Here is a 380781-nt window from a genome sequence, read left to right on the forward strand (position 1 = left end):
CACCTGATTTTTGCTCTTCAAGTGACGTGCCTGTCCACTCATAACCAACGCCTTCCGGCAGATTGGTTATCATCGTCTCTACCGCAGCCATTGCTTCACCCGTACTGAGTCCAGCAGCAGCAGCACCCTGAATGTTCATAGAAGGGAAACTGTTGTAACGGGTCAGACGCGGAGAGCCTGACTGCCATTCACTGCTAGAGAACGCATCGAATGAAATCATATCGTTATTGTCATTACGTACGTACCACTTACCAAGATCGTCAGGGTTGGTACGACTACTCGGCTCGCCTTGTACATAAACGCTCTTAATACGACCACGGTCAACGAAGTCATTGATATAACTTGAGCCCCATGCAGTCGAGATAACGCTATTGATACTGGACATCGACAAGCCATAAGCAGCGGCCTGTTCTTGATTGACATTGACCTTGAGCTGCTGTGCATCTTCTTGACCGTTAGGACGTACACCAGAGACTTGGTCGTTTTGAGCGGCCATGCCCAACAACATATTGCGAGCTTCGAGCAGCCCTTCATGACCGACGTTTCCGGTATCCTGTAGCATCAAGTCAAAACCACTGGCATTACCAAGTTCAGTAATAGCAGGCGGTACAATCGGGAATACTTGTGCCTCATTAATCTGAGTAAAGAAATAACCCATTGCCCGGCCAGCCACAGCTTGCGCGGTATTTTCATCACCTGGGCGGTCATCCCAATCTGACAAGCGTACAAACGCCAGACCCATGTTTTGGCCTGATCCGGCAAAACTAAAGCCTGCAACGGTAAAGACAGAGGCAATATTATCGGTTTCTTGAGTATCGTAATAGTTTCTAACTTTATCTAGTACGTCTTGTGTTTGATCGAGTGTAGAGCCAGATGGGAGCTGAACTAAGGTAAACATAATACCTTGATCTTCTTCTGGCAAAAACGAGCTAGGGATGCGTAAAAAGACCACCGTCATAATACCAATAATGGCAGCATAGCCAATTAAATATAACCATTTACGACCGAAGCTTTTACCCACGAAGCGCTCATAAGAGATGCTTGCTTTAGAGAAGCTACGGTTAAACCAACCGAAGAAACCTTTTTGAGTGGCCATATTACTCTTGTCATGGCTCTTGCTACGTTTAAGCAAGGTCACACACAGGGCAGGGGTAAAGATAAGGGCAACTAAAGCCGATAGTACCATGCTGGTAATCAAGGTAATGGAGAACTGACGATAGATAGCACCAGTTGAACCGCTAAAGAACGCCATAGGTACAAATACTGCTGATAGAATCAGAGCAATACCGACAACAATCTTACTAATTTCACCCATCGATTGAATGGTAGCATCTTTGACTGAAATATGGGGGTCTTCTTCCATTATCCGCTCGACGTTCTCTACGACTACGATCGCATCATCGACCAGTAGTCCGATAGACAGTACCATCGCAAACATGGTCAGAACGTTAATACTAAAACCTGCGATATACAGCACACACAAGGTACCGAGAAGTACCACAGGTACAGCCAGTGTCGGGATAATCGTTGCACGCCAGTTCTGTAAGAAAATGAACATGACGATAAATACAAGCACAATAGCTTCGATGAGCGTATGTACTACTTGTTCAATAGACAACCGAACGAATGGTGTCGTGTCATAAGGAGTAACCGTGGTTAGGCCAGCAGGAAAGCTTTGTTCCAACTCAGCCATACGAGCACCAAGTGCTTCGCGCGTATCAAGTGCGTTAGCGCCACCTGCCAAGGATATACCCATACCAGCGGCTTCTTGACCGTTAAATAGTGAGTCAACACTGTAGTCTTGACTTCCAATCTCAACATCTGCCACATCGCTTAAGCGTACTTGCGCGCCTGAGGCATCCGTTTTCAATAGTATGTCTCTAAATTCATCAGGTGTCTGTAGGTAGCTTTGTACTGTTACAGTGGCGTTGATAACCTGTTGCTCAGTGTCGGCGGGCGCTTGACCTAACTGGCCTGCAGAGACTTGCGCGTTTTGCGCATTGACGGCAGTAATGACATCAGAAGGCATCAAGTTATAGCTACGCAAGCGTGCAGGGTCTAGCCAGATACGCATCGCGTAGGTAGAACCAAATACACGAACTTCACCAACACCTTCGACACGGCTGATCTGATCAACGATGTTTGAGTTAATGTAATCGGCGATATCACGGCGATCCATACTGCCATCTTCAGAGATGAATGCTTGCACCATCAAAAAACTGCTAGAGGATTTGTTGACCGTGACACCTTGACGCTGAACGGATTCAGGTAGTGAGCTTGTTGCCGCTTGAAGCTTGTTCTGTACCTGTACCTGAGCGGTATCAGAGTCAGTACCAGTCTCAAAGGTGAGCGTCACTGATGCGCTACCGTTTGACGAGCTGGTTGATGACATATACATCAAACCATCAAGACCTTTCATTTTTTGTTCAATGATCTGAACCACTGAGTCTTCGACGGTTTGCGCACTGGCACCAGGGTAATTTGTGCTAACTGTAACAGTTGGCGGTGCAATACGTGGGTACTGTTCGATCGGTAGATTAATGACCGATATCACCCCGATGAGCATGACTAAGATAGCCAATACCCATGCAAAAATAGGGCGATTAATAAAAAAACGTGACATAGTATATCCCTAAGTCTTCCTATCTTTGAATGGAATTAGTTAGCTGCATCTTCTGCAGGTTTCTTGGCCGTGTTGCTCTCAGCAGGTTTCTTAGTTTCTGCTGCTTGCTGCGGTGTTTTGGCCGAAGTACTAGCAGGCGCACTATTTCCAGTTGATGCTGGTGTAGCGTTTTCTACAGGCTTAGCAACGACTTCTTGGTCAGGTTTAACTTTTGAGCCACCTATGACGACTAGTTTTTCACCTTCTTTGAGACCGTCAGTTACTACCCAATTACCATTGTAAGTACCATTCACTGTGACAGGGCGCACTTTGATTTTATTGTTTTCATCAACGATATAAACCTGAGTCTCACCTTTGACAGAGCGTGTGACAGCACTTTGTGGTACCAGTACCGCATTGTTGATCACACTTTGGGTCAAGCGCGCACTGACATACATGCCTGGTAGCAGAATACTGTTACTATTCGGGAATATTGCACGTAGGGTGACAGCACCTGTCGATTCATCAACTTGTGCTTCTGATAATGCAAGCTCACCACGTACTGGATAAACCGTACCATCTTCTAATACCAACTCAACGGTATTCAATCCCGCTTGAGCCTTGCCAGCAGAAATCTGTTGACGCAGTTTAAGTAGCTCGGATGAAGACTGGCTGATATCGACATAGATAGGATCTAGGCGTGAGACAGTCACCAGTGGATCAGCTTGACTTGCGCTAACCAATGCACCAGCAGTAAAGCTCGAACGATCGCTACGACCTGATATTGGGGCACGTACTATAGTGCGGTCAAGATCTAATGAGCTTGATTGCAAACCCGCTTTGGCGCTTTCAATACCTGCTCTTGCGCTTTCGATACCTGCTTGTGCTTGACCAATAGAAGCATTGGCACTTTGTACAGCAGCTTGAGCCGTGCGAACAGTGGTTACCGCTTGTTCATACTGTTGTTTAGAGATGGCATTGATTTCGACCAATCCACTCAAGCGCTGCAAGTCGTTTTGAGCTTGAGACAGTGTGGCTTGTTGACTAACCAAATCAGCTTTTGCATTGACGCTATTGGCCACTGCTGTCTGATAGTTGGCCTGTGCCTGTTGTACGGCTGCTCGACCACTCGTCACAGAAGACGCATAGTTGTCCGTATTAATACGATAAAGTGGTTGACCTTTTTTGACTGTACTTCCTTCACGGAACAGTATTTCGTCAATGACCCCATTAACCTGTGGGCGGACATCTGCAGTCTGATAGGCTGAGGTGCGACCAGAAAAGGTTTGTACTTGTGGTACGGTTTCGAAAGTTACGGTCTGTACGTTGACGACGGAGGGTGGCATTTGCTGCTGTGCGGCATCCCCAGCGGCATCCTCGTTACTGTCACAGCCCACCAGTACAGCTCCAGATAGTACAGCTGCTATTACAAGCGCAAGATAAGAGTGCTTCATCAATGTCCTCGTCAATAATATAATTGCGGTATAAATAAAAGAGTAATAATCAATAGTAGTGTTCGAGATATTGTTATTTGTTCTATGACAACCAATGCTAAGCGTTATGAATAATATACATAGGCGTTATAATATTGATTGTTTAATAAATATAAAGATGGCTACTGGTACTAAATATATAATTAAATAGTTAGATTTAGCCAATAAACATAGCCCGCTATTATAAACTAAAGGGTTAACCCCACAGTCAAGCTAATAAAAACAGTTATTATGAAAAAGAAAGCCACATTTGTTCTCATGAACTGTACAAACATTGAAGGGGTAAGCATCACAAGAGATAACGTTTACCAAAGCGTAACGTTGTGACAGCGCAATATAGTGTTGTTTTTTTGTTATATAGTCTATTTTTATATACATATCTGAGATTGTGCTTAAGAAATGTTGCGCAGACAGCAAAAATATGATTTTAGCAATACCTAAAAAAATCTTTAACCTGAGCGAAGGTGCATGGCGTATCAATCAAAGCCTCTTGATCAAACATTATCCGACCGTCAAAACAATTCTTACACGATTATAGTACTGCGAGGATTTATAAAACTTAAAGAAAGGTAACGATTCAGCTAACATACCGGTTCTTAAAAGTATGAATTGTTAGCTTTCCATGCATTAGTCACTAAAAATGCTACTCAAAAAGGAGCCGTCTTAATCCCTTGATAGTACAGAGTGCAGACGACTCACATTTAATTATACTAATCGTGCGCTAGCAAGTTCAGTCAATTGATATAAGCCTGTGCGATAGCGGTTGTCAGGCAAAGTGCTTAGGGCGTCTTGAGCCAGTTTGGTTTCTTCCAACGCGCGCTGTTTGCAATAGTCTAGAGCGCCTGAACGACGTACCAAGTCAATAAGTTGTTCAGCGTTTGGTGTCTTGCCTGTCTGCACAGCAATACGTAGCTGCTCATAGCCTTCAGTGTCGCTGTGTTTTAGCAGCTCAAGCGCTTTAATGGTTGGTAGCGTAGGTTTGCCTTCAGCAAGATCATCGCCTAGGTTTTTGCCCATCACTTCACTATCGCCACTATAGTCGAGCACATCATCGATAATCTGAAAGGCGTTGCCAAAGTGCTGACCAAAATCACCCAATGCCTGCATATGTTCTGTCTTGTCTTGCAAGATAGCCGCCCCTTGAGTGGCCATCATAAACAGACGCGAGGTTTTGCCATCGATAATGCGCAAATAGTCTTCTTCTGTGGCGGCAGGGTTATGCTGATGCTGTAACTGCAAGACTTCACCTTCAGCAATATCACAAGTCCCATCTGAGAACACTTGCAACAATGGTAAGCTTTGAAAGCCGACCAACAGATTGAAGGCACGGGCAATCAGATAGTCACCGACCAGTACGGCTGTGGCGTTATCCCATGTAGCATTGGCGGTTGGCTTGCCGCGACGCTGACCTGACTCATCAATGACATCATCATGAACGAGCGTAGCGGTGTGCAGCATCTCGGTGATTGCTGCTAAATGCATGGCTTTTTCTGATGGATTGTCATTGAACATGCGTGCACACAACAACGTAATCAGCGGGCGCATACGTTTACCGCCAGCATTAATCACATGTTGCGAGACGCTCATTACCAATTGAACTTTGGAATTAAGACTACCGAATACTTGCTTGTCCATGATTTCAAAATCATCAGCCACGATACTTTGGATATCAGCATAGTTAGGTGTTGATTGAGTCATTGAATCTGTATTATTTGAAGGGGTATTGGTCATAATAAATAGTCATATTAATAAGAGTAGAAAGAGTTTTTAACCTTGAGGCTATAGCAAATAAGGTGTTTTTCTATAATAGCATAGCTCTGTCTCTAAATTGTTGGTTAAAGTATTTAGAGAGCAGCGCGATTATCTTGTATACCACACCTATTGTAGGTAGTTATTGGCATACAACATTCAAATCAATTTAAATGATAACTATGTAAATCTAGCTATCTCTGTTGTGTTTTTATAGGCAGGCATGAGTGATAAAGGGCTATAAGTAACTGATTATATAAGTTATAATGACGGCTGTTAGGCATAAACTGTTATTCATTATTTTTATGCGGGCTGTTTTCTATTGAGTAGTATCTTAGATACTTTCACAATCAACAGCTTATATAGTAATAACGGATACGGTTATTAGTGTAACCACCTTACAAAAACAAGAGGCGCGGCTTGCTTTTATGAGCAAAAAGCCGTAAAATCTTGCCTTTAATTTTTCCCTGTCGTGTTCGTCGTAAAAGCGTTGGTATAACATCAGCCACGGCACACGGGTTAAACGGAGTCATACAATGTACGCAGTAATCAAAACTGGTGGTAAACAGCACCGTGTAGTCGTCGATGAATTGCTTAAAGTTGAATTGCTAAAAGCAGAAAAAGGCGAAACAATCAAATTTGAAGACGTATTGATGGTTGTTGACGGCGATAACGTCAAAATCGGTCAACCTGTCGTTGAAGGCGCTAGCGTAGAAGTGGAAGTTGTTGAGCATGGTCGCGGCGAAAAAATCCGTATCATCAAGCACAACCGTCGTAAGCATTATCACAAAGAACAAGGTCACCGCCAATGGTACACCTTGTTAAAAATCAAAGCCATTAATGCCTAATTACCCATTTAGCAATTATTGCTAAACAGTGCACTAAATGCTTAAGAGTTATCGCATCAGCGGTAAGTCAAATTAACAAGGAGATTTTCTCATGGCACATAAAAAAGCTGCCGGTTCGAGCCGTAACGGTCGTGATTCAAACCCAAAAATGCTAGGCGTAAAAATCTTTGGTGGCCAAGCTATCACAGCTGGTAACATCATCGTTCGTCAACGTGGTACAGAATTCCACGCAGGCGAAGGCGTTGGCATGGGTCGTGACCATACTTTATTTGCACTGAATGACGGTGTTGTAAAGTTTGCGACCAAAGGCAAATTTAACCGTCGTTATGTGACGGTTGAAAACGCATAATTATCTATTTAAGTCATTTTATTCTTTGAGTAAAATGATCGGATAATTAAAAAAGCTCCTATTGCCTTATGGTAGTAGGGGCTTTTTTTACGTGTATTCATTCTTATTGAAGCTTGCCAGAAGTAGTGAAAAATAATAAGAAAAACGGCTCATACCACTTAATAGCGTATAACCAATGCGTTTACAAGCGTGTATGGCAGGCGTAGTAATGATTGCAAATCATGACTAGGCGCGCAATAAAAAAACTGGCACACTGTTGTCATTGTTTATGGGCACCAGTTTTATATTGGTCAGATAAGCACTTATAGAAAACAAAAAATTTAATGAGATGTTTTACTTTTAAGCGACTATTTTTTAAAAGCTACTATGCTTTTTTAGAGAGGATTTATAATGACTTTATCAATGAACAAATCAATCAAACAAAAAATGATGAATGGTGCTCTAGCGGGTGTATTAATGACATCACTTGGCGTAGCAGCTCCTATGATTGCGATGACGCAATCGGCAACGGCAGCCCCTGCAGATAACTTGACCGCTGCTAAGCGTTTGAACACACTTTTGACCAATACTAAGAGTATGACGGCTAACTTCACTCAAACGACTAAAGGGGCAAACAGTGGTACGTTCAGTGGCTCTATGAGCGTTCAACGTCCAAACAATTTCCGTTGGGAAACGAAATCGCCATCACAGCAGATAATTGTTGCCAATGGTAGCTCAATGTGGGTTTATGACAAAGATTTGGAACAAGCGACCAAGCAAAATGTCGATAGCCAAGTAGGTAACACCCCAGCACTATTGCTATCAGGTGATCCGAGCAAAATTGATCAGAACTTCAAAATCACTCAGCCATACTCTAATAAAAACTACTATGTGCTCTATCCAAAATCAGACAGTGCAAGCTTTAAGAGCTTATCAATGAGCTTTAGCGGTGGTAAGCCTGTGATGATGGTATTGAATGATAGCCTTGGTCAGACCACATCGATTAAGTTCAGCAATATTAAACTGAATCCAAGCATCAGCAGCAGTCAGTTTAAATTTACACCACCAGCAGGTGTTGATGTTATCAATCAATAACAATCAATCACGACGCTGTAGATAGTGATTCCATAAAAAAGGACAAATCTTAAATGATTTGTCCTTTTTTTTGGCAGTGAGTAAGGTTGTATTGTTGCAACGATATTGTGCGTTGAGTATATTCAAAGATTTAAGACATCGCTTTGATAGCATTCATATCTGGCATCGGTGGTAGTGCATTTAAATCATTCAATCCAAAGGCATCCAAAAATTGCGGTGTGGTGTGTAGCAATGCAGGACGACCTAAAGTATCTTTATAACCGTCTTCTTTGACCCAACCTTTATCAAAGAGCTGCCTAAGTATGTTGCTCGATAGCGTCACACCGCGTACATACTCAATGTCACTACGAGTGACAGGTTGTTTGTAAGCAATGACACTTAATGTCTCTAGTAACGCTTGGCTGAGGCGCTCCTGACGTTGTGGAAAGACGGTCTGAATGAGGGCACTGTAGTTATCTGCTATTTGTAATCGATAGCCACTAGCGGTCTCGTGTAAGCTGAGTACACCCGTGTCCAATCGTTTTTGTAACAATGCGAGCGCTTGTTTGAGCTCTTTGGTAGATAAGGTCAGATGTTTCTTCAATACATTGGCAGTCAGTGGCGTTTCTGAGGCATGTAATAGTACTTCGATATCTTTGCTGATACTTTCAAGTCTTTGCAGCTGATCATCAGGTAGTGATGAGCGTTCGGCTGCTGATATCGATATGTGTGTCTGATCATTTAGTGTTATGTCGTTTGGTGTTATGTAATTTGGTACTGTGTCATTTAGTGTTATGTCGTCAATATCTACCATCGAAAGTACGCTCTTTTATAAATATTATATTTTTAATATAGGGCAGGTTAAATATAGCTGGTTCAATAGCATCTAGATACAAGGAAAGCGAGTGAAAGTACGACAAGTAGCAGACTAAGCGAGACTAACCCCGTATACAGTTTACAGAGAACTGATTATATTGTTAAGCCAACCACTGCAAGGTCAATGGCCCAATGTACGAGTCGTTTTCAGAACCACTATCAGCAGTGGGATTGCTTGCTCGATCAGCACTCACCACACCGACCAACTGCCGTTTTATTAGCTCTAATACCGCGACGAAACTGACCACCACACCTATCTTGCCTTGTGCTTTGTCCAATAACTCATAAAAAGAGCGTGCACCATCGGTACTGAGCTGCCGACTGATACTTGCAATACGATCAGCAAGCGGTACAGCATCGACCTTAATATTATGCATTTGATAGTCTGGCTGTAGCTGCATTTTAAACAAACTATCAATTAACAAATTTGGTGAGTAGTTTGGCAGTTCGGTATTCATGATTTCTTGACTGGGCATACTCACCATGGCCAAAAATACATCGCGCTCAAGACGAACCAAATTGTCTAGGCGTTGACTGGCTACCTTAATCTGAGCGTAGGCTTCAAGACGTTCAATCAACTCTGCCTTTGGGTCGCGCTCATCGGTAGGTGCTTCTGGTTTAGGCAGTAATAGCTCTGTTTTGATGGCGATTAACGTCGATGCCATCAATAGGTAGTCACCTGCCAATTCAAAATGCTCAGTATCTAACTCACCAATGTATGCCAAATACTGCTCAGTGATGGGCAATATTGGCATTTGGGTCAGGTCAACATTGTTCTTTTTGACCAAATACAACAGAAAATCCAATGGACCCGCAAACTGTTCTAACCAAATCGCAAAGGCTTGCGGGGGCACATATAAATCTTCTGGCAAATGTTGTACTGGCGTCTGATAAATACGCAACGACATATCATGAGCGTTGGTAGCAGGTGCTGGCATCATTTCTGGTACATGGTCTGTCTTCAATGGATTACTTAAGCTTGGCAAGTGGACGAATACCAATGGCGCGACGAGTTTTGTCTAGTTGCTTGCGGCTATGACGACGTGCTTTTTCTGCACCCATTTGTAAGATTTCCTCAAGCTCTTTCGGATTGGCCATCAGTTCTTGATAACGCTCGCGGAATGGGGCGATTTCGTCATTTATTTTTTCAAACAAGGCTTTTTTTGCATCTCCCCAACCAATACCAGCTGCAAACTTCTCACGCATGTCAGCAATTTCTTCAGGCGTCGCAAAGGCTTTATAAATCTCAAAAATAGCAGAGTCGTCAGGATCTTTTGGCTCTTCAGGCAGTTGCGAGTTGGTGACGATTTTCATGATGGCTTTGTGCATCTGTTTTTCGGCGCTGACTTGCGGATTAGCATCACCGAACAGAGGAATGGTGTTGCCATAGCTCTTACTCATTTTACGGCCATCAAGACCCGTCAATAACGGGATATTGTCATCGACGACCGCTGATGGTAGCGTAAAGAGGGTTTTGTAACGATGATTGAATGTACCAGCAATATCACGTGCCATTTCAATATGCTGAATTTGATCACGGCCAACAGGCACATGAGTGGCATTAAACATCAATATATCAGCTGCCATGAGCACAGGATAGCCGAACAGCCCCATATTGATACCTTGATCAGGATCGACGTCTTCTTTATCCATATTGATATCGACAGCTGCTTTATAAGCGTGAGCACGGTTCATCAAACCTTTGGCACATGAGCAGTTCAATACCCAAGCCAGCTCTGGAATTTCAGGCACGTCTGACTGACGATAGAAGGTCACACGCTCTGGGTCTAGACCACAGGCAATCCAAGTCGCGGCAATCGCTTTGGTTGACTCGTGAATGATAGCGGGATCGTAACAGCCAATAATGCCGTGGTAATCTGCCAAAAAGAAAAATGCTTCATCGTCACTGTTTTGAATAGCTTGGATGGCTGGACGAATCGCACCAACGTAGTTACCCAAATGTAGAGTGCCAGTCGGTTTGATGCCAGTCAATACGCGCTTTACAGCTGGTGCTTCGGTAGGGGTTTGGTTGTTAGATGTACCATTACTAGTCATAGGAAATCCGTTATTTCGTTTATCAAATTATTATAAATGCGTTATTATTTATGAGTCGATCATAGTGAAAGTATTGACCACAAAGTATAACAAATTTTTCGACCATTTTTCTTTGGAATAACGGCTACTTGTAGATATCTGTGCGACCTGTCGGGCCGTGTTTAAAGCGCCGATGAAACCACATCCATTGGGTAGGATCGATACGAATGAGTCCTTCTAAGACTTCATTAACCTGAGTGGCGTCAGCGATCTCATCATTACTCGGATAGTTACTTAACTCAGGCGTAATCGTCAGGTGATAATGCGGACGTTTGCCCTTTGGTAAATTGTCCGGTGTTTGACGATAAGTATGTAGCGCCATTAGTGCGGGTGGATGTGTCTTGTCGCCCAATTTAGCCATGCGTCTTGAGGCAGTAATAGTGGCCGCTGGTACACCGAAAAATGGTGCCATCACGCCTTGTTTAAGACCATAGTCTTGATCAGGCGAGTACCAAATAACATGTTTTTCCTTGATAGAGCTGACAAAACTACGCATGTCTCTACTCGCTATTTGCTTACCAAGAATGGTACTGCGCCCATTATAAACAAACCAATCTAACAGGGCATTGTTCTGAGGTCGATACATACCATCCATTGGAAAAAACTGCGTACATAACATACCACCTAGATCAAGCATCGTGTAGTGGGCGCCGAGTAAAATAACAGGGCGTCCTTCTTTTTGTGCGTTAACTAAATGCTGTAAGCCTGAGATAGAAACCGTGCGAGTAAAGACATTGGGGCGAAACCAAGCGCATAGGGTTTCAAATACCCCAATACCCTGATTGACGAAGACTTGCTTGGCCATCAGTTCACGTTCAACTTCTGGCTTTTCTGGAAAGGCCAGCTTGAGGTTAATCAGGGTATCCCGCCTGCGTGAGCCTGCTATTTTATAAAGCAAAACACCCAGTTTACGACCTAGCCAAAACTGATAGCGCAATGGTAAGTAAATCAGTGGCAACACCAAAGCGAGCAATAACCAGATACCCCAGTATTTAGGCGATAAAAACTGCCATTGAAAGGGTTTCTTATCGGCTTGCGCTGTACGCTTATGGGTCTGCGTAATCGTCGGCGTACCAGCAGGGAGTGCTGGTGACTTAGCCGACGGCTGTATGCTCGGTGAGGGCATGCTGTCTTTGGAAGATTGTTTACTGGGATCGTATTGTTCGGGCGCTTTCATAATATCCTTTTGCAGCACTTGTATGGCATCGGGTTATAGCATCTTATAGCATTGTCGCTATTGATGAAAAGTTATTATGATAATGGGGTAGTGACAACGGGTTTACAAGTTGGTTTTTGGGCAAAGTAACTCTATAAAGATGCTATGAATTAGCATATCTATAAAATATATAAGATAAAGATTCTATCTAATCAATAGCCATAAAAAAACCTTACAAGCTGCGAACAGCTTGTAAGGTTTTGCAAATCTACTCTTTCATTTAATGCGAATACTGCTGCTCTGAGATAAAGACAACAGTCGCAAAAAAATAAGAAATAGCTTTGATTAACGTTTTGAGAATTGTGGACGTTTACGTGCTTTACGTAGACCCAATTTCTTACGTTCAACTTGACGTGAGTCACGAGTAACAAAGCCAGCTGCTTTTAGAGCAGGTTTCAAAGCTTCGTCAGCTTCGATTAGTGCACGAGTGATGCCGTGGCGGATTGCGCCAGCTTGACCACTAATACCACCGCCTGCAACAGTTACATATAAGTCATATGCGTTAGCAGAGTCTAGTAGTTCTAATGGTTGACGTACTACCATGCGTGAAGTTTCACGGCTGAAGTATTCGTCAAGTGGCTTGCCGTTAACGACAATGCTACCAGTACCTTTTGATAAAAAGACACGAGCAGTAGAAGTCTTACGACGACCAGTTCCGTAATTGCGTTCCATAAGTGTATCCTTAGATGTCTAGTGCTTTAGGTTGCTGTGCTTCATGTGGATGTTCAGTACCCGCATATAGTTTCAGCTTCTTGATCATCGCATAGCCAAGAGGGCCTTTTGGAAGCATACCCTTAACTGCTTTGTGTAGAACATCTTCAGGCTTATGTGCAAGCAATTTACTGAAGTTAGTTTCTTTGATACCACCTGGGTAGCCACTGTGACGATAGTATTTTTTATCTTGCGCTTTTTTACCCGTTACCGTGATTTTGTCAGCATTGATGACAACAATAAAGTCACCAGTATCAACGTGCGGCGTAAAAGAAGGCTTATGCTTGCCACGTAAGCGAGTAGCAATTTGAGTGGCTAAGCGACCAAGGGTTTTGCCGTCAGCATCTACGACATACCAGTCATGGGTCACTTCAGCTGGTTTTGCACTAAGTGTTTTCATGATAAAACCTTAAAATTAGAATTCGTTGAGAGTTTAGCTGGGAACGGGGCTCTCAAAAAACAGACTGCACATTATAAGCAGTAGAGCCTACGCTTGCAAGCTGCATTAGGGTTTATTTTTGCCTTATATACATTTAACTGCAGCGTTTGGCCAGTTTTAAGCGGTTTTAGACATTTTTAGTGGGTATTAAGTGATTTATCAAACATGACAAATGACATAACCGTCAATGTTACGTTTGGTAATCACCGTGCAATTATGACGATGATAGCCGATAAAGTCCAGCGACAACTTGTCCAACTTTGGTTTGTTTCAAACATTCAAACGCCACAACCTTTAGGGTTGTCTGCTCTTGAGCAGTTAAATTATTATTTAAAGTATTTGCCAATTGCTGCAGTTGACTCTCTAAATCTTTGTCAGCTTCCAAATAAATGAGCGTGTCAGTATCAATTAATGATTGAGTAATTAGGGCTGTCAAAATTGGTTGCCACAGATCCTGAGCATAAGGCGGGTCAATGAACACGATATCAAAAGTTTGTGGGACGACTTGCTGTTGTATTAAGACTTTTTCTGCTGTACCAGTGATGATTTTGTGGCTATCAGAATCAATACGTAGCTGTAAAGCGCTTTGGCGTAGCATATCGCTTTGTGCTGCATTGATTTCGATAAAAGTGGTGTGAGCTGCACCGCGAGACAGCGCTTCAAAGCCTAATACGCCACTCCCTGCGCAGCTATCCAGTACATAAGCCCCATGAATATCAGCCAGTAGCCAATTAAACAATGTCTCGCGCAGGCGGTCGGGCGTTGGTCGTAAACCCTCTGCGTCGATAAAGCCCACAGTGCGGCGTTTAAATTGGCCACCAATGATACGCACATCGCCACCAATAGCGGCCTTTTTTGTCTTGTGGTTTTTCTTAGTATCTCGGCTGCTTATAGACTTTTTCATGATATTTTCTCGCTGACCGTTTTTTTATTCAGGCGTTGCTGCTTCTGCTTCAGTTTCAGTTTGCTCTTTTAGAGCCTGCTCTTCTTTATCACGCAGCGCATCACGTAGTGCTTTATCAAATGCCTTTTGACGTTTGATGGCTTTCAACTCATCAGCTGTTGGCGGCAGTATAGGATTGGTTTTGCGTTGTAATACCCAGTAATCGAATAAGGCGCGACCGATAGGCGCAGCGACTTTACTACCACCACCACCATTTTCGACCAATACGGCAAGGGCAATCTGAGGATCTTCTACTGGCGCAAAGCCATTGAACCAAGCATGATCCCAATAGCGTTTGTCTATAGCAGACTTGTCATAACGTTTACCTTGCGCAATCGATTTCACCTGCGCCGTACCAGTTTTACCTGCAATGCGATAGCGCGGTGTGTAGATACCTCGCCCAGTACCGCTTTTGATCGTGGCTTCCATCGCGTCATGCATGCGTAACCAGTCGGAGGGCTTGCCATTGTAGTCAATCTTACCATCAGGTTTGGTGATAACTTTGACCTCTGCTGCACCATCGCTATTTTTTAATAAGTGCGGCGTAATATGATAGCCCTTATTCGCCGTCATGGCTGTGGCGTTGGCAACTTGTAGAGGGGTGGCTAGAAAATACCCTTGACCGATACTGACTGAAATGGTTTCACCTGGTAACCAGCGTCTATCATAAGTGTCTTTTTTCCATTTTGGCGATGGCATGATGCCTGCTCTTTCATTAGGCAAGTCAATGCCTGTTTGCTGACCAAACCCAAAGCGTGTCATCCAATCGTGTAGGCGCTGAATACCCATTTCATAGGCCAGTTTGTAGTAATACGTATCCACCGACATCATGATTGATTTTTTGAGATCTACTGACCCGTGGCCACCGCGCTTCCAGTCGCGGAATCGATGTGAGTCTCCCGGTAGGCTAAAATAACCGGGGTCATAAATAGTGGTTTCCCAATTACGCAAGCCATAATGGATACCGCCCAGCCCTTCAAAGGGCTTAATAGTCGAAGCAGGCGGGTACATACCTTGTAACGCACGATTGTACAATGGCTGATCAAGGTCATCGCGCAAATCACCATAGTCTCTAAAGGAGATACCCGAGATAAAAGGGTTGGGGTCATAGCTTGGGTTACTGACAAAAGCCAATACGTCACCGTTTTTTGGATCGATTGCGACAATGGCACCGCGACGACCATCCAGCTGCTGTTGGGCGATCGTTTGTAAGCCATAGTCCAAGCTCAACGTAATGTCGTTACCCGCTATAGGTGGCTTGGTATCTAGCTGACGGACAATATTGCCAAGGGCATCCGTTTCGACCGATTGATAGCCCGGCTGCCCAAGCAAGATGTCTTCATAGTAATCTTCGATGCCAATCTTACCGATGAGGTCAGTACCAGCATAGCGTTCTTTATCAATACGTTTGCTTTCTTTGTCATTGATACGACCGACATAGCCAATGACGTGTGCAAATAGTTTGTCATAAGGATAAGAGCGCGTTAGCTTACTCTGAATGCTGACACCACGAAAAAAGGGCTTACGTTCACTAAACTGTGCCAGTTGTGCATCAGTCACGTCGATTTTGATCGTGACAGGGTCATTTTTGCTTTTGCTCAGGCGCGCCAAAATATCAGTAATGTCTTTTTCTGTCAGATCAAAAATAGGTGCGAGTAGCTGTAATGTACGCTCTGGATTTTCAACTTCGTTGGGGCTTAACATCGCCGTAAATACGGGTTGATTGTCCGCGAGTATGACCCCGTTACGATCATAAATGTAGCCACGGCTAGGCGGTGCAGATATCAGCTTGATTCGATTGTTATCAGCTTGTGTGGTGTACTTGTCATGGGCGTAGACTTGTAGGTAGCCATAACGCGTTATCAGGCCGCCTAAGCCAATGAATATTAAAAACCCAAAGACAATGATACGGTTGGTAAAAATTCGATTGACCTGATCGGTGTTGGGAGTTATCGGTTTATTCATATAAAGTCAGAGCCCAAACGGTCAGTAAGTCAATTAAAGAGAAATAAGATAGGCGGGGTCGTTAACCAAAGTGCGGTGAGCAAAAAGGATAATACAAAGGATTTCAAACACATAAGCGATATGGTTGGAAATGATGACATATACAATCTGTCTATAGATATTCGTTGTCACTTAATCACAAATTATAACAGAACAAACGCGAGGACGCAGTACTTCACTGTCTGTTTTGTCTTTATTATTGGCACATCAATGATAGCTTATATTTCTGCGTTTGCCGTCTGAGGTGAACGATAAAACGTGTCATGTCTGGTCACAACTTGGCTAGGGTCTACGTGTGCTAATGGATAGCAAGTATGCTAAAATCAGGCGGTTTATTTTATAGTCATTATTATGGGTAGAGCGTGTGTTTGTGCAGCGTTCTAATGTGCTAACGGTATGTTATTAGCAACGACAATCAACCTGTCAGGGACAAGATAAGTCATGGACACAACTTCATTGTGGCAGGCGATAGCTGAGCACCCAGAGTTCTTTGCCATGCTAACCATTCCGCCGGTAACGGCATTCGTTACTTGGATACATGTGTGGATGGCGCTCAAAATGCTGTTTTATCCGGTTAAGTTTTGGGGTATTCGTATTCCTAACTTTCCGTTTTTTGGGTTGCCGGGTATTGGCTGGCAAGGTATCGTACCGCGAAAAGCTGGCAAGATATCAGGTGTCATCGTTGATCAGACGCTGTCAAAACTGGGCTCGCTTGATGAGTTCTTTCAGGCGATGGAACCTGAGCAGATGGCCGTCTTTATCACTGATACAGTCGATAAAAACCTTGAGGCACTGATTGATGAAATTATGCTGGATCATTCGCCTGCGCTGTGGGGCAATCTGCCTTATGCGTTAAAGCGTCGTGTCTATGCCCAAGCACACCAAGAGCTGCCCAATATTATGCAGTCGTTGGTGACAGACTTGACCCATAATGTCGAAGACTTGGTTGATATGCGTAAGATGATCGTCAACACGATGGAGGGTGATCGTCGGTTGATGGTTAATATGTTTTTAAAGGTAGGCCAAAAAGAGATCGATTTTATTTGGCATATCAGTGCCTTGATTGGTTTGATTTTCGGTCTTATCCAAATGTTCATATTTTTGGTAGTACCGCAGCATTGGACAGTGCCGTTTTTTGCAGCAATTTGGGGCTTTCTCACCAATTGGATCGCTATTTGGATGGTTTTCAATCCGGTCGAGCCACACTTTATCCCCTATGTTAAGTTTTTTACTGTACAGAGCCATTTCCCATTTATAAAACCACAGATACCGCGTATTGATCGATACCGTCTACAAGGTGGCTTTATGAAACGTCAGGAGGAAGTCTCTGAAGTTTTTGCTGAGATTGTGGTAAAGGATTTGGTCACGCTTGAAAACATCATGAATGAGATGATGTATGGTGACCGTGCTGTGCAAACACGTGAGCTGATGAAGTCACATTTATATAAAGTATTAGAGTCGCCGGTGATTAGTACGACGTTGCGCGTGGGATTGGGTCGCCGTGAGTATGGTCAATTAAAAAACACGATTATAGATAAATCCATTGTCGCAACGATGGTGCCACTGCGTGATCCTGAGCTGAATGAGAGCCGAGCGAGTAAGATATTTGGGCTATTTCGTGATCGTATCCGTGCATTGACGCCAAATGAGTTTCAAAATTTATTGCGTCCCGCTTTTCGTGAAGACGAGATGACGCTGATTGTATTGGGTGGTCTGACAGGGTTTTTGGCTGGTTGGCTGCACCTTATTTTGGTCTTTTTTCCATCGACTTAACCAGATATTAAATTTTATGCGCTTTATACACATCGCATACAGAGTGGATACAAAAACGTGACAAGTTGGCGCTAATGTACCATGCTGTAAGCGTCTCAAGCTGCAAGGGCTAGTGACGCTCATCATCGCACTCATAAATATAGCAGTCACAAATACTGGATGCTTATAACGTCTTAACATTCTAATCCATCAAATAAACTATGACCGTATCAAGGTAAACAAGGTTAGACCGTATGTTAATCACAGAATTGGGTTATTTTGCCTTGCTCGCCGCCTTTATGTTGGCGATTTTGCAGGTAGTATTACCGACCATCGGTATTATGCGCGACCACGTTGCATGGCAACGTCTAGCGCCAAGTTTGGCATGGGCACAGTTTGCCGCAATGATTACCTCATTTGCCGCGCTGATGGCAGGCTTTTATTACAATGACTTTAGCCTCGTCTATGTCACTCAGCATTCTAATACTCTGTTGCCTTGGTACTATAAGTTATCAGCAACGTGGGGCGGACACGAGGGTTCATTGCTGCTTTGGATGACCATTATGGCCACTTGGTGTGCGCTGGTCTCTTATTTCAGCCGTGGTCTACCATTGTCTATGCGTGCGCGAGTATTGGTGATATTAGCTGGCGTGCAGATGATGATGCTAGCGATGCTTATCTTTACCTCATCGCCATTTGACCGTACATTGCCTAATTTACCTGTTGATGGTGCGGATCTAAATCCTGTGCTACAAGATTTTGGCTTGATTATTCATCCACCGATGCTTTATATGGGCTATGTGGGTTTAGTCGTGCCATTTGCTTTTTGTATGGCAGCACTGTGGGAAGGTCGTTTAGATGCGGTATGGACACGCTGGTCGCGTCCATGGGCGCTAGCTGCTTGGGGCTTTTTGACCGTTGGTATCGCACTAGGCTCATGGTGGGCTTATTATGAGCTTGGCTGGGGTGGTTGGTGGTTCTGGGATCCAGTAGAGAATGCTTCACTGATGCCATGGCTGGCAGGTACGGCATTGCTACATTCGCTTGCGGTTACCGAAAAGCGCGGTGTATTTAAAGCATGGACCATCATGCTGGCGATTTTTGCCTTTGCACTTAGTTTACTGGGTACATTCCTTGTGCGCTCAGGCGTGATTACCTCTGTGCATTCGTTTGCCGCTGATCCAACTCGTGGTCTTGTCATCTTGGTGATTCTTGGTGTGATTATCGGTGGTGGCCTGTTGATGTTTGCTGTACGCGGCTGGCGCTTGACGGTCGAAAGTCAGTATCAGTTAATTTCACGTGAGTCGTTCTTAGTTATTAATAACGTCATCCTTTTGATTTCGACTTTGGTCGTATTGCTCGGTACGCTATATCCTATTATTGCTGATTCCTTCAATTTAGGACAAGTCTCTGTCGGCCCTCCATATTTTAATGCGCTATTTGTCCCATTGACTTGGTTGATATTAGTCGCGATGGGTATGGGCTCCAATATTCGCTGGAAGAAAGACAGCCGTCCGCTATTGGGCGCCGGCATGGTAATTGCGGCAAGTAGTGTCGTATTGGCAGCAGTTATCACGTATTTCACTAGCCCGTCTGCGATGCTCAATATTGGTGTTACGTTGGCAGTCAGTTTTTGGGTGCTGTTCTGGATGGTGGTGGATTTCAAAGACAAAACCAAAAATGCTCCAAGTTTCTTTAAAGGCTTACGTCAATTACGTCTGAGCTATTGGGGTCAACAGACCGCTCACGTTGGTGTGATTGTGGCGGTTATTGGTATTGCATTTACTAGCACGTTGAGTATTGAGCGGGATGTCGCGCTTGGACCAAATGACAGCGTTCATGTCCAAGGTTATGACTTTACTGTCAAAGGCTTTAGTGAAGTAAAAGGCAGTAACTTTGATGCCACACAAGCTGAAGTTGAGATAACTAAAGACGGTCAGGCTGTGACCACACTATATCCTGACAAACGTAACTACATAATCAGCATGATGCCAATGACAGAGGCGGCTATTGATGCGAGCCTAATGCGTGATGTCTACGTAGCACTTGGTGAACCTATCGCAGAAGATAGTAATGAATGGGCCTTCCGTATCTACGTTAAACCGCTTATCCGTTGGATATGGCTGGGTGCTTTGATCATGGCATTTGGTGCGCTGCTCAGCATGCTAGATCACCGTTATCGTATTAAAAAAGCCAAGACGCCTGCGCAAATTGCGGCAAGCAAATCAGGCTTTACGACAGTGGCCGATTTGGATTCACCAGCAATAAAGATGGGGGATAAGTAATGAGCACATCAAACCATTCCTCTGACCCAAGTCCGAAAAAAGACAAGGCAAGCAGCACAAAAACCATGAATAAAAAACAGCTTAAGTTATGGTTTGTTATTCCGTTAATTGTATTCCTTGGTTTTGTCGTCATGTTATATATGCGTTTGGGTAAACCAACGGATATCGTTACCAATACGGCACTTGAGCGCCCAGTACCAACGTTTGAGTTACCGTTGCTATCAGACACTAGCCGCATCATGACCAATGAGAATTTGCCTGACAAGCCCTTTCTAATGAATATTTGGGGCTCTTGGTGTCCAACTTGTATCATTGAACACCCGTTTTTAATGCAATTAGAAGAGCGCGGTGTCAATCTGGTCGGTGTCAATTATAAAGACGATATTGGCGATGCGTTAGGGTACTTAAACCGAGGTGGTGATCCGTTCTCGATGTCCATTCAGGATTTGTCTGGTCAGTTTGCATTAGACTTGGGTTTGACGGGTGCGCCTGAGACTTTTATCGTCGATGGTGAGGGTATTATTCGTCAGCATATTATCGGTGAGATCAATGAAAGCAATTGGCAAAGTCGTATCACGCCTTGTTTGATGGTACTTAATGAAGCCAATGATAAAAACGTCAGTCCAGAGCTGAGTCAGGTTCAGGAGGCGTGTCAATGATCGCTTATCAAGTAAAGAAGGTGACGCTACAGTTAGCAGGCTTTATCATTGCTTGTCTCTTAAGTATGAGCAGTTATGCGGCAATTGAGGTCTATGACTTTGATTCTCCGCAGCAAGAAGCTCAGTATCGTGGTCTCATTGAAGAGTTTCGTTGCCCCAAATGTCAAAACCAAAATTTAGCAGGTTCTGATGCACCAATCGCTCAAGACTTAAAGCAAAAAACGTATGACCTGATAAAAGACGGTCGTAGTGATGGTGAGATTCGCGCTTATATGCAGGAACGTTATGGCGATTTTATTAGTTATAAGCCGCCTGTACGTCCATCAACGTGGATTTTATGGTTTTTTCCGCCATTATTGCTCATCATTTTAGTTGCAGGTTGGTTCTGGCAAAGCAAACGGCGTCAGCTTGTGGCTAGCGGAGAGAGTGGGGTGACAGTAAATAATACTGCTACGGCGCTATCTGCTGCCGAAAAAGCTGAACTTGATCGCTTGTTATCACGTGCTGAGAGCGATGATAAGAAGGATCATGACATCACAAGTCTCGAGGACAAAAAATGACCATATTCTCTACTGTGGGCTTATTTATTGCTCTAAGCTTACTTACAGCCTTAATACTTGCTGTGATTACTATCATACCGTGGTTAAGATCGCCTCGTTCACAAGAAAAACAAGTAGACAATCAGCTATTAGATATCAACGTTGCGGTGTTCCGCGAGCGTTTGGCAGAATTAAAAACCGATAAAGATAGTGGCACTATTGACGACAGTCACTATGAGAATCAAAAGCTTGAGCTTGAACGTCAGCTGTTAGATGCTCAGCGTGAAGTCACACCGATGGTCAGACCTGGCGTTAAGAGTCGCCTGATTATTGTCGTTTGGGTTCCTGTATTGTCGGCCCTGGCGTATGTTATGGTCGGTGACCGTACCCCTGTGTTTGAGCTGTGGGCAGCCGAAGACAAAGTCAGCCAAGTTGCTGATGATTTATTGACTGGTAAGATTGATCAGCCACCAGCTTGGGCTATCGAAGATGGTCAGCAGCTCATTAGTGCTATGCAGACCAATGTCTATCGCCATGCCGATGACCCGAATCGCTGGATGCGCCTATCGGAGCTTTTCTTATCATTAGAAGCGACCGATTCGGCACTAGAGGCTTTGTCACGTGCTTATCGTTTAACACCAGACAATGAAGAAATCGCGACTACCTACGCACAGATTAGCTTTTTTGCTAATAAAGGCCAGTTAGATTCTAATACTCGTCGAGTGTTAGAGGGCGTATTGGCTAAAAACCCTGCGCATGAAGGCGCGCAAATGCTCATGGCAATGGGTGAGGCACGCAGTAGTAATTTTGACCAAGCACAAGGCTGGATTAGACGTCTACGCGAGAGTATTTCAGCCAAGCCTGGCGACCATACCCAAGCGCTATCAAGTCTGGATGAGTTAAGTGCCAGTGTGAGTTCTCAGAAGCAGCAAGCGTCTGAAGGGGTTGAAGTCACTGTGAAGATCAATGCAAGTCTGTTGCCATTGGTTAAGGCTGACGACGTGCTATTTGTGGCAATACGTGACGTGAATGGTGGTCCACCATTTGCAGCTAAGCGTTTACCGATTAGTGTCATTAAGCAAGGTGAAGCCAATATTAGCCTAAGTGATTTAGATGCTATGATGCCTGAACGTACTTTGAAGTCTGCTCGAGACGAGAAGGTGCAATTAGCAGTTATCGCACGCATCAGTCATAGTGGTACCGCTAGTGCTGAGTCAGGTGACTTGTCAGGCAATCCAGTCGTGATTGGCGCTGAACAAACTGAGGTCAATGTAGACATTAATCAGCAAATCCCTTAGTCTGTTTATCTGTTGCTAGCACCTATGATATAAGCACTGTTGTCCAATACAGCAGTGCGCAATAGCATTATATGAACAGGTAAGTCATCGCAACTTATCACCCCAAATAATTAAAATACTTGAGCTTTGCAGGGCCACAAGGTAAGGTAGCCTTGCAAACAACCAATCCCAACGTTGTATTAGTCCCAAAATCCTATTTATTAAGGAGAAACGTGTAATGATGCGTATTATTTTGCTAGGTCCACCAGGCGCCGGTAAAGGTACCCAAGCCCAGTTCATTTCTAAAGAATATGATATCCCGCAAATCTCAACTGGCGATATGCTGCGTGCAGCAATCAAAGAGGGTAGCGAACTTGGCAAAAAAGCCAAAGACATCATGAATGCGGGTGGCTTGGTTTCTGATGACCTTATCATTAACCTAGTGAAAGAACGTATCGCTAAGCCTGATTGTGTCAACGGTTGTATCTTTGATGGTTTCCCACGTACGATTCCACAAGCTCAAGCGCTTGCAGATGCTGACGTTGCGATCAACCATGTGGTTGAAATCAGCGTTCCTGATGATGAAATCGTCAACCGTCTGTCTGGTCGCCGCCAGCATCCAGGCTCAGGTCGCGTTTATCACGTCCATCACAATCCACCTAAGCAAGACGGTCTTGATGATGTGACTGGCGAAGCGTTAATCCAGCGTGAAGATGATAAAGAATCTACGATTCGCGATCGCCTAGCGACTTATCATGAGCAGACATCTGCACTTGTTGGTTTTTATCAAGACAAAGCCAGCAAAGGTGCTGATGCGCCTAAATATGATAAGTTCGATGGTACTCAAGGTATCGATGACGTTAAGCAACAAATTTTGTCTGCACTAAAAGGCTAATTATCAATTTTAGCTAATTGATATAGTCATTAAAGACCCTGTTTAATAGCAGGGTTTTTTTATGGCTAATGATCTTGTATCTGATGGTTTTATATCTCACGAATCTATTTTTCGTAATGGCCTGTTCATTTAGAATTAAAAAGCACCCACAAAAAAACCGCTCACTTATCATAAGCAAACGGCCTTTTTATCAAAATATGTGACTGATAAAGCTCGCATATTTCTGATTAAAGCTTAGGCATTACCTTCAGCACCAACTTGTGCTTGCTGCTGGCTTTGCGCGTAAGCTTGATCAAAGTTGACTGGTGCTAGCAATAACTGCGGGAAACTACCACGTGTCACAATGTCACTGATGACTTCACGAGCGTATGGGAATAGCACGTTAGGGCAGTATGCACCCAAGATTTGACCGATTTGGTCTTCTGGAATGTCTTTTAATAAGAAAATACCCGCTTGATGAACTTCAGCGATAAAGGCTGCTTCATCGGCGTTTTTAGCCGTAACACTCACGGTCAAAATGATTTGATAATGATCATCATCAAGCTTTTCAGCATTGCTAGATAGGTTGATATCAAGCTCTGGGTTCCACTCTTTGGTGAATACACCAGCGCCTGGCACTTCAAGTGACATGTCTTTTACGTAGATGCGCTCTAGTGCCAATTGTGGTTGTGCTTGTTCGTCAGCCATGGTAATTCCTCTAAAATTGAATCAAATAATTGGGAAAATGGTCATTTTAATCAAAGTTCATTGTAATATAAATCGAGACTGAATCTCGACATTTTTATCAATACTTTTTATTGCTAGTCTTGAACCTACCTCTTTCTCTCTATCTTTGTATAAGCAGAGGTGGGTTCAAAAACAGACAGCAGATTAACCCGCTAATAGCTCGTCAAGTTTGCCTTGTTGGTTCATCTGATTGAGCTCATCGAAGCCACCGACAAAGGTATCACCAACGAAGATTTGTGGCACCGTGCGATAGTTATTGGTTTTTTTCATCAATGCTTGGCGCTCTTCGCTACTGATGTCGTGCATGCCAATCTCTTCATAAGCAACGCCTTTAGTTTTTAGCAATTGTTTGGCGTTTGAGCAGTATGGGCAGATAGGGGTCGTGTAGACTTTAACAGATACGGTCATGATGAATCCTTATTTATTGGTTTAGAAGGTAAACGTTTTATTGTAATCCGATACCAGTGCATAAATTGATATATAAAAATATATTTGGTGATGCTCATTATTAAAGTGGGGATGAGCATATCAAATTCAAGATGCTGGAGCATAAAAGCGCTGAGGGTAGCATAAATGCCACAAACAAAAAAACACCTATCGATAAGGTGTCTTTTTTTGAGCGTATCAATCAGATATTAATTGATGCCCACTGAGCATTTTTCTAAATAGTCATAAGATTTGCTATTTATGCAAACTCGGCTTGGCTTTGCCTTTGTTCTTTGGCTTGACATCTTTTACACCAACCAACGGCATGCCAGCACCTTGCCAACCACCAACACCACCTTCTAAGCGGTAGACGTCATCTTTACCGATCATCTGAATCGCAGCGCCTGCTTGCACACCCATATCACAGATAATAATGACTGGCTGCTCAATGGCACGAATCTCTTCTATGCGGTCTTTGAGATCAGTGAAAGGTATGTTGCGGCTGCCTTGGATATAACCTGACTCAAACTTCTTTTTGGCACGAATATCGATCAGCTGCGCATTTTGCGAGTTAACCATCATACCAAGGGTATTAGGCGATATTTTTCTGCCGCTACGTTTGTTTTCAATAGCAAAAAATAGCACGGCAAGTACGGCCAATATACCAAATAAAAACGGGTGGTTGCCCACAAAATCCAGCGCACGATCCAAACCATACCTCCAAAAAATAAGTGTTCTGTTAAGCCGAGAAGCCAGCCCAACGATATTGAACAAGGCGCTATTATACCGATTAGACCATCCATAGTAAACGTGCGATGGTCAACCTAGTAATGAACGATTAATAAGGCAGCGATTAATAAGGTTTAGTATCAGCCTCTTCTCTAAGGGTCACGAGGTTTTCGACGCGGCGCTGCAATACCTCACCATCAGCCACGGCTTGCCATAATGCGCAACCTTTGCTGTTGTGAGTATGACGACAGTCACGGAACTGACAGTAGCCTGCTAGTGGTGCAAGCTCAACGAAGCCCGAGATAATATCATCTGGACTCAAATGCCAAATACCGTATTCACGGATACCGGGTGTGTCAACGATGCCACCTTGGGTCAAGTCATCTGGGTTAAACGGTAACAAGCGGCTGGTGGTGGTGGTATGCTGACCGAGCTTCGAGTTCTCAGAGATGATGTTTACCACTTGACCAGATTCTGGCAGTAGCGCATTGATTAAACTGCTTTTACCAACACCAGACTGTCCCGCAAAGATAACCAACTTTTTGTCTATGTAGCGTTTTAGCTCATCCAGTCCTTCTTGCTCATCACTATCAGCGACGTTTTCAGGGCAGTCAACTGAGGTTAAGACGCTCTCATAACCAAGTGCTGCATATTGTGCCAATAGCTCATTGGTATCGACGCCGTTTTCTTGCGCCAGTAAATCGGCTTTGTTAAGCACTAATAATGGCTTCACATCAGCAAGATAACAAACCACTAGGTAGCGATCAATCAGTGTGGGTGCAGCAGCAGGCAGTGGTGCAAAGACAATGGCCAAAATATCGACGTTGGCAGCGACAGGTTTGAGCTTATGATAGCGGTCAGGTCGAGAGACCAGCGAGGTGCGTGGTTTGACGGACTCAATACGGCCAAATCCAGTATTTGAGTCGGCGTTCCAGCGTACTTGATCACCAGCGGCTAGCATCGGCAGGTTGGTACGCACATGGCAGCGCCAGATATCACCTAGCTCAAGCGTTTGCCAAAACGGCTCAGGATCATCAGGCCCAATCTCTGGCTGCTCAGGTATCACAGCAGGCAAGCTGGTGACTTGTACTTCTAGCTGCTTACCGTAATGCGCCATGACCACGCCATCCATCAAACTGTCATCGATGCTGTCTTGACTTAACAATTGCTGCTTGTCGATGCGACGAATCTGCTGTTTGGTCAGTTTGCGTTGCCGGATTAATGCCATGGGTTTGAACCTATTAAAAAAATATTGCTAAGTGTAGCGTGAAAATTTGCTAACATACAGCCTAAAGCGCCTATACCAGACGGTGGTTTTGTAATGTTTTAAGTTTTTGAGACGTTATGCATCCGTCAGCGCAACATAATATCATTTGAGCATGACCATTTATATGTGGTTTATTTAGTTCACATTGCCCCAAAGTTGTTCCAAGCTTTATTGACCATAGGACAAAATATGAGTACCGATGACCATCCCAATAAAATCAAAATCAGAAACCAAGGCAAAAAAGGGCTGGTATGGATTGACCTAGAAATGACAGGTCTTGATACCGTCAATGACGAGATTATCGAGATTGCCACTGTCGTCACTGACGAAGATTTGAATGTATTGGCAGAAGGCCCTGTGTTTGCCATTAAGGTATCAGACCAAGTCTTAAATAAGATGGATGATTGGAATACCAAGCAGCATGGCCAGTCAGGATTGGTCGACCGTGTGCGTCGTAGTACCGTGACATTGGCAGAAGCTGAAGCTGAGACCATTAAGTTTTTAAACAAATGGGTCGATAGCGGCAAGTCGCCAATGTGCGGTAACTCAATCTGTCAAGACCGTCGCTTTATGGCACGCCAAATGCCAGAGCTTGAGCGCTTCTTTCATTATCGCAACCTCGATGTGTCCTCTATTAAAGAGCTTTGCTTCCGCTGGCGCCCTGACATCTTAAGAAACTTTGAAAAAGGCGGCAGTCATTTAGCCTTAGACGATATTCGTGATTCTATCCGTGAGCTAAAGCACTATCGTCAGCATTTCTTTAAGTTAATTCCTTAAAACGAAAAATGCTCTAGATACAAGCGAGCAATTGCGAGATAGTAAAAAGGGTCTGTTGTATTATCAACAGACCCTTTTTGTTTTCAAAATATATTCAAAAACCACATCAAACGAGTACTTTAAATTCAAACAATCCAAACTCAGTATCATTATTACTAAAACTGTCACTTGATTGTTCGTTGCCTATCACTGCACTAATAACGGCACTGACTTTCGGCTGGCGTGTTTCTTTATCTAGTAGTCGCCAATCACCTAAGACATAACGCATTTTATCATTGGCAGTTTGATGAGTATCTGGACGATGAGTGTGCCCGTGTAATAAGGCATCACTATCAGCCATCACTGTACTGACTGCGTCTGCATTGACATCCATGATATGGGTGGCTTTATTAGCGTTATTTCTTTGACTCTTCTGTCGCATTTTATCAGCAATCGCCAAGCGCTTTTCTAATGATTTATTTAGCAAATACCATTGAGTCAATCGGTTGCGCATTATCTTGCGAAAGAACTGATACTTTTTATCATCGGTACAGAGCGCATCGCCATGCTCTAATCGGTAGTTTTTCTGCCCAACGTTTAGGGTGTATGGCTCATAAATAAGCTCACCACCGAATAAATTACAGAATGGTTGATCTAATAGAAAATCGCGATTGCCATGCATCACCAAAATCTCACAGCTAGCTACTCGCAGTGCTTTTAACTTCACGATAAGCGGGGTGAGCCAATGGGTTTGGCGTTCATCCTCTGACAACGATAGATAAACATCATCACCTAGCCATACTTCAAACCAATCACCCAAGATGAATAGGCGCTTGAGAGCGGGCAGGGCAAGGCAATCGTCAAGCAGCGCCAAAAAAGCCTGCACTAAGGCAGGCTCTTCAGGCGATAAATGCAAATCGCTAATCAAAACTTGCCGCACCTCATGAGGGCGGGTCGTGATTAAATGATTAAAAGTTTGCATTTATCTTTATCCTCGTGACTTATTAGAATGCTTTCTTAAAAAGTTATTCTAATAAGTGCTTATTGAGTAAATATAACTACTTAGACTGCTAATGAGAAACAATTACTGAGTAATGATGGTCGCTGAGTTGATAACGACTGGTTCTTTTGGTACATCAGCATGCATGCCGAAACGACCTGTTGGTACGCCGCGCATTTTTTCGATGACATCCATACCGCTTGTTACTTTACCAAATACCGTATAGCCCCAACCTTGCATGTTTTTGCCAGTGTGGTTTAGGAAATCGTTGTCTTTTACGTTTACGAAGAACTGGCTGGTTGCTGAATGCGGATCTTGCGTACGCGCCATCGCAATCGTACCTTTGTCATTCTTTAGACTGTTGTCTGCTTCGTTTTCAACTGGAGCATTGGTTGGCTTTTCGTTCATTTCAGCGTCCATTCCGCCGCCTTGAATCATGAAACCATCAATGATGCGATGAAAAATCGTACCGTCATATTGACCCGATTTTACATAGTTCAAAAAGTTTTCTACGGTTTTTGGCGCTTTTTCTTCATTGAGTTCGATAACGATCGCACCCATACTGGTGTCTAGTTCTACTACTGGTGGCATGTCTACCATGGGGTATTCCTTTTTGATTACGGCGCCTTAAATGACGCTGTCAAGTGGTGGGTAAAAAGTTGGTTAATAAAAAGTCATGGGTAGTCTAACGGCTTTTTTAGTCTGTGTCATGTATCAGGCTGTTAATGCGTTCGCAAAAGCTGATAGAATAACGCAACTTTAACTTTTTATTATCATTTTTGATAACCTGTTTTTAATAGTTTGGTTTGAATTTTCCATGATGTGTGATGGCATGCATCATGAACTGACAATTTGCGTTAGGAGCAATACCCGATGAGTGAGAACTCAAGCAATAATGCACAAAAAGACGAACACAAAAACGACTTTATTCGTAATATTATTCGTGACGATATCAAAGCGCAAAAACAGCAACAGATTGTGACGCGTTTTCCGCCTGAGCCAAACGGCTACCTACATTTAGGTCATGTAAAATCTATCTGTTTAAACTTTGGTGTGGCCAAAGAGTTCGACGGTGTGTGTAATCTGCGTTTTGATGACACCAACCCAACGGCAGAAAAGCAAGACTTCATCGACAACATCGAAAACGATGTGAAATGGCTAGGGTTTGAGTGGTCAGGTGAAGCGCACCATGCGTCAGGCTACTTTGGCCAGTTGCATGCATGGGCCGTACAGTTGATTGAACAAGGTGATGCGTATGTTGACTTGCAATCGCCTGAACAGATGAAAGAGAACCGTGGCTCATTCAATGAGGCAGGCACGCCGTCTCCGCAGCGTGATGCCAGTGTTGAAGAAAACCTAGCGCTCTTTAATGATATGAAAGACGGCAAGTATACTGAAGGCAAAGCCGTGTTGCGCGCCAAGATTGACATGGCAAGCCCAAACATGAACATGCGTGACCCTGTCATCTACCGTGTCATGCATCAATCGCATCATCAAACAGGGGATAAATGGTGCATCTATCCGATGTATGATTTTGCCCATCCGCTCTCTGATGCGCTCGAAGGGATTACTCACTCGCTATGTACGCTAGAGTTTGAAGACCATCGCCCGTTCTATGATTGGGTCATCGAAAAAGTTGGCTTTGTCACGCCGCCGCGCCAGTACGAGTTTAGCCGCTTAAATGTGGACCATACGTTGACCAGTAAACGCAAACTTAAGCAATTGGTTGATGAAAACATCGTTAGTGGTTGGGATGATCCACGTATGCCAACCGTCGCTGGTATGCGTCGCCGTGGTTATACGCCAGAGGGTTTACGTGACTTCTGTGAACGTGTGGGCGTGACGAAAGTAGATAGCGTGGTTGATTTTCGCTTATTAGAGTTTAGTATTCGTCAATCGTTAGAGACGACGACTGCCCGTGGTATGGCAGTGCTCAAGCCATTAAAAGTGACCATCACTAACTTTGCAGAAGCGGTTAGCAGATGGGACTCTCTAAAAGCCGATAGCGTCAACGCGCGTTTTGATGATGCCGCACAAACCTTATGGTTGACTCAGCCAAATCATCCTAATGTCGATATGGGTGAGCGTGAAATCCCATTCACTGAGACGATATATATCGATCAAGGCGATTATGAGATTGAACCGCCAGCAGGCTATAAGCGTTTGTCACCAGAAAAGCCAGAAATTCGTCTGCGTAATACCTATGTTTTGGCAGTAACTGAGCATATTACGGATGAAGCGGGCAATGTGGTTGAGCTAAAAGCCACCATTGATCCGACTACGTTGGGTCAAAATCCCGAAGGCCGTAAGGTCAAGGGTGTTATTCACTGGGTATCGGCCAGTCAAGGCGTTCCAGCAACAGTACGCATGTATGAGCAGTTATTTAGTGTTGAAGACCCAAGCAGCGTTGCTGACGTCCATCAAGCATTGAATCCTAACTCGTTGACTGAACTCAATGCTGTGGTTGAGCCATCACTTGCCAATGCTGACGCTGGCACGCGTTTTCAGTTTGAGCGTGAAGGTTACTTTATCTCTGAGAGCGAAGACCACAGCACGGATAAACCAGTCTTTAACCAAATCGTTAGCTTGCGTGATAGCTATAAGCCTGCTTAATGCATAACGAGCAATGCAAAATGCGTTCGTTTTGAGACAATACTGAACAATAGTAGTTTGCAAGCCTGCCCATTTCTAGTACGCTAGGGATGGGCTTTTTTGTGCATCTGTAAAGTTGAGTATCGTAATATTTAAGGAAATGAGAATGGCAAAGTTTTTGAACAGTAGTGGTACGACTTATCATTTAGAAGAGTTGATTAAAAATGCCTCTGATAGGCTGATTATTATCAGTCCGTATCTAAAGCTTAATGAGCGTATTAAAGAATTATTAGAAGACCGTAATCGTCTCAAAATTGATATTAGAATCGTTTATGGTAAAAATGACCTACACCCTGAAGAAATAAATTGGCTCAAAAACTTAACCTTTATTCGTACCAGTTTTTGCAAAAATCTGCATGCGAAATGCTATCTGAATGAAAATGAGTGCATCATTACCAGTCTGAACCTGTATGAGTTTAGCCAAGTCAATAATAATGAAATGGGCGTGCTGATTTATCGTAATGAAGACAGTAAGCTTTATGCTGATACTTATGAGGAAGCTCAACGCATTATCAGAATCAGTGATGAAGTGAGAATGTCGCTTGAAAAAGTGACTGAAGTTGAATCTGGAAACGATGCTAGCACTGATAAAAAATCCGCGCCTAGTCATACTGCGGTAAGTGCTAATAATGCTAATACAACAGCAAAATCTACCACAGAAGCGGCGACACCGAATTACTCTAGATTGACGACTGCCAAGCTTGCTAAAGAACTGGGGTTTAAAACTCAGGAGTTAAATGATAAGTTGTTGGCAGCAGGTTATTTAGAAGCGCAAGATGGTGAGTTAGTATTGACGGATGCTGGACGAGCAGCTGGTGGTACTAGTAAAAAGGGCAAGTTTGGTGAATTTTGTTTGTGGGATGCAGGGATGGTCATCTAGTTGACCCTCTAGAAATGTATGGGTTTATTTATTGCCAAATGGAATAAACGCATTACAATCTATCACAAGACAGTCATAACCAGTTTGCTAAGATAGAATGAGTTTTTTGCTGACGTGCTTTACGTTATTGTGTAGTATCTGACTGAGTATGTTGATAATAAGAAGTACGTTGATAATAATAGAGAGTGTGGATATCTTTGGATACTAGCACTCATCACTAACAAAGCTAAGGAATCAAGCATGGCACATTTACGTTTAGGTGATACCGCACCAAATTTTGACGCTACAACCACAGAGGGTGATATCAATTTCCACGAGTGGGCAGGCGATCATTGGGTGGTGTTTTTTTCGCACCCAGCCGATTTTACCCCAGTATGTACCACTGAGCTTGGTCGCGCCGCCGCCCTTAATGGCGAGTTCCAAAAGCGCAATGTCAAGCCGATTTGTATCTCTGTCGATAGCTTAGAAGACCACAAAGCATGGGCGAGTGATATCGGTGAGACCCAAGGGACAGAGATGAATTTCCCAATCATCGCTGACCCAAATAAAGAAGTCGCTGAATTGTATGACATGATGCATCCAAATGCCGATAGCACTCACACTGTACGTAGCGTATTTATTATTGATCCAAACAAAAAAATCCGCTTAACTTTAACGTATCCTGCGAGCTGTGGTCGTAACTTTGACGAGATTCTTCGCGTTATTGATGCGATGCAGTTGTCAGATGAGTACAATATCGCGACGCCAGTAGACTGGAAAGACGGTGATGATGTGATTATTCCACCAAGTGTGAAAAACGAAGACATTGCTGCCAAATACCCTAAAGGCTATACAGAGGTGAAGCCGTATCTACGCACCACACCTGCACCAAATAAGTAAGTTGAACGAACTTGCGCTATAGTGATAAATATTAAGCCCTGTAACGTAACGTTATGGGGCTTTTTGCTACTCATATAACAAGCAGCGTTGGGTTTTGCTATAGTCAAAGAACTCTAAAATGGTTACAAGGTAGCCGATTGTAAATTGTACAAGTAGTACATCTAGGAAGGATAACGCCGTAGCGATTTAGCAGTTCGCTGACTATATGATGGAAAAAGAACCATATATTATGTCTAGGTAATATCGTCTTTGAATGATATATTTTTAATGAGCATTATCTACTATAAAAACCAACCGCATTCATTCACTTTTCAATCCATATTTTAAGGAGTTTGCCATGAAAAAACTATACGTCACCCGTACTGCACCGAATCCACGTAAAGCACTTATTTTATTAGCATCAAAAGGTATTGATGTTGATGATATGGACGACATTGATGTCATTGATATTGATTTCGCCGCTAATGAACAGAATTCAGATGAGTTCACTGCAATGAACCCGATGCGTACTGTACCCGTTTTAAAATTGTCTGATGGTACTGTACTCAATGATTCACAGGCCGTTTGCGAATACCTCGACCGCGTTTATGGTGAGCGCTCTGTGATGGGTAATGATGTCATACAACGTGCACAAGTTTGTTCTATGCGCCGCATCGCAGAGTTTGAAGTGTTATATAACTTCATGTTGGCATTCCAACACAGTAATCCCGCTAAAGCCCAACGTGTTGAGCAAGTGCCAGAGTTTGTTGCGCCATCTATCGCACGAGGGGTCAAAACACTCGCGTACTTTGAAAGCATACTAGAAGGCCGTGAGTATTTGGTCGGTGAGCAATTGAGTTTTGCTGATATTGTTCTATATATAGGTTTAGACTTTGGTAAAGTGCTCAAAGTTGATCCCAATGAGCAAGGTAAAAATCTTGCCCGTTTTTATCACATGATGAATGAGCGTTTTAGTATCAAAAACATGGCAAAAGCCAAGCCTACTCATAAAGAAGACTGAAACAAACACTAAGAATTAAGAATCATTTATAATCAGCGGTCTTAGGTAGTTGATAGTAATGTCAATTGCCTAAGACTATTTTTATGGGTGTATGACAAGTAAGAATAACCCGTAAAATAGTAGTTATACCAAACCCAAGAAATACGATTAGCTGCGTCAAACTCGTTTAGTCTACAATGCGTAGTACTTGCACTTGTTTTCCTTGCTACTCTAATTTTTGTGAATGGTATTACTATGACTACATAAAATTAAACACTTTGTTACAACCGCTATAGTCATCAGCGCTATAGTGGTGAAATCATTACGCTTTTTGTGTTAGATACGGTTCGCCATCTGACCCTAAAATTCGTAATTTAGCCTCAAAGAGTTGATGGTTTAAAGCTTAGTTCTGCAAAAAGGATAATCGCGATGCATGTGAATGGCCAAAAGGTATGATTGTTATGACATCGTTTGTTAGAAAACAGCCTGTTCGTTTGGGGTCGCTACCTCGTTCGGTATTGCTACTAAGTATGCTAGCCATCAGTTTGGCATTAAGTGCTTGCCATGGATCTTCTGACGAAAATGAAGGGCCAGATGATACAGATGTAGCTGCTAGTGAAGTAGGTGATGCAGATGTTGATAGCAGTATTGTCAATCAAGATGCTATTAATACCGATTCGATGGCCAGCGAGGCGATATCCGGTAAGATAAGTGTTGAAGATGTAATGATTAACAATCTTTCACGTTATCGTTGGACACTGATATCTGCAACGGACAGTCATGATCAGCCACTAGATATGTTGATGCAAATCACAGACCAAGTGCGCCTGTCACTCAACCAGTATCAAGGTCAAAATACGTTAAATTATAGTGTTGGTTGCAACACCATAAGTGCAACTTATCAGTTGCAAGGTGACGCTTTAACCGTTGAAGATAGCATGAGTACTAAAATGTCCTGTGGCGATCTTAATAAGGCTGAAGACAACTTAAGTACGCTGATGCAAGGTGATAGCGAACTGGTATTGGCAATGGCTAACGATGCTAGCGTTGACAGTCTCAAAAGTGATACACCAATATTGACGCAGACTACCAGTGATGCAGCTACTTTAGTTTGGCAAGGAAAGCTGACCCCACAAGCCAGATATAATAGTAAGGGTGAGGCTGTATTTTGGGCAGTAAGTGCAGACATGGTACCGTGTGCTGATAATAACCCACAGATGTGTTTACGAGTGAAGCCCGTTACTTATAACAGTCAGGGTATTAAAATCAATGAAGGTAAATGGCGCGTATTTATTGGTGAAATCGATGGTTATCAGCATGATGGCCAACATGAAGAAGTATTACGTCTACAGCGCTATCGATTAGACGGCAGCGATACGGCAGAGGATGATACTTCCAACACATCAGATGAAGAATATGCTTATGTATTGGATGCAGTCATTGAAAGTTCAGTAGTAGAATAGATTCGTTCATTATCGTTATGAATATATTGAGTCAATGATTCCAAAAAACACGCGTCCATATGAAGCGTGTTTTTTTGTGGTTGTTTATATTTAACGTAAATTGCCTAAATCTTCTTCTGTTAAGCGCCAACGGCCTTTCTTTTTAGAAGCACCGCGTCCACGCATAGCGCTATTCAATATCAGTTTGTTCATTGAGTGGCTTGAGTGAGCGTGACAGATGGCGCAGGCGAGTCCATCAGCAGCATCCTGTTGTGGTACCACATCGAGAGACAAGATACGGCAGACCATCTCTTGAACCTGCTCTTTTGCCGCGGCACCATAGCCGCAGACGGCTTGCTTGATTTGGCGGGCAGTATATTCTGATACTTCTAGGTCCAGTGCTACCATGGCAGCAATCGCTGCACCTCGCGCCTGACCAAGCTTAAGCGCAGAGTCTGGATTTTCAGCCATAAACACCTGCTCAATAGCCGTATAGATAGGCTCGTCTGCATATTTTAAATGATGTTGGGTGATCCGTGTCAAACCATTAAAAATACGCTTAAGTCGTTCAGGCATCTCTTTGGTATCCGTACGAATAGTACCTGCATCGATATAAGTCAGTTTGTCGCCGGTTTGTTGAACAATTCCATAACCCGTCATGCGTGAGCCTGGATCAATCCCGATAATAATGGCCATAATATCCCGTCTTGCTTACATTTTATATTATATTCAGTCCTATATAAATCGGATAGGGAGTCAGACTCGTTCAGCCTACTCTCGTAGCACTTTTACTTACCGTCCTTGTATCCAAATTATATTGTACCGACTATATGGCTTAAAAATTAGCCGTAAGTTTGATAGTATAGCAATCAATCCCCATATACATCATATGTTAGCCATCTTAATTTGCATGGCGCTCAATTTATTGGTTTTTATTTTATAGGACGACACTTTATGGGTCAGATAGTTGGTATTGCCATCGTTTGGTTTATTATCGAGATGCTGCTTTGGTATTTGCTTGCTCAGTTTATGAGTGGTTGGTGGGTGTTTATGTGGTTTATCATTGCTGCCGTCATCGGTATCTCACTGTTGCGTAAAGGAATGGCAGCACTGAATCCAATGGCACAGCAGATGAAAGCTGGTGGGATGACGAATCCGTCGATGCGTCCGCAAGAGTCGACCATGATTAAAAGTGTCGCGATGGCAGCAGCGGGTGTTTTACTGCTTATACCAGGGGTGCTCAGTGATTTGCTCGCATTATTGGTCGTATTGCCACCAGTACAGAAAAAACTTAAAGACTTTGCCAATAACTATGTCATGAACAATCAGCAAAAAATGATGGAAATGATGGCGAAGCAGATGGGTGGTCAAATGGGCGGCGGTCAAAATCCGTTTGGTGGTATGGGTGGTCAAAACCCATTCGGCGGAGCAGGCGGCACGAACGGTCAAAACCCATTTGGTCAGCAACAACAAAACCCGTTCGGCGATGTGTTCAAACAGCATACGACTGTTGATGGTACAGCAAAAAATATTCCTAAAGATGTGAAAAAAATCACAAAGTCAGCCAATGATGAATAGTGTATCGTCTATAGGCTAGGAATATAGAAAAAGTCATAAAAAAAGCCCCTTTCGTCGATGACAAAAGGGGCTTTTTGTTGGTTGTAACCGTATTATTGTAAACTTATTTGTTATGAATAAAACGGTCAATAACCGAATGAAACAACCGAAGTGCCGCTGTAAGATGGTGACCCATGAACCGTGAAGTTCAGGGCGGATGCGTCATCATCTCTGCAGGTTTCCTGATACACCGCAAGCGGTGCAGGCATACACAATGAGATGATAGGTACCACATCCTGGTAAAGCATTATCGGCTCAGGGAATAAACATCTACTAGCCAACACTTCAGAATATAATTATCTTAACCAATGAATTGAACGATTGCAAGTACGATTTACAGATTGATACGTAGGGTTGATGATTACAAGATTCATGTCGAGTTTTAACCCTTTTTCCAATGAAACAAGAGCATATTAGATGCTTAATTACTAGTTAAAAATAGCGATTTTTCAGCTATTTTGAGATGTGTGTTAATATAGAGGGCTTTAAACATCCTAATACAGCATCATAGGCGTTCATTCACTTGAGGAGCGGTAATTCATGACCCATAATCACCAACAATCAGAATTTATCAACGATAGTCAGGCTCAACTCAATAATAAAAAAGACAGTGATAACAATAAAAAAACACCGCATGTCTTAATGATATTAGATGGTTTTGGACATCGTGAAGACGATAAGGACAATGCAATTGCTGCTGCCGATATGCCAAATCTTGATAAGATTTATCAGCAGTATTCACACGGATTGATATCTGCTTCAGGAGAAGACGTTGGTTTGCCAGACGGTCAATTTGGTAACTCAGAAGTTGGGCATATGAACTTGGGTGCTGGCCGTGTTCTTTATCAAGACTCAACTCGTATCTCAAGTGAAGTGAGTAATCGTGAGTTTTATAAAAATGAAGCACTAGTAAATGCCGTAAAAGCGGCAAACGAGCTTGGTGGCAACGTGCATATTATGGGGCTGTTGTCGGATGGTGGTGTGCATTCTCATCAAGACCATATCGAGGCGATGTGCCATTCAGCACTTGTCCATGGCGCCAAAAATGTCTTTGTTCATTGCTTCCTAGACGGCCGTGATACACCACCAAAATCTGCCGATAAGTACATCAATCGTTTACGTACACATATCGGTAAGCTCAATGAGCATTATGAAGGTGGTCGAGTACAGATTGCGAGTATTATCGGACGTTATTATGCGATGGATCGTGACAATCGTTGGGATCGCGTACAAAAGGCTTATGAGCTTATTACGGAAGGTAAGGCTGATCGCTTGTCGACCCGAGCCGATGGTGCGGTACAAGCCGCTTATAAAGCACGTGAGACAGATGAGTTTATCAGTCCTACTACCGTAATCGGACGTGATGAAGTGCCATACACGGTCGATGACAATGATGCCTTAATTTTTATGAATTTCCGTTCTGACCGTGCCCGTGAACTTGCACAAGCATTTGTACTACCGGATCATGAGTTTTCTGGATTTGCACGTAATAAACAACCTAGATTGGCAGCTTTTGTGATGCTGACCAAATATTCAGACATTTTAGCGGATAACTCAAAGACTAGCATCGCGTATTACCCAACGTCATTGACCAATACTCTTGGTGAATATCTGCAAGATCAAGGTAAGACACAGCTGCGTATCGCCGAGACCGAAAAATATGCTCACGTGACATTTTTCTTTAGTGGTGGCCGTGAGGATGAGTACAACGGTGAGACACGTATTTTAGTGCCTTCTCCAAATGTTGCCACTTATGATTTGCAGCCTGAAATGAGTGCGCCTGAAGTGACAGATAAGTTGGTAGAAGCGATTGAATCTGGTAAATATGACGTGCTGGTCGTCAATTATGCCAATGGTGATATGGTTGGACATACGGGTATCTTTAATGCTGCTGTACAAGCGGTAGAGGCGTTGGATGTATGTGTGGGTCGTGTTGCGACTGCAGTGCGAGCCGCTGGAGGGGATATGTTAATCACGGCCGATCATGGTAACTGTGAGCAGATGCAGGATTATGACAGCGGTCAAGTACATACTCAACATACCACTGAGCTGGTACCTTTTATTTATGTTGGTGACAAAAAATTAAAAGTGCGTCATGGCGGTAAGCTGAGCGATATCGCACCGACTATTTTGGCACTGATGAATATCGAAGCACCAATTGAAATGACGGGTGAGAGCTTATTATTACCAGTATCGTAATTGATGATTGAAAGATTTTAGCCTTCGTATTCTGATAGCAGATTGTCGTTGTGAGAAACTAAAGTTGCTAGACACTAGAAAAGGAAAGATATCTAATATCTTTCCTTTTTTTGATACATTTTGCCTAAGTTATTTGCAATACTATTCTAGTTTTAAGCATGCGCTTGATGTTATGTTATGAGGCATGTTTAATAAATATATCTATAATAATAACGTTGTACATTCTATTATTTAAACGAGTTGTCTTATGCATCTTATCTATTCTGTGCGATCGTCTGTCTCTAAGCGATTGGGTAAACCAACGCTGAAGCTACCTGCCACGCCGACTTTTTTTAAGCCTGTATTAATGATAGGTTTACTGGGACTTAGCACTTTTAGTGTGTATGCACAGGCAGCAATATTGCCTGAGAACGATGCACGTAACCCTACAGCCAACCTACAACTTATCAGTTTAAATGATGATGAGATAGTTGCCGAAAATGACACTAATAATTTAGCAGATATTGCTGATATGCTTGAAGCTGCAGACGATGCGGATGACTCAATAGATAGTGTGCCAGATGAAAGTGCTTTAACTGACGATACGAATGATATCGATACCAGTATTCCGTCTGACGTTGCACAAGTATCACTGAATGCCATTTCTCCAGAGACGCTTAAAACGTTTGTCGCAGTAGTGGATTTAGTGCGCCGTGAATATGTAGATACGGTGAATGATGAAGAGCTATTTAGTAATGCGATGAGTGGTATGCTGACCAAGCTTGACAGTCATGCTGAGTTTTTAGATGCTGAGGCTTACGAAAACCTACGTGCTTTTACAGAAGGTGATGTGGGCGATGTCGGTATCAAAGTTACTTATCAACCTGTGGCTGGCTACTGGGTAGTTACAGACATCGATGATGACTCACCTGCTGATAAAAAGGACATCGCTGTTGGTGATTATTTACATCAAATTGGCGATCTTAAGCTGGATGCTAATAAAGAAAGTAACGATATCAAGCAACTCCTGACAGGGATTGCGGGGACGCAAGTGGATATCGTAACCTCGAGAGCTGGTCGCCGTAAACATACCACTACCTTACAGCGTAATAATAGTCACCCTCAAGTCGTTGAAGCAAAGCTCATCAATGGTATTGCCGTTATTAAGTTGCCTGCTTTTCAAAATAACAGCCGTGAAAAATTATTGGAAAGCTTGATTGATTTAGAGGCACCCGTATCTGGTATTTTGTTAGACATGCGTGACAATCCAGGTGGTGTATTAACGTCAGCGGTGAGCGTTGCCAGTTTATTCATGACTGATACTGATGTGGTACAAGTAAAAGCTCGTCAAAGTGACACACGGACTCTATCGACTCAAGGTGCGGCATTATTCGAATCACTGCCAGTCGTTGTTTTACAAAATAGATATTCGGCATCAGCAGCAGAGGTGTTGGCCAGTAGTTTACAAGCACAAAAGCGAGCCACTATTGCTGGTGAGATCAGCTATGGTAAGGGATCTGTACAGTCAGTTATCCCGCTCAATGATGAGCAAGCCGTTAAATTGACAGTTGCTAACTATATGACAGCATCAGGCAAAAAGATAGATGGTATCGGTGTAAAGCCTGATGTCACATTATCAGGCAATGAGGGCACATGGGAGCAGCAGGCACTCGAGATACTACAAGCACAAAAGTTAGGTTCAGGTATTCGTTTTGTTCGAAAGCCTACTGAAAATAACAAGGCGCTATAGACCGAAGGCAACTGGCTAAGCGTTACTCATTATAGGTAGGCTATAGAGTCAAATCATCACTATAGTCAATCCTCTATAAAAGAGTGACAGCGTTAACCTCGCTTGAAGTATCACATATACATCTGCACTCGGTTGCCTTGACTCTCTTTTAAATTGAATCAAATATATAAAGGTTTATGATTCAGACTCATCCTCAGATATTTCTAACTTTTTCATGCGGTAGCGCAAAGAGCGAAAAGTCGTACCTAATAGTTCAGCAGCCTGAGTTTTGTTCCATCCGGTTTTTTTGAGCGCAGTAATAATCAGTTGCTTTTCTTGCTCTTGCAAGTAAGTTTCTAGCCCTTGAACGGGCAGTTGGCCATCAGATAACTCGCTTAGATTGACCTTTACATTGCCTTCTTGCTGGGTAGAGTCAGGTTCGATGAACTCTTCGTCGCTAGGAGCTGTTGTGGAATTGAATATTTCTGTTTGATTAACTGATGAGCGCTGTCTCATTGCAGGGAAGTGCTGAGTGCTAGTGCGATAAGGGTGCAGGTTGGTTGGTACTTGTTGTATCTGCGGTGCTATTGCTTCATGTGTTGGTTGTATACTTTTTTCACCTGCTTCTAGCGTTGCACCCACTGTCTTATCGTTTAACTCAGGTTCTGGTATTTGAGCATGACTGACATCAATATCTGTAAGACCTAAGTGATTGACGTCGATTTGTGAGGTTTCTGCTAGGGTCACGGCACGCTCAAGGATGTTGCGTAGCTCACGGACGTTGCCAGCAAAGTCATGATGTTGCAAGCGCTCGCAAGCCTCATTGGTCAAGGATGGTGGCGTCTCTAACTGCCATTCATTAGTAATCATTGCCAAAAAATGCTCAGCTAAAACAGGTATGTCGTCACGACGTGCATTTAGAGTAGGGAGCTTTAGTTCAATCACATTGATACGGTAGTACAAATCTTGTCGAAATGCGCCATCTTGTACCAGTTGACTTAGGTCTTTATGGGTCGCGGACAAAATGCGAATGTCTACTGGCACTTCCTTAGTATCACCGATGGCTCTTACTGTTTTTTCTTGAATGGCACGCAGTAGTTTTACCTGCATTGCGAGCGGTAAGTCTGCTACCTCGTCTAAAAATAACGTGCCACCGTTTGCTTGTTGGAACAGTCCTTGTTTATCAGCGACGGCACCAGTAAAGCTGCCTTTTTTGTGACCAAAAAACTCTGACTCCATGAGCTCTGAAGGTATAGCACCGCAGTTGACTGGCACAAAGCTACCATCTCGTCGCGGGCTCAGATCATGAATCAGTCTGGCAACCACTTCTTTACCTGTACCCGATGCGCCTGATAAAAAAACAGGCGCTTGTGAGCGTGCCAGTTTTAAAATAGTTTTTTTCAGAGGATGCATCACGGCAGAATTACCGATAAGCCTGCTGTCTAACATCTTTTGCTCAGGTGAGGATTCAGGTGTAGCACTTGCTACATTGTCTTGGTGTATAACCTTCAAGGCATTTTCGACCAGTTGGCGTAAGCGTGGCAGCTCAAGTGGTTTATTAACGAAATCAAAAGCACCAAGTTTGAGTGCCTCGATCGCTAGATCCATACTGCCGTGGGCGGTAATAACCGCTATTGGAGTGCTAGAGCTGTCACTTATTTCCTTCACTAACTCTAACCCTGACCCATCAGGGAGGTTTAAGTCGGTCAAGCAAAAGTCATAGTCATTGTCTTTCCAGAATGATCTTGCTTGTGACAACGTATATGCGACATCACTTTTGATGCCCATTTTGGTCAAAGTAATTTGCATTAATCGGCACAAATCTACTTCATCATCGACGACTAGCGCGGTTGTTGTCATACATTATCTCATTGTGTTCAATATCCATAGTCTGTCCTATATAATTCAGGTACGATGTCAGGAGCGTTCAGTCTACTGTTTGTAGGACTTTCTCTCGCATTTTTTGTATTTGAATTATCTTAAACCGACCATATAGAATTAAAAAAATAAATAGTAAACTTTAAAATCAACATAACCCAATGGTAAAAATTTACCACAGGATAAGACTGCTACTCACAAAACGTTCTTATTCACGTTGTTTTATGCATTGTGCCATACGTACTAGCATTGGCAGAAGGCGCTATCAAGCGAAAGCATGTTTTCTTATGCTCAGGGATATAAAGCAAACGAGTCTGATTGGCCTCACAAAATGCTTGTGATAGGTACAGTCCTAAGCCTGTACCTGCCTGATCTGTAGTAAAGAACGGATTGAATAAATGTTCTAAACTTTCAGTACTTACGCCAGCACCATCGTCTAAAACATCGATTATAACATCGTTGTCGGCACAATAAATCTCGATTTCTACATAAGCATGAGGGTGAGCGTAGCTACTGTAACGTAGACCATTATTGATTAAATTAATCAAAACTTGCTCTAATTGATGAGTGTCGAATGATATGGTAGGTTGCGTTTTTACTCGTAAAAAAATGTCATGTCCTTGAAAATAATTTTCTAAAAATGTTGGCATCCACTCAGCCAATACGATCGATTGTTGACTGGCTGCTTGCTGACGCGACAGTTTTAATACATCTTCTATAATACGATTGACGCGCTTGGTTTGCGCAAATATCATCTTATAAAGCTCATAATTACCGGACAGGTCATCATTTGAGTTACTAACCGCTGTGCTTCCATTTGTGGTATTTCTTTCCTCGATCTCTATCACATCTTCCATTAATAGCTGACTGGCCTGAGAAATAGCCGCTAAAGGATTTCTTATTTCGTGAGCGATACTGGCGGTCAATTGTCCTAGAGATGCCAGCTTTAACTGTTGAGCACTGGCTTGCTCACGGCGTAAATCTTCTAGCATTATTAGCTTGCTACCATCCGTTAGTGGAATGATATGTACGCGTAGCTTACCAAATATAGAAGCATTTGCGACTGCAGGCAGGTCGTACGTAAAGGTGCAAGATTGCCCCGCTGATACTGACAAACAGGCATGCAAGAGCTGCGTATGTTGTTTGCTAAGCTGTTGCTCAAAGTCGGTTAATAGTTCGGTGTAGCTATCATGTCGTGTACTAATATCTGCTTCGTCAGATACGCTTGGCAATGTTATTGATGCATTATAGGGAAGGCTAAGTAATTGATGAGCGGCAAGATTGGCTAATACGACATGCTGTTTGTCGATGACAATGACACCATTAGCCATTTGCGTGATGACTTCTTGATTGATGACATTCAGTCTCGCTACTTCTTTGGCATGACTCGCGGCTACTTTTTCTAGCTGTACTAAGCGATAGGAGATCGACCAACTTAATCCACCAACTGCCAAAAAGCTGGCAGACATGAGTAAAGCATTACCTAAATTGGCCAAATTCATACTATTAGCAATGGCATAAAAAAATTGCTGATAAATGACAAAGATAATAGCAAGTAGCGTAATGATTAGTGCTTGTGAACTGTGTAATAGCATAAAACTCGCTGCGACTACTACCATGTACAGCATGGTTAACTGTAAATCAGGCGCGCCAGCTGTGTAAAGCAACAAGCTTAATATAGTAACGTCTAAGACCAAGCCAAAGGCTAGTTGACGTCGCATCTTTTTGTGTACGACATAAAACAGTCCTAGCAGGATTAAACTCAGTAAAATATAAAAGCTGAGGACGGTTTGTTGCAAAAAGCTTGGTAGAGAGACGATATTGCCAGTCTGAGCAGTGATATACACCATCAACATAGAAAATAGGCCAACGATGAAGCGGTAACTACTATAGATCAGCCCTAATCTGCGTAACTGTATCAGCGGAAGGGTTTCATCTTGATGCAAATAATGCGTAATAGCAGGCTTCATAAATTGACCATGGCAAAGAAAGAAGGGTTAAGTGACTTATGGTTGGATAAGACCGTGGCGAATGGCCAAATGAGTCAATTTAACATCACTATCCACACCGACTTTTTCGTAAATACGATAGCGGTACGTATTGATGGTTTTAACACTGACGAATAGCTGATCGGCTATTTGTTGAGGACTTTGACAGTTAACTACCATCATAGCTACTTGCTTTTCACGGTCACTTAACAATTCAAACGGTGAGTTGGCATTGTCTGATAATAGAACATCGGCCAATTGTTCAGCAACATCTTGACTGAAATAGCGTCCGCCTTGATAGATTTTTTTGACCGCTCTTATCATCTCATCAAGTGGTGTACCTTTAGTGATGTAACCATTGACACCTGCTTTGATGAGCATTGAAGGATAGGGCTGTGCGGACATACTACTGACGGCTAGTATTTTAACGCCTATATCAAGCTGAATTAAGCGTTTGGTTGCTTCGAGACCACCGATATTAGGCATGTTGACATCAAGTAATATCACGTCAGGGCGCAGATGTTTAGCCAGTTTAATAGCCATATCGCCACTATCAGCTTCACCGATGACTTCGATGTCGATACTGTCTGATAACATACGGCTAATACCCATTCTCACCAAATCATGATCATCTACTACCAATACTTTAATCATAACGATACTCTTTATTATTTGTCAGAATGAAGGTGTTGACTGATGTTAAATGACAAGTAGTTTCAAGTCATCTGAACCATTTTTAGTTCTGAAAACATCATATACTGCTAACATATTGTGTCGTTATCGCTGCGCAATATAACGAAATATAAACGGTTGCTTTATGCACGATGAACATATGTTTCTGAAATGTGAAGCATTGTTTCTATAGTATCAAGTGGTTGTAGCGAAATTTGAATTAGGTCAAAATAAACTACTAAATCAGTTTGATAGATTAAACTTAAATGCAATCCATGATACACTAAAAATACAAAAACTCTATATGAGTACTCATAAACACATCCATAAAGGCTACGTACGTTTGTGGCGTCAGGCAGTGTATAACTGGCGTGATAACGACAGCAGGGGGCATAATGAAGCAACTACCATTAACCAAACAGCAATTAATCGCTGCTATGATTTCATTGAGTTTGGGCAGTGCTGCACAAGCCGCACTTACGATTAATGGTAGCGCTGACAACGGTTCTAGTGCCCGCATGAGTTGGGGCGGTGCGGACAGTCTATCTGAAGCACGTAATATCATGTACAAGTCTAACAGCTCTACTATCAAAAAAGTTGATAATGGTTCTGGTACAACGACTTCTAATAGTTTTGGTAGTAGCAGTAATAGTTACAATACCACTTACCGCGGTGCATTCGGTAGTAGTGATATGATTCCTATCAGCACTGACTCTCGTAGTGTCGCTGTCATTGATGCCGAGACTGGCGAGTCTATTTATGAAAAAGATGCTGATGTTGCGCGTCCGATGGCCAGTATTACTAAAGTAATGACTGCCATGGTTGTACTTGATGCTGGTCTCGACATGCGTGAAGAGATTACCCTTGATCCAGAAGATTTCGTCGGTCCTAAGCGTGCAAGCTCGAAGCTAAAGTCTGGCGATCGCATGAATCGTGCTGAAATTTTATTAATGGCATTGATGAAATCAGAAAATCCGGCTGCAAAAAGTCTAGCGCGTAACTATCCAGGTGGTTATAGTGCCTTTATGCGAGCGATGAACCGTAAGGCTCAAGACTTAGGCATGACGACCGCTTTCTTCGGTGACCCAACAGGACTTGATAAGCGCAACGTCGCTTCTCCAAAAGATCTTGTAAAAATGGTACGTGCTGCTGGTAACTACGATGTGATTCGTCGTTTCTCTACCACTAAGAGCTATGACTTTTTTGTCTCAAACTACTCCAGTGGTAACCGTACCTATAAAGCCAATAACACCAGTAGTTTGGTTCGTGATGGCAGTTATCCAATCGGTATCTCAAAAACAGGGTTCATCAACGAAGCGGGTCGTTGCGTAGTAATGGAAACTCGTGTCAATAACCGCCCAGCGATTATCGTGATCTTAGGGGCGAACAGCTCAGCCACGCGTTGGGGTGATGCCAAAAATATTCTTAACAGTTTAGCGACACGTCGTACAGTGTAAGCTTATTGGTTTGGTACTTATAAAAAAGCTGTTATGTGATATAACAGCTTTTTTATTGTGTGAATATTAAGGACACATTGTATGATCCAGTCATCAAATTTTTTAACGCCAAAGCTATACTTGTTGACCAACGACGATGAGTTTTCGCTTCTCTATCAAAAGTTAGAAGCAGCATTAGCAACTGGCTTAATTGCGCTACTACAAATCAGGCGCAAGAAGATACTCGCATTACCCGATGGTGACTCGCAACTATATGATGAGGCGCTACAGATCGTTGATTTGGCCAATGTGTACAAGGTTCCAGTTGTCATAAATGATGATATTGGCTTAGCAGCGAAGCTGGGTGTCGGTGTGCATCTGGGTCAAAAAGATGGCAATGTTAGTGATGCTAAACAGACTTTAGCACCGAATCAGATTATCGGCCGTACTTGTCATCGTGACTCAGCATTAGTTAAAGAAGCAAAAAGTGATGGCGCAAGTTACGCTGCAATGGGTGCAGTCTTTACTTCTACAACTAAACCAAATGCTTATATTGTATCTCATGACCAGCTTGTTACTGGTTGTCAGCAAGGCATAGACATGTGCGTGATAGGTGGTCTAACGGCTGAAAATGTTTCGACTCTAGCGGGGTTGCCTATTAAATATGTCGCGGTAGTAGGCGATATTATGGATTTACCAGTCGCACAAATCGCTGAACGTTGCCACCAATGGCAGCAGGTATTTTCTGAGTGGGAAAAACCTGCTTTATAGTCTATTTATTGAAAATAGAAGCCAAATGCTTATTTAGCATGTTCCATACACAGTGTGGCGTACGGTAGGGCTTCTAAGCGTTGTATTTCGATTGGCTTGCCGCATACCTCACACTCGCCATAAGTACCGTTTTCAATACGGCTTAAGGCATTGTCTACATAAATTAAACTTTGACGAGCTTCGCCCATGAGGTTTTTGCGCATGTCATTTTGACGGTATGAGATGGCTTGGTCGTCCCAGTGCTCATTGAGATCATCTTGTGGGTTTTGAATATGGTCTTCAATTTTATCGATTCGAGTCTCATACTCGTTTTTTAATGTTAAGAGATTCTGTTTGGCAATATCTAAGTTGATGGTCATTATATTCTCCTAATAGTTTATTTTTATTATCCACACTTCTATCGTAGAGATGCTGACGGTTAAGTACCACCACAAAATGTTACTGGGCCTTTAATAAGAGCCAAATAATAAGATTCAAAGAATAACAGTCAATTTTTTGGCAAGTTCCGTATGAGCTTTTGAAAGAAAACTGGTAGAATGCACCGCCGTTAATTTTTGCCTAAACAGATATGTTGATAATCGAATAACAAATATAAAAAATTATCACAAAGGTAAAGCTCAACTCAAGAATATGAAGATCAATATAGACAACAGTTGGTCAACTTCTTTTATAAAAATCATGTCATAACACATGTCATAGCAATAGTAATCGTAAATTAACCAATAGATTGATGCATAGGAGCAGGTAATGAATTTTTTGCGTATGAGTGAGCTGAGCTTGACGGATAAAGTCGTGTTAGTTCGAGAAGATCTAAACGTACCTATCAAAAATGGTAAAGTTACGAGTGCTGCTCGTCTGCAAGCAAGCCTACCTACTATAAAGATGGCACTAGAAAAAGGCGCTGCTGTTATCGTTTGCTCACATCTAGGACGTCCGACTGAAGGCAACCCTGAAGCAATATATTCATTAGCGCCTGTTGCTGACTATTTAAGCGAAAAATTAGCAGCGCCAGTGAGCTTGAATCGTGATTATTTGACGCAAGGTGCTTCTATCAAAGCTGGTGAAGTTGTACTGCTAGAAAACGTGCGTTTCAATGAAGGCGAAAAGAAAAACGATGCCGCTTTAGCAAAAAAATACGCAGATTTATGCGATGTGTTTGTGATGGATGCTTTTGGTACGGCACATCGTGCGCAAGCATCGACAGAAGGTGTTACTCAAGCCATGCGTCAAGCAGGCAAAACAGTTTGTGCAGGCCCTCTATTAGCTGCTGAACTTGATGCACTGAGCCTAGCGCTTGAGACACCAGCTCAGCCGATGTTAGCTATTGTCGGCGGCTCAAAGGTATCAACGAAATTAGAAGTTTTGCACAGTTTGGCAGAAGTATGCACACAGATTATTGTTGGTGGCGGTATTGCCAATACTTTCTTGGCGGCTCAAGGTCATAGTGTTGGTGCGTCATTGTATGAAGCAGATTTAGTAGAGACGGCTCGTGACATCATGAGTAAAACTGAGATTTTATTACCTGAGTACGTCGTAGTCGCTGATAAAAATGATATCGACTTCGCTGACTTTACTGGCTCACTGCAAAAGGCAGCCGCAACGATTAAGTCTGTTGATGCGATTGGTGACGATGACATGATATTGGACATTGCACCAGAGAGCGCAAAGCAGCTTGCCGATGCGATTATCAATGCAAAAACGATCTTGTGGAACGGCCCAGTGGGTGTGTTTGAAGTAGATGCTTTCGGCCAAGGTACGCATATAGTGGCAAATGCTGTTAAAGCCAGCCAAGGCTTTTCAATTGCTGGTGGTGGCGATACATTAGCAGCCATCGATAAATATCAAATTGCTGATGGTGTCAGCTATATGTCAACGGGCGGCGGTGCGTTTTTGGAATTTGTAGAAGGTAAGGTGCTTCCAGCGGTTGCTGCTCTGCAAATTGACGCTTAATTAAGTCGATGTTACCTAGCCGTTTGTTAACATTAGACGTACAACTAGAGCTAAGTATCTCATGTAGGCTATCGACATAATGTGATGGCTATCGCTTTTTTAGTCTGTCTTCAGATCAGTTATAAGCAATAGCCGTTGATTATTAAGTCATTATTATTTATCTATATACTTAAAATTATTATTGCATGTCTCATTTGCACTCTATAAAATAGTGCCACCATGTATTTTGACATGTCTTATTTACGAGAGGTTTATTATGTTAAAACGTCATTTGTTACTTGCTAGCGTACTTGCTGGTACTTTTGCAGTTACTGCATGTAGCCAACAGACAGAAGAAAACGCTGAAGCGACTACTGAGTCTGCTGCTGACGACATTTCTGCTGAAACTGAAGCGACTGCTGCTGACGCTGAAACGGCTGCTCAAGACGCTGGTACTGAAGTTACCGAAGGCGCAGAAACTGCTGGTGCAGCTGCTACAGATGCATTGCAAAACACTGGTGATGCTATCGCTGAAGGTACTAGTACTGTCGTTGAAGGTACTGCTTCTGCGGTATCTGAAGGCGCTACTGCTGTTGCTGAAGGTGCAGACGACATCGCTGTTGACGCTGAGCAACAGTACTAAGTTAAGTAACAAGCTAAGTAATAGGTCGCTTCATTACTGACTTATTGACGCGCTATTGATTGAATAAATCAATAGGTTAGTTACGAACATAGATTTTTGTATTATAAGCCCTCATGATATGTTAGAGAAGCCTTGGTGATTACCAAGGCTTTTTGCATTTTTATGATTAACTTAAATTTTTTATAGAAACCAATACATGAGCTGACTACTTGCAGAATTCGCTAAAATAAAGCATAGACTAAACATATAAACAAATAGTCAGGCAACGACTACGAAGACAGAGCAATTTTTGTTATAATCATCGCGTATTCATTGTCCTGAAATGATTAACGATTATGCTGATTGGCAGTGCTGTTACTGTTATCAAGCAATGCTTTTTGCTAATGGCTTTTAAAGCCATCATTTCAAGAGCTATTTTTAAAATACTATTCAAAACTCAATCAGAGAGCGCTTTATGGCCTTAATATCTTTACGTCAACTTCTAGATCATGCCGCTGAACACAGCTATGGTGTTCCTGCCTTCAACGTCAACAACCTAGAGCAGATGCGTGCAATTATGATGGCTGCAGATGCCTGTGACTCACCTGTTATCGTCCAAGCCAGCGCAGGCGCACGTAGTTATGCAGGGTCAGCATTTTTGCGTCATTTGATTATCGCTGCTATTGAAGAGTGGCCACATATTCCAGTCGTTATGCATCAAGATCATGGCATGTCACCAGCGATTTGCCAACGTTCAATCCAGCTTGGCTTTTCATCAGTGATGATGGACGGCTCGCTTGGCGAAGATGGTAAGACGCCGATGGATTATGATTATAATGCTAGCGTTACTCGTGAAGTCGTTAAGATGGCACATGCTTGCGGTGTGTCTGTAGAAGGCGAAATCGGTTGCTTGGGTAGTCTTGAGACTGGTATGGCAGGCGAAGAAGACGGCTCTGGTGCGGAAGGTGTATTGGATCATGAGCAACTATTGACCAGTGCTGACGAAGCTGAACAGTTCGTGAAAGACACCGACGTCGATGCGCTAGCTATTGCTATCGGTACGAGCCACGGTGCGTATAAATTCACGCGTCCACCTACAGGTGATATCCTGTCTATTGAACGTGTAAAAGAGATTCATGCCCGTATTCCTAACACTCATTTGGTCATGCATGGCTCGTCATCAGTACCGCAAGAGTGGCTAAAAGTCATCAATGAAAATGGTGGTAATATTGGTGAGACTTATGGTGTACCTGTGGAGCAAATCGTTGAAGCGATTAAGCATGGTGTCCGTAAGGTTAATATCGATACAGATTTACGCTTGGCCTCTACAGGTGCTATTCGTAAATTTCTTGCAGAAAACCCGAGCGAGTTTGATCCACGTAAATACTTCAAAGCATCTATGGTCGCAATGTCGGACATCTGTACCAATCGTTTTGAAGCTTTCGGTTCTGCAGGTCAAGCGCATAAAATTCGTCCAACTAGCCTTGAAGGTATGGTGAATTTTTACCAGTAAAATTTGTCTGGTGAAAAGTCGCGAACAATAACATGGCAGCTAATGTTCTTTATACTGATATTCTTTATACGATGGCTTATGTAAGAGGTAGTGAGTGATGATTGGATTGATTACCGGACAAGTGCAATATTTAATGGCACCAACCGCTTGTATCATGACTACCTCTGGTGTTGGTTATGATATTGAACTGCCACTGCCTTCATTTTGTCAGCTACATCTAAATGAGCAGGCAAGTATTTGGACGCATTTCCATGTGCGTGAAGATGCGCAGCTGCTCTATGGCTTCATTGATCGCAAAGAGCGAGATGTTTTTCGTCAGTTGATTAAAATCAATGGCGTTGGGGCAAAAATGGCCTTGGCTATGTTATCAGCGATGTCGGCAGCTGAGCTCAAAATGCACGTTGAGCAGGATTCGGAGACAGCTCTGACTCGTATTCCAGGTATCGGTAAAAAAACTGCGCAACGTTTGCTGATTGAACTAAAAGACAAGCTGAAAAATATTGAAGTGGATAATAGTAATTTAGAATTCGCTATTCAGCCTGCTGAGATTTCTGCCGAAGACAATATCATCGCTGAAGTAGAAGGCGCTTTGATTAGCTTGGGCTATAAAGAAAAAGAAGCCCAGCTAGCCATTAAAGCTGCTAAGAGTAACGGTGATGTCTTTGCAGATACGCAAGGGTTGTTAAAAGCCACGTTACAGCAGCTATCAACGTTTAAGTAATTTTAGCTGCTGTTGCTATTAATAGTTGTATCAGAAAGTATTAAACAAATAAGCGACATTAATTGTCGCTTATTTTCGTTTTGGCAGATAACTTTTGATGTTTTGCATGACTTATAGGTGGCGTTTGGTTATGCTATTTATTACCTAATTTTTTAATATAATGATAAAAACTATGATGCAAGATCGTTTGATTAATCCGCTAGAAGGGGCAGGGGATGCTCCTGATTCCAATATTCGACCAGCACTATTGGCTGAATACATTGGCCAGCCGGTCGTACGTGAGCAGATGGAAGTGTTTATTGGTGCAGCGCGAGGCCGTAAAGAAGCGTTAGATCATACCCTTATTTTTGGCCCGCCAGGTCTAGGTAAAACCACGCTTGCTAATATTATTGCTCGTGAAATGGGCGGTAATTTGCGCTCGACCTCAGGGCCAGTGCTTGAGCGTCCAGGTGATTTGGCAGCCATGCTGACCAATTTAGAGGAGGGTGATGTACTCTTTATTGATGAGATTCATCGATTGAGCTCGGTTATTGAGGAAATATTATATCCAGCAATGGAAGATTTTCAGCTAGATATTATGATTGGTGAAGGGCCTGCTGCTCGTTCTATCAAGCTTGATCTGCCTCCGTTTACCTTGGTCGCAGCGACCACCAGAGCAGGGCTGTTGACGTCACCACTACGTGATCGCTTTGGTATTGTACAACGATTAGAGTTCTATAATATCGCTGACCTAACGACGATTGTCAGTCGAGCAGCACGTTTGATGCGTGTGCCTATGAGTGAGGATGGCGCAGTCGAGATTGCCCGTAGGGCACGTGGTACACCGAGGATAGCCAATCGATTGCTACGCCGTGTTCGTGATTATGCTGAAGTAAGAGGTGATGGCAGTATCAATGGTGCGATTGCAGGCAGTGCGCTAGATATGCTGGCCGTTGATAGACGAGGTCTCGATCATTTAGACAGACGCTATATCGAAATATTACATGAGCGTTTTGATGGAGGGCCTGCTGGTGTTGAAGCGGTGGCCGCAGCCATGGCGGAGGATAGGGGCACGCTTGAAGATGTGATTGAGCCATATTTAATTCAGCAAGGCTATGTGCTGCGTACGGCACGTGGTCGCGTATTGACCCAAATGGCGATTGACCAAATGCTATAGTACTCAGATTCAGTATTTAGCATAAGAAATGCGCCTGCTTCTCATTAAAAGCAGGCGCATTTCTTTGTTTGAGTCTAAAGTTACGAGGCTTTTTCTGAACTAAGTAAATAAAAGATAAAGCTGGTCTTTAAGCTAAAATTCGCCAAACAACTACCAAGACAGCCAGTATATAAAATATAGGTGATAGCCAGACGATGACTTGCGTAGCAATAGCGATAAATATAGCAAACCCCGCCAGTGCCAACCAGTCACGGCGACGGTCATTGAGCATGTCAGCACGAATTTGCTGTATTTCACGTAATTGACTGTCTTGACGTGATCCTTGTGAGGCAAGGCTTTGTAAGCCTTGGTCTAGTAATTTGGGAATATCAGTGGTAGACAGTAAGATCTCGGGTAATTGCTGACGTAGCTGTTGTAAGTTACGCATAGGGTCTAGCTGCTCTTTGATCCAACTGCTTAAAATTGGCTTGGCAAGTGACCAGATATCAAGATCAGGATATAAGTCGCGACCCAATCCTTCGACATGTACCAATGTTTTAAGTAGGAGCATGAGTTGCGGCGGAATGCTCATATGATGACGGCGTGCAATATCTAGAATCTGCATTAAGACACCAGCAAAGTCGATATCATTAATGGATTTTTTTAGCATTGGCCCAACGGTGCGCTTCATATCGCGCATCAAAGCATGCCTGTCAGTATTTGGTGGTATCCAACCTGCTCGGCTTACAATATCAACCATTGCCGTAAAGTTGTCATTCATGACTGCCAGCAGCATACGCGCGACAATAAGTTGATCGTCTTTTGATAAAGTGCCCATGATGGCACAATCTAGACCGATATAACGTGGCTCATGACCTAAATCGACCGCTGCCATACCTGCATGTAGTGTTTGAACTGGCGGCGTCTCTACGAATACATTACCCGGATGCATATCAGCATGAAAGAAGTTATCACGAAATACTTGGGTAAAAAATATCGTCAAGCCTTTTTTGGCCAGTGCCGCACGGTCATAACCAAGTTGGTCAAAAACCTCAACCTGCGAGATGGGAACGCCTTGAATACGCTCCATCACCATCACATTTTTGGCAGCATCATAAACTTCAGGTACATACATCAACGCTGAACCCAAGAAGTTATTGCGCATTTGGGTAGTATTGTCTGCTTCAAGGGTTAAATCTAGCTCGTTAAGCATGACTTGCCGATAGTCTTCGACAATATCAATAATATGTACAGCACGTGCCGCTTCGATGCGAGCAGACGCCCAGTTGGCTAACTCACGTAGTAGCTCAAAGTCAGCAACAATGGTGGTACGGATATCGGGACGAACCACCTTTACGACGACTTCACGGCCATCATGTAGGGCAGCAGTATGAACTTGAGCGATAGAAGCGGCGGCCAGTGGTTTGATGTCAAAGCGTGCAAACAAGGTTTGGATGGATTGTCCAAGACCGTTTTTATTATCTTGAATTTGTGCAATAGCAATCTCAGCATCAAACGGTTTGACCTTGTCTTGTAGCTGAACCAGTTGCTCAATAATCTCAGGTGGCACTAAATCACGACGCGTAGAGAGCAGCTGTCCAAGTTTTAAAAACAGCGTGCCCATATCTTCAAGCGCATATTTAATCGCATTTGGTTGATGTTTTTTACCCCAAGCAGCTGGATGCATACGGATTAGACGTGCTAAAGGTTGCAGCTGCGGTGCGTCTTCGACCGAAAAATAGGTATCAATGCGATACGTAGCGGCAATACGCCAAAGCTCAAATAAACGGGCGCGATGAGATAATAGCATGTGATATATGTACTCTAAATAAAGTCAGAAATAGGGTAGGCGTAGTGCTTTTCTATTGATGAAATGAGTTATTAAGGAAGCGTACTTGTTCATCCTTGACAGCTGCGAGTTTGGCCTCTTCACGTTCGACATCAGCACGTAGCTTTAGGAGTTGTTGCTTGAGGTCATTTACTTCTGCCGTCTCAGCAGGATTAGGAGCGCTATTACTAGCTACGTCATTTGCCCAATCACTGACATCGTTAAAAGCTCGCTTAGCACCATGACGCCAGCTACCTTTGAGCTGCGAGATAAGCAGATGCAACTGACTCGCCATTGGTTTACCAATGAATGGCTCAAGTTGTCCGGCAACATCAGGATCAAAGCCTGCGACTAACTGTTTGAGCTGCATTAGCACTTTATAGTCACCAGCGATAGGTAGATTACCTTCAGTGCCACGCATCAGGTTGAGCAGTTGAGCAGGGTTTTCTACGGTAATGGTACAGTCTGGTTGACTGTGACCCAGACGTGCCCGTTCCATACTGGCTTTTTGGCGTTCATTCATCTGACCACTTGGCTCAAATACGCTATCGGTCGTGACAGGTTCAAAGCGTAAACGCTCATTAGTAAACAGCACATCTAGATTGATTTCAGGCATGCCCATATTCAGTCTTAACACTTTTCCAGCAAGTGGTGCTAGACCTGCTTTGGTAATCTCATCACTAGCAATGGCAAGGTTGATCAGCTTTTCTGCACTAGCTAATAGGAGGACAGTCAGCATAAGGCTCTCGCATCGTTAAATAAGCGCCTCTGCATTAGCTGCATCAGCGCATAGTATGGTCGTGTTAGGCTCAATAAGGTCTTACTAATCGTACTTTATCGTTATGCTTTAAAGCCACGATGTACAGCAACGATACCAGCAGTTAAATTATGATAATCACAATTTTCAAAGCCCGCTTGTTGCATCATTTGTTTCAGCGTTTGCTGATCAGGGTGCATGCGAATCGATTCTGCTAAATACTTATAGCTTTCTGAATCGTTGGCGATGATTTTACCCATTAATGGTAGTGCGGTAAAAGAGTATAGGTCATACGCTTTTGATAATGGCTCAAAGACAGGTTTTGAAAACTCTAGTATCAACAAACGACCGCCCGGCTTCAACACGCGGTACATGGCTTTTAACGCGGCATCTTTGTCTGTGACATTACGCAGACCAAAGCTAATGGTCACTAAGTCAAAGCTTTCATCATCAAAAGGCGCAAGTGTCTCAGCATTGGCCAATACGAAATCAACATTATTACAGCCCGCATTGATCAGACGCTCACGACCTACTTCTAACATGGCCGCGTTGATATCAGATAATACTACGTGACCATTTCTACCGACTTCACGGCTAAAGACTTTGGCCAAATCCCCAGTACCGCCCGCGATATCAAGCACATGCTGGCCTGAACGCACACCTGATAGGCTTATTGCATAACGCTTCCATAGACGATGGATACCGAAAGACATTAGGTCATTCATAATGTCGTATTTTTTGGCGACAGAGGTAAAGACATCAGCCACGCGCGCCTGCTTTTCTGCTTTGTTGACTGTTTTATAACCAAAATGTGTTTCTTCTTCGCCATCAGTATCAGAGGTATGTGGATTGTTGATGTCATCACGCTGATTAAAAAGCGTTTGTTTGGCGGCTTCTATCTTTGCAGAGACACTTTCTACTTTGCTATGGGTGTTATCGATGGTGTCATTGGTTGGCATAGTGGTTTGTTGGCCTTGTGGTGTTCCAGTCGGTAAGTCTTGGACTTGGGTGAAGTCATTGCTTTTTACACTATTACTGTGTGTTTTCACATTGGCTGTTGGCAGAGTCTCTACGTTAGCAGTTTGTGCTGCTAGGACTTGGGCTGTGATGCTTTGATTGTTGGCGATACTATCTTTTACCAGCTGATCTTGTAAATGACCGTTGGTTGTCGTTGGTTGGTTGAGATGCGTATTTTTATTATTTGCAGTATCGGTCATGGTGTTGTCCTATCATTCATTTTATGATTTTATTTCTAAGAGATATAAGATGGCGGTGACTCAGGTGTATTATGTATCCTATGATACACCAAACGTCATTGGCTTACCGCCATTATCCGTGTCATGGACTTGGTCAATAATTATCAGCTCACGCTCACAAAAAGGCTCGATAAAATCACTCACGCTTTTGAGCGGCTTCATGGCTTTAAATCCTGTATCAATAAAGTCGTAAAGTGGTTGGAAATTGTAGCGATACGCAGTGCCTTTCGCTAGGGCAAAGGCTTTTTTGAGCATAAACGAGTTTAAGTGTTTGTCAGTACGGTAGCAAACCTCTTTCAGGTTGCGAATCTGTACTCGGCGCTCATCAGCTTCATCGACAGCACGATATGCAGCAAGCATATTGTCTTCGTTGACTGGTAACGCTTCAGCAAGCAACCACTGCGCCAAATGCAAATCTAGTTCAATCGCTAAAATTGCCGCTTGGATACCCATGCTACCTGCTTCTAACGCAGACTCTTTAGCTAGGCGCTCAAGTTTTTGAGCTTTGGGTAGAATGCGTGCTAACTGCTTAGCCAGTAATTTGAACTCGTCACCACCATATAATTGCGTCAGAAAATAATCTGCCATCAGCTGGTTTTTTGGCTGTTCAAAGAGGTCGCTGTGCGTGTGTTTAATCCGCGTTTGTTGCCATGACTGTACGTCTTTGAGCCTGGCATCTAATGCCAAATCCTCATGATAGGGCAGCGCCCAAAAACGTGTCAAATGCTGTTGTAAATCGGCTAAAGCGGCCATAGTACGTAAACCTACAAATAAGTAAAAGTGGTAAAAAATATAATCAAACTGATAATTTATACTTAGTGTCTTACACTGATAGACAGTTATTAAACCATGTATCCAAGATTGTGTTCACAATAAAAGAAAATAAAGTAGAATACAAATGTCAAACTGTTACATAGCATCGTTATTTACTCGATTAATCGAATGCTATGATTAAAAAAATGCGTTTTAAATCATAGGATGATTTTGGTTATGAGTAAAAAAAGTAATACGACTGAACCAACCGCACCAGAGTCAGTCAGTGCGCAATTTAGTGAGCAGGTTGTCGATCAGCGTCTGACACCCAATCCCCTCAGTCAGTTTTCTATGGATACAGATTCGCTGAGACTGGCCTTGGTTACCGCTCAATACGCTCTACGAGCTACGCGGCAGCAAACACCGCCCACTCTCAATAAGCCAACAGGTTTATTAGTATTAGTCAATGGGATGGAGCAGGCAGGTAAAGGCACGGCGGTTAAGCAGCTGCGAGAATGGGTTGATCCTAGGTTGCTTAAAGTTGAGGCTACGATAGGTTCTCGTCCATTGGCGTCTCAGCCTATTTGGCAAGCACATACCCACATGATGCCACGTCATGGTGACGTGATGGTGTATTTCGGGAACTGGTACGCCGATTTGCTCTACAATGCTATGCGAATGGCGACATTAGACAGTGATAATGAACAGTCAAAAAGCAAGCAGTCAAAAAGTAAAAGTTTGAAAGGTGAAAAATCGCTGCCTATCGCTAAATGGCAAGTATATCTAGAGCAGCAACTCATCAAGCTACAAGCCTTTGAACAAGATCTCGTTGCTAACCAAACTAGACTATTAAAGTGCTGGTTTCATGTCGATATCGAAACCCTACAATCACGGCTGAACGACAAAGAAGCTGATCCACATTTTTTATATCAAATTGACTGGAATAGTCAAAAGGTTATCGAAAAATTCAATGAAGTGGCCGCAGCCTTACTACGACAGCAAGATGACTGGATCATTATCGATGGTGATGATAAATCACAAGCGGCCGATCACTTTTGTCATGAAGTGCTACATGCGATGCAAACGGCACTAGTGAGTAGTAAAGCAAGCTCGACTGAGACGGCTAAAAAGCAAACCTCATCCGATAAATCAGAATCTAATGACCAGACAAAAACAGCGCTAGAGTTAGAAGCGTTTAAATCAGTAAAAATACCGAAGCAATTAAAGCGCATCGTTGATGTAGACATAGATAAGTCTGACTACCGAAAAGCATTGGCAGAGAAGCAAGCGCGTTTTGCTGAATTGCTACGCGCGCGCAATGGTCGGCATGTGGTATTTGCCTTTGAAGGCATGGATGCGGCTGGCAAAGGTGGGGCAATTAAAAGGTTGGTCGCGTCGCTCGATCCACGTGAGTATCAAGTTTATAACATTAGCGCGCCAATGCTGTATGAGCTGCAACATCCTTACTTATGGCGCTTTTGGACGAGACTGCCTAATGAGCAAACCGATCATATCAGTCGTGTCGCCATATTTGATCGGACTTGGTATGGGCGTGTACTGGTTGAGCGTATCGAAGGGTTTGCAACGCGTGATGAGTGGCAGCGCGCTTATGGTGAGATCAATCGTTTTGAAGCGGACCTAGTCAGCGCAGGCACGATAGTTATTAAGTACTGGCTCGCAATTGACAAAAAAGAGCAGCTTAAACGTTTTGAAGAGCGTCAAGAGACACCTCACAAACAATTCAAACTAACGGATGATGATTGGCGGAACCGTGATAAATGGTCTGATTATGTGCAATCTGCCGCTGATATGTTGGCGTACACAGATACCAAAAATGCCCCTTGGTGTGTCATCGCTACTAATGAAAAGCGCCAAGCACGATTGGACGTGCTAGATCATGCTATTGAGCAGTTATCATCAGCATATGATAGCTAGTACTTGTTTTTATACTTGGTTAACTTGTATCACTTTTAAATTGAATCGACTATAGTCAGCCATAAATAATAGAGTTGTATCGCTCAAATACTGGCAGTTACAAATCTCGCAATATCATCATGCATTATGCGCTCATATTTAATATAATAGAGCGCGTAACAGCGTCTGCTAACTAACAATTTTAATTTAGCAAATAGCGCGTTTGGGTTATTTAATACAGATACCTTAATAATTACGACAGAAATTGTTACAATAGCCGCTAGTAGCACCACAAATATCACTATGAAATATCTAAGCCGCAAGATGCTGTAATCAGACGATTTGGCAATATAACTTGCGGCTTTGTGACATGTTGAGGGATGCGTTCTTCGCCTTGGCCATAGTTAGTTTAAGACCATTTAAAAGCATGTTGCGTGTTTCATGTATGCTACGCCATAAGATGCCACAACAAGCCTTATGAGTAGCAGCGCAATGTTATCAACCTCATATAATTTCAATCAGCTTACGCAGGACGTATTAACGTATGGGTATTAGTAGCAGTTCTACAGAGTCAGTCAAAACCGTTGGCTCGATGAGAATAAATCTATTTTTTGGCATTTTATTGGTTGCAATGACCAGCTACTTTTTGTGGTGGGGTCTAGATTACACGATGCGTCAGCAAACGACGCTCTTTATTGTGGCGACTGCCTTTGGTGTCTTTATGGCATTCAATATCGGTGGTAACGATGTCGCCAACTCCTTTGGTACTTCAGTGGGTGCAGGGACGTTGACTATCCCGCAAGCATTGGGTATCGCCGCGATATTTGAAGTGTCAGGTGCTGTGCTGGCAGGTGGTGAAGTAACCGATACGATTCGAAGCGGCATTGTCGATCTAGATGGCCTCTCAGTCGCGCCGAACCAGTTTATTTATGTCATGCTCTCAGCACTTATTGCTGCTGCATTTTGGCTGTTATTTGCGACCAAAAAAGGTCTGCCAGTTTCGACCACACACGCGATTATCGGCGGCGTGGTTGGTAGCTCCATTGTATTAGGTATCACCTTAGGTGGTACTGAAATGGCGTTATCAACTGTGAATTGGGGTAAGATTGGTACTATCGCCATCTCTTGGGTTCTATCACCGTTACTAGGCGGCGTTTTGTCCTATCTGCTATATGGACAGATCAAGAAAAATATCATTGAATATAATGACAAAACAGAAGCCTATATTGCGACGCTAAAAGGCAATAAAAAAACCTTAAAGCAAAATCATAAAGAATATCTGGACGGTCTGACAGAGTCTGAGCAGTTGGCTTATACCTCAGCTATGTTACGCGATCAAGAAATCTATAAAGATGATGATTGTGTCGTTGAAGACTTAGAAACGGATTATTACAAAGAGCTGTATGAGATTGAAAACGAACGCAGCAACCTCGATACGCTAAAAGCACTGAAGCAATGGGTACCTATAATTGCGGCTATGGGCGGTGCAGTCATGGCCTCTCTGGTTGTCTTTAAAGGTCTAAAGAACGTCAATAATGGTATGACGACGTTGCAAGGCTTTTTAATCATGGGGATGATTGCAGCGCTAGTATGGTTGGCTACCTATATTTATACCAAAAGCATCCGTGGTAAGCATAAAGAAGACTTGACCAAAGCCACGTTTATTATGTTTAGCTGGATGCAGGTCTTTACTGCCTCAGCGTTTGCTTTTAGTCATGGCTCGAACGATATTGCCAATGCGGTTGGTCCTTTCGCTGCCATTATGGATGTGATTCGTACCAATAGCATCTCGACTGAAGCGGCAGTACCACCTGCGGTCATGTTGACCTTTGGTGTGGCATTGATTGTGGGTCTTTGGTTCATCGGTAAAGAAGTGATTCAGACGGTCGGTACCAATCTGGCGAAGATGCATCCAGCTTCTGGGTTCTCAGCTGAGTTGGCTGCTGCTGCTGTCGTGATGGGTGCGTCAACGATGGGTCTGCCTGTATCGAGCACGCATACCTTGGTAGGTGCAGTACTGGGCATCGGTATCGTCAATAGAGATACCAATTGGAAGCTTATGAAGCCTATTGGCTTGGCATGGGTTATTACTCTTCCTGCGGCAGCTTCAATGTCTGCAATTAGCTATCTGATATTGGTAAATATCTTCTAGGACTAATGCTATAGAGTTCACCAATAAAGCCTATCTTAGCATCATAAAAAACGCTTATCAGCATCATGCCGATAAGCATTTTTTTATGTCAAATACAGGTTTAATCAGTGCCAAACTGTTGGCGTTTTTTAGCAAAGAAGCGATCTAAGCGATCCATTGCATCTTCTAATTCATGTAGATTGGGTAGGAATACTAAGCGAAAATGATCTGGTCTGTCCCAGTTAAATCCCGTACCTTGTACCATTAAGACATTTTCTTCAGTTAATAAATCCATCATGAAATCCATGTCATCCGTGATAGGGTAAACGTCAGGATCTATCTTTGGAAAACAATAAAATGCGCCTTGAGGCATGGTGCACGAAATACCTTTAATAGCATTGAGACGTGTTACAGCCATTTCACGCTGTTTATACAAACGACCTGTTTTGGAAGTAAGGTCTTTCATACTTTGGTGGCCACCCATCGCTGTCTGAATGGCATACTGCCCCTGAACATTAGAACACAAGCGCATGGATGCGAGCATATCCAATCCTTCGATAAAGTCTGTTGCGTGTTGCTTGCGACCAGAGACCATCATCCAGCCTGCACGAAATCCAGCGATACGGTGCGACTTTGATAAGCCATTATATGAAAGGACCAGCACATCGTCAGTCAGCGTACTCATTGGCGTATGTACGGTGTCATCATAAAGAATACGATCGTAAATCTCATCGGCCATAATAATTAGATCGTGCTCTTTAGCGACGTCGATAATTTGTAATAGCAGCTCATCGCTATAAAGCGCACCGGTGGGGTTATTAGGGTTGATAACCACGATGCCCTTTGTTTTACTGGTAATCTTAGACTTGATGTCTTCGATATCAGGGTGCCAGTTGTCTTCTTCGTTACAACGATAGTGCACTGCCGTACCACCAGACAGATTGGCTGCTGCTGTCCATAGCGGGTAGTCGGGCATTGGAATCAGCACTTCATCGCCATCATTCATTAGTGCTTGCATGGTCATGACAATCAGCTCAGATACGCCATTACCCAAATAAACATCACGGACATCAACGGCTGATAACAATCCTTTTGATTGATAATATTGCAATACTGCTTTACGTGCAGAAAAAATCCCTTGAGAGTCTGAATATCCTGTCGCTTCTGCTAAGTTCATAGCCACATCACGTAAAATCTCATGCGGCGCTTCTAGACCGAACGGTGCTGGATTGCCGACATTGAGTTTTAATATGCGCTTGCCTTCCGCTTCCATTCTATTTGCGGTCTGTAGTAGGGGACCACGAATGTCGTAACAGACATTTTGTAATTTATCAGATTTTTTGATTGTATTCATAGAGTGACCACTCTTAGGATTGTGTTGTGAGTTTTTTTGAGCGCTAGAGGTTGTAGAGACTGTTTTCGATTGATTTTGGTCTGTATGGTTGGGCTGCATCTCTACAGGTAAAGAAGCAGGTGAATCGCTATTCTTGCCCAAACCACCATTTATGAATTTTGTCGTCGCACTGGCCTCATTTTGAAGCTCACCACGTAACAAATAGCCTTCGCTACAGCCTAGGATGCGTGCTAACGTCGGCAGTTTAGACGAGACAATACCGTTCGTACCACGCTCCCAGTTAGAGATAGCGCCACGACTGACCTTCGCGCCTGCTGCCGTCATCGCTTGTGCCAATTGTTCAGCGGTAAAGCCTTTATCGCGACGCAGCTGCACAAGTCGCTCAGCTTGTGTACTTTTATTCTTATCACTAGCCATAATAAGTTAAGCCTGTGTTCATCAATAGGTTGTAATAAATGAATTACTTTAATTAAAGAGTAATACTTATGTACTAATGCAAGATATTATTGCATAAATAATCTCAATGCAAGTTAACTTTGAGATTATTAAAAAAATGAAAGAAAATCTTGCATTCATGAGTATATGAGACAGTTTTATATTAAAATGACACATGATTACCTATTACTAATTGCTTTACCAACATAATATTATTGTAATATATACCTTGAATATTGGAGCAGTAACCAATAGATAGGGCGCATCGTTTTTAGAAAGCAATAACGATAAAACTCAAATAGTAGCAACATAAAATATTAGATAATACCTATCTAACTAAGGGTAAATTATGCAAGATAATCAACTTAGCAAAGAAGAAATCAGCCAATTAACAGAAGCTGACTGGAAAGAGCGTTTAAGCGCTGACGAATATCATGTACTGCGTGAGAAAGGTACAGAGCGTCCGTTCACAGGTGTTTATAACGATGCGACCGATGATGGCGTTTATCGTTGTAAAGGCTGTGGTGCTAGCTTATTTGACTCAAGTAACAAGTTTGATGCTAGCTGCGGTTGGCCAAGTTTTGACCAAGGAATCGATAACAGCGCTATTGAAGAGCATGTCGATAACTCGTTGGGTATGACTCGCACAGAAGTGACCTGCAGTAACTGCGGCGCGCATTTGGGTCATGTATTCCCTGATGGGCCTAGTGAAACGACTGGCATGCGCTACTGCATCAACTCAGTATCTATCGATTTGGATAAATCTGAGAAGTAGTTGTCAACTGGTCAGCTGTTTAGATAAGCTTAGACGTATAAAAAGGAAGCATGATGCTTCCTTTTTATTTGTTGGTACTCTTTTCATTTATTGGTAGTATGGTTGTGGTTGCTACTAAGAATATAGTAACGCTTAAAAAACAACTAAAATAATAATTCAATCAATTTAAGGAATAGATGATGAGTACTATTTATGATTTTACGGCTGAGCAGATGGATAGCACGACGCAAGCATTTTCTGACTATAAAGGTAAGGTGCTACTAATCGTCAATACCGCCAGTAAATGTGGATTTACGCCGCAGTTCGAAGGGCTAGAAGCGCTTTATCAACAATATAAGGAGCAAGGGTTAGTCGTTGTAGGTTTTCCTTGTAATCAATTTGGTAGCCAAGATCCAGGCAGCAATGATGAAATTGGTGCGTTTTGTCAAAAGAACTATGGTGTTAGCTTTCCAATGATGGCAAAGGTCGATGTGAATGGGGAAGGTGCTCATCCTATCTATGAATGGCTCAAAGAGCAAAAGGGTGGCGTACTGACAGATGGTATCAAATGGAATTTCACCAAGTTTTTAATTAGTAGTAATGGACAAGTCATCGATCGCTATGCACCAACGACCAAGCCAGAAGCTATTAAAAATGATATTGAGCAAGCATTAGCCAATAAATAAGTATCGAACTCAAAAAATATTGGTTTTTTATAAAAGTATAAAACCAATAAAAACATATGCTTGCTAGAAATTTCGATAAAAATGCAAAAAATATGTCAAAAAGTCGAAAATACTGTTTGACACCCAACTGTAAATCTATATAATACACACCCACAGCAGCAGAGCTTAGTGACAAACTTAAGAGCTCAGTTGATGTTGAATAAATTGCATAGCAATTATTCGCGGGTGATTAGCTCAGTTGGTAGAGCGTCTGCCTTACACGCAGAATGTCGGCGGTTCGAATCCGTCATCACCCACCACTACTTTAGCGAAGTGGACCTCTTCATAAAGGTAAAATGCTAAAGAGACCTAAGCAGCGGTAGTTCAGTTGGTTAGAATACCGGCCTGTCACGCCGGGGGTCGCGGGTTCGAGTCCCGTCCGCTGCGCCATATTTAAAACGAATTTAAACTCTCGAGTTTAAGCAAGTTTCGCCTCAAACAACTAGATTGTTTGAGGTTTTTTTGTGCCTGAATTTCCTCCTAAAGCCTTTATCCGTAAGGGTTTGTTATTCTATCTTTAAAAACTTCTAAGGAGCAATCTACTCTTTAGTAAGATATTTTCTATAAGTCTGCGTGCATGCACTCTGCCTTTTAAAAATCGGTGACCAAGTACTCGGTGACCAAATGGTGACTATTTTGTGACCAAGGTTATTAAAAGTTGCTAACGGTAACTGATCGCCAATTTTTATGCTTATCGATAAGTTTGGGAGCTTAAAGGATTAGCCTCAAACTAAGTTTAAGATAAAGACGGAAACCTTTCTACCCATTCACCGATAACCACTTTGTCAGTTTCAATACAAAATGGTATAGCCCACAATCTCAATTCTTCTGCTAAATAAAAACACTCCAAAGGTATTTCGAACTGATGATGCTTAGGATAAATAAGCATCATGTCCCCACACCCGTTCAAATATTTATAACCATAAGCAAATAACTGATAAATATCCGACTGACTGATATTGAAATTGTTATCACTGTTATTGAAGCTTATTAACTTCCATTTAGTATCAAGTACATGGTGATTTCTTCTTTCTTTACTGATTAATAGATCAGGTTTTAATTGAAAGCGCGGTTTTAAACCTTTTTGGTTATTCACCATGTGCTTACTAGAAGCTTGTGTTGTTAGTTGCCAGGGAGCTTTGATATCTCGTCGTAAGCAGTTTGCCACATACTTCTCGAACAAAACCTCCATTGGAAATAACAATGCAATACCACGGTGCTCTCCCTTTTGAAAGTTTGGATTAAGCTTTTCAAGTATTAGCTGGCACCATGGCTTTATTGATCGGTAGGATTGCAGTATTTTGATATCTGACCACTTGTGCATTGAGTTTAGAGGCTCTCTGAGACTCGTGATAGGGTCTAAGATGTGTGATAGCTCATTAGCCAGTCGCCAGTTCTCAGAACTCCTACAGTGCTGCTGTACATAATCCAATGCCGTTTTGATTAATTGGTTCTCAAGTCGATTTGGATGATAGACATCGTGACGAATATGAAAAAGATGAGCTCGGCCAACCGTTTGTCTTTGTTGAACTGCTATATCAAGCTGACCACGAATAAATCTACTTTCTTCTTCGATTCTTTGATAGTCAAATCTGAGCCCAGACGCTACCAACTCCTTTAACAAATGTAAAAACTGGTAGTATATCCATTCATGAATAGGTAGATTCATTCGATTGAGATTGGCGGATTGGGCTTCTTTATGAGATAAATTTAAGACGGAGCTTAGTATTTTGCATAAGACGGCTCTGCTCTTATCTGATTCCTGAGCACCTAAACCTGTCTTTGGTAGTATCTCAATACCTTCACCACAAGGACTTTCTAAATAACCTACGTAAGAATGTAACTGTAAGTATTGTGGGCGCTTATAAGTAATAAACCGCCCATAGCTCTCTTTTTCACTGAGTTCCACTAACCAATCAAAAGTTTCTTGCTTGATAACTGCTAAATCTAAGCTGGATGATGCTGTCTGATCGGTAGTCAGCTGAGCGTATTCTCTGACTTGAATCATGCTTCGCCATCCGCAGATTCAGGCTGAGTCTGATTTAGAATTTTCCTATAGGATTCAGGGCTGTTAAAAGCAGTCTCATTGATAAGGTAACGACGATCGTTTAGACCTTTAATACTACTATGGAATAACTCGCTAACGGTCGGAGTTATCGCCCCAGTTTGAACAAACTGTTCTGATGTATGTTTACTAGGATCATTCAACACCCAGCCAATACGCTCCCAATCTGAAAAGAAATACTCCTGCAGTAACGGGACAATCCGTCTCTTGAAAATGTTACCTAATTCAATTTCTTTTTCGTCATCTGAACCCAAGTCTTTCAAAGACCAAAAATATGAGTGTCCTATGGTGTGTTCACGATCTAGCAGGACTTCAATACGCTGATTCATTACTGTCAATATTTCAGATATAGCGATGCCATGAACTTCTATATCATCTAAAAGTTCAGGCTTAGGTAGTAGCTCAATAAAATCAAAACGGCGACGTAATGCCAAATCTAGCTGTGCAAGAGATTTATCAGCGGTGTTCATAGTACCTAGTACGTAAAGATTTGAGGGCACTGAGAACGGTAATTTCGAATAAGGCAGTATAACTTCGCGTACATCGGAGCCACCTTTACGCTTATCAGGCTCAAGTAATGTAATAAGCTCACCGAAGATACGAGATATATTGCCACGGTTGATCTCATCAATGATAAGCACATAATTTTCTTTATCAACTATTTTTTGAGTGACTAATTTAAGGAACTGATATTGATTTTGTTTTTTTACTTCATTCAATAAATCGTCCCAGTTAAACCTAAATAGCTCATAGCAAGCTTGAGGCACCATCTTATAATTATTATTTAATGGAAGTATATTTAAATTCATACCTCTCGCAATCCATTTGACACTCCTAACATGCGGGTAGTACTGGTTTAAACCTTCAGCATTCTCATCATATTTATAATCTGAAGTAACAATTCCGATAGCTTGTATAGATAATTCACTTTTTAGGCAAAGTATTACGTCACCAATTGAAATATCGTTAGCAAAACAATTTAGGGAGGACTGAGCCTTTTTCAAACTATCCCAGTAACTTTTCTCAACTAATCTTCTATTATCGTAATCAACATTTAAATCTCCAGTTTTGTGCCATCCAATTCTTGCTTCATTGTTATCAAGACAGTTTTTTCTAAACTCTCTTTCTTTAACTTCACCAATCGATAACTTCCATATTTTTGGAGAATTAGATAACCCCTCAAACTTCTCACTTTTAATAGTATTTCCTGCTTTTTTAGCTATCTGCTTAAAAACTCCAGACTCAACCTCATAATAAATCTGCTTTGTTTCTTCATCAGTTTTTGCTCTAATACCCTCAACAAAATCCTCATAAGAAAAGCTTTGATGAAAGGTAGTAAAAGCTATACGCCCTTCTGCATTTAGTTCATCATACTTAGCTTTTATAAGCTCTCTTCTCTCTGGCTCATCTAGGTATTCATCATTCAGTTCATCATACCAATCGGGGGCAACGCACTGTACAGCAAGTTCTGTAGTGCGATAGGTCTTACCTGTACCTGGAGGACCATATAGTATGCGATTTAGGCTTAGATTCACTATCGCGTTTTCATCAAAGTCATCATTATCTATCATGTTATCAATCCCATTCTCAAAGCTTCTTCTAGATGCTTCATCATAAATCTGCCAAAAAGGTTTGTCAGAAACTCTTTTTACTTCATTTAATGTACGTTCATAGTCTGTCCAATTGAACTTGGGCTGTTTGATATTATGTTCTATCAGCCAATGCCTCATATGACTATCTATAGGAAGGTAATTAGTAGGGCAGACAAGGTATAAGCAAAGTGTGATTAAAACAAATCCTGTATCAGGTATAGCTAAGGCTTGCTTAAAGGTTCCAGCTTGTATATTCGACGCTCTAGCTTGATGAAATAGCTTCCATAAAACACTTCCTATTTCAGCTGTACGCAGTTTAGGGTCTTCTGGGAACACGTATTTCTTACTATCTCTAAAATCTGGGATACCATTAAAATCTGCAGGAGTAATAGCATCTGAACGCATTATATGAAAAAGATCCACTAACAGATTATGTGTCGATTGGCTTCTTGTGATTAATAAAAAAAACGTAAAGGGATCCATCATACTTACTGCTTGAAAACCAATTTCGTTCGTAGGCATTCTTGAAATACTAACTCCGTTCCTTCTAAGTATATCTAATAGCCTTTCCTGATTATTCTCGTAATCTGCTATCCAATTCGCAATTGCCTCAAATGCAGGCGTCCACGTATATTTCTCACTGCTACGTCTTGTAAACATCAAATACTTATCCATGTTGAAAATATTAAAGTTTAAAAATAAAAATTTTTACGGCACTAACCCAGTGGGCGATCGCTCAAATGTTTGAGACTATATAGATGCCACTAAAGGCATACACAAAATAGGAGCGACACCATGAGTAAGTCTACACAAGCAAAGCCAACTTCGAACCAAGGCAACGGTGGGAATTGGCCAACTAAGAACGGTTCAAGCAATTCGTCGGGATCAAATCGCGGAAATGCAAAGCCTAAATAAATTCAAATATAATTAATTTGGAGAGGCAGATGCGGTAGCAAGCCACATCCGCTTTCAAAAATATGAGATATTCAAGTAACAAAGATTTTAATCATCATATAAAGCGCCTAATAAAGCAAGGCTGGTTATTTAGAAAGAAGCGAAAACACAATCAGATCGTTGCACCATGCGGACAGTCTGTTACTTTTTCTAAAACGCCGAGCGATCATAGGGCACTTAAGAATTTTATTAATGATATTAGACATACAAAAGAAGGATATGCGTAATGAGCAATACAAGCATTAAGAAAACCCCTTATTTCCTCCCTGCTGAAGTAGTAAGAGCTATTGCTAGAGCTATTGATAGCAAGAACGATAGTGAATCGTTAGATAACAAATGTCATGATCTATATTTAAGTAAGAATGAGCTTGACCAGCTTATCAATATACATATATATAAAGTTATCGAACGAGTTGAGCTAAAAAAATCAGTTGAGAATGAGCTTAAGGCTTTAGTTGCTCAAATTTTTGACGATTATCTGAAGGTAGTAGCAACCTACAATCTATCAGAGCGAAATAGAGACGATATTGGACCTTGGATCCTTGAAGCTTTCTTCTGTCCTAATCTAATTAATATTATTTATTTTTTAGGGATAAGGACTAAGCCTTTTGAAAAATCTGACTACGTTAAACTAATGGTTGATAATTCTTCTAGCTTAGAGCCAGCTTTTAAAGTTATTGAAAAACGGATTGAAGGTTGGAATACTTTTTATGCAGGTTTATCTAAGAGCGATAAAGATAAGATTACGGCATGGCGTCGTGGAGCTGATCTTCCTAGTCGTACCAGCTTAATATCTATTTTTAACACTCAAAATGCACCGAAGAATGTCTTAGTTTTCTTACTAACTGCACGTGCTATTGAATATTTCAAAAGAAGCCATGAGTCTGATATTTTTAACCAATATATTGAGCAGCCTAGGTCATTGGACTCATCTATGGTACTGTTTGAAGAGGCTATATTAGCCCTTGAAACTCGAGATACAGATTACGTTCATCGGTTATTTGAAAAAAACGATGATAAATTTAGAAATAGTATCAGTGCAATTATAATGGAGCTTCTGGCCTACAGTGTGGCTAGTTTTGCCAAGAATGATTTAGAACAGGCTAAAAAACGCTTTATTGATGCGTTTGATTTGAGCATATACAGATCTGGTCATATATGTGAAAAAGTTATTGAAGTTGGTTTTGTCATTGCTAGCTGGCAAGAGTCCCCTGATATGAACCTGATAACAAAGCTAAAAAGTATTCAAGCTCTGTATGGCTATACTCTACCTACAATAGTAACGAAAGACACCAAACGTAAGAAGGATAACCTAGTCGAAGACTGGGAAATCAATATGTGGCGAAGCAATGCTCAAAGGGTATTCAATAACTTCAAAGTTGAGCTACCAGAAAAATATAGAGTGAGCTCAGCTGTTCTACCTATAAATTTAAACGCGAAAGAGCTAGCACTTGACCTCAAAAAACCTAATAAAAAAGTAAACATAAATGATAATACTAAGCTTCATAGGAATAAGGGTAAGAGTAAGCAAGTAACGACACAGCTTATTTGGAATACATTACGAAAGGATCTAGATGCTGTTAATCAACTCTTGCAAGCTGGTGCTGACATAAACATTCTCTCCGATAACAAAGAATCAGCTTTATTAGTCGCTTTACAGCATATGAATTTAACTGAGCTTCATAAACCAAACGATAGGTTTTATCAAACGCTCAAAGATCTAGAATACGCGCCAAGAACGATTAAAGCAGTAACCGCTAAAAAGCATCTTTTTCCATTATTAAGTGCAGTGCAGACAGGACGATCCGATGTCGTTGAACATATTCTCTATCTAGGAGCAGATGTTAACCAAAAAGGCGGTAGTGGTCATTTAGACGCATTAACTACGTGTATATCTTTAATTGGAACGATTAAAAACTCAAAACTGCTACTCAACCAGTTTTCTATGATCACTGAAGATCCAAAAACGGCGATAGCTAGAATGAGCGATTTTGAATTTTCTGCCTTTATTAGAGAGACACAAGGTAGCCTTGGTTTCAATAGACAAGAAGTTACGAACCATCTTGCTCAAAGTATGAAAAGTCCGGATGCAATAGCTATTCTTAAAGAGCTATTTGGAGTTTTTAAAGAACAAACTCAGGAAAACTACAAGTTATTTAATTTGAGCAAAATGCGCGAAATAGCAAAGCTACTGATTGATCAAGGTGCAAATCCTAGCGCTAGATATGATTGGAGTGACATCGACGGATACACTCCATTCTTACTAGCCTGTGAGCTTGATGAGGATGAACTGGTCACTCATATGCTAAATACCGCTACTGAAAACTCAAAAGATGACATTATTAATACGGTATATAGAGACCGTAGAAATGGTAAAGCTGTGAGCTATGAAAAAATCTGTCAGCACTTTAAAACTGATGATGTAATGGATATTGTAGACAGGAGTTTAACTTTAGCGAGTAGTGATAAAGTGAATTAACTTCATTAGTGTAACCTTTTAATATAACCTGATAGCTATAGGAAAGTATTCTCGCTTTCAGGTTATATTAGCTCAAATCTACGTATACGAATCTATGGCACACATTCAATGACTGTAGTATTCCCATCATTGTATATTCTAAGTTTGGGCTCCATCATCTCGGTTCCATAGTCATAGACTATAAATTCAGGCTGAAATCTATCTACAGCTTGGCCAATATACACACAGGCCGCATTTGAGGCACAAACCAATAGATGTATTTTTTTAATACCATGCTTCTGATTTAAGTTAGTGAAAATTTCCTTAAGCCTATTAGCTAGTTTTTCACCTTCAAGTGGATGTGCTATTGCGCCATTACCGTATCCATAAGTTTTAGGAGGATATATATTTATTACTGGAAGCTTGTCTTGGACTTGTTGATTAAGATGCTCAATTGTTGCATCAATCATTGCAGCATCTGCGGTTAGTTTGACGCTAACAATAACCTCAGATTGCCCTGAGTCAATCTCTGGCTCGTCAATAATGAATGCATCTTCTCTAGGCTGCACCCCAGGCCACATCCAACTACTAGCATCTCTGTAACGCAGCATTGGCATTAATTTAGATTTATTACCGAATTTCGCACCAAAACCTATTAAAGCAAAAGTCGGACCTAAAACGAATACTGCGGCGCTAGACCCTTCAGTCCGATCATGAATTTTATTAACACATTTCTCAATATACTTTGAAGCATTCTCTTCAAAGCTATTATCAGTATCCATTGACTCACTTGCACCAGAGTTCACACTAATAATATGGTCTGATGCTCTATGTTCGAATACACTTAGAGAATTTGATATTGCCACTGAATTAGGCTTTTCTACATGCTGACTGTTTACACCCCAAGGAATAAAAAAAATATCAACTGGTGTATAATTTAGAGCATCAAGCAGCTTATTGCACAAATAAACATGCTCTTCACGCATTCTAGTTAACACTGTTATTGGATAATATGAGCTTGCAATTCTGTCTACCAAGCGATGATGTATGTCACACAGCAGCAAAATATTACTAGCCTCATTGGATAATAAATGTGATAGATATAGCGTTCCTCTAGGACCCTTAGTAGAGGACGCAATGTTGTGAGCTAAGTAACCGTAATTACCTTCGTAACCAGTCAATCCGTCGACATCTAAGCGTTGTCCGCAACCTCTGAACATACATCGTCCATGGCTATCATCCATAACTTTACGCTTAAGATAGACATCAAAATTTTTTCCTCTACCACCATCATTACTTTTCAAAATTAAATCATCTACGAAGAACTTTAGAGACTCATTAGTTAAAGGGTATGAGCTTTTCGGACAATTAGACCATAAAGACATAACATCATTTTTCTGCTTTATATTTTTAGTTTCAAAAGCTTCAACTTCAGAGAGTTTATAATCCACCGTTATTTCAAAATTGTTGCTTAAGTATTGAATGAATAAGTGATTGTCATGATCTGTCAGAGAAAATCTAAAAACATCAATCAATTCACCGTTATTGAACAGTAATGTCATTAAGTTATGGTAACTTGCGTCTGAAAGAAAGCCAACATAGTCCCATTGCAATCCTGTTTCTCTAAGATGATCGAGATATTGTTTGGCCGAGTCAAGATCGGTAAATATAGTCTTATTTAGGGCTTGATCTTGCGAAGTCTGAGTTCCCGCAGATGGATTATTTGCAGTCATTTTTTAATTGTCCTTATCATAAAAGGGTAAATAGCCTAAAAATATTTGAGAGTTTTGAGAGTAGGCAATCCAAAAGCCAATATGACTAGTACCAACGATGACATACAAAATACGTTCCGATAAATATTTAGAGCTAGTAAATTGACTCGCTAAATCATTCAAGTCAGTAACAGATGGATTAGGTTTTGGCTCAGGGTGTGTATGCCACAACCCTAGCAGACCGCCATAACCATTAGTCTCCTTCCAATATTTTTTGAGAGCTTTATTGTGAGATTTGGAACGAAAGAAAGTGGTGCGAGTACGCTTGTCTCTGAACATGGGCGTCGTTAATTCGTCTACCAGTATCGTATGACTATTTGGATAGTATCTGCCTAGTAATATACCGCCAGCTTCCTTTGATCTTACGTGCGATTGTCTAAAACCGAACCAAGCGGCTATTACAGACTCTGATATTGCGCCATCGTATGCTTTATCATTTTCCTTCCATACGATGCGATTGTTTAGGTACTGCAACATGAACACCCTGCGACTTTGATAGCATTTAATGGTTGTAAATAGTAACCGCCATTTTGTAGAGTTGCCTCATGGTGTTTAGTAGCCTTCAAGTTATAGTCAATCGGTAACTTGTTAGTCGCACACCATGATTGCAATCCAGTTTTTTGTTCAATTACGAACTCAGCCATTATTACTGCTGTTTTCATAGCGTGGACTGAAGCATATGCTGTGAACGCTCCAGCGCATCCAGTGATATTTTTCGATAGAACTATGCCAGAAGGATTACTAAACAAACTGGTCTTTATATAATTTGAAGAATTGCCATCGTCATTATAGTAAAGACATTTCAAACAGGCATCCTCATTGCTTCTGAATCCTAGAATATGACCACCCAATCCGTAAGCCTCTAGCCAACCAGAAACAACATGAACATTCGCCTCATAAGTATATAGGCGTCGGCACACTTCTAGTTCTGTTGGTGGGTGACCTGTAGCTAACACTATAGAATGAATTTTAGATAGCTGTTCACTATTTTGACTAATGAGCCAGTTTAGAACATTATTCTTGTAGACTACGATTTCTAACTCAGGTATGTTTTGTTGAAGACGATTTTTAAGAGCACTAACTTTAGACTGGTTGACATCTTGTACTCCAAGGTAATGCCGCATAATATTGTCGGTTTTCATATCATCATAATCAACCAGTATTAGCTTATCGATATCTGACTCAGCCAGTATCTCTGCAACTCTTGACCCAACTGAACCGCAGCCAGCTATCACAACGGTCTTTTTACTTGAAAATTGAGACTCAACCCCAGTACGATTAAGTAAGTATTCGCGCCAGCCACGCTGTAAAGTTTGAACCGTGAAATTACGATACTTATTTGAAGTCATATCCTGATAGTAGGAAACGACCAAGTATGTATGCATTTTGGGTGTGGGTATCTCTAAGAGAACAATTTTAAAATTACTTTTCTTCTGTAAGCTATCCAACTGATTTTTACTGAATTTTGATATTTGTTGCTTCCACCAGTTTTCATCAAATGATTCAAAAAGATTAGAAATAACAAAATCCTCGATACGAGGTAAGGGTATCTTAGTTACTTTTATAGCAGTATAAGGGCTAGAGCTAGGTGGATGTTGGCTAGCACCATCTACTAAATATTTAATGTGATAAAACTGAGGTGTATTACGTTGTCTCGTGCAATTAATACACCACGCATATAAACTGTCAGATTGATTTGGATTGTGTGTCGCAACGATAACTGGTGCATCTGACACGACTGTCTGGTTATAACCATCAATTTCTTCGTATAAAGCAATCCTGTTACCAGCTTGATATGATTTAAGAGAGTTCGTAAGAATGCCTATAGCAGTGTCTACAACATATTTAAAAAGACCAAATAAGTCGCCGCTATCAAACATCTCACCTTGATGATCTGTAACACATATCAAGCCATTATTACCTACATGATCTAATGCTGGTAAGTTGCACTGAGCAACTGACACTGTGGGCAGCAATAGCCAGCGCTTTTGATCAATATATTTGATTGATAAAGGGATTGTCTGTCCATGAATATCTAAATCAAAGCCAATGCTTATAAAACCGTTCTTCTTATCCTTACTCTCAATGTTTTTACCACCAATAGAGCAAATATAATTTTCGAAGCTTTGCTTTGATCTATCATTAATTGTCATTATATTACCTATGCTGATGATCCAGTGCTCACATACGGTGCTTCGATACTCTTTTTAGCCTTATCAACTTTGGCAGCTATCGGAAAATCATCACCAAAGCTTTTTCTCAGGGTCTTACTGGCTTCATGCGTGTCTGGCTCATCGACAGCTGATTGTAAATTATCTCTCAGTGCTTCAAAACGCTCTTTAATGGTAGCCATATCTTCATCACTAACAGACTTTAGTAAGTCACTACTGGGTGTTATAGGGAGATTAATGCTGAGACGACCAAAGTAATCAAAATTACTAAGGATAGTTTTAATTAAATCCAGTAGAACCTCTCCATCATTTTGGGTATCTACATCTGGTTCTAACCAATGATATGCTGCTATAGTCAGTCCAATGCTATGGATACCAACACATTTATGGTTACGCCATCTCTTTAAGTAGCGTACGCATCTACGAAACTGTTTACGTTGATCAGACCCGTTATTTTCATAGGTATCATTACCTTTGTATAAGCCATTAATTATTAAATTGATACCTTCAGGATCCGCTGATTGCCAAACTCGCTTATCTTCAGCTAACCCTTTTCTACCTTTAGCTAGGTAGTATGTATCATCGTATGCGTTGCTAGACTTAGCATAGATTGGCAAATCAACATGATAATCTGGTTTGCCATTTTTCATGTATGTCACTGTCACACATGAACGACTCACTTCTACTGTCCGGTTATTGTGTTTTATACAATCTGCGACTAACTCTTTTAATTCGATCGGTTTATAGTCTTCTTTATGGCAGTCAAGAAGCACGCCAACATCAATATCATAATCACCGTCTCTTACAGGTTGAATACCTGTATTTAAAGCATAGCTTCCTTGATTGAAGCTTCTTTCATACTGAGGATAACCATCGTCTTTTCTTTCTGCCAATTTACTCTTAAGCTTATCGATGATTGTGTTGCGTTTTTCACGTAAAAAGCCGTTCTCTTCGTAAGTGCCTAATTTAATAGCATCATGAAACTCTAAGAACTGTTTCTGCAAATCTGCCATATTACACCTCTCAATAATTGTTAAGTTTTAATAGTTATAGAATATATCAAGTCTCCACAAACATTGATAGATACAAAGCATAAGAGACGACAGTATGTGTCGTAAGGAATAGGACTGATTGCAAAATACTGACTACTGGATTAAATCAAATAGAGTCCACCCAATATCTGACATGACTCTAGCTCTAGACATAGAAATCTAGAAAAAACTGCCCTTACTATGAGAGATAAGTTTCTTTAATCTAACTTCATTGGCATTTGCCAGCGATTGCAACTTCAACGGAGAACATTATGACGACTAACATTAAAAAAATTTCAGACACTACGATTGATCTACTCGACAAGGTAAGCACTTCCACCTCACGTGCAGGCTCTACCATAGAGCGTGCAGGTAAAATGTATGCTAAAGGTGTGCCCAAGAAAGTTATAGCAGTCCAACTTACGGAAAACAGCAAAAGTAGTAACGAGTATACTGAAACTCATGTAGATGCCTGTATTATGTTATATACAGATGCGCAAACCAAGGTAGGCATTACAAAATCTCAAGCAACTGCTTTGATTGAAGACCAAACTCGTGACAATCTGCCATCAAAATTACAACAAAATGGCCTTAACTGTAATTTGAATAATTAAAGGAGAAATACTATGAATATTGCTATCAAATGTGCATTGATTGAAGCAGGAATAATGAAGCTAGAAGCTGAAGAACCTGATATTAAAGAGTTAAAAACACTTATGACTAGTTGTGAAAAGCTCCAACAGCGTACAGTCAAAGGTTCAAGGATTTTATCAAACAAAGGGAGTCACTATCTTGTTGAGTCCATTTATCACTCTGGCTTAACCAAAGCACAAAAGGAAGAAATATATACTTCTGAATATGAAATTGGCAATCCAAACCCTATCAAAAATTTGGATATAGAAGACCTCTACAGCTACCTCGAAGATGAATATGGAGGATCAGCTGAAGATTTAGTTAAAAATATTAAGCGTAATGTTTCAGAACTTATAGGCATACCGTTTGAAACCTTTCTTAAAGCAGATAAAAGCTTAGCATATAAGATAATTACGTTGTTTTATAGGGTTTGCAGACAATTTAGCAATCAGTTTTTTAACTTCCTTAATGTAGATAAGCAAAGCAAAATGCAGTTCGAATTTAGGGCGTCTTTCCCTTACCGTGAAGCAAAAGGTAAAGGCTATGAGAATACCGCTTTATTAGCAGAACTTTTAGGGCACCTAACTTTTTCTATGCCAAAAGAGTACTTAGAGCAAGCTAGGTTAATTGAAAAAAATCTACCAGCTATTGCTGATCTAATCTCTACGCATACACGAGACTATGTTGAATGTATTAACAACGCTGTCGGGCATTATGAGGACAGTGGACAAATGGCTAACTTGAATAAGATAGTTGATAGCAACTTAGAGAGTGCTTTTCATTATATTTTCGAAAGTGTCGACAATCAATTAACGCAACGTTTAGACTTTTTACTCTATAACTTGATCTCACTGAAAGAGTATATAGCACGCAAATCGTCAAACGAATTACTAGCTAAGCTAGTTTGTGAAACTCCTTTAAAGTTGCAATCGTTTCAAGATGGGAAATGCAAGACTTGGGAGGATAAGCACGTTATTCCTTACTTACTAGGCTATGATAAATCAGTTAGCGAAACAGTCGATAAACAAACGGACTTTATTGAAAAATATATTCTAGCGAGAAAGATGAACGGAACAACTGCTCTCCCGGCTCAGAATAAGCAGATACTAAAGGCAGTAATCATTCATGATAGCGCTATAGGCAATATCAAAATAGAATCATTTGTGTTCGGAGGCAAAAATATACCGTCCTCTATAACTGCTATTCTTAAAAAAGGTTCTACAGATCTTGACAAATCAAAGACTAATGACACTGTTTTCTCATTTGAAAACTACCCAGAATCAATTTTACTATATTGGGTAATGCGTTATGAGCTTGCATTAAGGGTAGTTATGTCTAAAGACAAGAAAAAAGCTATATATTTATACCAACGGATCGCAAGTTGGGAAACTCGTATTGATGAAACATTAGTTAACTATGTAAAGAATGCAAACCTAAATACTTATAATGAGCTATTAACATTACCTAAAAAATTACAAGTATTTTTATCTAATACTATTGAACCACTTTCATGATAAATAACTATAGTTTTGAATGTTTTGTTTTCCATACCTACTTAAAACGCATGTAGCTTCCTTAAGTTACATGCGATAGATAACCCGTCTCTAATCAAAGCAGCCCTGAAAAATATCCAACAATAGCTTAAAGTCGCTCTGCCAGAGCAAATGCCTAAGATATCGCATTACAGGTCGATATCTGGTGAGAGCAAGCGTGTTATATGATAAATTACCACTCAGAATATTAAGCACTAAACATGCCTTTCGTGGCTAAAAATAAAGAAGGAAGTGAGGCGATATGCCTATATTGAACTGGTTAAATAAAGAGCAAGCGTTGACTACAGCGCGTGACTGTCCGTATCGTTTGGTGGAGCTAGTGCCAGAATTATCGTATGGCGAGTCAGATACTGACAATATGCTCATCCAAGGCGATAACCTCGATGCATTGAAGTCACTCATTCCTACGCATTCAGGAAAGGTGAAGTGCATCTTTATTGACCCACCTTACAATACCAAAAGTGCCTTTGAACACTATGACGATAATTTAGAGCATAGCAAGTGGCTATCGATGATTTATCCACGCTTGGAACTTTTGCAGCAACTATTATCTGAAGATGGTTCAATCTGGATTACACTTGATGATAATGAAGCCCATTATTTCAAAGTTATTTGTGACGAGATTTTTGGAAGAGCAAACTTTATAGGAAATATAATATGGCAAAAAAGAACCTCGCCAGCTAATGACGCTATATATTTCAGTAAAGATCATGACAATATTATTGTATATGCAAAAAATAAAACTATATGGCGCCCTTATAGGTTGCCATTGAATGAAGCTCAAGCTAAAAATTATAAAAATCCAGATAATGATGAGCGTGGATTATGGAATTCAGCAGCTTACACTTGTGCGAAGAGTTCAACAGAGCGACCTAATCTTTACTATCCTATTATCCAGCCGAATACAGGCGAGGAGATTTGGCCAAAAAAAACTCGAGTTTGGGCTTATGGACAAGAAACTCACGAAAAACATTGCGAAAATAATATGATTTACTGGGGTAAAGACGGACTATCAAAGTCACCTCGGATTAAAAAGTTTATTGAAGACGCAAAACCAGTTGTACCTAGATCTATCTGGATGAATTCAGAGGTAGGTCATAATCAAGAAGCCAGAAAAGAAGCGCTTAATTTATTTTCAGATACACCATTTTCCACACCTAAACCTGAAAGTTTGATGCAGCGCATCCTTCAAGTAGCTACACAGCCAAAAGACCTTATCCTAGACTCGTTTCTTGGTTCTGGCACTACGGTTGCAGTAGCTCATAAAATGAACCGCCGTTATATCGGTATTGAACTTGATGAAAATGCAGTCACTCATTGCCAGCCAAGGCTAAAAAAAGTAGTCGATGGTGAGCAAGGTGGCATTTCAGAAGACGTTAACTGGACAGGAGGTAGTGGCTTCAAATTCTACCGTTTAGGTGAAGTCATATTTAATGAAAACGGTTCTTTAAGAGAAGGTATCAGCTTTGATTCGCTTGCGGCGCACATTTGGTATGGCGATACTCGACAAGCGCTACAGCAGTCAGCCAGGTCACCGTTACTCGGTGTGCATAATGGCGTGGCTTATTACTTACTTTATAACGGTATTTTAGGTGATAAACGTCCTAATGGTGGCAACGTACTCACGTCAAAAGTGCTGTCAATACTGCCACCTCATCCTGAAGACCCAAATAATGGTAAAAAAGTCATCTATGGTGAGACGAGCCGAATGGGAGACGCCCGTCTCAAGAGTGAAAATATTATATTTAAGCAAATACCATACGATGTGAAAGGAAGATAAGCAATGTTTGAACTAAAGAGCTATCAACAAGGTGCGCTTGATGCGCTTACGAGTTTTTTTCAGCGTTGCCGTATGGATGGTGACATCGACACAGCATTTCAGCAAACACTACAGGACAATAATTTTGTAGAAACTCCTTACCGTGCTTACTCTTTTGATGATACGCCTTATGTCTGTATTCGTATTCCGACAGGTGGCGGCAAGACTGTACTAGGTGCTTATGCGGTATCTACAGCTGCGACTCATTATCTATCGCAAGATTTCCCGATTGTATTATGGCTAGTACCGACTACTACCATTCAGCAGCAGACCGTTTCAGCGCTCAAGAGCAATCCAGACTATACCGACCATTTAAACTGCGCATTTGCCAATCAAGTCAGTGTCTACGATATTGCTGATGTCAATCAAATTCGTGCGCAAGATATTGGCAACAAAACAATTATAGTTGTCTCTACGATTGCCAATTTACGAGTAGCTAAGACGTCTGATCGCAAGGTCTATCAGTATCATGAAGACTTTGAACCGCATTTTGCCAAATTAAGTCGTCAGCATCCCTTTTATGACAAGCTTGAAACCGTCAGCGAAGATGACGTCTCTGAAAATGGTTTGACCGTCAATGATATTGGTAAGATAAAGTACTCTTTTGCCAACCTATTGGCGCTGTACAATCCTCTAGTCATCGTTGATGAAGCCCATAATGCTAGGACGTCATTAACCTTTGACACCCTAAAGCGCGTGCATCCTGCGGCTATTATCGAGTTTACTGCCACTCCTAATACCTCAACGACCAATGGTAGTAATATCTTATATCATGTCTCAGCGGCACAACTAAAAGCCGAAGAGATGATCAAGCTACCTATCATTTTGACCGAACATATTAATGGCTGGGAAGAAGCGGTACGTGATGCGGTATTAACACGCGATAGGTTAGCGCTCAAAGCACAACAAGATATCGACTATATACGTCCTATCGTACTACTACAGGCAGAGAATAAGAACGGCAAGGTAACGGTTGAAGTACTCAAAAAGTGTCTGATTGAAGATCATAATATTACTGAGGATAAAATTGCAGTAGCTACAGGCACACAGCGAGAGCTAGATGGTATCGATCTTTTTGACTCTAACTGTCCTATCGAGTACATCATTACCATAGAAGCTTTGAAAGAAGGCTGGGATTGCTCATTTGCCTACGTATTCTGTTCAGTCAAACAGGTTTCTTCTAGTAAAGATGCTGAGCAGCTATTGGGGCGTGTATTGCGGATGCCTTATGCAAAGCGCCGTGTGATAGAAGACCTAAATAGGGCTTATGCACATTTGGCAACCACAAGTTTGGCACAAGCGGCAAAGGAGCTAACAGATAAACTTATCTCAATGGGCTTTGAAGAGATGGAGGTAGCCACGTTCCTTCGACAGCAAGATGCCAATCAAGGTGATTTATTTGGTCAGGTAGATAAAGATGACGCTGTAAACTCGAAACCTAAGTTGACACCACCTTCTCTGATGGTTGAGGTGCAGGATACGATAGATACTACCGAGTTATCAGAAGAAGAACGCAGTAGCATTAAAATATCTGAGGTAGATGGTCGCCAAGTAGTTACGGTTACGGGTAAAGTCTCAGAGACGTTGAAAAAAGCCATTACCAAAGTGGCCGTTGAAGATAAAAAAGAGATTGAGACTTCAGTTGATAGGCATAACCTCAGTGTACATGCAGCTTTGTCACCAGCAGAGAACGGAGTGAAGTTTGCCCCGCTACCAAGATTGTGTGTCATGGTTCAGGGTGATCTTGAACTGGTTGAGAAAGAAGTATTCTTGGATGTATCAGGTTGGAATCTACTAGATTACCCAGCCAAGCTCGACTACCAGCCTACTGAAGAGACGACAAGTTTCCTAGTCGATGTAGAAGGCAAAAAAGTTAAATATAACCTTGCTCATAAGTCACAAACCTTAAATCTAAATCTGGCTCATACTGAAGTAACCCAAGATGAGCTTATAGGCTGGCTAGACCATGAATGTCGTCAAAGCGATGTCACTCAGCGTGAAATGACGAGTTTCTTAACTAAGGTAATCAACCAATTATTGCAAATACCGTCACTGACACTCACTACTCTCATACGTAATAAGTATCCACTTGCTCGTTCTATACAAGAGCTAGTATCTGCATATAGACAGCAAGCAATGACTAAAGGGTATCAGCAAACTTTATTCGCAAGCGATGCTGACGTGCTTACGACTTACAATTTTAGTTACGAATTCAAAGCAGATAATTATCCAACGCGACCACCTTACTATTCAGGTAGTTATGCGTTTGACAAACATTATTATCCGCAAATCGAAGACATGAAATCTTCAGGTGAAGAGTTCGACTGTGCTCAGACTATTGATTTACTACCTCAAGTGAAGCATTGGGTGAGAAACCTAGTTAGACGTGGAGAAGCGTCGTTTAGCCTGCCACTGGCGCATACCAACTTTTATCCTGATTTTATCGTTGAATTGCAGGACGGTCGTATCTTGGTGGTGGAGTATAAAGGCAAGCCTTACGAAACCAATGATGATTCAGCAGAGAAACGCATGGTAGGCGAACTTTGGGCAAGTCACAGCCAGGGTCAATGCTTATTCTTAATGGCGGTCAGAAAAGATGATAAAGGTCAAGACGTGCGGCAGCAGATACTTAATGTTGTTGGATGAAGTAGCTAACCTATGTATAGTTTGCTAACGGGCTTAGATAAGCTGCCTGATCCTGAATATCTAGCTGGCTATAATATTGAGGTTCAGGTAGCAAGCTTTCGTTCTGTGTTGGATGAGCTTGAGGGTTAGTTGCTTAGTCCTCATTAATAAAGTTAATGTAAAAAAGACGCCTATATATTTATAGGCGTCTTTTTTATTTTTTTTAGATATAAAATTGATTATTTACAGAACTTAGCGAACAAGCCATTAACTACTGGACGAGGAATAGTTCCATCAGCCATAGCGTCTTTTAGACTTTTGTAATCTACATCACTCACTATATTTGAGCTTACTGGGCTTGAACAAGAAATTCTCACGACACCTCTAAAATCACTTGTTTTTCCATCTGCAGTTAGAGCAATTAATAAATCATCTGGTTTTTTATAATTTGGACCAGTATAACCTTCTATAGTCATCGGATATGCTCGCCACGTCGTTGTATATACTCCTCCATCTTGGCTCTCGTATACTTCAATACCATTCGAGAAGCCAGGAGCTGCTATAGAAACAGTAGAAATAAGAGATGAAAATATTAAAACAGCTATAGATAGTAAAAAAGGTGATTTCATAATCACTCCAATAGTAGAGTTAATGTTACGCAATTATTGCTTAGTAAATATAGCACAACAATTATGTATTTTTATAATGAACTAGAAATAAACGACAGTATGTGTCGGATAAGTCTTTTTGCGCTTCTCATCCTGAAGTTGTTAAGGTAATATTGGTAAACATAACTTTACTAAAGTGTTTAGCTTCCTTGTAAGGCAGGACATTTAAATAATTTATTCAATTTAATTACACTTAATATCAACAATTGATAAAGAGCAAGGATGCTAAAGACTATGAATGCAAACACTCTGAACGATGTATTTTATAGTTCAAATAATAAAGAAGAATTAGTTCATAATCTTATCAAATTGACTACTGACATTAATTCACCTTTGTCAAAAATTTTTGCTGCGTCATTAAATAAAACTTCAGCGCTGCTACCTTTCTTTATTTCTATCAACGAGTACTTGTTTACCTTGAACAGTAAAACTGTTTCTCAGTCTTTTTACAATATTCTCAAGGACTATATTACTCTAGATGTTTTAGATATCTACTTTGACTATCAGCTCATAGACGCTGATAAAGATGACAACTTTTTTATTAACCTAGCTGAAGGAAGTAATAATTTTAATGAACCTAGAATTGTGTCTACATCTTTTAGTACTGTACAGAAAACTTCTGAAAGTGGACAACTAAATTTATTTGATGATGTTATACGTCCGTTTAATCTTCTAGCCGATGGAGTCGCCAAGCACTTTAACGAAGATAATGGACTTGATGAAGAGACTAGAGCATCAGAAGTAGAGAGCAAAAATGAGCTGTTGAATGAACTTATAGTTATCAATATACCAGCAGATGAAAAGCAATCCGAAAACAGTAAAAACACTTTTAATTTATCTGAAGGTATTAAAAATATTATAGATATCGAAAGTATTGACGAAGTTAGTGGATTCGAGAATATTGAAGACCTTGAAAGCTATGATGATTTTATCCCATCCGAGACTGATGAGGATGAAATCAATTTTGACGAGGAAGATTATTCAGCCTTAGATGATTATGTTTACGATTTTGAAGATGAGGAATTAGATAACTTTGTTGATTTAGGTATTGAAGATAATACCGTTTCAAGAGAAAAAAGAGCTCAACAGAAAGCAGTTGAATTCATAATGTTGTCTGAATGGAGTTCTAAAAAATATTTAGGACTAATTAGCGATATTTTTTATCGCTATGGTTGGAGCGCTACCAAAACTGCGTTAGAGCGCTTATTGGAGTTTGATTTATCTCCTACAGAGCTTGAGCTACTATTTGAGATAAAGATATTTTGGGAAGAAAATGATCATTATTGGATAGCATTTGAAAGAGGTCGCAGTAGCTATAGTTACAGTCAACATGTTATGTCTTGGAATAGTGCCCTCAAAATAGTCAGAGCATTTGACAGCTACCCATGCATTGAAGAAATCGTAGATGTTATTGACCGACTCTATGAGGTTTGGATGTCTAAAAAAATACTACAAAGAAAGTATTGGCGATTTATTGGCTTTGTCTGGTTATGGGCATTTGAAATTAAGGGGTTTTTACCTGCAAGTGACAGCTATGTATTCGAAAATAATGATTTTACTCCTGAGGCTTGGCAAGACAATGCTGACTTATTCGAGGTTCAGCTAATCTGTGACAAGGAGCGTTTAGGTCTACCTGCTCCCCAAGTAGGTGATCCTTACTGGTATTGGACAGAAAGGCGCATTCAATTGTCAAATCAAGAGCTCAATGCAGAAACAACCAAAGAGTGAATAGTAAATATGTTGAATAATAGTTTAATACCCGTAGCTGGCTGCCTAGTCAAACATACTCATAATAAAAATCGATTTGGCACTGTAATTAGCTCCAACATTGATGAATTAAATATTCGTTGGTTGAGTGAAACTAATTCTATCACTAAGTGCGTGGCAACTGATGTGAGTTCAGGACTTATAGCTGGTATGGTGGTCATTGATAAGACTCCGGATGTAGGTCATCAATCACTCGGGCAAGGTTTGATAGTGCAACAAAGAGTGCTTGCAGGGTTTGAGCAGTTTTTGGTGGACTTTAAGGACAGTGAAAGAAAAATATGGATGCCTTATCAACATTTGGTATGGATTAAAGAATCTAAAGATAGATACATTAGAGGAGATATTAGTAAATCAAATTTAGAAGCAGAGCGGTTAAGACTTAGAACTTTGGCAAATGCTATCGAACTTTGGAATGAGAACTCAGGAGCCCTGTCTCATCTTGATATAGACCCTCTACCACACCAAATTAACCTAGTTCATCACATATTAGCTTCAGGAAATCTAAATTGGCTAATTGCAGATGATGTAGGACTTGGAAAAACTATTGAGACAGGGATGCTCATACATGCTTTGAAACAAAGAAATTTGGCTAAAAGAGTTCTTTTAGTTACTCCTGCTGGATTGGTTAAACAGTGGCAAGAAGAGATGTATGATAAGTTCAATTTAGAAGAGTTTGAAATATATGATGAAGACTTTAAAGTAGATGAAGTTCGCAAGTGGAAGCTACATGATTATGTCATTGGATCCATAGACAAGCTTAAAAATGATAATCATATTGATCTCTTATTGGCAGCTGAGCCATGGGATTTAATTATTTTTGATGAAGGGCATCGGCTAAGTCGCAAGCAGTATGGTATGCAAATAAAATCATCCGAACGCTTTATTTTAGCCAATAAACTCCGAAATAGAACAAAGTCACTGATATTGCTTAGTGCCACTCCTCATCAAGGCGAACAGGATAAATTTGTTGCTTTATTAGAGCTATTAAGGCCAGAAAGAAGAGACCAATTAGCAACTTTGAATTTTAATCCAGAGATTATGCGAGATATGGTTTTCAGAAATCATAAAGCAGATGTTACAGATCATGAAGGCAATTTTATTTTTAAAGGTAAAACCGTTCATGCCATCAATGTCCCTGCAAGTAAAAAGTTTACTGATTTTGAGCTGCAGCTAGCAGAGTATTTCAAGTTAGGCTACTCTGCGAGTACTGAGGGAGCTAATCCACAGGCAAGAGCTATTGGGTTTGTCATGACCACCTATAGAAAGCTTGCAGCGTCCAGTATTCAAGCCATTCACCAGGCTCTACTAAAACGTGTCGCTAAGATAGAAGTTAGACGAGATGAGCTGCATAATAATTATAACTTAGTAGCTGATGGTGATGAGCGATTTGTAGGTGAAAATGAAGAATACCAGCTTTCTCAAACTTCTAACCGTGAATTCTTTGACGGTGAGCTTGTTCTGCTTAAAAATTTAATAAGTGCCAGTTCAGCGTTACTTATCGATGACCAAAAATTTGCATATTTTAAAAATGAAGTTGTTGATAAAATTTTATCTGACAACCCTTCTAATAAAATTCTCATTTTCAGTGAGTATCGTAATACTCAGGAGTTCTTACGGAGTCATTTAGAAAAATATTTTGGTGAAGACTCGGTTAGTCTTATCAATGGTTCAATGAGTCATGACGAGAGAAGAAAAGCTATTGAGCATTTTGAGACGAAGGGAGTTTTTCTGATTTCAACAGAAGCAGGTGGCGAAGGCATTAACTTACAACGTGCTTGTAATATCATGATAAATTACGATTTACCATGGAATCCTATGAGATTAGTACAGAGAATAGGACGTTTATATCGCTATGGTCAGAAAAATCGAGTGGCTATATTCAACCTATACCAACCTGATAGCTTAGATCAAAAGCTTATCATTTCAATGTATAATAGGATTGATCAAATTGTTGACGACTTATCTTCTCTACAAAATAATGAGTATAACGAAGGTCTTAAAGATGAAATTCTTGGTGAAATATCCAATCAGATTGATGTTGAAAATGTTTTGTCTGAACTTAATCAGGTAGGTATAACTCGTACTCATAAACGTATTCAAGATGCACTTGATAATGCCAAAAATGCTGTAGAGAAGCAAAGAGAGCTTTTGGATTATGCAGCTAGTAGCAATGTAGACGAGTTAAAATATGAGGTAGTTATTGATTCTAGTCATATTCATAATTTTGTAATAGGTATGTTAGAAATTATGAAAATTGAACATACCCATCATCCTGAAATAAATACTATCCGTATTCGATTTGATGAAGAACTGCAAAATAAATTTAGAATTTTGCTTGGTAAAGCATCAATTATCGAGGTGACAACAGATAGGACGATTGCTAATGATCGTAATGCAACGCACCTGCTTGATTTATCATCTCTTATTATGCAGTATTTCATCAAACAGGCAACGAGCTACAGTTTCGGTGGACTTTCAGCTTTAATTAATACTAATACAACCGATAAATTTACTGAAATCACTACTTCAATCTTAAAGTGGCAAGACCTTCAAGGTTATATTATTAAAAAACAATTATGTATTTGCTATCGCTCACCAGAACGATTAGTTGTCAATCCAGACAATGCTTTGGATGTTTTTCTCATCAAATCAAATCCTATCGATAATGCAATGGTTTTACCAAATAAGGATTATTGTAAAAACTCTGTAACGGAAATTGATAAGACTTTATCAGATTTTATGGCATCGAATTCCAATAGGTATTTACAGCCTTCAGATATAAGATGGATAAGTGTTGCTACGACCTAACAATCATCGGTCAATGATTGTTGGGTTATATATGAAGGAACTAAATTAAGAAGACTTATGTACTTCAAAATAGTGAATTTTGGTCAAACTAAATTAGATATAGATATAAGCACACCAATTATGTTTTATTTCGCTAAAGCATGAGTAAGCGATATTATATGTCGTGAATCAGCTAGCTAAGCATTGTAAAGATCTCCGGACGTAGTAGATTAAGTATATTGAAAACAATATTACTAATAAGGATATCTAAATGACATTAACCACAAAAAGGCAATATGCTAATCCGTATTGATAATACTCGGTTATTATAAGTGCTAGAGCATAAAAGTAATTAGATAACTTTGAATAGACATTTTATCTATCCTACTAAAGATCAATTAAGCATAAAAAATGAAAAAGCCAGCGAATCTCTCGATTAATTGGCTTTTCATTGGTTTTAAATTGTTACCTACCTACTATAAGCTGCCCACCGGAAAAGCTAATACATGATTCACAGAACCAAGATGATTGTTTTCTGATATAAGGTATATCCGCTGGTACATCAAGTTGATACGGCCGTCCACAGTACTCACAGTGAACATCATCTAAGTAAGCCTGACACTCCGCTAATACGCCAAACAAAATATGATAATCGATATGGTATTGTCTGCAGAGTATTTCTATATACTCTACATACCGCCCATCATGCCCGTATGCCCAATAGTCTTCACATAGCTGCATGTCGTACTGATCTACATAAGGGCTAAAAATAAGTTTTAAGCTCATGGTTATCTCCAAACCAAGTAGTTGACGTTAATCACAACGAATAAGGGACATCGTAGTGATTCATAATGGTCAAAAATTTGGTCTCAAGATTCGTTAATGTATAACGATTCAGCGCTAACCCTTCATTTAGCTCTCGTTGCACCCATATCCTAACCGCTTCATCATTATAAAATATCGGATTGAAGCCTAGCATCTTTGCTAACTGTGAACCCTGTTGTATTTGCAGATTTACCATAAGTTTGGTAGATAGCGATATCGCTTCAGCGCTTAGCCAAATTGAAGCATGCGGCGGTTTGATAAATGTGTTCATGTATAATCTCCTATAGATTAATATTTCTTTCTGTTGGTCGTAATGACTTTCTACAGTTAAAATTATACATACATTTTGAGCTATTGCAACTTAAAATAACCTTCTATAGAACTTTTTGTTACTTAAAAGAACATTCAACCTATTTGAGAAACTATAGTTTGCTGCGTATTATTTGGCGTAATAACTGATAAGCACAGCATTATCTTGTGTTCTAAAAGGAGGAAGGTTTATTGTTCTTCCTTAACTATCTCATAAAGGTCGCCCACTTCAATATCCAAATATAAACATAGCTTCTCGACAACTTCTAGATCCACTCTTGTGGCTTCTTCGTTATACATGCGTGTGATTGTGCCTCTGTTGACATCAGTATCTCTAGATACATCAGCAATCTTTAGTCTTTTCTCACCCATAATTCTAGATAAATTGCACTTCACCATAACCTCCTCCATAATAAAATAACTTTCTGTAGATAAAAATGTCTTGCAAAAGATTATTTTTAGTGTAAATTATGTTCTATAGCAGGTCATAAAGCTATCAGATAATAATACTTTAATCTTTAGTAAGGATTTTACTATGAGTTATACCTATTTAACAACCGAAGAGCTGTCACAACGTATTAAATATGACAGCAAGACCATACGCAACCAACTTAAGGATGCGGTATTCATTGAGGGCGTTCATTACATCAAACCATTTGGAGGTAGAAAAATCCTTTTCATATGGCAAAAGATTGAAGAGTTGATGCTGACAGGCTACGACGATAACATTCCATTTGCAGCGGGAGCGTAATCATGGCGAGTATCAATAGCCGTAATGGCAACCTATATGTAGATTTTCGATACATAGGCCAACGTTGTAGAGAGCAAACCTTACTGGCAGACACTAAGCCTAATCGAAAGCGTCTAGAAAACTTCGTTAGTAAAATGGAAGCTGACATTCAATTAGGTAGTTTTCGATATGAAAACTATTTTCCGCACAGTAAAAAGCTTGAGCAGTTTCAAAGCTTAGAGCTAATGAAGTTAACAAATGGTCATAAGGATTCAAGCTCAGGCTTTGATAGCTTTAGCAAAGTTTGGTTGGAAGAGAAAAAGCCAGAATGGCGTGACTCTCAGATAAGTAATGTAAAGGATATATTTAGAATTTATCTAATTCCTCATTTTGATAATATGCCGCTGAATAACATTAGTAAAGCTAAAATAATGGCTTTTCGAGGTAAGTTAGTTAAAGAAGGAAATAACGGACGATCTTTATCAGCGTCTCGCATTAATCATATTATGACGCCATTACGTATGGTGCTTACCGAAGCATCTGAGCGTTTTGATTTTGAGAGCCCTTGGAAGAATATCAAACCACTCAGTGAGCCTAAAAGCAATGTTAGTCCTTTTACTTTGGATGAAGTCATGCTTATTATTAATAACGTTAGAGCAGATTATAAGCCTTACTATATCGTACGTTTCTTTACAGGTATGCGTACAGGTGAGATTGATGGTTTGCCGTGGAAAAATATAGATTTTGCACGCCGACAAATCATCGTTGATCAGGCAATAGTAAATGGCGTTATAGGTGAAACCAAAACTACTGGTTCAAATCGTATTATCCGGATGAATCAGCTGGTTTATGATGCGTTGATTGAGCAGCAGGTACTAACTAAACATCGAAGTGAGTTTGTTTTCTGCACAAAAGCGGGTACTCCTTTAAATCATCGTAATGTGACAAAACGTATTTGGTATCCGTTACTACGATATTTAGAGCTTAATAAACGTAATCCTTACCAAAGTCGGCATACTGCTGCGACGCTTTGGCTTGCTGCTGGTGAGTCACCTGAGTGGATTGCTGCACAAATGGGTCACAGCAATACAAAAATGCTATTCACAGTGTATTCTCGCTATGTACCAAACCTCACTCGTCAAGATGGAAGTGCGCTGGACAAGTTATTGGAAAAACTAAACATAATATAAATTCGTGAAAAAGACTTATAATTACACAAAGGCATCTAAAATAGATGTCTTTTTTTTATGTTAATCGTGGAAGCATTTGAGTACTGGAGGTAGAGTCAATAGAACATTAATTGATGGATGGATGCGTACAAATGATTGTCACAGAAAGTAGATCAAAAGAAAGCATTGAGATCGAAAAGTGGTTGAATTCACATGTTTTAGAGCTAAGTCATAAGCACGAAATCGAAAGCTTGCTTATTGAACTTACTTTTTTATTAGATATCACGCCTTCACAGTACAAGATCGAATTCACCAAAGAGCATCGATACCTATCTGCTTGGCTTACAAAACAACATTTCAATTCAGATTTAATAGATCTTAAAAAGAGTCTAGTTTACGCTAATGGTATCCAAGATAAATCATTTTTGCAGGAAATTGGTGAACGCTACGTTATTGCATTTCTAGCAAGCCGTACTTCTTGTCCTAAAATCAATATATATCGCTCAGTTTACTTTCTACTTTGCTTAAGAATGGTTAGGTTAACCGACTATGATAGCCGTATCAAAGCGACTTTAAATGAATGTCGCTATCTTACCTCTAAAATTAGAAATTTCTTAGAACCTTTTCTACCAGAAATCTCTCAAATTGGGGGATTAGACGAATTACAGCAGGTACTTGAGCAAGTACAGAATAACGATAACTATAATAGATGGAAAGAAATACATCCCGAATCTTTAAAGGATCTAATTAAAAAATCCAACACCATTGACAGTGTAGAAAACGAATTAACACAGCAAAGTCATGTAAATAAGAAACTAGCTGATTATATCTACGAGTTTGTCTTACCTATTGAAAACTATTTCAAAAGCGAATCTGGTATTACACGTAATACGAGACAGGCTGAAAAACTTGTTGATGTTTCAGAATATGTAGATGAGACCACCGGAAACTTAGTGACTGACTTGGTTTTAGTGACTGAGATTGCCAATGAAGATAGCGCTTTTGAAGTAGAGGAACGTCAAGACGATGAGGAGCAAGCATTTGAGCAGGTTTTAATTGCTCATCCTACTAGCTACTATTTAGATAAAGTCAGAGCAGAACAACAAGTAAACTGTCGGCACCAACGTAGCTTAAGTCAAGCAACGGATGTAAACAATGCGCATCCAGATGACATAAAAATTTTAGTCAACAACCTGCTGACGTCACTGTTGAAGCTAAACCTAGCAAAACTAAAAGACTTTCATGAGATGAACGATATTAGCATTAAATATAATCTTGATCACCAGGCATCACTGTATTTACTGATGCTGTTATTGACCGGAATACCAGAAGTATTCATCTTTGAAAATCTTAAGTTGAGCTATCAATCTTATCAGTACCGTTTAGAATTTGCACCTATTCGTAGCAAAATTAATAATGATTGGAATGTTGAGTTATGTGCTGATAACAGAGACAGCCTTCAACTCTTCTTTCCAGAAATTATCGGAAAATTGCACTATTGTATTGCAAATGATATGAGTTCAGAGAACTTTGAACAGATTTTGCAGCGTGCAAATGATCAGCTTAAAATTATTAATAAGCAAAACAAGACAAGGTTAACAATAAACAAAATTAAAAACTATCTTCCCTATTTTCTAATTCAAGAGGGCCGAGATATTGCATTAATTGAGGTTTTAACTAGTAAGCCTATCAATCATCAATCATCGCTTCCGTACTTTAATGTTAGTCAACATGACTTATTTCGCTGTCAGTCCGATTTTATTGAGCATTTATCAAACATGCTTGATGAGCATAATTTATTGAGCGATTATGCTCATCAATTTTTTAAATTATTAGAAGAAAAAGCTACGGCATATTGGGATAAACAGATGGGCAGCGTCTTGGCGATCAAAGAGGCTGGTTTAGAATATGTCGTGTCCAAAATACAAAATGAGCTACAGGAAAGTATTGAAAGTAGAAGTTTAAGGAGTCCCAAATCGATAGTTGAGCTACATAATACGTTCATCGATTACTTATATATTATGCTCTCAGTCTCTAGTGGTTATAGACCTGTCCGTGAACCATTCGGTAGGCTTAGTCACATTGATACTAGAACCAAAACTTTTTTTATTAGCGATAAGGAAAACCATCAAGACACCCGAGGGCGGCTTGTTTATTTGCCAGATATAGCAAATGAACAGATTAAGATATACGTGCAATATTTGCAAAAAAATGCAGGGATTTTAACTCGACTAGATAATCCTCTTGGCGATATTTATTCTAAAATTCTTGAGAGTAATATAGGGTTGATTACTTATCTAGATTTCGACAACGATACTGATGCTATCAATGAAGTGAAACTTACTAAAAGCTATATTTATGAACGTTTATCTACGTATATCAATTTACCTCTGAATTGGCACAGACACTTTATTCGCTCTCTTAAAGATATTGAAGATGGATTATATTCCACTAATAAAACGTCTCTAAATAAAGGTTTTGGGTATGACCTCATTGGTGCTTGGATGGGGCATGCAGATTCATTAGGTTTTGATTTTTACAATAAATATAGCGGTCTTAAGAGAAAGGAAATCAAGCGGTTCGCTAGCTACTTAAACGATGTACTCGAAAATATTGGATTTAAAGTGATAAAACTGGAGGAAAAAATATGACTAAACGTATCTCCGGTATTGAGCAACGAGAAAATAAAAGAGAAGTCAATTTAGAAAGAAATATCAAGAGGGCTCGGCGTTTAGTCAAAAAGCACATAGACTTTAGTTTCATTATGCAATCAGACAATATTCAAATTGCATTCAACATAATGTGGCAAAAATTTGATAATGAATTAAGAAAAGAGAAAAATTTTCGCAATTATCATACCTACGTTCATGGGTATCATGAAGCCATACGCTATTGTCAGGATTACATTGAAGATAAAGAGATCAATGTAGGATTCCCAAAGCATATCGTCGTTTCTGACCGACCAAAAAGCTTTCGTACTGAATCTTGGTTTGCTGATGGACAAAGAATACTTAGTTTTTATATCACATGGATGACAAGCCTAGCTAATAAAAAACAAAAATTAGTCTTAGAGGATTTAATGCTGTCGCTAATTTTCCACAGTACAGTATTAAAAGCTCCTGTATTGCAGTCTATTTTAGCTAGAGTTTTGGATAATACATTAAAATTGGAAGTTATCTTTGAGCTACCTGTGACGAACATCATTGTTGATGACAAAACTTATGATACGAATACTATTATTAATTCGCAGCCGGTGCATCAAACTCAAGTCTTTCTATCACCGCTAACAGCAAGATTGATTGACCTATATTCTCAGCAACAGGATAGTAATGAAAAAATAGACAGTTTCAAAATACAGAGTTTGTATGCAAGCTTACGAATGAAGCAATTAGGTAAGTCTGATTCATTAGATATGAGTTTAAACAGATTCTTAAAGGGATCTATATATGTGTCAGAGGATTACCTTAACTTAGATTTACCGGAACATACATGGTATCTGCTTATCGGTGAAGATTTAGCTTACAGCTTACAGCAAGATAACTGGCAATCAATTGTTTATGATATTTACCACTCTAGTGAGACAGAACAAGATGTGAAACCAATGCTAGCAAGTGATGAGGTAGTTAAACCTCGAAGAATTAATTATTTCACGGCTACAAAAATTTCTAGTCTATTTAAAACAACGAATAACCATAAACTGTCGAAGGCCAAGTTTACAGATCAGCTCCAAGAACTTTATGACAGTCTACTATTAAACAAGGCGCCATTAAACGAATTAGCCATTATAGGATGGTTATTATCTAAAACAGATGGCCATCAAGTCAGTAGCATTCAGGCTTATAGCAATATTATCACCTATCGTTGGTTGATGGTGACTGAAGGTCTTAATCTCGAGAGTTACAGTGCAGAGGATTTTCATACACTTTATATTGAGCTGATTGAGCTTGGAAGATCTGAAAAGGCTAAAAATAAAATTGCCTACTATATTGATGGTATACACTGTTATTTGGTGAATAACCATAATGTTGAGCCTATCGCTCTACTATCTTCTACAGCGAGAGCGCATCACAAAACAGGTTATTTATCAGAAACAATGTTTCAAGCTATTTTAAATAACGTTCAAGCCCTTAAAGTGTCTAAAGATGAGACTGAGGCCATACAGCTTGCTTTGATTTTGGGTCAACGCTGTGGACTTAGGATAGGTGAAATAGTAAAGATAAAACTAAAAGATGTTGCTGTAACTTCTTCCTATTTGGAAGTTCGCGATAACGAATATGGAAACAATAAAAGTAGCTCTGCATTACGGCGAGTGCTACTAAGTCACCTTTTGACAGTCTCTGACATGATATTACTTAAAAGAGTCTTACTAAGACGTAATCAAAGCACCGGTGATACCCTAATAGCCAGTCAAGCAGGTACAGCTTATCATGCTGGTGATCTATCTCGTATTTTAACCAGTTTAATTAAAACGTCTACTGGGATACCTTATCTTACTACACATCACTTGAGGCACAGCTGTTTAACTAACTTTCAACTTATGTCATTCTTATACGATACAGACTATACGGAGGCAATGTTCGACCACTTTTGCTCGAAAGCTTTGAAAAATTTATTACCTTACGATGATGAAAAATCTCGTGAAATTTTGACTTATATCGAGACCTCAATACAGTATAAAAAAATTTATGCGTTAGCTGGAATTGCTGGTCACGCAAGTCCTGTTACTACTTTTTCGTCTTATATCCATTTAACTGATATTCAAATTGGGTTGCTTCTTTATCACATAGACTTTCGGTTAACTTCTGAACACAGTTTATTATTAGGCATTCCTAGACGCAGAAGAAGTGAGTTTGAAAATCAACCGCTTAATCTGAATGACTATTTTGTTAAAAAAATGAAGCTTAGACCTTTAACTAAACCAAAAGCTAGTGCTGAGTTATTTAGACTAGGTGATGAAGCATCCAACAAACCTAAAAGATATTCATTCGATGAGGTGAGCCAGGTCTTAGATGCTTATATCGAAAAAAGAGATTTTACTCATACCGAATTATTGGCTATTTTTGAAATAGAACAGCACATCTTCGATAGATGGCTCAAAAATGCAAGCCAGCTTAAAACTAACCCCATGTTTCAAACCATTCATGGTAGACCAAGATTATTTGCACCCAGAAGCCATTCTGATTTATTACCAACTCTAGATAGGTTCGTTGATGACAGAGCCTTGATGAAGAAAATGACCAATAAATTCAGAGCTTTATATAAAGATAACAAAGATACAATGCACCAATTCGTACTACATACTTTAACGAACTCTCAATACTATAAAAACCATATTCATTTTAACGATTTTCAAGTGTTAGATAACTATCTGAAAGTGCTAAACAGACTAGTATTCAAAAAGAATGTTCGTTTAAAGGTTTATAACTATCAACAAGTTAATGCTACAGACTTAAAAAATTGGCGCCTTATAATGAAAAGATTTTTACCGTCTCAGCTGGATATTGTGCAAACGAATGAAACAAAAGATCCAGTTTATCAAAAGAAAATCCGCATTGAGCTGTCACTAGCTAGCCAAACCGAAGAAACAAGGCTCAAAAACAGAGAGGAGTCTGGATCACATATTAAAGGATGGACAGTGAGAACTTTACAAGTATTTTGTCATTACGTATTTATCATGATAGGTGAACGTATGACAGATAGCACAAATTAACAAGATAGGAATATAACAATGAATCTAGCTTCTAAAACAATAATTCCTAATAGCAAGACAGTAATAAAACTTCATCCTTTAGCTAAGCAGTTACATAAATTGATCGTAGAAGCATATGTGCTCGGTGAGCAACAGGACTTTCTAGCTTCTATGATGTCTATGTTCAATTGTGAGAAAGACATTCCTATACATAATATTTCACTGATTAGTCAGGGTTCAGGAACTAATGAGTATCAAATTATTGGAGGCTGTTTCAACCTTATATTTGATATTCACAATATCAATTCTGATAATTCTTTATTTCATAGTTATAGTCAGTCAAAGAGAGGTAGTAAAGCTGAATTTGAGCAAGATATTATAGCTTTTATTTATCTTGACTTCATCAGAGCTATCTCTCTTTTGTCACTTAAAAAGCCTGGCTTTATGGAGCCTGAGTTAAGAAAACTAACTAAGAAGTATAAAAGTGAAGTTTGGAACAAACTATTCAAAGGAAATAATAACTACCTACGTCAAATTGACTATGCAAAGTTACTAGACATAAAGCGAGATACGATAAGTAAGCAACTTAAGTAATTCACTAACTCTATTTGCTAATACGCCTCAACGATGCCGGGTATTTTTTGAGTAATCTTGCAGAAGCTAAGAGCCGCTTTTCTTACTGCCACTCAAGTATATGAGCTGCCAACGCATCATCAGCAAAAAAATACGCAGGCGGTACATTTAGCGTCTTGGCTATTAATGTCAGTATTTGGAAATCCGGTTGATGAATGATATCGCTGATCGCTACAAACCTTGTTTATAGTCTTGGTGATATACCAGCTCATTCTTCAACACGCCCCAGAAGCTTTCTATCGGAACATTATCAAATGCAGTTGCCCTTACCACTCATCGAGCCTGTAAACTGATGCTGTTTGATAATCTTGTGGTAGGCATGGCTACAGTACTGACTGCCTCTGTCAGAGTGGACTATCAGCCCTTTAGTAGGTCGTTTGTTCCTGATTGCCATATTGAGTGCACGGCATACTAGATCAGCGGTCATACGTTTGTTAATGGCATAGCCAACCAGCTCTTTAGTGTATAATTCTTTAACCCCTGCTAAGTACAGCCAACCCTCATTTGTCCAGATATAGGTGATGTCACTGACCCAAGACTCATTAGGACGCTTAGCATCAAACTGCTGATCCAACACGTTTGGATAAACCATTTTATTATGGTTTGAGTCTGTAGTGACTTTGAAAGCGTTTGTGGCGACGGCATTTGATGCCATGTTCTTCTTTGATACGTCTGACCATGTACAAGCTAGTGTCATGGCCTTGCTCTATGAGCTTTGCATACAGTCGCTCAATATCATAGCGCTCACGAGTTTCACTGTGAGCGGCCCTAACCAGTAGCTCAGACTGATTACGGTGTATCTGTTGGTCACTGATATCACGACTCAGCCAGTCGTATAACTTGATGGCTTAACACTTAGCACGCGGCACATAGTGGTAATGATAAAGAAGTACTGGTTATCTTTGATAAAGGCGTACATGACTAACTGTCACTGCGTGCATAGCCCTACGTCTTGCGTCACTAAAACAGTCTCCCAGACTGTTTCTTAACGTTCCTCATTGACAAAGTACGCCGTCTCCTCATTCGAGCATAGCTCTCATCTTGCGTCGGGGCGAAGCAGTGCTTCGCTTTATCCCTCCTCATTTAATATCTCTCGTTCCTCTGCAGCTATTTTAAGCTGTCGTTTGAGCTGCTTTATTTCCTGAAGAGCCGTCATAAGATCAGGATCATATTGAGCTATTCCTGCAAGTTTGCCTTGAGTGGCTTTATTATTCCAATTAGATAAGGTCTGCATGGCTATGCCAAGCTGCTTTGCAGTCGCTGAAATATTGCCGTTATTATCTGATATTTTCTTGACAGCTTCGGATTCGAATTCTTCACTATAGGTTCTAATTTTCTTGACCATAATAAACTCCGATTAATACGCTTAGTTTACCAAGTTTATTTGTACGGTTTCTTCAGCATAGCTCATTAAAGACGACTAAAGAAAATAGAGTGTTTTGAATCACTTGAAAGTTAAACTGCTTTAGATGACCTAACAAGCGCTATCTGAAAAGCTGGTGTATAAATCTACTATGCAATCAATGACGCTTAAGATATCGCTGCAAGAAAGCGAGTAGGTATCACCAATACCCCTATTTGACCTAATATAGTCTTAACTAACTTAACGCCTGAGCATCGCTATGATCTTACATTTGCTGTAAAGGTGAGTATCCATAGTTACATAAAATTCCATATCAAAGTGGAAATAAGTAGATGGAAAAATCACCGTTCATGGTTTTTATGAGTTACGAAAATGGAAACCCTTATGGTAAAAAGTAGCATTGAGAAAAACTATCAAGTATAAATAATATACTTATTTTTCTTGAAATAAGTATATTATTTATACTTATCAGGTGACCAAAATAAGGTTATTGGTTAGCGTAAACTGTATTAAATTATGCTAAACGTCGTATCTAAATATTGGATAGAACCGTTGCTATATAAGGATTCATATCTTAATATGCATTAAAGTCATTTAATGAAATCTGGTGGGTCTAGCCTGTCACGCCGGGGGTCGCGGGTTCGAGTCCCGTCCGCTGCGCCATATTTAAAACGAATTTAGACTTTCGAGTTTAAGCAAGTTTCGCCTCAAACAATTAGATTGTTTGAGGTTTTTTTGTGTCTGTGATATTACATAAAACTCAGATTGGTGTTTGGCTAGACTTTCGAATAGAGAAGAGAAGAACAGACTATCTAAAACATTTATGTCCTTATCCTGTGCCTACCTATTCTATTTTTTACTTTATCGTGTATCGCATTTTACGATTGGTCGAAGAAAAATATTACTTCTTTTATTTCTACTTAAGGTTTGATCAGATAATCTTTCTCATTTCTAAGGTTGAATGACGCCTAACTTTCAACATAGGCTGGCTGGCAAACAAGACAATCACACCAACTAATGAAAACACACCAAAGGCGTAGAATGCAGTAGCAGCACCATACCGATCCACAATCAAACCAGTAAAGATGACAGGCACACTAAGCCCTATATATGCCATTAGAAAATAGCCTGCACTCGCACGTGCTTGCTCATTGCCAGCAGAGCGTGCGACTCCTAGCATACCTCCTAAATAGACAAAGCCATAACAACTACTGCTAGCTAAAAAAGCGGCCAAAAGAATCACTGGAAGGTTGGCGTTCAAAGTTCCCCAAGCCAATAAAGCATAAGCCGGTAGTAAGATCAAAAGACCAAGCTTGCTTGAAACTTGAGGGTCAAGTTTTCGGGCGATTGGTTGAACGATCAATCCGCAACTGATGGCTAACATAGAGGATATCCCTGCATACTTAGCGAGTCCATGCGTGGCCAGTACTGATGGGATAATGGACAACACCAATCCGGTCGTCGCCCAACAAATCAAAATACCGCTGCCATACCAAATGATTTCACGATTAAAATAAGGTAGCCGTAGCATAGATGTGGGCAAATTAGTCCGTTTAGGTGCTGTCTCTGGTAATTGATATAACAAAAACATAGCGAATATCCCGCTCGCTAGCAGTAAGAAAAAACTGGCTGGCTGATCGGTTTCATAAAACATCAAAGAAACTGTCGTCAATACAGGACCAAGACCAAAACCTATCGTCGTACTGGCCGTCACCCACGCTGTCGCACGCATCGTATCTGATGAGCCAAGCAGCTCAATCATATAAGCAGTCGCCGTAGCAGCCATCAGCGCCGTTCCCACACCCAGTATGAATCGTGCTACTGCTAACGCTCGTGTGTAAGGATAAAACAACATGAGAGCCGTCGCTGTTATTGATAACGCTAAAGCTATTAAAATAGTCTTGCGCCGTCCAATCCGATCAGACAATCCGCCAAAAGCCAACAATACAGGTATGACGCCTAATACATAAAAGGAAAACGCTATCGTAGTTGCTAGTACGCCATAGCCATCATTGTGTGCGTAAACAGCATAAAGCGGCCCTTGGATATTGACGCTTGTCGTTATCACACATAAGGCAAAGGCCAGATATTTATTATATTTTTTAGTGGTCATATATCGCTGCTTTTTGAAGAATGATCATTGAATTGGCTGGGGTTAGTACGATTCACAATAGAATCACACCTACCTCTACATCGTTTACGTTCAATGATTAAAACAAAAGCGCAGTAGGTTATCTATATACAATCCAGTACAATCAGACAGAACTGTTTGGTCTATAGAACCCATACAGTTCGAAAATCAAATCAATATATTGTCCCATCTACAATTTTGAGACAAGACATCCATAGAAGCTGACCTATCAAAAACAGTAAAAAATATGAATAATAAATTCACACGCATCGAAATTGTCATGGCTGACGTAAAAGAGAAAATAGCGACCGTTATCTACATGCCAGAGTCGCGACTACCGTCTGTACGGGCAGCCGCTAAAAGCTATGGATTTTCACCATCTACCGTGGTTGAAGCCTACGAGCGCCTACAAATAGAGGGAGTTATCTACTCTCGTCCTGGTGCAGGGTTCTATGTGTCAGAGACGACAGCGCCGCTATCGTTAACAGATATAGCGCCAAAAATTGATCGAGTGGTAGATCCATTATGGGTATCACGGCAGTCGCTTGAGCCACCCGATGGTGCGCTAAAGCCAGGCTGCGGCTGGTTGCCAGCGGATTGGCTGTTTGAGGCAGGTATACGCCGTGGTCTGCGAAATGTGGCAAAGGCTGACGCGTCTATTATCAGTGAATATGCAACGCCGCTAGGACTGTTAGCATTGCGTCAACTACTCACACGGCGTATGGCAGGATTGAGTATTAATGCAGAACCGTCACAGGTCATATTGACGGATTCGGGCACTCAAGCGATAGATTTGATTTTTCGATTTTTGCTGACACCGGGTGATACGGTTGTCGTCGATGATCCTTGTTATTTTAACTTTCGAGCACAGCTACTTGCCCATCGAGTCAAAGTGGTTGGTGTGCCTTATACGCCAAATGGGCCAGATGTAGAGGCCTTTGCAGCGATTCTAGATGAGCATAAGCCGCGCTTGTATATCACCAATGCTGCCATTCACAATCCTACTGGTGCAACATTATCACCGGCTACGGCATACCGTGTATTACAATTGGCCCAAGCGGCAGGTTTGTACATTATCGAAGACGATATTTTTGCAGATTTTGAAGTCAAGCCTGCAGCCAGATTGGCAGCTTTGGATGGTTTATCACGAGTATTCTATATCGGCAGTTTTTCTAAAACGTTATCTGCATCTCTACGCTGTGGTTATATTGCAGCGCCTATGGAATGGGTCGAGAGTTTGGTAGATTTAAAGATAGCCACTGGCTTTGGTGGTAGTCAGTTGGCGGCAGCTGTTGTGTTCTCAGCGTTGACGGATAGCGGCTACCGTAAGCATATGAATGATATCCATACTCGGCTGGCAAGCGCGCGTACGCATGCGTTAGCACGATTGGCCAAACTTGGCATCGTACCGTGGCTGCTCCCACAAGCAGGCATGTTCCTGTGGTGCCGATTACCTGAAAATAACAATGCGACCGAATTGGCCAATCGCTGTTTATCACAGGGTGTAGTATTAGCGCCGGGCAATGTTTTTAGTCAATCGGACAATGCTGAAAACTTTATGCGCTTCAATGTGGCGCAGATGAGTCATTCAAAAATATTTGAGGTATTGGCTCAATCGATGACTTAGATGGTTAGTTTTTTATAGGGTGATTGGTAGGTTTACAAATGAAGTCGTGAAAATTGATGAATGGTTTACCCACAAAAAAACCGCCTTCAATAAAAGACGGTTTTTTGTTTTAGCTTACTGTCAGACAGTCTATTTATACTAATCTTGTAGATAGCTTAATAAACGCATAAATTCAATGTACATCCACACTAGTGTAGCAAGTATGCCGATACTGAATAGCCACTCGTAGTCTTCAGAGATGCCCATTGCCACACCGCGGTCGATATTATCAAAATCTAATAAAAGTGTGAAAGAAGCAATAACAATGACGAATAAGCTAAAGCCAATAGCGATCACGCCGCCTTCAAACAAGAAAGGTAGGCTTGAGCCGAATGCTAAAGATAATACCCACTGTGCTACATATACCAGCATGATGGCGATGACGGCTGAGGTCACGATCGAACGGAACTTTTGAGTCACTTTCACCAGACCCGAACGATATAGACCTAGCATAACGGCTGCGGTGACAAAAGTTGCACACATGGCAGTCACTGGTACGCTTGGGTACATTCTCATAAAGAACAGTGAAATACCGCCTAAAAATATACCTTCTAGTAGTGCATAAGGTACAGCCAAAGTCTTGGCTTTTTGTGGCTTAAAAGTGATGAAAAGAGCCAGAACGAATGCAGCAATCATGCTACCAAAAGCTGCCATCGTGATAAACCCCTGCGATAGACCTGCCATCAGTGCATAAAAGAAAAAGCCCACACCAGTGATCGCTGATAGCCCAAGTAATAGACTGGTCTTTTGGATAACACCTTTGACCGTCATTGGATTCCCGCCGATCGCAAGTTCTGCGCGACTGACAATAGGATTGGCCATATATATGTCCCTAATAATAAAATGTAAATGAGTTAGATAACAGCTACTTTAGCAAATCCGCCATTATTGTCAACTGTGTTTGCGTGACGGCCATAAAGGCCTGACGACATTCTGTAGTTGCTTATTGAATTATAATAATGTGATGCTATATAGCTAAATAAACACGTTTAAAAGTAACGTATGATGGCTTTTATATGGGGTCGATTACGACAGTTAACAACGATAATTCATAAACATGCTAGTCTAAGCGCTCATTTATCGCTATCATTACCTAGTATTTTACCGTTATACCGAGCCGTTTTATGGAAAACTCAGCGCAGTCAGCCAGATTGCCACACTTACATGAGTCAGAGCTGTTTCACGCTATCAAAAACCCTGCTTTTAGGCGTATCGGATTGATGGGCCGTGCAGGCAAGCGTAGTGTCACTCAAAGCCTCGTGCAGATTGCCCAAACGATCAATGATATGAATCTCACATTGATTATGGATGTGAAGACGGCCAACTTACCAACATTGAATCTCACTGAGATTGAAAAAGTTAAAATCGTTAAGCGCAGTCTCATCGGTGAAATTTGCGATTTGGTCATCGTTGTTGGTGGTGATGGGTCGATATTGCATGCCGCCGAAGCTTTAGCACGTTACCGTGTTCCTGTGCTGGGCGTTAACCGTGGTCGGCTTGGGTTTTTAGCAGATGTAAAGCCTGATGAGGCCGCATTTAAGCTACGCCAAGTCTTGATGGGTGATTACCAGCTAGATCATCGGTTCCTGTTGACTATGGAGATACGAGAAGGTCGTAAGATTATCCACGAAGACATGGCGCTCAACGACATCGTATTACATGCTGGAAAATCAGTACACATGATTGATTTTCAGATGAAAATTGACGAGCATGATGTTTATAGACAGCATAGCGATGGTTTGATAGCGGCGACACCGACTGGGTCTACCGCTTACGCACTGTCAGGTGGTGGCCCTATCATTCATCCAAGTATGGATGCCATCTGTCTAGTACCTATGCATCCACATACGCTATCTAGCAGGCCTATTGTGGTGAGTGGTAATAGTGAGGTGTGTATTCGTATTCACGAAGATAATCGAACTCAGCCGATGGTCAGTGCAGACGGTAAGCCGAGTGTGCCACTTGAGCAAGAGCAGCGGCTCTATATTCGCAAGCACCCTGATAAGTTAACACTGTTGCATCCACCAGGGTTTGATTTCTATGAAGCTTGTCGTACAAAGTTGCACTGGAACGTCCATGCTGAAGAATTCAGTCTGGATGTCGATGATGATATTATGGACGATGACGAATAAGTGCATCTGTTATATAAAAACGTTATCTAGGGCTTGTTGAACATTCAACCATGGCACTGACAGAGACTATTTTTTAGACAGTTCGACGTTAAAAATAGTAAGTTTAGTTATTCTAAGCGTCTATTTTTAATAATGAAATGGCGAAAAAGAGCCCTGTCTCTACGAGCTGATGCTAAAACTGCTCCATACTGCTTTGTAAAGCTTGTTAAGGCAACGAGCATTACCGTCGCTTTACGCCTTGTCTGGAATAGCTTTAGTCATCAGCAGTGCCTATTTGTGAATGTTCAACAGGCCCTAAAATATGCTATAAAAAATAGTAGTGGAGAGTAGATAAGATGGATAAGCAAACAATATTGGCAAGTTTGACGCCAGAAGTGGCTGATAAGTTTCGTATGGCGATTGAGATAGGCAAATGGCCTGATGGTCGTAAGCTAACCGCTGAACAGCGTGAAACTTGTATGCAAGCCATCATGGTTTGGGAGCATGAGCACCTACCACCTTCTGAGCGTACTGGCTACATTCATAAACCAGTAAAAGACGATGGGTCTGTCGTTGGGGCAGAATGTGATGTTGAGCATGAGCATCATTATCCTAATATGCCGAATCCTAAAGGGGCCGTGCAACCCGTCAAATTTCGTGATAAATAAGCATTTATTATCGATGTGAATCACAATAAAAAAGCCACGCTATATATAGCGTGGCTTTTTTATTGCTTGACGATTTATTAAAGTGCAGTCGTATCAACGCTAGGGCGCACGGTTAGTGGGTTTTTTTGCATCAAAAACCCTTGCCAACCCCAATGTAAAAAATTACGAATATTGGCATGATCGGTACCATTAGGGGTTGCTTGAACTTTGGCATAATGCTCACCGAATAGTTTTAGCGTGTCTAATTGATCAAGGCCATGGAGCTTAGCAAAGCCAAAAATCTTTGCACTGCCTTCGTTTTCACCAGCTGCATTATGTACCATGCCATTAACAAAAGGGGCAGGTGCATAGCGATAAAAATCATCAATAAAACTGATGACATCATTGAATCCAATGGCTTTTTTGTTCAAACCATTAAGTAGAGCCGATATGTCTGATTGGCGAATACTCATAAATAAATGACCTCAGAGCAGATTAGAAAAGTGAAAATATATCGATTAGCGATTAAAATAGTCTTCATCATCGAAAGAAGGCGCAAAACTGCCTTGCTCAAGATGTTGCATTTGCGACTGTACAGAACGCTCATGCTGAATACGTTGATAAATCTCTTCGCGGTGTACGGCAATATCTTTAGGTGCATTTACACCGATACGTACTTGATTGCCTTTGACACCTAGGACAGTCACACTGACCTCATCACCAATCATTAGCGTTTCGCCCACGCGGCGTGTCAAAATTAACATGCGTCACACTCCTTATGTCGCATCAACAAATTATTACTCATTAGATTACTTCTCAATTGCAGGACATCACCGCAGTATTAAACATACTATATATCGGCATAACTAAAATAATTAGCGTAGTGCCAATGGCGGCAATGATAGGTAGATTCATTTAGCCCAAATGAAAGCCCATTATAGGGGGCATGGCAGAGACTGTCACGAGTTTTCACAAAACTATTAGGTAACTACTAACGTCAGCAATAATAAAAAATAAAAATAGGATCTCAAGAGACCCTATTTAATTGAACGTATTATTGACTGTTATTAGTAACCCATGAGTGCTAACTGCGCCAGCCAAATCTATTACTGTTAATTAAAATAATAGTCCAACCACTATAAAGAACACATCAGGATTATAGATGGCTATTATAGCCCAGCGATTTTACTTTCGCCATCTTCGCGATCCAAACCAAATGCGGTATGTAGTGATTTAACCGCTTTTTCTAAATGCTGGTCTTGAATCAGTACAGAGACTTTGATTTCGCTGGTCGATATCATTTGGATATTGATGTTGTTTTCAGCGAGCGTCTGGAACATAAGACTAGCGACGCCAGCGTGCGAGCGCATGCCAACACCCACTAGTGAGACTTTGACGACTTCACTATTACCTAAGACTTCTTTTGCACCAATCTCGTCTTTGACTTCTTCATTCAGCACTTTCATGGTTTTGTCTAAATCAGAGCGATTGACAGTAAAAGTAAAGTCGGTTGTGCCATTGGTCGAAAGGTTTTGTACGATCATATCGATTTCGATATTGGCGCGTCCAATCGGGCTCAAGATAGCAGAGGCAATACCAGGGTGGTCAGGTACACCGCGCACTACAATTTTTGCTTCGTCTCGGTTAAAGGCGATACCTGAGATGATTGCCTGTTCCATACTATCTCCTTCGTCTATCGTAATTAAGGTGCCGACATTGTCTTGAAATTCTTGGTCAAAGCTACCGTCTGTGTTTTCATCAAAGCTAGATAGTACACGCAAAGGCACACCATATTTACCCGCGAACTCTACTGAACGAATCTGTAGAATCTTAGAGCCAAGACTTGCCATCTCAAGCATTTCTTCAAAGGTAATTTTTTCAAGTTTCTTAGCTTTTGAGGTGACACGAGGGTCAGTGGTGTAGACGCCATCAACATCAGTATAGATTTGACATTCATCCGCGCCCAAAGCAGCCGCAATAGCGACACCAGTAGTATCAGAGCCACCGCGCCCTAATGTGGTCGCGTTGCCTTCATCATCAATACCTTGGAAGCCTGCGACGATGACAATATTACCAGCATCTAATTGCTCGCGAATATTTTTATCATCGATGCTTTCGATACGGGCTTTATTGTGGGCGCTATCCGTCTTAATCGCGACTTGACGGCCAGTAAATGAACGAGCACCGATACCAAGCTCTTTAATCGCCATCGCGAGCAATGAGATAGAAACCTGCTCACCTGTTGAGACCATTTGATCATATTCACGAGGATCAGGCTGAGTGCTAATTTGGCGAGCCAGATCGATCAAACGGTTGGTTTCGCCGCTCATGGCAGACACCACAACGACCACTTGATGACCATTGTCATGCCAGCGTTTGACTCGTTTGGCGACGTTTTTGATGCGGTCGATACTGCCCATCGAGGTGCCGCCGTATTTCTGTACTATTAACGCCATAAAAATCTACCTATTATTCATTAATGGCCTTTTGTTATCATCAATGAGAGCCAATGTCGCCATGTGACGCTCAATCAATGTTTGCATAGACAAAGCCGTATTATAAGAGTTGCGCCCTATGCCTTTCATTTATTCAATGGTGCTTGTATTTAATGGTACTTATTATTCAATAGTGCTTAGCAGTCAATGAATGAACAATGTGTTCAAACGTTGACCTTTATATCATATCTACGTCACCACGTTAAGTGCTAGTGCGGCTTAGATGTATGGCGATTGGTTATAATGGTTATAACCAATCACGTATTGTACATTTGATCATACAGCTTTTCGCTCAGCTTACTGCTTAGCCAAGCTGTTCTGCAATCCAAGCAGGTAGTGCATCAATGACTGCTGCACTGTTGCCAGACTTTGGTGCGCCGCCTTGAGCATAGTCAGGCTTACCGCCACCTTTACCACCCAGCTCACCTGCCAAGTGACGAATGATATCACCCGCTTTTACTTTGGCTGTGACAGATTTCGCCACACTGGCTGCTAGGGCTAACTGATCGTCTTTATCACCCACCAATACAATCACACTGTCTGGAAGTTTCGATTTGATATCGTCCATCAGCGTGCGGATTGACTTACCATCGACACCGCTTAACATGCTGATAAGTACAGGCGTACCTGCGATAGTCTGCACGTCATCAAGTAAGTTGGCTGCTTGGGCACTGGCGATTTTTTGTTGCAGGCGTTCTAATTGTTTTTCTAGATCGCGTTGCTTATCTGCCATGGTACGTACACGCTGTGCAACTTCCGGGCGTTTTACTTTAAGCTGACTTGCAAGCTCGCTTAATTGTTGCTCGCTTTGCTGAATGTTTTTGACCGCATTCATACCAGTAACGGCTTCAATACGGCGAATACCAGCAGCAATGCCTGACTCGCTCGTGATTTTCAACAGGCCAATATCACCAGTACGCTGTACATGCAAACCGCCACACAGCTCGATAGAGAAGGGCTTGCGTTGACCATCTACGATACTGTCTGTACCCATGGTAAGCACGCGAACGTCACTGCCGTACTTTTCACCAAACAGCGCCATTGCACCGTTTTTCATGGCTTCATCAATCGACATGTTCTCGATACGGGCAGGGGTATTGGCTTGAATTTGCTCATTGACGAGACGTTCGATACGGCTGATTTCAGCAATGCTAACGGGTCTGTCATAAGAGAAATCAAAACGTAATACTTCGCTTGATACTAGTGAGCCTTTTTGCGTAACCTCATCACCCAATACTTCTCTTAGCGCGGCATGTAACAGGTGAGTAGCCGAGTGGTTTTTGGCACTGGCGGCACGGATACTAGAGAGTACTTGCGCATCAGCCGTTTGTTTGGCGTTAATCTCACCCATGGTGACAACACCATAGTGGATAATGGCTTGACCAGATTTTTTGGTATCTTGAACTTCAAAGACACCAGATGCGGTACGAATTTCACCCAGCTCACCAACCTGACCACCACCTTCGGCATAAAATGGGGTACGGTCAAGCACAACAACACCTTCCATACCTTCATTCAAGCTGTCTGCCGAATTGCCGTCTTGATAAAGCGCATCAATCGTTACGCCTTCTTCTTCAAGTTGCTCATAACCGATAAAGGTCGTTGGCGTCTCTACTTGAATGACGCTGCTATAATCGACGTCGAATTTACCAGCATCACGCGCACGCTCACGTTGTGCTTGCATGTGCTCATCGAACTCAGCCTCATTGATAACGATACCGCGCTCACGAGTGATGTCAGCGGTCAAATCAAGTGGGAAGCCATAAGTGTCATACAGCTTAAAGGCTGCTTCACCAGATAGCGTGTCACCATCTTGCAACCCTTCGAGCTCGCTGGCAAGCAAACGCAGCCCTTGCGCTAGTGTCTTAGCAAACTGTGTCTCTTCTTTTTGAATGGCATTTTCAATAGCGCTTTGCTTGTCTTTTAGCTCAGGATAGGCGTGGCCCATTTCAGCAACCAATGGTGCGACCATCTTATAGAAAAAGTCACCATCTGCACCCAGCTTGTTACCATGGCGCACCGCACGACGGATCACACGGCGTAGCACATAGCCACGGCCTTCATTGCTTGGTGTAACACCATCAGCAATCAAAAAGGCAACGGCACGAATATGATCAGCGATGACTTTCAATGATGATTGCTGCTCATTATCAATCTCTAAAATCTCAGCTGCTGCATCCATCAAATGGATAAACAAATCGATCTCGTAGTTGCCATGGACGCCTTGCATGATCGCACTAATACGCTCAAGACCCATGCCTGTATCCACACTAGGTGCTGGCAGTGGTAATAGCGTACCGTCTTTTTGACGGTTGAACTGCATAAATACACAGTTCCAAATCTCGATATAGCGGTCGCCATCTTCTTCAGGTGTGCCTGGTAGGCCGCCCTCGATATCTGCACCATGATCATAAAAGACTTCGGTACAAGGACCACAAGGACCAGTGTCGCCCATCGTCCAAAAGTTATCTGACGCATACGGCGCACCTTTGTTATCACCAATACGAATGATACGATCGCTTGGGATGCCGATATTCTTGTTCCAAATATCAAAGGCTTCATCATCGGTTTCATAGATGGTGACATAGAGACGGTCTTTATCAATTCCTAACCAGTCACTCGATGTCAAAAACTCCCAAATATACTCAATACCGGCTTGCTTAAAGTAATCGCCAAACGAGAAGTTACCGAGCATCTCAAAGAACGTATGATGACGGGCAGTGTAGCCAACATTATCTAAGTCATTGTGTTTACCGCCAGCACGTACGCACTTTTGCGAGGACACAGCACGTGTATAGTCACGTGGCTCCATGCCCAAAAATGTCTCTTTAAACTGATTCATACCGGCATTGGTAAATAGTAATGTCGGATCGTTATGCGGAATCAGACTAGACGATGGGACTGTAGTGTGCTGCTTGCTTATGAAAAAATCGATAAAGGCTTGGCGAATATCGGCTGAGCGAAATGGCTGGCTCACAGCGGCTCCTTACTGACGGATAGAATTGAGTAGATGAAGTAAAATAATTTTGCAAGCGATTTTAGCACAAACGCCCAAGCTCTTGGTACAAGAGTTACAACTGCAGGGTTATTCTGTGGATATAGTCAATACTATATCAACCAGATAGCGCGTCAGGATTGCTAATTCTACTAGTCGTAGTGCTTTCACTTGCCTTCATTATTGTATCCAAATTATCTTGAGACGACCATAGCCAGTATTTTAAAGCATTACAAAATCTGGCTCGCAAATGAATTAGTTGGTCAAAATCGCTGCATCAGTTTCGTCCAATCTATCTTGTATCAATGGATTGGATTCAATCACCTGTACTGGCAAGTAGCGCAGTTGTAGTTTAATGGGTAAATATTTGGGAAAGTTTGTCGCCATATCTTGGGTAATCGCTAATTCAATTTGACGGACATCGTATGAGCTAGGCGTTGTTTCCCCGCGAATAACAGCACGTACGACTTGGTTGTCATCGACAGTTTCGAATTGGGTATTGGTTAGCACGTTGCCCTTATCAATGAAGTAACTATTGATGGTTTCTTTAACGCTACTCTCAAACACTTGCTGTTTTGCATTGGTCTGTAGATTGATAGTTAAATAAGTACCCAAGCCGCCTAGCAATAATAAAGTCACAGCGTTACGTCGCAAAAAAGTTAAGTAGGTGTTTGATTTATAATCGTCATCAACCAAACGGCGGAACCCTAGCAGCCAAAGCACTAAGGCATTGGTAAATTGAATCGCAATAATGTTGGTGATGGCTAATAAAAACGCACCGAGTCCGAGCTGTAGCTCACCATTAGCCAATAAAATACCACTAGCAGCCAGTGGTGGCACCAGTGCTGTGGCAACGGCTACGCCCACAACGGCAACCGAGAGGTGCGGCGAGACCATCGCATAAGCACCAGCAGTACCACCTGCTAGAGCAATCATCAAATCCATGGATGTTGGCTGAGTACGGGACAGTATTTCTGCTGTTAAAGGCTGATCTTTGTGTAGCCACCCCACGATAAAGCCAACCAATATCACCAATGATACGCCGATGAGCATGGTGATGAGCGATCTGCGCAGTAGCGGCATACGATGATCAATAATGGCTAATGCGACACCAGTAATCGGTCCTAGCATCATGGCCACTAACATAGCTCCAATGACCACCGCTGCTGAGTTGGTCACCAGTCCATAACTGGCGATAATGGCAGACAGTATGTTCATGATGAAATACATTTTGCTAGGCAGCGCATTGGCTTCAATTCTTACTCGGACTTCTGGATAATCTACTTTTTGATTGCTAAATTGCTCGGCAACAAACTGTTTATAAGATTCTAGTTTGGCCTCTTTTTGTTCTTTAACTTCTTCCTCTTGTGCTTCTTGATCGTTAGCCTCGTCTTTTACAGTATCCTCTATATTTTTCTGACCATCTTGTTTTGTGCCAGTTTCAGGCTTATTTGCAATAGCGTTTGTTGATTCGTTGACTAACTGCTCTGTATTCGTATTATTTTTTAGCGAGCGGTCTTCTATATCACTATCAGAAACGGTTACTTCAGCGTCAGCTTCTTCTTGAGAGGCTTGCTTAGTGCTGTCATCATCATCTTGAATTCTTTTTGTAGCTTCAGAGTTCGCTAAGTTAGCACTCTCAAAATCAGTGCTATTTGAATCTATTTCAGTCTCTGATGTTAGGTCTTCAGGAGAAGGCTGTGATTTATCATCAGAGGTGTCGGATTCAGAGGTTGTGGTATCAGGTGTCTCTAATGTCGCAACTGCTACATCTGGACTGATCGATTCTATGATTACTTTTGCGTCAGGATTTTGTGTATCTGCCATGTCCTTATCGGATTCATTTTCGTCATGATGCTCTAAATACTCTGAAGATTCAGCATTTTTTGCAGTGATGTCTGGCTCAGAGTTATCAGTCTCATTCGCTACTATAGCGTGTTCTTTTTCAGGCTTAGTCATCGCTAATGAGTCTTTGGTAGCGCTCGTGTTATTAGACGATTTTTCTTCAGATGAGGTCATAGCAAGTAGCTTTCTTAAAAAGTAAAAGAAAGTCGTTATTGTAATGATAAATGGAGGAAGGTATATGAGTTTTTTGCGAACAAGAAGGGAAGTTAGTCGGTAACTGATAATAGCTGAAAGGTAATATTTATGATATTGAGACTACCAGAACAAAACCTTAATATTAACATGGCTTTTGCTCTGAATCATCTGTTATGGCTATTCTATGGGTCTATATTAAATACTTACTTTTAATGTGGGTTTAGTGTATAAAGGTACTATATCCACAATAAAAGTAAGGAGTATCTTATGAACTGGCCATTATTTTCTGTCATTTATTCAATAGCAGCAACCGTTACCATTGGTGTGTTTATAGTTGCCACGTTAGTAACAGGTTTTAATGAGATATTGCATGTGCAAATAGCAGTCGCGTTGGGAATTTTGGTATCTATCCCAGCAGGATTATTCTTTACCAAAAAAGTCGGTAGTATTACTGGCAATGAGGAAGGGTATAAAGTGTAGGGCATTTTGAACACTCACAGATAGTCTCTGTCAGCGCCACGATTGAATGTTTAACACGCTTTAAGATATCTTGAGGATATTCAACCATCATTTATGTTCAACCATAAAAAAGACCTTGATATATTTCAAGGTCTTTTTTAGTAACTATAATAGTGAAGCGTTATTGAAGTTCAACTACTGCGCCATTTTCAACGTTTGCATAAACCTCTAGCACATCCCAGTTGGTCAAACGAACACAACCTGCTGATCCTTGACGACTGATGCCTTCAGGTACTGGTGAACCATGTAAACCATAAGAAGGTTTAGACAATCCCATCCAAACAACGCCTACTGGATTATTTGGTCCTGGTGCGATCATATGCACTTTCTTTTGAGCACCTTCGCCGACTGTTGACTTATACCAAGGCATTTTTACTTTATTGATGATCTTGAACGTACCTTTTGGTGATGGTGTAGCAGCACTACCGACAGTCGTCGGATAGGTAGCAACCAGTTTGTCACCATTGTATGCATACAGGGTTTGGTCTGCTTTGTTAGCAACAATACGGTTGATACGTTGGTTAAGCTCGCCACGGTTGTTCAATACTGTGATGGTTTCACCAACTTTGTATTCTTTGTTCTTGTTCAACTTATCAAGGTAGCGTACGTCCATGTGGAAACGTTCGCCGAGCATCTCTTTGATGTCTTGATAATACAAACCTTTCATTTTTGACTTGGCTTCTGAACCAGAAGGAGTAGTCGCAAAGTTGGTATCAAGATCTGCTTTAGTCAGCGTATAGGTGACCAGTACAGGCTTATTAGCAGGAATGTTTTTGATCAAAGCATCCCATGTTTTTTGGTCCATTTTACCGTTAGCAGTCAAACCTTTCATGGTTTGAAAGTTGATAAGGGCTTTTTTACTGTTCATACCCCATCCACCATCGATAGGACCAGGAGACGCATGGTTCCAATCCAGTAACGCCTGCATCTTGATAGTCATCGCTGAGTTGACTTTCATGTTTGGTGACCAGACAGAACTATTCACTTGCTTGGCATAGTTTGATAGGTTCAAGGTAGTGTGTCTTTTACCATCTTTATCTTCGATATTTTTGATGGTAGGGTCATCACTGAAGTCTTGACGTTTTTCGTTCTCAGGCAATTCAAAAGAAAGTGGGTCAGATGAATCGATCGATGCCAGGTTGCTAGGAGCAGCAACCGCTTGACCTTCGCTTATATCGTCAGTACGGTCAGCCTGCTCATCTTTACGCATCAGCTCAGCTGCGCTCATATTATCAGGCGCCGCCGCTTTCGGTGCTTGTTTTGAATCGATTAGCTGCGTCATGTTGTCAGTCGCTGTACGACTGTCTAACGAGTTGCTGCGATTTTCTTGCACATTGAGGCTAACTTTTTTCGCAAGCGAATCCGCTGTACGTACTGGCAATGTGCGAGTCGTATCGGCAGTGGCAGCAATGGCACTAACGCTGACAGCAGCGATAGAAATAGCAGTAATAATAGGCTTTATTTTCATCATGTTGAATCACTTGTAGTTGGTACTAATGTGGCTATTATGCGCATAATTTGGATGCTTCGCAAACTTTAGACACATCTTTTTTCACTTAATGCTTGCCAAACGTCAACTGCTGACGTATTCACTACAGTTGGGTAATAACTGAGCGAGAGTTTAGATAGGGTAGTAGCTCATGATATAACTGAAGTTAATTATATTTCCTATTATCTCTACAAACACAAAAATGCAAATATTGGCGCTACTTAGTGTTTATGTCTATAATGTATAATTAGAATATTAATTAATAGATCGGCTTTTATTAGAAGCGATTTAACCCACCCACATGTCGTCAACGAACATGTAATCAGCAAGGTATGATATGTCAGAAGACCAAACAATGAGCGCAGAAGAGTTTCAAAACCAGTACTTCAATGACGATAGTCTAGAAGATAATATGGCGTTTGATTTGGAGTCTGGGCTTCTCGGTGAGGACGATCAATTTGCCAATTTGCATGCAGAGCTAGAAGAAGCGCGAGAGCAGCTCGTCAGTATTCGCGATTTCATTCGTTTTTCAGTGACTCAACTACGCAATTATGATGTGGTTGTCGCCCAAGGTACTACCGATGAATTCGCAGAGGCATCTGCCATTGTATTACATTCATTGTCTCTAGATTGGTCAGCGAATGAGCAAATTCTTGATTGTCGTTTGACGACTTCAGAGAAACAGTTGGTACTAAGCCTGCTAGAAGAGCGCATCGCTGAACGTAAGCCACTCAGTTATTTGATTAACTTGTCATACTTCTGTGACTTGCCTTTTTATGTCGATGAGCGTGTTTTGATTCCACGTTCACCGATAGCAGAATTGATACGTCAGCAGTTTCATCCTTACTTTGAGGTGACTGAATTGGCTAAGCCGTTAGGAATTAGTCCTAATGAGCAAGGCGCAGCGTTTTACGATCATGGTTTAGACGTCAAGCAACTGTCGCAGCCTGAGCGTATTTTGGATATGTGTACCGGTTCTGGCTGTATTGCTATCGCGCTTGCGACCCGTTTCGTAGATGCACTGGTTGATGCTGTCGATATCGATAAAGGTGCGCTGGAAGTAGCGATGGTCAACGTCGATCATCATGATCTTGGTCATCAGGTCAATGTGATTGAATCAGATTTGTTTGCGAAAATCCCTACTGAAAACCAGTATGAGCTCATCGTTACCAACCCACCGTACGTTGATGCGGCCATCATGGCAGACTTGCCACCTGAGTTTTTATATGAGCCTGAGCATGCACTAGCTGCTGGTCAAGATGGCTTAGACTTGGTGCATCGTATCTTGTTTGAAGCACCAGACTATCTAAGCCCTGAAGGTCTGCTAATTTGCGAAGTGGGCGATAGCGAATGGGCGTTAAAACAAGCCTATCCTGAAATCCAGCTTGACTGGTTGAAATTTGCCCACGGCGGTCATGGTGTTTTTGCGATTACCTATGATGAGCTCATGACCCATCGTCAGTTATTTGCCTCTTATGTACAGCTATTAGATAGCATTTAATAGTCAAATATGGGTCGTGACTAGGTACTGATTATCATAACAATCGGTCATTTTCGTCACAGTCACAAACGATTGATAAAATAAGCATAAGTTGCGTTTACTTATTTAAGGATAGATATGGCAGGCAATAGTATCGGACAGGTTTTCACTGTCACTACGTGTGGAGAGTCGCATGGCGCAGGCCTTATGGCTATCGTCGATGGCGTGCCACCCGGTTTGGTTTTGTCTGAAGAAGATTTGCAAGTAGATTTAGATCGCCGTAAACCGGGCACGTCTAAGTACTCGACTCAGCGCCGTGAATCTGATGAAGTTGAAATTATCTCTGGCGTATTTGAAGGTAAAACGACAGGTACGTCTATTGGTTTACTGATTCGTAATACCAATCAAAAATCTAAAGATTATAGCGAGATTAAAGATACTTTTCGTCCAGGTCATGCTGACTATACCTATAGTATGAAATATGGCTTTCGCGATTATCGTGGCGGTGGTCGTTCATCAGCACGTGAGACGGCGATGCGCGTTGCGGCTGGTGCTATTGCAAAGAAATATCTACAAGACCGTCTAGGCGTGCAAGTCCGTGGTCATGTGACTCAGATTGGCAATGAATACAGTAACGTCACAGATGCTAGTCAAATTGATTGGGAATTCGTAAATAGCAATCCATTCTTTTGTGCTGACAAAGAAGCGGTGACTCGTTTTGAGTCATTAATCGATAACTTGCGCCGTGAAGGCACCAGTTGCGGTGCGCGTCTAGAAGTTATCGCAAGCGGTGTCCCTGTCGGACTTGGTGAGCCAGTATTTGATCGATTAGATGCTGATATTGCTCATGCTATGATGAGTATTAATGCGGTAAAAGGCGTTGAAATTGGTGATGGTATGGCAGTGGCTGGGCAGTTCGGTCACAGCTCTCGTGATGAGCTAACGCCAGACGGTTTCACTGCCAATCATGCTGGCGGTATATTGGGTGGTATCTCATCAGGGCAAGACATTCGTGTCAGTATCGCTTTGAAGCCAACGTCTAGTATTACCACCGCTGGCAAGAGTATCAACACGCAAGGTGAGTCGATCGATATGCTGACTAAAGGGCGTCATGATCCGTGCGTTGGTGTACGTGCCACGCCTATCGCAGAAGCCATGCTAGCGATTGTATTGCTTGATCATTACCTGCGTCATCGTGGTCAAAACGGCGATGTAAAGCAGCCGGTAGAGTCGATTACATAGCTTTAGTGTTATTAGCAACACCAGTACCAGTATTTTTATCGTAACGTGATGAAAAAGCCCTGCGCTGACTCTAATGATTTCTGATTAGAGTTAGCACAGGGCTTTTTCATGGGTGAGTAAAAAGTTCTTAAATTGGTAGGTATAGTCAGCGAACTACTAAACCGCTACGGTGTTACCCTCCCTAGAGGTACTATATGTACAATCTGCGGTCGGCTGCCTTGTAGCTGTTTTAGATTTCTTTGACTATACTATCTGATGTAAAGTTGAATAAGTGCTTAAGCCGCTATTTGGTAAGCATCAATAGCCACACACCGTTGATGGCGAAACACCAATAACACCTGCTGACTGGGAATAGCGAGCCAGTGTCCAAACTCAATACTATCGATGCTTTGATTTGACAAAATCTGTGCGCAATGATGACGACTATGACCTAGCAAGCTCTCAATCAATTGACTTTCGATAAGCTTGTTATTAATTAGATGGTTGGTAATAAGTGTGTGTTGCATCGTATTTCTATCCTTCATCTGTCTTACGAATTTGAATAACGCTATCGTAAGATAATAAGATAGAAAACCTGTGTAGGAATGATGGAAGTTTAATGAATTTTATTCGCGAGCTAAAGGCAGTGTAATGCTAACCATCACACCAGAGTGTGGGTATTTAACAGCGCTATTCTCGCCATTTTCAGAACCCTCATTGCTATGAACGTTGTCAATCGCAACATGACCTCCATGGTGTTCGATCACTTGTTTTACTAACGTTAAACCAAGGCCAGTGCCTTTTTTGAGAGTGTTGCCAGACGTGTTAGGCTGCTCTGCTTTGGTTTCTGCGATTGAGTGTTTATCGAGTGGTGTCTCTGATGACTGATTGGGCTGGCTTGCTGCGCTATAAGTGGCTTGGCTCTGATGCGATAAACTAAAATAACGGTCGAAGGCTTTCTTTACGGCATAGTCGGGTAGTAATTTGCCATCGTTAAATATATCAATAGTCACTGTCTGCACTGTATTGTGAATATGAATATTGACCGTGCTCTCAGCAAAGTGAATGGCATTATCTAATACGTTTTGTAGCACTTGTACCAACCAGAACTGATCAGAAAAAACACTGGTATTTGCCAATATATTCGGCTGTAAACTTGTGGTGTCAGTGAAGCGTGCATCATCGATATAGATTTCAATAGGTGCTAAAAGCTGCTGCTGCAATTTAGCGGCATTATTTTTTGCAAGGGTTTGTAGTAACGGTAATAGAGGCGTTAGCTGCTGGTTTAGCTTAAAAGTCGGTTGTTCAATTTTGGCAAGTAACAGTAATCGATCAATGAGCTGCTGCATTTTTATGCTTTGTTCACCGATAGTTTGGATCAGCATCTGCCGATCTTCAATGTCTAATGCGCTACTATCGAGACCATCATCCTCTAACAGTTCACTGCTGGCACGAATGGCGGTTAGGGGGCTTTTCAACTCATGGGTGAGGGTATGGACGTAATCGGTCACATAAGATCGATTTTCCAATCGATGCTTCATGGATTCAATCGTATCTGTCAGGCTATTAAGCTCATGACCTAAGTAAAAATAGGGTTTTTTGGTATCTTCAGCTAATGCGCTGGTATATTGAGTAACCAAGGTAATGCTTTGCTTAAGCCACCAAGCTACCAGTCCTGCCAACATCAGGGCAGCGATGCTCATGAACAGCGCGGTAATCAGCATACGATTGCGCGTATCATCCAAATAAGGCAATACGCTAGCGACAGGCTTACCGACGCTGACGATACCAATCAGATTGCCAGCGGCGTCTTTTATAGGCTGCGCCACATACATGATCGTGCCATCGCGCTGATTGTGATCTCGCGTGGTACTTCTTGCGCCATATTGACCTTGTAGAGTCAAATAGACATCGTTCCAACGACTATAATCTTGCCCCTCATCGTTGTCAGGGTAAGGCAGAGAGTCATATATGACCGTGCCAGAATGGTCTGTGACGTATATCCGAAAACTGCTATAGCTTTTATTTTTATATTCGGGCTCTCTGGTTTTGTTCGTCGCTGGCGTGCCGATAAATGCTGAATCCAGTCTTGCTTGATAAGCCTCCTCATATAGCTGACCAGATGATAATGGTACCTGCAAACTTACTGCGAGCAATTTACTGGTATCTAATAACGTGTCTTCGATGACTTGCTGTGCTGTCGGTTTGACATAGCCAAATAGCTGAGTAAATACAACCACACCGCAAATGGTTAATACCAACGCAACGGCTAACCAAATTCTAAAAAATATACTTAGATTTAGCAGTCGTTTTGGTTCAGTCGTTTGCTGCGCGGTGCCAATAGGATGTAACTTTGCATACCAGTTACTTTGATTGGCATGAGCAGGATGACTAACGCTGCTATTAGCGTGGTCATCAACGATATCATTCGCTTTATTGGTCATATTTTTATCAGTGTTGCTTGCAGTTATAGAAAGTCAGTACTAAGTAAAATATAGCTAAGCAGGACATAACGCATAACCCAATCCACGGTGTGTATGGATGACATCGATGCTCGTATCTACGGTAGCCAGCTGCTTACGAATTGACTTGATATGGCTGTCTATCGTTCTTGCCAAGCGATGATCCGGATAGTCACTGACTGCATTTAACAGTTGCTCACGACTGAATACTTGATTGGGTGCTTGTAATAAGGTCAATAAGATTTTGCGCTCGGTATTGCTCAGCTCTAGCTTTTGCTCTTGCCACATCAATGAGTAATTGAGTGGTTGGTAATGCCAGATACCAGACTGACATTCAAACGTTAGTGCTTGCCCAGTCATATTATTAGACGGGTTATCATTATCTACTGAGTTAGTAGGAGCGGATGACTGTTGAGACAGCAATTGCTCACGTCGCCAAATGGCTTTTAGGCGGGCGACCAACTCTCGCGGGCTAAAGGGTTTGGCACAGTAATCATCGCCGCCCATCTCCAAGCCCAAAATACGATCGACCTCATCACTACGTGCGGTCAAAAACACGATAGGAATGTCTTTTAGGGCATCAATATCAGGTGTATGACGTATTTGTTGACACAAGCTGAGACCATCGCCATCTGGCAAGCCAACATCCAAAATAATGGCTGATAGATCGCTTGCGGCCTCACTATGTAGCATCGGCAGTACGCTACTGGCATTGTCTAACCATGTGATTTGCCAGCCTTCACGCTTGCAGGTGACCTTGAGCGACATCGCGATGGCGGGGTCATCTTCTACCAGTAAAATATGAGTCATGACGGTATACTTATTTTAGAAAAATGTGTAAAAAATGGCTGCTTGACGCGATGGTTAATAGATAACAATCGCATAGATACTGTCAGTGTCCACTTTGCTAAATACCGTTTGTATTTGGAGTTAGGGAAAGACTCCAAAGTTGTTGGGATTATCCTAGCATAAAAGTCCCAAGGCATTTTGTGAATGCTTGTCAAAAGCGATGAAAAATTGATGGAAAAAATGAGAGGCTAATTGTTTTCACGTTTCGCGGTGTTGATATGACAGTCGTTGATTAACTGATTGGTTCAAAGCAGGCTTTGAGCCAATCTGTGAACCAAGCTCTGTATCAATACTTCAGCATATAAAAAAGCCAACCAAGTTGCGACTCAGTTGGCCTTTTGATTATTAGTAGGTGTTATTTATAAATGTTCAATAAGGCCTAGCTCAAACCTTTACAGTTTGCGTAGTACGTAACGGTTGCGGGCCAGTCAGAAAAAATACCTTTTACTCCAACATCTTGCGCAAGCACATCGATATAAGTCATCATGTCGCCATCATTATTAATGGCTTTGCCTAAGTCAGTATAATACCAGTCGCCACCTGCTGCTAACGGCCCTGAGCGCTCAATTGACCAAGTAATAATATCTAAATTAAGTGCTTTGGCTTGTTTGGCATAAGCGGAAGGTACCATTTTACCTGTTGCGTCAGTGGTTACTAATATCCAAGGTGGTGGAGCAATGGTTTTAATGCCACGCGCTTTTATGTTGGCTAGTGAGTGCTTCCACGTGCTAGGATCATTTTTATCAAAGGTTTTGCCAGTTGCGGTCTCATTGCTATCGTCAATTAAATAGATAGCATTGGCACCAAAATCAGGCTCGTTTTTAATCCAATAATCTACATCTTCGATATTAAACGACTGCGCAAACACGTCACTAGCAGCCACGCCTGCGTCTTTATAAGTGTCAATTAATTGCTGACGATAAGCATCTACGCTATAGCCATTAAATGGCATGGTAACGGCTGGTGCTTTTAGCTCTGGCGTGTGCTTCATGCCAAGGTTTTGAGCAAGCTTAATATGTTCTTTTAATGTGAGCACTTGACCGTTTTGTGAATATAAATCAGTTCGCCATGCAGCCGTTGCATTCATATAATCATTGAGATTGGTGGCTGTTTTATCCGCAGCATCCATTTTTCCTGTCAGAGTCTTGAATTCACTTGCGCTAATGTCGGACGTTCGGCATTCGATACTATCGGCATTGGTCAGCAGGCCGTTGGCGTCTATCATTGGCGGTACGGTGCACTGTTTGGCCAGCGGGGTAGTAAGGATATTAGTAGTGGTATGCAGATCGTCTTGTGCATGGCGGCAGACCAGCTCACCGTCATTGGTAAAAGCCACATCGCACTCTAAGATACCTGCGCCCATTTGCGCTGAGGCGACATAGCTATCATAAGTGTGTTCAGGTAATTGCAGCGGTGCACCGCGATGCGCGATAGAAAAGTTGGTTTTGCTAGGCGTTTGCGCACTACAAGCCATCAACTCGTCTTTTAATGGTCCTGCATCCATGTCATTGACCAAGTAGAATGGCCGCACACCATAGGTATAGGCTTGAGGCTTAGCAGGCAGGTTTTTTGGTAGTTGTTTTAGTGATGGCTTAATGGTCTGGTTGGATGTTTGAGTCAATGTGGTATTGCGTATATCGCCTGCTGCCATTGATAGGGTGCAAGTGGCCCCTAGTGCTATGGCTATGCTGACCGTTTTAACGGTTTTAAATGGCGTTTTTTTGAGTTGATTGAGCGTCGCCACTGAATTATCTAACATTGTCATGTAAACTGTCCCTACAAAAAGTGAGAAATAATAAGTACAATATTGCTGTCATTTATCCATCCCTTACGTTACCTGATTATTTTTAAAAGATAATGACAGGCGAGTGATTGTTACAAAAATATTTCACTCCCAATTCTCAAAGCTAAACTATTAAAACTGTATTAAGGATCAGTCATGACTGACTATTTAGACGCTGTTATTGTTGAGCATAACCCTACCAATAAAAAAATAGACCGTGCTGTCATTTGGCTTCATGGCCTAGGTGCCAGTGGTCATGACTTTGAGCCTGTGGTACCGCAGCTAGGCTTGGCTGATAATATGGCTGTACGGTTTATTTTCCCACATGCAACAAAGCGTGCGGTGACGGTGAATGGTGGCATGGTCATGCCAGCATGGTACGATATTTTAGAGATGAGTCTAGAACGTAAAATCGATGTTGCTCAGATTGAAGAGTCTGCCCAACAAATCAATGATTTGATCAGCCGTGAGGTTGAGCGCGGTGTCTCTCCTGAGCATATCGTTATTGCAGGGTTTTCGCAGGGCGGGGCAGTGGCTTACCATGTGGCACTTGGCTATCCAAAGCGTTTGGCTGGTTTGATGACGCTCTCTACCTACTTAGCGACCAATGATAATATTGATTATAGTGCTGCTAATAAAGACATGCCAATTCTAATCGAACATGGTAGTCATGATCCGGTTGTCCCTGTTGTTTTGGGTGAGCAGGCACAGCAATTATTGTCTGATAAAGGCTATAACGTGGCATATCATACTTATCCGATGGCGCATCAAGTATGTATGCCACAGATTCAAGCGATTGGTACATGGTTGAACGCAGTACTTGCTTAGACATCTGAGCTGTAACGTAATGTAATACAGGGTTTATAAAGGTTGAAACCTACCCACTACCTACTATATAATAGTCGACCTTATTGGGGATGTTCTGGCTTCGACGCTGGTAATGAAACTCAATGATGCATGTCGAGAGTATATGTCCTCTCGTTAATCCAACATATATTGTTATAGTCGCAAACGACGAAAATTACGCTCTAGCAGCATAAACCCTGCTTACTAAGTTGCTGATCACCTACAGTTGGTCAACTAAGTTGAAGCGTCCGCATGTAGGCTCGCCACAAGGGATTGTCTCAATCGCTTGGGTTCAAAAGTAGAGAATCGGCTAATCCATCCTGACTGTCGGATCGGTGCAGACTAAAATTAAAGACAGAAACTAAACATGTAGATTCATGAGCGTAATGCTGGCGGACGCGGGTTCAACTCCCGCCATCTCCACCACTTACATAAAAGAACAAACCAGTAACAATTTAGAAATAAATTGTTTTTAACAAAAAACCCTTTAAGTATAATGCTTAAAGGGTTTTTTGTTGCTTCTAATATGGGCTCAGTTTAGACGTTGTATATTAGAGTTAATGACTAATATAGGTTCAATACACACATATAGCATTCAGTCTTACACACAGAAAAAACATAATTTATAAAGTTGTGACATTTTTACTTTGGTCTACGTTTGCGCTCAATAGCCACGCTGCAAACTTCAAATCCCATATGACGGATATCGATCAACGTATAATATTCATGCTCAGCTACAAGTTGCACATATAGCTTGCTTGTCATTTCATAAAATTACCTTTCTATGCATATCCCAACTATTAAGAGTTAGTATTCTTAAATCCTAGATATATAGTCGCCTTATTGTACATAACTTCTAAATTCACACTATATTCGCTATTTGGCTTAGGATAGTAGTAATTTAAAAGCATTACTGATGATAAATTTACTTTGTTTTTCATCTGAGATAATCTCCACAGGATTTCTCCATCACCATTAAGTTCCAACATTTCAGCATACTTCAAGCTCATATAGCTAAGCATATTTTAAATAAATACAAAAAAGAGGCGTATAAGTGAGTTTTTCAAAAAAATTAGAAAGAAGAGTGTTTCAAAATATAGATTCAGGAAAATTATATAAATATAGATTTATATATTACATTATTATTTTTATTACTTTTTTTGCTATTACTTATAAGTATAGATATGCAGTGGATCTGGGAAGCTTTGCTTTCTATATATCTATATTCTTAATTCTCTCAGAAGGTATTGCTAGAATAAGGCGAGATAAAATATTAGCTGGGTCAACTAATGATATGTTTAGCTTTGCCTTGCTTCCTATAATTATACTAATAGGTCTTCCTTTATTTAAAAACTTAGGAGCAACTAATATCTATTTTATGAATTTTGCAGTCGATGAGTCTAGTTTAGATACCGTTAGTGGCACAGTTATAAAAGATGTCGATCATAACAAAATTATTAAAATAAATGATGCTGATAGTAATAAATATAGCTTTGTTTTCGACTACCCATATCATAGCTTTAGACCACAAGAAATATATGTTCCTCAGGGAACTAAGATTCAAATTAAATATACTGAGCTGAATCTTCAATTACCTTCTAAACAAGGTTATTTTCTCTTAGCCTATGAAATTCGTAATGATGATAGAGTTTATTTAAATTATCGTTCAGCTAAAGAGCATTATATACAGTTTCGTAGCAAGGCTATTAGATACATGCTACTCAGTAGTGTTTTTTATATTTTATCAGGTGTGTTAATTTTCGTTCTATATCTAAAACTCTCAGAAAAAAAGGAATCTTAAATGGGTACAATTAGTGGAAATCCATTTGAAATGGCTAAAGACGCTGCAAATACAGTAACTGGAGGTGTGGGTAATGCTAATGGCATAATAGGTACTACTGAAGATCTTAAGAATGCCACTAAGAACCAAGATAGTGCTTCTATTTTGAGATTTACAGCTGCTCTATAGTCAATCCAAGATAAAAGAAGTAGACTTTATATCATGAAACAGTTTTGGTAAATTATTCTTCATCCACTCTTGTCGTAGAAACTTAGCTTGAGCCCACTTTTCTCTTACTCGGGCAAAGCAGTGCTTTGCTTTATCCTCGCTCAGGGTTCTGTTCAAGGCCATAAGGTGGTAGAAATAACAAATGGTAACCAGGCCTGTTCAGCAATTTTTGAGCGCGTTTGTGAAAGCTAGCATTATCCATGACGATCAAGCATTTAGTCTTAAGACTTGGACTGACTATATAAGTAAGTCGGATTGAGAGTAGTGTTGGAAAGGCTTAATTAATAAAATTTTAATATATTTTTAAAATTTATATTTGTGATAGCAGGTAATTTGGATTAAATTCTCTACACACATATAGCACACGGACTTTTTTGTATCGACGCAATGCCTTGTGTTTAAAGGGCTGTAGCGTTTCAGTTATGCTTCCGCCATCTCCACCAAATATTAAAAATCCGATCACTTAATGTGGTCGGATTTTTTTTGTCTAAATTTTAGGTGTCTGTATCTAAAATGACCATAAGTCACTATTCAGAGCTGGAGTCTAGGAGAGCAAACATTATTTTTTCATCAATTGAGGTCATAATATTTGCTTGTTTTAACCAATGATTCTGATTATTCTTAATTGTGGCCTATTCGGAGTATCAGACGATATACCAATAAGAGTAAGCTGACGTTCAAACAACTACAGGGAATGTACTATGTTAGGAAAAATGATGTATCAGCCATTGCTGATCAGTGGTCTTATTGAACATGCTGCACGCTATCATGGTGATACAGCGGTTGTATCGAAAGAAGTCGATGGACAGATAACGCATACTGACTGGCTTAGCGTGTCAAATAATTCAAAACGTTTGGCTAATGCGCTGGCTACACTTGGGTTAAAGTCCTCAGAACGAATCGCTACGTTGGCTTGGAATAATCATCGTCACTTAGAAGCGTGGTATGCGATTTCAGGCAGTGGCATGGTTTGTCATACTATCAATCCTCGATTATTCCCCGAACAGCTCAGCTATATTATCAACGATGCCGACGACCGCGTATTGTTCTTTGATGTGACGTTTTTGCCGCTGATTATGGCAATTAAAGAACATATCAAAGGCGTCGAGCATTTTATTTGCTTGAGCGCTCGAGATGAAAAAGTCGTAGAGCAGTTACCGAATGTACTTTTCTTCGATGAGTTGCTAGCAGCGCATTCTCCTGATTTTGAGTGGCCTCAATTTGATGAGGCGACTGCCAGCTCCTTATGCTATACCTCAGGCACAACAGGCAATCCTAAAGGTATTTTATATACTCACCGGTCCTCTGTACTTCACGCAATGGCATTATGTATGCCTGACGTCTCAGCACTATCTGCGCAAGATGTTTTATTGCCAGTAGTACCCATGTTTCATGTCAATGCATGGGGCACTCCTTATGCTGCTGCATTAACGGGTTGTTCTCTCATATTGCCTGGCCCCAATCTAGACGGTGACAGTCTGGTCTCTCTCATTGATGATTATCAAGTAACAGTTGCGCTAGGCGTTCCGACGATTTGGCAAAGTCTATTGACCGCCGCGAAATCTAAAGGCAGTAAGCTTGAAAGTATGACGCGTACTATCGTTGGTGGCGCAGCGTGTCCGCCATCAGTTATCAAAACATTTAGAGAAGATTTCAACTGCGATGCGGTACATGGCTGGGGTATGACTGAAACCAGTCCGCTTGGGACGATGAATCAAATAAAAGCCAAGCATAAATCACTGAGTAAAGATGAAATTAATGATTTACGCAAGTCTCAAGGTCGCCCGCCTTATGGCGTTCAACTACGCTTGATAGACACTGATGAGCCGACTAAGTGCGTAAAAGAAGATGGTCTGTCTCAGGGTCGTTTGCAGATTAAAGGTCACTGGATTATCAATGACTATTACACAGAGAACCCTGATGCCATCACTGAAGACGGCTGGTTCGACACGGGTGATATCGCCACCATTGACGCAGATGGTTACATGAATATCCGTGATCGTTCAAAAGACTTGATAAAATCTGGTGGCGAGTGGATCTCTTCAGTAGAGCTTGAGAATATCGCAGTCGCACATCCGGAAATCAAAATCGCAGCGGCCATTGCGGCAAAGCATAAAAAGTGGGGCGAGCGTCCAATATTGATCGTTGTAAAAGAAGAAGATTCAGAAATTGACGAGGCGCAAGTACTGAGCTTTTATGAGGATAAAATAGCCAGTTGGCAGATACCAGATAAAGTTATTTTTGTAGAGAGTATATTGCTTAATGGTGCTGGAAAAATGGTGAAAAAGGACTTACGTGATAGTCATGGCGACGCCCTGTTGGCTATATCGTAGTATATTTTGACAGCATAAATATATAAGGTTTTTAGTCAGTGAATTGGTATTGAGAGATGAATGTAATGATAAAGGGCTGATAGTCTTAGACTATTAGCCCTTTATTTTTTTGGTGTTTTTTGTGCATTGAGTAATAAACAAGTTAATGCAAAAACACTATTTTAAGGTTTCGTATTCATCGATGAAAGTAGATTAAATAAAGATTGATAAAAGAACGTCACAGTAATATAGTTCGAATTTATATTATTCATTTATTGAGGCTTTTATTTATGAGAACTTGGTCAGCATTTTTTATCTCTATATTTATGCTAGCGCCTGTCATGCAGGCAAATGCAAAGAATACGCCTTGTTCTGGCAAGATGGGTGGCATATCGCATTGCCAAGGTGCTAAGTTTGTCTGTAAAAACGGAAAGATCAGTCAGTCTAAAAAATCATGTAGCTAATAAATGCTAATAGTTTAAAAAGATGATTGATATATAGATTGTTCTCTACAAATAAAATAAGAATGATTTGGTGCAAACGTTAACGATAAAAACTGTCATAAATCTTAGTGTTCAATACCTTGAGACAATAAAAATCCGATCACTACAAGTGGTCGGATTTTTTATTGTTTAGTTCGTTATCCCAATATTTTTCAATAATTAGTTTGTTATAGAAGTCAGTAACTGGTATTCCGACTTTATAGTTGATTGACTATAGATAATAAAACTATTTACCTTGATAAACTGGCTTACGCTTTTCTACAAAGGCCGTGACACCTTCGATAAAGTCATCCGTTTTCGCCATCATGGTTTGTTGTTCAACTTCCATATCTAAGGCTTCATTTAACCCCATAAAAGCATGCACGTTGAGCATATGTTTCATTGAAGCCAATGCTTTACCTGGCAACTGACTTAAGCGGTTTGCTAAAGCCTGTACGCTCGCGTCTAACTCATCAGCACTAACCACACTATTCACTAGATTTAAGCGCGCCATATCTTCTGCTTTAAGCTTATCACCCAACATAACTAGTTCAGTAGTTTTGGCTGCGCCAACCAGTTGGTTTAGCAAGTAGATACCGCCTGCATCTGGAATCAGGCCAATATTGACAAAGGCTTGTACAAATTTGGCATTGTCAGCCGCAATACGGAAATCACAAGTTAAAGCTAAGTTCATACCTGCGCCAGCTACTGCACCTTCTAACTTAGCAATAATAGGTTTATGAATATTACGCAACTTTAAACTGACTTCTCCAGCACCTTCCACCATGCCTTTTAGCTTGCTTGAAATAATGTCTTTATCTAGACCTTCAGACAGCATTTCTTTGATATCGCCGCCGCTAGAAAAATTGCCACCTGCACCTTGTAAGATAATGACACGCACTTGGTCATCGGCCTCGGCCTCAGCAAGTGCTTTTAACACGCCATTTTTTAGAGGCGTACCAAAAGCATTTAGGCTTTTTGGGTCATTGAATGTAATGGTAGCAATATGCTGTTCGACTTGATAATCGACTAAAGGCTGCGACATGTTATCTATCCTTGTATAAGTTTTTATAAGTATCTTATGGTCGATCACATATAAGTCAGATACGCAAAATCTACGTTTTGTAGTACTTTCACTAGCCTTACTTATATCTGAATTATATTGAACTGACGATGTAGACAGCATATTACTATAGCAGTTTGGCATGATTATAAAAGTAGGTTTTGTGGGCGCTCAAGACACATCGAAATTCGATAGGTTATGCTAAAATGCCAAAAGCTGTGTCAGGGGGTTATTCATGAAGATACTAAAATCCTGAGGGATATATTAGCCTCTCTTATCTATCAAACAAGGAAGTTATTATGCCAATCACTAAAATCAATGATGCTGATATTTATTATGAAGACAGTGCACCAAATGATGTGCAAAAGCCGGTCATGGTATTTGCACACGGTCTGCTGTGGAGTACGCAAATATATGATGAACAAGTCAAACATTTCCAAGCAGATTATCGCTGTATTGCTTTTGATTTCCGTGGTCAAGGTCAATCGCAAATTACCAAGTCTGGCTATGATATGGATGCGCTCACAGAGGATACACTTGGCCTGATTGCTGCGCTTGGTATTGATAAATGTCACTTTGTAGGATTGTCTATGGGTGGTTTTGTCGCTCAGCGAGTTGCAATTAAGCGTCCTGATTTACTGCTATCGCTTACCTTATTAGCAACGTCTGCTGATCCTGAAGATCCTAAAAATATGCCGCAGTATCGTAAACTTGTCCAAGCCATTCGTTGGTTGGGTAGCAAGCGTGTGAGTAATAAACTCATGCCTATTATGTTTGGCGATACTTTTTTGGCAGACAAGCTGCGAAAAGTAGAACGCAAGCAATGGCTCACGATGCTACAAGGCAATCGTAAAGGTGGTGTGATTAAGGCAACGATGGGTGTGATTGAGCGTAAAGGCATTTATGAGCAGCTTGGTGATATTACAACACCTACATTAATTATCGTTGGTGATGAAGATGTAGCGACCCCTTATGTAAAGGCTGAGCGTATGCATTTTGCGATTGCAGGATCAAAGCTAGCAATCATCAAAGGTGCGGGTCATACGTCATCTGTAGAAGAACCTGAGCAAGTAAACCGAGTCATGAGTCAGTTTTTAGAAAATTGCGTGTAGTCAGTGAAATACTAAACCGCTATAGCGTTATCCTTCTTAGAAGTACTACTCGTACAATCTGCAGTCAGCTGCCTTGTACCCATTTTAGAGTTCTTTGATTATAGTGTATTAAAGCCTCATTCTTAGGGTTAAAATTCGCATAAAAAAGCCGCTATCAAACGATGATAGCGGCTTTTTTATGCTATAAATCAACTATCTGATAGCTACATTCGAGAGCTGTATTCACTACTGCCATCATCAATAGTTCCAAACACTTCGGCGCGATTCACGACCTCAGTCGCCCAAGCGCGATGCGTGGCTGGCTCTAACATGGTGTTGTTGTATTTGAATACCGCTTTGGCTTCGCTATGAAGTATCGCTTGCGCCTCATCCAAGGTGCTGAGTGGTACGCAATATGCTTGCTGTACCAAAGCGATTTGGCTTGGATGAATGACAGTTTTGCCAACCAAACCTAAGCTGACATCATGGGTCAGCTCCTGCATAAACAGTGTTGGTTGATCTAAGTATTCAAACACGGGTGCCGTCAGATAAAAGCCATGTGGCACAAAGCAGCCAAGTAGCTGATAGGCTAGGGTGCCAATTGGGGTGTCATAGACAATACTGTGTTTAGGTCGCCTGAGACGTAGCGCGGCAAACAAGTCATTGCCACCGATACGCAGTGCAAACACTGGTTGGCTAAAAGCTTCTTTAAAACCGATGGCCAGTTCTTGATTGTGATGTGGATTGAATAAGGCGGCTGTCTCAAGCGTGGGCATTAATAGGTGCTCGGCACTCAGATTCTGACAAGCCATGCGCCAGTTGGATAAGCTATACATATCGACTTTTGGCATGACGAAACCATCGATGAGATCGATATGAGGGTAGTCCGCCAACTGTTGCAGCATCATCGGATTGCGCGGACGAATAAATACCAACGGACGAGTTGGATATTGAGTCTTGATGTCTGCTTTTCTAGATGGATTATTGATACTATCGACATGCGTAGCCCATGTATCGAGCAATGCTTGCAAGCGTTCAAGTGCTAAGTCGACATCGCTATGACTGACGGCATCCTCTAAACAAATAATAATACTGTTAATCGTAGGAAGCTTGTCGCGCTTGATGACTTGCCATATATCTTCCCGAGTTGCAGGCATATAAAGGCTAGCACCAAGCTGATAAGGATGATGTGTGTGTGGTTTAACCATCGCATGACGCTCAGTAAATAGATGAGCGTAAGACTGGGAATGGTTATAGAAGCTTGCTTCGTTGTGTGGCGTATCTGACATAGTTGGCATCATAAGTAGTGATAAGTAAGGAGTTATAAAAAATCGAAGTTATTATCAAGTGGCATGGCTCAAGGGTCATTACTTATCAACAGCTCTAAATATAGTTATAGTCAATCATTTATAAAAGAACTGAAACAACTATATTAAAAAATACCGATTAGCTGTCTTTGGTGCGTTGCTTGATGAGAGTGATGGCTTGATAAGGCAGTATTTTATCACCTAATACACTGATAGCGATATCTCGTTGCGCACATAAATGTCTGAGCAGTATCGTATCTGGATGATCGGCTGTTGCTAGCAAAATACGTTCAGGATCACGGCGCAATATGGCCCTCGTTGCTTCTGCAATGGTCGGCTTGATTCGGTTACGATTGTCGATAGCATAATCTGCTGCGAGCGTATCGATTAAGTCAGCTGTTTGATAGCGGGGTTGTTTGTATAGTGATAAATACTTCAAAGAATTGGTCAGTGTACGACGTGCCGCATCGATTTGATCGACAAAGGCTAAGCTGTGATCTGACGCTACCAAGTTATCATAAAAAACACTGCGATGCAGCCCTGATTGTGGCTCGGTATATAAGCTGCGTGATATGAGCCCTGACACGGTGCTGTTTAATAGCCCTGATGGAATCAACCAGTCTTCTTCGCTTGCCGCAAGCCAAGCGACGCCAGCCGGATCAGCAAGCGTCAATAATGGAATCACACCTTTACCCTGATGAAAGATATTGGCGAAATTTGAATGGCTAGGATTGCTAAATACCTCTAGGCTACGAGATAGCTCTTGGTAAATAGCGCCTTTACCTGTCCATCCGTCAACGAATACAATTGGGCTGTTTGGATGTAATTTTAATATTAATGCTAGGGCTACAGAATCCAAACCTCGGTCACGAATGATGCTAATACCGTAGTGTACGCTTGGCAAAGCGTAGTGGCTATCAGTATCTGCTAATGCACGCTGCAACAGTACCCCAATCGGCAAACCTGCGCGCACTAAGCTGACCAAAACTAATGGTTGCTCAGTATTAACGGTTTGTTCAAAAGTACCTTGTAATGTATAAGCCAAGTTAGCGATATCAGCCGCAGTTCTGTTTGTGCCTTGCTCTAGCGCCTGATGATAGAGTCGCTCATGCATCGCTGTTGGTGCATCTTCTAACGTCAACATATCAGAATAGTGACGCTGGCCACTTTGGATAAGCGCTTCTTTTTGGCTGACAGGTACATCAGCCACGGCATCTTTATCAACGATATCGAGTAGAACAGTCACATCACTAGCAAGGTAACTGCCTGAACCGTAACTTTTTAAGTCGGCTGTTTTTGTATTGAGGTTATTTGAAATCATGATAGCAATATTGTCACTCATTATAGAAAAAGGTGAGGGTCGTGAGAATGAATAACCTAGCCTATCACAAAGGCTGTAACTGCGATTGTAATTGCGAATGCAGCTGACCATGATTGGGCATCCCATACCAGTCTAGCAGTTGCAGAAATGGTAAGTCTGCTAGGCTGTCACCAAAGCCAAAACTAGGTCGCTGACTGTCTAAATGATGGTCTAATAAAAACTTTACAGCATGATGCTTATGCACGGCACGCGGCAATATCGCTAGATTATTTGCATTCACGTGTACATAAAAATCTTTATCAAAATCACGTATTAGTGTTGGCAGCTTTTCAGCCAAGTCTATCAATGCCTGATGGTTTTTGTGAGCATGTTTAATAGCTAAATAAATGGTTAATTCTTCATCAACAGAACCATTATGAAAGCTATCGATATGCGGTGTAAATACGAGCTGACTGCCATCACTTTTGCTGTAATTGGCGAATACTTGGCTCAGCTGATTTAATTTATCCTGCAATGGTGCAAGTTGGTTATGCATATGCTGTTGCCATTGGGCTTGTAGCTTGCCATCCTTGCTGAGAATAATCGCACCATGAGTCAGGACTTGCCAACTGTCAAAGGGCAGCTTCACGCGTTTGATTTCACTACGGTCACGGGCAGTGACGATTACCAATTCAGTGCTGGCAAGTAGCCAATTAAATAGCGCCGCTTGACGTTGACTCATAAAGCTCAATGGCTCGTCTTGCTTATTGACGGTAGCACAAACCAACTGCTCAGGCTCCGTAGTGGGTAAGTCCCACGCGTCAATTTTGCGTTGAGTTTGGAATAGCGTGTCGTCTAAATCCATTAGCGCGTAGGGTTTTACGATATTTGCATTGGGCTGAAAAAATGAGGTAGTCATAGAACCGTTCCTAAACGTTAAACAGAATGTTATATAGTAAATTAAGGCGTAGGACTAACCACCAATACATTATCCAAACCTCGCCACATGTCATCAACGCTATCGCTTGAGGTCTCTACACACAGCACAATCAAATCCCACTCGTTAGGCTCAACGTTATAGGCAAAGTTGGTCATACCAAGCCCATAATTATCGCTAAAGTTTAGCATGGTGGTAATCGCACCACCCAGAGCAATGGGTGACCGTGTCAAAGCACTAAAGTTAACAGTTTTTTTAGAGTCTTGAATCTGACCTTCAAGCCATTCAGCCAATAAAAATGGCAGCCACACAAATTCATTACTACCTAATACCAGAATTCGCTCAGGTAACTGTTCTTTATCAACCGGTGCTTGATCACTAAAACTCGTCAATGCTGCTTGAAAATTCTCCAGATAGTTAACGAACCCATCGGTACTGTCTAGTGTGGGGAAACGTCCCCAATTACCAGTGTTACCTAATGACTGACTACCAGCGTCAGTGGTATCGACCGATGGCATGGTAATGGGTTCAGGATTGGGTGCATCCGTCCATTGCCAAGCGCCAGATAGTAGATGATGACGATGAAAGTCAATGTTCGGCAAACGAGCAGATATGGCGTCGTCTATATCCGCTGCACCTTGATTCTGACTTAGAGACCAGTCAACCAACGTGGTGAGATGCACTTGCTCTAATTGGCTCAGTCCTGCATTGCGTAGCGCCGTAACGACATTGACGCAAGTATTACCCGTTGACGCTTCATCATCAACCATAATCAGGGTTTTACTGGCCAGTAGTTGCGCTTGCGTGATTTTATCAGAGCTTTGATAAATGAGATGTTGGCTAGCATGACTGTGGTCTTCGCTAAAAGTGGTGAATAACGTTTCACTGTTATCATCATTGTGTTGCGCATGACGCGTAGAGTTCAACAATAAAGCATTAGGGTAACGCGTTTGTAGTGCTTGATGGACGCCAGCAGATAAGCCAACAGCGGTCTCTGCCATGCCAATAACCAAAATCGGCTCAGGTAAATCGCTAGGCACTAAGTTTGCCAAATCTGTAAAAGCGCTACGCATCGTACTAGGCGCTACCGGAATATGACGGCCTAAGACCTTTGATACGAATAAAAATGCACGTTTTGGATTAATACGTTGAGCAAAGCCGAGTAAATCCTCTAGTTGATAGTTGTCATCTTTTTGCGAGTCGTTTTTAGCTGCTGCTGGATTGATTTGATAGGTCAAATCAAGCGTACCGCGAGGTAAAGAGATACTTCGCTTATAAGTTTTATTAGATGTCGTATTGTTTTTAGAATCAGTTATCACTTAGTTCTACTCCATATTTTTCACAGAGATAACGTAGGTCGCCATCTATATTTTGATGTTTTGGCACAAACTGCCATTGATTGCCAGTTCGGTTTAACGCAAATAGTATTAGGCTTTTGCCTGATTTATTCTTTACGTCAAATTTGCCTGAGAATAATAATGTATTTTGTTGCTCATCAGTGATATTTAATTCAATATTGGTTTGCTGTGAGTCAATTGCTAAGCTTTCCAGTTCACTTGATAGCACGAAGTTAAGTTGTTCAATGCTAGTAGGTTGATGGTTTAGATCACAACTGAACTCAGAGACTGATGTATTACTTTCGAGCTGTTGGTTTAGCTCGATTGAACCATCCTCGCTATGCGTTTGACCATAAAATATCATATCTTCATCACCGCGTACCTTTGCAGTGGGAGTCACTCTAAATAAGACGGCATCGATAGTAGGTGCTGTTGATATTTTGACAAGAATAGGAGCAGCTGGGAACAGGTTAGAAGTTGGCTTAGTATTAATCGTTTTTTTATTAGCAGTTTTAGCGGCTGTTAAAGTCTTCTGTACTTTAATCTTTGCCCACATGCCATTAGATTGCTTTCTAATATCATATAAACGCAATGCAATCATTAAATTAGAAAATTTATCATAGCCATACTTATTGAGTTTAATGTCATTGTGTTTTTTACTAAGCTCGCTGGCTACATAAGATAGATTCGACCAACTATTATGGGCATTAATATTTTCTTTGATTATTTTCTTTGATTATTTTATTTAATAAGTTAATTAAGTGCGTTTGTGTCTGTAACTGTTTAGTCGTCCATTGTTTTGATGAATTATTATTAGGTGCTCTTTTATAAGAAAGGGTTGTTTGCGTAGAATTGCTATTATTCTGCTCGGGTAATAAATCTTCTACATAAAAGAATTTATCACAAGCCCGCGAAAACGCGCTAACCGTGTTACGCTTTCCAAAGCCAAATACTTTTACATGGTTTTTGCGAATGCGTAAAGCCAGTGAGGTAAAGTCACTATCACTTGATATGAGACAAAATCCATCATAGTTATTGCTATACAGCAAATCCATGGCTTCGATGACCATGCCTATATCAGTGGCATTCTTGCCTTTAACATAAGCGAATTGCTGCATAGGATCGATAGCATATTTAAGTAATGCTTCTTGCCAACTTTGAATATGAGCATTTCCCCAATCACCATATATTTTTTTGCAAGTAATATGACCAAGCTTTTCTATTTCTTGCAAAATATGGCCAATATTTTTTGCTGATGCATTATCAGCATCGATAAGTATGGCTATATTTTTGAGCTGAGCTGACATTTATATTCCCTAATACGTTTTCTTTAAGTCACTGTTTTATATTTTTTAGGTTCGTTCCATGATTCTTTAACCTCAACCTTGACAGCCAACCAGCCATAGCGCACTACGGCTTTGTTTGCTCAACTGCGGTGTGGTTAGTGGTGGCACTTTTGTATGAGGCGAGTCTGATAAATCACCTAAGCCAATGCCAGCACTGGCCAGTAGGGCAGATAATAACTGAAATTTCACTGCATAGTTCATGTTTTGTGCATGCTCGTGGACGAGGCTAGAGGTTACCATGCCGACAACTTCACCAGTAGGCAGTAATAAAGGGCTGCCACTAGATCCGGGCTGAATGGGTGCGGTGAATTGCATATAGCGAATATCATCGCCAAACCCTGTCAGACCTGAGATACAACCTTGCGTGACTTGCAGTTGGCTACTTAGTCCTGACAGCGGGAATCCCAATGTCGTAATGGTCTCTCCCAAATTATCAGAGCATCGCTGTGCTAATGGCAAATAGCTAGGCAGAGGTTCGCTCACTCGAATAATAGCTGAGTCGCTGCCAATATCGCTGAGGACTACTTGCGCTTCGCGATCAGGTTGGCCTTGCTGACGGATACCAATCATCGCCGCCGACTCAATGACATGATAGCAGGTCAATAGGTGATAGGGGTCAATAGCGAATGCCGTTCCCGTCCAAGTTTCGCCAGGCTGAACGTGACGTGGGGGACGCGACTCGTTGTTTGGCTGAGTTCGCTGTTGCTGCTGAGCCGCTTGAATTAGCGCATGCGTATCTGGCGGACGGGTATCGAGACTGATTCCGACTCGATGCTCTACGCTTGCTAGTCCTTGCGTAGAGCTTTCACCCAGTGCACGGCATTTAAACTGGCCATTACGTCGATATATTTCCAATACAATGGCGGCTTTAATATGACGCTCATTTGCAGTGAAATCATATTTAATCGCGCCATTATTGAGTGTTAGACAGATATTGTTGAGCTCAATCGCTGGCAAGTTGAGGCTTGGATCATGATAAACATATGCAATCAGTTGCAAAGAAACAACAGCTTGCGTATCAAACAGTTTGGTCAAATCTAGCTGCCATACGTTTGGATTATTATTATCGTCTAACTGAGCCCAGTCCTTAGGCTCATGAAGGTAGGCGGGGCTACAAGCTGCTTTACGATGCTCATCTAACGGCAGCCATATCAGTCCAAGTTGCTGCCCAAATATAAGCTGGTCTGTTGTGGAAAAGGCAACCGAACAATTAGGTTGCGCGATAATCGTATTTGCTCCTAGCACTAACGCGGTCTGTACAGTCATCATATGCCTCTAATTGAGTTGATTATAAATCATTATAGACAGTTTTTAGATAGCTGTTTAAATAACTATGGGGTCATTATAAAAAACCGATATTTGTCTATTGTAGTGGTTTTTGTTTATAATTTGGCATAGAATGATTAAAATGCCGTCATGCCGATCTTGAATAAAAACATCTAGCAAATAGTGAGATTCAAAAACTAATCCAAGCTATCCTTTTAAAGCCCTGCGATATACTTATAATTAGATAAGATAACTTTCCATTTTTATTCACCGCCACCTATCGGATAATATTGCCATTTATCCGACAATATTAAGTTAAGTCTTGTCATAATATATCTATTCGGTAATAATGCTGCTTAATTGCTTCTATAAAGTAACTAAATTTTATCAGATTAGGATTAAGTAGTAGTTGTATATCTAAATACCATCTATGAGTACCCCTCTTGCCTTAAAAGTATAAGAAAATAATGATATATAAAGCTGTGCTTAATTATGAGTGATAAAAAAATTATCAAAAGATTAAAATATATGGATTTGGTTGTTTTATAACACTCATAATTAAAAGAAAAAAATGTATTAAACACTGCTTTCTCATTGTATTTGTGCGACAAGAAAGTCGGCAAACCACAAGTCTGAAACTGAATTTATATTAATCGTTGAGCTTGGCCAGATAGTTTGTTATCAAGAAAGTTTAGCGATATTTTTAGAAAAGGAGTAATCTTTGAAATTTTCTTGTTCATTGGAAACGTCTTCTGAGCGGATTCGTTTGGTTAATGTTATCTCGCCACTTATTAAAGCAGGTTACCAACTCGTAACCCAAAGACAAGAGCCTTCAGAAAACGGTGGCAACATTATTCATGTTGTTGCCAAAAGCCAGGGATCAAAGACACAAGAAGATTTAATCGATGATCTTTCTTCTATCGAAGGTTGTACACTTTTTCAGCTAGAGATAGATGGAGAGGGAAGTGCGGATACAATACCATCAGCAGTAGCATCAGCACCACCACCGGTAACACAAGATTTGGATCAGAAAAATGCGTTAGCAGCTATTGGTGCACAGTATCCTGATATTGCCGATATCGTTAGGCACTATGAGGCCAGTTTGCCACATGAGAGTCGCGCTAAAGCAATGCATGAATTAGGACGCAAAGTGGGAAGTGGGATCTACAAGCGTGACTATTCACTTGGTAGCCCATTAAAAATGCCAACCACGATTAATCGCGAACTTGTACCAGCATTAAAGAGCTTTTCTAAGGTTAAAGCTAAGAACAATTTGGTTGCTTTGACTAAATGTCCATTCTGCAAGTTGTCAGATAGCAACCATTCAGGCTGTCACTTTGTAGTGGGTTACATAGATGGTTTTTTATCAAGTAATCCTGCCGTAGACAGAGTTCGGGTTGAGGAATCAAGTTGTGGCGCTGGCACTACCAATATTTGTGAATTTATCATCTGGTAGAAAATAATTATTCATAGACAGTTGAATGCCTATGAAAAACAGTAATAAATGCATAAAGCAATGTCAGTTCATTAAAACGCACATTGCTTAAGCTCAGTTTTTATTAAATATAAAGGTCGAAAAAATGATTGAAGTTGAATATAACCTGCTTTTGGTGTTTATCTCATATGTTATTGCCGTAATGGGCTCTTACGTTGGTCTAAACCTTGCCATTCGCGTGCCATCAGCCAAACCAGGAGGCGATCTGTACTTTTGGGTAGCGTTATCTTCAATCGCGATCGGTGGTGCCATTTGGTCTATGCATTATATTGGTATGATGGCCGTTGATATGAAAATGCCGGTCACTTATGATTTGGGTTTGACCGTTATTTCAATGCTACTTGCTATTTTGTTTGTGGCCGTTGGTATTGTTATCGTTGGCCGCGGTGCGTCAAGTATTGCCAAGTTGATCAGTGGTGGCGTGCTTACTGGACTGGGTGTTGCAGCAATGCACTATACGGGTATGGCTTCAATGCAGATGGATGCAACCATGTCATATAACATACCACTTTTAATCACTTCAATCGTCATTGCTATCGTGGCAGCTATCTCTGCGTTATGGTTGGCATTTAACCTACGTGGTACGGTTCAGCGCTTTGGTAGTGCATTCATTATGGGTATCGCTGTTTGTGGTATGCATTATACTGGTGTAGCAGCGATGGAGATGAGCGTTACAGCGGGTCACACAATGTCTATGAGTCATACACATGATGGTGCGATTAATTCATCGATTATCATCTTTATCGGTTCAGCGATTGTACTTGGCTTACTATGGTTCTTAGCATCTAAGAATGCTCCTAAACAAGAAACTCTTGTGTTTGGCGAATAATGATATAGTTGATTCAGTTAAAGAGAGAGTCAAGGTAACCAAGTGCAGATGTATATCTGATACTTCAAGCGAGGTTAACGCCGTCGCTCTTTTATAGAGGATTGACTATAAGCCATTGCTGTTCTATTTATTGAATGGTTAATACAATAAAAAGGTTTTTAGATATTATTCTAAAAACCTTTTTTATGTGGAATAGCTGGTGTATAGCTAATGGCTTATCTACACTTTAATCCGTTGTTGCTTCTTCAATTTTTACACCCATCATGATTGAACGTACTTGGCAAGGTACTATCTTTTGAGCGATATCAGCTAGCCTTGGTTTATCAGTCAAGCCTAACCAGTATGCAAAGCCGACCTGTGTTAAATCCACACCGCTATGAGTTGTGTAGCCAATACCACCAGATGGGCGACTATTAATCTCAAGTACACGGTGCTGACCCTCATCATCGGCCTTGGTTTGTACACTGACGATACCATCACAGTTGAAAGCTTTGATTAATGGAATGACGACATCCATAACGGATTGCTCGTAGCCGATATGCTGGATTTTCCCTGTTTTATAACGAGTAATAGCGGCCAGTACTTCACCATATTCGCATGCTACATCGATAGAGTACTCTTGCCCTGACAAGTAAGGCATTAATAGCATTGGAATAGGGCGCTCATGCACCATTAAGCTGTTTGTATACGCATTTATAAATTGGGCAGTGCTGATTTTCTTCTCTTCGGTAAAGTATAAATGCTCAAAGCTATCGTATTTCTCTTCTTCTGTTTTACCTAAATCTAACCGCCAAAACCCTTGCGCAAAAATACCAGTGACTGGTTTGACACACAAAGGCTGATGGCCATGTTCGGCAAGTAGCGCCTCAAGCTGCTCAGTCGTATCAAAGCGCCACGCATCAGCGACAGGTATGTCATGAGAATGGCACTGTTGCATAAAAGCAAATTTATCATCGATTGATTCTAACGATGCAACACTGGTTGCGCCGGTCAATAAGCGAATACCTGCTGCATCAAATACCTCTCGATGGGCCTCATAATCAATACCATTTCGACCAGTCAATAATACCTTTACGTTGTGCTGTTGAGCCTGTTCTAGGACGAACTGCCAACGCGGTATAACGGGCTCAGGTTCAATATCTACTTCCTCAAAGCTATCTATAGGAGCTATGGAAGGTTCAAGATAGACATTATCCGCGAACTCGAAAATCTCAGGTCTATCGTAACGGTGTGAGGCGATGATATTGAATGGTGTCTCAGATTGGGCCTTTAATGCTTGTAGGCTGGCTAACATATCACGCTGGCTTGACTGGCCTTCGGCTAACCAAGCTGCAGTTGGCGTTGTATGGTGACTATCGTTAGCAGTGTTATCCATAATTCTCTCAGCAGTATCATAAGTGTTAGATATAGTTGGACAACGAAATATCGTCATCGCAAAACCAACAGCAATCAAGATAAGCTAAAAATGTAGCTAACCATCGAAGTCATCATATTGCTGATAGTAGCGCTATTATATACAAATGCTAGCCGTTATAAATGATGCTAAAAAAATAGTATCAGTAAGAATGCTTAGGATTTACTTTGGGGTCTTGAACAGCACTTAACAGAAGGCGTGTACCGACTAAAAATCTTGTAATAACCGTGCTACTATATGCTGATAGTAGACATAATAAATACATCGATATAATAAATACATGAAAGGATGAGTAATGAGTCAAACCCTAATTGCAGGTGCAAATGCGCCACTACCGACGGACAATATTAGTATTCGTATCTTAAGCCAAAATGCGATTGATTGTGCTGCTTATCGCCTAACTGCCGATGGAAAGGTGCGCGGTGATGGAGACATGATATTTTATGGGCAGACACGTAGCGATGATAGTAGTGTCAGCTTTCGTGGTCACGACAGCGATGGCTTTTTTGATATTAATTTGCCAGCTCAACCTGCAAGTATTGAAAAGATAGCGCTCGCATTCTCTAGTGATAAAACACTTGCTCAGGTCGGTGATGTGGATATTCAAGTACTACAAGGCAGTCAAGTACTGATGACTTGTCAGCTCAGTAGTACCGGTCGCAATGAAAAAGCGATTATTTTAGCTGAATGCTATCGCAGGCAGGGCAGTTGGAAGTTTAGATTTATTGCTCAAGGGTTTGAAGGTGGTCTAAAACCTTTGTCAGAGCATTTCGGTGTTGAGATTGCTGATGAAGCGCCAGTTCAGAATCAGCCACAGAGTCAAGCCCAAAACCAGTCACAGAGTCAGGCTCAACCTATCAACACGCAGCGTCCAATCAATACTCAAAAACCGGGTAGTGCACCTCAAACAAATACACCACCACCGATTCCAGCCAATCCCGCTATAAACCTAAGTAAAGTAACCTTAACTAAAAATCAATCTAGCATCAATCTCAAAAAACGTGATGATTTTGGCAAAATTACTGTGAATTTAAACTGGAATCAACGACCGAATACTGATCAGCAAGCACCTAAAAAAGGTCTCTTGGGAGATCTGTTTAAGCAACATAAAGCGGGTGGTATTGATTTGGATGTTGGTGCGATGATTCACCTGAAAAACGGTGAAAAGACGCTTATTCAAGCATTGGGCAATCGCTTTGGTAGCTTGCAAACAGCGCCGTACGTTTGCTTACGTGCGGATGATAGAACGGGACAAGTCAGCGGCGGTGAGTGGCTCGATATCAATGGTCAGCAGTGGTCACAGATAGAAGAAGTGTTTATCTTTGCCTTTATCTACGAAGGGGCTCCGAACTGGGCACAAACAGATGGCGTGGTCACTATTGCTGTACCAGAGCAGCCGCCGATTGAAACGCGCTTAACAGAAGGCACAGGCAATTTGCCCATGTGTGCAATCGCTCGTTTGGTCAATCAACAAGGCAGTATCAATGTTGAGCGTATCAATCAATACTTTAAAGGTCACCAAGAAATGGACAAAGCCTTTAATTGGGGATTTAGCTGGAAACGCGGTAGCAAGTAGTAACGGCTGCAAGAATATCGATTGGTACAAAAATAAGCCCTTCTATAATAGAAGGGCTTATTGCTGTTGAATACGCTTCAACATTCAAAGGTTTTCTGGAGTCAATTACGCATGCGGTGTGATAGCAGGCATCAAATCATGAAAAGTGCGACCAGACGCTGTTTCGCCAATGGCATGCATTTTCCATTCGTTGTTATGGCGATAGACTTTTGCCATTACCATTGCCGTGTGTCCACCTTGTGCTGATAAGTTATAGCGGGCAACTTCTTGGTTGTTATTAGCATTGACGATACGACAAAATGCATTTTCTACGGTCTCAAAAGTCTGACCAGTAAAGCTGTTGACCGTAAACACCAGCGATACAACATTAGCAGGAATTCTAGATAGGTCTACGTTGATGACTTCATCATCGCCATCGCCATCACCCGTACGGTTATCACCAGTATGTACAATGCTGCCATCTTTTGATTTTAGCTGACTGAACCAAATAGCATCGACCGCCTGTTTATTGCTATCAAACATGATGCATGAGGCATCGAGGTCAATAGAGTCGCCGCCACTACCGCCACCGAATAATTTACCTAAGAACCCACCTTTTTTTTCTTGTGGACCTTGTGCGACATCCCAGCCTAAACCTAATTTTACCTGCGTGAGGTCACCACCAGCTTCTTTGCTAAGTGAGATTTTTTGACCTTTTTGTAAGCTAACTGCCATGTGATTATCCTTATAGTATCAATATTGAGAAATATGAACTGAGTGTAGTATTACCACCCGTCTTCCTTGCTATCTAAGTTTTTAAAAATGTTGTAATAGTTTTGAGTAAAGCGTTGAATAAAATCTATATATGACGGTATACAATTATAAGATATTGCCTAATAAGCCGCTACTACCACCGCGACCGCCTGAGCTACTACCCAATACGCTTTGTAGCCAGCCTTGGTAGCTATCACGATTGCGCGAACAGATAATAACTTTGCCAGTACCAGAGAAGTTCAATACCATCCCTTCACCACTGGTGACGGAGTTGATGATATTGCTCATGAATCCTTTTTTCTTACTGGTAGACACTGACAGCTTATAATCTAAGTTGGAGTCCCAGCAGACCACATGGCCATTATCAATGATGACGTCTTTACCGGGTTCTACATCGATCTCGAACAGTGAGCCAAACCCTGATACCACCACCTGACCTTGGCCTTGTGTTTGCATAACCATAAAGCCACCAGTATCACCAAATACTGCACCGCCAAGGTTGCGTTGAATATTGGCTCTGATATCCACGCCAGTTTGCGCCGCTACAAATGCACCATCGCTGAGCGTGTACTGCTGAGCACCGCAATCAATGATTTGCATATCGCCATCTAGCGTGGGCGCAAGCAAACAATCACCTTCACCATTGACCGCTTCGATTTGCTGTTGAAATAATGACTCATCATTAGCAAAACGGCGCATAAGTGACTGCATCAACCCGCCTTGCAGCTTACCTTTGAGCTCAAGGTTTGATTCCATCATCACCATTGCATTGGCTTCACAATAAATCGAGTCGCCTTTTTTGAGATTGCAATGTAAAAAAGGTTCGATGGTACCGATTAAGCTAAATGTTGCGGCCATGGTTTGCAAATCCTTATTCTAATTTTTTAATATGTGCGCTTGATAGCTATATTTATGTATATGATTGTTTATGTATATGGTTTATATAAGCTATCTTCAAGACTTTGACTTTTTTAGTTAGCCAATTAAAATTAAAGCCATCAAATGCGTTAAAAGGGCACACTTGATGGCTTTAAATAGCTCTTTTATATCGTAATCAACTATATGACTGCGATATTTATTTTGCTAAGCAATTACGTCAAAGCTAAGATTAGTCAAAGCTGAGCTTATACGTTTACGCCATAAGAACCCGCTAATGGTCCAAGACCACCACTGAAGCCTTGACCAACAGCGCGGAATTTCCAGTCGCCGCTGTGACGATACAATTCACCAAAGATCATGGCCGTTTCAGTACTGCCGTCTTCTGATAGGTCATAGCGTGCAATTTCACTGCCGCCATTGTCATTAACGATACGGATGTAAGCTTCGCCTACTTGACCGAAGTTTTGGTTACGGGCTTGACCTTCATAAATGATGGCACAAAGTGCTACCTTATTAACGTCAGCTGGAATGCTCGCTAGGTTTACTTTGATAGCTTCATCATCGCCATCACCTTCGCCAGTACGGTTATCGCCTGTGTGCTCAACAGCGCCATTGTCTGACTTTAGGTTATTAAAGAAAATAAAATCTTGGTCGTTACGTACTTTACCTGCTTCATTGACCAAAAAGCCAATCGCATCTAAGTCAAACTCTTGACCGTCAGTGGCACGTGGATCCCAGCCTAGACCGACTGTGATGTTGGTTAAACCTGGCGCTTCTTTTGATAAGTTTACGTTGCCGCCTTTTGTTAAGCTAATAGCCATATAAATATCCTATTGATTCGTAATTAAATAATAAACTGAAAATGGTGCAATGGTTGATACGTAAGCGTACACAGTTAATAATTCTACCTATATGTCACTGCCTGCGTATCATTACGTTTTACTATACTAAGCGTTTGCTTAGTAAGCAAGGCGTATTTTGTGCACTTACTATATGTTTCCTAAGAGACATAATGTCCCTGTATATCTGATACTTTTTAACAATCTTGATAGCAATACTTAAGGTGTTGTTATCAAAAGTAAATTATCTATCTATTACAGCTTGTAGGTTAGAACAGCTAAATAAAGGAGGGTTTCGTTAATAAGCACGCATTTTCCTAAAGAAAGCTTTAAAACGAAAAAGGGTCATACCAATATATTTAGCATGAGCCAGAGTAAAACTCACCATATTTAACGGTGCACATCGTCTTAAACAACTCATCGATAAAAGTATTAGATGATAGTCTTTAGTCGCCGAAAACCGACCAGCCAGTTTCTTGTACAAACAGCTCTAATGCTTTGGTTCCAAGCTTAGAGTTTCCTATATGATCGAGCCCTGGTGACCAGACGGCGATTGAACCTTCACCTGGTGCTATCGTTAAAATACCACCGCCAACACCACTCTTACCCGGCAGACCGACACGATAGGCAAACTCACCAGAGCCATCGTAATGACCACACATCATCATCAACGAATTAATCCGTCGAGAACGCTGTGCATTGATAACCCTAACGCCTGTGTGCTCATTAATACCATTAGATACTAAAAATAGGCCAGCCTGAGCTAACTGTTGGCAGTTCATCGCAATCGAGCATTGATGAAAATAAGTCCCTAGCACTTTATCCACGTCATGCTTGAGACGACCAAAGGATTTCATAAAGTAGGCCAATGACGCATTTCGATCTTTATGTGCCATTTCGGATGCGGCTACTTTGTGATCAAAACTGATTGAGTCATCATCTGCGATAAAGCGTACAAATTGCAGTATCTCGCCCAATGTCTCTTTTGGCTCATGACCCATCATGATTGCATCCACTACCGCAATCGCACCCGCGTTAATAAAGGGATTACGTGGCCTGCCAGATTCGTGCTCTAGCATCATGATTGAGTTGAAAGGGTCACCAGATGGTTCGCGACCGACGTGTGTCCACAGCGCATTACCCAACTTGCCAAGACCGATGGTTAAGGTAAATACCTTGGAGATACTTTGGATCGAAAATAGTGTACTCGCATTGCCAGCTGTATATACTTTGCCATCAGGGGTTGCGACGGCAATACCAAACTGGTTTGGGTCTACGTGCGCCAGTTGCGGGATATAATCTGCCACTTTGCCACTTTGCCACGATCGGTTTCATTTGCCATCTCTGCAGCAATATCATCAAGAATTTTTTGTATGTCAATCATGTAGTCGTATTTTATGGTGTTATTAGAGGGTGGAGATTCTAACTGAATAAAGGATGATAGTAATCATGGAATCGTATTTTAATTATTGGTTATCTTAATTATTAGTCATTCTGATATACCGACGCATACATCATATATTTATAACTTGTCGCTTTAATTAGGCCATAAAAAAAGCAGGCCATATCAATTTTTTAATATGACCTGCTTAAATACATCACTAGATACAGCAGATGCTATATGAACGACATGCCTTAATTCAGACTTGCCTTTTCAGCCTTACGATAATTAAGTGATGCAACAAATGCCCAGCCAATGAAAGTAATGCCGATCAGACCAGTAATGATTTCTGGTACATGGAACTTCACCGACAACAGCATGATAATTGCCAATGCACCAATCGCATAATGAGCACCATGCTCAAGATAGACAAACTCGTCAAGCGTACCTTTATCGACCAAGAAGATAGTCATAGAACGTACAAACATCGCACCAATGGCAAGACCTAGCATAATGACAATAACGTCGTTGGTAATGGCAAACGCACCAATAACACCATCAAAACTGAATGAAGCATCGAGGACTTCTAAGTATAAGAAACCGATGATACCGCCTTTCATGATAGCGCTAGTCGCTGCTGCACCTGAACCACTTTCTTCGTTCTCTAAGCCTTCTTCGAGATCACCTTCGAGCATACCAGAGACAACCTGTACGCCAAGATAAACAAGAATACCCCAAATACCGGCAATCAAGACAGCACCTGATTGTTCAGCGCTGGCCCATGATACGGCAATCATTAAGACGATGAGAGCGATAAATACGCTCATAGCATCGACTTTGCCGAGCTTAGCCAAACGGCTCTCTAGCCAATCAAACCAATGGACTTCTTTTTCATCAAAAATGAAGTTCAAGAAAACTAATAGTAGGAAAATACCACCAAATGCTGAGATTTCAGCGTGATGCGCCATTAGTCTGGCTGAGTATTCTGCTGGTTGATACAGAGCTAGATTGATAACTTCCATCATGCCAAGATCAGCGGTAACCGCGACGATGACAATAGGGAAGACCAGGCGCATACCAAATACTGCAATCAAAATACCAACGGTTAAAAATATCTTCTTCCAAAATTCGTCCCAGCCCTTGAGGACTGAAGCGTTGACCACCGCATTATCAAATGATAATGAAATCTCCATGACGGCCAAAATAGCGGTAATAGATAAGGTGGATATCATGCCACCCATACCGCCATGTGAATATCCCCACCATGCCGCTACCGCTAGGGCAATGGCTGTGAAGATAAAATCTAAATAAAAATGTCTCATGACACATCCTGTCTGGTTGCGTAAAGCTAAGGTCGGCCTATTATAGACACAAACTGCAAAAAAGTGGTTATTGCTAACCACCTTTGATAGGTAATTCTAAACGAAACGCAGAGCATTACTAGTCATTTGGTCACTATAAATTGTGACTATTTGCAACTATGTCAGCTTTACGTTTTGGACGTGATAACGGCGACTGATCGTAGACTAAATATCAGTAAAAAACGGTTTTAGATATCAACACCGTATTGCTGACACATCGCTTGCAAACCGCCTGAGTAGCCTTGACCAACCGCGCGGAATTTCCACTCGCCGTTGTGACGATAAACTTCGCCAAACACCATTGCCGTCTCGACAGAGTAGTCTTCAGCCAAATCAAAACGTACGACTTCGGTGCCTGTTTCTTCGTTAACGACACGGATAAAGGCGTTGGCCACTTGGCCAAAGTTTTGGCTGCGAGCTGCCGCATCATGAATGGTGACGGTGACAACGATTTTGTCCACATCGGCAGGTACTTGAGTCAGGTTCACTTTGACGACTTCATCATCACCGTCGCCTTCGCCAGTACGGTTATCACCAGTATGCTCCACAGCACCGTTGTCAGATTTGAGCTGGTTATAAAAAATAAAATCATGGTCGCCGCGCACTTTACCTGCGCCACTTAGCAAAAATACGCTCGCATCAAGATCGAACTCTGCGCCAGAGGTAGCGCGCTCATCCCAGCCAAGACCAATCAATAGCTTGGTTAAGTTTGGGTCCGTTTTGGTTAGCGATAAGTTACCGCCTTTATTAAGTGATAAAGCCATGGTGCAATCCTTGTTGTTAGAGTAGGGAGAGGTGCAATATTAAAGCAATAACTATACGAAGAAATTCAGTCAAGCGAGCAAAATCTATAATGGAATTAACATTATCAAAAAACCATCGCCGCAAAACTATTGCTTAATAACGCCCTATCATAACAACAAAAAATGACCCAATCAAAGCGGATTGGGTCATTGTTGTGTTTCATAAAAAATTGGGCGTAAAACTTAAAATTTAGCGGCTCATAGATGACTGTTTATATGATTAGTCATCTAAAAGCTGTCATCTAAAAGCTGTCATTTAAAAGTTGTAATGACAGGCCTAAGATTATGGACTGTCGCTTAGAAACTTTGACGATGACGAATCTCAAAGCTTTGATGAATCGGTTTTTTGATATTAAAATCAAAGCCAATAGTTTTTTGTGTAATCTCAACAATATCGTAGCGCTCAGTCAACTGCTCATCTAGCTCAAAGCGGGTAAAGTTGTTTGAGAAATACAACACACCATCTGAGGTCAAGCGATTCATGGCACGATTGATAAGGGCAGCATGGTCACGTTGTACGTCAAAAGTACCTTGGAACTTCTTAGAGTTTGAAAAAGTCGGTGGATCAATGAAGATAATATCAAACTGCTCGGTATTGTCTTTAATCCATTCAAAGATATCAGCAGCAACGAACTGGTATTTATTGCGACTAACATCCAAGCCATTGAGTACAAAGTTTTGCTTGCCCCAATCTAGATAGTTCTGGGACAAATCGACACTGGTGACTTTTTTCGCGCCAGCCAATGCCGCGTGAACACTTGCTGTACAAGTATAAGCAAATAAGTTCAATACCGCTTTGCCGCGGCTGTTGTCTTTGATTCGTGCACGCATGTTACGGTGATCGATGAACAGACCCGTATCAAGATAATCTGTAAAATTCACGTAAAGATAAGCACCGTCTTCGCGCGCAACATGAAACTTGCCACGTTTTTCTGTGGTGTTCTGCTTGCTGTATTGATCATTACCAGACTGGCGTGCACGCGTTTTGATAAAGATTTGTTCGCGGTTAATACCAAATACTTCACGGATACCCATCAATGCCAAGTTAAAGCGTTTTTTGGCGGTTTCAGGTGGGATAGTCTTTGGTGGTGCATATTCTTGCACATGCGCATAGTCACCGTATAAGTCGATCGCAACTTTAAAGTCAGGCAAGTCAGCATCGTAGACACGTACGTTACTGACGTTGTCTTTTTTGGCCAGTTTTTTAAGCTTGGCAAGATTTTTTTGCAAGCGGTTGATGAAGTCTTGTCCATCTTCTACTTCAATTTCACGCTTCTCAAAGCGACTCACGAGGTTGCCCGTTTGTCCTGCAATCAAGTTGCCATAGCGGAAATAAACGGTGATGGCACCATTGTGACAACGCAACGTTTTTGGTTCTTTGATCGGTAGTATGTCTACTTGCTCAACATGAGAGGCCAGTATGCCAAGCATCGGATTAATGCCGCTACCTGCAAAGCTATCTTGCAGAATAAGACCAATCGCTTGATATAACGGTTTAATCATTTCTTCATCACCCAAACGCTCACCATAAGGCGGGTTGGTGATGATTAAAGGATTGCTCAATCGACCATCACTGACAAGGGGACTTAATACAGCACCCAACTGGTCAAGGGCGCGAGTCTCAAGATCAAGCAGCGGTAATAAATCTTGTAGGCCTGCTGCAATCAGGTTTTTTTCTGTTGCCAAAATCGCACCGCTATCGGCATCGAAGCCCAACATGAGCGGTAGGGTATCAGGCTGCTCGTTTGCAATTTCTAAAGCGTCGCGGAAACGCGTCTGTGCATCATCGATCAGCTCTTGCCATAGTGTGTCATCGTGATGCTGCCACTGATAAAAACCAAATTGATTGGCGGCTTTATCGATACCCACCGCATAATCACAATGCATGAGTAACGCTTCAATGATGAACGTTCCAGAGCCACACATAGGGTCGATTAAGGCATTGTAGAAAGGTGCATTACCATCTTCGTTCTTTTTATGCCAACCAGCACTATAAAGTAGGGCGGCAGCCAAGTTTTCTTTTAAAGGCGCGTCTGTCATGGCCACACGGTAGCCACGGCGATGCAAGCTGGTGCCTGATAAATCTAAATATAGTTCAGCTTGTTTGTCATTCACGGTCGCAAAAATAGAGAAATCTGGATTTTTGCTATCGACGTTGGGACGGCTGTCGTAAACTTCATTAAATGTATCAGCAATCGCATCTTTGATACGCAGCATGGCAAACTGCTGGCTAACGGCCACGCGCTTGTCTACAGAGAGACGAATCGCAAAGGTTTGCTCTAAGCTGAATTGCTCAGTCCAATTGACTGATTTTGCCAAACCATAAATTTGCTCAGCCACATCGTACTCGGCATTGATGTTTTTACGTTTAATCAGCATCAATACTCGGGAGGCGACACGTGACCAAAGACAAATAGTATATAGGTCGCGCAAAGTACCCGTAACCGCTAAACGGCCCGTACTTTTGACTTCGCTGGCAATACCAAAACTGGTCAGTTCGGTCTGTAGCGGTGCCTCAAGCCCATCGGCACAAGTGATGATAAGGTCAAGCGACAACTCTGGCGAAGCTGCTACTAAAGTTGAGGGCGCGGTTGTTTCGGTCATACGGATACCTGTGGGCTAAATTGATAATTAATGCACATCATAAAGTAAGATGTTTAACCGGCAATTTTACCATATTTCAATAAGTTTAGTTTAAAAGCTATCTAGGATTATAAGATTGAATGTCACAGTGGTTAATAAACCAGTAATAAACTGGTAAGTTAACGCAATATTTGTTTTATACTAAAAAAATGGAGACGATAACCACAGTAATCGTAGCAGATGACCATCCAATATTTTTGGAGGGGTTTATGCTTTTGCTTGCACGTGTAGAAGGGTTGAATGTTGTAGGCCATGCGACTGATGGTGATCTAACATTACGTCTAATAGAACAGTATGAGCCAGATATTGTCTTAATGAATGTCACGATGTCTGGCATGAGTATCGAAAACATCATTCTTTCGGTCGAAAAACAATCACTCATCACGCAATTGATTGCATTGACTACTGTCAATGATGGCGCTAAAGCACAGCAATTACTCAATATTGGATTGTCAGGTTATGTGTTAAAAAATACGGCCTTTGTAGATTTATTAGCCATTATCAAGCAGGTTCGTACAGGCAAAAAATTCATCTCCCCATCATTACTCGCTAGTCTGAAACCTATCACAGCAGAAATCAATAAACCCCAACTCACTAATCGCGAAATTGACGTGCTAACCTGCATAGTAAAAGGGGATAGCAATAAAAAAATCGCGTGCGATCTTGGTATCTCACAGCGTACCGTTTGCTTTCATATGAGCAACTGCCTTAGAAAGCTAGAAGTGTCTAACCGTACACATGCCATAGTACAAGCGGTCAATTATGGGCTAATAGATATTGACTTAAAAGTATATGATTTGAAAAATGGTTGAGCTGGATTGAAGAAGCGAGAGAACTAAATTGGAGTCTACATTAACGAATAAACCACCCATCATAAAATGATAGGTGGTTTATTAATTGATAATTAACGTCTTCAAAATTCTATGACTTCTCCATTACTCTCTTGTCAGATTTCTCTAAAGAGTTATAGATCTATTTTAGAATCGTTTTAGAGTAGCGCTTTTTTTCATCGACATAGACTTAGGCTGAGCCTTAGATTCTACTTTGACTCTAGCAATCTCTTTCTTACCATCACTAATGACGAAGATACCGGCACTACCATTTGAGACAGACGACTTGTTTCCGCCAACTTGCCAATTAACCCAATAATCAGCAGATTCACATGTTTGGGGGAAGAATTTGTTACCACCATTAAAATATGTACCTACTTGTACACGATACCAATGGTTAGGTTTCATGTCATAACTTGATGAAGTATTACCATGATTTATAGGATTAGTGATGTGGAAGTTAGTATAAAATGCGTCAATACTAGTGCCCCAACCTGGTGACGTAGGTACGGGTGAACCTAACGCACCTGGTCCTTTATCATATATAGTCCATTTGGATATTAATGCATTGATAGGGGGCTTCATGCTATGCACATAGTTTAAGTAGCTTTGTATCTGATTGTTGAATTGCGGTGTCGCTGAGAAATTAAGGCGATATTTTGCATTTGATCCGCCACCGGGCTGAAATACCGGGGTTAATTGTCGAATGATAGCTTCTTCATTGATGGGTGGGCAGCAGTTATCAGCAGGTATATTAATGACAATATCATCAAAATCCATTGGAACCAAATCACCTAAATTTGTAGCCTCATCAAAAATTATGGGACCCGGTCCAGTGCCCCCATCGCCAGCACACCCTTTGATATTGACAAAGGCTTCATCAAAGTTCATGTTATTATCCATTTTGATGACTAATGAATAGGTATTACCTGCTACCACTGGGCTAGTATAGGATACTAATTTCCAAGGATCTGTTGAAGAGTTACCACCTGGGAGAGTTACAGGGTTAGACTGACCAACGATTGATCCATTGGTACCTGTTCCATTACGCAAGATGACAGAGGCTGTTCCATTACTATCAGCTCTGGTAGAAAAGTATCCACCAAAATTTGCTTCACCATTACATTTTGCTATAAAGGTTTGATAGAAGTCATTACTGCCATTAGCAATATCAAGATAATGTCTAATAGTTCCTGACGCAGTGCCCGATGCATCACTCCGAGGGCCATCTCCCGTGGAATTAATGCCTTGGTTGGTTCTGATGACGTTTGAATCATCACCTGTTCCTAACACCCAAGGAGTAATAGGATGACCTATATGATTGCCAAATCCACTGGTAGGCGGACTTAGCTCAAAGCCTCCATTAATCAGTTGATTTGCAAATGCTCCCGTTGTCAATATTAAACTAGCACCAGCTATGCTCAAAGCTTGAGTGAATCTTAATTTAATGTCCATGCGCAGAACTCCCTGTCAGTAATCAATTGATTATGCCCCTAGATATTTTGTCAAACCTATTCAACGGTCTATTAGTATCTGTTTGCAGCATAACAAGGATTTATCAAAGATGTACCTGTAGATATCTACAGGTATAGGATCTGCATGCATAGCATTAGAGGTATTTTAATAGTCTCAATTCATATTAATTAGTATCGTAACCCGTCACTATGAAAGTAAGCTATAAGAGGTGTTCTTAGGTGATGATATACAGGATAGGTCAGGTGTCGCTCAAAGCAATGCGTCTTTAAATCCCTTGAGCAATGTCATGAGCAGTCTATTGCATGCGTACAAAATTTTATTACGCTAACAGAACAACCATAAATGGTTAGCGATTTTATTTGATATTAAGGCTGAATGTTGTTTTCAGGGTGGATATGACTGTCTGGTGCTACCCGTTGTGTCGTCGTTGCAAAGGGTTTGGTCGCTATGGGATAGTCGACGTCTTTTGGCATCAGCAAACGCATATGTGGATAAGGCGTTGAGATGTTTGCTGCGTCAAAAGCGCACTTGATATCTTCTCTCAAATGTTCCTTGATTTTCGGCATACGTGCCACAGCTGCTGGTTTCACCCAAAATCGTACGATAAAGAATACACCATACTCACCAATCTCTGCCACGGTGGCTGAGGTTTCAGGACGGCTAAGTACCACCTCGGTGTCGGTCAGTACTTGCAAAATCTCCTTACGGGCAGTGTCAATATCATCTTCGAAAGCAATACGTACACGAACATCAAAGCGTATAAAGTTTTTGGAAGTTAGATTAATCACTTCGGAGGAGGCAACATTAGAATTAGGAATAATGACAGTGATGTTATCTCGAGTCAAAATATGAGTGGTACGTAAGGCGATAAGCACCACACGGCCCTCATTTTCATTGATATGAATCCAGTCGCCAACTTGAAAGGACTGCTCAAGTAAAATAGTAATACCAGCGATAAAGTTAGCAAGCGTCGATTGAGCAGCAAAACCGACTGCTAAACCTACAATACCCAAACCTGCTACTAGTGAGACGATATCAAAGCCAAATTGCGCCATGACGCTGGCAAGTCCGAGTACCAATAGCAGTACTGACAAGATGTTTTTAAGGAGCTGCTCTATGGAGGCGTTGAGGCCATAATGCTGTAACACTCTGTGAATGATTTGCCCTGAAGAAGCCCAAAGCACATAATAGATACCGGCCCACGTACTGGCCTTTGCCGTCGCTTTGATGGTATCTGGTTCAAAGTAAATCTGACTCATGATAGCGATTAAGCTAGCCACAACCCATATATAACGTAGCACTGAGCGAACAATTTTAGTTCGACGCTCATTTAAACGTATCTTTGCTTTGCTTTGTTTGAGGATATAAATAGCCAACCAATAAAAAAATCCTAATACCGCAAGCAGTATTAGGATTTTGATGCCAGTACTTGCCAGATCCACTGCTTGAGATGACCAGTCAAGTGACTCTTCATCTGCAGATCCACCAAGCGCAAGATAGAGGCTAGTATGGAGATCACGTATGATCTCTTTGAAAAAATCAGTAATACTAGCGATTGGCATTTTTTGGTCCATGCAGATTCTGGTATATGCAAAGTATTTAACATAAGGTATAGGATTATAAGCTACCTTAAATCATCAGTGCAATCAAACATAAGAGATGTGCTGATTGACACTGAGTATACCTGTTTTGCAGGTGCGGCTGAGCTGATAATTAAGAGCTATTTTTCTGAGTGTCTTGATACTGATAAGGTATCTCCATTTTATGCTGCACATCACGCAAAGCAGTGCGTAGACCTTCCAATATCGTTGGGTGGTAAAAAGGCGTGTCAAGCATGTCTTTGACACTCAAATCATTGGTAATCGCTGATGCCAAAATGTGACCAATATATTCAGCATCAGGGCCTACCATGCTAGCCCCTAAGATCTTATCTGTTTTTTTACAGCCATAGATATGTAATAGACCACAATTGACGCCCATCACACGACTACGGCCTTGATTATCAAAGCTGACGCTGCCGATCACATGCTCTAGATTTGAGTCTTGTTGAATTTCTGGTAAGGACATACCAACATTGACGATTTGCGGTGAGCAGAATACGATAGAGAAGGGTGTGGCGGGCGGGCGAATATAGGCATTTTCTTCGTTTTCGCAAACCATACTTCCCGCACTATAGCCTTCATCACTGGCCACATGTAGCAATGGAATATGTGCGTTGGCATCACCCACAATATAAACGTTTGAATCACCAATCTTACCTGTTTTTTTACTCAAATCTTTTGGGCGATTTTTGTCATCAAGTTCGACACCTAGGTTTTCAACGCCTAGCTGTTTGATATTATTACGGCGTCCTGTTGCGACCAGTACGTATTCACCTTGCCATTGTTTCGACTCGCCAGCACTGTCTTCATAATCAATAAATGCTGTTTTATGCTCTGCATTTGTCTGGGTGCCGACGTTATTAATCTTACTACCCAAATGCATGGTTAACTCACCACTCAGGCAATCAATCGCTTTGTTATTGATATCGTCATCTTTGAGTCCGGCAACACGTTTGACTCGATTGAATAATGTCACGTCCACACCTAAACGTGTCAACGCTTGAGCTATTTCTAACCCTATCGCACCTGCGCCAACGACTGCCATTGACTTTGGTAAATCTGTGAGCTCAAAGACGCTATCAGAAGTGAGTATCGTATCACCAAGTTTATCAGTCCAACCGTCTGGAATGAACGGAGAGCTACCAGTCGCGATAATGATTTGCTCTGCTCTGATTAGTTCATCATTGACTTCGATAAGCCCCTGCTTATTGATATGAGCACGACCATCTATCTTCTTATCGTCAGGCCATCCCTCGACTTGCTTTTTGATATAGCTAGCAAAGTGATTGCGCTCATCACGGACACGCTGCATGACTTGCTTACCATTTATCTGAACGGTAGCATGAACACCAAATTTAGCAGAACTTTTAGCATCATGAGCACGCTCAGCGGCTGCAATCAACAGTTTACTTGGCATACAGCCGACTTGGATACAAGTGGTTGTCCAAAAGCCATCATTGATAATGACAATGTCGTCATGAATTTTGCTGGCTTGGCGAAAGGCATTTTGACCAGCGGTACCTGCACCGATGACGGCTACAGATACGTTGCGAGTGACTTTGGGTGCGGCATTATCAACACCAGTCTCAGATTGTTTATTCATAGTATTCTCACATTATGGAGGCGGTAGCCTTGAATGCTTTTATTAGTATTTGGCACCGCATTATTATTGTCGTTATGGTTATTGTCGTTATTGTCAGCACTTATTTTAGAGTAACTTTATATATAAGTGACTTTGTATAAAAATGGCTTTATACAAAAGTAACTTTATATCATTTATGACAGTCGTGATTTATGGCTATATTGGTTAAGAGGCTATGTTGATTAAGGCGCTAATATTTCAAGCAACCGTTCGGTATAGCTCTTGGCACGTAGATTGCGCTGAGCGTGAGTTAGCGTACCATCCGTATCGAAAACAAATGCGGAACGGACTAAGCCGAGCGTCATTTTCCCATACATGTTTTTTTCTTTAATAACGTCAAAGTACTGACACAGTTTTTCGTCAGTATCACTAATAAGCGCGATGTTTAGGTCTTGTTTAGCGATGAATTTTTCGTGAGACTCAACGCTATCACGTGAGACACCGATGATGTCATAGCCCAATTCATCAAAATCGTTGAGATGAGCGGTAAACTCTGTCGCTTGCGTGGTGCAGCCAGGCGTATTGTCTTTTGGATAAAAATAAAGAATGAGGCCCTTATTGGTATTGCTGATCATCTCTTTCAGATTTATCTCGTCATGGACGAAGTTGCCATCTAGCTCTCGTACTACCGTGACTGGGAACTCAGGTAGTGTGAGGTTTTCTGTGGTTGGCTTTGCCATTATAAAGTCCTTATTAATTTTGATTATATAGTCAATTCTCTATAAAAGAGTGACAGCGTTAACCTCGTTTGACGTATCACATATACATCTGTACTCGGTTGCCTTGTCTCTGCTTTAAACTGAATCAACTATATATTGGCTGTATTTAGTTATCGTATTCTTATTATAGGGGGATTCATTGAAATTCATAATGAGTTTTACATTTTACTTGTCTATTCCCAACAAAAAAGACTGGTAATAACCAGTCTTTTGTATGTTGAGCAAGTTGCAGGTTAAGCAGGTTTTTGTGGCTGCTTTAAGTCTAAGCCAACGGTGCATTGCTGCAACTCTTTTTGCATTTTTTTGACATAGGGTAGGCCAGAAGGGTCTTTTTTGTCTTGCGCGTAGCTTTCTATTTCCCACATTTGACCGATGGTCATGTTGCTACGGACGTCAATGGTGCAATTACACAGCTTGGTAGCAGTGCCTTTATCCGCGACTTTGTATTTGACCGCACCATCAATGCAAGTATTGATATTTTCTTTTTTGATATCAGCAGCGTTCGCTTGTGGCATCGCAAAAATAGCAGCTAGAGCTAAAGGTAATATTGGTAGTAACTTCATAAACATCCTCTTACAGGTGGCATCAGTTTTTATATTTTGTACGCAAAACACTAATAGTTGATGATTGATATGGGCACTTGTGTCTTTCGATAAAGGCAATCGCCCATACCATAGCAAGTATATTGACTAAAATACAATGGCGACATGCTGTGTTAATGCAAGCGAATGTTGCGCTAATGTTGAGCACTGCCATTATTTAGTATGAATCTTAATAAGACTCAGCTTATACTATTTACTAAGATTGATAGTGGGTAGGGTCAGCAACGCCAGCTTGTTCAAAGCCTTGACGACGTAATGTACAGCTATCACACACACCGCAAGCAAGGCCGTTTTCATCGGCACGGTAGCAAGAAATGGTCTGCCCATAATCGACACCGAGTGATAGGCCAAGCTCAATAGTTTTTGCTTTGGACAACTGCTGCAATGGCGTTTGAATCGATAAATGGTGTCCGGTGACGCCTGCTTTTGTGGCAAGGTTGGCCATATGCTCAAAAGCAGCAATATATTCTGGACGACAGTCCGGGTAGCCTGAGTAATCGACTGAGCTGACCCCAATCACGATATGGTTGGCATCAGCCACTTCTGCCACTGCTAGCGCATACGATAAAAATATGGTGTTGCGGGCAGGGACATAAGTGTTAGGAATGGCGTCGTTATCGATTTCATCACGGTTTTTATTAGGGAATTTATCCGAATCACCGTCAGGAACGATCATACTATGATCTGTCAGCGATGAGCCACCGAGTTGGGCGATGTCGATATCGATAATTCTGTGATTAACTTCAGCCGTCTCAGCGATAGTCTTGGCTGCGACAAGTTCACTATTATGACGTTGACCATAATTAAAGCTAACTGCTGTCACAGAGGCGTAGCGTGCCTTTGCCCAATATAAACAAGTGACCGAATCAAGCCCGCCTGACAATAGCACGACGGCATTTTGGTTGTTATGAAGGCTATCAAGCGCTATGTTATCGGCGGTACTTTGTGAGGTAACGTTAGTCATAATGGTATCTATTATTGGTTTACGAAAAATGGTTATTTTAGCAAAAATCCAACCGTTACAGAACCATGCAGCCATTATTTAATGTCCTCTTTTCAAACTGTTAGCAAATTTTGTTATAATCGCTGCTTTTAAAGCATCAGTGTTAGTGCTTGCCCATCATGTATGACAGCACTGTAATAGCAGTTTGCTGTATAGCAAAATCACCCTTGTAAAGATATTGAGTAACTTATGACCGCAGCGACCTTGTTTACGCCAAAAATTACGCCAGAGTTTGATGAGATGTCTGCTGATGCAGGTATGGCTGACTATACTTTAGAGACTGATGGCATGGAAGATGATGATGCCGCTGAGGATGAGTTGATGGCGGAGCAGTTATCACCTACTCAATCAGCACAGTTTCGCAAGCTACAGAAAAAACTGCGTAGACAAGTATCTTGGGCGATTCGTGATTTTAATATGATCGAAGAGGGTGATGTGGTAATGGTCTGTGTGTCAGGCGGCAAAGACAGTTATACGCTGCTTGATATCTTATTATTGCTCAAGCGCATTGCACCGATTAGCTTTGATATCGTTGCGGTGAACCTCGATCAAAAACAACCTGGCTATCCCGAAGATATTTTGCCCGCATATCTGAACGAGCAAGGCATTGCTCACTATATTTTAGAAAAAGACACTTATAGTATCGTTAAAAGCGTGGTACCAGAAGGTAAGACTTATTGCTCTGCCTGCTCACGTTTGCGTCGCGGCTCGTTATATGGCTTTGCGAAGCAGATTGGTGCCACCAAGATTGCACTGGGTCATCACCGCGATGATATGTTGGCCACGTTCTTTTTAAACTTATTTCATGGCGGTACGCTCAAGTCTATGCCACCTAAACTACTGAGCGATGATAAGCAAAACATGCTTATTCGTCCGCTGGCTTATGTCGAAGAAAAAGACATCATTGAATACGCTAAATTGAAAGAATTCCCAATTATTCCATGTAACTTGTGTGGCAGCCAAACCAATCTACAACGAGCCATTATCAATGATATGCTACGAGAATGGGACGATGCTCATCCACAGCGTTTGGCCTCTATCTTTAAGGCGATGCAAAACGTTGCCCCATCGCAATTAGCCGATCGTGAATTGTTTGACTTTGAAGGGTTAAGTCTTGATCGTGATGATAATGAGCGTTTGTTTGAAGGCGATAATATTCAAGTAGGGCAGACCGATAGTCTGGCTGAAATTGGTTTGCCTATATCACCAAAGACCCAAACGTTTAATCCGAAGTTTATGAGTGATAAACAGCAACTGCCAGAATTAGATAAGGCGACAACAGATAATCGTACCACGCAAAAAATCCCAACGATTAATCCGGTTATTTGATGGTTCTATACTGAACCAGCTATCGCTAAAACCTTTAAATTGGCTATAAAAAACCAGCTCATTATCTACTAATGGCTGGTTTTTTTACGTCTTCAGATTATATCTGATCAATCAGGTTGTTTTTTTTCGAAAGCTTGTAAGGGTACAAAACTAACATTTGAACGAGGTAGCTTGGCGACATCTTGCATACGCCAGTTGTTTGTACCACCATTACTGACTTGCAGATAGTATTTGGCTTTTACTGGATCCATATCGACTCGCGCACTATATTTATTACCTTCTTGGTGCTTTAGTCTCACATCATGGTCTTTTTTGATATCAGTGGCATGCGAGATAGACAGATCTAGCTGTTCAGGATAAACGAGCGGCGTACCATTCAATAATTTACCTGATTGCAAGCTTTGCTCAGGATAATCTAAATAAAAGGTAACATCCCCATTATCAGCAAATTGCATTTTGCCATGTAGGTCTAAATCATAAGTCAGCTTGTCACGTGACACATCTTGGTAAAGGGTCTTGCCATCCATGTACCAATCGTCACGTACCACACTGTCTCGAATCTGATAAGAGTAGTAAACAAAGTAGATACAGGCCACTACCACAAATGCGGGCATGCCAATCACAAAGATAACGACCATGTAATTTTTATACCATGGCTGAGTGTCTTGATGCTTAAAGTTTGATGCTGGAGTAGACATAAAGTACCTATTAATCAGATATCTGGTTTGTCAGACATCTATAAACTGTATCAACGAACCATTTGACGGCTATATGCTGCCAATGTAATGATAAACGGTTTACCTGCTAGTCATAGACTAACAGGTAATATGCATAATTATATACTAGCGAGGTGCTCAATAGTTTATAGAAGCTTATTGAGTAGTAAAGACATTCTGCTTACTGACTTTGTATTGTCCATCTTCACTGGTTACATTTAGAGTGACTGGCGTCTGTTCGAAATCGATAACATCTGGATCTCCATAAATGCTAACTGGCATATCGAAGCTTTCGCCTGCCTCTAGTGGCACATCATTAAATCGTAGCTCTAAACTTAAACCATCTTTCGGTGCTAGTGTTATTTTATAAGCATGAGGATTCTGCGTTTTATTGGTCAGTTTAACAATATAACTGTTCTCAATCATGCCTTGATTGTTTATGGATGACAACTGATTACGGTCACGACGAATATCAATCTCTAAGGGCACACGATCCGTCAATGCATAAACTAGACCACCACATAAAATAGAAATAACAGCTAAATAAGCAAATAAGCGTGGACTGAATACACGGGTATCTTCTTTTTCTGCCAGTTGTCGTTCTGTCGTGTAGCGGATGAGCCCACGAGGGTAGCCCACTTTGTCCATAACGTCATTACAGGCATCGATACAAGCGGCACACTGAATACAACCCACCTGCAAACCATCTCGAATGTCGATACCAGTGGGGCAGACCTGCACACACATCGTACACTCAATACAGTCGCCCAAATGCTCAGGATTTGTACCTTTTTTGCGTGTGCCACGTGGCTCACCACGCTCATAGTCATAAGATACAACCAACGTATCCTTATCAAACATGACACTCTGAAAGCGACCGTAAGGACAGATCTGGATACACATCTGCTCACGCATATAACCTGCATTGGCATAGGTGGCAAAGGTAAAAATAAACATCGATACCCATACCCATGTTGGCCAATCAGGAATTGGGACGACACCAATCATTTGCCAGCTTTGATACAGATAATCTGTTCCAGCGACGTAGCTTACAAAGGTCGCCGCTGTGATAACTGAAAGTACAAACCAAATAAAATATACAGCAGAGCGTTTAAAGGCTTTTTGCGCGCTCATTGGTTCTTTATCGAACTTTATGCGCTTATTGCGATCACCAATGATCCACTTTTCAACATACTGATACAAGTGTGTCCAAATCGTCTGTGGACAAGCATAACCACACCATACGCGACCTGCATAAACAGTCACCATAAATAGCATAAATGCAGCAATAATGGCAAAGGCAGCAATGAAATAAAAGTCTTGAGTCAAAAATGTCGTACCAAAAATATAGTAATGCTGCGAGGGAACATCAAACCATATTGCTTGTCTGCCATTATAACGTAGCCATGGCAAAAGCAAAAAAGCGGCCAATAGGGCATACATTGTGATAATGCGGATATTTTGATAAAAGCCTTTGATGAACCTAGGATGAACACGGTGCTTGGTGGCATCCAAGTCAATTTGCTGTACAGGGATTTTATTGGGTTGTTGTGCTGACATAAACGTGCCTCTTTAAAAAAAGAATCAGTTTGCTGGCATGATGAACAAACATCTTTAATCATAAGATGTATGAGCGAACGATGTTATCAATGTCAGTAGGTAGCGGATAAATATTTGTTAAACCATCTACCAAATGATCGATTACGAATGACTTCATGAAAATGAAAAATAGCTCTATAAATCAGCGATTAATGAGCCGTTTTTGAGTGCGGCTATTTTAGCATTCTCCTTACTATAAATGGGGTAATAATAATAAAAAGCAATTAATATCTTACTCTAAAGATATGCCAGTTATGCACTAGCTAGTATCCAGATTGCATGCCCTAGCAAAAGTATATAAAAAAGGGAGAACTGCAATAACAGTTCTCCCTTTTTTCAATCTCATTCATTTACGACAGAGCAATCTACTAAAAGTATTAGTTAGCAGTAGCTTCTGCAGTTTCTACAACTTGAGTAGTGGCAGCAGTTTGCTGGGTCACAGGTGGTGTTGTCTTATCTGATAATGAATAAACATAAGCCGCAAGCAGCATAATACGTTCATTACCAAGTTTAGTTTGCCATTGTGGCATTACACCAGCACGACCATAACGTAAGGTGTCACGAATGGTTTCGCGCTCTCCACCGAACAGCCAGATGTTATCTGTTAGGTTTGGTGCACCTGTAGATACCATGCCTTTACCTTCTGGACCATGACAAAGTACACAGTTAGTAGGCTGATTAAATAACGTCTTACCTTGTGTAACTAACGTTTGGTCTAGATCGTAATCGTTTTGATTGCCAGAGATCGATAGTACATACTCAGCAACCGCACGCACACCATCTTCACCAAGGTTTTCACGCCAAGCAGGCATTGGTAGTTTTGCAGGTTCTTTCTTGTAATCTACACCAATGTGCCAGCCGTTATGTAAGGTCAGCAAGATATTTTCTGGCTTTCCACCATGCAACCAATCATTATCAGTCAGATTTGGATAACCTGTTGCACCTTTAGCATTAGAGCCATGACATACAGAACAGTTCTGTAGAAATAAACGGCTACCAACTTTTAAAGCATTCGGATTTTCAGATAGCTTCTCAACATAAGGTGCAAGTTCTGCAACTTTGCCATCAATCTGAGCTTTTAAGTCTGCTGGTGCTGTTTCGCTATGACGCAAAGTCGATTGCATATCTGCAAGTGTGGCTAACGTTGATGTTGCACCACTGGCATCTGCTTTCGCCAAGATATTCTGTTCAAAGTTAGCCGTAAATACTTTGTTGTTCTGTTCAAGCTCACTATTTAGCTCGTTATGAGAGGTCCACGGTACCGTTTCACCATCAACTTCTACCGTGGCAATTCCTTCCCAATGTTTAGGAAACATTGCTGGGAAAAATACCCAATAAGCAACACCCCAAACGATTGAACCAAAAAATATCACTAGCCACCATTTAGGCAATGGTTTGTCATATTCTCGGATGCCGTCATATTCATGACCAGTGGTGCCATCTTCTTCTACGTCAGGTTTGTATTTTAGAACAAATAACAGAACCCCAAGAATAAAAAGCCAGCAGCCGATACTGATTAGCGTGATCCAAGAACTCCAAAAAAATGTCATCGTTTATCCTTATTGCGCTGCTCTTCAGACAAAGACTTTATATCTTCGTCATCAAGCGCAAGTTGTGCATCTTCTTCGAAGCGTTTTTTGTTTTTTGGCGAATACGCCCACCATGCAACACCTACGAAGGCAATAAAGGCAGAAACGGTCGCAATTGTTTGTAATTCACCAATACCCATTAGCGCTGTCCTTCCATCGCGGTGCCTAGTTGCTGTAGATAGGCAACCAAAGCATCAAGTTCAGTGGCACCAAGAACAGCATCTGGCGCTCCTTCGATATCTTCTTCAGTATAAGGAACACCAAAGCGATCACGGAATAGGCGCATTTTATCTTGAATGTTTGCACCATCCACTTCATTCTCAGCAAGCCAAGGGAAGCCAGGCATTACTGATTCAGGAACCAATGAACGTGGATTGATCAAATGCTGCTTTTGCCAGTCTTCAGAATAGCGTCCACCAACACGTGCTAGATCAGGTCCAGTACGTTTAGAGCCCCACAAGAATGGGTGATCCCACGTTGATTCTGCAGCACGCGAGTATGGTCCATAACGCTCAACTTCAGCACGTAGCGGACGAATCATTTGGGTATGACATACGTGACAACCTTCACGAATATAAATGTCACGGCCTTCGAACTCTAGTGCAGTCCAAGGTTCCATAGTAGGAAGGGGAGCGTTAACCCCGCCTTCTTCAGGACCCTTGTTGTCATATATTAATGGTACGATTTCAACTAGCGTTGCAAAGCTAATAGCAATAACGATACCGATGACCAACAAGCCTGTATTTTTTTCAATAATTTCATGCGGTGTACCAGCCATGATAGCTCCTTATACGTTAGCTGCTGAAGGTTTATCAACACTCGTTTCATGATCCGTTGGATCAGCCACATCTACAGGCTTACCTTCTGGCATCTTAAGTGTTTTATAAACGTTATATGCCATCACAAACATGCCCGACACATATAAGAAGCCACCAAAAGCACGACCAATATATGGGAAATGTGAGAACTCAACAGTATCAACGAAGCTATATACCAAAGTACCATCTGGATTGGTAGCAAGCCACATCATGCCTTGGCCAATACCTGAAATCCACATAGACACGATATAGAAGATCGTTCCTGCAGTCGCTAACCAGAAATGCGTGGTGATTAAGCTAATAGAGTACATTTTTGGTTTGTTAAAGATACGTGGTAATAATACGTATAGTGAACCAATAGTAATCATACCAACCCAGCCAAGCGCACCTGAGTGTACGTGTCCTACTGTCCAATCCGTGTTATGCGATAGCGCATTGACTGTCTTAATAGACATCATTGGGCCTTCGAACGTCGACATGGCGTAGAACGACAATGCAACAATCATAAAGCGAATGATTGGATCGGTACGTAACTTATCCCAACTACCTGATAACGTTAGTACACCGTTAATCATACCACCCCAAGATGGTGCAAATAGGATGATTGAGAATACCATTGCTAATGACTGCGTCCAATCTGGAAGCGCTGAATAATGCAAATGGTGACCACCAGCCCACATATATGAAGCAATCAATGCCCAAAAGTGAACGATAGACAAACGGTACGAGTAAATAGGGCGACCAATCTGTACTGGAACGAAGTAGTACATCATCCCAAGGAATGCTGCCGTTAGATAAAAACCTACCGCGTTATGTCCGTACCACCACTGCACCATCGCATCAGTTGCACCGCCAAATAACGAGTAAGATTTAAATGCGCTAACAGGAATCGCCATGCTGTTTACGATATGCAGTAGTGCAATCGTAATAATAAAAGCTGCAAAGAACCAGTTAGCTACATAGATATGTGAGGTTTTACGTTTGATGAGCGTACCGAAAAAGACAATGGCATAAGATATCCATACCAAAGCAATCAAAATATCGATTGGCCACTCAAGCTCAGCGTATTCCTTAGTCGAGGTTAAACCTAGAGGAAGGGTAATAACTGCTGATACGATAACCGCTTGCCAACCCCAAAAGGTAAACCAAGCTAAATAAGGCGCAAATAACCTTGTCTTACAGGTACGTTGAACAATATAGTAAGACGTTGCGAACAGGGCAGAGCCACCGAACGCAAAAATGACCGCATTGGTATGAAGCGGTCTTAGGCGACTAAAAGTCAGCCATGGAATGTCAAAGTTGAGTGCTGGCCATGCTAACTGTGAAGCAATGAACACACCAATACTCATGCCGACGATGCCCCAAACTACGGCCATTATCGCAAAAAATCTTACGATAGTAATTTCGTACTCACGGTCCACTGGGGCGACTGCTGTGTTTTGTAAACTCATTGGATGATTCCTTTACAGCCCGAATTATCAACAGAATTAACTAACTCTCCGCACCATCTGCATCATAATAATTGATGATCAAATAGTAGTTGCGGTACATGCTGTTTTTTGGATTGCTTATAGTTTTAACGTTATTAGCTATCAATCTAAGCCATATATCAGCTGGTGCTCATATATAGAGGCATTTAAAATACACAGCGCTCATAGCCAATCGATAGTAGGATTATTAATAACTGCTAAGGTGAATAAGAAAATGCGCCGTTTTTGAGCATCAAACATCTAATGAGGCTAAGTATTTATCTTAATTATTACCAATAAATCTGTACCAATGAAGATAGATACCAATATCCATAGGGCCATAAAAATGCACTGACCATAGACGTATGCTAGCGGCGGCTGACAAAAAAACATGTTTACGTAATGTTTAGTTAAAACTCCCGACTCTGTTTAAGGGTATTGTAACGCAATCCTAATCAAATATCATCAGAACTATGCGGCAAAATACAAACTCTTTGGTAAAAACTCTAGCGAGCAACTTATTATTGCTATGCTATCCACCTATTTTATACACAATTTTGTCATGATTCTAGAGGCGGCCTTTGGTTAGAAAAGGATAGTGATTGTGATACGTTACTGTCAGTATAAAAATAATCTTGTAACAATGGCAGCATGAGTCATGTAAATAAGTTTTACTTATCATCAAGTCGACCCTTATAATGAGGCTAAATATGATGGGTCGCAGCTTTTTTATATCGTTGCTATCAGAAACTATTTTATAATTTGATGTTCAGTCAGGCGAGGGTGAATAAAACCTTAGCCTCACATAATACTAATTAAGGACAATAATATGGCAGTTTTTTTGACAAATGAATGGTTTGAGCAAGTTGAGCAAATGGGTCAAGAAGCGGGTGAGCTTAACTTACCGCCAGCACTTGCAAATATGATCGTCAACTTGAAATTATCTGATACGGATCAAGATATTGAAGCCAACTTCACTAATGGCTTGTTGCATCGTGGATTAAATGACGCGGCGACCACTACCTTACTACTTGATCGCAGTATCTTGCAATCAATCATCACTGATTTTGATACCAATCAAATCATGGGTGCATTTATGAGCGGTAAAATTCGTGTCGAAGGCGATATGTCACAATTGATGGCAGTACAGACTGCTCGCCCAAGCACTGAGCAAAAAGAATTGTATTCTCGTATCAAATCTATGACGACTATGGCATAGTTTTATATTCACATGGTTTTATGTGATACGCCCTAGTTGACATAAAAAAAGCCTCTAATTCATATTAGAGGCTTTTTTATTGATAAATTTAATAGCAACATGTTTTTGTTTGATTAACTGGCTTTTGATTGTTGCGTTGCGCTTTTTTGGTTTTGCTTATAAATAGCCGCCTGTAGCCAAACGTTGGCTTGTATATAATCATGTACTTTAATGATGGCGGTCTCTGCAGTATTGAGCGCGCCAACACGTATCACAAATGGATCTGCATCTTGTTCACGTAGTATGACGACATCAAACAAAATAATAGATTTGCCATTGAAGACAGTCTCTTGTTTGCCAAGCACTTGACCTTGACACCATGCTTCATCTTCTTGTCCGAGTGTATCACCAAACAAATACGCACACATATGACCTAAGTTGATTTCGACAGGCGCCATTTGCTCTTTGGTCTCAGGTTTCCATTCTTTGATTTGATCTTGCAAATCGTCTGGTATCTTTCCATCATTGGCGGCAACAATGTCGTTAAAGGCACGATGATAGCGAATCGACTCTTGATCTTCGACCATAATCACTTCGTTTTGTTCGCTGTGTTTGATCTCGTGCGCCCAAGCGCTAAGGTTTACGAAGTACGACGTATCTCGCTGATATAGATGACGATTGGTGGTATAAAGCTGATCAAAAGCATAAATAATACTGCCATCAGCCGTATGTAAGCGTAGTACGGCATCATGTGATTTGTCATTAGCGATGATACGCTCAATTTTACAATTCAAACCATATGGGCTATCGACACAAGGATAGGCATTGATAAAGCACTCAGGCTTACCATTTTTCATCGCCAGTACTTGATTAATGTGACAAGGCTGATTTTCAGATAGTAATAGGCAGCTGTCTTGCGAGCTGACATTGCTATTAAGACCTTTAGGCATCGCTGCTTGTTCGATCATTTTCTGTAGCCACTCTGGTACATCATGGCTCATATCGTCAGTCAAAATTCGCCAATGATCAGCGTGACCTGCAGATTGCTCGTCAGTTAAGGTTACCTTAGTAGGAGACTGGATGTTTTTATATTGGTAATTAATGGTCATGAGAGTACTCAAAATTAAGTCAGCGTGAAGTTTGTCGCTAAAGCTGCGATTGCTGTTTATCATAACCTACTATGCTAAATATGGGTTTATGATGGCTAGCAACGTTATCATCAGCAAAAGGTCAACAAACTACAATGAATGGGTAATGACAATTGTCCTTAGCATACAATATATAGGTATTGACGCAAGTAATAGCAAGTCCCACATAAAAAATAGTAACAAAACCCTATTTTTTAGCAAAAAACATACTCAGTTTTTGCTAATGATTGGCACATATCAGCCGATTTGTGTCAAACTAGCTCCCTTTTGACGGCTGTCTTAAGCCCGTCTGAAACCCAGTTTGTGTGCTCGTTTTATAGCATATAGCCAACCCTCTATAAATTGGATATGGTGTCAGTCTCGCTTAGTTTACTACTTGTAGTACTTGCACTTGCTTTCCTTGTATCCAAATTATATTGAACCGACTATATATAAAGTCGCACGTAGATAAGATAAAGAGTTTGAATATGTTTCGTCCTTTAGCGTTATTTATCGGCTTACGATATACCCGAGCAGAGCGTAGTAATGGTTTTATCTCCTTTATATCGCTGATCTCGATGATTGGTTTGACTCTTGGGGTTGCCGTATTAATCACGGTGTTGTCGGTCATGAATGGTTTTGATCGGGAGCTAAAAACCCGTATTCTGGGTATGGTCCCGCAAGCAACGGTCGTCTCATCTGAGATTATCAGTGACTGGGAACAATTGGCAGACAAGATCAAAGAAGACCCAGAAGTGGCAGCGGTAGCACCATTTATCCAACTGCAAGGGATGTTGACCTCAAATGGTCAGGTTGCAGGGATTATGGTCACAGGTATTGAACCTGAGTATGAGAAAAAGGTCTCTATCATCAATGAACATATGGTTGAGGGTAGTATTGATACCCTGCAAAACGGTGATTTCAGTATTGTGCTGGGTGAAGAGATGGTGCAATCACTAGGATTGCAACTCGGTGATAAAGTCACGTTAGTTCTGCCAGAGGCATCACCGTCAGCAGCCGGTGTCATACCGCGATTTAAGCGCTTTACTTTGACAGGTATCTTCACCATCAGTCCAGAAGTTGATAGTCTGATGGCCTTTATCCCTATGGGTGATGCTGCAAAACTGTTACGTTTGCCAGAGGGTGCGCAGGGTGTGCGTATGAAGCTTAATGATATCTTTACTGCACCAATTGCCTCAGAAAAGGCAGCTGCGATTGCCCCTGATAGATTGTATCCGAATAATTGGACACAGACTCATGGCAATCTGTTTGGTGCCATTCAGATGGAAAAAGCAATGGTAGGCTTACTGCTCTTTTTGATTATATTAGTGGCAGCCTTTAATATCGTTTCTAGTCTCGTCATGCTTGTCACGGATAAGAAAGCGGACATTGCAATCTTAAAAACCTTTGGTGCATCACCTCGTTTGATTACCCAAGTGTTTATGGTTCAAGGCGTAGTCATTGGTGTCATCGGTACTGTTGCTGGCACGATATTGGGTGTGATATTTGCCCTCACAGTCAGCGATATTTTGGGTTTCATCAATCAAGTCTTTAACCTGAACCTATTTGATGCGTATTTTGTGAACTATTTGCCATCAGAGTTGCGTTTGCTAGATGTGGTGTTGATTACTGGTGCGTCGTTTGTATTGAGCTTTTTGGCAACGATTTATCCAGCACGTCGCGCGGCTAAAATTCAGCCAGCACAAACATTGCGTTATGAGTAAATGATTTTATAAAGCATCAACTATATAAATAGAATAAAGGAAATACCATGTCTGCCATTTTAGAGGCGAAAAACATCAACAAGATATATGATGAAGGGGCAGTTAGTACGCAAGTATTGACTGGCTTGGATTTGACGGTTAAGGCTGGCGAACGTATTGCTATCGTTGGTACCAGTGGCTCAGGTAAGAGCACCTTGCTACATTTGCTAGGCGGTCTTGATACACCTACCACTGGTGAAGTGTGGCTACATGGTCAATTATTAAATAGTATGAATGAAACCGAACGTGGTGCGATGCGTAATAAGCATTTGGGATTTATTTATCAGTTTCATCATCTGTTGGCTGAGTTTACGGCTATCGAAAACGTCGCTATGCCATTACTGATGCGACCAAAAGTATCGACGACTGAAGCACGCCAACAAGCGATTGATATTTTAGAAAGTGTCGGTCTTGAGCATCGTTTGATGCATAGACCAGGCGAGTTATCAGGCGGTGAGCGTCAGCGTGTAGCGATTGCCCGTGCACTTGTGACCAAGCCATCACTTATCTTGGCAGATGAGCCAACCGGTAACTTGGATTATGATAATGCCCAAAGCGTTTTTGGCCTGTTGACAGAATTACAAAACACGATGCAAACAGCGCTATTGATGGTGACGCATGATCGCAATTTGGCCGCATTGGCAGATCGTCAGCTACTATTGCGCAATGGTCATTGGGAACAGTATTAAGCCCCTTATGTCTGACAAGGACAAACATAATGAATGAAAATGAAGATCCAATCGAAGCTTTTGGCAGTGCCGAAGAAGGCAATGCGCCGCTACATTCTTATATGGATCCGGCATTGTTCGATACGATTGATAAACAGGCACAGATAGATCTGCTGACACCTGTTTTTGATGCTATTACTTTGGCTGGTGTTGATTACGATCTAAAAGCCCAGGATAGTGCAACAGGAAAACGCTATACGCTATTTAAAGGTGAAGAGGTAATTGAGGTTTTTGTGATGGATAGCAATCTCACCAATAATATTACGGAAGCCATAGAAAATAGCAAAGACGTGTAGTGTAGGCAATCTAGTTTAAGGCTGATGCTGTTAGTAATCCATAATCTAATGGCATCTAGCCTAGTTTAGGATTCAGGCGGTTTGTCAGAAGGTATATCCTGACGGTTTTGCCAGCTGACAACCGTTTTATAGCGCCAAATAGCTTTGAATGCCAACCCACAAATAATACTAGTCAACACTGCTAAGATAGTGAGTCCAATACAAAATGCCGCAATCGATACAGTGCCGCGATAGGTAATAAATGGATTGGCGCCATCTGACAACACCCACAAACTAAAATCAGCGATCATTCGTCCAATAAGTCGAAGACTGAGCACTGGTGCGTCGATAATTTTGGCGCCGATGTAATAACCGGCATAAAAAATAGGCAAGCTAGTAAGCGGATTGGTAATCCAAGTCAAACCGAGCGCCATCGGAACATTGGCACGGAAGATTAATGAACCAACCAACGCTATCAGCATCTGTCCCGGCAATGGAAAAAATGCGCTAAGCACACCAATGTAGACCGCTTTATTTAGGCTGTGACGATTAAAGTGCCATAATCGTGGATCAGCTAAATGCGGTGCAAACAGTTTTAAGGTGCGACTTTCTAGAATTTTCTCTGGTGTAGGAAGCAGGCTTTTTAGACGTTTTTGGGGCACAAGATTGCCTTTAATCGTTAACTACAGCCCGATCAATTATTTTGATGGACTGTTATAAGGTAATATTATTAATAAAAAATACGGGTGAGATTATATAGTATGATAATGTCAGAGTATCGTTATCGTACTATGTATGAGCAGTATAGGGTAATATAAATATAAATGCCATTGTATGAGGTAATAGCTACCGCTCGTTTGGGCTCAATTTTATGCCGATACTTCTCTGTGGTGGCAGGTTGTTTATGATGGTAGGTTGCTGCCCATTGTAACCAATGACTATATTTAGCCATATCATAATATTTATATCATCAAGCAAGGAGTGCTGGTGTATTGGTTAATCTGTAGCTTGATTATTAGCGCTATGATGGGCGTGTTGGCAGTTTCAGATAATATGCCAATGAGTCCGTTATTAACGGATATTGCTAATGTCTCTATCGTACCTTTATCACTAATGGCGCTTGCCATCGTTTTGATTGTCCTTGTTCAATTCAATATACTTTCCGTCAATATCAGCCGTTCCTCGCAAAAATCTTCTAGTTATTCTCCACATTATCCTAAACTATTATTTCGTATTGCTAATCATTTGGTAGCCGCTATATTGGCGATTGGATTGGTTATGGGTAGCGCGATGCAAGCTTTACTCAGCCACCAACAAGCAGAAATGACAGCTGTCACTGATAGTATGCGTGTGCAAGCGTTGGTGACCATTGAAGGGATAAGTGATAGCGTTTATGATGCAAATACAGAGAGTGGCTATCGACAAGTGGCGGTTATTAGTCATATATCACCGCTGATATCAGAGTTAACATCGCAAGGTTTAGATAGTGTCACAATTGATTTTTTAGGTGACAGAAAAAATAGCCTAAGTGAAAATACTTCAAATAATGATACGTCGCATGATAACCATTCAAATAACAGTTTAGATAGCAATGGCAATGGCAGTGAGGATATAGAGTACCGTGTATTACTCAATGCCTATCCAAAAAAATCCCTATCTACAACGTCTCCAGATAATCATCAGTTTGCAAAATTAAATCATTTGCAGCCAGGTAATCAGCTGTTTATGAGTTTGACGCTTGCGCCACTGGCTACCTCTGAACAAGCGCTAAACAATCCGTCTGGTTTTGATAGCTATCGTTGGTTGCGAGGTCGTCATATTGATGGTGTCGCAAATATATTGGCGGCTAGTACATTGCCCGTTACTGATGGCGATAGTGATGGTGATGCATCAAACATAGCACCTACTTCCGATAGCTATTTTCAGCGTTTGCGTACTCGTATTGATCAAGGGCGTTGGCAATTGCGACAGCATTTTTATACCAATTGGAGTGATAAAACCACAGCAGAGCAGCAAGCAAAAGCTGTCACGCTCAGTTTATTGACAGGTGACCGCAGTCTAATCAATCGCGATACTAAAGATTTGTATCAGCTGGCAGGTATCTCGCATTTACTGGCAATATCAGGGACGCATGTATTGTTTTTAGCGATTGTGCTGGCGGGTGGTGCAGTTCTAATCTTTGATCGATTCTGGCCAGTTGTTTATCGCTATATACCACGTTGGCAAGTGCGTTGGTGGGTGATGGCTGGTGCGGCTTTTGTCTATGCATTATTCACAGGATTTGATGTACCTGCTGCCCGTACTGCGTGGATGCTAATGGCAATAGGTTTGGTTCGTTTGACCTTATTGCCTATCAGTACCATGCGTGTGTTATTTGCACTGGCAGTATTGATGGCATGGCTTGACCCTTATGTACTATGGCAAGCAGGGTATTGGCTGTCCTTTATTGCAGTGGCACTATTACTCAAATACGAAGACACGTCCTATAAATACAGGCAAATATCTGTATTTAGTCATCAAGCTGGTGCCTATAAATCCAACGCCATAAATAGGTTGGCCAAATGTATCTGGATAATAGCTAGACGCATATTCAAACTACAGTTTTGGTTATTTATCACTTTACTACCTATTACGTTACTGTTGTTCGGCAAGGCCTCACTATGGGGGCTTTTTATCAATCTATTTGCTATCGGCTTATTTGGTTGGGTGATTGTACCGCTCAATCTGCTGGCAGGGCTCTTTTATCTGTTGTCACCTACTATCGCTGATAGGATTTGGGCACTCGTCAGTGCCATTGTTGCGAGCTTGCATGAGCTAATGATATGGCTGACGTCATTACCCTCATTGTCAGAAGCATGGCTCTACACACCAGTGAATATAGCGATTTTATTAATGGTATTGTTGAGCATATTGCCTTGGCTGTTACCACGAGGGTTTGTCAGTCGTTGGTTAGTATTGCCGCCATTGACCATGCTCATGATGACGGTCTATGCCAATCAGCAGTCACTAACGATGACGCCAACGTTATATATACTACCAACGGGCGATCAATATATAAGCGCCGCTTTATTGCAGTATCCTATTATCAACCATGAACGTACCAGTAATGAGAGTGTCAGTTGGCTGTTTTTAGCTGATCATAGACCGAAAGCCACACGAACGATGCCAAGCAATTTGACGGTAGAGAAGCTCTCGACGATGTTGGAGCAGCAATTGGGCAGTTTGTCGATTGGTAAGCTAGAGGGTATTACCGTACAGAGTGGTAGCGTTGGATTAACGGATACGCTGACGACTGATGATAAGCGTGCTGATATTAATACTATAGGTTCTGAGCTATTGCCACTGACGGTTGCCCAGTTAAATCAGCATTTACCCATCAATCAGTACTGGCAAGCAGGGCGTTTTAATCGTTGGACTGCACTTCAGCGCTCATATAAGGTCGCCAGTCAATCTAAGAGTAAGTCAGATATTAGCGTGCAAGGTTGCGAGCAGGGTAAAACATGGCAGCTACCGAATGGCGACTTGTCCATACAAGCATTGACAGGTTGGCGCACAATAGATGATGACAGCGTTTGGGACTGTACTTTGGCTATAGACACTGATTTACCGATACAAGTACTAAAATATAATGCCGCTGATCCACTTAGGTCATTACCTGCAGCTGTACAAACACTGCCATCGAACCTTTCATCTTTGACGCCTAGCCTAGCAGAGACTACATCACGTCTTGTTTTAAATGCTGATACTCATCAGCGTATTTGGCAGATGTGGGAGTTGCTGTGTTCAACGGAGCCACTATCTGATCAAGCAGCCACTGGTCAAACACCTATTAATCCAAGAACAATGCCATCTGACATTACATGGCTGGGACACAGTACATCGCATATAACTGCCAATGTACTAGGCCTTCAAAGTATCAATGACATCATGACTTATGATGATAAAGCGCTGGAGGTGGCACTATCTATAGATGCTAATTCCCAGACCGAGTTCTCATACTAAATTATAATAATACCTCTCAAAAAATTGCTCATACTCTTAGCGTTACAATATGGTGATATTTCACAGTTATACTATTGAACCATAATGGAAATGCGACCATACTTACCAACCTATTAATATAAATGACGCTTGCATTACAAATGCGTCGAGAGTAAGAACTAGCTTCTTACTACATTTATATTCTATATCATCTCTTTTATCGTTTTAGATTGTTTCTGACTTAGGAAGTTATATGCCCAACTGGCCACCAGACCCTAACAAACGTCCTGACACTTCGGCTAATCAGCCAGCACCCATGCAGCAATCAAGCCAACCGACTGGACAAGAGTGGCGACTGCTGGAAAACACATTGCTGGCTAGTGTGGTTGAACAGCGCCGTGCTCGTCGCTGGAGTATCTTTTTTAAATTATTGACCTTTGGTTATATCTTATTGATATTTTTGACCCTTGGCCGTGGTTGCAGCAGTGCCTCAACGGGCATGGACGCAGTCGACAACAGTGAGCCACATTTGGCCGTGGTTGAGCTACAAGGTGTCATCAGTAGCGGCGATGTGGCCAATGCTTATGATGTCAACGAAGCCCTGACCCGTGCCTTTGAAAACAGTAATTCAAAAGCTGTTGTGCTAGATATCAACTCACCTGGTGGCTCACCTGTACAGTCTGATGAAATTTGGCAGACTATGATGGAGTTGCGTCAAGAGTATCCAGACAAGAAACTTTACGCAGTAATTGGTGATATTGGTGCTTCTGGTGCTTATTATATCGCTTCTGCAGCAGACGAGATTTATGTCAATCCATCAAGTTTGGTTGGCTCTATCGGCGTGATTATGTCGAGCTATAATATCGAAGGCTTGATGGATAAAGTCGGCGTAAAAGATCGTACTTTGACCGCTGGTGAATACAAAGATATCTTAAGCTTATCGCGTCCATTGACTGACTATGAAGAAGGTCATGTCGAAAAAGTATTAGCAAATACGCACAAGCATTTCATCGATGCAGTGAAAGAAGGCCGCGGCGATCGTCTAAAAAATCCTGAACAGAACAAGTTGTTCTCAGGGCTATTTTGGACAGGTGAGCAGTCTATCGAACTTGGTCTAGCAGACAAGAAAGGTAGCATCGCGAGCTTAGAAAAAGAGTTAGATCTTGATACGGCGATTAACTACAGCCCAACAGATCCTTTTGAGTCATTTATGGATCGTTTTGCTATTAAGTTAGGTGCAGGCATTGGTTCTAGTGTCAATCTTGATGTTCTAACAAAAGAAGATGGCAATGTGGAAATGCGTTAAGCATTTTGTATTTTAGATTTACTGTGTATGATTAATAAGGCTGAGTATATGATTATGCTCAGCCTTACTTATATGTCAGATATGTCAGGTATGTCAGATTTGATCATGATAAATGACATGTAAGCTATCCATAATGATTCGATGAGAGCCTGTTATGACTGATGAACGCAATTTTCAGACCTTTGCCACTTTACCTATCTCTAAAATAACAAACAAACCTGTTATTCATTTTGCGCATGCCAATGGAATGCCAAGTGCTGTTTATCAGCCATTTTTTGAGAACTTAGCAGCGTTTTTTACGATTGAATATATTGCGATGCTAGGTGATACTCCAGGTTATCCCGTAGACGATCATTGGCGCAGCCTCACAAACCAAATTATTAATAGTGTGAAAAGTGCTTGTGAGAAACATGGCGTCAAACAAGTAGTGGCAGTCGGTCACTCACTTGGTGCAATGTGTACAATACAAGCATTGTATCGCGAACCCAAGTATTTTGCGCAAGCGGTTCTCATGGATCCGCCTTGGATTTATGGCAAGGTCAGCCTATTATGGCATTTGGCAAAGACAGCGGATCGATTGCCGTTGATGAAGAACCGTTTGATGGATAAGTTATCACCCGCTGGAATATCTAAGCACCGCCGTGATGTATGGGATAGTCGAGCGGATGCTTATGAACAGATGCGCCATAAGGGGTTTTTTAAGAATTTTGATGAGCGCAGTTTTCAAGGCTATATCGACCACGGCCTACACCAGCGTGCTGACGGTAAAGTAACTTTGGCCATTCCTAAATCGAGCGAAGTTGCCGTATTCCGTACCAATCCATCTTGGTATTGGTTGGCACCAAATCGTGGTCCTAAGGTGCCCGTAACTTTGATTATTGGTGAAGATAGCATATTCTTAAAACGTCACTTCCCTCAGCAAGTGCAGGCACGGTTAGGGGTACCTTATACAACTCATGCAGGTGGTCATATGTTCCCGCTTGAACATCCTGACTCTGTATCGCTACAAGTATTGTCATTGATTGAGCAGCAACTGTTAAAATAGTCGTCAATTATTGTTGATTATTTTTACAGACATAAGCTGAAAACAGACTTTTGAGTAACGACTTTATGCTAAAAAATGCTACTGACTCACACAAGCAAGCTGCATCGCTGAACCATGTGCCATTGTTTTCACACTTGGGTGCATTCCTACTGACGGTAGGCATGGCAATGGTGTTTTTTGTCAGTCAGTTATTAGGGATATATGTCGCTGGCAAGTTAGTGTTACCTGCTACTCAAAATGCAACAGTAGGTGATATATTCTTATTTGGCGGTAATGATGGCACGGTTGTAAGTCTTTCTATCATTATAGGTTGTGTGTTAATAACAGCGATTACTGTCTCTGTCATTCGTTTGAGGGGAGGCAGTGTGCGTCAGTATCTGGCGCTAAAGTCATTTTCACCTGCGGCAGGGTTGAAAATGGCTGGGCTGCTATTGATATTTATGATTGCCAGTCAGGCGCTGACGTACTTTCTCGATGAGACACCACTGGTATTTGTAGATCCGCTATACCAATCTGTCAGTTCGGTATGGCTACTGGTCTTTGCGATGGTCATCGTTGCACCACTATATGAAGAGCTGGTCTTTCGCGGTATATTGTGGACGGCTATCGCAGAACAGTTCGCTGATTCCTCTTATTCCTCTTATCCAACAAAGTATCGAGGCGCAATCGTTGCCAGTATTGTGACCAGTTTGATATTTGCAGTAATCCATGTGCAGTATGGTATTTATGAAATCAGCACCATTGTTGTATTGGCATTGGTATTTTGCTATGCACGTGTCAAATCAGGGTCGTTGTTGTTGCCAATACTATTGCACATCGCTAATAACGGTGCGGCGATGTGGCAATATATGGCGCAAGCAGCTTAAATAAACAGTTATGGTTCCTAACGTTTGAATATGTTTTTATTGTCGTTCTTATGATGATAAAAGCGACTACATATCAGGATTCAATAAGAAGACTTCATCTGCCGCGCGTTTGATATCATCAATCGTTAGCTGAGGCTTGCCACTCAATGCCTGACGCCATTTACGTGCACCCATAAGTCCTTGAAATAACCCTAGATAATGACGTGTCATCGTAGGTAGAGGCTCGCCTTTGGCGAGTTGCACTTCGAGATAGGGATAAAGCTGCGATAGAATTTCTGAGCGTTTAGGTGCTGGCTCGTCGCTCCATAAGCTATTGGCTTCTGCCAATAAGTAAGGGTTGTGATAAAACGCTCGTCCAATCATGACCCCATCGATATGCTGCAAATGCGTTTCAATATCAGCGATGGTGTCAATCCCACCATTAATCTCAATATCGAGCGCCGGGAAGTCTTGTTTGAGGCGATACACATCTTCATAGCGGAGTGGTGGTATCTCGCGATTCTGCTTAGGACTAAGCCCTTGTAGCCACGCAGTACGTGCATGAACGATAAATCGCGTACAGCCAGCCTCGGCGACCGCCTGCACAAAATCTACCATAAACTCATAACTGTCAAAGTCGTCAATACCGATGCGGTGCTTAACCGTCACCGGAATATCGACTGCTGCTTGCATATGTTTGACCAAGTCTGCAACCGTGTGAGGCTCTGCCATTAGGCAAGCACCTATCTTATTATGCTGTACGCGATCTGATGGGCAACCAACGTTGATATTGACTTCATCATAGCCATGCTGCTGTGCAAATTCAGCGCATTGAGTCATCTCGCTGTTGTCTGCGCCACCCAGCTGCAACACTAACGGATGCTCTTGCGTATCAAAGCGTAGATGGCGTGCGCGATTGCCATGTATTAGGGCACCCGTACTGATCATCTCTGTATATAAATACACGTGCGGATTAAAGAGCCGTGCAAAGTACCGATAATCTGTGGTTGTCCAGTCGATCATTGGTGCGACAGAGAGTCTTTTATTGGTCATATCAACCATGATTGTTAAGCCTTAATATTCTAATCTTTGAGGGTGTGGGGTTTAGTACAAAAATATTTATACCAAATAATGGTATAAATATTTTAATGAATATCCCGATCTAGATAATCTGGTCGATTTTTTTGGCTTCGGGCAAATTATAGAAGTAAATGCCCATTATTATTCCAATAAAACCGATGAACGCAATGTAGAGTGCTGGTGAGAAAGCCACATAAAGAGTGGCATAGCCAAGCCCGAAAGGCACTAACACCCCGACAATGCCGTAGGCTATATTATAACAAAAAGCCATTCCTGTGAGTCTGACATTGGTTGGAAATAACTGCAAGATAATGGCAGGTATCATACCAATGATGCCAGCACAAAATCCTAACAGCGCATACATAATGAGTATGTAGTCACCGCTCGCCTGTAGATGATAAAAGAATGCCAGCATCTGGACGATTAATAGAATAGAACCAATGGTCAAAATTTTACCAAAATTTTGATGGTTAGAGATTATTCCATAAAAAATACAGCCAAGAATCATGAATATAATACCTAGACTGTGTGAAAATCCGAACAGGTCGCTATCTAACGTAAAGTGCATCTCAATCAAATCAGGCAATAAGAGTACGACCACAGTCGTTACGCTAGAAACAATAAGCGTGAGAATCATACCGATAAATAGTGAATGTTTGCAGTGCTTGAAGAGTAGGCGGAATGGTTTGGCAACATAGTCGTTTGGTTGCGAGTTTTTCATTTCAAGGAAAAACGGCGACTCATCAATCCATCGCCATGCCAATAATGGCATAAGGCTCAAGGCAGCCGCGATGAAAAATGGTAAACGCCAACCGTAATCAGCCAATTGCGCCGTCGTCATGGCACTGGTCAGCCAAAGAAAAAAGGCATTAGAGAATAATACCCCTACATAGAAACTGGCACTGACATAACTACAGACGACGGATGAATACAGCCGCGGCACATGCTCTGCTACAAAAATCCAAGCGAGTGGTACATAAATACCAAATGCCATACCTTGTATAAATCGTAGAGTGATAAATAAGATGGGTGCAATCAATCCCCATTGTGCATAAGTAGGTAAGCTCGCCATTGCCAATAGGCTGAGCGCAGTGACTAATATACTGATTAATAGTATGGGTTTTCGACCTTTTATATCACCATAACGACCAAAAACAATGCCACCAATTGGGCGTGCGAAATAGCCAATCGTAAACAGTCCAAGCCCTTGTATCTTTGTAATAGTCGGATCGATGTTAGCAGGGAAAAAAGCGGCCGCCACAATATCTGAGATATATAAATAAATCAAAAAATCAAAAAATGCCACTGCACTACTAAAGCAGATAAACATTACTGTATTTCTGTCTCTAGAAGACATCAGTGCATATTGGGAACGGGAAGGCATAATAGATCACGCATATATAAAGGCATTCGTTAAGCCGGTTATTATCTAGATAACCGGCCATAATAAAAAACGACAAATCAGTATAAATAGATAGTGATTTGTCGAAAAAATAAAGGTTTGGGAGCTAATATATGAATATGATGAAACAGATGTCTAAGTTACAAGGGTTCTGAGAGTAAGTGAAAATTAATCACTCAGTCATTTTAATTTACTTCTAAATAGTCATTTCGAGGATTATCAAGTATGAGCGTTACAATAGCCAGTCAATAGGTAACCATGACATGATAGTCAGCCAAACATGGTCACTGACATCGACACGCGGCTCTGAATCGTAAACCACTTTTTTACCATTTTCTATGGTTTGCCACTGCAGGTTACCATTGTCTAATAACTTTACTTCATAAGCTTTGCTTAATAAATCGTCGCCAAGTGCGCCATGTAACTGTCTCGCTAGCTCATCATCATTAATAATCACACCCATTTCGGTATTGATATTGGCAGATCGAGGGTCAACATTATATGAGCCAATGAATACTTGGTGGTCATCAACCGCAAAAGTCTTTGCATGTAGGCTGGTTGAAGACTGACTGCGAGCTTTCCACAGCTTATTTTCACGTTGCTCTTCAGAGGCAGTCGATTTTAGCTCATAGATTTTGACACCGGCACGGAGCAGGCTAGGACGCCATTGGCTATAGCCGGAATGCACAGCTGTTACGTCGGTTGCATCAAACGAATTGGTTAAAATTTTGATATCAACACCAGCTTCTGACAGTTTTACTAGTGTATTGACACCGTCTTTAGTAGGCACAAAATAAGAGGAGATAATCGTTAGCTGCTTGGTTGGTGTACCTAATAATGTCCGTAGTTGATGCACCAAATTGGTGTCAGCAGGGACTGCTTTTGTCAATTTACCAACATCATCACTCAAAAACTGCATGTCTGTCCAACGAAACGGCACACGCTTATTGATCAAATCACTGTCTATCGTTGAGTCTTCGATTGCTGTTTTATAAATCGTTAAATCGCTCTCTGATTTTTTGTCATCTAGACCAAGTTTGTCTAACGCTGATAAAAAATCAGACGGTGCGCTATCATCAGCGGTGACTAGAGTTTCGATATCAAATGATAGTGGCGATGACCAATAACTGGTAAAGCTGTTATCAATGTCTGCGACTACTCTACCAATTAGTAAAACATCTAAATCTGCAAATTGGCTGTTTTTATCATTACTTAGGTATTCATCACCAATATTACGCCCACCAATAATAGTAATCTGCTTATCAAAAGTCATGCTCTTGTTATGCATACGGCGGTTGATACGTGGCAAGCCCGTGACGTAATTCAATGTTTGAAATTTACGATGCATAAGGGGGTTGATGATACGTACCGCAATATTAGGGTGGCTGGCAAAACGCAGTAAGTGCTGATCGAATGTCGCGTTATTATTAAAGTCATCTAATAATAAACGCACAAGCACGCCACGCTCAGCTGCTTTCCATAAATCTCTTAACAGTAATTGGCCTGCTTGATCATTGTGCCAAATATAATACTGTGCATCGATGTTGCGTGTGGCCATATCCGTTAATATACTGCGAGAGGCAAATGCATTGGCACCAGTCACGATAGGGTGGTAGCCTGACAATTCTGGATGAATATCATTTTGCTCACTAACGGCTGCCACTAGATCGATGTTGCTGGTTATAGATGTTTCATTGTCTTGGCTGCTTTTAGGTTGATATAGAGCATCGACCCGTGCTGATAGCGCTTGGCTTTCAGGCAGATGTGGTTGCTTCGGTAAGCTTTGGCACCCAACAAGTCCTAAGGTAAGTCCAAGCGTTAGACTCAACGATAGATTACTTGGATCTATACTGAACATCGACATAAATGAGTTACCTTAGTAAGCCTTAATATAATAAAAATTCCGTTAAAAGTAAGCATGATATCCCTGTGTTTGCTGACAGAAAATAGTGCCAATTATGGGACAAGTAATAAAACTGCCCAAGGTGGAACTTAGATCGCCGCTAAGCTTATCAGCTGTCGGCATCTATGCCTATTATAAATACGTTATTTTTGTTAGATTTAGTGGCTTGTTTATTGGTTGTTTAACTACTCTTTAATCCTTATTAATCTTCAAACCTATCTTGATATAGAGGTATATTGGTATTCAAAAATAACATTTGATAATCATCTGAAACCAGCTGTTTGGAATAAGTTGGCATGATATGATAACGCTGGTGTATTAGGGCGTGTCTTTATTTCAAAAATGGTGATAAAAATGAGATAAATTGCCGTCAAACAAGAAAAATAGCGCAGATGATATCGGGATATTAACCGGCTGTTTGACTATGTTTGACTATGTTTGACTATGTTTGACTATGTTTGACTATGTTTGACTATGTTTGACTATGTTTGGCAAGATTTAGCCATTTTTAGCCCATTGAGATGACTATCGAGTGAATTGAAGGCACGCCTTAGGTCAATAATTAAAAAATAAGCAGTCACTTTTATTACAGTCAAATTTATAACTATCAAGTCTATAACTATCAAAGTAACGGAAGATTTATGAGCCAGTCGCAAACCAATGATGAAAGCAATGTAAACAAGTTAGATCCAAACTGGCGCAACGATGCCTTAGATTTAGGGCTGGATTATGGCATGCAGACCATTGCGGTACGGGCAGGGCAACATCGTACGGACGAAGGTGAACATTCAGAGCCTATTTTTACTACTAGCTCTTATGTTTACACGTCTGCTGCTGATGCCGCCGCGCATTTTGATGGTACTAAAACAGGCAATGTTTACTCACGTCATACCAACCCAAGCGTACGTACCTTTGAGCGTCGTCTAGCCGCCCTCGAAAATGGTGAGCGTGCCGTTGCGACTGCTTCAGGTATGGGTGCGATTTTGACCATGTGCTTGGCCTATTTGAAAGCAGGCGATCACCTACTGGCGGCCAATCAATTATTCGGTTCCTCTATTGGTCTATTCAATAACTATATGGCCAAGTTTGGTGTTGAAGTCAGCTATGTTGATTGCTTCGACAATGAAGCATGGGCGAATGCCGTTCAGCCAAATACTAAGGTTATTTATTGCGAAAGCCCAAGCAATCCGTTGGCACAGATTTGCGATCTTGGTTATCTCAGCCAATTATGTAAAGCCAATGATATTTTATTAGTGGTTGATAACTGCTTTGCCACGCCAGCATTACAGCGCCCGTTAGATTTGGGTGCTGACGTGGTGATTCACTCTGCAACTAAATATTTGGATGGTCAAGGTCGAGTACTCGGTGGCGCGCTGGTCGGTAGCGACAAGCTGATGCAAGAAGCATTTACCGTGGTACGCTCAGGTGGTATTAGCATGAGCCCATTTAACGCTTGGGTATTTACTAAAGGTCTAGAAACACTTAAATTGCGTATGCAAGCACATTGTCAAAATGCCAATCAAGTAGCGGATTTCTTAGTCAACCATCCTAATGTCAGTACCGTGCATTTCTCAGGGTTGAGCGATCATCCTGCTCATGAGCTTGCTACGCGTCAACATCATATGAAAGGTGGCTATGGTGCTATCATGGGTTTTGAGGTAAAACCATCTGCTGGCCTTGACTCGAAAGCTGCCGCTTGGCATGTGATTGATTCAACGCAAATGGTGTCTATCACCAATAACTTGGGCGATGCTAAAACAACCATTACCCATCCGGCGACTACCACACATTTCCGTCTGACTGCTGAGGCTCGTGCAGAAGCAGGCGTCAAAGATGGTCTTATTCGTCTGTCTGTAGGTTTAGAAGACGTAGAAGATATCATCAAAGATTTGGCGCGTGGTTTAGACAGTTTGTAAAGATAACGGTATAATCGCTATTAGCACTTTATATTAGTCAAATATCAATCATTTATTATTAAAAAACAAAAGAGGCAACTATGAATATTCAAGCATTGATGCAACAAGCACAAACGATGCAAAAGAAAGTCGAAGCAAACGTTGAAAACGCTAAGAAAGATCTTGCCAACAAAGAAGTGCATGCAGAAGCGGGCAGTGGTCTAGTAAAAGTAACCATGACTGGTCGCCATGTCGTTAAGCGTTTAACCATCGACCCAAGCTTGCTCGAAGACGAGCCAGACATGATCGAAGACTTAATTGCTGCTGCTATCAATGATGCCGTTCGTCAAGCAGATGACTTGTATGAAGAAACTATGGCTGGCGCAACATCAGGTATGGGTCTGCCACCAGGTATGCAAGGCATGTTCTAATATCTATTCCAGAGATAATCTAACTTGTTAGACTTATTGAGCCTACTAGAATGGTACTAGTCTTCCAAGTTATTTTTAATTTTTGGTATGGATAGGCGGCTTGTTTTATGGTTAATTGGCGATATGTCAGCTGACTATAATGTCTAGCAAATGGGGTTGTTATCGACACGATACGACCCCATTTTTATAGCTACGGTTTATAGATAAAGGAAGTATTTTGCTGACAGCTAAATTTGATCAGCTGGTCAAACAGCTACGTATTTTGCCAGGTGTCGGGCAAAAAAGTGCCCAACGTATGGCGTTACATCTGCTCACCAAAAAACGCCCACAAGGCATGGCGCTCGCCCAAGCGTTAGATGATGCGATGCGTGATATTGTTGAATGCCAGCGTTGTCATAGCTTCAGCGATGAGGCTATCTGTCCGTTGTGTCAAGATCCTAGACGTGATGATGGATTGTTATGTGTGGTCGAAACGGCTGCAGATGTGATGGCGATAGAGCAGACAGCAGGTTATCGTGGACGTTATTTTGTCTTAGGCGGGCACTTATCACCTATCGACGGCATCAGTGCTGATGATTTAAATATTGATCAGTTGGTCTGGCGTGTCAAACAAGAGCCTGTCGAAGAGTTGATACTGGCTACTGGTACTACTGTTGAAGGACAGACCACCGCACACTTTATCAGTGAAGCAGTTAGCCGTCATGTCAATAAAGTCACGCGCTTGGCGCAAGGCGTACCGATGGGCGGTGAGCTTGAGTACTTAGACAGTATGACGCTTGGTCAAGCCATGCAAAACCGCTCATTTTTATAGACTTGTTATAGTATTTTTATCACCGTCAAGTCTTGCCCATTTGATTTTATGGTACTGTTATAATTGTTTTATTATTTCATTTTATCAAAACGTGGTTTAGCGTTTTATTTTCTCTTATTTATGCAGGTATCTGCCCGTGTCCAACCATGTTTCGAACGCTTCTACCCATTCAAACACTCAAGACGACGCTTGTGTTGCCAATGATGATGTATCCCGTCAATCACTTAATACCAACGTCGATTCAGCAGTGTTACCGCCACAACCAGATATCGATGCGTTACTAGACATCGCTGATGAAGCTGCTGTCACATGGGTGCGTGAGCAAGGTGGTCTGGCTCAAGTCATTGATGCATTGGCTACTTGTGGCCGCGTCGCATTAGATACCGAATTTATCAAGCGTGATACGTATTATCCACGATTGGCTTTGGTTCAACTGAATACAGGTGACCATATTTATTTGCTAGATGCGCCGCAGTTGCAATTGGCTGAACTGTGGCAGGCGCTGAGTGAAGTGGATGTAGCGATTTGGCATGCATGCGGTGAAGATTTAGGTATTTTTTATCTGTTGTCTGGTTGTCCGCCATTGACCAATATATTTGATACTCAAATTGCGTTGTCTTATTTAACTGGTCAACTGCAGATGGGTTATCAGCAAGCGCTTGATGATCAGTTGGATATGCATATTGATAAAGAACAAAGCCAGTCAGATTGGCTACAGCGCCCGCTATCGGATGAGCAAGAGCAATATGCGATTGATGATGTGCGGTTTTTACCAGCGTTGTATTTAAACCTTGAATACGAGCTAAAAAAACAAGGTCTGTACGATTATGTATGGGCAGATTGTCAGTTGTATGCTCATGAATTATATAAGACTCAGCATGTTGAAGACGATGCGATGTATTTAACGATGGCTGATTATCGCTATAACTCGCAGGAAATGGCGATACTCCAAGGCGTCGCTACGTGGCGCGAAGAGCTGGCACGTTCGACCAATCAGCCTCGTACCTTTGTCATAAAAAAACAAGCCGTGCGTGAGATTGTTACCGAAAAGCCGAACAGCATGCGAGACTTGGCGCATAAAACAACGATGCATCGCAGTATGTTGCGACTATATGGTGAAGAGCTGCTCAAAATCATTCGAGAGGCAAAAAGCCTACCACCTGCTGAGCATCCAGACCGTCTACTACCGCCGTATCGCTCAAAAAATAAGGTTCTGTCAAAAGCGGTGCAACAAGCGATAGATGATCAAGCGCAGAAAATCGGTGTGCCTGCTAATGTGCTGATGCGTAAAAAATGGCTAGGTCAGTTGTATGAAATTATCGCCTTTAATAAAGCGTTAACTGAGTTGCCACAAGGACTAAAAGGTTGGCGTAATGATTGGGTCACACAAACCTTGATTCCAGTGATTGAGAAGCATAAAAATGAGCTACAACAGGGTATGGGTGTTCATGATTAAGAAGTGATAGTGTCTATACGCATTGTGAGCATAAATGGCCATGAAATGAATTTTTATAACGAGCAGAATTTGAGGCTTTAGCGTTTAAACTGTACATTAGTTAAAAAATATTCGATTTGTTTGGCCACGGCTTTATCGACTAGCATACCCGTATGCGACACTGGCATGACGATATGATCGGCAGCTGCTTCAATCTTAGTTTCTTTTACATATACTGTGCCGTCATGTATCAACCATTCTGTTGATGGCGCGCTATTTGCCTTACGCAATTTTCGGTTATGATACTGCAAAAATAGCTGCCCTAATCCATAGGGACGATTACCCGCTATCACTCCAAGGGTAATATGTGCTGGTAAGGGTGCTACTGTTCCATCTAAAGCATCGACGTATGAGCGCCCCATAACCGCAGGGGTCAATCGCCAAGTATAATCAGCACAAACACTCCCTCTATGCGGTGTCCCCAAGGTCATGCAATTTCCAATCTGCCACTTAGGATATTGAGCGACAAAATCCCTAATAATTAGACCACCCAAACTGTGACCAATCAAATCTATCGGTTGGTCAGGGTAATGGTTTTCCTCAAGCCAAGCGTTTAAACGTTGACTGTTAGTCTTGATTCCATCACGCATACTACGATAACCGAATTGATGGGTATCAAAACCTGCGGCTTGCAAGCACTTAGCCAGTGGTCGCATAATCCATGCCGTTTGATGTAGGCCATGTATCAGGATGACGCGATTTTTCTGTTGCATGTCTGCTCCAACACCGTAAAAGTCATTCTATTATATTGATAAATACTATCATTGTTTATTTATGAGTGTAATGGACATTTTTCATGCTACTTAATGCTATACACAAAATAAAACCTCCAAATCAGCTACTGACTTGGAGGTTTTTTATAAAAGACTATCTATGATTTATCAAAGACTACGATTACAAGTAGTTTTCGATACTTGGGCAAGAGCACATGAGGTTCTTATCGCCATAAGCATCATCGATACGAGCCACGCTTGGCCAAAACTTATTGGCACGAATATAAGGAAGCGGGAATGCAGCTGTGTCACGGCTGTATGGATGCGTCCATTCACCGCTAGTAACCATCGCAGCAGTATGCGGTGCATTGACCAATGGGTTGTTCGTTAGCGTCCAGTTGTCTTCACCTGCTTTGGCTTTCATGGCTTCGGCTTTGATAGATTTGAGCGCACTGATAAAGCGGTCTAGCTCTTCTTTTGATTCAGACTCTGTCGGCTCAATCATCAATGTACCCGCAACTGGGAAACTCATCGTTGGTGAGTGAAAACCATAATCCATCAAACGCTTGGCGATATCGCTTTCAGTGATGCCAGTTTCTTCTTTCAACGGGCGAATATCGATGATACATTCGTGAGCAACGCGGCCGTTTTTACCTGTATATAGCACAGGGTAGTGGTCTTTTAGTTCAGCGGCTACGTAGTTGGCATTTAATAGTGCCATCTCAGTCGCTTTTAACAAGCCATCACGGCCCATCATAGCGATATACATCCATGAGATTGGTAAGATACTCGCTGAACCATAAGGGGCTGCCGATACAGCTGAGCAGTCTTTTTGCGCGTTATGTACAGGGCTTAGCGTATGGTTGGCCATAAATGGTGCTAAATGTGCCTTCATACCGATAGGACCCATACCTGGACCGCCGCCGCCATGTGGAATACAGAAGGTTTTATGCAAGTTCATGTGCAGTACATCTGCACCGACATCTGCAGGCTGCATCATGCCGACTTGCGCATTCATGTTGGCACCATCCATATAGACCTGACCGCCATGCTTATGAATCAAATCACAAATATGACGAATGCCTTCTTCGAACACACCATGCGTTGATGGATAAGTGATCATCAAAGCACCTAGACGCGCGCTATGCTCTTCACATTTAGCGGTTAGGTCATCGATATCCACGTTACCATTGTCATCGGTTTTGACCACGACGACTTTCATGCCCATCATCATAGCAGTCGCTGGGTTGGTACCGTGCGCTGACATTGGAATCAAGCAAACATCACGGTCGGTCTCACCCAATGATTCGTGATAGCGACGGATTGCAAGCAGACCCGCATACTCACCTGATGCGCCAGAGTTTGGCTGCATAGACACATCATCAAAACCAGTAATGGCTTTGAGTTGGTCTTGTAAGCTATCAATCATGGCGATATAGCCAGTGACTTGATCACGCGGTGCAAAAGGATGCACATTGGCGAATTCAGGCCAAGTAATCGGTAGCATCTCACTGGTGGCATTCAATTTCATGGTACAGCTACCAAGTGAAATCATGCTACGGTTCATCGCCAAATCTTTGTCTTCAAGCGACTTCAAATAACGTAGCATTTCATGCTCGGTATGATGCGAGTTGAATACTGGATGCGATAAGATAGCATCAGTACGTAAATGTGCACTATCAAGCGATACGCTGGCAGCTTCAGGTAAATCATGTGATTTGCTAACAAACAGTTGAGTCAAGACGTTAAAGTCTGGTTGATCACTGGTTTCACTAAAGGAAACGGCCAGTTTGCTATCGCCAAGACGCCATAAGTTATAACCAACATTGTCAGCGTTTTCAAAAATCTGAGTAGCCAGACTTTCTGAACCGCAATCAACCACAACAGTATCAAAGAACTGATCATGTACTACGTTTAAGTTGCTGTCATTAGCACCCTTAATCACATTAGCAAAGGCAGTGGCAAATGCATGAATACGAGTGGCGATACGTTTAACACCCGTTGGGCCATGATAAACGGCATACATACCTGCTAGGTTGGCAAGCAATACTTGTGACGTACAGATGTTTGAGTTGGCTTTTTCGCGGCGAATATGTTGCTCACGAGTCTGCAATGCCATACGTAGCGCAGTATTGCCTTGCGAATCTTTTGATACACCGATGATACGACCAGGCGCTGAGCGTTTGGCTTTATCAGAGAACGCAAAATAAGCGGCATGTGGGCCACCAAAGCCCATTGGGATACCAAAGCGCTGTGTGCTACCCAAAGCCACGTCTGCGCCCATATCCGCTGGTGATTTTAGTAGCACCAAGCTCATGATGTCACTGACAACGCTAACGTACGTTTTGTTTTCTTTAACAGCTGCGATGACGTCTGTTAAGTCTTTTACATCACCTTCGGCACCGACGTATTGGAATAAGGCACCGAAATAGTCGCCTGATTTGGCCGTTTCAAAATCACCAACGACTACTTCCCAACCAAAGTATTTGGCACGGGTGTTGATGACATCTAGTGTTTGTGGATAGACACGATCATCAACAAAAAACTGTATTGATTTGCTTTTGCTCACGCGCTTTGACATCGCCATGGCTTCAGCTGCAGCAGTCGCTTCGTCAAGTAATGATGCACCAGCCATTTCAAGACCAGTTAGATCGATACATACTTGTTGGAAGTTAAGCAATGCTTCTAAACGGCCTTGTGCGATTTCAGCTTGATAAGGGGTATAAGCCGTGTACCAGCCTGGATTTTCAAGGACGTTACGCTGAATGACAGCAGGCATGCGTACAGGCGAATAACCTTGTCCGATATAGCTCTTCTTAACGGTGATATCATCAGCCATCGTACGCAACTTGGCTAAGGCTGCATGCTCACTCATTGCCACTGGTAAGTCTAACTCTTTGTGCAAGCGTACTGGTTCAGGCACGGTATCATTGATAAAGCTTGCCATATCTTGATAACCAACAGCGCTCAGCAGGTCGGCTTGCTTGGTTTCATTTGAGCCTAAATGGCGGTAGACAAATTCCGCTTCGTTAAATAGTCCTTGAAAAGTATCAAACGTCGGGTTTTGAGAGATAGTCATGATAGTCCTTGGTTAAGGGAGTAATAAAGTAGTAAAGAGATTAACTAAAAATAATGGCGTGATGCATTAGACGTAGTGCACAAATTGATCTTGATCAAAGCGGAACTGAGAGTTGTAAACGCCATTGTCAGCGCGCTCACCAGCACCAATCATCATAACGATATGTTGATCGCTGTTTAAACCTAGTAGTTGCTTCATGGCAGGCTCATCGAAGCCGCCCATCGCACAGCTGTCAAAACCGTGCGCTCGGAGTGCTAGCATCAGGTTTTCAGCAGCGAGCGCTGTGTTGTTGGTTGCCCAATTCTTGGTATCTTCAAAGGTATAACAAGGCGATTTAATCGGACCTTTTAAGCGTCTGACCACTTGGGTCGCACCCCATTTAGCCGCTGATACAACATTGGCTGGACCTCGTAAAAACTCCAGTGCGACGATTTTGGTATAGTAGTCTTTAACCTTTTTTGGTACGGGTTTGTCAGGGTATTCACGTAGGATTTGCTGAGCATGACTTTGCCAGATATCAGTACGAGCAACAACAGCGATCAGGCGTGCTGATGTTTTTGCTGCGTTTTGATTCATGCAGTTCTTCACCGCCCGTTTGTGATTATCAGCATCATCGATGACATAGAACTCCCACGGCTGTAGATTGCTAGAGTTCGGCGCCAACATGGCCAAACGCAAACAGTCTGCTAATACATCATCAGGTATGGGCGTGTCCGTAAAACGACGGACGGAACGGCGTGATTCAACCACATCGCGAAACGCTTGTAGCTGCGGTGTATGAGTAGGCGTTGCAATGGTGTCTTTCAGGTCAGTGTTGGTGCTCATATTAGGATCCATGCTGGGGATTGAATGATCAACTTGAGTCATTATTGAGTGCACTTCTTCAATATCGTCTGACAAGTGAGTGATACGAATAAATCAAATAGCGGTTGGAAGTAATAAACGATATGCAGGTTTTGAGAATAAAGCGTACAGATACCAGCTGGTGCCAGTATCCGTAATCATTCGAGTTTTCGATGTAATAAGGTATGGTAAATAGCAAACTCTAAACCAAGTGCTGCTGGTAGATTAGAGTCTCAGGCTGATATTACAGCTCGTTTTCATACTCATCAGCGGTCATTAATGCTTCGTAGTCAGCCATGTTGTCAGGCTTCATTCTAAAGAACCAACCTTCACCATATGGGTCAGAGTTGATGATTTCAGGATCATCTTCTAGCGCTTCGTTAATCGCAATGACTTCGCCTGAGATAGGTGCATAAACGTCAGAAGCGGCTTTTACTGATTCAACCACTGAGATTTCGTCATCAACAGCGAGGATGTCGCCGACGTCTGGTAATTCAACAAATACCACGTCACCCAATAGATCTTGAGCGTGGTCAGTGATACCAACAGTGATAGTACCGTCATCTTCTAAACGTAACCATTCGTGGCTGGCAATGTATTTTAGTTCTGCTGGGATGTTGCTCATGGTCTCTCTCCTACGTGATAGAGGTTAATTAATAAGAATAGTAAAAACTAAATCTAATAGAGGCTAATAATAGAATTTATAAAGCCTATGAGTCAAACTGCTGCTTGCCATTGCGGACAAACGGTAGTTTAAGAACGCGTACATCAACGAATTTACCTTTGCCGCGTAGATCAACTTGGACATTGTCATCGTCTGATACGCTGGCAGGAATGCGGGCAATCGCGATTGAGTTTTTAAGGCTAGGGGAGAATGTGCCACTGGTAATGATGCCAGTTTGCTCGTTATCTGTGCCCTGATTGATAGTGACGGTCATGCCTTCACGTAATACACCGCGAGTCGTTAGCAATAGACCTACTTGCTTCATAGCAGTACTGTCATCTTTTGACTGTTTGCGTTTGCTTACCATGGCGGTGCGGCCGACGAAGTCACGATCGTCTTTTAGCGCCAATGTCCAACCCATGTTGCATTCATAAGGGCTGATGGTTTCATCCATGTCATGACCATATAGATTCATGCCAGCTTCCATGCGCAACGTGTCACGTGCGCCAAGGCCAGCAGGTTTAATACCATTGGCTTTTAACAGTTCAAAAAATGCTGGTGCATCATCACCATTCATAATGACTTCGACACCATCTTCACCCGTGTAACCGGTACGTGCGACGAACCAATCTGTGCCTTCGATATCGGTTAAGTCAGCACCAACGAAAGGCTTCAGTCCTGCTAGGGTATCTGCCCAGCTAGGTTTGGCTTGTGCCAGCTTTTCTACTGCGTTTGGACCTTGAACCGCAATCATGGCAAGTTCTGGGCGTTCAGTGATCGTAATATCGAACCCTTCAGCGACTTTATGGAACTGTGCCATATCTTTATCACGTGTGGCAGCATTAGAAACGATACGGTATTCGGTGGTTTCAGCATTCATCAAGTAAACGATCAAGTCATCAATGACGCCACCTTGCTCATTGAGCATGCCAGAATAAAGCGCTTTACCAACGTTTTTTAATTTATCGACATCATTGGCCAGTAGTTTCTGTAGCCATGCTTTAGCATCAGCGCCTTTGATATCAGCCACAACCATATGTGAGACGTCAAACATACCTGCATCAGTACGGACAGCGTCATGCTCTTCGATTTGTGAGCCATAATGAATTGGCAATTCCCAACCAGAGAAATCCACCAGCTTGCCGTTACTGTCGACATGAGACTGATAAAGGGGAGTGCGTTGAGGGGCTTGGGTTTCGGTGCTTTGAGAATGGTTATCTTGAGAGTGGCTAGCTTGAGTATCAGTCATAACAAATCCTTATGTGTGCATCAGTCATACTGGGTAACAGTATCAAATAATGCGCATTATCATAGTAGCGAGAAGCAACATTGCAAGGTGCAAGTATTACGTCAAAGGGTGGCACAGAAAATAAATAGAAAACCGTCAGCCAAACAGACGCTGTACGTCAGTTTAAGCAATAGCCCTATCTGTCCTGTGACCTGAGATTTTCAACACGAATCAGCATCTATGGGTTTTAATACAAACCGATAACTGATGATAGCGTATTTTCTCCCCTTCGGTGGGTAAAACGTCGTCCGTTTTACCACTCTCCAGATTTGTTATGCCTAATGTTTGAGTTATGCACGCTTGATGGCGGATAACTAAACAATAATGACATGTGTTTTTTCAGTCCTTTTACCTGAGCGATTGGCAGGGTAGATGCGCCTTCGGTGGTCGTGTTGCAATTATACAGGTCATATCACCAATGCGGTTTAAGACGATATATATGCTCACAGACTCTCTCCTGAAAAACGCTTTTATTATGAAAGGTTAATAGGCTTTTTACAAGTCATTAACCACATTAAAAGTGATAATTTTGGCAAAAGTGGCCGTTTACACAAATAATTAGTAATTAATTATATGAATAGTCAGTACTTGAAGATGAGTGTAATCGATAAAGTCACAGATAAATTGAGCACTTTAATGCTTATTACTATGTATATATCTAGCGTTATTTACCATACCAAAACGTAAAGCGACTACTGATATTTGCCTAAAATATGCTAACCTATGGCGACAGTTTCTGATAGGTTGTTTTTATGCATTGCGATATTTATAAATTTTTAAAACATGACGATATGTATGTCTATATTGCGCGTCCTGATTACCCAGATGATACTGATGAAATCAGAGATTGGTTAGGTGTCTTACCCAAAGATTTCCGTGCAGGCTTAGGCCGTAGTAAGTTTGTCATGCATCTAGATTTGGCAGTTACGCCAACGCTAGCCCGTGTTGATAAAGCAGAAGTATTGGCAAAACTAGAGTCACAAGGCTATTTTGTGCAGATGCCGCCGCAAGATGTCATGCGCCGTCAAGCTGAGCTACGTGCCCGTGAAGCGCAAGATAATATTTACGACTAGTGTCTTTATTATAAAGCGTTTGCTGCAAGGCTGTTTTAGACAAATCCTTGAGACGAGCTGCTTAGAAAGCAATCAATAAAACGTTTAGTAAACATTTGGTCACATGCATTTTGGTAGAGAGTCGTGATAAACTAGCGGCCTATCAAGTGTGCATGTCGATGATGTATTCGTTGTTACTGATTATAGTAGGGCAGTATCTAGTGTCTGCCTGCAAAAACGAAAAGACGCACAATTTATAAACGCAAATAGTGAAACGCGTATGGACTGGTTAAAAAATATCGTACATCTCTTACCGTTAGAAGCCATCAGTGATATTCTCGGTGAGGTTGCTATTTGGTGGGGGCAGATGGTCAAAGACGTGCCACCTGCCGATCTGCCAATGTATGCTTACCTTGGCGGTGTCGTTATCGTATTGGTATTATGGTTGTTGGTCGCTCGTATGCTGCCAAAGCCAATAGGCGGTATGAGTTGGATGGTACTGTTTGCTGTTTTATTAGCACCTGGTACTGCTCTGAATGACCCTAGTGTATTAGCACCTGCTAGTATTCACGTTGTCTATTCTATTATGATGAAAGATTTTGCGGGTGCGATAGCTGGCATGGTGCCGATATTGGTGGTGTTAGTGGCGGGATTTTTTGTTGGTTTTATTTGGCAACTCATCCGTGGTGCTTTTGAATCGAGCTTAGACAAAGCACGTAGAAGCAGTGCAGAAGATACGCAAGCGACGATGCAGTTGACGACAGGCAGTTATTTGCCAGGAAGTGATACATTAACTGAACAACCTGATGTCACTCCGCAGTCTAGTAAAATGCCTTTAGCAGCTAAGGCCGAAACAGATGTTAGCTTAAAGAAAGACAGTAGCTTAACTAAAAGTTCCAAGACAGAAAAATCGGATAAGTTATAAAGCGGTTGTTAATAGTAAGTACTTTATAAATAATTCAAAGTGCTGAAGTAGTAAAATAAGACCTTATAAAAAAGACACCTTGCGTGTCTTTTTTTTTGAGATTTTTTACCCCTCCTGAGAGAGATAGTCGGTTCAATATAATTTGGATACAAGGAAGGCGAGTGAAAGCATTTAGCGTGATGAGAAGTTTATACTATGTTTATTAATCACGAAGTTTAGCAATCGCGAACGCATGAGTATTTTGGCAATGAACAAGGCTGTGCTAATCTAAATGATTGTTTATTTTCCATCGATTACTTTTAATAATTTGATGACTCCTAACGACCTTAATGTATAACAATAACTGAGACTCGATTATGACCACAACTGACAAGACTAAGAAAAGCTTTACCGGTACCAGTAGTTATATTGCTACCGACGATTTACAGCTAGCGGTAAATGCAGCAATGACGCTACAAAAGCCTCTACTAATTAAAGGTGAGCCGGGCACCGGTAAAACGCTACTGGCCGAAGAAGTTGCAGAAAGCTTAGGGATGCCGCTCATCACTTGGCACGTAAAATCGACCACCAAGGCCGAGCAAGGACTATATGAATATGATGCGGTATCGCGCCTGCGAGATTCGCAGTTAGGTGATGACAAGGTCTATGACATTGCCAACTATATCAAGCCAGGTAAGCTGTGGGATGCATTCACCAGTACAGAGCGCAGTGTGCTGCTGATTGATGAGATTGACAAAGCCGATATCGAGTTTCCAAATGACTTGCTGCATGAGCTAGATAAGATGTCATTTTATGTTTATGAAACGGGTGAAACCATCACCGCAGCGCAGCGCCCAGTAGTTATTATCACATCGAACAATGAAAAAGAGTTACCAGATGCATTTTTGCGTCGTTGCTTCTTCCATTATATTGATTTCCCTGAAGAGGAAACCATGCGTCAAATCATCGAGGTGCATTTCCCTGATATTCAAGAAAAACTGGTCAATGATGCGCTCGATATCTTCTATAAGCTGCGTAATATTCAAGGTCTTAAAAAGCCACCATCAACGTCTGAATTGGTCGATTGGCTAACGCTATTGCTTGCTGATGATATGGCACAAGCAGAACTAGAAGAAAACTTGCGTGGTGAAAAATCAATTCCGCCACTATATGGTGCACTGCTTAAAAACGAAGCCGATGTGAGTTTATTGCAGCGTTTTGCCAACATGATGCGTCGTTAAAAGGAAGAGTACATTGTATTTCGATAAACAGTTTAGCACTTTCTTTTTAGGAAGTAATAATGATGAAGCATTATTAAAGACGCTTGAAGTATTACTTTTTAAAAGCAGTACTTCAGGTAAGTTTAATAGCGTATCTGATAAGCTAAATGACTTTTGGACATCTAACTTCATAGAAAGCGTGACAATGGAGCAGATGAATAATGAAAATTTCATTCTTGCTTTAAGTCAATATATTCGCTCAAAATCAATTGACAAAGACATAGTGATCAAGTTGTTGGAACTCAATCAACCTAGCGTTATCAAAGCAATACGTCAGTCAGGCATTATTGCCAATGCTGACCATTGTTCTTGGGGAGTTTTGAGTGAGATAAATAATCAGATTGATTTGTTAGAGTTCAAGAAGTTCCTACTTACAGTTGAATACATACAACTACAGTATCAAGAACGTTTTAATGCTTATAAAGAGTTTAAAGATCAAACACAGCTTGACCAAGTAACTGCTATGATATTTAGCAGTTTATATGCTTGTGAGTATTTGATACTGAGTTCAAAGAGTATAGATAATCTTTATACTAAAATTCCTTATCAATATGGTGTTGAAGAATATATACCAGTTGAGAATGTATGGAAAGCGTTTAATCACATTATTACTAGTGCTAACATTCAAAAAAAGGAATTCACAGAAAAAACATTAGCGTTAATTTTTAAAGGTACTATGATGCCTTTTATATTAGGTCAAAATTTAAATGATAAGCTTATAACTAGTTATGACAGTTTTAAAAGAATGGTAGCTTGTCAGATTGAGATTAATTTATATCGAGATCAAGTTATAGACTCTTATTGTTTTGATTTAGAGACACATTACTATTTAGAGAACAACCAACTAAGGCTTGAATCTAGTAGTAAAGAACCTGATTTATTTTCAGATAAGCTATCCATTTTATCTAGTTATTGGCTATATAGAGCGTTTAATTCTTTAGAAAAAAGCCCTTATCTAATTCGATTAGATAAAGGAGTAAATTTTGAAGCTAACATAACAGCTTTAGCAAAAACGCAAGGTATAATTTTACAATTGGAAGAGATTTATGGAGTTAAGAAGGCTGACTTTGGCGAAGTATATGATTTGTCTGCTTTGATATTTACTATGCTAATGATTCAAATGCATTTTGAATATAATTTTGTTCAACCATTTAAAGAAATGGCTCGTAATGCCGAAATGTATCCTTTCATAGCAATAGGAAGATTAGTAATAGATGGACTCTCTAAAGGTCAAGATAGAATGCCTTTGAATCATGCAAAAATGAAAGATAGAGCTATTAAGATGTCAGATTGGATATTAGAGGGTAGCGGAAATTCAAAAAAGAGAGAGATGAGCCGTATTTTGGATTTTTGGTCGCAAGATTTGCGAGAAGGCGAAAGCTCGTCTTATGGGGAAAAGTCTTTTTATAAGCTTGATGGTTATATGTTTTCACTACCATGGGTAACTTTTCAAAAAAACTTTAATACAGCCACTATAAATACCTTTAGAAAGTTGTATAAAAATAGAGCTAATTTGAAATCTGAAACTGACTTGATGGAGCAGAATTTAGCAGAGTTATTGGCTAAATATAAGGGTCGAGTCTACAGTCAGTATGAGCCTTCAGAGCCTGGAGTGGGTGAGATAGATGCGATTGTAGTAACAGATAATAAAGTTCTAGTTATTGAGCTTAAATCTACTTATGTAAAAAGTAGCGTTAAAGAGATATATGAGTACAGAAATTTTGTACTGAAGAAAGCTGCATACCAATTATCACGTAAGTCCGGCTATGTTAGAGATGTTTTTTTGCCTAGCTTAGGGCTTGATAGTTCTCAATTTAGTATTCATTCATGGATTGTAGATACTACGCTAGAGTTTGACCATGAATATATTGATGGTTTCTTAAAAATATCTTTTGAAGAGTTAGTAATTATTCTAAACGGGCATGGACAGTATTTTTCAAATATGCTCGATAACGACAATACTAATAAAAATCCTCTTAGTGCTTATGAAGAGAATTTAGAGGCACTGATTAAAAGCGTTGAGGATAATGCTTTTTGGAATACTAACTTACCGCTTATGAGTTCAATTCAAGATTTAAATAATGCTTCTACATTAAAGGCATAATCATGTTCATAAAACTGTTTTATACCTTGCGTACTTACGGCGTACCAGTCAGTACACGTGAGCTACTTGATCTAAATGCCGCGTTAGAGCAAGGGCTGATGATGCAGCCGCACCCAGAAGACCCAACATTGACCACCTTTGCCAGTCGTGAAGACATGTATCGTTTGATTCGGCTATGCATGGTTAAAGACGAGCGCCACTTCGATAAGTTTGATCGGGCAATGGCGGATTATTTCGAAGGTGCCGATAGTCTAGATCTGGATGAGCTATTGGCCAAGCTGACGGACGTGCCCAAAGAATGGCTCGATTTAAAGCTTGATCCAAAGAATCTAACCGAAGAGCAACGTCGACTACTCAAAAAGTATGGCTCGCTAGAGGAGCTAATGAAAGCGCTAGAAGAGCGTCTAAAAGAGCAAAAAGAACGTCATCAAGGTGGTAGCAAATGGGTTGGCACAGGTGGTACTTCACCATTTGGTGCCTATGGCGATCATCCAGAAGGCGTTCGGGTTGGTGGCGAGTCACGTAAGCGCAGCGCTGCCAAAGTTTGGGAACAGCGTAAATATCGCAATCTAGACGACGATAGTCAGCTTGGTACGCGTCAAATTCAGATGGCACTACGTAATCTGCGCCAGTTTGCGCGGACAGGCAGTGCTGATGAGCTTGATATTAAAGAAACCATCAGGCGAACCGCAAAAAAAGGCGTGCTTGATATCCATATGCAGGCTGAACGCCGAAACCGTGTCAAAGTATTGATGCTGTTTGATGTGGGCGGTAGTATGGATGTCCATGTCGAAGCGCTTGAAAAGCTATTCTCTGCGGCAAAAAATGAGTTTAAAACCTTAGAGTTCTTTTATTTTCACAACTGTCTGTATGATTATGTGTGGAAAGACAACAATCGTCGTCATAGCGCGCCGATGCCAACCTATGAGCTGCTCAATAAATATGGGCGAGAGTATCGGGTGATATTCGTTGGCGATGCATCGATGTCGCCGTATGAGCTTATGACAGTGGGCGGTAGCGTTGAGTATATGAATAATGAGGCGGGTATCGTATGGCTGAAACGGGTACTGGATCACTTTGATAAAGTGGCTTGGCTCAATCCGGAAAATCCTACATATTGGCAATATACTCAAACCATCGTTGAGATCAAAAAACTCGTGGATAACAAGATGTATCCCATGACCTTGCATGGCGTGGAAGAGATGACCGGTTACTTAGCACGATAGTTTTGACGTTTATGCTATAGTCAGTCCTCTATCAACTGGATACGGTGTCAGTCTACTACTTGTAGTACTTTCACTCGCCTTCCGTGTATCCAAATTATATTGAATCGACTATCACTTATAAAATCTATTAGTTCTGATTGAAGCCTTATGACAGCAGCCGTTATGACGAAATAATGGCTGCTTTTTTTGTTTAAAAATAAGCAATATGACAATTCGGCATTGGTATGCTGAGTAAAACATGATAACATTCATTTTAAATGAATCTTATAAGTGTTCTTATTTAAGATATTTACTTAAAGATTCTTATCTCCTGTTTTTTAATATATCAATTCGACCACACACTGAGAAACAACATGGCTTCACCAAAAACATTAGAAATCGTCACAGCAACCGTTCCTGTACTTGAAGAACATGGCGTTGCGATTACCACCGTATTTTATAGAAACATGTTTAATGAGCATCCTGAGCTGTTAGATATTTTTAATGAGACTAATCAAAAACTAGGACGTCAACAGACCGCTCTAGCTACAACAGTATTAGCCGCTGCTAAGCATTTGGACAAATTGGCTACGCTATTGCCGCAAGTGACTCAGATTAGCCATAAACATAGAGCCTTACAGATTTTGCCTGAGCATTATCCTATCGTCGGTAAGCACTTGATCGGTGCGATAAAAGAAGTGCTAGGAGAGGCAGCCACTGACGACATTATCAACGCTTGGACAGAAGCTTATGATGAGATCGCATCGGTATTTATTCAGATTGAACATGGCATGTATAAAGAGGCGATGTGGCAAGGATTTGCGCCTTTTAAAGTGACCGAAAAGGTAGCGGCTGCTACGGATATCGCAGCCTTTACAGTAGTGCCAGTGAACGATAATGAAGACAGTAATCAAGATATTGACCTGAGTAAATTGAAGTTAACCGCTGGTCAATATATTACGGTGAAAACAGATCCAGCAGACAGCGATCATATTGCGCTGCGTCATTATTCTTTATACTCTGCCAGTACCGAGACAGGCATTCAGTTCGCTGTTCGACGTGACAACCGCAATGAGCATCATGGCTTGGTCTCTAACTATATGCACGACCAATTAGAAGTGGGTGACACGGTTTTATTATCGGCTCCAGCTGGTGACTTCGCGCTTAATCAAGATTTGGTACAGCAGAATGAGATTCCGTTGGTATTGATGAGTGCCGGTGTGGGGGTAACACCTGTGCTGTCTATGCTAGAGGCACAAGTACTGGCCAATCCGAAACGACCTATTGTTTGGGTTTATGCGTGCCAAAATGCCACACATCATGCTTTTTCTGCTCAGGTAGAGGCCTTACTCGCAAAAGCTGAAAACGTAGAAAAGCATATTTTTTACTTTGAGTCTGGGCAGTTATTGGATGCTGCATGGCTTGAAACCTTACCAAAGCCTGCCGATATCTATGTATGCGGATCAATGCCGTTTATGGAAAGTATGATTGATGGGTTAGTGGGATTAGATCATGGTGTGGATAGCGTTCACTATGAACCGTTTGGCCCTAAAATGAGCTTGGGCGGTTAGTTTCTAGCGATTGTTAGCCATTAAGTATTGCTAATAACAAAAAAGCACTTGGATGACAACGTCATTTCAAGTGCTTTTTTATTCAACGTAATATGAGGAAAGATAGGGAGTTGGGCATTAACATTGAAATATAGATGCGTATTACTCTTTATTTTTAATCACACCAATCATGACGCCCATCTCTTTTTTGTCGTGCTTATCGATGCTAGGCGCATATAATGCCGACGCAATTCCGCCATCTAAAAACAGTGCATTCGGGCAGCTTAAGTTGTCTTTAAATAGGGATGCAAATTGATAAAACGTGACGGGTTCATCGCTATTCACAAACTGTATGCTGCCATCACTACAAACGCCTGCACCATTACGAATTTTTAGTGAGGTACTATCAGGTTTGAATTGTGGATGTATCTCGTTATTGATGACGAGCATGGGGCCTGATTGGGTCGCATACCAAGGCTGTGCTTTGCCCTCTGCAAGCAACTCATTTAAGGCATTACTTTCTGTAATCTGTACCTTCCCAGACTTATCCCACCACATGACCCCATTGGGTAGCAGGTGAAAATTACCGCCGCCTTCATTGAGGTTTAATGCACGAACTTCTTTACCTTCAATGATGGTGTAGCCAATCGGTGCATAGTCTTTATTGTACATACCCGCATTCATGGCAAAGCTAAGCGCTTGATTGCTTGGTAATGTCGACATCAAATTATCAAAAGTTAGCAAGGGTTGCGCACTCTCAGACTGTTGCCAAAACAACTTTAATGAGTAACGGCCATCAGTCAATGCTTCCGCTTTAATACGACAGGCACTATAAGAAAAAGGTGCATCCTGAGACTGGCACGACCAGTTTTCTGTGTCGCTATGAGTGGCAGTAGTATCTATTGGCTGGCAAGCGCTGATACTAAATGAGAGCAGGGCGACTGTGCATAAAGGTAAAGTATGAGCAGAACTTGGCATTAATTATGGGTCTTTTATCATAAGGAAAGAGATATCAGTGGTCATGGTTCACCGATGATGAATCGCTAATGCTTACTCACTGCTAGGTGGAAAGTCGCGAAAGGTGTTATTGACATTACCCATCATGATACCAGTAGTATTATTGTTTACTTGATCGTCTATTGCTTGATGACCTGCTTTTAAGGTTGGTGCTTGCGTTTGTTTACCTGTATCACGCGAGTCCTTATTGTAGGCAATCAATGCATCATTATCGGCAAGGAAACTATCCGCTGTCGACATCACCCACATCTGATTAAACACGTCTGCACGGGCACTTTGATTAAGTAATGCACCTCTATCGGTGAAATAAAAGAACTTCGATAGCAGTTTTATCTGTCCATCTTCTAAACGACGCGCAATGTGATAAGGCTGTAGTTGGCTTGGATGCTGTAAACCGACTGCGCCTACGATGCTGGCAAGTGATTTCAATGTGTTTTTATGGAAACTTGCGACTCGCTCTGCTTTACTTGGGACATCAAGCGCTTTTTGGCGATAAGGATCTTGGGTCGCGACTCCTGTCGGGCAAGTGTTGGTATGACATGAGCGAGATTGGATGCAACCGACGGCAAACATAAAGCCACGTGCTGAGTTACACCAGTCTGCACCCAAGGCAATCATACGAGCGATATCAAAGCCAGAGACGATTTTGCCGCTCACGCCCAGTCTCACTTTGTCACGAATACCTGCACCGACTAAAGTGTTATGAACCAATAGAAAGCCATCAACCATCGGCATACCGACATTATCCATAAACTCGACAGGTGCGGCACCAGTACCACCCTCAGCACCATCAATGACGATAAAGTCAGGATAGTTATCCATCTCAATCATAGCTTTGACAATCGCCATAAACTGCCATGGCTGCCCAATACAAAGTTTAAAACCAACAGGTTTACCACCAGATAATTCACGTAACTGCTGCCAAAACGCTACGAGCTCACGCGGGGTACTAAAAGCGGTATGTGAAGAGGGTGAAATGCAGTCTTGACCAAGTGGTACTTGACGCGTGTCAGCAATCTCTTGGGTGATTTTCTCCGCTGGTAGCACGCCGCCTTTACCCGGTTTGGCGCCTTGAGACAGTTTGATTTCGATCATTTTGACTTGCGGATCGACAGCTTTTTCTGCAAAAGACTGTGCGTCGAAATTGCCATTGGCATCGCGGCAACCGAAATAACCCGTACCCAATTCCCAAATCAAATCGCCACCGAACTTGCGATGATGAGGGCTGATCGCACCTTCGCCCGTATCGTGGGTAAAGCCACCAATTTTTGCGCCTTGATTGAGCGCCATAATAGCATTGGCAGATAAGCTACCAAAGCTCATCGCTGAGATATTGAATACCGACATCTCATGCGGCTGCTGACAACGTTCACCACCAACCATAATTTTAAAGTCTTTATTCTCTAAAGGTTGGCTGACCGCTGATTGCAAAAACCACTCTTTGCCATGCGCATATAGGTCATCTAGCGTACCAAAGGCATTGGTATCACTGACGTTCTTAGCACGCTGATAGACCAAAGCACGCTGCTGGCGCGAAAACGGTACTTGCTCTTTGTCATCCTCGAGCAAATATTGACGAATCTCGGGGCGAAAGTCCTCCAACACATAGCGGACATGACCTGCGATAGGGTAATTATTCAATATGGCATGCTTGGATTGAATGACATCGTAAATACCCAAAGCCACCCCAAATCCACCAATGAGAATCAGCCACCAGTTCAATAATAACAACCCTGCTAAAAACAGAAAAACGGCTGCAGCAAAGGTGCTATAGCGCAATAGCACACCGATTAAATAGGGCGAATTACTTTTTGGTTCAGGATTTAGATTGGTACGAGATTGGGGCATAGCGAGGCTCGGTAATAAAATATGGAAATTAAAAAACGCGATAATTATATATAACAGATAAAAATAATTTGTCTCAAGCATCAATACGTATGATGTCGAGAGCAAATAATATTTATCTTAACTTATAATTAACGCGCATATTGTACGGTTATGATATCACGGCTTAGGGGTAATTGAGTAAGGTATGCTTGTGCCATGACTTTCTCAACAGACCACTCGCACCAAAGCTTTCTGCTCATTAATAGCCTCAAACTTAATGTCAACGGGCAAAAACTGCTCAATCAGCCATGCTTGAGTTTCAGTATGTTGGCTAATGATTCGTGCCGTAAATTCGCCACCACCAGATAACGCCAGTGGCAATAATAGTTGATCGGTAAGATATTCATCGACCAACGCATCGGTTTTAAAGAGATAACGTTTAATCAAGCCTGCTAGTCGATTGCCTATTTTCTCAGCTGACGTGCGTTTTTCGCCCAGTAGCGTAAATATTTCGTGATGCAGATGATCGCCACATTCATGAGTAACCTGTGCATAGCACGTATTGCCTTCACCGATACCGTCTAGCTTATTGGCTCTAGTAGTAATAAGTGAGTCATCCACTCCGCTTTCAAGCAGTACGGATTTAGCGCTGGCAAGCTCGCGTTTGCCAATGTCATATTCCAAATTTAGGACGCTGGCTACTAATGCGATATTTGTCAGCGCTCCACGTTCGGTTAGGCGTAGTGGCTTGGCATCAGCACGGCGCATAAACGGGGTAATGGTTGCTTTAATCACGCCGCCACCGATGGGCGCAAAGCCTGCTTGCACACATTCAATATTAACGTGCATGCCTAGTTTCGCCAATGCAGGAACAAATGCCTGCTGCAAAAAGTCCGTGGTTGGTGCTAATGGATTATGCGTACCGCCTTTTATGCTCACTGTTGAGTGGGTACTTTGATCTGTATTAGAAAACAGTAGAGCAGGAAGTAGCGTTTGTAGCACGAGACTGGTACTGCCAGCCGAGCCAATATCAAAATGGTAATCACCTGATAGAATCGCACTCGGCGCAAAGCGAAACGATGTGCTGCCTAACGCTGCGCCTGATACGCTAGCGTTCGATATCTGTTGTGACGCTTGCACGCACATCAAGTGCTGCCGCATTAATCCTGATTTGGCTCGCCCAGCGCGGATATTGGTCATTTCGATGGGTATGCCTGTCAGCATCGATAATGAGAGAGCGGTACGAATGATTTGTCCGCCACCTTCGCCAGTGCTGCCATCTATTTTTAGGGTCACGCTCTTGGTGCTCGCAGTATGGGCACTGGCATTATTGGCGCTTTGGTTGGACATAAAGCTCATTGGTACACTCTCAAAGTTTAATTTTTCGTAAAGCGGGATGTGATTGTTTTATCGTGCGTGCTTAATTCACTATCAATTACTATCAAATAAAAGAGCCTAAAAAATACGGTATGACGCATATTTTTTAGGCCCTGTTGATCTATCAATCTATCAACGTTTAGCTTTAGATATCAACGATTAGCTGTTGAATTTTTTCGCTAATAACTCTTTGATAAATGTCACGACGGCTGCGCTGTGTTCAGAGTTTTTGATTTCATCTAATAGCTCAGCTTTTGACATGCTTTGGTATCTTTGTATGTCTTCGCTACTGATGTTTTTTGCGCTGTCGATCAAGCCTGATAGGCCATTTTCATCGTTATCACCACCAGTTACGGCGCCTAACATATCGTTCATGTTCATCATGGGTATTTCCTCATATAAAAGTCATTATCAAGTTTTTCAATGTGAAAGTGCTTATAAATCTGCGCTGTGGTCACATACCACACACACTTTAGTTTACCGCATCTATATTCGTTTAGGGGTATTAAAGTCGCCCTTTTTAGATGATAATTATGCATAGAAAAGATAGGTTTTAGCCAAAATTTTCACATGGCTTATGATCAATGGCTTTAAAAATAAGATTGAAACCGACTGTCAGTGTCTGGTGATAAGGTCTAAATAGTGCGGTGTAACAAGTGACGAGTAGGGGCATGAATAGTAAAAAAGACGTTTGCCCGCAACGTCAAGTAGCCACTGCAGTATTTGTTCAACCCCCTGTTGTGGAGTGCGGGGTCTTAACACTCGCTCAGTCGGTTCCAAAAGGGTAGTCTATAGTCATTTCACTATAAAAGTAGTGATTTAAAAGTAGTGATTTAAAAGAAACTATTCTGCTAAATCGATTTGCCAGTTATTGGACTGAATCACAATATTGATTTGCCGCAGTTTCATGGCAATATCGTCCGCTTGCTTCTGTAAACTAGCGACCGACACCATGACATTATATTTAATCTCACGATGGCTATAACGGTCTGTTTCGGTATGCGTGGCTGCTATGGTATCGATCAATAGTTTATGGCGCATCTCTAAGGTATCGCGCTCTACCAACAGCGTTAGCATCGATTGACCGTTATCCGTCTTGGCAATTGCATTGGTACGGTGAATGCGTTCAATTAGGTTGGACAGCTCAGCGATGATTTGGCTGGCATCAACCATCAATGCGTTTGGATCCTCAGATGGCGTATCGCCTTCTTGCACTTTGATATTGGCGTTGATACGGCCCTTAAGCTGAGCCAGCTTTTTTTGCGTATCGCTACGGATAAGTAGGGCTTCTGCGAGTTTCATTTTGGTTCTCTCTTATTTTTTATAGTCGTAATAAATACATTCTATAAAGGCAAAGTTGTCGTTGTTATAGTTATTAATGTGAATGACTTTTTCCTCTTCTGGAGGATCGTAAGACATATATCCCTGAGCAATATGCGTATCTACCTGATAATCCTCATTCACTAAATCCTTGATAATTTGTAAAATCCATTTAGTGTTGGAGACATTCATGTCATCGGGTTCTTCTTCATACCATTTTTGTAGTTGTGAAAAGCTTAAGTCTTTTGCTATTTCATATTCAAAAGTACGGAAGAAACAACTGCAACATTCTGGATCACCTGTGGCTAAACGATATTTGTATTTATACTTTACGTTGTCTTCATTTCCATTGTCAGTAATTGGTTCAAAAAATGCTGTTGAGGAGTTATATGTTGCTAGGTCATTTGGTGAGTCTGTACTAAAGCTCAGTTCGTAACACATGGTTTTGTCCTTACTTTCAATTGTAGCGAAGAAATAGTGAGTTAGTGGTGCTGTCCCCGACCAACTCTATCAAGCTTTTCACTAGGTTTATTATTTGATACAAACGTATATTCCGATCATTAAAATATGTTTTTTGTCTCTTAAGACTGATGTAGTTTTCTAAAGACAATTGCTTTAAATTATCAACGAACAATGCCTTATCTTCAATTTCTTGCCAATCGTCGAACGCTTCATCAGATAGTTCATGTTCAAATTTGACTTTTGAGTTTTCGGATGATTTCTATAGTTTGAGCATGTGTAATAATGTTTTCTTCTAATTTTAAAAGCTGATTTCAAAGTGAATTTATGCACGTTATCATTGTATAAAATACTTATTACCAATCTTTTAATCTTCCCAATAAAAAAGCCCATCGTAATAAGAGAGATAATTATCAACCAGCACAGAAGGTATTTTTTCAGCTATTTCCAATGGTGTAGTCAGTGCAAGTGTATTCAAACGAATTAAGCCTTTGCGAGTCAAAATTTTTTCTACTTTCTGAGCAAGATTCTTCACCGCACTATTGGTCAAGTTATCTAGCATTTTACGGCTTGGTAGATAATGAGAACACATTGAAGGGTCATGAATAGGCCATGACTTTGAACCTTGCATAAAGACATAGTAAGGTAGCATTCGATGAAATAGAATTATAAGCCCTTCATAGCTCTCAAGACTTTCGAGAGGATTACTAGTAAAGTCAGAAGTCTGCTGGTAAAACCATGCATCACAGTAAGAGGCATAACCTGAACCATAATGATCTACTTCTAGTTGAAATAGAGTTTGAGTATGACTTTTTATCTCTTCACAGAGGCTTCTATAATAACCTTCTATCGTAGACTCTTCTCCTGTATTGAAAGGATGCCCGTGCCAAACAATCTCTTTTTTTTCAACATGAATTTGGTGGATCAAATCATATAGATTAATAGTTTGTTTCATAATAATCTCCTTTTAAAAGTTTAGCCCTTAACACAAACCACCTGCCGCAAGGTATGCACCACTTCTACCAAATCACTTTGTGCTTGCATCACGTCATCAATATTTTTATAAGCTGCTGGAATCTCATCAATCACATCCGCATCCTTTCGGCATTCTACGCCCTCAGTCTGCGCGATTTGATCGGCGACCGTAAATACCTTTTTGGCTTCGGTACGTGACATGATACGACCTGCACCATGTGAGCAAGAGCAAAACGATTCTTCGTTTCCTTTACCGCGCACGATGAATGACTTGGCACCCATTGACCCCGGAATGATGCCGTATTCACCAACGCGGGCACGGACAGCGCCTTTGCGGGTCACAAATACTTCCTCGCCATAATGCTCTTCTTTGGCCACATAGTTATGATGACAGTTCACCGCTTTTACGGCTGCATCAAACGGCTTAGGTATGATTTGGCGTAGTGCTTTGATGGCTTTCTCCATCATGATTTCACGGTTTTTAAAGGCAAAACGCTGTGCCCAACCAACCGCAAACCAATAATCATCGAAGTGTTCTGTACCCTCGGCAAAGTAGGCCAAATCTTTATCAGGCAAGTTGATAAACCACTTGCGCATGTCCTCACGTGCCAGCTCAATAAAGTAGCGACCGATGGCATTACCCACACCGCGTGAGCCTGAGTGCAGCATGATCCAAACTTGATTGGTTTCATCAAGGCACACCTCGACGAAATGATTCCCCGTACCTAGCGTACCCAAATGATTAAGGTTATTGGTATTTTTTAGGCGAGGGTGCTTTTGGGTTATATAATTAAAGTCATCAACCAGCGTTCCCCAACCGTTCATTACGGTATCATCAGGGTTTGCCCATGCGCCGACATCGCGGCGTGACCCGCGACCACGCGTTTTACTACGACCATGTGGAATGGCTTTTTCTAGTTCGGTACGCAGACCAAGCAAGCTATCTGGCAAATCGTTTGCGGTTAGGGTGGTTTGTACAGCCATCATTCCGCAGCCAATATCGACGCCAACTGCCGCTGGAATAATCGCTTCTTTGGTTGGCAATACCGTACCGATAGTCGCGCCAATACCGACATGCACATCGGGCATCACCGCAAGCCATTTATATACAAAAGGCATTTTTGAGGCTTTGATCAATTGGTCGTGCGCTTTTGGGTCGACAGGCACGCCCTTGGTCCAAAGTCTGATCGGTGTTCCACCGTCTTGAATGATGTTATGAGTGGTTGGTTGCATGTCGTTGTCCTTAGCAGTGCAAAGTTTGTTTATTATGAAAGATGATGCTTACTTTATATAATGCTAAGGGTGTGCCAAGTTTTTATCATATTTGGAATTTATTTATAAGTAGTTGATATTAATAGTTTAAATAATATTTTTTAAAGTGGTTTTAGTATTTGAGATATAATGGTTTATAAGAGAATATATATTAAATTCTATTTTTATAGAATTTAATATATATTATTGATAATGGATTTAAATATTCCTCCAAAGTATCAGTATAAGAATAAAATTTAAAAGGTGTTTTTATGATTATTTTACTATTGCCAGGAGCAGATGGGACAGGGGTGCTTTTTGAACCATTTGTAGAAAGCATAAAAACGTCTATTAATGACGTGTCAAAATCAATCGTGCCAATATCGACCGCTATTATCAACCTAAACGACGATGAATTTGGCAATCCGCTTGAGCAAAATTTATCCTCACAATCGATGCGTATTGAGAGTCAATATGATGACCAGACTGTGATTGTCATTGCTGAGTCTTATTCTGGGTTGTTAGCGTATGAATTGTTAAGCCGTCAGAATTTGGATATATCGCAAGTAATATTTATCGCAAGTTTTCTTCAATCACCCAGTAGATTCGCCGTTATAGCTGCCAAGATCAGACCTATTTGGTTAAAGGGAGTTTTGAAAATTACGCCAAGTCTATTATGGGGTCGAGTGCTGTTTGGGCGTTGGCAGACGCCAAGACTGCGTTGTTTATTCAATCAAGCATTGGAAAAGACACCGAATCAGTTGCTACAGCAGCGGCTAGCAATTATTGCCAAGATGGTGGCACCAAATAAGACTATTGATGTGCCTTGTCTATACCTACAAGCTCGTCAGGATAATCTGGTCTCTGTACAAAATATAGAGATATTCAGCCAAATATTTACTAATTTTACGAGCGTGGCTGTGAATGGCACACATTTTTTATTGCAAACCAATCCTGAAGCCGTTTGGCAAGTGATAAAAAAACAAATATCTTTTGGAACGAATCAGCACTATGAAATGTAAAACCCAGTACAACCAAAACACAGCCAACCAAACCGCTATCATCGGCTTCCTCGGCACTACCTTAGACAATGGCTTTAATGACAAGCGTTGGCAAAGATGGCGACCAACCGTCAGTTTGGGTCTGCATGACGAGCTGCTCGTTGATGAGCTGCATATCTTATATAGCAAGCGCGATAAACGGCTGTTTAAAATAATTGTCGATGACGTGGCACAAGTTAGTCCGAACACTACCGTTATTGGTCATCATGTGGCATTGATTAGTCCGTGGGATTTTGCCGACGTTTATGCTGAGCTGTATGACTTTGCTGCAGGCTTTGATTTTCAGGACAATACCGATTACTTACTGCATCTGACCACAGGTACGCACGTTGCGCAGATTTGCTGGTTCTTGTTGGTAGAGGCGGGATTTATTCCCGCTGATTTGATTCAGACCTCTCCTTGCCCAAGACCTGACCAAGCCGATCCGCAAGGGCGTTATCAAGTGATTGATTTGGATGTCTCACGATATGATGGATTACGTGAACGCTTTGAAGCAGAAAAACAGCAACATTGGCAAACCTTGCAAGCCAATCTAGTCACCCAAAACGCCGCTTATCAAAAACTCATATCCGATATCGAAAAGGTCGCCACTCGCTCAACCGCACCCATACTACTGATGGGCGCAACAGGGGCGGGCAAGTCGCAACTGGCAGGCCAAATTTACGCGCTCAAAAAAGCCAAAGCCAGCAGCACGCAAGGCAAAAACACGCTTGAACAATTCGTCGAGGTCAACTGCGCCACGCTGCGTGGTGACACCGCCATGAGTGTGTTATTCGGTCATGTCAAAGGGGCATTTACGGGCGCTGCGACGAGTCGAGATGGGCTGCTAAAATCAGCTGATGGTGGATTGTTGTTCTTAGATGAAATCGGAGAGCTTGGGCTTGATGAGCAAGTGATGCTATTAACCGCACTGGAGGAGCAGTGTTTTTATCCGCTCGGTAGTGATACGCCGATTAGCGTGTCGTTTCAGCTAATGGCAGGCACTAATAAAGACTTGCGCCAAGCAGTTGCAAATGGCGAGTTTCGGGCAGATTTATTTGCGCGTCTTAATACGTGGACGTTCTTTTTGCCATCACTCAAAGATAGGCTAGAGGATTTACCTGCCAATATCGATTACGAGCTGGCGCGCTTGGGTAGCGAGCAACAGCAGCAATATCGATTTACGTCAGAAGCAAGGCAATTGTATGAAGCTTTTGCGATGAGCACGGATGCGACATGGCAAGGGAACTTTCGTGATTTGACCGCCAGTATGATTCGTCTGACCACGCTGGCTGAAAGTAAAGTGATTCGCAATGATGATGTGCAAGCGGAGATTGAACGCTTAACGCATCTTTGGGAATTGCCTGATCGTTTAAATGGCTCGAATAGTTTAAGTAAGGAAAGTGCTACTTTAGATAGCGCAAACGTTGAGCAGGGTAGCTATAATATTTTAAGAAAATATCTCGATGAGCAGACTCTTGCGACTATTGATCCATTTGATGCAGTGCAACTGGCGTATGTGATTGAGATTTGTATTAACCATAAAAACCAAGCAGCAGCAGGCCGCTATCTATATGCGAATTCGCGCGATAAACTAAAAAGCCCGAATGATAGCGATAGACTGCGTAAGTATCTGCTAAAGTTTGGGATTAGGTTTGATGAGTTAAAATGAAGTATCTTCCATAAGATAAAACCCATCAACTAAGTCAAGATACTTATACTATAGTTTTATGGTTTATTCTCTTTTAAACGCCCGAACCAATCCGCTCCGCCAACGCCTGTAATTTTGGCACTATCATCGCAGCATAGTCATCTACTTTCCAGTTGGCACTTGGCACACTGGCATTGAGCGAGTAGGTATATTGCCCAGTAGCGACATCAAACACGCCAATGGCTACTGCCAATATATCGGTAGAAAACTCCCCATCAGACACGGTATAGCCGTATTTTTCATAATGCTCTGCCGCGCTGGCTAGGGCAGTTTGCGCGTGGTTATAATCCTCGATAGATAACTGTTCTTGTAAATTACTCTGAATCACAGCCTGTCTCGCTTGCGTACTTGCCGCATAAAAAGCACGTCCAATGGCAGTACGTGCGACGGGTACAGCTGAGCCAACTTGCAAGTTAACTGACAGGCGAGCAGGGCTACGACAGCAGGCGTGATAGCGCATCTCTCCTTCGACTTCGGTTGCCAAATTCACTGATACTTCATTCTCACTAGCAAACTGTCGCAGTAAAGGTTCAGCCGCTGCGACCATATCGTGGCGACTCCACGCGGTCGCACTTAGACGTACAGCACTACTGCCCAATTGATAATGTCCGTGCTCAGTGACACGTAAAAACCCAAGCGTAGTTAAGGTATGGATAAGACGGGTAATGGTTGCTTTTGGCAGATCTGTCATCTGACACAGCTGCTGATGGGTGAGCCGCTCATGATGCTCAAAAGCCGCCAGTATGATCAGTCCCCGTCCCAATGCAGTCACAAACTGTCGGTCGTTCTCTTCTTTGCTCTGACTCATAACGCCATGCATGCGTTCTAATAGTGGCGTAACTGTCGATGATGGTTTTGTCATTTTATTCATATCTCTTTTGATGGCGATATTTTTTGATAAAGGTTTACAGCGCAGCGAAAGTTTGCTTTAATGGTTTTAAATTATGAAACTAAGTTTCGCACAGCGGAATAACGAAGTCAATGACTTGTTAGACCAAATGATGTATCAATCACTATTCGTCAGTCAGGATGACTGATACCAAGGAGATCCACATGGCAACATCTACCAGCCCACGCTTTGATTGGGAAAATCCTTTCTTATTACGTGACCAGCTCACTGAAGAAGAACGCATGGTCACAGACAGCGCGCGTCAGTTTTTTCAAAAAGAGCTGATGCCTGGCATTGTTGAGGCCAATCGCAACGAAAATTTTGACCGAAATATCATGCGTCAAATGGGTGAAATGGGTCTGCTAGGTGTCACGATTGAGGGCTATGGTTGTGCAGGTCTATCAAGTGTCGCCTATGGTCTGATTGCCAAGGAAGTGGAAGCAGTAGACTCGGGTTATCGTTCAGCGATGAGCGTACAGTCAAGCTTGGTTATGCATCCTATTTGGGCGTATGGCACAGAAGAGCAAAGAGAGCGTTATTTGCCTAAGCTTGCCACAGGTGAGTACGTCGGCTGCTTCGGTTTGACTGAGCCAGACTCAGGGTCAGATCCTTCATCAATGTCTACTCGTGCGCGCGCTGTAGATGGCGGTTATGAGCTGACTGGTAATAAAATGTGGATCACCAACAGTCCTATCGCAGACGTATTTGTCGTCTGGGCAAAAGATGATGCTGGCGAGATTCGCGGTTTTGTTTTAGACAAAGGCATGAAAGGATTATCTGCGCCGAAAATCGAAGGCAAATTCTCATTACGTGCATCAGTCACGGGTGAGATCGTCATGGACAAAGTATTCGTTCCTGAAGCCAATGCTTTCCCAGATATCCGTGGTCTAAAAGGACCATTTGGCTGCTTGAATAAAGCCCGTTATGGTATCGCTTGGGGTTCGATGGGTGCGGCTGAATTCTGCTGGAAAGCAGCTCGTCAGTACACGCTCGATCGTAAGCAGTTTGGTCGTCCGCTAGCGGCAACGCAGCTGGTACAGTTGAAGCTTGCCAATATGCAGACTGAAATCACGTTAGGTCTACAAGCGGCGCTACGCGTGGGTCGTTTGATGGATGAGGACAATGCAGCACCTGAGATGATCTCACTCATTAAACGTAATAACTGCGGTAAGGCACTGGATATCGCTCGTATCGCTCGTGATATGCATGGCGGTAATGGTATCTCTGATGAATTCCATATCATTCGTCACGTGATGAACTTGGAAGCCGTCAATACTTACGAGGGTACACATGATATTCATGCGCTTATCCTAGGCCGTGCACAGACAGGCATTCAAGCGTTCTTCTAAGCGTTTTTAGCTAATAGTTTTTGGTACAACTGTATTTTATGACGTACGTTACTGCTTGGCTTTTTATCAAAAGAGCATTAACAGTAGCGTACGTTTTTCAGTTGTTATTCATGATTTAACTACTTTGTAATTACATCCTGAATAACAATTTTCTAATCAGAAAATCGAAGAATACGCGACAGAGTAAGGGAATCTCATGACAGATATGATTGATATGGCTAATATGCCAAAGGGCGCATTGCATGGTATCAAGGTGCTCGATTTATCGAGAGTGTTGGCAGGACCTTCTTGTACGCAAGTGCTCGCCGATCTGGGTGCCGAAGTTATCAAGGTTGAACGTCCTCATATCGGTGATGAGACTCGTCATTGGGCACCGCCAACATTCAGCGATGACACCTCCGCTTATTACGCTACGATTAACCGAAATAAAAAATCGCTGACGGTAGATATCACTACGCCAACAGGGCAAACTATCATTAAGCAGCTAATCGCTGAGAGTGATATTTTGGTCGAAAATTTTAAAGTCGGCGGTCTCAAAAAATACGGCTTGGATTATGACAGCCTAAAACAGTCCAATCCACGACTGGTTTATGCGTCATTGACAGGGTTTGGTCAGACAGGGCCAGATGCCAAGCGTCCCGGTTATGACTATATTATCCAAGGGTTATCAGGACTGATGAGCATCACAGGGCCGAGTGATGGTGAACCGCATAAAGTTGGCGTGGCAGTCGTCGATTTGTTTGCAGGTTTACAGCTGACGATTGGTATTCAAGCGGCACTGCTGGCGCGCCAAAATACTGGACTTGGACAACACGTCGATGTGGCATTGCTTGATAGTGCACTCGCCATGCTGGCCAATGTCGGCATGAATCATTTGGCTTCAGATAAGATACCGCCAAGACTGGGCAATCAGCATCCTAATATCGTGCCGTATCAAGTGTTTGCTGGCGGGGGCGAGCAGCATTTTATTTTAGCCTGTGGTAATGACAGTCAGTTTGCCAAACTGTGTGACGTGCTCGCAGTCGATTGGCATATGGATGAACGTTTTACGACCAATCCTAACCGTGTTGCTAATCGCGAGCTACTGTGCAGCGATCTGACTAAGCATTTTGCCAAGCAACCACGTACTTATTGGTTAGAAGTTTTAGATCAAGCAGGTATTCCATGCGGTGCGATTCATAACGTAGCTGAGGCCTTGGCCATGCCGCAAGCGCAAGCCCGTGAGATGATTGTTAATTTCACTGAGCAAGGCAGTCCAGTACGCGCACTTGGTAACCCTATCAAATTGTCCGCATCACCAGTCAGCTATCGTACGCCGCCACCGCAGTTAAGCGAACATACTGATAGTACGCTTGCTGAACTGGGCTATAACAGTGAGATGATTGCTAAATTGAAAGCCGATGGAATTGTTTAAAGTAGCGTCGGCAGCCATATATTTACAATGAGAAATGATAAAGACAACAGCTAAAAAATAGAGTTTCTTAAACAAAATAATCTAAAACCAAGTAGTGTCAAACAAGGAATGTTAAGCATGAAAATATACAGCCATGAAAACCTAAGTTTGCATAGACCGTTACCTTATTTTTCTTATGGCAAAATGCACGAGCCGTTAGAAATACCTGAGCGTATGGTTGAACTGTTAAAAGCGCCAGCGGCTTTAGGCCTAGAAGTGACGACTGCTATCGATGTTGGCATCGGGCCAATATTAGCGGTACATGATTTTGGTTATGTTGAGTTTCTCAAAAATGGCTATGATGAATGGATGGCCGTAGAGGAAGATCTGGGTGCGCAGGTGCAGACAGGTATTTTTGTGCCTTATGACAATCCTGGTATTGGCATCATGGCAAAAGCAGCAAAGTATCAGGCAGATGATAGCGCACCAATCAGTGAGCACTCTTGGACCTCTATTTATTGGTCGGCACAGACTGCGCTCAATGCGGCTGAAGTACTGTTAAATGATGAGAAGTCAGAAACAGAGCGTGCCGACAGTCATATACAGCTTTGCTTTTCACGGCCGCCTGGTCATCATGCTCGAAAAAGTGCTGCGGGTGGATTTTGTTATCTGAATAACGCCGCCATCATCGCTGAACATCTACGCCAGAAATACGCAAAGATAGCCATTATTGATACGGATATGCACCATGGACAGGGTATCCAAGAGATATTTTACGACCGTAAAGACGTGCTTTATACTTCAGTACATGGTGATCCTGTTAACTTTTATCCAGCAGTGACTGGCCATGCATTTGAAAAAGGTATAGGCGAAGGTGGGGGCTACAATATCAATTTCCCGATGCCACATGGCACCGATGAAGCGGGCTTTTTTGAATATGTTGATAAGTCTATTGAGGCAATGACACTATTTGACCCTGATGTGATAGTTCATGTCTTGGGGTTTGATGTTTATGAGAATGACCCAGAAGCGAGATGCGCCGTGAGTACGGAAGGCTTCAAGGTGTTGGCACAGAGGATGAAGGCGCTAAACAAGCCATTGATTGTTTTAGTTGAGGGTGGCTATTACATTCAAAAGCTCAATGATAATTTGCAAGCATTTTTATCGGGGCTTATTGCAGAGTAGCGCTGAAATTATTAAAAGCTCATCAGCGTTAGAGAGCAAGAAAATTGGTTGCAGGGTTCGTCGTAACAGACCCTGCATCTACTGCTTATGAGTGAGTAATCAACCCCAAACGCTGTTCAATTTGCTCAGCTAATTCAATCAATACCGCACTTACTTCCTCGCGTTTGCTTTCATACTCTCCCTGCAAAAAACTTACCGCCATACCAGCAATCGCAGCACCTGATGCATTACGAATATAGGTCCCTAAGCAATACATTCCATCACGTAATTGCCCATCATCCAATGAGATGCGGCTACTATTAATCTTGGTCATTTCAGTCTCCAATGACTCAAAGTCAGACACACAGTTGTGGTTCAATGGCTCAGGAAATACGTCCTCATACAATGATTTTATGGTGTTCATCGACATGGTCGAGAGCATGGCTTTACCCGTGGCAGAGAAAACTGCAGGTACACGCACACCCGCACGGAAAGTAAAGCCGAGCGGGGCGGGTGATTCATGACAGGCCAAAAATACCACTTCTCCCAAGTCCAGTTTTGACAACGTCACCGTATGTTGGAGCAGTACAGGATATTGCGTGATAAGGTCTTTGAATAACTGAATGACCCCTTGCTGCTGCTCGTACTTGCCCGCCCAATACATTAGATACGAGCCTAAATGAAAGCGATTATCAACGTCTTTATAGATGACATGTTTGGTTAGCAGACTTTGCAAGATATTGTGGGTAGAGCTGCGAGGTAGCTCAAGTTGCTTAGCAATATGAGCAGCAGTTAGTGGTTGAGGGCTGTCAGTAATTAAATCTAAAATCTGAAATGTTTTGTCCAAGGCTGGAACGGCAGTTGTGCTCATAAGGTAACCAAAAAGTGAAGTGAGGGAGACATAATTAGGATAATAGCAAAAATTTTAATTAAAAGAGGAATAAGGGTTGCAAAGTGTCTCGTATCATTCCTATAATGATGTCTCACATATGGAATTGTTGTACAGTATATTGAACAATAGGTCGTTTATCAATAACTGTTTTACTCCTCTATCAAGTGGTCATCTTATTAAGAGTTATAAATTGGCAATGAGCTTGCCGACAAGGAGCATTACTATGACAAAGCCCACATCAAATATAAATTTATCTAATCCAGACTTGCTTAAACAACAGTGTCTAACCAAAGACGGTTGGCATGGTTCTAGCGATGCCGAGACCCTCGATGTAACCAACCCTTTTAATGATGAACTCATTGGCACAGTGCCAAGCCTCACCACCGAAGACGTTAATGACGCTGTTGCTTATTCTCATGAAGCGCAAATTGCTTGGGCAGCCAAGACTGCAAAAGAGCGTTCAGAGCTGTTGCAAAAATGGGCAGATCTCATCGATGCCAATAAAGAAGATCTCGCTATCATTATGACGGCTGAACAAGGTAAGCCCTTGACTGAATCACGCGGCGAAATTGGCTATGCCAATAGCTTCATTCGTTGGTTTGCAGAAGAAGGTAAGCGCGTCTATGGCGATGTAATTCCTGCCAATAGCACACAGTTACGTCATGTGGTTCTCAAGCAGCCAGTTGGTGTTTGCGCCGCTATTACGCCTTGGAACTTTCCAGCAGCGATGATTACCCGTAAAGCCGCTCCTGCATTGGCAGCTGGCTGTACGATTATTATCAAACCTGCGACCGAAACGCCGTTTTCTGCATTGGCACTGGGTGCATTAGCAGAAGAAGCAGGTATTCCAGCAGGTGTTATACAGGTAGTGACTGGAAAATCTTCAGTGATTGGTGAAATCCTAACGGGTGATGCACGTATTCATAAGCTGTCGTTTACTGGTTCTACGGAAGTGGGTCGTACGTTGATGGCTCAGTGTGCACCAACCATCAAAAAACTGTCATTAGAGTTGGGTGGTAATGCGCCTTTTATCGTCTTTGATGATGCGGATCTCGAAAAAGCAGCGACAGGTCTTATTGCGTCTAAGTATCGTAATGCTGGTCAGACTTGTGTTTGCGCTAACCGTGTGTATGTTCAAGAAAGTATCAAAGATGAGTTTTTAGACATCTTTGTCAAAAAAGTCGCCGAGCTAAACGTTGGTAACGGTATGGATGAAGGCGTCGATATCGGTCCTCTCATCAATAAAAAAGCCCTAGATAAAGTGCAAGCGCTACTTAAAGATGCATTAGATAAAGGGGCAAAGCTTATCACTGGCGGTAGCACTAACAGTGCCTCAGAGCTGGCATACAATCCGACCGTTATTACGGATATCAGTAGTGATATGGATATCGCTTCTGAAGAAATTTTTGGCCCTATCGCTACCATCTTTACGTTTAAAGACGAAGCAGAAGTTATTCGTGCTGCTAACGATACTATCTATGGCTTAGCGGCTTATTTCTATAGTAGTGATTACGCTCGCTCATGGCGTGTGACGGAAGGCTTGGAGTACGGCATCATCGGCCACAACACTGGTTTGATTTCTACAGAAGTAGCACCGTTTGGCGGCGTGAAGCAATCAGGCTTTGGTCGCGAAGGCTCAAAATACGGTATCGAAGATTACGTAGTAACCAAGTACTGGTGTTCTGACGTTAGCTAATATAGTCATTCCACTATATTGAATCGATTATACAACGATCGCTAAAATGTAATACCTATTTTAATGGTAGCCATTGTGATGGTACTAATGATATGAGTACCAATTGCAATGACATCGATAGTAATAATATTGATAGTAATGAATTTAATACAACCAACACTACATGAAAAAAGGACATTCTGATGACCACGAACACTCAAACCACTAACGAAGCATTACTTGCCCGCCGTAAAGCTGTTTTACCTACCGGCCTTGGTATCGCGTTTCCTATCTTTGCCGAAAGAGCAAAAAACTCAGAGATTTGGGACGTTGAAGGCAAGCGTTATATTGATTTTATTGGTGGTATCTCGGTATTAAATACTGGTCATAGTCATCCAAAGATTACCCAACGTGTGCATGAGCAAGTAGACAAATTCACGCACACTGCTGCACAAATTGTTAGCTATGAAAGCTACGTCGACCTTGCAGAAAAACTGTGTGAAAAAGCACCTATCAGCGGTCCAACCAAAGCATTGTTTTTGACCACTGGTGCTGAAGCCGTCGAAAACTGCATCAAGATCGCTCGTGCGAAAACCCGTCGCCCAGGCATCATCTCTTTCGTTGGTGGCTGGCATGGTCGCACCATGATGTGCATGAGCCTAACTGGTAAAGTATTGCCGTACAAAAAGAACTTTGGCCCAATGCCTGGTCCTGTCTTCCACGCATTATTCCCTGCTGAAGAATTAAACATCACAGAAGCACAAGCACTGCATAGCCTTGATATGATTTTCCAAGCCGACATCGATCCAAGCGAAGTAGCGGCAATGATCATTGAGCCTATTCAAGGCGAGGGTGGTTTCCATCAAGTGACACCATCATTTGCCAAAGCATTACGTGAGATTTGTGATGAGCATGGCATTGTCTTGATTTTTGACGAAGTCCAGTGTGGCTTTGCCAGAACAGGTACTTTGTTTGCAGGCGAGCAGTTAGGTGTTGAACCAGACTTGATGACCACGGCTAAGAGTTTGGCTGGTGGCTATCCTGTATCAGCAGTTATTGGTCGTGCCGACATTATGGATGCACCGCAAGTAGGTGGTTTGGGTGGTACGTATTCTGGTAGCCCGATTGCGTTGGCGGCAGCATTGGCTGTCATAGAAGTGATTGAAGAAGAAAACTTACTTGAGCGTAGTGTCGTGATTGGCGATACCATTGCCGAATTTTTAAAAGGCTTAAATCTGAGCAGCATTGGCAACATTCGCTATAAAGGTGCCATGCTAGCATTTGATTTGGTTGATAGCGAAGGCAAGCCAGACGCTGCCGCAACTGCGAACCTTAAACAGAAGTCTTTTGAGCAAGGTTTGTTACTAGCGTCTTGTGGTATGTATGGCAATGCGATCCGCGTAATGGTGCCATTGACGGTCGAAGATGAAATCCTACAAGAAGGCCTTGATATCATTGGCGGCATATTAACTGCTTAATTTGAACAGCAATGTTTTAAAAGGCAGTTATTTGAAAGCAATGGTAAGCCTGTCCTGAGAGTAATTAAGAGTATTTACTCTGAGTGATTGAATGAATAACGGCGCCTTGCATGACAAGACGCCGTTATTTTTTTGAGCGGGCTTTTTATTATGACCGAAATACAAGGTCAATATAGTGAATGAAGAAAGCGATTTAACCCCATTCATAGGTATGCCCTATGAGAGGGTAAGTACGGAAAATAACGATAATGGGCTATGCCCGAACACACTAAAGCCATTTTAACTTTGACGAGTTAATCTGGGTGACACATAGACAAGGAGTAAGTTATGTCTGGACTAAAAAAATCGCTGGGGATGTTTGATATCATAGCCTTAGCATTTGGTGCTATGGTAGGTTGGGGTTGGGTAGTACTGGCTGGCGGCTGGATTTTATCTGCTGGTACGTGGGGCGCGATGTTAGCGTTTTTATTGGGTGGTTTGGCGGTGATACTGATTGGTGTGACTTATGCTGAGCTCGCTTCATCAATGCCTATCACGGGCGGTGAGCATACTTATACCCACCGAGCATTAGGGGTCAATGTCTCCTTTATCTGCTCATGGAGTATTCTATTTGGTTATTTCTCAGTCGTCGCATTTGAGGCAGTCGCCTTGCCGACAGTGGTTGAATATTTTATTCCCAATTATAATCAAGGTTATCTTTGGACGATCGCTGGTTGGGATGTCTATGCCACTTGGGTAGGTGTGGGGATGCTGGGGTCAGTGATTGTCACATGGCTGAATGTGCGAGGCATGGAAGTCAGTGCATGGTTCCAAAAAACAGCGGTTGTAGGGATCTTGTTTGTCGGTATATTACTGTTCATTGGTGCAGCATTATATAACCCTGCGACATCGACTGCCATACAAGCTCCAGCATTTATTGGTGGCGCTGCTGGCGTGATGGCAGTTATCGTGATGGTTCCCTTTATGTTCGTCGGCTTTGATGTGATTCCACAAGCGGCTGAAGAGATTGATTTAACCCGTCCTAATATCGGCAAATTCCTAATCGTTTCAATAACGATTGCGGTACTTTGGTACATCGCAGTTGCATGGAGTGTTGGTACCACATTGCCATTAATTCAAGCCGAAAACTCTACGTTGGCGACCGCGGATGCAATGACCAATGCGTGGCATGGTAAATGGGCAGGTATCCTACTGGTTATCGGTGGCGTATTGGGTATTTTATCAAGCTGGAATGCGTTCTTGATTGGTGGTAGTCGTCTACTATATGCGATGTCAAAAGCGCATATGTTGCCAGCATTCTTAAGTAAATTACATCCAAAATATAATACACCTGTTAATGCGATTTTATTGATTGGTGGTTTAGCCACGCTCGCGCCATTATTTGGTCGCAAAATGTTGGTTTGGATTGTTGATGCTGGTGGTTTTGGTATCGTCATTGCTTATACTTGTGTCGCTATCTCTTTCTTAGTATTGCGCTACCGTGAGCCTGATATGGTACGTCCATTTAAGATACCTGCAGGTAAACTGGTAGGTATGATCACGATCGCACTAAGCTTTGGCTTATTGGCACTATACATGCCAGGTATGCCATCTGCGCTTACCGCTATCGAATGGTGGATTTTCTTTGGTTGGACGGTGTTAGGTGTGGCGCTATATGGTTATGCAACCATTAAGTACCCTGGCAAAAGTGAAGCCATCATGGCAGAAGAGTTGCGTGAATTAAAAATCGTGAATCAGCTATGGTTGAAAGACAATCCACCTAAAAAGTAAATATAGTCAATCCTCTATAAACTGCTTAGATCATTAAGCACAAAAAAGCCTAACGGTAACGTTAGGCTTTTTCTATTTCATTTGAGTACATCGTATGCGAATGAACGCATGTGGTTTTTAATCTAGGCGCTGGTTTTGTTACGAATCAGCTTGTAGTTTAAAAACTCTGTGATGCCGAGCGTACCAAGCTCACGACCGAAACCTGAGCGTTTAACACCACCAAATGGCGTGTTGGCTTCACTACCAGATGGGCCGTTGATGGTTACCATGCCCACTTCTAACTTGCTGGCGATTTCTTCAGCCAGTGCTGGGTTTTGCGTTTGGATAGACGCGCCAAGACCAAATGGTACATCGTTTGCAATTTGGATAGCATGGTCGACGTCACGAGCTTTGTAAATAACAGCAACCGGACCAAATAGCTCTTGACGGTAGACATCCATTGACTCATCAACATCGGTAAGTACGGCTGGTGCAAACCAAGCACCGGGCTTGTCTGCTACTATGCCGCCTTCTACTAGCACAGTGGCACCTGCTTGAATCGCGCTATCCAACTGTTTTTGTAGACCATCGGCTGCCGCTTTTGAAGACATTGGTCCCATAAACGTTTGCTCATCTAATGGGTCTGCCAATGTCATGGCACGTACGTTATCGGTGAATGCTTGCACGAATTGATCATAAACATCATCGACGATAATCAAGCGTTTAGCCGCATTACAGGCTTGTCCGACATTACCGAAACGACCTGAAATGGCGCCCTGTACCGCTTTTTTGATATCAGCATCTGCTGTGACAATAAAGGCATCTGAACCACCCAATTCTAATACTACTTTTTTCAGCGCGCCGCCGGCTTCTTTGGCAACCGCTTGACCTGCACGCTCAGAACCTGTCAATGACACGCCTTGTACGCGGGTATCTTGAATAATGGTTGCAGCTTGCTCATTAGTCGCAAAAACATTGTTATAAACGCCTTCTGGCAATCCGGCATCTTTTAAGATATCGACAATAACTTCTGCTGTGTGAGGGCATTGCGGCGCATGCTTCAAGATAATGGTGTTACCGGCCATTACGTTTGGTGCCACAAAACGGGCAACCTGGTAATGTGGATAATTCCACGGCATGATACCCAATAGCGCACCAACTGGGAATTTTTCTACACTGGCTGACCCTTGGTCAACGTCAATAGTGCTAGGCGCTAGTAACTGCTCAGCGTTGTCTGCATAGTAGCGATAGATATCAGCGACCAGACCAATCTCACCTTTTGCTTGCGCGACAGGTTTGCCCATCTCTGTTGCCACAATGCGTGCCAGCTCATCTTGACGGTCAATATAAATGTCAGCAACTTTGTGCAAGATAGCACTGCGTTCAGTTAGAGGTACATGACGCCAGTCTTGATAAGCGGCATCTGCTTGCTCAATCACTTGTTGGATATCTTGCTCAGTAGCAGTTGGGTAGGTGGCTTCAATTTCGCCTGTTGCTGGGTTACTAACTTGATAATCGCTCATATTTTTGTCCTTTATTTTAAAGTATCTTATTTTAAAGTTTCTTTGGGTTCAAAATCCGTTTTTGGTTATATTTAAATATTTAATGATAAACACATAAATCTTATGACTATGCGTTGATGGCTGGCTGCTGCTGGGTAATACAATGAATATTGCCGCCACCAAACACAATCTCTTTAGTACGCACTCCCACTATCTGATGCTGAGGAAAGATTTTTTCAAGCTGCTCGATAGCGAGTGCATCATTTATATCATCATATTGCGGCACAATGACACCACCGTTACAAATTAAAAAGTTGGCGTAGGAGGCGATACAAATATCGTCCGTATTACGAGACTTTGCATCGTCAGACTGCGCGATATCAGCATTGTCAGGTAATGTGACAGAATGCTTGGTACAGCACAGTTTATGCACTTTTAACTTTCGGCCTTTGGCATCCGTCATCTCTGAGAGCTGTTTGTACGCTTTTTGAGTGGCTTTATAGAATGGATGCTCAGTATCATCTGTAAATAAACACACCACTTCGCCAGGACGTGCAAAACAAGCAATATCATCAATGTGCCCAGTGGTTTCATCTGGGTCAATACCGTCATCAATCCACAGTACTTTTTCGACATTTAGGTGCGACTTTAGCATGTCTTCGATTTGTTGCTCATTCAAGTGAGGGTTGCGCCCGGGACTGAGCAAGCACATGCGGGTGGTCAATACTGTGCCTTCGCCATCCACATGAAACGCGCCACCTTCTAGTACAAAACCATCGGTACGGTAGCGCTTTATACCCAAACGCTCACACAGGCGCTCGGCAAGCTTGTCATCGTCATCCCAAGGCGTATACAAACCATCGTAATCGCCGCCCCATGCATTAAACGTCCAGTCGCAGGCACGCAAACCACCAGCATCATTGATTAAGAATGTCGGCACAATGTCACGCGCCCATGCATCGTTACTTGGCATGGGTATCACATCAATATTATCGGGCAGCTGCTCACGGCACGCCTCAAAGTCATCGGGTATCACCAGTACGGTCACGTCACAAAAACGTTTGATGGCTGTGGCAACGGCTGCATAGGCAGCTTTGGCTGGTACAGCTTGTTGGCGCCAGTTATCAGGACGATAGGGCCATATCATCCAGACTTTTTGTAAAGGCGCAAATTCTGCTGGCATGTAAAAGCCATCTTGCTTTGGTGTTGAACCTGTCATTAATGTGGACATAAAGTCACCTTATCGCACTCAAGCGCTTATAAAAATATGGAGAATGGGTTTAGCCGTGCGTTAATAATGTGCCGTACATTGATGGGCGACGATCACGGAACACGCCCCATTGACGACGCTGTTCTGCCAGTTCATCCAGATCAAACGTGGCCATAATAAATTCGCTTTTATCGGTTGAGGCTTCTTGGATAATCTCGCCGCGCCCATCAGTGATGAACGAGCTGCCATAAAACTGCATGGTGCTGTCCGTGCCATTTTGGCTGATGGTTTCTTCGCCAATACGATTAGAGGCGATAACAGGCATGAGGTTAGCCGCAGAGTGTCCTTGCATACAGCGCTGCCAGTGGCCTGTTGAGTTGATGTTTAGGGTTGGCTCATCACCAATAGCGGTTGGATATAGCAGCATCTCTGCACCCATGAGCGCCATGCTGCGCGCGCATTCAGGGAACCATTGATCCCAGCAAATGCCAACGCCGATTTTGCCATACTTAGTGTTCCAAACTTTAAATCCCGTGTCACCAGGCGTGAAGTAGAATTTCTCTGCGTAAGGAATGCCATCTGGAATGTGCGTTTTACGGTAAGTGCCCAGTATTTCGCCATCAGCATCAATAATGGTCACGCTATTAAACAAGGTGTTGCCTGATTTTTCATAAAAGCTGATAGGCAGTACCACTTCAAGCGACTTTGCCAGTTCTTTGAAATGATTGATGGCCGTATTGTGCTCGACTTCGGTAGCCAAGTTAAAATATTTAAAATCATGTACTTGGCAGAAATAAGGGGTCTCGAATAACTCTTGTAGCAAGATAATATTGGCACCAGCTTTAGCAGCTTCAGTGACCAATGCGGTGGCTTTATCGATGTTTTCTTGTTTGTCCCAAGTGCAGGCGATTTGAGTGCTGGCGACAGTAACTGATCGCATGGTGTAGCTCCTTGATTATAATTTGTCTGTTGTATGAATAAAATAAAGCGTCATAAAGTGAAGTCTGGTTAGAGTAACGGCTTAAATAATCGTATATTTAAGCCGTATTATTGCTAGTCGTCGTATCATAAATCATAGGACGTTTGAGTACAGGGTCTTTTTAAATACAAGGTCTTTTCATACACAAGACCTTTAGGCCATCATAAAACCAAGTCCTAAGAAGGTAGCAACCGACAGCACAGCACCAAGCATCGCATAAGGGAACTGCGTGAAGGCATGCTGCATCGGTGAACAACCGGCACCCTGTGCGGCTAGTAATGATGAATCACTAAAGAAACAAGCATGACTACCAAATGATGACGCTGATAACAAAGCACCGATGACCAATGGTGTGCTAACACCTAATGCCGCTGCTACTGGGAATACAATCGGCATGGCAAGGACATATAGGCCCCAGCTTGATGAAGTTGCAAAGGTTAAGAAAGCCATGACCGCGAAAATAACAGCAGGAAAGATAATGATCGTCATGTGCGGTGAGATAGCGTCAATCACATACATAGTCATACCAAGCTCGTCGTTAATGGCTTTCAAAAAGAAGCCACCGATAACGGTCGATAATGGGTACAACATGACCTTAAAGCCTGTAAAAATCGACTCTACTTGGGTCTCAAAACTCAAAATACCTTGGGCCCAATAGACCATAACGGTCACAAAGCAGGTAAGCAATGCCCCTCTTAACAAGTCCACTTCAAAGTAGATGGTTGAGACGATAAGCAAAATCATTGGGAATGCAAAGTTAAAAATATTGGCTTTAAATGATAACGTACGTTTGGCTTTAACATTTGAAACCAATTGTTCATCGATGAAGTCTTCTGGAACAGGGTTGCCTTCTTTCGCGCGTTTCTCTGCACGTTTCATTGGGCCCCAGTCGCCGATGATACCGTAAGCGACCAAGAACACGATAAGTAGCGCAAACCAAGCATACGCCATAAAAGGTATAGAGCTGATATAAAGCGACATACCAGCGCCATCTGCTGCGACGCCATTCTCTTCTAATAGGCCTGAAAAGTAGACCGCCCAGGTAGAGATAGGAACGATTACACACATAGGAGCAGCGGTAGAATCGACGATATAAGCGAGCTTTTCACGGGATACGCCATAAGTATCCGTCAGTTTTTTTACTGAGGTCGAAACGGCCAAACAGTTTAGATAGTCATCGATAAAGACCACAACGCCCAAAGCGAAAGTCGCCAATAACGACTGTCTACGTGATTTAATAATTTTTTTGAGCCATTCACTAAAGCCGTCTAAACAGCCACTCACTTCTAGCAGTTGAATAAGACCACCCATAAGACCACAAACGAGCACGATCCAAATGATGGTTTCGTTACCGAGTACGGCTGAGATATTATCTGCAAAAGGGGAGACTAAATCGAATGGGTTGAGCATGACAAGGCCAGCAACACAGCCTGCAATCATTGACTCAAAAGGACGTCTGGAGACGATGGCAATGATGAGTACTAGCATGGTCGGTAGTAGGGAGAGGATTCCCCAAGATTCTGATGGATCGCGGCTGGATGATAACCAGACAAAGGCAAGATAGATGGCTATTCCCACTACGACAGTGAGAAAAACTCGTTTGTTATGATACTGTCCTTCAACAGCATCATTAAGTTTCATGTTCATGGTGACGTTCCTTGTGTGACATTATGGCTTATATAGAGAAAATCCTGTTTTAAGGTGATGATCGATAGGAAGTACGAGTGGACTTCCTGTCGAGATAGTAATAACAGTCTGTTGCATTAATGGCTTCAACATCTTGCTTATCATTAAGCAGAAAGTTGAAGCCATTACGTTACTTATAAGCCAGTCTTGTCCTTTAGCGCGTACCACCAGGATCCCATCATAGAGTAGGGCACTCGTAGTGCGCGACCACCAGGGAAAGGAATCCATGGGATTTTTGCAAAGGTGTCAAACTCTTTGGTATTGCCATTGATAGCATCAGCCAATATCTGTCCAAACAGATGCGAGCCTGTCACGCCATGTCCACTATAACCGTGTGCAAAAAACACCCGATCATGTAGCTTGCCCATCTGCGGCACCCGTGAAAAAGACAACGCAAAGTTACCGCTCCATGCATAATCAATTTTGACATCGCGCAGTTCTGGGAAAATCTTGTTCATGTTGGGTCTGATTTTTGCGGTGATGTCAGAAGGATCTTGACCACCGTAGACCGTACCACCACCAAACAACATACGCTTGTCTGCTGATAGACGGTAGTAATCCAAAATATAGCGAACATCTTCGACACAGACGTCCGTTGGAAGAAGTTGATCGGCCAAATCTCCTAACGGTTCGGTGGCGATAATTTGGGTCGATACGGGCATGACACGGTCAGTCAGCTTAGGAATGACTTTATTTAAGTAGGCATTACCGCACATAACCGCTTGCTTACAAGTGACCGTACCAAACTCAGTGATGATTTTGATGTGGTCGTCAGCATACTCAACATCAACGACTAAGGTGTTTTCATAAATAGTGCCGCCACGTGATTCAATGGCCGCCGCTTCACCAAGCGCCAGATTTAGCGGATGGAAATGTCCACCAGAATGATCGATAACGCCGCCTACATACGCCTCTGACTTGATATGCTCTTGCATACCATATTTGTCTAGCATTTCACGGTCATGCATACCATGGCTTTCCCATAGTGCATGCGTTTTTTGTAAGTCTTTTAATTGGCCATTGTTTAAAGCGGCAAAGATATTCTTTTCTTTTAAATCGCAGCTGATGTCATAGTCTTTGATCAGTCGGCGAATGATTTTGCCACCACGTGTGACGAGCTGACCGACAAAATCGGCATTTTGTTGACCATAAGAGCTTTTGATTTTTTCTAAGCTGGCATTCAGACCGTTGACAATCTGACCACCATTGCGGCCTGATGCACCCCAACCAATCTGTGCGCCTTCTAGCACGACCACTTCGTGATCTGTCTCCATGAGATGCAGCGCCGTTGATAGGCCACTATAGCCACCACCCACCACGCAAATCTCAACATGAATGTCATTTTCTAGCTTCGGTCTATCTGGTTTAGGATTACGACTGGCAGCATAATAACTGTCAGGATATTGCCCATTATCCGAGTAGTGTGGAATATTGCGCGTGTTGTTAGACGGCTTGCTATTTGACATATTAGACATCCTGTAAATAGGTGAGGTATTCAAGGTTGGTGACTTGCTGAGCAAAGCGCATGGCTTCTTGTTTTTTAACCGCAATAAGCAGTTCAATCATCTCGCTTGGAAATAGTGCATCAATGACGTCGCTGTTTTCAAACTGACGGATGGCTGATAGCCAATCTAAAGGCAAGGTTTTGAGATCTTCTTCATTGTAAGTAATGCTATTGATTGGATCCGGTGCTTCTAGTTTGTTTTCGATACCATATAACATACCTGCTAGTACCGCACTACAGACCAAATAAGGGTTAGCATCTGCGCCTGATACGCGATGCTCAATACGGCGTGCTCTTGGATCGCCACCAGGGATACGTACGGCTGCTGTGCGGTTTTCATAACCCCATGATACGTTGTTTGGTGCCAATGTACCTGGTGCAAAACGGCGATAAGAGTTGACATGTGGTGCAAACAGCAAGGTGCAATCTGACATGGTTTTCAATAGTCCAGCGACGGCATGACGTAGTATATCCGAGCCTTCTGCTGAGCCATCATCAAAGACATTGTTGCCATCTTTATCTAATAAGCTGCAATGTACATGGAAGCCGTTACCTGACTGCAAACCAAACGGTTTTGCCATAAAGGTAGCGGTGAGCTTACGACGAGCAGCGACGGCTTTGACAACTTGTTTGAATAGTATTGCATCGTCAGCCGCTTTTAGTGGATCATCGACATGCAGTAAGTTGATTTCAAACTGACCACAGCCGTTCTCAGCCAATGCCGCATCGACAGGGATATCAAGTTTTTCACAATGCGCATAGACTTCATCTAAAAACTCATCAAACTGTAATAAATCATTGATGCTTAGAATCGAGGTTTTGTTCAGTCTCAGTCCGTTTTTTGGACGAATAGGTGGTTTTGGCGTCTCGCCTTCTGTGTATTCAACCAAATAAAATTCAAGCTCAGTGGCCATGACCGGCGTCAAACCAAGTGCTTTGAATTTTTTGCTGATGAAGTCTAACACGTGTCTGGCATCACCGTAATAAGGCTCATTGTCTTCGGTATAGAGCCAAACAGGTAGCAAAGATGACGGTGCACTGGTGTTTAGAAGAGGGTAAGCAGCACGGCCAGTAGGGCGAGCAATGGCATCGATATCGCCATTACACTGAGAAGATTCGATGACATCAGCACCCCAGATATCGACACCTAGGATAGATAAAGGCAATCGTATGCCGCCATTTTGTGCTTTTTCCATTTGATTATATGGGATACGTTTACCGCGAAGTAATCCGTTTATATCACCTGCCGCAATATAAACATACTCGGTACTGTTTGTTGTCGTCGCACTTATAGTTTCACTGGTCGTTGTCATTTCTTCTATCCCTGTCAGTTTTAAACGATTTTGGTTGGCTTTTACAATTTAACTAACAATATTAGATACTTAGTATTAAGTGCTTAGTGAATTCAGAATGCTATCTGTTAACGTACACAATGTATAAAAATTGTTCTTTGTCATAAATATGTCTTTTAATATATGGATGAAGGTTATAGTTGTCAATATTTATTTTTAATTATTAAAAAGTAATTAATATAACCCATACGAACCAATTTAACCGACAATGAAATTTATAGTTTACATTTACTAAGATACTATGATAAATTTTAGTTAAATAACGACTTGCAATATCTGGACGTCTAGTTTCAGATATCATATTTAGGGAAAGAATATGTCTACTTTTAAACCAGTTATCGCGATCGTATCCTGTCACAAGATGGTAGACGGCCAGCCAGCACAAGCGGTGTATCAAAAATATATCGATGCCATACAGTATTATGGTGGCAATCCGATACTACTTCCCTATACCGCTGCTGATGATACAAACTTCGAGGCATTGATGTCGCTCGTGGATGGTATTGTATTGACAGGAAGTTATAGCAATGTCGCACCGATGCGTTATGGCGCGACACATGTAGAAGAAAAGCAGGATTTGAACCGTGATGAGCTGAGCTTTAAATTACTGGCTTATTCAGCGGAATCTGGCACACCTTTACTAGCAGTATGTCGAGGTTTGCAAGAGATGAATGTGCATTTTAATGGGACATTGCATCCTGATTGGCGTGAAGTAGAAGGGTTCTATGAGCAGCATTTAGAAGACAAGACGCAACCGCTCGAAGTTCAATATCAGCCAGTACATGATGTCCTTATCCAGCCTGAAGGAAAGCTTGCAGCATTTGGTGAGGAGTGGCATGTCAACTCGTTGCATAAACAAGCCATCAATAAAGTAGGTGAGGGTTTATTCGTTGAGGCAGTAGCACGTGACGGGTTAGTCGAGGCGATTAGCTTGATAAAACATCCGTTTATGATTGGTGTACAATGGCATCCTGAGCTAAATTATGCCCAAGATGGTTTTTCCAAATTTTTATTTACGGAATTTATTCACTATGCCAGTCAAACAAAATCCTGATAATGACGTCGATGCTAATATCAATAGAAGTACCAGTACCAATGATGACATCGATATTGATATTAACGATGAAGACGAGTCCTCTACTGAAGAGCAGGAAATGCTTGAGGATGCTGAAGAACTAGAAAAGCCTGAAGAGGATATCGGTAAAAAGATCAATCAATTGCGTCTGTCGAAAGGCTTTTCACAACGCAAGTTAGCAAGACTGGCAGGATTAACCAACACATCAATCAGTGCTATTGAGCGTAACAAAGTTAGCCCTGCGGTCAATACGCTGAAGGCCATACTGCTGGTGCTCGATTCTGATCTAAATACTTTTTTTAGTGATGAATGGAAGGAGCGTAAAGACAGAGTTGTCGTTACGCCAAAAGATTTGGTAGAGATTAGTGAGCCAAATAGCCGAGTCTCCATCAAGCAAGTGTTCAATGGCAGTCCGATAAAAAACTTAGGGTTTCTAATTGAGGTTTATCAGCCAAACAGCTCGACCGAAGATAGGATTTCTCATGAAGGTGAGGAAATTGGTACAGTCATCGAGGGCAAAATTATTATCCGTATCGATGATACTACCTACCTGTTAAATGAAGGCGATAGCTACGTGATTAAAACCTGTCATCCACATACTTTTATCAATCCAAGCAATGCCATCACTCGCATCGTCAGCGCGCATACCCCAGCGACATATTAATTGAAAGGGTGGGGGCTGGTACGAACGGGCACGGAACTATCTACAGGCGCACAGTCAGTAGATAGCTGAATATTTATCACAGGCTTTCTAAGTATCTGTCTCTTTTGAGAGGTTGGGTGCTTCAGAAAGCCTTTTTTTGGCAGGTTCTGTGTTTGCTAGCGAATCGCTATGTTTTGCCCTAGCATCATAAATTTCGGCTTTATTATTTATCGTATTGGCAGTAGGTTTCAAATACTTCTTAATTCTTCTTACCGCTGCTGCATCGGCTTCAGCTTGCTCTTCTGCCAGCGCCATATCACTTAAATTTTGATAGACATTGAGGGTTTCCTCAATCATCTCTCGCATCGTGAATTTGTTCGTCATTTCAGGGCGAGTGACGCTTTCCAACTGGTTTCTAACCGCTTTACAGAGAGAGGTCGCATTGTATTTTTTGACCAGTCCTTGCGGATAGAGTGGTTGTAGGATTTCGCTAAAGGCGGCTTGATCCCAGCCAATGACGGGAGTGCCTAAGTGAATCGCTTGTAGCGCATTAATACCAATAGACTCTGGCTCATTGGCCAGTGCCATCACGATATTTGCCGCCGATAGCCACTCTCGCATGTCATTGCGCTTGCTACCCACGTAAGTGATGCGCTCCGCCAGACCTAAGGTATTGGTACGTTGACGAAAGTCTTCATGCGCCACATCGCCATCTTTATAATCATCGTCCATGATAATGACATGGATATTAGGGAACTGCTCTTGTAAATTACCCAAAATATCAATCAACCACTCTTGACCATATTCATTGCCGATAATGGTTGGAAATATCAGCCACTTTTTGTGCTCAAGCTCTGGGTATTCTGCAAAGGTATGGCGTAGCCAATAGACTGAGGGATTGTGCCGATAGGGATAGCGACGAGTATCGATACCGCGGTAGATACGCTTTATGATTTTTGGTGCGGTATCTTCACGGCGTAGTCGGTGTTTTAGATAGTTAGTAACACTGTCAGAGACGGTAATAAGCGTGTCGACATTGAGCAGTGCTTGTGAATATCTATTGATAGGGTAAAAGCCATACATGGTCGAGACCAGTTTTGGCATGCGTTTGACACGTGCACGGCGCAAGGCCAAATGCACAATCCATGCTGGCGTACGCGAGTGCGCATGAATCACATCAGGTTCGTACTTTTCAATCAAGTGGCGCAGTGGGGCAACTTGGAGTAATGATAACCAAGACTTTTTATTCATTTGCAATTGGTGATAGATATTGCCGTCACGCTTGAGGCGTCTGACCAAGTCATTGTCTTCATCGGCGCTTGAGACGATGATAGAGGTATGTCCATTTTTGACCAATGCACGCCCAAGATGAAAAATACCGCGCTCGGATTCATCATGCTTCAAAGACGACAGTAAGCGCATAACTTTCATAATAGCGTCGATCACAGGTTAGTAATATCAAGTTGCTATTGTCAGTTAAAAGCAGTAAAAACTCAACCATCAAGGTAAAGTTAAAGCGTTTGTTTTTACAGCACTAGATAAGTCTGCCATAGATACAACGCTGACAACGCTGACAACGCTGACAACGCTGACAACGCTTATCGCCGTTTTTGTAGATGTTCAGCATTGGGCAGTACTTGTTTTTCGCTCAAATACTTCCAATAGCGCTGCGGCAGGTACTGCTTGTGCAAACGGGGATTTTTACGCTCTTTGATATTGACGTTGGTGAAGTATCCTTGCCAAAACTTCTGGTAACGCTGTTCGTCTTCGCTATGGATACTGGTAGGATTACGGAGTACTGCGTCATCAAGATCAGTGATGGTTTGCAGCGCAGCAGGACGCGTAGGTGTGCTGGTACTCTTATCATAATAAATGCCGTAACCACGGGTCAGATCGTAGATGGCCCAGTGCTGGTCTTGATAACGCTGACGAAAGTGCTCACCAATCAGTGGTAATACATTAAAATCAGGCTCCACCCGCGCAAAATATATATCATCAGTGGTATGCTCAAAGCGCACAAATGCCTCCATGCGGTGCTTTTCACGACCCACAGATTTGACCGTCTGTACCAATTCAAGGACGTCTAAATTACCCAAATCTTGCATAATAGAACGGCTAGGGTAGTCGATGGCGTATTTAACTACTTGAAATAGAGTAGTACCGATATTATCCTTTTCAGATAAAAATCCCCAAAGTATATTGCGCATACCTGAGCGCCCCAATAGCTTATTCAGTTTTGTGAGGACACGCGCGGCTTTGTCTTCATCAGTTGCCACGCTGGTTGCTTGCGCAATCAATGAAGGTACGTAACAATCTTGCGCTATGAGCTGTAATGCGGAATCGTGTTGTAATTTATGCTCATAGGCATGATAGACCGCACTCAGCCAACCTTCAAAACTTGGCTCATAAAGCACAATACTAGGCGTTACTTGACCGATAGAGTAAGTTTTGTTTTGAACAAGTACTGACATTAGCTGCCCTCAGAAAACAGTTGACGTGTAGTGGCTTATTTTAAGAATCAATTTTACTCGCACATTTAAAATAAGGCCAATTGCCCGCTACGTTGATCTTTAAACTTGGTCTGCGTTTGTGCCAGTACATATTGACGGAAGTTATCACGGGTTAAATGGGCAAGATGCTCATTTTTACCTGTCGTTGCGATGAAGTATTTTGCGCGATTGACGGCCGCTCCCATCTTTTTGAGGTGATACAAGGTTAATTGATTAAACTTGCGCGCTTTTACTATCTTTTTAGCCGTTTTGGTACCGATACCAGGTATGCGCACAATCATTTCATACGTTGCAGTTTGAATATTGACAGGGAAGTGCTCACGATGGCGAATCGCCCACGCCAGTTTTGGGTCACAGTCCAAATCTAAAAATGGCGAGTCCGGCTCAACGATTTCATGTGCACCAAACCCATAAAAACGCATTAACCAATCTGCCTGATAAAGGCGGTTTTCACGCACCATAGGTACTGGCGTACCAATCGCTGGTAAGCGATTATCAGACAGCATCGGTACATAACCAGAGTAGTAAACACGCTTGAGATCATAAGTTTTATAGAAGTGGCTCGATAGCTGAATCACTTGCAAGTCGGTCTCATTACTGGCGCCGACTATCATTTGACTGGTCTGACCCGCTGGCGTGAATTTTGGCGCTTTTTTATGGGTTTTACGGCTCTCACGGATGGTGATAATCTCTTCTTTTACCGTTTCCATGGGTGCCTTTAATTGCTCATGCGATTTTTCTGGCGCGAGCAATGCCAATCCTGATTTGGTTGGAATCTCAATATTAACGCTTAAGCGATCTGCATACAGCCCAGCTTCTAGCAGCAGCTCCTTTGACGCACCTGGAATGGTCTTTAGATGGATGTAACCGTTGAAGCGCTCACGGGTACGCAGTAGTTTGGCGACCTCAACCAATCGCTCCATCGTGTAGTCACCACTTTTAAAGATACCTGAGCTTAGAAACAGCCCTTCGATATAATTACGGCGATAAAACTGCATGGTCAAATCAACCACTTCTTCGACGCTAAAAGCGGCACGTGGGGTGTCATTGCTTTTGCGTGAGGTACAGTAAGCACAATCATAAATACAATGATTGGTCAGCAGAATTTTGAGTAGACTGACACAGCGGCCATCTTCGGTATAGCTATGGCAGATACCTGTCGCTGAGGCATCACCGAGACCGCCGCCTTGGTTCTTGCGTGTACCAGCGGAAGAGGAGCAAGAAACGTCATACTTAGCAGCGTCCGCTAAGATGTTTAGTTTGCCTTGTAGTCGTTCATAATTGATGGTTGCCATAAGCGGTATTTACCAATGCATTAATGAAAGACTATTTTAACAAAATTAGCGTTAAGTCATTGTAATTATAGCTAAAATTAAGAAGGTAAACGACAACGGTTGTCGCTTACCTATGTGTATTTTGAGATAATTTTTTAGATGAAATTCTAGTTTCTAGTACATCTATATTGAGATTGGCTATAGTTTATACAAAAAATTGCTCAGCCAATAACCAAAGCACCAAGCTGCCTACAATACCCAAAATACCAAGCAATAGAAGAGGAATAGCCAGTATCGTTATGATCTGTGATTGGCTCTCTTTAACCTCGATAGAATAGAGGCTTAAATCAATATCTGCCAAAGGTATGGCATTTCCTACAATTGCTTGTAGTCTTGAGGTGCTTGATCCTGATACTAGTTTCAGCTCGTAATGACCAACTTCCGCTCGAAAGGTAAAAAACTCCATTCTGCCAGTGGCAAAGTTATTTGAGCGTGGAGACAGTATTGAGGGATTAAGCTTAATCTCTTTGCCAGTAGTTGTACTTGAGATATGAGGTCGGAACTGAGCCAGTGGCGTTTTTTTAAACACAGGGCCTTTGTGCCAAATGCTATAAACACCGGACTTCGAGACAGTGAAACTACCAACGCTATCATGGTAGGGCAGCGCTAATAATACGTCACCATTGAATGCATTTCTAAGCAGTTTTATTGCTTTGAATACTGTAAATATGCCCACCGAAACAATGAGGAATAAGAGTATTTTGATGGACAGCACGCTCATTATTTATATTCCTCAATGATTGAAAACGAGGTAATTTAAAACGAGGCAATTTAAAAGAAGGTATTGCCGGCTAGAGAATTAGCCAGCAAAACCTCATAAAATTTATTAAACAACCACGCCCTAGTTTTTATTGAACCTTAGCGCGTATTACTACGGTCTGTGTTGCATTGGCATCTAGATTGACCAAATCCCATTTAAGACCAGAGTAGCTCACTTGCGTCGCGGCCGTATTACTCATTGGTTGAATCACTTGATAGCTATTACCGTCTGTGGTTGCAAGGGTTGGCAGTAAACTGTTTAGCGATACCAACTGAATGCCATTCGGTAGCGAAACCATTGCATTGATACCGTTTACTAGTTGATTGGTGGTATTGGTATAAGTGGTGTGGTATTCAATAATATCACCTTGAGCAATATGATTGGCAGGCACTGCTATCTCACGTCCTTCTTTATTCTTTAATATTTTCATGACCTTGGTTTGTGCATTGACGACATCAGGCTTACTAAAGCTTGGGGTCAGTTGTAGGGTCTCTAAAGAAACTGTCTTAGCAGTTTGATCGGTAAAGGTTGGGCTAATCGCTGACTGGTTAAGTGTGGATTGATTAAACGTTGATGAGCTAGTCATGACTTGAATGGCAGTTGATGCATTCATCACTGGCAGTTGAGTAGCAGAGGCAACAGGCAGTACTTGCTTTACGTTATTGAGTGGTGTGGTGATAACGTTCACTTTGGTGACGGCATTGGTCCCCTGATTGGTCACAGGCACACTAGTGACGGTGGTGTTGGCTTGAGAAATGATAGTATCGTTAGCGCTTTGACGAACGACATAGCTTGGAGTCGTTGTTACTTGAGTCACAGCATAAGGCATGCCGTCCTGCATGGTAATGCCATTAGGTGTTGCAGTGATAGTCGCGGTGTTACCATCAGAGTACTGCTCAACCACAGTTGTGCTGCCGCTAGCAGACGGATTAATGCTTATTTCAGGCGCAGCATGTGCTGAGGATACGGCAAGTAAAGTGCCTGCAACAATCGAAGAGATAGCAGTGGCTATTGATGTTTTTTGAACCGCTATTTTTTTGGTGATAAGCAGTGATGCTGCAAAATCCATATTCATAAAAGACTCCTTTAAAGTAATAGTAAGTGAAGCAGTAGATAACGTGTAAACAAAAAACCCTCGTTAAATAACACTATAGCGCATGTCAAATAACGAGGGTATCAGTATTTATAATAGCCACGGTCAATCATTCAGCCATCATTGTTTTTTGTAAGATGTTAGGCCAAATGATGGAGTGATACTAGTTGTATATGACTTTCATAATTTCATATTCGACCACGCCTTTAGGCGTTTCAATACGGGCTTCATCGCCTTCTGATTTACCGATAAGACCACGAGCGATTGGCGAGTTGACAGAGATTTTACCCGCTTTAAAGTCTGCTTCGTCATCACCAACGATTTGGTATTGTTTTTCTTCTTCGGTGTCCATATTTTCGATGATAACGCTCACACCAAATACCACGCGACCTTCTTGTGGCAGAGTCGAAGGATCGATGACTTGCGCGCCGCCAAGCTTGGCTTCGATATCACGGATACGTGCTTCACAAAAACCTTGCTGCTCACGTGCTGCATGGTATTCAGCGTTTTCTTTTAAATCGCCATGTTCGCGAGCTTCAGCAATAGAAGCCGTGATGCGTGGACGGTCGATACTTTTTAACTGTTTTAATTCGGCTTCTAGAGCCTCATGTCCTTGCGGAGTCATGGGATAACGTTGCATGTTTTTTCCTTAAACCAATAACACCACACCACCTCATGATGAGATGGTGTTGGGGTTATTGCAATGGGTATAAAATATAAAAAGAGAGTGGTTTAGGCTGCATAACTAGCATACGAGTGGTTATGTATGAGCGTATTTACGCTCCACTAATGCACACTTAACCTTACGTAATAAAAAGCATAGTCGCAGTTTAGCCACTATGCTTTTTGGGTCTGTCTTTTCAAAGGTATTGTTTGATTAGAGCATTACTGTCATATAAAAACCAATTTCGCATGAGCTTTTATATAAGCCTGACTGTTATGCTTAATCTACTGAAATTATTCAGCCAAGTCAATAGAGCTAGGCAATAGTCTTTGCTTGTTCATGTAAATCTTGTAGCTTATAAACTTCGAATGGCAAGTCAATCGAATAAGATTTGCAAATGGCATCTGCAGCGCCCAATGTCGTGACATAGAATACTTTACCTTGTAGCGCGCTGCGGCGAATAGAGAATGAATCCTCTTGTGCCTGCTTGCCCTCAGTTGTATTAATGATAAGGTCGATTTTACCATTTTTCAATGCATCGACGATATGTGGACGGCCTTCGGTTACTTTGTTGATTTGCTTACATTCGATACCAGCGTCGCTCAGTATTTTTTGTGTACCAGTGGTAGACACAATGTCAAAGCCAAAGTCTACAAGCTGACGCGCGATTGGAGCGATTTGCGCTTTGTCACTGTCACGTACTGAGATAAAGACGGTTTTGGTTTCGCCCTCAGTTGGTAGACCTGGCAGACGCTCATTACTACCGATGATGGCTTTGTAGAACGCTTCACCAAAGGTTTTACCAACGCCCATGACTTCACCTGTTGATTTCATCTCAGGGCTTAAGATTGGATCGACACCAGGGAACTTAGCAAATGGGAAGACTGCTTCTTTAACGGCATAGAATGCAGGAACAATCTCTTTGGTAAACCCTTGGTCTTTGAGCGACGTACCAGCCATACAGCGAGCAGCGATTTGCGCCAATGAGGTACCAATGCATTTAGAGACAAATGGTACGGTACGGGCAGCACGTGGATTGACCTCAAGAATATAAATAGTTTCACCTTTTACGGCAAACTGTACGTTCATCAGGCCGATAACGCCCAGCTCTTTAGCCATAGCAATGGTCTGTGCGCGCATCACATCGCATAACTCTTTAGATAGTGAGTAAGGCGGTAGCGAACAGGCTGAGTCACCAGAGTGAACCCCCGCTTGTTCGATATGCTGCATGATGCCGCCAATCACGACGTCAGTACCATCACAAACACAGTCAACATCGACTTCGATGGCATCATCTAAGAAGCGATCTAGCAATACTGGTGCTTCGTTTGATGCTTGTACCGCAGTGCGCAGATAATGTCTTAGCTCATCTTCGTTATAGACGATTTCCATCGCGCGGCCACCTAGTACATAAGAGGGACGTACAACCAATGGATAGCCAACGTCTTTTGCTTTAACCAAGCCGTCTTCCAAGCTAGTCGCTAAGGCATTGGTTGGTTGCACAAGGTTCAATTGCTGAATCATATGCTGGAAGCGTTCGCGGTCTTCAGCACGGTCAATCGCATCAGGGCTAGTACCAATGATTTTGACACCAGCAGCTTCAAGGGCGCGAGCCAGTTTCAATGGAGTCTGACCACCAAATTGTACAATGACGCCATCAGGATTTTCGATACGGACGATTTCTAGCACATCCTCTAACGTGATTGGCTCAAAGTATAGACGGTCAGAGGTGTCATAGTCAGTTGAAACCGTTTCTGGATTACAGTTGACCATGATGGTCTCGTAGCCGTCTGCACGCATCGCAAGGGCAGCGTGTACACAGCAATAGTCAAACTCGATACCTTGACCGATGCGGTTAGGACCACCACCGATAACCATGATTTTTTTGTTATTGGTAGGGTTGGCTTCACACTCGCTGTCGTATGTTGAGTACATATAAGCGGTACTGGTAGAGAATTCTGCCGCACAAGTATCCACGCGTTTATAGACTGGATAGACGTTTAAATCCCAACGTTTTTTGCGCAGTTGCTTTTGCGAGACACCAAGCAATTTGGCTAGACGTAAATCTGATAAACCTTTACGTTTAAAGCGACGCAAGTTGTCTTCAGTTAAACCGCCAAAACCTAAAGTTTTAACTTGTGCTTCAGCTTTTACGATGTCTTCGATCTGTACCAAGAACCACGGGTCGATTTTGGTAAGATTAAAGACCTCATCGACGCTCATACCGATACGGAAAGCATCCGCAATATAATAAATGCGTTCAGGCGTTGGAATGGTTAAGCGATTATGAATCTCGCTACGGGCTTTGTCAGTACTAAGGCTACCGTCTTTGATAGCGGCAAAGTCAATCTGCTCATCAAAACCATCATTGCCAGTTTCCATACCACGTAATGCTTTTTGCATAGATTCTTGGAAGTTACGGCCAATCGCCATCACTTCGCCGACTGATTTCATCTGCGTTGATAAAACACTATCGGCTTGCGGGAATTTTTCAAAGTTAAAACGAGGTATCTTGGTCACAACATAATCAAGCGCAGGCTCAAAGCTTGCTGGTGTTTTGCCGCCAGTGATGTCGTTTTGCAATTCATCTAGGGTATAACCAATCGCCAGTTTTGCCGCGATTTTAGCAATCGGGAAACCAGTGGCTTTTGATGCCAATGCTGATGAACGTGATACACGTGGGTTCATCTCGATAACGACCATGCGACCTGTATCAGGGTTGATACCGAACTGGACGTTTGAACCGCCGGTTTCTACACCAATCTCACGCAGTACTGCCAATGAGGCATTACGCATGATTTGATATTCTTTGTCCGTCAAAGTCTGTGCAGGTGCAACCGTGATAGAGTCGCCGGTGTGTACACCCATTGGATCAAAGTTTTCGATGGCACAGATGATAATGCAGTTGTCGTTTTTGTCACGAACCACTTCCATCTCATACTCTTTCCAACCGATCAACGACTCATCGATAAGTAGCTGATGGTTAGGAGACAAGTCAAAACCGCGCTCACAGATTTCAATGAACTCATCACGGTTATACGCGATACCGCCACCTGAACCACCCATCGTGAATGAAGGACGAATGATACATGGATAGCCCATTTTCTCTTGGGTAGCAAATGCTTCTTCCATGGTTTCAGCCGTTTCAGCACGTGGACACTCAAGGCCGATACGCTTCATGGCTTTATCAAATAAGTTGCGATCTTCTGCCATCTCGATTGAGTCTTTAGTCGCCCCAATTAGCTCGCATTCGTACTTGGTCAGTACGCCATGCTTATCCAAATCTAATGCACAGTTTAACGCTGTTTGTCCGCCCATCGTTGGCAGGATAGCATCAGGTCGTTCTTTGGCAATGATTTGCTCAACCGTCTGCCAAGTAATTGGTTCGATGTAAGTGGCATCTGCCATGACAGGATCGGTCATGATAGTGGCAGGGTTTGAGTTGACCAAGATGACGCGGTAACCTTCTTCTTTTAGTGCTTTACACGCCTGCGCGCCTGAGTAGTCAAACTCACATGCTTGGCCGATGACGATAGGGCCTGCGCCAATGATAAGAATGCTTTTTATGTCGGTACGTTTTGGCATAGTTAGGGCTACCTTCGTTTGGGTTATATTTTGATTAATCTATATTTTTAATAAAACTGACAGTATTTTGGTCGATACAACTTGAACCACCATTAGTGATTCAAGCTTAATATTTATTATTCGTTACCAATGTTGATGCATTAAGCATTGGCTGCTGCCATCATATCCGCAAACTTGTCAAACAATGGCGCGCAGTCATGCGGACCAGGGCTGGCTTCTGGATGACCTTGGAAGCTAAATACTGGCTTGTTGGTCAGTTCGATACCTTGGTTGGTACCGTCGAATAATGAGCGATGGGTAGATTTAACGTTATCAGGCAGGGTTTCTTCATCAACTGCAAAACCATGGTTCTGACTGGTAATCATAACCGTGCCAGCTGCCACATCTTGTACTGGATGGTTGGCACCATGATGGCCTGTTTTCATTTTGATGGTGTTTGCACCGCTGGCAAGACCGACCAGCTGATGGCCTAAACAGATACCAAAGGTTGGCACGTCAGTTTGCTCAATGATGTGACGCACGCTGTCAATAGCGTAGCCACAAGCGGCAGGGTCACCAGGACCATTCGATAAGAAGATACCGTCTGGATTCATCGCTAGCACGTCAGCGATAGGCGTTTGTGCTGGTACGACCGTTACATGGCAGCCGCGATCGACGAGCATGCGCAAGATGTTGGTCTTGGTGCCAAAGTCATAGGCGACTACATTAAATTTGTGCTCAACGTGTGTGCCTAACTGCTTGAAGAATCCGCCTGTACCGCTATCATGACTGCCAACGGCATCACGGTTAAGTAGGGTATCTGATAAATCCCACGTACCTGCTGTCCATTCGAACGTCTCTTTAGTACAGCATTCTTTTGCCAGATCCATGCCTTCGATACCAGCGAACTCTTGCGCCAATTTGATGGCTTTTTGCTCGTCATCACTGCTAATGGTCTCGCCATTAGAGGCTGTCATGATACAACCGTTTTGAGCGCCTTTATCACGTAGTAGACGAGTCAATTGACGGGTATCAATCTCAGCGATTGCGACGGTATTATGGTTTTGTAAGTAGTCACTCAATGATTCTGAGTTACGGAAGTTTGAGGTAACCATCGTGGCATCACGAATGATGAGACCGTCTGCCCATACTTGATGACCATTACCAGACTCAGTGTCCTCGCTATTGGTACCAGTATTGCCGATGTGCGGATAGGTTAGGGTCACTAGCTGACGAGCATAGCTGGGGTCAGTTAGGATTTCTTGATACCCTGTCATGGCTGTATTAAACACCACCTCACCGACACGATGACCGAGACTGCCGATACTCACACCGCGAAAAATCGTACCGTCTGCTAATGCCAAAATTGCTTGTATTTCTGCCGATGAATTCAAGGTTTGCCTCCGCTGTTATTGGTGAGTGCCATAATTTTTCATGATTAAATTTCGGATTGAACGCAGCTTTTTATATCTCGATAATGACTATTAATTAAGAATAAAAAACGGCTAAACCCAAAATTTTTCCACAAAAAAGCGAGAAGACATTATTGATGGAAACTACAAAACCCACTAGATAGTGAATAGGTAACTTGCATCATGTCCGCTCGCTTAGGCACAGATTTTGCGCATTATATACAATATACACGCAGATAGCCAGTCGATTTTCTAACTTAACGGACACGGATTCCTCGTCTACCGTAAATATACAATATACTATCTATTAAATAATTGTTTATAAAAAATTTCTGAAAAAACAATATGTGAAAAACAGCATATGATAACCAACACTCTAATTGCGACGAGTGATTTTTCTATTCTTACGGTCTAAAGGGTGATTTGTTCTAAGTGATAACTTGTTCTAAATCAGTAGCTATAACGGCCATAATAGCCTAAGTAGAAATAGATACTTCTTACGGTGACTGGCACAACCATCATACTAAGGTTAATAGCACTAGATTTTGATAGAAGGCTTTGCCACAATAGAGGGCATTATTGACTGATATAGATAGCTATCTATTATTAGGTTAGTATAAAAAACAATAACAAGGAGTGGTTATGATTTATCAATATTTAGACAAGGTACCTAAATTTGCTGTGCCTTTTAACGGTTGGGTAGCCGATTCTGCGCAAGTTATCGGTGATGTGTACTTAGGATATCAAGCCAATATTTGGTTTGGTGCGGTACTCCGCGGTGACAATGAACTGATTCATATCGGTGACTATAGCAACGTGCAAGAAAATAGTGTGATTCATACTGATGCAGGTATTGAGGTGAAAATCGGCAATTATGTCACCATTGGGCATTTAGCGATGCTGCATGGCTGCGAAGTCGGTGATAACAGTTTAATTGGTATTGGTGCAGTGGTATTAAATAATGCCAAAATCGGTAAAAACTGTATCATTGGTGCCAAAGCATTGGTCACGGAAGGCAAGGTTATTCCTGATAACTCATTGGTGATGGGCGCACCAGCAAAAGTGGTGAAAACATTAACAGATGAGCAAGCCTCGATGCTGAAATTGTCAGCGATGCATTATGCGGAACGTTGTCAGAAGTTTAAAACAGGCTTAAAAGAAATCGCAATGCCTGATTAATTAGTACGGGGCGAGCGATCAGTACAGTACAGCGGAAGCGATCAGTAGTGGATAAAAATAAAAGGATGGTAGTCTATTGTTCCATCCTTTTTATATTCTTATAATATGTTGCCAGTGGTTATACCATGAGCATCATAACCAGCCAAATAACGGCAAAGATAATGATACCTATAATGAGTCCACGAAAAATATCATGACTGATAGAGGTGTCATCGAGATAAGGATTATGGTTAGCAGTTTCGTCGATATGTAATGCGTTGACGCTCTCAGCACCTGCGTTTTTACCAACGATGAGTCCTATCAATACGCCAAGTACGACCATGAAAGGGGTGAATAGCCAAAAAATTTCACCATTACCAAGACCAGCTATTGAGCGAATGACAACAATGGCAAGGTCGATAAGTAATCCACCAAAGCCATACATCAAGCCATTCAAGAGCGCATAGAACACACGGTCTAAAGGTGATTGATAAGCATCACCCAATCGACGTTGTCTGATTTCTCTGATAGAGCGAGCTGGACGGTGCGGTCTATTAGGTAAGCTGGTTTTGTTATCATATGCTTTCATAAGGTTCTCTGGGTTGCCTATTATGTTCGTTGAAAGTCTTATAAAATGAGTTGAATAAACAATTTAGCATAATTATGTCTGGCAAACAGTAGTGTTCTCACAAATTTACCGAGCAAACGTTATATCCACAAAACCGACTATATTCAAGGCTTCAGAGCAAATATGGTTTATAAAGCGCATCATTATAGTTAAGATTATTCATCATCCACTTTAAAAAAATAATAAGGCTTCGCTATGCAAGCATCTCACACACAAAGCACTCAAAAAGAACTGGCACTGTTTGATTTAGATCATACGTTGCTCGATGTCGATAGTGACTATCTATGGGGCGAATATATCGTCAATAATGGTCTGGTCGATGAAGCGCAGTATCGCACAGCCAATCAAGAATTTTATGAGGACTATATCGAAGGCACGCTCGATGCCACCGAGTACAATGAATTTGTCGCCCAGTTTTTGACTACATTACCCTTGGCGCGTTTGCATGAGCTGCGTGAAGATTATATTAAATGCGAAATCGAACCGCATATTCGTCCAAAAGCGATGGAAGTGTTGTGTCAGCATATTGAGAAGGGCCATGACGTGGTTATTATCTCTGCGACCAATGACTTTGTGGTGTCTGCCATTGCCAAACGTTTCGGTATAGAAGCCGCCAATGTGTTATCAACACCGCTCGAGATAAAAAACGAGCGTTATACGGGCAAGTTAGCGGATAAGCCAAACTTTCAAGCGGGCAAAATATACCATTTAGATAAATGGCTGAGTAAGCAACAAGTCGCTGGCATCACGTTTGAAAAAACGTATGCGTATTCAGATTCTAAAAATGACATTCCATTGCTTGAGTGGGCGGATGTGGCAATTTGTGTGTCACCCGACGATGCGCTACATGCTCATGCGTTAGCGCATCACTGGGCAGTAGAGGATTGGTCGATTTAGGTTGTTTAACGCTATTTAATATATAGGCGGTACTAATTAGCCAACTATTTAGCCTCAATCTCATTTAAAATGACGGCATATCCGTTAGATATTTATTTAAAAAAACAGGAACATTTATGGAAATCAATCCGTATCAAGAGCAAATCAAAGATTTATCTGAGCGTGGGCAGGATTTGCGGAGGTATCTTTGACTTTGATGGTAAGCAAGAGCGCTTAGAAGAAGTCAATTTAGAGTTAGAAAACCCTGAGCTATGGAACGATCCAGAGCGAGCGACTAAGATTAATAAAGAAAAAAGCCATCTTGATGGCGTCATCGATGTGGTAGTGTCGCTTGAAACCACATTAGAAGATGCATCTGCCATGCTAGAGCTAGCGGTAGAAGAAGACGATGAATCACTGCTCGCTGATGTGCAGACCGAGCTGGATAATGCTGAAAAACGTGTGGCTGATTTAGAATTCCGCCGGATGTTCAGTGGTGAGATGGATCCAAATAACTGCTACTTGGATATTCAATCAGGTAGTGGTGGTACAGAAGCACAGGATTGGGCTGAGATGCTACTGCGCATGTACACACGCTGGGCAGAAGCGCATAACTTCAAAGTTGATGTCATTGAAGTATCATCAGGTAGTGTGGCTGGTATCAAGTCGGCAACGATTGAGATTAAAGGCGATTATGCGTTTGGTTGGTTGCGTACCGAAATCGGTGTCCACCGTCTAGTACGTAAGTCACCATTTGATAGTAATAATGGTCGTCATACCTCGTTTGCTGCGGTGTTTGTCTCACCTGAAATCGATGACAATGTCGAGATTGATATCAATCCAGCGGACTTGCGTATCGATACCTATCGCTCATCTGGCGCGGGTGGTCAGCATGTGAACACGACAGATTCTGCGGTACGTATTACCCATGAGCCAAGTGGCGTAGTCGTCACTTGTCAGAACGAGCGTAGTCAACATGGTAACAAAGCCACCGCGATGAAGATGCTACGTGCTAAGCTCTATGAGCTGGAAATGCAAAAACGTATGGAATCACAGCAAGCGGTTGAAGACGGTAAGTCTGATGTTGGCTGGGGCAGTCAGATTCGCTCTTATGTACTCGATGACTCACGTATCAAAGACTTGCGTACCGGTGTTGAAACCTTTAACACTGGTGCTGTGCTAGATGGTGACCTCGATCAGTTCATTGAAGCGAGTCTAAAAGCAGGACTGTAAAAGGCCGTTTTAAATAAGCAGCCGTTTTAAAATAGTAACTAATATTTAATTAAGGAAAATTATGCCAAGCGTTAATAATTATTTTGATGATAAAGTGACTTCTATCGCCTTTCAGACAGCGACTAAGTCTGCTACTGTCGGTGTCATGGAAATTGGTGAGTATGAGTTTGGTACTAGCGAATTTGAAACCATGAGCGTGGTGAGCGGCGCGTTGACCGTTAAACTGCCAGAAGCTAACGAGTGGCAGACTTTTAACGCTGGCGAGCAATTTACGGTTGAAGCCAATCAGAAGTTTCAAGTAAAAGTGGCCGTAGAAACAGCATATCTATGCGTTTACGGTAAATAATGTCTAAGCTGCTTTAACCTAACGTTGTATTGATAAGAAAACGCCAAGTGTTTAACACTTGGCGTTTTTTATTTGCTCATTCATTATAAACTATAAGACAGGTAGTACAAATCATAGGTTTTTACGATACTGCACCATGTCCGTTAAGCTTGCGACATTGTCATACAGTTGGCGTGCATCAGCATTACTTTCTTGTGTTTTCCAATAGACGTGGTTGCAGCTTTTTTGAGTAGCAAAGTCAGACACATATTCAATCAAGGTACGTCCGACACCTTGCCCGCGAATAGATTCACTAACATACAAATCTTGCAGGTAGCAACATCCATTACTGGTCCAAGTACTGGGGTGCAGCACCACATGAGTGATGCCTACCAATGTACCATCCTGCCATGCGCCAAATCCGTAAATAGCTATATTGCTATCTAGCAAGTTGCGCCATGTTGTGTCAGTCGTGCTCATGGGTAAACTGGTCTCGTAAAATGTCAGATAGTTTTGCCACAAGTGTAACCAACTATCGTAGTCAGTATTAGATAATGGAGTTATTTTTATAGAAGAGTTTTTCATGATTTTTTACTCAGCTTTATTAATGAACAGGTGCTTAAGTATGACTCAATAAATCATAATTGATAACCCTTCTATGCTGCAGATTTTACACAGGATTACACTTTGCCCGTGGCAAGTAAACAGTAAAAATAGCCGTCATTAATTATGCTAAAACAGCATACTTATATGTATACGGTAAATAAAATTTTTAGAAAGCGTATTTAGTATAAGGTTGTTTTTAGACAATCAACACCAAGTGTTTAATAACACTTGGTGTTTTTTATTTCTGAACTATAGAAAACTATAAGTTTTTACGATACTGCACCATATCTGTTTGAGTGGCAATGGTGTCGTATAGAGTGCGTGCCGTTGTGTTACCTTCTTGCGTCGTCCAATACACACGGTTGCATTTCTTCTGGCGTGCAAAGTCATACACATATTCAATCAAGGCTCGCCCGACACCTTGTCCGCGAACAGATTCACTAACATACAAATCTTCTAAATAACAACATTCCGTGGTATTCCATGTATTGGGGTGCAGCACCACATGAGTGATACCTACCAATGTACCATCCTGCCATGCGCCAAATCCATAAATAGCTACATTGCTATCTAGCAAGTTGCGCCATGTTGTGTCAGTTGTGCTCATGGGCAAGCTGGTCTCATAAAATGTCAGATAGCTTTGCCACAATGCTAACCAAAAGTCGTAATCTGCATTAGATAATGGAGTGATTTTTATAGAATGGTTTTTCATTGTGTTTTATTCAACTTAAGTTTTGATAGTCATTAAATTATGCCCTAAAATTCAATAATTGAGAACCCTGCCATCCGCTTAGTTTTACACAGCATTACACTTTGTCTGTGTCAAATAAACAGCAAAAACTACCGTCATTAATTATGCTAAAACGACTATTTTATAAGACGGATATTTTTATGACCAAGGTAAATCATCAGGCAGATACAGCAGTAGATGTGCGCCATAACTATGAACATCTGGCTCGTTTGGCGAATTTGCGCTACGTGAGTGATGATGAGCCTGGTTATGAGCGTAGACGCTGGGGTCGCGGTTTTACTTATAAGGATGCTATTGGTAACACGGTCAAAGACAAGGCTTTGCGCAAGCGTTTTGATGCTTTGGTGATACCACCGATGTGGTCGAACGTTTGGATATGCCAAGATGAAACAGGGCATCTGCAATCGACAGGCCGTGATGACAAAGCGCGCAAGCAATATTTGTATCATCCAGAGTGGGATCGCGTACGTGACCGAGCGAAATTTGATGCGATGATTGGCTTTGCAGAGGCGCTACCAAATCTACGTGTTCAGGTTGAGTTGGATTTGGATGCGAAACCCTTGTCACGAGTTAATGTACTCGCTGCGGTGGTTAAACTGTTAGAGACTACCTTAATTCGTATTGGCAATAGCCGTTATGCCAAGTTGAATAAAAGCTATGGTTTAAGCACGCTACGTAGTAAGCATGTGAATGAAACGGATAATGGACTGGCGTTTGATTTTGTCGGAAAAAGTGCAAAAGAGCATCATATTGAGCTGCAAGACGAGCGTTTGATTGACATTGTACAAGCGTGTTCTGAATTACCTGGCTATCAGATATTTAAATACTTAGACGACAACGGGCACAAACAAATCGTCGACAGCGCCGATATTAATGATTATATACGCACCCATACTGGCTGTGGTGATGGCACTGGCAATATGTATAGTGCCAAGGATTTCCGGACTTGGATGGCCAGTGTCCTCGCAGCCAGTCATTTATATGATGAGCTACAAACAGCACATGGAAAAACAATATTAGCCAGTGAGCCTAAAAGTGCTGAGCGCCAACAACTGGTCGTTGATATGGTCAAAATCGTGGCAGAGGAGCTAGGCAATACTCCGACAGTATGCCGCGCATCTTATATTCATCCCGTCGTTATCGATCAGTTTTTAGCGGGTCAGTTTTTTGAGCCGTATAAAAATGCCCATCGTGGACGTACCAAAAAACATCAAAGCCGTGAAGAAAAGGCGCTACTAGGCTTTTTAAGCATACGATAGTCGGCTCACTATAAAACCGTTAGGACGTCCATTTCACTAACCATACTAGACATCATTTAGGATGACACTCCTTGTATCGAAGTAATGGCACATTGACTATATAGTGAATTTATATTTCTATAAAAATTAGTATTTACTATGAAAATGATACGTTATGTATTGAAATAAATATAAAAATGCGTTACTAATAGGACATGATAAATACGAAGATATTAAACGGTCTATAGGATGTGACCGTTTTACAATCACAATCATCATTTTACCAATTATCTGTTATTGCTAAAGGATTAGCTTATGAACACGGCCTTTCAAACTGCTACGATCGTTGATGTAGACGCTACCATCACACCAAAAAACTATACCGATTACTATAATAACTTCGACATGAACGCGCTACTGTCAGAAATCTTTGGCACGCAGGTAGACGATCGGTTGAATGCTTATATGGCATGCTGTGGTCGTCATGTACGTGACGGTCGCGGTGATAACATTGCGCTAGTACATGAAGACACGTCTGGCAATGTGACTCGTATGAGCTTTGCTGAGCTAGACGCGGCGAGTGCACAAGCCGCTAACTTATTACTGTCTTATGGCGTACAAGTCGGTGACCAAGTCGCGACCATGCTACCGCGTACACCTGAATTACTCACCGTTGTACTAGCAACTTGGCGGATTGGGGCAGTTTATCAGCCGCTATTTACCGCTTTTGGTTATGATTCAATTAAGTATCGGATGGACAAAGCTGACACCAAAGTCGTTTTTACCAATCAAGAGAATCGTGGCAAATTTGAAGATTTGGCCGAGCAAACCAAAATGGTCATGGTAGGTAACGTAGAGGATGCTCAGACTTGGGGTGATGATCACTATGCCGAGTCAATGGTAGCGCAGCCGCAAACTCTAGAATCCGTGACGCTCGATACGGATGCGCCATTCTTGCAAATGTTTACCTCAGGTACTGTGGGTAAATCAAAAGGCGTGAGTGTGCCACTAGGGGCATTATCGGCTTTCTATCTCTACATGCGCTACGCGATTGATTTGCGCGACGATGATCACTATTGGAATATGGCCGATCCTGGTTGGGCATATGGATTGTACTATGCAATCACTGGGCCTTTGCTATTAGGTGTCACTACTTATTTCAATGAAGCGGGCTTTGATGCTACCCATACTCGCGACTTTATGGTGCGTCATCAGATTACCAATTTGGCCTCTTCACCAACTGCCTTTCGTATGATGAAATCTAGCGGTGTGTTTGACAATGTTAATGAAGAAATTCATAACGATATGAATGCCAAACTATCTTTACGCTGTGCCAACTCGGCAGGAGAGACACTCAATACCGAAGTCGTCAGCTGGCTAGAAACCTATCTGGGCTGCCAAGTCAAAGACCAATATGGGCAAACAGAAACTGGCATGACTTGCTGTGCACATCACGCACTGGCGCATGAATGTCCAGTTGGCTCGATGGGTATGGCGCTACCAGGTCATAGGCTAGTCGTACTAGATGATGATATGAATGTATTGCCGGATGGTGAACAAGGGCAGCTCGCTGTTGTAGTTAGCCAATCCCCTGCATTTTATTTCCGTGGCTATAGCTGGAACGAAAAACAAGCCTTTGTAGATGATTACTATCTGACAGGCGATGTGGTCGAGCGCCACAGTGATGGCAGCTATTGGTTCTCAGGGCGTGATGATGACATCATTATTACCGCAGGTTACCGTGTAGGTCCAACCGATGTTGAAAACACGGTTCTCGAACACGACGCAGTCGCAGAGTCTGCGGCGGTAGGCGTGCCAGACGAAGTACGCGGGCATACCATCAAGTCTTATGTGGTACTAAAAGATGGCATCGCTGGGAGTGAGCAAATTGCCAAAGAAATCCAAGAGCTTGTACGCAAGCGTCTATCCACTCATGCGTATCCACGCGAGGTCGAGTTTGTGACAGAATTACCAAAAACGCCAAGTGGTAAAATTCAGCGCTTTTTACTACGTAGCTTGTCATTGGCTTAGCTGTAACTATGTTCATGATAGCTTTTGACGACTGAATTGAAGATTAAATATCAATGCGTTAATGCGTCAGGAAAATTAAGAAAACGTTCAATAAAAATACTAATTAAAGGAATAATTATGCAAATTGACAAACACAGCTTTTTGGTGACGGGTGGTGCATCAGGTCTAGGCGCATCAGTGGCTCGTGCTATCGTAGAGCAAGGTGGCAACGTCGTTATCGCTGACCTAAATGAGTCAGCTGGACAATCTCTAGTTGCAGAGTTGGGCGATAATGCACGCTTTGTACGTTGTGATGTTACCAGTGGCGATGAGGTGCAAGCGGCTGTGGATATGGCTGAAAAAGAATTTGGCGGCTTACAAGGTTCTATCAACTGTGCAGGTATCGCTGTCGTACAAAAATTACTGGATCGTGACAATAATCCGGCAGATCTAGAATCTTTCAGCCGTGGTGTTAATATCAATCTGGTCGGCTCGTTTAACGTGGCACGCTTGGTCGCGGCCAGTATTGCTAAGCGCGTGGCTAATGATAGCAGTGTTGAAAAGAATTCAGACCAAGGCGTTATTATCAATACCGCATCTATCGCAGCCTTTGATGGCCAAGTAGGACAAGCTAGTTATTCCTCATCTAAAGCGGGCGTGGTCGGTCTGACCTTACCGTTAGCGCGTGAGTTGGCTCGTCATGGTATTCGCGTGATGACCATCGCACCGGGTGTATTTGCCACACCGATGATGGATAGTATTCCCGAAAAAGCGCGTGAGCAGTTAGAATCAGGTGTTCCTTATCCCAAACGTCTGGGTAATCCAAATGAGTTTGCTAAATTGGCTGTCCATATCATTGATAATGCCTACCTAAATGGCGAAGTCATTCGCTTAGATGGCGCGATTCGTATGGTGTAGTCATCTGTTTTATATAAATGACAGAATGACAGTCATTTTCCATATGATTTACACAATAGCAAGCGTCATGTTTTGATAGATTATGATTAACTGTATTTAACGTTGTCAATATCATAAAGGGTCAACTCATGGCATTCTTGCGTAATCGCTTTCATCGTTTCTTACTTATCTTGGTTGGGCTTGGAGTGATTACGGTTATTAGCAGCAGCGTTTTTAATTATATGACACGCGCGTCTGCGAGTAGCAGTACCTTTGATAAGCAAAATAATCAGCCTATCGCTGATGTGGTGATTGATAAGGTGTTCGTTGATAAATCCGAACGCCGTTTGCAGTTATTGAGTGGTGATGACGTCATTCGTACCTATCGCATTGCCTTGGGCGACAGTCCAATCGGACATAAGCAGCAAGAGGGTGATCAGCGTACCCCAGTTGGAATCTATACATTAGATTATAAAAACGAGAACTCTATTGCCCATCGCTCTATCCATATCAGCTATCCTAATGCGGCTGATAAAGCCCGTGCTAAGCAATTGGGTGTCAGTCCAGGCGGAGATATTATGATTCATGGACAGATGAATGGCTTTGGTCATTTGGCTGCTATCAATCAGAAATATGATTGGACCGATGGCTGTATCGCCGTTACCGATGATGAGATGGATGAAATTATGGCGGCAGTAACGCTTGGCATCCCTATTGAGATAGTAGAATAGAGTTATTTATTGTGTTCTGATATAGCCAATTCTTTATAAATCAAATAACGTGTCAGGAATACTCTGTTTACTATCTGCATTGATTTTACTCTTTAATACTACTACTCACTCTCCTTGTGTCTATATTACTTTAAATCGACTAGCTTCTCTTAAAACGACTACCCATCATTCATATTTAATCGCATACCAATCATGCTTTTGCATGGTTATACTGTGTCTATAGTCGATTAACTACTAAACCGCTACGGCGTTACCCTCCTTAGATGTACTACTTGTACAATCTGCAGTCGGCTGCCTTGTACCCATTTTAGAGTTCTGTGACTATATTTTTAGTTATTTCATAGTGCCATTTTCTCCAAATACCTTTTAAATTTATCTTAAAAACACATTTAAATGATATTAATCAATAGGCAAAGCTAAATATCATTGCTTATAGTAAGGTTTTATTTGATAATTGGCTTGAAATAAGAACATATATACCTTATATAAATGACAGATAACAGTAGTCGCTAGACTATAAAGCATCTGCTGTAAATACTAATTATAAAAGGATGTGAATATGAGATTTGAGAAATTTACCCAAAAACTGCAATCCGCTATTCAAGAAGCACAAAGCCTAGCCTTAGGCCGCGATCATACGGGTATCGATCCTGTGCATTTGCTTGCTGTATTGCTACAAGATGAGTCTAACTTATCTATCTGTCAACAAGCGGGCGCCTCTATTCCTGCTCTAAAAAACGGCGTGGCAAAAGCGTTAGATAATCAAGCAACGATTTCGGAGCCGACTGGTGATGTCAATCTGAATCCAAACTCGGTTAAGATTTTAAACTTGGCAGATCGCCAAGCCCAAAAAGAAGGCGATGATTTTATCGCCACTGAATGGGTGATGTTAGCACTCGCTGAACAAGGTGAAACTAAAAAGATATTTGAAAGTGCTGGCGTCACAGCAAGCAAACTAAAAGCGGTGATTGAGCAGCTGCGCGGTGATGACACCGTCAATAATCAAAACGCTGAAGATCAGCGTGATGCATTAAATAAATACACCATTAATCTGACTGAGCAGGCAGAGCTTGGCAAGCTGGATCCAGTGATTGGTCGTGACGAAGAAATTCGCCGTACCATTCAGGTGCTATCACGTCGTACCAAAAATAACCCTGTGCTCATCGGTGAGCCGGGTGTCGGTAAGACGGCTATCGTCGAAGGCTTGGCCCAAAAAATCATCAATGGTGATGTGCCAGAAGGTCTACGCCGTAAAGAAGTACTGTCATTAGACTTGGGTGCTTTAATTGCAGGGGCAAAATTCCGCGGCGAGTTCGAAGAGCGACTCAAAAGCGTATTGAGCGATTTAGCCAAGCAAGAAGGCAATGTCATCTTATTTATCGATGAGCTACATACCATGGTTGGTGCGGGTAAATCAGAAGGCGCGATGGATGCAGGTAATATGCTAAAACCTGCACTGGCACGTGGTGAGCTACACTGCGTTGGCGCAACGACCTTAGATGAGTATCGCAAGTATATTGAAAAAGATGCAGCACTTGAGCGTCGTTTCCAAAAAGTACTGGTCGATGAGCCAACGGTTGAAGACACCATTGCGATTTTGCGAGGTCTCAAAGAGCGCTATGAGCTGCATCATGGGGTCGACATCCAAGACAGTGCCATCATTGCTGCGGCGCGCATGAGCCATCGCTATATTACCGATCGCAAGTTGCCAGATAAGGCGATTGATTTGATTGATGAAGCGGCCAGTCGCTTGCGTATGGAGATGGACAGTAAGCCTGAAGCATTAGGTAAGCTAGACAGTCGTTTGATTCAGTTGAAAATGCAGCGTGAAGTACTCAAAAATGAAGAAGACGCTGGTGCACAGGCAGAGCGTAAAGTACTGAATGCACAAATTGAAGAGCTAGAAAAAGAGTACGCGGATCTTAATGAAATTTGGCAAGCAGAAAAAGCGCTGGTCAAAGGCAGTCAGCAGCTAAAAGACGAGCTGGATAAGGCCCGTATTGCCTATGACAAAGCCAGTCGTGAAGGTGATTACGAGACTATGAGTAAGCTGCAATACGAAACCATCCCGCAGCTAGAGCGCCGTATCACTGAGTCTGACTTGGCAGAACAAAAAGAGCAAACAGGCGAAGGTAGTGGTGTAAAATTGCTACGTAATAAAGTCACAGACAATGAGATTGCGGAAGTGGTTGCGGCTGCCACAGGTATTCCAGTCAACAAAATGATGCAAGGCGAGCGTGAAAAAATGCTGGCAATGGAAGAAAAACTCCATGAGCGCGTGATTGGTCAAGATGAAGCGGTCGAATCGGTAGCAAATGCAGTACGCCGTAGCCGAGCCGGCTTGTCTGATCCTAACCGTCCTTCTGGCTCGTTCTTATTCCTTGGGCCTACAGGGGTCGGTAAAACTGAGCTGACCAAGTCATTGGCGAACTTCTTGTTTGATAGTGAAGATTCGATAGTGCGTATCGACATGAGTGAGTACATGGAGAAACACAGTGTCAGTCGCTTGGTGGGTGCGCCTCCAGGTTATGTGGGCTACGAAGAAGGTGGTGCGTTGACTGAGGCCGTTCGCCGTAAACCTTATAGTGTGATTTTATTTGATGAAGTCGAAAAAGCGCATCCTGATGTGTTTAACATATTATTGCAAGTATTGGACGACGGGCGTTTGACTGACTCGCAAGGTCGTGTTGTTGATTTCAAGAACACAGTTATTATTATGACCAGTAACTTGGGTTCGCATAAGATTCAAGAAATGGTCGGCGAAAGCTACGAGGATATCAAAGCTGAGGTGATGGATTCTGTTGGTCAGCATTTCCGCCCAGAGTTCGTCAACCGTATCGATGAGATTGTGGTCTTCCATCCACTTGGTATGTCGCAAATGGCAGGCATTGCTGCCATCCAGCTAGATCGTTTGCGTCAACGCTTGCATGATCGTGAGATGGATATCGAGCTATCAGCTGACGCGATGAACAAGTTGGTCGCGGTCGGTTATGATCCTGTTTATGGTGCGCGTCCACTCAAACGTGCCATTCAGCAAGAGATTGAAAATCCATTGTCATTGAAGCTATTAGCGGGTGATTTCGTCGCTGGTGATATCATTAAAGTTGATGTTGGCTCTGATGATAAGCTGAGCTTTAACAAACTTAGAATGAGCTAATAGCTAAGATAACAGGACTGTTTCTTAATAAAACCAACCCCTTACTTGCCTATATTTTATATGGGTAAGTAAGGGGTTTTTACGTTGTAGGCTATTATTATTTACCGTTTGCATGCTTTTACTATGCTATAAATAATCTAAGGAATCATAAGACGAATGCAAAATACAAGGAGATGACAACATGGCGATAATCAATGAAAAATATCTAAGTGCGCCGTTAACTTTACCGATTATAGTAGCAACATTGCTGATTAGCACGTCGGCGTGCTCCAATCAGTCGGTAGTTAATACCAATGAAGATCTAGCAGAATACAAAGAATCCAAAACCTCAGATACTAATTCGTCCATGAGTGTTGATAAACCAGAATTTACCACTGAAATTATTGCTACTTTTAATGAACCTTGGGCGATGGCAGCGTTACCTAAAGCGGATAATGCACCACAAAAAATATTGGTGACACAAAAGACAGGTGAGTTATTTATAGTTGATATCGAAACAGGTGCGAAGATAGCAGTGACTGGCGTACCAAAAGTCGCTTATGGCGGGCAAGGGGGACTTGGTGATGTGGTTATTGCGCCAGATTTCTCTAGTTCTAACAATCTCTATATAAGCTACGTTGAAGCAGGTGAGGGTGCAGATAGTAATAAATTCGGTGCCAAAGTCATTAAGACAACATTGATAGATTTAGATACCAGTACACCAAGTTTGCAAGCTATTACGCCCATTTGGGAGCAATCTCCAAAAGTAAAAGGGCAAGGACATTACAGTCATCGTCTCTTGTTTTCACCTGATGGACAATATTTATATATCAGCTCAGGCGAGCGCCAAGAAAAAACGCCAGCGCAAGATATGAGTGTCAATTTGGGTAAAATTATACGCCTAAATGCTGACGGCTCTATCCCAGTAGACAATCCATTTTTAAATGATACAAATGACATCGCCAAGCAGTTTTGGACGATAGGTCATCGTAATATATTGGGCATGGCATTCGATGATAGCGGTAAGTTATGGGCGCACGAGATGGGTCCAAGAGGCGGAGATGAGTTTAATCTGATTGAAAAAGGCAAAAATTACGGCTGGCCACTCGTGTCCAATGGTCGCAATTATTCGGGGATTGATATCCCTGATCATGATACTCGGCCTGAGTTTGAAGCACCCAAAATCACATGGACACCAGTTATATCACCTTCATCGATGAGCCTCTATTCTGCGGGTACAGAGAATGATTTTCCAGCATGGCAAGGCAATGTGCTGATTAGTGGTTTGTCATCCAAAGCGCTCATTGTGGTGAGTATGAATGATGACAACACAGCTTCTGAACGTTATCGCTATGATATGGGGGAGCGTATTCGTAGTGTACTGGCGGTAGATGGTAACGTTTGGGTGTTAGAAGATGGTAATGATGGTCAATTACTCAGATTATTGCCTAAATAACATCATGCTAGCGTTCTAAGAAGGTAGTGTTGATTTCTTAGTTTATTCAATTATTTTAAATAAATTTATTAAATCTTTTAGATTAAATTAACTGTTTTATCAAGCTTTATTTTGTAAAAGATTGATAGTTAAGGCCTATTTTGTTAAGGTAATGTTCCTTGGATTTTGAGACTTGCACATGGAAGAAGTAAAAGTAGGCAGATTAGGACCTTTTCCACGGGTGAGTAAACCTGTGTTTATTACATCGTCACTGTTGATAATTGGATTCATTATTTTTGGTGCACTTTTCACTGAAACAGCAGGGGCCGTCTTTAGTTTTTTACAAAATTTCATTACTGATAAGTTTGGTTGGCTGTTTATTCTCTTAGTCAATGCGGCGCTCGCGCTTTGTATTTACTTGGCAATGAGTCGCTATGGCGACATTCGGCTAGGCAATCAAACGGAGCGACCACAGTACAATCTGTTCTCTTGGATTGGTATGTTGTTTTCTGCAGGTATTGGTATTGGCTTAGTTTATTGGGGTACAGCGGAGCCGTTGTATCACTTTATGGCACCACCAATGGGCGATGCCGAAACGGTAGCAGCTGCAAAGCAAGCGATGAACATCTCATTTATGCATTGGGGTCTACACGCTTGGGGTATCTATACGGTTGTGGCGCTGTCTTTAGCGTACTTCCATTTCCGTCGTGGGTTGCCGTTATCGATTCGATCAACTCTGTATCCTTTGCTCGGCAAAAGAATCTATGGCCGATGGGGGCATACGGTCGATATCTTGGCAGTGTTCGGTACGATGTTTGGCGTGGTTACCTCACTAGGTCTTGGCGTGATGCAGATCAATTCTGGACTAGAGAAGTTGTTTGGTACGCCTAATAGTCTTACGGTACAGTTTGGTTTGATTGCGTTTATTACAGCGCTTGCAGCCGCTTCTGTTATGATGGGCTTGGACAAAGGTATTAAGCGCCTTAGTGATATAAATATTGGATTCACAATCGTCTTATTGGCGTTTATGGTCATCTTAGGGCCGACGCTGTTTATCTTTGATAGCTTTATTGAAAACATCGGCAACTATCTGACCGTGATTGTACCACTAGGTACGTGGGGCGAGTCTTATAGCGGGACAGATTGGCAAAGTAGTTGGACGATATTTTATTGGGCATGGTGGGTTAGTTGGGCACCATTCGTTGGTATCTTTATTGCCCGTATCTCTCGCGGTCGTACTATCCGTGAATTTACGCTTGGGGTGTTGTTGATCCCAATGCTTATCTTGTTCTTCTGGTTTACGACTTTTGGTGGCGTTGCTGTTCATATGGAGCTTGCTTCTGCTGTGTCGGGTATCAGCCCAGGATTGGTTGAAGCAGTACAAGCGGATTCTGGTAGTGCCATCTTTAAGTTGGTTGAGTACTACCCATTGGCAAAACCGATTACGCTACTGATTGTGGTTATGATCATGCTATGGTTTGTGACCTCATCAGACTCGGCCAGTTTTGTTATCGATATGCTGACCGCTGGTGGTGATACCAATCCTCCAAAGATTCAGCGTTTGTTTTGGGCAACAACAGAAGGCGTTATCGCTGCTATATTGCTAGCGGCTGGTGGACTATCTGCCTTACAAGCGGCGGCTATCGTAGCCGGACTACCGTTTGCCTTAGTGATTTTTGTCATGATGTATGCGTTGTTACGAGGTTTGAGTCGTGATCGTCTGATTCTATATCGAGCTCAGCAAGGCTTTATTACTGATGAATCAGCAGACCATAATTCAGCGAATGAATTCGTTGATGAGCACTTGTTAAAAGGGCCACCTAAGATTGTAGAGGGTGACTAATTATCAAAGATAACTAGGGCGTGTCCTCAATTCAATCGATAGTTATCTAAATGGGTTAAAAATGGCTAAATCTTGCCAAACGGCGTCAAATAGCTGACTAATATCTCGATATTATCTGCGCTATTTTCCTTGTTTGACTGCAATTTATCTCATTTTTATCACCATTTTTAAAATGAGGACACGCCCTAATAATTGTTGCAGAATTTATTGTTAATTAAGTTGCACTGATTAGTAGTGACGTTCGAAAAAACCCCTAAAATACGCAGGTATTTTGGGGTTTTTTATATTTTCAATTGTAATGAATATCTGCTTAGATTTGATAGTTTGCGCATATCTTGTTAAGGTAGCCACCCCAAAAAATTGAGATTACGACATGGATCATGTGAAAGTTGGTCGATTAGGCCCTTTTCCGCGGGTAAGTAAACCCGTGTTTTTAACTTCAGCGTTGTTAATTCTTGCGTTTATTATCTTCGGCACTCTCTTTAGTGAGCAAGCAGAGCTGGTCTTTGGTCATGCAAAAGCCTTTGTGTCTTTACGCTTTGGCTGGTTTTTTATTGTGGTTGTCAACTTAACATTGGTGATGAGCATCTATATGATATTTAGTCGCTATGGCGATATCAGGCTTGGTCATCAAAATGAAAAACCAGAATATAACCTATTATCTTGGATTGGCATGTTGTTTTCCGCTGGTATCGGTATTGGGCTGCTTTATTGGGGAACAGCTGAACCGTTGTACCATTTTATGGCACCGCCATTAGGAGAAGCTGAAACGGTCGCTGCCGCCAAACAAGCGATGAATATATCGTTTCTACATTATGGTTTACATGTGTGGGCGCTCTACGGTATGGTCGCTTTGTCATTGGCTTATTTCCACTACCGAGTGGGTTTGCCATTAGCCATCCGTTCGACACTATATCCTATATTGGGTAAAAAAATATATGGGGGCTGGGGCCATACGGTGGATACGCTAGCAGTGTTTGGCACGATGTTTGGTGTCGTGACGACACTCGGTTTAGGCGTGTTACAGATCAACTCAGGTCTTGAGACTTTATTTGGTATTCCTAATAACACGACCGTTCAGGTTATTCTCATTGCATTGATTACGGTGCTGGCAGGATTGTCACTGTTTATGGGACTAGATAAAGGTATCAAGCGTTTGAGTGATATCAATATCTTGTTCACCATTGTGCTACTGAGCTTTGTGATTATATTAGGCCCTACGCAGTTTATTTTTAATAGTTTTGTCGAAAATGTTGGTAACTATTTACATGAAATTGTTCCCTTAGGTCTTTGGACAGAGTCTTATGAAGGTCAGGATAATTGGCAGTCTTCATGGACGATATTCTATTGGGCATGGTGGATCAGCTGGTCACCTTTTGTCGGGGTGTTTGTCGCTCGTATCTCTCGTGGTCGTACCATTCGTGAGTTTATATTAGGGGTGTTGTTGATTCCTATTACCATCTTGTTCCTATGGTTTACCGCTTTCGGTGGTTCAGCGGTGCATATGGAACTGATGGCAGCAGCCGATCCTAGTATGGTGAGTCCTGGTCTTGTCGAAGCGGTACAAGCAGATACAGGCAGTGCTATCTTCAAGCTGATGGAATCTTACCCATTAACCTCAGCCGTTAACTTACTCATTGTCGTGATGATTGTCTTGTGGTTTGTGACGTCGTCAGATTCAGCGAGTTTTGTGATTGATATGTTGACCTCTGGTGGCGATGCCAATCCACCAAAGATTCAGCGTCTGTTTTGGGCAGGTACAGAAGGTGTTATTGCGGCCGTACTGTTGACAGCAGGCGGATTGAGTGCCCTGCAAGCAGCCTCTATCGTTTCGGGTTTCCCTTTCGCTATCGTCATCGTTATTATGATGTATTCGTTACTACGAGGCTTGAGTCGAGATCGTCTGATACTATATCGTAATCAGCAATGGTTCGTCACCGAAGAGTCAGCAGAGCATAACTCAGCCAACGAGTTCCGTGATGAAGACTTGCTAACAGGTCCGCTTGATCTTGAAGACTCTAAAAATTAAATAATAAGTTAATCGAAAGTAATATTTAAAAGCCCCCACTTATGATTAAGTGGGGGCTTTTTATATCATTCAGCTATTTTTAATTTTAATCTAAATTATCTATAGTCGGTTCAATATAATTTGGATACAAGGCAACCGAGTGCAGGTGTATAAGTGATACTTTAAGCGAGGTTAACGCTGTCACTCTTTTATAGAGGATTGATTATATCTGCAAGGTTATGAGCATTGTCCTTTCACATAGCCTAATGCCGTCGTTGTACCGCATGCTGAGCATGAATTGCCCGCAGTACGATAATTAAATCCTGAATCAGTTTTCACTTTGACACAGACAGGATCGTATTGTGCGGTACACATCGTTTGCTCAGGATTATATGGTGGGCATTTGGTAAAAGGATTGTCGCTAGATATCGGTTGGTGATGCTCAGTGCTGTGAATAGGGTAGGTGGCTGTATCAGGCGTATCAATGCCTTGGATATTGCTACAGCCAGCTAACGCGATGGCTGCGGATAAGCCTAGCAATGACACGCATGATCGCCATGATTTGAGTAAGTGGTTCATAATAATATGTCCTTATAGAAGATAAAGTTCGATAAATCCCTTTTATCGATAGTCAGCTTCAACCATGTTATGAATCAAGTGGTTTCCATCCATAGTAGCCTATTTATGAGCAGTCATCTACTAAATCATGATGAACAAAAAACCCAAGCTTAATCATAAGCTTGGGTTTAATTTTTATTACTATAATGGCTTTCATCGCTTTGCAAGATTTAGCGAAACGCTACCGTACTATTTTGCTGCTTTGTCATCTTGATTAAGCTGAACATATTTATCAAAGTTTTGCGCATAATCCGTTAGATTGTCGCTTAGCATTTGGCGATATTGCTTCACATAAAATTCAACGATATCGTCTTTTTCTTTGGCAAAATCATCGCCTTTGACAAACCCGATAGAAGCGACTGACGCGCTATAACGGGCGGCTGCATACAATAAAGAAGCGCCTACTTGTCCTGAATGTGCTTCAGGACCTAGCTGGCTGTTTGCAATACCGATGATGGCATCAGCACGTTGGTAAAATGCCTGCATTTCAGGGGTAATCTCAACGTTGGTATCAACTTCGTTGCCTTGAGTCGTGTCTTGAGACATGAGCTGCTCCTAATAAGTATCAGTAAATTAAATTTCTAAAAACGGTTTGTAAATAAGTTAAAGCAAGGATTTTATAAACCAGCGTCTGCTTTCAAGATTTCAGCTTTGTCTGTTTTTTCCCATGTAAAGGCAGTTTCTGAACCTTGACGACCAAAATGACCGAAGGTAGCAGTTTGCTGATACATTGGCTGTAATAAGTTCAGCATGCGAGTAATACCATAAGGACGCAAATCAAAATGCGTACGAATCAGACGAATGATTTCATCGTTACTGATTTTGCTGGTACCAAACGTATTGACAGAGATAGAAGTCGGCTCAGCGACACCAATGGCATAGCTGACCTGAACCTCACAGCGATCGGCAAGGCCTGCTGCGACGATGTTTTTTGCCACATAACGTACTGCGTAAGCTGCACTGCGATCTACTTTTGAAGGATCTTTGCCACTGAAAGCACCGCCGCCATGACGAGCCATACCGCCGTAAGTATCGACAATGATTTTACGACCAGTTAGCCCAGCATCACCAACAGGGCCGCCAATCACAAACTTACCAGTTGGATTGATATGATAGCGTGTACCAGCATGTAAAAGCTCAGCTGGCAGTACTTGCTTGATGATAGATTCCATCACCGCTTCTTGTAGATCGGCTTGTGAAATACTAGGATCGTGTTGCGTTGATAATACCACTGCATCAATCGCTACTGGTTTATTACCATCGTATTTTAGCGTAACTTGTGCTTTGGCATCTGGGCGTAACCAAGGCAGATCTCCTGCACGGCGCAGCTCAGACTGACGCTCCATCAAACGATGCGCATATTCAATAGGCGCTGGCATCAATACTTCGGTTTCATTACTGGCATATCCGAACATCAAGCCTTGATCGCCTGCACCTTGCTCTTCAGGGTCGCTACGATCGACACCTTGAGCAATCTCAGGAGATTGTTTGCCGAGCATGTTAATCACTGCGCAAGTCTCGCCATCAAAACCTAGATCTGAATGGTGATACCCAATGCCATTTACGGTGTCACGAACGAGACGCTCTAAATCGATATTTGCTGTCGTGGTGATTTCACCTGCGAGTATCACAGCGCCAGTTTTCACTAAGGTTTCGCATGCCACACGTGCATGCAGATCTTCACGTAAAATAGCGTCAAGGATGGCGTCTGAGATTTGGTCAGCCATTTTGTCAGGATGACCTTCGCTTACAGATTCTGAGGTAAATAAGTTGTATTCACGCATAAAAGGGTCGCTTAATTGCAGGGACTGTAGTCTACGAACTCAGTCATTATTAAATATATCTAAATGAAAAGACGAAAAGGAATCAAAAAATTATCGTATTTTACCGTGTATCGAGGAAAAACTCTAGCAATGGATGGTGTTGTGAGGTAACTGGTTATGGATTAAGGGCGGTAAAAGTCATCAACATCGCAATTCTCTTGCCAACGAAATTCAGTATGTTGCGCGACTTGGTGGGCTCTATCGACGCCATGTCTATCAGCGATAAAACCAAGTGCCATATCCATACCAGCGCTCACACCTGATGAAGTATAAAACTTACCATCGATAACCCAGCGTGCTTGTTTGACCCAATTGACCTTATTAGATTGAGATATTACCCATTGCCATGCCATTTTGTTAGAGGTGGCTCGCTTACCGTTTAATACACCGCTTTTCGCTAACAAGGCGCTACCAGTACAGACGCTAAGTACCCAATCAGCCTCATCAGTGAGGGTTGTTAACGTTTGCAAAAAGGAGTGATTGTAGACTAGCTGCCGCGTACCAAGCCCGCCCGGTACTAAAAAAATATCCGTCTGATATGCTAACTCGCTGACAGCGACTGTTTGCATAGGTACGCCATGCTTACTGCGGATGATGCCACCAGCCATCGAGGTAAATTGAATACGATAATGCTCAGGTAAGCTCCCAAACATCTCAATAGGTCCGAACAAATCTAAAGTTTCAAAATCATCGAACACTAGCGCGGTAATCGTATGCATAAAAACCTCTAACATTCGTTAAAAGATAGACAGTGTTATAGACTTACCTTTATAACTCTAAAAACGCGGCCTTATCCTTAAACATACATTCATCGTACACCGGACAGGCACCGCATTTCGGTGTACGCGCTTGACAAGTATAGCGCCCGTGTAAAATAAGATAATGATGAGCATCAACGATGAAATCATCAGGTATACGCTCAACCAGTTTATTTTCGACGATTAGCACGTTTTTACCAGTGGCGAGACCAGTGCGATTCCCCACCCGAAAAATATGAGTATCGACCGCCATAGTGGGCTGACCAAAAGCAGTATTTAAGACGACATTAGCTGTTTTACGCCCAACGCCCGCCAGTGATTCTAAATCTTTGCGATTATCGGGGACGGTACTATCGAATTTCTCAATCAAATCTCGGCAGGTTTTGATGACGTTTTTAGCTTTGGCATTATATAAGCCAATATTTTTGATATATGCTTTTAAACCGTTTTCACCTAATACTAATATTGCTTCAGGCGTGTTCGCTACCGGATACAATTGCTGAGTGGCAATATTGACACTCACATCCGTTGCTTGTGCGGACAATATGACAGCAATTAATAACTCAAAATTGCTGTCATAATTGAGCTCAGTAACGGGCTCATCAATGGTCGCTGCCAGCTTCTCAAAAAATTGGCGCACGTCACGATTGGGCATTCGTCTTGATGGCGGTGTATCAGCTGTTTTGTGTTTGACGGTTTTACTCATGGTATTTTTACTATTATTTTGGCGATTAGTCATGAAAGACTATTGGCTATCGAGTTATTTACGTGACGTATATGATGCGTACTGTCCTGTCAATCGTCCACACTATTGTATGAATCGCCTGTTATAAGATTAAAGCTGTAACAGTTCAGCTTGTAGCGCTTCAAGATCGGCTTGCTTTTGATCATTCGCACGAACGCTTAACTGTTTCTCTAGCTTTTTAATCTTGCTACGTAGCTTGGCTGCTGCAATGGTATTCTTTGCTTGTGCTTCACTGATATCTAAAGACTGACTGGCTGCATTGTTTAGCTTTGCTTCGACCATGCTGACCACAGGTCTACTGTTGCTACTATCAGCGAGCTGTTCGGTGACGCGTCTTAAGTGAGTGTGATATCGCTGTCTTAAATCTTCTTGCTCTGCTATTCGCTCAGGCTCAGAGATGTCACGTTCAACAGTGACTAAATCGATGCAGTCGACTGGGCAAGGGGCGATACATAGCTCGCAGCCTGTGCACAAGTCAGTAAAGATGGTATGCATGTGCTTGCCAGTGCCGACGATGGCGTCCACTGGGCAGGCAGGGATGCATTTCGTACAGCCAATACAATCGTCTTCACGGATAACAGCACGTACCTCGGTTGGGCGTTCAGAGGTAGCATCTATTGGCCACTGAGAAGGCGCAGCGCTAAGTGTCGCTTCATGGCTATTGATATCGATAATTTGCGCGATTGCATCAGTAACGGGTTGACCACCAGGCACGCATTTATTGTATGACTCACCATCTAGAACGATAGCGGCAGCATACGGCAAGCAGCCATCTGGATGCTCGCAAAGCCCACATTGTGTTTGCGGTAGACAAGCATCAATATGCGAGATTTGTGCTTGTATATCCGCAGGTAATATTTCTAAGCTCAATGTATCGAACAATATAGGTAAATTGACTAAGCGGATAGTGGTGCTACTTTGCATTGAATTAATGACCTTGCTATCAGTGATAAGTGCTGACATTATACCAAACCCAAAACTCAGCCGTATCAAACTCGTTTGGTCTACAATGCACAATGCATGTACCTGCACTCGTTTTCTTTGCTAATGTGAGTTTTGTGGAGAGTATTAGAATAAATACAGTCAAAGCACTTGTAAATGGTTGCGGTGTAAAAGGCTTCGACTATAATCAGTGTTAAAGAATAAAAAGTTACAGTGGCATACCTTGTTCGCGCATAACTTGCACAATGAGCTCATGAGCAATACTGCCTTTTGGCGGTATTTTAGGCAGGTTAGAAACATCAAAAAAGTCAGCATGGGCCAGCTCTTCTTCTTGAATGATGATATCACCACTGGCGTAAGAGGCACGAAAACCCAGCATCAAGTTAGAAGGAAACGGCCATGGTTGGCTACTTACATAGCTAATATCTGATACGCTAATATTTACCTCTTCTGCGACTTCGCGTACGACTGCATGCTCAAGGCTTTCTCCAACCTCCACAAAACCTGCAATCAAACCATACATAGGCGACATAGTTGGCTGACCATGACGATGATGGTGCGCGAGCAAAATTTGCATTTCACCTGTCATTGGGTTTGGTCGGGTAATGGCAGTAATGACACAGGGTTGCACACGAGGATACTGGCGCAATCGACATACTGGACAGACCATGGCACGTTCACCTTGGTCAGCATGTACAGTAGGGCTAGCACAGCGACTACAAAACTGTGTATCTGCTTGCCAGCTTAAGAGCTGTATCGCTTGGCTAATCTGATCTGATAAAGCAACTGGCAGATGAGTCATTAGTTGTCGATAAGGAACAAAGGCGTGACCACTACTTTCATCGCTTTCATCGATAAGAGGCAGTGCAATATTATATGCCATGGCATAATCATAAGTAATCGCACTGGCCGCTTGTGCAGTAAAGGTATATTTATTCTCTATTTCAGAATGGACTAAACTCTCGGCGCTTTTGTTGGTATTTTCTTGAGGGCTTTTATAAGTATTTTCATGAATATCTTTAGAGCCACTAGCATGATCTGCTGATTGCCAATGACTTGGTGCTAGGCTTGGGACTAGGGTTACACGACCCAGTTGATAGGCTTGCTGATAGTCATCGCTTGCTGCATTTTCATTGTTGAATGGTGGTAATTGAAGCTGTAAAGGCCACCAACCATTAGGGGTCTGACGGCATAAAATGGCATCGTCATTAAATACAAAAGCGTTGGTCATATAGAATTCCAAACAGTTCGAGACCAGTACGTATCCATATAGATACACACTGGCTTACAGTGAGAGATATAAATGAGGATTTGTAGCCGCAAAGAAGCGGCTACAAAGGTATCGATTTAATTATTAAAGAGTTGAATGGCTAAGCTAAGCCGCGAGTAGATGACTCAAGCTTTGCTGACCTACATCAAGTGCTTGCTTGCTAACAGGACGATTGTTTTCAAAACCATCCAAATGATGATCGACAGCCATCATCACATCTGCGATACACGCTAGCGTATTATCTTCGATACGTTGTCCGCCTTCGATACGTTGCTCTAGATAATTTGCTAGCTGGCCTAGCATACTTGCTGGTGTGGGTAGTTGTAAAAAGCGAACCGCCCCTGAGACTTGACGCATCATTTCAGGGATGTTCTGAATATTAAGCATATCGCGCTCTGGTTCAGCCAAATAATCATTGATGGCTTGTTCAGCACTGGCAATCGCGCTACGACTTTCTTGTATCAACGTATCGTGTGCAGTATTGAGCTGATGCAACGAGATATGAGGGTTGTTAAGTGGTAAGTAGATCGCTCCTGGCGTATGCATTTCTGCCATCGCAATAGCAGCGTTTTCAGCATGCATCAATGCCAGTAGCAGATGATCAAAATCGTCAGGCGACGGTGCTTGCCACTTGCCTACAGCTGCTGCTGCTGTGCTGAGGCTATTGGCTGAATTTGATAGACCAAGCAAGCACAGCGCCGAGCTCAACGTTGTTAGCTCTTCAATAATCTGGGCTGTCTGTGCATCAACAGGATTGATCGAATCACCGCGCGTATAGCTATCGACATTTTCTTTAATGGTATTGATTTGGGTTTGAATGATGCTATTTAATGTATCGGTCAGCTCACGATTAGGGCCGAATAAAAAGCGTTTCATTTGCTCAAACTGAGGGGCTTCTAACTGATTTTGAGCATACTGCTCACGCAACTGTTGTGCAGCTTCATTATCGCGCTGGCATGCAAAACTGACCAAGTCAGCAAAGCGTTTATCCATCACTGGTAAGTAGCTTTGGAATTGCTGCTCTAAATAAATAAGGGTATGTTTCTGGTTAAGGTTCAGCGGTAATATCGTGGCGATATCAGTAACCGCTGCATTGGCTGCTTGCCAAAACAGGCTGCTGGTATTTGCCGCTATCAAGGCACAAGCTGCACTCATACCATCAAGTTTCTGCTGATCGTCTGGGCCAATATTGCCATCTTGATTAAGCAATGTGACACCAAGACCACTGCGATAAGCGTAAGTTAATAACTCACTGTCTAGATTAAGCTCATTCAGTGGCTGAAAGTTTTTTTCAGGATTGGCGATAACGACACTGCTGCTACCAAAAGCAGAGAAGTAGTCTGATGTAATAGCGGCATGTTGCCCATGAGCATTGAGCTTGTTAATAATATCCAGTAACAAGGTTGGCTCGACCGACTCTGTCAAGAGTACAAACTCTATGTAGCGCTCTAGTGTCATGATGGCTTCTGATAAATCCATAATCAGAGAGGTATCGTTATTATCACCATTATCATACAGTCGCTGTAAACCGTTTACGATAGCAGTATTCAACGCTTCTGCACCAACCAGAGAGATCAGCTTAAAAATACAGGACAGCTGCTTTAGCACAATGATAGAGTCTAATAACAGAGGCGCCTGACTATTATCATCATTAAATTCACTTAGATGAATCTCAGTATCTTTAAGAGTTACGATGATTTCATCATGCAATAGATGCAGTGACGGTAGGTTGAAATCAGTGACACTAAGCGTTGGGGCGGTTAATTTCATTTGCGCAGACTGGTCCATAAGGAGTTTCCATAATGTACTGATGAGAATAGCAATGGTTTGAATGACGATTAAAAAAGCATTTATTGATAATTTTTTGACGCTTTATATAACAATAATCAAGACTATATTGTACAAATGTCGATATCGCAAGTCATTTAAATGACGACTACATATAGGTTTTGAGAGCAGGGTAGTCTTCTGACAGCGATGCATACCAATTTTGATTGGTATTTTCATCGCTGGGTGATGCCAGTAGTAAAGACGCTAGATTGGCAAGGTTAGCATGTGCTGTCTGTCCGCCATCTGTTTGCGTGTCTTCTTCGATAGCGAGCGTGACCTGTCCACCCGTCATCGCCAAATAAACTTCTGCTAAAATCTCTGAATCCAGTAAGGCCCCGTGAAAAGTACGGTCTTGCTTACCAACGTTTAGGCGGCGTACAAGCGCATCTAGGGTGTTTTTCTGTCCAGGATATTGCTGCTTTGCCATGAATAAGGAGTCAGTCACTTGGACTCGTTCGGCAAAGTCAGTCATACCGACTTTTGCAAACTCCATATTCAAGAAGTTCATATCGAACGAGGCATTGTGAGCGATGATTTCGGCACCGTCCATAAAGTCATATAGTGACTGAGCCACTTGATCAAAAGTAGGCTTGTCTGTTAAGAACGCTGGAGAAATACCATGAATGCGAATAACTTCATCATCCATACCGCGCTGTGGGTTGATATAAACGTGTAGTTTTTCGCCCGTGAATTTACGACCAATCATCTCAACGATACCGACTTCAATGATTCGATTGCCTTTTAGCGGATCAAGCCCTGTGGTTTCGGTATCCATAATGAGCTGGCGATCAGACTCGTGGCGATTTATTGGTTTGGGTAGCAATGGCTTAAAATGTGGATTGGCACGGCTAGTATCACCATCGAATTTTGGTGCATCAGCATCTATACGCATATCTGTATCTGGCGTAATGTTATTCATCGTTGTATCAGTCATAGGCGTTTGAGCTTCTGGCATATCTGTATTACTCATTGGTTTGCTAGCATTATCATGATGGTCATTCGTGTCTATAGTGGCATCTTGGTTAATCATATGATCATCGTGATTTTTATCGTCGTGACTGCTTAGTGGTTCTTCGTCGAGATACCCTTCATCTACGAACTCGTCATCTATAAGCTCTTCATCTATAAGGTCTTCGTCATCCACTATATCTAGACCTAATGGGTCGAAATTTAGCCAGTCATCGTTAGACGGTTTTTGCGCGTTATCAGTCATTATTTGAGTTTTTTTTTAGCCGTATCTTGTAGGTCTGTATCCGATATGTCCGCACTGCGTGAGGTGACACCTAGATTGGCTAGTTCATCTGCCTTTTCATTACCGGCATGTCCAGCATGGCCCTTTACCCAGTGCCAGTCAACCTCTCGCTGTTGGCATAGGTTGTCTAGTTGTTGCCAAAGATCTTGGTTGGCGACTGGTTTCTTACTCGCTGTTTTCCAGCCTCTTTTTTTCCAGCCTTCAATCCATTCAGTGATGCCTTTTTTAACATAGCTGGAGTCTGTCCAAATCTCAAGATTGTGCTCGTGCGGGCTATGAGTCAGCGCTTGTATCGCACCCATCAGCTCCATACGATTATTGGTCGTCTCTTTATCGCCGCCATATAAATCTTGTGTGCGTCCATCGCTAAAAATAAGATGTGCACCCCAACCACCAGCACCTGGATTGCCTTTGCAAGCACCATCTGTATAGGCAACCGTTGTGTTTGGTTTGGCAGCTAATGGATCCACTGCATTACTGGTATTGAATGAGGGTGCTGAGGTGCGATTGTCTGACATAAAAAATTATTAACCTAATAAGTGATGAGTGCAAAGCACAGAGATTCTGCTACCGTTTTGTTCTGGCTATCACTCCATATGCTGAGGTTGAGTATAACAAATCTATCATTAAGATGGGCAGTCGTAATGCACAAAATCGCAAAACCACATATCATAATAGTAACCTTTCCGTTTTCTGTTAAAATAGGCTGGCTAGCGTTAAGGTCTCGGCTATTTGACTGAATAAATATCTGTTTATTGACCTCGCTACGTGACGCTTGAACTGTTTTCCACAGCAATTCAAGCTATCCGCCATCACTATTTAACAGTAGTTTTTCTCATAAAAGTCTAATGCATGAATGCAGGATAATCCTATTATGTCCTTACGCTCAAACGTTTTTTATAAAAGTCTGACAAACCTAACGGTTGGTATCGCTGTGAGCAGTACACTGTTTTTGACTGCCTGTAATGATGGTGGGTCGCAACTGGATAAGGAAGTAGCTGCGCCAGTAGATCTCTCTGTGTTTGAAGGATGTTATACGGTCAGCAATGAAGAGCCTGCACAGATCAGAATTAGCCAACAGGATGGCGCATGGGTCATGCAAATGAAAGAGCCTGCAAATGCGAAGCGTATTTGGGATGATGCTGAGCCGTTAGAGTTGATAGAAAACAGCGAGATACCAAAGTTTTTCTCTATTGATCCTGATAATGTCGATGCTGTCCTTGGCCGCCCTGACAGAGTGCTAGTGCTGGCTCATGTCAAACCTGTTTATGCCAATATCGATCCGCTACTAGACAGTGAGTATTTGTCCTATATTTATCGAGGAGCCAATACTATCTATCGTGTGGAGTGTGATGAGGTGAATACGGATATCTTAGCCAACCCACATGCCAATATTATTATTGATAATGTCAATGAGAGCAGCTAGATCAGTCTATCAATGCTTTTCTATTAATACTCCTTCATTACCTTGTGATAAAAGCGATAACAAGTCATTTTTTATAAACAGTTAGGTCATCCATATGATCAGAGTCAGGCAATATGAATTTTTTTAGTTATGTGGTATTGGGCGGGGTTTCTTATGCAGCTGGTTGGGCAATAAGAGCATATATACTCGATAAAAAGCCTGAACCTGAGCAGCCTTATAATCTCAAGCATCCTGCCATCTTAGCGTATCTGGGCGGATTTTTTATTATCATGCTGATTGTCTCATGGCTGATTGGTCGTTATGCATTGGGACATGCTGCCATAGATTTTCCTTTTATTATTATCAATAGTTTGGTTGCTACCTTTGTTTGTTCGTTCGGTCTTAATCCCGAAAAAGCCAATTATGAAGTGCCTGATTAAATTATAGTATTGCATGAACTGAAAATAATAAAAGCCACGACTGATAATCAATATGTCAGTCGTGGCTTTTTACTGTTTACGATGTTTGATGTAGGGCGTTAAGCTTGTTTCTTTACATCCGTTTTTTTAGTAGTAGCTGACTGGCTATTTTTCCAAATCTGATATTTTTTTAGGTCTTTTTCGATCAGCTTTAAGCAAAAGCTCAGCACTAACGCATCATCGATATGACCGATGAAAGGTATGAAGTCTGGAATGATATCAATGGGATTGAGAGTGTAAAGTAGACCGACCACACCTGCAGAAATGGTTTTGTACGGAACCTTGCGATAATTGCCTTTGTAGTAGTCTTTAAGCAGACTCATAAATAGCATTAAGTCTTTAGCGAAGCGCTCAAGGTGACCGCTATCTTTTATCTTTTCTTGGAGTTTGTCTTCTTCGTGAATGAGGTACTCAAGATCGGCATCTAAGATGTCTTCTTTTTTCTGTTTATTAGCCATTATTATCCTTATTTGAGCATAGTCAGTATTTTCATACTGTAGTTGATTCAGTTTAAAAGAGAGTCAAGACAACCAAGTGTAGATGTAACTGTGATACTTCGAGCGAGGTTAACGCTGTCACTCTTTTATAGAGTGATTAACTATATAACAAAGTAAGGTGTGTGTGCCAATATTGAGTAGTAGTGGCGAGTTAAATATTCAGCTAATACGGTAGCGAAAAAGTAAACATGGGCAAGGGTTGGGCAACTATCATCGCCAAAAAAACGTCTACAATATGCTGCTGTGCGGTTTGAGCAAGTAGACTGCAAAATAAAGATGATGCAAAAGTATATTCAAATAAAAACGATAAGGTAGTAGCGAGATATGGGTGCCAAGATACAGTCATTAATAGACGACAAAAATAAAAATGGCCATATAGTAAGTGAAACGAAATCTGGATTGAATCGCCGCCAGTTTTTGCGTCAAGTTGGCATGAGTGCAGGCGCAGGGTTGTTAGCGACTCACAGTATCACTCAAGCACTGGCCTCTAATACTATGGATTCAAGTAGTACGCAACTGACTAAAGATGATCTGCCGTCTGCGCTGATGGATGATGGTTCATTATCGCAAGCGTCACAAACGTCACTAACGCAGACCAGCTGTATTGTGCCTACGATTGAAACACGACTTTTTGCCAGCTCTAATGTTGGTGGTAGTGACGACCGCACCCAATTGGCATTAGATCGTGTAGCGTGTGCAGGTTTTAAAGTAAATAATCCTACGATTACCAATAGGCAGTATTTACGCTTTGCTGGTACAGACTCGCAGCGAGCGAGTGACTTACAGAACCTCGCTACGGGTGCTATCGCAGCGCCCAAGTTATTACTTGGGGTACGTGGTGGCTATGGCGCCATGCGTTTGTTACCGATGGTTGACTGGGCAACGCTGGGACGTATTATGAAGGAGCGCGGCACGATACTCGCAGGATTCAGTGATGTGACGGCTATCCAGTGCGCTCTATTGGCAAAGGGTGATATGAGTTCGCTTGCGGCACCTATGCTCTATAGTGAATTTGGCAAGACCAAACCTGACGAGGTCAGCTGTCGACAGTTTGTTGAAGCGCTCACCAACGCCAATCTCACTATTAACATACAAGACGCGTCTTTAACGAGTCAGCAACTCCCAAGCATTTTGACAAGTACTGAGCCAAAAACCATAACGGGCACGATGTGGGGCGGCAATCTAAGCATGGTATCAGCGCTGGCAGGTAGTGAGTATTTGCCGAAGATTGATGGCGGTATTGTGTTTTTAGAAGATGTAGGCGAGCAGGCGTATCGTATTGAGCGCATGTTATATGATTTATATCTCGCAGGTGTGTTTAAGAATCAACAAGCAATTGTGTTTGGTGCATTATCTGGTGCAGGTGAGGACAGCTATGACAAGCGCTATGATGTCGCCACCGTGATTCGTCAGCTGCATGAATTGACGGGATTGCCCATTTATAGTGGCATGCGCTTTGGCCATATTGGACAAAAATACAGCTTTCCACTCGGTGCAACTTGTCAGTTAACACCTAATACTGATGGCGGCTATCAGCTAGCATTTACCGATTATCCAACTATCAAGGCTGATGCTATCCAAGCAGAAGGCTTGTGGCAAGCGGTTTAGGCATTAGACAAACCTTATAAAGTTAGCCATTAAAGAACCGTGCTAAATCGCTAACCGTGAAAACTTATCTTGATATTCTTTCGGTGTTAGCTCGGTCGCACGTTTAAACAAACGCGTGAATGAAGAGATATCATCATAGCCAACTTGCTCGGCAAGCGATTTAATCGTTACATCTCCTAACTCTAGCAGGCGCTTTGCCTGCTCAATCCTGACGGCCTGAATATACTCAATCGGACGCATGGCTACAGAGGACTGAAAGCGCCTGTTTAAAGTACGTGGCGTGATATTGACCATGGCAGCCAATCCGTTCACCTGAATAGTCTGATAAAAATTTTCCTCAATGAATTCTTGTACTTGCTTGACCAATTGGTCTGAATGCGGTTTGTGCAACGTTACGTTGGTATAGCTGTTTTGATTGCCTCGTTTACTATCGATGATTTGGGTTTTGGCTACTTGAGTAGATATCTCACGTCCGCAATAGCGCTCTATTAATAACAATCCCAAATCATAAAAGGCACTACCGCCCGCCGCACAAAATATATTACCCGACTGACTGTCTGATTTACTCTTTGAATGAGTAACAAACTGGTTTTCTTGTAAGTCAACAAGTGGAAAGTCTGCCTTAAACTTACTGGCGTAGCCCCAGTGAGTGGTGGCTATTTTATGATCTAGCAGTCCTGCTTTTGCCAAAAAGAAAGCACCGCTACAGTTACTGGCTATATCTGACTTGGTATCTGCCAACCGTTTTAAATGTGGTATTAATTCTGCATTTCGGCTCAGTACTTTATCGATTGAATCACCAATAGTCGGAATTAATAGCAAGTCGCATTCTGCCACTTCCTGAATATCGCAATGCGCTTGCATGATTAAGCGATTGCTACATCTGATATCCACGCCACCAACGCTTGCTATCTGCACATTAAATCGTGGCTCTACTGGCTCATCTAAAAATCGTTGCCAACTGACACCAGTAAATGAGAATAAATCTAATGCGCCTGTCAATGCGCTGCCGAGCACACCATCGAATCCAATAATAATGACTTTAAATGGTTTGAAATAGGGCATGGGTGTCTATCCTTTTTTTAATTCTAAGACCGAAAATATCAGTTTTTTATCTGAATTTTCTAAATATAAGTACTATTTATGTCGTATTTGACCATGATTATGTCATAAATGACAATACGGTAAGGCGTTAAATTAGATTAATATCGATTGATAACCAAATTTAATCAGTTAACGAGAATACTATGGCAGCAGATACGCTTATCAATGACTTTGAGTTACCGTTCCAATTATATGATGTGTTGGGTACTGAAAATTTAACCGAGCATGCTAAGTTTGCAGAGCATAGCCGCGAAACGTTTGATGCCGTATTAGACACGGCTAATAAAATTGCGACCCAATTGTTTTTGCCACATAACCATGTAGCGGATAAGAATGAGCCACAGTTCGATGGCAAAAAGGTCAGTATGATAAGTGATGTAAAAGTCGCTTTTGATGCGTTCCGTGAGTCAGGATTTATCGCGGGTCGTTATAGCTTTGAAGACGGCGGCATGCAGCTGCCTGAAACAGTGATGACAGCTGTCGCAGGCTACTTTATGGCTGCCAATCCATCAACCACTGCTTATCCATTTTTGACCACAGCGGCCATCAATGTCATCTCACATTTTGCCAGTGATGAGATTAAAGCCGCCTTTATGCCACGTATGCTGACAGGTGAGTTCACTGGAACGATGGCATTAACAGAGCCACATGCAGGTTCCTCACTTGCTGATATCAAAACCACTGCGGTAAAACAAGACGATGGTTCTTACCGCGTCAAAGGCAGCAAGATTTATATCTCAGGCGGCGATCACGAACTGTCTGACAATATCGTCCATCTCGTATTGGCCAAAGTGCCAGGTGGTCCAGGTGGCGTAAAAGGTATCTCTTTATTTGCTGTGCCCAAGTATCGCTTAAACGAGGATGCATCGGTCGGCGAGCGCAACGATGTGCATTTGACAGGACTTATTCATAAGCTAGGCTATAGAGGCACGACGTCGACGGCGCTGAGCTTCGGTGACGAAGGCGCATGCCATGGTTATCTGATCGGTGAAGAGCATTTTGGTCTGCGTTATATGTTTAAAATGATGAATGAGGCGCGTATCGCTGTGGGTTTTGGCGCATCGATGGTTGGCTATCGCGGTTATCAGTATTCACTTGATTATGCCAAAGACAGAACACAAGGCAGAATCGCCCCGAACAATAAACCTGAAGATGCGGCAACCGCTATCATCAATCATGGTGACGTAAAGCGCATGCTATTGGCGCAAAAAGCCTACTCTGAAGGCGGTATCTCCTTATGTCTATATGGCTCAAACCTGATTGACCGTATCAATACCTGTGAAGACGAAACGCTAAAAAATGAGCTAACAGAACTGTTAGATCTTCTCACCCCAGTATTAAAAGCATGGCCATCTGAATATGGGCCAAAAGCCAATGATTTGGGCATCCAAGTATTGGGCGGTGCAGGTTATACGCGTGAGTATCAAGCCGAGCAGTTTTGGCGTGACAATCGCCTAAATCCTATCCATGAAGGCACAAATGGTGTGCAGGCATTGGATTTGTCATTTCGTAAGTTATGGCAAAAAGGTGGTTTGGGTATTCAAATCCTAAAACGTGAAATAACAAAAGATTTGGAAAGCATCACTACACCTGAGAGCGCGCAACTTGCAGGTAAATTGATGCCTTACATGGGTCACTTGCATGAAGTATTGGTGCATCTCAGCAAAGTTTTACAAACCGAAGAAGCCTTGACATTGACGGGCAATGCGCAAGCATTGATGAACATCTTTGCCTCAATTGTGCTGAGCTGGATCTGGATTCGTCAAGCGAGTAAGGCTGAGCAGCTATTAAGCACGACGCAAGATGCTGAGCAGCAGAACTTCTACAAAGGCAAGATACAAGCGGCAAAATATTTTATCGATTGGGAATTACCATTAGTTAAACGCGACATCGAATTATTAACCAACACCAACTCGGTTTGCACTGATATGCAAACGGAATGGTTTTAAGGACAACTCTAAGGAAAGAGACATGACAAAAATTAATAAACAGTGGCGACTAAAAGCAAGACCGGTAGGCGAGCCTAGTGCCGAGACTTGGGATTATACCGAGACAGAAATACCGACTATCACCGATGGTCAGCTACTGATTAAAGTTGAATATATCTCTATCGATCCGGCGATGCGTGGCTGGCTCAACGATGCCAAATCTTATATTGCACCAGTACAGATTGGTGAAGTCATGCGCGCTGGTACGGTAGGCGAAGTAATTGAAAGTAAACATGAGAAATTTGCCGTTGGTGACTATGTCGCAGGTCACGATGGCGTGCAGTCTTATGCCGTCAGTGATGGTGCTAATCTGTATAAAGTTGATCCGAAACTTGCGCCATTGTCTTATTACTTGGGTGTCCTCGGCATGCCAGGTATGACAGGGTATTTCGGTCTCCTAAAAACTGGTCAACCAAAAGCGGGTGAGACCGTGGTCGTCTCTGGCGCTGCTGGTGCCGTTGGTAGTTTGGTTGGTCAGATTGCCAAAATTAAAGGTTGCCGAGTCGTTGGTATCGCGGGCGGCGCTGAGAAATGCAAATTCTTAGTTGATGAGCTTGGGTTCGATGCGACGATTGATTACAAAAATGAAGATGTGAAAAAGGCACTGAAGAAAACCTGTCCAGATGGCGTCGATGTGTACTTTGACAACGTAGGCGGTGATATCTTGAATGACGTCCTCACACAAATAAATCTGCATGCGCGTATCGTTATTTGTGGGGCCATTAGTCAGTATAACAACACCACAGAAGTCAAAGGCCCATCGAACTATCTATCATTATTGGTCAATCGTGCACGTATGGAAGGCATCGTTGTCTTTGACAATATTAAAGAATATCCAGTCGCCATGAAAGATATCGCTGGCTGGATTCAGTCAGGTGATATGAAAGTGAAAGACCATATCGTTGAAGGTATCGAGACGTTCCCAGATACTTTGATGATGCTCTTTAAAGGTGAAAACTTCGGCAAACTAGTACTTAAGGTAGAGGGATAGATCATGACACTGAATACAAACGGAATTGCATCAGATGTAACGGGTAAACGAATTTTAATCACGGGCGGTGCATCAGGCATCGGCGCAGCAAGTGCGTTATTGCTAGCCAGTCGCGGCGCCAAAGTCGTGATCGGTGATATGGCAGAAGAGATGGGTGCTGCGGTTGCCAAGCAAGGTCAAGATGCTGGCAACAGTATCGTCTTCAAAAAAGTAGACGTGACCAGTGGTGATGAAGTACGTGCGTTGTTCGACTTCGCAGTAGAAACACTTGGTGGCCTAGATGTAGTGGTAAATAATGCTGGTATCGACCATAAGCCGTCACCAATGCATGAGCTAAGCGATGATGACTTCGATCGCAATATCGCAGTGAATTTAAAAGGTGTTTGGCACTGTATGCGTGCTGCCGTCAACTGTATGATACCTAATGGCGGTGGTCATGTGATCAACGTCGCATCTATTGCTGGTCTGCGTTCAGCGCCTATGATTTCAGCCTATAGTGCAGCTAAACATGGCGTTATGGGCCTGACCAAATCTGCTGCCCATGAGTATGCTCGCGCCAACATTCGTTTTAACGCGGTATGCCCAAGCTTCATTGATACGCCTATGGTACGCAATACCATGGCAACGATGGATGAGCGTACACAGCAAGCAACGATTAAGGCCAGTCCACTGCGCCGTCTAGGAGATGTGAATGAAATCTCTAGTGCGATTGCATGGCTAGCCAGCGATGAAAGTACCTTTATGAATGGTCATGCCTTTACACTTGATGGTGGTATGCTAGCGTAACTGTGACAATTGGGCGCTCATCATTCAATTTATTAGTGCTCGATAATCGCTGTTAGATATGACAGCGATTATCTGCGTTTAGTTATCCAAATTTAGATACATGAATTCAGTGTTTAAGAATGATTGTTTGAGAATATAAAAACATAAGGAATAATGATGAAAGATTTATTTGATTTAACCGGTAAAGTTGCTCTGGTTACTGGTGCTAGCCGCGGTATTGGTGAGTCTATCGCCCGTCTATTGGCATCACGAGGCGCGCATGTGATCGTCTCTAGCCGTAAGATTGATGCCTGCCAAGCAGTCGCTGATAGCATCGTCGCTGATGGTCACAAAGCCAGTGCTTTTGCTTGTCACGTGGGTGAGATGGCGCAGATTGACGCAATTTTTGAGCATATCAAAAGTGAATTTGGCCAAATTGATATCTTAGTCAATAACGCAGCAGCCAACCCGTACTATGGCCATATCTTAGATACAGATTTAGCGGCTTTTGATAAGACCGTTGAAGTCAATATCCGTGGTTACTTCTTTATGTCGACAGCTGCTGGCAAAATGATGAAAGAGCAAGGCGGCGGTGTCATTTTGAATACAGCATCGGTCAATGGCTTAGTAGCGGGCGACAAGCAAGGTATCTACTCAATCACCAAAGCGGCGGTCATTAGCATGACCAAAGCCTTTGCTAAAGAATGCGGCCCACTCAATATCCGTGTCAATGCGTTATTGCCAGGTTTAACCGATACGAAGTTTGCCTCTGCCTTGACGACCAATGATAAAGTCTTAAAAATGGCGCTACATGCTATTCCACTCGGGCGCGTCGCGAATCCTGATGAGATGGCTAGTACCGTATTGTATCTAGTGTCGGATGCCTCAAGTTATACCACAGGCGCGACTATCGTTGTCGATGGTGGCATGCTAGCTTAATTAGATAATCTATAAGACATAGGTTAGATAAGAAAAGTAATTGTTTAAAACTGCATTAGACTCAAGAACCGCATGAGATTAATTTTCATGCGGTTTTTTTGATTTGGTTTTTTGATGGAGTGTCTGAGTAATCTTGGTTTTGTACTAACGAATAAATTGCTAATTTTAAATGAGCATCAGCTGTATAGTGGCATAATAAATGTGCTAATAGCTACTTGGACAATATAATGGAGTCACGCATGGATTCAGTTATCAACAATAAAATAATAGCGATTTCTCAAAATAAAACATGGCTGTTTGTGCCAGCGACTCGCATCGATAGAGTAGCGAAAGCCTTTGCTAGTGGCGCAGATGCAGTTATTGTCGATTTAGAAGATGCAGTAGCTTTAGACAGTAAGGCAACCGCACGTGAAGCATTGCAGCAATATCACGACAGTGCAGATTATCAGCCGATTTGGCTACGTATTAATAAAGCAGGCAGCGAAGAATTTTTCAAAGACGTAGTGCTCTGTCAAAAAATGCCAAATTTGGCTGGCGTGTTACTGGCTAAGGCTGAGCAAGTTGCTGATATAGAGAGCGTTTATCAGCTTACTAATTTGCCTGTTATTGCATTGATTGAGAGTGCGATTGGATTATATCAAATCGACAGTATGGCAAAAGCAGTCGGGTTGGCCGCGTTTAGTTATGGATTTTTGGATTTGTGCAATGATTTGCGAGTACAAGTAGGCACACTTGCCGCCGATATCATCGCCAATCAGATTCGATATCAGCTGGTTTTGATATCCAAAGTACATGAGCTAGCACCACCGATTGATACGGTTTATCCTGACTTCAATGATGAGATAGGATTAAGCGCGCGAGTAAATTTATGGTCACAGATGGGCATGTCAGGAATGCTGTGTATTCATCCCAAACAAGTGGCTGTCGTGCAACAAGCATTAGAGCCGACAGAGATTGAGCTATCATTTGCTCAGCGTGTGGTCGAGGAGTATGAGCGAAGCGGACAAGCAGTTTTTGAGATAGATGGTCAAATGGTAGACGCACCAGTGATTGAGCGCAGCCGTCAACTATTAGATAAGTAGGTAAAGTTTGTTAAATCAATACTACTATTATTGATATAATGATTTTCTCACTCGATATTATTGTGCATAAAATATTTCTATAGTCGGTTCAATATAATTTGGATACAAGGAAGGCGAGTGAAAGTACTACAACTCGTAGACTAAGCAAGCCTGACACCGTACCAATTTATAGAGGATTGACTATACATAGACCATATTGCCCGTCAGTATAAGACGCTCTTACTCAAAATCGGAGAAACTCATTGCGAGCTGTCAACTATAAGTATTTGATTGTGATTGTTCTGCTAGTGCTTGCAGTGGGTTTTGCTATCTTTCGTTGGTGGCGAGGACCACTGTTGCCTAGCTATACAGTTTCATCTATGCCGTTGGTACAAACGGTGGTTGCGACCGGACGTGTCGTGACGACATCACGTACTCAAATTGGTAGTGAGGTGACAGGAGTCGTGCTTGAGCGCTTGGTACAAGAAGGCGACGAAGTGGCAAAAGGTGACTTATTATTGGTACTCAGCTCAGACGATGTGGCTGCACAAGTACGTCAAGCAGAGGCTGAATTGGCTGAGCTTGTGACCAGTAGGCGCCCACAAGCAAAGGTCGATCTATCAAAAGCTGAGGTGCAGCTTGCACAGGCGACTCGTAATGTCGCACGTCGACGTGAGTTGGCAGCGATTTCAGCGATATCGGATGAAGAGATGGAGCAGGCGGAGCAGTCCCAGAGCCAAGCTCGCAATGACTTGGAAGCTGCGCGTCTAAGAGCAAAGGCACTGGCATCTGGCGGTGTTGAAGAAGCGCTACTACGTGAGCGCATTGCGGCATTGCAGGCTCAATTGGCTAAGACAGAAGTGCGCAGTAAGGTTGCTGGCACGGTATTGACTCGTGATGTGGAGCCGGGCGATCTAGTACAGCCAGGTAAAACTTTATTTACCATTGCACTTGCTGGCAATACAGAGGTACATGTACCGCTTGATGAGCGCAATTTATCACGATTGGCCTTACAACAGAAAGCACTTGCCATCGCTGATGCGTATCCAGACCAGCCTTTCCCTACTCGCATTACCTTCATCGCACCGAGTATCGATTCGCAGCGAGGTACGGTAGAGGTTAGGCTATCGGTTGATCCTGTGCCTGAATTTCTACGACAAGACATGACCGTTTCAGTGAATATTGAAACAGGTCGCCGTGAGCAGGCTTTGGTGCTTCCCAATGATGCTTTAGCGAATATCGAAGAGGATACGGCTCAAGTATGGTTGCTACGTGATGGTAAAGTACAACGTCAAAAAATAACATTAGGACTTCGTGGTCTAGCGATGTCGGAAGTCATTGCAGGGCTGGATAACGGAGATCAAGTGCTGGTTGATGCGACTTCGCCATTGGTCGATGGTGAGCGAGTGCGTACTGATGAGTCAGCAACCCGTAATGAATCAACGGTAACATCCAAGTGAAAAATTTGTTCGGGCGCCTATGGATCGATGCGGTGATTGCGATCAGTTTTTTGCGCGAGGGACGGGTGCAGTCGCTGATGATTACATTAGGTGTGGCTATTGGTGTGGCTGTTATCGTGTTTATCACAGCCTTAATTCAAGGTTTACAAACCAATTTAATCGATAAAACGCTTGGTAGCCAATCTCATATTCAATTGGTATCACCAGATGAGGTCAATTTATTGGCACCAGTAGCAGCGGGAACTGCACAGCTGATACAAGAAGACAAGCGTCCTCAGCGGCTGCGATCTATCAATAACTGGCAACAGATTACCGCTACCTTAGATAAACTACCAGTACTGACGGCAGTATCGCCTGTGGTATCAGGACCTGCTTTTGTTCGGCGCGGAGAAGCATTGGAGTCGGTGGTATTGGTCGGAACAGAACTCGAACGATACCAAAAAATCATACCGCTTGATGAGTATCTAATCAGTGGCGATCTGCGAGTCGGTGCTGATAATGTGCTCATCGGTAGTGAGCTTGCCAACAATCTCGGCGTTCAAGTGGGTAGCAAACTGCGACTAGACACTGGTGAGCAGGACAATACCGTGGTAAATGTCGCTGGGATATTTGAGTTGGGTGTCCGTGAGCTGGATGCACGTTACGTCTATCTAGACTTAAAGCAAGCACAATCATTGCTCAGCTTGCCAGGGGGCGTCACAGTGATTGACCTAACGGTTGCCGATATCTTTGAGGCGGACAATATTGCTGAGCAAGTAGGACGTCTGACCTCTTTGCAGGCGGAGAGTTGGATCGAGACCAATGCACAGTTAATGAGTGGACTATCAGCGCAGAGCTTGTCTACCAATATGATTATCGTTTTTGTGGGTATTTCGGTCGCCTTTGGTATTGCGAGCGTACTATCTGTCAGTGTCGTACAGCGTACTCGAGAAATTGGAATTTTACGTGCCACTGGTGCTACCCGTCAGCAGATCTTATGGATATTTCTGATTCAGGGCGCTGTGTTTGGCTTGCTAGGCTCTGTTTTGGGTAGTGCGGTGAGTTATGTGCTGGTGTGGGCATTTAATACTTTTGGCCCAAGTTTATTTTATATTCCAGTGTCTATAGAGCTTGTCTTGTTAGCAATGTTGCTAGCGACGCTAACCGGTGTATTGGCTGCTGCTATACCAGCGCGCCGAGCTGCCGCATTGGATCCCGTGGTGGCTATTCGTTATGTCTAATAATAACTCTCATGAAGTGCTGCGTTTAGAGGCACTAAAAAAATCTTATAATATTGGCCAGCCCAATGAAATTGAAGTGCTACATGGTATCGATTTGCGCATCGATAATAATGATTTCGCTGCGCTAATCGGGCCTTCGGGCTCTGGTAAAAGCACCTTGTTGAATGTGCTTGGCTTGCTAGATAAGCCTACCAGTGGTGAGTTGTATCTGCTCGGGCAGCCGACGAGTAATATGGACGATGCTGGTCGCACGGCACTGCGAGGTGGCAGTATTGGCTTTGTCTTTCAGTTTCATCATCTTATTCAAGCATTTACTGCGTTAGATAACGTATTAATGCCATTGATGCTGACCAAGGGTCGCCCAAATCAATCTGCCATACAAAAAGCGCGCGAGTTACTGGCTTCGGTGGGTTTGGAGAAGTTTGCTAATACCAAGCCGAATGAGCTCTCAGGTGGTCAACAGCAACGAGTGGCTATTGCTCGCGCGCTCATCACAGAGCCTGCATTGTTATTAGCTGATGAACCCACAGGTAATCTAGATACGGTAACGGCTGCCGAAGTGTTCGAGCTGTTTCGTAAAGTCAACCGTGAGCGTGATTGCGGTGTATTATTGGTTACACATGATCCACGTCTATCGGCATCCTGTGATCGGATTATCAATCTGGTAGACGGTCTTATCGAAAGTGATTCACTAAATGTTAAAAAACCTGAATCCTAATATCACAAAATAACGCTATATCACAAAGTAACGCTACAAAAATCTTGCGAATATATTATCAATATACTTTTCTACTGCATCCGTATCATTCGTTACTTGCGAATATGTTCTCAAGCCGATCATTTGAATTTGAAAATAGCGGGCGAGTTCAGCCGCACTTTCATCTGTGTTGATCTCACCATCATCAATGGCTTGCTGAAAAACTTTAACAAAAGACGCTTCGACATTTTCTAGAATATTGGTCGCATGAGTCAGCAAGTCTGGACTGTCATTCTGCGTCAGCTCACTGATGGTTTTGACAATCATACACATGCCACTCGGGGTAGTGCTTTTATTGCAAACAGTCACGCTGTGGATGAAGCGTTTTAGGCCATCAAGCTTGGTTTTTTCTTGGGCAATACTGTTGGCAAGGTTTATAGCACCTTGTTCAGCATAGCGATTTAACGCCTCTTTAAACAGGCTGTCTTTATTACCAAAAGCAGCATAAATACTGCCAGGACGCATATCAACCACATCTTGTAGATTTCTCATCGACGTAGCGTGATAGCCTTTTTCCCAATAGAGGTCTTTGGCTTTTTCGATTACGTCATCACGATTAAACTTCGCATGTGCACTCATAATTTTCACCTTAAAAGCAGTTATAGTTAATCCGCTATAATTGGATGCGGTGTCAGTTTCGCTTAGTCTGCTATAGTCAAAGAAATCTAAAACAGCTACAAGGCAGCCGACCGCAGATTGTACATATAGTACCTCTAGGGAGGGTAACACCGTAGCGGTTTAGTAGTTCGCTGACTATACTTGTAGCACTTTCACTCGCCTTTCTTGTATCCAAATTATATTGAACCGACTATGTTCTAAAACTATCGTTTTAATAATCAGAAAACCAAGTAACACTATTATCGTTTGCATTGATAATGATGTCACTTGGTTTTTAAGTGTTATCTGTATTCAAACGGATGTGTCAGTCAGAACAGATGGTTGTCAAAACAAATATTTATAGTCAATCTACTATTTTGGAGTGAATTGACTATGGTTAGAGCAGATTTAGTAATAAAATCTACTCTGGTTTTAGTGCTAATACATTATCAATATCTTGGGCGCTGTGACGATTCTCTAGTTGTTCCCATGCTTCGCCCCAAGTGCGGTTGACGATGCGGCCGCGTTGTACGGCTGGTCTCGCTAACATCGCATTTGCCCAGCGCTGCACATGAGGATAGTCATCAACCTGCAAAAACTCTTGCGCATCGTACTGAGTACCCACGACTAGATTGCCATACCAAGGCCAAGTGGCAATATCAGCAATGCTGTATTCGTCACCAGCGATAAACTCATTTTTTGCCAATTGTTTATCTAATACATCCAACTGACGCTTGGTTTCCATCGTAAAGCGATTGATCGCATATTCGAATTTTTCAGGCGCGTAAGCATAAAAGTGACCGAAACCACCACCCAAATACGGTGCAGAGCCATGTAACCAAAATAACCAGTTAAAAACTTTGGTACGCTCGCTACCTTTTTCAGGCAGTAGTACGCCAAATTTTTCAGCAAGATATACTAAAATAGACGCGGATTCAAATACAGCTTCAGAATCTTCACCACTTTGATCAACTAGGGCTGGAATTTTCGAGTTAGGGTTTACGTCTACAAACCCCGATCCAAACTGGTCGCCTTCGCCAATCTGAATCATATGGGCATCATACTCTGCCGCTTTGCCCAGTGCCAGTAACTCTTCTAACATAATCGTTACTTTTTGGCCATTAGGGGTGGCGATAGAATACAGTTGTAGCTCATGCTCGCCTACTGGTAGCGCTTGCTCATGAGTAGCGCCTGAGATGGGACGATTGACACTGGCCCATTTGCCGCCACTCTCTGCGTCATGTGTCCAAACTTTTGGTGGTACGTATTGGTCTGTCATTTTTATAACTCCTAGCGCAATTATGCGTCTTTTGCGAAGTTTTGTGGATATAGTGCACGTGCAGCGACTTCATCAAAATCAGACTTGAACTCAACGTCTTTAGCGATATTTCGTGCTTTTTCTACGGCAGGGCGAGCGTTGATGCTAGCAAACCAGCGCTTTAGGTTAGGATAGTTATCTAAGCCAGGTTCGCCTAATATAAATGCGGCCTTATCAACCCAGCCCCATGCTGAAATGTCAGCGATAGAGTAGTCATTACCAACTAAATACTCACGACCTTCCATGTGCTTGTCTAGCACTTCGTAATGACGTTCTGCTTCGCGAAGATAGCGATTGATGGCATACGGGATTTTTTCTGGTGCTTTATGACTAAAGTGTACTGATTGACCAGAGAAAGGACCCAAACCTGTCGCTACAAACATGAGCCATGACAACATCTCACCGCGATCTTCTGGCGCGCCTGCTAGCTGACCTGTTTTTTCGGCCAAGTACATTAATATAGCCGTTGAATCAAAGACACGTTTGCCATCATCTTCGAGAGCAGGGGCTTTACCATTAGGATTGATAGCGCGGTATTCAGGCGTATGCTGTTCACCTTTTAGCGTATCTACTGGTACTAACTCGTATGGTAAGCCTGTCTCCATAAGATATAGAGCGACTTTTAGAGGGTTAGGGGTCTGGTGAAAATAGAACTTAAGCATTATCTTATCCTTATGATATTGAAGTATGGGTCGTAGATCTGAACGGGTTTAGATTATATAAATATCGTTTTGTTATAGCCACTATAAACAAAAATGAACGACCGTTCAAGTTTATTTGTAGTTGTTCGTTATCTTACGGCTTAGAGTAAGGGCAAAAAAGGTCTTCATTAAGCTGATTTTTGTGGACGTAACAAAAGGGAAAGTCCAAGCGCGACAAAAGCGGCGATGCCAGATACCATATAACTGATACTAAAGTCACCAGTGATTTCTGCGAGATAGCCTGCTGCCACTGGCCCGAGAGCCTGTCCACCTGAAAAGGCAAAAGTCAGCGCGGCGAGTGCACTTGCGGCGGCTGCAGGCCCGAAATAATCGCCCGCCGAGGCAGCCATAATGACAGGCACACTCCACACCACTAAGCCAAACAAGATAATGGACAAGTACAGTCCTGAATGCCAATCAGTTAGCCCGACCAGAAGATAAGCGATGGCAAGGAAAACAAAGGCCAAAGCAAGCCCAAGACGTCTGCCAATGTGATCAGAAATCCAGCCAAACAACATACCTGAGAAGACGCTAAGCAGTCCAATCCATGCCCAAATACCACCCGCAGTTGCTTCACTCAGTTGATATGAGCCAACCATGCTGGTGACAATAAAGGTGACATAAACCATATAAGTAGCACCATAAATGGCGAAGATAATACCCAAATGTACGAGCAGCTTAATGTTGCTGCGCTCTAGCTTTTTCTTGTTTTTGACAGGCAGAGTAGGTGCGCGCCCAAAAGGATTTTGACTGACATCGTCTGGATGATTGCGAATCAAAGTGAAAGTAAGACAAGCCACCACGATGTTAATAACGGCAAAAATTAACCAACCTGTCTGCCAAGACAGTAGATGAGAGATGGGTAAGAGTTTGGGTACGACAAAGCCCGATAGAATAATGCCAAACCCAGGCCCCGCCATGACCAGTCCTAAAGCAAGCCCACGGTGCGAAGGGAAAAACCAATGCGACATGACGCTCATCATCGGTAAGACCACGCCGCCACTACCGATACCTGTTAGCACATAGAGTGCGCAGAGTATGGGAAAACTGGTAGTAAAAGCCATACCGAGCATCGAGACAGCAATTAAGAGAAGACTGCCCGTCGCAGTAGCTCGAGTACCAAACCGAGGGAGAATGAACGGACTTAGAAGCACTGCAACGAGATAGCCTATCAGGTTCGTGAATCCTAATATGCCGCTTTGAGTGTAATTTAAGCCCAATGAAGATGACATGGACGGCAGTAACATGCCAAATGCGAATCGTCCTAACCCAAGTCCACAGAACATTGCCACAGAGCCTGTCGCAGCGACTATCCAAGCATAATGCAACTTGCCAAGCTTGAGAGGCGCGGTGCTATCTTGACTTTCTCGGCCTTTATTGTCTTGTTGAATCATTCCATCAGCCATCACGAACCTCCAACAAGTCGAAAGTCCTTGATAGCCATCGTAGCTATATTTAGACCGAAGGCGACGACTTCCTTGTTTTGAATATTATCCATTTCACACTCATCCTTTTGTGCTTAATCCCTGTCAGTATTTTATCGACTATGTTTATGGCCTAACCATATTGATAGTCTAAGCATACTTATGTCCAATAAAAATTAGTATAGCCTTACCTGAACGTTCGTTCAATGGGTGTTTAAGCAAATAGCTAAAATGATTTTGTAGACCACATTAAAGAAAATGCCAGCTCACTTATGTGGCTGGCATTTTAACTGCTATTTTTTGATATCTTCTTTTTAGCTAACCGAGTCTTTTACTCAGCTCAGGAAAGCGCTTAATCATAAATAGCATCAGTAGCAGCGCTACAACAGCGATAGCTGCACCGACATATCCAACGCTTGATAGTGAAATATGAGTCACAGCATAACCACCGAATAGCGCACCAGTACCAATACCCAAATTGATAATGCCGGAAAACATCGACATCAGCATGTCTTGCGCATTGACATCGACCATAATGACTTTGGCTTGCATCGAAATAATAAGCAGCATGAGCGCCGCGCCCCAAAGTAAGGCAATAAAGCTGAGCGCCCATACGGATGTTACTGCTAGCAATAGTGTGAGCATAGACACGAGCATCAGTATCGTCGATATCAGCATCAATCTGGTATTGAACCTATCGCCCCAGCGACTAAATATCACGCTGCCGATAATCCCTGCGATACCGAATAGCAGCAATACAAGCGTTGCGGAGTTTTCACTGATTGAGCCAACGTGGCGCATGAAAGGTTCAATATACGAATAAGCCGTATAGTGCGCGGTGAAAACAAGCAAAATGAGCAAGTATAAGCAGACCAATAATGGGTTTTTGAGCAGCTCTGGAATCTTTCTAAAAGACCCTTCAAACATGCTAGGTAGCATCGGTAAGAGTCTCGCTTGTAGTACAAATACGATAAAAGCAATCACGCCAATACCACCAAAAGTCGCACGCCAGCCAAACCATTGGCCGACCAAGCGCCCTAAAGGCACCCCTAATACCATAGCTAACGAAGTACCAGTCGCCAGCACGCTAAGCGCCAGTGCTTTTTTGCCTTCAGGCGCAACACGTATAGCGATCGCTGCCGTGATTGACCAAAATATCGCATGAGATAAGGCAATCCCGACTCGACTAATGAGCAGTACATCAAAGCTCCACGCAAATACGGAAAGCACATGACTGGCAATGAACACTGCAAAAAGCCCCAAGAGCAAACGTTTACGCTCAAAACGACTGGTCAGCAGCATCAGTGGTAATGACATGGCCGCGACAATCCAAGCATAGAGCGTCAGCATCCAGCCAGTCTCTGCTGTAGTGATAGAAAAATCTTGGGCAATGTCACTCAATAGGGCGACGGGTACGAATTCTGTGGTATTCATAATAAAGGCGCTGACGCCCATCAAGAATACTTGAAAATACTGAGTCCGGCGAGCATCAGAGCTCGCCTCAAGGTTGTGTTTCATAAGATCCAATATAAAGCAGATGTTGGTACGATGTGTGATAGGTCAAAGTGGGGGCAGACGTTTTTAGAATAAATGGGTCGCGGGGCAAGATAGCAAGTCACAGTCATTAGATAAAGGGCTTTTTTGCTAATGATTGTTAATGGGCTTTTTATTCAGAAATTTTGGGAGGTATGATATCGGTTTCTATGGTTAGTGTGGCTTGTAAGTGAGCCTAGGCCTAGTTAGATTAATGCTTGTTGATAGACGGTCTGCAGCCCACTAAAATTGGCTGCTTGTTGTAAGTGCTCTAGAGTGGTGAGCTTCATTGAGTTTTTGAAATCACGCAAGGGTACATTATCAATCTTATCTCTTATGGTTAGGGGCTTGCCTAGCTTAAATAAGTAGTATAATTTCGTATCATTAGTGCTCTTACCAGATTGTTCAGCAGTTATCACGCTTCTAGGGACAAGAATAACACTCTTAATTGGCCATAATTTGCTTATTTGTTTACTCGTTGGCTGAGCATCATTGGTCGTAGCAATAGCTAAATAGCGTATTTCATTGACGATATGTTGTTTGTATTTATCTAAAAATGTAGTTTGAGGTAAATGATACCACTGAGCAGTACTGTGTTCAAAACCATCAATATACTCTTTATGACGTCCTGCTTTTGGCGCTAGCGAAATGGTCAGAGTCAAATCTGGATAGAGTATTTGCTCCATACCTGAATATGGTATACGTGCAGCTTCTTGCAAATACAAATGTTCTTCGAGCTGATGATTATGCTTAGTAACTTTATCAACCTGATAGTTATTAGCTTGATAAGCGACAGCCTTGCTGTTCACCTCGTTGTTTCTTAACTTATTATTTGTCAACTCGATAGTGGTTGATTGGGTATTATTAGGTTGAGGGCTGATGCCAGTACCAATCTGTTGGCGAAGAAAATCTAATAGCCAATAATGTCCATTGCTGATTTTTGAGTCCGGCTGTAGGGGGCTTGGTAATAGAGAAAATGCACCGATACTGACTTCGTCAATGGAGTTGAGATAAGGGTTATTGGTATTTACTTGATCAAAATAACCTGGATATAGGGCAAAAGCGCCAAATATTGGACGGCTTTTTTGTGTTCTAGCTGTTTCTTTATTGGTGATTTCTTCATTAAGAGCGTTTTTATCTCGTTCAATACGAATCAGCGCATCACGATAACGGTGCATTTGATTGATCGCATCATCCGGCACAAAATCCATAGTATCAATATTTTGTTCAGGGTCATCATAGCGACTTTTAAGTGTCTTAATACGGTATTTGGCATCGAATAACCAAATAAAGCGTTTGTTGTTTGGCAGAATAACTTCTAAGACAATATCAGGCTTTTGGCTAACCGAGTAAGTCCGAATGTCTTTGGTGGTTTTATTAAATGGTGGTTCGTGTGCTAGTCGAGCCTTGACACCATCATTACGTTCAAACTCAAATGCTCCAGCGAAGCCATCTTGGAGCTGATATTCAAAAAAGTCTTTAAGCTTTAACGTTTGCTTGTTAGCCGATAACTCTTTAAAGCCCAACTCATCTATCAAGATGTTTCTGAGGGTCAAAAAGCACCAAACTTCATAAATTTCTGCGACAGACTTCATAGAGATGCTAGATTGGTTGTCAAAGACATCTAGGTAAAGCTTTAATTCTTGCCAAATGCGATATACAGAGCTGTAGCCGACTTTTTGCTGCAATACCAATGATTCACGGTTGCGACCATTATAATCACCCACATCGGTCATGAAGCTTTGTTTCAACGTTTTTTGTAGTGGCTGTTGCCATTGATGCAGCTCATCTAAGAATGTATCAGATAGCCGTTGCTTATCTGGCGCTGCATTGCTTTGCCTAAGTTTATATTCAAAGTCAGCCAGTCGTTTCTTAGCGGTAGAGACCACCATTTTAATAAAGCGGTTCTCTAGAGTATCGACACTTAGCTGCTTTTTGGTGACCTGATAACGCTGCTCATGTAGACCATTTGCAAAGTCCTCTTTTATTTTTGCACCCAGTCGCGCAGGGATCTTACCTTTTAGCCGTGTTGCTTTGTTATAAGAGGTATGAGCCTGCAATCGGCTATGCGGTGCTTGATTAATGACTTTTAGCGCATGGGTCAGTTGGTTGCGTAAATGACTAAAGTTAGCGAGCCAAAGGAGGGGAAACTGATGGCGTTGTTTGGTTTGTGCACTGTTCTGTTCGGTTTTTTCGACTAGACTAAAGCGCCATAGCGGAAATACGGTATCAATCGCTTGATACATTGCTGGCAAGTCATCGTGTAGACTCATCTTGGTGGGCAGTACTTCAAAAGCGATGTTGCTTTTATAGGTTTGGTTTGATTTGACGTAATTCAGGGGCAGGCGCAACCAACCGACATCGTTTGCGGTATTGATAGTGCCTGTCAGATGCGCAGGCATTCGAGAGCGAGATTGGCTAAACCGGAAGTTTTCATTAATTAAATGGCTACGATGGGTTAGATAAGCTTGCTCAACGTCACTAATATTATTGATACTGTCCGTAGCTTGGCTTCCAATTGCTTGATTAGACTCATCTACGCCAGTTTCATTAAGGCGTTTATTATTCAGAAAAATCCATTCAAAGTGGTATTGGATATTTTCAAAGAAAATAAAATCACCCAACTCAAGCGCTTCTACCAATCCAGAATGAGTGACGATGCCTTTTATCTCTATGGGCTGATCCATAAAGGTAGCTTCAGTAATGGCCAAGGGCGGAGAGAAACGTATCATAGGCTGCCCAGCGCTGTGATGGCTGATGGCCTGACGCTTAGCCAAGGTCGCCTGATAAGTCGCTTGGCGTTTGCTGACATCGTTACACCAAATCGACAGCTCAAAATCAGCGGTTTGTATCCTTAACAGTTCTGGCATTACCACTCCATTCGTTCAGCTATGTCTATTTTTAAGGCCAAAAACTGGTAAAGCCTGAGCGCTCTAGACGCTGCTGCATCCAAGCTAATTTAGCCTTGCTACGACAATTGATAGACAAAATGCTACCATCTGCATTTTTGCGATATAAGTCAGGACGCTGTTTATTCGTATCATTCGTGGTAGACCAAATATCAGATAGCGCTTGCTGTAAGATAACGGCTAATTCTGTGAGTAATGATTGCTCATTGCTGCTAATGGCTTTATTGATAATTGCTAATTTATCGTAATCGCCTTCAATACGCGGCAATACCTTGCACATTAAAAAGTCATCCCAAACCGCTTGTAGCTGCAGCTCATCTGTAGGTTGGGTGCTAATAACAGCTAGTAGTAGTTCGTTGAGTGCTCTAAAAGCCAGTTTAAATGGTGTGTTATCTAATACTTTATTGATTGATTTTAGAAAATTAATGCTCTTACTGCCATCATTATCTATCGGCGGCAACTTATCGATGGAAGCCTGAGAGTCAGTAGGGTAGATCAAGGCGTTATGAGTGACTTTCGGTTCAAAGAAGTCATCAAACTCATTAGGAAAAAAATCACCAAAATCAAAGCTCAAAGCACGGTCAATGACCTTACGTGAGAATCCATGGGTGGTTTCATCCATATTAACCGTACCAGCAACGATTAAATTAAAAGGCAGGCTTAGACCATGCTTGCAGAATAACTCCCACTCTCTGTCGTATTTACCATCTGCAAAACCTAACGCATTACGCAACTCGTTTTTATTTTTGTCTTTTAGCTGGTCAATAGTTGCTGACTTCAAAAGCGGATCACAGCAATAAATAAATTGTTCATCGTCCCATTGCCACTCACGAGTTTCTAAAACGGAAAGATAGTCGGCAAAGTATTGTTCGACAGGGGCTAAGTTCATTTCATCCAAACATAGCCAATAAGGTCGCACTTTATTAAGCGCGTCTTTATTTCCAGTTACGGTGAGGCGACAGTCGTCATCAACTGTTAGCTCAAGCTTTGCATCGATAATTGTTCGCCAGGCTTTGGCAATGAATTGCAGCACATCAGTGGTGATGTATTCGGCGTCACCATCTCCACCCAAGCGTGATATATAACCGAGTATGTCACTAGGTTCGTGCCAGTCAGGACGTACGGACGTTAGGCAGTAGGTATCGCTAAGGCTACCTGTGGCTTTGGCTTGCTCACGGACAAAACGAGTTTTACCAGTACCGGAGATACCAGCTAACAGTAGGAAAGGTTTTGATAGGGGAGTTACATCATCAGGAAGAGATTTTTGCTCTTCTTGTGATACTTGGATTAGTACATAACATTCGTTCTCTTTAAGGATTTTATAATCATCATATAGCTCATTAAATATGGTAATTAATGTCTGTACATCTAATCGAGAGTCAGTACTATCAGTCCACTGATTAGACAAATAATATAAATTTTTTCCCACTTTAATAGGTTCAGCGAAGAAGCGTAGTTTATCCCCTCGCCTTAACTCGTTTTCATGAATAGGTTCATCTGACATTTTAAAGATAGAGGTTAATCGATGACCGTTAAATTCAATGTTATAACTTCCTAATTCTGAATTTTTTTCTATTAAGTATTGAAATAAAGGTGAGTCAAGGTTTTTATTAACCAGGAACTCTATCAGCTCATAAGCAAAAATGCCTATGATGCTTTTAGATATTATTGTAGTGTTCTGATTGGTCTGAATTTTTGGTGATAATTGACTAGCATTAGTAGGAGTGAATTCATGGGATAGCGCTTTAATCTTAGCAATAGCATTCTTTAGAGAGTCGACTCTAAGGTCTATGATGTTATCATCGTGTTCTAACGGATCAACATCGTTTGCCCAGCTTATGACTTTTGAGAAAGTAGCGAAACAAGGCTTAGTTTGAACAGTTATCATTGATTGTAAAACAAGATCAGTAAAATATTTAGACCCTAAGTCTCTCCAGTCTTTCTCTACATAAATGCTATGGTTTTCAAAAGCATTCATGTTGTCTATTATGTCTTGAAGGCCAGTCAATATAGACTTCAGAGATACGGTAAACTCTTTTAGACCACGTTGACCGCTATTGGTAAAGTTTATGAAGCCACCCAATTCGCCTAGTTTGCATTGAAAATTAGACGCTGAAGAAACCGATGAAAAATAACCATTTAAATCTTGCAATTGAATCACTCCATTTTAAGTAGTATTCTTTCAGCTAAAGCATTTATGACGCTTACAGTCACGCTATTTCCCAACTGCTTGTAGGCTTGTGTATTAGAGCCACTGACCTGAAATTCATCAGGAAATCCCTGTAATCGAGCAGCTTCCCTTGGACTTACTTTTCTTGGGTTTTGATTAGGCTGTTCGATAAGAATCTCACTACCATCTTTGTAGTATCTAGCCGAGATCGTATTAGTATAAGGTGATTCTGGAGATACTAAACCATAACCAAAACCTTTACCGTTTTTCTTGTTTTGTATTTTTCGGCGCTGATGACCAGCCCATAAACGATCAGAGATAGTTAGCTTAGGGTCTGGAGTTTCTTCCAATATATCACCTAAACGAGTATCTAATCCAAGGCTCTCTGGATATAAGAACTCATCAATTTCGCCGTCTTTCCAAAGCACAATATAAATTCTTTGTCTATTCTGAGGGATGCCAAAATCAACAGATTTTAGTACCATTTTCTTGGCTAAAGTTTGAATCTCTTTAGTAGCCCCTTCCTTGATAACTTCTTTTGGGATATTACAGCTATAACCGATTTGTGTCAGCGTATTTAAAATGACTTTGAGAGTGTGACCTTTATCATGACTAATCAAACCTTTAACATTCTCCAATACAGCAAATCTAGGTCTTTTTTGATCAATAATATTTGCAATATCATGGAATAACGTACCCCTAGTATCTTCGATTCCTAGTTTCAGACCTGCATGAGAAAAGGGCTGACAAGGAAATCCTGCAAGCAAAATATCATGCTTAGGTATGTTGTTTGGGTCAATTAAAGTAATGTCACCAAATGGATATTCTCCATGGTTTTTTTGATAGGTTTGTTGAGCGTGTTTGTCAAATTCAGAAGAGAAAACACAGACTCCACCAGTATTTTGAAACCCGAGTCTCATACCACCAATACCAGCAAACAAATCAATAAATGTGAACTTTGCTTCTTCGTTTGGTTTTAACTGCAAACCACCAAAAACTATTTTAAAAAAATCAGCTCTACTTTTATAGACCTTGCTGTCTTTAAGTATAGAGATTACATCATTTTTAAGAGTTTCTGGCTGAGCAAGGCTTGAATTACAAAAGAGATGATTGTTTGTAGCTACTGCATGTAACCACTGGTCAATCACTGCTTGCATTTCTGTTCCATCAGGTATGTGAGGCTCTGCTAATGGTCGAATTAGTTCCTCTGCTTTACAAAGAAGTTCAGATTTATCTTTCATGGTTATTCACAACTATTATTTTCAATGACATGTTAATACTGAGGCTTCAGTTCTGAGCGATATTATATAGTATCTAGTCACTCAGCTATGAGCTATCTAGTCACTTTGTTTTTTTAGCTAATCACTGTGGTTTTTTACGGTTTGTGCTGGGCTAAAGCATGACCAATAGTAACCCTGATAGTTTTTACCATTACAGTATTAGCAGATAAATAGCTATAAGCGACATCAGCTGTCGTATTATATCAACATCCATCTATACAGACAGTATCACCCTTGCTACTATATAAGCACATCGTGGGTTTAACGCTACTTCCAGCACGATGAAAAACAACCACTGGTAAAACGCACAACACCTTATTACTCTGCAACTTTCAGCAAAGTAACTGTGCTTTTACCTTTATCGGCACAGTTAAATACGCCAGAGTATAAGGACACCTCCCATGACTCATTCTAGTCAGTATACAAACACATTGCAGGCTTTAATCCTACAGCGCATTGACCAAAAAAACTTATCATACGCTCAAATTGTCCAGTCTATGGGCTATCAGAAAATGGTTAAAACCCAAACTAAAGCTATAAAGCGTCTAGAGCATGTCTTATCGTCGACAGAGTTAGGGCTAACCAAAACCGATTATGATTTTAAATACTCATCCACTGAGTTTGTTTACGCGCTCTGCCGCGTATTGGATATTGAAAAAAGTGACTATTTGGCACACGTACAACAGTTGGAGCGGTACGCTCACAAGGTGCTCAGTGCTACTACGCCCATCGTCCATGCGGATGTGATTTTTAGTGATGATTTCCACCCTTCGTTTATGAGTATGATGGCGGTTTCTAAGTTTACGAGAATAGGGTTGGACGATAAGGTGCGCCTACTTGATAGTTGCCAACAGCGACAAGTGATTGACCAGTTGATTAGAGCGCATTATATGACTATGACAGGAAACATCCCATTTGATGGGATTATCAATGGCTATCGAGTGTCGTTTAACAATGATGATGGTCAGCAGGAGTATTTTTATATTCCTGCTGATTTTTCTTAGCGGCTCTCACGGTAGACAAGTATAAGCTTGGAGCATGGTGAATAACTGTTAAGCGAAGCTAGGCGACATCAGTTGTCGCAAACGATAGCAAAACCCTTTGTTTTTAGATAGGTTTATATTATAGTTATTGAGTCAGGCAAAAATAACAGGGCAAACAGTTAACCCTCGGGGCGCAACGCTTCACTTCTTAACTGAGCTGTCTTTAACACACTATTTTAGTTATGTTATTTTCGTTAAATTCTATGCTTCTTCGCCTGTATAAACTCTACAAACCATCATTGTTAATACACAAAAAACCGAACCGTAAAAATGCCCGTTGATATGCTAATGCTATTGGCAATACGACAATGAAAAACTGTGGCTAAAAACCAATCAAAACTAAAAACTACTGCCCAACCAAATCGACTAATTTACTTAAATTTATAGATAATGAAGTCATCTAGACAATGGCGAATAGACTCGGCTGGCTTAAAATTGGTATTCAGAATAAAGCAAAAATGAAAAGCTGCAGCTAAACAATCGAAATCAAAATAATAAGGACATGACAATGACCAAGTTAACGTATCAATTTGAGCAAAAACGTATAGATAGTTTTAAGTGGTCGGGTGGATCAAAGCTATCTGGCATAACGGCGCTGGCAAATGATGAGAAAGGCCGAATACGAAAACAGCCATTGTTTTACCTCGAAACGGTTTCTATAGACAGTTATGAAGATGACATTTACTTTGTAAACAATACTGATGAGACGCTCAGATGGGTAGCGCCGTTTAAACCGTATCGAAACATAGAGGAAGCAAGGGCCACGTTGGGTGATGTCAGTGATGAAAATTTGAATAAAGTAAAGCTTTATAGTGATGACATGGATCGTTTATATACGAACGTATTACCCAATCAGGGGGTGCGGATTGGTAGTACTCATATCATGTATGACAGTGATGCGATGATGCAGTGGTGGATACATTTGCCTTATAAAGGGCTAGACACGCATTATGCCATTTGGCGTTTTAATGTGGTAGAAAAGGGTGTGATTAGCGGGATTTATCCATTGCTGTGGGAAGATTTTAGTAAGCCTTCACACATGGTCAGTGCTGATTGTTTGTTTGAGCGAGCCGATATGCCGATAGAGGTCAGCGTTTATGAGGAACGCTGTGAGGTGCTTGAGAGTCTTATTGGCTTATATGGTGTGTCAAATGCCATATTCGTATTGGCCATTAATGATGTGCTGTATCGTTATTGTGTGGGCTGGAGCGCGCCCTATAGTGAGTCGGATATACAGGCAAAAGAGATTGCGATAAAGTTAGAAGCATTAAAGCCAAAAGACACTGAAGCAGTGAAAATTATTATCCAAGCCGTTTATGACTTTTGGTTTGGCAAAGGTTTTGCAAAAAATATCTCAGTGCAAGCTTGTGGGGAGATTTTAAGCTTGTACCAAGCGCAGGTTGCCAACTAACGCGCACTTTAAATCACAAATAAGCCAGTAGAATAAAACCAAACAATAATTAAAAAAGGAGTGCCTTATGATGTTTCCTATCGAAAATACTGACACGTTTTTACTGTTTTTTCATGGCCTTGATTCAAGCAATGAGACCAGTAAATATACCTGTATCACTCGCGAACCCAAATACTGTCAAACGGTCAATTATCGAGAGAATTTTGCAGAAATATTTGAGATCTACGATGCCTTAATACGTGAAAAAATGACACAGTATCCTCGAGTGGTATTGGCAGGGCATTCGCTTGGTGGTTGGTTTGCCAATCATTTTGCCCATAAATATCACTTGCGGGCGCTATTGATTGCGCCTTGTATCTATCCTAGTGAAGTGTTGGCCGATCGTGTTCCAGTAGTGGCTGATATGAAGCTGTCGTTTCCCACATCGAACACTGAGATGGTGCGGGTCATGGTAGAAGTAGATGATGAAAGTCTCGATGTGGCAGTTGCTAGACGAACTTTAGTGGATTTACCTGAGAGCTGGGAAGTTGATTATTTCGAAGGAGGCCATCATCGTATCGCCCGTAGCAGTGATATCTGGTATCACTTAACTCATTTGTGCGAAGATCCCATCGTTTGGATGGATGAGGCGACGTATCACGGTGAGGACTGATCTGATAGCAATGACAGTCAAAAAACCAGAGCGGCTGATGGGTAAATAAACCACTAAAAATAATTGATTGACATTAAAGACGATCGGTCATAATATCTATGCATGACAATGACTAAGCCAAAAGCCCGACGAGGGCGTCCACCCAATATTGAACGAGAGTTTACGGATACCCGTGAAGCTCTGTTGAGATCTGGGATGGAGATGCTGACTGAGCAAGGTTTTGCGACCACTGGTATCGATGCCGTACTCAAACGTATCAATGTACCTAAAGGCTCTTTCTACAATTACTTCAAAAACAAAGAAGCATTTGGACAGGAAGTATTACGGCAGTACGCGTTATATTTTGCTCGTAAGCTAGATCATTGTTTTTTGAATGAGCACGTGTCTCCTATGCAGCGTATTAGTGACTTTGTTGAGGATGCTAAATCGGGCATGATTAAGCATGAATTTCGACGCGGCTGCTTAGTAGGTAACTTAGGTCAAGAGATTGTCGTGTTGCCTGAGAGTTTTCGTTGTGAGTTGGAAAACATACTACTTGATTGGCAGAAGCGTTTAGCGGCTTGCTTGCGTCTTGCAGTACAACAAGGACAAATACATTCTAATAGTGATTGTGATGAGCTTGCTGCTTTCTTTTGGATTGGTTGGGAAGGTGCTGTTTTGCGTGCTAAGTTGACGCAAGATGTCAGTCCGTTAGATACCTTTTTCCGAGGATTTGCGGCAGGGGTACAGAAGTAATTATTTATCTATATTTATAGACGACCGGTCTAAATTATTTTTTACTTATTTATAGACGATTGGTCTAAATAGGAGCTACTATGTTTAAAGCAATATTAATTGAAAAAAATGATGATGTTTATCAGTCTAATCTGACTGAAATACAGGACACGCAATTGCCAGAGGGAGATGTTACAGTTCGTGTGGCATTTAGCACGCTTAATTACAAGGACGGACTGGCCATCACTGGTCGTAGTCCTGTGGTACGCCAATTTCCAATGGTACCAGGAATAGATTTAGCGGGTACCGTTGAAGTGAGCAACCATCCTCGCTACAAAACTGGCGACAAGGTGTTATTGAATGGTTGGAGCGTGGGCGAGAAGTATTGGGGTGGTCTATCACAGAAAGCCAGATTGAATGGTGATTGGCTTATCCCGCTCCCTGAATCGATGACTGAGCGTCAGGCGATGGCAATTGGCACAGCAGGATACACAGCGATGCTTTGTCTAATCGCATTGGAGCGTCATGGACTGACACCAGAGAGTGGTGAAGTGTTGGTGACTGGTGCTAACGGCGGTGTTGGTAGCTTTGCTATCGCACTTTTAGCAAACCAAGGTTACTCTGTCACAGCCTCTACCGGACGTCTAGAGGAAGCAGATTACTTAAAAAGTCTTGGTGCAACGACTATCATTGATCGTGCCGAACTGAGTAGTCCGGGACGCGCGCTTGGTAAAGAAAGATGGGCCGCTGCAATTGATTCTGTTGGCAGTCATACGCTTGCCAACGTTTGTGCCAGTATATGTGAAGATGGTTTAGTCGCTACCTGTGGACTGGCTCAAGGCATGGATTTCCCTGCTACTGTCGCGCCATTTATTTTGCGCGGTGTCAGTTTGCTTGGTATCAATAGTGTGACGCGACCTTATGATGAGCGTATAGAAGCTTGGAAGCGCTTGAGTACGAGTCTAGATATGACACAGTTGGATGCAATCACGAGAGAGATTGGCCTGAGTGAAGTCATTCCGACAGCAAGTGAGTTGTTAGATGGCAAAATTCGTGGTCGAATAGTCGTTGATGTAAATCGTTAGGACATAGGTGATATGCTTCAAAACCTTAATACTGCAACATCTGCTTCGTACTAGCATATGAACAAGTGACGTATAGAAATACCGAAAACTGAGTGTTTAAAGTGAAAAACAATTATTCACACACAGGCACACACATCGGTATTTATTTTTTATCATTTAATATGCTATCATTATTGCGTTGTCCATCGTGGGTTTAACAGTTTTGTCATCATCGACTATTCTTGTAATAGCAGTGGTGTGCAAACCTTGCAACTTCCAGCACGATATAAAAAAACTCTGGTAAAGCGCATGAGCCTGTACTCCGACATCCTCATTTGTGCCTGATTTTATTTGCCCATATGGGCTTATATCATACTTTTTTGTCGGAGTTACAGGAGTCTAAGGTGTTTAATCTCATGAGCCACGTTGCCAACCAATCCAAATATACCCGTCGTTATCATCCACATCATCTTTTAGCGCAATACGTGATCAATCAAATAGACACGCTTGAGCTGCGTTCACAAGATATTATCAAAAAGATGGGTTATCCGCTAAAGCATACCATTCCTGCATGTGAGCGCCTGCGTCATGTATTGTCGAGCAAGTTCCTTGGGCTAGATGGCAGCTATATTGATAAATATTTTACCGCTGACGAATTTTTAGCGACACTATTCTCAGTGCTTGATATCCCTTATGAACCCTTTGCAGATGACATCGCTCAAATCAAACACGATTTAGTCAATCCTCCAAAGTCTTTATGTGCATATGGTTTACGAGCAGAGATAGATTTTGAGTTTGTGAATGCGAATTGGATGGTTCGTTGCGGAGTATCGCGTTTGGCTCATATACGTCTACCCAATGATTTTTCTGAAATGAATAAAGCAAAACGCACCTCGATCATAAAAGATGCTATCTATGATCATTATCAGCAGTATGTGAGCAGTTTGCCCTATGATGGTGTGATCAAGGGCTATCAACTAATTGCTGAGCAGAACAATGAAGTGGTTGAGACCATAGCATATGGATTGCCAAAATCTAGCAATGTCTGAATACAAAGGCTTCTATAGAATTAATGATTTAACATCTTAAGGATTAGCAAGTATTAGGGCGTGTCCTCATTTTAAAAATGGTGATAAAAATGAGATAAATCGCAGTCAAACAAGGAAAATAGCGCAAATAATATCGAGATATTAGTCAGCTATTTGACGCCATTTGGCAAGATTTAGCCATTTTTAACCCATTTAGATAACTATCGATTGAATTGAGGACACGCCCTAGATGTTGTAAAACAAAAAAGTCCCTATTCATTTGAATAGGGACTTTTTTTTGGTCTACATTATCTATATGACATAAACTGGCCTATCACTTAAAAACGATGGGTGTAGCCAACCGTATAAGTACGCCCTAAACCTTTGTAATCAAATGCTGACGCAGGTGCGTAGCTACCATAATATATCTGCGCTTGTTGCCCCCAAACAGTGGTGTAATCTTTGTCCAATAGGTTTTGAACACCTAGACTAAACTCACCTGAAGGTAAGAAGTAAGTGTAATCAAGGTCAACCGTAGTATAGCCATCTAGCTCTTGAGTAGAGTCGCTACTTGAATCATAACCTGAGACGTCACGCATCATATTTGCTTGTAGCTTAAGCGCTTGGTTGTCATCTTCCCAGCGTGTCCACAGAGCGTATTTGGCTGGGCTGGTGTCAGTCACGACAGTATCTTCGTAGCTACCATCAACCTGCGTCTCGCTTTTAACCCAATGTGCCAGTGCACCGATGCTCACATTGTCATTAATCGCATAGTCACCTTTTGCTTCAACACCATACACACGTTTTTTATTATCACTTTGAGTGATCAGCAGTGTGCTGCGATCATAGTCAATACTGCCATCCGATAGGCTATAGTAACCAGTCAGCTGACCCGTCAAATTATTGTGATTGAACGACGTGCCTAACTCGTAGCTATCGGTTTTGATGCCATCAAGTTCGGTACCTGAAACATTAGAGCCATTAACAAGCTCATAATAGTTTGCTGCATTTTTTGCATAGATGCCTTGACCATAAAACTTAGCAGGATCAGGCAACTCAAAACCTTGTGAGAAGTTCGCGAAGTAGCGTAGGTTACTGGTAGGTTTATAATTGAGACCTAAATTAAACAAGTTGACATTATAGTCAGTGCTACCGCCAGGGATCGCGTCACCACCAGTGGCATTGCCTAAAGCAATATCAGTCTGTACTGTGCTAGAGACAAAATCATCGATTTTATTGTTTAGGTGTTGGTAGCGCATACCAGCTGTCGCGCTTAGCTTATTGGTTAGCTCATAATCACCTTGAATGAAACCAGCGATAGAATTTACCTCAGTGCCAGGGTAGCGTCCAACGGTGGCAAACTCATCATTGACCAGACCACCAGTAGCAATGCTCGTACCCTGATTAAATATCATTTTATTACTGTCAAGTTTGTCTTGATAGCCATCGATACCATAGGTTAACTTGAGCTTGTCAGTCCAATCCTTGCTCAATGCGACACGTACTGAAGTCACGTCAGTTGACTGCTCTGAAGCGGCAAAGTAAGTGCCATAGATGAATGGGATAAAGCTGAGCTCTTCGGTACGATGTGAGAGCTGAGCATATACCTCATGACCGAATAAGTCAGTATTGTGGTAATTGGCATTGTACTGCTGACGTTCCGTGTTGGCTTGTCGATCACTCTCAAAACCGTCACTAATCTCGGCACCGAATGGACGGGTGGTTAGATCATACTGAATACCGTAATCTGTGTCTTGCTCACTATTATAGTACTGTGCTGACAAGTCTAAGGTTTGCTTCTCATCAATCTGTAGTTGTGTACTGGCCAAGATATCAATGGTCTCATTGTCTTGCAACGAACCCTGAGTGGTATCAGGAACCAGCATTTTACCGCTACCATCAAAGAAAGAGCCGGTCTGTTCATAAGTGACGGCTAGCTTACTTTTGATATTTTCTGTACCACCACCGATTGAGGCGTGACCTTTGTAAGAGATGTCATCCTCATCTTGGAAACCTGATGTTGCTTGTATAGAAGTGGTGACTTGTGGTTCACCAGCTTGTGCTTTTTTGGTCTTGATATTGATAATACCACCAGTTGCACCACCACCATAGACTGCTGATGCACCAGACAATACTTCGATACTCTCGATATTTTCCATGCTGATCGAGTCTAGATAACGACTGATAGCACGTGATGAATTGAGTGACACCCCATCAATCATTACTTGCATACTACGCCCACGCAAGTTTTGACCTGCGCTCGTACGACCACCGCTACCCAAATCGAGGGAAGGTACTTCTTGAGCGATAAAGTCGCCTAAACGCTTACCCGTACGTGCCGCTTCATCGACTTTGTACTCATCGATATACCAGACAGTCGCTGGAATATCAGAGATTGCTTTTGGTGTTTGGTTGGCAACCACCACGATAGGATCAAGCGTAACACTTGGCTGAGCACTTTGGTCGGTATCAATCGTTGTGTCAGCAAATGCTGGACTGAATTGCAATAGCGTTCCTACAGCTAGAACCATAGGTGCTTTTTTTGAAGTCTGTAGGGTGGTTAGAATGGCGCTATACAAACGAGAGTAGGGCAAAGTACGAGATAAAGTATGGCGCTTAGACATAATGATGGAACCGTAGTGTAAATGATAATTGTTAATGATACCTTTATCATCTAAATATGTCTATAGGTTATGGTTTGGTAAATAAAGCTGACCGAATATGTCCCAGAAGGTGAAGAGTATGATGAATATGTAACTAATGGAAGAGAGTAGCTATTGAAAATAGTCTCAGACACACAAAGAAAAACCGTCTGATGCTCTTTGCATTAGACGGTTTTATAAGATTTTCAATGTAGTGATTTTACACTCTACACTCTATACTCTATACTCTACACTTTACATTTTAGGCTTTAATGACAGAGCTATTTAAAATGCGCCGCTAAGCCCAACAAATAAACTCGTTGATTTATCATCATCACCTTGTGAATGCGTAACACCTGCATTGGCACTCAGTTGACCAAAGTTCTTAGATAGCCCAAGTGTCATTGCAAAGTTGTCATCGTCAGTTTGTGCCATTGGTGTGCTAAAACTAATGTTAGACAAAGTGTTTAGGCGTGCTGTTACGGCTTCACGATTGTCGCTTAGCTGCTTTTGGTAATGGATATCACCGAACACGTTCAGGTTTTCCATGAAATTATGATTGGCTTTGACCCCAAGCTTGCCATAAGTCGTGGTATATTTTTGCTCATCGAACTGCATGGCGATGCCAGAGTTTTCTTGTTCTTCAAGTTCGCTGATCTTTACACGGCTAGCAGTTGCACCGATATATGGGGTAATAGCAACGCTGCTTACTTGCATTGGGTAGCCAGCCTGTACGTTGGCATAAAAACGTTTGCCATCAGCATTTGATTTAAATTCTTGCTTATAGCTGCCGAGCGTGACGGCACGTGTGACATCCACATCCATATTGCCAAAACCAACAGCACCGTTAATTTGTACGCCATCAAAATTGTCTAGCGTATTGCTATGATAGACACCAAACCCTACTTCATCTAATTCAATATTGCTTAAACCCGTAGCGACACCTGAATTATCAAATTCTTTTTGAGTAATGTTGCCATATAAGCCAGTGACTGCGTTTGCTGAATTGGGATGAGCAAAGTCTACGCCGAATAGTACTTGTGTATTGTTATCACTATCAAACCCTGCGATGTCTTGATCTTCAAATTCACCTACCGCCCATAACGTACGGTCAGGCTTTTGCTCACTGCTTTGGATTTGGTTGACGTGAGATTGTAAGCGCTCATTGGTTGCTAGTCCTGTGGTAGTTGCAATATGTGGCAGGACACCGATTAGGCTAGGCGCAGTGACAACAGCATTTGCATAGTCAGCAATCATTTGATGCGCACTACCGGTCGGATGTATGCCATCCGCAAAAAAGTAGGTTTCGTTGGCATCTGGAGTGACTAAGTCGCTTGATCCACAAGTGAGGGAGCTGTCTGTATTACAAGCAGGTGTCGTGATATTAGTAAAGCCGTAGGCGGTAGGGTTGTCTGCGACTTCTTGCAATAAGCTAAACATATCTAACGGTATGATATTAGCCCCAGTATTTGCCACACCACTGAGCATAAATTGATTATATAGACTGGTTACACCAGTACTTTGCGCTTGTGCTACAGCTCCTTGCTCGATAGCTCTAGGTGTTAGACCGATATCAGGAATATTGGGTACTAAAATATAGTTTGCACCATTGTCTTTTAGTGTATTGATGGTGTCGACCTGACTAGCCACTGCGCCAAGTATCGTAGTTTGGGCATTATCAGGATCTGTAGCCGCAGCAAGTAAATCATTTGCACCTGCCCAAACAACATATAGTCCATTAGGATCTACTTTGTTATTGGCGACATAGCTATCGACTTGGCTATTGGCAGAAGCCACTGGAATGCCAAAAGCAGTGATGTCTACGCCTGCTCTTGCGCCGCCAATGGCATAGTTATTACCTGTTTGACTACCATCATAGGTATTGGCGACAGCGGTTGTACCCAGTTGTTCAGCGAATGAGGTTGCCCATGTATTGTCAGGGTTAGTAGTGAATTGACCTGATTCCTCAAGTCCAAAAGTGCCTTGAGTAAGTGGGCTAAAGTATCCACCATCCGTTAAACTATCACCAAAAAATGTCACGCTACTATAGTCATTAGCATGAGCGAGTCCGGCCGTACATAGTGTAATGGCTAGTATGCTCTGAGTAAGGGTTTTTAGAGTAGGGCGTTTAATAACAGCACGAGGTGTATGATGAGACATATCGACTTCCTTGTCGTAAATATGGCGGGATTATTAACCGATTGTAACTACTTTTTAAAAAGCTGGCAATCTATTTGACTGTAGAGTCTTATCTTATTTTAATGGGTCTTGTTAATCTTTAGGTCAATATAATCTCAAAATTCTAAGCAATACTTAATGCCAGCGAGCTTTAAAACGTCACTCTTTAACGCTTGCTGTCATTATTAATATTGCATAGTTGATTCAGTCTAAAAGAGAAACAAGGTAACCGACTGCAGATGTAACTGTGATACTGCAAGCGAGGTTAATGCTGTCACTCTTTTATAGAGGATTGACTATAAAGTGGCTGCTTTATCGATAATGATTTATGATGAGCAGACATTATGGATTATTTATATAAAAGCAAATCATGATTTTCATTAGTAACACCATCCGACTCAATGACCACGAAGTAGAGATTAGCGCCATACGTGCGCAAGGTGCTGGCGGGCAAAATGTCAATAAAGTCTCTTCTGCCATTCATCTGCGTTTTGATATAACGTCATCAAGTCTCAGCGCTACGCAAAAAGAGCGTCTATTAGCCAGTAATGATAACCGTATTAGTAAAGAAGGTGTGTTTGTACTAAAAGCACAGCAATTTCGCACGCAAGAAAGAAATAAGGCGGATGCTATTGAGCGCCTTCAGCAATTTATTATACAGGTCACTTCTATCAGCAAAAACAGAAAGCCTACAAGGCCCAGTAGAAATGCCAAGCGTAAACGTGTAGATAAAAAAACCCAGCGAGGTAAAACCAAGGCACTGCGAGGTAAGGTAGACTTTTAACCTGCTATAAATACTTCTATTTTGAGCCGAATATATATCTAAAAGTGTCTGAATAAGAGACAATACGCCCATAGATTTTAAGGCACTGTGACATTGCAAATAGTCGTGCACTTATAAGCTATTACAAATAAGTAATGGCACACATTTAACAACGTTAATCCAAATAAAAAAGGCAGTTCTGAATGACCAATGATAACCCGTTTAACTTTTTACCCTTGCAGCCTATCGGTAGGAACGAGACTGATAGTGCTAATGCCTATGCTCCTGAAGACATGATTAAAATATACGAACAGCAGTTTCTCATTCAAGTGCCCGAAGAGCAGCTGACTGAGTTTTTGCCAGCACTAAAAAGATTTTATGACATTGATAATAATACATTAGACGTCAGTGCTATCATTTTTGAAGCCATCGCGGAATCCAGTATCATTTACAACCACAAAATCAAAGTAGGCGACTATCAAATACTAGGTGGGTTGATAGAAGAAGCGATTGAGTATGATGAAGACAATAAAAATGAAGAAGGTGTTGAAGAAGAAGATATCCAAGCTTACACATTAGAATGTAAACGTGCTTTTTTCATCAATGATGTAGAGATACCTTATCATTTCAATTTATTTATTTATGGTGATGGCTATTCTACGTTAACCAAAAAAGAAAGCTTGTTAGAAAAAATGTATTGGTTCGTTAGAGGTAGATTCGAAGAGCATCTGTTGGATGACGCTGAAGATAATGAAAGCTTAGAATCTATCAATGAGCAGCTAGCCAGCTTAGGCATTCGTGAAATGGATCTGTCGACTATAGATGGGATAGTCAACTATGTAGAAGACAACATCATAGATGATGCCATGGTAGAGGCGCTGAATAAGTTATTAGATGATGCTGAGTAGTATAAAAAATAAGCCTATAAACTAGGCTGTCGCGGCGCATTCCATTGAGTTGTGTCTAAGGCGTATTGAGCATTCACCGATAGCTGCTATTAGGGCTATTATTGAACGTTTAATACGCCTTTATAGTGAGGGCATATCACAAGCTCATGAGGGTTTTAGTTGATGTAGTCTAAAGAGTCTGTACTATTTATAGACGTTTATATAAGCGGGTGGCACTGCTAAAGTAAGCCAAACGTTATTTTCTGCTTGATAGAATTTGCACCCATATTCTTGCATTTTTTGACTATCAATATTTAATACAACAGGTCTACCATAACGCATGCCAGTTTTTACGGCTGTCTCATAATCTGCTGTCAAATGAACATATTGTCTGTCTTTTGATATAAGCCCTTCAGCGTTAATACTCTCAATGAACCGCTGAGCCGTACCATGAAACAAGCTTGCAGGAGGCGTTGTTTCTTCTAACTTCAAATCTACTGATTGCAATGAGTGACCTTGCACGGCTCTAATATACTGACCATCGCTAGCAACTGAAAAACGTCCCTTCTTATCGTTCTCTACAATAGAATGTATTTGCTCTAAAGTAATATTATTGCCTGATGTATTGGCCAGTTGAATTAGGTCATTGATATCAGCCCATCCTTCGCTATCAAGTGTTAAACCTATAGACTCAGGCTCATGTCTTAGAATGTAGCTTAGAAACTTACTGGTTTCGATGTTAGTTTTTTTCATGAGATTTTTCCAATAGGAATAATGGTTTCTATATTAACACTTATTCATTAGCATGCTGATTTGACATGGCTCTGTCAGCCTTATGACAGGTATCTATAGTAATGAAAATTTTTTAATTAAAACCACAGCACATAAACTTGAACATGTAAGGGAGGGGGAAACTAGCAACTGTCTTTTTACATAGTGATTTTGATAAATAATCTAAATAGGGAGTAACTTCAATGAATAAGCATAACCTTAATGCTGATTGCTAAAATTGCATCAAACTAGGCGCAAGCCGACGATAATGTCGAGACCTTAGCTAGATTTGCAACAACGTTTGGGGTGATTTTAGCATCAGCCTTTCAGGGCAGTACTCTTTTTTGCCAATACATGGCAAAATTGTTTCACCTAGAATGACTAGGCATCAAAAATTTCACTGCCTATTGTCTAAAAAATAGTGACTGCCAGCACTACATTTGAATGTTCAACAGACTCTATAATAAGCTAGGTATTGTTTAGCTCGCTGAGATGTAATACATATTCAAACTATGCAGGATTCATCATTTCCATCAACTGAATTTACTTCTTATACTTCAATTTATATGGCATACAAGAATAAATAAACTATGAAAACTGAAATCAAAACCCCACTAGCTTTTAGGAAGTATCCTTCAACGACTGCTTTACAGTGTTTTGAGACGGCAGCTCGACATTTAAGTTTCACTAATGCTGCGCAAGAAATGCATATGACTCAAAGTGCCGTTAGCAAGCAAGTTTCTCAGCTAGAAGAAATGTTAAACCTTTCTCTCTTTTACCGTACACCTCAACGAATATCTTTAACACCTGCTGGAAAAGCTTATTACATCGAAGTTTTAGGTATTCTTAAGCATATTGAATTAGCGACTACGAACTTGATGTCACATAGTAGTAATACAGAAGTACTCAAAATAGTAGCACATCCAACTTTTTGCTCACGTTGGTTGATCCCTGCATTGAAGGGATTTAGCAAAGAATACCCATTAATTACATTAGATATTAAGGAAGAGGTTTGTCCATTTTTTCCTGAAGACCAAAATGTTGATATCGCTTTTCTGTATGGCGATGGTGTTTGGGGAGGCATGGAAACTATCAAATTGTTTGATGAATATTGTGTTGCAGTTTGTCAGCCCGAATACCTACAGGATAAGTCCTTGTGTCTCGATAATTTAGATGCATTTACATTATTGCAATTAAGCTCTCGCCCTAGTGCATGGTATGAGTATTTTAAACAGCAAAATATCAGCGTTGATGGAACATTTAGAGGTCCAAGGTTTGATACTTTTCATGCCTGTATTGCTTCCGCTTTACTTGGATATGGTATTGCCCTCGTACCGTTACGTTTGGTAGAACCGGAGCTGAAACTAGGAACATTAGTAACGGTGTGGAATTATGAATCAAAGGGTAGAGGAGCGTATTATATGTCTTATCCTTTATCATTAGGTAATTCACATAAAGTGAAGGCTATTTCAGAATGGATTACAGAGTCCATGGCTTGACATTCTCATCTGAATAAATAAAGTATGGCTTTTTCAGTGCAGTATATGATGCTTAACTTTCAAATAAAAAAATCTAGGTTTATGCCTAGATTTTTTTATTTAAACAACAGTCGTACTGACAAAAAGGAATGAAAGCACAACTATTATTCGTTTGCTGAGCGCATCAGGTTTTGCTGAAATGAGGGTCACACTTAAGGAAGATAAGAGACTCTTAATGGACAAGTTATACAACGTCACTGATGCTTTTACCATGGTACATCCTATCACTCTAACTAAAGGTAAAAATGCAAAAGTATGGGACGATAATGATCAATGCTACATCGATTTTGTGGGTGGCATTGGTGTCTTGAACTTTGGACATTGCCATCCTCACATTGTGACTGCCATTATTAATCAGACGCAATCCCTCATTCATTATGCTTACAATGCAGCCGCTCACACCCCCTATCAAACCTTTATGCCGCGATTGTGCGAGCTCATTCCTATCAGTGGGAAGCTATCGGGCATGCTCACCAATTCTGGTGCGGAAGCCACGGAAAACGCCATAAAAATTGCCCGTCTCAAAACCCAGCGTGTCGGTGTCATAGCGTTTGATGGTGGGTTCCATGGCCGTACATTAGCTGCTGTCAACTTGAATGGCAAAGTTGCTCCCTACAAGCGAGGATTAGGGCCTTTGGCCGGTAGCGTCTACCATATTCCTTTCCCCAGTCCAGACAATGAGGTGAGTGACCAACAGGCAATCGATGCGCTAACTCGTTTGTTTGAAGTAGAAACTGACATCAATAATATTGGTGCGATTATCGCAGAGCCCATACAAGGGGAGGGTGGGTTTCAATTAATGTCGCCCCCTTTTGCTCAGTATCTGCGCGCCTTTTGTGATGAGCACGGTATCTTACTGATTATGGATGAGATTCAATCAGGTTATGGACGTACTGGCTCACCTTTTGCCTTTTCACATTTGGGCATTGAGCCAGATATGATACTGCTAGGCAAGAGTATTGCAGGCGGTTTGCCTTTAGGTGCGGTCGTAGGTAAGGCCAGTGTGGTCAATGGCTTGCCTAAAGGCAGTTTGGGCGGTACATACTCTGGTAATCCAGTGGCATGTGCAGCGGCAAATGCCACGATAGACATCATGCAAGAGGATGAGATATGGGCATCTGCTAAGCACTATGCGCAAGCAATTGAAACAAGTATCGCTCAATGGCAGGCAGAAGGTGTTTCTCCTTGGCTATATGGTCTCACCGGTATTGGGGCGATGCGTGGTATTGAGCTACGTCATGCGGAGTATGGAACTCATCCTAGTGTGATGACTCACGTACTAACCCAAGCACGAAAGCGAGGCTTACTGCTTATGCCAAGTGGCAAGTACCGTCATATCATTCGATTGTTACCGCCACTGACCATTGAACATGAAACGCTGCAAGCTGGCCTTGATATTTTAAGAGACGTATTAAGTACGATTCCTGATCAAAATCCAGTCGACTGGTCTTAAGCACAAATTACTAATAAATGAGTTACCAGAAATAGGCTCTCTCGATAGCTATAAAAAGGATAAATATCTATGAATAACAAAAATTTTATGAGCAGTGATGATATTCGACATGAGTTTTCTATGGCCATGTCAGCAATGTATCAAGCAGAAGTTCCGTTATATGGGGATCTGATTGATTTGGTCAGTAAAGTGAATGCTGAGGTCTTGGCCACGCAACCTGAGATCAAATCCCAACTATTACATACTGGAGAAATTGAGCGATTGAATATGGAGCGGCACGGTGCGATCCGGTTGGGTACAGCATCAGAGTTGAGTATGATGCGCCGTCTTTTTGCTGTTATGGGTATGTATCCTGTGGGCTACTATGACTTAGCCCCTGCTGGAGTGCCAGTGCATTCGACTGCATTCCGGACTCTAGATTCTCATTCGTTGCACAAAAGCCCCTTTCGAGTCTTTACCTCGCTATTACGTCTAGATCTCATTGGTGATGTGGCTCTTGAAAGAGAGGCAGTTAAGACACTACAAAAGCGACGTATTTTCACTGATGATGTGATTGAACTTATTGAACGTTTTGAGGTGCAAGAGGGTTTAATCCTTGAGGATGCGCAACATTTTATAAAAGAAGCGTTAGAGACTTTTCGCTGGCATGACAAAACCCCTGTGACAAAAGAGCTATACCAGAAATTATTACACCAGCATCCGCTCATTGCTGATGTGGTGGGTTTTAAAGGCCCTCATATTAATCATCTAACACCTAGAACACTGGATATTGATGCAGCTCAACAGAAAATGCAGACAGGAGGTATACCATCAAAAGCCATTATCGAAGGACCACCTCGAAGAGCGTGCCCAATCCTGCTAAGACAAACAAGTTTCAAAGCGTTAGAAGAGGCTGTGAGCTTTAAAACTGCCTATATAGGTGACTCAGATGAGTGCTGTGATGGCTATGAGCAAGGGTCTCATACGGCACGCTTCGGTGAAATTGAGCAACGCGGAGTAGCGTTAACTCCAAAGGGTAGAGCGTTATATGACACGTTGCTTAACGAAGCTCGTAACCGGTTGGGGGTAACACCTAATGAAGACAATGCGTCCCAGTACTATCAGATTCTAGACGAGACATTTAGCAAATTCCCTGACAACTATCAAACCCTACATGATGCCGATCTAGCATACTTTTATTATCAGCTAACTGACAACACACATGATTCTGGTCAAGCACAAGCATTGCTATCAGCCGCATTTCACAAAGTTAATTTGAATACAATATCTCGTGCTGAGCTGAGCACACTTATTGATGATGGTGTCATTCGTATTGAGCCAATTGTGTATGAAGATTTTTTGCCTGTGAGTGCAGCAGGAATTTTTCAATCTAACCTTAATCAGAGTAAAAACAATAGCTATGATCATTCTTCAAGTCAACAGGATTTTGAACAAGCATTAGGAACTGCGGTCTATGACGAGCTTAAATTATATGAAGAAATACAGGCTCAAAGTCTGAAGCAATGTCTTGCTGTTTGAAGTTGACAGTAATATTAATGCGTACATTTAAGGGCCATTCCTAAATGGAATGACTGCAAGAATTTTATTATTTTGCAAGTTATCAGGTTGCAAGGTAATTTAATAAGTGTGTTGAAAAACTAATAAACCATTATACAAAGGATTGATTATGATTAAGCAATATATGTCTGCAATGGGCGTACAAGAAGAACACTATCAAAATGGTGACTTTGAAATAAATACTCCGATTGATGGAACTGTTATCGGCAAGGTTACTTTAGACAGTGTTGCTGAGGTTAATACCAAAATTCAAAATGCCAAAACTGCTTTTCAAGCATGGCGCACGGTTCCTGCACCAAAGCGTGGTGAGCTGATTCGTCTGTTAGGTGAAGTGCTGCGCGAGCATAAAGAAGATTTGGGTTTCTTAGTATCGCTAGAAGCTGGCAAGATTAAAGAAGAAGGCCTTGGTGAAGTGCAAGAGATGATAGATATCTGTGACTTTGCAGTAGGTGTGTCACGTCAGCTATATGGTTTGACTATCGCATCAGAGCGTCCAGGTCACCATATGCGTGAAACTTGGCACCCACTTGGCGTTATTGGTGTTATTTCTGCTTTCAACTTTCCAGTGGCAGTTTGGGCTTGGAATACAGCACTTGCTATTGTCTGTGGTAACCCTGTTATTTGGAAACCATCAGAAAAAGCACCGCTTGTCGCATTGGCTTGTCAGGCGATGTTTGAAAAAGCATTAGCGAAGTTTGGTGATGCACCATCTCATTTGTCGCAAGTCCTGTTAGGTAAGACAGATGTTGGTAATGCTTTAGTCGAAAGTAAAGACATTGCATTGGTCAGCGCGACAGGCAGTACGCGCATGGGTAAAACGGTTGGACCTAAAGTTGCTGAACGCTTTGGTAAATGCTTGCTAGAGCTTGGTGGCAATAATGCGATGATCTTGGCCCCAACTGCTGATTTGGATTTAGCACTCCGCGGCATTCTATTTTCGGCAGTGGGTACAGCTGGTCAGCGCTGTACTACATTGCGCCGTTTGTTTGTTCATGAATCAGTCAAAGATGATATTTTGCCAAGGGTTAAGGCCGCATACTCGACAGTCAGTATCGGGCATCCATTAGAAGGAAATCTAGTAGGCCCACTGATTGACCAAGACAGTTTTGAAAACATGCAAGAAGCATTAGAAAAAGCAAGAAATGCTGGTGGTAAAGTCACAGGCGGCGAGCGTGTATTGTCAGATAAATACCCCAATGCTTACTATGTAACGCCTGCTATTGTCGAATTTGATGAACAAAACGATGTCGTACGAACTGAAACCTTTGCACCTATCTTATATGTCATGACTTACAAAAACTTTGATGATGCATTAGAGATGCAAAACGATGTTCCACAAGGATTATCGTCATGTGTTTTCACCAACGATTTACGTGAAGCTGAAATATTTTTGAGTGATCGTGGCAGTGATTGTGGTATTGCCAACGTAAATATTGGTACTAGTGGTGCTGAAATTGGTGGAGCATTCGGTGGTGAAAAGGAAACAGGTGGTGGTCGCGAGTCAGGCTCAGATGCTTGGAAGAACTATATGCGTCGTCAGACCAATACCGTTAATTATTCAACAGAGTTGCCACTTGCTCAAGGTATTAATTTTGGCTAAGCGATATAGAAGCTAAGCATTGATGATGCTGACTATTGATAGTAGTACTTATAGCTATCAATAGTCAGTACTAACAGTAGTTATTACTAAGGAAGGTAGAACTATCATGATTGATGACACACAGCACGATCCTGCTAAAGATGGCTATGGAGCCTCTTCTAGCTTCTTACTCGATATCGCCCCACTTGTCTTGACCGCCATGATTTTAATGGTACAGTTTTTTGTGTTTAAAGACTTTACCCCTCACATTCCATTGGCTTGCGGTATTCTAATCACGGGCTTATTTATGAAGCTGCGTGGCCGAGACTGGGCTGGCATGGAAGAGCGATTTTTAAAGGTAGTCAAAATAGGTCTACCTGCTATGATTATTCTAATGGGGGTTGGTATGCTCATTGGATCTTGGATTATAGCAGGGACAGTGCCAACCATTCTTTATTATGGGTTTAGTATTTTTTCACCGTCTTCGTTTTTATTCTCTGTCTGCCTTATTTGTGCCATTATCTCAGTTGCCACTGGCACATCATGGGGCACGGTAGGTACCGTTGGCCTTGCAATGATGGGTATTGGAATGGGCCTTGGCATTCCGGCGCATTTTACAGGCGGAGCTATTGTTTCTGGCGCATTTTTTGGTGACAAAATGTCGCCGTTGTCTGATACAACCAATTTGACCCCTGCCGCCGCTGGTGTGGAGCTTTGGGACCATATCAAAGGTATGCTACCGACGACAATTCCTGCAATGCTCACAGCATTAGCCCTTTATGCTTGGATCGGCATTAGTTACGGTGATGATAGTGTCGATCTGTCTTCTATTCAAGCATTGCAAAGCACACTAGCGGATAACTATAGCTTAAGTGTTATTACTCTATTACCTGCTGTAGTAGTGGTTGGTGCTGCCATTATGAAAATACCCGCTATACCTACTGTGTTAAGTGGTGTGGTGGTCGCTTCATTAGTAGCTTTTTTCATGCAAGGCATTGGTGTTAGCGAAATTTTTAATGTTTTGCAAAATGGCTTCAAGAGTGAGACGGGTTTTGAGGTTGTTGATAAATTATTATCAAAAGGTGGCCTAATGTCGATGACATGGGTTGTCACTCTAACTATTTTTGCACTAGCGTTTGTGGGTTCGCTTGAGCATTACGGTACGCTCAAAGCCATCATGGTAAAAGTAGATAAAATAGTGAAATCGCGTTTAGGCTTGATTCTCACAACCTATGCCAGTGTTCTTGGAGTAGGGACGATTATTGGTGATGTCTATACCACGTTGGTACTCCCAGGACGTCTGCTCAAAGATAAGTACAAGGAAATGGGCTATAAACGAACCACACTGACACGGTCTATTGAAGATGCGGGTACGCTATTATCACCACTAATTCCTTGGAACATGGGTGGTAGTTTTGTCGCCGCCACGCTAGGTATAGCAACATTAACCTATGCACCTTTTGCCTTTGCCTGTTGGTTGTCTCCTTTATTTGGTTTGCTATGGGCTGTGTTGGATAAATTCATACCGCGTGACGAACCTGTTGCGGCTACAGATACCACAGTACCTTCTCTCAATAAATTATAACTTCACCGGAGTACGAAATGTTGCAAGAGCAATGTTTGTGGAGCGTAACTGCGCCCAAAATTCATCCCTATGATGAGCTTCGTAGCGATACCCAGACCAGTGTTTGCATCATTGGTGGCGGTTATACAGGATTATCAGCTGCTATCCATTTAGCAGAAAAAGGGGTCAAAGTCACCCTGTTAGATAGCCAGAGTATTGGTAGTGGTGGCTCTGGGAAAAGTGTTGGTCTGGTCAATGCAGGCACTTGGGCACGTCCTGATGATTTAAATATAGCTTTGGGCGAAGTTGAAGGTGAGCGTTTGACAGAAGCATTAGGACATGCGCCCAGTCTCGTATTTGACTTGATTTCACGCTACGGAATTGATGCCCAAGCCACCCAAAATGGCAATATTCATATGGCTCATAATGCCAAAGGCGAAGCTGATGTTGATATTAGATATGAGCAACTAAAGCGCCGCGGTGTGAATGTAGAAGTATTAACGGGTAGCCGTTGCCATGAATATTGTGGTACTACTAGCATTAATAAGGCGCTATTAGATCACCGCACAGGCACGTTGAACCCATTAGCTTATGTAAATGGTCTTGCAAAAGTAGCAACTGAATTAGGAGTGACGATTTATGAGCACTCTACGGTTAATACTTTAGAAAAATCTGATGGAGAGTGGTATGTAAGAACGCCTAAAGCTAGCGTAAAAGCAGAGCGCGTCATTATCGCAACCAATGCTTACACTGAAGGTGAATGGACCGAAGTATCCAAGACCTTTTACTTCGTCTCTTATTACCAAATAGCTTCTGAACCTCTGACGGGTGAGTTGGCCGATCGTATCTTACCTCATAAAAATGGGGCTTGGGATACCCGCTTGGCCTTGTCTAGTTTTCGCCGCGATCATGACGACCGTCTGCTACTCGGTACAGTAGGTGGTAGAGCTTGTAAGCCCAAATCTTTTTATCAGTCATGGGCAAATTGTGTGCAAAAAAGCTATTACCCCGATTTACCTAAGTTTAATTGGCAATATGAATGGTATGGAAATTTTGGCTTTACGCAAGACCATATTTTTCGGGTATTAGAGCCTGATGAAGGCATTCTAACAGCCACAGCTTATAATGGCCGTGGTATCACTACTGGTACACTAATGGGCAAATGCTTTGCTGATTATATTCTAACGGGAGATAGAAGCAGTATCCCACTGCCTTTTAAAACGCTAAAGGAATCCAAAGTCGCTTTATCGAGCATGAAGTCTGTATTTACCGAGGTAGGCCTTACTTTATATCATGCAGGGCAATGCTTAAAAATTATTCGCTAACGTAAATATCAGGTAGCAATAATAGATATTTCATTAAAGGTATCACTGATAATTATCAATATAAACACCATTGGTATGGTACGTGGTAATTAGGTGGTCTGTTCTATCTTTCATCATAGTAGGGAATACATCTGGTGCATGAACTTTTAGAATCATCTCAAGTCGTTATCAATACCCTAATACAGTCGCTATTACATGACTATAAATACGATGCTAGCCAAATCAAAACTGACGCTGAGAGTTTAGAGCATTGGGGCAAAGACTGGACCAAGCATTTTGCCCCAGCTGCATCTGCTATCGTCTTTCCAAAGAGCACAGAGCAAGTGCAATCCATCGTACTTCTTGCCAATGAACACAATATTGTCTTGACCCCCAGTGGTGGTCGTACAGGACTCTCTGCTGGTGCTGTCGCTGCCAACGGTGAAATCGTCGTCAGCATGGATAAAATGAATCATATCGGACAGTTCTATCCTGCAGATCGCATGGTTGAAGTTGAAGCAGGCGTGATCACTCAGCAGCTGCAACAGTTCGCAGATTCCAAAGACTTGTACTATCCTGTCGACTTTGCCTCAGCAGGATCAAGTCAAATCGGTGGCAATATCGGAACCAATGCTGGCGGTATCAAAGTCATTCGTTATGGTATGACGCGCCAATGGATTATGGGACTGACTGTCGTCACAGGTAAAGGTGATATCTTGCATCTCAACCGCGGTATGGTAAAGAACGCCACGGGTTATGACTTACGTCAATTATTTATCGGTAGCGAAGGCACGCTTGGCCTAGTCACTCATGCACAAATCAAGCTTGAGCGTCAGCCACAAGACTTAAACGTCATGGTGCTGGGTATGGATAGCTTTAACGATGTCATGAATGTACTGGCAGCGTTTCAAGCGAAGATTGATTTGACCGCCTTTGAGTTCTTTGATGGTGTGGCCATTGATAAGCTGATGGCACATGGTCAAGTGCAAGAGCCGTTTGAATCTCGCACCAAATTTTATACTCTATTAGAGTTTGAAACACCCTACGAGCCCATCATGGATAAAGCCATGGCCATATTTGAGGATTGCATGGAACAAGGTTGGGTTGTAGATGGTGTCATGAGCCAAAACATCACGCAAGCAGGCGAGCTTTGGAAGCTGCGAGAGTATATCTCAGAGACTATCTCGGTATTTACGCCTTATAAAAATGATGTCTCTGTGCTTATCAGCCATGTGCCAGAGTTTATAGAACAGATTGATCATATTGTCAGCAGTAAATATCCTGACTTTGAAGTGTGTTGGTTCGGTCATATTGGTGATGGTAATCTGCATCTCAACATCTTAAAGCCTGAGAATATGAGCAAAGACGATTTCTTTGCCGAGTGTCAGATTGTCAATAAGTATGTGTTTGAGACGGTACAGAAGTATGGCGGTTCGGTGTCTGCTGAACACGGTATGGGCATGACGAAAAAGCCTTATCTACACTATAGTCGCAGCGAGACTGAGATTGATTATTTACGAGAGGTCAAAAAAGTCTTTGACCCTAATAATATTATGAACCGCGGTAAGATTTTTGATATTAAATAGAAGAATTTAGCTATTAACAATGTTTAATTTCTATGCTTTATAACATCTTTATAATCCGTATTAACAAATTAACAGGGCAGTTTGGGGATAATTATGCAAATTTTAGATATTAATACGGTAAAAAAACAACTGACGATGTCAATGGCAATCAACGCCATTGAGGATTTACTCAAAGTACAAGGCGATCATCCAACGTGGATTAAGACACCTGAGCGCTTAGTGATTCCTACTTTTGAGGAAAGTAACAAAAACACATCTGGCTCACATCTATCTATGCCCTCAGTGGTTTTTGATGGTGATAACGAGTATGCAGTGGTAAAGCTGGTAAATATCTGTCCAGACAACCCTAAACGTGATAAGCCAACAACCATGGCAGTCATTACTGTATCAGATAATGCGACAGGAGAGCTCTTGGCATTTTTGGATGGTATATATATCACTCAAGTACGAACCGCGGCGCTGTCTGGAATTGCGACTAAATATTTAGCGAATCCAGCCAGTAGAGAGGCGGCGGTAATAGGCACTGGAGGAATGGCATATGAACAACTCAATGCGATACTCACTGTGCGTCCAAATATTCAAAAAGTAACGGTTTGGAACAGGACGCCTCAGACGGCACATGAGTTTCAGAATAAATTTGAGCAAGAATATCCACAATGGCAAGTCGATTTTAGAGTTTGTGAAAGTGTCGAAGAGGCTATTAAAAGCGCTGATATTATTAATCTTGCGACACGAGCGATGACAGGATTGTTTGAAGCTTCTCAAATAAAGCCGGATGCTCATATTAATGCGGTTGGTGCTTATCAAGCAACGATGAAAGAAGTCAGCAACTCGGTTATAGAAGCCAGTACTGCTATTATTATCGATGATGCAGAAGGTGGTTTACATGAAGCAGGTGATTTAATACAAGCTCATAATGACATTCAGAGCACTTGGACATGGGATCAACTGACAGGTACGTTAGGCGATCTGGTCAATAAAAAAATCAGTATTGATGCGAATGAGGGTAAAGGTATTACGCTATTTAAATCAGTGGGCGCAGCAAGCTTTGATGCAGCAGTTGCCATAAAGATTGCCCAAAAAGCTGAAAAAGAAGGTTTAGGTCAGTCTATTGAGCTATAAAAATATTTAGCCAATAAATTGATTTTTTTATGAAAATCAATGTAAAGACAATTATTTTAAATTAATGAAATGGGCTTACTATTTAAGGGTATTAATATGCGCTATGACGTGATCGTTATTGGTGCAGGTATGGTGGGAACATCTATAGCCTGGCACCTTCAAAAAAGCAACTCTCAAGTTCTCTTGCTCGATAAAAAGCAACCAGGAGAAGAAACGTCATATGGTAATGCAGGTATTATCACAAGAGAAGCCGTAAATATTAAACCATTTCCTAGAAGTTTTAGAGAATTTTTTAGAGTGTTGCCAAATAATAGTACCGATATTCGATACCGTTGGTCTGCTATATATCATCTTAAAAGCCCATTATTACAGTACTGGATGAGCTCTAGCCCAAAAAAAGTCAAAGAAATAGATAAAGCATGGTCTGCTCTTATTCAGCATTGCACAAATGAGCATGACCCTATGATTAAGGCGTCAGGCGCTGATGGCCTAGTTAGAAAGATAGGCTGGATTGAGCTTCATCGTATATCTAATAGTTATGAATACGCCATTGGTAAAGCAAAAAAAGCGGCTGATCAAGGAGTTGAGTACGAAGTTTTATCGCTAGCAGCGCTAAAAGAGTTAGAGCCAAACATAAATTTTGAAGACTACGTCGGTGGTATTCATTGGAAAAATTCTTGGCAAATAAAAAATCCCAGTAATCTTGTAAAAGCATACGCTGAAAATTTTGAACAAATGGCTGGTGAGATAAAGCAGTCAACAGTAAACAGTGTTATACAGACGGAAGAGGGTTGGCAGGTTACGACAGATGGCGAAACCTATTTATGTCAGGATTTAGTCATTGCTGCAGGTCCATGGTCAACTAGCCTAATCGAGCCATTGGGTTATAAGATACCGCTGTTTCCTATGCGTGGTTATCATCAACACTTTAAAATGACGGATAAGAATGAATTCTCTCACAGCTTGTTTGATGCAAACAAAGGTTTTGTAATGGGAGCAATGGATCAAGGTATTAGAATTACGACTGGAGCTGAAATGGCAATGTCAGATGACCCAAAAAACTTTAATCAGCTAGAATCAGTACTGACGTATGCACGCAACGTTCTACCGCTTGACGTAGCTGTGGAGTCTGAGGCATGGTGTGGCACAAGACCTTGTCTACCAGATATGAAGCCAATTATTGGGCCAGCATATAAACACGATAATTTATGGTTTGCCTTTGGTCATGCACATCAAGGTATGACACTTGGGCCAGTGACAGGGCGTCTCATTGAAGAGATGATTAATGGTAAACCCTTACTGATTGATGCAAAGCCATTTAGTAGTGAGCGCTTTGCTTCCAAGATTTAAAAAACGTAAATTAGGAATCGTGCTGATAGTGACAGAGAAATACCGTCAATATTTGGATCTCAATATTAGGGCGTGTCTTCAATTCACTCGATAGTTATCTAAATGGGCTAAATCTTGCCAAACATCGTCAAATAGCTGGTTAATATCCCGATATTATCTACACTATTTTTCTTGTTTGACGGCAATTTATCTCATTTTTATCACCATTTTTGAAATAAAGACACGCCCTAACAGTATTTCATACCAGTCTTAATATTTTTACCTATATTTTTTCAGACAATTATGCCGCACACGGTATTTTTATTAATAATGTTTTACCTAGCTGATAGCTTCCCTAAAATTGCTGTGCGCTGTAAAAATCTACCAATGGGACATTATTATCAGAAGGCGCTGGGTATCACTGGCCAGAGCATATAAGTTAATGGTAGTTTGATTCGTTCTATCTAATGAGCTGATTAATGTCTCTACCCTTAAGCTAATTGCCTTATAAAGGGTTATTCTATGTTCCGAGCATATGCTGTACTGGTTTTGCTAGGTATTATTTGGGGTTCAAATTTCATTTTTATGAAATGGGCGATAGCTCTAATTACACCCTCTCAAACCGTATTTTTAAGAGTATTATTTGGCTTTTTACCTTTGGCATTAATTGCATGGCATAGAAAAGTCATTACTCGCAAACAGCTGAGATATTTACCTCACTTTATCGTAATGTCGGTGCTTGCAACCTCGTTCTATTATTACGGGTTTGTTGCGGGTACAGCATTATTGCCCACCAGTATTGCTGGATTACTAAGCGGATCAATCCCTATATTTACGTTTTTAGGTGCGGCATTATTCTTACCAGAAGAACGCCCCACCAAGCAGATGGCGATAGGGATTATTTTAGGGTTTGCTGGTATTGTATTGAGTGCGCAACCATGGCAAGGAGATGCAGGAGTATCTATTATAGGTGTTTTGTGGATGCTTACTGGCTCTTTGAGTATTGGTGCGTCGTTCGTATATGCACGTCGTTTCTTATCTCATCTAAAGATGCCACCACTTGCATTAGCCACATGGCAAATAGGTATCGCTGTTATAACGCTTGCGGTATTGATTGATTTTGATGGTATTACTAATATAGCAACAGACAGTCAAGCCATGTGGGGAACTTTTTTTGGGCTTGGTATATTAGGAACGGGAGCCGCTTTTTTAATTTATTACTATGTCATTGAAACGCTAGGCTCGGTGCGTGCGGCTGGCGCAACTTATATTGCCCCAGTTGTTGCTGTTATTATTGGCGGAATAATAGGAGAAGATATTACTCGTTTAGAGATTATAGCTTTACTATTGATTCTTGGTGGCGTTCTGCTTATTCAGACTGGCAGGAAGAAAGTAGCATAGTTCAAATCTTGCACATTAAAATATCTCTATAGTCAATCCACTATGATAATGAGATATCTGAGATTTATCTCACACTCATAGAGCTTGCTACGATAGCTGGTCTTTGTGTTGGCGTTGAGTGCTTTGACTTTGAGTCATATTGGTCTTAATGACTGGAGATATTGACAGATTATAATAAGCTATGTATTGAGTGGTTTGCTAAGAAGTTGTTTAATCTATATTCGAGTTAGGCAGGATTCATCATTGCCATTAATTGAGACTTGTCTTTTATAGTGATAAAACCATAATGCATCTCGATAATGTTCTGTTTTTGCCACGATTGGATGATTTTATTGATAGTTTGTCTGGTAGTGCCAAGCATAAAGCCAAGCTCTTCTTGCGATAAGCGCAGATCTATTTTGATATCATCTCCCGTCTGCTTGCCATAAGTATCGATCAGTCCAATCAGCATACTAGCCAGTCGCGCTGAGGTGTTGAGTGAGGTAGCATCATCAATCCAATCAAATGCTCGGCGAATTCGCTGGCAAGTAATAAGGGCGAGATGCTTGTATAAAATCGGATGCAATTGCGCTGTCTGAATCACTAGATTTCTAGGGATAGAGATTAGCGTTACTTTGTTAATCGTCCACGCATCATGGGTGCGAGGATTGTCATCTATGATAGATATCTCACCAAACCACTCGCCACTGGATAGATGCGCCAGTGTCATGGCATGCCCACTAGCACTAACATTACACACTCTAATCGTACCCGACACAACAAAGTGTAGAGCGGCATCATCGCCATCACCGATGGCATGAATCATTTGACCTTTTTGGTATACCTTTAGCACAGCATCGCCCGCCAGTAGCGGCTGCACAATGGCTGGTAGTTGACTAAACCATGGGTCGTTATTTAAATAATGATTAATATTCATAAGTGTAATGTTTTTGACAGATTTGGTTTTATAAAATGGTGTAAAGTAATCATTCGGGAGATTTAACACAGTAAAGGAATACACCATGCAAACAGCTATGCAAACCGCGACATCAATGGATTCAACATCGAGTGTACACCATAATATGAGCGAACAAGAGTGGCAGATGCGCGTAAATCTTGCTGCCTGTTATCGAATGATTGCCTCTTATGGTTGGGATGATCTGGTATTCACTCATATCTCTGCGCGCGTACCAGGTACTGAGGATGAGTTTTTAATCAATCCGTATGGCATGTTATTTGAAGAAATTACCGCTTCTAGCTTAGTTAAAGTCAACAAAGCAGGCGAAAAAGTAGCACCATCAGAGTTTGAGGTCAATCCAGCTGGATTTATCATTCACAGTGCTGTGCATGAAGCTCGTGAAGATGCGCACTGCGTCATTCATCTGCACACAAATGATGGTGTTGCCGTCTCAGCGCAAGAAAAAGGCTTACTACCCATCTCGCAACAATCATTATTTCCGCTATCTAACTTGGCATACCATGACTACGAAGGCGTTGCATTAAACCCTGAAGAAAAGGTCCGTTTGGTTGCTGATTTAGGCGATGCTAACTTTATGATTTTGCGCAATCATGGTCTGCTCACCTGTGCCGATACGGTTGCCAATGCGTTCTTGTACATGTATATCATGCAAAGAGCTTGTGAGATTCAGATCAAAGCGCAGAGCGGAGGAGGTGCCTTGACGCTGATACCAGCACAAATATTGGCAGGTATCCAAGCTGCATCAGAGCAAGTGACCCGAGGTGCGAATGGCGATATAGCATGGCCTGCATTGTTGAGGAAGTTGCGCCGCACTGACCCATCATTTGAGGAGTAAGTTTCTAATGATAACTCTTGATGAGTGGCAACGGCAGGGGCAATATGAATCCATTCATGGGTATCAAATATTCACTCGGTATGCAGGGGATAAAAGTGCGCCTGTATTGCTATTGATTCATGGTTATCCTAGTGCCAGTTGGGACTGGGAGGGCATGTGGGATACGCTAACCGAGCATTATTATGTCATCACCCTCGATATGCTGGGGTTTGGGTTATCAGCCAAACCCAAAAACGCGCGCTATCTAATCAGTGAGCAGGCCGATATTTATCAAGCGGTTTTAGAAAGGCTGGGCATCAGTGATTATCATATCTTAGCGCATGACTATGGTGATACAGTGGCTCAGGAGTTGCTGGCAAGACAAGTTGAGGATAGTATTGAGCTACGCATTGCCAGCGTATGCTTCTTAAACGGTGGTTTATTCCCTGAGACGCACAAACCTATCTTGGTGCAGAAACTACTGCTATCGCCATTGGGTCCTCTGGTATCAAAGCTGATTAATAAACAGAAATTTGCGGGCAGTCTACAACGGATATTTGGCCCCGATACACAGCCTACGTCAGAGGTGATAGACACGTTATGGCAGTTGTTAAATCACAATAACGGATTGGGTGTGATGCATAAGTTGATTAACTATATCCCCCAACGCCAGCAGTACCGTGAGCGATGGGTAGGTGCCATTATCAACAGTACCGTACCTGTGAAATTGATTGCTGGTGCCAGAGATCCTATCTCAGGACAGCATATGATTGATCGTTATCGTCAGTTGATACCCGATGCTAATGTAACCAATATGCCTATGTTAGGTCATTATCCGCAGATAGAGGATGCAGCGGCAATCACAGCGGCCTATCTACAATTTAGACGCAGTATTCTGTAAATACCGTTTAATCTAAAACACGCAAGGCATCAAGTGGTGCTCTGCGTTTTTTATTCTATTCTCATTGCTTGAGTCTCAAGCGCGTATAAGCTATTAGCTGAGTTAGAAAAACGCATCACGAAATGAATCGCATAGGTCAAAGTGAATTAAGTTCAGAAAATGAAGAGACAAGCTCAATCTGTTCCATGTTTTTCAATGCTTATCTGTTTTTTAAACCTTTGATATGATGAACAAGTAATTTTGACGCCACTCTGATTGACATAACTCTGGATATATTTCTAACTCTTCGCTCATCTCTCCTCAAAGGGACACTGAATTTCCTATATAATGAGAGCTATTTCGTTATTGATAATCCATTCAATTTAGGCTTTTTGAGCAAAAAAGCTTTTCCTCAGGTAAAACGGTGCTCTATGTTTAACGCTTCCTCGACTCGTTTAAATAAATACATCAGCGAAAGCGGTATCTGCTCCAGGCGAGATGCTGATCGCTTTATTGAACAAGGTAATGTGTACATTAATGGCAAGCGCGCTTCGGTGGGTGACCAAGTGGCTGCTGGAGATGCGGTAAAGGTTAATGGGCAGCTTATTGAGCCACGAGAGCCCGATGATTTTGTGTTTATTGTCTTGAATAAGCCAGTGGGCATTGTGAGCACCACAGAAAGCTCCGAGAAAAATAACATTGTCGATTTTGTGAGACATAGTTTACGTATTTTCCCGATTGGACGTTTGGATAAAGATTCCCAAGGGTTAATATTTTTGACCAATAATGGCGATCTGGTCAACAAGGTGCTACGTGCTGGTAATAACCATGAAAAAGAGTATCTGGTCACGGTCAATAAGCCGTTAACCGATAGTGTTATTGAGGGTTTGGCGGGCGGTGTACCAATGCTTGGCAAGATGACGAAAAAATGCCCAGTGACTAAAGTAGCGCCTAATGTGTTTAACATTACGCTAGTTCAAGGTCTGAATCGTCAAATTCGCCGTATGTGTGAGCATTTTGGCTATGAAGTCGTAAAACTTGAGCGTACACGGATTATGAATGTAAGTCTCAAGGGTACGCCCGTTGGAGACTGGCGAGACTTAACGCCAAAAGAGTTGTCTGTGTTACTTAAATCTGTAGAAGACTCTTCTTCGCAAGACAATAAATCACCTAAGAAATCTAGTAATGCATCACGAAAAAAACCTCGTACTGATGCCTCATCAAAGTCAAAACCGTCTTCAAAATCGGCGGGTGCGGCAAAGGGGCGTAACAAATACGCTAAGGATGATGCTAAAAAGCCAGCAGGTTCTAAAGGTAGAGATGGACGTCCTGCTGGTCGTGGTAAGCCGTCAGGGGGTAATGGTAAGTCTGGAGGCAATGGCAAACCTGCTAACAATGGCAGGCGTCCTTCAAAAGGCCGAGGGTCTAAGCGGTAGTAGTTTCGCGATCATAAGTTTTTAACGTGCGACTGCTTTATTCATTTTTAAATGTCAGTAAGCTAAATAATTTTAACTTTGACCTTAACAGGATAATATTATGTTTAAAATAAAAGTAGAACGCATTGTCAAAAAACCGATTGATGAGGTATTTGAGGCACTGAGTGACCACGCCAGTTATGGCTCATTTAAAGCCGTAGGTGTAGCTAAGTTGGTGAATGAAGGTGACGAGGAGCGCAATGGCGTTGGGGCTTTACGTACCATTCAATCGGGACCTGTTAAGTTTTGGGAGCGCATCACGGCGTTCGAGCGTCCTACTCACATGCAATACCAAATCGAAAAATCTAGACCTATAAAAATGCAACATGATAAAGGCGTCATTGATTTAAAAGACTTGGGCGATGGCACCACACACGTGACTTGGGTATCTGAGGGTCGATTGACTGTACCATTGCCATTATTCGGTCGCCTATTTGACCGTCAAATGCAGAAGCAAGGAACCATAGGGTTTAGCAGTATACTCAAATCTATAGAAAGCCGCTAATCTAGCGGCAGTATTGGCTTTTTTGATATAACTATCTAGGGCGTGTCCTCAATTCAAACGAGTGCCCTCTAAATGGGCTAAAAATAGCTAAATTTTGCCAAACATCGTCAAATATCTGGTCAATATCCTGATATTATCTGCGCTATTTTCCTCGTTTGACTGCAATTTATCTTATTTTGATCATCATTTTTAAAATGAGGACACACCCTAGTGATGGCTTATTTTATTTGAGCCATCACTGTCAGCTTTAATCTGCTTTGTTCTTAGCAGCTTCTATCTCGTTAAAACGTGCTAACTGCTCGGGCGTTGCTTTCTGTTGATACTTCTCTTTCCACTCAGAGTAAGGCATACCATAAACAAGCTCGCGCGCATCTTCGTATTCGATTTCAATACCACGCTCTTCACCAGCCGCTTTATACCATTTGGATAAACAGTTACGACAAAAGTCAGCAAGGTTCATCAGTTCGATATTTTGTACATCTTTACGCTCGTCTAAATGAGCCAATAAGCGACGAAATGCCGCGGCTTCTAATTCGATGTTTGATTCTAATTTTGCCATAAGGTTTTCCTAGTTATAATTGAGTCATTTCAAAACTGAAATGATACTAACGATATAAATATTGCGCAACCTATGTCGTTCTATATTAAAAAAGGTATACAAGAAAACTTGGCAAACTCGTTGTATTAGCTATATTTTGACTAAAATGAGGTGAATGATATAACTTCATTTCAGTCAAAACTGTTATATGTCGGAATGATTAAAAGCCTTTAAGCTAAGTTAAATTACTGCATCTGACAAAGTGTTTTGGTAACTTCTAAAAATTCTTCTATATCTTGTAGATTATGGCAGTGGATAGGTGATACACGAATTGATCCTTTCAAACCAAATGATTCCAACATTCTTGAGGAGTAAGGGCTTGATAGTAAACGTTCGAAAGTGACTACCCCTGCGGCTTCATAATGATCTACGGCTTTCTTATATTCTAAATTGTCAAAACCAATAGCCATAATAAAGTCTTTTTGGGTCAAGTCTTTGCAATCTAAATAGACGTTTACGCCGTCTATATGTCTTAATCCTTGCACATTTTCAGTGCCTTCTAACATTGCGTGCATTAAAGCTCTTTCATGCAATTTGATACGGGTCATACCTTCTACAAAAAGATATCTTCTTTTCGTTGAAGTAATGAACTGCTCTCCTAACCAACACACGTAATTGACGACTTCAGTGACTGCTGCAAAATGTGCTGGGGCAGGGCTACCAAGTTGCCAATAATCATGTGGCTTCGCAATTAACTTATTGTGTGGTAATTTCGCCAATCGCTCTGATACATAACCAACTCCAAAACCACGTGGACCAAAAAACTTATAAGGCGCAAAATTAATCCCGTCAACGGCTACCTTGCTCACATCGATAATCCCATGTGGTGCATGTTGTACGGCATCAGCCACAATATACAGATCAGGTTTAATTTTTCTTGCTTCGGCCACTATTTTGGCTTCATCTAACAAGGCACCAGACACATTTGATGCATACATAAAGCTTAATAAACACGTATCTTGGTCAATCAGTTTGATCACTTCCTCAACATCGACGCCACCTGTCACAGGGTTAGTCTTAGCCACTCTTAACTCTTTCCCTGTTGCCTTGGCATAAGAAGCCATTGCGTCATAAGCCGAAGGGTGCTCTAACAAGGTTGTCACCACATTATTGCCAGGTACATTCTCCATCACAGTTCTGACTATATCAAACATGACCATAGAGGCAGTGAGCGATGTAACGATACTGCCTTTATCAATATTTAAGATGGTTTCTATGGAACGATACCCTTCTTCTTGGATATCCATCAGCCATTTCGCAGTTGTATTGCCATGCTCTGGACAGTCTGGCAATTCATCTAGTTCTTTAAAAATATTACTGGCCGCTTTTAATCTAAATGAGCCACCTGAGTTATCAAAGAAAAGCCTTTTTGTTTTATTAATTGGGTCGATATCCACGTGATAAAACTTGTCTTTAATCATCTCACTCAAGGACTCACTAAAAAGCTCACCTTGTTCAATGTTGTATTTCATGACGATTATCCTATTATTTTTTTGAAAATTAAGAGTGAGTAAGCAAGGCAGATAATAAAGTCACAACACCGTATTCTCTGCTTTGTTTAATAGTTTTAGCTCTATTGTGTAATGTAAGAGAGTTATGTTTTGGCTAATTTTACTTCCTGATTGGGTTCAATCTCGTCTTCAAATAAGTTTTCTATTCTGGCAATACAAAGCATTGAAACCATGTCGCCTGTTACGTTGAGTGTGGTATGTCCCATATCAATTATTCTGTAGATTGCCGCAATTAAGCCGATAATATCAGCAGGTAACCCAATTGAGTCCAATAGAATAACCATCATCACGATGCCACCACCTGGAATCCCCGGCGAACCAATTGCTATTAGCGTTGCCATAGTGATGGTCATAAATTGTTGAAAGAGTGTCATCTCAATGCCATATATCTGAGCAACAAACATAGTCCCAACGGCGAAATAAACGGCTGCGCCATTCATATTAATCGTTGCACCCAGAGGAAGAGAAAAACCTGCTAGCTCCTTTGTCACACCAAATTTTTCTTCTGCTACTTTCATGGTGACTGGAAGAGAGCCTGAACTGCTTGTTGTACTTGCCGTGATAGCCCAAACGGCAGGGATATGTTTGAAAAATTCTTTTAAACTTACTTTAGCTACGAACTTTAATAGGAAGATATATAAGAATAAAACAACGCAGATCATCGCTACATAATCAGCCAAAATAAATTTAGCCAACGGTCCAAATATCTCCAAGCCATACTCACCAACTGAGGCAGCGATTAGTGCAGCAACACCATAAGGAGAAAATCCCATAATAATGTCAGTAACCTTAAGCATTATTTCCGTTCCACTATCAACAACTTTCTTGAAGGGCTCGCTTTGTTTGCCTAGTATTGTCATTCCAATACCAAAAAAGGAAGAGAAGATAATAATTTGCATTAAGTTACCCTCAGCAAGCGCTTGAATAGGGTTAGTCGGTACCATGCTTAACAGGGTTTCAGAGACACTAGCCATCTCTTTTATTACAACTGGATCTGTTGAAATAATATTCATCTCAAAACCTTGTCCAGGCATTAATAAATTTGCAACAATAAGTCCAATGACTCCTGATAACAAAGTGGTTACGACATAAAATAGTAACGTTTTACTACCCACACGTTTTAACTTTTGTATGTCTCCCATATTGGAGATTCCACTTGCTATTGAGAAAGCCACGAGTGGTACAACTATCATCTTGATTAGGTTTAAGAACAGATCTCCAATGGGCTTTGCGATCAGCGCTTGTTCTTTAAAGAAGATACCTGCGGCTATACCTATGGCAAATCCAATGAATACTTTAGTACTTAGTTGCATCCTTTTTTTTCTCATAATGACACTTCCTATGTGTTACGTTCATGTGAGGTTCTAACCTGCAAGGCTAGTTAATGCTGTAGGAACAATGTTGCAACTATTGGTACAAAATTTATCCACCCCTAAATCTACCATTACAGTTAATATTATAATAATGAATTAAAGAGGTTAGATATATTCAAACTATTAATATATAAACATGAGGTAATCTAATGAAGACTGAGCAAATAGAAACATTTTTGATGATCACAGAAACAAAGAACTTATCTTTAGCGAGCAAAAATCTGTTCATCTCTCAATCGGCAGTTAGTCATCGTTTGCGCGCTCTAGAGGAACATCTTGACTGTGAGTTATTCATACGTGGCCGTGGTGAAAAGCTAGTCACCTTGACACAAAAGGGAGAGGAGTTTGTTGAAATAGCAATGCGTTGGAAAGCGTTATGGCGGGAAACGAAAATATGGGCATTACAAGAGTCTAAAATGAACTTAAGTGTAGCTAGTATTGATAGTTTAAATACTTGTGTGTTTTCAAATCTATATAAAGAATTGATTAATAACAATAATACAGATGATAAGAAAGCTAGTGAAAGCAGCAATGGGATTACTTTAAATGTGAGTTCTCACTGGAGCAAAACTATTTATGACCTCATTGAGAATAACGATATCGATATCGGCTTCACACTTAATTCATTAAAATATCCAAATGCTATATCTAAACCTTTATTTAAATCTAGAGGAGTTATTATTTCTTCCATCTCATCAAAATATGCTAGATTGGTTCACCCGCATGATTTAGATACAGCTGATGAAATTCTTTTTTCAAGTGTTTCTGAATACCATATATGGCACAATTTTTGGTGGGAAAAAAATCAGAATGAGTATTCTAGTGTTGATACGGTTTCACTATTATTCACTGTTTTTGACTTTGAAGAAAAATGGGCTATCGTCCCTGTTTGGATTGCACGTGTATTTGAAAGAATCCACCCTGTTAAAATATCTGAGCTTAGCGTACTTGCACCCGAATATACTTGTTATCAAGTGACGAATCGCTACCCTAAGTCAAGTAGGTTGAAAGCCATTGAAAGGTTTACAACGGCCTTAGAAGATTATATGAAGACAGATGCTTTCATTAATAGTGTGCAGTAAGAGGTTGAATGTTAAAAAATCACAATCTCATATAAAATCTTAATAGTATCTCTTTCGAGCGCAATTTATTAGCCCACTAAGCTCAAACTATATTTAAGAGAAGTTGTTATAGAAATTTTACATTCATCACATTATGCTTAATAGCTGATATAGCCAAAGTATGGTCAGTTATGTATGTGAGGTTTTAGGGTAGGGCACAGTTTGGGCACCACCATGGAAACGGGATTTTTTTTGAGTAGTTAGACTTAACTATATTCAAAACGATATTTCGAGAATTTCTCTAAAAGCCCCGAAAATCAGGCAAAAAAAATCCTTACTTCTTAAATAAGAAGTAAGGATTTTAGTGCTCTTTCAAGCCATATTTGGAGCGGGAAAAGAGATTCGAACTCTCGACCCCAACCTTGGCAAGGTTATGCTCTACCACTGAGCTATTCCCGCTAATTATCAATTAACTATCGTCAGTTGATGAAGGCGTATTATACGCAGTTTTTTTTACCTGTCAACACTTACGTTAAAAAAAAGTAAAGTTAGTAAAACAGGCATGTCATCCAACTGCATAGATATGTTATAACAGTTTCTTATAAAAACTATTCCAAAAGCTTTGCATTGAATAAATAGGCTGGAATACGATTTATAATTTACTTCAATTATATAAACAATCGTCAATACTTATAATGATAAGTCATAAGGATATAAAATGAGTCAACAATATACCATCGCTGATTATTTGTTTGATCGCATCGCAGAAGCGGGTGCATCGGAGATATTTGGTGTCCCTGGTGATTTTAATTTAACTTTTTTGGATAACATTCTTGCCTCTGATAAATTGCGTTGGGTGGGTAATACCAATGAGCTAAATGCTGGTTATGCTGCAGATGGATACGCCCGTGAGCGTGGGTTTGCGGCGATGGTCACGACTTTCGGTGTGGGGGAGTTGTCAGCGATTAATGCGACGGCAGGCTCTTTTGCTGAGTACGCACCTGTATTGCATGTTGTGGGAGCGCCAAGTACCGCTCTACAAGACTCAAAGCGCCGTATTCATCACTCGCTTGGTGATGGCGTATTCAATCACTTTATTAAAATGGTAGAGCCAGTAACCGTGGCACGGGCGCAACTCACACCAGAAAACGCAGCCTCAGAGATTGATCGTGTCATCCGCTTGATTCTTAAGAAACATCGTCCTGGCTATCTGCTGCTATCACCTGATGTGGCAAAAATGCCCATTTACCCACCAACTACAAAACTGATTGACAGCCAAGAAGATATCACTAGCCAAGCGGCATTGGCGGATTTCAAGCAAGCGCTTATAGCGTTTTTACCGAATAAAACCACGACGCTTATGGCAGATTTAATGGTGCATCGTTTAGGGTTGCAAAATCAGCTCAAAGCACTGATTGCTGATACGGATATTCCTTATACCACGCTGTCTTGGGGTAAAACGCTACTTGATGAAAACAGTAATCGCTGGGCAGGAACTTATGCAGGCGTCGCCTCACGCCCTGTGGTCAAGGACGTAGTAGAAAACTGCGAATGCCTGATCAAAATAGGGGTGCAATATACGGATACAACTACGGCAGGGTTCAGTCAAGATATCAACGAAGATGTGGTAGTAGATTTGCATTATGAGCGTGCATCAATCAGCGGTCAAAATTTTGCACCGATTGCGCTAAAAGATGCGCTGCAAGTCTTGCATGAAGTCATGACCTCTGGTATCAAAATCGTGCCAAAACCTTTCTGTGAGCCTGTCAACCCTCACGAGCAAAACGGCAAAGACGATGAGGCCATTCGCCAAGACGATCTGTGGCATATTATTGCAGACCATTTAGATCATAATAACTTGGTTTTTTCTGAACAAGGTACGGCTTACTTTGGTATTAGTGATGTGCGTTTGCCACAGGGTGTTACGTCTTACGGGCAACCAATGTGGGGTTCGATTGGCTACACGCTGCCCGCAAGTTTGGGTGCTGCCATTGCGTCGCCAGACAAGCGTAGTGTGTTGTTGATTGGTGATGGTTCTGCCTTACTCACTATTCAAGAAATCGCGGTGATGATCCAAGAGCGTACCAATCCAGTCATCGTGTTGATTAATAATGATGGCTACACGGTAGAGCGTGCAATTCATGGTGAAAATCAAGCTTACAATGATATTCCTAAATGCAATTGGCAGTTGATGCCACAAGCCTTTGGTGCGACTGAAGAAAACAGCTTGATGATCAAAGTAGAGACCGCTGGTGAGTTGAAAGCAGCACTCGAAAAAGCAGCAGTGACCACGGATAAGTTGGTGATGCTAGAAGTCATCGCCGACAAACATGATATCCCGCCATTATTAGCAGACATCAGCGCGGCACTAAAGCCTTCTTAAATGAATAGCAGTGCATAAAGAAAATTAGTTTTTATATCAATTTTTTTTAGTTTTTAGACAGTGAAAGCTCTATTTGGCACAATGCTAAGTAGGGCTTTTTTTGTATTTTAGGATTCTCATTATTTATTATCAGCTATTTTGTTCTGTGCGTTCATTATCGTGATAAATTAAGCGATTAATATGCGATAGGAGAGAACGCATCATGATTTGGCTAAAAATGCTTATTGGTGCCTTGATGGTATTGGCGATTCAATTATTTGCACAAACTCGATTTTTCTATTTGGCAGCACTTGCGCCACTTTTTCCCACGTTTACTTTGATCAGCCATTTCATTGTTGGTACCGAGCGTAGCCCTGCTGATTTAAAAGTCGCCTTGATATTTAGCATGCTCGGCGTCATACCTCATCTTATCTATACTTTTGTGGTGTTTTTTAGCATTGGCTATGTCAGCTTATATAAAGCATTGATGCTGGGAGTTGTCGCTTGGATGATTGCTGCCGCTATCTTAGTGCTTACGTGGCAATATATACAAGCGTAGTCAGTATTGAAGAGAGTCTCTAAAATAGTATGCAAAACAGTTCCAACTGTATTTATAGGGCTTAAGACGTGTCATCACACTCACTTATACAACCATGATCAAAGTGAAAGAAAATGCTAGTAAAAATATTTATAGATAGTTTTTATAGACATGATAGTAGATGTTATTCTTAATGATATTTTTAGTACAGTTAATCCTATATAAAAGAGTGACGGCGTCAACCTCGCTTGAAGTATCACAGTTACAGCTACACTCGGTTACCCTGACTCTTTTTTAAATTGAATCAACTATATTTAGATCTGGATCTTACTAGTAAAGGTAAAAGATTAAATTGTAATATTTTCGCACCAACTTAATTCATCACCATTGATAAAAATAGGGCTTAAAAAAAGATGGATACCTTAAATATCCTATATCTCGTAGGAGCATTGTTAATTTTCGCCAGTATTATGGCCAGTACATTGTCAGCGCGCTTGGGCGTTCCCTTGTTACTATTGTTTTTGATAGTAGGCATGTTGGCTGGCGAGCAAGGTATCTTAGGGATTGAGTTTTCTCAATACGCGTTGGCCAATTTCGTCGGGCAGGCAGCTTTAGCCTGTATTTTGCTAGATGGTGGTCTACGTACTTCTTTTAAGTCATTCCGAGTCGGACTCAAGCCCGCGATTACGCTGGCCACGTGGGGTGTGCTAGCCACGGTCATGGTGCTAGGGGTATTCGTCACTTGGTTGCTCGATGTCGATTGGCGTTTTGGTCTATTGATGGCGGCCATTGTTGGTTCGACCGATGCGGCAGCAGTATTTTCTCTATTACGTAATGGCGGTGTCAAGCTCAACGATCGCGTCCAAGCCACGCTTGAGCTAGAGTCCGGTGGCAACGATCCATTGGCTATTTTATTGGTCACTGGTTTGATTGCCCTAAACGTTGATCCGGATGGTCAGAGCGTACTTGGATTTTTAGGTTTGCTGTTGCAGCAGTTAGGCGTTGGTTTGGGCATGGGTTTGCTCTTTGGTTATTTGTTGTCGCGGCTATTGCCCAAGGTGCATTTGGCAGAGGGTATGTATGCTATTTTGATTCTGTCTGCTGGCTTGGCCGTTTTTGCGGCTACCAATATGTTGGGCGGTAGTGGGTTTTTGGCGGTGTATCTCACGGGTGTCATGATTGGCAATCACAAAGTGCGCTCGACTGAGCATGTGATGCGAGTCATGGATAGCTTTGCATGGTTATCACAAGCGGTGCTTTTTGTTGTATTAGGACTATTGGTCACGCCATCGAATGTTCTCAATGTCTGGCACTATTCAGTAGCGATAGCGGCCTTTATGATTTTTGTAGCTCGTCCTATCGCCGTATATACCAGTGTCAAACCATTCAAGTTTAAAGACAGAGAAATTGGCTTTATCTCTTGGGTCGGACTGCGTGGTGCGGTACCTATTACATTGGCTCTCTTACCGGTGATGGCAGGCATAGACAATGCCTTTATGCTGTTCGATATTGCTTTTGGCGTCGTCGTTGTGTCTTTGATTTTGCAAGGAACGACCATTCCTATCATGGCGAATTTGTTTAAGGTACGTATTCCAACGAACAAAGACCCAAAAGAAGAACACGAAGTTTGGGTGTCTGATAAAGCCAGTATTACTCTATATGAGTTCGAAGTTCAATCAGGTGCTTTTGCTATCGGTCGACATCCCTTGGAGATCTCTAAGCGTGTCAACCCTGATGAGATTCGTATTTTTGCACTGGTACGTGGACAGCAGATTGTCGTTACTGATGAAGAGACGAAGCTCAAATTTGGTGATAGCGTCTGGTATGCAATGCGAGGCAATCACGCCAGCAAGATTGCCAAAATCTTTAATGATACGACTTTGAATCATAAAGCAATTGACGACTTTTATGGAGATTGGCTGCTATCACCCAGTGTCAAGCTCGGCGATTTGCCATTTTTTACTGGCGCGATGACGTCCGAATCTCTAGTGGATAACCTAAAACCAAAGCCTAAAGGTGGTTCAAAAAACATGTGGGATCAGACAGTCGCTGAGTATGTTAAGCAACGTTTGGATACTGCACCAGTCTCTGGTGACACTGTCGTAATAAGCGACGAGTGGTCACTGGTCATCAAAGAAGTCGATGACAAAGGCAGACTGCGAACCATTGGCTTAAAACACCGAGAGTCACCCACTATAGGTCAGTGATTTTCTATAATAAATTCATCATTTTATTCAAAAAATCAGCAATGTGTTTGTGTTGGTTTTGGCGATACGCCCAATGGTGCTCGACGGCATAACTGGCTTCCTCTCGCAGTAATATTTTCATCAAACCTTCTCTTTCGTAGCGCATGGCTAGGTCACGAGGCAAGTAGCCAACATGGTGACCGGCCAGAATCAACTGTGCAGTAGCCTCCATATGATACGTCGTAGCGCTTAATGTTTTGGGGCGTACATGATGGATGCTGACATCAGTAATATAGCCTCTTTTTATCCACGGATGGTTTTGTTCTAAGTCCTCTAATGTCAAACCTTCTGAATTATAAAATAACCGGTGCTCGCGTCCGCAGCACACGACCTGTCTCTCTACAAATGCTGGCTTAAACGTCAGTAATGGTGGAAAACTGCCAAAATAACCAACTCCAATATCACTCTCATTACTTAAGAGCTTTTCTATCATGCTTTCAGGACTTTGCACGTCAATAGAAAAGTGTATCAATGGGTTATTACGGTAGCTGTTAGCCAGCCGTTGTCTAAGTACGTCATAAAAAAACTTGGGCATTTGATCGGTTAGGCACAGTCTAATGTGCCCGCCATGAACGGAGTCTAGTTGCTGAATATAATGCAGCTGATGTTGAAAGTTGGCGACTGATTCGGTAAAGGCAACGCAAGCCTCATAAACCGCTGCACCATCCTCTGTCAGCTTAAATCCTGCACGACCACGATGGCATAACGTCATGCCCAAACGGTCTTCTAAATGGGTTAAATGACCGCTAATCACCGAAGGGGTGACGTTTAGGCGCGTCTGAGCTGCCGTTACCCCCTGACAGTCTACGATGGCCATAAAGCTACGTAGGGTTTTTACGTCTATTTTTATCAACTCATCTAATATCAAGAACCATCCTCCGATAAATACTCTCTTCAACAAACTTCTGCTAATAACGTATAAGTCTGTTTTACTACGAAAATTTAGAAGTTTACTTCTGAATTTTACCATGGTTTGCCATCTTATATTTAGGTATTGTCAAGGGTATGTAGCAAATTGTGTATTTTAATTAACAGATAATAAGGACGTAATTTATGAGCTTCAATCAGCCACTAAGCGGTAACGAGATGCCAAGATTTGGTGGTTTCGCCACCATGATGCGCCTGCCAACTCAAGCTGACGCCGAAGGACTAGATGTGGCGTTTGTTGGCGTGCCTTTGGATATCGGTGCATCGAACCGTAGCGGTGCGAGACTAGGCCCGAGACAGATTCGTGATGAGTCACGCATGATTCGTCCTTACAACGTGGCCACTCGCGCTGCCCCTTTTGAGTCATTACAAGTCGCTGATATTGGTGATGTACCCATCAATACTTTTAACCTCCTAAAAAGCGTCGATATCATCGAAAAATTCTATACCGACAAAATCGTTAAACACGGCGCGATTCCACTAACATTAGGCGGCGATCATACCATCGCACTTCCTATCTTACGTGCACTTGCCAAAAAACACGGCCCTGTCGGTATGGTGCATATCGATGCTCATGCGGATATCAATGATGATATGTTTGGCGAAAAAATCGCCCACGGCACACCATTTCGCCGTGCTGTCGAAGAAAACCTAATCGATGGCAACCGTGTGGTACAGATTGGTCTGCGTGGTACAGGTTATAGTGCCGAAGAGTTTGACTGGTCGACCGAGCAGGGCTTTCGCGTTGTGCCTGCTGAGGAATGCTGGTACAAGTCATTGGCTCCGTTGATGGCAGAAGTACGCGAAAAGCTAGGCGATGGTCCTGTCTATCTAAGCTTTGACATTGATGGTATTGACCCTGCATTTGCACCTGGTACTGGTACTGCGGAAATCGGTGGTTTGACATCAACTCAAGGTATCGAAATCATTCGTGGTATGCGCGGTCTAGATGTAGTCGGCGGTGATTTGGTCGAAGTATCACCACCTTATGATCCATTTGGTAACACCTCTGTACTCGCTGCAAATTTATTGTTTGAGATGCTATGTATTCTACCGGGTGTGCGTTACGACGATAATGTCTAAGTTGTTTGCTAATAGGAGTATCTCGCAATGATAACTACAAAGGGATGGGGTAGTAGCTCTCTCTTATTGGTTAAATTAGGAGCATAGGGTAGCTATCCAAATATGGTATATGACCGGATAGCTGCATCGTCACCAGTGCAACTGGCTTGCTGGTATTAATAAAACTCGGTTAAGGAAGACGCTCATGAGTAAACCTTCTTCATTTTTTGGTCAAGATACGCTCTCTCCAAATGAGGCTGGACACAGTTTAGGTTCGATTGGTACGTTTGCGCTGTGGTTCGGTGCCAATATAGTGGTCACGACTATTTTAACTGGGATGTTGTTAGTACCTGATTTACGGTTTACCACCGCTATAACGACAGTACTCATTGGCTCATTGATCGGTGCAATTCCTTTACTCCTAGTTGGTCTGATGGGTCAGCGTACTGGTCTGCCATCAATGGCACTAACGCGTAGAGCTTATGGACCACTGGGTAGTCAGTTGATTTCACTGGTCAACATGGGCGTGCTCATCGCGTGGAGTTGTATTCAGGCTTTGCTCGCTGGCATGAGCCTGAACTATGCCGTTGAAGCCACGACAGGTTATAGCAATCTGCCGCTATTTGTCATTCTGTGCGAGACAGTCGTGGTGTTGATTGTATTACGTGGTCATCTTGGTATTGAGCTTGTTGAACGCTGGGCAGCACTAGCAATGGCAGGTCTTACCGTCGTGGTGCTCTATCAGTTAAATCAGCATTATGACGTTTCTACACTATTTGAGATGCCAGTTGAATCGCGTAATGGTATTACGCTAGGTATCGCTTTTGATATCGTCATCGCCACTGCATTTTCTTGGATGTCTTCGGCAGCTGATTACAACCGCAATTGTAAGACATCTAAAATCGCAGTCTGGGGTACCTACTTTGGTTATATCATAGCGGCCATCGTTGCTATGGGCTTGGGTGCGACAATCTCAGGGCTCTCTATCCTAAACGGCATGGAGCAGACTTACGATCCGACACGCTTGCTCGCTGAGTTTGGTTTTGGTCTACCAGCAGCATTGGTTATTTTCTTCTCAGTCATGACAACCAATGTGATGGCCGTGTATAGCGCCACGCTATCCTGTATGAACATCGCGCCTAATATGAGCTTTTGGAAACCTGCACTTATCATCGGTTTAGTCACTATCTTTGGTGCGCTGATTCCCGGTATTTTAGATCAATTCCAAAACTTCTTGTTAATCGTCGGTGCATTGTTCATCCCAGCATTCTCAGTCATGATTGTTGATTACTATCTTGTTGGTCAAGAAGGCTATACAGAAAAGCTGCTTAATTCTACTAAGCAATTGGGCCGTCCTACTGCAAAAATTGCTATCGTGGCTTACATAATGGGTGCATCGCTTGCCGCTTACTGGACCTTGATAGCACCGCCATCTTTTGGAGCCTCGTTACCCGTCTTTATCATCACTGGTGGACTTTACTGGTTAGGTGCTACTTTATTCACTCGTCCTAATAGTGCGATCACTTCTGCTCAAAAGGAGTCTTCATTGTGAGATTGATGATTGCTCAAACGGACCCTTTATGGGCTGAGCCTACTGCTAATTTAGCAGCATTGGAGTCACTCTGTCGTCTAGCAGCAGAAGCCAAAGTAGACTTATTGGCGCTGCCAGAGCTGGCATTCACAGGCTACAATATCTTTGAGCGCCTTGATGATCTCGCTGAAGCGATGGATGGTCCAATCGTCACCGAAGCTGCCAAGCTTGCTAATAAATACAACGTGCACTTGCTGTTTGGTCTGGCTGAGCAGGGGTCTAATGGTGAGTTTAGTAATGCTGCCGTATTGTTAGATGACAACGGACAGCACCTTGCGACTTATCATAAACGTCACCTATGGGATCGCGAAAATGACTACTTTGCCGCAGGTAAGCAATCCTGTGTGGTTGATACTCGATTCGGTAAATTAGGATTGATGATTTGCTATGACAATGAGTTTCCAGAAGTAGCAAGAGAGCTGGCGCAAGCAGGTGCTCAAATCATATTATCACCTACGGCAAATATGTTGCCGAATGCAGAGCGTCAGGTGCTACAAATTCGCGCTCGAGCAATGGACAATCAGTGCTTTGTTGCTTGTATCAACCGCTCAGGTGTGGAAGAAACGCTCCATTACTGTGGCAATAGCATCGTTGCTGGTCCTGATGGTGAGGTTCTTGGCCGACTTGGCTTAGCAGCTGGCAGCATGATAGTAGATATCGATCTCGCCTGCATTGATGAGAGTCGTACGCACCAAAATTACCTTAAAGACCTGCGTGTTCTTAAGGATACACATGTTGTTAATGGAGCGGACTCATGAGTGAGCAATCATTACCACGTATCAAACCAGAAAACTGGTATCGAACAACCACGCTCAGTGATGGTATTACGCTCATCGATGAGCCGTGGATCAAGCCATTTTTTCGCTGTAATCTATGGCACGTGCGAGGCAGTCAAAGCGATTTATTAGTAGATTTTGGGTTAGGTGCTGTACCATTGCGCCGCCACGTCGCTCTGCTCGCTGATCGCGATATCATTGGTGTTGCTAGCCATACGCATTTTGACCATATTGGCGCGGCAAACGAGTTTGATTGCTGCCATGTACATTCTGCTGAAGCCCATATTCTTGCTGAGCCAGACAATGCTCGCACCTTGGCTGATATGTTTGTCAACGATGAGATGTTTGATGCGCTACCTCCTGAGCCTTATGCTCATTGCGGCTATAAAATCGCTGCACCAGCGAAAATCATGCAACTTGAGGATGGTGACATGATTGATTTGGGCAATCGTCAATTTGAAGTGATTCATACGCCCGGTCACTCCCCAGGTGGTATCGCCTTATGGGAAGCGGCTAGCGAAACTTTGATTTCTGGTGATCTTATCTATGACGGTCCATTAATCGAAGATACATGGCACAGCAATATGTCTGATTATGCCAAGAGTATGCGCCGCTTAAATGCATTACCTGTACGAGTTGTCCACGGCGGTCATTTTCCTAGTTTTTCAGGTAAACGTTTAAACGTCATGATTGATGATTGGTTACGTCACCATGATTTATGATTGACAGCATTCAAGACATATTTAAAAAAATAGCTAACCAACATAAAAATCTTAACTTAATACTTATTACATTTTTCAGGACGAAAAACTCATGACCCAATTGACGCAAATGCCTTCTGATTTATCTACAGTCCCATCTCTAACCTGCGGTGAGCTGCTAGTGCAATGGCTAGAATATTATGGCGTAGAGACCGTATTTGGTATACCCGGTGTGCACACAGTAGAGCTGTATCGCGGCCTGCCCAATACTGATATTCGTCACGTGACACCGCGTCATGAGCAAGGCGCTGGGTTTATGGCGGATGGTTACTATCGTGCTTCTGGAAAGATTGGGGTTTGTTTCATTATTACCGGCCCTGGTATGACCAATATCATGACAGCGATGGCACAGGCACTCGCTGATTCTATACCGATGCTAGTGATATCTAGTGTGAATAAAGTAAAAGATACCGGTAGTGAGGAAGGGCACTTACATGAATTACATGATCAGCAGGGCATGGTCAGTAAAGTTGCACTCACGAGCAAAACCATCTGGCAGCCTGAGTCGCTACCGAAAGTCATCGCAGAAGCCTTCGCTCTATTTAATGGTGCGCGTCCGGGACCAGTTCACATTCAGTTGCCCATTGATGTTATCACTGCCGATGCCAGCCACGTGGCTAAGCCGCCTAGCATAAACGGCTCTAAAGCTAGCCAAGCTAGTAATATCGCTTTGACGTTACCGCAAGTTATGAGACCACTGCCTAATCCTGCGCAGCTTGATTTAATCGTTGAGACGTTAAAAGCAGCGAAGAATCCAGTGTTACTTTATGGTGGCGGCTGCGTTGATGTCGATAGTTCGGCACAAAAACTGGCAGAGCTGATCGATGCACCGACGTTTTTGACGATTAATGCTAAAGGTCTATTACCACCTGCTCATCCGTTGAGCTTAGGCAGCAACCAGTCATTAGCGGCAGGTCGAGCCGTTATCACCGAGGCTGACTTGGTATTGGCCATTGGCACTGAGCTTGGCGAGACGGACTATGATGTCTTCTTTAATGGCGAGTTTAAAATCAATGGCACGTTGATTCGTATTGACTGCGATGCTCAGCAACTGCATCGTCCTTTTAGAGCCGACATCGCGGTATTGTCCGATGCGCAAATGGCTGTTAGCGGACTCTGCACACGTTTAGAAAGTCAGAAGTTGGATAATCAAGCAACAGTGCGAGTCGCTGAGGCAAAACAGGCATTGTTAGCAGATATGACACCAGATTTTGCGGGTCAAAATGCACTGCTTCAACTTATTCGCGATGAAGTCAAAGACGTCATCTTCGTTGGTGACTCGACACAAACTGTCTATAGCGGCAATCTTGGCTTTGAGGCGTTGGCGCCCCGCAGGTGGTTTAACTCATCGACAGGGTTTGGCACGTTAGGTTATGGCTTGCCCGCTGCTATTGGAGCGATGATTGGCTCAAAATCGCCAGTGATCAGCCTAATGGGTGATGGTGGCATTCAATTTACTATTGCAGAACTCATCTGCGCCGCCGAGCTTGAGCTACCATTGATTGTCCTGCTATGGAATAACCAAGGTTATGGTGAAATTCGCCGCTATATGGAAGAGGGTGGCCTACCATTGATTGGTGTCAATATTAAGACACCGAACTTTGAACCTTTAGCAGCAGGATTTGGCGCTGGATATCGTAGAATTACTGATAAACAGCAATTGCTAGAAGCTCTGCAACAAGACATCAACGGCAAGCAGCCTATTATTTATGAGATTGATGAAGCGGATGCATTTGTCGCTGAGATGGGGCAGAGCTTTACCTGCTTTAGTTAATGGTAATGGCTCAAGCGGATGATAATGACTTAAGTTGACGATAATGATTTAAATGTACTAAAGGCTGGTCACTCAAGGAACAACGTCTGTAATGTTAAATGCTCACCACTCGTCTAATAGTTTGAATGCATCGCAGGCGAGCTTGTTAGCAGACTTAGCAGCCGTTGCTGGCGCGCCCAATGTAATGACAAAGCCCAGCCAACAGCAGTCTTATGTACAAGGTGCTATAGAAGCGAGTGCGGATAATGTATTGGCTGTCGTGACTCCAGACAGTTTAGTGACTCTATGGCGTGTCATTAATCTTTGTGCAGCAGTGGATACGATTATTATCGCCCAAGCGGCCAACACTGGGCTAACAGGTGGTTCAACACCTTATGGTGAGTACGATAGACCACTGGTGGTGATCTCGATGCAGTCATTGAACGGTGTGCACTTACTAAATGAGGCGACAGAACTCATTGCCTTGCCAGCGGCGACCCTGCAGCAATTAGAGTCTACCCTTGCACCTTTAGGGCGTGAGCCGCATTCAGTGTTGGGCTCTAGTTGTGTTGGTGCATCGGTGATTGGCGGAATCTGTAACAGCTCGGGCGGAATGCTGGTGCAACGTGGTCCTGCGTATACTGAGATGTCACTGTTTGCCCGACGCAATGCCTCAGGACAGTTTGAGTTAATCAACCATTTAGGGATTGATTTAGGTATACATCCAGAGGAGATGCTTGAAAATCTAGAGGCTGGCACGTTCGAAAGAGACTCAGATAGCCTAAGCAATAGAAAAGCCTGTACCAACCATCATTACCAGCACAAAGTACGTGATTGTGAAGCGGACACACCTGCTAGATTTAATAATGACCCCAATGGGCTGTATGAAGCGTCTGGTTCAGCAGGCAAGGTCATCATATTTGCAGTGCGAGTGGCGACCTTTGTCAAACCGACGCAAGAGCAAACATTCTACATCTCGACCAACGACGCTGATACCTTGACCACGCTCAGGCAACAGTGGCTAAAAAGTGCATTGAACCTGCCTGTATTGGCAGAGTATATGCACAAAGACTATAACGGCATCACAATGCGTTATGGTCGCGATACATGCTTAAGCATGCGAAAGCTCCCAGCTAGCAAGATAGGTGCGCTGTATCGGTTACAAACGAAGATTGGCTATTATTTGGACAAATGGCGATTGCCACAGACTTTGCCTGACCGTGTGCTACAGATGGCCAGTGTCTTTATGCCGCCATCATTGCCAACGCCTTTGGCTGAGCAGTCGCAATCATACCGTTATCATTTGATTATCAAAGTGGCTAATGGTTGTGACAATGGCATTAATGAAAATTCCGATAAACATGATGGCAATAATATCGCTGCTGCACAGACATTTTTGCAAAACCATCTACAGCAACATCAAGGCGTCTTGCATCTGTGTACTGAAAAAGAAGCACAGGCGTTATTAGTGTTTCGTAGTGCTGCCACGGCTGCTATGTTCCGTTATCACAATCTCAACCACACAGCGTTTGGTGAGCTACTATCGACCGATATTGCCTTGCCACGGAATGCCGTAGATTGGGATGAGTCTTTGCCCAATCACTTGCAAGAACGGGTAAGCAAGACTTTTTATTTGGGGCATTTTTTCTGCCATGTCATGCATCAAGACTACCTGCTACACCCTGAAGTAGATGCAAAAAAATTCAAGGACGACATACTGGCGTTTTATGATCAGCGTCATATCGAGTATCCTGCTGAGCACAATGTGGGCCATGTATATACTGCCAAACCTGCATTACATTCTTTTTATAAAAAACTAGATCCAACCAATTCGCTTAACCCAGGTATTGGTCAGACAGAAAAATGGAAAAACTGGCAATCATCGCCCATTAAGGAGAAGTGAAATGACAAACTATATGGATAAGTCGCAGCAACCGATTTTAGGTAATAATACTGTCGATCCAGAAACGCCAAAGGCAGGACAGTGGCGTGCGGCCATGTGGAAGTTTTTATTGTTTTCAGCATTAGGTATTGCGCTATTTATCATACCGTTTCAGTGGGATGGTAAGGTAACGATTTTATTGGGTGTGTTGACCGATACGCTACAAGCTGCGTTAGGCGGGTTTGTGGTCTATATCGCAATGGCGATCGTATCGATTTCCTTCATAGGGGCTTTGGCGGTCAAAATATTAAAACCCACTTTGCATGAAGAGTCACCAGTAAAAAAGCTCTTTGATGTCGATTGGTTTTGGTTAGCCACTCGCTTCTTGGGTATGTTGTTTGTTTGGATGATTTTTTTACAAGTTGGCCCTGAGTTTATTATCAATCGTAATACCGGTGGTGTTATTTTTGAAGACTTGATTCCTATTCTGATTCCTTTATTTTTCTTTGCTATTTTATCGTTGCCGTTTTTGACAGACTTCGGTTTGATGGAGTTTTTGGGAACGCTTTCTAGTAAAGTATTTATCAAGCTTTTCAAACTGCCAGGTCGTTCTGCTGTCGATGCGATGTCTTCTTGGTTTGGCGCAGCCTCTATTGGCTTGCTGGTCACTATGCAAGAGTATGACAAGAGTTTCTATAGCCAGCGCGAAGCAGCCGTCATTGCCACGACCTTTTCGGTGACGTCTATTGCCTTTACCTATGTAGTCGCAAAAACCATCGGCGTAGACAATAATTTCGTCTACTTTTATCTGACCATTGCTTTGACTGGCTTTATCGCTGCGATCATCATGCCGCGCATACCGCCACTATCACGCAAGCCTGATACCTATCATTCGGGTAAAAGTATGCTAGATGAAGGGATTCCTGCTGAATATTCAACTTATCAATGGGCAGTTAACCGTGCGGTGACTCGTGCACACTCTATGCCTAGCTTAGGTCAAGTTTTCAAACGCAGTGTAAACAATTTGTTTGACATCTACTTTGGCCTAATCCCTGTGATTTTTGCTATCGGTACGATTGGCCTTGGTCTAGCAGAGTACACGCCTGTCTTTAACTGGTTAGCGACACCACTAGTACCATTGCTTGAATGGTTACAGATTCCAGAAGCAGCCAAAGCGGCACCTGCCATGATTATGGGCTTTGCAGATATGTACTTGCCAGCCTTGGTGGGCAAAAGTATCGAGAGTGAGATGACACGATTTATCGTTGGTGCCTGTTCTATTACGCAGATTATTTATATGTCTGAAGTGGGCGCGCTGATTTTAAAATCTAACATTAAGCTGAATGTCTTAGAGCTATTCTTAATCTTTATGCTTCGTACCATTATTAGCTTGGTGGTGATTACTTCTGTGGCACATCTGCTGTATTAGTAACGCGTCCCATACTAATCAAGCATATGGCCCAACTATAATGTACAAATAATCGGTTTTTCTGTAATCAGATAAGCCGATTATTTTGTTAATAGTATTACGAGCGCTAGACATAAAAATATTCAATGAATAAAAAAATACTTATATAACAGCAGATGCAGATAACTTTATAAAAAAATAAGAGGTAATTAACCATGATGGAAACGATGAACTCTCAGGGAATAAGTAGAGAAAGCGCCATACAAACCGTCCAAGATGAAGTGATGCTGAATGCCGCTTATATCAATGGTGACTGGATGACGATTGAAGCGTTTACTGCTGACTCTGACCAAGCCGACGCTGATAAAACAAACAACCATGCCTTGTATGATTCACATTCTGGCGACATCATCACCACCACTCGTTTGTGTACCCAAGCTCATGTAGATATGGCAGTTAACGCTGCGAGCCAAGCATATCCTTCTTGGTCACAAACCACGGTAGACGAACGCGCGGGTTATCTCAATGCCATTGCAGATACAATGGAGCAGCAGTTCGATACGTTGGTTGGATTGTCTGTATTAAATAATGGTAAGCCGACGGAAGAAGCAAAAATAGATGTGAGCGATGCCATTGCCTGCTATCGTTATTATGCCAATCTCATCATAAAGCAAGCGACTTTGTCTGAGGTACTTACCAGTGAGTCGAGCATACGCTTGCTAAAAACCTACGCGCCTGTTGGTATTTGCGCACTCATCGTACCTTGGAATTTTCCAATGGTCACGACTGCTTGGAAAGTAGCCCCCGCATTAGCGGCAGGTTGTACCGTATTATTAAAACCATCTGAAGTGACACTATTGCCAGAGCTGATGCTGGGCAATATATTGTCTGCTATTAAGCTGCCAAAAGGGGTGGTCAACATCTTGCCAGGTGCGGCTGAAGTTGGCGCTGCCATGACCAGCCATCCACTAATTGATAAAGTATCCTTTACAGGCAGCAACGTAATTGGGGAAAAAGTCATGACCCAAGCGGCAAAAGGCATCAAAGATATCAGCCTAGAGCTTGGTGGTAAGTCTGCCATTGTCGTATGTGCTGATGTAGATATCGACTACGCTTGTGATTTAATCATCGGCGGTATATTTACCAATGCCGGTCAAATATGTTCAGCGACTTCAAGGTTGCTCGTTCATGAAGATATTGCTCAATCATTATTTGAAACGTTGAAGGCCAAGACAGAAAGTCTAAAAATTGGTGATGGCTTTGCTGTAGATACACAAATGGGTCCAATGGTTAGCGAGCAACAGTTAAATCAGGTCAAAAAATACTTTGATATTGCAGTGAATGAAAATCTTGAGTGTTTGACGGGCGGTGAGATAGTAGAGGGGTCAGGATACTTTGCAACCCCAACGATTTATACAGACGTACCAGTAACCAGTCAGTTATGGATAGAAGAAATATTTGGACCAGTATTGGTGTGTAAAACCTTTACAGAGAAGGCAGAAGCGATCGCCTTAGCCAATGACAGTAAATTTGCCTTGGCAGCTTCTATTGTCAGTGCTGATGAAACTCAAGCATTGGAGATAGCATTACAAATTCAAGCAGGTCATATCTGGATTAATGAGCAACAAATCGTGTTGCCTGAAACTGGGTGGGGCGGGTTTAAACAAAGTGGTATCGGACGTGAGCTAGGCGTAGATGGCTTGTCTGCTTATCAGAAAAGCAAGCATGTGTTATTGCCGTATTAGCATTGCTGGATTAAACAAGTGGGGTTTTTCAGGCTAACGATTAATCGTTATAGTTGAGTTCAAATAATTTCGATACAAGGAAACCGAGTGTAAGCTATACATTAGTATGGTTAGCGAGGGTGACAATGTAGCGGATTTATATGGATTTGACTATAGCCTAATTTTTATTGCGTAAAGTAACTTTACTAGACTATAGTCTCCATTCGATATAAAATTGAGCAATCATTCAAATTTATTGCTGTGCTCATACTTATATGAAGCCATGGCTATTGCAATGGAAAAAATATGTCACGTACTGCGCTTTATAATCGTCATGACTCCTTAGAACGAGCTTTAAAGCTTTTTTGGCAAAAGGGTTTTCATGCGACTTCCTTAAAAGACATAGAGTTAGCGCTCGATATGCGCCCGGGCAGTATTTATGCCGCGTTTGGTAGTAAAGATGGCTTGTTTCAAGAAGCCCTAGATTATTACGCCCGTTCTGGACTAACGGAGCTAGAACGTATATTGAGTCAGCAGCCATCTCCCTTGTTGGGGTTGGCAGCTTACTTGCGTCAGATGGGCGGTATTCGTGACAAAGAGCTACCGAGTCGAGCATGCATGCTAGTCAAAAGCTTGCTAGAACTGGGTGCTCGTGAGCAGGCGGCACTGCAAAAAGTAGAGATGCTGCTGGCAGGTATGGAGACACGTTTTGCCGGTTACTTTATCGAAGCGCAGCGGGTAGGTGAGATGGATAGCGAGCTGGATCCGCTAAGACTAGCACGCCGTTTACAGGCCGAAGTGATGGGGCTGCGAGCTTTTGCACAGCGTGATGTGGATAGTGCAGCAGTACACGCATTGGCTGAAGACATGGCACTTTCTATAGAAGCACTGCGTATCGATGAGTCTGCTACCGTTTAATCTTTCTACCATTGAAAAACAATATTACCAAAATCAATGTCCTTAAAAACTAATGCCATTAAAAATCAATGCCACTAAAAGTTGATTCCATAAAAAAAGGGTTTTAGAGGAACGGTATAGTCTCGGGCTATACCGTTCCTCTAAAACCCTTAGCTTTTCTAAAACTCTCAGCTTTGAAGACGCAATCATTAATCAGACCTCAATCAAATGATTTAGTCTGGCATGTCAGCCAACTGCTGCAAAATACTTTTATAATTTTCAACACCTTGTGCGCCGCTAATTAAATGACGCTCATTGAAAACCATAGAAGGCACACTTTGAATGCCTTGTTGTTGCCAATGCTGTTTTTCTTTTTCTACTGCTGCCGCAAATCGCTGGTCTTCTAAGACCGCTAGTGCTTCGCTACGATCCAATCCAACGTCGGCCGCAACATCTGCAAGTACGGTACTGTCAGCTACATTTTTATTATCAACGAAGTGCGCAACGAACAATGCTTGTTTTAGGCCGTGCATACGTCCTTGCTGATCGGCCCAATACAGCAACTGATGCGTATTAAAAGTATTGTAAGTACGAAACTCATCGGTAAACTGAAAATTAAATCCAGCTTCTGCACCTGCTGCTGTCATTCTAGCTCGGCTCTCTTGAATGTCCTCAGCAGTCGTACCGTACTTCTCCATAATATGCTCACGATAGTTTCGTCCTTCGTGCGGCGTATTATGGTTTAACTCAAATGGATGCCAGTGAATCTCGTGCGGCGTGTTGGTTTGTTTTAATGCCTCGGCTAGTTGACTATAGCCGATAGCACACCAAGGGCACACAACGTCTGACACGATGTCTATTCGTAAGGGTTTTTTTGTCTGTTCCATAGGATCTCTCATTAGCGATAAATTAAAATGAAAAACTGCTGCCCGAAGATGTTTCGAACAACAGTATGAAAACATCAAATGGACTGTGTCAGCATTAGCTGAAAAATATATTAGTCAGCTTTGTGCCATTCAAATTTCTGGAATGGTTTGTCAATTGGTGTGTTAGCTAGGTGGTTCGTGTAGTTGCTCATTACTTTTTGAGCAGCACCAAGGATAACTTCAAGAATTTGGCGCTTAGTGTAGCCAGCATCTAAAAACGCTTGAACAGCGCTGTCATCAACGTTACCACGATTACGGACTACAGATAGTGTGAAGGTACGCAATGCTTCCAATTTTTCAGTTGGTAGTGGCGTTTCATCACGTAATGCATCCGTGATAGCGTCATCTACTTTCATGCTTTTAGCAATACCAGTATGCGCAGGTACACAGTAATGGCAAGCATGCTCAACGTTGATAGTTTGCCATACAACAGTGGTTTCTTCATCATCAAAGCTGCTGTCTAAAAACAGTTGATGTAGCTGTTGATAGCCTTCGAGCAAGCCAGGCGCTTCAGCCATCACGGCGTGTAGGTTAGGTACCATGCCAAATGCTTTGATAGAAGAATCAAGTAAGTCTTTGCTTTCTGCTGGAGCTGTGTCTTTGTCGTGTAGGGTAAATTCAGTCATATTAAAACCTTTTAGTCATTATTAGTAAATTGTTATAAAGTAAGTGTGCAAGAGACTTAAGAATCAAACATTTATTTGAGTGAACACTCATATTAATAAATGGTATTTGCTTGAGTCGCTTAACAACTGCAGCCACTATAATCCATTTTGAGCACTCGTTCAAATAATATTTGAATGAATGCTCGGGTTATTTGTAAATTTCGTTTACATTCAGATTGGACTGATATAATTATTATGATGGAGGACATGCAGCTCGGTACTTACAAGAGATGAGAGTGGTTAAAGTGTTTTTTGCCACATCTAACAGTTAGATGTAGACATGGTGTATTAATGCCGTTATTTACTTGCTTTTGAATGATTGATTTTTAAATGGCATCAATAATAGATTCCATAGAGAAGCGTTTTGTTTGGGCAACGGGTACTCTTTTAGACCAATATCCAACTCATGATCAGATTTTTTGGCCTCACTTTTATAGCTACCAAATAACTTATCCCACCAGATGACACTGAAGCCATAGTTTGAATTGGTCTCGCTCACACGCTGGCTGTGATGAATACGATGCAAAATCTGGGTCATCAATACTAAACGCAGAGGTTTTTCAATCGCAGGTGCTAGGCGAATATTGGCATGATTGAACATCGCCAATCCATTTAGGGTAATCTCAAAAATCAGCACGGCGATGGCAGGCACACCCAACAAGCTAACAGCAATGAGTTTGACCACGATGCTTAATACGATTTCGATAGGATGAAATCTAAGCCCTGTACTGGTATCAACGTGCGCATCGGCATGATGCACTCTATGTAAGCGCCACAGAAGAGGCACGCGATGAAACAGTCGATGCTGCCAATAGATAACGATATCGAGCAATAGCAAGCTCAATATAATGACCACAATACTTGGCAACTCAATGATATTGAATAAGCCGATACCGTGCTGCTGGTTATAAAGTGCGACAGCCGTTAGCCCGATAGGTATGACTAAGCGTGTAATGAGAGAGGCTGCAAACACTAGGCCAAAGTTAGCAAACCAACGCGTGCTACTTTTAATCGGTGCTTTGCGTGCAGGCATACGCCATTCGAGCATCATCATGATGACTAAGATGCTAAAAAAAACGCCAAGTCTCCACCATACCTCATTTGCCATTATTTGCCTCTTTACTGTTTTTCTGGATATGGTTTTTGATGAATGTCAGCCTCTAGCTGTTTGAGCGTATGGTAGCCGCCATGAATGCGGGTGAATATTGTGACGGCACAGGCTGTCGCAAAGATACCGGCAAGTAGTGCAAAGTGCTGCGGCCAAAGACAAAAGGCCACAAACAGCGCAATGGTTTCGGTGCCTTCAGTTAGGCCGTTTAGATAGTAAAAGCTTTTGTACTTGAACTGAGGCTTATCCAGATTGAATTTCTCTGCTTCTATAGCAAATGCCAAAAAGCTTGAGCCAGTACCAATGAATGTGGCTAATAATATCGAGCCTGCAATGGCATTTTGCTCAGGGTTGGCCAAAATAAAGCCAAGCGGTATGGCCGCATAAAATAAAAAATCTAAGGTAATGTCCAAATAGCCACCAGCGCTCGAGCTTTGGTTGGCATGTCGAGCCAGTGCACCATCCAGACCATCAAAAACGCGATTCACTGCAATGGCTGCAAGCGCCCCATACCAAAACTCAAACGCGAGTAATGGTAATGCGAGCATACCAATCAAAAACCCCACCATCGTGAGTTGATCTGCTGTGACACCGCGCTTGTGCAGTACGACAACCACAGAGGTCAGTATTGGTTTGATGATGGGCGTGATAAATTTGTCGAGCATGCGAGGGGCCTTTTGTAAGTCGCGTTGATGTCTAGGGCGTGTCATCATTCATCGAAAGTGATGATACGCTCTAAGACAATCAGGTTAGATGAATGACTTTGCCGCCTGCTGCCTCGGCATCACTGTGGTCATGCGTCACCATAATAGCAGGCAGTTTGAACGTGCGAATTTGCTCAAACACCAACTGACGTGTATCGACTCTAAGCTGCGTGTCCAATTTACTAAATGGCTCATCGAGCAATATGGCTTTTGGCTCACTCATCAAGGTTCGTAGTAGGGCGATTCGTGCCTGCTGACCCCCTGATAAGTTATCAGGATGTCGACTACCCATGCCTGCCAATCCAACTTGCTCTAGTGCTTGTTCGATTTTTTCTAAGCGCTGTTTTTTATTACCTTTAGGCATAGCAAAGGCGATATTTCCGGCAACGGACAGGTGTGAAAACAGCAAAGGATCTTGATACAGTACCCCAATATGGCGTAAATGCGGCGGCCGTTGGCACACGTTTTCATCATTTAACCAAGCTTCGCCCGTGGCATGGAAACCGCTGGGCAATGTGCCTGTGAGCCAGTTCAAAAAGCTCGATTTACCACTACCAGATGGCCCCATAACGGTGAGTATATCACCGCCAAAAATTTGCTCATCTATGCCTAGTAGACGCGTGTCTTCTCGATATAGCTCTAAGTTTCTTATCTCTAAAGATGGTGACATCAAAACCCCTTTATTCGTATTGTCATTATTGGCTTATGTAGGGCGTGTTAATGAGTGTTGTTTTTGCCACTTCTAAAAATATATTTAGGGAGCAGACTTGCCAGTATAAAACCAATCAGCGGTAGTGCCATTTGGATGATGGCATAGACCGCACTAGTGCGTCTACTTGCCCCATTCGCGAGTGTCACGGCTTCTGTAGTGATGGTTGCAATACGTCCGCCGCCTGCCAATAACGTCGGCAAATATTGGCCGAAGCTAATCGCTAAGCCCAGTGCCACGGCAATCAAAATAGGCGTAAACAGTTGTGGTAATTTGACCTGAAAAAACACTTTTATGGGTGTCGAACCTAAGCTTGCTGCCACATTCGCAAAACGTGGGTCTAAGCGTCGATAGCTGCTCGCCAGCGATAAAAACACATACGGCAGTACAAATAACAAATGCGTAAATGCCACATTAAAAAACGCCGCTTGGTTATTGATCAATTGCTGTAGCCAAACCAAGCCAAACAAGAAAGCGATGCTAGGCACTAGCAGCGGCAAGTAAATGATTAAGCTAGTAAAGTTTGAAAGTCGCTTTGCACTTAATTGCTCGGCTTCTAAACATAATAATGTGAGCACAATAGCAAATAAGGTGCTCACTAGGCCGATAGCAATGGTATTAAAGAGTGGCGTACCCATTTGCATAAAGGCGCTTTGGAAATGTAGCAATACAAACTGTTCTGGCAAAGCGTCTGGGAAACGCCAAAACCCAGCCACTGACCACATGGCAAGACCAATGAGTGACATGAACATAAAACCAATGACCACGGTGGTCATAGTGGCAGTGATTCTTTGACAGACAGCATCTCCATAATTGCGTTTACCATTGGTTAGTGAGCCACAGAATAGTATTTTTACTATTTGCTCACCGCCAAGCCATAAAGCGATTAAGCCACCTGTCAATGCCAACTGTAATAATGCCCCTGCTGACGCTTTTATACGTAAATTTAGATCCACATCATTGAACCACTGCATGATAGTGACCGCAAGTGTGGGCGGTGTGTTCGGGCCCAATATCAACGGCATCTCTACGCTGGCACTGGCATAGGCAAGCACCGCCAAAATAGGCAAACGCAACAATGGATATAGCAGAGGAAAGACCGATTTAAAAAAGGCGGCAATAGGGTAATAACCCAGATTTACTGCGACTTTATATTGTTGACGCAGTTTTTTACCAAGCTCTGGTTGTGCCAAAGCACCCAATGCGATGAGTAATAAAAAAGGCAGTTCTTTTAACGTTAAGCCCAGAATGATACTGATGCCGTAGGGATCATGAGGAAATATCCCTTCTGGTGACATTTCCCAACCGCTTAACCACGGCGATATCAATCGTGAAAACATACCAGAAGGCGCAATGAGAAAACCAACGGCAATCGCCGCTGCGGCATGAGGAATCACTAAAATGGGGCTTAGCAAATGCTCGATACGCGTGAGCCAAACACTATTGAAAAATGCTGCCAGTATCATGAGTGTCATGACAAAAGCGAGCAGAGTACTGATGAGTCCAGTTGCCAAGCTCAGCGCAGCCATTTGGGTCAGACCTGGCGTCATCCAAAGATCTTTAAACCCTTGTAGACTGATGGTCGTCTGGTCAAGTGCGGGCACCCAACTAAACGCAGGCAACAGCACACTAATCAGTCCACCAAGTACCGGTAGCAGCAGTATCAGCAATAAAAGCTTTGGACTAGATATAGCAATACGCGTAAATAGGTCTTTTTTATAAGGAGTGGCAATTGCCGTACAGTTATTGACGCTGCCTTTATTGATATCGCTTTTATTGACAGTACCTTGAGTGGCCTTGTCATTCAAATCTTTATTCATGGGCGAACCCCGTAGCGTGCTTGCCAGCCTTCCATAATCGCCTCAACCCAACTTGGGTGCGGCTCACTCACTGTGCGTTTAATACTATCAAACGGCAATGCGCTAGGATGGGGTTTGTTGGTTTTAAACAAGGCTTGCTGCTCAGAGGTGAGGGTAGACTGGATGAGTACGGTTTTGTCACCCCATACAGAAGGCGTTTGCTTTTTGGCTTGTGCCTCTGGACTCATCAAAAAGTTAGCGACAAGCTGTGCCGCTTGCGGGTGGCTGGCATTGTAAGGAATGGCGACAAAGTGAGTATTACTCAAGCTACCATCGCTCATCGCATAGCTACGAATACTTTCAGGTAAGTCATAACGCTGCACGGCTGCTGGAACTTCAGGGGCTGAAAAGCTAAACGCTAAACTGAGCTCGGTATCATCAACCAACCGACGCATTTGCGCACCCGTTTGTACAAACTGCTCACCCTTGCGCCAAAGCGTCGGATGTAAGTCATCCAAGAATTCCCATAGTGGGTCGAGGACAATCGCTTTATTCTGTTCAGTGACAGGCATATTGAGCTGAGCGCTGGTATTCTCGCCAGTATCGGCATCGTGTTGCTCATGCAGCATGACCAAGGCGTATTTCAAAAAGCTCATGCCTAAAAAGTCAGGTGGTTTTGGATAGCTAAAGCGACCGGGATTTTGTTTTGTCCAAGTCGTTAGTTCTTTTAAGGTAGTGGGTGGCTTTTTGACGGATAGATTGTCGTAATAAAAAGTCAGTGATGCTTGTCCCCATGGTGCTTCCATACCATTGGTAGGTACACCAAAATCAAAGGTAACAGCGGGGTTGTTATCAGGGTCAGTGAGGGCAAAATTAGGCAGCTTGTTTGCCCACTGTTTGAGCAATAGTGAATTCTCACTCATGGTGGCGAAGTTTGCGCCATTAATCCAAATCAAATCCACGCTACCTTGGTCATTGTTATTGGCTGATTTTTCTGCCAATACTCGGCTGACGGCTTCGCTGGTATCTGTTAATTTGACATGGACCAAGTTGATGTTGTATTTCTCATTAACTTGCTTGGCTGCCCACTGTAAATAGGCATTGATCTGAGGGTCGCCGCCCCACGCGTAGAAATAAACGTCTTGATTTTTACCTTGAGATTCAACCTGCTGCCAAGGTGATTCCTTGCCATCATTGCTGCCTATATTAGGGGAGGCAGTGCTTGCAGAGATACCGATACAAACGCTTAGCACCATAGCATAAGAGCTATAGCGCATGACGTTTTTTAATGCTGGCAAGGATTTAAGAACGTGCATTGATGGGCTAACCTCGACGCCAAGTATGGTATTTTTCTAGCCAGCTTAATACGCGCTGAGGGGCATGGTCACGTTTCCATTCTCCGGCCACATACTTGTTGCCTTCCGCCCAAGTTGGGTAGCTGTGAATAGTACCAAGTATTTTGTTCAGTCCCAAGCCATGTTTCATCGCCAATACAAATTCAGCAATCAAGTCGCCGGCATGTTCAGATACGATAGTCACACCAAGTATTTTATCTTTCCCTTTAGGGGTAATGACTTTGATAAATCCTTTAGCGGCGCTGTCAGTAATGGCACGGTCCAGCTCTTTAAACTCAAAGCGGGTAATCTCGTACTCAATACCTTTGTCTATCGCATCTTGTTCATTTAAGCCCACACGAGCGACTTCTGGATCGATAAACGTGGTCCACGGAATCACACGGTAATCTACTTTGAACTTTTTCAGATTGCCAAATAAACCGTTCACTGCGGCGTACCAACCCTGATGAGCTGCGACATGAGTAAACTGATATGGACCTACAATATCACCTGCGGCAAAGATATTAGGATACAGCGTTTCTAAGTATTCGTTAGTGACGATAGTACGGTTGGTTTCGACACCCAAATCTTCAAGGCCATAACCAGTAAGGCGAGCACTTCGACCAACGGCACATAATAGCTCATCGTATTCTATATCGATTTCAGTATCATTGTGTTTAACGACAATGTACTTTTTGCCATCACGAGCTTCACAGCGTAGAGCTTGATGTGAGGTCAAAATGTTTACACCGCTTTCAACCAGCGCTTGGTGTGCAAAGGTAGACACTTCAAGATCTTCTTTGATCATGATGCGCTCACTCATCTCAATTTGAGTCACGTTTGAGCCCAAGCGTGCAAAACTCTGCGCCAATTCACTACCGATAGGACCACCGCCTAGTACGACCAGCTTTTTAGGCGCTTCGTCTAGTTCTGCAAACTTATTCCATATGGTATCACTGGTCACGTAGCCCGTTTCTTCAATACCAGGTAATGGCGGTACAAATGGACGTGCACCAGTCGCAATAACGATAGTACGCGCAGTTAGTGTTTGTGTGCCACCATCATTTAGGGCGATTTCTACCGTCCATGGATCGATAAGCTTGGCATAGCCTTTTACCACATCGACGCCCAAATCGGTATAACGCTCAACACTGTCATGCGGCGCAATCTCAGCCACGACATCATGTACACGTGCCATGACTTTTTTGAACGAGAACTGTGGAGATGCATTTTCAAGGCCGTAGTTTTCACCGTGGCGAATTTGATCTGCGATTTTTGCACTTTTAATCACGGCTTTACTTGGGACACAACCGTAGTTTAAGCAATCACCGCCCATTTCACCTGCTTCGATTAACGTTACTTTTGCTTTAACAGCAGCAGCAATATAGCTCGTTACCAAGCCGCCAGCACCCGCACCAATAACAATCATGTTGCGGTCGAACTGTTTGGGCTTTGAGTAGTTTTTATAGACACGGCGTTTTTTAAACACGTTTAAGATTCCTTTAGCAATAAGCGGGAATATGCCCAATAAAGCGAACGATAAAATTAAATTGAGCGATAAAATACCTGACAAGCTTTCTATTTGCGCAAGTTGCGTACCCGCATTAACGAATACAAAAGTACCTGCCAACATACCTACTTGGCTTACCCAGTAGTAGGTCCATGACTTAATGGCAGTCACACCCATGAGTAAGTTGATTAAAAAGAAGGGAAATACAGGGACTAAACGTAATGTGAATAAGTAAAAGCCACCTTCTTTTTCGACGCCAGCATCGATAGCGGCAAGGCGTTCAGGAAAGCGCTGTTTAATGGTATCGCGTAATAAATAACGTGATGCTAAAAACGAAAGTGTCGCGCCAATACTTGAGGCAAATGAGGCAATGATTAAGCCCTGAAACAGACCAAATAAAGCGCCGGATGCCAATGTTAATATGGCAGCGCCAGGTAGCGAGAGGGCCGTAACTACGACGTACAGTAAAAAGAACCCACCGATAATAAGTAACGGTGACTCTGCTTTATAGTCGTTGAATTGCGCCATCGAGCCTTTTAAGCCCTCAAGCGTCAACAGATGGTTGAGGTCAAAGTAGAAAAACCCCACTGCTAATAGCACTATTAACAGTATTAGAAATATTCTCTTAATCATGAAAGATTCGGCCTGATAGTAAAGCAAAGGTTTCATTCATAGTCATCTTTCTATAATTAAAACTATGATCAAAAAACTTTTGCTGTTTTAGTGATGGTGGCAATTACATTGAATTGTTGAATAATCTATTCGTTTACCTGCAATAAAACAGCTAAGTTGTTAGTTTAAATAATATATAGCTTAAGCCATTTTAGCTAGCATTTATATTATTGCACCAATTAACCTCTATAGCTTTGCTACGGCAACACCTGCATTTGACGTACCACCTGTACGGTCTACGCTTGGATTGCTGGTACTGAATTTATTTAGATTTGACCATAGTCAAACGATAGACTCTGTTTATATCTATGTCAAAGGAACGGTTTTGCCCACGGTTCGTTTGCCCAGTGTCAACGTATCCCAGTCTCTCATCAAGAAGAGAGCGATACATGCTGCCAGCATTGGCCATGCGGCAAAAAACAACAGGTTATCAAATGGTTCTAGATATAAAGCAAAGGTCGAAAAAGTTGAGCCTGCATGAGCCAGCAGCAAAATACCATAGGTCCAGGTTTTAAATAACCCGACGACAAACAGTATGATGAGTATCAACTGAACAGCGCCCATAACATAGAATATGGAATCACCCATATTTTCCATTCCATAAAACTTAGACATAACGCCTGCGGCATGGTCAGGATTGATAAATTTATCAAGCGTCCAAAATAAAAAGACCGTGAAGATACCAAGTCGAAGCAATAAGAGTGAAAGTGGCAGATGTTTTGGCATGAGAAATCTCTTTTTGAGAAATTTTGAAAGCCTTTTCAAAACTTCTTGATTAGGGTGCCGATATTGGCTTTTGTTATATGATTGGTAAAAGTCAAAATGTGTTCAATTCTTGAGTGATTGCTCAATTTCGAGCAAACCTTATCGCTAAATAGGTCAAGAAATCGCATTGTAGTTGCTATTGAATGGTTGTTCAAGTTCGCATCGCCACGTATGGCAAGGTTATGGCGATTTGTTACCTTTTTCAATAAAACCTGTAACGCTAGCTTAAAGGTGATTGTTTTCTATACAATAAAAAAACCCTTTGTAGAAGTAAGTACTCTACAAAGGGTGTCTAAGTTAACAAAGCAAGTATTATAAATACTGACTGTTTACCACATTAAATCATCTGGAATGACATAAGCGGCGTAAGGGTCATCTTCTGCCAACACATCTTCTGATGTATCGTTTGATACAACCATAAAGCCTTCCATTTTTGAATCTATACGATCTGCTAATGGGCGGGGAAGCAGTGCATAGCCTTCTTCTAATCGCGCAATGACGACATGACCAGCGACGATTTGGTCATATAGTTTTTGGGTAATAGAGATTTTTTTGACTTTAGAGCCGTCAACAAACTGATAGCTGATATCACCACTGATATCAGTGATTTGATGCTGCTTAATCATTTGGATGATATTGGCCTTGAGGGCCTTTTCTTCTAAAGCGCGTTGTTTTTCTTGATTGAGATGCTGATCTTTCTCTAGTTTTTTCGCTTGCGCATCTGCCAATGCTTTTTTCGCTTCTAGACTTTCTGAGTCACCAGTACGTTTGGCATGCTGATTTTGCTTGCTGATTTTATTGGCTTTTTTGCTATCTACCAATCCCGCTTTGAGTAGTTGAGCCTGTAGGGCATTTTTTGCCATAGTTCCATCACCTAAATAACGATATTTAAATCACAAATGCTAAAAAATACATTGTAGCAAAATTTGTTAGGGCATGTTGTTAGACGATGACAAGACTTTGTTGATGCGGTAAAGCCATGCATTTTTAAATCTTGCGCAACGCTAAAGACAACAGAGTGAATATTATTGTAGAGGCAGGCATACATCACTGGATGAAGTCAGTCAAATTGGTTATCATCGAAGTAATGGAGAGGGTTTTTCCAGAGTATTTGGGATGAGCATTGGACGCTATATGGAACTAGGGCGTATCCTCAATTCAATCGATAGTCATCTAAATGGGATAAAAATGGCTAAATCTTGCCAAACGGCGTCAAATAGCTGACTAATATCTCGATATTATCTGCGCTATTTTCCTTGTTTGACGGCAATTTATCTCATTTTTATCACCATTTTTAAAATGAGGACACGCCCTAAATAATTAAAATTAAGGACATATTATGACAACATCACAGCACGTTTTAGCTTGTATTGATGGTTCGGCAGTGACTGAATCAGTTTGTGACTATGCAGCATGGTATGCCAGTAAGTTGAATTTACCTGTTGGTTTGTTGCATGTCAGTGAGGTTCCTGCATCGACCAGACGTGATTTGTCGGGCGCGATAGGGGTGAACAGCCGCCAGTTTTTGTTAGAAGAATTGACCCAGATGGATGAGCAAAGAGCGAAGGTCGTCAACAGCTATAGCAATGCTTTGGTCCAAGATGCAAAAAGCCACATTCAAAGTGATTTTGAAGATGTCGCTATCCGCATCTATCAACGTCGCGGCAAGCTGCTACCTGCCATTGAGCATTTTAAAACAGAAAATCGTGCCATTGTCATGGGTCGACGCGGAGAAGATCACAAAAATAGTCGTATTAATATCGGTAGTCAAATCGAAACAGTCGCCCGTGCATCCGATGTTCCTATCTTGATTTGCTCGGAGACATTCAAAGCGCCAAGCTCATACATGATCGCTTTTGATGGTAGCAAAACCGCTATCAAAGCAGCATGGATGGTTGCAAGAAGCCCAGTGCTAAAAGGACTGCAAGGTCATATCGTCATGATAGGAAGCCACAATGATGCCGCTAAGCAAAGCTTAAGTGCCGCCGCAGCACAATTAGAAGCAGCTGGGTTTATTGTGGCGGCTCATCATTTATCAGCGGCGGATGCGGTCAATGGTTTGTTGGCTTTTCAAACGGAAAATAACATCGATATCATGGTGGTGGGTGCTTATGGTCATTCTAAATTGCAGCAACTGTTTCTCGGTAGTACGACGACAGAGATTATTGCCAGTACATTGTCGCCAGTTATTTTAGTGCGATAAGTGCACTAAAGGTCGGGGCGTCTGATAAAAGTGGTGTAGTTATTATCTACCTCTAATGATTCTTAAAAAATGATTGATAATTATGAATGAGGCTCAATAAATGATGCCAGATACTTTATAAGAGAGTATTGAGTTACACCCTACTATTTTTGGACATAATGCTATGCTTATTAATGCAGATTTTTCTAGTCGTGCGGCGCTTGCAGTTGAAGAGCAACGGTGGGTAAACTCACCGCAGAGTGGTGTAGAACGTGTCATGCTAGATCGTGTTGGCGAAGAGAAAGCCCGAGCCACCAGTCTGGTACGCTATGCGCCTAACTCTTATTTTCCGCATCATATGCATCCAGGTGGTGAAGAGATTTTGGTATTGTCAGGTACGTTTTCTGCAGATGATAAGCATTATCCCGCAGGTTGGTATTTGCGTAATCCACCGTCATCAGGTCATACCCCTTATAGTGACGAAGGTGCAGTGATCTTCGTTAAGCTCAGACAGATGCTATCTGATGAAGACCGCTATGTCGCTATCGATACTCATGATGATGCCAATTGGAAGCGCCAAGGCAATCGTGATGTCTGTGCGCTTTTTTCTGATGATGGTGAGCAGGTGAGTTTGCAACGTCTCACAGCAGGTGTCGCATTATTCAACGAAGATATCATTAATGGTGTAGGTACAGGCGGTTTAGAGTTACTGGTTGTAGAGGGCAGCCTAGTAGACGGTGATAAGGTGCATCAACGAGATAGTTGGATACGTTTACCAGTAGGGGAGCAGTCGCAAATAAAGGCAGGGTCAGAGGGTGTGACGGTATATGTTAAGACGGGACATCTAATACAAGTGGTTGGTCTATAATTGGCAACTGACCAAGCCACCTGAATTTTCTGCCTTATGTTCTACCTTGGTGTTATAAATATGCACCTTATACTCTCATCTATCATTCGATAAAAACTGGCTATTATGACAATAGCCAGTTTTTTATGATTAGAAATTGGCCTTTAGACTGACTGTCATTTGGCGCTCTGGTCCCATCCAGCAGTTATTGATGTCATAACAAGAACCGACGTAGGTCTTATCAAAGAGGTTGTTGATACTGGCACCGACAGTGAGCATAGGATTGATTTCGTAATTGCCACCGATATCTACCAACGTCACGCTTGGCAACTCATCTGAATTTTGTTTATCGATCTGCATGCCACCTTCATAGCGAATACCTGCATTGAGCGTCAGCTTATCTGTGGCGTAATAGTCTGTCCATAGCGTGGCTTTGTGTTTCGCTGTTTGCGCTGGCGTGTTACCGACCACATCAGGGTTGAACTCATCTTCTGTAATCTCTGCATCGGTATAGCTATAACTGGCCGCGACATCCACCCAGTCATTGAGCATATGACTGCCGGATACTTCAAATCCTTTAGACGCAATCTCACCCGTTTGGGTTTGACTTCTATAGTTGACGTAATCTGACACCACAACATTCTGTTGTTTAATATCGAATACTGCCAATGTTCCTTTGGTGCCGCCATCTGCCGAGAGATATTTAACACCGGCTTCTAGTTGATCAGCCGTCGTAGGTTCAAAAGGCTCGTCGGTCACGAAGTTACTACCAACGACTGGCTGGAATGATTGTGAGTAGCTCGCATAAGGTGATAGCCCATTATCGAAATCATAAATAGCAGCCAGACGACCACTGGTTTCTGATGCATCATTATTAATGGTTTTGTCGCTATACATCACACCTGCAGAGGCTTTGGTTTGATCGGTGATGCTCTTAAATTTATCATGTCGTAAGCCTGCAACCACTGTCCAGTCTTGCCATTTCATCTCATCTTGCACATAAAAACCAAGCTGGCTCTGTTCGATGTCTTCATATTGACTGTAGACATCTAATGGCAGCGTGTCGGTATTGATTTGAGAGAAATCAGGGTTAGACAAGTCAAGGTTTGGCGTACCATCCGCGCCAGCATCATAGTACGCGGCAGTGCTATCGGTCTCTTGATACTCGACACCAAATAATAAATTGTGCGAGGTATTGGCCGTATCGAATTGATAAGCCAACTGGTTGTCTGTGGTCCAGTTTTTCATGGTTTCATCGGTGGTGTAAGCCACACGGTTCAATATCGTATCACTACCGCTGACAAACCCTCCACTATTATACATATTGCGTTGCTCTGCTTCGGCATCGGTATAGCGCAGTATGTGCTTAAAGGTTAGCTGGTCATTGATGTCCCAGTTTACGGTGACACTTGGCATGAATACTTCTTTGCTGAATTTATTCCAGTCGTCACCCGCATAGGCATCGCTGTCTAGTTTGCCATAGCTGGCATTGTAGACCGTGCCAACCGCAGGGAGTGGGGTAGAGGGCACCATGTCTGGATCATCTTGATAAAATAAATTAGCAAGTACGGATACATTGTCTGTCGCTTGCCATTCAAGCGATGGATTGAGTAGGGTGCGCTCTTCTTCTGTGGTCTGCATCTGGCCGTCTTTTTTGCGTTTTAATGCCACAAAACGATAGTTCAAGCTGTCTGTAAGCGCCCCTGTTGTATCAACTGCCACTTCTTTTAGGTTTTGATTGCCTAGTCGTAGCTGTACCTCAGTCTCTTGGGTACTTTTGGGCGTTTTGGCTATTTGATTGACCATACCACCGGGTGCCGTATAACCATAAAGTGAGGATGCGGGTCCTTTGACGACTTCTACGGCTTCGGTTGCATAGATGTCTACTTGCGGCATGAGGTTCCAAGCACCATCGTAAGGTAGTCTCAGTCCATCATAAAAATTCGATAAGGTCTTAAAGCCACGGACTCTGTACTCATCAAAGATAGATACCGTGCCGCGACTCTCAGAGCTAACACCGGGCTCATAGCGTAGGGCAGCGTTGACACTGTCAGCTTGGCGTTTTTGCAATAGGTCTTGATCGATTCTGGTATAGCTCATCGGTGCATCATCAGGGTCTAATGCGGTTTTTGTGCCTGTACTGCGGTAACTATCGGCATAGACAGTAATCGTATCTAAGGTCGTTGATGGTGTCGCTGTCTCAGAATTTTCTGTCTGGGTATTGCTTAGCGTGCCCTCAGTATCAACTGACTCAGCATAAGCGATATGACTGATGCTCATGACTAAGCCAATTTGTACTGCTACGGTCAGATGTTTTTTTCGGATAGATTCAGAGGTTAGAGAAAGCCGCATCATATTTCCTGTTCAATAATATTTGTTGAATATGTTGGATTTAAATTTAGGGAGACAAATAACAGAAATAATAATAACACTAATGATTATCGTTATCATTAAAAAGTTACAATTAACATATTCTAGAAATATTGGACGCGGTTTTGAATGGTTTAGTACGGCTTCTTTACATTAATATTATTGAGATATGACTAGAGGGGTAGTGGTTTTTTCGAGGGTTTTCTCGTATGATGCAGCCGATATTAAGTTACGAATAGATTTATGTTGTTACTTGGGCAATCAGAGATTATCAAAGGTCATATTTATGAGTAGAGACAGCAGTCAGTCGCCTAACACGCAGCGTTATTTTACGGTATGGCGTTGGCATTTTTATGCTGGCATGTTTGTAGCGCCTTTTTTGATTGTTTTGGCGGTCACAGCACTCGGCATGCTGTTCATGTCGAACACCGCAGGTCGAGATAATGATCGCTTGACCATCACCATTCCAGAGTCGACTGTCCAAGCACCAGTGTCTATACAAGCCAAAAATGCGCTCGGTACGTTATCTGAGAGTACACTGATTAAATATATTGCGCCCCGTGACGCAGATACCGTCGCTTTGTTTCAGGTGCAGTCAGAAGGCCAGACCAATATGGTGGCAGTGAACCCTTATACGGCTGATGTCGTCAATAGCGCACCTGCTAGCAGCGGTCTTTATGATACGTTTAATAATATTCATAGTGATTTGCTCATCGGTAGAGTCGGTGATTACCTGCTAGAAACGGCTGCATCGTTGACCATCTTGATGATTTTGACGGGTTGGTATCTCTGGTGGCAAAAACGCAAATCAGTGAAAGCCATGCTGATACCTAACGAGAGGGTAACCAATAAGAAAAAACGACCTTTTATCCGTACGATTCATGCGACATTGGGCAGTTGGGTATCGATTCTGCTGCTGTTTTTTTGCGTTTCAGGCATGGCGTGGGCAGGCGTGTGGGGCGAAAGAGTTGTGCAGGCATGGAGTCAGTTTCCTGCAGGTAAATGGGGCGTTGCTCCTATGCCAATGTCGATTGATCATAGCCAACACAGCACTGCGATGCATGAGTCAATGGCTGCACCTCACGTCCATGGTGCCGCTGCGACAGATGTATCTGAAATTGATGTACCTACGCATGGTAGTGTTCTAAACTCGGGCAATACCAAAGAAGTTCCTTGGGTACTTGAGCTAACGCCGATGCCAGTATCAGGTACGACGATGGGTCAGGATGGTATCGCACTCAATATACCTATCATGATTGATACGGTAGACCGATACGCTCGTGAAATTGGGTTTGTAGGGCGTTATCAGTTGAACCTGCCACAAGGCAGTACAGGCGTCTGGACCATTAGCCAAGATTCAATGAGCTACGATATGAAAAGTCCGACAGCAGATCGCACGGTACATATCGATCGCTATTCGGGTAATGTCTTAGCTGATATTCATTTCGATGATTACAATGCCTTTGGTAAGTTTATGGCGGCAGGTATTGCTATTCACATGGGTACGCTCGGATGGTGGAGTGTGTTGGCCAATGTCTTGTTTTGCTTGTTTGTTATTATGATTAGCGTGAGCGGTTATATCATGTGGTGGCAACGCCGTCCTAATAATGCCGATGAAAGTACTGGGCTGAACCCGCCAGCACGTGGTTTAAACCCCGTTATCTGGTGGCCATTTGCGCTGCCTTTATTGGTTGTCGCGGTTATATTTCCGACAGCCATTATTGCAATCGTTGTTATCGCCTTATTGGACTTCTTAGTGATATCTCGTAGTGCTTTTTTGCAGAAACTATTAAAGTAAGCAAACGGCGTAAATGAGTTTTCGAGTGTCTAGATACTTTTCATTTATATATAGAGTCAAAGAACTCTAAAATAGGTACAAGGCAGCCGACTGCAGATTGTACAAGTGGTACATCTAAGGATGGGTAACACCGTAGCCGCTCAGTATTTCACCGACTATAGCGATAGCGTGGTTCTTTCTACCATAATGGGGCGACTTGTCATAAGTCGCCCCATTTTTTTGCATGACAGTTTTCATTTATAACGAGTCATGTTTATTGCAACATGGCGATTGCATCTGTACTGGCGCGCTGTCGTTCTTCAGCATTCAATTCAATCAATCGGCCTTCTTTCATCAATAATAAGCGGTCAGCGTGTTCAAAGTAGCTGTCGTCATGACTGATAATAAACAGCGTTTTGCCCAGTGCTTTTAGCTCAGGTATTAGCGTTTGATAGAACACACGGCGAAAAGCAGGGTCTTGGTCAGCTGCCCATTCATCAAGCAATAAGATGTCTTTTTGTTCAGCGACTGAGAGTAGCATGGCCAATCGTTTACGTTGACCTTGAGATAGTTTATCTGTAGAGAGTTGATGATCAGACACGCTCACTTTGTCTTGTAGATTGAGCTTCTGCAGCCAGTCAGATATCAGTGCCTCATCAGGTTGATTGCCCTGATTGCCAATTAGCTGTTTAAACAGATGCTGATCACTAAAAATAGCAGAAAACAGCTGTCTATAATCGGCATTATTCTCTGAATCAATGTTGTCTTGATCTACGTTTACAGAGCCTGTGGTAGGGGTAAAAATCCCCGTGATGATTTTGGCGAGGGTAGACTTGCCGCTACCATTGGCGCCGATTAAGAACACTACATCGCCACGTCTCACGGTAAGATTGACCGACTTCAAGATATCATCAGAATTATTTACGTCACCAGCTAGCTCTTGTGTCTGTGTATTGATACCGCCGTAACGATAACCAACGTCAGTCAGGGAGATGGAGTGCCAGTCTTTTGCCACGTGGTCAGTCATAAATGCTGCTTGGTAGTCAGCCAGCTCTAGCGACTGTATTTTGTCTAGTGCCACTTGGGCAGTCTGTAGGGTTGGATACGCACCAACTGCATGCAGAATGGGTGACTGCATAAATAGAATGGTTAAGGAAAAGGTGGTTGCGACGCCCATTGGTATATTTAGATAATTTGATACCGCAAACACCACGCCAATCGAGGCAAACATCATGATATTGGACCAGTTCACAGCAGATAAGTGAAAGGTGTCAGATTTAATAACTGTTTTTTGGTATGACTTAGCATGAGACAAAAAGTCGTCTGAATATAACTTTTCAGCACGGTACTGATTGAGTGCAAGCTCCTTACGGCCTTCTATAATAGATTGATAATCTTGGTATAAAAAATCATTAATCGCTCTGAGTTTTATCAAATGAGTATAGACGTGCTTGACTAAAATGGTGCTTATCCAGATTGTCATGACAATCCAAAACATGATGATAAACAATAGCGGTAATGACAGCCATCCTAAATAAAGGGCAACCCCCGCAGATAAAATGACACCTTGAACCAACTCTGGCATGCGTACAAATGCAGTCGTAATAGACTGGATATCTGAAGATAAGCTGGCAATTAAGCGCGCACTACCCAAGTGATCTATCTGCGGCACTTTGGTATCTATAATTTGTTTGACCAGTTTTGTTCTGAGCTCGTACACAAACTGATGGCCCAGACGTGTCAACGCGTACTGTGATAAAAAAGTAGTGACTAATAGTAGTGCAATCAAGGCAGCAAAATAGCCTAAGCTGAGCAATGATAAAGTATCAAAGACAGGTTGACTGATAAAGGTATGATTTATATAAGCAATGATGCCCACACTGACAGCCGCATTTACCAAATTAAGCAGAATAACTTTGAGAAAAGGCAGGCGATAATGCGCCCAAATCATATGATACAAAGAAGTGGTAGTGCGTGAAGACATAATGGCTCGTTATGATAATAATCGTATGTGTGATGGCAGAAAAAGATTGTTAGGCAAAGCCTGATTTTTGTATAAGTAGAGATCAATCAGTGCGGCTTATAACTTGAGGGTTGCTGACATTACTTACCACACCTTTATGAATGATATTCGGCGGTATCTTATCAAGACAACAGAAGATATATAGATATACGTGGAATAGAAGAAGGCAGGCAAGACAAGTCAGATGAACTTTAGATGTTATTGATAACCATTAATATTTACAATATTGTGACGTCAATCTGTATATGTGTCAATGTGTTTGTGACCGTAAGAGGGAGTGCCGAATAATGTATTACCCAGTTTCAAATGATGCGAAAAAAATGATAGAACACAAGCTCGATTGATTTCATCGTATCGATAGGAATTTATGATGGTTAAGAATAGGTAAAACGGTAGTATGAAATCCAAGGTAGCAGTGGTCAAAAAGATAGTAGATAACAATGTAATATATTAACGATCGCTCGACAGCTAGGTATAGTCATTCCACTATAAAGGTATTGCTGCGTTAACCTCGCTTGAAGTATCACATATATATCTACACTCGGTTGCCTTGTACTACTTTTGAATTGAATCGACTATATGATCGGGTGAGTTTTATTTAACCAGCAAAAAATCGAATCAAGATAAGCCGATCGGTACAGAGTGATATAATTATGAGATCATGAGAAAAATTAAAGTAAGTATACTGTTCAAAGGGTAATTAAAAACCCTTAAAGAAGAACAAAGGCTATTAAATGAAGAAAATAAGACGATGGACTATCTTGTATTGATGTTAAGGTAAGATGAGCGCTAAGAAGGTGGTGAGATAAGGTGTTAGAAACTCTTAAAAGATAAGAGCGTACAATAGATTTAGCTTAATTTTTGTCGTTAGATTGTTGGATCTATTCTTCTAAATTAATGACTACGAAATTGACAGCAGACATTCATACTTAATGGTAACTGGTCATAAAATATATGCCGTTTATCATTTTTTTATTTGATTATTTTGACAGTGATAAACTATATAGGTTATATCTACAACTATATAATTTTTATAGAGCCTGATGGAGCAGAAGTTGGTTGTTATTTATATGGTATTTCTATTGGGTTATCCGTCAAACACCTAATTTTTTGCAGCATTTGAAGATTACTCTGCCAAGTTAAAGGCTATCAAAAAGTTATCAAGGACTATATTCGTAGTATGCGATATATCTTTTATACAGAAATTAATTCAAAAACTCAATATGTTTAACCAATATTAGCTTAATAAACGGTTACTCAGGAAATTATCATGGGCAAAGTATTCAAAAAAATCATCGTTGAAGTGGCACTAGTAACCACGCTATTGGGGGTGACTGCCTGTGCGACCACAACGGCTAACAGCCGTATCGGTAATGATGGAGATACTCGCCGTGTTGATAATGTTGTATGGAATAATCAAGTTGACAGTGATATCAGTGCTGTATTAGCGAAACAAGTTGCAAGTGATGAAGCTCGACTGATATTTGTGCGCAAAAATGATAATGATCCTGAGCAAACCAGTGCCAATATTGCGATCAATAATAGATTTCAAGTCAGTTTGCATGCAGGCAATTATACAGCGGTCAATTCTTGTGTGGGCACAAACCAACTAAGTGCTCATGCAACTGGTTTTAAAGATAATGATTTGTTGGCGGAGCAGAAAGATTACCAATTAGCTGGTGGTCAAACATACTTTTTTTATGTAGATATGGATGAAAATGGCCAAGGTCTGCTAAATCAAATAACGACAGATAGCGCATTACCATTGCTAAAAAATAAGCGTTATCAAACGCATCAAATCAGTCGAGTCGTTCCTAACTGTCCTGCACCCGTAATTGCTACTACACCGTCAGTAACGCTGCCACCAGTCGTGGAGCAACCTGCCATATTGGCTGAAAAGGTGACAATTGATCTTGAAGTATTGTTTGAGACTGATAAAGCGGTCGTACGACCCGAATACTATACAAAAATAGCTGAACTAGCGGACTTTATGGCGCAATACCCAAATACAATAGCGACCATTGAGGGTCATACCGACAGTCGCGGTAGTGATAGCTATAACCAAGTTTTATCACAGCACCGAGTAAATGCTGTCAAAGAGAGTTTGATTTCGAAATTTGACATCGACGCTGAGCGTCTAAGTGCTATTGGTTATGGAGAGACACAGCCAAGAGCTAGTAACGATACTGTAGAGGGCCGTCAGCTCAACCGCCGTGTGGTCGCTGTCGTAGAAGAAAGTGTGCGTCATTGATAATTTTATTGTCCTTTGGTAACTGAAGTTGCCTGATATAAAAACAATTTAGCTGAAATATTTAAAATTAAAGGTAAAAAAATGAATACTATTATTATTAAAATTAATGACGCCGCTCAAACTATCAGCCAAGTACCTGTTATTACTAAAGATGGTATACCAACAGTTATTACTGCCACCGACAACGTCAACTATGAGTTTTTTGACACAGCTATTGGCCATGCTCCTAACCATATTATTACTAAGCGCCTAAAAAACGACTTGCATGTCTCATTCGAAGAAGAAGGGGTAGACAGCGATCTGATTATAGAAGGCTTCTACGATAATCCAGACAGTGCTTTAGTCGGTGTTGCTGAAGATGGCGAGTACTATTACTACATTCCTGATACTGGCGAAACCTACGATTATGTGACTCAACTAGAAGTCGGTGACGTAGAAGGACAGGCGCTTGGCGGTGAAGAGTATATTGCAGCGGCCATACCTTGGTGGATACCTGCCGCGGCTGGATTGGGACTGGTTGGTTTGATTGCTGGTCTCGCTAGTGATGATAATGATAATAACAATAATGATAATGCTCCTATTGCTGAAGATGACACTGTCTTGGGTGAAACAGGTCAACCAATCACCATCGATATCGTGGCAAATGATAGTGATCCTGAAAATGATTTAGACCCAACGACCGTCAAATTAATCGATCCTGTTACAGGTAATGAAGTCACTAGCTTAGTGATAAATGGTGAAGGTACTTGGCAAGTTGATCCTATGACAGGAGAGATTAGCTTTACACCAGAGTCAGGTTCTACCGCTGATCCAACACCAATTGACTACGTAGTATCTGACACCAATGGCTTGCAGTCGAACCAAGCGACCATCGTTATTGACTATCCACAAACTGCTCCTATTGCTGAAGATGACACTGTATTGGGTGAAACAGGTCAGCCAATCACTATCGATGTCGTGGCAAATGATAGTGATCCTGAAAATGACTTAGATCCAACGATCGTCAAATTAATCGATCCTGTTACAGGTAATGAAGTCACCAGCTTAGTGATAAATGGTGAAGGTACTTGGCAAGTTGACCCCACGACAGGAGAGGTTAGCTTTACACCAGAGTCGGGGTTTATCACTGATCCAACACCAGTTGACTATGTAGTATCTGACACCAATGGCTTGCAGTCGAATCAAGCGACCATCACCGCAGACTATCCATTAATAGTTAGTATCACAGGCACCGAGAGCTTGAGCGAAACGACTGTTGATGGCAGCTCGAATGAAGCAACCTATACGATTAATCTTAGCAAACCAAGCAATGAAGACACTGTGGTCACTGTTACGATTGGTGGCGGTAGCACCGAAGGTAGTGAAGACTATACAGCACCTATAACTCAAACAGTCACTATCCCAGCAGGTCAAACGTCAGTGAATGTCACTGTACCGATCACGGATGACAATTTGTTTGAAGGCCCAGAAGACTTTATAGTTACGGTAACTGAAGTCATATCCGGTACAGCCTCTGTTGGACCAGATAGTAATAGTGTTACAACTACCATTTATGATAATGGTACTACTGACGGTAGCACACCAGTTGATCCTACTGATCTATCGGTAGGTGATGACACTCCAGTTGTGAGCATTAGTGGTACTAAAACCTTGAGTGAAACTGCTGCTGATGGCGGTGCAAATGAAGCGACTTATACCGTTAGCTTAAGCAATCCGAGCACTGAAGATACGATCGTTACTGTTGTTATTAGTGATGGCAGTACTGAAGGGTCAGCTGATTATACAACGCCTGTAACACAAGATATCACTATCCCAGCAGGACAAACCTCAGTGGATGTCACTGTACCGATCACTGATGATAATGTGTTTGAAGGTCCAGAGGATTTTACCGTTAAGGTCGTTGCAGTCACATCAGGAACAGCAACTATTAGTACTGACAATGACACCGTAAGTACGACCATCTATGATGATGGCACTACTGACGGCAGTACACCTGTGGATCCTAATAATCCAGCTTTGGGTGGCGACAAACCAGTGGTTGATATCGCAGCGACTAAAGCGGAAGCCATTGAAGGTGTTAGTAATGGTTTGGTATTTGAAGTATCTCAGAACAACTTAAGCGAATTTCCTACGACTGTAGATGTCAAGTTAGCGGATAGCACAATAGAAGCGGCTGATATTGCATCAATCAGCTATACCGATATTAATGGTAAGGTTATATTTTTAGATAATGTAACAGATATTCAGACATTCCTCGATGAAGGTATTCAGGTCACCATCCCAGCGGGCAGCACGTCTGCACCAGCCATTACCTTTACTGTAGTTGATGACTTGGTTTATGAACAATCAGAAAGTTTGGTGCTTGAGATCAGCAATCCGCTCAATGCCGCCATTGGCACCGCCACAGACAGCGCCACCATCTTCGATGAAGACGCGACAGACGGCACCGTAAACGAGGGCGACAAACCGACCGTCACAGTTGGCGACGCCAGTGCCATCGAGGGCGATACCCTCGTGCACAGTGTCACCGTCA

At 42.1% G+C, this 380781-nt stretch carries 299 protein-coding genes, 3 tRNA genes, 2 other RNA genes, 4 pseudogenes and 2 riboswitches (1 of these 310 cut by a window edge); of the genes and pseudogenes, 152 read left to right on the forward strand and 156 right to left on the reverse strand.

The genetic code is table 11. The features are described from left to right. The 3 genes from I6E83_RS03160 to I6E83_RS03170 form a co-directional block, all read right to left on the reverse strand. Positions 1-2623, reverse strand: the 5' portion of a protein-coding gene (locus I6E83_RS03160; protein ID WP_197099951.1) for an efflux RND transporter permease subunit. 626 nt of this gene lie to the left of the window's left edge; 2623 of the gene's 3249 nt are visible here — the first part of the coding sequence; its start codon is at positions 2621-2623; the stop codon falls past the left edge of the window. Between the two features lie 35 nt (positions 2624-2658). Then, the gene (locus I6E83_RS03165) at positions 2659-4056 is read right to left on the reverse strand and encodes an efflux RND transporter periplasmic adaptor subunit (protein ID WP_197099952.1); all 1398 of its coding nucleotides are present in this window, start codon (positions 4054-4056) and stop codon (positions 2659-2661) included. 744 nt (positions 4057-4800) lie between these two features. After that, positions 4801-5826 carry a polyprenyl synthetase family protein gene (locus I6E83_RS03170; protein ID WP_227680795.1) on the reverse strand — a complete coding sequence of 342 codons (1026 nt, stop codon included), beginning with the start codon at positions 5824-5826 and terminating at the stop codon, positions 4801-4803. Between the two features lie 554 nt (positions 5827-6380). Between I6E83_RS03170 and rplU the strand changes: the two genes are divergently transcribed. The 3 genes from rplU to lolA all read left to right on the forward strand — a co-directional run bounded on the left by rplU (position 6381) and on the right by lolA (position 8115). After that, entirely contained in the window at positions 6381-6692 is a 312-nt protein-coding gene (gene rplU / locus I6E83_RS03175) for a 50S ribosomal protein L21 (RefSeq protein WP_110922591.1), read from the forward strand. 91 nt (positions 6693-6783) lie between these two features. Then, on the forward strand, positions 6784-7041 hold the full coding sequence (gene rpmA / locus I6E83_RS03180) for a 50S ribosomal protein L27 (RefSeq protein ID WP_021813611.1): 258 nt from the start codon (positions 6784-6786) through the stop codon (positions 7039-7041). A 390-nt stretch (positions 7042-7431) separates the two neighbouring features. Further along, on the forward strand, positions 7432-8115 hold the full coding sequence (gene lolA, locus I6E83_RS03185; protein WP_110922592.1) for an outer membrane lipoprotein chaperone LolA: 684 nt from the start codon (positions 7432-7434) through the stop codon (positions 8113-8115). Between the two features lie 130 nt (positions 8116-8245). Here the strand turns inward: lolA and scpB are convergent, their stop codons facing one another. The 8 genes from scpB to mrdA all read right to left on the reverse strand — a co-directional run bounded on the left by scpB (position 8246) and on the right by mrdA (position 16338). Continuing rightward, positions 8246-8908: an SMC-Scp complex subunit ScpB gene (gene scpB / locus I6E83_RS03190; RefSeq protein WP_197099953.1), complete on the reverse strand. Its 663-nt coding sequence runs from the start codon at positions 8906-8908 to the stop codon at positions 8246-8248. A gap of 163 nt (positions 8909-9071) precedes the next feature. After that, on the reverse strand, positions 9072-9911 hold the full coding sequence (locus tag I6E83_RS03195) for a segregation and condensation protein A (protein ID WP_197100167.1): 840 nt from the start codon (positions 9909-9911) through the stop codon (positions 9072-9074). A gap of 28 nt (positions 9912-9939) precedes the next feature. Beyond that, complete coding sequence (locus I6E83_RS03200; RefSeq protein ID WP_197099954.1) at positions 9940-11025, reverse strand: tryptophan--tRNA ligase; 1086 nt, start codon at positions 11023-11025, stop codon at positions 9940-9942. 124 nt (positions 11026-11149) lie between these two features. Next, complete coding sequence (locus I6E83_RS03205; protein WP_197099955.1) at positions 11150-12241, reverse strand: lipid A biosynthesis acyltransferase; 1092 nt, start codon at positions 12239-12241, stop codon at positions 11150-11152. Between the two features lie 324 nt (positions 12242-12565). Continuing rightward, on the reverse strand, positions 12566-12952 hold the full coding sequence (rpsI, locus tag I6E83_RS03210) for a 30S ribosomal protein S9 (protein WP_110922597.1): 387 nt from the start codon (positions 12950-12952) through the stop codon (positions 12566-12568). Between the two features lie 10 nt (positions 12953-12962). Next, on the reverse strand, positions 12963-13391 hold the full coding sequence (gene rplM / locus I6E83_RS03215) for a 50S ribosomal protein L13 (protein ID WP_010199223.1): 429 nt from the start codon (positions 13389-13391) through the stop codon (positions 12963-12965). A 253-nt stretch (positions 13392-13644) separates the two neighbouring features. Next, entirely contained in the window at positions 13645-14334 is a 690-nt protein-coding gene (gene rsmD / locus I6E83_RS03220) for a 16S rRNA (guanine(966)-N(2))-methyltransferase RsmD (protein WP_197099956.1), read from the reverse strand. Positions 14335-14358: 24 nt separating this feature from the next. Further along, a complete protein-coding gene (gene mrdA, locus I6E83_RS03225; RefSeq protein ID WP_197099957.1) occupies positions 14359-16338 on the reverse strand; it encodes a penicillin-binding protein 2 in 1980 nt (659 codons plus the stop codon). Positions 16339-16818: 480 nt separating this feature from the next. On the opposite strand from mrdA, the gene I6E83_RS03230 reads away from it, so the two are divergent. From I6E83_RS03230 to adk, 6 genes are all read left to right on the forward strand, one after another. Beyond that, positions 16819-18150, forward strand: a complete 1332-nt coding sequence (locus tag I6E83_RS03230; protein ID WP_197099958.1) for a hypothetical protein — start codon at positions 16819-16821, stop codon at positions 18148-18150. Positions 18151-18383: 233 nt separating this feature from the next. Beyond that, a complete protein-coding gene (locus tag I6E83_RS03235) occupies positions 18384-20414 on the forward strand; it encodes a heme lyase CcmF/NrfE family subunit (RefSeq protein ID WP_197099959.1) in 2031 nt (676 codons plus the stop codon). Beyond that, positions 20414-21073 (forward strand): DsbE family thiol:disulfide interchange protein, encoded by a 660-nt coding sequence (locus I6E83_RS03240; RefSeq protein ID WP_197099960.1) that lies wholly within the window; start codon positions 20414-20416, stop codon positions 21071-21073. Before I6E83_RS03235 ends, I6E83_RS03240 begins: the two co-directional genes overlap by 1 nt. Before the next feature lie 65 nt (positions 21074-21138). Next, positions 21139-21633 (forward strand): cytochrome c-type biogenesis protein, encoded by a 495-nt coding sequence (locus I6E83_RS03245; protein ID WP_413787046.1) that lies wholly within the window; start codon positions 21139-21141, stop codon positions 21631-21633. Then, positions 21630-22910, forward strand: a complete 1281-nt coding sequence (ccmI, locus tag I6E83_RS03250; protein ID WP_197099962.1) for a c-type cytochrome biogenesis protein CcmI — start codon at positions 21630-21632, stop codon at positions 22908-22910. The genes I6E83_RS03245 and ccmI overlap by 4 nt, the downstream gene beginning before the upstream one ends. A gap of 217 nt (positions 22911-23127) precedes the next feature. Further along, complete coding sequence (gene adk, locus I6E83_RS03255) at positions 23128-23784, forward strand: adenylate kinase (protein ID WP_110922605.1); 657 nt, start codon at positions 23128-23130, stop codon at positions 23782-23784. A gap of 234 nt (positions 23785-24018) precedes the next feature. Here adk and secB read toward each other — a convergent pair whose 3' ends face one another. The 4 genes from secB to rsgA all read right to left on the reverse strand — a co-directional run bounded on the left by secB (position 24019) and on the right by rsgA (position 26893). Next, positions 24019-24471 carry a protein-export chaperone SecB gene (gene secB / locus I6E83_RS03260; protein ID WP_110922606.1) on the reverse strand — a complete coding sequence of 151 codons (453 nt, stop codon included), beginning with the start codon at positions 24469-24471 and terminating at the stop codon, positions 24019-24021. Between the two features lie 183 nt (positions 24472-24654). Then, positions 24655-24918: a glutaredoxin 3 gene (grxC, locus tag I6E83_RS03265; RefSeq protein ID WP_110922607.1), complete on the reverse strand. Its 264-nt coding sequence runs from the start codon at positions 24916-24918 to the stop codon at positions 24655-24657. Positions 24919-25191: 273 nt separating this feature from the next. Further along, positions 25192-25647, reverse strand: a complete 456-nt coding sequence (locus tag I6E83_RS03270) for a rhodanese-like domain-containing protein (RefSeq protein WP_110922608.1) — start codon at positions 25645-25647, stop codon at positions 25192-25194. 142 nt (positions 25648-25789) lie between these two features. After that, positions 25790-26893, reverse strand: a complete 1104-nt coding sequence (gene rsgA / locus I6E83_RS03275) for a ribosome small subunit-dependent GTPase A (protein WP_197099963.1) — start codon at positions 26891-26893, stop codon at positions 25790-25792. 228 nt (positions 26894-27121) lie between these two features. Between rsgA and orn the strand changes: the two genes are divergently transcribed. After that, a complete protein-coding gene (gene orn, locus I6E83_RS03280; protein WP_197099964.1) occupies positions 27122-27709 on the forward strand; it encodes an oligoribonuclease in 588 nt (195 codons plus the stop codon). 106 nt (positions 27710-27815) lie between these two features. Here orn and I6E83_RS03285 read toward each other — a convergent pair whose 3' ends face one another. Next, positions 27816-28670, reverse strand: coding sequence for a UDP-2,3-diacylglucosamine diphosphatase (locus I6E83_RS03285; RefSeq protein WP_197099965.1), 855 nt, complete (start codon positions 28668-28670; stop codon positions 27816-27818). Between the two features lie 102 nt (positions 28671-28772). After that, positions 28773-29288 carry a peptidylprolyl isomerase gene (locus tag I6E83_RS03290; protein WP_197099966.1) on the reverse strand — a complete coding sequence of 172 codons (516 nt, stop codon included), beginning with the start codon at positions 29286-29288 and terminating at the stop codon, positions 28773-28775. 273 nt (positions 29289-29561) lie between these two features. Here I6E83_RS03290 and I6E83_RS03295 point away from each other — a divergent pair, with 273 nt between their 5' ends. From I6E83_RS03295 to I6E83_RS03315, 5 genes are all read left to right on the forward strand, one after another. Further along, positions 29562-31301, forward strand: coding sequence for a glutamine--tRNA ligase/YqeY domain fusion protein (locus I6E83_RS03295; protein WP_197099967.1), 1740 nt, complete (start codon positions 29562-29564; stop codon positions 31299-31301). Between the two features lie 145 nt (positions 31302-31446). After that, positions 31447-32220, forward strand: a complete 774-nt coding sequence (locus tag I6E83_RS03300) for a phospholipase D family protein (protein ID WP_197099968.1) — start codon at positions 31447-31449, stop codon at positions 32218-32220. Positions 32221-32460: 240 nt separating this feature from the next. Next, entirely contained in the window at positions 32461-33099 is a 639-nt protein-coding gene (locus I6E83_RS03305; RefSeq protein ID WP_197099969.1) for a peroxiredoxin, read from the forward strand. A gap of 337 nt (positions 33100-33436) precedes the next feature. Then, complete coding sequence (locus tag I6E83_RS03310) at positions 33437-34099, forward strand: glutathione S-transferase family protein (protein WP_197099970.1); 663 nt, start codon at positions 33437-33439, stop codon at positions 34097-34099. A gap of 440 nt (positions 34100-34539) precedes the next feature. Beyond that, the gene (locus I6E83_RS03315) at positions 34540-35541 is read left to right on the forward strand and encodes an META domain-containing protein (protein WP_197099971.1); all 1002 of its coding nucleotides are present in this window, start codon (positions 34540-34542) and stop codon (positions 35539-35541) included. Positions 35542-35631: 90 nt separating this feature from the next. Here the strand turns inward: I6E83_RS03315 and ruvC are convergent, their stop codons facing one another. Beyond that, positions 35632-36216 carry a crossover junction endodeoxyribonuclease RuvC gene (ruvC, locus tag I6E83_RS03320; RefSeq protein WP_045446965.1) on the reverse strand — a complete coding sequence of 195 codons (585 nt, stop codon included), beginning with the start codon at positions 36214-36216 and terminating at the stop codon, positions 35632-35634. 258 nt (positions 36217-36474) lie between these two features. Here ruvC and I6E83_RS03325 point away from each other — a divergent pair, with 258 nt between their 5' ends. Further along, the gene (locus I6E83_RS03325; protein WP_197099972.1) at positions 36475-37098 is read left to right on the forward strand and encodes an FxsA family protein; all 624 of its coding nucleotides are present in this window, start codon (positions 36475-36477) and stop codon (positions 37096-37098) included. A 138-nt stretch (positions 37099-37236) separates the two neighbouring features. Here I6E83_RS03325 and ssrS read toward each other — a convergent pair. Continuing rightward, positions 37237-37432, reverse strand: a non-coding RNA gene (ssrS, locus tag I6E83_RS03330) — 6S RNA. A gap of 245 nt (positions 37433-37677) precedes the next feature. Here ssrS and gpmI point away from each other — a divergent pair. Together gpmI and I6E83_RS03340 are read left to right on the forward strand one after the other, a co-directional pair. Beyond that, positions 37678-39336, forward strand: a complete 1659-nt coding sequence (gene gpmI / locus I6E83_RS03335) for a 2,3-bisphosphoglycerate-independent phosphoglycerate mutase (protein WP_197099973.1) — start codon at positions 37678-37680, stop codon at positions 39334-39336. A 247-nt stretch (positions 39337-39583) separates the two neighbouring features. Continuing rightward, positions 39584-41065, forward strand: a complete 1482-nt coding sequence (locus I6E83_RS03340) for a S41 family peptidase (protein WP_197099974.1) — start codon at positions 39584-39586, stop codon at positions 41063-41065. A gap of 174 nt (positions 41066-41239) precedes the next feature. Here I6E83_RS03340 and I6E83_RS03345 read toward each other — a convergent pair whose 3' ends face one another. The 3 genes from I6E83_RS03345 to I6E83_RS03355 all read right to left on the reverse strand — a co-directional run bounded on the left by I6E83_RS03345 (position 41240) and on the right by I6E83_RS03355 (position 45564). After that, positions 41240-42904 carry a sigma-54-dependent transcriptional regulator gene (locus I6E83_RS03345; RefSeq protein WP_197099975.1) on the reverse strand — a complete coding sequence of 555 codons (1665 nt, stop codon included), beginning with the start codon at positions 42902-42904 and terminating at the stop codon, positions 41240-41242. A gap of 230 nt (positions 42905-43134) precedes the next feature. Next, positions 43135-44892, reverse strand: coding sequence for a sensor histidine kinase (locus I6E83_RS03350; RefSeq protein ID WP_197099976.1), 1758 nt, complete (start codon positions 44890-44892; stop codon positions 43135-43137). 36 nt (positions 44893-44928) lie between these two features. Further along, entirely contained in the window at positions 44929-45564 is a 636-nt protein-coding gene (locus I6E83_RS03355; protein ID WP_110922621.1) for a response regulator, read from the reverse strand. A gap of 413 nt (positions 45565-45977) precedes the next feature. Here I6E83_RS03355 and I6E83_RS03360 point away from each other — a divergent pair, with 413 nt between their 5' ends. Together I6E83_RS03360 and I6E83_RS03365 are read left to right on the forward strand one after the other, a co-directional pair. Continuing rightward, positions 45978-47039, forward strand: coding sequence for a serine hydrolase (locus I6E83_RS03360; protein WP_197099977.1), 1062 nt, complete (start codon positions 45978-45980; stop codon positions 47037-47039). Positions 47040-47120: 81 nt separating this feature from the next. Next, positions 47121-47789: a thiamine phosphate synthase gene (locus tag I6E83_RS03365; protein ID WP_197099978.1), complete on the forward strand. Its 669-nt coding sequence runs from the start codon at positions 47121-47123 to the stop codon at positions 47787-47789. Positions 47790-47818: 29 nt separating this feature from the next. Here I6E83_RS03365 and I6E83_RS03370 read toward each other — a convergent pair whose 3' ends face one another. Next, entirely contained in the window at positions 47819-48148 is a 330-nt protein-coding gene (locus I6E83_RS03370; protein WP_197099979.1) for a TraR/DksA C4-type zinc finger protein, read from the reverse strand. Between the two features lie 388 nt (positions 48149-48536). Here I6E83_RS03370 and I6E83_RS03375 point away from each other — a divergent pair, with 388 nt between their 5' ends. From I6E83_RS03375 to ruvB, 5 genes are all read left to right on the forward strand, one after another. Beyond that, the gene (locus I6E83_RS03375) at positions 48537-49739 is read left to right on the forward strand and encodes a phosphoglycerate kinase (protein ID WP_110922625.1); all 1203 of its coding nucleotides are present in this window, start codon (positions 48537-48539) and stop codon (positions 49737-49739) included. 256 nt (positions 49740-49995) lie between these two features. After that, on the forward strand, positions 49996-50361 hold the full coding sequence (locus I6E83_RS03380) for a hypothetical protein (RefSeq protein ID WP_197099980.1): 366 nt from the start codon (positions 49996-49998) through the stop codon (positions 50359-50361). Positions 50362-50815: 454 nt separating this feature from the next. Further along, complete coding sequence (fba, locus tag I6E83_RS03385; RefSeq protein WP_197099981.1) at positions 50816-51853, forward strand: class II fructose-bisphosphate aldolase; 1038 nt, start codon at positions 50816-50818, stop codon at positions 51851-51853. Positions 51854-51950: 97 nt separating this feature from the next. Further along, positions 51951-52574, forward strand: coding sequence for a Holliday junction branch migration protein RuvA (gene ruvA, locus I6E83_RS03390; protein WP_197099982.1), 624 nt, complete (start codon positions 51951-51953; stop codon positions 52572-52574). Between the two features lie 175 nt (positions 52575-52749). After that, the gene (gene ruvB, locus I6E83_RS03395) at positions 52750-53730 is read left to right on the forward strand and encodes a Holliday junction branch migration DNA helicase RuvB (RefSeq protein ID WP_110922844.1); all 981 of its coding nucleotides are present in this window, start codon (positions 52750-52752) and stop codon (positions 53728-53730) included. Positions 53731-53857: 127 nt separating this feature from the next. Here the strand turns inward: ruvB and I6E83_RS03400 are convergent, their stop codons facing one another. The 4 genes from I6E83_RS03400 to I6E83_RS03415 all read right to left on the reverse strand — a co-directional run bounded on the left by I6E83_RS03400 (position 53858) and on the right by I6E83_RS03415 (position 58303). Continuing rightward, the gene (locus I6E83_RS03400) at positions 53858-55519 is read right to left on the reverse strand and encodes an ABC1 kinase family protein (protein ID WP_197099983.1); all 1662 of its coding nucleotides are present in this window, start codon (positions 55517-55519) and stop codon (positions 53858-53860) included. 52 nt (positions 55520-55571) lie between these two features. Continuing rightward, positions 55572-56276: an SCP2 domain-containing protein gene (locus I6E83_RS03405; protein ID WP_197099984.1), complete on the reverse strand. Its 705-nt coding sequence runs from the start codon at positions 56274-56276 to the stop codon at positions 55572-55574. 101 nt (positions 56277-56377) lie between these two features. Further along, positions 56378-57193 (reverse strand): bifunctional demethylmenaquinone methyltransferase/2-methoxy-6-polyprenyl-1,4-benzoquinol methylase UbiE, encoded by an 816-nt coding sequence (gene ubiE, locus I6E83_RS03410; RefSeq protein ID WP_413787047.1) that lies wholly within the window; start codon positions 57191-57193, stop codon positions 56378-56380. A gap of 396 nt (positions 57194-57589) precedes the next feature. Further along, positions 57590-58303 carry an FFLEELY motif protein gene (locus I6E83_RS03415; protein ID WP_197099985.1) on the reverse strand — a complete coding sequence of 238 codons (714 nt, stop codon included), beginning with the start codon at positions 58301-58303 and terminating at the stop codon, positions 57590-57592. Between the two features lie 237 nt (positions 58304-58540). On the opposite strand from I6E83_RS03415, the gene I6E83_RS03420 reads away from it, so the two are divergent. After that, the gene (locus tag I6E83_RS03420; protein WP_197099986.1) at positions 58541-60238 is read left to right on the forward strand and encodes an ATPase; all 1698 of its coding nucleotides are present in this window, start codon (positions 58541-58543) and stop codon (positions 60236-60238) included. Positions 60239-60761: 523 nt separating this feature from the next. Next, positions 60762-62369 (forward strand): inorganic phosphate transporter, encoded by a 1608-nt coding sequence (locus I6E83_RS03425; RefSeq protein ID WP_110922634.1) that lies wholly within the window; start codon positions 60762-60764, stop codon positions 62367-62369. 100 nt (positions 62370-62469) lie between these two features. Here the strand turns inward: I6E83_RS03425 and I6E83_RS03430 are convergent, their stop codons facing one another. Then, complete coding sequence (locus tag I6E83_RS03430; RefSeq protein WP_320158377.1) at positions 62470-64119, reverse strand: aminotransferase class I/II-fold pyridoxal phosphate-dependent enzyme; 1650 nt, start codon at positions 64117-64119, stop codon at positions 62470-62472. Positions 64120-64486: 367 nt separating this feature from the next. Here I6E83_RS03430 and msrB point away from each other — a divergent pair, with 367 nt between their 5' ends. From msrB to I6E83_RS03450, 4 genes are all read left to right on the forward strand, one after another. Beyond that, positions 64487-64912 carry a peptide-methionine (R)-S-oxide reductase MsrB gene (gene msrB, locus I6E83_RS03435; RefSeq protein ID WP_194197216.1) on the forward strand — a complete coding sequence of 142 codons (426 nt, stop codon included), beginning with the start codon at positions 64487-64489 and terminating at the stop codon, positions 64910-64912. Between the two features lie 179 nt (positions 64913-65091). Then, positions 65092-65577 (forward strand): glutathione peroxidase, encoded by a 486-nt coding sequence (locus I6E83_RS03440; RefSeq protein WP_197099987.1) that lies wholly within the window; start codon positions 65092-65094, stop codon positions 65575-65577. Between the two features lie 223 nt (positions 65578-65800). Then, positions 65801-65876, forward strand: a tRNA-Val gene (locus I6E83_RS03445). Between the two features lie 53 nt (positions 65877-65929). Beyond that, a tRNA-Asp gene (locus I6E83_RS03450) sits at positions 65930-66006 on the forward strand. A 346-nt stretch (positions 66007-66352) separates the two neighbouring features. On the opposite strand, the gene I6E83_RS03455 is transcribed toward I6E83_RS03450, so the two are convergent. Both I6E83_RS03455 and I6E83_RS03460 read right to left on the reverse strand, forming a co-directional pair. Beyond that, entirely contained in the window at positions 66353-67624 is a 1272-nt protein-coding gene (locus I6E83_RS03455) for an McrC family protein (protein WP_197099988.1), read from the reverse strand. Beyond that, complete coding sequence (locus tag I6E83_RS03460; RefSeq protein ID WP_227680796.1) at positions 67621-69933, reverse strand: AAA family ATPase; 2313 nt, start codon at positions 69931-69933, stop codon at positions 67621-67623. Before I6E83_RS03460 ends, I6E83_RS03455 begins: the two co-directional genes overlap by 4 nt. A gap of 520 nt (positions 69934-70453) precedes the next feature. On the opposite strand from I6E83_RS03460, the gene I6E83_RS03465 reads away from it, so the two are divergent. Further along, positions 70454-72706, forward strand: a complete 2253-nt coding sequence (locus I6E83_RS03465; RefSeq protein ID WP_197099989.1) for an ankyrin repeat domain-containing protein — start codon at positions 70454-70456, stop codon at positions 72704-72706. Between the two features lie 92 nt (positions 72707-72798). Here the strand turns inward: I6E83_RS03465 and I6E83_RS03470 are convergent, their stop codons facing one another. The 4 genes from I6E83_RS03470 to I6E83_RS03485 are packed head-to-tail and all read right to left on the reverse strand — an operon-like array spanning position 72799 to position 77641. Next, positions 72799-74418 carry an SAVED domain-containing protein gene (locus I6E83_RS03470; protein ID WP_197099990.1) on the reverse strand — a complete coding sequence of 540 codons (1620 nt, stop codon included), beginning with the start codon at positions 74416-74418 and terminating at the stop codon, positions 72799-72801. 3 nt (positions 74419-74421) lie between these two features. Further along, positions 74422-74934, reverse strand: coding sequence for a Mov34/MPN/PAD-1 family protein (locus I6E83_RS03475; RefSeq protein WP_197099991.1), 513 nt, complete (start codon positions 74932-74934; stop codon positions 74422-74424). Beyond that, positions 74919-76610, reverse strand: a complete 1692-nt coding sequence (locus tag I6E83_RS03480) for a ThiF family adenylyltransferase (RefSeq protein ID WP_197099992.1) — start codon at positions 76608-76610, stop codon at positions 74919-74921. Before I6E83_RS03480 ends, I6E83_RS03475 begins: the two co-directional genes overlap by 16 nt. 8 nt (positions 76611-76618) lie before the next feature. Then, positions 76619-77641, reverse strand: coding sequence for a nucleotidyltransferase (locus tag I6E83_RS03485; RefSeq protein WP_197099993.1), 1023 nt, complete (start codon positions 77639-77641; stop codon positions 76619-76621). 290 nt (positions 77642-77931) lie between these two features. On the opposite strand from I6E83_RS03485, the gene I6E83_RS03490 reads away from it, so the two are divergent. The 4 genes from I6E83_RS03490 (at position 77932) to I6E83_RS03505 (ending at position 84310) form a co-directional block, all read left to right on the forward strand. After that, complete coding sequence (locus I6E83_RS03490) at positions 77932-78273, forward strand: hypothetical protein (RefSeq protein WP_197099994.1); 342 nt, start codon at positions 77932-77934, stop codon at positions 78271-78273. Between the two features lie 12 nt (positions 78274-78285). Next, the gene (locus I6E83_RS03495) at positions 78286-79806 is read left to right on the forward strand and encodes a hypothetical protein (protein ID WP_197099995.1); all 1521 of its coding nucleotides are present in this window, start codon (positions 78286-78288) and stop codon (positions 79804-79806) included. Between the two features lie 280 nt (positions 79807-80086). Further along, positions 80087-81625 (forward strand): site-specific DNA-methyltransferase, encoded by a 1539-nt coding sequence (locus I6E83_RS03500; protein WP_197099996.1) that lies wholly within the window; start codon positions 80087-80089, stop codon positions 81623-81625. 3 nt (positions 81626-81628) lie between these two features. Beyond that, complete coding sequence (locus tag I6E83_RS03505) at positions 81629-84310, forward strand: DEAD/DEAH box helicase (RefSeq protein ID WP_197099997.1); 2682 nt, start codon at positions 81629-81631, stop codon at positions 84308-84310. A gap of 218 nt (positions 84311-84528) precedes the next feature. Here the strand turns inward: I6E83_RS03505 and I6E83_RS03510 are convergent, their stop codons facing one another. Beyond that, the gene (locus I6E83_RS03510) at positions 84529-84918 is read right to left on the reverse strand and encodes a hypothetical protein (protein ID WP_197099998.1); all 390 of its coding nucleotides are present in this window, start codon (positions 84916-84918) and stop codon (positions 84529-84531) included. Between the two features lie 273 nt (positions 84919-85191). Here I6E83_RS03510 and I6E83_RS03515 point away from each other — a divergent pair, with 273 nt between their 5' ends. Both I6E83_RS03515 and I6E83_RS03520 read left to right on the forward strand, forming a co-directional pair. Beyond that, complete coding sequence (locus tag I6E83_RS03515; protein WP_197099999.1) at positions 85192-86685, forward strand: hypothetical protein; 1494 nt, start codon at positions 85192-85194, stop codon at positions 86683-86685. A 9-nt stretch (positions 86686-86694) separates the two neighbouring features. Further along, positions 86695-89532, forward strand: coding sequence for a DEAD/DEAH box helicase (locus tag I6E83_RS03520; RefSeq protein ID WP_227680797.1), 2838 nt, complete (start codon positions 86695-86697; stop codon positions 89530-89532). A 796-nt stretch (positions 89533-90328) separates the two neighbouring features. Here the strand turns inward: I6E83_RS03520 and I6E83_RS03525 are convergent. After that, positions 90329-90607 carry a hypothetical protein gene (locus tag I6E83_RS03525; RefSeq protein WP_197100000.1) on the reverse strand — a complete coding sequence of 93 codons (279 nt, stop codon included), beginning with the start codon at positions 90605-90607 and terminating at the stop codon, positions 90329-90331. Positions 90608-90834: 227 nt separating this feature from the next. Next, complete coding sequence (locus I6E83_RS03530) at positions 90835-91056, reverse strand: helix-turn-helix transcriptional regulator (RefSeq protein WP_320158378.1); 222 nt, start codon at positions 91054-91056, stop codon at positions 90835-90837. A 124-nt stretch (positions 91057-91180) separates the two neighbouring features. On the opposite strand from I6E83_RS03530, the gene I6E83_RS03535 reads away from it, so the two are divergent. The 5 genes from I6E83_RS03535 to I6E83_RS03555 all read left to right on the forward strand — a co-directional run bounded on the left by I6E83_RS03535 (position 91181) and on the right by I6E83_RS03555 (position 98827). Further along, positions 91181-91396 (forward strand): hypothetical protein, encoded by a 216-nt coding sequence (locus I6E83_RS03535; protein WP_021813684.1) that lies wholly within the window; start codon positions 91181-91183, stop codon positions 91394-91396. 2 nt (positions 91397-91398) lie between these two features. Beyond that, positions 91399-92565 carry a site-specific integrase gene (locus I6E83_RS03540; protein ID WP_197100001.1) on the forward strand — a complete coding sequence of 389 codons (1167 nt, stop codon included), beginning with the start codon at positions 91399-91401 and terminating at the stop codon, positions 92563-92565. 131 nt (positions 92566-92696) lie between these two features. Continuing rightward, a complete protein-coding gene (locus tag I6E83_RS03545; protein WP_197100002.1) occupies positions 92697-95195 on the forward strand; it encodes a hypothetical protein in 2499 nt (832 codons plus the stop codon). Further along, on the forward strand, positions 95192-98254 hold the full coding sequence (locus I6E83_RS03550) for a tyrosine-type recombinase/integrase (protein ID WP_197100003.1): 3063 nt from the start codon (positions 95192-95194) through the stop codon (positions 98252-98254). Before I6E83_RS03545 ends, I6E83_RS03550 begins: the two co-directional genes overlap by 4 nt. An 18-nt stretch (positions 98255-98272) precedes the next feature. Further along, complete coding sequence (locus I6E83_RS03555) at positions 98273-98827, forward strand: hypothetical protein (protein ID WP_197100004.1); 555 nt, start codon at positions 98273-98275, stop codon at positions 98825-98827. A 193-nt stretch (positions 98828-99020) separates the two neighbouring features. Here the strand turns inward: I6E83_RS03555 and I6E83_RS14960 are convergent. Then, positions 99021-100211, reverse strand: a pseudogene (locus tag I6E83_RS14960) (IS3 family transposase); the annotation flags it as partial. A 949-nt stretch (positions 100212-101160) separates the two neighbouring features. Beyond that, entirely contained in the window at positions 101161-102342 is a 1182-nt protein-coding gene (locus I6E83_RS03570; protein WP_197100005.1) for an MFS transporter, read from the reverse strand. Between the two features lie 265 nt (positions 102343-102607). Between I6E83_RS03570 and I6E83_RS03575 the strand changes: the two genes are divergently transcribed. Further along, a complete protein-coding gene (locus I6E83_RS03575; RefSeq protein ID WP_197100006.1) occupies positions 102608-103987 on the forward strand; it encodes a PLP-dependent aminotransferase family protein in 1380 nt (459 codons plus the stop codon). Between the two features lie 138 nt (positions 103988-104125). On the opposite strand, the gene I6E83_RS03580 is transcribed toward I6E83_RS03575, so the two are convergent. Beyond that, positions 104126-104848, reverse strand: coding sequence for a Bax inhibitor-1/YccA family membrane protein (locus I6E83_RS03580; protein WP_110922643.1), 723 nt, complete (start codon positions 104846-104848; stop codon positions 104126-104128). Between the two features lie 302 nt (positions 104849-105150). Between I6E83_RS03580 and I6E83_RS03585 the strand changes: the two genes are divergently transcribed. Both I6E83_RS03585 and I6E83_RS03590 read left to right on the forward strand, forming a co-directional pair. Beyond that, positions 105151-106158 carry an NAD(+) kinase gene (locus tag I6E83_RS03585; RefSeq protein WP_181416247.1) on the forward strand — a complete coding sequence of 336 codons (1008 nt, stop codon included), beginning with the start codon at positions 105151-105153 and terminating at the stop codon, positions 106156-106158. A gap of 335 nt (positions 106159-106493) precedes the next feature. Then, positions 106494-106805 (forward strand): YeaC family protein, encoded by a 312-nt coding sequence (locus tag I6E83_RS03590; protein WP_197100007.1) that lies wholly within the window; start codon positions 106494-106496, stop codon positions 106803-106805. 77 nt (positions 106806-106882) lie between these two features. On the opposite strand, the gene I6E83_RS03595 is transcribed toward I6E83_RS03590, so the two are convergent. The 5 genes and pseudogenes from I6E83_RS03595 to I6E83_RS03615 form a co-directional block, all read right to left on the reverse strand. Next, the gene (locus I6E83_RS03595) at positions 106883-107257 is read right to left on the reverse strand and encodes a HopJ type III effector protein (protein WP_110922646.1); all 375 of its coding nucleotides are present in this window, start codon (positions 107255-107257) and stop codon (positions 106883-106885) included. 123 nt (positions 107258-107380) lie between these two features. Then, a pseudogene (gene csrA / locus I6E83_RS03600) lies at positions 107381-107548 on the reverse strand (carbon storage regulator CsrA); the annotation flags it as partial. Positions 107549-107953: 405 nt separating this feature from the next. Next, positions 107954-109240: an aspartate kinase gene (locus I6E83_RS03605; RefSeq protein WP_197100008.1), complete on the reverse strand. Its 1287-nt coding sequence runs from the start codon at positions 109238-109240 to the stop codon at positions 107954-107956. Positions 109241-109583: 343 nt separating this feature from the next. Continuing rightward, entirely contained in the window at positions 109584-112256 is a 2673-nt protein-coding gene (gene alaS, locus I6E83_RS03610; RefSeq protein ID WP_197100009.1) for an alanine--tRNA ligase, read from the reverse strand. A gap of 273 nt (positions 112257-112529) precedes the next feature. Further along, positions 112530-114293 (reverse strand): TIGR00341 family protein, encoded by a 1764-nt coding sequence (locus I6E83_RS03615; protein WP_110922649.1) that lies wholly within the window; start codon positions 114291-114293, stop codon positions 112530-112532. 288 nt (positions 114294-114581) lie between these two features. Here I6E83_RS03615 and I6E83_RS03620 point away from each other — a divergent pair, with 288 nt between their 5' ends. Further along, positions 114582-114794, forward strand: coding sequence for a hypothetical protein (locus I6E83_RS03620; protein ID WP_110922650.1), 213 nt, complete (start codon positions 114582-114584; stop codon positions 114792-114794). Between the two features lie 160 nt (positions 114795-114954). Here the strand turns inward: I6E83_RS03620 and I6E83_RS03625 are convergent, their stop codons facing one another. After that, positions 114955-116304, reverse strand: a complete 1350-nt coding sequence (locus I6E83_RS03625; RefSeq protein ID WP_181416248.1) for a L,D-transpeptidase family protein — start codon at positions 116302-116304, stop codon at positions 114955-114957. 355 nt (positions 116305-116659) lie between these two features. Between I6E83_RS03625 and prmB the strand changes: the two genes are divergently transcribed. Continuing rightward, positions 116660-117823, forward strand: a complete 1164-nt coding sequence (prmB, locus tag I6E83_RS03630) for a 50S ribosomal protein L3 N(5)-glutamine methyltransferase (RefSeq protein ID WP_197100010.1) — start codon at positions 116660-116662, stop codon at positions 117821-117823. 117 nt (positions 117824-117940) lie between these two features. Beyond that, complete coding sequence (gene aroC / locus I6E83_RS03635) at positions 117941-119044, forward strand: chorismate synthase (protein WP_197100011.1); 1104 nt, start codon at positions 117941-117943, stop codon at positions 119042-119044. Between the two features lie 275 nt (positions 119045-119319). Here aroC and I6E83_RS03640 read toward each other — a convergent pair whose 3' ends face one another. From I6E83_RS03640 to I6E83_RS03655, 4 genes are all read right to left on the reverse strand, one after another. Further along, positions 119320-119550, reverse strand: coding sequence for a hypothetical protein (locus I6E83_RS03640; protein ID WP_197100012.1), 231 nt, complete (start codon positions 119548-119550; stop codon positions 119320-119322). Between the two features lie 99 nt (positions 119551-119649). Beyond that, positions 119650-121467: a two-component system sensor histidine kinase CreC gene (creC, locus tag I6E83_RS03645; RefSeq protein ID WP_197100013.1), complete on the reverse strand. Its 1818-nt coding sequence runs from the start codon at positions 121465-121467 to the stop codon at positions 119650-119652. A 54-nt stretch (positions 121468-121521) separates the two neighbouring features. Further along, the gene (locus I6E83_RS03650; protein WP_197100014.1) at positions 121522-122295 is read right to left on the reverse strand and encodes a response regulator; all 774 of its coding nucleotides are present in this window, start codon (positions 122293-122295) and stop codon (positions 121522-121524) included. A gap of 418 nt (positions 122296-122713) precedes the next feature. Beyond that, a complete protein-coding gene (locus I6E83_RS03655; protein WP_197100015.1) occupies positions 122714-124099 on the reverse strand; it encodes a glycerophosphodiester phosphodiesterase family protein in 1386 nt (461 codons plus the stop codon). A 174-nt stretch (positions 124100-124273) separates the two neighbouring features. Here I6E83_RS03655 and I6E83_RS03660 point away from each other — a divergent pair, with 174 nt between their 5' ends. The 6 genes from I6E83_RS03660 to I6E83_RS03685 all read left to right on the forward strand — a co-directional run bounded on the left by I6E83_RS03660 (position 124274) and on the right by I6E83_RS03685 (position 129747). After that, positions 124274-124945: an alpha/beta hydrolase gene (locus tag I6E83_RS03660; RefSeq protein ID WP_197100016.1), complete on the forward strand. Its 672-nt coding sequence runs from the start codon at positions 124274-124276 to the stop codon at positions 124943-124945. Between the two features lie 85 nt (positions 124946-125030). Beyond that, positions 125031-125389, forward strand: a transfer-messenger RNA (tmRNA) gene (gene ssrA, locus I6E83_RS03665). Between the two features lie 628 nt (positions 125390-126017). Continuing rightward, a complete protein-coding gene (locus tag I6E83_RS03670; RefSeq protein WP_197100017.1) occupies positions 126018-126764 on the forward strand; it encodes a hypothetical protein in 747 nt (248 codons plus the stop codon). Beyond that, complete coding sequence (locus I6E83_RS03675; protein ID WP_197100018.1) at positions 126765-126932, forward strand: hypothetical protein; 168 nt, start codon at positions 126765-126767, stop codon at positions 126930-126932. It begins immediately after the preceding gene. 740 nt (positions 126933-127672) lie between these two features. Then, entirely contained in the window at positions 127673-129304 is a 1632-nt protein-coding gene (locus I6E83_RS03680) for a long-chain fatty acid--CoA ligase (RefSeq protein WP_197100019.1), read from the forward strand. Between the two features lie 269 nt (positions 129305-129573). Next, positions 129574-129747, forward strand: coding sequence for a hypothetical protein (locus tag I6E83_RS03685; protein WP_197100020.1), 174 nt, complete (start codon positions 129574-129576; stop codon positions 129745-129747). 265 nt (positions 129748-130012) lie between these two features. On the opposite strand, the gene I6E83_RS03690 is transcribed toward I6E83_RS03685, so the two are convergent. Further along, positions 130013-130810, reverse strand: a complete 798-nt coding sequence (locus I6E83_RS03690) for an enoyl-CoA hydratase/isomerase family protein (protein WP_197100021.1) — start codon at positions 130808-130810, stop codon at positions 130013-130015. A 317-nt stretch (positions 130811-131127) separates the two neighbouring features. On the opposite strand from I6E83_RS03690, the gene I6E83_RS03695 reads away from it, so the two are divergent. Continuing rightward, complete coding sequence (locus I6E83_RS03695; protein ID WP_197100022.1) at positions 131128-131940, forward strand: alpha/beta fold hydrolase; 813 nt, start codon at positions 131128-131130, stop codon at positions 131938-131940. Between the two features lie 203 nt (positions 131941-132143). Here I6E83_RS03695 and I6E83_RS03700 read toward each other — a convergent pair whose 3' ends face one another. The 8 genes and pseudogenes from I6E83_RS03700 to I6E83_RS03735 all read right to left on the reverse strand — a co-directional run bounded on the left by I6E83_RS03700 (position 132144) and on the right by I6E83_RS03735 (position 139415). Next, entirely contained in the window at positions 132144-133208 is a 1065-nt protein-coding gene (locus I6E83_RS03700; RefSeq protein WP_197100023.1) for an HpcH/HpaI aldolase/citrate lyase family protein, read from the reverse strand. Positions 133209-133365: 157 nt separating this feature from the next. Then, on the reverse strand, positions 133366-134547 hold the full coding sequence (locus I6E83_RS03705) for a cysteine protease StiP domain-containing protein (RefSeq protein ID WP_197100024.1): 1182 nt from the start codon (positions 134545-134547) through the stop codon (positions 133366-133368). 64 nt (positions 134548-134611) lie between these two features. Then, positions 134612-135445 carry an HAD hydrolase family protein gene (locus I6E83_RS03710; protein ID WP_197100025.1) on the reverse strand — a complete coding sequence of 278 codons (834 nt, stop codon included), beginning with the start codon at positions 135443-135445 and terminating at the stop codon, positions 134612-134614. Positions 135446-135486: 41 nt separating this feature from the next. Beyond that, on the reverse strand, positions 135487-136782 hold the full coding sequence (locus I6E83_RS03715; protein WP_197100026.1) for a phosphoribosyltransferase domain-containing protein: 1296 nt from the start codon (positions 136780-136782) through the stop codon (positions 135487-135489). After that, the gene (locus I6E83_RS03720; protein WP_197100027.1) at positions 136772-137356 is read right to left on the reverse strand and encodes a TerD family protein; all 585 of its coding nucleotides are present in this window, start codon (positions 137354-137356) and stop codon (positions 136772-136774) included. Before I6E83_RS03720 ends, I6E83_RS03715 begins: the two co-directional genes overlap by 11 nt. A 57-nt stretch (positions 137357-137413) precedes the next feature. Continuing rightward, positions 137414-137527 (reverse strand): annotated as a pseudogene (locus I6E83_RS14965) (OST-HTH/LOTUS domain-containing protein); the annotation flags it as partial. Further along, positions 137508-138107, reverse strand: a complete 600-nt coding sequence (locus I6E83_RS03730; protein WP_197100028.1) for an NYN domain-containing protein — start codon at positions 138105-138107, stop codon at positions 137508-137510. The pseudogene I6E83_RS14965 and the gene I6E83_RS03730, both read right to left, overlap by 20 nt. Before the next feature lie 72 nt (positions 138108-138179). Continuing rightward, a complete protein-coding gene (locus I6E83_RS03735) occupies positions 138180-139415 on the reverse strand; it encodes a trypsin-like peptidase domain-containing protein (protein WP_227680798.1) in 1236 nt (411 codons plus the stop codon). 718 nt (positions 139416-140133) lie between these two features. On the opposite strand from I6E83_RS03735, the gene I6E83_RS03740 reads away from it, so the two are divergent. Further along, a complete protein-coding gene (locus I6E83_RS03740; RefSeq protein ID WP_110922667.1) occupies positions 140134-140868 on the forward strand; it encodes a hypothetical protein in 735 nt (244 codons plus the stop codon). A gap of 124 nt (positions 140869-140992) precedes the next feature. Next, positions 140993-141736 (forward strand): MHYT domain-containing protein, encoded by a 744-nt coding sequence (locus I6E83_RS03745; RefSeq protein WP_197100029.1) that lies wholly within the window; start codon positions 140993-140995, stop codon positions 141734-141736. A 226-nt stretch (positions 141737-141962) separates the two neighbouring features. On the opposite strand, the gene I6E83_RS03750 is transcribed toward I6E83_RS03745, so the two are convergent. Further along, positions 141963-143111: an ATP-grasp domain-containing protein gene (locus tag I6E83_RS03750; RefSeq protein WP_197100030.1), complete on the reverse strand. Its 1149-nt coding sequence runs from the start codon at positions 143109-143111 to the stop codon at positions 141963-141965. 334 nt (positions 143112-143445) lie between these two features. On the opposite strand from I6E83_RS03750, the gene I6E83_RS03755 reads away from it, so the two are divergent. Continuing rightward, positions 143446-144726 (forward strand): TerD family protein, encoded by a 1281-nt coding sequence (locus I6E83_RS03755; RefSeq protein WP_197100031.1) that lies wholly within the window; start codon positions 143446-143448, stop codon positions 144724-144726. 105 nt (positions 144727-144831) lie between these two features. Here the strand turns inward: I6E83_RS03755 and I6E83_RS03760 are convergent, their stop codons facing one another. The 7 genes from I6E83_RS03760 to rlmKL form a co-directional block, all read right to left on the reverse strand. Further along, complete coding sequence (locus tag I6E83_RS03760) at positions 144832-145440, reverse strand: TerD family protein (protein WP_110922672.1); 609 nt, start codon at positions 145438-145440, stop codon at positions 144832-144834. 144 nt (positions 145441-145584) lie between these two features. Then, positions 145585-146337, reverse strand: coding sequence for a TIGR00266 family protein (locus I6E83_RS03765; RefSeq protein ID WP_194197243.1), 753 nt, complete (start codon positions 146335-146337; stop codon positions 145585-145587). A 266-nt stretch (positions 146338-146603) separates the two neighbouring features. Beyond that, on the reverse strand, positions 146604-147179 hold the full coding sequence (locus I6E83_RS03770; protein WP_110922674.1) for a TerD family protein: 576 nt from the start codon (positions 147177-147179) through the stop codon (positions 146604-146606). A 464-nt stretch (positions 147180-147643) separates the two neighbouring features. Beyond that, a complete protein-coding gene (locus tag I6E83_RS03775; protein ID WP_197100032.1) occupies positions 147644-148504 on the reverse strand; it encodes a glutaminase in 861 nt (286 codons plus the stop codon). A gap of 328 nt (positions 148505-148832) precedes the next feature. Then, on the reverse strand, positions 148833-149900 hold the full coding sequence (locus I6E83_RS03780; protein ID WP_197100033.1) for a DUF475 domain-containing protein: 1068 nt from the start codon (positions 149898-149900) through the stop codon (positions 148833-148835). 227 nt (positions 149901-150127) lie between these two features. Next, positions 150128-150703, reverse strand: a complete 576-nt coding sequence (locus I6E83_RS03785; protein ID WP_197100034.1) for a TerD family protein — start codon at positions 150701-150703, stop codon at positions 150128-150130. Between the two features lie 336 nt (positions 150704-151039). Then, complete coding sequence (rlmKL, locus tag I6E83_RS03790) at positions 151040-153346, reverse strand: bifunctional 23S rRNA (guanine(2069)-N(7))-methyltransferase RlmK/23S rRNA (guanine(2445)-N(2))-methyltransferase RlmL (RefSeq protein WP_197100035.1); 2307 nt, start codon at positions 153344-153346, stop codon at positions 151040-151042. Positions 153347-153534: 188 nt separating this feature from the next. Between rlmKL and I6E83_RS03795 the strand changes: the two genes are divergently transcribed. Further along, positions 153535-154197: a LuxR C-terminal-related transcriptional regulator gene (locus I6E83_RS03795; protein ID WP_197100036.1), complete on the forward strand. Its 663-nt coding sequence runs from the start codon at positions 153535-153537 to the stop codon at positions 154195-154197. A gap of 165 nt (positions 154198-154362) precedes the next feature. Here I6E83_RS03795 and I6E83_RS03800 read toward each other — a convergent pair whose 3' ends face one another. From I6E83_RS03800 to queC, 6 genes are all read right to left on the reverse strand, one after another. Continuing rightward, positions 154363-155670 (reverse strand): hypothetical protein, encoded by a 1308-nt coding sequence (locus I6E83_RS03800; RefSeq protein ID WP_197100037.1) that lies wholly within the window; start codon positions 155668-155670, stop codon positions 154363-154365. A 386-nt stretch (positions 155671-156056) separates the two neighbouring features. Then, complete coding sequence (locus I6E83_RS03805; protein WP_227669281.1) at positions 156057-157253, reverse strand: mechanosensitive ion channel family protein; 1197 nt, start codon at positions 157251-157253, stop codon at positions 156057-156059. A 151-nt stretch (positions 157254-157404) separates the two neighbouring features. Further along, a complete protein-coding gene (locus I6E83_RS03810) occupies positions 157405-158895 on the reverse strand; it encodes a dihydrolipoyl dehydrogenase (RefSeq protein WP_197100038.1) in 1491 nt (496 codons plus the stop codon). Positions 158896-159116: 221 nt separating this feature from the next. Continuing rightward, positions 159117-159614 (reverse strand): peroxiredoxin, encoded by a 498-nt coding sequence (locus tag I6E83_RS03815; RefSeq protein ID WP_197100039.1) that lies wholly within the window; start codon positions 159612-159614, stop codon positions 159117-159119. Between the two features lie 272 nt (positions 159615-159886). Beyond that, positions 159887-160216, reverse strand: coding sequence for a hypothetical protein (locus tag I6E83_RS03820; protein WP_110922684.1), 330 nt, complete (start codon positions 160214-160216; stop codon positions 159887-159889). Positions 160217-160451: 235 nt separating this feature from the next. Next, entirely contained in the window at positions 160452-161219 is a 768-nt protein-coding gene (gene queC / locus I6E83_RS03825) for a 7-cyano-7-deazaguanine synthase QueC (RefSeq protein WP_197100040.1), read from the reverse strand. Positions 161220-161579: 360 nt separating this feature from the next. Here queC and ttcA point away from each other — a divergent pair, with 360 nt between their 5' ends. After that, positions 161580-162587, forward strand: a complete 1008-nt coding sequence (gene ttcA / locus I6E83_RS03830) for a tRNA 2-thiocytidine(32) synthetase TtcA (RefSeq protein ID WP_413787048.1) — start codon at positions 161580-161582, stop codon at positions 162585-162587. Positions 162588-162694: 107 nt separating this feature from the next. On the opposite strand, the gene I6E83_RS03835 is transcribed toward ttcA, so the two are convergent. The 6 genes from I6E83_RS03835 to ccoN all read right to left on the reverse strand — a co-directional run bounded on the left by I6E83_RS03835 (position 162695) and on the right by ccoN (position 168760). After that, complete coding sequence (locus I6E83_RS03835) at positions 162695-163285, reverse strand: FixH family protein (RefSeq protein WP_197100042.1); 591 nt, start codon at positions 163283-163285, stop codon at positions 162695-162697. 174 nt (positions 163286-163459) lie between these two features. Next, positions 163460-164863: a cytochrome c oxidase accessory protein CcoG gene (ccoG, locus tag I6E83_RS03840; RefSeq protein ID WP_110922687.1), complete on the reverse strand. Its 1404-nt coding sequence runs from the start codon at positions 164861-164863 to the stop codon at positions 163460-163462. A 416-nt stretch (positions 164864-165279) separates the two neighbouring features. Beyond that, the gene (ccoP, locus tag I6E83_RS03845) at positions 165280-166452 is read right to left on the reverse strand and encodes a cytochrome-c oxidase, cbb3-type subunit III (RefSeq protein WP_197100043.1); all 1173 of its coding nucleotides are present in this window, start codon (positions 166450-166452) and stop codon (positions 165280-165282) included. Next, the gene (locus I6E83_RS03850; protein WP_194197257.1) at positions 166449-166631 is read right to left on the reverse strand and encodes a cbb3-type cytochrome oxidase subunit 3; all 183 of its coding nucleotides are present in this window, start codon (positions 166629-166631) and stop codon (positions 166449-166451) included. Before I6E83_RS03850 ends, ccoP begins: the two co-directional genes overlap by 4 nt. Then, entirely contained in the window at positions 166631-167269 is a 639-nt protein-coding gene (gene ccoO, locus I6E83_RS03855) for a cytochrome-c oxidase, cbb3-type subunit II (RefSeq protein WP_197100044.1), read from the reverse strand. Before ccoO ends, I6E83_RS03850 begins: the two co-directional genes overlap by 1 nt. Positions 167270-167278: 9 nt before the next feature. Next, positions 167279-168760 (reverse strand): cytochrome-c oxidase, cbb3-type subunit I, encoded by a 1482-nt coding sequence (ccoN, locus tag I6E83_RS03860; protein WP_110922690.1) that lies wholly within the window; start codon positions 168758-168760, stop codon positions 167279-167281. Positions 168761-169607: 847 nt separating this feature from the next. On the opposite strand from ccoN, the gene I6E83_RS03865 reads away from it, so the two are divergent. Continuing rightward, the gene (locus I6E83_RS03865; RefSeq protein WP_110922691.1) at positions 169608-169997 is read left to right on the forward strand and encodes an SCP2 sterol-binding domain-containing protein; all 390 of its coding nucleotides are present in this window, start codon (positions 169608-169610) and stop codon (positions 169995-169997) included. Positions 169998-170110: 113 nt separating this feature from the next. Here I6E83_RS03865 and I6E83_RS03870 read toward each other — a convergent pair whose 3' ends face one another. Continuing rightward, complete coding sequence (locus tag I6E83_RS03870) at positions 170111-171085, reverse strand: hypothetical protein (RefSeq protein WP_197100045.1); 975 nt, start codon at positions 171083-171085, stop codon at positions 170111-170113. Between the two features lie 506 nt (positions 171086-171591). Here I6E83_RS03870 and I6E83_RS03875 point away from each other — a divergent pair. From I6E83_RS03875 to I6E83_RS03885, 3 genes are read left to right on the forward strand one after another with little or no spacing between them, the layout of a single operon-like run. Then, complete coding sequence (locus I6E83_RS03875; RefSeq protein WP_110922692.1) at positions 171592-172827, forward strand: lipoprotein-releasing ABC transporter permease subunit; 1236 nt, start codon at positions 171592-171594, stop codon at positions 172825-172827. Positions 172828-172874: 47 nt separating this feature from the next. Beyond that, the gene (lolD, locus tag I6E83_RS03880; RefSeq protein ID WP_110922693.1) at positions 172875-173555 is read left to right on the forward strand and encodes a lipoprotein-releasing ABC transporter ATP-binding protein LolD; all 681 of its coding nucleotides are present in this window, start codon (positions 172875-172877) and stop codon (positions 173553-173555) included. A gap of 29 nt (positions 173556-173584) precedes the next feature. Beyond that, positions 173585-173890 carry a hypothetical protein gene (locus I6E83_RS03885; RefSeq protein ID WP_197100046.1) on the forward strand — a complete coding sequence of 102 codons (306 nt, stop codon included), beginning with the start codon at positions 173585-173587 and terminating at the stop codon, positions 173888-173890. A 65-nt stretch (positions 173891-173955) separates the two neighbouring features. Here I6E83_RS03885 and I6E83_RS03890 read toward each other — a convergent pair whose 3' ends face one another. Then, positions 173956-174531: a DUF2062 domain-containing protein gene (locus tag I6E83_RS03890; protein ID WP_227686660.1), complete on the reverse strand. Its 576-nt coding sequence runs from the start codon at positions 174529-174531 to the stop codon at positions 173956-173958. A gap of 325 nt (positions 174532-174856) precedes the next feature. On the opposite strand from I6E83_RS03890, the gene I6E83_RS03895 reads away from it, so the two are divergent. The 4 genes from I6E83_RS03895 (at position 174857) to I6E83_RS03910 (ending at position 181067) form a co-directional block, all read left to right on the forward strand. After that, the gene (locus tag I6E83_RS03895; protein ID WP_197100047.1) at positions 174857-177871 is read left to right on the forward strand and encodes a ComEC/Rec2 family competence protein; all 3015 of its coding nucleotides are present in this window, start codon (positions 174857-174859) and stop codon (positions 177869-177871) included. Between the two features lie 232 nt (positions 177872-178103). Next, on the forward strand, positions 178104-179156 hold the full coding sequence (gene sppA, locus I6E83_RS03900; protein WP_110922697.1) for a signal peptide peptidase SppA: 1053 nt from the start codon (positions 178104-178106) through the stop codon (positions 179154-179156). 154 nt (positions 179157-179310) lie between these two features. Further along, entirely contained in the window at positions 179311-180201 is an 891-nt protein-coding gene (locus tag I6E83_RS03905; RefSeq protein WP_197100048.1) for an alpha/beta fold hydrolase, read from the forward strand. Positions 180202-180266: 65 nt separating this feature from the next. Then, positions 180267-181067: a CPBP family intramembrane glutamic endopeptidase gene (locus I6E83_RS03910; protein ID WP_227680799.1), complete on the forward strand. Its 801-nt coding sequence runs from the start codon at positions 180267-180269 to the stop codon at positions 181065-181067. Positions 181068-181133: 66 nt separating this feature from the next. On the opposite strand, the gene dusA is transcribed toward I6E83_RS03910, so the two are convergent. The 3 genes from dusA to I6E83_RS03925 form a co-directional block, all read right to left on the reverse strand. After that, a complete protein-coding gene (dusA, locus tag I6E83_RS03915) occupies positions 181134-182108 on the reverse strand; it encodes a tRNA dihydrouridine(20/20a) synthase DusA (protein ID WP_197100049.1) in 975 nt (324 codons plus the stop codon). 100 nt (positions 182109-182208) lie between these two features. Further along, positions 182209-183510, reverse strand: a complete 1302-nt coding sequence (locus I6E83_RS03920) for an MFS transporter (protein WP_197100050.1) — start codon at positions 183508-183510, stop codon at positions 182209-182211. Positions 183511-183760: 250 nt separating this feature from the next. Then, a complete protein-coding gene (locus tag I6E83_RS03925; RefSeq protein WP_197100051.1) occupies positions 183761-185392 on the reverse strand; it encodes a phospholipase D family protein in 1632 nt (543 codons plus the stop codon). Positions 185393-186072: 680 nt separating this feature from the next. Here I6E83_RS03925 and I6E83_RS03930 point away from each other — a divergent pair. The 4 genes from I6E83_RS03930 to I6E83_RS03945 all read left to right on the forward strand — a co-directional run bounded on the left by I6E83_RS03930 (position 186073) and on the right by I6E83_RS03945 (position 190024). Continuing rightward, a complete protein-coding gene (locus tag I6E83_RS03930) occupies positions 186073-187347 on the forward strand; it encodes an O-succinylhomoserine sulfhydrylase (protein ID WP_197100052.1) in 1275 nt (424 codons plus the stop codon). Positions 187348-187427: 80 nt separating this feature from the next. Next, positions 187428-187757, forward strand: a complete 330-nt coding sequence (locus I6E83_RS03935; protein ID WP_110922703.1) for a YbaB/EbfC family nucleoid-associated protein — start codon at positions 187428-187430, stop codon at positions 187755-187757. A gap of 217 nt (positions 187758-187974) precedes the next feature. Further along, complete coding sequence (recR, locus tag I6E83_RS03940) at positions 187975-188568, forward strand: recombination mediator RecR (RefSeq protein WP_110922704.1); 594 nt, start codon at positions 187975-187977, stop codon at positions 188566-188568. 136 nt (positions 188569-188704) lie between these two features. After that, positions 188705-190024 (forward strand): ribonuclease D, encoded by a 1320-nt coding sequence (locus I6E83_RS03945; protein WP_197100053.1) that lies wholly within the window; start codon positions 188705-188707, stop codon positions 190022-190024. Between the two features lie 77 nt (positions 190025-190101). Here I6E83_RS03945 and I6E83_RS03950 read toward each other — a convergent pair whose 3' ends face one another. The 5 genes from I6E83_RS03950 to gcvT all read right to left on the reverse strand — a co-directional run bounded on the left by I6E83_RS03950 (position 190102) and on the right by gcvT (position 196611). Beyond that, positions 190102-190776 (reverse strand): lipase family alpha/beta hydrolase, encoded by a 675-nt coding sequence (locus tag I6E83_RS03950; protein WP_197100054.1) that lies wholly within the window; start codon positions 190774-190776, stop codon positions 190102-190104. A gap of 181 nt (positions 190777-190957) precedes the next feature. Beyond that, a complete protein-coding gene (gene gcvP, locus I6E83_RS03955) occupies positions 190958-193855 on the reverse strand; it encodes an aminomethyl-transferring glycine dehydrogenase (protein ID WP_197100055.1) in 2898 nt (965 codons plus the stop codon). Positions 193856-193921: 66 nt separating this feature from the next. Then, positions 193922-194680, reverse strand: coding sequence for a nitroreductase family protein (locus I6E83_RS03960; RefSeq protein WP_197100056.1), 759 nt, complete (start codon positions 194678-194680; stop codon positions 193922-193924). Positions 194681-194942: 262 nt separating this feature from the next. Further along, a complete protein-coding gene (gene gcvH / locus I6E83_RS03965; RefSeq protein WP_197100057.1) occupies positions 194943-195323 on the reverse strand; it encodes a glycine cleavage system protein GcvH in 381 nt (126 codons plus the stop codon). Between the two features lie 85 nt (positions 195324-195408). After that, positions 195409-196611: a glycine cleavage system aminomethyltransferase GcvT gene (gene gcvT, locus I6E83_RS03970; RefSeq protein WP_197100058.1), complete on the reverse strand. Its 1203-nt coding sequence runs from the start codon at positions 196609-196611 to the stop codon at positions 195409-195411. A gap of 169 nt (positions 196612-196780) precedes the next feature. Beyond that, a riboswitch (glycine riboswitch) is annotated at positions 196781-196927 on the reverse strand. 53 nt (positions 196928-196980) lie between these two features. After that, positions 196981-197120: riboswitch (glycine riboswitch) on the reverse strand. A gap of 282 nt (positions 197121-197402) precedes the next feature. Between gcvT and I6E83_RS03975 the strand changes: the two genes are divergently transcribed. The 6 genes from I6E83_RS03975 to I6E83_RS04000 all read left to right on the forward strand — a co-directional run bounded on the left by I6E83_RS03975 (position 197403) and on the right by I6E83_RS04000 (position 204766). Next, positions 197403-197723 carry a YcgL domain-containing protein gene (locus tag I6E83_RS03975; RefSeq protein WP_197100059.1) on the forward strand — a complete coding sequence of 107 codons (321 nt, stop codon included), beginning with the start codon at positions 197403-197405 and terminating at the stop codon, positions 197721-197723. A gap of 259 nt (positions 197724-197982) precedes the next feature. Further along, entirely contained in the window at positions 197983-198627 is a 645-nt protein-coding gene (locus I6E83_RS03980) for a hypothetical protein (RefSeq protein ID WP_197100060.1), read from the forward strand. A gap of 356 nt (positions 198628-198983) precedes the next feature. Further along, positions 198984-199847, forward strand: a complete 864-nt coding sequence (locus tag I6E83_RS03985) for an AAA family ATPase (RefSeq protein WP_197100061.1) — start codon at positions 198984-198986, stop codon at positions 199845-199847. 13 nt (positions 199848-199860) lie between these two features. Further along, the gene (locus tag I6E83_RS03990) at positions 199861-201990 is read left to right on the forward strand and encodes a nuclease-related domain-containing protein (RefSeq protein WP_197100062.1); all 2130 of its coding nucleotides are present in this window, start codon (positions 199861-199863) and stop codon (positions 201988-201990) included. A 2-nt stretch (positions 201991-201992) separates the two neighbouring features. Then, positions 201993-203216, forward strand: coding sequence for a vWA domain-containing protein (locus I6E83_RS03995; RefSeq protein ID WP_194197279.1), 1224 nt, complete (start codon positions 201993-201995; stop codon positions 203214-203216). A gap of 353 nt (positions 203217-203569) precedes the next feature. After that, positions 203570-204766 (forward strand): globin domain-containing protein, encoded by a 1197-nt coding sequence (locus I6E83_RS04000; protein ID WP_197100063.1) that lies wholly within the window; start codon positions 203570-203572, stop codon positions 204764-204766. A 141-nt stretch (positions 204767-204907) separates the two neighbouring features. Here the strand turns inward: I6E83_RS04000 and I6E83_RS04005 are convergent, their stop codons facing one another. The 8 genes from I6E83_RS04005 to I6E83_RS04040 all read right to left on the reverse strand — a co-directional run bounded on the left by I6E83_RS04005 (position 204908) and on the right by I6E83_RS04040 (position 212953). After that, the gene (locus I6E83_RS04005; RefSeq protein ID WP_197100064.1) at positions 204908-205723 is read right to left on the reverse strand and encodes a phosphodiester glycosidase family protein; all 816 of its coding nucleotides are present in this window, start codon (positions 205721-205723) and stop codon (positions 204908-204910) included. 72 nt (positions 205724-205795) lie between these two features. Continuing rightward, positions 205796-207610 carry an FMN-binding glutamate synthase family protein gene (locus tag I6E83_RS04010; RefSeq protein ID WP_197100065.1) on the reverse strand — a complete coding sequence of 605 codons (1815 nt, stop codon included), beginning with the start codon at positions 207608-207610 and terminating at the stop codon, positions 205796-205798. A 204-nt stretch (positions 207611-207814) separates the two neighbouring features. After that, complete coding sequence (gene rtcA, locus I6E83_RS04015; protein WP_197100066.1) at positions 207815-208939, reverse strand: RNA 3'-terminal phosphate cyclase; 1125 nt, start codon at positions 208937-208939, stop codon at positions 207815-207817. A 186-nt stretch (positions 208940-209125) separates the two neighbouring features. Beyond that, positions 209126-209350 (reverse strand): hypothetical protein, encoded by a 225-nt coding sequence (locus I6E83_RS04020; protein WP_197100067.1) that lies wholly within the window; start codon positions 209348-209350, stop codon positions 209126-209128. A gap of 459 nt (positions 209351-209809) precedes the next feature. Beyond that, positions 209810-210268: a DIP1984 family protein gene (locus tag I6E83_RS04025; RefSeq protein WP_197100068.1), complete on the reverse strand. Its 459-nt coding sequence runs from the start codon at positions 210266-210268 to the stop codon at positions 209810-209812. 12 nt (positions 210269-210280) lie between these two features. After that, positions 210281-210727 carry a hypothetical protein gene (locus tag I6E83_RS04030; RefSeq protein WP_197100069.1) on the reverse strand — a complete coding sequence of 149 codons (447 nt, stop codon included), beginning with the start codon at positions 210725-210727 and terminating at the stop codon, positions 210281-210283. A gap of 385 nt (positions 210728-211112) precedes the next feature. Beyond that, positions 211113-211700, reverse strand: coding sequence for a hypothetical protein (locus I6E83_RS04035; protein WP_197100070.1), 588 nt, complete (start codon positions 211698-211700; stop codon positions 211113-211115). Positions 211701-211720: 20 nt separating this feature from the next. Beyond that, positions 211721-212953 carry an RtcB family protein gene (locus I6E83_RS04040; RefSeq protein ID WP_197100071.1) on the reverse strand — a complete coding sequence of 411 codons (1233 nt, stop codon included), beginning with the start codon at positions 212951-212953 and terminating at the stop codon, positions 211721-211723. 290 nt (positions 212954-213243) lie between these two features. Between I6E83_RS04040 and I6E83_RS04045 the strand changes: the two genes are divergently transcribed. Both I6E83_RS04045 and rtcR read left to right on the forward strand, forming a co-directional pair. Continuing rightward, positions 213244-213993: an alpha/beta fold hydrolase gene (locus tag I6E83_RS04045; RefSeq protein WP_197100072.1), complete on the forward strand. Its 750-nt coding sequence runs from the start codon at positions 213244-213246 to the stop codon at positions 213991-213993. Then, positions 213983-215683, forward strand: coding sequence for an RNA repair transcriptional activator RtcR (gene rtcR / locus I6E83_RS04050; protein ID WP_197100073.1), 1701 nt, complete (start codon positions 213983-213985; stop codon positions 215681-215683). Before I6E83_RS04045 ends, rtcR begins: the two co-directional genes overlap by 11 nt. Positions 215684-215756: 73 nt before the next feature. Here the strand turns inward: rtcR and I6E83_RS04055 are convergent, their stop codons facing one another. Then, positions 215757-216584, reverse strand: a complete 828-nt coding sequence (locus I6E83_RS04055) for an IclR family transcriptional regulator (RefSeq protein ID WP_227680800.1) — start codon at positions 216582-216584, stop codon at positions 215757-215759. Between the two features lie 191 nt (positions 216585-216775). Here I6E83_RS04055 and I6E83_RS04060 point away from each other — a divergent pair, with 191 nt between their 5' ends. From I6E83_RS04060 to I6E83_RS04070, 3 genes are all read left to right on the forward strand, one after another. Further along, complete coding sequence (locus tag I6E83_RS04060; RefSeq protein ID WP_197100074.1) at positions 216776-217960, forward strand: acyl-CoA dehydrogenase; 1185 nt, start codon at positions 216776-216778, stop codon at positions 217958-217960. Between the two features lie 205 nt (positions 217961-218165). After that, positions 218166-219374, forward strand: a complete 1209-nt coding sequence (locus I6E83_RS04065) for a CaiB/BaiF CoA transferase family protein (RefSeq protein WP_197100175.1) — start codon at positions 218166-218168, stop codon at positions 219372-219374. Between the two features lie 117 nt (positions 219375-219491). Further along, positions 219492-220538, forward strand: a complete 1047-nt coding sequence (locus I6E83_RS04070; RefSeq protein WP_197100075.1) for a histone deacetylase family protein — start codon at positions 219492-219494, stop codon at positions 220536-220538. 85 nt (positions 220539-220623) lie between these two features. On the opposite strand, the gene I6E83_RS04075 is transcribed toward I6E83_RS04070, so the two are convergent. Then, positions 220624-221388 (reverse strand): IclR family transcriptional regulator, encoded by a 765-nt coding sequence (locus tag I6E83_RS04075; RefSeq protein WP_197100076.1) that lies wholly within the window; start codon positions 221386-221388, stop codon positions 220624-220626. 217 nt (positions 221389-221605) lie between these two features. Here I6E83_RS04075 and I6E83_RS04080 point away from each other — a divergent pair, with 217 nt between their 5' ends. The 3 genes from I6E83_RS04080 to I6E83_RS04090 all read left to right on the forward strand — a co-directional run bounded on the left by I6E83_RS04080 (position 221606) and on the right by I6E83_RS04090 (position 226332). Next, complete coding sequence (locus I6E83_RS04080) at positions 221606-223105, forward strand: NAD-dependent succinate-semialdehyde dehydrogenase (protein WP_227680812.1); 1500 nt, start codon at positions 221606-221608, stop codon at positions 223103-223105. 182 nt (positions 223106-223287) lie between these two features. Next, positions 223288-224562 carry a 4-aminobutyrate--2-oxoglutarate transaminase gene (gabT, locus tag I6E83_RS04085; protein ID WP_197100077.1) on the forward strand — a complete coding sequence of 425 codons (1275 nt, stop codon included), beginning with the start codon at positions 223288-223290 and terminating at the stop codon, positions 224560-224562. 327 nt (positions 224563-224889) lie between these two features. Then, the gene (locus I6E83_RS04090) at positions 224890-226332 is read left to right on the forward strand and encodes an APC family permease (RefSeq protein WP_197100078.1); all 1443 of its coding nucleotides are present in this window, start codon (positions 224890-224892) and stop codon (positions 226330-226332) included. Positions 226333-226454: 122 nt separating this feature from the next. Here I6E83_RS04090 and I6E83_RS04095 read toward each other — a convergent pair whose 3' ends face one another. The 6 genes from I6E83_RS04095 to I6E83_RS04120 all read right to left on the reverse strand — a co-directional run bounded on the left by I6E83_RS04095 (position 226455) and on the right by I6E83_RS04120 (position 234505). Further along, positions 226455-227834, reverse strand: a complete 1380-nt coding sequence (locus I6E83_RS04095; protein WP_197100079.1) for an NAD-dependent succinate-semialdehyde dehydrogenase — start codon at positions 227832-227834, stop codon at positions 226455-226457. A gap of 106 nt (positions 227835-227940) precedes the next feature. Next, positions 227941-229044 (reverse strand): agmatine deiminase, encoded by a 1104-nt coding sequence (gene aguA / locus I6E83_RS04100; protein ID WP_197100080.1) that lies wholly within the window; start codon positions 229042-229044, stop codon positions 227941-227943. 49 nt (positions 229045-229093) lie between these two features. Next, a complete protein-coding gene (gene aguB / locus I6E83_RS04105; protein ID WP_197100081.1) occupies positions 229094-229963 on the reverse strand; it encodes an N-carbamoylputrescine amidase in 870 nt (289 codons plus the stop codon). Between the two features lie 192 nt (positions 229964-230155). Continuing rightward, positions 230156-231649, reverse strand: coding sequence for a Na+/H+ antiporter NhaC family protein (locus I6E83_RS04110; protein WP_197100082.1), 1494 nt, complete (start codon positions 231647-231649; stop codon positions 230156-230158). Positions 231650-231822: 173 nt separating this feature from the next. Continuing rightward, positions 231823-233154, reverse strand: coding sequence for an NAD(P)/FAD-dependent oxidoreductase (locus tag I6E83_RS04115; protein WP_227680801.1), 1332 nt, complete (start codon positions 233152-233154; stop codon positions 231823-231825). 1 nt (position 233155) lies between these two features. Continuing rightward, the gene (locus I6E83_RS04120) at positions 233156-234505 is read right to left on the reverse strand and encodes a glutamine synthetase family protein (protein ID WP_197100083.1); all 1350 of its coding nucleotides are present in this window, start codon (positions 234503-234505) and stop codon (positions 233156-233158) included. 355 nt (positions 234506-234860) lie between these two features. Between I6E83_RS04120 and I6E83_RS04125 the strand changes: the two genes are divergently transcribed. Both I6E83_RS04125 and I6E83_RS04130 read left to right on the forward strand, forming a co-directional pair. Beyond that, on the forward strand, positions 234861-235598 hold the full coding sequence (locus I6E83_RS04125) for a gamma-glutamyl-gamma-aminobutyrate hydrolase family protein (protein ID WP_197100084.1): 738 nt from the start codon (positions 234861-234863) through the stop codon (positions 235596-235598). Next, positions 235576-236283 carry a cupin domain-containing protein gene (locus tag I6E83_RS04130; RefSeq protein ID WP_197100085.1) on the forward strand — a complete coding sequence of 236 codons (708 nt, stop codon included), beginning with the start codon at positions 235576-235578 and terminating at the stop codon, positions 236281-236283. Before I6E83_RS04125 ends, I6E83_RS04130 begins: the two co-directional genes overlap by 23 nt. Positions 236284-236370: 87 nt before the next feature. Here the strand turns inward: I6E83_RS04130 and I6E83_RS04135 are convergent, their stop codons facing one another. The 8 genes from I6E83_RS04135 to carA form a co-directional block, all read right to left on the reverse strand. Next, positions 236371-237693: a glycosyltransferase gene (locus I6E83_RS04135; RefSeq protein ID WP_197100086.1), complete on the reverse strand. Its 1323-nt coding sequence runs from the start codon at positions 237691-237693 to the stop codon at positions 236371-236373. A gap of 167 nt (positions 237694-237860) precedes the next feature. Further along, positions 237861-238733 carry a TIGR03915 family putative DNA repair protein gene (locus I6E83_RS04140; RefSeq protein WP_197100087.1) on the reverse strand — a complete coding sequence of 291 codons (873 nt, stop codon included), beginning with the start codon at positions 238731-238733 and terminating at the stop codon, positions 237861-237863. Positions 238734-238798: 65 nt separating this feature from the next. Next, positions 238799-240067, reverse strand: a complete 1269-nt coding sequence (locus tag I6E83_RS04145; protein ID WP_197100088.1) for a putative DNA modification/repair radical SAM protein — start codon at positions 240065-240067, stop codon at positions 238799-238801. A 184-nt stretch (positions 240068-240251) separates the two neighbouring features. Beyond that, positions 240252-240827 carry a hypothetical protein gene (locus I6E83_RS04150; protein ID WP_197100089.1) on the reverse strand — a complete coding sequence of 192 codons (576 nt, stop codon included), beginning with the start codon at positions 240825-240827 and terminating at the stop codon, positions 240252-240254. Between the two features lie 127 nt (positions 240828-240954). Then, positions 240955-241941, reverse strand: coding sequence for a hypothetical protein (locus I6E83_RS04155; protein WP_227680802.1), 987 nt, complete (start codon positions 241939-241941; stop codon positions 240955-240957). A 181-nt stretch (positions 241942-242122) separates the two neighbouring features. Beyond that, positions 242123-242599, reverse strand: coding sequence for a transcription elongation factor GreA (gene greA, locus I6E83_RS04160; RefSeq protein ID WP_110922744.1), 477 nt, complete (start codon positions 242597-242599; stop codon positions 242123-242125). Positions 242600-242938: 339 nt separating this feature from the next. Further along, positions 242939-246208 (reverse strand): carbamoyl-phosphate synthase large subunit, encoded by a 3270-nt coding sequence (carB, locus tag I6E83_RS04165; protein WP_197100090.1) that lies wholly within the window; start codon positions 246206-246208, stop codon positions 242939-242941. A 140-nt stretch (positions 246209-246348) separates the two neighbouring features. Then, positions 246349-247581, reverse strand: a complete 1233-nt coding sequence (gene carA / locus I6E83_RS04170; protein WP_197100091.1) for a glutamine-hydrolyzing carbamoyl-phosphate synthase small subunit — start codon at positions 247579-247581, stop codon at positions 246349-246351. A gap of 660 nt (positions 247582-248241) precedes the next feature. Here carA and I6E83_RS04175 point away from each other — a divergent pair. Beyond that, a complete protein-coding gene (locus I6E83_RS04175) occupies positions 248242-248778 on the forward strand; it encodes a gamma carbonic anhydrase family protein (RefSeq protein ID WP_197100092.1) in 537 nt (178 codons plus the stop codon). Between the two features lie 118 nt (positions 248779-248896). Here the strand turns inward: I6E83_RS04175 and I6E83_RS04180 are convergent, their stop codons facing one another. Beyond that, positions 248897-249346 (reverse strand): hypothetical protein, encoded by a 450-nt coding sequence (locus I6E83_RS04180; RefSeq protein ID WP_110922749.1) that lies wholly within the window; start codon positions 249344-249346, stop codon positions 248897-248899. A gap of 234 nt (positions 249347-249580) precedes the next feature. On the opposite strand from I6E83_RS04180, the gene I6E83_RS04185 reads away from it, so the two are divergent. The 3 genes from I6E83_RS04185 to I6E83_RS04195 all read left to right on the forward strand — a co-directional run bounded on the left by I6E83_RS04185 (position 249581) and on the right by I6E83_RS04195 (position 251840). After that, positions 249581-250282: an HAD family hydrolase gene (locus I6E83_RS04185; RefSeq protein ID WP_197100093.1), complete on the forward strand. Its 702-nt coding sequence runs from the start codon at positions 249581-249583 to the stop codon at positions 250280-250282. A 116-nt stretch (positions 250283-250398) separates the two neighbouring features. Continuing rightward, a protein-coding gene (gene prfB / locus I6E83_RS04190) for a peptide chain release factor 2 (protein ID WP_110922751.1) occupies positions 250399-251494 on the forward strand; the annotation gives its coding sequence in 2 pieces (ribosomal slippage) (positions 250399-250470 and positions 250472-251494; 1095 coding nt in all). A 61-nt stretch (positions 251495-251555) separates the two neighbouring features. Next, the gene (locus tag I6E83_RS04195) at positions 251556-251840 is read left to right on the forward strand and encodes a pyrimidine/purine nucleoside phosphorylase (protein ID WP_110922752.1); all 285 of its coding nucleotides are present in this window, start codon (positions 251556-251558) and stop codon (positions 251838-251840) included. Positions 251841-251951: 111 nt separating this feature from the next. Here the strand turns inward: I6E83_RS04195 and I6E83_RS04200 are convergent, their stop codons facing one another. After that, positions 251952-252404 carry a GNAT family N-acetyltransferase gene (locus I6E83_RS04200; RefSeq protein WP_110922753.1) on the reverse strand — a complete coding sequence of 151 codons (453 nt, stop codon included), beginning with the start codon at positions 252402-252404 and terminating at the stop codon, positions 251952-251954. Between the two features lie 280 nt (positions 252405-252684). Continuing rightward, on the reverse strand, positions 252685-253137 hold the full coding sequence (locus I6E83_RS04205) for a GNAT family N-acetyltransferase (RefSeq protein ID WP_110922754.1): 453 nt from the start codon (positions 253135-253137) through the stop codon (positions 252685-252687). Positions 253138-253316: 179 nt separating this feature from the next. On the opposite strand from I6E83_RS04205, the gene I6E83_RS04210 reads away from it, so the two are divergent. From I6E83_RS04210 to I6E83_RS04245, 8 genes are all read left to right on the forward strand, one after another. Beyond that, positions 253317-254435, forward strand: coding sequence for a DNA topoisomerase IB (locus I6E83_RS04210; RefSeq protein ID WP_197100094.1), 1119 nt, complete (start codon positions 253317-253319; stop codon positions 254433-254435). Between the two features lie 294 nt (positions 254436-254729). Beyond that, positions 254730-256445, forward strand: coding sequence for an AMP-binding protein (locus I6E83_RS04215; protein ID WP_197100095.1), 1716 nt, complete (start codon positions 254730-254732; stop codon positions 256443-256445). A gap of 117 nt (positions 256446-256562) precedes the next feature. Continuing rightward, entirely contained in the window at positions 256563-257342 is a 780-nt protein-coding gene (locus tag I6E83_RS04220; protein WP_197100096.1) for an SDR family NAD(P)-dependent oxidoreductase, read from the forward strand. 128 nt (positions 257343-257470) lie between these two features. Further along, positions 257471-258052 (forward strand): L,D-transpeptidase family protein, encoded by a 582-nt coding sequence (locus tag I6E83_RS04225; protein ID WP_197100097.1) that lies wholly within the window; start codon positions 257471-257473, stop codon positions 258050-258052. Positions 258053-258611: 559 nt separating this feature from the next. Further along, a complete protein-coding gene (gene clpB, locus I6E83_RS04230) occupies positions 258612-261209 on the forward strand; it encodes an ATP-dependent chaperone ClpB (protein WP_197100098.1) in 2598 nt (865 codons plus the stop codon). A gap of 181 nt (positions 261210-261390) precedes the next feature. After that, positions 261391-262644 (forward strand): PQQ-dependent sugar dehydrogenase, encoded by a 1254-nt coding sequence (locus tag I6E83_RS04235; RefSeq protein ID WP_197100099.1) that lies wholly within the window; start codon positions 261391-261393, stop codon positions 262642-262644. A 178-nt stretch (positions 262645-262822) separates the two neighbouring features. Then, positions 262823-264466, forward strand: coding sequence for a BCCT family transporter (locus I6E83_RS04240; protein WP_197100100.1), 1644 nt, complete (start codon positions 262823-262825; stop codon positions 264464-264466). Between the two features lie 373 nt (positions 264467-264839). After that, on the forward strand, positions 264840-266495 hold the full coding sequence (locus tag I6E83_RS04245; protein ID WP_110922762.1) for a BCCT family transporter: 1656 nt from the start codon (positions 264840-264842) through the stop codon (positions 266493-266495). A 216-nt stretch (positions 266496-266711) separates the two neighbouring features. On the opposite strand, the gene I6E83_RS04250 is transcribed toward I6E83_RS04245, so the two are convergent. The 9 genes and pseudogenes from I6E83_RS04250 to dnaQ form a co-directional block, all read right to left on the reverse strand. Then, positions 266712-267053 (reverse strand): hypothetical protein, encoded by a 342-nt coding sequence (locus tag I6E83_RS04250; RefSeq protein WP_110922763.1) that lies wholly within the window; start codon positions 267051-267053, stop codon positions 266712-266714. 228 nt (positions 267054-267281) lie between these two features. After that, positions 267282-267638, reverse strand: a complete 357-nt coding sequence (locus I6E83_RS04255) for a DUF3144 domain-containing protein (protein ID WP_110922764.1) — start codon at positions 267636-267638, stop codon at positions 267282-267284. Between the two features lie 71 nt (positions 267639-267709). Beyond that, positions 267710-268876 carry a methionine adenosyltransferase gene (metK, locus tag I6E83_RS04260; protein ID WP_110922765.1) on the reverse strand — a complete coding sequence of 389 codons (1167 nt, stop codon included), beginning with the start codon at positions 268874-268876 and terminating at the stop codon, positions 267710-267712. A 161-nt stretch (positions 268877-269037) separates the two neighbouring features. Further along, on the reverse strand, positions 269038-269634 hold the full coding sequence (locus tag I6E83_RS04265) for a DJ-1/PfpI family protein (RefSeq protein ID WP_197100101.1): 597 nt from the start codon (positions 269632-269634) through the stop codon (positions 269038-269040). A 49-nt stretch (positions 269635-269683) separates the two neighbouring features. Further along, positions 269684-270379, reverse strand: coding sequence for an endonuclease III (nth, locus tag I6E83_RS04270; RefSeq protein WP_197100179.1), 696 nt, complete (start codon positions 270377-270379; stop codon positions 269684-269686). Positions 270380-270508: 129 nt separating this feature from the next. Further along, positions 270509-271342 (reverse strand): RnfABCDGE type electron transport complex subunit B, encoded by an 834-nt coding sequence (locus I6E83_RS04275; RefSeq protein ID WP_197100180.1) that lies wholly within the window; start codon positions 271340-271342, stop codon positions 270509-270511. A gap of 226 nt (positions 271343-271568) precedes the next feature. Next, positions 271569-272591, reverse strand: coding sequence for an NAD(+) diphosphatase (nudC, locus tag I6E83_RS04280; protein WP_197100102.1), 1023 nt, complete (start codon positions 272589-272591; stop codon positions 271569-271571). Between the two features lie 144 nt (positions 272592-272735). Further along, positions 272736-274418, reverse strand: coding sequence for a hypothetical protein (locus I6E83_RS04285; RefSeq protein ID WP_197100103.1), 1683 nt, complete (start codon positions 274416-274418; stop codon positions 272736-272738). Between the two features lie 148 nt (positions 274419-274566). Beyond that, a pseudogene (gene dnaQ / locus I6E83_RS04290) lies at positions 274567-276230 on the reverse strand (DNA polymerase III subunit epsilon). 356 nt (positions 276231-276586) lie between these two features. Here dnaQ and I6E83_RS04295 point away from each other — a divergent pair. Both I6E83_RS04295 and I6E83_RS04300 read left to right on the forward strand, forming a co-directional pair. After that, positions 276587-277138: a hypothetical protein gene (locus tag I6E83_RS04295; protein WP_227680803.1), complete on the forward strand. Its 552-nt coding sequence runs from the start codon at positions 276587-276589 to the stop codon at positions 277136-277138. A gap of 113 nt (positions 277139-277251) precedes the next feature. Continuing rightward, complete coding sequence (locus I6E83_RS04300) at positions 277252-277557, forward strand: hypothetical protein (RefSeq protein ID WP_197100104.1); 306 nt, start codon at positions 277252-277254, stop codon at positions 277555-277557. A gap of 98 nt (positions 277558-277655) precedes the next feature. Here I6E83_RS04300 and I6E83_RS04305 read toward each other — a convergent pair whose 3' ends face one another. Next, positions 277656-278054 (reverse strand): YkvA family protein, encoded by a 399-nt coding sequence (locus tag I6E83_RS04305; protein WP_197100105.1) that lies wholly within the window; start codon positions 278052-278054, stop codon positions 277656-277658. A gap of 471 nt (positions 278055-278525) precedes the next feature. On the opposite strand from I6E83_RS04305, the gene I6E83_RS04310 reads away from it, so the two are divergent. Beyond that, positions 278526-279701 (forward strand): LD-carboxypeptidase, encoded by a 1176-nt coding sequence (locus tag I6E83_RS04310; protein ID WP_413787049.1) that lies wholly within the window; start codon positions 278526-278528, stop codon positions 279699-279701. Positions 279702-279743: 42 nt separating this feature from the next. On the opposite strand, the gene I6E83_RS04315 is transcribed toward I6E83_RS04310, so the two are convergent. After that, entirely contained in the window at positions 279744-280766 is a 1023-nt protein-coding gene (locus I6E83_RS04315) for a GlxA family transcriptional regulator (protein WP_197100107.1), read from the reverse strand. A gap of 182 nt (positions 280767-280948) precedes the next feature. On the opposite strand from I6E83_RS04315, the gene I6E83_RS04320 reads away from it, so the two are divergent. From I6E83_RS04320 to I6E83_RS04355, 8 genes are all read left to right on the forward strand, one after another. Next, positions 280949-282754 carry an acyl-CoA dehydrogenase gene (locus tag I6E83_RS04320; protein WP_197100108.1) on the forward strand — a complete coding sequence of 602 codons (1806 nt, stop codon included), beginning with the start codon at positions 280949-280951 and terminating at the stop codon, positions 282752-282754. A 22-nt stretch (positions 282755-282776) separates the two neighbouring features. Beyond that, positions 282777-283784, forward strand: coding sequence for an NADP-dependent oxidoreductase (locus I6E83_RS04325; RefSeq protein WP_197100109.1), 1008 nt, complete (start codon positions 282777-282779; stop codon positions 283782-283784). Between the two features lie 3 nt (positions 283785-283787). After that, positions 283788-284570 carry an SDR family NAD(P)-dependent oxidoreductase gene (locus I6E83_RS04330; RefSeq protein ID WP_197100110.1) on the forward strand — a complete coding sequence of 261 codons (783 nt, stop codon included), beginning with the start codon at positions 283788-283790 and terminating at the stop codon, positions 284568-284570. Between the two features lie 153 nt (positions 284571-284723). Next, positions 284724-285488 (forward strand): SDR family oxidoreductase, encoded by a 765-nt coding sequence (locus tag I6E83_RS04335; RefSeq protein WP_265091197.1) that lies wholly within the window; start codon positions 284724-284726, stop codon positions 285486-285488. A 239-nt stretch (positions 285489-285727) separates the two neighbouring features. After that, positions 285728-286570: an HpcH/HpaI aldolase/citrate lyase family protein gene (locus I6E83_RS04340; RefSeq protein ID WP_197100112.1), complete on the forward strand. Its 843-nt coding sequence runs from the start codon at positions 285728-285730 to the stop codon at positions 286568-286570. A gap of 242 nt (positions 286571-286812) precedes the next feature. Beyond that, positions 286813-288009, forward strand: coding sequence for an efflux RND transporter periplasmic adaptor subunit (locus tag I6E83_RS04345; RefSeq protein WP_197100113.1), 1197 nt, complete (start codon positions 286813-286815; stop codon positions 288007-288009). Continuing rightward, positions 288006-289229, forward strand: coding sequence for an ABC transporter permease (locus I6E83_RS04350; RefSeq protein WP_197100114.1), 1224 nt, complete (start codon positions 288006-288008; stop codon positions 289227-289229). Before I6E83_RS04345 ends, I6E83_RS04350 begins: the two co-directional genes overlap by 4 nt. After that, a complete protein-coding gene (locus I6E83_RS04355) occupies positions 289222-289947 on the forward strand; it encodes an ABC transporter ATP-binding protein (protein ID WP_197100115.1) in 726 nt (241 codons plus the stop codon). The genes I6E83_RS04350 and I6E83_RS04355 overlap by 8 nt, the downstream gene beginning before the upstream one ends. 33 nt (positions 289948-289980) lie before the next feature. Here the strand turns inward: I6E83_RS04355 and I6E83_RS04360 are convergent, their stop codons facing one another. The 8 genes from I6E83_RS04360 to I6E83_RS04395 form a co-directional block, all read right to left on the reverse strand. Continuing rightward, the gene (locus I6E83_RS04360) at positions 289981-290565 is read right to left on the reverse strand and encodes a TetR/AcrR family transcriptional regulator (RefSeq protein WP_197100116.1); all 585 of its coding nucleotides are present in this window, start codon (positions 290563-290565) and stop codon (positions 289981-289983) included. A gap of 439 nt (positions 290566-291004) precedes the next feature. Beyond that, entirely contained in the window at positions 291005-291862 is an 858-nt protein-coding gene (gene yghU / locus I6E83_RS04365; RefSeq protein WP_197100117.1) for a glutathione-dependent disulfide-bond oxidoreductase, read from the reverse strand. A 20-nt stretch (positions 291863-291882) separates the two neighbouring features. Continuing rightward, entirely contained in the window at positions 291883-292563 is a 681-nt protein-coding gene (locus I6E83_RS04370; RefSeq protein WP_197100118.1) for a glutathione S-transferase family protein, read from the reverse strand. Positions 292564-292730: 167 nt separating this feature from the next. Next, a complete protein-coding gene (locus tag I6E83_RS04375; RefSeq protein WP_197100119.1) occupies positions 292731-294008 on the reverse strand; it encodes an MFS transporter in 1278 nt (425 codons plus the stop codon). Positions 294009-294344: 336 nt separating this feature from the next. Continuing rightward, positions 294345-295544, reverse strand: a complete 1200-nt coding sequence (locus I6E83_RS04380) for a sugar transporter (RefSeq protein WP_197100120.1) — start codon at positions 295542-295544, stop codon at positions 294345-294347. Between the two features lie 221 nt (positions 295545-295765). Next, positions 295766-298429: a DUF2357 domain-containing protein gene (locus I6E83_RS04385; RefSeq protein WP_197100121.1), complete on the reverse strand. Its 2664-nt coding sequence runs from the start codon at positions 298427-298429 to the stop codon at positions 295766-295768. Positions 298430-298460: 31 nt separating this feature from the next. Next, complete coding sequence (locus I6E83_RS04390) at positions 298461-300620, reverse strand: McrB family protein (protein WP_197100122.1); 2160 nt, start codon at positions 300618-300620, stop codon at positions 298461-298463. Between the two features lie 5 nt (positions 300621-300625). Then, the gene (locus I6E83_RS04395) at positions 300626-301879 is read right to left on the reverse strand and encodes a DNA cytosine methyltransferase (RefSeq protein WP_197100123.1); all 1254 of its coding nucleotides are present in this window, start codon (positions 301877-301879) and stop codon (positions 300626-300628) included. 440 nt (positions 301880-302319) lie between these two features. Between I6E83_RS04395 and I6E83_RS04400 the strand changes: the two genes are divergently transcribed. The 6 genes from I6E83_RS04400 (at position 302320) to I6E83_RS04425 (ending at position 307851) form a co-directional block, all read left to right on the forward strand. Then, entirely contained in the window at positions 302320-302922 is a 603-nt protein-coding gene (locus I6E83_RS04400; protein WP_110922787.1) for a hypothetical protein, read from the forward strand. Between the two features lie 547 nt (positions 302923-303469). Next, positions 303470-304372, forward strand: a complete 903-nt coding sequence (locus tag I6E83_RS04405; RefSeq protein ID WP_197100124.1) for a hypothetical protein — start codon at positions 303470-303472, stop codon at positions 304370-304372. 67 nt (positions 304373-304439) lie between these two features. Further along, positions 304440-305024, forward strand: coding sequence for a YqiA/YcfP family alpha/beta fold hydrolase (locus I6E83_RS04410; RefSeq protein WP_197100125.1), 585 nt, complete (start codon positions 304440-304442; stop codon positions 305022-305024). Positions 305025-305132: 108 nt separating this feature from the next. Then, entirely contained in the window at positions 305133-305759 is a 627-nt protein-coding gene (locus tag I6E83_RS04415; RefSeq protein ID WP_265091198.1) for a TetR/AcrR family transcriptional regulator, read from the forward strand. An 80-nt stretch (positions 305760-305839) separates the two neighbouring features. After that, the gene (locus tag I6E83_RS04420) at positions 305840-306823 is read left to right on the forward strand and encodes an MDR family oxidoreductase (protein WP_197100127.1); all 984 of its coding nucleotides are present in this window, start codon (positions 305840-305842) and stop codon (positions 306821-306823) included. 395 nt (positions 306824-307218) lie between these two features. Further along, a complete protein-coding gene (locus I6E83_RS04425) occupies positions 307219-307851 on the forward strand; it encodes a hypothetical protein (RefSeq protein WP_197100128.1) in 633 nt (210 codons plus the stop codon). A gap of 317 nt (positions 307852-308168) precedes the next feature. Here the strand turns inward: I6E83_RS04425 and I6E83_RS04430 are convergent, their stop codons facing one another. Together I6E83_RS04430 and I6E83_RS04435 are read right to left on the reverse strand one after the other, a co-directional pair. Next, a complete protein-coding gene (locus I6E83_RS04430) occupies positions 308169-310454 on the reverse strand; it encodes a TonB-dependent receptor (RefSeq protein ID WP_197100129.1) in 2286 nt (761 codons plus the stop codon). A 303-nt stretch (positions 310455-310757) separates the two neighbouring features. Continuing rightward, positions 310758-312632, reverse strand: coding sequence for an autotransporter domain-containing protein (locus I6E83_RS04435; RefSeq protein ID WP_197100130.1), 1875 nt, complete (start codon positions 312630-312632; stop codon positions 310758-310760). A 388-nt stretch (positions 312633-313020) separates the two neighbouring features. Between I6E83_RS04435 and arfB the strand changes: the two genes are divergently transcribed. Together arfB and I6E83_RS04445 are read left to right on the forward strand one after the other, a co-directional pair. Then, positions 313021-313434, forward strand: coding sequence for an alternative ribosome rescue aminoacyl-tRNA hydrolase ArfB (gene arfB, locus I6E83_RS04440; RefSeq protein ID WP_197100131.1), 414 nt, complete (start codon positions 313021-313023; stop codon positions 313432-313434). A 182-nt stretch (positions 313435-313616) separates the two neighbouring features. Further along, positions 313617-314321: a hypothetical protein gene (locus I6E83_RS04445; RefSeq protein ID WP_197100132.1), complete on the forward strand. Its 705-nt coding sequence runs from the start codon at positions 313617-313619 to the stop codon at positions 314319-314321. Between the two features lie 183 nt (positions 314322-314504). Here the strand turns inward: I6E83_RS04445 and I6E83_RS04450 are convergent, their stop codons facing one another. Then, a complete protein-coding gene (locus I6E83_RS04450; protein ID WP_197100133.1) occupies positions 314505-315053 on the reverse strand; it encodes an RNA 2'-phosphotransferase in 549 nt (182 codons plus the stop codon). 608 nt (positions 315054-315661) lie between these two features. On the opposite strand from I6E83_RS04450, the gene I6E83_RS04455 reads away from it, so the two are divergent. From I6E83_RS04455 to I6E83_RS04500, 10 genes are all read left to right on the forward strand, one after another. Then, positions 315662-316570, forward strand: a complete 909-nt coding sequence (locus I6E83_RS04455; protein ID WP_197100134.1) for a LysR substrate-binding domain-containing protein — start codon at positions 315662-315664, stop codon at positions 316568-316570. A gap of 214 nt (positions 316571-316784) precedes the next feature. Then, complete coding sequence (locus tag I6E83_RS04460) at positions 316785-318062, forward strand: aspartate aminotransferase family protein (protein ID WP_197100135.1); 1278 nt, start codon at positions 316785-316787, stop codon at positions 318060-318062. A 69-nt stretch (positions 318063-318131) separates the two neighbouring features. Next, positions 318132-319580, forward strand: a complete 1449-nt coding sequence (locus tag I6E83_RS04465; protein ID WP_197100136.1) for a VOC family protein — start codon at positions 318132-318134, stop codon at positions 319578-319580. Between the two features lie 148 nt (positions 319581-319728). Then, positions 319729-321219 (forward strand): aldehyde dehydrogenase family protein, encoded by a 1491-nt coding sequence (locus tag I6E83_RS04470; protein ID WP_197100137.1) that lies wholly within the window; start codon positions 319729-319731, stop codon positions 321217-321219. A 106-nt stretch (positions 321220-321325) separates the two neighbouring features. Further along, positions 321326-322783, forward strand: coding sequence for a Na+/H+ antiporter NhaC (gene nhaC, locus I6E83_RS04475; RefSeq protein WP_197100138.1), 1458 nt, complete (start codon positions 321326-321328; stop codon positions 322781-322783). Positions 322784-322800: 17 nt separating this feature from the next. Beyond that, positions 322801-324087 carry an NAD(P)/FAD-dependent oxidoreductase gene (locus tag I6E83_RS04480; protein WP_197100139.1) on the forward strand — a complete coding sequence of 429 codons (1287 nt, stop codon included), beginning with the start codon at positions 322801-322803 and terminating at the stop codon, positions 324085-324087. A gap of 167 nt (positions 324088-324254) precedes the next feature. Then, entirely contained in the window at positions 324255-325652 is a 1398-nt protein-coding gene (locus tag I6E83_RS04485) for an FAD-binding oxidoreductase (protein WP_197100182.1), read from the forward strand. 93 nt (positions 325653-325745) lie between these two features. Continuing rightward, positions 325746-326774, forward strand: coding sequence for an ornithine cyclodeaminase family protein (locus tag I6E83_RS04490; RefSeq protein ID WP_110922803.1), 1029 nt, complete (start codon positions 325746-325748; stop codon positions 326772-326774). Between the two features lie 96 nt (positions 326775-326870). Then, complete coding sequence (locus tag I6E83_RS04495; RefSeq protein ID WP_110922804.1) at positions 326871-328124, forward strand: NAD(P)/FAD-dependent oxidoreductase; 1254 nt, start codon at positions 326871-326873, stop codon at positions 328122-328124. 501 nt (positions 328125-328625) lie between these two features. Further along, positions 328626-329504, forward strand: a complete 879-nt coding sequence (locus tag I6E83_RS04500; protein ID WP_197100140.1) for a DMT family transporter — start codon at positions 328626-328628, stop codon at positions 329502-329504. Between the two features lie 226 nt (positions 329505-329730). On the opposite strand, the gene I6E83_RS04505 is transcribed toward I6E83_RS04500, so the two are convergent. Then, a complete protein-coding gene (locus I6E83_RS04505) occupies positions 329731-330420 on the reverse strand; it encodes a Crp/Fnr family transcriptional regulator (protein WP_181416253.1) in 690 nt (229 codons plus the stop codon). A gap of 85 nt (positions 330421-330505) precedes the next feature. On the opposite strand from I6E83_RS04505, the gene I6E83_RS04510 reads away from it, so the two are divergent. The 4 genes from I6E83_RS04510 (at position 330506) to I6E83_RS04525 (ending at position 334136) form a co-directional block, all read left to right on the forward strand. Next, positions 330506-331297, forward strand: coding sequence for a class II aldolase/adducin family protein (locus I6E83_RS04510; RefSeq protein WP_227680804.1), 792 nt, complete (start codon positions 330506-330508; stop codon positions 331295-331297). A 7-nt stretch (positions 331298-331304) separates the two neighbouring features. Next, on the forward strand, positions 331305-332177 hold the full coding sequence (locus I6E83_RS04515; protein WP_110922807.1) for an alpha/beta fold hydrolase: 873 nt from the start codon (positions 331305-331307) through the stop codon (positions 332175-332177). A 410-nt stretch (positions 332178-332587) separates the two neighbouring features. Continuing rightward, positions 332588-333592, forward strand: a complete 1005-nt coding sequence (gene rluF, locus I6E83_RS04520) for a 23S rRNA pseudouridine(2604) synthase RluF (protein ID WP_110922808.1) — start codon at positions 332588-332590, stop codon at positions 333590-333592. A gap of 100 nt (positions 333593-333692) precedes the next feature. Continuing rightward, the gene (locus tag I6E83_RS04525) at positions 333693-334136 is read left to right on the forward strand and encodes an SRPBCC family protein (RefSeq protein ID WP_110922809.1); all 444 of its coding nucleotides are present in this window, start codon (positions 333693-333695) and stop codon (positions 334134-334136) included. A gap of 247 nt (positions 334137-334383) precedes the next feature. Here I6E83_RS04525 and I6E83_RS04530 read toward each other — a convergent pair whose 3' ends face one another. The 3 genes from I6E83_RS04530 to I6E83_RS04540 all read right to left on the reverse strand — a co-directional run bounded on the left by I6E83_RS04530 (position 334384) and on the right by I6E83_RS04540 (position 337573). Then, on the reverse strand, positions 334384-334695 hold the full coding sequence (locus I6E83_RS04530; protein WP_110922810.1) for a DUF1244 domain-containing protein: 312 nt from the start codon (positions 334693-334695) through the stop codon (positions 334384-334386). A gap of 224 nt (positions 334696-334919) precedes the next feature. Beyond that, positions 334920-336206, reverse strand: coding sequence for an aminotransferase class V-fold PLP-dependent enzyme (locus I6E83_RS04535; RefSeq protein ID WP_110922811.1), 1287 nt, complete (start codon positions 336204-336206; stop codon positions 334920-334922). Between the two features lie 122 nt (positions 336207-336328). Then, a complete protein-coding gene (locus tag I6E83_RS04540; RefSeq protein WP_110922812.1) occupies positions 336329-337573 on the reverse strand; it encodes a dicarboxylate/amino acid:cation symporter in 1245 nt (414 codons plus the stop codon). A 194-nt stretch (positions 337574-337767) separates the two neighbouring features. Here I6E83_RS04540 and I6E83_RS04545 point away from each other — a divergent pair, with 194 nt between their 5' ends. Beyond that, positions 337768-338700: a LysR family transcriptional regulator gene (locus I6E83_RS04545; protein WP_110922813.1), complete on the forward strand. Its 933-nt coding sequence runs from the start codon at positions 337768-337770 to the stop codon at positions 338698-338700. Between the two features lie 363 nt (positions 338701-339063). Here I6E83_RS04545 and I6E83_RS04550 read toward each other — a convergent pair. Next, positions 339064-339138: transfer RNA gene (locus I6E83_RS04550), tRNA-Gly, on the reverse strand. Positions 339139-339397: 259 nt separating this feature from the next. Between I6E83_RS04550 and I6E83_RS04555 the strand changes: the two genes are divergently transcribed. The 3 genes from I6E83_RS04555 (at position 339398) to I6E83_RS04565 (ending at position 343786) form a co-directional block, all read left to right on the forward strand. Beyond that, positions 339398-341062: an alpha-keto acid decarboxylase family protein gene (locus tag I6E83_RS04555; protein ID WP_110922814.1), complete on the forward strand. Its 1665-nt coding sequence runs from the start codon at positions 339398-339400 to the stop codon at positions 341060-341062. A gap of 202 nt (positions 341063-341264) precedes the next feature. Then, on the forward strand, positions 341265-341600 hold the full coding sequence (locus I6E83_RS04560) for a GlpM family protein (protein ID WP_110922815.1): 336 nt from the start codon (positions 341265-341267) through the stop codon (positions 341598-341600). Positions 341601-341992: 392 nt separating this feature from the next. Beyond that, on the forward strand, positions 341993-343786 hold the full coding sequence (locus I6E83_RS04565; protein ID WP_197100141.1) for a potassium/proton antiporter: 1794 nt from the start codon (positions 341993-341995) through the stop codon (positions 343784-343786). A gap of 4 nt (positions 343787-343790) precedes the next feature. Here I6E83_RS04565 and I6E83_RS04570 read toward each other — a convergent pair whose 3' ends face one another. Continuing rightward, on the reverse strand, positions 343791-344693 hold the full coding sequence (locus I6E83_RS04570; protein ID WP_227680805.1) for a LysR family transcriptional regulator: 903 nt from the start codon (positions 344691-344693) through the stop codon (positions 343791-343793). Between the two features lie 185 nt (positions 344694-344878). On the opposite strand from I6E83_RS04570, the gene speB reads away from it, so the two are divergent. From speB to I6E83_RS04615, 9 genes are all read left to right on the forward strand, one after another. Further along, complete coding sequence (speB, locus tag I6E83_RS04575; protein ID WP_110922817.1) at positions 344879-345835, forward strand: agmatinase; 957 nt, start codon at positions 344879-344881, stop codon at positions 345833-345835. A gap of 184 nt (positions 345836-346019) precedes the next feature. After that, positions 346020-347366: a purine-cytosine permease family protein gene (locus tag I6E83_RS04580; protein WP_197100142.1), complete on the forward strand. Its 1347-nt coding sequence runs from the start codon at positions 346020-346022 to the stop codon at positions 347364-347366. A 5-nt stretch (positions 347367-347371) separates the two neighbouring features. Then, entirely contained in the window at positions 347372-348163 is a 792-nt protein-coding gene (locus tag I6E83_RS04585) for a carbon-nitrogen hydrolase family protein (RefSeq protein ID WP_227680814.1), read from the forward strand. Further along, the gene (locus I6E83_RS04590; RefSeq protein ID WP_110922821.1) at positions 348160-348903 is read left to right on the forward strand and encodes an MBL fold metallo-hydrolase; all 744 of its coding nucleotides are present in this window, start codon (positions 348160-348162) and stop codon (positions 348901-348903) included. The genes I6E83_RS04585 and I6E83_RS04590 overlap by 4 nt, the downstream gene beginning before the upstream one ends. A 91-nt stretch (positions 348904-348994) precedes the next feature. Further along, positions 348995-350716 carry a 5-guanidino-2-oxopentanoate decarboxylase gene (locus I6E83_RS04595; protein WP_197100144.1) on the forward strand — a complete coding sequence of 574 codons (1722 nt, stop codon included), beginning with the start codon at positions 348995-348997 and terminating at the stop codon, positions 350714-350716. A gap of 91 nt (positions 350717-350807) precedes the next feature. After that, positions 350808-352598 (forward strand): D-lactate dehydrogenase, encoded by a 1791-nt coding sequence (gene dld, locus I6E83_RS04600; protein ID WP_197100145.1) that lies wholly within the window; start codon positions 350808-350810, stop codon positions 352596-352598. Between the two features lies 1 nt (position 352599). Next, positions 352600-354006, forward strand: a complete 1407-nt coding sequence (locus I6E83_RS04605; protein ID WP_197100146.1) for a YjiH family protein — start codon at positions 352600-352602, stop codon at positions 354004-354006. A 194-nt stretch (positions 354007-354200) separates the two neighbouring features. Beyond that, entirely contained in the window at positions 354201-355730 is a 1530-nt protein-coding gene (locus tag I6E83_RS04610; protein WP_197100147.1) for an aldehyde dehydrogenase family protein, read from the forward strand. A 285-nt stretch (positions 355731-356015) separates the two neighbouring features. Then, complete coding sequence (locus I6E83_RS04615) at positions 356016-356627, forward strand: TetR/AcrR family transcriptional regulator (protein WP_197100148.1); 612 nt, start codon at positions 356016-356018, stop codon at positions 356625-356627. Positions 356628-356839: 212 nt separating this feature from the next. On the opposite strand, the gene I6E83_RS04620 is transcribed toward I6E83_RS04615, so the two are convergent. The 10 genes from I6E83_RS04620 to I6E83_RS04665 all read right to left on the reverse strand — a co-directional run bounded on the left by I6E83_RS04620 (position 356840) and on the right by I6E83_RS04665 (position 367661). Then, positions 356840-357493 carry a DsbA family protein gene (locus I6E83_RS04620; RefSeq protein WP_197100149.1) on the reverse strand — a complete coding sequence of 218 codons (654 nt, stop codon included), beginning with the start codon at positions 357491-357493 and terminating at the stop codon, positions 356840-356842. A gap of 110 nt (positions 357494-357603) precedes the next feature. Continuing rightward, positions 357604-358158 carry a carboxymuconolactone decarboxylase family protein gene (locus tag I6E83_RS04625; protein ID WP_110922828.1) on the reverse strand — a complete coding sequence of 185 codons (555 nt, stop codon included), beginning with the start codon at positions 358156-358158 and terminating at the stop codon, positions 357604-357606. A gap of 340 nt (positions 358159-358498) precedes the next feature. Beyond that, positions 358499-359305, reverse strand: a complete 807-nt coding sequence (locus I6E83_RS04630; RefSeq protein ID WP_197100150.1) for a sterol desaturase family protein — start codon at positions 359303-359305, stop codon at positions 358499-358501. An 11-nt stretch (positions 359306-359316) separates the two neighbouring features. Further along, positions 359317-359970, reverse strand: coding sequence for a CDP-alcohol phosphatidyltransferase family protein (locus tag I6E83_RS04635; RefSeq protein ID WP_197100151.1), 654 nt, complete (start codon positions 359968-359970; stop codon positions 359317-359319). Between the two features lie 79 nt (positions 359971-360049). Further along, positions 360050-360679 carry an ATP-binding cassette domain-containing protein gene (locus I6E83_RS04640; RefSeq protein WP_197100152.1) on the reverse strand — a complete coding sequence of 210 codons (630 nt, stop codon included), beginning with the start codon at positions 360677-360679 and terminating at the stop codon, positions 360050-360052. Positions 360680-360726: 47 nt separating this feature from the next. Next, complete coding sequence (locus I6E83_RS04645) at positions 360727-362538, reverse strand: ABC transporter permease (protein WP_197100153.1); 1812 nt, start codon at positions 362536-362538, stop codon at positions 360727-360729. Beyond that, positions 362535-363833, reverse strand: a complete 1299-nt coding sequence (locus I6E83_RS04650; RefSeq protein ID WP_197100154.1) for an ABC transporter substrate-binding protein — start codon at positions 363831-363833, stop codon at positions 362535-362537. The genes I6E83_RS04645 and I6E83_RS04650 overlap by 4 nt, the downstream gene beginning before the upstream one ends. A 7-nt stretch (positions 363834-363840) precedes the next feature. Further along, the gene (locus I6E83_RS04655) at positions 363841-366030 is read right to left on the reverse strand and encodes an FAD-dependent oxidoreductase (protein ID WP_265091199.1); all 2190 of its coding nucleotides are present in this window, start codon (positions 366028-366030) and stop codon (positions 363841-363843) included. A 309-nt stretch (positions 366031-366339) separates the two neighbouring features. Further along, the gene (locus I6E83_RS04660; protein WP_110922835.1) at positions 366340-366759 is read right to left on the reverse strand and encodes a hypothetical protein; all 420 of its coding nucleotides are present in this window, start codon (positions 366757-366759) and stop codon (positions 366340-366342) included. A 368-nt stretch (positions 366760-367127) separates the two neighbouring features. Continuing rightward, on the reverse strand, positions 367128-367661 hold the full coding sequence (locus I6E83_RS04665) for a DUF2058 domain-containing protein (protein ID WP_197100155.1): 534 nt from the start codon (positions 367659-367661) through the stop codon (positions 367128-367130). A gap of 476 nt (positions 367662-368137) precedes the next feature. On the opposite strand from I6E83_RS04665, the gene I6E83_RS04670 reads away from it, so the two are divergent. Further along, positions 368138-369001, forward strand: a complete 864-nt coding sequence (locus tag I6E83_RS04670) for a universal stress protein (protein ID WP_197100156.1) — start codon at positions 368138-368140, stop codon at positions 368999-369001. 163 nt (positions 369002-369164) lie between these two features. Beyond that, entirely contained in the window at positions 369165-369848 is a 684-nt protein-coding gene (locus I6E83_RS04675) for a cupin domain-containing protein (RefSeq protein WP_197100157.1), read from the forward strand. A gap of 129 nt (positions 369849-369977) precedes the next feature. Here I6E83_RS04675 and I6E83_RS04680 read toward each other — a convergent pair whose 3' ends face one another. Continuing rightward, on the reverse strand, positions 369978-372179 hold the full coding sequence (locus I6E83_RS04680; RefSeq protein WP_197100158.1) for a TonB-dependent siderophore receptor: 2202 nt from the start codon (positions 372177-372179) through the stop codon (positions 369978-369980). A 304-nt stretch (positions 372180-372483) separates the two neighbouring features. Between I6E83_RS04680 and I6E83_RS04685 the strand changes: the two genes are divergently transcribed. Continuing rightward, positions 372484-373995, forward strand: a complete 1512-nt coding sequence (locus I6E83_RS04685; RefSeq protein WP_197100159.1) for a PepSY-associated TM helix domain-containing protein — start codon at positions 372484-372486, stop codon at positions 373993-373995. Positions 373996-374248: 253 nt separating this feature from the next. Here the strand turns inward: I6E83_RS04685 and I6E83_RS04690 are convergent, their stop codons facing one another. Beyond that, positions 374249-375958 (reverse strand): multidrug ABC transporter permease/ATP-binding protein, encoded by a 1710-nt coding sequence (locus I6E83_RS04690; protein ID WP_197100160.1) that lies wholly within the window; start codon positions 375956-375958, stop codon positions 374249-374251. 1309 nt (positions 375959-377267) lie between these two features. Between I6E83_RS04690 and I6E83_RS04695 the strand changes: the two genes are divergently transcribed. Together I6E83_RS04695 and I6E83_RS04700 are read left to right on the forward strand one after the other, a co-directional pair. Then, a complete protein-coding gene (locus I6E83_RS04695; RefSeq protein WP_197100161.1) occupies positions 377268-378248 on the forward strand; it encodes an OmpA family protein in 981 nt (326 codons plus the stop codon). 81 nt (positions 378249-378329) lie between these two features. Beyond that, the coding region (locus I6E83_RS04700; protein ID WP_227680806.1) for an Ig-like domain-containing protein at positions 378330-380781 on the forward strand (2452 nt) is incomplete at its 3' end.

Origin of the sequence: Psychrobacter sp. SZ93C1 (assembly GCF_015864635.1) — a bacterium.
In the GTDB taxonomy this organism is placed as follows: Bacteria; Pseudomonadota; Gammaproteobacteria; order Pseudomonadales; family Moraxellaceae; genus Psychrobacter; species Psychrobacter fozii.

Coding starts and splice junctions, on each gene's coding strand:
- I6E83_RS03165 (WP_197099952.1), bottom strand. CDS start 4,056: ATGAAGCACTCTTATCTTGCGCTTGTAATAGCAGCTGTACTATCTGGA.
- I6E83_RS03170 (WP_227680795.1), bottom strand. CDS start 5,826: ATGACCAATACCCCTTCAAATAATACAGATTCAATGACTCAATCAACA.
- rplU (WP_110922591.1), top strand. CDS start 6,381: ATGTACGCAGTAATCAAAACTGGTGGTAAACAGCACCGTGTAGTCGTC.
- rpmA (WP_021813611.1), top strand. CDS start 6,784: ATGGCACATAAAAAAGCTGCCGGTTCGAGCCGTAACGGTCGTGATTCA.
- lolA (WP_110922592.1), top strand. CDS start 7,432: ATGACTTTATCAATGAACAAATCAATCAAACAAAAAATGATGAATGGT.
- scpB (WP_197099953.1), bottom strand. CDS start 8,908: ATGGTAGATATTGACGACATAACACTAAATGACACAGTACCAAATTAC.
- I6E83_RS03195 (WP_197100167.1), bottom strand. CDS start 9,911: ATGATGCCAGCACCTGCTACCAACGCTCATGATATGTCGTTGCGTATT.
- I6E83_RS03200 (WP_197099954.1), bottom strand. CDS start 11,025: ATGACTAGTAATGGTACATCTAACAACCAAACCCCTACCGAAGCACCA.
- I6E83_RS03205 (WP_197099955.1), bottom strand. CDS start 12,241: ATGAAAGCGCCCGAACAATACGATCCCAGTAAACAATCTTCCAAAGAC.
- rpsI (WP_110922597.1), bottom strand. CDS start 12,952: ATGGAACGCAATTACGGAACTGGTCGTCGTAAGACTTCTACTGCTCGT.
- rplM (WP_010199223.1), bottom strand. CDS start 13,391: ATGAAAACACTTAGTGCAAAACCAGCTGAAGTGACCCATGACTGGTAT.
- rsmD (WP_197099956.1), bottom strand. CDS start 14,334: ATGAAAAAGTCTATAAGCAGCCGAGATACTAAGAAAAACCACAAGACA.
- mrdA (WP_197099957.1), bottom strand. CDS start 16,338: ATGAATAAACCGATAACTCCCAACACCGATCAGGTCAATCGAATTTTT.
- I6E83_RS03230 (WP_197099958.1), top strand. CDS start 16,819: ATGGACACAACTTCATTGTGGCAGGCGATAGCTGAGCACCCAGAGTTC.
- I6E83_RS03235 (WP_197099959.1), top strand. CDS start 18,384: ATGTTAATCACAGAATTGGGTTATTTTGCCTTGCTCGCCGCCTTTATG.
- I6E83_RS03240 (WP_197099960.1), top strand. CDS start 20,414: ATGAGCACATCAAACCATTCCTCTGACCCAAGTCCGAAAAAAGACAAG.
- I6E83_RS03245 (WP_413787046.1), top strand. CDS start 21,139: ATGAGCAGTTATGCGGCAATTGAGGTCTATGACTTTGATTCTCCGCAG.
- ccmI (WP_197099962.1), top strand. CDS start 21,630: ATGACCATATTCTCTACTGTGGGCTTATTTATTGCTCTAAGCTTACTT.
- adk (WP_110922605.1), top strand. CDS start 23,128: ATGATGCGTATTATTTTGCTAGGTCCACCAGGCGCCGGTAAAGGTACC.
- secB (WP_110922606.1), bottom strand. CDS start 24,471: ATGGCTGACGAACAAGCACAACCACAATTGGCACTAGAGCGCATCTAC.
- grxC (WP_110922607.1), bottom strand. CDS start 24,918: ATGACCGTATCTGTTAAAGTCTACACGACCCCTATCTGCCCATACTGC.
- rsgA (WP_197099963.1), bottom strand. CDS start 26,893: ATGGCATTAATCCGGCAACGCAAACTGACCAAACAGCAGATTCGTCGC.
- orn (WP_197099964.1), top strand. CDS start 27,122: ATGAGTACCGATGACCATCCCAATAAAATCAAAATCAGAAACCAAGGC.
- I6E83_RS03285 (WP_197099965.1), bottom strand. CDS start 28,670: ATGCAAACTTTTAATCATTTAATCACGACCCGCCCTCATGAGGTGCGG.
- I6E83_RS03290 (WP_197099966.1), bottom strand. CDS start 29,288: ATGGTAGACATGCCACCAGTAGTAGAACTAGACACCAGTATGGGTGCG.
- I6E83_RS03295 (WP_197099967.1), top strand. CDS start 29,562: ATGAGTGAGAACTCAAGCAATAATGCACAAAAAGACGAACACAAAAAC.
- I6E83_RS03300 (WP_197099968.1), top strand. CDS start 31,447: ATGGCAAAGTTTTTGAACAGTAGTGGTACGACTTATCATTTAGAAGAG.
- I6E83_RS03305 (WP_197099969.1), top strand. CDS start 32,461: ATGGCACATTTACGTTTAGGTGATACCGCACCAAATTTTGACGCTACA.
- I6E83_RS03310 (WP_197099970.1), top strand. CDS start 33,437: ATGAAAAAACTATACGTCACCCGTACTGCACCGAATCCACGTAAAGCA.
- I6E83_RS03315 (WP_197099971.1), top strand. CDS start 34,540: ATGACATCGTTTGTTAGAAAACAGCCTGTTCGTTTGGGGTCGCTACCT.
- ruvC (WP_045446965.1), bottom strand. CDS start 36,216: ATGGCCATTATTATCGGGATTGATCCAGGCTCACGCATGACGGGTTAT.
- I6E83_RS03325 (WP_197099972.1), top strand. CDS start 36,475: ATGGGTCAGATAGTTGGTATTGCCATCGTTTGGTTTATTATCGAGATG.
- gpmI (WP_197099973.1), top strand. CDS start 37,678: ATGACCCATAATCACCAACAATCAGAATTTATCAACGATAGTCAGGCT.
- I6E83_RS03340 (WP_197099974.1), top strand. CDS start 39,584: ATGCATCTTATCTATTCTGTGCGATCGTCTGTCTCTAAGCGATTGGGT.
- I6E83_RS03345 (WP_197099975.1), bottom strand. CDS start 42,904: ATGACAACAACCGCGCTAGTCGTCGATGATGAAGTAGATTTGTGCCGA.
- I6E83_RS03350 (WP_197099976.1), bottom strand. CDS start 44,892: ATGAAGCCTGCTATTACGCATTATTTGCATCAAGATGAAACCCTTCCG.
- I6E83_RS03355 (WP_110922621.1), bottom strand. CDS start 45,564: ATGATTAAAGTATTGGTAGTAGATGATCATGATTTGGTGAGAATGGGT.
- I6E83_RS03360 (WP_197099977.1), top strand. CDS start 45,978: ATGAAGCAACTACCATTAACCAAACAGCAATTAATCGCTGCTATGATT.
- I6E83_RS03365 (WP_197099978.1), top strand. CDS start 47,121: ATGATCCAGTCATCAAATTTTTTAACGCCAAAGCTATACTTGTTGACC.
- I6E83_RS03370 (WP_197099979.1), bottom strand. CDS start 48,148: ATGACCATCAACTTAGATATTGCCAAACAGAATCTCTTAACATTAAAA.
- I6E83_RS03375 (WP_110922625.1), top strand. CDS start 48,537: ATGAATTTTTTGCGTATGAGTGAGCTGAGCTTGACGGATAAAGTCGTG.
- I6E83_RS03380 (WP_197099980.1), top strand. CDS start 49,996: ATGTTAAAACGTCATTTGTTACTTGCTAGCGTACTTGCTGGTACTTTT.
- fba (WP_197099981.1), top strand. CDS start 50,816: ATGGCCTTAATATCTTTACGTCAACTTCTAGATCATGCCGCTGAACAC.
- ruvA (WP_197099982.1), top strand. CDS start 51,951: ATGATTGGATTGATTACCGGACAAGTGCAATATTTAATGGCACCAACC.
- ruvB (WP_110922844.1), top strand. CDS start 52,750: ATGCAAGATCGTTTGATTAATCCGCTAGAAGGGGCAGGGGATGCTCCT.
- I6E83_RS03400 (WP_197099983.1), bottom strand. CDS start 55,519: ATGCTATTATCTCATCGCGCCCGTTTATTTGAGCTTTGGCGTATTGCC.
- I6E83_RS03405 (WP_197099984.1), bottom strand. CDS start 56,276: ATGCTGACTGTCCTCCTATTAGCTAGTGCAGAAAAGCTGATCAACCTT.
- I6E83_RS03415 (WP_197099985.1), bottom strand. CDS start 58,303: ATGGCCGCTTTAGCCGATTTACAACAGCATTTGACACGTTTTTGGGCG.
- I6E83_RS03420 (WP_197099986.1), top strand. CDS start 58,541: ATGAGTAAAAAAAGTAATACGACTGAACCAACCGCACCAGAGTCAGTC.
- I6E83_RS03425 (WP_110922634.1), top strand. CDS start 60,762: ATGGGTATTAGTAGCAGTTCTACAGAGTCAGTCAAAACCGTTGGCTCG.
- I6E83_RS03430 (WP_320158377.1), bottom strand. CDS start 64,119: ATGGCTAGTGATAAGAATAAAAGTACACAAGCTGAGCGACTTGTGCAG.
- msrB (WP_194197216.1), top strand. CDS start 64,487: ATGCAAGATAATCAACTTAGCAAAGAAGAAATCAGCCAATTAACAGAA.
- I6E83_RS03440 (WP_197099987.1), top strand. CDS start 65,092: ATGAGTACTATTTATGATTTTACGGCTGAGCAGATGGATAGCACGACG.
- I6E83_RS03455 (WP_197099988.1), bottom strand. CDS start 67,624: ATGATTCAAGTCAGAGAATACGCTCAGCTGACTACCGATCAGACAGCA.
- I6E83_RS03460 (WP_227680796.1), bottom strand. CDS start 69,933: ATGTTTACAAGACGTAGCAGTGAGAAATATACGTGGACGCCTGCATTT.
- I6E83_RS03465 (WP_197099989.1), top strand. CDS start 70,454: ATGAGCAATACAAGCATTAAGAAAACCCCTTATTTCCTCCCTGCTGAA.
- I6E83_RS03470 (WP_197099990.1), bottom strand. CDS start 74,418: ATGACTGCAAATAATCCATCTGCGGGAACTCAGACTTCGCAAGATCAA.
- I6E83_RS03475 (WP_197099991.1), bottom strand. CDS start 74,934: ATGTTGCAGTACCTAAACAATCGCATCGTATGGAAGGAAAATGATAAA.
- I6E83_RS03480 (WP_197099992.1), bottom strand. CDS start 76,610: ATGACAATTAATGATAGATCAAAGCAAAGCTTCGAAAATTATATTTGC.
- I6E83_RS03485 (WP_197099993.1), bottom strand. CDS start 77,641: ATGGCAGATTTGCAGAAACAGTTCTTAGAGTTTCATGATGCTATTAAA.
- I6E83_RS03490 (WP_197099994.1), top strand. CDS start 77,932: ATGACGACTAACATTAAAAAAATTTCAGACACTACGATTGATCTACTC.
- I6E83_RS03495 (WP_197099995.1), top strand. CDS start 78,286: ATGAATATTGCTATCAAATGTGCATTGATTGAAGCAGGAATAATGAAG.
- I6E83_RS03500 (WP_197099996.1), top strand. CDS start 80,087: ATGCCTATATTGAACTGGTTAAATAAAGAGCAAGCGTTGACTACAGCG.
- I6E83_RS03505 (WP_197099997.1), top strand. CDS start 81,629: ATGTTTGAACTAAAGAGCTATCAACAAGGTGCGCTTGATGCGCTTACG.
- I6E83_RS03510 (WP_197099998.1), bottom strand. CDS start 84,918: ATGAAATCACCTTTTTTACTATCTATAGCTGTTTTAATATTTTCATCT.
- I6E83_RS03515 (WP_197099999.1), top strand. CDS start 85,192: ATGAATGCAAACACTCTGAACGATGTATTTTATAGTTCAAATAATAAA.
- I6E83_RS03520 (WP_227680797.1), top strand. CDS start 86,695: ATGTTGAATAATAGTTTAATACCCGTAGCTGGCTGCCTAGTCAAACAT.
- I6E83_RS03525 (WP_197100000.1), bottom strand. CDS start 90,607: ATGAACACATTTATCAAACCGCCGCATGCTTCAATTTGGCTAAGCGCT.
- I6E83_RS03530 (WP_320158378.1), bottom strand. CDS start 91,056: ATGGAGGAGGTTATGGTGAAGTGCAATTTATCTAGAATTATGGGTGAG.
- I6E83_RS03535 (WP_021813684.1), top strand. CDS start 91,181: ATGAGTTATACCTATTTAACAACCGAAGAGCTGTCACAACGTATTAAA.
- I6E83_RS03540 (WP_197100001.1), top strand. CDS start 91,399: ATGGCGAGTATCAATAGCCGTAATGGCAACCTATATGTAGATTTTCGA.
- I6E83_RS03545 (WP_197100002.1), top strand. CDS start 92,697: ATGATTGTCACAGAAAGTAGATCAAAAGAAAGCATTGAGATCGAAAAG.
- I6E83_RS03550 (WP_197100003.1), top strand. CDS start 95,192: ATGACTAAACGTATCTCCGGTATTGAGCAACGAGAAAATAAAAGAGAA.
- I6E83_RS03555 (WP_197100004.1), top strand. CDS start 98,273: ATGAATCTAGCTTCTAAAACAATAATTCCTAATAGCAAGACAGTAATA.
- I6E83_RS03570 (WP_197100005.1), bottom strand. CDS start 102,342: ATGACCACTAAAAAATATAATAAATATCTGGCCTTTGCCTTATGTGTG.
- I6E83_RS03575 (WP_197100006.1), top strand. CDS start 102,608: ATGAATAATAAATTCACACGCATCGAAATTGTCATGGCTGACGTAAAA.
- I6E83_RS03580 (WP_110922643.1), bottom strand. CDS start 104,848: ATGGCCAATCCTATTGTCAGTCGCGCAGAACTTGCGATCGGCGGGAAT.
- I6E83_RS03585 (WP_181416247.1), top strand. CDS start 105,151: ATGGAAAACTCAGCGCAGTCAGCCAGATTGCCACACTTACATGAGTCA.
- I6E83_RS03590 (WP_197100007.1), top strand. CDS start 106,494: ATGGATAAGCAAACAATATTGGCAAGTTTGACGCCAGAAGTGGCTGAT.
- I6E83_RS03595 (WP_110922646.1), bottom strand. CDS start 107,257: ATGAGTATTCGCCAATCAGACATATCGGCTCTACTTAATGGTTTGAAC.
- I6E83_RS03605 (WP_197100008.1), bottom strand. CDS start 109,240: ATGGCGTTAATAGTACAGAAATACGGCGGCACCTCGATGGGCAGTATC.
- I6E83_RS03615 (WP_110922649.1), bottom strand. CDS start 114,293: ATGACCTCATCTGAAGAAAAATCGTCTAATAACACGAGCGCTACCAAA.
- I6E83_RS03620 (WP_110922650.1), top strand. CDS start 114,582: ATGAACTGGCCATTATTTTCTGTCATTTATTCAATAGCAGCAACCGTT.
- I6E83_RS03625 (WP_181416248.1), bottom strand. CDS start 116,304: ATGATGAAAATAAAGCCTATTATTACTGCTATTTCTATCGCTGCTGTC.
- prmB (WP_197100010.1), top strand. CDS start 116,660: ATGTCAGAAGACCAAACAATGAGCGCAGAAGAGTTTCAAAACCAGTAC.
- aroC (WP_197100011.1), top strand. CDS start 117,941: ATGGCAGGCAATAGTATCGGACAGGTTTTCACTGTCACTACGTGTGGA.
- I6E83_RS03640 (WP_197100012.1), bottom strand. CDS start 119,550: ATGCAACACACACTTATTACCAACCATCTAATTAATAACAAGCTTATC.
- creC (WP_197100013.1), bottom strand. CDS start 121,467: ATGACCAATAAAGCGAATGATATCGTTGATGACCACGCTAATAGCAGC.
- I6E83_RS03650 (WP_197100014.1), bottom strand. CDS start 122,295: ATGACTCATATTTTACTGGTAGAAGATGACCCCGCCATCGCGATGTCG.
- I6E83_RS03655 (WP_197100015.1), bottom strand. CDS start 124,099: ATGACAATGTTAGATAATTCAGTGGCGACGCTCAATCAACTCAAAAAA.
- I6E83_RS03660 (WP_197100016.1), top strand. CDS start 124,274: ATGACTGACTATTTAGACGCTGTTATTGTTGAGCATAACCCTACCAAT.
- I6E83_RS03675 (WP_197100018.1), top strand. CDS start 126,765: ATGGGTACAATTAGTGGAAATCCATTTGAAATGGCTAAAGACGCTGCA.
- I6E83_RS03680 (WP_197100019.1), top strand. CDS start 127,673: ATGTTAGGAAAAATGATGTATCAGCCATTGCTGATCAGTGGTCTTATT.
- I6E83_RS03685 (WP_197100020.1), top strand. CDS start 129,574: ATGAGAACTTGGTCAGCATTTTTTATCTCTATATTTATGCTAGCGCCT.
- I6E83_RS03690 (WP_197100021.1), bottom strand. CDS start 130,810: ATGTCGCAGCCTTTAGTCGATTATCAAGTCGAACAGCATATTGCTACC.
- I6E83_RS03695 (WP_197100022.1), top strand. CDS start 131,128: ATGCCAATCACTAAAATCAATGATGCTGATATTTATTATGAAGACAGT.
- I6E83_RS03700 (WP_197100023.1), bottom strand. CDS start 133,208: ATGTCAGATACGCCACACAACGAAGCAAGCTTCTATAACCATTCCCAG.
- I6E83_RS03705 (WP_197100024.1), bottom strand. CDS start 134,547: ATGATTTCAAATAACCTCAATACAAAAACAGCCGACTTAAAAAGTTAC.
- I6E83_RS03710 (WP_197100025.1), bottom strand. CDS start 135,445: ATGACTACCTCATTTTTTCAGCCCAATGCAAATATCGTAAAACCCTAC.
- I6E83_RS03720 (WP_197100027.1), bottom strand. CDS start 137,356: ATGTGGGCAAAGATTAAAGTACAGAAGACTTTAACAGCCGCTAAAACT.
- I6E83_RS03730 (WP_197100028.1), bottom strand. CDS start 138,107: ATGTCAGCTCAGCTCAAAAATATAGCCATACTTATCGATGCTGATAAT.
- I6E83_RS03735 (WP_227680798.1), bottom strand. CDS start 139,415: ATGATGACTGTACAGACCGCGTTAGTGCTAGGAGCAAATACGATTATC.
- I6E83_RS03745 (WP_197100029.1), top strand. CDS start 140,993: ATGATTGAAGTTGAATATAACCTGCTTTTGGTGTTTATCTCATATGTT.
- I6E83_RS03750 (WP_197100030.1), bottom strand. CDS start 143,111: ATGGATAACACTGCTAACGATAGTCACCATACAACGCCAACTGCAGCT.
- I6E83_RS03755 (WP_197100031.1), top strand. CDS start 143,446: ATGAGTCAAACCCTAATTGCAGGTGCAAATGCGCCACTACCGACGGAC.
- I6E83_RS03760 (WP_110922672.1), bottom strand. CDS start 145,440: ATGGCAGTTAGCTTACAAAAAGGTCAAAAAATCTCACTTAGCAAAGAA.
- I6E83_RS03765 (WP_194197243.1), bottom strand. CDS start 146,337: ATGGCCGCAACATTTAGCTTAATCGGTACCATCGAACCTTTTTTACAT.
- I6E83_RS03770 (WP_110922674.1), bottom strand. CDS start 147,179: ATGGCTATTAGCTTAACAAAAGGCGGCAACGTAAACTTATCAAAAGAA.
- I6E83_RS03780 (WP_197100033.1), bottom strand. CDS start 149,900: ATGAGACATTTTTATTTAGATTTTATCTTCACAGCCATTGCCCTAGCG.
- I6E83_RS03785 (WP_197100034.1), bottom strand. CDS start 150,703: ATGGCTTTATCACTTAATAAAGGCGGTAACTTATCGCTAACCAAAACG.
- rlmKL (WP_197100035.1), bottom strand. CDS start 153,346: ATGACCGAAACAACCGCGCCCTCAACTTTAGTAGCAGCTTCGCCAGAG.
- I6E83_RS03795 (WP_197100036.1), top strand. CDS start 153,535: ATGGAGACGATAACCACAGTAATCGTAGCAGATGACCATCCAATATTT.
- I6E83_RS03800 (WP_197100037.1), bottom strand. CDS start 155,670: ATGGACATTAAATTAAGATTCACTCAAGCTTTGAGCATAGCTGGTGCT.
- I6E83_RS03805 (WP_227669281.1), bottom strand. CDS start 157,253: ATGCCAATCGCTAGTATTACTGATTTTTTCAAAGAGATCATACGTGAT.
- I6E83_RS03810 (WP_197100038.1), bottom strand. CDS start 158,895: ATGAATAAACAATCTGAGACTGGTGTTGATAATGCCGCACCCAAAGTC.
- I6E83_RS03815 (WP_197100039.1), bottom strand. CDS start 159,614: ATGGCAAAGCCAACCACAGAAAACCTCACACTACCTGAGTTCCCAGTC.
- I6E83_RS03820 (WP_110922684.1), bottom strand. CDS start 160,216: ATGAAGTTACTACCAATATTACCTTTAGCTCTAGCTGCTATTTTTGCG.
- queC (WP_197100040.1), bottom strand. CDS start 161,219: ATGACTAACGTTACCTCACAAAGTACCGCCGATAACATAGCGCTTGAT.
- ttcA (WP_413787048.1), top strand. CDS start 161,580: ATGGCGGAGCAGTTATCACCTACTCAATCAGCACAGTTTCGCAAGCTA.
- I6E83_RS03835 (WP_197100042.1), bottom strand. CDS start 163,285: ATGTCTACTCCAGCATCAAACTTTAAGCATCAAGACACTCAGCCATGG.
- ccoG (WP_110922687.1), bottom strand. CDS start 164,863: ATGTCAGCACAACAACCCAATAAAATCCCTGTACAGCAAATTGACTTG.
- ccoP (WP_197100043.1), bottom strand. CDS start 166,452: ATGACATTTTTTTGGAGTTCTTGGATCACGCTAATCAGTATCGGCTGC.
- I6E83_RS03850 (WP_194197257.1), bottom strand. CDS start 166,631: ATGGGTATTGGTGAATTACAAACAATTGCGACCGTTTCTGCCTTTATT.
- ccoO (WP_197100044.1), bottom strand. CDS start 167,269: ATGGCTGGTACACCGCATGAAATTATTGAAAAAAATACAGGCTTGTTG.
- ccoN (WP_110922690.1), bottom strand. CDS start 168,760: ATGAGTTTACAAAACACAGCAGTCGCCCCAGTGGACCGTGAGTACGAA.
- I6E83_RS03865 (WP_110922691.1), top strand. CDS start 169,608: ATGGCAGTTTTTTTGACAAATGAATGGTTTGAGCAAGTTGAGCAAATG.
- I6E83_RS03870 (WP_197100045.1), bottom strand. CDS start 171,085: ATGACCATTAATTACCAATATAAAAACATCCAGTCTCCTACTAAGGTA.
- I6E83_RS03875 (WP_110922692.1), top strand. CDS start 171,592: ATGTTTCGTCCTTTAGCGTTATTTATCGGCTTACGATATACCCGAGCA.
- lolD (WP_110922693.1), top strand. CDS start 172,875: ATGTCTGCCATTTTAGAGGCGAAAAACATCAACAAGATATATGATGAA.
- I6E83_RS03885 (WP_197100046.1), top strand. CDS start 173,585: ATGAATGAAAATGAAGATCCAATCGAAGCTTTTGGCAGTGCCGAAGAA.
- sppA (WP_110922697.1), top strand. CDS start 178,104: ATGCCCAACTGGCCACCAGACCCTAACAAACGTCCTGACACTTCGGCT.
- I6E83_RS03905 (WP_197100048.1), top strand. CDS start 179,311: ATGACTGATGAACGCAATTTTCAGACCTTTGCCACTTTACCTATCTCT.
- I6E83_RS03910 (WP_227680799.1), top strand. CDS start 180,267: ATGCTAAAAAATGCTACTGACTCACACAAGCAAGCTGCATCGCTGAAC.
- dusA (WP_197100049.1), bottom strand. CDS start 182,108: ATGGTTGATATGACCAATAAAAGACTCTCTGTCGCACCAATGATCGAC.
- I6E83_RS03920 (WP_197100050.1), bottom strand. CDS start 183,510: ATGCCTTCCCGTTCCCAATATGCACTGATGTCTTCTAGAGACAGAAAT.
- I6E83_RS03925 (WP_197100051.1), bottom strand. CDS start 185,392: ATGTCGATGTTCAGTATAGATCCAAGTAATCTATCGTTGAGTCTAACG.
- I6E83_RS03930 (WP_197100052.1), top strand. CDS start 186,073: ATGAGCCAGTCGCAAACCAATGATGAAAGCAATGTAAACAAGTTAGAT.
- I6E83_RS03935 (WP_110922703.1), top strand. CDS start 187,428: ATGAATATTCAAGCATTGATGCAACAAGCACAAACGATGCAAAAGAAA.
- I6E83_RS03950 (WP_197100054.1), bottom strand. CDS start 190,776: ATGCAACAGAAAAATCGCGTCATCCTGATACATGGCCTACATCAAACG.
- gcvP (WP_197100055.1), bottom strand. CDS start 193,855: ATGACTATCTCTCAAAACCCGACGTTTGATACTTTTCAAGGACTATTT.
- I6E83_RS03960 (WP_197100056.1), bottom strand. CDS start 194,680: ATGAGCACCAACACTGACCTGAAAGACACCATTGCAACGCCTACTCAT.
- gcvH (WP_197100057.1), bottom strand. CDS start 195,323: ATGAGCAACATCCCAGCAGAACTAAAATACATTGCCAGCCACGAATGG.
- gcvT (WP_197100058.1), bottom strand. CDS start 196,611: ATGACTGATACTCAAGCTAGCCACTCTCAAGATAACCATTCTCAAAGC.
- I6E83_RS03975 (WP_197100059.1), top strand. CDS start 197,403: ATGCATTGCGATATTTATAAATTTTTAAAACATGACGATATGTATGTC.
- I6E83_RS03980 (WP_197100060.1), top strand. CDS start 197,983: ATGGACTGGTTAAAAAATATCGTACATCTCTTACCGTTAGAAGCCATC.
- I6E83_RS03985 (WP_197100061.1), top strand. CDS start 198,984: ATGACCACAACTGACAAGACTAAGAAAAGCTTTACCGGTACCAGTAGT.
- I6E83_RS03995 (WP_194197279.1), top strand. CDS start 201,993: ATGTTCATAAAACTGTTTTATACCTTGCGTACTTACGGCGTACCAGTC.
- I6E83_RS04000 (WP_197100063.1), top strand. CDS start 203,570: ATGGCTTCACCAAAAACATTAGAAATCGTCACAGCAACCGTTCCTGTA.
- I6E83_RS04005 (WP_197100064.1), bottom strand. CDS start 205,723: ATGCCAAGTTCTGCTCATACTTTACCTTTATGCACAGTCGCCCTGCTC.
- I6E83_RS04010 (WP_197100065.1), bottom strand. CDS start 207,610: ATGCCCCAATCTCGTACCAATCTAAATCCTGAACCAAAAAGTAATTCG.
- rtcA (WP_197100066.1), bottom strand. CDS start 208,939: ATGTCCAACCAAAGCGCCAATAATGCCAGTGCCCATACTGCGAGCACC.
- I6E83_RS04020 (WP_197100067.1), bottom strand. CDS start 209,350: ATGATGAACATGAACGATATGTTAGGCGCCGTAACTGGTGGTGATAAC.
- I6E83_RS04025 (WP_197100068.1), bottom strand. CDS start 210,268: ATGAAACTCGCAGAAGCCCTACTTATCCGTAGCGATACGCAAAAAAAG.
- I6E83_RS04030 (WP_197100069.1), bottom strand. CDS start 210,727: ATGTGTTACGAACTGAGCTTTAGTACAGACTCACCAAATGACCTAGCA.
- I6E83_RS04035 (WP_197100070.1), bottom strand. CDS start 211,700: ATGAAACAAACTATTAATCTATATGATTTGATCCACCAAATTCATGTT.
- I6E83_RS04040 (WP_197100071.1), bottom strand. CDS start 212,953: ATGCAACCAACCACTCATAACATCATTCAAGACGGTGGAACACCGATC.
- I6E83_RS04045 (WP_197100072.1), top strand. CDS start 213,244: ATGATTATTTTACTATTGCCAGGAGCAGATGGGACAGGGGTGCTTTTT.
- rtcR (WP_197100073.1), top strand. CDS start 213,983: ATGAAATGTAAAACCCAGTACAACCAAAACACAGCCAACCAAACCGCT.
- I6E83_RS04055 (WP_227680800.1), bottom strand. CDS start 216,584: ATGACAAAACCATCATCGACAGTTACGCCACTATTAGAACGCATGCAT.
- I6E83_RS04060 (WP_197100074.1), top strand. CDS start 216,776: ATGGCAACATCTACCAGCCCACGCTTTGATTGGGAAAATCCTTTCTTA.
- I6E83_RS04065 (WP_197100175.1), top strand. CDS start 218,166: ATGATTGATATGGCTAATATGCCAAAGGGCGCATTGCATGGTATCAAG.
- I6E83_RS04070 (WP_197100075.1), top strand. CDS start 219,492: ATGAAAATATACAGCCATGAAAACCTAAGTTTGCATAGACCGTTACCT.
- I6E83_RS04075 (WP_197100076.1), bottom strand. CDS start 221,388: ATGAGCACAACTGCCGTTCCAGCCTTGGACAAAACATTTCAGATTTTA.
- I6E83_RS04080 (WP_227680812.1), top strand. CDS start 221,606: ATGAGCTTGCCGACAAGGAGCATTACTATGACAAAGCCCACATCAAAT.
- gabT (WP_197100077.1), top strand. CDS start 223,288: ATGACCACGAACACTCAAACCACTAACGAAGCATTACTTGCCCGCCGT.
- I6E83_RS04090 (WP_197100078.1), top strand. CDS start 224,890: ATGTCTGGACTAAAAAAATCGCTGGGGATGTTTGATATCATAGCCTTA.
- I6E83_RS04095 (WP_197100079.1), bottom strand. CDS start 227,834: ATGAGCGATTATCAAGTTAGTAACCCAGCAACAGGCGAAATTGAAGCC.
- aguA (WP_197100080.1), bottom strand. CDS start 229,044: ATGTCCACATTAATGACAGGTTCAACACCAAAGCAAGATGGCTTTTAC.
- aguB (WP_197100081.1), bottom strand. CDS start 229,963: ATGCGATCAGTTACTGTCGCCAGCACTCAAATCGCCTGCACTTGGGAC.
- I6E83_RS04110 (WP_197100082.1), bottom strand. CDS start 231,649: ATGAACATGAAACTTAATGATGCTGTTGAAGGACAGTATCATAACAAA.
- I6E83_RS04115 (WP_227680801.1), bottom strand. CDS start 233,154: ATGTCAAATAGCAAGCCGTCTAACAACACGCGCAATATTCCACACTAC.
- I6E83_RS04120 (WP_197100083.1), bottom strand. CDS start 234,505: ATGACAACGACCAGTGAAACTATAAGTGCGACGACAACAAACAGTACC.
- I6E83_RS04125 (WP_197100084.1), top strand. CDS start 234,861: ATGTCTACTTTTAAACCAGTTATCGCGATCGTATCCTGTCACAAGATG.
- I6E83_RS04130 (WP_197100085.1), top strand. CDS start 235,576: ATGCCAGTCAAACAAAATCCTGATAATGACGTCGATGCTAATATCAAT.
- I6E83_RS04135 (WP_197100086.1), bottom strand. CDS start 237,693: ATGAAAGTTATGCGCTTACTGTCGTCTTTGAAGCATGATGAATCCGAG.
- I6E83_RS04140 (WP_197100087.1), bottom strand. CDS start 238,733: ATGTCAGTACTTGTTCAAAACAAAACTTACTCTATCGGTCAAGTAACG.
- I6E83_RS04145 (WP_197100088.1), bottom strand. CDS start 240,067: ATGGCAACCATCAATTATGAACGACTACAAGGCAAACTAAACATCTTA.
- I6E83_RS04150 (WP_197100089.1), bottom strand. CDS start 240,827: ATGAGCGTGCTGTCCATCAAAATACTCTTATTCCTCATTGTTTCGGTG.
- I6E83_RS04155 (WP_227680802.1), bottom strand. CDS start 241,941: ATGAATATGGATTTTGCAGCATCACTGCTTATCACCAAAAAAATAGCG.
- greA (WP_110922744.1), bottom strand. CDS start 242,599: ATGCAACGTTATCCCATGACTCCGCAAGGACATGAGGCTCTAGAAGCC.
- carB (WP_197100090.1), bottom strand. CDS start 246,208: ATGCCAAAACGTACCGACATAAAAAGCATTCTTATCATTGGCGCAGGC.
- I6E83_RS04175 (WP_197100092.1), top strand. CDS start 248,242: ATGATTTATCAATATTTAGACAAGGTACCTAAATTTGCTGTGCCTTTT.
- I6E83_RS04180 (WP_110922749.1), bottom strand. CDS start 249,346: ATGAAAGCATATGATAACAAAACCAGCTTACCTAATAGACCGCACCGT.
- I6E83_RS04185 (WP_197100093.1), top strand. CDS start 249,581: ATGCAAGCATCTCACACACAAAGCACTCAAAAAGAACTGGCACTGTTT.
- I6E83_RS04195 (WP_110922752.1), top strand. CDS start 251,556: ATGCCAAGCGTTAATAATTATTTTGATGATAAAGTGACTTCTATCGCC.
- I6E83_RS04200 (WP_110922753.1), bottom strand. CDS start 252,404: ATGAAAAACTCTTCTATAAAAATAACTCCATTATCTAATACTGACTAC.
- I6E83_RS04205 (WP_110922754.1), bottom strand. CDS start 253,137: ATGAAAAACCATTCTATAAAAATCACTCCATTATCTAATGCAGATTAC.
- I6E83_RS04210 (WP_197100094.1), top strand. CDS start 253,317: ATGACCAAGGTAAATCATCAGGCAGATACAGCAGTAGATGTGCGCCAT.
- I6E83_RS04215 (WP_197100095.1), top strand. CDS start 254,730: ATGAACACGGCCTTTCAAACTGCTACGATCGTTGATGTAGACGCTACC.
- I6E83_RS04220 (WP_197100096.1), top strand. CDS start 256,563: ATGCAAATTGACAAACACAGCTTTTTGGTGACGGGTGGTGCATCAGGT.
- I6E83_RS04225 (WP_197100097.1), top strand. CDS start 257,471: ATGGCATTCTTGCGTAATCGCTTTCATCGTTTCTTACTTATCTTGGTT.
- clpB (WP_197100098.1), top strand. CDS start 258,612: ATGAGATTTGAGAAATTTACCCAAAAACTGCAATCCGCTATTCAAGAA.
- I6E83_RS04235 (WP_197100099.1), top strand. CDS start 261,391: ATGGCGATAATCAATGAAAAATATCTAAGTGCGCCGTTAACTTTACCG.
- I6E83_RS04240 (WP_197100100.1), top strand. CDS start 262,823: ATGGAAGAAGTAAAAGTAGGCAGATTAGGACCTTTTCCACGGGTGAGT.
- I6E83_RS04245 (WP_110922762.1), top strand. CDS start 264,840: ATGGATCATGTGAAAGTTGGTCGATTAGGCCCTTTTCCGCGGGTAAGT.
- I6E83_RS04250 (WP_110922763.1), bottom strand. CDS start 267,053: ATGAACCACTTACTCAAATCATGGCGATCATGCGTGTCATTGCTAGGC.
- I6E83_RS04255 (WP_110922764.1), bottom strand. CDS start 267,638: ATGTCTCAAGACACGACTCAAGGCAACGAAGTTGATACCAACGTTGAG.
- metK (WP_110922765.1), bottom strand. CDS start 268,876: ATGCGTGAATACAACTTATTTACCTCAGAATCTGTAAGCGAAGGTCAT.
- I6E83_RS04265 (WP_197100101.1), bottom strand. CDS start 269,634: ATGCATACGATTACCGCGCTAGTGTTCGATGATTTTGAAACTTTAGAT.
- nth (WP_197100179.1), bottom strand. CDS start 270,379: ATGAGTAAAACCGTCAAACACAAAACAGCTGATACACCGCCATCAAGA.
- I6E83_RS04275 (WP_197100180.1), bottom strand. CDS start 271,342: ATGCAAAGTAGCACCACTATCCGCTTAGTCAATTTACCTATATTGTTC.
- nudC (WP_197100102.1), bottom strand. CDS start 272,591: ATGACCAACGCTTTTGTATTTAATGACGATGCCATTTTATGCCGTCAG.
- I6E83_RS04285 (WP_197100103.1), bottom strand. CDS start 274,418: ATGGACCAGTCTGCGCAAATGAAATTAACCGCCCCAACGCTTAGTGTC.
- I6E83_RS04295 (WP_227680803.1), top strand. CDS start 276,587: ATGTCCTTACGCTCAAACGTTTTTTATAAAAGTCTGACAAACCTAACG.
- I6E83_RS04300 (WP_197100104.1), top strand. CDS start 277,252: ATGAATTTTTTTAGTTATGTGGTATTGGGCGGGGTTTCTTATGCAGCT.
- I6E83_RS04305 (WP_197100105.1), bottom strand. CDS start 278,054: ATGGCTAATAAACAGAAAAAAGAAGACATCTTAGATGCCGATCTTGAG.
- I6E83_RS04310 (WP_413787049.1), top strand. CDS start 278,526: ATGAGTGCAGGCGCAGGGTTGTTAGCGACTCACAGTATCACTCAAGCA.
- I6E83_RS04315 (WP_197100107.1), bottom strand. CDS start 280,766: ATGCCCTATTTCAAACCATTTAAAGTCATTATTATTGGATTCGATGGT.
- I6E83_RS04320 (WP_197100108.1), top strand. CDS start 280,949: ATGGCAGCAGATACGCTTATCAATGACTTTGAGTTACCGTTCCAATTA.
- I6E83_RS04325 (WP_197100109.1), top strand. CDS start 282,777: ATGACAAAAATTAATAAACAGTGGCGACTAAAAGCAAGACCGGTAGGC.
- I6E83_RS04330 (WP_197100110.1), top strand. CDS start 283,788: ATGACACTGAATACAAACGGAATTGCATCAGATGTAACGGGTAAACGA.
- I6E83_RS04335 (WP_265091197.1), top strand. CDS start 284,724: ATGATGAAAGATTTATTTGATTTAACCGGTAAAGTTGCTCTGGTTACT.
- I6E83_RS04340 (WP_197100112.1), top strand. CDS start 285,728: ATGGATTCAGTTATCAACAATAAAATAATAGCGATTTCTCAAAATAAA.
- I6E83_RS04355 (WP_197100115.1), top strand. CDS start 289,222: ATGTCTAATAATAACTCTCATGAAGTGCTGCGTTTAGAGGCACTAAAA.
- I6E83_RS04360 (WP_197100116.1), bottom strand. CDS start 290,565: ATGAGTGCACATGCGAAGTTTAATCGTGATGACGTAATCGAAAAAGCC.
- yghU (WP_197100117.1), bottom strand. CDS start 291,862: ATGACAGACCAATACGTACCACCAAAAGTTTGGACACATGACGCAGAG.
- I6E83_RS04370 (WP_197100118.1), bottom strand. CDS start 292,563: ATGCTTAAGTTCTATTTTCACCAGACCCCTAACCCTCTAAAAGTCGCT.
- I6E83_RS04375 (WP_197100119.1), bottom strand. CDS start 294,008: ATGGCTGATGGAATGATTCAACAAGACAATAAAGGCCGAGAAAGTCAA.
- I6E83_RS04380 (WP_197100120.1), bottom strand. CDS start 295,544: ATGAAACACAACCTTGAGGCGAGCTCTGATGCTCGCCGGACTCAGTAT.
- I6E83_RS04385 (WP_197100121.1), bottom strand. CDS start 298,429: ATGCCAGAACTGTTAAGGATACAAACCGCTGATTTTGAGCTGTCGATT.
- I6E83_RS04395 (WP_197100123.1), bottom strand. CDS start 301,879: ATGAAAGATAAATCTGAACTTCTTTGTAAAGCAGAGGAACTAATTCGA.
- I6E83_RS04400 (WP_110922787.1), top strand. CDS start 302,320: ATGACTCATTCTAGTCAGTATACAAACACATTGCAGGCTTTAATCCTA.
- I6E83_RS04405 (WP_197100124.1), top strand. CDS start 303,470: ATGACCAAGTTAACGTATCAATTTGAGCAAAAACGTATAGATAGTTTT.
- I6E83_RS04410 (WP_197100125.1), top strand. CDS start 304,440: ATGATGTTTCCTATCGAAAATACTGACACGTTTTTACTGTTTTTTCAT.
- I6E83_RS04415 (WP_265091198.1), top strand. CDS start 305,133: ATGACTAAGCCAAAAGCCCGACGAGGGCGTCCACCCAATATTGAACGA.
- I6E83_RS04420 (WP_197100127.1), top strand. CDS start 305,840: ATGTTTAAAGCAATATTAATTGAAAAAAATGATGATGTTTATCAGTCT.
- I6E83_RS04425 (WP_197100128.1), top strand. CDS start 307,219: ATGAGCCACGTTGCCAACCAATCCAAATATACCCGTCGTTATCATCCA.
- I6E83_RS04430 (WP_197100129.1), bottom strand. CDS start 310,454: ATGTCTAAGCGCCATACTTTATCTCGTACTTTGCCCTACTCTCGTTTG.
- I6E83_RS04435 (WP_197100130.1), bottom strand. CDS start 312,632: ATGTCTCATCATACACCTCGTGCTGTTATTAAACGCCCTACTCTAAAA.
- arfB (WP_197100131.1), top strand. CDS start 313,021: ATGATTTTCATTAGTAACACCATCCGACTCAATGACCACGAAGTAGAG.
- I6E83_RS04445 (WP_197100132.1), top strand. CDS start 313,617: ATGACCAATGATAACCCGTTTAACTTTTTACCCTTGCAGCCTATCGGT.
- I6E83_RS04450 (WP_197100133.1), bottom strand. CDS start 315,053: ATGAAAAAAACTAACATCGAAACCAGTAAGTTTCTAAGCTACATTCTA.
- I6E83_RS04455 (WP_197100134.1), top strand. CDS start 315,662: ATGAAAACTGAAATCAAAACCCCACTAGCTTTTAGGAAGTATCCTTCA.
- I6E83_RS04460 (WP_197100135.1), top strand. CDS start 316,785: ATGGACAAGTTATACAACGTCACTGATGCTTTTACCATGGTACATCCT.
- I6E83_RS04465 (WP_197100136.1), top strand. CDS start 318,132: ATGAATAACAAAAATTTTATGAGCAGTGATGATATTCGACATGAGTTT.
- I6E83_RS04470 (WP_197100137.1), top strand. CDS start 319,729: ATGATTAAGCAATATATGTCTGCAATGGGCGTACAAGAAGAACACTAT.
- nhaC (WP_197100138.1), top strand. CDS start 321,326: ATGATTGATGACACACAGCACGATCCTGCTAAAGATGGCTATGGAGCC.
- I6E83_RS04480 (WP_197100139.1), top strand. CDS start 322,801: ATGTTGCAAGAGCAATGTTTGTGGAGCGTAACTGCGCCCAAAATTCAT.
- I6E83_RS04490 (WP_110922803.1), top strand. CDS start 325,746: ATGCAAATTTTAGATATTAATACGGTAAAAAAACAACTGACGATGTCA.
- I6E83_RS04495 (WP_110922804.1), top strand. CDS start 326,871: ATGCGCTATGACGTGATCGTTATTGGTGCAGGTATGGTGGGAACATCT.
- I6E83_RS04500 (WP_197100140.1), top strand. CDS start 328,626: ATGTTCCGAGCATATGCTGTACTGGTTTTGCTAGGTATTATTTGGGGT.
- I6E83_RS04505 (WP_181416253.1), bottom strand. CDS start 330,420: ATGAATATTAATCATTATTTAAATAACGACCCATGGTTTAGTCAACTA.
- I6E83_RS04510 (WP_227680804.1), top strand. CDS start 330,506: ATGCAAACAGCTATGCAAACCGCGACATCAATGGATTCAACATCGAGT.
- I6E83_RS04515 (WP_110922807.1), top strand. CDS start 331,305: ATGATAACTCTTGATGAGTGGCAACGGCAGGGGCAATATGAATCCATT.
- rluF (WP_110922808.1), top strand. CDS start 332,588: ATGTTTAACGCTTCCTCGACTCGTTTAAATAAATACATCAGCGAAAGC.
- I6E83_RS04525 (WP_110922809.1), top strand. CDS start 333,693: ATGTTTAAAATAAAAGTAGAACGCATTGTCAAAAAACCGATTGATGAG.
- I6E83_RS04530 (WP_110922810.1), bottom strand. CDS start 334,695: ATGGCAAAATTAGAATCAAACATCGAATTAGAAGCCGCGGCATTTCGT.
- I6E83_RS04535 (WP_110922811.1), bottom strand. CDS start 336,206: ATGAAATACAACATTGAACAAGGTGAGCTTTTTAGTGAGTCCTTGAGT.
- I6E83_RS04540 (WP_110922812.1), bottom strand. CDS start 337,573: ATGAGAAAAAAAAGGATGCAACTAAGTACTAAAGTATTCATTGGATTT.
- I6E83_RS04545 (WP_110922813.1), top strand. CDS start 337,768: ATGAAGACTGAGCAAATAGAAACATTTTTGATGATCACAGAAACAAAG.
- I6E83_RS04555 (WP_110922814.1), top strand. CDS start 339,398: ATGAGTCAACAATATACCATCGCTGATTATTTGTTTGATCGCATCGCA.
- I6E83_RS04560 (WP_110922815.1), top strand. CDS start 341,265: ATGATTTGGCTAAAAATGCTTATTGGTGCCTTGATGGTATTGGCGATT.
- I6E83_RS04565 (WP_197100141.1), top strand. CDS start 341,993: ATGGATACCTTAAATATCCTATATCTCGTAGGAGCATTGTTAATTTTC.
- speB (WP_110922817.1), top strand. CDS start 344,879: ATGAGCTTCAATCAGCCACTAAGCGGTAACGAGATGCCAAGATTTGGT.
- I6E83_RS04580 (WP_197100142.1), top strand. CDS start 346,020: ATGAGTAAACCTTCTTCATTTTTTGGTCAAGATACGCTCTCTCCAAAT.
- I6E83_RS04585 (WP_227680814.1), top strand. CDS start 347,372: ATGATTGCTCAAACGGACCCTTTATGGGCTGAGCCTACTGCTAATTTA.
- I6E83_RS04590 (WP_110922821.1), top strand. CDS start 348,160: ATGAGTGAGCAATCATTACCACGTATCAAACCAGAAAACTGGTATCGA.
- I6E83_RS04595 (WP_197100144.1), top strand. CDS start 348,995: ATGACCCAATTGACGCAAATGCCTTCTGATTTATCTACAGTCCCATCT.
- dld (WP_197100145.1), top strand. CDS start 350,808: ATGTTAAATGCTCACCACTCGTCTAATAGTTTGAATGCATCGCAGGCG.
- I6E83_RS04605 (WP_197100146.1), top strand. CDS start 352,600: ATGACAAACTATATGGATAAGTCGCAGCAACCGATTTTAGGTAATAAT.
- I6E83_RS04610 (WP_197100147.1), top strand. CDS start 354,201: ATGATGGAAACGATGAACTCTCAGGGAATAAGTAGAGAAAGCGCCATA.
- I6E83_RS04615 (WP_197100148.1), top strand. CDS start 356,016: ATGTCACGTACTGCGCTTTATAATCGTCATGACTCCTTAGAACGAGCT.
- I6E83_RS04620 (WP_197100149.1), bottom strand. CDS start 357,493: ATGGAACAGACAAAAAAACCCTTACGAATAGACATCGTGTCAGACGTT.
- I6E83_RS04625 (WP_110922828.1), bottom strand. CDS start 358,158: ATGACTGAATTTACCCTACACGACAAAGACACAGCTCCAGCAGAAAGC.
- I6E83_RS04630 (WP_197100150.1), bottom strand. CDS start 359,305: ATGGCAAATGAGGTATGGTGGAGACTTGGCGTTTTTTTTAGCATCTTA.
- I6E83_RS04635 (WP_197100151.1), bottom strand. CDS start 359,970: ATGCTCGACAAATTTATCACGCCCATCATCAAACCAATACTGACCTCT.
- I6E83_RS04640 (WP_197100152.1), bottom strand. CDS start 360,679: ATGTCACCATCTTTAGAGATAAGAAACTTAGAGCTATATCGAGAAGAC.
- I6E83_RS04645 (WP_197100153.1), bottom strand. CDS start 362,538: ATGAATAAAGATTTGAATGACAAGGCCACTCAAGGTACTGTCAATAAA.
- I6E83_RS04650 (WP_197100154.1), bottom strand. CDS start 363,833: ATGCACGTTCTTAAATCCTTGCCAGCATTAAAAAACGTCATGCGCTAT.
- I6E83_RS04655 (WP_265091199.1), bottom strand. CDS start 366,030: ATGAAACCTTTGCTTTACTATCAGGCCGAATCTTTCATGATTAAGAGA.
- I6E83_RS04660 (WP_110922835.1), bottom strand. CDS start 366,759: ATGCCAAAACATCTGCCACTTTCACTCTTATTGCTTCGACTTGGTATC.
- I6E83_RS04665 (WP_197100155.1), bottom strand. CDS start 367,661: ATGGCAAAAAATGCCCTACAGGCTCAACTACTCAAAGCGGGATTGGTA.
- I6E83_RS04670 (WP_197100156.1), top strand. CDS start 368,138: ATGACAACATCACAGCACGTTTTAGCTTGTATTGATGGTTCGGCAGTG.
- I6E83_RS04675 (WP_197100157.1), top strand. CDS start 369,165: ATGCTTATTAATGCAGATTTTTCTAGTCGTGCGGCGCTTGCAGTTGAA.
- I6E83_RS04680 (WP_197100158.1), bottom strand. CDS start 372,179: ATGCGGCTTTCTCTAACCTCTGAATCTATCCGAAAAAAACATCTGACC.
- I6E83_RS04685 (WP_197100159.1), top strand. CDS start 372,484: ATGAGTAGAGACAGCAGTCAGTCGCCTAACACGCAGCGTTATTTTACG.
- I6E83_RS04690 (WP_197100160.1), bottom strand. CDS start 375,958: ATGTCTTCACGCACTACCACTTCTTTGTATCATATGATTTGGGCGCAT.
- I6E83_RS04695 (WP_197100161.1), top strand. CDS start 377,268: ATGGGCAAAGTATTCAAAAAAATCATCGTTGAAGTGGCACTAGTAACC.